394 protein-coding genes, 4 tRNA genes, 2 pseudogenes and 2 riboswitches (1 of these 402 cut by a window edge) are annotated in these 431,214 nt (G+C 69.9%); of the genes and pseudogenes, 198 read left to right on the plus strand and 202 right to left on the minus strand.

Features of this window, described 5'->3' with window-relative positions:
* The 4 genes from ABD333_RS23090 to ABD333_RS23105 all read right to left on the minus strand — a co-directional run.
* Nucleotides 1–461, minus strand: the 5' portion of a protein-coding gene (locus ABD333_RS23090) for an ABC transporter permease (protein ID WP_344544030.1). Its footprint begins 274 nt before the window's first position; 461 of the gene's 735 nt are visible here — the first part of the coding sequence; its start codon is at nucleotides 459–461; its stop codon lies beyond the left edge, outside the window.
* Nucleotides 458–1,192, minus strand: coding sequence for an ABC transporter ATP-binding protein (locus ABD333_RS23095; RefSeq protein ID WP_344544031.1), 735 nt, complete (start codon nucleotides 1,190–1,192; stop codon nucleotides 458–460). Before ABD333_RS23095 ends, ABD333_RS23090 begins: the two co-directional genes overlap by 4 nt.
* Nucleotides 1,193–1,318: 126 nt before the next feature.
* Nucleotides 1,319–1,918, minus strand: coding sequence for a TetR/AcrR family transcriptional regulator (locus tag ABD333_RS23100; protein ID WP_344544032.1), 600 nt, complete (start codon nucleotides 1,916–1,918; stop codon nucleotides 1,319–1,321).
* Nucleotides 1,915–2,799, minus strand: coding sequence for a sugar phosphate isomerase/epimerase family protein (locus ABD333_RS23105; RefSeq protein WP_344544033.1), 885 nt, complete (start codon nucleotides 2,797–2,799; stop codon nucleotides 1,915–1,917). Before ABD333_RS23105 ends, ABD333_RS23100 begins: the two co-directional genes overlap by 4 nt.
* A gap of 195 nt (nucleotides 2,800–2,994) precedes the next feature.
* On the opposite strand from ABD333_RS23105, the gene ABD333_RS23110 reads away from it, so the two are divergent.
* From ABD333_RS23110 to disA, 4 genes are all read left to right on the plus strand, one after another.
* On the plus strand, nucleotides 2,995–3,693 hold the full coding sequence (locus ABD333_RS23110) for a class I SAM-dependent methyltransferase (protein WP_344544034.1): 699 nt from the start codon (nucleotides 2,995–2,997) through the stop codon (nucleotides 3,691–3,693).
* A gap of 117 nt (nucleotides 3,694–3,810) precedes the next feature.
* Complete coding sequence (locus ABD333_RS23115) at nucleotides 3,811–4,869, plus strand: alpha/beta fold hydrolase (RefSeq protein WP_344544035.1); 1,059 nt, start codon at nucleotides 3,811–3,813, stop codon at nucleotides 4,867–4,869.
* A 73-nt stretch (nucleotides 4,870–4,942) separates the two neighbouring features.
* Complete coding sequence (gene radA, locus ABD333_RS23120) at nucleotides 4,943–6,484, plus strand: DNA repair protein RadA (protein ID WP_344544036.1); 1,542 nt, start codon at nucleotides 4,943–4,945, stop codon at nucleotides 6,482–6,484.
* A 176-nt stretch (nucleotides 6,485–6,660) separates the two neighbouring features.
* On the plus strand, nucleotides 6,661–7,743 hold the full coding sequence (disA, locus tag ABD333_RS23125; protein ID WP_344544037.1) for a DNA integrity scanning diadenylate cyclase DisA: 1,083 nt from the start codon (nucleotides 6,661–6,663) through the stop codon (nucleotides 7,741–7,743).
* Here the strand turns inward: disA and ABD333_RS23130 are convergent.
* A complete protein-coding gene (locus ABD333_RS23130; protein WP_344544038.1) occupies nucleotides 7,740–8,384 on the minus strand; it encodes a hypothetical protein in 645 nt (214 codons plus the stop codon). The two genes, disA and ABD333_RS23130, sit on opposite strands and share 4 nt — an antisense overlap.
* A gap of 68 nt (nucleotides 8,385–8,452) precedes the next feature.
* Here ABD333_RS23130 and ABD333_RS23135 point away from each other — a divergent pair, with 68 nt between their 5' ends.
* Nucleotides 8,453–9,325: an HhH-GPD family protein gene (locus ABD333_RS23135; RefSeq protein ID WP_344544039.1), complete on the plus strand. Its 873-nt coding sequence runs from the start codon at nucleotides 8,453–8,455 to the stop codon at nucleotides 9,323–9,325.
* A gap of 364 nt (nucleotides 9,326–9,689) precedes the next feature.
* Here the strand turns inward: ABD333_RS23135 and ABD333_RS23140 are convergent, their stop codons facing one another.
* Entirely contained in the window at nucleotides 9,690–10,436 is a 747-nt protein-coding gene (locus tag ABD333_RS23140; RefSeq protein ID WP_344544040.1) for a class I SAM-dependent methyltransferase, read from the minus strand.
* Between the two features lie 127 nt (nucleotides 10,437–10,563).
* Entirely contained in the window at nucleotides 10,564–10,935 is a 372-nt protein-coding gene (locus ABD333_RS23145; RefSeq protein ID WP_344544041.1) for a S24/S26 family peptidase, read from the minus strand.
* Nucleotides 10,936–11,034: 99 nt separating this feature from the next.
* Between ABD333_RS23145 and add the strand changes: the two genes are divergently transcribed.
* Nucleotides 11,035–12,021, plus strand: a complete 987-nt coding sequence (add, locus tag ABD333_RS23150) for an adenosine deaminase (RefSeq protein WP_344544042.1) — start codon at nucleotides 11,035–11,037, stop codon at nucleotides 12,019–12,021.
* On the opposite strand, the gene ABD333_RS23155 is transcribed toward add, so the two are convergent.
* The 7 genes from ABD333_RS23155 to ABD333_RS23185 form a co-directional block, all read right to left on the minus strand.
* Nucleotides 12,018–12,692 (minus strand): hypothetical protein, encoded by a 675-nt coding sequence (locus tag ABD333_RS23155; RefSeq protein ID WP_344544043.1) that lies wholly within the window; start codon nucleotides 12,690–12,692, stop codon nucleotides 12,018–12,020. The two genes, add and ABD333_RS23155, sit on opposite strands and share 4 nt — an antisense overlap.
* 35 nt (nucleotides 12,693–12,727) lie before the next feature.
* Nucleotides 12,728–13,510 carry an N-acetylmuramoyl-L-alanine amidase gene (locus ABD333_RS23160; protein WP_344544044.1) on the minus strand — a complete coding sequence of 261 codons (783 nt, stop codon included), beginning with the start codon at nucleotides 13,508–13,510 and terminating at the stop codon, nucleotides 12,728–12,730.
* Between the two features lie 242 nt (nucleotides 13,511–13,752).
* A complete protein-coding gene (locus ABD333_RS23165; RefSeq protein ID WP_344544045.1) occupies nucleotides 13,753–16,266 on the minus strand; it encodes an ATP-dependent Clp protease ATP-binding subunit in 2,514 nt (837 codons plus the stop codon).
* A 360-nt stretch (nucleotides 16,267–16,626) separates the two neighbouring features.
* A complete protein-coding gene (locus ABD333_RS23170) occupies nucleotides 16,627–16,947 on the minus strand; it encodes a histone-like nucleoid-structuring protein Lsr2 (RefSeq protein WP_151559200.1) in 321 nt (106 codons plus the stop codon).
* Nucleotides 16,948–17,567: 620 nt separating this feature from the next.
* On the minus strand, nucleotides 17,568–18,017 hold the full coding sequence (locus ABD333_RS23175) for an RDD family protein (protein WP_344544046.1): 450 nt from the start codon (nucleotides 18,015–18,017) through the stop codon (nucleotides 17,568–17,570).
* A 1,069-nt stretch (nucleotides 18,018–19,086) separates the two neighbouring features.
* Nucleotides 19,087–19,770 (minus strand): RDD family protein, encoded by a 684-nt coding sequence (locus ABD333_RS23180; protein ID WP_344544047.1) that lies wholly within the window; start codon nucleotides 19,768–19,770, stop codon nucleotides 19,087–19,089.
* Nucleotides 19,771–19,851: 81 nt separating this feature from the next.
* The gene (locus ABD333_RS23185; RefSeq protein WP_410557024.1) at nucleotides 19,852–20,367 is read right to left on the minus strand and encodes an amino-acid N-acetyltransferase; all 516 of its coding nucleotides are present in this window, start codon (nucleotides 20,365–20,367) and stop codon (nucleotides 19,852–19,854) included.
* Nucleotides 20,368–20,601: 234 nt separating this feature from the next.
* Nucleotides 20,602–20,806: riboswitch (cyclic di-AMP (ydaO/yuaA leader) on the plus strand.
* Between the two features lie 3 nt (nucleotides 20,807–20,809).
* Here ABD333_RS23185 and ABD333_RS23190 point away from each other — a divergent pair.
* Entirely contained in the window at nucleotides 20,810–21,799 is a 990-nt protein-coding gene (locus ABD333_RS23190) for an NlpC/P60 family protein (RefSeq protein ID WP_344544049.1), read from the plus strand.
* Nucleotides 21,800–22,441: 642 nt separating this feature from the next.
* On the opposite strand, the gene ABD333_RS23195 is transcribed toward ABD333_RS23190, so the two are convergent.
* Nucleotides 22,442–22,672, minus strand: coding sequence for a LuxR family transcriptional regulator (locus ABD333_RS23195; protein ID WP_151559203.1), 231 nt, complete (start codon nucleotides 22,670–22,672; stop codon nucleotides 22,442–22,444).
* A 562-nt stretch (nucleotides 22,673–23,234) separates the two neighbouring features.
* Here ABD333_RS23195 and ABD333_RS23200 point away from each other — a divergent pair.
* On the plus strand, nucleotides 23,235–24,233 hold the full coding sequence (locus ABD333_RS23200; protein WP_344544052.1) for a LacI family DNA-binding transcriptional regulator: 999 nt from the start codon (nucleotides 23,235–23,237) through the stop codon (nucleotides 24,231–24,233).
* A 74-nt stretch (nucleotides 24,234–24,307) separates the two neighbouring features.
* On the opposite strand, the gene lysX is transcribed toward ABD333_RS23200, so the two are convergent.
* The 8 genes from lysX to ABD333_RS23235 form a co-directional block, all read right to left on the minus strand.
* Nucleotides 24,308–25,798 carry a bifunctional lysylphosphatidylglycerol synthetase/lysine--tRNA ligase LysX gene (gene lysX, locus ABD333_RS23205; protein WP_344544054.1) on the minus strand — a complete coding sequence of 497 codons (1,491 nt, stop codon included), beginning with the start codon at nucleotides 25,796–25,798 and terminating at the stop codon, nucleotides 24,308–24,310.
* 51 nt (nucleotides 25,799–25,849) lie between these two features.
* Nucleotides 25,850–26,464 (minus strand): hypothetical protein, encoded by a 615-nt coding sequence (locus tag ABD333_RS23210; RefSeq protein ID WP_344544055.1) that lies wholly within the window; start codon nucleotides 26,462–26,464, stop codon nucleotides 25,850–25,852.
* 105 nt (nucleotides 26,465–26,569) lie between these two features.
* Complete coding sequence (locus tag ABD333_RS23215; RefSeq protein ID WP_344544057.1) at nucleotides 26,570–27,352, minus strand: type III pantothenate kinase; 783 nt, start codon at nucleotides 27,350–27,352, stop codon at nucleotides 26,570–26,572.
* A 14-nt stretch (nucleotides 27,353–27,366) separates the two neighbouring features.
* Entirely contained in the window at nucleotides 27,367–28,224 is an 858-nt protein-coding gene (nadC, locus tag ABD333_RS47560; RefSeq protein ID WP_410557020.1) for a carboxylating nicotinate-nucleotide diphosphorylase, read from the minus strand.
* Nucleotides 28,221–29,834 carry an L-aspartate oxidase gene (locus ABD333_RS23220; protein ID WP_410557018.1) on the minus strand — a complete coding sequence of 538 codons (1,614 nt, stop codon included), beginning with the start codon at nucleotides 29,832–29,834 and terminating at the stop codon, nucleotides 28,221–28,223. Before ABD333_RS23220 ends, nadC begins: the two co-directional genes overlap by 4 nt.
* A 565-nt stretch (nucleotides 29,835–30,399) precedes the next feature.
* The gene (panD, locus tag ABD333_RS23225; protein ID WP_344544059.1) at nucleotides 30,400–30,816 is read right to left on the minus strand and encodes an aspartate 1-decarboxylase; all 417 of its coding nucleotides are present in this window, start codon (nucleotides 30,814–30,816) and stop codon (nucleotides 30,400–30,402) included.
* A complete protein-coding gene (panC, locus tag ABD333_RS23230) occupies nucleotides 30,817–31,683 on the minus strand; it encodes a pantoate--beta-alanine ligase (RefSeq protein WP_344544061.1) in 867 nt (288 codons plus the stop codon).
* 11 nt (nucleotides 31,684–31,694) lie between these two features.
* The gene (locus tag ABD333_RS23235) at nucleotides 31,695–32,633 is read right to left on the minus strand and encodes a Rossmann-like and DUF2520 domain-containing protein (protein WP_344544692.1); all 939 of its coding nucleotides are present in this window, start codon (nucleotides 32,631–32,633) and stop codon (nucleotides 31,695–31,697) included.
* A 261-nt stretch (nucleotides 32,634–32,894) separates the two neighbouring features.
* Between ABD333_RS23235 and ABD333_RS23240 the strand changes: the two genes are divergently transcribed.
* The gene (locus tag ABD333_RS23240; protein ID WP_344544063.1) at nucleotides 32,895–33,209 is read left to right on the plus strand and encodes a hypothetical protein; all 315 of its coding nucleotides are present in this window, start codon (nucleotides 32,895–32,897) and stop codon (nucleotides 33,207–33,209) included.
* 157 nt (nucleotides 33,210–33,366) lie between these two features.
* On the opposite strand, the gene ABD333_RS23245 is transcribed toward ABD333_RS23240, so the two are convergent.
* From ABD333_RS23245 to ABD333_RS23260, 4 genes are all read right to left on the minus strand, one after another.
* Entirely contained in the window at nucleotides 33,367–35,874 is a 2,508-nt protein-coding gene (locus ABD333_RS23245) for an ABC transporter permease (protein ID WP_344544065.1), read from the minus strand.
* A 5-nt stretch (nucleotides 35,875–35,879) separates the two neighbouring features.
* The gene (locus ABD333_RS23250; protein ID WP_344544067.1) at nucleotides 35,880–36,650 is read right to left on the minus strand and encodes an ABC transporter ATP-binding protein; all 771 of its coding nucleotides are present in this window, start codon (nucleotides 36,648–36,650) and stop codon (nucleotides 35,880–35,882) included.
* Nucleotides 36,651–36,810: 160 nt separating this feature from the next.
* Nucleotides 36,811–37,491, minus strand: coding sequence for a response regulator transcription factor (locus ABD333_RS23255; protein ID WP_344544693.1), 681 nt, complete (start codon nucleotides 37,489–37,491; stop codon nucleotides 36,811–36,813).
* A 44-nt stretch (nucleotides 37,492–37,535) separates the two neighbouring features.
* The gene (locus tag ABD333_RS23260) at nucleotides 37,536–38,705 is read right to left on the minus strand and encodes a sensor histidine kinase (RefSeq protein ID WP_344544069.1); all 1,170 of its coding nucleotides are present in this window, start codon (nucleotides 38,703–38,705) and stop codon (nucleotides 37,536–37,538) included.
* Between the two features lie 139 nt (nucleotides 38,706–38,844).
* Between ABD333_RS23260 and ABD333_RS23265 the strand changes: the two genes are divergently transcribed.
* The gene (locus ABD333_RS23265; RefSeq protein WP_344544071.1) at nucleotides 38,845–39,858 is read left to right on the plus strand and encodes an SAM-dependent methyltransferase; all 1,014 of its coding nucleotides are present in this window, start codon (nucleotides 38,845–38,847) and stop codon (nucleotides 39,856–39,858) included.
* An 11-nt stretch (nucleotides 39,859–39,869) separates the two neighbouring features.
* Here the strand turns inward: ABD333_RS23265 and ABD333_RS23270 are convergent, their stop codons facing one another.
* The 3 genes from ABD333_RS23270 to ABD333_RS23280 all read right to left on the minus strand — a co-directional run bounded on the left by ABD333_RS23270 (nucleotide 39,870) and on the right by ABD333_RS23280 (nucleotide 43,436).
* The gene (locus ABD333_RS23270) at nucleotides 39,870–41,078 is read right to left on the minus strand and encodes a cytochrome P450 (protein WP_344544073.1); all 1,209 of its coding nucleotides are present in this window, start codon (nucleotides 41,076–41,078) and stop codon (nucleotides 39,870–39,872) included.
* Between the two features lie 118 nt (nucleotides 41,079–41,196).
* On the minus strand, nucleotides 41,197–42,513 hold the full coding sequence (locus ABD333_RS23275; protein WP_344544075.1) for a PH domain-containing protein: 1,317 nt from the start codon (nucleotides 42,511–42,513) through the stop codon (nucleotides 41,197–41,199).
* A 290-nt stretch (nucleotides 42,514–42,803) separates the two neighbouring features.
* Nucleotides 42,804–43,436: a PH domain-containing protein gene (locus ABD333_RS23280; protein WP_344544077.1), complete on the minus strand. Its 633-nt coding sequence runs from the start codon at nucleotides 43,434–43,436 to the stop codon at nucleotides 42,804–42,806.
* Nucleotides 43,437–43,538: 102 nt separating this feature from the next.
* Between ABD333_RS23280 and ABD333_RS23285 the strand changes: the two genes are divergently transcribed.
* A complete protein-coding gene (locus tag ABD333_RS23285; RefSeq protein ID WP_344544079.1) occupies nucleotides 43,539–44,687 on the plus strand; it encodes an NADH-quinone oxidoreductase subunit D in 1,149 nt (382 codons plus the stop codon).
* A gap of 3 nt (nucleotides 44,688–44,690) precedes the next feature.
* Here the strand turns inward: ABD333_RS23285 and ABD333_RS23290 are convergent, their stop codons facing one another.
* The 13 genes from ABD333_RS23290 to dacB all read right to left on the minus strand — a co-directional run bounded on the left by ABD333_RS23290 (nucleotide 44,691) and on the right by dacB (nucleotide 55,502).
* Nucleotides 44,691–44,831 (minus strand): hypothetical protein, encoded by a 141-nt coding sequence (locus tag ABD333_RS23290; protein ID WP_344544080.1) that lies wholly within the window; start codon nucleotides 44,829–44,831, stop codon nucleotides 44,691–44,693.
* Nucleotides 44,818–45,159, minus strand: a complete 342-nt coding sequence (locus ABD333_RS23295) for an MmcQ/YjbR family DNA-binding protein (RefSeq protein WP_344544081.1) — start codon at nucleotides 45,157–45,159, stop codon at nucleotides 44,818–44,820. Before ABD333_RS23295 ends, ABD333_RS23290 begins: the two co-directional genes overlap by 14 nt.
* Before the next feature lie 15 nt (nucleotides 45,160–45,174).
* Entirely contained in the window at nucleotides 45,175–45,648 is a 474-nt protein-coding gene (locus ABD333_RS23300) for a DUF3180 domain-containing protein (protein ID WP_344544082.1), read from the minus strand.
* A complete protein-coding gene (folK, locus tag ABD333_RS23305) occupies nucleotides 45,645–46,229 on the minus strand; it encodes a 2-amino-4-hydroxy-6-hydroxymethyldihydropteridine diphosphokinase (RefSeq protein ID WP_344544083.1) in 585 nt (194 codons plus the stop codon). Before folK ends, ABD333_RS23300 begins: the two co-directional genes overlap by 4 nt.
* Entirely contained in the window at nucleotides 46,226–46,591 is a 366-nt protein-coding gene (gene folB, locus ABD333_RS23310; RefSeq protein WP_344544085.1) for a dihydroneopterin aldolase, read from the minus strand. The genes folK and folB overlap by 4 nt, the downstream gene beginning before the upstream one ends.
* Nucleotides 46,588–47,019, minus strand: coding sequence for a nuclear transport factor 2 family protein (locus ABD333_RS23315; RefSeq protein WP_344544087.1), 432 nt, complete (start codon nucleotides 47,017–47,019; stop codon nucleotides 46,588–46,590). Before ABD333_RS23315 ends, folB begins: the two co-directional genes overlap by 4 nt.
* On the minus strand, nucleotides 47,016–47,897 hold the full coding sequence (folP, locus tag ABD333_RS23320) for a dihydropteroate synthase (RefSeq protein ID WP_458773682.1): 882 nt from the start codon (nucleotides 47,895–47,897) through the stop codon (nucleotides 47,016–47,018). The genes ABD333_RS23315 and folP overlap by 4 nt, the downstream gene beginning before the upstream one ends.
* 312 nt (nucleotides 47,898–48,209) lie before the next feature.
* Nucleotides 48,210–48,824: a GTP cyclohydrolase I FolE gene (folE, locus tag ABD333_RS23325; protein ID WP_344544091.1), complete on the minus strand. Its 615-nt coding sequence runs from the start codon at nucleotides 48,822–48,824 to the stop codon at nucleotides 48,210–48,212.
* A 5-nt stretch (nucleotides 48,825–48,829) separates the two neighbouring features.
* Entirely contained in the window at nucleotides 48,830–50,833 is a 2,004-nt protein-coding gene (gene ftsH, locus ABD333_RS23330) for an ATP-dependent zinc metalloprotease FtsH (protein ID WP_344544094.1), read from the minus strand.
* 298 nt (nucleotides 50,834–51,131) lie between these two features.
* Entirely contained in the window at nucleotides 51,132–51,695 is a 564-nt protein-coding gene (gene hpt / locus ABD333_RS23335) for a hypoxanthine phosphoribosyltransferase (RefSeq protein WP_344544096.1), read from the minus strand.
* A 73-nt stretch (nucleotides 51,696–51,768) separates the two neighbouring features.
* The gene (tilS, locus tag ABD333_RS23340; protein ID WP_344544098.1) at nucleotides 51,769–52,788 is read right to left on the minus strand and encodes a tRNA lysidine(34) synthetase TilS; all 1,020 of its coding nucleotides are present in this window, start codon (nucleotides 52,786–52,788) and stop codon (nucleotides 51,769–51,771) included.
* 100 nt (nucleotides 52,789–52,888) lie between these two features.
* Complete coding sequence (locus tag ABD333_RS23345) at nucleotides 52,889–54,013, minus strand: zinc-dependent metalloprotease (protein ID WP_344544100.1); 1,125 nt, start codon at nucleotides 54,011–54,013, stop codon at nucleotides 52,889–52,891.
* Between the two features lie 217 nt (nucleotides 54,014–54,230).
* Nucleotides 54,231–55,502 (minus strand): D-alanyl-D-alanine carboxypeptidase/D-alanyl-D-alanine endopeptidase, encoded by a 1,272-nt coding sequence (gene dacB, locus ABD333_RS23350; protein WP_344544102.1) that lies wholly within the window; start codon nucleotides 55,500–55,502, stop codon nucleotides 54,231–54,233.
* A 267-nt stretch (nucleotides 55,503–55,769) separates the two neighbouring features.
* Here dacB and ABD333_RS23355 point away from each other — a divergent pair, with 267 nt between their 5' ends.
* Complete coding sequence (locus ABD333_RS23355) at nucleotides 55,770–56,273, plus strand: inorganic diphosphatase (RefSeq protein ID WP_344544104.1); 504 nt, start codon at nucleotides 55,770–55,772, stop codon at nucleotides 56,271–56,273.
* 238 nt (nucleotides 56,274–56,511) lie between these two features.
* Here the strand turns inward: ABD333_RS23355 and ABD333_RS23360 are convergent, their stop codons facing one another.
* The 4 genes from ABD333_RS23360 to ABD333_RS23375 form a co-directional block, all read right to left on the minus strand.
* Nucleotides 56,512–57,702: an NlpC/P60 family protein gene (locus tag ABD333_RS23360; RefSeq protein WP_344544106.1), complete on the minus strand. Its 1,191-nt coding sequence runs from the start codon at nucleotides 57,700–57,702 to the stop codon at nucleotides 56,512–56,514.
* Nucleotides 57,703–57,839: 137 nt separating this feature from the next.
* On the minus strand, nucleotides 57,840–58,574 hold the full coding sequence (locus ABD333_RS23365) for a hypothetical protein (protein WP_344544108.1): 735 nt from the start codon (nucleotides 58,572–58,574) through the stop codon (nucleotides 57,840–57,842).
* Nucleotides 58,575–58,615: 41 nt separating this feature from the next.
* The gene (locus ABD333_RS23370; protein ID WP_344544110.1) at nucleotides 58,616–60,712 is read right to left on the minus strand and encodes an RNA polymerase sigma factor; all 2,097 of its coding nucleotides are present in this window, start codon (nucleotides 60,710–60,712) and stop codon (nucleotides 58,616–58,618) included.
* A gap of 206 nt (nucleotides 60,713–60,918) precedes the next feature.
* On the minus strand, nucleotides 60,919–61,707 hold the full coding sequence (locus ABD333_RS23375) for a nuclease-related domain-containing protein (RefSeq protein WP_344544111.1): 789 nt from the start codon (nucleotides 61,705–61,707) through the stop codon (nucleotides 60,919–60,921).
* Between the two features lie 129 nt (nucleotides 61,708–61,836).
* Here ABD333_RS23375 and ABD333_RS23380 point away from each other — a divergent pair, with 129 nt between their 5' ends.
* The gene (locus tag ABD333_RS23380; protein ID WP_344544112.1) at nucleotides 61,837–62,454 is read left to right on the plus strand and encodes a MerR family transcriptional regulator; all 618 of its coding nucleotides are present in this window, start codon (nucleotides 61,837–61,839) and stop codon (nucleotides 62,452–62,454) included.
* Nucleotides 62,451–65,039, plus strand: coding sequence for a VIT domain-containing protein (locus ABD333_RS23385; RefSeq protein WP_344544113.1), 2,589 nt, complete (start codon nucleotides 62,451–62,453; stop codon nucleotides 65,037–65,039). Before ABD333_RS23380 ends, ABD333_RS23385 begins: the two co-directional genes overlap by 4 nt.
* Before the next feature lie 59 nt (nucleotides 65,040–65,098).
* On the opposite strand, the gene ABD333_RS23390 is transcribed toward ABD333_RS23385, so the two are convergent.
* Nucleotides 65,099–66,541: an MFS transporter gene (locus ABD333_RS23390; RefSeq protein ID WP_344544115.1), complete on the minus strand. Its 1,443-nt coding sequence runs from the start codon at nucleotides 66,539–66,541 to the stop codon at nucleotides 65,099–65,101.
* A 102-nt stretch (nucleotides 66,542–66,643) separates the two neighbouring features.
* Between ABD333_RS23390 and ABD333_RS23395 the strand changes: the two genes are divergently transcribed.
* Both ABD333_RS23395 and ABD333_RS23400 read left to right on the plus strand, forming a co-directional pair.
* Nucleotides 66,644–67,057: a MarR family winged helix-turn-helix transcriptional regulator gene (locus ABD333_RS23395; protein ID WP_344544116.1), complete on the plus strand. Its 414-nt coding sequence runs from the start codon at nucleotides 66,644–66,646 to the stop codon at nucleotides 67,055–67,057.
* A 381-nt stretch (nucleotides 67,058–67,438) separates the two neighbouring features.
* Nucleotides 67,439–69,034, plus strand: a complete 1,596-nt coding sequence (locus tag ABD333_RS23400; protein ID WP_344544118.1) for a PP2C family protein-serine/threonine phosphatase — start codon at nucleotides 67,439–67,441, stop codon at nucleotides 69,032–69,034.
* A 25-nt stretch (nucleotides 69,035–69,059) separates the two neighbouring features.
* Here ABD333_RS23400 and ABD333_RS23405 read toward each other — a convergent pair whose 3' ends face one another.
* From ABD333_RS23405 to ABD333_RS23430, 6 genes are all read right to left on the minus strand, one after another.
* On the minus strand, nucleotides 69,060–69,848 hold the full coding sequence (locus ABD333_RS23405; protein ID WP_344544120.1) for an SDR family oxidoreductase: 789 nt from the start codon (nucleotides 69,846–69,848) through the stop codon (nucleotides 69,060–69,062).
* A gap of 188 nt (nucleotides 69,849–70,036) precedes the next feature.
* Nucleotides 70,037–70,525, minus strand: coding sequence for a nuclear transport factor 2 family protein (locus ABD333_RS23410; protein ID WP_344544122.1), 489 nt, complete (start codon nucleotides 70,523–70,525; stop codon nucleotides 70,037–70,039).
* A 677-nt stretch (nucleotides 70,526–71,202) separates the two neighbouring features.
* Nucleotides 71,203–71,628, minus strand: coding sequence for a hypothetical protein (locus ABD333_RS23415; protein ID WP_344544124.1), 426 nt, complete (start codon nucleotides 71,626–71,628; stop codon nucleotides 71,203–71,205).
* Between the two features lie 261 nt (nucleotides 71,629–71,889).
* Nucleotides 71,890–72,312, minus strand: coding sequence for a gamma-glutamylcyclotransferase family protein (locus tag ABD333_RS23420; protein WP_344544126.1), 423 nt, complete (start codon nucleotides 72,310–72,312; stop codon nucleotides 71,890–71,892).
* Entirely contained in the window at nucleotides 72,266–73,447 is a 1,182-nt protein-coding gene (locus ABD333_RS23425) for a hypothetical protein (RefSeq protein ID WP_344544128.1), read from the minus strand. The genes ABD333_RS23420 and ABD333_RS23425 overlap by 47 nt, the downstream gene beginning before the upstream one ends.
* On the minus strand, nucleotides 73,434–74,543 hold the full coding sequence (locus tag ABD333_RS23430; protein WP_344544130.1) for a hypothetical protein: 1,110 nt from the start codon (nucleotides 74,541–74,543) through the stop codon (nucleotides 73,434–73,436). Before ABD333_RS23430 ends, ABD333_RS23425 begins: the two co-directional genes overlap by 14 nt.
* A 221-nt stretch (nucleotides 74,544–74,764) precedes the next feature.
* Here ABD333_RS23430 and ABD333_RS23435 point away from each other — a divergent pair, with 221 nt between their 5' ends.
* From ABD333_RS23435 to ABD333_RS23455, 5 genes are all read left to right on the plus strand, one after another.
* Nucleotides 74,765–75,058 (plus strand): hypothetical protein, encoded by a 294-nt coding sequence (locus ABD333_RS23435; RefSeq protein ID WP_344544132.1) that lies wholly within the window; start codon nucleotides 74,765–74,767, stop codon nucleotides 75,056–75,058.
* Between the two features lie 348 nt (nucleotides 75,059–75,406).
* The gene (locus tag ABD333_RS23440) at nucleotides 75,407–75,685 is read left to right on the plus strand and encodes a hypothetical protein (RefSeq protein WP_344544133.1); all 279 of its coding nucleotides are present in this window, start codon (nucleotides 75,407–75,409) and stop codon (nucleotides 75,683–75,685) included.
* Between the two features lie 36 nt (nucleotides 75,686–75,721).
* The gene (locus ABD333_RS23445) at nucleotides 75,722–76,048 is read left to right on the plus strand and encodes a hypothetical protein (protein WP_344544135.1); all 327 of its coding nucleotides are present in this window, start codon (nucleotides 75,722–75,724) and stop codon (nucleotides 76,046–76,048) included.
* A 96-nt stretch (nucleotides 76,049–76,144) separates the two neighbouring features.
* Nucleotides 76,145–76,480 carry a hypothetical protein gene (locus ABD333_RS23450; protein WP_344544137.1) on the plus strand — a complete coding sequence of 112 codons (336 nt, stop codon included), beginning with the start codon at nucleotides 76,145–76,147 and terminating at the stop codon, nucleotides 76,478–76,480.
* Nucleotides 76,477–76,977: a hypothetical protein gene (locus ABD333_RS23455; protein ID WP_344544139.1), complete on the plus strand. Its 501-nt coding sequence runs from the start codon at nucleotides 76,477–76,479 to the stop codon at nucleotides 76,975–76,977. Before ABD333_RS23450 ends, ABD333_RS23455 begins: the two co-directional genes overlap by 4 nt.
* Before the next feature lie 271 nt (nucleotides 76,978–77,248).
* On the opposite strand, the gene ABD333_RS23460 is transcribed toward ABD333_RS23455, so the two are convergent.
* Entirely contained in the window at nucleotides 77,249–77,638 is a 390-nt protein-coding gene (locus ABD333_RS23460; protein ID WP_344544140.1) for a GntR family transcriptional regulator, read from the minus strand.
* Nucleotides 77,639–77,765: 127 nt separating this feature from the next.
* Between ABD333_RS23460 and ABD333_RS23465 the strand changes: the two genes are divergently transcribed.
* The 10 genes from ABD333_RS23465 (at nucleotide 77,766) to ABD333_RS23510 (ending at nucleotide 84,440) form a co-directional block, all read left to right on the plus strand.
* Nucleotides 77,766–78,101, plus strand: coding sequence for an SCO3933 family regulatory protein (locus ABD333_RS23465; protein ID WP_344544142.1), 336 nt, complete (start codon nucleotides 77,766–77,768; stop codon nucleotides 78,099–78,101).
* Nucleotides 78,101–79,444: an FtsK/SpoIIIE domain-containing protein gene (locus ABD333_RS23470; protein ID WP_344544143.1), complete on the plus strand. Its 1,344-nt coding sequence runs from the start codon at nucleotides 78,101–78,103 to the stop codon at nucleotides 79,442–79,444. The genes ABD333_RS23465 and ABD333_RS23470 overlap by 1 nt, the downstream gene beginning before the upstream one ends.
* Before the next feature lie 87 nt (nucleotides 79,445–79,531).
* Complete coding sequence (locus ABD333_RS23475; protein ID WP_344544145.1) at nucleotides 79,532–79,804, plus strand: hypothetical protein; 273 nt, start codon at nucleotides 79,532–79,534, stop codon at nucleotides 79,802–79,804.
* Nucleotides 79,801–80,547: a DUF2637 domain-containing protein gene (locus tag ABD333_RS23480; protein WP_344544147.1), complete on the plus strand. Its 747-nt coding sequence runs from the start codon at nucleotides 79,801–79,803 to the stop codon at nucleotides 80,545–80,547. Before ABD333_RS23475 ends, ABD333_RS23480 begins: the two co-directional genes overlap by 4 nt.
* A 17-nt stretch (nucleotides 80,548–80,564) precedes the next feature.
* A complete protein-coding gene (locus tag ABD333_RS23485) occupies nucleotides 80,565–80,993 on the plus strand; it encodes a hypothetical protein (protein WP_344544148.1) in 429 nt (142 codons plus the stop codon).
* Nucleotides 80,993–81,280: a hypothetical protein gene (locus tag ABD333_RS23490; protein WP_344544150.1), complete on the plus strand. Its 288-nt coding sequence runs from the start codon at nucleotides 80,993–80,995 to the stop codon at nucleotides 81,278–81,280. Before ABD333_RS23485 ends, ABD333_RS23490 begins: the two co-directional genes overlap by 1 nt.
* Before the next feature lie 14 nt (nucleotides 81,281–81,294).
* Nucleotides 81,295–81,447: a hypothetical protein gene (locus tag ABD333_RS23495; RefSeq protein ID WP_344544152.1), complete on the plus strand. Its 153-nt coding sequence runs from the start codon at nucleotides 81,295–81,297 to the stop codon at nucleotides 81,445–81,447.
* 101 nt (nucleotides 81,448–81,548) lie between these two features.
* Nucleotides 81,549–82,967 (plus strand): replication initiator, encoded by a 1,419-nt coding sequence (locus ABD333_RS23500; protein ID WP_344544154.1) that lies wholly within the window; start codon nucleotides 81,549–81,551, stop codon nucleotides 82,965–82,967.
* A gap of 19 nt (nucleotides 82,968–82,986) precedes the next feature.
* Nucleotides 82,987–83,172: a helix-turn-helix domain-containing protein gene (locus tag ABD333_RS23505; protein ID WP_344544155.1), complete on the plus strand. Its 186-nt coding sequence runs from the start codon at nucleotides 82,987–82,989 to the stop codon at nucleotides 83,170–83,172.
* Nucleotides 83,172–84,440: a tyrosine-type recombinase/integrase gene (locus ABD333_RS23510; RefSeq protein WP_344544156.1), complete on the plus strand. Its 1,269-nt coding sequence runs from the start codon at nucleotides 83,172–83,174 to the stop codon at nucleotides 84,438–84,440. The genes ABD333_RS23505 and ABD333_RS23510 overlap by 1 nt, the downstream gene beginning before the upstream one ends.
* Nucleotides 84,441–84,504: 64 nt before the next feature.
* Here ABD333_RS23510 and ABD333_RS23515 read toward each other — a convergent pair.
* Both ABD333_RS23515 and ABD333_RS23520 read right to left on the minus strand, forming a co-directional pair.
* Nucleotides 84,505–84,580, minus strand: a tRNA-Thr gene (locus ABD333_RS23515).
* Between the two features lie 56 nt (nucleotides 84,581–84,636).
* Nucleotides 84,637–86,157: an alpha/beta hydrolase gene (locus ABD333_RS23520; protein WP_344544157.1), complete on the minus strand. Its 1,521-nt coding sequence runs from the start codon at nucleotides 86,155–86,157 to the stop codon at nucleotides 84,637–84,639.
* 249 nt (nucleotides 86,158–86,406) lie between these two features.
* On the opposite strand from ABD333_RS23520, the gene ABD333_RS23525 reads away from it, so the two are divergent.
* Nucleotides 86,407–87,411 carry a glycoside hydrolase family 6 protein gene (locus ABD333_RS23525; RefSeq protein WP_344544159.1) on the plus strand — a complete coding sequence of 335 codons (1,005 nt, stop codon included), beginning with the start codon at nucleotides 86,407–86,409 and terminating at the stop codon, nucleotides 87,409–87,411.
* 146 nt (nucleotides 87,412–87,557) lie between these two features.
* Here the strand turns inward: ABD333_RS23525 and ABD333_RS23530 are convergent, their stop codons facing one another.
* The 5 genes from ABD333_RS23530 to ABD333_RS23550 form a co-directional block, all read right to left on the minus strand.
* Entirely contained in the window at nucleotides 87,558–88,238 is a 681-nt protein-coding gene (locus ABD333_RS23530) for a YceI family protein (RefSeq protein ID WP_344544160.1), read from the minus strand.
* 103 nt (nucleotides 88,239–88,341) lie between these two features.
* On the minus strand, nucleotides 88,342–88,860 hold the full coding sequence (locus ABD333_RS23535; protein ID WP_344544162.1) for a hypothetical protein: 519 nt from the start codon (nucleotides 88,858–88,860) through the stop codon (nucleotides 88,342–88,344).
* 16 nt (nucleotides 88,861–88,876) lie between these two features.
* Nucleotides 88,877–90,115 (minus strand): ABC transporter permease, encoded by a 1,239-nt coding sequence (locus ABD333_RS23540; RefSeq protein ID WP_344544164.1) that lies wholly within the window; start codon nucleotides 90,113–90,115, stop codon nucleotides 88,877–88,879.
* A gap of 66 nt (nucleotides 90,116–90,181) precedes the next feature.
* Complete coding sequence (locus tag ABD333_RS23545; protein ID WP_344544166.1) at nucleotides 90,182–90,922, minus strand: ABC transporter ATP-binding protein; 741 nt, start codon at nucleotides 90,920–90,922, stop codon at nucleotides 90,182–90,184.
* Nucleotides 90,919–92,133, minus strand: a complete 1,215-nt coding sequence (locus ABD333_RS23550; protein ID WP_344544168.1) for an efflux RND transporter periplasmic adaptor subunit — start codon at nucleotides 92,131–92,133, stop codon at nucleotides 90,919–90,921. Before ABD333_RS23550 ends, ABD333_RS23545 begins: the two co-directional genes overlap by 4 nt.
* 108 nt (nucleotides 92,134–92,241) lie before the next feature.
* Between ABD333_RS23550 and ABD333_RS23555 the strand changes: the two genes are divergently transcribed.
* From ABD333_RS23555 to ABD333_RS23565, 3 genes are all read left to right on the plus strand, one after another.
* Nucleotides 92,242–93,000, plus strand: a complete 759-nt coding sequence (locus ABD333_RS23555; protein WP_344544170.1) for a DUF427 domain-containing protein — start codon at nucleotides 92,242–92,244, stop codon at nucleotides 92,998–93,000.
* Between the two features lie 180 nt (nucleotides 93,001–93,180).
* A complete protein-coding gene (locus ABD333_RS23560; RefSeq protein ID WP_344544172.1) occupies nucleotides 93,181–94,347 on the plus strand; it encodes a ferredoxin reductase in 1,167 nt (388 codons plus the stop codon).
* A gap of 17 nt (nucleotides 94,348–94,364) precedes the next feature.
* Complete coding sequence (locus ABD333_RS23565) at nucleotides 94,365–95,519, plus strand: fatty acid desaturase family protein (protein ID WP_344544174.1); 1,155 nt, start codon at nucleotides 94,365–94,367, stop codon at nucleotides 95,517–95,519.
* Between the two features lie 234 nt (nucleotides 95,520–95,753).
* On the opposite strand, the gene ABD333_RS23570 is transcribed toward ABD333_RS23565, so the two are convergent.
* The 4 genes from ABD333_RS23570 to ABD333_RS23585 all read right to left on the minus strand — a co-directional run bounded on the left by ABD333_RS23570 (nucleotide 95,754) and on the right by ABD333_RS23585 (nucleotide 101,238).
* On the minus strand, nucleotides 95,754–97,553 hold the full coding sequence (locus ABD333_RS23570; RefSeq protein WP_344544175.1) for an AMP-dependent synthetase/ligase: 1,800 nt from the start codon (nucleotides 97,551–97,553) through the stop codon (nucleotides 95,754–95,756).
* A gap of 41 nt (nucleotides 97,554–97,594) precedes the next feature.
* The gene (locus ABD333_RS23575; protein WP_344544177.1) at nucleotides 97,595–99,382 is read right to left on the minus strand and encodes a PucR family transcriptional regulator; all 1,788 of its coding nucleotides are present in this window, start codon (nucleotides 99,380–99,382) and stop codon (nucleotides 97,595–97,597) included.
* An 81-nt stretch (nucleotides 99,383–99,463) separates the two neighbouring features.
* The gene (locus tag ABD333_RS23580; RefSeq protein WP_344544178.1) at nucleotides 99,464–100,342 is read right to left on the minus strand and encodes a M23 family metallopeptidase; all 879 of its coding nucleotides are present in this window, start codon (nucleotides 100,340–100,342) and stop codon (nucleotides 99,464–99,466) included.
* 35 nt (nucleotides 100,343–100,377) lie between these two features.
* Nucleotides 100,378–101,238 carry a M23 family metallopeptidase gene (locus tag ABD333_RS23585; RefSeq protein ID WP_344544180.1) on the minus strand — a complete coding sequence of 287 codons (861 nt, stop codon included), beginning with the start codon at nucleotides 101,236–101,238 and terminating at the stop codon, nucleotides 100,378–100,380.
* A gap of 275 nt (nucleotides 101,239–101,513) precedes the next feature.
* Here ABD333_RS23585 and ABD333_RS23590 point away from each other — a divergent pair, with 275 nt between their 5' ends.
* Both ABD333_RS23590 and ABD333_RS23595 read left to right on the plus strand, forming a co-directional pair.
* Complete coding sequence (locus ABD333_RS23590) at nucleotides 101,514–102,434, plus strand: hypothetical protein (RefSeq protein ID WP_344544182.1); 921 nt, start codon at nucleotides 101,514–101,516, stop codon at nucleotides 102,432–102,434.
* Between the two features lie 186 nt (nucleotides 102,435–102,620).
* Nucleotides 102,621–103,490: an AfsR/SARP family transcriptional regulator gene (locus ABD333_RS23595; protein WP_344544184.1), complete on the plus strand. Its 870-nt coding sequence runs from the start codon at nucleotides 102,621–102,623 to the stop codon at nucleotides 103,488–103,490.
* 19 nt (nucleotides 103,491–103,509) lie between these two features.
* On the opposite strand, the gene ABD333_RS23600 is transcribed toward ABD333_RS23595, so the two are convergent.
* The 7 genes from ABD333_RS23600 to topA all read right to left on the minus strand — a co-directional run bounded on the left by ABD333_RS23600 (nucleotide 103,510) and on the right by topA (nucleotide 113,412).
* A complete protein-coding gene (locus ABD333_RS23600) occupies nucleotides 103,510–104,364 on the minus strand; it encodes a PSP1 domain-containing protein (protein ID WP_344544695.1) in 855 nt (284 codons plus the stop codon).
* Nucleotides 104,365–104,514: 150 nt separating this feature from the next.
* Nucleotides 104,515–105,564 (minus strand): hypothetical protein, encoded by a 1,050-nt coding sequence (locus ABD333_RS23605; RefSeq protein ID WP_344544186.1) that lies wholly within the window; start codon nucleotides 105,562–105,564, stop codon nucleotides 104,515–104,517.
* Nucleotides 105,565–105,678: 114 nt separating this feature from the next.
* On the minus strand, nucleotides 105,679–106,566 hold the full coding sequence (locus tag ABD333_RS23610; protein WP_344544188.1) for a fructosamine kinase family protein: 888 nt from the start codon (nucleotides 106,564–106,566) through the stop codon (nucleotides 105,679–105,681).
* 5 nt (nucleotides 106,567–106,571) lie between these two features.
* Nucleotides 106,572–107,048, minus strand: a complete 477-nt coding sequence (locus ABD333_RS23615) for a low molecular weight protein-tyrosine-phosphatase (protein WP_344544189.1) — start codon at nucleotides 107,046–107,048, stop codon at nucleotides 106,572–106,574.
* A gap of 101 nt (nucleotides 107,049–107,149) precedes the next feature.
* Complete coding sequence (locus ABD333_RS23620; RefSeq protein WP_344544190.1) at nucleotides 107,150–108,313, minus strand: DNA polymerase III subunit delta'; 1,164 nt, start codon at nucleotides 108,311–108,313, stop codon at nucleotides 107,150–107,152.
* Between the two features lie 65 nt (nucleotides 108,314–108,378).
* Nucleotides 108,379–110,532 carry a dTMP kinase gene (gene tmk / locus ABD333_RS23625; protein ID WP_344544192.1) on the minus strand — a complete coding sequence of 718 codons (2,154 nt, stop codon included), beginning with the start codon at nucleotides 110,530–110,532 and terminating at the stop codon, nucleotides 108,379–108,381.
* A 138-nt stretch (nucleotides 110,533–110,670) separates the two neighbouring features.
* Nucleotides 110,671–113,412, minus strand: a complete 2,742-nt coding sequence (gene topA / locus ABD333_RS23630) for a type I DNA topoisomerase (protein ID WP_344544194.1) — start codon at nucleotides 113,410–113,412, stop codon at nucleotides 110,671–110,673.
* A gap of 189 nt (nucleotides 113,413–113,601) precedes the next feature.
* Between topA and ABD333_RS23635 the strand changes: the two genes are divergently transcribed.
* On the plus strand, nucleotides 113,602–113,787 hold the full coding sequence (locus ABD333_RS23635; protein WP_344544196.1) for a DUF5703 family protein: 186 nt from the start codon (nucleotides 113,602–113,604) through the stop codon (nucleotides 113,785–113,787).
* Between the two features lie 423 nt (nucleotides 113,788–114,210).
* On the opposite strand, the gene ABD333_RS23640 is transcribed toward ABD333_RS23635, so the two are convergent.
* From ABD333_RS23640 to ABD333_RS23650, 3 genes are all read right to left on the minus strand, one after another.
* Nucleotides 114,211–116,742: a chaplin family protein gene (locus ABD333_RS23640; protein WP_344544197.1), complete on the minus strand. Its 2,532-nt coding sequence runs from the start codon at nucleotides 116,740–116,742 to the stop codon at nucleotides 114,211–114,213.
* A 200-nt stretch (nucleotides 116,743–116,942) separates the two neighbouring features.
* Nucleotides 116,943–117,701 carry a hypothetical protein gene (locus tag ABD333_RS23645; protein WP_344544198.1) on the minus strand — a complete coding sequence of 253 codons (759 nt, stop codon included), beginning with the start codon at nucleotides 117,699–117,701 and terminating at the stop codon, nucleotides 116,943–116,945.
* A 92-nt stretch (nucleotides 117,702–117,793) separates the two neighbouring features.
* Nucleotides 117,794–119,104 carry a M20/M25/M40 family metallo-hydrolase gene (locus ABD333_RS23650; protein ID WP_344544200.1) on the minus strand — a complete coding sequence of 437 codons (1,311 nt, stop codon included), beginning with the start codon at nucleotides 119,102–119,104 and terminating at the stop codon, nucleotides 117,794–117,796.
* A gap of 120 nt (nucleotides 119,105–119,224) precedes the next feature.
* On the opposite strand from ABD333_RS23650, the gene ABD333_RS23655 reads away from it, so the two are divergent.
* A tRNA-Leu gene (locus ABD333_RS23655) sits at nucleotides 119,225–119,310 on the plus strand.
* A 142-nt stretch (nucleotides 119,311–119,452) separates the two neighbouring features.
* On the opposite strand, the gene ABD333_RS23660 is transcribed toward ABD333_RS23655, so the two are convergent.
* The 4 genes from ABD333_RS23660 to ABD333_RS23675 all read right to left on the minus strand — a co-directional run bounded on the left by ABD333_RS23660 (nucleotide 119,453) and on the right by ABD333_RS23675 (nucleotide 122,842).
* Nucleotides 119,453–120,427 carry a recombinase family protein gene (locus ABD333_RS23660; protein ID WP_344544201.1) on the minus strand — a complete coding sequence of 325 codons (975 nt, stop codon included), beginning with the start codon at nucleotides 120,425–120,427 and terminating at the stop codon, nucleotides 119,453–119,455.
* A 7-nt stretch (nucleotides 120,428–120,434) separates the two neighbouring features.
* Nucleotides 120,435–120,722 (minus strand): hypothetical protein, encoded by a 288-nt coding sequence (locus tag ABD333_RS23665; protein ID WP_344544202.1) that lies wholly within the window; start codon nucleotides 120,720–120,722, stop codon nucleotides 120,435–120,437.
* A gap of 140 nt (nucleotides 120,723–120,862) precedes the next feature.
* A complete protein-coding gene (locus ABD333_RS23670) occupies nucleotides 120,863–121,228 on the minus strand; it encodes a hypothetical protein (RefSeq protein WP_344544204.1) in 366 nt (121 codons plus the stop codon).
* Between the two features lie 582 nt (nucleotides 121,229–121,810).
* Nucleotides 121,811–122,842, minus strand: coding sequence for a hypothetical protein (locus tag ABD333_RS23675; protein WP_344544206.1), 1,032 nt, complete (start codon nucleotides 122,840–122,842; stop codon nucleotides 121,811–121,813).
* Nucleotides 122,843–123,408: 566 nt separating this feature from the next.
* Between ABD333_RS23675 and ABD333_RS23680 the strand changes: the two genes are divergently transcribed.
* The 3 genes from ABD333_RS23680 (at nucleotide 123,409) to ABD333_RS23690 (ending at nucleotide 125,732) form a co-directional block, all read left to right on the plus strand.
* The gene (locus ABD333_RS23680; RefSeq protein WP_344544207.1) at nucleotides 123,409–123,804 is read left to right on the plus strand and encodes a hypothetical protein; all 396 of its coding nucleotides are present in this window, start codon (nucleotides 123,409–123,411) and stop codon (nucleotides 123,802–123,804) included.
* Nucleotides 123,805–124,267: 463 nt separating this feature from the next.
* Nucleotides 124,268–124,798, plus strand: a complete 531-nt coding sequence (locus ABD333_RS23685) for a sigma-70 family RNA polymerase sigma factor (RefSeq protein WP_344544209.1) — start codon at nucleotides 124,268–124,270, stop codon at nucleotides 124,796–124,798.
* 277 nt (nucleotides 124,799–125,075) lie between these two features.
* Nucleotides 125,076–125,732, plus strand: a complete 657-nt coding sequence (locus ABD333_RS23690; RefSeq protein ID WP_344544210.1) for a hypothetical protein — start codon at nucleotides 125,076–125,078, stop codon at nucleotides 125,730–125,732.
* Nucleotides 125,733–125,770: 38 nt separating this feature from the next.
* Here ABD333_RS23690 and ABD333_RS23695 read toward each other — a convergent pair whose 3' ends face one another.
* The 6 genes from ABD333_RS23695 to ABD333_RS23720 all read right to left on the minus strand — a co-directional run bounded on the left by ABD333_RS23695 (nucleotide 125,771) and on the right by ABD333_RS23720 (nucleotide 132,855).
* Nucleotides 125,771–126,337 carry a hypothetical protein gene (locus tag ABD333_RS23695; RefSeq protein WP_344544211.1) on the minus strand — a complete coding sequence of 189 codons (567 nt, stop codon included), beginning with the start codon at nucleotides 126,335–126,337 and terminating at the stop codon, nucleotides 125,771–125,773.
* Nucleotides 126,338–127,090: 753 nt separating this feature from the next.
* The gene (locus ABD333_RS23700) at nucleotides 127,091–127,609 is read right to left on the minus strand and encodes a hypothetical protein (RefSeq protein ID WP_344544213.1); all 519 of its coding nucleotides are present in this window, start codon (nucleotides 127,607–127,609) and stop codon (nucleotides 127,091–127,093) included.
* A complete protein-coding gene (locus ABD333_RS23705) occupies nucleotides 127,606–128,172 on the minus strand; it encodes a MauE/DoxX family redox-associated membrane protein (RefSeq protein ID WP_344544215.1) in 567 nt (188 codons plus the stop codon). The genes ABD333_RS23700 and ABD333_RS23705 overlap by 4 nt, the downstream gene beginning before the upstream one ends.
* Entirely contained in the window at nucleotides 128,169–128,957 is a 789-nt protein-coding gene (locus tag ABD333_RS23710; RefSeq protein WP_344544216.1) for a hypothetical protein, read from the minus strand. Before ABD333_RS23710 ends, ABD333_RS23705 begins: the two co-directional genes overlap by 4 nt.
* A 1,022-nt stretch (nucleotides 128,958–129,979) precedes the next feature.
* Nucleotides 129,980–130,471 (minus strand): DUF2637 domain-containing protein, encoded by a 492-nt coding sequence (locus ABD333_RS23715; protein ID WP_344544217.1) that lies wholly within the window; start codon nucleotides 130,469–130,471, stop codon nucleotides 129,980–129,982.
* A gap of 362 nt (nucleotides 130,472–130,833) precedes the next feature.
* On the minus strand, nucleotides 130,834–132,855 hold the full coding sequence (locus ABD333_RS23720; protein ID WP_344544218.1) for a WD40 repeat domain-containing serine/threonine protein kinase: 2,022 nt from the start codon (nucleotides 132,853–132,855) through the stop codon (nucleotides 130,834–130,836).
* Between the two features lie 102 nt (nucleotides 132,856–132,957).
* On the opposite strand from ABD333_RS23720, the gene ABD333_RS23725 reads away from it, so the two are divergent.
* Complete coding sequence (locus ABD333_RS23725; protein WP_344544220.1) at nucleotides 132,958–134,976, plus strand: WD40 repeat domain-containing serine/threonine protein kinase; 2,019 nt, start codon at nucleotides 132,958–132,960, stop codon at nucleotides 134,974–134,976.
* 68 nt (nucleotides 134,977–135,044) lie between these two features.
* Here ABD333_RS23725 and ABD333_RS23730 read toward each other — a convergent pair whose 3' ends face one another.
* The 8 genes from ABD333_RS23730 to ABD333_RS23765 are packed head-to-tail and all read right to left on the minus strand — an operon-like array spanning nucleotide 135,045 to nucleotide 151,203.
* A complete protein-coding gene (locus tag ABD333_RS23730; protein WP_344544222.1) occupies nucleotides 135,045–136,412 on the minus strand; it encodes a cytochrome P450 in 1,368 nt (455 codons plus the stop codon).
* Complete coding sequence (locus ABD333_RS23735) at nucleotides 136,384–137,820, minus strand: MFS transporter (protein WP_344544224.1); 1,437 nt, start codon at nucleotides 137,818–137,820, stop codon at nucleotides 136,384–136,386. Before ABD333_RS23735 ends, ABD333_RS23730 begins: the two co-directional genes overlap by 29 nt.
* Nucleotides 137,821–137,829: 9 nt before the next feature.
* Nucleotides 137,830–139,380, minus strand: coding sequence for a PfaD family polyunsaturated fatty acid/polyketide biosynthesis protein (locus tag ABD333_RS23740; RefSeq protein WP_344544225.1), 1,551 nt, complete (start codon nucleotides 139,378–139,380; stop codon nucleotides 137,830–137,832).
* The gene (locus ABD333_RS23745) at nucleotides 139,377–141,635 is read right to left on the minus strand and encodes a hotdog family protein (RefSeq protein ID WP_344544227.1); all 2,259 of its coding nucleotides are present in this window, start codon (nucleotides 141,633–141,635) and stop codon (nucleotides 139,377–139,379) included. The genes ABD333_RS23740 and ABD333_RS23745 overlap by 4 nt, the downstream gene beginning before the upstream one ends.
* Entirely contained in the window at nucleotides 141,619–148,104 is a 6,486-nt protein-coding gene (locus ABD333_RS23750; RefSeq protein ID WP_344544228.1) for an SDR family NAD(P)-dependent oxidoreductase, read from the minus strand. Before ABD333_RS23750 ends, ABD333_RS23745 begins: the two co-directional genes overlap by 17 nt.
* Nucleotides 148,101–148,967, minus strand: coding sequence for a thioesterase domain-containing protein (locus ABD333_RS23755; RefSeq protein ID WP_344544229.1), 867 nt, complete (start codon nucleotides 148,965–148,967; stop codon nucleotides 148,101–148,103). The genes ABD333_RS23750 and ABD333_RS23755 overlap by 4 nt, the downstream gene beginning before the upstream one ends.
* Before the next feature lie 23 nt (nucleotides 148,968–148,990).
* Entirely contained in the window at nucleotides 148,991–150,583 is a 1,593-nt protein-coding gene (locus ABD333_RS23760; protein ID WP_344544231.1) for an acyl-CoA carboxylase subunit beta, read from the minus strand.
* Nucleotides 150,580–151,203, minus strand: coding sequence for an SGNH/GDSL hydrolase family protein (locus ABD333_RS23765; RefSeq protein ID WP_344544232.1), 624 nt, complete (start codon nucleotides 151,201–151,203; stop codon nucleotides 150,580–150,582). The genes ABD333_RS23760 and ABD333_RS23765 overlap by 4 nt, the downstream gene beginning before the upstream one ends.
* A 68-nt stretch (nucleotides 151,204–151,271) precedes the next feature.
* Here ABD333_RS23765 and ABD333_RS23770 point away from each other — a divergent pair, with 68 nt between their 5' ends.
* On the plus strand, nucleotides 151,272–151,847 hold the full coding sequence (locus tag ABD333_RS23770; RefSeq protein WP_344544234.1) for a PadR family transcriptional regulator: 576 nt from the start codon (nucleotides 151,272–151,274) through the stop codon (nucleotides 151,845–151,847).
* A 52-nt stretch (nucleotides 151,848–151,899) separates the two neighbouring features.
* Here the strand turns inward: ABD333_RS23770 and ABD333_RS23775 are convergent, their stop codons facing one another.
* The gene (locus ABD333_RS23775; protein ID WP_344544236.1) at nucleotides 151,900–153,132 is read right to left on the minus strand and encodes a cytochrome P450; all 1,233 of its coding nucleotides are present in this window, start codon (nucleotides 153,130–153,132) and stop codon (nucleotides 151,900–151,902) included.
* Nucleotides 153,133–153,323: 191 nt separating this feature from the next.
* Between ABD333_RS23775 and ABD333_RS23780 the strand changes: the two genes are divergently transcribed.
* The 8 genes from ABD333_RS23780 to pta all read left to right on the plus strand — a co-directional run bounded on the left by ABD333_RS23780 (nucleotide 153,324) and on the right by pta (nucleotide 165,658).
* The gene (locus ABD333_RS23780) at nucleotides 153,324–154,898 is read left to right on the plus strand and encodes a long-chain-fatty-acid--CoA ligase (RefSeq protein ID WP_344544697.1); all 1,575 of its coding nucleotides are present in this window, start codon (nucleotides 153,324–153,326) and stop codon (nucleotides 154,896–154,898) included.
* Between the two features lie 79 nt (nucleotides 154,899–154,977).
* Nucleotides 154,978–156,894: a glycoside hydrolase family 15 protein gene (locus tag ABD333_RS23785; protein WP_344544237.1), complete on the plus strand. Its 1,917-nt coding sequence runs from the start codon at nucleotides 154,978–154,980 to the stop codon at nucleotides 156,892–156,894.
* Nucleotides 156,895–156,981: 87 nt separating this feature from the next.
* Nucleotides 156,982–158,334, plus strand: coding sequence for an acetyl-CoA carboxylase biotin carboxylase subunit (locus ABD333_RS23790; RefSeq protein WP_344544238.1), 1,353 nt, complete (start codon nucleotides 156,982–156,984; stop codon nucleotides 158,332–158,334).
* A 25-nt stretch (nucleotides 158,335–158,359) separates the two neighbouring features.
* The gene (locus ABD333_RS23795) at nucleotides 158,360–160,735 is read left to right on the plus strand and encodes a phosphoketolase family protein (RefSeq protein WP_344544240.1); all 2,376 of its coding nucleotides are present in this window, start codon (nucleotides 158,360–158,362) and stop codon (nucleotides 160,733–160,735) included.
* A gap of 56 nt (nucleotides 160,736–160,791) precedes the next feature.
* Nucleotides 160,792–161,004, plus strand: coding sequence for a biotin/lipoyl-binding carrier protein (locus tag ABD333_RS23800; RefSeq protein ID WP_344544241.1), 213 nt, complete (start codon nucleotides 160,792–160,794; stop codon nucleotides 161,002–161,004).
* A 72-nt stretch (nucleotides 161,005–161,076) separates the two neighbouring features.
* Complete coding sequence (locus ABD333_RS23805; RefSeq protein WP_344544242.1) at nucleotides 161,077–161,829, plus strand: hypothetical protein; 753 nt, start codon at nucleotides 161,077–161,079, stop codon at nucleotides 161,827–161,829.
* Nucleotides 161,829–163,601 (plus strand): GMC family oxidoreductase N-terminal domain-containing protein, encoded by a 1,773-nt coding sequence (locus ABD333_RS23810; RefSeq protein WP_344544244.1) that lies wholly within the window; start codon nucleotides 161,829–161,831, stop codon nucleotides 163,599–163,601. Before ABD333_RS23805 ends, ABD333_RS23810 begins: the two co-directional genes overlap by 1 nt.
* The gene (pta, locus tag ABD333_RS23815) at nucleotides 163,598–165,658 is read left to right on the plus strand and encodes a phosphate acetyltransferase (protein WP_344544246.1); all 2,061 of its coding nucleotides are present in this window, start codon (nucleotides 163,598–163,600) and stop codon (nucleotides 165,656–165,658) included. Before ABD333_RS23810 ends, pta begins: the two co-directional genes overlap by 4 nt.
* Before the next feature lie 125 nt (nucleotides 165,659–165,783).
* On the opposite strand, the gene ABD333_RS23820 is transcribed toward pta, so the two are convergent.
* From ABD333_RS23820 to ABD333_RS23840, 5 genes are all read right to left on the minus strand, one after another.
* Complete coding sequence (locus ABD333_RS23820) at nucleotides 165,784–166,143, minus strand: DUF6086 family protein (RefSeq protein WP_344544247.1); 360 nt, start codon at nucleotides 166,141–166,143, stop codon at nucleotides 165,784–165,786.
* Nucleotides 166,140–167,636 carry a hypothetical protein gene (locus ABD333_RS23825; RefSeq protein WP_344544248.1) on the minus strand — a complete coding sequence of 499 codons (1,497 nt, stop codon included), beginning with the start codon at nucleotides 167,634–167,636 and terminating at the stop codon, nucleotides 166,140–166,142. Before ABD333_RS23825 ends, ABD333_RS23820 begins: the two co-directional genes overlap by 4 nt.
* Nucleotides 167,637–168,209: 573 nt before the next feature.
* Entirely contained in the window at nucleotides 168,210–168,440 is a 231-nt protein-coding gene (locus tag ABD333_RS23830; RefSeq protein ID WP_344544250.1) for a hypothetical protein, read from the minus strand.
* A 220-nt stretch (nucleotides 168,441–168,660) separates the two neighbouring features.
* The gene (locus ABD333_RS23835) at nucleotides 168,661–169,890 is read right to left on the minus strand and encodes an ATP-binding protein (protein ID WP_344544252.1); all 1,230 of its coding nucleotides are present in this window, start codon (nucleotides 169,888–169,890) and stop codon (nucleotides 168,661–168,663) included.
* Entirely contained in the window at nucleotides 169,887–171,413 is a 1,527-nt protein-coding gene (locus ABD333_RS23840) for a tetratricopeptide repeat protein (RefSeq protein WP_344544254.1), read from the minus strand. The genes ABD333_RS23835 and ABD333_RS23840 overlap by 4 nt, the downstream gene beginning before the upstream one ends.
* A gap of 405 nt (nucleotides 171,414–171,818) precedes the next feature.
* On the opposite strand from ABD333_RS23840, the gene ABD333_RS23845 reads away from it, so the two are divergent.
* Entirely contained in the window at nucleotides 171,819–172,325 is a 507-nt protein-coding gene (locus tag ABD333_RS23845; RefSeq protein ID WP_344544256.1) for a hypothetical protein, read from the plus strand.
* Nucleotides 172,326–172,336: 11 nt separating this feature from the next.
* Here ABD333_RS23845 and ABD333_RS23850 read toward each other — a convergent pair whose 3' ends face one another.
* Together ABD333_RS23850 and ABD333_RS23855 are read right to left on the minus strand one after the other, a co-directional pair.
* Nucleotides 172,337–172,540, minus strand: coding sequence for a cold-shock protein (locus tag ABD333_RS23850; protein WP_344544258.1), 204 nt, complete (start codon nucleotides 172,538–172,540; stop codon nucleotides 172,337–172,339).
* A 408-nt stretch (nucleotides 172,541–172,948) separates the two neighbouring features.
* Entirely contained in the window at nucleotides 172,949–173,632 is a 684-nt protein-coding gene (locus ABD333_RS23855; RefSeq protein WP_344544260.1) for a hypothetical protein, read from the minus strand.
* 361 nt (nucleotides 173,633–173,993) lie between these two features.
* Between ABD333_RS23855 and ABD333_RS23860 the strand changes: the two genes are divergently transcribed.
* Complete coding sequence (locus ABD333_RS23860) at nucleotides 173,994–174,509, plus strand: hypothetical protein (RefSeq protein ID WP_344544261.1); 516 nt, start codon at nucleotides 173,994–173,996, stop codon at nucleotides 174,507–174,509.
* 321 nt (nucleotides 174,510–174,830) lie between these two features.
* Here ABD333_RS23860 and cqsA read toward each other — a convergent pair whose 3' ends face one another.
* Both cqsA and ABD333_RS23870 read right to left on the minus strand, forming a co-directional pair.
* Nucleotides 174,831–176,042, minus strand: coding sequence for an alpha-hydroxyketone-type quorum-sensing autoinducer synthase (gene cqsA, locus ABD333_RS23865; protein WP_344544263.1), 1,212 nt, complete (start codon nucleotides 176,040–176,042; stop codon nucleotides 174,831–174,833).
* 36 nt (nucleotides 176,043–176,078) lie between these two features.
* Nucleotides 176,079–176,639 (minus strand): EF-hand domain-containing protein, encoded by a 561-nt coding sequence (locus ABD333_RS23870; RefSeq protein WP_344544265.1) that lies wholly within the window; start codon nucleotides 176,637–176,639, stop codon nucleotides 176,079–176,081.
* A gap of 461 nt (nucleotides 176,640–177,100) precedes the next feature.
* On the opposite strand from ABD333_RS23870, the gene ABD333_RS23875 reads away from it, so the two are divergent.
* The gene (locus ABD333_RS23875; RefSeq protein ID WP_344544266.1) at nucleotides 177,101–177,928 is read left to right on the plus strand and encodes a hypothetical protein; all 828 of its coding nucleotides are present in this window, start codon (nucleotides 177,101–177,103) and stop codon (nucleotides 177,926–177,928) included.
* A gap of 390 nt (nucleotides 177,929–178,318) precedes the next feature.
* Here ABD333_RS23875 and ABD333_RS23880 read toward each other — a convergent pair whose 3' ends face one another.
* The 6 genes from ABD333_RS23880 to ABD333_RS23905 all read right to left on the minus strand — a co-directional run bounded on the left by ABD333_RS23880 (nucleotide 178,319) and on the right by ABD333_RS23905 (nucleotide 183,795).
* A complete protein-coding gene (locus ABD333_RS23880) occupies nucleotides 178,319–179,005 on the minus strand; it encodes a pentapeptide repeat-containing protein (RefSeq protein ID WP_344544268.1) in 687 nt (228 codons plus the stop codon).
* Nucleotides 179,006–179,122: 117 nt separating this feature from the next.
* Nucleotides 179,123–179,404, minus strand: coding sequence for a hypothetical protein (locus ABD333_RS23885; protein ID WP_344544269.1), 282 nt, complete (start codon nucleotides 179,402–179,404; stop codon nucleotides 179,123–179,125).
* Between the two features lie 19 nt (nucleotides 179,405–179,423).
* On the minus strand, nucleotides 179,424–180,911 hold the full coding sequence (locus ABD333_RS23890) for a hypothetical protein (protein ID WP_344544270.1): 1,488 nt from the start codon (nucleotides 180,909–180,911) through the stop codon (nucleotides 179,424–179,426).
* Between the two features lie 137 nt (nucleotides 180,912–181,048).
* Nucleotides 181,049–181,318, minus strand: a complete 270-nt coding sequence (locus ABD333_RS23895) for a WXG100 family type VII secretion target (RefSeq protein WP_344544272.1) — start codon at nucleotides 181,316–181,318, stop codon at nucleotides 181,049–181,051.
* Nucleotides 181,319–181,534: 216 nt separating this feature from the next.
* Nucleotides 181,535–182,215, minus strand: coding sequence for a response regulator (locus ABD333_RS23900; RefSeq protein ID WP_344544274.1), 681 nt, complete (start codon nucleotides 182,213–182,215; stop codon nucleotides 181,535–181,537).
* Nucleotides 182,212–183,795, minus strand: a complete 1,584-nt coding sequence (locus tag ABD333_RS23905) for a sensor histidine kinase (RefSeq protein WP_344544276.1) — start codon at nucleotides 183,793–183,795, stop codon at nucleotides 182,212–182,214. Before ABD333_RS23905 ends, ABD333_RS23900 begins: the two co-directional genes overlap by 4 nt.
* A gap of 193 nt (nucleotides 183,796–183,988) precedes the next feature.
* Here ABD333_RS23905 and ABD333_RS23910 point away from each other — a divergent pair, with 193 nt between their 5' ends.
* From ABD333_RS23910 to ABD333_RS23920, 3 genes are read left to right on the plus strand one after another with little or no spacing between them, the layout of a single operon-like run.
* The gene (locus tag ABD333_RS23910) at nucleotides 183,989–184,978 is read left to right on the plus strand and encodes a Bug family tripartite tricarboxylate transporter substrate binding protein (RefSeq protein ID WP_344544278.1); all 990 of its coding nucleotides are present in this window, start codon (nucleotides 183,989–183,991) and stop codon (nucleotides 184,976–184,978) included.
* Nucleotides 184,975–185,571, plus strand: coding sequence for a tripartite tricarboxylate transporter TctB family protein (locus ABD333_RS23915; protein WP_344544280.1), 597 nt, complete (start codon nucleotides 184,975–184,977; stop codon nucleotides 185,569–185,571). The genes ABD333_RS23910 and ABD333_RS23915 overlap by 4 nt, the downstream gene beginning before the upstream one ends.
* 3 nt (nucleotides 185,572–185,574) lie before the next feature.
* Complete coding sequence (locus ABD333_RS23920; protein WP_344544282.1) at nucleotides 185,575–187,077, plus strand: tripartite tricarboxylate transporter permease; 1,503 nt, start codon at nucleotides 185,575–185,577, stop codon at nucleotides 187,075–187,077.
* A 411-nt stretch (nucleotides 187,078–187,488) separates the two neighbouring features.
* Here the strand turns inward: ABD333_RS23920 and ABD333_RS23925 are convergent, their stop codons facing one another.
* Nucleotides 187,489–187,653 carry a hypothetical protein gene (locus ABD333_RS23925; protein ID WP_344544284.1) on the minus strand — a complete coding sequence of 55 codons (165 nt, stop codon included), beginning with the start codon at nucleotides 187,651–187,653 and terminating at the stop codon, nucleotides 187,489–187,491.
* Between the two features lie 24 nt (nucleotides 187,654–187,677).
* Between ABD333_RS23925 and ABD333_RS23930 the strand changes: the two genes are divergently transcribed.
* Complete coding sequence (locus tag ABD333_RS23930; protein ID WP_344544286.1) at nucleotides 187,678–187,806, plus strand: hypothetical protein; 129 nt, start codon at nucleotides 187,678–187,680, stop codon at nucleotides 187,804–187,806.
* Nucleotides 187,807–187,824: 18 nt separating this feature from the next.
* Here ABD333_RS23930 and ABD333_RS23935 read toward each other — a convergent pair whose 3' ends face one another.
* From ABD333_RS23935 to ABD333_RS23945, 3 genes are all read right to left on the minus strand, one after another.
* Nucleotides 187,825–189,015 (minus strand): cation:proton antiporter, encoded by a 1,191-nt coding sequence (locus ABD333_RS23935; protein WP_344544288.1) that lies wholly within the window; start codon nucleotides 189,013–189,015, stop codon nucleotides 187,825–187,827.
* Nucleotides 189,016–189,255: 240 nt separating this feature from the next.
* The gene (locus ABD333_RS23940; protein ID WP_344544290.1) at nucleotides 189,256–190,428 is read right to left on the minus strand and encodes a hypothetical protein; all 1,173 of its coding nucleotides are present in this window, start codon (nucleotides 190,426–190,428) and stop codon (nucleotides 189,256–189,258) included.
* Complete coding sequence (locus ABD333_RS23945; protein ID WP_344544292.1) at nucleotides 190,421–190,921, minus strand: SigE family RNA polymerase sigma factor; 501 nt, start codon at nucleotides 190,919–190,921, stop codon at nucleotides 190,421–190,423. The genes ABD333_RS23940 and ABD333_RS23945 overlap by 8 nt, the downstream gene beginning before the upstream one ends.
* Nucleotides 190,922–191,256: 335 nt before the next feature.
* Here ABD333_RS23945 and ABD333_RS23950 point away from each other — a divergent pair, with 335 nt between their 5' ends.
* The 5 genes from ABD333_RS23950 (at nucleotide 191,257) to ABD333_RS23970 (ending at nucleotide 197,397) form a co-directional block, all read left to right on the plus strand.
* Nucleotides 191,257–191,640: a hypothetical protein gene (locus ABD333_RS23950; RefSeq protein WP_344544294.1), complete on the plus strand. Its 384-nt coding sequence runs from the start codon at nucleotides 191,257–191,259 to the stop codon at nucleotides 191,638–191,640.
* Nucleotides 191,641–191,895: 255 nt separating this feature from the next.
* Nucleotides 191,896–193,305 carry a hypothetical protein gene (locus ABD333_RS23955; RefSeq protein WP_344544296.1) on the plus strand — a complete coding sequence of 470 codons (1,410 nt, stop codon included), beginning with the start codon at nucleotides 191,896–191,898 and terminating at the stop codon, nucleotides 193,303–193,305.
* Between the two features lie 169 nt (nucleotides 193,306–193,474).
* A complete protein-coding gene (locus ABD333_RS23960; RefSeq protein WP_344544298.1) occupies nucleotides 193,475–194,479 on the plus strand; it encodes a DNA topoisomerase IB in 1,005 nt (334 codons plus the stop codon).
* Between the two features lie 3 nt (nucleotides 194,480–194,482).
* Nucleotides 194,483–196,141, plus strand: coding sequence for a Na+/H+ antiporter (locus tag ABD333_RS23965; RefSeq protein WP_344544300.1), 1,659 nt, complete (start codon nucleotides 194,483–194,485; stop codon nucleotides 196,139–196,141).
* Nucleotides 196,142–196,464: 323 nt separating this feature from the next.
* Complete coding sequence (locus ABD333_RS23970; protein ID WP_344544698.1) at nucleotides 196,465–197,397, plus strand: PfkB family carbohydrate kinase; 933 nt, start codon at nucleotides 196,465–196,467, stop codon at nucleotides 197,395–197,397.
* A 13-nt stretch (nucleotides 197,398–197,410) separates the two neighbouring features.
* Here ABD333_RS23970 and ABD333_RS23975 read toward each other — a convergent pair whose 3' ends face one another.
* Both ABD333_RS23975 and ABD333_RS23980 read right to left on the minus strand, forming a co-directional pair.
* Entirely contained in the window at nucleotides 197,411–197,890 is a 480-nt protein-coding gene (locus ABD333_RS23975; protein ID WP_344544302.1) for a hypothetical protein, read from the minus strand.
* Nucleotides 197,891–197,907: 17 nt separating this feature from the next.
* Nucleotides 197,908–198,093, minus strand: a complete 186-nt coding sequence (locus tag ABD333_RS23980; protein WP_344544304.1) for a hypothetical protein — start codon at nucleotides 198,091–198,093, stop codon at nucleotides 197,908–197,910.
* A 243-nt stretch (nucleotides 198,094–198,336) separates the two neighbouring features.
* Between ABD333_RS23980 and ABD333_RS23985 the strand changes: the two genes are divergently transcribed.
* Nucleotides 198,337–198,762 (plus strand): ChaB family protein, encoded by a 426-nt coding sequence (locus ABD333_RS23985; protein ID WP_344544306.1) that lies wholly within the window; start codon nucleotides 198,337–198,339, stop codon nucleotides 198,760–198,762.
* Between the two features lie 41 nt (nucleotides 198,763–198,803).
* The gene (locus ABD333_RS23990; protein WP_344544700.1) at nucleotides 198,804–200,363 is read left to right on the plus strand and encodes a RecQ family ATP-dependent DNA helicase; all 1,560 of its coding nucleotides are present in this window, start codon (nucleotides 198,804–198,806) and stop codon (nucleotides 200,361–200,363) included.
* A gap of 17 nt (nucleotides 200,364–200,380) precedes the next feature.
* Here ABD333_RS23990 and ABD333_RS23995 read toward each other — a convergent pair whose 3' ends face one another.
* The 5 genes from ABD333_RS23995 to ABD333_RS24015 all read right to left on the minus strand — a co-directional run bounded on the left by ABD333_RS23995 (nucleotide 200,381) and on the right by ABD333_RS24015 (nucleotide 204,279).
* The gene (locus ABD333_RS23995; protein ID WP_344544307.1) at nucleotides 200,381–200,953 is read right to left on the minus strand and encodes a DUF5709 domain-containing protein; all 573 of its coding nucleotides are present in this window, start codon (nucleotides 200,951–200,953) and stop codon (nucleotides 200,381–200,383) included.
* A gap of 100 nt (nucleotides 200,954–201,053) precedes the next feature.
* On the minus strand, nucleotides 201,054–202,970 hold the full coding sequence (locus ABD333_RS24000) for an AMP-dependent synthetase/ligase (protein WP_344544309.1): 1,917 nt from the start codon (nucleotides 202,968–202,970) through the stop codon (nucleotides 201,054–201,056).
* Between the two features lie 109 nt (nucleotides 202,971–203,079).
* Nucleotides 203,080–203,526: a hypothetical protein gene (locus ABD333_RS24005; RefSeq protein ID WP_344544311.1), complete on the minus strand. Its 447-nt coding sequence runs from the start codon at nucleotides 203,524–203,526 to the stop codon at nucleotides 203,080–203,082.
* 117 nt (nucleotides 203,527–203,643) lie between these two features.
* Entirely contained in the window at nucleotides 203,644–204,036 is a 393-nt protein-coding gene (locus tag ABD333_RS24010) for a hypothetical protein (protein WP_344544313.1), read from the minus strand.
* A gap of 84 nt (nucleotides 204,037–204,120) precedes the next feature.
* Nucleotides 204,121–204,279, minus strand: coding sequence for a hypothetical protein (locus tag ABD333_RS24015; protein ID WP_344544315.1), 159 nt, complete (start codon nucleotides 204,277–204,279; stop codon nucleotides 204,121–204,123).
* A 119-nt stretch (nucleotides 204,280–204,398) separates the two neighbouring features.
* On the opposite strand from ABD333_RS24015, the gene ABD333_RS24020 reads away from it, so the two are divergent.
* The 3 genes from ABD333_RS24020 to ABD333_RS24030 all read left to right on the plus strand — a co-directional run bounded on the left by ABD333_RS24020 (nucleotide 204,399) and on the right by ABD333_RS24030 (nucleotide 206,613).
* On the plus strand, nucleotides 204,399–204,920 hold the full coding sequence (locus tag ABD333_RS24020) for a DinB family protein (RefSeq protein ID WP_344544317.1): 522 nt from the start codon (nucleotides 204,399–204,401) through the stop codon (nucleotides 204,918–204,920).
* 125 nt (nucleotides 204,921–205,045) lie between these two features.
* The gene (locus tag ABD333_RS24025) at nucleotides 205,046–205,543 is read left to right on the plus strand and encodes a hypothetical protein (RefSeq protein ID WP_344544319.1); all 498 of its coding nucleotides are present in this window, start codon (nucleotides 205,046–205,048) and stop codon (nucleotides 205,541–205,543) included.
* A 20-nt stretch (nucleotides 205,544–205,563) separates the two neighbouring features.
* Entirely contained in the window at nucleotides 205,564–206,613 is a 1,050-nt protein-coding gene (locus tag ABD333_RS24030) for an NAD-dependent epimerase/dehydratase family protein (RefSeq protein ID WP_344544321.1), read from the plus strand.
* Between the two features lie 319 nt (nucleotides 206,614–206,932).
* Here ABD333_RS24030 and ABD333_RS24035 read toward each other — a convergent pair whose 3' ends face one another.
* Nucleotides 206,933–207,172 carry a DUF397 domain-containing protein gene (locus tag ABD333_RS24035; RefSeq protein ID WP_344544323.1) on the minus strand — a complete coding sequence of 80 codons (240 nt, stop codon included), beginning with the start codon at nucleotides 207,170–207,172 and terminating at the stop codon, nucleotides 206,933–206,935.
* An 86-nt stretch (nucleotides 207,173–207,258) separates the two neighbouring features.
* Between ABD333_RS24035 and ABD333_RS24040 the strand changes: the two genes are divergently transcribed.
* The 6 genes from ABD333_RS24040 (at nucleotide 207,259) to ABD333_RS24065 (ending at nucleotide 211,187) form a co-directional block, all read left to right on the plus strand.
* Nucleotides 207,259–207,498: a hypothetical protein gene (locus ABD333_RS24040; protein ID WP_344544325.1), complete on the plus strand. Its 240-nt coding sequence runs from the start codon at nucleotides 207,259–207,261 to the stop codon at nucleotides 207,496–207,498.
* The gene (locus ABD333_RS24045; protein WP_344544327.1) at nucleotides 207,476–208,018 is read left to right on the plus strand and encodes a DUF6879 family protein; all 543 of its coding nucleotides are present in this window, start codon (nucleotides 207,476–207,478) and stop codon (nucleotides 208,016–208,018) included. The genes ABD333_RS24040 and ABD333_RS24045 overlap by 23 nt, the downstream gene beginning before the upstream one ends.
* A gap of 30 nt (nucleotides 208,019–208,048) precedes the next feature.
* Nucleotides 208,049–208,912: a Scr1 family TA system antitoxin-like transcriptional regulator gene (locus tag ABD333_RS24050; protein WP_344544329.1), complete on the plus strand. Its 864-nt coding sequence runs from the start codon at nucleotides 208,049–208,051 to the stop codon at nucleotides 208,910–208,912.
* Between the two features lie 177 nt (nucleotides 208,913–209,089).
* Nucleotides 209,090–210,184, plus strand: a complete 1,095-nt coding sequence (locus ABD333_RS24055; RefSeq protein WP_344544331.1) for a radical SAM protein — start codon at nucleotides 209,090–209,092, stop codon at nucleotides 210,182–210,184.
* Nucleotides 210,181–210,312 carry a hypothetical protein gene (locus ABD333_RS24060; RefSeq protein ID WP_344544333.1) on the plus strand — a complete coding sequence of 44 codons (132 nt, stop codon included), beginning with the start codon at nucleotides 210,181–210,183 and terminating at the stop codon, nucleotides 210,310–210,312. The genes ABD333_RS24055 and ABD333_RS24060 overlap by 4 nt, the downstream gene beginning before the upstream one ends.
* 68 nt (nucleotides 210,313–210,380) lie before the next feature.
* Entirely contained in the window at nucleotides 210,381–211,187 is an 807-nt protein-coding gene (locus ABD333_RS24065) for a hypothetical protein (protein ID WP_344544336.1), read from the plus strand.
* 424 nt (nucleotides 211,188–211,611) lie between these two features.
* Here the strand turns inward: ABD333_RS24065 and ABD333_RS24070 are convergent, their stop codons facing one another.
* Nucleotides 211,612–211,818: a hypothetical protein gene (locus ABD333_RS24070; protein ID WP_344544338.1), complete on the minus strand. Its 207-nt coding sequence runs from the start codon at nucleotides 211,816–211,818 to the stop codon at nucleotides 211,612–211,614.
* Between the two features lie 22 nt (nucleotides 211,819–211,840).
* On the opposite strand from ABD333_RS24070, the gene ABD333_RS24075 reads away from it, so the two are divergent.
* The 4 genes from ABD333_RS24075 (at nucleotide 211,841) to ABD333_RS24090 (ending at nucleotide 214,473) form a co-directional block, all read left to right on the plus strand.
* Nucleotides 211,841–212,827 (plus strand): helix-turn-helix domain-containing protein, encoded by a 987-nt coding sequence (locus ABD333_RS24075; RefSeq protein WP_344544340.1) that lies wholly within the window; start codon nucleotides 211,841–211,843, stop codon nucleotides 212,825–212,827.
* The gene (locus ABD333_RS24080) at nucleotides 212,824–213,018 is read left to right on the plus strand and encodes a DUF397 domain-containing protein (RefSeq protein WP_344544342.1); all 195 of its coding nucleotides are present in this window, start codon (nucleotides 212,824–212,826) and stop codon (nucleotides 213,016–213,018) included. The genes ABD333_RS24075 and ABD333_RS24080 overlap by 4 nt, the downstream gene beginning before the upstream one ends.
* 50 nt (nucleotides 213,019–213,068) lie before the next feature.
* Nucleotides 213,069–213,350 (plus strand): DUF397 domain-containing protein, encoded by a 282-nt coding sequence (locus ABD333_RS24085; protein WP_344544344.1) that lies wholly within the window; start codon nucleotides 213,069–213,071, stop codon nucleotides 213,348–213,350.
* A 310-nt stretch (nucleotides 213,351–213,660) separates the two neighbouring features.
* Nucleotides 213,661–214,473, plus strand: a complete 813-nt coding sequence (locus ABD333_RS24090; protein WP_344544346.1) for an aldo/keto reductase — start codon at nucleotides 213,661–213,663, stop codon at nucleotides 214,471–214,473.
* 126 nt (nucleotides 214,474–214,599) lie between these two features.
* Here the strand turns inward: ABD333_RS24090 and ABD333_RS24095 are convergent, their stop codons facing one another.
* Nucleotides 214,600–215,181: a Uma2 family endonuclease gene (locus ABD333_RS24095; protein WP_344544348.1), complete on the minus strand. Its 582-nt coding sequence runs from the start codon at nucleotides 215,179–215,181 to the stop codon at nucleotides 214,600–214,602.
* Between the two features lie 181 nt (nucleotides 215,182–215,362).
* Between ABD333_RS24095 and ABD333_RS24100 the strand changes: the two genes are divergently transcribed.
* Genes ABD333_RS24100 through ABD333_RS24110 form a run of 3 tightly spaced genes read left to right on the plus strand, consistent with a single transcriptional unit; the run spans nucleotide 215,363 to nucleotide 220,724 of the window.
* Nucleotides 215,363–217,474: a sensor histidine kinase gene (locus ABD333_RS24100; protein WP_344544350.1), complete on the plus strand. Its 2,112-nt coding sequence runs from the start codon at nucleotides 215,363–215,365 to the stop codon at nucleotides 217,472–217,474.
* Between the two features lie 56 nt (nucleotides 217,475–217,530).
* Nucleotides 217,531–218,262 carry an ABC transporter ATP-binding protein gene (locus tag ABD333_RS24105; protein WP_344544352.1) on the plus strand — a complete coding sequence of 244 codons (732 nt, stop codon included), beginning with the start codon at nucleotides 217,531–217,533 and terminating at the stop codon, nucleotides 218,260–218,262.
* Nucleotides 218,262–220,724 carry an FtsX-like permease family protein gene (locus ABD333_RS24110; protein ID WP_344544354.1) on the plus strand — a complete coding sequence of 821 codons (2,463 nt, stop codon included), beginning with the start codon at nucleotides 218,262–218,264 and terminating at the stop codon, nucleotides 220,722–220,724. Before ABD333_RS24105 ends, ABD333_RS24110 begins: the two co-directional genes overlap by 1 nt.
* Before the next feature lie 176 nt (nucleotides 220,725–220,900).
* On the opposite strand, the gene ABD333_RS24115 is transcribed toward ABD333_RS24110, so the two are convergent.
* Complete coding sequence (locus ABD333_RS24115; RefSeq protein WP_344544356.1) at nucleotides 220,901–221,506, minus strand: response regulator transcription factor; 606 nt, start codon at nucleotides 221,504–221,506, stop codon at nucleotides 220,901–220,903.
* Entirely contained in the window at nucleotides 221,503–222,639 is a 1,137-nt protein-coding gene (locus ABD333_RS24120) for a sensor histidine kinase (protein WP_344544358.1), read from the minus strand. Before ABD333_RS24120 ends, ABD333_RS24115 begins: the two co-directional genes overlap by 4 nt.
* Before the next feature lie 103 nt (nucleotides 222,640–222,742).
* On the opposite strand from ABD333_RS24120, the gene ABD333_RS24125 reads away from it, so the two are divergent.
* The 7 genes from ABD333_RS24125 (at nucleotide 222,743) to ABD333_RS24155 (ending at nucleotide 231,706) form a co-directional block, all read left to right on the plus strand.
* Nucleotides 222,743–223,654: a DUF6010 family protein gene (locus tag ABD333_RS24125; RefSeq protein WP_344544360.1), complete on the plus strand. Its 912-nt coding sequence runs from the start codon at nucleotides 222,743–222,745 to the stop codon at nucleotides 223,652–223,654.
* A gap of 155 nt (nucleotides 223,655–223,809) precedes the next feature.
* A complete protein-coding gene (locus tag ABD333_RS24130; RefSeq protein WP_344544362.1) occupies nucleotides 223,810–224,304 on the plus strand; it encodes a hypothetical protein in 495 nt (164 codons plus the stop codon).
* Complete coding sequence (locus tag ABD333_RS24135; protein ID WP_344544364.1) at nucleotides 224,304–225,692, plus strand: hypothetical protein; 1,389 nt, start codon at nucleotides 224,304–224,306, stop codon at nucleotides 225,690–225,692. Before ABD333_RS24130 ends, ABD333_RS24135 begins: the two co-directional genes overlap by 1 nt.
* 71 nt (nucleotides 225,693–225,763) lie before the next feature.
* The gene (locus ABD333_RS24140; RefSeq protein WP_410557874.1) at nucleotides 225,764–227,092 is read left to right on the plus strand and encodes a VWA domain-containing protein; all 1,329 of its coding nucleotides are present in this window, start codon (nucleotides 225,764–225,766) and stop codon (nucleotides 227,090–227,092) included.
* Between the two features lie 33 nt (nucleotides 227,093–227,125).
* Nucleotides 227,126–228,244, plus strand: coding sequence for an ATP-binding protein (locus ABD333_RS24145; protein ID WP_344544368.1), 1,119 nt, complete (start codon nucleotides 227,126–227,128; stop codon nucleotides 228,242–228,244).
* Complete coding sequence (locus ABD333_RS24150; protein WP_344544370.1) at nucleotides 228,241–231,057, plus strand: DUF5682 family protein; 2,817 nt, start codon at nucleotides 228,241–228,243, stop codon at nucleotides 231,055–231,057. Before ABD333_RS24145 ends, ABD333_RS24150 begins: the two co-directional genes overlap by 4 nt.
* Before the next feature lie 43 nt (nucleotides 231,058–231,100).
* A complete protein-coding gene (locus tag ABD333_RS24155) occupies nucleotides 231,101–231,706 on the plus strand; it encodes a response regulator transcription factor (protein WP_344544372.1) in 606 nt (201 codons plus the stop codon).
* Nucleotides 231,707–231,710: 4 nt separating this feature from the next.
* Here ABD333_RS24155 and ABD333_RS24160 read toward each other — a convergent pair whose 3' ends face one another.
* From ABD333_RS24160 to ABD333_RS24185, 6 genes are all read right to left on the minus strand, one after another.
* On the minus strand, nucleotides 231,711–234,278 hold the full coding sequence (locus ABD333_RS24160; protein ID WP_344544374.1) for a hypothetical protein: 2,568 nt from the start codon (nucleotides 234,276–234,278) through the stop codon (nucleotides 231,711–231,713).
* 84 nt (nucleotides 234,279–234,362) lie between these two features.
* The gene (locus ABD333_RS24165) at nucleotides 234,363–235,247 is read right to left on the minus strand and encodes a nitroreductase/quinone reductase family protein (protein WP_344544376.1); all 885 of its coding nucleotides are present in this window, start codon (nucleotides 235,245–235,247) and stop codon (nucleotides 234,363–234,365) included.
* Between the two features lie 274 nt (nucleotides 235,248–235,521).
* Entirely contained in the window at nucleotides 235,522–236,160 is a 639-nt protein-coding gene (locus ABD333_RS24170; RefSeq protein ID WP_344544378.1) for an SRPBCC family protein, read from the minus strand.
* A complete protein-coding gene (locus ABD333_RS24175) occupies nucleotides 236,157–236,507 on the minus strand; it encodes an ArsR/SmtB family transcription factor (RefSeq protein WP_344544380.1) in 351 nt (116 codons plus the stop codon). The genes ABD333_RS24170 and ABD333_RS24175 overlap by 4 nt, the downstream gene beginning before the upstream one ends.
* Before the next feature lie 42 nt (nucleotides 236,508–236,549).
* Nucleotides 236,550–237,650 carry an FG-GAP repeat domain-containing protein gene (locus ABD333_RS24180; protein ID WP_344544382.1) on the minus strand — a complete coding sequence of 367 codons (1,101 nt, stop codon included), beginning with the start codon at nucleotides 237,648–237,650 and terminating at the stop codon, nucleotides 236,550–236,552.
* Between the two features lie 161 nt (nucleotides 237,651–237,811).
* Nucleotides 237,812–238,207: a MerR family transcriptional regulator gene (locus tag ABD333_RS24185; RefSeq protein WP_344544384.1), complete on the minus strand. Its 396-nt coding sequence runs from the start codon at nucleotides 238,205–238,207 to the stop codon at nucleotides 237,812–237,814.
* Nucleotides 238,208–238,258: 51 nt separating this feature from the next.
* Between ABD333_RS24185 and ABD333_RS24190 the strand changes: the two genes are divergently transcribed.
* A complete protein-coding gene (locus ABD333_RS24190) occupies nucleotides 238,259–238,489 on the plus strand; it encodes a ribbon-helix-helix protein, CopG family (protein ID WP_344544386.1) in 231 nt (76 codons plus the stop codon).
* Nucleotides 238,486–239,496, plus strand: coding sequence for a Clp protease N-terminal domain-containing protein (locus ABD333_RS24195; RefSeq protein WP_344544387.1), 1,011 nt, complete (start codon nucleotides 238,486–238,488; stop codon nucleotides 239,494–239,496). Before ABD333_RS24190 ends, ABD333_RS24195 begins: the two co-directional genes overlap by 4 nt.
* On the opposite strand, the gene ABD333_RS24200 is transcribed toward ABD333_RS24195, so the two are convergent.
* Nucleotides 239,493–240,428 carry a GlxA family transcriptional regulator gene (locus tag ABD333_RS24200; protein ID WP_344544389.1) on the minus strand — a complete coding sequence of 312 codons (936 nt, stop codon included), beginning with the start codon at nucleotides 240,426–240,428 and terminating at the stop codon, nucleotides 239,493–239,495. The genes ABD333_RS24195 and ABD333_RS24200 overlap by 4 nt on opposite strands.
* Nucleotides 240,429–240,500: 72 nt before the next feature.
* On the opposite strand from ABD333_RS24200, the gene ABD333_RS24205 reads away from it, so the two are divergent.
* Nucleotides 240,501–241,130: a DJ-1/PfpI family protein gene (locus tag ABD333_RS24205; RefSeq protein ID WP_344544391.1), complete on the plus strand. Its 630-nt coding sequence runs from the start codon at nucleotides 240,501–240,503 to the stop codon at nucleotides 241,128–241,130.
* A 166-nt stretch (nucleotides 241,131–241,296) separates the two neighbouring features.
* Here ABD333_RS24205 and ABD333_RS24210 read toward each other — a convergent pair whose 3' ends face one another.
* A complete protein-coding gene (locus ABD333_RS24210; protein WP_344544393.1) occupies nucleotides 241,297–241,947 on the minus strand; it encodes a TetR/AcrR family transcriptional regulator in 651 nt (216 codons plus the stop codon).
* Nucleotides 241,948–242,046: 99 nt separating this feature from the next.
* Between ABD333_RS24210 and ABD333_RS24215 the strand changes: the two genes are divergently transcribed.
* Nucleotides 242,047–243,024: a hypothetical protein gene (locus ABD333_RS24215; RefSeq protein ID WP_344544395.1), complete on the plus strand. Its 978-nt coding sequence runs from the start codon at nucleotides 242,047–242,049 to the stop codon at nucleotides 243,022–243,024.
* A gap of 57 nt (nucleotides 243,025–243,081) precedes the next feature.
* Here ABD333_RS24215 and ABD333_RS24220 read toward each other — a convergent pair whose 3' ends face one another.
* Nucleotides 243,082–243,945 carry a helix-turn-helix domain-containing protein gene (locus tag ABD333_RS24220; RefSeq protein ID WP_344544397.1) on the minus strand — a complete coding sequence of 288 codons (864 nt, stop codon included), beginning with the start codon at nucleotides 243,943–243,945 and terminating at the stop codon, nucleotides 243,082–243,084.
* A gap of 121 nt (nucleotides 243,946–244,066) precedes the next feature.
* Between ABD333_RS24220 and ABD333_RS24225 the strand changes: the two genes are divergently transcribed.
* The gene (locus ABD333_RS24225; RefSeq protein WP_344544399.1) at nucleotides 244,067–244,414 is read left to right on the plus strand and encodes a DoxX family protein; all 348 of its coding nucleotides are present in this window, start codon (nucleotides 244,067–244,069) and stop codon (nucleotides 244,412–244,414) included.
* Nucleotides 244,415–244,425: 11 nt separating this feature from the next.
* Here ABD333_RS24225 and ABD333_RS24230 read toward each other — a convergent pair whose 3' ends face one another.
* Nucleotides 244,426–245,715 (minus strand): aspartate aminotransferase family protein, encoded by a 1,290-nt coding sequence (locus ABD333_RS24230; RefSeq protein ID WP_344544401.1) that lies wholly within the window; start codon nucleotides 245,713–245,715, stop codon nucleotides 244,426–244,428.
* 104 nt (nucleotides 245,716–245,819) lie between these two features.
* On the opposite strand from ABD333_RS24230, the gene ABD333_RS24235 reads away from it, so the two are divergent.
* The gene (locus ABD333_RS24235; protein ID WP_344544403.1) at nucleotides 245,820–246,782 is read left to right on the plus strand and encodes a LysR family transcriptional regulator; all 963 of its coding nucleotides are present in this window, start codon (nucleotides 245,820–245,822) and stop codon (nucleotides 246,780–246,782) included.
* Between the two features lie 144 nt (nucleotides 246,783–246,926).
* On the opposite strand, the gene ABD333_RS24240 is transcribed toward ABD333_RS24235, so the two are convergent.
* Nucleotides 246,927–248,432, minus strand: coding sequence for an AfsR/SARP family transcriptional regulator (locus tag ABD333_RS24240; RefSeq protein ID WP_344544405.1), 1,506 nt, complete (start codon nucleotides 248,430–248,432; stop codon nucleotides 246,927–246,929).
* Nucleotides 248,433–248,570: 138 nt separating this feature from the next.
* Between ABD333_RS24240 and ABD333_RS24245 the strand changes: the two genes are divergently transcribed.
* Nucleotides 248,571–249,467: an NAD(P)-dependent oxidoreductase gene (locus ABD333_RS24245; protein ID WP_344544406.1), complete on the plus strand. Its 897-nt coding sequence runs from the start codon at nucleotides 248,571–248,573 to the stop codon at nucleotides 249,465–249,467.
* Between the two features lie 8 nt (nucleotides 249,468–249,475).
* Here ABD333_RS24245 and ABD333_RS24250 read toward each other — a convergent pair whose 3' ends face one another.
* Nucleotides 249,476–250,378 carry a LysR family transcriptional regulator gene (locus ABD333_RS24250; protein ID WP_344544408.1) on the minus strand — a complete coding sequence of 301 codons (903 nt, stop codon included), beginning with the start codon at nucleotides 250,376–250,378 and terminating at the stop codon, nucleotides 249,476–249,478.
* Nucleotides 250,379–250,518: 140 nt separating this feature from the next.
* Here ABD333_RS24250 and metE point away from each other — a divergent pair, with 140 nt between their 5' ends.
* The 4 genes from metE to ABD333_RS24270 all read left to right on the plus strand — a co-directional run bounded on the left by metE (nucleotide 250,519) and on the right by ABD333_RS24270 (nucleotide 257,757).
* Nucleotides 250,519–252,783, plus strand: coding sequence for a 5-methyltetrahydropteroyltriglutamate--homocysteine S-methyltransferase (metE, locus tag ABD333_RS24255; RefSeq protein ID WP_344544410.1), 2,265 nt, complete (start codon nucleotides 250,519–250,521; stop codon nucleotides 252,781–252,783).
* A gap of 95 nt (nucleotides 252,784–252,878) precedes the next feature.
* Nucleotides 252,879–253,742: a poly(ethylene terephthalate) hydrolase family protein gene (locus ABD333_RS24260; RefSeq protein ID WP_344544411.1), complete on the plus strand. Its 864-nt coding sequence runs from the start codon at nucleotides 252,879–252,881 to the stop codon at nucleotides 253,740–253,742.
* Nucleotides 253,743–254,027: 285 nt separating this feature from the next.
* A complete protein-coding gene (locus tag ABD333_RS24265) occupies nucleotides 254,028–256,739 on the plus strand; it encodes a helix-turn-helix transcriptional regulator (protein ID WP_344544412.1) in 2,712 nt (903 codons plus the stop codon).
* A 112-nt stretch (nucleotides 256,740–256,851) separates the two neighbouring features.
* Nucleotides 256,852–257,757, plus strand: coding sequence for an alpha/beta fold hydrolase (locus tag ABD333_RS24270; protein ID WP_344544414.1), 906 nt, complete (start codon nucleotides 256,852–256,854; stop codon nucleotides 257,755–257,757).
* Here ABD333_RS24270 and ABD333_RS24275 read toward each other — a convergent pair.
* Genes ABD333_RS24275 through ABD333_RS24285 form a run of 3 tightly spaced genes read right to left on the minus strand, consistent with a single transcriptional unit; the run spans nucleotide 257,754 to nucleotide 261,533 of the window.
* Nucleotides 257,754–260,453 (minus strand): ATP-binding protein, encoded by a 2,700-nt coding sequence (locus ABD333_RS24275; protein WP_344544416.1) that lies wholly within the window; start codon nucleotides 260,451–260,453, stop codon nucleotides 257,754–257,756. The genes ABD333_RS24270 and ABD333_RS24275 overlap by 4 nt on opposite strands.
* Nucleotides 260,454–260,463: 10 nt before the next feature.
* Entirely contained in the window at nucleotides 260,464–261,051 is a 588-nt protein-coding gene (locus ABD333_RS24280; RefSeq protein WP_344544418.1) for a DsbA family oxidoreductase, read from the minus strand.
* Nucleotides 261,048–261,533: a nuclear transport factor 2 family protein gene (locus ABD333_RS24285; protein ID WP_344544419.1), complete on the minus strand. Its 486-nt coding sequence runs from the start codon at nucleotides 261,531–261,533 to the stop codon at nucleotides 261,048–261,050. The genes ABD333_RS24280 and ABD333_RS24285 overlap by 4 nt, the downstream gene beginning before the upstream one ends.
* Before the next feature lie 940 nt (nucleotides 261,534–262,473).
* On the opposite strand from ABD333_RS24285, the gene ABD333_RS47565 reads away from it, so the two are divergent.
* Nucleotides 262,474–263,262 carry an NUDIX hydrolase gene (locus tag ABD333_RS47565; protein WP_410558049.1) on the plus strand — a complete coding sequence of 263 codons (789 nt, stop codon included), beginning with the start codon at nucleotides 262,474–262,476 and terminating at the stop codon, nucleotides 263,260–263,262.
* On the opposite strand, the gene ABD333_RS24295 is transcribed toward ABD333_RS47565, so the two are convergent.
* Together ABD333_RS24295 and ABD333_RS24300 are read right to left on the minus strand one after the other, a co-directional pair.
* On the minus strand, nucleotides 263,259–264,050 hold the full coding sequence (locus ABD333_RS24295) for a hypothetical protein (protein WP_344544420.1): 792 nt from the start codon (nucleotides 264,048–264,050) through the stop codon (nucleotides 263,259–263,261). The genes ABD333_RS47565 and ABD333_RS24295 overlap by 4 nt on opposite strands.
* Before the next feature lie 210 nt (nucleotides 264,051–264,260).
* Entirely contained in the window at nucleotides 264,261–264,446 is a 186-nt protein-coding gene (locus ABD333_RS24300) for a hypothetical protein (protein WP_344544421.1), read from the minus strand.
* A gap of 546 nt (nucleotides 264,447–264,992) precedes the next feature.
* On the opposite strand from ABD333_RS24300, the gene ABD333_RS24305 reads away from it, so the two are divergent.
* From ABD333_RS24305 to ABD333_RS24315, 3 genes are read left to right on the plus strand one after another with little or no spacing between them, the layout of a single operon-like run.
* Nucleotides 264,993–265,952 (plus strand): MinD/ParA family ATP-binding protein, encoded by a 960-nt coding sequence (locus ABD333_RS24305; protein ID WP_344544423.1) that lies wholly within the window; start codon nucleotides 264,993–264,995, stop codon nucleotides 265,950–265,952.
* A gap of 10 nt (nucleotides 265,953–265,962) precedes the next feature.
* Nucleotides 265,963–266,409, plus strand: coding sequence for a MarR family winged helix-turn-helix transcriptional regulator (locus ABD333_RS24310; RefSeq protein ID WP_344544425.1), 447 nt, complete (start codon nucleotides 265,963–265,965; stop codon nucleotides 266,407–266,409).
* A gap of 49 nt (nucleotides 266,410–266,458) precedes the next feature.
* A complete protein-coding gene (locus ABD333_RS24315) occupies nucleotides 266,459–266,641 on the plus strand; it encodes a hypothetical protein (RefSeq protein ID WP_344544426.1) in 183 nt (60 codons plus the stop codon).
* Here ABD333_RS24315 and ABD333_RS24320 read toward each other — a convergent pair.
* Complete coding sequence (locus ABD333_RS24320; protein ID WP_344544428.1) at nucleotides 266,638–266,988, minus strand: DUF3140 domain-containing protein; 351 nt, start codon at nucleotides 266,986–266,988, stop codon at nucleotides 266,638–266,640. The two genes, ABD333_RS24315 and ABD333_RS24320, sit on opposite strands and share 4 nt — an antisense overlap.
* 78 nt (nucleotides 266,989–267,066) lie before the next feature.
* Between ABD333_RS24320 and ABD333_RS24325 the strand changes: the two genes are divergently transcribed.
* Nucleotides 267,067–268,530 carry an aminotransferase class I/II-fold pyridoxal phosphate-dependent enzyme gene (locus tag ABD333_RS24325; RefSeq protein ID WP_344544430.1) on the plus strand — a complete coding sequence of 488 codons (1,464 nt, stop codon included), beginning with the start codon at nucleotides 267,067–267,069 and terminating at the stop codon, nucleotides 268,528–268,530.
* 64 nt (nucleotides 268,531–268,594) lie between these two features.
* On the plus strand, nucleotides 268,595–269,656 hold the full coding sequence (locus ABD333_RS24330; RefSeq protein WP_344544432.1) for a YihY/virulence factor BrkB family protein: 1,062 nt from the start codon (nucleotides 268,595–268,597) through the stop codon (nucleotides 269,654–269,656).
* Here ABD333_RS24330 and ABD333_RS24335 read toward each other — a convergent pair.
* The 3 genes from ABD333_RS24335 to ABD333_RS24345 form a co-directional block, all read right to left on the minus strand.
* Nucleotides 269,653–270,468: a polysaccharide deacetylase family protein gene (locus ABD333_RS24335; RefSeq protein WP_344544434.1), complete on the minus strand. Its 816-nt coding sequence runs from the start codon at nucleotides 270,466–270,468 to the stop codon at nucleotides 269,653–269,655. The two genes, ABD333_RS24330 and ABD333_RS24335, sit on opposite strands and share 4 nt — an antisense overlap.
* 86 nt (nucleotides 270,469–270,554) lie before the next feature.
* On the minus strand, nucleotides 270,555–271,574 hold the full coding sequence (locus ABD333_RS24340) for a nitronate monooxygenase (RefSeq protein WP_344544436.1): 1,020 nt from the start codon (nucleotides 271,572–271,574) through the stop codon (nucleotides 270,555–270,557).
* 5 nt (nucleotides 271,575–271,579) lie between these two features.
* Nucleotides 271,580–272,554, minus strand: a complete 975-nt coding sequence (locus tag ABD333_RS24345) for a helix-turn-helix transcriptional regulator (RefSeq protein WP_344544438.1) — start codon at nucleotides 272,552–272,554, stop codon at nucleotides 271,580–271,582.
* 73 nt (nucleotides 272,555–272,627) lie between these two features.
* On the opposite strand from ABD333_RS24345, the gene ABD333_RS24350 reads away from it, so the two are divergent.
* Nucleotides 272,628–273,536 carry an NAD(P)-dependent oxidoreductase gene (locus ABD333_RS24350; RefSeq protein ID WP_344544439.1) on the plus strand — a complete coding sequence of 303 codons (909 nt, stop codon included), beginning with the start codon at nucleotides 272,628–272,630 and terminating at the stop codon, nucleotides 273,534–273,536.
* A 7-nt stretch (nucleotides 273,537–273,543) separates the two neighbouring features.
* Here ABD333_RS24350 and ABD333_RS24355 read toward each other — a convergent pair whose 3' ends face one another.
* The 7 genes from ABD333_RS24355 to ABD333_RS24385 all read right to left on the minus strand — a co-directional run bounded on the left by ABD333_RS24355 (nucleotide 273,544) and on the right by ABD333_RS24385 (nucleotide 281,307).
* Nucleotides 273,544–274,179: a TetR/AcrR family transcriptional regulator gene (locus ABD333_RS24355; RefSeq protein WP_344544441.1), complete on the minus strand. Its 636-nt coding sequence runs from the start codon at nucleotides 274,177–274,179 to the stop codon at nucleotides 273,544–273,546.
* The gene (locus tag ABD333_RS24360) at nucleotides 274,172–275,272 is read right to left on the minus strand and encodes an NAD(P)-dependent alcohol dehydrogenase (protein ID WP_344544443.1); all 1,101 of its coding nucleotides are present in this window, start codon (nucleotides 275,270–275,272) and stop codon (nucleotides 274,172–274,174) included. Before ABD333_RS24360 ends, ABD333_RS24355 begins: the two co-directional genes overlap by 8 nt.
* A gap of 5 nt (nucleotides 275,273–275,277) precedes the next feature.
* Nucleotides 275,278–276,531, minus strand: a complete 1,254-nt coding sequence (locus ABD333_RS24365; RefSeq protein ID WP_344544445.1) for a cytochrome P450 — start codon at nucleotides 276,529–276,531, stop codon at nucleotides 275,278–275,280.
* Nucleotides 276,532–276,586: 55 nt separating this feature from the next.
* A complete protein-coding gene (locus ABD333_RS24370) occupies nucleotides 276,587–277,792 on the minus strand; it encodes a L,D-transpeptidase (protein WP_344544447.1) in 1,206 nt (401 codons plus the stop codon).
* Between the two features lie 124 nt (nucleotides 277,793–277,916).
* Nucleotides 277,917–278,684 carry a crotonase/enoyl-CoA hydratase family protein gene (locus ABD333_RS24375; RefSeq protein ID WP_344544449.1) on the minus strand — a complete coding sequence of 256 codons (768 nt, stop codon included), beginning with the start codon at nucleotides 278,682–278,684 and terminating at the stop codon, nucleotides 277,917–277,919.
* Entirely contained in the window at nucleotides 278,681–279,541 is an 861-nt protein-coding gene (locus ABD333_RS24380; protein ID WP_344544451.1) for a crotonase/enoyl-CoA hydratase family protein, read from the minus strand. The genes ABD333_RS24375 and ABD333_RS24380 overlap by 4 nt, the downstream gene beginning before the upstream one ends.
* Nucleotides 279,538–281,307, minus strand: a complete 1,770-nt coding sequence (locus tag ABD333_RS24385; RefSeq protein WP_344544453.1) for an acyl-CoA dehydrogenase family protein — start codon at nucleotides 281,305–281,307, stop codon at nucleotides 279,538–279,540. Before ABD333_RS24385 ends, ABD333_RS24380 begins: the two co-directional genes overlap by 4 nt.
* A 66-nt stretch (nucleotides 281,308–281,373) precedes the next feature.
* Here ABD333_RS24385 and ABD333_RS24390 point away from each other — a divergent pair, with 66 nt between their 5' ends.
* Together ABD333_RS24390 and ABD333_RS24395 are read left to right on the plus strand one after the other, a co-directional pair.
* Nucleotides 281,374–282,102: a PaaX family transcriptional regulator C-terminal domain-containing protein gene (locus ABD333_RS24390; protein ID WP_344544455.1), complete on the plus strand. Its 729-nt coding sequence runs from the start codon at nucleotides 281,374–281,376 to the stop codon at nucleotides 282,100–282,102.
* Between the two features lie 75 nt (nucleotides 282,103–282,177).
* The gene (locus ABD333_RS24395) at nucleotides 282,178–283,731 is read left to right on the plus strand and encodes a hypothetical protein (RefSeq protein ID WP_344544457.1); all 1,554 of its coding nucleotides are present in this window, start codon (nucleotides 282,178–282,180) and stop codon (nucleotides 283,729–283,731) included.
* A gap of 6 nt (nucleotides 283,732–283,737) precedes the next feature.
* On the opposite strand, the gene ABD333_RS24400 is transcribed toward ABD333_RS24395, so the two are convergent.
* The 5 genes from ABD333_RS24400 to ABD333_RS24420 form a co-directional block, all read right to left on the minus strand.
* Nucleotides 283,738–284,862: a zinc-dependent alcohol dehydrogenase family protein gene (locus ABD333_RS24400; protein ID WP_344544459.1), complete on the minus strand. Its 1,125-nt coding sequence runs from the start codon at nucleotides 284,860–284,862 to the stop codon at nucleotides 283,738–283,740.
* Nucleotides 284,859–285,278 carry an acyl-CoA thioesterase gene (locus tag ABD333_RS24405; protein ID WP_344544461.1) on the minus strand — a complete coding sequence of 140 codons (420 nt, stop codon included), beginning with the start codon at nucleotides 285,276–285,278 and terminating at the stop codon, nucleotides 284,859–284,861. Before ABD333_RS24405 ends, ABD333_RS24400 begins: the two co-directional genes overlap by 4 nt.
* A 28-nt stretch (nucleotides 285,279–285,306) precedes the next feature.
* Nucleotides 285,307–285,471 carry a hypothetical protein gene (locus ABD333_RS24410; RefSeq protein ID WP_344544463.1) on the minus strand — a complete coding sequence of 55 codons (165 nt, stop codon included), beginning with the start codon at nucleotides 285,469–285,471 and terminating at the stop codon, nucleotides 285,307–285,309.
* A 120-nt stretch (nucleotides 285,472–285,591) separates the two neighbouring features.
* Nucleotides 285,592–286,587, minus strand: coding sequence for a ribonucleotide-diphosphate reductase subunit beta (locus tag ABD333_RS24415; RefSeq protein WP_344544465.1), 996 nt, complete (start codon nucleotides 286,585–286,587; stop codon nucleotides 285,592–285,594).
* A 23-nt stretch (nucleotides 286,588–286,610) separates the two neighbouring features.
* A complete protein-coding gene (locus ABD333_RS24420; RefSeq protein WP_344544467.1) occupies nucleotides 286,611–288,902 on the minus strand; it encodes a ribonucleoside-diphosphate reductase subunit alpha in 2,292 nt (763 codons plus the stop codon).
* 204 nt (nucleotides 288,903–289,106) lie between these two features.
* Nucleotides 289,107–289,276, minus strand: a riboswitch (cobalamin riboswitch).
* Between the two features lie 910 nt (nucleotides 289,277–290,186).
* Between ABD333_RS24420 and ABD333_RS24425 the strand changes: the two genes are divergently transcribed.
* The 6 genes from ABD333_RS24425 to ABD333_RS24450 all read left to right on the plus strand — a co-directional run bounded on the left by ABD333_RS24425 (nucleotide 290,187) and on the right by ABD333_RS24450 (nucleotide 295,065).
* A complete protein-coding gene (locus tag ABD333_RS24425) occupies nucleotides 290,187–290,906 on the plus strand; it encodes a YcnI family copper-binding membrane protein (RefSeq protein WP_344544468.1) in 720 nt (239 codons plus the stop codon).
* Complete coding sequence (locus tag ABD333_RS24430) at nucleotides 290,903–291,466, plus strand: copper resistance CopC family protein (protein ID WP_344544469.1); 564 nt, start codon at nucleotides 290,903–290,905, stop codon at nucleotides 291,464–291,466. Before ABD333_RS24425 ends, ABD333_RS24430 begins: the two co-directional genes overlap by 4 nt.
* Nucleotides 291,467–291,543: 77 nt before the next feature.
* Nucleotides 291,544–292,449 carry a LysR family transcriptional regulator gene (locus tag ABD333_RS24435; RefSeq protein ID WP_344544471.1) on the plus strand — a complete coding sequence of 302 codons (906 nt, stop codon included), beginning with the start codon at nucleotides 291,544–291,546 and terminating at the stop codon, nucleotides 292,447–292,449.
* A 95-nt stretch (nucleotides 292,450–292,544) separates the two neighbouring features.
* A complete protein-coding gene (locus ABD333_RS24440) occupies nucleotides 292,545–293,102 on the plus strand; it encodes a cysteine dioxygenase family protein (RefSeq protein WP_344544473.1) in 558 nt (185 codons plus the stop codon).
* Nucleotides 293,099–294,223: a YeiH family protein gene (locus ABD333_RS24445; protein ID WP_344544474.1), complete on the plus strand. Its 1,125-nt coding sequence runs from the start codon at nucleotides 293,099–293,101 to the stop codon at nucleotides 294,221–294,223. Before ABD333_RS24440 ends, ABD333_RS24445 begins: the two co-directional genes overlap by 4 nt.
* Nucleotides 294,224–294,297: 74 nt before the next feature.
* On the plus strand, nucleotides 294,298–295,065 hold the full coding sequence (locus tag ABD333_RS24450) for a group II truncated hemoglobin (RefSeq protein ID WP_344544476.1): 768 nt from the start codon (nucleotides 294,298–294,300) through the stop codon (nucleotides 295,063–295,065).
* Nucleotides 295,066–295,123: 58 nt separating this feature from the next.
* Here the strand turns inward: ABD333_RS24450 and ABD333_RS24455 are convergent, their stop codons facing one another.
* Nucleotides 295,124–295,690, minus strand: coding sequence for a TetR/AcrR family transcriptional regulator (locus ABD333_RS24455; RefSeq protein WP_344544478.1), 567 nt, complete (start codon nucleotides 295,688–295,690; stop codon nucleotides 295,124–295,126).
* A gap of 88 nt (nucleotides 295,691–295,778) precedes the next feature.
* On the opposite strand from ABD333_RS24455, the gene ABD333_RS24460 reads away from it, so the two are divergent.
* From ABD333_RS24460 to ABD333_RS24485, 6 genes are all read left to right on the plus strand, one after another.
* Entirely contained in the window at nucleotides 295,779–296,153 is a 375-nt protein-coding gene (locus ABD333_RS24460; RefSeq protein WP_344544480.1) for a DUF4267 domain-containing protein, read from the plus strand.
* Nucleotides 296,154–296,227: 74 nt separating this feature from the next.
* Entirely contained in the window at nucleotides 296,228–298,552 is a 2,325-nt protein-coding gene (locus ABD333_RS24465) for an SCO7613 C-terminal domain-containing membrane protein (protein ID WP_344544482.1), read from the plus strand.
* 119 nt (nucleotides 298,553–298,671) lie between these two features.
* Nucleotides 298,672–300,357, plus strand: a complete 1,686-nt coding sequence (locus ABD333_RS24470; RefSeq protein ID WP_344544483.1) for an AMP-binding protein — start codon at nucleotides 298,672–298,674, stop codon at nucleotides 300,355–300,357.
* Nucleotides 300,354–302,000, plus strand: a complete 1,647-nt coding sequence (locus ABD333_RS24475) for an AMP-binding protein (RefSeq protein WP_344544485.1) — start codon at nucleotides 300,354–300,356, stop codon at nucleotides 301,998–302,000. The genes ABD333_RS24470 and ABD333_RS24475 overlap by 4 nt, the downstream gene beginning before the upstream one ends.
* A gap of 77 nt (nucleotides 302,001–302,077) precedes the next feature.
* On the plus strand, nucleotides 302,078–302,950 hold the full coding sequence (locus tag ABD333_RS24480; RefSeq protein ID WP_344544487.1) for a helix-turn-helix transcriptional regulator: 873 nt from the start codon (nucleotides 302,078–302,080) through the stop codon (nucleotides 302,948–302,950).
* A 294-nt stretch (nucleotides 302,951–303,244) separates the two neighbouring features.
* A complete protein-coding gene (locus ABD333_RS24485) occupies nucleotides 303,245–303,880 on the plus strand; it encodes a TetR/AcrR family transcriptional regulator (RefSeq protein WP_344544489.1) in 636 nt (211 codons plus the stop codon).
* Between the two features lie 116 nt (nucleotides 303,881–303,996).
* Here the strand turns inward: ABD333_RS24485 and ABD333_RS24490 are convergent, their stop codons facing one another.
* The 4 genes from ABD333_RS24490 to ABD333_RS24505 form a co-directional block, all read right to left on the minus strand.
* Complete coding sequence (locus ABD333_RS24490; RefSeq protein ID WP_344544491.1) at nucleotides 303,997–305,172, minus strand: GH25 family lysozyme; 1,176 nt, start codon at nucleotides 305,170–305,172, stop codon at nucleotides 303,997–303,999.
* Between the two features lie 286 nt (nucleotides 305,173–305,458).
* The gene (locus ABD333_RS24495; protein WP_344544493.1) at nucleotides 305,459–306,865 is read right to left on the minus strand and encodes a GntP family permease; all 1,407 of its coding nucleotides are present in this window, start codon (nucleotides 306,863–306,865) and stop codon (nucleotides 305,459–305,461) included.
* Nucleotides 306,866–306,896: 31 nt separating this feature from the next.
* Nucleotides 306,897–308,486: an N-acyl-D-amino-acid deacylase family protein gene (locus ABD333_RS24500; protein WP_344544495.1), complete on the minus strand. Its 1,590-nt coding sequence runs from the start codon at nucleotides 308,484–308,486 to the stop codon at nucleotides 306,897–306,899.
* Entirely contained in the window at nucleotides 308,486–309,751 is a 1,266-nt protein-coding gene (locus tag ABD333_RS24505; protein WP_344544497.1) for an amino acid deaminase, read from the minus strand. Before ABD333_RS24505 ends, ABD333_RS24500 begins: the two co-directional genes overlap by 1 nt.
* 111 nt (nucleotides 309,752–309,862) lie before the next feature.
* Between ABD333_RS24505 and ABD333_RS24510 the strand changes: the two genes are divergently transcribed.
* The 3 genes from ABD333_RS24510 to ABD333_RS24520 are packed head-to-tail and all read left to right on the plus strand — an operon-like array spanning nucleotide 309,863 to nucleotide 312,032.
* Nucleotides 309,863–310,882 (plus strand): sugar kinase, encoded by a 1,020-nt coding sequence (locus ABD333_RS24510; protein ID WP_344544499.1) that lies wholly within the window; start codon nucleotides 309,863–309,865, stop codon nucleotides 310,880–310,882.
* A complete protein-coding gene (locus tag ABD333_RS24515) occupies nucleotides 310,879–311,631 on the plus strand; it encodes an IclR family transcriptional regulator (RefSeq protein WP_344544500.1) in 753 nt (250 codons plus the stop codon). The genes ABD333_RS24510 and ABD333_RS24515 overlap by 4 nt, the downstream gene beginning before the upstream one ends.
* Nucleotides 311,628–312,032, plus strand: a complete 405-nt coding sequence (locus tag ABD333_RS24520) for a RidA family protein (RefSeq protein ID WP_344544502.1) — start codon at nucleotides 311,628–311,630, stop codon at nucleotides 312,030–312,032. The genes ABD333_RS24515 and ABD333_RS24520 overlap by 4 nt, the downstream gene beginning before the upstream one ends.
* Nucleotides 312,033–312,039: 7 nt before the next feature.
* Here the strand turns inward: ABD333_RS24520 and ABD333_RS24525 are convergent, their stop codons facing one another.
* Nucleotides 312,040–312,795 carry an ABC transporter permease gene (locus ABD333_RS24525; protein ID WP_344544504.1) on the minus strand — a complete coding sequence of 252 codons (756 nt, stop codon included), beginning with the start codon at nucleotides 312,793–312,795 and terminating at the stop codon, nucleotides 312,040–312,042.
* A gap of 156 nt (nucleotides 312,796–312,951) precedes the next feature.
* Between ABD333_RS24525 and ABD333_RS24530 the strand changes: the two genes are divergently transcribed.
* Together ABD333_RS24530 and ABD333_RS24535 are read left to right on the plus strand one after the other, a co-directional pair.
* Nucleotides 312,952–313,800, plus strand: coding sequence for a polysaccharide deacetylase family protein (locus ABD333_RS24530; protein ID WP_344544506.1), 849 nt, complete (start codon nucleotides 312,952–312,954; stop codon nucleotides 313,798–313,800).
* Between the two features lie 167 nt (nucleotides 313,801–313,967).
* Nucleotides 313,968–314,315 carry a hypothetical protein gene (locus ABD333_RS24535; protein ID WP_344544508.1) on the plus strand — a complete coding sequence of 116 codons (348 nt, stop codon included), beginning with the start codon at nucleotides 313,968–313,970 and terminating at the stop codon, nucleotides 314,313–314,315.
* A gap of 86 nt (nucleotides 314,316–314,401) precedes the next feature.
* Here ABD333_RS24535 and ABD333_RS24540 read toward each other — a convergent pair whose 3' ends face one another.
* Nucleotides 314,402–315,049: an SLATT domain-containing protein gene (locus ABD333_RS24540; protein WP_344544510.1), complete on the minus strand. Its 648-nt coding sequence runs from the start codon at nucleotides 315,047–315,049 to the stop codon at nucleotides 314,402–314,404.
* Nucleotides 315,050–315,302: 253 nt separating this feature from the next.
* On the opposite strand from ABD333_RS24540, the gene ABD333_RS24545 reads away from it, so the two are divergent.
* Both ABD333_RS24545 and ABD333_RS24550 read left to right on the plus strand, forming a co-directional pair.
* Complete coding sequence (locus ABD333_RS24545; RefSeq protein WP_344544512.1) at nucleotides 315,303–316,619, plus strand: sensor histidine kinase; 1,317 nt, start codon at nucleotides 315,303–315,305, stop codon at nucleotides 316,617–316,619.
* On the plus strand, nucleotides 316,583–317,230 hold the full coding sequence (locus ABD333_RS24550; RefSeq protein WP_344544514.1) for a LuxR C-terminal-related transcriptional regulator: 648 nt from the start codon (nucleotides 316,583–316,585) through the stop codon (nucleotides 317,228–317,230). The genes ABD333_RS24545 and ABD333_RS24550 overlap by 37 nt, the downstream gene beginning before the upstream one ends.
* Here the strand turns inward: ABD333_RS24550 and merB are convergent.
* Nucleotides 317,227–317,907, minus strand: coding sequence for an organomercurial lyase (gene merB / locus ABD333_RS24555; protein WP_344544516.1), 681 nt, complete (start codon nucleotides 317,905–317,907; stop codon nucleotides 317,227–317,229). The two genes, ABD333_RS24550 and merB, sit on opposite strands and share 4 nt — an antisense overlap.
* Before the next feature lie 89 nt (nucleotides 317,908–317,996).
* Here merB and ABD333_RS24560 point away from each other — a divergent pair, with 89 nt between their 5' ends.
* Nucleotides 317,997–318,905, plus strand: coding sequence for a hypothetical protein (locus ABD333_RS24560; RefSeq protein WP_344544518.1), 909 nt, complete (start codon nucleotides 317,997–317,999; stop codon nucleotides 318,903–318,905).
* Here the strand turns inward: ABD333_RS24560 and ABD333_RS24565 are convergent.
* Nucleotides 318,880–319,677 (minus strand): enoyl-CoA hydratase/isomerase family protein, encoded by a 798-nt coding sequence (locus tag ABD333_RS24565; protein WP_344544520.1) that lies wholly within the window; start codon nucleotides 319,675–319,677, stop codon nucleotides 318,880–318,882. The two genes, ABD333_RS24560 and ABD333_RS24565, sit on opposite strands and share 26 nt — an antisense overlap.
* A gap of 213 nt (nucleotides 319,678–319,890) precedes the next feature.
* Between ABD333_RS24565 and ABD333_RS24570 the strand changes: the two genes are divergently transcribed.
* The 3 genes and pseudogenes from ABD333_RS24570 to rho form a co-directional block, all read left to right on the plus strand.
* Nucleotides 319,891–322,044 carry a PEP/pyruvate-binding domain-containing protein gene (locus tag ABD333_RS24570; RefSeq protein ID WP_344544522.1) on the plus strand — a complete coding sequence of 718 codons (2,154 nt, stop codon included), beginning with the start codon at nucleotides 319,891–319,893 and terminating at the stop codon, nucleotides 322,042–322,044.
* The gene (locus tag ABD333_RS24575) at nucleotides 322,041–323,018 is read left to right on the plus strand and encodes a hypothetical protein (protein WP_344544524.1); all 978 of its coding nucleotides are present in this window, start codon (nucleotides 322,041–322,043) and stop codon (nucleotides 323,016–323,018) included. The genes ABD333_RS24570 and ABD333_RS24575 overlap by 4 nt, the downstream gene beginning before the upstream one ends.
* 453 nt (nucleotides 323,019–323,471) lie before the next feature.
* A pseudogene (gene rho, locus ABD333_RS24580) lies at nucleotides 323,472–324,581 on the plus strand (transcription termination factor Rho); the annotation flags it as partial.
* A gap of 8 nt (nucleotides 324,582–324,589) precedes the next feature.
* Here rho and ABD333_RS24585 read toward each other — a convergent pair.
* From ABD333_RS24585 to ABD333_RS24595, 3 genes are read right to left on the minus strand one after another with little or no spacing between them, the layout of a single operon-like run.
* Complete coding sequence (locus ABD333_RS24585) at nucleotides 324,590–326,149, minus strand: serine/threonine-protein kinase (RefSeq protein ID WP_344544526.1); 1,560 nt, start codon at nucleotides 326,147–326,149, stop codon at nucleotides 324,590–324,592.
* Between the two features lie 50 nt (nucleotides 326,150–326,199).
* Nucleotides 326,200–327,243 carry a lysylphosphatidylglycerol synthase transmembrane domain-containing protein gene (locus ABD333_RS24590; RefSeq protein WP_344544528.1) on the minus strand — a complete coding sequence of 348 codons (1,044 nt, stop codon included), beginning with the start codon at nucleotides 327,241–327,243 and terminating at the stop codon, nucleotides 326,200–326,202.
* The gene (locus ABD333_RS24595; protein ID WP_344544529.1) at nucleotides 327,240–328,112 is read right to left on the minus strand and encodes a PIG-L family deacetylase; all 873 of its coding nucleotides are present in this window, start codon (nucleotides 328,110–328,112) and stop codon (nucleotides 327,240–327,242) included. Before ABD333_RS24595 ends, ABD333_RS24590 begins: the two co-directional genes overlap by 4 nt.
* Before the next feature lie 128 nt (nucleotides 328,113–328,240).
* Here ABD333_RS24595 and ABD333_RS24600 point away from each other — a divergent pair, with 128 nt between their 5' ends.
* Complete coding sequence (locus tag ABD333_RS24600) at nucleotides 328,241–329,407, plus strand: glycosyltransferase family 4 protein (protein WP_344544531.1); 1,167 nt, start codon at nucleotides 328,241–328,243, stop codon at nucleotides 329,405–329,407.
* Here the strand turns inward: ABD333_RS24600 and ABD333_RS24605 are convergent.
* Nucleotides 329,365–330,951, minus strand: coding sequence for an acyl-CoA synthetase (locus tag ABD333_RS24605; protein WP_344544533.1), 1,587 nt, complete (start codon nucleotides 330,949–330,951; stop codon nucleotides 329,365–329,367). The two genes, ABD333_RS24600 and ABD333_RS24605, sit on opposite strands and share 43 nt — an antisense overlap.
* A 321-nt stretch (nucleotides 330,952–331,272) precedes the next feature.
* Between ABD333_RS24605 and sigE the strand changes: the two genes are divergently transcribed.
* A complete protein-coding gene (sigE, locus tag ABD333_RS24610) occupies nucleotides 331,273–331,809 on the plus strand; it encodes an RNA polymerase sigma factor SigE (RefSeq protein WP_344544701.1) in 537 nt (178 codons plus the stop codon).
* A gap of 150 nt (nucleotides 331,810–331,959) precedes the next feature.
* Entirely contained in the window at nucleotides 331,960–332,559 is a 600-nt protein-coding gene (locus ABD333_RS24615) for a GDSL-type esterase/lipase family protein (RefSeq protein WP_344544535.1), read from the plus strand.
* Here the strand turns inward: ABD333_RS24615 and ABD333_RS24620 are convergent.
* Nucleotides 332,528–333,376, minus strand: a complete 849-nt coding sequence (locus tag ABD333_RS24620; RefSeq protein WP_344544537.1) for a MaoC/PaaZ C-terminal domain-containing protein — start codon at nucleotides 333,374–333,376, stop codon at nucleotides 332,528–332,530. The genes ABD333_RS24615 and ABD333_RS24620 overlap by 32 nt on opposite strands.
* 67 nt (nucleotides 333,377–333,443) lie before the next feature.
* Nucleotides 333,444–335,048, minus strand: coding sequence for an acyl-CoA synthetase (locus tag ABD333_RS24625; RefSeq protein ID WP_344544539.1), 1,605 nt, complete (start codon nucleotides 335,046–335,048; stop codon nucleotides 333,444–333,446).
* Between the two features lie 108 nt (nucleotides 335,049–335,156).
* Here ABD333_RS24625 and ABD333_RS24630 point away from each other — a divergent pair, with 108 nt between their 5' ends.
* Entirely contained in the window at nucleotides 335,157–336,347 is a 1,191-nt protein-coding gene (locus tag ABD333_RS24630; protein ID WP_344544541.1) for a lipid-transfer protein, read from the plus strand.
* 131 nt (nucleotides 336,348–336,478) lie between these two features.
* Here ABD333_RS24630 and ABD333_RS24635 read toward each other — a convergent pair whose 3' ends face one another.
* Complete coding sequence (locus tag ABD333_RS24635) at nucleotides 336,479–337,090, minus strand: TetR/AcrR family transcriptional regulator (RefSeq protein ID WP_344544543.1); 612 nt, start codon at nucleotides 337,088–337,090, stop codon at nucleotides 336,479–336,481.
* Between the two features lie 137 nt (nucleotides 337,091–337,227).
* Here ABD333_RS24635 and ABD333_RS24640 point away from each other — a divergent pair, with 137 nt between their 5' ends.
* The 24 genes from ABD333_RS24640 (at nucleotide 337,228) to ABD333_RS24750 (ending at nucleotide 358,322) form a co-directional block, all read left to right on the plus strand.
* Nucleotides 337,228–337,683: a YceI family protein gene (locus ABD333_RS24640; RefSeq protein ID WP_344544545.1), complete on the plus strand. Its 456-nt coding sequence runs from the start codon at nucleotides 337,228–337,230 to the stop codon at nucleotides 337,681–337,683.
* Nucleotides 337,684–337,715: 32 nt separating this feature from the next.
* A complete protein-coding gene (locus tag ABD333_RS24645) occupies nucleotides 337,716–339,281 on the plus strand; it encodes a recombinase family protein (protein WP_344544546.1) in 1,566 nt (521 codons plus the stop codon).
* A 376-nt stretch (nucleotides 339,282–339,657) separates the two neighbouring features.
* Nucleotides 339,658–339,730, plus strand: a tRNA-Phe gene (locus ABD333_RS24650).
* Nucleotides 339,731–340,094: 364 nt separating this feature from the next.
* A tRNA-Ser gene (locus ABD333_RS24655) sits at nucleotides 340,095–340,165 on the plus strand.
* A 120-nt stretch (nucleotides 340,166–340,285) separates the two neighbouring features.
* Nucleotides 340,286–340,534: a hypothetical protein gene (locus tag ABD333_RS24660; RefSeq protein WP_344544548.1), complete on the plus strand. Its 249-nt coding sequence runs from the start codon at nucleotides 340,286–340,288 to the stop codon at nucleotides 340,532–340,534.
* A 599-nt stretch (nucleotides 340,535–341,133) separates the two neighbouring features.
* Nucleotides 341,134–341,580 carry a phage terminase small subunit gene (locus ABD333_RS47835; protein WP_458773686.1) on the plus strand — a complete coding sequence of 149 codons (447 nt, stop codon included), beginning with the start codon at nucleotides 341,134–341,136 and terminating at the stop codon, nucleotides 341,578–341,580.
* Between the two features lie 36 nt (nucleotides 341,581–341,616).
* Nucleotides 341,617–343,269, plus strand: a complete 1,653-nt coding sequence (locus ABD333_RS24670) for a hypothetical protein (RefSeq protein WP_344544550.1) — start codon at nucleotides 341,617–341,619, stop codon at nucleotides 343,267–343,269.
* Between the two features lie 17 nt (nucleotides 343,270–343,286).
* Nucleotides 343,287–344,699: a phage portal protein gene (locus ABD333_RS24675; RefSeq protein WP_344544551.1), complete on the plus strand. Its 1,413-nt coding sequence runs from the start codon at nucleotides 343,287–343,289 to the stop codon at nucleotides 344,697–344,699.
* A gap of 26 nt (nucleotides 344,700–344,725) precedes the next feature.
* Nucleotides 344,726–345,325, plus strand: coding sequence for a VG15 protein (locus tag ABD333_RS24680; RefSeq protein WP_344544552.1), 600 nt, complete (start codon nucleotides 344,726–344,728; stop codon nucleotides 345,323–345,325).
* An 83-nt stretch (nucleotides 345,326–345,408) separates the two neighbouring features.
* Entirely contained in the window at nucleotides 345,409–346,002 is a 594-nt protein-coding gene (locus tag ABD333_RS24685; protein WP_344544553.1) for a hypothetical protein, read from the plus strand.
* A 59-nt stretch (nucleotides 346,003–346,061) separates the two neighbouring features.
* On the plus strand, nucleotides 346,062–346,877 hold the full coding sequence (locus tag ABD333_RS24690) for a major capsid protein (RefSeq protein WP_344544555.1): 816 nt from the start codon (nucleotides 346,062–346,064) through the stop codon (nucleotides 346,875–346,877).
* 136 nt (nucleotides 346,878–347,013) lie between these two features.
* Nucleotides 347,014–347,382 (plus strand): hypothetical protein, encoded by a 369-nt coding sequence (locus ABD333_RS24695; protein ID WP_344544557.1) that lies wholly within the window; start codon nucleotides 347,014–347,016, stop codon nucleotides 347,380–347,382.
* Entirely contained in the window at nucleotides 347,379–347,705 is a 327-nt protein-coding gene (locus ABD333_RS24700; RefSeq protein ID WP_344544559.1) for a phage head completion protein, read from the plus strand. The genes ABD333_RS24695 and ABD333_RS24700 overlap by 4 nt, the downstream gene beginning before the upstream one ends.
* Before the next feature lie 2 nt (nucleotides 347,706–347,707).
* Nucleotides 347,708–348,082 (plus strand): HK97-gp10 family putative phage morphogenesis protein, encoded by a 375-nt coding sequence (locus tag ABD333_RS24705; RefSeq protein WP_344544561.1) that lies wholly within the window; start codon nucleotides 347,708–347,710, stop codon nucleotides 348,080–348,082.
* The gene (locus ABD333_RS24710; protein WP_344544562.1) at nucleotides 348,079–348,492 is read left to right on the plus strand and encodes a DUF3168 domain-containing protein; all 414 of its coding nucleotides are present in this window, start codon (nucleotides 348,079–348,081) and stop codon (nucleotides 348,490–348,492) included. The genes ABD333_RS24705 and ABD333_RS24710 overlap by 4 nt, the downstream gene beginning before the upstream one ends.
* A gap of 6 nt (nucleotides 348,493–348,498) precedes the next feature.
* On the plus strand, nucleotides 348,499–348,918 hold the full coding sequence (locus ABD333_RS24715) for a phage tail tube protein (RefSeq protein WP_344544564.1): 420 nt from the start codon (nucleotides 348,499–348,501) through the stop codon (nucleotides 348,916–348,918).
* A gap of 56 nt (nucleotides 348,919–348,974) precedes the next feature.
* Complete coding sequence (locus ABD333_RS24720; RefSeq protein ID WP_344544566.1) at nucleotides 348,975–349,352, plus strand: hypothetical protein; 378 nt, start codon at nucleotides 348,975–348,977, stop codon at nucleotides 349,350–349,352.
* 44 nt (nucleotides 349,353–349,396) lie between these two features.
* The gene (locus tag ABD333_RS47570; protein WP_425546931.1) at nucleotides 349,397–349,696 is read left to right on the plus strand and encodes a phage tail assembly protein T; all 300 of its coding nucleotides are present in this window, start codon (nucleotides 349,397–349,399) and stop codon (nucleotides 349,694–349,696) included.
* Nucleotides 349,680–351,728, plus strand: coding sequence for a phage tail protein (locus ABD333_RS24725; RefSeq protein ID WP_344544568.1), 2,049 nt, complete (start codon nucleotides 349,680–349,682; stop codon nucleotides 351,726–351,728). The genes ABD333_RS47570 and ABD333_RS24725 overlap by 17 nt, the downstream gene beginning before the upstream one ends.
* 76 nt (nucleotides 351,729–351,804) lie before the next feature.
* The gene (locus ABD333_RS24730; protein ID WP_344544570.1) at nucleotides 351,805–356,226 is read left to right on the plus strand and encodes a carbohydrate binding domain-containing protein; all 4,422 of its coding nucleotides are present in this window, start codon (nucleotides 351,805–351,807) and stop codon (nucleotides 356,224–356,226) included.
* Nucleotides 356,227–356,294: 68 nt separating this feature from the next.
* Nucleotides 356,295–356,792 carry a hypothetical protein gene (locus tag ABD333_RS24735; protein ID WP_344544572.1) on the plus strand — a complete coding sequence of 166 codons (498 nt, stop codon included), beginning with the start codon at nucleotides 356,295–356,297 and terminating at the stop codon, nucleotides 356,790–356,792.
* A gap of 118 nt (nucleotides 356,793–356,910) precedes the next feature.
* Nucleotides 356,911–357,129 carry a hypothetical protein gene (locus tag ABD333_RS24740; protein ID WP_344544574.1) on the plus strand — a complete coding sequence of 73 codons (219 nt, stop codon included), beginning with the start codon at nucleotides 356,911–356,913 and terminating at the stop codon, nucleotides 357,127–357,129.
* Between the two features lie 41 nt (nucleotides 357,130–357,170).
* Nucleotides 357,171–357,896, plus strand: a complete 726-nt coding sequence (locus tag ABD333_RS24745; protein ID WP_344544575.1) for a peptidoglycan-binding protein — start codon at nucleotides 357,171–357,173, stop codon at nucleotides 357,894–357,896.
* Between the two features lie 102 nt (nucleotides 357,897–357,998).
* On the plus strand, nucleotides 357,999–358,322 hold the full coding sequence (locus tag ABD333_RS24750) for a hypothetical protein (protein WP_344544577.1): 324 nt from the start codon (nucleotides 357,999–358,001) through the stop codon (nucleotides 358,320–358,322).
* A 334-nt stretch (nucleotides 358,323–358,656) separates the two neighbouring features.
* On the opposite strand, the gene ABD333_RS24755 is transcribed toward ABD333_RS24750, so the two are convergent.
* On the minus strand, nucleotides 358,657–358,932 hold the full coding sequence (locus ABD333_RS24755; protein ID WP_344544579.1) for a hypothetical protein: 276 nt from the start codon (nucleotides 358,930–358,932) through the stop codon (nucleotides 358,657–358,659).
* Between the two features lie 153 nt (nucleotides 358,933–359,085).
* Here ABD333_RS24755 and ABD333_RS24760 point away from each other — a divergent pair, with 153 nt between their 5' ends.
* From ABD333_RS24760 to ABD333_RS24875, 24 genes are all read left to right on the plus strand, one after another.
* Entirely contained in the window at nucleotides 359,086–359,622 is a 537-nt protein-coding gene (locus tag ABD333_RS24760) for a deoxynucleotide monophosphate kinase family protein (RefSeq protein ID WP_344544581.1), read from the plus strand.
* Between the two features lie 106 nt (nucleotides 359,623–359,728).
* Nucleotides 359,729–360,139, plus strand: a complete 411-nt coding sequence (locus ABD333_RS24765) for a hypothetical protein (protein WP_344544583.1) — start codon at nucleotides 359,729–359,731, stop codon at nucleotides 360,137–360,139.
* A 140-nt stretch (nucleotides 360,140–360,279) separates the two neighbouring features.
* Nucleotides 360,280–361,053 (plus strand): hypothetical protein, encoded by a 774-nt coding sequence (locus tag ABD333_RS24770; RefSeq protein ID WP_344544585.1) that lies wholly within the window; start codon nucleotides 360,280–360,282, stop codon nucleotides 361,051–361,053.
* Between the two features lie 102 nt (nucleotides 361,054–361,155).
* Nucleotides 361,156–362,403, plus strand: coding sequence for a hypothetical protein (locus tag ABD333_RS24775; protein ID WP_344544587.1), 1,248 nt, complete (start codon nucleotides 361,156–361,158; stop codon nucleotides 362,401–362,403).
* A 274-nt stretch (nucleotides 362,404–362,677) separates the two neighbouring features.
* Complete coding sequence (locus ABD333_RS24780; RefSeq protein WP_344544589.1) at nucleotides 362,678–363,469, plus strand: hypothetical protein; 792 nt, start codon at nucleotides 362,678–362,680, stop codon at nucleotides 363,467–363,469.
* On the plus strand, nucleotides 363,466–363,621 hold the full coding sequence (locus ABD333_RS24785) for a hypothetical protein (RefSeq protein ID WP_344544591.1): 156 nt from the start codon (nucleotides 363,466–363,468) through the stop codon (nucleotides 363,619–363,621). Before ABD333_RS24780 ends, ABD333_RS24785 begins: the two co-directional genes overlap by 4 nt.
* Complete coding sequence (locus ABD333_RS24790; RefSeq protein ID WP_344544593.1) at nucleotides 363,618–363,818, plus strand: hypothetical protein; 201 nt, start codon at nucleotides 363,618–363,620, stop codon at nucleotides 363,816–363,818. The genes ABD333_RS24785 and ABD333_RS24790 overlap by 4 nt, the downstream gene beginning before the upstream one ends.
* Before the next feature lie 114 nt (nucleotides 363,819–363,932).
* Complete coding sequence (locus ABD333_RS24795) at nucleotides 363,933–364,679, plus strand: recombination directionality factor (RefSeq protein ID WP_344544594.1); 747 nt, start codon at nucleotides 363,933–363,935, stop codon at nucleotides 364,677–364,679.
* A 476-nt stretch (nucleotides 364,680–365,155) separates the two neighbouring features.
* On the plus strand, nucleotides 365,156–365,395 hold the full coding sequence (locus tag ABD333_RS24800; RefSeq protein ID WP_344544596.1) for a hypothetical protein: 240 nt from the start codon (nucleotides 365,156–365,158) through the stop codon (nucleotides 365,393–365,395).
* Between the two features lie 337 nt (nucleotides 365,396–365,732).
* Nucleotides 365,733–366,095, plus strand: coding sequence for a hypothetical protein (locus ABD333_RS24805; RefSeq protein WP_344544598.1), 363 nt, complete (start codon nucleotides 365,733–365,735; stop codon nucleotides 366,093–366,095).
* 36 nt (nucleotides 366,096–366,131) lie between these two features.
* A complete protein-coding gene (locus ABD333_RS24810) occupies nucleotides 366,132–368,627 on the plus strand; it encodes a phage/plasmid primase, P4 family (RefSeq protein WP_344544600.1) in 2,496 nt (831 codons plus the stop codon).
* Nucleotides 368,628–368,715: 88 nt separating this feature from the next.
* Nucleotides 368,716–370,599, plus strand: coding sequence for a DNA polymerase (locus ABD333_RS24815; RefSeq protein ID WP_344544602.1), 1,884 nt, complete (start codon nucleotides 368,716–368,718; stop codon nucleotides 370,597–370,599).
* A 103-nt stretch (nucleotides 370,600–370,702) separates the two neighbouring features.
* Nucleotides 370,703–371,125: an endonuclease VII domain-containing protein gene (locus ABD333_RS24820; RefSeq protein WP_344544603.1), complete on the plus strand. Its 423-nt coding sequence runs from the start codon at nucleotides 370,703–370,705 to the stop codon at nucleotides 371,123–371,125.
* Between the two features lie 320 nt (nucleotides 371,126–371,445).
* The gene (locus ABD333_RS24825) at nucleotides 371,446–371,745 is read left to right on the plus strand and encodes a DUF7169 domain-containing protein (RefSeq protein WP_344544605.1); all 300 of its coding nucleotides are present in this window, start codon (nucleotides 371,446–371,448) and stop codon (nucleotides 371,743–371,745) included.
* A gap of 179 nt (nucleotides 371,746–371,924) precedes the next feature.
* Entirely contained in the window at nucleotides 371,925–372,872 is a 948-nt protein-coding gene (locus ABD333_RS24830; RefSeq protein WP_344544606.1) for a sigma-70 family RNA polymerase sigma factor, read from the plus strand.
* A gap of 86 nt (nucleotides 372,873–372,958) precedes the next feature.
* Nucleotides 372,959–373,099, plus strand: coding sequence for a hypothetical protein (locus ABD333_RS24835; RefSeq protein ID WP_344544608.1), 141 nt, complete (start codon nucleotides 372,959–372,961; stop codon nucleotides 373,097–373,099).
* Nucleotides 373,096–373,356: a hypothetical protein gene (locus tag ABD333_RS24840; RefSeq protein ID WP_344544609.1), complete on the plus strand. Its 261-nt coding sequence runs from the start codon at nucleotides 373,096–373,098 to the stop codon at nucleotides 373,354–373,356. Before ABD333_RS24835 ends, ABD333_RS24840 begins: the two co-directional genes overlap by 4 nt.
* A gap of 19 nt (nucleotides 373,357–373,375) precedes the next feature.
* Nucleotides 373,376–373,909 (plus strand): hypothetical protein, encoded by a 534-nt coding sequence (locus ABD333_RS24845; RefSeq protein WP_344544611.1) that lies wholly within the window; start codon nucleotides 373,376–373,378, stop codon nucleotides 373,907–373,909.
* A complete protein-coding gene (locus ABD333_RS24850; protein WP_344544613.1) occupies nucleotides 373,909–374,217 on the plus strand; it encodes a hypothetical protein in 309 nt (102 codons plus the stop codon). The genes ABD333_RS24845 and ABD333_RS24850 overlap by 1 nt, the downstream gene beginning before the upstream one ends.
* A gap of 145 nt (nucleotides 374,218–374,362) precedes the next feature.
* A complete protein-coding gene (locus ABD333_RS24855) occupies nucleotides 374,363–374,644 on the plus strand; it encodes a hypothetical protein (protein WP_344544615.1) in 282 nt (93 codons plus the stop codon).
* Nucleotides 374,645–374,730: 86 nt separating this feature from the next.
* Entirely contained in the window at nucleotides 374,731–374,910 is a 180-nt protein-coding gene (locus ABD333_RS24860; RefSeq protein ID WP_344544616.1) for a hypothetical protein, read from the plus strand.
* A gap of 131 nt (nucleotides 374,911–375,041) precedes the next feature.
* Nucleotides 375,042–375,719: a hypothetical protein gene (locus tag ABD333_RS24865; RefSeq protein WP_344544618.1), complete on the plus strand. Its 678-nt coding sequence runs from the start codon at nucleotides 375,042–375,044 to the stop codon at nucleotides 375,717–375,719.
* A 154-nt stretch (nucleotides 375,720–375,873) separates the two neighbouring features.
* On the plus strand, nucleotides 375,874–376,236 hold the full coding sequence (locus ABD333_RS24870) for a hypothetical protein (protein WP_344544620.1): 363 nt from the start codon (nucleotides 375,874–375,876) through the stop codon (nucleotides 376,234–376,236).
* A 76-nt stretch (nucleotides 376,237–376,312) separates the two neighbouring features.
* On the plus strand, nucleotides 376,313–376,588 hold the full coding sequence (locus ABD333_RS24875; RefSeq protein ID WP_344544622.1) for a hypothetical protein: 276 nt from the start codon (nucleotides 376,313–376,315) through the stop codon (nucleotides 376,586–376,588).
* Nucleotides 376,589–376,694: 106 nt separating this feature from the next.
* Here ABD333_RS24875 and ABD333_RS24880 read toward each other — a convergent pair whose 3' ends face one another.
* Nucleotides 376,695–377,024, minus strand: a complete 330-nt coding sequence (locus tag ABD333_RS24880; protein WP_344544624.1) for a hypothetical protein — start codon at nucleotides 377,022–377,024, stop codon at nucleotides 376,695–376,697.
* Nucleotides 377,025–377,599: 575 nt separating this feature from the next.
* Between ABD333_RS24880 and ABD333_RS24885 the strand changes: the two genes are divergently transcribed.
* Entirely contained in the window at nucleotides 377,600–378,475 is an 876-nt protein-coding gene (locus tag ABD333_RS24885; RefSeq protein ID WP_344544626.1) for a Scr1 family TA system antitoxin-like transcriptional regulator, read from the plus strand.
* On the plus strand, nucleotides 378,472–378,657 hold the full coding sequence (locus ABD333_RS24890; protein ID WP_344544627.1) for a DUF397 domain-containing protein: 186 nt from the start codon (nucleotides 378,472–378,474) through the stop codon (nucleotides 378,655–378,657). Before ABD333_RS24885 ends, ABD333_RS24890 begins: the two co-directional genes overlap by 4 nt.
* Nucleotides 378,658–378,927: 270 nt before the next feature.
* On the opposite strand, the gene ABD333_RS24895 is transcribed toward ABD333_RS24890, so the two are convergent.
* Entirely contained in the window at nucleotides 378,928–380,259 is a 1,332-nt protein-coding gene (locus ABD333_RS24895; RefSeq protein WP_344544629.1) for a sensor histidine kinase, read from the minus strand.
* A 219-nt stretch (nucleotides 380,260–380,478) separates the two neighbouring features.
* Between ABD333_RS24895 and ABD333_RS24900 the strand changes: the two genes are divergently transcribed.
* The 3 genes from ABD333_RS24900 to ABD333_RS24910 all read left to right on the plus strand — a co-directional run bounded on the left by ABD333_RS24900 (nucleotide 380,479) and on the right by ABD333_RS24910 (nucleotide 383,841).
* Complete coding sequence (locus ABD333_RS24900) at nucleotides 380,479–381,960, plus strand: glutamate-cysteine ligase family protein (protein WP_344544630.1); 1,482 nt, start codon at nucleotides 380,479–380,481, stop codon at nucleotides 381,958–381,960.
* A gap of 67 nt (nucleotides 381,961–382,027) precedes the next feature.
* Complete coding sequence (locus ABD333_RS24905) at nucleotides 382,028–382,762, plus strand: response regulator transcription factor (RefSeq protein ID WP_344544632.1); 735 nt, start codon at nucleotides 382,028–382,030, stop codon at nucleotides 382,760–382,762.
* Complete coding sequence (locus tag ABD333_RS24910) at nucleotides 382,759–383,841, plus strand: HAMP domain-containing sensor histidine kinase (RefSeq protein ID WP_344544633.1); 1,083 nt, start codon at nucleotides 382,759–382,761, stop codon at nucleotides 383,839–383,841. The genes ABD333_RS24905 and ABD333_RS24910 overlap by 4 nt, the downstream gene beginning before the upstream one ends.
* Here ABD333_RS24910 and ABD333_RS24915 read toward each other — a convergent pair.
* Nucleotides 383,825–385,093 carry a PucR-like N-terminal domain-containing protein gene (locus tag ABD333_RS24915; protein ID WP_344544635.1) on the minus strand — a complete coding sequence of 423 codons (1,269 nt, stop codon included), beginning with the start codon at nucleotides 385,091–385,093 and terminating at the stop codon, nucleotides 383,825–383,827. The genes ABD333_RS24910 and ABD333_RS24915 overlap by 17 nt on opposite strands.
* A gap of 277 nt (nucleotides 385,094–385,370) precedes the next feature.
* Between ABD333_RS24915 and qcrB the strand changes: the two genes are divergently transcribed.
* A complete protein-coding gene (qcrB, locus tag ABD333_RS24920) occupies nucleotides 385,371–387,011 on the plus strand; it encodes a cytochrome bc1 complex cytochrome b subunit (protein WP_344544636.1) in 1,641 nt (546 codons plus the stop codon).
* A 296-nt stretch (nucleotides 387,012–387,307) separates the two neighbouring features.
* On the opposite strand, the gene ccrA is transcribed toward qcrB, so the two are convergent.
* Together ccrA and ABD333_RS24930 are read right to left on the minus strand one after the other, a co-directional pair.
* Nucleotides 387,308–388,633 carry a crotonyl-CoA carboxylase/reductase gene (gene ccrA, locus ABD333_RS24925; RefSeq protein ID WP_344544637.1) on the minus strand — a complete coding sequence of 442 codons (1,326 nt, stop codon included), beginning with the start codon at nucleotides 388,631–388,633 and terminating at the stop codon, nucleotides 387,308–387,310.
* 40 nt (nucleotides 388,634–388,673) lie between these two features.
* A complete protein-coding gene (locus ABD333_RS24930) occupies nucleotides 388,674–395,387 on the minus strand; it encodes an SDR family NAD(P)-dependent oxidoreductase (RefSeq protein WP_344544638.1) in 6,714 nt (2,237 codons plus the stop codon).
* A gap of 322 nt (nucleotides 395,388–395,709) precedes the next feature.
* Between ABD333_RS24930 and ABD333_RS24935 the strand changes: the two genes are divergently transcribed.
* Nucleotides 395,710–397,758, plus strand: a complete 2,049-nt coding sequence (locus ABD333_RS24935) for an MFS transporter (RefSeq protein ID WP_344544640.1) — start codon at nucleotides 395,710–395,712, stop codon at nucleotides 397,756–397,758.
* A 16-nt stretch (nucleotides 397,759–397,774) separates the two neighbouring features.
* Complete coding sequence (locus ABD333_RS24940; RefSeq protein ID WP_344544642.1) at nucleotides 397,775–399,019, plus strand: glycosyltransferase; 1,245 nt, start codon at nucleotides 397,775–397,777, stop codon at nucleotides 399,017–399,019.
* 46 nt (nucleotides 399,020–399,065) lie between these two features.
* On the opposite strand, the gene ABD333_RS24945 is transcribed toward ABD333_RS24940, so the two are convergent.
* From ABD333_RS24945 to ABD333_RS24960, 4 genes are all read right to left on the minus strand, one after another.
* Complete coding sequence (locus ABD333_RS24945) at nucleotides 399,066–400,094, minus strand: alpha/beta hydrolase (protein WP_344544644.1); 1,029 nt, start codon at nucleotides 400,092–400,094, stop codon at nucleotides 399,066–399,068.
* A complete protein-coding gene (locus ABD333_RS24950; RefSeq protein ID WP_344544646.1) occupies nucleotides 400,084–402,900 on the minus strand; it encodes an MMPL family transporter in 2,817 nt (938 codons plus the stop codon). Before ABD333_RS24950 ends, ABD333_RS24945 begins: the two co-directional genes overlap by 11 nt.
* Nucleotides 402,901–402,967: 67 nt before the next feature.
* Nucleotides 402,968–404,806 carry a fatty acyl-AMP ligase gene (locus ABD333_RS24955; protein ID WP_344544648.1) on the minus strand — a complete coding sequence of 613 codons (1,839 nt, stop codon included), beginning with the start codon at nucleotides 404,804–404,806 and terminating at the stop codon, nucleotides 402,968–402,970.
* A gap of 313 nt (nucleotides 404,807–405,119) precedes the next feature.
* Nucleotides 405,120–406,256, minus strand: a complete 1,137-nt coding sequence (locus ABD333_RS24960) for a hypothetical protein (protein ID WP_344544650.1) — start codon at nucleotides 406,254–406,256, stop codon at nucleotides 405,120–405,122.
* 168 nt (nucleotides 406,257–406,424) lie between these two features.
* Between ABD333_RS24960 and ABD333_RS24965 the strand changes: the two genes are divergently transcribed.
* Nucleotides 406,425–407,174 carry an IclR family transcriptional regulator gene (locus tag ABD333_RS24965; RefSeq protein WP_344544652.1) on the plus strand — a complete coding sequence of 250 codons (750 nt, stop codon included), beginning with the start codon at nucleotides 406,425–406,427 and terminating at the stop codon, nucleotides 407,172–407,174.
* Nucleotides 407,175–407,688: 514 nt separating this feature from the next.
* On the opposite strand, the gene ABD333_RS24970 is transcribed toward ABD333_RS24965, so the two are convergent.
* Entirely contained in the window at nucleotides 407,689–408,051 is a 363-nt protein-coding gene (locus ABD333_RS24970) for a YkvA family protein (RefSeq protein ID WP_344544653.1), read from the minus strand.
* Between the two features lie 264 nt (nucleotides 408,052–408,315).
* Here ABD333_RS24970 and ABD333_RS24975 point away from each other — a divergent pair, with 264 nt between their 5' ends.
* Nucleotides 408,316–408,687 carry a nuclear transport factor 2 family protein gene (locus ABD333_RS24975; RefSeq protein ID WP_344544655.1) on the plus strand — a complete coding sequence of 124 codons (372 nt, stop codon included), beginning with the start codon at nucleotides 408,316–408,318 and terminating at the stop codon, nucleotides 408,685–408,687.
* Nucleotides 408,688–408,876: 189 nt separating this feature from the next.
* Nucleotides 408,877–409,884: an alpha/beta hydrolase gene (locus tag ABD333_RS24980; protein WP_344544657.1), complete on the plus strand. Its 1,008-nt coding sequence runs from the start codon at nucleotides 408,877–408,879 to the stop codon at nucleotides 409,882–409,884.
* Nucleotides 409,885–409,932: 48 nt separating this feature from the next.
* Here the strand turns inward: ABD333_RS24980 and ABD333_RS24985 are convergent, their stop codons facing one another.
* The 5 genes from ABD333_RS24985 to ABD333_RS25005 form a co-directional block, all read right to left on the minus strand.
* Nucleotides 409,933–410,523, minus strand: a complete 591-nt coding sequence (locus ABD333_RS24985) for a septal ring lytic transglycosylase RlpA family protein (RefSeq protein ID WP_344544659.1) — start codon at nucleotides 410,521–410,523, stop codon at nucleotides 409,933–409,935.
* A 516-nt stretch (nucleotides 410,524–411,039) separates the two neighbouring features.
* Nucleotides 411,040–412,254, minus strand: coding sequence for a hypothetical protein (locus ABD333_RS24990; protein WP_344544661.1), 1,215 nt, complete (start codon nucleotides 412,252–412,254; stop codon nucleotides 411,040–411,042).
* A 323-nt stretch (nucleotides 412,255–412,577) separates the two neighbouring features.
* Nucleotides 412,578–413,687 carry a ferritin-like domain-containing protein gene (locus ABD333_RS24995; RefSeq protein WP_344544662.1) on the minus strand — a complete coding sequence of 370 codons (1,110 nt, stop codon included), beginning with the start codon at nucleotides 413,685–413,687 and terminating at the stop codon, nucleotides 412,578–412,580.
* A gap of 158 nt (nucleotides 413,688–413,845) precedes the next feature.
* The gene (locus ABD333_RS25000; protein WP_344544663.1) at nucleotides 413,846–414,445 is read right to left on the minus strand and encodes an LURP-one-related family protein; all 600 of its coding nucleotides are present in this window, start codon (nucleotides 414,443–414,445) and stop codon (nucleotides 413,846–413,848) included.
* Between the two features lie 63 nt (nucleotides 414,446–414,508).
* The gene (locus tag ABD333_RS25005) at nucleotides 414,509–415,132 is read right to left on the minus strand and encodes a TetR/AcrR family transcriptional regulator (protein WP_344544664.1); all 624 of its coding nucleotides are present in this window, start codon (nucleotides 415,130–415,132) and stop codon (nucleotides 414,509–414,511) included.
* A 133-nt stretch (nucleotides 415,133–415,265) separates the two neighbouring features.
* Between ABD333_RS25005 and ABD333_RS25010 the strand changes: the two genes are divergently transcribed.
* Nucleotides 415,266–416,600, plus strand: coding sequence for a GH1 family beta-glucosidase (locus ABD333_RS25010; RefSeq protein WP_344544665.1), 1,335 nt, complete (start codon nucleotides 415,266–415,268; stop codon nucleotides 416,598–416,600).
* A 33-nt stretch (nucleotides 416,601–416,633) separates the two neighbouring features.
* Here ABD333_RS25010 and ABD333_RS25015 read toward each other — a convergent pair whose 3' ends face one another.
* The 7 genes from ABD333_RS25015 to ABD333_RS25045 form a co-directional block, all read right to left on the minus strand.
* The gene (locus ABD333_RS25015) at nucleotides 416,634–417,587 is read right to left on the minus strand and encodes an LCP family protein (protein ID WP_344544667.1); all 954 of its coding nucleotides are present in this window, start codon (nucleotides 417,585–417,587) and stop codon (nucleotides 416,634–416,636) included.
* A 415-nt stretch (nucleotides 417,588–418,002) separates the two neighbouring features.
* On the minus strand, nucleotides 418,003–419,802 hold the full coding sequence (locus ABD333_RS25020) for an SDR family oxidoreductase (RefSeq protein ID WP_344544669.1): 1,800 nt from the start codon (nucleotides 419,800–419,802) through the stop codon (nucleotides 418,003–418,005).
* Between the two features lie 161 nt (nucleotides 419,803–419,963).
* On the minus strand, nucleotides 419,964–421,064 hold the full coding sequence (locus ABD333_RS25025) for a CapA family protein (protein ID WP_344544671.1): 1,101 nt from the start codon (nucleotides 421,062–421,064) through the stop codon (nucleotides 419,964–419,966).
* A gap of 91 nt (nucleotides 421,065–421,155) precedes the next feature.
* On the minus strand, nucleotides 421,156–422,223 hold the full coding sequence (locus tag ABD333_RS25030) for a CapA family protein (protein ID WP_344544673.1): 1,068 nt from the start codon (nucleotides 422,221–422,223) through the stop codon (nucleotides 421,156–421,158).
* Nucleotides 422,224–422,339: 116 nt separating this feature from the next.
* A complete protein-coding gene (locus tag ABD333_RS25035) occupies nucleotides 422,340–423,383 on the minus strand; it encodes an alpha/beta hydrolase (protein WP_344544674.1) in 1,044 nt (347 codons plus the stop codon).
* Nucleotides 423,384–423,634: 251 nt separating this feature from the next.
* A complete protein-coding gene (locus tag ABD333_RS25040) occupies nucleotides 423,635–424,693 on the minus strand; it encodes an SPFH domain-containing protein (protein ID WP_344544675.1) in 1,059 nt (352 codons plus the stop codon).
* A 10-nt stretch (nucleotides 424,694–424,703) separates the two neighbouring features.
* Nucleotides 424,704–425,147, minus strand: coding sequence for an NfeD family protein (locus ABD333_RS25045; RefSeq protein WP_344544677.1), 444 nt, complete (start codon nucleotides 425,145–425,147; stop codon nucleotides 424,704–424,706).
* A 253-nt stretch (nucleotides 425,148–425,400) separates the two neighbouring features.
* On the opposite strand from ABD333_RS25045, the gene ABD333_RS25050 reads away from it, so the two are divergent.
* A complete protein-coding gene (locus ABD333_RS25050; protein ID WP_344544678.1) occupies nucleotides 425,401–427,611 on the plus strand; it encodes a molybdopterin oxidoreductase family protein in 2,211 nt (736 codons plus the stop codon).
* A 160-nt stretch (nucleotides 427,612–427,771) separates the two neighbouring features.
* Here ABD333_RS25050 and ABD333_RS25055 read toward each other — a convergent pair.
* Nucleotides 427,772–428,044: pseudogene (locus ABD333_RS25055) on the minus strand (leucine zipper domain-containing protein); the annotation flags it as partial.
* A gap of 137 nt (nucleotides 428,045–428,181) precedes the next feature.
* On the minus strand, nucleotides 428,182–428,463 hold the full coding sequence (locus tag ABD333_RS25060; RefSeq protein WP_344544679.1) for a hypothetical protein: 282 nt from the start codon (nucleotides 428,461–428,463) through the stop codon (nucleotides 428,182–428,184).
* A gap of 279 nt (nucleotides 428,464–428,742) precedes the next feature.
* Between ABD333_RS25060 and ABD333_RS25065 the strand changes: the two genes are divergently transcribed.
* Nucleotides 428,743–429,663, plus strand: coding sequence for a Rieske (2Fe-2S) protein (locus ABD333_RS25065; RefSeq protein WP_344544681.1), 921 nt, complete (start codon nucleotides 428,743–428,745; stop codon nucleotides 429,661–429,663).
* Here the strand turns inward: ABD333_RS25065 and ABD333_RS25070 are convergent.
* Both ABD333_RS25070 and ABD333_RS25075 read right to left on the minus strand, forming a co-directional pair.
* Nucleotides 429,660–429,893 (minus strand): hypothetical protein, encoded by a 234-nt coding sequence (locus tag ABD333_RS25070; RefSeq protein ID WP_344544682.1) that lies wholly within the window; start codon nucleotides 429,891–429,893, stop codon nucleotides 429,660–429,662. The genes ABD333_RS25065 and ABD333_RS25070 overlap by 4 nt on opposite strands.
* An 82-nt stretch (nucleotides 429,894–429,975) precedes the next feature.
* Complete coding sequence (locus tag ABD333_RS25075) at nucleotides 429,976–430,743, minus strand: sulfite exporter TauE/SafE family protein (protein ID WP_344544684.1); 768 nt, start codon at nucleotides 430,741–430,743, stop codon at nucleotides 429,976–429,978.
* Between the last annotated feature and the right edge of the window lie 471 nt (nucleotides 430,744–431,214).

A 431,214-nucleotide genomic window follows, 5' to 3' on the forward strand; every position in this document is an offset into this window, starting at 1 on the left:
GCGAACGCGCTGGAGAACAGGCCGAGCGCCACCCCGAGCACCGAGCAGAGCAGCGACGAGACGACCAGGGACCACATCGAGCCCTTGAGGTCGAGGTCGAGCCAGGTAAGAGAGATCGCCAGTACGACTCCCACCTGCAGCAGCGCGACGAGGCTGAAGGCCAGCGCGTAGCCGAGGAGCAGGTCGAGCTTGCCGGTCGGCATGGTCATCAGCCGTTCCAGCGTGCCGCTCGACCGCTCGCGCAGCGTGGCCACCGAGGTCACCACGAACATGATCACGAGCGGGAAGACGCCCAGCAGCAGCGGGCCGATCCGGTCGAAGAGCGCGGGCGCGTCGAACACGTACCGCAGCAGGATCATCAGCAGCGTCGGAACGCCGACGATCATGCCGATCGTGCGGTGGTCGTGCTTGAGCTGGGCCAGGATCCGCCGCATGGTCGCCAGGGTGATGGACACGTTCACGCCGAGGCCCCTTCCCGTTCGGTGATCAACTGGAGGAACACTTTCTCCAGGTCGTCGATGCCGACCCGGGCGCGCAGCCCGTCCGGCGTGTCGTCGGCGAGGATCTCGCCCTCGCGCATGAGCAGCAGCCGGTCGGTGCGGCCCGCCTCGTCCATGACGTGGCTGGAGACCATGAGCGTGGTGCCCCGTTCGGCCAGGTCCCGGAAGAGCCGCCACAGTTCCTCGCGCAGGACCGGGTCCAGGCCGACGGTCGGCTCGTCCAGCACCAGCAACTCCGGCGCGCCCAGCAGGGCCACCGCCAGGTTGGCGCGGCTGTGCTGGCCTCCGGACAGGGTCGCGACGATCTGGTCGCGGTTCCGGCCGAGGCCGACCTCCTCGATGACCCGGTCGGCGTCCGCCTTCGGCGCCCCGAGCACCGAGGCGAAGTAGCGCAGGTTCTCGTGGACGCTCAGGTCGTCGTAGACGGCGGGGCTCTGCGTCGCGTAGCCCACGCGCCGGCGCAGGCCCTTGGAGCCCGCCGGGTCACCGAGCACGGTCACCGTGCCGCTCCTGACGATCTGCACGCCGACGAGGGCGCGCATCAGTGTGGTCTTGCCGCATCCGCTCGGGCCGAGAAGGCCGACCACCGAGCCGCGCGGCACATCGAACGTGAGGCCGTGCAGGACCTCGCGGCCACCTCGGACCACCGTCAGGTCACGCACGCTCACCGCTGCCGGACCAGAACTCATCATGTGTTGAATTTAAGTCCGCGAGCCGCCCGAGTCAAGGTCCCGCGGCCTCCGGGCGGGGGTCCCCGGACGTTCCGGAACGCCGAAAACCCCGTGCCACGAGGCGGCACGGGGTCGGAAAGCGGAGAGTCAGCCCAGGTGGCGCTGAACGGTCGGGGCCAGCAACTCGACGAGCTCGTCGGGCGTGGACGAGGCGATCGGCTCGACCTCCAGCACGTACCGCAGGATCATCACGCCGATCATCTGGCCGGCGGCTGCCTGGATCCTCAGCACCGGGATGTCGTGCAGCGCGGCGGCACGGGCGAACAGCGCGGCGGACACGAACTCCCGCATCATCACCGCGGCGCGTTCGTTGGTCATCGCCGAACGCAGCAGCGCGATGATGGGCGCGCGCCGCTCCGGAACCTCCCACACCGACAGGAACGTGCGCACCATCGTCTCGCCCAGGTCGGCCCGGGGGGTGCCGAGGAGCTTGGGCAGCAGTTCGCCGGGATCGACCGGGAACCGCATCGCGGCGATGAAGACGCCCTCCTTGTTGCCGAAGAAGTGATGCACGAGCGCGGGATCCACCCCTGCGCCGCGGGCGATGGCGCGCAGCGAGGCCCCGTCGTAGCCCTTCTCGGCGAACAGCTCACGGGCCGAGGTCAGGATCGCCTCGCGGGTCTCGGTCGGCCCTGGCCGCCGTCCCGGAGGCCTGCGCGTGCCCTCCTTACGCGCGGACTCGGTCACCGGGCGCCCCGGGGCGAGACCTCTCCGCCCGAGGTGACCTCCCAGGTACGGTCGGCCGCGGCGAGGTGGAGGCGCGTGAACGCGAGGGCCTCGGCGAGGTCCTCCATACGTTCGGCGCGGGTGGTGGCGCGGCGGGTGTTGACCTCCAGGACGATGTGGCCACGGTAGCCGTCGTCGGCGAGCTTCTCCAGCATCTGGCCGCACGGCTGGTTGCCCCGGCCGGGCACCAGGTGCTCGTCCTTGTTGGTGATGCCGATGCCGTCGGCGAGGTGGACGTGCCGCAGCCGGTCGTCCAGCCGCGCCGCCATCTCCAGCGCGTCCGAACCGGAGACGGCGGTGTGCGACAGGTCCAGGGTCACGAATGGGTAGTCCTGGTCGACGGGGTCCCAGTCGGGGAGGTACATGCCCGCCTCGGCCCCGCGGGCCTTCAGCGGGAACATGTTCTCGACCGCGAACAGGACGTCGGTCTCCTCCTGCATGCGGGCGAGCCCCTCGACGAACTCCCGCGCGTAGTCCCGCTGCCAGCGGAACGGCGGATGCACCACGACCACGTCGGCGCCGAGCTCCTCGGCGACCTCCTTGGAGCGCACGAGCTTGCCCCACGGCTCGCGCCCCCAGACCCGCTGCGTCAGCAGCAGGCAGGGCGCGTGGATCGATCTGATCGGCATCTGGTGGTAGTCCGACAGCCTGCGCAGCACGTTGAGGTCCTGCGAGGAGGCGTCCGTGGAGACCATGACCTCGATGCCGTCGTATCCCAGCAGTGCCGCGATCTCGAAGGCGCTCGGCACCTTCTCCGGGTAGACCGACGCGGTGGACAGCGTGATCGGGGCATCCGGGACACGAATGCCCGGGGAAACGACGCCGTTGTGCTGCGGGGTCAAGGCTCCCTCGCCTGATGGTCGCTCGGCAGTGTTCGGTCGTGTGCCCGCCCGGGGCGTGGTCGGGTCTCGCTATGACCCTGCCCCGCACCGCGGCGCTCACGCAACGGAAAGCCTATGCGCTGAAGGCGCTGACGAAACCTTCCGGCCGAAGTGATCCACATTTCTTGACGCCCCGGATGACTACGCTCTGTTCTCGTGGTCGACATCGCTCCGGGCGCCGTGCCCAGCCCCAACATCTGGAACTCCCCGCGGGTCTACGAGATCGAGAACCGCGCCGTCGACCCGGACGGCGCGATCGAGTCGGCGATGCGCGCCATCAGGCCCTGGGACGGCGCGACCGTGCTCGATCTCGGCTGCGGAACGGGCTTCCACCTGCCGATGTTCGCCCGGGACGCGGCCAAGGTGATCGGCGTCGAGCCGCACGCCGGTCTTGCGGCGGCCGCCAGGCGGCGAGTGGCCGGCGTACCAAATGTGACGGTACGTGTAGGGGCGGCCCAGGCACTGCCACTTCCGGACGCGTCCATCGACGTCGTCCACGTCCGCTGGGCCTACTTCTTCGGCCCCGGCTGCGAGCCGGGCCTGGCCGAGCTCGACCGCGTGGTCCGGCGCGGTGGCGCGATCCTCATCATCGACAACGACGCGACCCGGTCGACGTTCGGCGGCTGGTTCCGGCGCGGGCTGCCGTCGTACGACCCGCGGGCGGTCGAACGTTTCTGGACGCGCCGCGGGTTCGCCCGGGAGGCGTTGACGATCCGGTGGTCGTTCGGCGACCGGGCCGATCTCGCCGCGGTGCTGCGCATCGAGTTCCCGGAGGAGCTGGCCGCCGAGTTCCTGCGCGAGCACGAGGGCTGCGAGGTGGACTACGCGGTCAACGTATGGTGGCGTCGCGTTTGAGCGGGGGTTACTGACTAGTCGGTCACATTCGCCATCAAGGTCTGGCCCCCTACTGAACCGCCGTACAACAATAGCGTCCCCTACCGTCACACGTTCTGCCCCAGGAGGTCGGGACCCATGCGCCGTGCAGCCAGGACGAGCCGAAACATCCTCGCCGCCACCGCGCTCGGCGCCGGTGCCGCCGGCATCGGGCTGGCCGGACAGCGCCGCGCCGTGCGGCGCCTGCAGCTGCGGCCCGACGCGCACGCGGGCGAGCCGTTCGGCTCCCTGCGCGGCCGTCCGGTACCCGTGCGCGCCGCGGACGGCACCCGGCTGTACGCCGAGATCGACGGCGACGACCGCACCGACCTCGCCGTCGTCTTCTGCCACGGCTGGACGTTGACCCAGGACTCCTGGCACTTCCAGCGCAAGGCCCTGCGCGGGCTCGGCCGCCTCGTCTTCTGGGACCAGCGCGGCCACGGCAGGTCCGACGGCGGCGACCGCACCGGCAACGACCTCGCCCAGCTGGCCCACGACCTGGCCGCGGTCATCGAGCAGACCGTGCCCGCCGAGACGCCGGTGATCCTGGTCGGCCACTCGATGGGCGGCATGACGATCCAGCGGTACGCGGACGCCTTCTCCGGCGAGCTCGGGCGCAAGGTACAGGCGGTCGGCCTGCTCAACACCTCCTCCGGCGGACTCGGCGAGGTCACTCTCGGGCTGCCGGCGCTGCTGGCGCGCTCGACCCAGCGCGTGCTCCCCCGGACGCTGCGCGCCCTCGGCGCGGGCTCGGAGGTCATCGAGAAGGTCCGGCACCTGGGCCGGGACGGCACGCTGCTCTTCCTCGACCAGTTCGTCTTCGGCCCCGATGCCAGCCCGGCGACGGTCGCGTTCACCGAGGAGATGTTGGCCGACACCCGGATGGACGCGCTCATCGACTTCTTCCACTCGATGATCTCCTACGACGTGATCAGCGAGTGCGCGGAGCTCGGCAAGGTCGACACCCTCGTGCTCGGTGCGGAGAACGACCTGCTGACCCCGATCGAGCACAGCCTCAAGATCGCCGCCTGCGTCCCGTCCGCCCGTCTGGAGGCCATCCCCACGGCCGGTCACATGTCCATGCTGGAGCGGCCCAGCCTGGTCTCCGACCACCTGGGCGACCTCATCGAACGCACCCGCAAGTCAGTGGCCGCCTGAACCTCGTCCCACCGGCCGCGACCACGGCATGGTGGGCACGTTGTGTCACTGGTGAGCTCTACTGTTTGTCCACATGGCGAAGGCGAAGACGGCTAAGGCCTCGTACCGGTGCTCGGAGTGTGGCTGGCAGACCTCCAAATGGGTGGGCCGGTGCGGCGAGTGCCAGGCGTGGGGCACGGTCACCGATGCCGGATCGGCGACACCCACGCGGGTGGTCTCCGCCGGTCCCGTGAGTTCCCCCGCCAAGCCGATCGGCCAGGTGGACGTACGTTCGGCGCAGTCCAAGCCGACCGGTCTGGACGAGCTCGACCGGGTCCTGGGCGGCGGCCTGGTGCCGGGCTCCGTCGTGCTGCTGGCCGGAGAGCCTGGCATCGGCAAGTCGACGCTTCTTCTGGAGGTCGCCGCGCTGGCCTCGCAGTCACCCGTTCCGCGGCAGCGCGCGGACGACGCCTCGGGCCATACACCCGCGCTGGCCGCGGACCGTACACCCGTGCCGGCCGCGGGCCGCACACCCGCGCCGGCTGCGGGCCGCACACCCGTGCTGGCTGCGGGCCGCACACCCGTGCTGTACGTGACGGGCGAGGAGTCGGCCGAGCAGGTGCGCCTCCGGGCCGATCGGGTGGGAGCGGTCACCGACGACCTCTACCTGGCCGCCGAGACCGAGCTGTCGGCGGTGCTCGGCCACGTCGACGCGGTCGAGCCCAAGCTGATGGTGGTCGACTCGATCCAGACCATCGGCACGTCCGAGGTGGACGGCGCGCCCGGTGGCGTCACCCAGATCCGCGAGGTCACGGCCAACCTGATCCGGGTCGCCAAGGAACGCGGCGTCACCGTGGTCCTGGTCGGGCACGTGACCAAGGAGGGCGCGATCGCGGGGCCGCGCCTGCTGGAGCACCTGGTCGACGTCGTCCTCTACTTCGAGGGCGACCGGCACAGCCGGCTGCGGATGATCCGCGCCGTCAAGAACCGCTACGGCCCCACCGACGAGCTCGGCTGCTTCGACCTGTCCGAGCTGGGGATCGTCGGGCTGCCCGACCCGAGCGGGCTGTTCCTCACGCGCCGCGAGGAGCCGGTGCCCGGCACCTGCGTCACGGTCACGCTGGAGGGCCGCCGCCCGCTGGTCGCCGAGGTGCAGGCACTCGTCGCCAAGTCGCAGCTGCCGTCCCCCCGCCGCGCCACGTCCGGCCTCGACACCTCGCGGGTGGCGATGGTGCTCGCCGTCCTCGCCCAGCGCTGCAAGATCTCCATGCACGAGCAGGACGTCTACGTCTCCACCGTCGGCGGCGTGCGGCTGACCGAGACCTCCGTCGACCTGGCGCTCGCGCTCGCCGTCGCGGGCTCGACCGCCGAGCAGGCCCTCTCCGGCTCGCTGATCGGGCTGGGCGAGGTCGGCCTCGCCGGCGAGGTACGCGTCGTACCGGGGGTGCAGCGGCGGCTGGCGGAGGCGGCCCGGCTCGGGTTCAAGCACGCGATCGTGCCGCGCGGCTCGCTGGAGCTGGGCGACGGCTCCCCGCTGAAGAAGGCGGATCCCCAGCTCACCAGCCACGAGGGCATGAAGGTCATGGAGGTCGACGACCTCCAGCAGGCACTGCGGGTGGCCTTCACGGCCCCGTGACGACGCGCCGGTGGCCCCATGCGGCCACCGGCCCTCATGACAAGGGCCTTTACGGTCACATAACAGGAGTCACGCCAGAGTATTACGCCACCGGCAGCACGCTTGCTACCAGGGGAGGAACCGGCGCGTGGAGCTCCTCGGTAAACTGACGCCGTCCAGCGACCTCCGGGGGCCAGGTGCCAACTAACGACAAGGGCCATGACGAACGACGCCGCGCGACGCTCGCCGCGGTGGCCCCGGGCACGTCGATCCGCGACGGCCTGGAGCGCATCCTGCGGGGCCACACCGGCGCCCTGATCGTTCTCGGCTACGACCGGCTCGTCGAGGAGCTGTGCAGCGGCGGCTTCGAACTCGACGTCGAGTTCTCCGCCACGCGGCTGCGCGAGCTGGCCAAGATGGACGGCGCGATCGTGCTCGACAGCACCCGCAACCGCATCGTCCGCGCCGCCGTGCACCTCGTGCCGGACCCGACGATCCCGACCGAGGAGTCGGGCACCCGCCACCGCACGGCCGAACGCGTCGCCCGCCAGACCCGGCATCCGGTGATCTCGGTCAGCCAGTCGATGCAGATCATCGCGCTCTACCTCGACGGCATCCGCTACGTCCTGGAGGACTCCGCGGCGATCCTGTCCAAGGCCAACCAGGCGCTGGCGACCCTTGAGCGCTACAAGCTCCGCCTCGACGAGGTGTCGGGCACCCTCTCGGCGCTGGAGATCGAAGACCTGGTCACCGTCCGCGACGTCAGCGCCGTCGTGCAGCGGCTCGAAATGGTCCGCCGCATCGCCGACGAGATCGAGGGATATGTCGTCGAGCTCGGCACCGACGGCCGGCTGCTCTCGCTCCAGCTCGACGAGCTGGTCTCCGGCGTCGACGTCGACCGCGAGCTGATCGTCCGCGACTACCCGCCGCCCGACGCCCGCACCCGCGCGGTCACCGAGACCCTGGGCGCGCTCGACCTGCTGTCGGCCAACGAGCTGCTCGACCTGTCGACCGTCGCCGAGGTGATGGGCTTCGCGGGCTCCGACGCGCTGGACCTGCCGGTGAGCCCCAAGGGCTACCGCCTGCTGGCCAAGGTCCCGCGCCTGCCGGGCCTGGTCGTCGAACGCCTCGTCGAGCACTTCGGCGGCCTGCAGAAGCTCCTGGCCGCCAGCATCGACGACCTCCAGGCCGTCGGCGGCGTAGGCGAGTCCCGGGCCCGCAGCGTCCGCGAAGGCCTGTCCCGCCTGGCCGAGTCCTCGATCCTGGAGCGCTACGTCTAGCGCAGCTCGAAGACCTGCTTCTTGCCCTTCAGCTTGCCGGCCTTGACGTCGGCGGCGTACGTACCGGGACGCACCGGCTGGCGCCTGCCGCGGCAGTCGCCGGCCTTGCGGTCCCAGGTCACGGTGGTCACGTACGGGATGCCGCGGCGCAGCATCTGGATGGACGAGCCGCTCCCCTGCTCGCACGCGGACATCGACCACACCCGGTCGCCGCCCGAGGTGACGCGTACGTCCAGCGACTTGGACCCGACATCGAACGTGCAGGCGTGCTCGCCGGTGTTGACGGCCGTCACCTGGAACTGCGGCGCCTCGTCCTTGCCGAACGTCTCGCGCGTCGCGGTCAGGTTGATCACGACGGCCTCCGGTTCGCAGGCGTCGCCGTCCTCGGACCCCTCGGGAGTGACCTTCGCCGTCACGGTGACCGTGGGGGTCGCCGCGGGCAGGCTCGAAACCGCCGCGCTCGCCGAGGGGCTCGCCACGGCCGCGCTCTTCGCCGGCTGCTTGTCCCCGTCCCCGCCCGCGGTGCATGCCCAGGCCAGCAGCCCCACCGCGCCGAGCGCACCGCCGAGCACGAAGATCCGTCGCCGCCAGTACTGGTCCAGTCCCCAACCCTCGGGTTCACGCCCAGTGTCCGTACCCATACGTGCAGTATGCATTGTTTGATCTTCATTGGCGTGCCGACCCGCCGAGCCCGGTAGGTTCACTCCCGATGGACAGCACCTACACCGACCCGATCCTCGCCTGGTACGAGGCGAACGCCCGGGATCTCCCCTGGCGGTCCCCCACCGCCACCCCCTGGGGCGTGCTCGTCAGCGAGATCATGCTCCAGCAGACCCCGGTCAACCGGGTGCTGCCCGTCTGGCACGAGTGGACGGCGCGCTGGCCCACCCCCTCGGCCCTGGCCGCCGAACCCTCCGGCGAGGCCGTACGGGCCTGGGGCCGCCTCGGTTACCCGCGCCGCGCCCTGCGCCTGCACGGCAGCGCCCAAGCCATCGTCGAACGCCATGGCGGCGAGGTCCCCGACTCGCACGAAGCCCTTCTGGCCCTCCCAGGCATCGGCTCCTACACAGCCGCCGCCGTCGCCAGCTTCGCGTTCCGCCAGCGCCACGCCGTCCTGGACACCAACGTCCGACGAGTCTTCGCACGCCTCCTGGCCGGCGACGAATACCCGCCCAAGTCCCAGACCAAGGCCGAGCTAGCCCAAGCCGAAGCCGTCCTCCCCCAAGACCCACCCACCGCGGCCCGCTGGTCGGTAGCCGTAATGGAACTGGGCGCCCTGGTCTGCACCGCACGCACGCCACGCTGCGTGGACTGCCCCGTCCTCGACAAGTGCACCTGGCACCTCAACGGCCGCCCCGCGTACGACGGCCCACCCCGCAAGGGCCAGACGTACGCGGGAACAGACCGCCAATGCCGAGGCAGGCTATTGGCCGTCCTCCGCCAAGCCGAAGGCCCCGTAGAGAAGCCAGCCTTGGACATCGTCTGGTCCAACGCCCCCCAACGCGAACGAGCCCTAGACACCCTCATTGCAGACGGCCTAGTCGACCCCCTAGACGACGGCCGCTACGCCCTACCAACCTGACCCACCCGCAGCGCCCACAGACAACCCCACTGCTGCCAACACAAACCAACACCATCCGACATCAGCCCTTCCGGCACTCGCCGACATCAGTAAGCACTGCTCGGCGTCCGTTGGCGGGCGCAGGACGTAGCTGGCGTACCCGTACTCGATGCCGCGCCAGCCCGCGCAGCGGGCCCCAGCCAACGCCATTGCATGCCAGCGGGGCGCCCGCCCTCACAAGCCAAATGCCCATCCGATGCCACCAGCCACCAGCAGGTGCAACGGCCACGAGCGCTGGCGCCAGCCCAGGCGATGCTGTGGCGGTCAGCGCCTACCGACGTCGGCGCGTTCGGTGCTCGCCGACGTCGGTGGGCGCTGGTCGGCGTCAGGTGGTGGGGCGCAGGACGTAGCCGGTGTAGCCGTACTCGGTGCCGTGGTCGCGGCGCATGGCGATCTCCTCTCGGGTGACCGCGAGCGCCTCGGCCATGCCGGGAATGGCGGGATCGGCCGCGTCCGCACGTTCGGCCAATGGACCGTAGTACTCGTCCCAGTCGGACTCGGGTTGTGTGTAGACGCCGAGCACCTCGTATCCGGCGGCCTGCGCGGCGTGCGTGTTGTCAGCGGTGCTGCGCAGCGGATAGAGCTTGCCCCAGAACGCGCGCGCCTCTGGGGACACCTCGGCGGCCGTCCACTCGCACTCGGTCAGCACGAGGGTGCCGCCTGGAGCGAGCAGCCGCCACCACGCGCGCAGCGCGGTGTCGAAGCCGACGTTGTACACCGAGGACTCGGCCCACACCAGGTCGAACGACCCGTCGCGGAACGGGAGATCGGTCATGTCGGCGCACCTGGTGGTGATCGAACCGGCGAGGCCGCGTGCCTCGGCCGCCGCGTTCAGCTCGTTCAGGAACGGGTCGTGCAGGTCGACGGCCGTCACGTCGGCGCCGGCCTCCGCGGCCAGCAGCAGGGTCGCCCGGCCGGGGCCGCAGCCCAGATCGAGCGCTCGGGGACGCGGCGGCAGGGGGCCCGCGAGGGCGAGCAGGTGGCGCGTCGTCGCGTCCGAGCCGGGGCCCTGCCGCGGAAGACCGTGGTGCAGGGCGAAGAAAGCCTCGTGAGAGGCGGCGTTGTCAGACAACGGAGAAATCCCTTGGAGTACGGCTCGCGGGGCGGTCGCCTCAGCCGCGAGCAGGAAAGGTGGGGACGAGCTTGTCACCGGGCATGGCAGCACCGGTGCTCCGCATGACAGTCATCAACCCACCTCCTTAGGACTCGTCGGGCACTCTATCGGGCGGAGTGGCGATCTTGCCCTGGGCTCGGGGGCGCGGCGTGTCCTCGACGGACACGCAGATGCCGTAGACGCGGGCGTGTTGCGTCCAGCCGTTGACGCGGCCGCGGTTGTTGCTGATCTGCACGCGTCCGCGAGCGGGATCGAGGGCCGACACCAGGTGCAGGTAGACCGTCCCGGCGACCTTGGCGAGAACGATGTCGCCGACTTCGAGCTTGGCGGGATCGACGGGGGCGACCGTGACGAGGTCGCGGCTCCGGATCAGCGGCACCATCGAGGAACCCGTCGGGCGGAATCGCACGGTGGCGCCGCCGGCGACGCGCGCCGCGATCAGGTCCAGCTTGCCCATCAAGGGCAGGATCCGGGCTCGGGGAGCCACCCGTCCAATGGTTTTCGGCGGCGTTTAATCGTGTGGCTCCGGCACCGTCCCCGGTCATACGGTGTGGCAGTGCGTGATCTCTTGCTGCTTCCCAAGGCCCACCTGCATGTTCATCTTGAGAGCACGGTCGCGTGGCCGACGCTCCGGGAGATCGGTAAGGCGAACGGGATCGAGATTCCCGAGCACCTTCGCGAGGGTTATGTCTTCGGCGGGTTCTCCGACTTCTTCGTGCAGAACGATCTCGTCCGGAACTGCCTTCTGACGGCGGACGACTTCCGGCGCGTCGCGTACGAGTACTGCAGGGACGAGGCCGCGCAGGGCACCCGCTATGCGGAGCTGTCGTTCACGGCGGCGGCCCATGGCGAGCGGCTCGGCGACCTGGACATGCCGCTGGCGGCGGTGCTGGAGGGCCTGGCCGAGGGCGGGCGGGACTTCGGGATCGAGGTCCGCCTGCTGCTCGACCACTCCCGGCGCCGGTCGGTCGAGCGCGCGTGGCGGACGCTCGACCTGGCCCGGCGGCACGAGGAGGTCGTGGCGGTGGGACTGGCCGGGGACGAGGCGTTCCCGGGCGATCCGTTCGTCGAGGTCTTCGCGGCGGCCCGGGACGCGGGGCTGCACGTCGTCCATCACGCCGGTGAGGCGGAGGGCGCCGCGAGCATCCGGCAGGCGATCACGTCCGGGCGGACCGAGCGGCTCGGGCACGGGGTGCGGGTGCTGGACGACCCTGATCTGGTGGCGGAGGTCCGCGACCGCGGGATCCCGCTGGAGGTCTGCCCGTCGTCGAACGTCGCGCTCGGCTTCGTACCGTCGCTGGCGGAGCACCCGCTGCCCCGCCTGCGGGAGGCGGGGCTCAAGGTGACGATCAACACCGATATCCCGGTCATGATCGGCACCCCGCTGACCGGCGAGTACGCGCGGATCCGCGAGACGTTCGGCTATGACGACGCCGAGCTGGCCGACCTGGCCCGGGCGGGCGTGGACGCCTCGTTCGCACCGGCCGACCTGAAGGCCCGGCTGCGCACCGAGATCGACGCTTGGCTCGCATCGGCCGACTAATGATCGACCGGGTGGAGGGCGCCGGCGCGGATCTCGCGCAGGAACGGGTCGTCGTCCTCCTTCCAGTGTCGCGCCGAACGTACGACGGGATGGACGGGCAGGCCCAGTCGCGCGGTGGCCTCCTGCGCCGCGTCGAACGCGCGTGCGTGGGAGAGCTCTCCGATCACCAGGACCTCGACGTCCCCAGGTGGATCACCCACGGAGCCTTCGCCCTCGTAGCGTTCGGCCCAGGCACCGAACAGCAGGACCTCCACGACCCCGGGCAGGCGGCCGAACTCCTCGGCGACGACGGCTTTCGGGCCGAACGTGAGCATCAGCAACCGCGCCAACGGCTCGTACAGCGGCGTCGCCGTGTCACGGCGCACCATGCGTCCGGCCGTCGTGCGCCGCAGCACGAGCAACCCCGCGCGGGCGAGCCGGTCCACCTCGCGCATGACCGAGCCGAGATCGGCGCGGAGCATGACGGCGAGGTCGAGCATGGTCATCTCCCGGTCCGGCCCGAGGAGCAGCCGCGCCAGAAGCTCGCCTTGCAGCCGGGATCGGAAGATCGGCAGTTGTGGCGGGGCGTTCGCTCTCATGTCGCGCATGAAGAGTTGCGCCACGTCGGAGTGGAGGGACAGGCCGTGCCGCCGCCGGAAGTCCGCCGCCGAACCGAGCACATTCGAACGCATATTCGAATACTAGGTCGCGGGTCTGACAGAACGGCTCAGCGACGCAGGTAGGTCCCGAGACCGGCGGCCAGGCGCTGCGCGGCCTTCTGCCGCCAGGAGGCGCTCTTGAGCCTCGACGCGTCCGTCCGGTTGCGCATGTTGCCGCATTCGATGAAGACCTTGGGCACCTTGGAAAGGTTGAGCCCGCCGAGGTCCGTACGTACGTCGAGCCCGTCGCCGCCGACGTAGTTCGCGTACGGCTGCAGCTTGCGGAACGCGGCGCGCACGTCGTAACCCAGCCGCTTGGACGGCTTCACGATCGGCCCGGTGTAACCCTTCACGTACCCAGGCAGGATCACATGGAAGCCCCGCCGGGACGAAGCCGCGCCATCGGCATGGATGGAGATCGCCGCATCGGCGCGCAGCCGGTTGGCAATGGCGGCCCGCTGATTGATGCAGGGGCCCACACCCCGGTTGTGCGGCCGTGTCAGCCGTACCGTCGCCCCCTGAGCACGCAAGATCTTGGCCAGCCGCTGCGCCACGTCGAAGTTGAACGCGTGCTCGGCGTACCCCGAGGTGGTCGCAGTGCCCGTAGTGTCGCAAGCCTTCTTACGCGGCCCCGCCGGCACCTTCCGGTTGATCACCTTCGGATACCTGTAGTTGAGCCCGTTGTGTCCCGGATCGATGACAATCACCTTGCCCGCAAGCGGCCGAGGCCCCACCACGCCCGCCTGAATGTTGGCTGCGGCCGCTTGGGGCTCGGTGGCGGTGCGCTGGGCGTCCGGCCACGTGGCCTCCGCGTTCAGCCCAACCAGGACCGCTCCGGTGGCCGCGACCATGCTCGCGACCGTTCCAGCTCCCCTGGCGCGCCGAGTCATCATGATCAGGGACGGTATCGCCCTTCACGACCCCTCGCCCGTACCTGACCGCAGGAGGCCGCAAAGACAAGCCCCACAACGCGCCATGACGATCGTTTTTCTTTGGATAACCCGACCACCCGTGGAAAGCGGCAGGGCGCGTACCGAACGCGTCGGTACGGGCCCTGCCTCAGGACTTCGGGTCAGGTCTTGTCGACCTCTCGTCAGTCCTTGTTGAAGTTGACCGCGCCCTCGATGGGGGGCGGGCTGTCCGGCACGCCGGTCGGCTTGGGCACGCCCTTGAACGTGAACTTCCGTTCGTCACCGGCGCCCTCGGTGCCGACGATCACGATCTGGCCGGCCTTGAGCTCGTTGTAGAGGATCTTCTCGGACAGGTTGTCCTCGATCTCCCGCTGGATGGTCCGGCGCAGCGGCCGGGCGCCGAGGACGGGGTCGTAACCCCGCTCCGCCAGCAGGTCCTTGGCCTCCTGCTTGAGCTCCAGACCCATGTCGCGGTCCTTCAGCCGCTCGTCGACCTTGGCGATCATGAGATCCACGATCTCGATGATCTCCTTCGGCGTGAGCTGGTGGAAGACCACCGTGTCGTCGACGCGGTTGAGGAACTCGGGCCGGAAGTGCTGCTTGAGCTCCTCCGACACCTTGGCCTTCATCCGCTCGTACGAGCCCTGGTCGTCGTTCGAACGGGCGAAGCCCATCGAGACGCCCTTGGAGATGTCCTTGGAACCCAGGTTCGTCGTCATGATGATGACGGTGTTCTTGAAGTCCACGACCCGGCCCTGGGCGTCGGTCAGGCGACCGTCCTCCAGGATCTGCAGCAGCGAGTTGAAGATGTCCGGGTGGGCCTTCTCGATCTCGTCGAACAGCACGACCGAGAAAGGCTTGCGGCGCACCTTCTCCGTCAGCTGGCCGCCCTCCTCGTACCCGACATATCCGGGCGGAGACCCGAACAGACGCGAGACGGTGTGCTTCTCCATGAACTCGCTCATGTCGAGCTGGATGAGCGCGTCCTCGTCACCGAACAGGAACTCCGCCAGCGTCTTGGACAGCTCGGTCTTACCGACACCGGACGGGCCGGCGAAGATGAACGAGCCACCGGGACGCTTGGGGTCCTTCAGGCCGGCGCGGGTACGCCGGATCGACTGCGAGAGCGCCCTGATGGCGTCCTCCTGGCCGATGACCCGCTTGTGCAGCTCGTCCTCCATGCGGAGCAGACGCGTGGTCTCCTCCTCGGTGAGCTTGAACACCGGAATGCCGGTCGCGGTGGCGAGGACCTCGGCGATCAGTTCCTCGGTCACCTCGGCGACGACGTCCATGTCGCCGGCCTTCCATTCCTTCTCGCGCTGCGCCTTCTGCGCCAGGAGCTGCTTCTCGGAGTCGCGGAGCGCGGCGGCCTTCTCGAAGTCCTGCGCGTCGATCGCGGACTCCTTCTCGCGCCGCACGTCGGCGATCTTCTCGTCGTACTCGCGCAGGTCCGGCGGCGCGGTCATCCGGCGGATGCGCATCCGCGAACCGGCCTCGTCGATGAGGTCGATCGCCTTGTCCGGCAGGAACCGGTCGCTGATGTAACGGTCCGCCAGCTGGGCGGCCGCGACCAGGGCGCTGTCGGTGATCGAGACGCGGTGGTGCGCCTCGTACCGGTCCCGCAGGCCCTTGAGGATCTCAATGGTGTGGCTGAGCGACGGCTCGGCGACCTGGATCGGCTGGAAGCGGCGCTCCAGTGCGGCGTCCTTCTCCAGGTGCTTGCGGTACTCGTCCAGCGTGGTCGCGCCGATGGTCTGCAGCTCGCCGCGGGCCAGCATCGGCTTGAGGATGCTGGCGGCGTCGATCGCGCCCTCCGCGGCGCCCGCTCCGACGAGCGTGTGCAGCTCGTCGATGAACAGGATGATGTCGCCGCGCGTACGGATCTCCTTGAGGACCTTCTTCAGGCGTTCCTCGAAGTCACCGCGGTAGCGGGAGCCGGCGACCAGCGCGCCGAGGTCCAGCGTGTAGAGCTGCTTGTCCTTGAGCGTCTCGGGCACCTCGCCCTTGACGATCTTCTGCGCGAGCCCCTCGACGACGGCGGTCTTGCCGACGCCCGGCTCGCCCACCAGGACCGGGTTGTTCTTGGTACGGCGGGAGAGCACCTGCATGACCCGCTCGATTTCCTTGTCCCGCCCGATCACCGGGTCGAGCTTGCCTTCCCGGGCGGCCTGAGTGAGATTGCGGCCGAACTGGTCGAGCACAAGGGACGTCGACGGCGCCGACTCGGTCGGGCCGCCCGAGGCCGCGGGCTCCTTGCCCGAGTAGCCGTGCAGCAACTGGATGACCTGCTGGCGGACCCGGTTGAGGTCAGCGCCGAGCTTGACCAGGACCTGGGCTGCGACGCCCTCGCCCTCACGGATCAGCCCGAGCAGGATGTGCTCAGTGCCGATGTAGTTGTGGCCCAGTTGCAACGCCTCACGCAGTGACAGCTCAAGGACCTTCTTGGCGCGCGGAGTGAACGGGATGTGACCCGACGGCGCCTGCTGACCCTGGCCGATGATCTCCTCGACCTGCTGGCGCACCGCCTCGAGGCTGATTCCCAGGCTCTCCAAAGCCTTGGCAGCGACACCCTCACCCTCGTGGATCAGACCCAGGAGGATGTGCTCGGTGCCGATGTAGTTGTGGTTGAGCATCCTGGCCTCTTCTTGAGCCAGAACGACAACCCGCCGCGCGCGGTCGGTAAACCTCTCGAACATCTCGTCGCTCCTCACAGAGCGGTTGGGCAGAGTCCGGAACGTCCGGTCCTGTCCTCCCGCATGCTAGCCCGCCCCGAGAAGGCCAACCCGGTGCACTCCCACCAGGAGACGTTCCCCAGCTAAGCGCTGTTCATCCTCATCCAACTACCCCACCGGTGCGTCATGTTCCCGCTACGCCGCAAGCGAACGGGGCTTTTCAGCAGGTCGTTCACGGCAAGGGGGGTCATTCATGCCGTACAGGGACGGATTAGCCGAATGAGGCCTGTCTACCTCCTCGCGGGCGTCGCAATCCACCGAACGCTACGCCAGAAGCGAACGGCCCGCCCCCGTTGTCGGGGCGGGCCGCCGAAGCGAGGTGGGTCAGTGAGCCGCCTCGTACTGCTCGACAACGTTCTGCGGGATACGGCCACGCTCGTTGACCTTGATGCCGCGCTGCTTGGCCCAGGCGCGGATGTCGGCACTCCGCTCGCGGCTGGACGCACCGCGCGGACGGCGCCGACGCACGGTGCCGGCCTTACGCGACTTCTCCACGAACGGCTGCAGAGAATCCCGCAGCTTCTTTGCGTTGGCGCTACTGAGATCGATCTCGTAGGAGGCGCCGTCGAGCGAGAACGCCACGGTCTCGTCCGCCTCGCCACCGTCGAGGTCGTCGACGAGAAGCACCTGAACCTTCTGTGCCATGGGGACAGACCTTTCAGCTGGAGCAAACTGCATTCGGTTGACAAAGATATACCGCGAAGTCGACCGATGACAATTCAACACTCGCGATGAAGTTTCCTTCCCTGCCGGTAACTCAAAGTAATCATGGTCACCGAATCCGCCATCCACCGGATAGGCAGTCGCTGACAGCGGGGCGCCGGAGGGGGCCCGCATGAATTGTCCGGCCAGGGCGCACGGGATGATTTCGACGTGACGGGGGTCACCATGAGGCACCTGACCTGGGCCATCGATCTTGCATTCGCGCACGACCGGCTTTCCCGGACGGGCCCAACCGGGAGAGAAATACGCCCGGCGCCACCTTAACGGACGCGGCAACACCGATCCCGGAGCCATCGTTTAACCCCCACGTAACGGTACTAACCACCACCGCCACCGGACCGAATGCACCCCCGCCGCCGTCACCCGCGGGTGATCAGGACCGTCCGCCGGGATGTGGATAGATTCCGCTCCCGACGATCTCGACGAAATCCGTTGCCATCCGCACGTGCAAGCACGGCCGCTGCACCTGCACGCATGCCTATATCAGCGGAAAAGCCGTCAATGCCGTCACACGGTCGCGGCGGACCGCATACCAGCCGACGTCAGCGACCAGACCTCGTGTTCCTGGCACGTTTGACCACGAGTGTCCCGACAAGACGGTCATGAAGGGCCTGGCGTTGCCCTCCTTCGTACATTGCCGCCACGTTCGCGACCCAGAAGAGGCCCGCGAGAACGCCCAGGATCGCCACCGGCCTCAGCGCGATCGGGCCCGAGTACGCCACCGCGCGCTGGAAGGCACGCCACACGCCCGGTTTGCCGGAATCCATTCGTACGACCTCGATGCCGGCGAAGCGCTTGCCGATCGTGCGGCCCCACAGGGCGAGCTGAAGCCACTCATAAAGAAAGAGGACCCCGGCGACGGCCGGCGGCAAGACGATGTCGGCCTCCTGCCCGGGGAAGGCCTCCCGAACGACCATCGCGACCGGCAACCCGACCACGAGCGTGTCGACGATGCGAGCCAGCAATCTCTGCCCCGGCTCGGCGAGCTCCATCTCCGCGGCCGAAGGGACGGACGAGGCCCCTTCCCGGGAAACCGCCGCGCCAATACCGGCCGCGGCGACCTTCGGCGGAACCCCCGAAACACCCCCAGATCTCCCAGCCACATAATCGGCGGGGCGGGGCTTGGACGAGCCGACGTATTCACCGACCAAGTGCACTGAAACAACGCCCCCGCCGGGCGTAACCACCGTCCCGCCCGGCTCTTCCCAAGACTCGTCCACGGAGCCGCCGCTCCCCGAGGACACCGAAACCTCCCCCTCCAACGGCCCTGAGAACGAAGGTGACGCGTCATCTGCCCTACCCGGAGCACCGGCTAGGCCGAACGCGCCCGTCCCCTCTCCGACAAAACCAGACGGCCCAGCCGCCCCCACCCCGAACCCCCGCCCACCCTCACCAGCCCCCGACGGACCCAAATCCGCCGCAGCGGCGTCCGAGCCAGCCGCATCCGAGCCAGACAGAGCCGACTCCGGCGAGCCAGACCCGGACGGACCAGAGCTAGACGGACCCGAGTCAGGCGCAGCGGCGCCCGGCGGAGCGCAACCGGACGGACCCAAGCCGGACGCAGCCGACCCCGACGGACCGGAACCGAGCGCGCCGGAACCAGACGGACCCGGGGCAGGCGTAGCGGCATTCGGGAGTCCGGAGCCTGGCGAGCCCAAGTCAGACGGAGGCGCCTCCGGCCGGGCAGGGCCGGGTAGGCCCCAGCCGGGCGCAGCTGCCTCCTGCGAGCCGGGCAAGCTGGAGCTAGGCAGGCCCGAGTCATTCGGAACTGAGCCAGGCGTAACGGCGTCCGGCAGTCCGGAGCCAGGCAGTCCGGAGCCAGGCGAGCCCGAGCCAGAGGTAGCCGCCTGCGGTGGGCCGGAGCTAGCCGGGCCGGAGCCAGAGGTAGCCGCCTCCGGCGGGACGGAGCTAGGCGGGTCCGAGTCAGACGGACTCGGGTCAGGCGTAGCGGCATCCCGTGGGACGGAGTCAGACGGATCGGAGGTGGGCGAATCCGAGCCCGACGGAGGGGGTTTGTTGGGGGGTGGAGGGGGTTCGGACGTGGACACGGTGCTGCGCCTGTCAGGCCTCGTACTCGGCGGTCTCGTCGTACTCCGCGTACTGGCCGCGTTCGTCGATCACTAGCGTGCCCGCCATGCGGTCGTGCAGGGACTGGTGCAGGGGCTGGTCCCAGATCGCCCACAGGTAGGCCATGAGTGCGCCGGCCCAGACGAGCAACATGCCGTACGCCAGGTAGTCCCAGATCATCACCGCGAGCGCCAGAAAGACGAAGACGCCGATCTGGTAGGCGACGTTGTTGATCGCCGCCCGCCAAACCGCCTGATATGTCGTGAGCGCCTCACCGGCAGGGCGCACCTGGACCACGCCCAGCCCGAGGACGCGCTTGCCGAGCGTCCGCCCCCACATGGCCAGCTGCACCGCCTCATAAATGAAAGGCAGCACCGACAGCACCGTGAAAAGCGTGAAGATGATCGGCCAGTTCCAGATACCGCCCTCGGTGTTGGCCTTGTCCCCGGCGGTGTCGAGACCGATCACCCCGAGCGCGACCGGCAGCACGAGGGCGAAACCGAAGACCGCCACGAGCACGTAGTCGATGAGGCGCGCGCCCGCGCGGCGCAGGATCGGGGCGAGGGGGAGTTCGGCCGCTTCGGCCGTGTCGTCGTAGTACGGCTGCGACACACCGGCGGGCTGCCACTGCTGCTGCGGCGGAGGCTGGCCACCCTGCCAGTACTGCTGAGGCGGCACTTGGCCACCCTGCCAGTGTTGCCCAGGGCCCGACGCCTGCGGGTACGGCGGCCGCCCGCGATGGGGGGATTCACTCATCGGTCAGTCCTCCAGGCGAAGCAACATCCGGGTATTCCCCAACGTATTCGGCTTGACCCGGTCAAGGTCCAGGAACTCGGCCACGCCATCGTCGTACGAACGGAGAAGTTCCTCATACACCTCGGGCGAGACCGGGGTGCCCAGGATCGGCTGAAACCCGTGGCGCGCGAAGAAGTCCACCTCGAAGGTAAGGCAGAACACCCGTTCCACGCCGAGGTCCCGCGCGGTCTCGAGCAGCTTGCTGACGATGCGGTGGCCGATGCCTCGGCCGCCGTTCCCCTTCTCCACCGCGACCGAACGCACCTCGGCCAGGTCTTCCCACATCACGTGCAGCGCGCCGCAGCCAACGATCTGCGGCTCTCCCTGCCGGTCCTCGGCCACCCAGAACTCCTGCACGTCCTCGTACAGCGTCACCGTGGTCTTCCTGAGCAGCCGACGCCCCGGACCGGAGTACATGTCGACCAACCGGCGGATCTCCTGCACATCGGCGGTACGGGCTCGCCGGATCACTACTTCCACAAACAGGCGACATTATCGAACCAGCGGCCTTTACCTGGAGTGGACGCACCCTTACCGTAGGTAGCGCACGCGGGTGACTAGACAAAAACGACCACACCCCTGTCTCGGGGGTGACGTAAGCCACACTGACCCCGGGGCTATCACTCAGGGCGCACCCGCGATTTCGCATGTTCTGGTTGGCATCGAAGGCCGACTCCGTTAGTCTCCTGCGCTGACATCGGCCACCGCATCATGGTGGCCGAACCGCCGAATCCACGGGCCGCGAACCAGCGTTCCGAGGAGCCGGGAACCCACTTTCGGAGGGTTCGTGGGGATGACCCTCGGACCGACACCGACTGGGGTGAATCCGCATCCGCGCGGCTGACCGCGCACATCCGCGGAAGGGCTGCTCCGGCCCGAACCCGTCAGCTAACTCGGTAGGCGGACGAGGAGAGGAGAATGAGTGGAGCCATTGCGCCCTGCGTCCCTTTCGCGCTCTGCCCGTCTTTCACGGAGCAAGGCGGGGGCCGTCGCCCTCGCCGCCGCGATCATTGCCACCGCCGTTCCAGCGCTCCCGGCGCACGCCGACCCCGAGCCCTCCACCAAGGAGCTCAGGACCCAGGCGTACAAGCTCGCCGACCAGCTCGAGCAGCTGACCGAGCAGTACAACGGCCTCAAGGTGAAGCTCCAGCAGTCGCAGCGTGCCGCGAAGGTCGCCACTGACAACGCCAAACGCCAGGAGAAGGCGCTCGAAGGCGTCCGCGAGAAGGTCGGCAGCCTCGCCGCCACCAGCTACATGCAGGGCGGCGCCGACCCGACGGTCTCCTTCGTCGCCTCCCAGGACCCCCAGCGCCTCCTCGACCAGGCCGCTACCCTCCACTACTTCGCGACCCAGGACGGAACGCGCGTACAGGGCCTGATGCAGGCCATGCAGGCCGCACAGCGCGCGCGCAAGGCCGCCGAGGAGCGCGCCAAGCAGGTCACTCAGCTCCGCGCCCAGCTTGAGTCCCAGCGCAAGAAGGTCACTTCTCTCTACGAGAAGGTCCGTGGCCGCCTGGTCAAGAAAGACCCCACGCAGCTCTCCAAGCTGCCCGTCGTAGGTACCGGCAAGGCCGCCCAAGCCCTCCGCTACGCAATGGGCAAGATCGGCCGCCCCTACGTCTGGGGTGCCGCCGGGCCGTCCACGTTCGACTGCTCGGGCCTGACGATGTGGGCCTACAAGCAGGTGGGCATCAGCCTTCCGCACTACACCGGCAGCCAGTGGAACGCGGGCACACACATCTCCCGCAGCCAGCTCCAGCCGGGCGATCTGGTCTTCTTCCACAGCGACCTGCACCACATGGGCATGTACGTGGGCGACGGCAAGTTCCTCCACGCCCCCCAGACCGGCGACGTCGTCAAAATCTCACCCCTGGAAGGCCGCCCCTACGCCGGCGCCGTCCGCGTAGCCTGACACGACCCGCCACCAACACCACACCACCCAAGCGCCACCCCGCCCGGCGCAACACACCGCTGATGCAAGACTCCGTCTACGCAACGCTCAGCCGACGCAGCACGGCCTCCGCACAGCAACCCGTTGACGCGACACGCCACCGATGGAACACACTGCCAACGCGTCGGCACGGCGCGCCGCTTAGGCGGCGCTCCGTCTGTTCAGTCCGGCCGGCCGGGCCTACGCACCACACCACTGACGCAGCACGTCCGCCCGCGCAACACTCCACCGGCGCAGCGCGCCGCCCGGGCAGCACACCGCTGGCGCGCGGCGCTGTCGATGGGACGCGCCGCTGACGCGCCGCAGGGCATTCCGCTGGCGCTGTACTCCGGTGGCGCCTCTACGCAGCGCTCCGCCGATGTTGCAGGTCCGTGGAGAACGCGCCGCGGTGGGATCCCGCTGGCGCGGTGCGCCGCTGTGGGGCGGTTGCTGAATGGGGCGTGCTGCGCAGAACGCAACCTTCGGTAGCGCGGCGTCCCCCCGTGGCCGCCGCCTGTTGACGAACCTCGTCCGCGGCGACGCCGCCTGCAGGGACCTACCTGTCAGGACGTCGGCGTCGCCGCTGCGGGGACGGACGGAGTTCTTCTCTCGCTACCGGACTGCTCAGATGAGTTGCCTTCGGGCCGCCCACACCACGGCCTCGATAGGGGTGTTGACTTCGAGCCGATCACAGATCGTGCGCAGACGCCGCCTCAACGTCCGCGCGCTCAGCTCGAGTTTGCGTGCCGCCACATCGGCGGTGACACCGCTGGCGATCTGCGCGAGCAGCTTGATCTCCTCCTCGTTCAATCGCAGATCGTCAGTGCCACGACGTGCGAGTGTGGCCTGTTCCACTCCGTCCTCCCTCGTCCGTGGTGATGACCGCGGGGATGCAGCCGTCCGCTGCACAGGCACGGGTAGGCCTCGATCTGTACGCGTTGGGTTGCCGGGTCCGGAGCCACCGGACTTAGATCATCTATTTCCTTTTCTGTCTCGCATGCTTGGCCGGAGGTGGCCGATAGGTCGATTGCGGGGCGCCGTGCGGGAACTCCGGGTAACGATTCACTCGTTGGCCAACCGAACGAGGACAAACCTTCGGGCGCGACGGAACCGTCCACGACGACGTGGACGGCCGTGCACCGGTGGGGAACGTCTCGTGCGGGGACGGGTCATGATCGCCAGCCACTGCAGCCCCATCCCTTCTCGTCCGATCCGCCGACCCGTAAGCCAACGATGATCGTGAATCGTTTCAAGCTACGCTTCGGCTCGGAACGCTAGGCGGCCGGATCCGGCCCGTCAAGCGCCGATTGGGCACTTTGTGTGCTTGTATGGCTACCAACCGTGATGGATCTCACGGGGGCTCGCAGGCGAAGCTCGATTACCTGCGTAAACAGATCCGGGGTCGACGAGGAGTGAGTTGCCGCCCACCAGTATTCGGGAAGTCGCGAGACGTGCCGGAGTCTCAGTTGGGACCGTTTCGAATGTCCTAAACCGGCCAGATCTCGTGGCCGAAGCCACCCGTGATCGCGTACGTGCGGCGATCGAGGAACTCGGATTCGTCCGCAATGAGTCCGCCAGACGGCTCCGTCAGGCCGACGCGGGGCGTGCCCGCGCGTTCGGAATCGTCGTGGAGGACCTGACCAATCCCTACGCCACCGACGTCGCCCGCGGTGCGGAGATGGCGCTGAACGAGGCGGGCCATGACGCGCTGTGGTTGACGAGCGACCACTCCGCGGAGAAGGAGCGCCGCATCCTCGAACTGCTGGAGGAGCAGCGGGCCGCCGGCGTGCTGATCATTCCGGTGGGCCTGGGCGCGACGGAGATCGACCGGCTGCGCGCCTCGGGCATGACCGTGGTGCTCCTCGACCACTCGGCTCCCGACGTCTGCTTCGCCCAGGTCGATCATGTCGCGGGCGGGGACATCGCCGCCGGCCACCTGCTCGGCCTCGGGAGAGAACGCCTGGCGTTCGTGACCGGCCTCCCCGAGCCGCTGCCCTGTGTCGAGCGCCGCAACGGCGCGGCCCGCACGCTGGCCAAGGCCGGTGGCGGCGAGCTCGTCACGCTGACCCAGAACGCGCTGACGCCGACCGAGGGCCGCGCGGCGGCGCGGCGGCTGATGGAGCTCCCCGAGTTGCCGAACGGCGTCTTCTGCGCCAACGATCTGCTCGCCATCGGGCTGATCAACGAGTTGCTGCGGCTCGGCGTGGGGGTCCCGGAGGACGTCGCCGTGATCGGTTACGACGACATCGAGCTGGCCACCAGTGCCGCGGTCCCGTTGACCACCATCCGCCAGCCGCGCCGGGAGCTCGGCCACGAGGCCGCGGAGCTCGCCCTCGCCGAAGCCGCCGAGGGCAAGCGCCACCGCCACCGTCAGGTAGTACTAACGCCCGAGCTCGTCATCCGTGAGTCCGCCTGATGTCCCTGGAGTGAGGAGCACCTTCCACACCGGCCGTACGCCTGTGGCGATCACGGCCGGTCACCCAGGGACCGTTACTCGGGCTTGACCAGGGGGAAGAGAATCGTCTCGCGGATGTTTCGGCCGGTGAATGCCATGATCATGCGGTCGATGCCGGCGCCCATGCCGCCGGTGGGCGGCATGGCGTACTCCAGCGCCCGCAGGAAGTCCTCGTCCAGTTGCATCGCCTCGGGGTCGCCGCCCGCCGCGAGCAGTGACTGCTCGGTGAGCCGGCGCCGCTGCTCGATCGGGTCGATCAGCTCGGAGTAGGCGGTGCCCAGCTCCGTCCCGAACCCGATCAGGTCCCACTTCTCGGTGAGCAGCGGCTCCTCGCGGTGCTGGCGGGTCAGCGGCGAGGTCTCCACGGGGTAGTCCATGACGAACGTGGGCTGCACGAGGGTGTGCTCGACCAGTTCCTCGAAGATCTCTTGGACGAGCTTTCCCTGCCCCCACTTGGGGTCCCAGGAGATGTCGCGCGCGTCGGCGTGCTTGCGTACCTGCTCGATCGGCGTGTGCGGGGTGATCTCCTCGCCGAGTGCCGCCGACACCGAGCCGTACAGCGTGATCCGCGGCCACTCGGCCAGCCCGAGGTCGATCTCCTGGCCCTCGTGCACGACGACCGTGGTGCCCAGCGCCGCGACGACCGCGTTCTGGTACATCCGCTGGGTCAGGTCGGCCATGTCGTTGTAGTCGAGGTAGGTGCCGTACGCCTCCAGCATCGTGAACTCGGGGTTGTGCGTGGAGTCGGCGCCCTCGTTCCGGAAGTTCCGGTTGATCTCGAAGACCTTCTCGATGCCGCCCACGACGAGCCGCTTGAGGTAGAGCTCGATCGCGATGCGCAGGTAGAGCTCCATGTCGTACGCGTTGATGTGCGTCTTGAACGGACGCGCCGCCGCGCCGCCGTGGATGGGCTGCAACATCGGGGTCTCGACCTCGAGGTAGCCCTCGTTGTGCCAGAAGTCGCGGACGGCCCGCACGGTGGCGCTGCGTACGTGCGCCATCTTGCGTGCCTCGTCGTTCACGATCAGGTCGACGTACCGCTGCCGGACCCGCGCCTCGGGATCGGTGAGCCCGGCGTGCTTCTCCGGCAGCGGCCGCAGGCACTTCGACGTGATCGCGAACGAGTCGGCCATGACCGACAGCTCGCCGCGCCTGGACGTGATGACCTCGCCCTCGACGCCGACGTGGTCGCCGAGGTCGACGTCGCGCTTCCACGCGTCCAGCGCCTCCTGCCCCACCTTGGCCAGCGACAACATCACCTGGATGTCGCCGCTGCCGTCGCGGATGGTGGCGAAGCACAGCTTGCCGGTGTTGCGGACCAGCATGACGCGACCGGTGACGCCGACCTTCTCGCCCGTCTCGGTGCCCGGCTCCAGCTCGGGGTATTTCTCCCGGATCTCGGCGATCGTCGCCGTTCGGGGGAAGGTCACCGGATAGGGGTCGATGCCGCTCTCGCGGAGCCGGTCGAGCTTCTCCCGGCGCACCCGCATCTGCTCCGGAAGGTCGTCGTAGGTCTCGTCACTCACGGCACCAGGCTATCGAGCCGGATCGATGCCCCGCGAACGACTTGTGCATGATCACTTGAGGACGGCGTTCCCGACCTTGAACACGTACGGCTTCCGCTTGTCGGTGGAGACGTCGTAGGTGAGCGTGGCGGAGCCCTTCCACGTGCCCTTGTGGTTCGGCAGCCCGATGCGGCAACGTTGGAACATCGGCTTGGGCTTCTTGGCGTGCCGCTGCCACGCCGCGTGCCGCCAGAAGTACTGGCCGCGCTGGCAGGTGACGGTCTCCCTCTTCTTCCCACGGGTGACCGCGAACTTCAGGACGACCTCACGCTGGGACGGTCGCTTGAGGTGCGCGGGGTTGACGTTGTTCGGGCAGTACGTGACCACGAACTCGGCCCAATAATCGGTACCGCCTCCCTCGCCGCGTTCCTTGGTGAGCCGCATCTTGAGGCCGACCTTGGGGTCCTTGGACTTCGGCACCGGGATGACCCGCAGGTTCTTGGCATCGCACGGATTGGCCGCAAGCGCGCCAGCGGCCTGCGCGCCGGCAACCTGCGCGGTCGCGGTCGCGGTCGCGGTCGGAACGGGCGGAACGGGCGCGTCGGCGGTGGCGTGCGCGGCCGGGACGAGGGCACCGGCGGCGGCGGTCGCCGTGCTCACGGCGACCAGGCGCTGAACGATATTCACAACGGCTCCTGGAGGAGAACGAGAGATCACGAAGTTCGGCGATCACTATGCCGATCTTGTATCCCGTCCGGTAGGCCCCCAGGCACTACTTCCACGAAGGAGGCGTCAGGGAGTGTTGCGTTCGTAGATCAGGCGGAGCCCCACGAGGGTCAGCCAGGGCTCGAAGACGTCGATGGTGCGCGCCTCCTCCAGGACGAGGGGGGCCAGGCCGCCGGTGGCGATGACCGTGACCTGGTCGGGGTCCTCGGCGAGCTCTTCGGACATCCGCTCGACGATGCCGTCGACCTGGCCCGCGAAGCCGAAGATTATGCCGGACTGGAGGGCCTCGACGGTGTTCTTGGCGACCACGTTCCGGGGACGCTGGAGTTCGATCTTGTGCAGCTGGGCCCCGCGGACGGACAGGGCGTCGATGGAGATCTCGATGCCCGGGGCGATCGCGCCGCCGACGTACTCGCCCTTGGCGGAGACGGCGTCGAACGTGGTGGCGGTGCCGAAGTCGACGACGATCGCGGGGCCGCTGTGCAGGTGCACGGCGGCGAGCGCGTTGACGATGCGGTCGGCGCCGACCTCCTTGGGGTTGTCCATCCGTACCGGAACGCCGGTCTTGACCCCGGGCTCAACGATCACCGCGGCCACGTCGCCGTAGTAACGGCGGCACATTTCCCGCATCTCATGCAGAACCGACGGAACGGTGGAGCAAAGGGCGATGCCGCTGATATCGGTTTCGGCCAGCAGCGGGCTCTGCTGGACCAGGCCCTGGAGGACGACGGCGATCTCGTCGGCGGTGCGCCGCGGATCGGTGTTGATCCTCCAGTGTTCGATGACCTCCTCGCCCTCGAACAGGCCGAGAACGGTATGCGTGTTACCGACGTCGATGGTGAGCAGCATCAGGTCCCCGCTGGTCAGGTGAAGTCAAGGCCGATGTCGAGCACGCGCGCCGAGTGGGTCAGCGCACCTACTGCAAGGTAGTCCACACCGGTCACGGCCACGTCTCGGGCCCTGTCCAAAGTCAGTCCGCCGCTCGCCTCCAGCTCGGCCCGGCCGTTCACGAGACGCACCGCTTCGCGCATCTGATCGAACGTCATGTTGTCCAGCAGGATCGAACGGGCGCCGACCGCCAGCGCCTCCTCGACCTGAGCGAGGGTGTCGCATTCGACCTGGATGTGCAGGGACGGGTAGACGTCGCGGATCGCCCGGTACGCGGCGGTGACCGAACCCGCGGCCGCCACGTGGTTGTCCTTGATCAACGCGGAGTCGTGCAGGCCCATCCGGTGGTTGACCCCGCCGCCGCAGCGCACCGCGTACTTCTGCAGGGCGCGCAGGCCCGGCAGCGTCTTGCGGCTGTCGCGCACCTTCGCCTTCGTGCCCTCCATGGCCTCCACCCAGTGCCCGGTGGCGGTGGCGATGCCGGACAGATGGGTGAGGAGGTTGAGGGCGATCCGCTCGGCACGCAGGACGGCGCGCGTCGGCCCGTGGACAGAGATCAGTACCTGGCCCGCCACAACGTGCTCACCATCGGACGCCTTGGCCGTGTACGTGATGTCCAGGGCCTCGAAGACGACCTCGGCCACCGGGACGCCCGCGACGATCCCGTCCTCGCGCGCCGTGAAGTCCCCGCTCGCGAGGTCCTCCGGCGCGAAGATCGGCTCGCTGGTGACGTCGACCGGGCCGTCCTCGTCGAGCGCGGTCCGGACAAGGTTTTCCACAGCCTGTGGATCGAGCCCGGCGCCCGTCAGACGTCCCTGCAGTTCCGGCGTCATGTCATCTCCTCGTAGTCGGTGGCCAGGCCCTCGTCGGTGAGGCGGGTGACCAGATGGCCGCGCCAGCCCGCGTCGTCGCGTTCCGGGAAGTCCTCACGCCAGTGGCTCCCCCGGGTCTCCGCCCGCCTCCGCGCGGCCGCGACGATCGCCGTGGCCACCGTGTGCAGGTTGGTGACCTCCCAGGCCTCGACGCAAGGCGCCACGCGAGCGGCGCCGGCCGCCATCCCGGCGAGCTCCCGCTCCGCCGCGGCCAGCCCCTCGGCATTCCGCAGGACACCCGCGTACGACGTCATGATCCGCTGGATCTCACCGCGCGATGACGGGTCCAGCAGACCGCCTCCCGTGAACCTGCTTTCGGCGACGCCGCGACCGGGCACCGTGGCGATGGCCGCGGCGATCCGTTCGGCGAAGACCAGACCCTCCAAGAGGGAGTTGGAGGCGAGCCGGTTGGCGCCGTGCACACCCGTGCAGGCCACCTCGCCGCATGCGTACAGTCCCGGCACCGACGTACGCCCGTTCAGGTCGGTACGGATGCCGCCGCTGGCGTAATGGGCGGCCGGGACCACCGGGATCGGCTCCACGACGGGATCGATGCCGTGGTGGCGGCAGGCCGCGAGGATCGTCGGGAAGCGGCTCTCCCACGTGCGAGCGCCCAGGTGGCGGCCGTCCAACAGCATGTGCGACGCGCCGGACTCGCGCATCCGGGTCATGATCCCCTTGGCCACCACGTCACGCGGCGCGAGCTCGGCGAGATCATGGCGGCCGACCATGAACCGTGCACCGGAGTGGTCGATCAAGTGGGCGCCCTCACCCCGCACGGCCTCGGAGATCAGCGGCTGCTGCCCCCGCGCGCCGTCCCCGAGCCACAGGACGGTCGGGTGGAACTGCACGAACTCCAGGTCGGTGACCGCCGCCCCGGCCCGCAGCGCGAGCGCCACCCCGTCACCGGTCGAGACGGACGGATTGGTGGTCGCCGAGAACACCTGCCCCAAACCCCCGGTGGCAAGGACGACCGCAGACGCACGCACGGCGCCGACCCCGCCCGGCTGCCCCTCCCCCATGACGTGCAGCGTGATCCCGGCCGCCCGCCCTTCGTCGATGAGCAGATCGAGAACGAGCGCGTGCTCGATGACCTCGATGTCCGATTCCTTGAGCGCGGCGAGCAGAGCCCGGCTGATCTCGGCCCCGGTGGCGTCGCCACCCGCATGGGCGATGCGCCGCCGATGGTGCCCGCCCTCACGAGTGAGCGCGACCTCGCCTTCGGCCGTACGGTCGAACTCGGTCCCGACCTCGATAAGCCGCCGAACCGCCCCGGGCCCCTCCGTAACGAGCGTCCGCACGGCCCCCTCGTCGCAGAGCCCGACGCCCGCCGTCAGGGTGTCGGTGAGATGCTCCTCGGGACTGTCGTCGGGGCCGAGTGCGGCGGCGATGCCGCCCTGCGCCCACCGGGTGGAGCCCTCGTCCAGCAAGGCCTTCGTGACGAGCAGAACCCGGCCGTGCGAACGGCAACGCAACGCGGTGACAAGGCCCGCGATGCCGGAACCGACCACGACGACGTCCGCCTCCACGGTCCAGCCCGGCTCAGGGGCGGCGAGCAGTCGAGGGATCATGTGCCCTCCTCCAGGGATTCGTTCTCGTCATTGTGACATTAACCCTGGATAACCGTTACGCCCCGGGCAGCCCGAAATCACCCACCCGCACCTCCACCCCACCAACAAACCCACCCATCAAGGCCCCTGCTACGCACACGAATGCAAGCCGCACACGGGGACGAGGTGACCAATCACACACCCGCGCCACGCACAACCAAGTCCGCCGCGTGCAAGGTAGCGAGACGGGCGACTGCGACAGATGGCCCACGGCCACGCCACGCGAACGTCAACCATGCGCAAGATGGCCAGCCGCGTACGAGGCACGCCGTCGAATCGTTCGGCCGCACATCGGGTCAGCCGCATCTGCCTCGCAAGGAAAGTCAGCCGCACCCGAGGGAGCCATATGCGCGCGCGTATAGCCAGGCCCCCGCATGGCGTTGTCCTATAGGTGGCCGCCGAATGCCGTCGGGCGGCTTCGGCCTGGTCGGACTGGGCGAGCGCGAAGGGGCCCTGCGGGGGCATGAGGCTGCCGTGTGGGGGTGGGGCACGCCCAGGGGGTTGGGTGGGCGGCCGTGCGAGGAGGTTAGCCGTGGATTAGGTCGCCGCGGAGTTGGGGGGAGCCGGGGACGGGTTCGCCGGGGTCGGAGCCCAGGGAGACGATCTTGTTGTCGCGGTCGACGTGGACGACTCGGGGCTGGAAGGCGCGGGCGTCGGCGTCGCTCAGCTGGGCGTAGCTGATGATGATCACGAGGTCGCCGGGCTGGACGAGGCGGGCGGCTGCGCCGTTGATGCCGATCACGCCGGAGCCGCGCTCGCCCGCGATCAGGTAGGTCTCCAGCCGGGCGCCGTTGTCGATGTCGACGACGTGCACCTGCTCGCCCGGCAGCAGGTCGGCGGCGTCCATGAGGTCCCGGTCGATGGTGAGCGAGCCCACGTAGTGCAGGTCGGCCTGGGTCACCGTGGCGCGGTGGATCTTCGACTTGAACATCGTCCGGAACATCTAGGACTCCTTGGGGGTGCCGAACATCAAGGGAACGTTGTCGATGAGGTGGGTGGAGCCGACCCGGCCCGCCACGGCCAGGACGGCCTCGCCGGTGTGGCCGGCGAGGATCTCGGTGAAGGTCAACGGGTCGACCAAGGCCAGGTAGTCCAGCGCCAGGGGCGGCTCGGCGGAGGCCGCCTTGTCGAGCACGGCCCGGGCCGCACTGACCACGGCGGCCGGTCCGTGTCCCACCGCGTCGGCCCCGGCCTGGAGGGCCTGCGACAGTGCCAGCGCGGTCTGCCGCTCGGTTTCGGAGAGGTAGCGGTTGCGGCTCGACAACGCCAGCCCGTCGAGCTCCCGCACGGTCGGGGCACCCACGACCCGTACCGGAACGTCCAGGTCGGCGACCATCCGGCGGATCATGGCGAGCTGCTGGGCGTCCTTCTCCCCGAACACGGCGACGTCGGGACGCACCAGGTTGAACAACTTCATCACGACCGTGAGCATTCCGGCGAAGTGCCCCGGCCGGGTCTCCCCTTCCACGATCTCGCCCATCGGCCCGGGATCGATCGTGACCTGGGGCTCGCGGGGATACATCACCTCCCGCGTGGGGGCGAAGACGATGTCCACGCCCTCCGCCGCGCAGGCCTCGATGTCGTCGGCGAACGTCCGGGGATAGCGGTCCAGGTCCTCTCCCGGCCCGAACTGGAGGGGATTGACGAAGATGCTCACCGCCACGACGTCCGCCAGGCCCCGGGCCTTGCGGATCAGCGAGCGGTGCCCCTCGTGCAGGGCGCCCATGGTCGGTACGAGCGCCACGGTCCCCCGTACCCCGGAACGGACGGCCGCCAGCTCCTCACGGCTCTTGGCGATGACGGGTGTCACCAGGCCCCCTCTCAGTCGGCCAGCACTTCGAGGAGCCGTTCGGCGTCCTCGGGCTTGAGCATCCCGGCGCCGAGCGCACGGTCGGCGGTGAGCCGGGCCAGCGCCACGTACGCGCGCAGGCCGGCGGGCGAGACGCGGGCGAGCTCTTCCACGTGGCCGGCCACCGTGCCGGCGTCACCGCGGGCGACCGGGCCGGTCAGGCCGTCGATGCCGAGGCGCAGGGCGTTGTCGAGCGCGGCGCCGAGGAGCGGTCCGAGCATGCGGCCGGGCTCGGCCACCCCTGCCGAACGCAGCAGGTCCATGGTCTCGACGACCAGCGTGACCAGGTGGTTCGCGCCTCCGGCCAGCGCGGCGTGGTACAGCGGGCGGTGCTCCTCGGTGATCCAGGACGGTTCGCCGCCCATCTCCAGCACCAGCGCCTCGGCCACCGGCCGGAGCGGGTCGGGGGCGGTCACGCCGAACGAGATGCCCGTGAGCCGGTTGAGGTCGTCCGGACGTCCGGTGAACGTCATGACCGGGTGCAGCGCGAGCGGCAGAGCCCCGGCGCGAGTCACCGGATCCAGCACGGCGGTCCCGTACCGGCCGCTCGTGTGCACCACCAGCTTGCCGCCGACCGGGACGCCGGTGGCGGCGAGCCCGACGGCCAGCTCCGGCAGGGCGTCGTCAGGAACGGTCAGCAGGACCAGGTCGGCGGCCGCCACCACCTCTTGCGGGGTGACCAGTTCGGCGCCGGGGAGCCGTTCCTCGGCTCTGCGGCGTGAGCCCTCGGACACCGCGGTGGCGGCGACGACCCGATGCCCGGCCAGGGCGAGCGCCTGGGCCAGCGCGGTGCCCACGCGGCCCGCGCCGACGACGCCCACGGACAGGCGCGCGGGGCGGTCCTCGGGGGTGGGCGCGCCGACCGAGCCGTTTCCGGGCGTGCCGGAGGAAGGCGTGACTCCAGAGTCCATGTCCTCGTTCCAGTCCTCAAGGTAGGTACCGGACGTGCGCGACCAGCGTACCCGCGAGGTCCAGGACGGCACATCGTGACGCTCGCCATCTCGGTTCGGTGACCATGTGACTACTGAATGTAATACCAACCATCGGCCCCACAGTGAGAGTGGCGGGCGGAACCTTGCCGATGATCAGCAGCGAAGGGTAACTCTGGGTGCGACGGCCGTCATGCACAGTGAAGCCAGGGCGCTCCGCCCTTCCACGAGATGGAGCCCAGCGTGATCAAGACAGTCCTCACGACCGGTGTGGTCACCGCCACCATCGCCGGAGCCACCTTCCTGGCCGCTCCCGCCTACGCCGATCCGGGCGACGGCCCCGGCAACACCACCTACGTCGTGCAGTTCGGCGAGTACATCGCCAACTGTGGCGGCGTCCCGTACTCGACCCAGGGCGTCACCCACTGCGACAGCAGCGTCGAGAACGGCGGCCCCGGCGGGCCGGGCGGCGGCCCTGAGGGCGGCCCGCAGGGCGGTCCAGGCGGCGGCCCCTGGGGCGGGGTGGGCTTCGGCAAAGGCTGGCCCGGCGGCTGGTAGCCGGTAACGGAGGCTCAGCTCTCCAAGGGACATCGCTCCGCCCCACCCACGCGGTGGGGCGGAGCCGTGTCCGGCCCCGCCCCACCGTTGTCGTGACTGCCCCACCGTTGTCGTGACTGCCCCACCGTTGTCGTGGCTGCCCTGCCGTGTCCGTGGGTCAGTCGTGGGCTAGCGACTCCACGATCGAGGCCTTGGCCGCGCGGCGGGCGGGGAGGACGGCGGCGGCCATCCCGGCCAGGCCCGCGAGGACCACGAACCCGATCACCTGCAGCCAAGGCAGGGCGAAGACGGAGCTCTCGGCCATCGCGGTCGTGGCGGCCCATCCGAACGCGATGCCCAAAACCACGCCGGTGAACGCTCCGATCACCGCCATGACGAGGGCCTCGACCGAGAGCATCCGGCGCAGCTGGCGTTTGGTGATGCCGAGGGCGCGCAGCAGCGCCGACTCCCGCGTCCGTTCCACCACCGACAGGGTCAGCGTGTTGGCGATGCCGAACAGCGCGATGATGATCGCCAGCCCGAGCAGCCCACCGAAGATCATCAGGATCATGTCGATGGCCTTGGTGAACTGCTCGCGCAGTTCGGCCGACGAGGTCACCTTGACGGTCGGGTACGGCTGGGCGGCCTTCTCCACGGCGGTCCGCGCGCCCTCGCCGGCGGCCCCCTCCCTGGCGTTGACAAAGATCATTCGCGGGTCCCGCACGGCGAAGTGGCGGTCGAACTCCCCTTCGGTCACCAGGAAGGGCGGTACGGGGGCGTCGGTGCCGAACGTGCCGATGACCTTCAGCGGGACGTCCCCCCGACGGGTCTTGATCTGCACCGTCTGACCGAGCCGCAGGCCGTGGTCCGCCGCGGTCCCGTCGTCCACGGCGACCGTGCCCGGCCGCAGGTCCGCCAGCGACCCGGTGGCGAACTCCGGCTTGACCACCGTGCCGAGCGACGAGGGCGTGACGGTGCCGACGTGCTCCTCGGTGCCTCCGACCATCGTCTCCTGCGTTCGCACCTCGGTGACGGTGGCGACCTGCGGCACCTTGCGCAGGGCCTCGGCGAGGGCCCGCGGCACCGGCTCATCGTCCCTGTCGCCCCCGCTGAACTGCGTCATCAGCTGGTAGTCGACGGGGAACTGCTTCGCCAGCCTGGCGTCGGAGGTGGCCTTGCCGCTGGCGGCGACCACCGCGAACAGGCTCATCAGGCCGACGCCGATGGTCAGCGCGATGGTCGTGGTGGCGGTACGGCGTGGCGAGCGGCGCGCGTTCTCCACCGCGAGCCGGCCGGGCACGCCGCCGAGCCGCGCCGGGATCGCCCCGGCCAGCCGGCCGAGCGGGCGGACGAGCGCGGGCATCAACGTGATCACCGCGAGGAAGACCAGGCCGCCCGACAGCGCGACCGTGAACATCGCGATCTCGCCCTTGTCCATCACCAGCGCGCCGTACACCCCGAGGCCCAGCCCGCCGAGTCCGAAGAGCGCGGCGGCGACCGTCCGGAGCCAGCCCAGCCGGAACCGCCCGCTGCCCGGCTCCAGGTCGGTGCGCAGCGCGGCGATGGGCGCGACGCGGGTGGCGGCGCGGGCGGGCAGCAGCGCGGAGAGCACGGTGACGACGACGCCGATCACCAGGCCCACCAGGATCGTCCGCGGCGCCAGCGTGACCGCGGCCGTCGGGATGTCCGCGCCGAGCGCGTTGAACAGGGCCAGCGCCCCGCCGCCGAGGCCGAGCCCGGCGACCAGGCCGGTGACCGAGCCGACGAGCCCGACGACCGCGGACTCGGTCAGCACGCTCCCGAAGATCTGCCGCCGGGTGGCGCCGACACAGCGCAGCAGCGCCATCTCGCGCATCCGCTGGGCGATGAGGATCGAGAACGTGTTGTAGATGACCAGCGCGGACACCACCAGCGAGACCAGCCCGAAGATCAGCAGACCGTTCCGGATGATCTTCATGTCGGCGCCGGCGCTCGTCGCCAGGCGCTCGCCGAGCTTCGCGCCGGTCAGCACGTCGGCCGAGCCGCCGACGGCCCTGGCGACGGCCTCGACGCTCCCGCCCGCGACGTCGATCTCCTCGAAGGTCGTCCTGCCCGTCATCCGCACCGCGGTGGCGGTGTCGAAGCCCACCGCGCCCTGGTACGCCGCGTCCGGGTCGATGCCGAAGTCGGCGATCCCGACCAGCGTGAACCGGTGCGGGGTGCGCCGCTCGTCCAGCACGGTGATCGACTGGCCGACCGTGAAGCCCTCACGGTCGGCGGTCTTGGTGTCGACGACCGCCTCGTTCGGCGCGGCGGGTGCCCGGCCCTCGTCGAGCTCGTGCCGCTGCAGCCGCCCGCCCGGCACCGAGAGCCCGATGGTCGGCATGTCGCCGACCACCTTGCCGTCCTTGCCGACGAGCGGCGCGTCGCCGCGCACCGCGCCCTGTGCCTCGGTCACGCCGGGCAGCGCCCGGATCCTGTCCAGCAGAGCGGCCGGGAGCCCCTCGTCCTTCGCCGACGGCTTGGGCAGTACGGCGACGTCGACCTTGTCGGCCGACCGGGCGAACTTCTTGTCGACGCCCTTCTCCATCGAGTCGGTCAGGACGAACGTGCCGCCGATGAAGCCGACGCCGAGGGTGATGGCCAGCCCGGTGAGGAGCAGCCGCAGCTTGTGGGCGCGCAGGCCCGCGAGTGTGGTCTTCAGCATCGCGCTCAGCCTTCGAGGCTCTTGAGCCGGTCGAGCACGGCGTCCGGCGTCGGCTGGAAGATCTCGCTGACGATCAGGCCGTCGCGCAGGAAGACCACGCGGTCGGCGTACGAGGCGGCGACCGGGTCGTGGGTGACCATGACGATCGTCTGGCCCATCTCGCGCACGGACGAGCGCAGGAAGCTCAGCACCTCGGCGCCCGACCGGGAGTCCAGATTGCCGGTGGGCTCGTCCGCGAAGATCACCTCGGGCCGCGCGACCAGCGCGCGGGCGCACGCGACCCGCTGCTGCTGGCCGCCCGACAGCTCGTTCGGACGGTGGCCGAGCCGGTCGCGCAGGCCGACGACCTCCACGACCTGGTCGAACCACGGCCGGTGCAGCTTGCGCCCCGACAGCTCCAGCGGCAGCAGGATGTTCTGCTCGGCGGTCAGCGTGGGCAGCAGGTTGAACGCCTGGAAGACGAATCCGACGCGGTCACGGCGCAGCAGCGTGAGCTGCTTGTCGTTGAGCCCGGTGATCTCGGAGTCGCCCAGCATGACCTGGCCGCCGCTGACCGTGTCGAGCCCGGCCAGGCAGTGCATGAGCGTGGACTTGCCGGATCCCGACGGTCCCATGATCGCGGTGAAGGCGCCCTTGGCGAACCCCACGCTGACCCCGCGCAGCGCGTGCACGGCGGCGTCACCCGTCCCGTACACCTTGCTCACCTCGCGGGCCACGACGGCGGGTGTGGCGGTGGCTGGCCCTCCCGCGGGCGGACTGGTGTACGTGCTGGTCACGGCGTCTCCTTCGTGGATCTCATCGTCGTGATCCACGCTAGGGAGCGGCGCCTGCCCCGCCATCGACCGTGCGGCCACGCTTTGGGTCAGCACTTCGGCTGGCCCGCGGGGCCTCCTACGACCTGAGACGTACGGTCCCGTCCGACCCGTGATCTACACGTTAGGGACGGTTGTCGCCTTGGCCGCTTTTCACCATGCCCGACTCGTACGCGAAGACGACCGCCTGGACGCGGTCCCGCAGGCCCAGCTTCATCAGGATGCGGCCCATGTGGGTCTTGACCGTCGCCTCGGACACGTACAGCCGGTCGGCGATCTCCGCGTTCGACAGCCCGCGGGCGACGAGGTGCAGCACCTCCGACTCCCGGTCGGTCAGCGTGTCCAGGGCGCCGCTCGCCTGCTGCTCCTTGTCGGGCAGGTGCAGCGCGAACCTGTCGAGCAGCCGTTTCGTCGTGCTGGGCGCCACCACGGCGTCGCCGGAGTGCACGGCGCGGATCGCCTCGATCAGCTGCGCGGGACCGGCGTCCTTGAGCAGGAAGCCGCCCGCTCCCGCCTTGATCGCCGCGAACGCGTACTCGTCGAGGTCGAACGTGGTCAAGATGATGACCTTCGGCCCGTCCTGGGCGCCGTCGGCCGTGATCCGCCGCGTCGCCTCGATCCCGTCCATCCGGGGCATCCGGACGTCCATGAGCACGACGTCCGCGCGGGTCGTCCGCAGCAGTTCCAGGGCCGTGGCCCCGTCCCCCGCCTCACCGACGACGTCCACGTCCGGCTGGGCGTCCAGCACCATCTTGAAGCCCGCCCGTACCAGTTCCTGGTCATCGACCAGCAGCACGCGGATCAAGCCGTGCCTCCCGTCCGGTCCCATGCCGTCTCCGTCCGTCCCCATCACGCTCGTACCTCCTCGCGGGCGGGAATCCGCGCGACCACCTCGAAGCCCCCGCCCGGACGCGGGCCCGCCTCGACGGTGCCTCCGTAGACCGCGGCGCGTTCCCGCATGCCCGCCAGACCGTGTCCCCGGCCGTCGTCCGCGGCGGCGGCGCCGCGGCCGTCGTCGCTGATGCGGACCTCGACCGCCTCGTCACCGTAGTGCAGCCGGACGCGTGCCGTGGCTTTCGGACCGGCGTGCTTGAGCGTGTTGGTCAGCCCCTCCTGAACGATCCGGAAGATCGTCAGCTGCCGGCCGTCCGACATCTCCCGCGGCTCGCCCGTCACCTCGTAGTCGAGCGGCAGGCCCGACGCGCGGACCTGCTCCACCAGCTCGTCGAGCTGCCCGACGCCCGGCTGCGGCGCGTACGGGCCGGTGTCGTCGCCCTCGCGCAGCACGCCCAGCAGCCGCCGCATCTCGGCCAGCGCCTGGCGCCCGGTGGCGGAGATCGTCTCCAGGGCCTCCTTGGCGCGGGCCGTGTCGGTCTCGATGGCGTACGAGGCACCGTCTGCCTGGACGACGATGACGCTGACGTTGTGGGCGACCACGTCGTGCAGTTCGCGGGCGATCCGGGCGCGTTCGGCTGCCATGGCCATCTGGACCTCGGTGTCGCGCTCCCGCTCCAGCCGTTCGGCGCGTTCCTCGACCGAACGCGTGTAGGCGCGGCGCGTGCTGATGTAGGTGCCGAGGATCCAGACGCTCCACACAAGGATGGAGAGCATGATGAAACTCTGCTTCTTTTCACCGGCCCCGGGCGGATAGCGCAGCGCCGCCATCAAGGCCCCCAGCTCGCCCACGGTCGCCGCGGCGAAACCCCAGACGCGCGGCTGATCGGCGGCGAGCGTGTAGATGCCGATGAGCACGGCGAAGTTGCCGGCGACGGGAGTGATGCCCTCCAGCCACTGGGCGAACGACACCAGCGCCACGACGGTGAAGACCGCACGCGGGTACGTCCGCCGCCAGATCAGCGGAAGGCAGAGCGCCAGGCTCAGGACGGTGTACGTGGGCACGCCGAGCTTGTCCGTCGGGTCCCAGGCGGCCAAGATCGACACCAGGAGCAGGGGCGACATGAACGCCGCGTCCACCAGCGGCTTCTTGCTGCGCCACCACTCCCACAGTCTGCCGAGCATGAGTTCAGCGTACGTTTGCCGAGTTCAGTGCCGTATCAGCCGGAGGTCGGACGCGCCTACGACTCCGGGATGCCATCGAGACGGGCCGTCACGCGAGGACGGGCGGTCACGCGGGGGCAGGCGCGGTAACGTCGCAGCCGTGGCTGCTTGGGTGACGTGGCGCACGGCGATGGAGCGCGCGCTGTACGGAACGGACGGGTTCTACCGGCGTGAGCGGCCCGGCGAACATTTCCGCACCTCGGTGCACGCCTCACCCCGCTTCGCGGCGGCCCTCGTCCGCCTGCTGGCCGAGGTGGACACCGCGCTCGGGCACCCGCCCCGGCTCGACGTGGTCGACATGGGCGCCGGGCGCGCCGAGCTGCTGATCAACATCCTCGCGGCGGCCGAGCCCGGGCTGGCCGAACGGCTCGTGCCCACCGCCGTGGAGATCGCGCCGCGCCCGTCCGACGTACCGGACCGGATCAGCTGGCGGAACGAGCCGCCGCACGACCTCACCGGCCTCGTGATCGCCAACGAGTGGCTGGACAACGTCGCGCTCGACGTGGTGGAGCAGACCCCGGCGGGCCCGCGCCTGGTGCTGGTCGCCCCCGCCACCGGAGCCGAACGGACCGGCCCCGAGCCCTCCCCCGAGGACCTGGACTGGCTGGCCCGCTGGTGGCCGCTGCAGGAGCCCGGTGATCGCGCCGAGCTGGGGCATCCGCGCTGCCTGGCCTGGTCATCGGTGATCGAACGGCTGGCCGGGGGGCTGGCGGTCTCCGTGGACTACTCCCACACCCGCGCGCACCGTCCGCCCTACGGCACGCTCACCGGGTACCGCGACGGCTCCACCGTGCCCGCCGTACCGGACGGCTCCTGCGACGTCACCGCCCACGTGGCCCTGGACGCCTGCGCCGCCTCCGGTGAACGGGCCGGAGTCACCGGCACGCTGCTCACGACGCAGCGTGACGCCCTCCGCGCGCTCGGCCTGTCGGGCACCCGCCCGCCGATCGACCTCGCCCACAGCGATCCCCGCGGCTATGTCAGGGCCCTCTGCGCCGCCGGCGACGACGCCGAGCTCACCGATCCAGGCGGCCTCGGCGGCTTCGGCTGGCTAGCCCAGTCCGTGGGGATCTCCGTTCCGGCGATCCTGTCGCCCGTCCCCAGCCCTGTCTGACCCGCTCGTGGTCAGGGCTCGACGTGGAGGGACCGCAGGCCGCGCAGGACGAAACCGGGCTTCCACTCGGGTTCGCTGACGAGCTTCAGATCCGGCGCGAGCCGCAGCAGCGCCCCGTACGACTCGGTCAGCTCGATGCGGGCCAGCGGCGCGCCGAGGCAGTAGTGGATGCCGAGTCCGAACGTGATGTGCGGATTGGGATCACGGCCCGCGTCGAACCGGTCGGGGTCGGCGAAGACGGCGGGGTCGCGGTTGGCCGAGGCGAACTGGAGGGCGACCTCGCTGCCGCGCGGGATCTCCACGCCGCCGACCTCGATGTCCTCCAGGACCCAGCGCTCGAACATCGGCGCGGACGTGTCGTACCGCATCAGCTCCTCGACCGCGCTCGGGATCAGCGACCGGTCGGCGCGGATCCGGGCCAGCTCACCGGGGTTGCGGAACAGCGACCACCAGCCGTTGCCGGTCGTGTTGACGGTCGCCTCGTGGCCCGCGTTCAGCAGCAGCACGCAGGTGCCGACGAGCTCGTCCTCGGTCAGCCGGTCGCCCTCGTCCACGACCTGCGCCAGCGCGCTGATCAGGTCGTCCCGCGGCTCCGACCGGCGGGCGCGCGCCAGCTCCCGCAGGTAGCCGGAGAACTCGACGGACGCGCGGACGGCGGTCCGCTGGGCCTCCTCGGACGGGTTGAGCTCGAACATCCCGCAGATATCGGCGGACCAGGGCCGCAGCAGGTGCCGGTCGGCGACGGGCACGCCCAGCATCTCGGCGATCACGTTCACGGGCAGCGGCTCGGCGACCTCGGCCAGCAGATCACCGCCGCCCCTGGCGACGAACGCCCCGGCCAGTTCCTCGGCGAGGCCGCGCACCATCGGCCGCAGGCCCTCGACCATGCGGGCGGTGAACGCCTTGGACACCAGGCGCCGCAGACGGGTGTGCGTGGGCGGCTCGACGTCCAGCATCCCGGCGCGGATCAGATCCCAGAACGGCTTCAGGAACTCCGCCTCCGGCTCCCGGCCGAACTCCTCGTGGCTTCCCACGTGCAGGTACGTCCGCCCCAGCCGCCGATCCCGCAGCAGCGCGCTCACGTCCTCGTACCGGGTGATCACCCACTGGCCGGTGGGCTCGTGGAAGAAGACCGGCCGCTCGGCCCGGAGCCGCGCGAACGCCGGATACGGGTCGGCCACGAAGGCGGGCGACCACGGGTCATAGGCCACATCGCTCATGACCGGACCCTACGCCCGCCGAGGTGCCGCTCCGCATGCCGGGCGGTCTCAGCGGGCGGCCTCCGGCCGAGGTCGCGCGGATGTGCTCAGCAGGCGGCTCAGCGGCAGAGGGGCGGGCTCAGCGGGCGGCCCAGCGGCCGGGATCGCCGCCCGCGCGGCGGGCCGCCTGGGCGCGGTGGGCCGTGGACTCGACGATCGCGCGGGCCTCGCCCAGGTCCCGGTCGGCTGCGGCCACGTGCACGGGGCCGGGTGGCGCGTCCACATGGACCGTGGCCAGGCCCAGCACGCGTTGCAGGAGGTTGGTGGTGAGGCGCACGCTCTGTGCCCGCGCGTGGGCGATCACATCGGTACGGCGGCAGGGCCAGCCATGGCGGGACACGAACACCACGTCGTCGGTGCCCGCGCCGTCGGCCTTGTCCAGCGAGACGCCCTTGGAGGACGACGGGACGAGGGCCACGGCGTCCACGTTGGTGCCGGGGAAGACCTGGGACACCAGGTGGAGGGCGATATGGCGGGGGGCCACGGGGAGGAGCACGGACGACAGCGCCTGCCGTTCACCCGCGTAACCGGCGACCGTGACCTCCAGCCGGGCCCATCCGGCCGCGCGCCAGAGCGACGGCTCCACGATGCTGACGGCCTGCACGCGGCCCGGCGGTACCGTCTGCATGCGGGTCTCCAGCAGCCCGTAGCGGAGCCGCACACCGTCCGGTGACGTCGCCACGGTGAAGTTCGCGTACATCACCAGGGGCGCCAGGACGGCGCGGATCAGCCCCAGCTGCGCCGGGATGGCGACCGCGAGCATGCCGAACTCGGCGTACACCACCAGGAAGACCAGCGAGAAGACGAAGAGCACCGCCGTCCCGATCACCGGCAGCCGGAACAGCAGCGAGCCGAGGAGCGTGCCGAGGCCCACCCGCCAGAGCGGGCGCTCGGGCGCCTCGGGCGTGTGGCTCGGCAGCCCGGCGGCCAACGCGAGCAGCTCGGCGCGCAGCTGGTGCGCCCCGCCCTTGCCGAGGTAGCGGAGCACGATCTCGCTCTTCTCGCCGCCCGCCAGCTCCACCCGTACCTCGGCGAGCGAGAACACCCGCGTCACCAGCGGCCGGACCAGGTCGATGGCCTGGATGCGCGACAGCGGCACCTGGCGCTTGCGCTTGCGCAACATCCCGGTCTCCACGACCAGGTCGTCCCCGGTGATCCAGAAACGCGTGCCCAGCCAGCCCCAGAGCCCGGCGGCGACGGCGATCGCGGCCATCGGCACCGACACGACCAGGAACCGGCCGAGCACCTCGGGAGTGAGCGCCAGCGTGGCGCCGCGCTCGGTCCTGGTCAGCAGCAGCGGGAAGCCCAGCAGCACGAAGTAGATGATCAGGATGATGAACGCGCGCAGCGGGGCGGTCGCCCAGTGCAGGCGGTGGACGCCCTCCGAGAAGCGCACCGGCGGCCTCTGCTGCGGACCGTACATCCCAGGAGGAACGTGGCCCGGCGGGCCGTACGGCGGCCCTACGGGGCCGGGTGCCCGGGGTAGTCCATAGGGAGGTCCCGGACGCGGAAGCGGCCCCTGAGGCCCTGGAGGGCCGTACGGACCGTACGGGCCAGGCGCGCGGGGCGGCCCAGGCGCTCCGGGCGCGCCGGGCGGCCCGGGTGGACCAGGGGCGCCTGGCCCGGGCGGGCCGTGCGGTGGACGGGGGCCGTATCCGTTCGGGGGCGGCGGGCCGTAGGGGCCGCTCAAAGTCCCATGCTCCGTTCTTCGCCCTTCTGGGCGAGGCGATCGCGCAGCATGGCCGCCTCGGTGGCGGGCAGCCCGGGGATCACGGCGTCGGTCGCGGCCGCGGCGGTGTGCATCCGGACGGTCGCGACGCCCATCCACTGCTCCAGCAGGCCCGCCGTCACGTCCACGAACTGCATCCGCCCGTACGGAACGACGATGAGCCGCTTGACGAACACCCCGTGCGACAGGATCAGATCATCCGCGCGCTCCGCGTACCCCCACGAGCGGTAGGCCAGCTCGGCCACGATCCAGGCGAGCACGACCGACAGCAGCACGGCGACGCCCCAGAGGAGCGCGCCCAGCGCGCCGCCGCTGCGCGACACCAGGAAGCCGCCGGCGAGCCCGATCGGCACGGCCCACAGCAGCGCGCTGATCCGCCGTTGCCAGGTGAAACGCTTCGAGATGTGCACCCATGCCAGGCCGCCGCCGGGCGTGAACGCCTGGTCGGCCGGGTAGTGCGGCGCCTGGGCCGCGCCCGTCGCCGGCTGTCCGGCAGGCTGTGTCCCGGGCGCACCGCGGTACGGGGGTGCGCTCTGGCCGCCGCCGCCCGGGGCCGAAAAGGGCGGTTGCTCATCATGGGTCGGATTCATCACCGCATAGTCAACCCGAAACCGGCTGAGTACCGCGAGCCCTTGTCCATGGCACGATGTCAGGCGTGACAGCCGAAGAGGCGGAGGCGGTGACGCGGGCCCATGACCACTGAGCGGATCGTCGGCATCGGGGCCGGGGCCAAGGAACTCGCCACCGAGGACATGACCCTCAACATCGGGCCACAGCACCCGTCCACGCACGGCGTGCTGCGGCTGCGGCTGGCCCTGGACGGCGAACGCATCTCGTCGGCCGAGCCGATCATCGGCTACATGCACCGGGGCGCGGAGAAACTCTTCGAGGTGCGCGACTTCCGCCAGATCATCGTGCTGGCCAACCGGCATGACTGGCTGTCGGCGTTCTCCAATGAGCTCGGCGTGGTGCTGGCGGTCGAACGCATGCTGGGCATGGAGGTGCCCGAGCGCGCGACCTGGGCCCGCACCCTGCTCGCCGAGCTCAACCGGGTGCTCAACCACCTGATGTTCCTCGGCTCGTATCCGCTCGAGGTGGGCGCGATCACCCCGATCTTCTACGCGTTCCGGGAACGCGAGCACCTCCAGCGGGTGATGGAGGAGATCTCCGGCGGCCGCATGCACTACATGTTCAACCGGGTGGGCGGCCTCAAGGAGGAGCTGCCCGCCGGCTGGACGCACCGCGCCCGGGAGGCGGTGGCCGACGTCCGCTCGCGCATGAGCGACATCGCCGACCTGATCATGGGGAACGAGATCTTCCGCGCCCGCACGCGCGGCGTGGGCGTCCTGACCGAGGAACAGATCCTGCAGTACGGGGTCTCGGGCCCGATCGCCCGCGCCTCCGGAGTGGACTTCGACCTGCGCCGGGACGAGCCGTACCTGGCCTACGGCGACCTCGACGTCCGGGTGGTCACCCGCGCCGAGGGTGACTGCCTGGCCCGTTTCGAGTGCCTGCTCGACCAGGTGTACGCGTCGCTCGACCTGGCCGACGCCTGCCTGGACCGCCTGGTCGACCTTCCCCCCGGCCCGATCAACCAGCGGCTGCCGAAGGTCCTCAAGGTCCCCGAGGGCCACACCTACGCCTGGACCGAGAACCCCCTCGGCATCAACGGCTACTACCTGGTCTCGCGCGGTGAGAAGACCCCCTGGCGCATGAAGCTGCGCTCCGCCTCGTTCAACAACATCCAGGTCCTGTCCGAGCTGCTGCCCGGCACGCTCGTCGCCGACATGATCGCCATCCTCGGCTCGATGTTCTTCGTCGTCGGCGACATCGACAAATAACCCTCAGCCTCGGGCGCCGTCGTCCCCGCCCGCCACGAGCTCGTCGACATCGAGACCGGCGTTCCGCGCGAGCACCGACACGAGCGGCAGCGTCCTGTTCGTGACCTCGGCGATCAGTTCCAGGTGCTCGTCATGCTCCGGCATCGAACGCCTTCACGACACGTTTGGGGGCGGTGAGCCGCCACGCTTCGGTGATCAGGTCACGCAACTCGCCCAGGTCGACGCGGGTGACGTCGACGCCGACCCAGCCGTGGCGCCCGACGTAGTCGGGGAACGAGAACGTCTCCGGGTCGGCGGCGAGCAGCGCCGCCTGCTCCTCCTTGGTGGCCTTCACGCTGGCACTGGTGCCGTCCTCGGAGAGCCCGGCGAACATCTTGTCGCGCACACGGAACGTGGGGTGGCCCCAGGTCTCCTTCTCCACCGCTTCCGGCAGGGCAAGCGCGATCTTGCGGAAGTCGTCTCCGGACGGCATGGCGGCGGCCTCCTCTCAGGCGCGGGAGGCGCCGCGGTCCTGGTCTTCGGCGTCGGGGTCCTTGGGCACGCGGCAGGCGTACTCCAGGAAGAACGCGGCGCCGACCAGCACCAGGGCGGACAGGAAGGTGCCGCCGCTCACGAAGAAGTCGTGCCGCGGCGTCGGCTTGTCGAGGGAGTCGGTCAGGCTCAGCGCGAACCCGGCGAAGACGCCCGCCAGCACGGCCGCGGCCAGCGCCGTCGCCTTGCCGAGCGCGGCCATGCGGGCCACGACGAGCGGCTCGACCGGCTTGGTGCCCGGTCTGCGGCGGATCCGGCGCAGCGTGTTGACGCCGGTGACCGCCTCGCCGAGCGCCACCAGGAGCAGCGTCGGCACGGCGGTCCACGGCAGCGGCGGCAGGGACATGTAGGCGGTGCGCAGCACCGCCCAGGTGATCAACGTGAGGATGACCACCAGTCCGATGAGGAACGGGACGCGCGTGGGTTTCATGCAGGCGGCTGCAGGGTCAGATCGTCACGACGGCGGACACCGCTCTCGGCCTGGCGGGCCTCGGCCAGGTCACCGACCCGCCCGTGCCCGGGCAGGAGGACGTCCGGCTCGATGTCCGCCCACGGCACCAAAACGAACGCCCGCTCGTGCGCGCGCGGGTGCGGCAGGGTGAGGTCGGGGTCGTCCATGGTGACGTTGCCGAAAACGACGATGTCGATGTCGAGCGTACGGGGGCCCCAGCGGACCTCACGTACGCGCTGCATCGAGTTCTCGATGTTGAGGACGCGTTCGAGGAGGTTCTCCGGTGGCAGCCGGGTGTCGGCGACCAGCACGATGTTGAGGAAGTCGCCCTGCTCGGGGATCGAGACCCCGGGCGGCGCGTACGGGGCGGTCTCGTACACCGGCGAGAGCGCCACGAACGTCAGGCCCGGCGCGTCGAACAACGCGTCCACGGCCTCCTGGATGTTGTTCAGACGGTCACCGAGGTTGCTGCCGAGGGAGAACACGACACGGTGCTGGACCAGCAGGTGGCCGCCGGTCGCGGTGCGTTCGGGGGTGTGGATGGGGTCGGACGCGGTCATGGGCGACTCCTCCTGATCTTCACGGCCACGTCCGTGAAGGGGTAGGGCACGGGGGCGCTCGGCTTGTGGACGGTGATCTCGACCTCCGCCACCGGGGGCTCTTCGAGGCAGACCCCGGCCAGGCGGTCGGCCAGCGTCTCGATGAGGTTCACGGGTTCCCCTTCGACGACGGCGACCAGTCGGCCGGCGAGTGATCCGTAGTCGACGGTACGGGATAGGTCGTCCCCGGCGGCGGCGGGGCGGGTGTCGAGGCCCAGCCCGACGTCCACCACGAACTCCTGACCCAGCTCACGCTCGGCCGGCAGGCAGCCATGCCGTCCGCGGGCCCTGAGCCCGCGCAGTTCGATCCGGTCGAGACTCATTCTTCCTCTGCGGTGTTCAGGATGGGCGATCCGTGGTGGAGCAGCAGACGCCAGGCCCCGTCCGACCGGACGAAGACATTGGTCGCCACGACCTCGCCGCCGGCGAGGAAACCGGCCTCGGTGTCCTCGTCGGCGGTGAGGATGTTCTCCGAACAGGTCACCACGGCCTGGTCCCCGTGGATATCTGCCTCCACGTTGGTCAGGACAAACTGGATATAACTCGTGTTCGCCATGATCAACGCCCAGGACCGGAGCACCTCTTCCCGGCCGCGCAACATCGGCCAGCCGGGGTGCACGCAGGTCACGGAGGGCGCGTACGAGCCGTCCGCCCACAGCGCCGCCATCCGGTCCAGATCTCCGGCCTCGAACGCCGCGTAGAACTCCGCGTTGGCCTCCTCAAGGGCGGCCGCCAGGTCGGCTGGGCTCACTGCTCGGGGCTCCCGGTGTCGTCGGCGGATACGGCGCGTACGGCCGCCGCGACGCGCACGGCGTCGGCGTTGGGCCGCACCCGATGGACGCGGACGCACCACGCGCCCGCGGCGGCGACCAGCGATGTGATCGCCACGGTGGCGTCATCGCAGTCGGTGAACGAACGCGGCGTCCCGTCCTCGGCGGCGAGCAGCCGCCCCAGGAACCGCTTGCGCGAGGCCCCCACCAGCACGGGATAGCCCGTCTCCAGCAGCGCGTCCAACCGGGCTATCAGCTGCCAGTTGTGCCCCGCGTCGGGTCTCTTGGCGAATCCGAGTCCCGGATCGAGCACGATCATCGAGGGATCGACGCCGGCGTGCAGGATCGCGTCCACCCGTCCGAGCAGCTCGTCCCGCACCTCGCGCACGACGTCGTCATAGACGGCGCGCGTCTGCATGTCGTGGCTGTGACCGCGCCAGTGCATCACCACGTACGGCACGCCCGTCGCGGCGACGACCCGCGCCATGCCGGGGTCGGCGAGACCCCCGCTGACGTCGTTGACCAGCCGGGCCCCCGCCGCCACCGCGGCCTCGGCCACCTCGGCCCGCATGGTGTCGACGCTGACCGGCACGCCCTCGGCGCTCAGCGCCTCGATGACGGGCACGACCCGGCGCAGCTCCTCCTCCTCGGAGACCCGCTGCGCCCCCGGCCGGGTGGACTCACCGCCCACGTCCACGACGTCGGCGCCCTCGGCCACCAGGTCGATCCCGCGCCGGATCGCCTTGTCCGCGTCGAACCAGGCCCCACCGTCGGAGAACGAGTCCGGAGTCACGTTGACCACGCCCATGACAAGACACCGCCTCGGCGAGGGGAGCCCAGGAACACCGGCTGTGGTCATGCAAACAACCCTATGCCTAGATCGGCGTGCCTGTGCTCATGGGCTTTAGCAGCCTCAGGCCCTCGCCTGGCGGCTCGGACCCGAACCGCGAAAGCGGCGATCGCTGCATCGCTTCGCGATCTTCGCGTGAAGCTTCGCCTGCGGCTCGCTCCAGCTCAGTTAACGCGATCGCGTGCGACTTGAGGTCGTTGGGCTCGATGAGTTGCGGTACGCGATCTCCGTGGTGGCCACCGCCGGTACGGGGAAGGCCATTTCCGTGTGGCCGCAGCACACGGGCCTGCCGGTGTGATCTGTCGCGCAGCCGCCGGAAGGCTATCCCCCCATGATGAGGCCCATGGCTTCTGCGCGGGTTTCGGCGTGTTCGCGGAAGTCGCCGCGGACGGCGGAGGTGACGGTCTTGGCGCCCGGCTTGCGGACGCCGCGCATGGTCATGCAGAGGTGCTCGGCCTCGATCACGACGATGACGCCGCGGGGCTCAAGGATGCGCATGACGGCGTCGGCCACCTGGCTGGTCAGGCGTTCCTGGACCTGTGGACGGCGGGCGTAGACGTCGACCAGGCGGGCCAGCTTGGAGAGGCCGGTGATCTGGCCGCTCTTGTTGGGCGTGTAGCCGACGTGCGCGACACCGTGGAAGGGGACGAGGTGGTGTTCGCAGACCGAGTAGACCTCGATGTCCTTGACCAGGACCATCTCGTCGTGGTCGGCCTCGAAGACCTTGTTGAGGACGTCCTCGGGTTGCTGGCGCAGGCCCGCGAACTGCTCGGCGTAGGCGCGGGCGACGCGGGCCGGGGTGTCGCGCAGGCCGTCGCGGTCGGGGTCCTCGCCGATGGCGTGGAGGATCTCGCGGACGGCCTTTTCGATCCGGGCATGGTCGAAGCCCGGGGGAAGATCCCCCGGGGCTTCGTCCTCGTCGTACGGAAGAGCCAACGCGGTCAGCTCTCAGGCGCCGGATCGACGGCCGGCTCCGGGTCGCCCGCGGCCTGGCCGTTGCCCTTGGTCAGGTCGGCGACGTCCTGCGGGCCCGTCAGGGCGAGCTCCTTGGGCGACAGCACCGGCGGGCGGTCCGACGGCAGGCGCTTGCCATAGCCCGTGTAGGACTTCTGGAGCGGACGCTTCTGGATCGGCGCGAAGATCTGGAGCACCTGGTCCTTGGAGAGGGTCTCCTTCTCCATCAGGTTGACCACGAGGTCGTCCAGGACGTCCCGGTACTCGACCAGGATCTCCCAGGCGGTGTCGTGGGCGCCCTCGATGTAGCGGCGGACCTCGTCGTCGATCGCGGAGGCGATGTCCTCGGAGTAGTCGCGCTCGTGGCCGACGTCGCGGCCGAGGAAGACCTCGCCGGCGCCGGTGCCGAACTTGCGGGCACCGAGGCGCTCGCTCATGCCGTACTCGGTGACCATGTTGCGGGCGATCGAGGTCGCCTTCTCGATGTCGTTGGCCGCGCCCGTGGTGGGCTCGTGGAACACGAGCTCCTCGGCGGTACGGCCGCCCAGCAGCATGGCGAGCTGGTCGGTCATCTCCGAGCGCGTGGTGAGGAACTTGTCCTCCATCGGCAGGGTCATGGTGTAGCCCAGGGCCCGGCCGCGCGGCAGGATCGTCACCTTGTGCACGGGGTCGGCGTTCGGCAGCGCGTGCGCCACCAGAGCGTGCCCGCCCTCGTGATAGGCGATGATCTTCTTTTCCTTCTCGGACATGACGCGGGTCTTGCGCTCGGGCCCGGCCATCACGCGGTCGATGGATTCCTCAAGGGTCTCCATGTCGATCAGCTTGCGATCGAAGCGGGCCGTGAGCAGGGCCCCCTCGTTGATGACGTTGGCCAGGTCGGCGCCGGTGAAGCCCGGCGTCCGGCGCGCGATCACGTCGAGGTCGACGTCCGGCGCGAACGGCTTGCCGCGGCCGTGCACGCGGAGGATGCCCTTACGGCCCTCCAGGTCGGGACGGTCGACCGTGACCTGCCGGTCGAACCGGCCCGGACGCAGCAGCGCCGGGTCGAGGATGTCGGGCCGGTTGGTCGCCGCGATCAGGATCACGCCGCCCTTGACGTCGAAGCCGTCCATCTCGACCAGCAGCTGGTTGAGGGTCTGCTCTCGCTCGTCGTGGCCACCGCCGAGCCCGGCACCGCGGTGCCGGCCGACGGCGTCGATCTCGTCGATGAAGATGATCGAGGGAGCGTTGGCCTTGGCCTGCTCGAACAGGTCGCGGACCCGGGACGCGCCGACACCGACGAACATCTCGACGAAGTCCGAACCGGAGATCGAGTAGAACGGCACGCCGGCTTCGCCCGCGACGGCACGCGCCAGCAGCGTCTTACCGGTACCGGGCGGGCCGTACAGCAGCACACCCTTGGGAATCTTGGCGCCGATGGACTGGAACTTGGCCGGGTTCTGGAGGAAGTCCTTGATCTCCTCCAGCTCCTCCAATGCCTCGTCCGCGCCCGCGACGTCGGCGAACGTCGTCTTCGGCGTGTCCTTGGTGATCAGTTTCGCCTTGGACTTGCCGAAGTTCATCACCCGAGAGCCGCCGCCCTGCATCTGGTTCATGATGAACAAGAAGATCAGCACGATGACCACGATGGGCAGCAGGCTGAACAGCAGGTTGAGGAAGAAGCTCTGCTTGGGAACCTCGACGTTGTAGCCGCCCGTCAGGCTGCCGCCCTGCGCCTGCTGCTGCAGCATGCGCTGGAGTTCGATGCCCTGGCCGTCGACCCAGGAGGCCTGTTGCTGCTTGCCGTCCTTGAGGGTGACCTCGATTCGCTGGTCCTTGTCGATGATCTTGGCGGACTTCACCTGTCCGCTCTGGATCTCCGAGACCACCTTGGAAGTGTCGGTCTTCTCATATGAACGGCCGGGGTTGATCCCCCACATCACGAGGGCGATCAAGAGGCCGAACAGCAGGATCCACAGCAGCGGCCCGCGAAAGTAGCGCTTCACGTCCATTTATCCGGTCACCCCTTCCGGGGCCCGTCCCTCCTGACCAACGTCTGTGAACCGGCTCCGTGCACGTCAGGCCCGTCGAATCGGGGCCCATCGCCCGCCGGGGCGGCCTTCGTCAAGCAGTGTCCCCGGCCGAGGCCCGGGATACCGAAGGTACACCGGCAGCACAGGGGACGCAGCCAGCGCGATCCCCTGATCCGTTCGGTATACCCTTCAACGCCCCTTGCAACGATCCGCGCGGGCGCCTTGTTCCCGGTCAGGCTCGCCGCCGTTCCCGGTCAGGCCTTGTCACCCTTCCCGGTCAGGCCTTGTCTCCGCCGTACACGTGCGGCGCCAAGGTCCCCACGAAGGGCAGGTTCCGGTATTTCTCGGCGTAGTCAAGCCCGTAACCGACCACGAACTCGTTCGGGATGTCGAAACCAAGATACTTGCAGCCGATCTCTGTCTTGACCGCTTCCGGCTTGCGCAGCAGCGCGCAGATCTCCAGCGACGCCGGCCCGCGCGAACGCAGGTTGCTGACCAGCCAGGACAGCGTCAGCCCCGAGTCGATGATGTCCTCGACGATGAGCACGTGCCGGTTCAGGATGTCGGTGTCGAGGTCCTTGAGGATCCGCACCACGCCGGACGACTTGGTGCCCGAGCCGTACGAGGACACCGCCATCCAGTCCATGGAGGCGGGCGAGTGCAGTGCCCGCGCCAGGTCGGCCATGATCATCACTGCGCCCTTGAGCACGCCCACCAGCAGCAGATCCTTGCCGGCGTAGTCGCCGTCGATCTGCCCCGCCAGCTCGCGGACCTTGGCCTGCAACTGGTCTTCGGGAATGAGCACCTTCGCCAGGTCGGCGCCCAGATCCTTCTCGTCCACAACCCCACCCTCTTGGAGACGACTGCGCTGCGTGGCAGCGCGCACACGGCACGGCCCCGTTCGCGCGCGGCCCCTACTGCCGGCCGCGGCGCGGCGGGGAGCCCGCCCCGAACAGCAGCTTCCCATACCGCCGGAACGCTCGTACGCCCGCCGGAAGGTCGACGTGCTGCTGCCCGTGCCAGGCCGTGACCAGCCGATCCACTGCATCAACGTGGACGGCCGCGAGCGTACCCGGTGGGCTTCCCGCGTCGATCGCCGCCATCCGGAGTACCCGGGTCCGCACCGCCCGGGGCAGCTCCGCGAGCCCTTCCACTGGCAGCCCCTCCTCGCCGGTGTCCGTTCCCTGGAGGTCTCGGTAGGCGCGCGTGGCGAGGGCTTCCAGCGCGTCGGCGTCGTCGCGGAGCTGGCGTGCCGTACGCGCCAGGGCATCGCTCACGCCGGGGCCGAGGGTTTTTTCCAGTACGGGCAGCGCCTCATTACGTACGCGGACGCGCAGGTAGGCCGGATCGTCGTTGTGAGGGTCGTCCCAAGGTTCGAGGCCCAGGGCCTCGCAGGCGCGGTGCGTGGTGACGCGTCCGGTCTCCAGCAGGGGCCGCACGTAGCGAACCCCTGACGGCCGTTGGAACGCGGCGGGCATGCCTGCCAGGGACCGGGCACCAGAGCCGCGCGCCAGGCCGAGGAGGACGGTCTCCGCCTGGTCGTCGCGGGTGTGCCCGAGGAGAACGGCGGCGGCGTCCAGCCGGGCCGCCGCCCTGTCGAGGGCCTCGTACCTCGCCTCGCGCGCGGCGTTCTCCGGGCCGCCCTCCCGGCCGACCGTCACGGCGACCGATCCGGCGGGGTCGAGCCCGAGGCCGGCCATGGTCCGTACGAGACGTTCCGCGCGTTCGTCCGACCCGTCCTGCAGGCCATGGTCGATCGTCACGCCACCCGCGCGGCGGCCGCCCCGCGGGGCCTCGAAGGCGAGCGCCGCCGCCAGCGCCAGCGAGTCGGCGCCACCGCTGCAGGCCACCAGGACCAGCGCGCCCGGCGGGACGGCGTCGAGCGCCTGCCGGACCGCCACCCGTACCGACGCCACGGCCGGATCGGGCCCCATGAGCTCCCCTCTCGTCAACCTGCGGCAACAACGCCGCGGGTCAACGAAACCACGCGCCACCGACAATCGCGCGAGACGGCGGGCTGACGGGCGGGGCGGGTCAGGCTTCGTTGGCCTCCGGCGGGGCGTCGAGCTCGCGGGGACCGACGACGCGGTTCATCCAGTCGGCCGGTTCCTTGATCTCGGCGTGCGTCGGCAGCGTCTCCGGCGACTGCCAGATCTTGTTGAAGCCGTCCATGCCGGCCTCGGCGACGACGCGGCGCACGAAGCGCGAACCCTCCGCGTACTGCTTCATCTTCAGGTCGATCCCGAGTACGCGGCGGATCGTCTTGTCCATCCGCGAACCACCGTCACGCCGTCCCTGGAAGCGGGCACGGATCTGCTGCACCGACGGCACGACCTCGGGCCCGACCGCGTCCATCACGTAGTCGCCGTGGCCCTCGACGAGGGTCATGACGGCCGTGAGCCGGTCCAGGATCTCGCGCTGCTCGGGCGACTGGATCGCGTCGATCAGGCTGGAGTCGCCGCCCCGGACGGCGTCGGCGACCGCCTCGGCCGCGTCCCGGAGCCGGTCCAGCATCGCGCCGGGATCGAGGTCGGACGCGAGCAGGAACTTGGTCATCTGGTCTTGCACGTACTCGCGCAGCCACGGGACGCCCGTGAACTGCGTGCGGTGCGTCTCCTCGTGAAGGCACACCCACAGCCGGAAGTCGCGCGGGTCGACGCCCAGCTCCTGCTCGACCTGGACGATGTTGGGCGCGACGAGAGTGAGCCGTCCGGTCGGCGCGCGGCCGGACGGGTCAGGCGGCAGGAACAGCTCGTACTGGCCGAGGACGCGGCTCGCCATGTACGCGAGGATGGCGCCGACCTGCATCCCGGTCACCCGGGAGCCGACGGCCTGGACCATCACGCCGCCCGCTCCACCGCTGAGCAGACCGGTGCCGCGCCGCTCCTGCATCTGCTCCATGAGCGGTTCGAGCACCACCTTGAAGCCGTCGACGTTGGCCCGGATCCAGCCCGGCCGGTCCACGATCGTGGCCGGCGCGGAGTCCCGCTCTGCCTGGATGCCCGTGAAGTCGAGAACGTGCCCCTGCGCGAGCCGGGACAGCTCGCGGAGCTCGTCGACGACCTGACGGGCCTCTTCGTGGCTGACCTGCGGCCCCGGCCGGACAAGCCGGGTCCCGGTCTGTACGGCCACGTTCCAGTCGATCATTGAGGCGCTCATATACCCCACCGTACGTTTCGACACGGCGCCCGGGCGCCCCTGCACATCCGTTCAACGAACAACCGTTTTGGTTATCTCCCGCCGGGCCCCGTCCACACGCGATCGCGGCCGCTCGCAAGGCCGACGCCCGCTAGAACCGGCGCCCGCGACCGGCGCCCGCGAGACCGGCGCCCGCGAAGTCGCCCGCGAGGCCGGTCGGCGCTCGCTAGGGCGCGGATCAGCAGCCGCAAGCGGCGACGGCGCTCGCGAGCCGGTCGAGCTTGCCGGGGTCGACGGACCCCTTCCCGTCACCGGCCATGAAGGCGAACGCCAGCAGGCGCCCGTCGGCGTCGTGGGCGATCCCGGCGAGGGTGCTGACTCCGGCGAGGGTTCCGGTCTTGGCCCGGACCATCCCGGCTCCGGCCTGACTGCCGGACACCCTGTAGCGGGGCGGGCCGAGCGTGCCGGAGAAGCCCGCGACCGGCATGCCGGTGATCGCCGCCCGCAGCTCAGGGCGTTCGGGGGACGCGGCGAGCGCGGCGATCCGGGCGAGGGCGAGCGGGGTGATCTGGTTGCGCGGCGAGAGACCGCTGCCGTCGTTGGTCAGAACCCCTTCGGCGACGCCGAGCGCGCCGAGCACCTCGCGGACGGCCTCCGCTCCACCGGCGAACGTGACGGGCCGCCCACGCTTGATCGCCACCTGGCGCAGCACGGCTTCGGCCACGTCGTTGTCGCTGTGCGTCATCAGATATTCGACGAAGGTCGCGAGGGTGGGTGACTGCACGACTCCGAGACGCTGAGCCCCAGCGGGCGCCTGCGTCTGCCGTCCCGCTGTGGCCTTCACCCCGTGACGGCCCAGCAGCGAGGCGAACGTGGTGGCGGCGGCACGCGGCGGGTCGGCGACGCGGGTGTTCCTCTCCAGGTCGCCCGGAGCGACACGCCCCTTGTCCACCGTCAACGCCGAGACGGGAGCGACCTCGCCGTCCGGCAGATAGTTGGGCTTCCAACCGGCGGCCGTACGCGGCCCCTGGTAGGCCGAGATGTCGTAATCCACACGTACGCGCCGTACACCGGCCGCTTTGAGCGCGGTCGCGGTCTGCCGGGCCAGATCGGTGAACGAGGCGAACGCCGGGTTACCCGTACTCGAAGCCGACGTGGAGGTACGCGTCGTCACGGTAGGATCCCCGCCGCCGACCAGGACCACGTTGCCCCCGGCGTCGCCGCCCCTGACCGCCTGGGTGGTGATCCGGTGCGCGGGGCCCAGGGCGGCCAGCGCGGCCACCGACGTCACGAGCTTGGTGGTGGAGGCCGGGGTGGCGGGACGATCGGCACGCTGCTGGAACAGCGGACGGCGGGTCGTCGCGTCGATCACCACTACGTTGATCTTCTCGTCGGGGCCGCCGATCAGGGCGTTCAGACGGGCGGCCAGAACGCCGGTCGCGGGGAGGCGGGCGGCGTCGCCGGCGGCCGGCAACCCCGCCGCGACCGGCACGATCCCACGGTCGGCCACGGTCGGCGGCCGTGGCGACAGGTGCCGATCCGGTGTGAGTTTCGCCACTGCGACGCCCGCGCCGACAGTGAAAACGTTAAGGAGGGACAGTGTGATCATGACGAGTGCGAGGGCCCTTTCGCGCACGTAACAGCCCCTCTCCCACTCAGCACTCATCAACGTGCGACATCCTTATATATGGGAACACCCACCCTGTGAGGGCCGCCTTCGCCCGCACAGGCTCCCGAAAGCCTAAACACTGCGACCACGCGGGGAGCGGAGGACATCTTGGAATTCGACGTCGTCATTGAGATCCCGAGGGGCAGCCGGAACAAGTACGAGGTGGACCACGAGAGCGGCCGGATCCGGCTGGACCGCATGCTCTTCACGTCCACGCAGTACCCGGCCGACTACGGCTTCGTCGAGAACACGCTCGGCGAGGACGGTGACCCGCTCGACGCGCTCGTCATCCTCCAGGAGCCGACGTTCCCCGGGTGCCTCATCAAGTGCCGCGCCGTCGGCATGTTCCGCATGACCGACGAGGCCGGCGGTGACGACAAGGTCCTCTGCGTGCCCGCGACCGACCCGCGCAGCGAGCACCTGCGGGACATCCACCACGTCCCGGAGTTCGACCGGCTGGAGATCCAGCACTTCTTCGAGGTCTACAAGGACCTCGAGCCCGGCAAGTCCGTCGAGGGCGCCAACTGGGTCGGGCGTGTCGAGGCCGAGGCCGAGATCGAGCGCTCCATCAAGCGCGAGGCGGAGAACGTCGCGCAGCGCGGCGGGCACTGACCCGCCGCACCGGACGGTGCCGGTCTGCTCCCCGCGCCGCCGTCCGGGACATGACATCGGAACGCTTCCGTACGAGCCGCTCGTACGGAAGCGTTCCGCTCTCCGGGGCCGGGAGCGGGGGCCCTGGACCGTCGCGGGGCCGGGACCATCGCGGGGCCGGGACCATCGCGGGGCCGGGACCATCGCGGGGCCGGGACCATCGCGGGGCCGGCAGCGGGGCCGGGAGCGGAAGCCTGCCTCAGCCGGCCGGACGCGTCGCGCCGATGAGCCCGTCGCGGTGGATGCTGGAGATGCGCACGCGGGCGCCGGTGTAGGGCGCCTCGATCATGCGCCCCCGGTCGAGGTAGATGCCGACGTGATGGATCGTGTCGGGATCGTCGGTGTCGTTGGCGAAGAACACCAGGTCTCCGGCTCGCAGGTTGCTGAGCGGTACGTGCGGGCCCGAGGTCCATTGCGTGCCCGTCCAGTGGTCGAGCCGAACGCCTGCCTTGCTCCACGCGTAGAGGGCGAGCCCGGAGCAGTCGAAACCGAAGATTCCCGATCCGTGGGCTATGCCGTAGCTAGGGCCACTGGAGTTGCCGCCACCCCACGAGTACGGCGTGCCGAGCCATTTGAGGGCCGCCCGTACGACCAGTGAGCCCCGGCCTGATCCCCGTGCCAGCGCGACGGCCGAACGCCCGGAACCGTGATGGGCCAGCCGGGCACGCCGTGCCTCGGCTCTGGCCAGTGCGGCCGCGCGAGCCCTCTTCAGGCGTGCTGTGCGTTGTTCGGCGGCACCGAGACGCTGCTCCAGACGCCGCTTTTCGGTGGCGATGCGCCCGACGGCCGACCGTTGCCGCGCCACCGCGGCCTCCGCCGCCCTGCGCGCCTCCTCCGCCCGCCGCGTCGCCGCGTTCTGCTCGCCGAGCTTGACCTGCGCCTGCTCGCGGAACACGTCGGCGACGTTTCTGGCCGCCTCGACCTTCTGGACGAAGTCGGTACGTTTGCGCGCCAGCATCTCCATCATTCCGGCACGGTCCATGAAGCCCTGCGGGCCGCCGCTTCCCACCACCGCCGCGGACCAGGGGTTGGAGCCGGTGTCGGTGCGGTAGGCCTCGGCGGCGAACGCCGCCATCTCCTCCTGGGCCACCGCCAGACGCCGCTCTGCCTCCGCGAGGCGGAGCTGGGTGTCGGCATAGGCCTGCGCGGCCTGCCGCAACTTGACGACCTCGCCGTTGTAACGCTCGACAGCCGTGGCCGCCGCCACACTAAGCCGCTCAAGCCCGGCGTTGGCCTGGGCGAGCATCGCCTTGGTGCGGCCGACTTCCTCGGCTCGTTCATTGACCTCACGCCGGCTCTCGCGAATCTCCCGCGCGCTCGGCGCGGGCTCGGCGTGGGCCGTCACGGCCAGCCCGCCGACCGACAACGCGATCCCGGTCGACACGGCCATCAGACGTAGCTGTCTTGTGCTCGGTGACGGAAACACGGTCCCCCCTGCCGTGGATCACTATTCGGAAGTGATCTGTGACAGAGAGTAGTTCACACAGGTCACAACATGAACTCCCGTCACAGAGATCGCAGGAGTTACTACCCTTGTTGATCTTTCTGTACACCGAGCAGCCGGGCGATCCAGGGCCGTACCACCGTGCGCGGCGGCAACGGCACGCGCGGATAGCTGAAGATCGGCACCGCGGCCCCGTAGGCTGCCCGCAACTCGGCCGCCTTGCACCAGTCCGCGGGAGTACGTGTCGCGGCCCAGGCGGCCGCCATCGCGGGCCGGTAGCCGGGCCGCCGTTCCCACAACCTCAGCAACGCCACGGTCGCGCGCGCCGCCGAATAGCCGTCATCCGGATAAGCGCCGCCCGCCAGATACGCGGCGGTGGCCTGCCCTCCGTGGGGAGTCCCCAGCGCCCACGTCCAGTTGGCCACGACCAGTTCGCGCACCTCGATCGGCAACCGATCCGCCGCCGCGTACATCCGTTCCCGCCGTCCTCCGCACAACCGCCGCGAGTCCAGCAACCACCCAAGGTCGCCCTCCCAAACGACCGCGCCGCCTCCACTCCGTCCCATAAAGCCGGACGGAGGTGGTGTGGTGCGCTCAGGCAGGGCGGGGGCAGGACCGATGGCGGGCGGGGTCACCCCATCCAGGCCGTCTTGGGCGAGCCAGGACAGAAGGGTGAGGCCTCGGGCGGCCTGGAGGCGGCAGAGTTCGAGGATTTCGCGGCGGGTCCGAGCGGCGGATTCGGTCCAGAGAGGCCACTCGACCAGCTGGACCTGAGCGACGAGACGGATCAGCTCGGGCGGGACCGGGCGCGGGCTCACGCGCGACTCCGGTCGTTGCGCCAGCGCGGGCCCACTCAGGGTCATCCGGAGGCCTGCGTTTCGGGGCTGGACCCGGAAGCGGACGGCGACGGGGCCGGTGGCGTGGAGCTGGACGGCGGCGGGGTCGACGGCGGCGGCGTGCTGGAACTGGGCGGAGTCGAAGGCGAGGACGGTGGCGGCGTCGATGCCGGCGGGCTGCTCGGCTTCGAGGGCGGCGGCGTCGTCGTGGGTGGCGGCGTCGTACCCGGGTCCGTGGGAGCGGGGCGCCAGCTGATGTGCACCTGCAGGCCTCCGGGCAGGAACGTGATGCCGCCCTGGCCACGGCCACCGGGTCGCCGGAAGACATGCACGGACACCGTTGTGGACTGGCCGTTCTGCAGGTGGCCGGAGGAGGTGCTCAACCGTAGGGGCCCCCATGTCTTGGCCCGCCAGGAAACCGGACCGCCCTCGGCGCGAAGAGTGATCGTGGCGTCTGAGCCGCCGGCCAGGTCGATGTGCAGCGGCGAGGCCGAAAGCGTCCCACTGCCGCCGGGCGGCCTCGGATGGGGCGCGCCGTCAGGGGCGGAGTGATACTCCTTGCGCGGCGGTGACGGCAGCGCGGTGGGCGGGGCCGCAGAGCCGCGCGCCCCCAAGGGAAACGTCGCGGAAACCGGCGAACCGACCAGCCCACCCAACCCGGAATCGGAAGGCGGGTAGTCCCGTAGATCCGTGGGCGGCAGGATCGGGGCCACACCAGGACTCGGCAGCCGGCCCGAAGCGACCGTTCCGGACGGCCGGTCGCTCACAAGCCAGACGAACGCGACGGCCCCAGTGCCGAGGAGAAGCACAACCATCGCCGCAGCCGCCACTCCCCGCACAGCAGCCCGCAAACGCCCTACCCGCACAAAACCGCCCCGCCGCACACCGGAAGCCGACGCGATCCCAGCCGCCGCACTGACGCCAGCCGGTACCGAGCCCACCGGCGTGCCGCCACCCGACGCGGCGCTAGTCCGGGCGGCTCCAGCCAACGTGCCGCCAGACGGGGCAGCGCCAGCCGAGGCGGAGCCAAGTGGCGCGTCGTCAGTCGGGGCGGCACCAGCCGACGTGTCGCCAGCCGAGGTGGAGCGAACTAGCGTGCCGTCAGTCGCGGCGCCAGGCGGGGTCGCGTCAACCGGCGTGCCGCCTGGCTGGGCGGCGTCAGGCGGCGTGGTGGCGTTGGATGGCGGTTGGCTACGTCGCGGGGCGGGTCGGCGGCGGGCGATGGGCCATAGCGGGAAGGGGGAGCGTCGGGGTCGGCGCGCGAGGATCGAGCGGCGTGGGAGGCCTGGGCGGCGTGGGAGTGCGAAGCGGCGCGGCTGGGCCGGGAAGCCGCCCGGCGTGAACTCGGTGATCCGGGTCGCCACGAACAGCCGGTATCCCACCAGTTCGGGGTCGAGGAAGCAGCTCATGACGCGCAGGCGTAGCGCGTCCGGCGGGTCGGCCTGTGGGAGCAGGCCGTACACCTTGGCGGCCGAGACCGTTCGCGGCCGGAACGCCTCGCACAGGGCGCACTCCTCGGCGTGCCGCAGCAGGCGGAGCCGCAGGTCGAGGTCCATCTCGCCGCGACGGTCGCGGAGGATCACGCCGCGGTCAGGGCAGCCGTACGGCCCCTGGTGCGCGAGGATCTCGGCCGTCAGCGCCACTTCGAGCTCGGCGTGCGCACGGTCGAGTGCGGCCTGGGCCTCCTTGACCGGCAGGTCGAAGACGGCGGCGAGATCGGGCACCGACAGCTGGTGGCGGACGCGCAGCTCCAGGATCTCCCGGCTGAGCGGCGCCAGCCCGAGCACGGCCTGCCAGGCCATGATCCGCTGGTCGACGTCCTCCTGGTCATGGCTGGCGACCAGCAGGTCCGGCTGCTGGCCGCCGTACGGCATGCGGCGCCCGCACTCCATCCGCGCGACGGCGTACAGCCACGGCCCGAACCGATCCGGATCGCGCAGCTTGTCGACGTGCGCCTCCGCCACGATGAACGTGTCGCGCAGCGCCACCTGGGCGGCGTCACGGTTGCGCAGCTGGAACCAGCAGTACGCGTAGAGCCGGTCGGCGTACGCCTCGTACAGCGCGGCGGGGCCGCCGGAGTCTCGTGATCGCAAAACCTCGACCAGGAGGTGGTCATTCATACCTTCGAAAGTAAAGGTTCCGAGGGGTGTTCACCGGCAATTTCAAAGGATCGCGTTAATGGCATTAGTCGGAATTGTGCAACTTGCCGGACTATTGCGTTCAGCTGCCGGACCTGCGCTCATGCCTTCACAGCCTCCATCGGCATACGACCGGAAGGAGAGATTTGGCAAGCGTTAGGGGTAGAACAAAATTACACCCAAAGGGATCACTTACGAGAGAGGGTGTCCAGCATTGGTGGAAGCGCCCGTTCTGCGGCGGCCGCGACGGTCGCCACCTGGGCGCTGGTGAACACCACGGGCCGGGCCGTTATCAACTCCGGCAGTGGACGTGCCGCCACGAAGAACACCCCGCCATGGCGGAGTCCGTTACGCGGGACCCTCGCTCCATGGACCGCGACCATCGGAGTCACGGCCACTTCGTAGTCGAGCTCCAGAGACAGTGACTCGGCGACCGTCCGGGCGCTCCGTGTTGCGGCACCGGCCAGGTCTCCCGCGGGTTTGTCACCGATCCACAGCCGCCGTCCCTCCGAGCGCAGCCGAAGACCCCAGCGCCACCGGCGGCTGGCGATGGCGTACACACCGGTGAGGCCGATGACCAGATGGTCGAGATTGGTCGAGGGTGTGCGCGGCAGCGCCCGGTCGTGGAGTACGCGAAAGCCCGTGGGGTCGAGCCGCGCGAGGCTGCGTCCCGTACGACGTTCCGCCACCGCGCCCTGACGCCATCTGGTGGCCGGGCCCGGGCGCGCGCGTTCGTACATGGTGAACGCGGCGAACGCCGCCAAGGCGCCCCCTGGACCGGCCCACCACACGCTGAGCCCCGCCACGACTACTCCGACGCCGCAAGCCAGGACGCCACGAAGCAGGAGCCGTTCCTGCCGGTGCTCCGCGGCGAGCATGCGGTATCGCGACCAGGCAGAGGCTCCGGCGCTGGACGTGCCGACACCGCTGAAGCGCACCGAACGCCCCTTCTCCTCCAGCCTTCCAGGGCTGCCCAAGTCGCCAGCGTGAGCCCCTGACGTCGGGAGTTCAAGGACTTTGACCTTCTTGATGCCGACTCGCGGGGAAGTCCATGATCGCTTTACCCTCATTGACACTGTCATCATTACAGTGTCACTATCGGGGGCATGGAGAGCACCTGGACCATCACCGAGCTGGCGGACCGTGCCGTCGTGGCCCTCGCCGCCGACGGCTCCCCGCGGGCCAACGGCCGGGTGCGTGATCTGCCCAACGAACGGCTGATCCGCTGGTACACCACGATCGGCCTGGTGGATCCGCCCCTGGGCCGCCGGGGCCGCACCGCGCTCTACGGTCCCCGCCATCTCCTCCAGCTCGTCGCGATCAAGCGCCGCCAGGCCGCGGGCCGCTCGATCGCAGAGATCCAGGCCGAGCTCACCGGCCTTCCCGACGCGACCCTGCAAGAAATCGCCGAGCTCACCGACCTGCCGGAGCCGCCGGAGCCTCTCGACACCCCGCTCCGTGAGCGCTTCTGGGCTGCCCGTCCGCCTGCCTCGACGACCGTCGACGGTCTGGCCGCGCCCCGACCGATGGCTGCTCAGCCCGTTCAGGGTGTACGGCTCGCGCCGGATCTCACGCTGCTCCTGAACGTTCCGTCGCTCGGCGAAGGCGACCTTGCCGCGATCGAGACGGCGGCACGGCCGCTGCTGGACGAGCTCCGGCGGCGCGACCTGATCGGTACCGACACCAGTTCCCCGTCCGCCGCCCCCTACGGGAGGTCCTCGTGACCGTGCACATCACACCGCTGCCCGAACCCGTAACGCCGCCCCAGGCACCCGGCGGCGGACTCGGCGCACTTGCCACCGACAAGGGCAACTTGCCGCTGGACTCCGTCGACGTTCACGCCGCCATCACCGGCTTGGCCGCAGGTATCGAGGTCGTGCAGGGTTTCCACAACCCGTTCGACATACCTCTGGAAGCCACGTACGTCTTCCCGCTACCGGACCGTGCCGCCGTCACGGCGATGCGCATGGAGGCGGACGACCGGGTGATCGAGGGCACGCTCAAGGAACGCGGCCAGGCGCGGCAGGACTACGACGAGGCGATAGCCGCCGGCAGGCGCGCCGCGATCGCCGAGGAGGAACGGCCCGATGTCTTCACCATGCGGGTCGGCAACATCCTCCCGGGCGAGCGGGTGACAGTCCATCTGAGCCTCAACCAGCCGTTGCCGTACGAGGACGACGCCGCCACTTTCCGGTTCCCGCTCGTGGTGGCCCCGCGTTTCATCCCGGGTTCGCCCTTGGACGAGGCACAGGCGGGTGACGGTGTCGTGCCGGATACCGACGCGGTTCCGGACGCGTCGCGCATCAGTCCGCCGGTGCTGCTGCCGGGCTTTCCCAATCCGGTGCGCCTGTCGGTCACCGCGGACATCGATCCGGCCGGGCTGCCGCTCACCGAGATACGTTCCGCGCTACACGTCGTCAGTGAGACCCAGGAGAACGACGAGCGCGGCCGTACGACCATCCGTCTTCAGCCAGGCGAACGTCTCAACAGAGACTTCATCCTGCGTCTCGCCTACGCCTCGCGAGACGACGAGGAGGAGGAACTGGCGGCACTCTCCCTCACGCCGGACGAACCGGACGCAGCGGAAGGCACGCCTGCTGAAGTGGGTGGCACGTTCACGCTGACAGTGTTGCCGTCGGGCGCCTCCCGGCGCCGCTCCCGTCCCCGGGACGTCGTCCTCATCCTCGACCGGTCCGGCAGCATGCACGGCTGGAAGATGATCGCGGCGCGGCGGGCGGCGGCACGGATCGTCGACACGCTCACCGCCGACGACCGCTTCGCGGTGCTCTCCTTCGACAACGTCGTCGAACGGCCGCGTGACCTGGACGCCGGGCTGTCCGCCGCGACCGACCGCAACCGGTTCCGCGCGGTCGAGCACCTCGCCTCGATCGACGCGCGTGGCGGCACGCAGATGTCGCGGCCGCTGGACGAGGCGTGCACGCTGCTGGCCGACTCGGTCAACGACCGCGTGATCGTGCTCATCACCGACGGCCAGGTCGGAAACGAGGACCAGATCCTCGCGCACCTGGCACCGCGCCTGCACGGGATCCGCGTTCACACGGTCGGCATCGACCGCGCCGTTAACGCGGGTTTCCTGCGCCGTCTGGCGGCCGACGGCGCGGGCCGGTGCGAGCTCGTCGAGTCCGAGGACCGGCTCGACGAGGCGATGGAGCACATCCACCACCGCATCGGCGCGCCGGTCGCCACCGAGCTGACGTTGCACGCCGACGGCCTCGGCCTCCTCCCGGACACGGTCGCGCCGCGCCGCCTCGGCGCGTTGTTCCCCGGCGTACCGCTGGTGATCTCTGGGCGGTACCGCGGGGTCCCGTCCGCCGCGAGACTGACCGTTCGCGGCGTCACGTCCGACCGCACGCCGTGGGAGCGGACCGCCACCGGCACCGTGACCAAGGACGCCGCGCCCGCCGCCGTCTGGGCCCGCGCGCATCTGCGCGACCTGGAGGACCGGTACGCGGTCGACGGCGGCGACGACCTCGAACGCCGCATCGTCGACACCTCGCTGCGCTTCGGCGTGCTCTGCCGGTTCACCGCGTTCGTGGCGGTGGACAGCCGGGTGGTGGCCGAAGGCGCCGACGCGCCCCATCAGGTCGTGCAGCCGGTCGAGATGCCGGACGGATGGGCGGCGGCGCCAGGCGTCGCGATGCCGCTGGCCGCTTCGAGGATGGCTGAGTCCATGTCGTACGGCGGCCCGCCACTGGGCGCTGCCGGATCGGCCCCTGCGCCGCCCGCGGCGCCTATGGGCCCTGCGGCCTCCGCCGTTCCTGCCGTTCCTGCCGGTCCCGCCGTTCCCGCCGCCGAGTTCGGCCCGCCTCCGCCGCCCAGGCCTCCTGGCGGGCCAGGTGGCGGCTTCCGTGGGACCAGTGCACGTCCGGTTGATTTGGGAGGCGGGGACGTTCCGGAGTCCGCGGCTCCTAGCTCGGGGACGTTCGAACGTCGTCGCGCAGGCAGGCCCGCAGCGGCCCGTTCGTCTGCCGCACTGGCCGAGGCTCGCCGTGTCTTGGCCGAAGAGCTCCAACGGCTCCGGCAGGTCGGCGCCCAACGCGACGTACAGCACCTCAAGGATCTGCTCACCAAGCTGGAGCCGATCGTTCAACGTTTGGACGAGTGCGGCGTCGACCGTGGCTTGGCCGGGCCGCTCTCGGCGCTGGCTACAGATCTCCAGGTCGTCCGAGCCGAGACCGCCCCCGCGGATCTCGACGCGCTCTGGGACCGTGCCCTGCGCACCCTGGCCGACTTCGTCGCGGCCACTGGCAGGAGCACCAAGCGCCCGTTCTGGAAGCGTGGCCAATAGAAAGGAAGAACGTGGGCGTCCTCCCGGGTCAGGAGGAGGACGCCCACGTCAACGAATGATCAGGCGTGCTGCGGCTGGTAGCGACGCCGGATCATCGGTACGAGGTTGAACAGGAGCCCGCCCAACGCGACCGCGGTGACGAGGTTGATTCCGGGGTGGAACTGGCCGAAGTCGTTCCCGCCCTCGGAGCCGCTGGCGAGCAGGGCGGTCACGACCGCCAGGACCAGCGCGGCGCCGACCTGCATGGCCGTCTGCACCAGGCCGGAGGCCAGACCCTGTTCGGAGTCGTCGATCCCCTCCGTCGCCTGAGCCATGATCGAGCTGAACCCGAACGCGAACCCGCCGCCCAGCAGCAGCATCGTCGGCAGCACGGTGAACGCGTAGTGCGGCGCGGTCCCGGCCGTCGTGAGGAACCACACGTAGCCCAGCGACATCGACGTCATCGCGGTCAGGATGAGCGGCGAAGTCCCGTACCGGTCGATCAGGCGGCCCATGAACGGTGAGCCGAAGGCGACGAGAAGTCCCGCCGGAAGCAGCGCCATCGCCATCTTCAGCGGCGACCAGTGCAGGACGTCCTGCAGGTAGAGCGTCATCATGAACTGGAAGCTGAGGTAGGAGCCCATCAGCGCGACGACGCTCAGGTTGGCGCGCACGATCGTGCCGACCTTCAGGATGCCCAGCCGGATCAGCGGGTGGGCGACCTTGTTCTCGGTGTAGAAGAACGCTCCGAACAGCGCCGCGGCCAGCACCACGGAACCGACGGTCACCGGGTCGAGCCAGCCCCGTTCGGGAGCCGACACCACCGTGTAGACGGCCAGCAACATGCCCGCGGTCAAAGTGATCGCGCCGACCAGGTCATGGCCGCCCTCCTCGGCGCGCTTGTCCCGGGGGATCAGGAAGTAGCCGGCCACCAGGGCGAGCACCGCGAGCGGGACGGGGGTGAGGAAGGTCCACCTCCAGCCGAAGCTGGTGAGCAGCCCGCCGAGGATCAGGCCGGACGAGTAACCGCTGGCGCCGAACACCGAGAACACGGACAGTGCTCGGTTGCGCGCGGGGCCCTCGTGGAAGGTCGTGGTCAAAATGGACAGGGCGGTGGGCGCGGTGAACGCGGCCGCGAGGCCCTTGACGAACCGGGTGACGATGAGCAGCGTGCCGTTGTCGACCAGGCCGCCGATCAGCGACGCGACGGCGAACACGCCCAGTGCGATCAGGAAGATCTGGCGCCTGCCCAGAAGGTCGGCCGTACGGCCGCCCAGCAGGAGCAGACCGCCGTACCCGAGCACATAGCCGTTCACGATCCACTGCAGCGACGTGGTCGACAGGCCGAGTTCGGCGCCGATCGACGGCAGGGCCACGCCCACCATCGACACGTCGAGACCGTCAAGGAACAACACGGCGCACAGCACCGCGAGGACGCCCCACAGTCGCGGGGTCCAGCGCTGCTCGCCGGGCTCTGTGGCTTGGGAGGGCGGGGTGACGGAAGACGTTTCGGTGATAGTCACGTCGGAGGACAGTACATGCACACGCATCAAATGTCTACGCACAAGATTCGTCGGCAATTAATGCGTTTGCATCCAGCCGGGCCTATCCCCTAAGATGCGCCCATGACGTCGGAGACCGCGCTGGTCGACCGCTGGCGGAGCCTCGCGGCCTGCTACAACCAGGTCGCCTGCCACCTCGACCGGGAGCTGCAGGCACAGCACGGCCTGTCCATGAGCGAGTTCGAAGCGCTGGACCGGCTCGTCGGCCTTCAGTCCGAGAAGTGCCGCATGCAGGAGCTCGCCTCCGACATGTACCTGAGCCAGAGCGCCCTTTCGCGCACGGTGGCCCGCTTGGAGAAGCACGGCCTAGTGCAGCGCGGCCTCTGCGAGGCCGACCGCCGTGGCGTCTTCGTCAAGCCCACCGCCGCCGGCATCGAGCTCCACGCCAAGGCCCGTGAGACCCATCTCACAATTCTCAGTGAGCACCTGGCCTCCACCTCGTCCTCCACCTCCGCCTCGTCCTCGTCCTCGTCCTGACGAAGGCACCACCTCACGAACACACCATTACGGTGAGTGGCCGCTCGTCGGCGCCGCCGAACGCCGTGGCCCTGCGCGGCCAGGATGGGCGTCGCTAACCGCATCAACGTCCAGGCCGAAACTGAGCACGAAGAGTGGCGGGCGATAATCGCCGTTCCGTGACCGGACTTACCGCCATGACGCCATCACTACAGCGTGATCGTCATACCTCGGAATATGACCGGGTGGCCATATCCGAGGCGCCGGTTATCCGTTCTGTGATGGTCGGTGAAAACTGGACGGAAATGGCAATGAACATTCACTTTCCTGGTTACGATGGCGAACCAGCCCGGCACCGCGTTCTTGATGGTGAGGAACGGAGTCCTCCACGGAGTTGTGGATGTGAACGCTTTCGTGACGCGATCCGACGACACAGACCGTGGGGCGGACGGACCGATCTGGGCATTTGCCCCCAATCCGGTGGTCGCCGCCGACGTCGGCGGCGTGATCAGTCAGCTCAACGACGCGGCCCGCACGTTGCTCGGGTCCGCGGCGTGCGGAGCGCCCTTGGCGGAGGCGGCTCCCGCCTGGCTCCACCGGGCCCACCAGCAGCAGGTGGACGACACGGTCTCGGCCACCCCCGTACGAGGGCCGATAGGCGGACGCACATTCGAGGCGCATCCGACGCGCTGGACCGCCGAGGGCGTCACCAATATCGTCTGGTGGCTCGTCGAGGACGCGCGGCAGCGGTCGGCCCCGGAAGCACTGCGAACCGAACGAGAGCGTGCCGAATTCCTCACCGAGGTCTCAAGCGACCTTTCATCTCTGGACATCGATCTCTGCCTGAATGCGAGCGTGCGTTTGGCCGCGCGGCACCTGGCGGATCTGGCGGTGGTGGTGACACCGAAGGCCGGATGCGGATACTCGATGGTATTTTGCGGCCCGGACGGGCGAGTGGTCAGTGACGACCTCGACCTTGAGCCCGATCAGGTGCCGGGATTGGCCGAGGCGTTGCGCGGAGTCCCGCCCTCACAGCCGATCGATCCCGCGACCGTTCCCGAACGGTTCTTCCGCGGCCGGCTCGACGATCCAGGCCTGATGGTGGTGGCGGCACTGCCCGCTCCGCGCGCTCCCGCCGGCGCGCTGGTGCTCGTACGGCGGTCCGGCCGCGCCGCTTTCACAGCGGGCGAGGAGGCGTTCGCGCGCCTGTTCGCGGCCAGGGCCGGGACGGCGATGTCGGCCGCGCGCCTCTACGCCGAGCAGTCCTCGATCACCGAGATCCTCATGCGCGAGCTGCTGCCTCCCCGCACCCCCGACCTCGAAGGCGTCGAGCTGGCCGCCGGCTACTGGCCGTCGGAGGACGGTGAACGCGTCGGCGGCGACTTCTACGACCTCTACCCGGCGACCGGCTGCGGCCAGGAGGCGCTGGTGGTCCTCGGCGACGTGTGCGGCAAGGGACTTCCGGCCGCCGTGCTGACCGGCAAGATCCGCAACGCCCTGCAGGTACTGCTGCCGCAGGCCGACGACCACCACCACGTCCTCAGCCGGCTCAACCAGATGATGTTGCTGAACGGCGACCCCAGCAAGTTCGTCACCCTGGTGCTGGCCTCGGTGCGGCGTCACCGTGAACGGGTGCGGGTGCGCCTGACCTGCGCCGGGCACCCGGCACCCCTCGTCCTGCGGGCCGACGGCACCGTCGAGGAGGTGCCGACCGTCGGGACCCTCATCGGCGTCATGGAGGAGGTCGCGACCGACACGGTCCCCGTCGAGCTCGCGCCCGGGGAGACCTGCCTCCTGCACACCGACGGCGTCACCGAAGCCAAGGGCGGCCCGAAGGGTAACGAGCTGTTCGGCGACGACCGGCTACGCCAAGAGCTGGCCCAATGCGCCGGGTCGACGCCCGACGCACTGGTGGAACGTATCCAGCGGCTCGTATCCGAATGGGTCGGTGACGGCCGCCACGACGACATGGCCCTCATAGCCATCGCCCCACGCTGACCCGCCGCCGTACGCCCGGCGGCGCTCAACCACGCGTCCCGACCCGCTCGGCCAGGAAGTCCTCCCACGTCCGCTGGCCGGTGGCCTGGTCGAGGGAGAGGTTGCCGCCGTCACGGTAGGCGCGGGCGGCCTTGCCGGGGAGCCTGACCGGCACCATCAGCCGGCGCTTGCCCACCGCGTTCAGGTAACCGCGGACGATCTCGTCCATGCCGTACACCGTCGGCCCGGCGATGTCGGCCACCAGGCCGGCGGGTTCGCCGAGCGCCAACCCGGCGAGCCGCTCCGCCACGTCCCCGGCGTCGACGGGCTGGAACCGCATCCCCGCCGGCACCGGAATGACCGGCATCTTGGCCATCCCCCGCGCCGCGGTCAGCATGAAGTCATGGAACTGCGTGGCCCGAAGGGTCGTCCACGGCAGCCCCGACCCTTCCACGGCCAGCTCCGCGGCCCGCTTGGCCGCGAAGTAGCCGAACATCGCCCGGTCGACCCGGCTCTCGACCGGAATCCGGTCGGCGCCGACGACCGAGATGTACACCAGATGCTGTGAACCGGCCCGCGCGGCCGCCTTCACCAGATTCCGCGCCTTGTCCTCGTCACCCTTGGTGCTCCCAGCGCAGTGCACGATGGTGTCGGCCCCGCCGATAGCGGCCTCAAGCCCATCCCCACTAGCCAGGTCCCCCGTTACGTACTCGATACCGTCCTTGGCCTCGTGTCTGCTACGGCTGAGCACCCGCACCGTACGGCCCGCGTCCACCAAGAGCGGCGCCACAAGCCTGCCGAGCGTTCCCGTACCACCAGTGAGCAGGATCGTCATGATTTCCTCCGATGCGATTCGTCGACTCACTGCACTGACGGGCCGAACCGATCGAACGTGACAGCGAGACCGGCGGCCTAGACGAGCGCCGCCGTCAACCGCCGAGCCTGGGCCTTCAGAGACCGACCAGCAGTGACCTGCCGCTGCGACTCCGCGTGGGCCGTCGGTCGGGGGAGATCTACCGGAGCCTACGCACGCGAATTTGCCGGCGTGACGTCCAGGGACCCGGATGACCAGATCGGTCGATGGTGGACCAGCGACAGCCGCCAGCCGTGGGCCGTCCGGGTCGCCTCGAAACGCGAGCGTCCACCGATCTGGGCGGTGACCTCGGGGGCGAGCGCTCCGGGCGCGGGGGTGCTGGGCGCCATGGTGAGCAGCATGTTGGTGTGGACGGTGGCGTGGTCGCCGTCCAACTCGACCAGGAGGTTGGTGACCAGATGCTGGTGACGCTGGTCGGGTGTGTGGTTGCGGGTGGCGAGCGCGATCACGTGGTCGATGCCCTGCACCTGGCCGCCGGGGGTGTCGGCGCGGGCGTCGTCGGCGAAGACGGACCGCGGGTCGCCGACCCCTTCGTCCAGCCACCGATAGAGCCGGCGGATCAGATCAGTGACCTCAACCCGATCGGTCAGCTCCTGGAGCTGCCGCTGAATCTGGGCGAGATCGGTGGGGTCGGTCATAGGGCTTCCTCACGGGTTGTCGGACGTAAACAACGCTGGCCACACCAACGTTGACTCGACCAACGATAACACGTTCGTGGGTGCACCCAACGTTATTCGCAGATCGCCCGCACACGACACCATCACGCCAGGTCAGGTCAGGGGTTTGCGGGGTTCACGTGCGAGGCCGCCTGGGTCCGCTGATAACAAAAGCCCCCTTGCGGGGATCGCAAGAGGGCTTCGAGGTGGAGCCGCCTATCGGAATCGAACCGATGACCTATTCATTACGAGTCTCACGAACAAGATCCACCCCCGTCCAGATCCGCCCCCCGACCTGCCCAGGAGCCCCTCAACGCGCTCCCCGGTTCCACACGCATCCAGGCTCATCCAGAGCCGTTGTTAGCACCCGCGTTAGCACTCCCCCGAACACCTCCGGCACGGTCCGGAGTGCTCGTTCGCGCGAACGGCGAGACGGTGTGACAGACCGATTCGCGCGAACGAGTGCTCCGGCACGCGGGGGGCTGGGGGCTGCGAAGCCCCCGCTTCAGGCACGTTCAGCCGAGGCCCTTGGCCCAGCCTCTTCCGCGCAAGCACGGATAGCCTGCGAGTATTGCACCTACCGCAACACTGCCCTTCACGAGAATCCGTCACATCGTGCGCCAACCTAGCGCGGATCGTAAGGCCCGATCCAGAGCGGGTCACAGTGAGATTTGCATGGAGCCATTATTGACCCTTTCGACGAAGAGGTGGACTACCTTTCCCCGATACCTCTTCTGAAGCGACTTCCCCCCATACCCTTCATCAGGCTCGATTGATTCGATCACTTGCCACCCCTTCCCCTGCAACCGACGTACCGCCTCGTCGACCGCGACTCCAGGGGCAAGATCCGTTTCCAAGAACGGTGCATCGCCCGAGTCGCAGATAGCCACTAGCTCAACCGGCTTGGTGTGGAGTCCCGCGATATCAGCTTCGACAACCTCGCGAACCGCTTCGAGTTTCTTCGGCGAATATTCGCACCCTGTCATACTCACGAACAGATAAATGACCACCGCCGACGACAACGCAAGACAAGCAAGCAAAGCCCCAATGACGATTCCCACCGAGTGACGTTTGATCACGCCCACCTGAGCGCTCCTAGCTTCTCTTAGATATTCGCTGGCGTTGAGGGTGATGCTGATCGCTGCCCCGTCTCGCTGGAATGCGCCCCCCGCTGGTTGAGATCTTGCTGCGGTCTTCTGGGTTTGCTGCGGTGGGGCGGCCGCGCCGGGTCGGCCCGGAGAGGCCGCATGCCCGGCGCGGACCGCCCGGCGACCGCGTAGCGGGCGCCCTTGAAGACGTAATGAAAGTTCTCATCCGGCAGGCTGCGGGGCTTGGGTCGGATGTCGTCAGCCGACTTGTTGCTGGTCCTCGTAGCGGCGGCGCCATGCTGCGCAGCGGATGACGTATCCGGGGAGATGCTTGGCTTCGAAGTCCTCGGCTGACCAGTCGTCGGAGCCTACTTCGGCCTCCGGGTTGCATGCGTAGACCCATCCATGGCGGCCGTCAACGAGGTCGATCCGCTTGAGTTCGTACACAGGGTCTTCGAACGCGTCCAAGGTGCGCCACTCGGCCGGGCTGAGTCCTGTCAGCAGGTGGCCGGTCGCGGTGGCGTCTCCTGGAACGAGGCCCGGGTAGACGCGTTCGGGAAGGGTGACGACTCGCCAGCCCTCGGCCGCTGCGGGTTCGTGTTGGGGGACACGGTCAATGAGGGCGAAGAGGACCTCAGGAAATTGGAGGCTTCCATAGACGAACAGGGCCTCCGGGCCCACCGATAGCCGGTCCCTCTGGCCAGAGTTCGGCGAGGTCGGACGGGGTGAGCGGGGCTCGGTATGCGGCATGGAGTACCTCCCGGGACACCTTAGCGTCAGCCTCGGCGAGGGCGGCAAACCAGTCGAACCCTGCTGGATACGCCCACATGTACGAGCGGTGGTTGGGGTCGGTGCCTCGGTCGGTGAGGTAGCCGGAGATGGTCTTGTCAGACCACCAGGGCATCCAGGCGCGTAGGTGATCGGCACACTCGATCGCTGGGGTGCCTGCGTTGAGCGCACGGTGGACCTGAGCCAGGACGAGCTGCGCGTAGTGAGTGACCCATACGCGGGTGATGAGCACCTTGTCGTCAGGCAGAACGAAAAGGGGCCACGCTTGGGCGAGTCCTTCGAGCATGACTTGCTGCGGGGCGTGGATCGACAGGATGCGGACCCATGGGACGTCTTCGGTGACTGCCTGGGCTGTGAGGCTGGCACTCTGGAGGCCGTGGCCGAGCACTTCGTGAAGGGCGAACTGTTTGGCACCGACTTGAGTGAACTCGACGTTGGGCAGATTGAGGCGGAGTCTGACGTCTTGGCCGGCGCCGTCCAGCCAGTACGCCCAGTACGCATCGATCTCGGCGGTCTCGATCGTCAGCCGGTAGGGAGCGGTGCTGCCGGTGGCTTCCCGGATGACCGGTTCAAGGTCCTCGGCCGCCTGGCGGATGGCATCTGGTGCCTCGCTCTCGTCAAGGGGGCCTTCGAGCTGGCGGAGCTCGGTGTTGGTTTGCGGGCCCCATTCGATACCCAGGTCGGTCAGGGCGGCGCGGGTTCGCTCGGCGCATTGCGCCATGTACTCAGTGGGCCATCCGGCCGCGGGGCAGCCCTGCGTGGCGCGAACGTAGTCGTCCAGTGCAGGGCGTTCGCCGAGGAGGGCTCCGAGGTACGCAAGGTCGGCATCCAGCCGTGTCGCCAGAACGGCGGATGCGGCGGGACGTAGGGCGGCGAGTCTGCGGTAGGCCGTGAGCCGGTCTGGGATCGGTTCGCCTTCCGGGCCGTTGGGGAAGCAGTCGAAATCGATGATCGGGGAGGCGCCCCGGCTGATCTCGTGCGCGTTCCATGCTCGGAGAACGGCCTCGATCTCATCACGCAGGCTCATGCGGTACATCCCATCGCAGTGTGAGGGCTTGGTTCGGGCGTAGGTGTGTCCGTGTCAGGGTCATCACGACGTCGTCGCCCTCGTAGTCCCACACAAGGTCGTCTTCGGCAGAGTTCTCCGATCCGTTGGGCTCCTCTTCGGTTGCCCAACAGCGGAGGAGCTGCCCGGCGCCCTGGTGGCGAATGCGGAGTGAGTAGTGCCGGAGGTAGCGGTGTACTGACTGGCGCCAGTAGTGGTCTTCGAGGAACTGCCCGCCCTCGCAGGTGAAGCCAACAGTGGCCGACTCCCCCGGCTGGATCGGTGGCGAGATCTGGCAGGCGAACTTGGACAGGTTCGCTGTGTCATGCACGCGCTGAATCATCACCCGGTGATCCGGGTCGCTGATGGGCACGATGCGGAGCTTGGCTTCGGTGTTCTCGAACCACACCTCACGAGCAAGCCTGCTCATGGGCTTGTCGCACAAGTTGAGCAAGTGATGGCGGTAGGTCACGCGAGACCAGCCGTCAGGATCGATGTCGATGTCTGCGCTCATCGACAACTCGACGACATTTCCGGCGAGGTTCGCGAACTGAGCGGTCTCTTCGTCCGTGAGTCGAAGGGCCTGCTGTAGCTCCAGGAGCCGGTGGCCGAGCGTGCGGGCTTCTTCAGTGGCGTCTTCGACAGAGTCCAGTTGCGCTGGGGCAACCAGTGCGTAGGCCGGGGCAGGTGCTCGCCATTCCACGTCACCACGTGGGGAGGTCAGGCGTTCATCGATGGCGCTGAGAAGCTGGGTGGCAGTGCTCGGCTGGACTGCCTGCGGGCCGTCGATGTCGCTTTTCGGGCGGTCGCCCTGGTCCCAGGGAATGCGCTCGAACAACTGCTCAGCGGTCCACTCAGGGAACATCTTCTCCAGCACCCGGCACGCGTCGGGGAAGGGCAGTCCCTTGATCTCTCCGTTGGTCCAGCGGTGGAGCTGCGCCCGGCTCGGCCCATGGCCGACCAGAGAAGGGTCGACCAAGCGGGCGGCTTTGTCGTACTCGGCGGTGAACGTCCGGTGCGTCTGCCAGTGCCGCTCCTGGAGCAGAACCTTGAACCGCACAACAAGGGGGGTCGTCATGATCAAGCCTTCCGACACCGCGAACGTAGCACGAGACGAGACATAGAAGAGACGAGACGAGCACAAGGCGCACGAGATGCGTTACACGCGGTATCGCTGTGCGACGCGTCTCCCAGCGAAGCTCGTTGGTGTGATCGACGGCGGGACCGGTGACTGGGTGAGGGCGGCTCGATGGTCGTACCCCTGGTCACTGGTCCCCGCCTCCACCGAGGGGCGAACCGATGGAAACGAACATGGCGCTTGAGTTGGACCTGCTCGCAGAGTTGCGCGCCGCGCTGGCCGAAGAGGACTTGACGGCCGATTTGCGCGAGGACTTGGCGGCGCTGGCGGTCTCCACCGATACACCCGACGTGTGCCTGTGGGTCTTTGTCAGCTTCACCCAACGATATTTCTCCTGGGCACGAGGCAACCACCAGCATCCGGTCAACGACGTGGCCGGGGCAGCCCGGCGCATTGCCACGCACATCAGTGGTCTGCACCTGCTGGGCGGCGGCGAGGCGGGAGACGGCTCATGAACGAGGCTCAGCGTGAGCACGAAATGCCCCGTGTAGTGCGGATCGACTCCGCGCGGTCTATGCAACCAGGCGGAAAGAAGGCGATCAGGCTGACGGAGGAAGAACGGGAGATCCTGCTTAAGGAGCTCGCTGAGGTTACTGCGGAACTGGATGAGCTTCAGAGCCGGACGGTCGAGCTCGCTGCGCGGGTACTTGGTCCGATCTGCGTAGAGCAGCCCCGGTCGGCGTGATGAGCGGCGGGGCCGGTGACGGGTGTCCGTGTCACGGCTCGACCCCGTGCGGGCCGTTGCAAGGTGGTCATTCTTCCCCGCGTTGCCGGCCCCGCTTTCAGTCCTGGAGGTACGGACGATGACGAAGACGGCGCGTCTGAGGCGTGCAGCTCGCAGAGCCAAGGACGAAGCGGAGCGGCGGACGCTGGACGAGCTTCAGGCGGAGTTCGCTGGTTGGAAGATCTGGCGTGCTCGGCGGAGTCGTGACGGTCTTCCGGGTGAGTGGCTCGCGACGCTTCATGACCCGCAGGTGGGGGTCTCGCAAACGCTGATGGAGCGCACCCCGGACGAGCTGCGCGCGGCGCTCCTGCGGGAGGCGAACCTCGCGCAAGCAGGTCACGCGCACACCTACCTGTGAGCATGCACCACATCAGGACGACGAGGAGGGATGAGGATGAGCTTTGAGCGCAGACGTGGAACGACGGCCGATGCACCCTCGGTCGCAAACCCGCGCCGCGGGCACCTGGAGGTGCTGTGCGCGAAGGTCAACGCGCATCCGAACCTGGGTGCTGGGTTCGTCGAGCGCCTGAGTGTCGTCGTCTTGAACGTGACCTGCGTCGGCGCGGTCGGCGGGCGTGGTCTCTCCCAGGAGATCTGTTGTGATCTGTTCGGCGAGACGTGGTGGTTCATCTGGGCGAACGATGGAGCGCGGATCGCTCCGGTGTCGGAGCTGGATGCGGCGCTTGGGGAGATCGTTGAGCAGATGGGGGCTGGCTCGTGAGCAGTCTGCTTCCGATGGCGCTGTGGATGACGGGCTTCGGGGCCGTGTGCCTCATCTACGGGCTGGTTTGGGGCTTTCTGCTGGGTGGTGGCTGACGTGGGGATCACCAGGGACGGCATCGACGTACAGGCCGCGAGCATGAGCGGCGGGACGAGCCATGAGCGGGAGCGGTTGGCGGCGCTGGGTGATGCGCTGTGGCGGGACGGTGGTGTCCGGGTGGAGCACACCGGGATCAGCGTTCATGGCCTGACGGTTGGCCGATGCGTGCAGGTGGCCTGTCACGCGCAACCTTGGGACGGTCCGTTGTACTTCTGTGAGCCGCAACCGGACGGCGACCCGTGCCGTGTCCTCGGCCCGGCCGACAACGTCACGCAGGTCGCCGGGCAGATCTTGCGGCGGGTGCGCGCTGAGGCGGGCGGGGTGTGCGGATGAGCCCGGACACCACACCCGGCGTTGATCCCGAGCAGATCCGCGCGGAGTGTGAGGCGGTGATCATGTCGGGAGTGTTCGGGGGGTATGACGCCGCGCTGGGGTATTTCGCGCGGGTCAAGGCCGTGCCGGGGATGGCGGTGGTCGGGCCGGTGATGGCTGAGACGTTTGCGGATGCGATCCAGCGCAGTGCCACGGCGGCGGGTGCGGTGCTGCATAGCGGCGTGGCCGATGTACGGCGGTTCCTGCCTTCGGAGCGGCACGCCTACGCGCGGCTGCCGGCCGGTATTCCTTTGGAGACCCGGCTCCAGGGGCGCGGTATCCATCGCGCCATGCAGCGCCATGCGCACGCCTACGTGACGGCACGGGCGCGCGGCGAAGACGAGCGGGCGAGCGCGGTACTCAATCGGCTGAGTGAGGACCAGCTCGGGCAGTTGGTGTTCATGCTGTGGGCGACCGCGATGCAGGCCGCACGCGCGGCTCTCGCTCACCTGGAGTAGGACCACCCGGGCCTGTACGTCAAAACGCTGCCCCGAGCCGCGCGGTACGTCTGCGAGATGACGTACTCGGAGACATCCCGGACGGAGTTGGACTGTTCGCGCATCCTGAGGGCCGCGGCTTCCCTGAGCGCTGACATGGTCGGGGCCTGCCGGTGTGACCGAAGGTCACCCCGAAGGGGCAGCCGTTAAGGCGAGTCCGGCCGGCGCCGTTGCGGCAATTCCGTCTCAAGCGTCGCCACACCTAGAAGCCGCTGCCCGGCACCTGGCCGCATTAGCTGTCCCGGGAGCGTTCTTCGATCTTGTCGAGCCGTTGGGACAGGCTGCGGATCTGCGCCCGCATCTCCTGAAGATGGGCCGAGAGGAGGGTGAATTCCTCGCTTGGCTCCTGGGCGCTCTCGCCCTCGTCTTCGACCTCGGAATGATCCGGCATGGCAAGAACGAGACTGGGGCTGCCTTGTCGGCTCTGGATGAGCCCCTCTTCGCGGAGCACGGCCAGCGCTCGTTCGATCGTGGCTCCGGCTGAGTCGAATCGCTCTTTGAGCTTGGCGATCGACGGGAGGGTCTCACCCACCGGGTAGCGCCCTGCGGCGATGTCCCTGCGTAGCTCGTCCGCGATCCGCACATAGATCTTTCGCCGGTCGACGGAACTTGATTTGCCCATGTCAGGAGCATAGCGCGGCCACTTAGGTTCGTGGGTTCCCAGGAAAGTTCTGGCCAGAGGTTTGACTTTGCTACTTTCATGGGTAACCTACTCATGCAGGTACCCGAGAAACAGCCTGGAGGCTGGCATGCGAAACATCCCCGTCGACACCTCGGCTCTGACCTTCGTGTGCGTGTCCCCGCCGCGCCCCAAGCTGGTCAACCAGGACACCGGTGAGATCAAGCGGGACAAGAACGGCGACGACGTCTATCAGGTTGGTCTGTCGGCCGCGAACGAGCTGGGCCGCGTCGACCTGGTGAACGTGGCGATCACCGGTGACCCCGGCGTCGCGGTCGGTCAGATCGTCACCCCGGTCGGGCTGGTGGGGTTCTACTGGGAGCAGACCATCAACGGCGAGAAGCGCGCGGGTGTCTCGTTCCGCGCTGAGCAGATCGTTCCGGTGACCGCTGCGGCGGCTGCCTGATGGACGGGCAGACATTCGCTCTGGTGCTCGGGGTCCTGGCCGCTGCGGCGGCCGGGCTCTGGGCCTGGCGCCACTGGCACCCGCTGTCGTTCTGGTACGGCGTCGGTTACCCGCTGCGCGCTCTGCACGTCTACCTGACGTGGCGGGCGGTGGCGGCGGGCTGCAAGCTCACCCGCTCCAAGCGCGCGTTCCGGATGACGCTGGACGCACTGCCGGTGGTCGGCCCGGCGGCCAGGTCGGCCGCTCAGGTGGTGGAGTACAAACGGCGCGTCCGCCGCGTGGATGTCGAGCAGGCGCCCCGGCTGGGGCTGGTGCTGCCGACGCCGTACGGGTGGCGGGTGCGGCTCAAGCTGCACGACGGCCAGATCCCCGACGACTACGCCAAAGCCGCCGAACGCCTCGCGCACGCCTGGCGCGTGCATGGTGTGCGTGTCCTGGCGCGCAGGCCGGGCCGTATCACGCTGCTGGCCACGCGCCGTGATCCGCTGGTGCACATCGCTCCGTCTGGTGGCTGGTCGGGGGAGCTGCTGGTGGTGCGTTTGGGCAACTTGGAGAACGGCGAACCGTGGGTGATCGACTTTCGGGCGGTGCCGCACTGGATCAACGTCGGCGCCACCCAGTCGGGCAAGTCGAACCTGTGCAACGCCATCATCAAGGAGCTGGCTCCTCAGCCGGTCGCGCTGGTGGGGTTCGACCTCAAGGGCGGCGTGGAGTTCACCCCCTACGCGCCCCGGTTGTCGGCGCTGGCCACCAACCGCAAGGAATCGGTCGACCTGCTGCAAGACCTGCTCGGCGAGGTACACAACCGGATGGCGCTGTGCCGTGTCCACGGTGCCCGCAACGTGTGGAAGCTGCCCGAGGAGCTGCGGCCGATGCCGATCGTGGCGCTGGTGGATGAGGTCGCCGAACTGTTCCTGATGGCGGACAAGTCCGAGAAGGACGAGGTGGCGCGCACCGGTACGGCGCTACTGCGGATCGTGCAGCTCGGCCGCGCGTTCGCCGTCTACCTCATCATCTGCGGGCAGCGCATCGGTTCCGATCTCGGCCCCGGTGTCACCGCGCTGCGGGCACAGCTCTCCGGCCGGATCTGCCACCGCGTCAACGACCCCGAAACCGCCAACATGGCGCTCGGTGACCTGGACCCCGCCGCCCTGGACGCCGCACGCCTCATCCCCGCCGAAGCGCCCGGGGTCGCGGTCGTGGCCGGACAAGACGGCACCTGGCACCGTGCCCGCTCGGAGTACGTGAGCGAAGAGGCCGCCGAAACCGCCGCCCACACCTACGCAGACCTCGCCCCCGCCTGGGCTGAGCTGATCGGCCGCGACCTCACCGCCGCCGCATAACTCTCGCCACTCCCTTCGGGCCTGGCGCCCCCGTGATCGCGCCACGTCCCTACCCGACCCATGCCACAAACCGCCCTGGAGGCACCCGTGACCACCACCGTGATCACGCTTCGTCCCCGTCCCATCCTGCCGTCCTCGCCGTCCTCGCCGTCCTCGCCGTCCTCGCCGTCCTCGCCGGTCGTCCCCGTCCCGGCGGTGGAGTGGGACGGCGTCCGGGGACTGCACATCGCGCACTGCGCGCGCTGCACCGACACCTACAGTTCCCCGCTGCTTGACCGGGCCGACCGGTGGGCCGACAGCCACCGCTGTGACCCCGAACTGGTCGCCCTCCTGGCCGACCTCACCGGGCGGGCGGCATGACCCGCCGCCTAGCCGGGACGGTCGCTGACTCCGGGCCGGTCCTGGTGCTCGCGTCGATCGCGGCGGCCGGATCGTTCACCCACATCCGCGACACCGCCGACGAGCACGGCCAACACGGCTGGATGGCCTGGGCCATCGCGGTCTGCATCGACCTGACGTGTGTCATGGCGGCTCGCGAACGACAGCGAGACAAGCGCCTGAGCCGCTCTACGGCGCGGTTGTCGTGGCCGACGCTGGTCCTGGTCGGCGGCATCCTGCTCTCCCTGGCCGCCAACCTCGCGCAAGCCGACCCAACGGCCTGGGGCTGGATCACCGCCGCCACCCCCGCCGGCGCCTTCCTCGTCGCCGTCTCCATGCTCGAACGCCGCTCGCCGTCCCGGCCACAAGCTCCGGCGCCCGCCCCCTCGGCGGCGATGACGGCGCCCGCGTCCTTCGGGAACCACACCGAGCCGTCCCCGTCCGCGCGCGTCCAGGACGGTCCTCGTCCCGAACTTCCCGCCGTCCCGGCCACCAAGCCACAAGACGAGCAGACCACCTTGCCCGTCCCCGACTCCGTCCCACCGTCCTCGGCGGGATCGACTCCGGCCCCTCAGCTCATCGCCTTCGCGCGCCGCGTCGCTGACGAACACCAAGCCAAGCACGGACGCCCGATCACCCGCGACACCTTGCGCGCTCGGCTCGGGGTGTCCAACCAGCTCGCCTCTGACCTGCTGCGCCAGGTCCGCACCGAAACCGCCGCCTGACCCAAGGAGAAACCCGCATGACCAGCCCCACCAACCCGAACCGCGCTGCCGTTCCCGGTGACCTGTTCGCCCGCCACCAGATCATCAACGGCCTGCGCGCCCTGGCCGCCCTCCTGGAAGCCAACCCCGACATCCCGGTCACCGAATACGGCTGGACCGTGAACGCCGACGTCGGCGGCATCAGCCGCGACGCCCAGACCGACCAGGCCCAGCGCGCCCACGTTGACCAGATCGCCGAACTCCTGGGGGTCCCGGTCCGGGACGACACCCGGCACGGCGGCCACTACGAAGCCACCCGGTCCTTCGGACGGATCACCTACCAGGCCGTACACATCCCGTCCCAGCGCTGGGAGCGGCACTTCGCCGAACGCAGCTACGACACCAACATCACCCTCGACGACCAAGCCGACCAGGACCGCGACCGCGCCGACGGGCGGGCCGCCTGATGACCACTCAGCCCCAGACCTTCGCGTGGCGACTGCGGTGCCGAGTGTGCAACGCCACCGCTGACACCAACTGGACGCTCCTGCTCGCCCGCCGCGTCGGCCCGTCCTGCAACGAATGCGGATCACCTGAAGTCACCGCCCAGGAAACCGGAACAAGCGTGTCAGTGGCCTTCCCCCGCCCACTCGTCCCCCCGGTCCAGTGGTGGCAGTGCTGCAACTGCGGCGGCACCGGCCTGGACTCCTACGGCGACACCTGCCCCCACTGCAACGGCTACGGCCACTGCTGACCGGAGGAGCTGCGATGCGCCGCTATTGCCTGCTCGCCGCGTTCTGGATCGTCCTGGGCCTGTTCCTGCTCCGCCACCCCGCCAGGGCCGCTGACGCCACCACCGCCGTCTTCGACGGCCTGGCCCTCGTCGCCGATGCCCTCGCCCGATTCGTCTCCGCCTTCTGACCCCGGCCCCCGGCGTGGCCGCACAAACCGCCAAGCACACACGGCCATGCCGGGGGCTCGTCCCCCAACCGCCTGACGCTTAGACAGGAGAACCCTCCATCGTGCCCAACCCTGTGGTGACCCCCGACGACGCCCGGCTGATGGCGGGCATCCTGGACCGCTTCGACTTCGACCAGTGGGCCACCCGTGCCCGCGCCACCGCAGGATGCGCCCAACCGGTCTACCTCAAGGGCACCGTCGACCACGTCCACGCCACCACCGGCGAGAGCCTGCACCACTACACCACCGACTCCGAGCCAGACGGCGCCCTCCCGATCGCGTGCAAGACCCGCCGCGCGTCCCGCTGCCCCGCCTGCGCCGAGACCTACCGCGCCGACACCTACCAGCTCATCCGCGCGGGCCTGGTCGGCGGCAAGAACGTCCCCGACACCGTCACCACACACCCGGCCGCGTTCGTCACCCTCACCGCACCCTCCTTCGGCCCCGTCCACACTCGCCGTGTCAAGGACGGCCGCCTGCTGCCCTGCCACGCGCGCCGCGACGCCCAACCCTGCCCGCACGGAGTCAAGTCGTCCTGCACCGTCCGGCACGGAGCCGACGATCCCCGCCTCGGTGAACCGCTCTGCGGTGACTGCTACGACTACACCGGCTCGGTGTTGTTCAACGCCCTCGCCCCCGAGCTGTGGCGGCGCTTCACCCTGGCGCTACGGCGCTACCTGGCCCGCGCTGCCGGGCTGACGCACAAGGAACTCCGCGAGACGCTGACGGTCTCATTCGCCAAGGTCGCCGAATACCAGCGACGCGGCGTGGTGCACTTTCATGCCGTCATCCGCTTCGACGGCCCCACCGGCCCCAGCTCGACCCCACCTGCCTGGGCAACCTCCGGCCTGCTCGATGACGCCGTGCGGCACGCTGCGGCGGCTGTGTCGGTCGCCTCCCCAGACGCCCCCGACGTCCCGGCCCGAACCCTTGCCTGGGGCGATCAGGTCGACGTACGCGCCATCACCGGCTCGGCCGCCTCCGGTGACCTGACCGAGACGGCGGTAGCGGGCTACATCGCCAAGTACGCCACCAAAGCCACCGAATGCCTCGGCACCCTGGATCACCGCCTCGGCCCCGGCGTCGACCTGGCCGCCCTCGACGTCACCCCGCACGCCCGACGGCTCATGGCCGAATGCCTTCGGCTCGGCGCCCTGGAAGAGCTGGCCGAACTACGGCTCACCGCCTGGGCTCACATGCTCGGCTTCCGGGGCCACTTCTCGACCAAGTCCCGCCGCTACTCCACCACCCTGGGCGCGCTGCGACAGGTCCGCATCGACTACATCCGCCAGCAGCAACCCGGATGGCAACCGCCCGACGACATCGACCCCGCCCAAGTCCTCGTCGTCGCCGAATGGCGCTTCCACAGCCAAGGACTCACCCGCGCTGAGGCCCTGGTAACCGCCGCCCTCACCGGCCGCCAACTCCCCCCGCCCGGCTCCACCCGGGTCGGCGCCAAGTTCTCCGATCCCTCTCTGTGACCTCGACCGAAAGGCCGCCATGCCCCCACTTCTGCTGACCGTTCCGGAAGCCGCAAAGGCGCTCGCGATCTCACGAAGCAAGCTCTACGAGCTGCTCGCCTCAGGCGCGCTCCGGTCCGTCCGCATCGATGGCTCCCGCCGCATCCCTACCGAAGCCCTGACCACCTACATCAACCGCCTGATCGAAACCGGAGAGGCCGCCTGATGACCAAGACCACCACCGCCACCCCCGACGAACCCAACAAGCCCAGAAAGACCCGCAAGCAGAGCAAGGCCACCAAAGACAAGCCCAAGCTCCGCGACGGCGTCATGAAGCGCGGCAAGACCTGGTACTACGTCATCCGCGTCACCGACCCCGAGACCGGCCTGAGCAAACCCAAGTGGGTCGGCGGCTTCGCAGATGAGGACGAGGCCAAGGAAGCCCGTGACGAGGCCCGCGTCAAAGCCCGGCGCGGCGAGTACATCGACCGCAACGCGATCACCGTGGCCGAATACCTGGATCAGTGGATCGAGTCACACGCTGTGGAGATCCGTCCTCGGACTCTGGCTGGCTACCGGACCATGATCCGGCTCTACATCAAGCCGCACATCGGCGGACTGCGGCTTCAGGCCGTCCGTCCGGCGCGGATCACCAAGCTCTATCGCGACCTGTTGACCAGTGGCGGGGAGGACGGCAAGCCGCTGGGGATCTCGACGGTCACGCGGACTCACGCGATCCTCCGCAAGGCGTTCGGTGATGCCGTCCTGGTCGACGAGCTGATCCCGAGCAACCCTGTCGAGCGGGCCAAGCGTCCCAAGGCTGCGCTTGGTGAGCTTGGGAGGGTCTGGAGTACGGACCAGCTTCGTACGTTCCTGGCTGCGGCCCGTCGGCACCGGCTGTTCGCCTTCTACCACCTGGCCGCCTACACGGGCGCCCGGCGCGGGGAGCTGCTCAACCTGCGGTGGTCGAACGTGGACCTGGACGGCAAGCGGATCACGATCACCGGCTCGACGGGCGTGGTCGCCGGCGAACGTATCGAGGGCGCGACCAAGAGCGGCCGGTCCCGTGTGGTGACCATCGATGACGAGACGGTTGCCGTGCTCAAGGAGCACCGCAAGGCCCAAGCCGCTGACAAGCTGCTCGTCGGCGCCAAGTGGCGGGGCGGCTCGGACGGCTACGTGTTCGCGACGGGCTGGGGCAAGCCGATCCATCCCGACTCGGTCGGCTGGCTGATGACCAAGACCATCCGGGCGTACAACGAGCCCAAGGAGGGGCCGCGTCCGGCTGAGGCACTCCCCCATGCCCGCGTCCATGATCTACGGCATATCCATGCCACGACGCTCCTGCTGGCGGGCGTTCCGGTCCACGTGGTCGCGGCCCGGCTCGGCCACGCTGACCCGGCGATCACGCTCCGGGTCTACGCCCACGTGGTCCGCTCGGCGGAGGTCGCGGCTGCGGAGGTGTTCGCGAAGATCATGGGAGAGGTCGCCTAGACCCCCGTGTTAGCAAGCCTGTTAGCAAAAAGCCCCTTGCGATGATCGCAAGGGGCTTTTGACCTGGAGCCGCCTATCGGAATCGAACCGATGACCTATTCATTACGAGTGAATCGCTCTGCCGACTGAGCTAAGGCGGCTTGCCGTACTAGGACGGCGGGCAGCAGTCTACCGGGTCTTGGGGCGTGTGCGCGCATCAGCGGCAGACGAGGCCGTCCTTGGGCGGTTTGGCGGTTACCAGGTACTGGTCGGTGGCCTTGGTGATGCAGGGGTTTCCCTGGAGGTAGGCGGTGTGGCCGTCGCCGTCCAGGGAGAGGAGGACGCCCGAGTCGAGCTGGGCGGCTAGGGACTGGGCCCACTTGTACGGGGTGGCCGGGTCGCGGAGGGTGCCGATGACCAGGATGGGTGCCGCGCCCTTGGCGGTGATGGGCTTGGGCTTCTCCTTGGCCTTCGCCGGCCAGTAGACGCAGGGCAGGCCTCCCCAGACCACGAACGAGCCGAAGTGCGGTGAGGCCTTGGTGGCCTCGTCTACGGACTTCTTGTAGGTGGTGACGTCCGGGGGGTTGGGTTTGTCGACGCAGTTGACGGCCATGTTGGCGTCGGTCTGGTTGCTGTAGGTGCCGTTCTGGTCGCGTTCCACCAGTTGGTCTGCCAGGGCCACCAGGAACGTGCCGTCGCCCTTCTGGATGGCCTGTGTCAGGGCCTGGCGGAGCGTGGGCCAGAGCTCCTTCAGGTAGAGGGCGAGAGCGATGCCCATGGTGACGAGGGATTCGGTGACGGGGCGGGAGTCCCGGCTGTTGGTGAGGGGTTTCCGGTCGGCCTGCTTTTGGAGCGCGGCGATTTTGGCGACGGCGGCGGTGGCGTCGGTGCCGAGGGGGCAGTCGGGACGCTTGACGCAGTCGGCGACGAACGCGCGGAGGGCGGTCTCGAAACCCTTGGACTGCTCGACCAGGGTCTGGGTGGAGGATTCCCTGGGGTCGACGGCGCCGTCCAGGACGAGGGCCCGGACGTTCTGCGGGAACTGCTCGGCGTAGTAGGAACCGAGGTACGTGCCGTACGAGGCGCCGTAGTAGGTCATCTTCTGGTCGCCCAGGGCGGCGCGCAGGACGTCCATGTCGCGGGCGGCGCTGACGGTGCCCACGTGGGGAAGGCGGTCCGCGGCCTTGGCCTGGCAGTTGTCGGCGAAGGTCTTGCTCTCGGCGGAGAGCTTCTCGACCTCGGACTGGTCGTCGGGCGAGGCGTCGGTGGCGAAGAAGCGGTCGAGCTGCGGCCCGTCCATGCAGCGCACGGGGTCGCTCTTGCCGACGCCGCGGGGGTCGAAGCCGATGATGTCGAAGCGTGAACGCAGGTCCGCCCCGAACGCGCGGCCCGTACTGCGGATGAACTCCACACCGGAGCCGCCGGGGCCGCCCGGGTTGGTGAACAGCGATCCGATGCGGCGCGACCGGTCCTGGGCGGGGAGGCGGATCAGCGCGAGCTTGAGCTGGTCGCCGGCCGGCTTGGCGTAGTCGAGCGGGACGTTGGCCGTCGCGCACTGGAAGCCGCCGTTGCAGTCCGTCCAGTCGATCTTCTGGCTGTAATACGTCCCCAGGCCGGCGGGTGCGCTCGCCGATGGGGACGGGGCCGAGGACTTCTCAGGGTCGTCGCCGCCGTCGCTGCAAGCCGTGATCGCGAGCGTCAGCGCAACGGCCGCACTTGTGAACCTCAATGCCCGCACCTGGGCTCCCCGTCTCGTCGTCGCGGCTCGTACACCTTCGCCTACGCTACGGGTTTCCAGGCTGGACATCCACGATTCACGCAACGCCGTACCGCCATTAGGCCAGGGACGACGTCATAGGCGTGAAGATCAACAAATTTGGGGGTTTCCGGGCCAGAAGAGGATGGTTCGTACCACACTGGCGTCTCGGCACAGTTGATCATCGCGCGTGCGTGATGGTCTCCCCCGCTTCCAGAGGAGAGACGTCAAGTGCTGATCAGGAAAACCTTCCTGGCCGTCGGCGCGGTGGCGCTGGCCCTGACCGGCTGCTCGCAGGGTTCGGCGGACCTCACGTCCGCGAACCAGCAGACCGGAGCAGGGTCGGACGCCGCCGCGGAGGCGGCCAGTCCCTTTTATGTAGACCCCAACTCCAACCCGGCCGTCTGGGTCCGGAAGAACCCCCGCGACGCCCGCGCCGCAGCGATCAAGAAGTCGATCGCCGCCAAGCCGGGGGCCAAGTGGTTCGGCAACTGGAGCGGAGACATCGGCAAGTCGGTCTCCGCGTACGTCACGGCCGCCCAGAAGGCCAGGAAGACGCCGATCCTCGTCGCGTACAACATCACCGACCGCGACTGCAGCGGCCACTCCGGTGGCGGTGCGGGCAGCCCGGCCAAGTACCGCGCCTGGATCTCCAAGTTCGCGAAGGCGATCGGCAACCGCCCCGCCGTCGTGATCATCGAGCCGGACGCGGTCGCGCAGCTGGACTGCCTTCCGGCCGGGTCGCGTAAGACGCGTACGGCGTTGCTGGCGTACGCGACCAAGCAGTTCCAGAGCAACGCGAAGAAGACCCGCGCCTACCTGGACGGCGGCAACTCCAACTGGATCGCGCCCGCGACCATGGCGGCGCGCCTCAACGCGGCCGGTGTGAAGAACGTCCGAGGCTTCTCGATCAACGTCTCCAACTTCTTCACCACCGCCCAGTCCGCCGCCTACGGCAAGAAGGTGAACGCGGCGCTCAAAGGCAAGTACCGCTACACCAAGCGGTTCGTCATCGACACCAGCCGCAACGGCAAGGGCGGCGTTCCGGGCCGGTGGTGCAACCCCGCGGGGCGCAAGCTCGGCGTCACCTCGCGCGCCGGGGGAAGCAGCGGCGCCGAGTACCTGCTGTGGATCAAGGTGCCGGGTGACTCCGATGGCCCCTGCGGCGTCGGCCCCGGCATCCCCGCCGGCACGTTCAGCCCGGTGCTCGCCATGCGTTTGATCAAGGGCTCCTGACCGGTCGGGTTCCGGACGCACCCGCTCCAAGGCGTCCGGAACCCACCGGCCCCGCACGGCCCGGCCAGGATCGGGGGCTCCCCCGGCCGGGCCGCGCATCGGAGACGACGCCACCAAAGCGGCCGTCCCCGGGTCCACAACGCCGGTCAGGGACGGGTCAGTTTGAGGAGGAACTCGACCTGGCCGTTGTCTTCGGTCTGGATGGGGCCGACGCTCGGGTTCGCGATGCCGTAGTCCGCGAACTTCACCGGGATCGAGCCGCTCACCTCGACCGTTCCGTCGCCGGTACGGGAGGCGGTGACGTCGAACGTGACCGGCTTTTCGGCGTCCTTGAGCTTCAGCGTTCCGATGGCCCTGGCAGTGACCTTCGCGCCCACCGCCGGAACCGTGCCGAGATCGATGGGCCGGGTCAGCGTGAACGTGGCGTCCGGGTACTTCGAGACCTCCATGATCCGGCCCTTGAACTGCTGGTCACGCCGGTCCTCGTCGCTCTTGACCGTGCTGAGGTCCACGGTGAACGAACCGGACGCGACCTGGGTGCCGCTCAACGTGAGGTCGCCCGTGACGTCGCCGGTACGCCCGACGGCCTCGACCTTCTGGCCGAAGAGCACTTCCTTGACGCGATATCCCGCCTGGGAGCCGGAACTCGTTTTCCACATACCGTCGACAGAGGTCGCCGGGCCGCTCGCGGTGGTGCCCGACGAGACCGACAGGCGCTCGGGAGCGTCGTCCTGGATGAAGTTGATATAGACGAACGGGCCACCGACGACGAGGACCACCGCCACGATGGCCCCGATCAGCGTCCAGCGCTTCCAATGCCGTTTCATGGGATCCACAAGTACGTGGTCACCTGGTAAGGCGGCATAAAGCGTTCATGAGAATCCCATGAGAGCCGGGATGCTGTTCATGCTGATCATGCTTCTCCTGCGTTCATGGGCGGAGTGAGCCGCCCTGGTTGACCGTGGTGGCGGTGACCGTGCCGTCCTTGGCGGCGGAGCCGCGGACGACGACGGAGGTGCCGGACTTCAGGTCCTTGACCGTGCCCGCCTTCGTCACCCGCACCTTCGTCGCGCCGCTGGTGGTGACCTTGACGGTCTTTCCGTCGGCGGTACGCAGATGAACGGTGTTGCCGACGACCTTGACGATGGTCCCGGTCGTCAGCTCGCCTGATCCGGAGCTTCCGAGGCTTCCGGGGCCGCCGAAGCCACGCTGGCCTCCGGCGTAGCTGGGTTGGCTTCCGGGGTAGGTTCGTCCGGCCGGTTGCGTAGGGTCCCCGTTCGACCAGGCCTTTTCGGCTTGGACGCCGCCCAGGAAACCGGCCACGAGCAGGATGCCTGCGCCCAGGTACGCGGTCGGGCCCGGGCCTAGCCGGGGACGTGGCGGGGCGGCAAGTTCGGCGTCCAGATCTCCCTTGAACGGGGAGGTCTCCAGGACGTCGGGCTCGTTCATGGGGGTTCTCCTCGGGTCACTCATGGCGGAGGGCCTCGATGGGCCGCAGGTTGGCGGCCCGGCCGGCGGGCATGCTGCCGAAGAACAGGCCGATGGCGATCGACACCCCCAGCGCCAGCACGATCGACGACGGAACGATCACGGGCTGGACGCCGGCGATGGTGAAGCGGCTCCCGGCCACGCCGGCGACGACACCGAGCACGCCGCCCAGCAGGCTCAGCACGGTCGCCTCGGCGATGAACTGGCCGAGGATGGCGCCGCGGGGCGCGCCGATGGCCTTGCGGATGCCGATCTCACGCGTCCGTTCGGTGACGGTGACCAGCATGATGTTGGTGATGCCGATGCCGCCCACCAGCAGGCTGATCGCGGCGACCGCGCCGAGCAGGACGGTGAACGTCCTGTTGGACTCGCTGACGGCGGACTGGATGCTCGCCTGGTCGGTGACCTGGAAGTCGGCGGTGCCGGTGATGTCGTGCCGCTGGTTGAGGATGTCGGTGACCTCGGCTTGGGCGGAGCCGACGACCTCGGAGTCCCGGGCCTCGACGACGATCTGGTCGAGACCGCCGTAGCCCGTGAGCGTCTCCCGGACCGCGGCGATCGGAGCGATCACGACGCTGTCGGCGTTCATGAAGCTGGACGAGGCGGAGCCGCTCTCCTTGAGCACGCCGACCACCGTGAACCGGATGCCCGACACCGTCATCTTCTGGCCGAGCGGGTCGGTGCGGCCGAAGAGCTCGTCGGCGACGGTGCTGCCGATCACCGCGACCTTGCCGTCTGTGGCGGTGAACGGACCGCCACGTTCGACGTTCTTGCTGGCCGCGGAGAAGTACGTGGGCGTTGTGCCCACGAACTGGCCGACCGTCGAGGTGGAGGATCCGTACGACGCCGAGACCGAGGAGGTGTTGACCACCGGCGAGGCGCTCTTGACGGAAGGGGCGTTCACCCTGTCGGCCAGGGCGGCGGCGTCGGCCAAGGTCAGGTCGCGGGCCTGGGTTCGCGGGCCGCCGGACGTCGCGGGCACCCCGAGACCACCGCGCAGGCCGCCGTTGCCGGTCGTCGACTTGGTGACGGTGAACGAGTTGGCGCCGAGGCGCTGGATGCTCTTCTGGACGGCCTCGGACGAGCCGTTCCCGACCGCGACCAGCAGGATCACCGCACCGACCCCGATCAGGACGCCCAGCGTCGTCAGACCGCTGCGCAGCTTGTCGGCGCCCAGACCGCGCAACGCGCACCGCAAGATCTCCAGCGGACTCATCGCGCACCTTCCTTGGTCCAGACCAGCGGACTCATCGCGCACCTTCCTTCATCCGAAGCAGCGAGCTCATCGCGCACCTTCCTTCGCCCAGGCCAGCCGGGGCGGCGGCGCGGAGACGCCGGACGTGCGACGGTCCTCGACGATCCGTCCGTCGACGAGCCGGATCACGCGCTTGGCGTGGGCCGCCACCTCGTTCTCGTGGGTGATCACCACGATGGTGCGGCCGGCCAGGTTCAGCCGGTCGAAGACGGCCAGCAGCTCGGTCGTGGACGTGCTGTCCAGCGCGCCCGTCGGCTCGTCGGCCAGGACCATGGTCGGCGCCGTGACCAGGGCCCTTGCCACGGCGACCCGTTGCTGCTGGCCGCCGGACAGCTCGTTCGGCTCGTGCCCGACCCGGTCGTCCAGGCCGACCTCGGCCAGTGCGGCCAGCGCTCGCCGGCGGCGGTCGTCCTTCTTCACGCCTCCGTACGCGAGCGGCAGCTCCACGTTCGCCTGCGCCGTCATCCGCGGGATCAGGTTGAACGACTGGAAGACGAAGCCCAGCTTGCGGTTGCGCAGGATCGCGAGCCGCCGTTCGTCCAGCCCGCCGACGTCGAGTCCGTCCAGGAGGTAACGGCCGCCGCTGGGGACGTCGAGACAGCCGATGATGTTCATCAACGTGGACTTGCCGGAGCCCGACGCTCCCATGATCGCGACATAGTCTCCGCGTTCGACGGTGAGCGAGACACCGCGGAGCGCGTGCACGGCCATGTCACCGTCCCCGTACACCTTGGTCACGTCGCGGATATCGAGAACGGGCGTGGTCATGGCCGGGCTCCGCCGCCGCCGGGCATGCCGCCACCGCCGCCACCCGGCAGGCCGCCTCTGCCTCCGCCGCCCATTCCGGGTATCCGGTTGTTGTTCGGCGTGGACGAGCCCGTGCTCGTGGACACGACGATGACCTGGTCGCCCTCCTTCAGCCCGGACTTGATCACCGTGCCCTGGTCGCCCTTGATGCCGGTCTCGACGGTCCTGACGACCTGCTCGCCGTTCTCCAGCACGGTGACGGTGCTCTGCCCGCCCGCGGCCCGTACCGCCGCGGTCGGGACGTACAGCACGTTCTCGGCGCTGCCCGTGGTGATCTCGACGGTGGCGGTCTGGCCGATCCGCACACCCGAGGGAACGTCGGTGAGGCCGATCGTGACGGGATACGTCACCACGTTGTCCGAGGTGGTCGGCGAGATCGAGATCTTCTCGATCTCGCCGGTCGCGGTCGTGCCGGTCAGCGCGTCGAACGTGATCGCCGCCTCCTGGCCGACCTTGAGCTTGGTGGTGTCGGCCTCGGTGAAGTCGCCCTCGATCTCCAGCGACCGCGTGTTCACGAGCTCGACGAAGCCCGTGGTGGAGGAACTGGAGGTGGAGGAGCTGGAGGTGGCATCCGCGCTCGTGCTGCTCTCGCTGGACGGTCCACCGCTCCCCGACGATGAGGACGAGGCGCTGCCTGCGGCTGCCGAGTCGCCCACGTTCCCGTTCACCTCGGTCACGGTCCCGGCGAACGGTGCCTTGATAACGGTGCCGTCGAGCGTCTGCTGTGCCGAACGGTAGGCGTTCTTAGCCTGTACGTAGCTGGAGTACACCTGCGCATACGACGACGAAGACGACGACGTCTCGTCCAGCTTTTCCGTAGCCGCGGCAAGGCTCAGCTCGGTGGCCTTGAGGCTGTCGAGCGCCGCGGCCTGGTCCAGGCGTGCCAGGGTCTCTCCCTTGGAGACCTTCTCGCCCGCCCGGACGTGAATCCTCGCCACGGTGCCCGACGCCCCGAAGTTGAGCGAACGTGTCTGTGCGCTCGCCACCGATCCTGAAGCCGAGACGGTCGACTCGACCGTTCCGCGCATCACCCGGGTGATTCGCTGCTGGCCCTGTTGCGCGGCGGCCCCGTCATCGGCCAAGGACAGATAAGCGGCTCCCACGCCACCGGCCAGCAGCACGCCGAGCGTGCCGTTGAGCAGCAGGGTTCTGCGCTTGAACGGCGATTTCATGTCGGCAGACTCGTGCCGCCACCTTGCCGCATTCTGATCGTCGTCTGAGATTTCGATGAGATCCGCCGTTCCCCGAAATAGGCGCAACGGAGGGGCTGTTGCCCGGACATGGGCACACAACAGGAGCCGGTCAAGACTCGCGTGCGGATCGAGCAGAGCGCCAAGAGGGTTCGTGCTTACCTCGGCGGCCAGGTAGTCGTGGACACGATCCACCCCACCCTCGTTTGGGAGATTCCCTATTACCCGGCCTACTACGTTCCGCTGTCCGACGTACGGGCGGAACTGGTGGAGGACGGACCTGGTGAGCGATCGCCCAGCCGGGGCGACGCCACGTCCTACACGGTGAAGGTGGAGGGCCAGGAGGCGGTGGGCGCGGCGCTGCGGTACGTGGACTCCCCTATCGCAGAGCTCCGCGACCTCGTACGCCTGGAGTGGGACGCGCTGGACGCCTGGTTCGAGGAGGACGAGGAGGTGTTCGTCCATCCGCGCAACCCGTACAGCCGGATCGACATCCTGCCCAGCTCGCGGCACATCCGCATCGAGGTGGACGGCGTGACGGTGGCGGAGTCGAGCAACGCGCGGCTGCTGTTCGAGACCGGGTTGCCGGTGCGCTACTACCTGCCGAAGACGCACGTACGGACGGACCTGCTCGAACGCAGCGACACCACGACGGGATGCCCCTACAAGGGCACGGCCGAATACTGGTCCGTCCGCGCGGGCGACAAGATTCACAAGGATCTCGCCTGGTCGTATCCCACGCCGCTTCCCGAGAGCGAACGGGTCGCCGGGCTGGTGTGCTTCTACGACGAGAAGGTCGACGTCTTCGTCGACGGCGTCAGGCAGGAGCGTCCGAAAACCAAGTTCTGACGCTCAGTCGGTTCACAACGCGGCGACCGAATTTATCAGCAGGCATTACACCATTCGATGTCCCATCTTGGGATGGTGTGATGCCTGTCCCTTTTGTCCGGGAAGTCTTGCCTCAACGCCTACGCCTACGTAACCGTAGGTTACGCAAGCGTAAGTTAGTGCGCCCGGGGGAGGCCCCTTTTGATCACGACCCCGCTACGCCGGCTGGGTGACACCGCCCGCTGGCTCACCACTCCTCTGCTGCCCGAGGACTACCTCTCGCTCCTCAACCCGCTCTGGTCGACCGCCGAGCTGCGCGGGCGCATCGAGGCGATCCGGCACGAGGCACCCGGCGCCGCGACCATCGTGATCCGGCCCGGACGCGACTGGCCCGGCCACCGGCCCGGCCAGTGGGTGAAGATCGGGATCGACCTCGACGGCGTCCGCCACTGGCGCACGTTCTCGCTGTCCTCACCGCCCCGCGAGGACGGGCTCCTCACCATCACGGTGAAGGCCACGGAAGACGGCACCGTCTCGCGGCACCTCGTACACCGCGCCCGTCCCCGCACGATCGTCCGCCTGTCCGAACCCGAGGGCGACTTCGTCCTCCCGGACCGGCTCCCTGACCGCATCCTCTTCATCACGGCCGGAAGCGGCATCACCCCCGTGATGGCCATGCTCCGAGCCCTGGCCAAGAACCTCCCCGCGTCCTCAGCCGACCCTCGCCAGCTGAACGGCCAGCCGAAGCCGGACCGCCGCGGGGACGCGGACCAGGGCGCCGGTGCGGCCCAAGCCGCAGGTTCGGGGCGACTGGACATCGTGATCGTGCATTCGGCCCGTACGCCGGGAGAGGTCATCTTCGGGGACGAGCTGCGGGCGTTGGCGCGGCGCGTTCCGGGTGTGCGTCTGTACGAGCGGCACACTGCGGAGGACGGACGATTCAAGCCGGCCGAGCTTGCCGAGATCTGCCCCGATTGGGCGGAGCGTGACACCTGGGCCTGCGGGCCCGGAGACCTGCTGGACGATCTCGACGAGCACTGGCAAGCGGCCGGGGCCGACGAGCGCCTCCGGATGGAACGTTTCCGCCCTGTGCTCGCGGTCACCGACGGCGAGGGCGGCCGGGTGACCTTCTCCAAGAGCGGAGTCGAGGCCGAGGCCGACGGCGCCACCCCGCTACTGGTGGCGGGCGAGGCCGCGGGCGCGCTGTTGCCGAGCGGCTGCCGGATGGGCATCTGTTACAGCTGCGTCGGCCGCCTCTGCTCCGGCAAGGTCCGTGACCTGCGCACCGGCGAGGTCCACGGGGAAGAGGGCCAGCTCATCCAGACCTGTATCTCGGCGGCCGCCGGCCCCGTGGACATCGAACTCTGACCAACGAAGGAGGCGTCATGACCGTCACCACTACAAACGGGCACTCGCTCAAGACCCGCCAGGCCACCACGCTCCCGACCGCGGTCCGACCCGAGAGCACCGCGCATCTGACCCCCGACGACTACGAGACGATCGAGCGCGAGCTGGACGCCATCCGCGACGAGATCACCGCCGAGCTCGGCGAAACCGACGCGGCGTACATCCACCGGATCATCCGGCTGCAGCGCGGCCTGGAGATCGGCGGTCGCGCGCTGCTGTTCGCCTCCATCCTGCCGCCCGCCTGGCTCGCCGGGACCGCGACCCTCACGGTCGCCAAGATCCTGGAGAACATGGAGATCGGGCACAACGTCATGCACGGCCAGTGGGACTGGATGCGCGACCCGAAGATCCACTCCACGACGTGGGAGTGGGACAACGTCTCCCCCGCCGAGCAGTGGAAGCACTCCCACAACTTCATCCACCACACGTTCACCAACGTGCTCGGCAAGGACAACGACGTCGGCTACGGCATCCTGCGCGTCACGCCCGAGCAGGAGTGGCACTGGGCCAACCTCCCGCAGCCGATCTACAACGCGCTGCTGGCGATGTTCTTCGAGTACGGGGTGGCGCTGCACGACCTGGAGCTCGACAAGATCCGGCAGGGCACGAACGATCCGGAGGAGACCAAGGAGAAGCTGCGCGCCATCGGCCGTAAGATCCGCCGCCAGTGGGCCAAGGACTACGTGGCGTTCCCGCTGCTCACCGGCCCGCAGTTCCTGTCCACGCTGGCCGCCAACTTCACCGCCAACGTCGCCCGCAACGTGTGGGCACACTCGATCATCTTCTGTGGCCACTTCCCCGGCGACGTCGAGGTGTTCGAGGAGGAGATGCTGGAGGGCGAGACCAAGGGCGAGTGGTACGTCCGGCAACTCCTCGGCTCGGCCAACATCTCCGGCGGGCGGCTCTTCCATCTCATGACCGGCAATCTCAGCCATCAGATCGAGCACCACCTCTTCCCCGACCTGCCCAGCAACCGGTACGCCGAGATCGCACCCCGGATCCGGGCGCTGTGCGAGAAGTACGACCTCCCGTACCACACCGGCCCGTTCCGCAAGCAGATCACCAGCACCTGGGGCAAGATCGTCCGCTACGCCTTCCCAGGCGGCAGCCGCCCGAACGAGGACCAGGCCTAGCCAAACGTCCACCGCACATCGAGGCCAGGCACAGCCGAGAATCCGGCGTAGTGAAGCCACGTGTCGCTGAGGCCAGCCCTAGCCGAATGCCCAGCGCAGCCGAGGACTAGGCAAACCAAGGCTGAGCGCAGATGAGGATCCGACATACCACGAAGCTAGGCGCACACCAGAGGGCTGGCGCACACCGAACGCGGGCGTAGCCGAAGGCAGGCGTGGACGTGGGGCGGTGTGGGGTTAGGCGTAGAGGGACGCGAAGAGGTCGGCGTGGTTCTTGTTGACCACGGCTCGGCGGATTTTGAGTGAGGGCGTGAGTTCGCCGTGCTCTGGCGTGAAGTCGCGCGGGAGTACGGCGAACCGCCTGATCTGCTCGGGACGCGTATGGCGGGCGTTGACTCGATCGACCTCCGTCTGGAGGAGCGCGGTCACGTCGGGGTGGGTGGCGAGCTCGGCGACGTCCGTGGGCAGACCGCGCGCGGTGGCCCAGGGGACGATCTCTTCGGCGTCCAGCGTGAGCAGCGCCACCAGGTGGGGACGGCGGTCGCCGTGGACCACCGCGCCAGCGATCCAGCGTGACCGGCGCAGGTCGTTCTCCAGGTTGGCCGGGCTGATGTTCTTGCCACTGGCCGGAATGATCAGATCCTTCTTGCGGCCGGTGATCCGCAGGTAGCCGTCCTCGTCGAACTCGCCCAGGTCACCGGTGTGCAGCCAGCCATCGACCAGAACCTCGGCCGTCGCCGCCTCGTTGTGGTGATAGCCCGCGAAGAGGTTGGCGCCCCGGACCACGACCTCGCCGTCCGTGGCGATCCGCACCTCGACGCCCGGGATCGGCCGGCCGACCGTGCCGAACCTCCGCCGTCCCTGGGCGTTCAAGCTGATCACAGCGGTGGTCTCGGTCATGCCGTACCCCTCGTACAGCGTGATGCCGCACACGTGGAAGAACTCAAGGATCTCCGGCGCGATCGGCGCGGCCCCCGTCAGTGCCGCCTTGACGCGTCCGCCGAAGACACCGCGCACCATCGACAACCAGCGCTCGTCCGCCTCCTCGAAGGCCAGCCGCGTCCCGTCCGGCACCGGCTCGCCGCGTTCCATGGCGCCGCGTACCTCCCGGCCCAGCTCCAAGGCTCGCCCGAACGCGGCGCGGTCCTCGGCGGGCGCGTCCGCCAGCAGAGCCGTGACCCGCGCGTGCACCTTCTCGAACATCCGCGGTACGGACGGCAGGAAATGCGGCCGTATCTCCGCGAGCTCCTCGACGACTTGGCGGATGTCGCCACCGAAGTAGTGCAGCACACCGCCGAGTGCGAACACCTGCAACTGGATGGCCTGCGCGAGCAGATGCGCCAGCGGCAGGTAGAGATAGACGACCTCGCCTACGCCCACCGGGATGAGGCCCTTGAGCCCGTCCGCGGTGGCGTTCCAACCGGCGTGCGTGAGGCGGCATCCCTTCGGGTTGCCGGTGGTACCGGAGGTGTAGACGATCGTGTACGGGTCGTTGGCCGGGAGTGCGGCGGCCCTTCGTTCAAGCTCTGCGGGATTGACCCCGCGTCCCCAGGCAAGGAGATCGTCCAGCGAAGGCAGTCCGCGGCCCGGCGGCTCGACGTCCATGAGGATCACATCGCGCAGCTCCGGCAGTTGCCCCACCTTTGCCGCCTGCGCGACGTTCTCGCAGATCAGCACGGTCGTACCGGAGTCGGACAGCACCCACTCGCATTCCTCGGGCGAGTTGGTCGGGTACACCGGCACGCACACCGCGCCCGCCGCCGCGATGGCCAGCGCGCACACCGTCCACTCGGGCCGGGTCTCGGCCAGCACGGCGACGCGGTCGCCCGGGGCGACGCCCAGCGCCACCAGGCCGCACGCAAGCTCCTCGGTCAGCTCGGCGAGCCTGGCGTAGGTCAGCTCCGGCCAACGGCAAGGCCGGGCCGAACGGATCGCCACAGCATCCCCGTAGCGCTCGCCAACCGCGCTGCCGAACGTGGCGAGCGTGGGCGTACGAACCGGATCAGGATGTGCAGCGAATTGAGTGGGATCGAGCATGGAACGAAACGTAGGGATCGCCCTGGCCTGGCGAGATGGCCTTACCGCTCGTTCTGGCTGTCCTTTTCGACCACATCATGGGTGATCAGCGCCGCGGCGAGCATCCGGCAGCCCACCGGATCGGCGGGATCGACGCCGGTCAGCGCCTCGACCCGGCGCAGCCGGTAGTTGAGCGTGTTGCGGTGGACGTGGATGCGCGCGGCGGCCCGATGCCGGTTGTAGCCGCACTCCACGTACGCCCGTACGGCCTCCAGCAGATGGGGATGGCAGGCCAGCGGCGCGAGCATCCCGGCGAGCCGGTCTCGTGCCGGGCCGGGCCTCGAAAGCTGGTGTTCGAGCAACATGTCGTCGAGCCCGTACACGCCGGACGGACGACCGAGCCGCTCGGCGAGCTCGGCCACCTCCTCGGCTTCCGTGACGGCGGCGGGCAGGGCGGCGGTGTCCGCCACGGCGACTCCGGCGATGACCGTCGAGCCGGTCGCGGCCGCGATGCGTTCCACCAGCTCAGGCAGCGCCGCCCGTTCGACATCAAGCCGAATCCGCGCCGGGTCAGCATCCGGCATGGCAGCGGCCGACGCCACAGACCCCGTGGCGGAAAATGGCTTGGCGGACGCCACGACCCCCGCCCCAGCCGACTCGGCGGGCGCCGCACCAGTCGACTCGGCGGAGGTTGGCATGACCAACGCGTCAGAGGCCACATCGGCCGGACGGGCGGACGCCGCACCGGCCGACGCCGCCGAGGCAACATCGGCCGACCCGCCTGATCCTGCACCAACCGATCCGGCGGGTACCGCACCAGCCGCCCCGACCGAGGCCGCACCGGCCGACGCGGCGGACGGCTCTCCGGGCGACTCGGCTGAGCCCGCACGGGCCGACCCGAGTGAAGCCGCATCTGCCGATCCGGCGGACGACTCATCGGCCGACCCGGTGGGCGGCATTCCGGGCGACTCGGCTGATCCCGCACCAGGCGAGGTGGCGGAGGGCGCACCGGCCGACGTGACGGATGCCCTACTCCTGGCGGACGACGCATCGGCCGACTTGTCGGAGGGCGTACCGGCCGAGGTGGCGGAGGGTGCTCCGGTCGGTGTGGGGGTGGTTGGGGGGTGGGGTGGGGCGGATAGGAGGACGGTTCCGCCTGCGCCGTCGAGTGCCGAGAGCACGTGTCCGGGGGATGAGAGCTGGTGGTGGTCCAGTTCGCGTTGCATGAGCCGGACGGTTCGGCGTGCCCAGACACCGCGGCCGTCGCCTGTTGTGTCGGTGCCTGTCAGGCGGAGTACGAGCACGAGGTAGCGGGGTGCGAGGTCGAGGTCCACGCGTTCGGCTAGCGCCTCGTCCGGATCGCCGGCCAGCAGCGCCTCGACCAGCGCGCGTCTGGCCTCTCGGTCCGCTCCGTGGATCGCCTGCTGTTCTTGCAGGTAGGCGTCGGCGACGACCGGGATCATGGCTTGCAGGTAGCGCACCACCCGTGGCGCGGCCGCTACCAGGTCGGCCGTCTCCGCGGGTTCGGCGAGTTCTTCCAGCATCTCCAGGCCGACGCGGGCGCCTATGTGGCAGACCGCGAGCAGGGCGTCGAGCGGAAACCGCTCCTGTGCCCGGCGCGCCGCCGAGTCGGCCTGCTCGGCGAGCTGTTGTGGGGTCGGGACCCGGTCCTCGCGCAGGCTGCGGTGGAAGATCCGCAGGTTGCTCATCGCGATGGCGGTGACCTCGCCGTCCAGCAGTTCGCGGGGCAGGGCCGCGTAGAAGGGCACCTCCGCCACGAACGCGGCGATCATGCGGCGTGCTGTCTGGGGGATCTGCGCGGCCGCACGGCGATAGAGCGGGGAGTCCATCGGCTGATTGTCGGTCCGCACGAGCACGGCGTGCAAAGCGGCGCGTGGACCTGTTCGGTCCACGCCCCGCCACGTGGAGCATTAGCAGAAGGGAATGACCCTGCCGACCGCGTCCTTGGGACGGCCCCCGCCCTTGCCCAGGTAGGCCGCCGAGACCCAGCCGGTCTTCAGGCCGGCGTCGAGCTCGGTGTAGAGCCAGTACTTGCTCTTGCCCCGGTAGCTGAACGACCGGCCGGACGCCACGCAGAAGACGTAGTTCCTGCCCTTGTTCAGCCTGCCCGCCGACTTCTTGCTGGTCGGCGAGACGTAGGCGGTGCCGGTGGCCTTCAGCGAGACGTAGTGCTTCTTAGGCGCACACTTGTTGGCGCTCTTGACGTTGTCCCACTCCTTGCCGCGGCCCGTGTACTTCTTGCCGTTGAAGGAGGCGGCGACCCGCTCGGCGCCCCCGTAACCCCAGGTGACGCTGCCGTTGTTGTTCTTGTCGTAGCCCTGCTCGTAGTGCAGGTGGGGGTGCTTGTTCGCGGTCGGGCCGGTCTTGCCCACAGCGCCGATCTTGGCGCCCCTGGCGATCCAGGTCCCCTTGCTGACCGAGCGGTACTTCATGTGCAGGTAGGTCGTGTAGTGACGGCCGCCGTGCCGGATCTGGACGACGTTGCCCGCGTTGTCGTGCCAGTACGAGGAGACCACGATGCCGGACGCCGGGGCGAGCAGCGCGGCGCCTTCGGTGCCGTGCTGGCTGGGCTCCTTCACCATGTCCAGGGCGGGCGTGTGCGCCCAGGTGTTGAGCTGCCACTTCTGCCCGCAGGCGAACGGCAGCTGGAACTTCGGCGCCGCCTGCGCCTCCGCCGGAGCCGCAGGGGCGGCGGTGGCGGTGGCGGGGATGGCCGCGACCAGGCCGCCGCCGAGGGCGGCCGTGGCGGTGCCGGCGACGAGCAGCCGGTTCAGCTGGGGAATGCGCATGTACGGTGTCCTTTGCTGTCGGGGTTGAACGAGCGTTAGCAGCGGGGAATGGTCTTGCCCTTGGTGTCCTTCGGCTGGCCACCGCCCTTGCCGAGGTAGGCGGCGGGCACCCACTTGTTGACGTGGCCGCTGTCAAGGTCGGTCTTCAGCCACCAGCTCGACTTGTGCTTCCCGTACTTCTTGCTGTCGCCCTTGGCCGCGCAGAAGACGTAGTTCTTGCCCTTCTTCAGGAAACCGACCTTGGTCCCCTTCTTGGTGGCCGTGTAGCCGCTGCTCTTGGCCTTGGTGACCACCCAGTACTTCTTGGGCGGCTTGGGGCCGCACTTGTTCTTGCTGGTCTCGTAGTGCTGCCCGTACCTCCACTTCACCGGCAGCGTGCGGCCGTTGAACTTCGCCTGCACGACCTTGCCGTTCAGCTGCTGCTGATAGTGCAGGTGCGGGCCGGACGTCCAGGCGCCGGTGTTGCCGACCGTGCCGAGCTTGGTGCCCAGCTTGACCTTGGCGCCGACCCTGACCGAACGAGAGTCCAGGTGCATGTGGCGGGTGCTCCAGCCCCCGCCGTGGTTGACCGTGATGACGTTGCCGGCGTCGTTGTAGAACGTCGACTCGGTGACCTTGCCCGCGGCCGAGGCCAGTACGGGAGTCCCCCTGGTCTTCCCGGTCTTGTTGATCATGTCGACCATGAACTTGCTGGCGTGGTCGTCGTGCGTGGACGTCGTCCATTTCTGGCCGCAGGGCACCGGGAGCTGGAACGTGGGGCGCGCGGCGGTCCGAGCCGTGTCCTGGTCCGCGGTCCGCGCCGATGCGGCGGCGTTCAGCTGACCGCCCGCCAGGGCTGCCGCCATGACGGCCGGGACGGCCGCCCGGGCCAGCCGTGTACGCCACTTTCCGGACATGGTGATCTCTCTTCGTCGAGGGGAGGACGGAGGTCCGCGGCGGACGGGCCGCAAGGCGCCCGTCCGGCGGTCAGCACCGTAGGGACCCGCGTTAACGATCTCTTTTCGCCGCGTTAAACGATCGATTAGCGCGCCTGCTGACCTGGGCGAACGTCGCGCCGTGGCGGCCGTGAGCCGGAGGACGGCACGGCTCGCGTGTGGCAGAAGTGAACCGAAAATGCCACCGTTTCGTCACATAGACCGAAAACCAGCCCACGTTCCATTGGAGCGTCACGTTGCCCAGCCCAGCCCCACCCCCGCCGCCCGGCCCTGAAGGCGCCGAAAGCTGGACCGATCTCACGGCCCGGCTACGCGCGCTGTACGAGTGGTGCGGCACACCGAAGTACCGGACTCTGACCGGCCGGGTCACCGGTCTCTCGCCCGCGGCCATCTCCAACCTCATCGGCCGGAATCCCCTGATGCGGCCGCCGGAGACGGCCTCCATGCGCTTCGTCGAGGCGTGCCTCAGATATCGGGGTCACCAGGATCTCGATACCGAGGTCGCCCGCTGGCAGGCGCGATGGAACGTTCTGGCGGAGCGGCAGGCCAACGCGGCCGAGAACGCCGCCTCCGAGCAGACGCAGCCCTCACAGCAGGCGTCCGACCTGACCATTCCCTCGTTCGACCAGAGCGAGCAGGGGCCGCGCCGCACGACGGCGGTCCACCCGGTAGGACTGGCCGCCGTCGCGGCGCTGGTCGCGATGGCGGCCGTGGCGGTCGTCGTGGTTCTCACCAACGGCGACAAGGAGCCGGACAAGAAGCCGGGTCCGGCCACCGAGACCGGAGCCGCGCCGGTGAGCAACTCCAACGCCGCCGCGACGGAGCCCTGCCGTCCGATCAACGAACTGCACACCGATATCCGGCACAAGGAGACCTGGAAGCATGTCTTCCAGTGCTCCAACAAACCCGCGTCGCCCCTCTACGAACATCCGCGTGCGGACGTCCACGTGGGCGTGATGGAAACCCGGCGCAGCTGGTTCGCCTGCTGGGTCCGCGGCGAAAGGCACGCCGGGGGCAACGACATCTGGTACTACACGCAGGGCGACCGCATGACCGCCAAGACCGAACTCGAAGGCTGGGGGTTCATGCCGGCCTCGCACGTGCTCGCCCCCGAGCACCCCGATCCCGCCGTGACGCGCGAGTGCTCGTTCAACTGAACCGCTCTCACCTGGCCGAACGCTATTCAGAACGACACTGAACGGGTTGTGGCCCGGTTCGCCGGGCAGGCCGGACCCTGTCCGTGTTTGTCTACTGCAGTCCTGCCGGGGGGCAGTGACGCGGAGGCCGCACAGGGGGTTCGGCCCAGCACAGAAGGGAAGTCGGATCTGGTGGAATTCCAAATCTTGGGTCCATTGCAGGCCGTCGACGGGGACCGGCAGATCAGGCTCCCCGGGCCGCGACCGCGGCTCGTGCTCGCGGTGCTCCTCCTCGAACCGGGACGCGTGGTCCCCGTCGAAAGCCTCGTCGAGGCGGTCTGGGACGGCGAGCCGCCGCCCTCCATGCGGACGCAGATCGCCATCGCGGTCTCCGGCCTGCGGCGCGTGTTCCGCGACGCCGGTCTCGGCGATGTGATCGAGACCGTGAACCCGGGCTACCGGATCAAGGACGACACCGTGCGGATCGACGCGCGCGTCGCAGAGGAACGCGTCGCGGCGGCCCGTGACGCCGCGGCCGACGGGCGTACGGACGAGGCCGCCGAGCTCTACCGGCGGGCGCTGGAGCTGTGGCGCGGCCCAGTGCTCTCCGGTCTGGACAGCCTGCGGCTCACGACCGGCGGCCTGCGCTGGGAGGAGCTGCGGCGGACGGCCGTGGAGGAGCTGGCCGAGCTCGAACTCGCCCGCGGCCATCACCACGAGGTGGCCGGCGACCTGATGGCCCTGGTCGCGGAGAACCCCTTCCGCGAACGGCCGCGCGCCCAGCTGATGACGGCGCTGGCCCGCTCCGGCCGCCAGGCCGAGGCGCTGGCCGTCTACCAGGACGGACGCCGCATCCTCGCCGAGGAGCTGGGCCTGGAGCCGGGTCGCGCGCTACGGGAACTGCACGACGCGATCCTCAAGGACGCGCCGTCCGTCCAGCGGCAGCCGACGCCGCTTCGCGACACGTCCGTTCCAGGGCCGGCCATGGCCTGCCGTCAGCGGACACGCCACGGCCGGCACGGCCGGCATCGCGCCGGGGGCCTGCGCCGTGCGGCCGTTCACCGCTCAGGCCGCTGACGGTCCCGGCGAAGCCGGTTCAGTCCACGTCCGCGCCGTTGGCGGCGGCCGTGTCTTCGCCTTCGCCGTAGAGAGCGTCATGCTGCTGGCGGGGTGAGCAGACGGACGCGGAGGGGCACGAGCAGCGACCGCCACTGGAGAGGCGGACGGTCACCCGGTCGGACGGGACGTTGCGGCCGACGACCTGCCCGGGCCCCTCCGGGGTCTCCACGCGTTCGCCCAGCTTGGGCATCCGTTCGTGCGCCTGGACGTACAGCGGGTGCTCGTACTTGAGGCAGCACATCAGCCGGCCGCAGGCTCCGGCGATGCGCAGCGGGTTGACGGGGAGGTCCTGCTCCTTGGCCATGCGGACCGAGACGGGCTCGAAGTCCTTGAGGAACGTGGCGCAGCACAGATCACGGCCGCACGGCCCGATGCCGCCCTGGAGGCGGGCCTCGTCGCGCGGCCCGACCTGCCGCAGCTCGACGCGTGCCTTGACGTTGCGCGCCAGGTCGCGGACCAGCGCCCGGAAGTCGACGCGGTGCGGCGCGGAGAAGTAGACCTTGAACACGTTGTCGGCGTCGAGATAGTCCACGCCGATGACCTTCATGGGGAGCTCGTGCTTGCGGATCAGCCGCTTGGCGATGCTGCGTCCCTCGGCCCGGCGGCGGCGGTTGCTCTCGTCCCGGGCGAGATGGTGGTCGGCGGCCGGGCCCTCGCACAGCGGAAGGCCTTCGACGTCCTCGCTGACCCACTGCGGCGCCCACACGCACTCGGCCACCTCGGGGCCCGAATCGGTGGGAACGAGCACCTTGTCGCCCACCTTGGGCGAGTGCGTGCCCGGGTCGAGGTAGTAGAGGCGGCCGTAACGGGTGAAGCTGACGGCCATCACCATGCCCACGGTTCGCTCCGTTCGCCCGGTCTCGTGCCCCAACCCTACGTCGTACGGTCCGCCCGCCGCGATCGATCAAGATCACGAATGCCGCGCGGAGGCGTCGCGGAAGCCTCGCGGAGGCGTCGCGGAGGCGTCGCGGAGGCGTCGCGCCTACCAGGCGGCGTCGGCGAGGTCTTCGGCGGGTACGGCGGGGGCGCCCTGGATGTACAGGCGGCCGTCGGCGCCCGTGATCAGCAGATGGCCGCCGGTGGCGTCGGAGTCCAGGCCGGTGAGGTCACCGGCGCCCGTGACCTGCTTCTCCCAGAGCACCTTCGTGGGGCGTCCGGTCTCCACGGAGAACGCCTGCAGCGCGATCTGCGACTGCTCGGTGACGCCCGCGACGACGGTCTGGCCGTCCTGGCTGAGCACGGCCGTCTCGCTGCCCTTGGGCAGCCGGAGCACCGCCTTGCTGAGCGCGAGGTCGCCCGCGGGACCGCCGGTGTCGAGAGTCCGCACCTGATGGCGGATCTCCACCAGCTTGCCCTTGACCTTGCGGACGGGGTTCCAGACGAAGGAGAGGGTGTCGCCGGCCCACGAGAGGCTGCTGAGGCGGGCGGCGGCCTTGGTCGTCCAGGTCTTGCGCTGCCCGGTGCCGACCGAGATGACGTCGAGACGGCTCCGGGCACCGCGGTACGTCACGTACGCGATCTTGTCCCCGTCGGCGGTCACCGCGAGGTCGGACCACGGCGTCGAGACGCCGGTGACGGCGACGCGCGGTATCTCGGCGAGCGCCTCGGGGTGACCGTTCTTGTCCAGGCTGAGCCGCTGGAAGGTCACCTTGCTAGCGGTCTTGGCGGCCACGACGTACGAGCCGTCGCCGCCGGAGGCGATCCGCTGGAAACGCTGGCCCTGCGGGGCCGCGACCGGCAGGCCCACGTCGTCTCCGGTACGGATGTCGCGGACGACCAGGGCCGTGCCACTGCGGCGGACGCCCACGACGTAGCGCGGGCCCTTGGTGTCGGCCTTGCCCACGGCGGTCGTCTTGGCGGATTTGGGCTTGGGCTCGTCCGACTCCTGCCTGGAGTGGACGAGATCGACCCCACCGCCGACGACGAGAGCCACGCCGATGGCGGCGGCCACCGGAACCGCGGCACGCCACACGCCGCGCAGCCCGGCGGCCCTGCCGGGCTTCTCGTGCCTGCTCTCACGTTCGTCGTTCATGGGGTTGCGCCGCACCCGCCTCTCGGTTCCGCCCCGTGTCCCGCCAGTAGTTTCTATCTCATCTATCTCATGACAAACAGCCATTCTTTGCTGTTGGCGACCAGGTCAACCAGGTCAACCCAGGGCCGCGCGCGCCGCCTCGACCATGGCCGAGCGGTACGAGCCGCCGAACAGCGCGACGTGGACGAGCAGCGGGTGCAACTGGTGCAGCGGCACCCGTTCGCGCCATCCCGCCGCAAGCGGGGCGACCTCATCGTAGGCGCCCAGGACCTGTGAGAGGTGCGGAGCGCCGAAGAGGGCCAGCATCGCGAGATCGGTCTCCCGGTGGCCGCCGTGCGCGGCGGGGTCGATGAGCCATCCGCGACCGCCCGACCACAGGACGTTGCCGGACCACAGATCGCCGTGGATGCGGCTGGGCGGCTCCGGCGGCCCGGCCAGGTCGTCGATCTCGGTGATGACGCGTTCGACCAGCGCCACGTCCGGTCCGCTGAGATGGCCGGAGGCGCGGGCGAGGAACGGGGCGAGCCGTCGTTCGGCGTACCAGCGCGGCCAAGCGTCCCCGGACTCGGCGTCGGTAAGCGTGTTGTCGAGCGGAAGGTCGGCGATATAGCCCGGCCAGGACGCCCCGTACGCCGTCGGTGGGGAAGCCTTGTGGAGTGCTGCGAGCTCACGTCCGAACCGTTCGGCCGCGGTGGGCCCGGGCGGCTCGGCGGGCAGCCACGGCAGGATCAGGTGATGATCGTCGGCGGCCAGCACCCCGGCCACGGGTACGCCACGTCCGGCCACGGGCACGCCCTGCCCGCCCTCGGCCTCGGCCAGCCAGCGCAGACCCGCCGCCTCCGCCGCGAACACCCCCGCCTGATCATGAGCGGCCTTGACGAAGACCTCACGGCCATCGGCCAGCCGGACGTGATGCAACGTCCAGGAGTGGCTGGAGCCACGGTCGGTGATCTTCTCGACCGGGACGCCGAGGAGATCACTGACACGGGTGGGATCGAGCACGGGTCTCAGCGTTCCTTGAGCCTGGCCCGGACCTCGTCGAGGAGACCCGGCACCGCCGCCTCGATCAGGTCGCGGACGTGCTCGAAATCACTCCGGCCGCCGTAGTAGGGGTCGGGCACGTCGAGATCGTCCCCCGCCGCCGGATCGAACTCCCGGAGCAGCCGGACCTTGTCGCGCGCCGCAGCGTCCGGGGCCATCGCCCGGAGCTCCCGCAGATGCCCCTCGTCCAGCGCGATGATCAGGTCGTAGGTGTCGAACCACGAGTCCTCGAACTGCCGCGCGGCGTGCGCCGACCGGTAGCCGGCCCGCCGCAGCGCCTGCACCGTGCGGTGGTCGGCGTCGGCGCCGACGTGCCAGCCGCCGGTGCCCGAACTGTCCACCTCGACGTCCAGGCCCTCCTCCTCGACATGGTGCCGAAAGATCGACTCCGCCATCGGCGAGCGGCAGATGTTGCCCGTACAGACGAACGTGATGTGCAGCAATCCCGGCCCTTCCTCCTGGTCCTTCCCCGCGGTCCTGTCCTGAGGTCCCCTCCTGAGGCCCTTTCCTGAGGTCGTCTCCCGCAGTCCAGGCTACGGGGTGGTCAGGTGGTGGTGCGGAGGGCCAGGGCCAGCGCCTCCACGGCCAGCAGAGGGTTGACGTTGGCCTCCAGCCGCTCGCGGCACTCCATGATGGCGTCGAGACGGCGGAGGGTGGCCTCGGGCGGTCCGGCCGCGGCGGCGTCGCGGAGCTCGGGGGCCAGATCGATGTTGACCAGCTCGGTACCGGCACCGAGCTGCAGCGTGAGGACGTCGCGGTAGTACGAGGCCAGGTCGATCAGGGCCATATCGAGCGAGTCGCGCTTCACCCGGGTGGCCCGGGATTTCTGCCGGTCCTCCAGCTCCTTGAGCGCGCCCGCCGTACCGCGCGGCATCCGCCCCTTGGCGCTCTCACCGAGGGCCTGGCGCAGCGCGGCCGTCTCCGTCCCGCTCAGCTCCTCGGTGGTCGTCTTGGCCTCCGCCTCGGCGGCCTTGACGAGCGCTTCGGCGGCGGTCACGGCGGGGCCGACCGAGGTGAGGCGGCGTGGCACGGCGAGTACCTGGCCGCGGCGCTTGCGGGCCTCCGGGTCTGTGGCGAGCCGCCGGGCGCGGCCGATGTTGCCCTGCGCCGCGCGTGCGGCCTGCTCGGCGAGCATCGGATCGATGCCGTCCCGCCGGACGAGCACGTCGGCGACGGCGGCGACCGGCGGGGTGCGCAGCGACACCAGGCGGCAGCGGGAACGGATCGTCATGAGCATGTCCTCGGGGGACGGCGTGCACATCAGCCACACCGTCCTCGGGGGCGGCTCCTCGATCGCCTTGAGCAGCGCGTTGGCGGCGGCCTCGGTGGCACGGTCGGCGCCCTCGAACAGCACGATCTGCCAGCGTCCGCCGCTCGGGGCGGACGAGGCGCGCAGGACCAGCTCGCGGGTCTCCTTCACGCCGTACGAGAGCCCGCTCGGCCGGACGACCTCGACATCGGCGTGCGTGCCCTGCAGCACCTGGTGGCAGGAGGCGCAGTGGCCGCAGCCGCGCGGCGTCTCGACGCACTGCAACGCGGCGGCGAACGCCCGCGCGGCGGTGGAACGGCCCGATCCGGGCGGCCCGGTGAACAGCCAGGCGTGCGCCATCTTGCCGGTCGCGCCGGCGGCGCCCGTGGACGCCCCGACCGCCGAACCCAGCTGCTCGACGACCGGTTCCTGGCCCACCAGGTCATCCCACACGCTCATGCCGACAAGGCTATTGCCTCCGCGCCGCCCTCCGGCCGTGATCGCCTCAGGCGGCCGCGATCGCCTCAGGCGTCGGTGATGGCGGGGAAGGTGCTGGTCACGTCCTCGGTGCCGGCCGGGATGGGGTCGGGGAGGATGGCGCGGATGCGGTCCTGGATCTGGCGGCTGATCTCGGCCTGCGAGAGCGAGGCGTCGATCACGAGGTAGCGGTCCGGCTCGGCCTCGGCCAGGGCGCGGAAGCCGCTCAGCACCCGCTCGTGGAACGCCTGCGGCTCGGACTCGATGCGGTCGGCCGGGCTGGTGATCCGGTTGAGCCCGTCCTCGGGCGGCAGCTCCAGCAGCACGGTGAGGTCCGGCACCAGACCCGCCGTGGCCCACGCGTTCAGGCGCGCGATGTCGTCGACGCGCTGCTGGCGGCCGAAGCCCTGGTAGGCCAGCGACGAGTCGATGTAGCGGTCGCTGACCACGATGGCGCCGCGTTCCATGGCGGGCCGGATCACGTTCGCGACGTGGTCGGCGCGGTCGGCCGCGTACAGCAGCGTCTCGGCGCGGTCGGACAGGCCCGTCGTCTCCCGGTCGAGCAGCAGGGCGCGCAGCCGCATGCCGGTCTTGGTCGCGCCCGGCTCGCGCGTGGTGACGACCTCGAAGCCGTGGTCGCGCAGCCAGATCGCGGCGAGCCGCGCCTGGGTGGTCTTGCCCGCGCCCTCGCCGCCCTCGAACGCGATGAAGACGCCGCGGTCACGGACGACCCGCGGGGCGACGGGCGCCACCTCGGGCACCGGCGGCGCGTACGTCTCGCCGCGCAGAGCGGCGGCGGTCAGGTCGGGCAGCAGCGGGATGCCGCGCCGGTCGTCGAGACGGCGGTACGCGAGCAGGCCGGACAGCAGGGCCACGACCGCGACGATGAGCAGCGCCGCGCTCGTGCCGTGAAGGTCGTAGACGCCGTCGCCGAGCAGCTTGACGCGATGGTCGCGCAGCACGCCCGCCAGCGGCGGCACCGCGGCCACGGCCACCAGCGCCGCGACGAGCGCCACCGAACTCAGGTAGCCGAACGCGCGCTCGTGCCCGTCGTGGCCGTCGTGCCCGTCGTGCCCCGGGTGAGCTCCGCGTCCGTCGTGTCCGTCTCGTTCGCCACCGGCCAGGGTCGTGCCCGCGGCGTACGCGACGCCCGCTGCGACGCCGAGGAAGCCCGTCGTGAACACCACGACGACGAGGTTCTGGACCAGGGAGATCAGCAGCAGGTCGAGCGCGGCGGCCACGACGGCCAGGCCGAGCAGCCGACGCCGGCTGAACGGGCCGAGAACGCGCGGGCCGAGGAAGACGCCGAAGCCGAGCCCCAGGGACAGGGCGGTCGCGATCGCGCCGTACCCGGGGTCTCCACCGCCGAGCTCACGCGCGTACACCCTGGCCACGGAGATGACCGCCCCGCAGCTCAGCGCCACGGCGATGACGCCCAGCGCCAGCCCGCTCAGCGGCATGCCGCCGCCCGCCGCGGGCGAGGCTTCGTCTTTGGACGAGGTGGAACGCAGACCCTGGAAGGCCAGCCGGAGCGGCGAGGACACCGGGACCACGCCCGTGCTGGGCAACCCGGGCAGTGCCGAGACCGCCGCCCCCGACGCGAGGAACACCACGGCCGTCAGGTAGAGGGCGAGGTCGGCGCGGTCGGCCGCGTCCCAGGCGCCACCCGCGATCAACGCCAGTACCGAGAAGAGCCCGGCGGCGACCGGAGCCGCCCCGTACGCGGCCACCCGTCCGGCCCGGCGGGCGTCGTCCCGGCGGTCGTCGGGGACGAGATCCGGCCCGGAAGCGCTCACCACCGGAATCCACAGCAACGTGACGCACGCCACCAGGAACGCCGCCGCCAGCGTCCACGCCACCGAGTCGACCAGCGGCACCGACACCAGCAGCGCGAACCGCACGACATCGGCGGCGATCATCGTCGTACGGCGGTCGAGCCGGGCCGCCAGCGCGCCCGCCAGCGGCGCGAACAGCACCGCCGGCAGCAACATCGCCAGCAGGACCGCCGCGATGACCTGGGCCTGGCCCGGTACGTCCTTGTCACGGGTGAGTGCGCCCGCCATCGCGGTGAGCGCGAGCACGCTCAGCCAATGGCCGAGGCTGGACAGCGACACCGCGACCCAGAGCCGCCGGAACGGCTTGATCGAGGAAAGGCCTTGCACCGCGGCGGCCGGCGGCTGTACGGCGCCCGTTCTCGTCATGTCGGTCAGGGTATCGGCGCCGATGTCCTCAGGAGTGAGACTTTGCGTCCTGAGGACCTCGACTTCACCGCGCTGTCAGCCGGTCACCGGAATGTCAGGATCTCGCCTCCGGCGATTTCCCGATCCGCGTCGTGCTGATCATGACTTGCTGGAGGTCTTGCGGCGGGCGGGCGCCTTCTTCTTGCCGCCGCCGGCGGCGACCTTCTCGCGCCGTTCGGCGAGAAGCTCGGCGGCCCGCTGGATGGTGATCGACTCGACCTCGTCGCCCTTGCGCAGGCTGGCGTTGGTCTCGCCGTCGGTGACGTAGGGCCCGAACCGGCCCTCCTTCACCACCACCGGCTTGTCGCTCGCCGGGTCCTTGCCGAGCTCGCGCAGCGGCGCGGCGGCCGCGGCCCGGCCGCGCCCGCGCTGCTTGGGCTGCGCGAACAGCTCCTTGGCCTGCTCCAGCGTGACCGTGAACAGCTCGTCTTCCGAACCGAGCGAACGGCTGTCGGTGCCGCGCTTGATGTACGGGCCGAAGCGGCCGTTCTGCGCGGTCACCGGCTCGCCGTCGAGCTCGCCCAGCGTGCGCGGCAGCGAGAGCAGCTTGAGCGCGTCGTCGAGGGTGACGGTGTCGAGCGACATCGACTTGAAGAGCGAACCGGTGCGCGGCTTGGGCGCATCCGCCTTCTTGGTGCGCACACGTTTTTGGGCAGCGGGTTTCGAGCCGTCGGCGGGCGGCGTCGACGAAGTCGACTTCGGCGGAGCCGAATCGGGCTCGGGCAGGATCTCGGTCACGTACGGGCCGAACCGGCCCGACTTGGCGACGATCATGTGCCCGGTCGCCGGGTCGACGCCCAGCTCACGGTCGCCGCTCGGCTGCGCGAACAGCTCCTCGGCCTTCTCCGCCGTCAGCTCGTCGGGCGCGATGTCCTCGGGGATGTTGACGCGCTCGCCCTCGCGGTCGAGGTACGGCCCGTACCGGCCGACGCGGATCATGATGTCGGTCCCCTTGATGGGGAACGAGCTGATCTCCTTGGCGTCGATGTCGCCGATGTCGCCGGTGAGGTCCTTGAGACCTTCCTCACCGTTGTCGCCGAAGTAGAAACGCGTCAGCCAGCGCACCCGCTCGGCCTCGCCGCGGGCGATCTCGTCGAGGCCGTCCTCCATGTGCGCGGTGAAGTCGTAGTCGACCAGGTTGCCGAAGTGCTGCTCCAGCAGGTTGACCACGGCGAACGCCAGGAACGACGGGACGAGCGCGGTGCCCTTCTTGAAGACGTAGCCGCGGTCGAGGATGGTGCCGATGATCGAGGCGTACGTGGACGGCCGCCCGATCTCGCGCTCTTCCAGCTCCTTGACCAGGCTCGCCTCGGTGTAGCGGGCCGGCGCCCGGGTCGAGTGGCCCTCGGCCTCCATCGCCAGCGCCGTGAGCGGGTCGCCCTCGTCCAGGTTGGGCAGCCGCCGCTCCTGGTCGTCGCGGTCGGTGGCCGGGTCGTCGGCGCTCTCGACGTAGGCCTTGAGGAAGCCGTAGAACGTGATCGTCTTGCCGGTCGCGCCGAACTCGGCCAGTTCGTTCTGGGTCGAGGTGCCCGTGACGCGGATCGACACCGACTGGCCGCGCGCGTCGTTCATCTGGCTGGCGATCGTGCGCTTCCAGATCAGCTCGTACAGCCGGAACTGGTCGCCGGACAGACCGGTCTCGCCGGGCGTACGGAAACTGTCACCGGCGGGCCGGATCGCCTCGTGCGCCTCCTGCGCGTTCTTGACCTTGCTGGCGTAGACGCGCGGCTTGTCGGGCACGTACTCGGCGCCGAACAGCGAGGCCGCCTGCCGCCGGGCCGCGGTGATCGCGGTCTCCGACAGCTGGATCGAGTCGGTTCGCATGTAGGTGATGAAGCCGTTCTCGTACAGCTTCTGCGCGACCGACATCGTGTACTTGGCGGAGAAGCTCAGCTTGCGGCTGGCCTCCTGCTGCAGCGTGGTGGTGCGGAACGGCGGATAGGGCTTGCGGGTGTACGGCTTGCGCTCGACCGACTTGACCTCGTACGGCCGTCCGGTCAGGCGCCCGGCCAGACCGCGCGCCGCCTCCTCGTCGAGGTGCAGCGCGTCCCGGGTCTTGAGGGTGCCGTCGGAGGCGAAGTCGCGGCCCTGGGCCACGCGCTTGCCGTCGACCGAGATGAGCCCGGCCTTGAACGCCGTGGGCTCGTCGCCCTTCCCGGTGTCGAACTCGGCCTGGATGTCCCAGTAGTGCGCCGGGACGAAGGCGATCCGCTCCCGTTCGCGCTCGACGACCAGCCGGGTCGCCACGGACTGGACGCGGCCCGCCGACAGCTTCGGCATGACCTTCTTCCAGAGCACCGGGCTGACCTCGTAGCCGTAGAGGCGGTCGAGGATGCGGCGGGTCTCCTGGGCGTCCACCAGCCGGAGGTTGAGCTCGCGCGGATTGGCGGCGGCGGCGCGGATCGCGTCCCGGGTGATCTCGTTGAAGACCATCCGGTGCACCGGCACCTTGGGCTTGAGCACCTCCTGGAGGTGCCAGGCGATCGCCTCGCCCTCCCGGTCCTCGTCCGTCGCGAGAAGGAGTTCGTCGGCCTCGGCCAGGGCCTTCTTGAGCTTGGCGACCTGCTGCTTCTTGTCGGCGTTGACGACATAGAGCGGCTCGAACTCGTGGTCGACGTTGACGCCGAGCTTCGCCCACGCTTCGCCCTTGTACTTGGGCGGTACCTCGGAGGCGCTCCCGGGAAGATCCCGGATATGGCCGATACTGGACTCCACGATGTAGCCGCCGCCCAGGTAACCGGCGATCGTCTTCGCCTTCGCAGGCGACTCGACGATCACCAGGCGGGTTCCGCCGCCCGCACCCTGGCCACCGCGCTTCGCAGTGCCGTTCTTGGCTGGCACAGTCGCTCCAACCTCGCTGTCTGGTCTCTTACACGGGCTTGCTACAACATTCGAAGACGACGCGTTCATGCCCGCGAGTTCCCACCGCTGCAAACCTCCGACAGGATGACACGTCCCCGGCGGGGTTGCGGACCAAGGCCACCACCGACGCGTTCCCTGCCGTACATCGAGGCGTCATAATGGTCCGCAATGGTGGAGTACACCTACCTCGTCCTGCGGCTGCCCCGCGGCACCACGCGTGATACCGCCCGGCAGGTCCTGACCGAGCACGCCGAACACGGTGGCTGGGAGCTCCACAGGCTGCGCCTCTACCCCGACGGTAGCCGCCGAATCCAACTCCGGCGCAAGATCATTCGCCAGGTCCGGACTTTCTGACCGCTCTCGTCCGGAGAGTAGCACTATGTGCGACCGCTATGACGTGCCGTAACCATCATTCCCGGTCTCGGGCAAAACCGGGCGTTCGGGCCGCAGACAGAACTATGCCCGCCCCGGACCGTACATCTTCGGGGCGGACGCGGACAGGGCTTTGCCCGCCCCAGACCGCGCCTCCGGGACGGGCAAAGCGTCCTGCGACTTTGCCTGGAGGATGCCTTCCGGGTCCGTGGACCGCGGGGCACCGACGCGGGCAAAGCGTATTTGTGGAACCTTGTGGAACTTTGTCGAGCTTTTTGATTAAAGACCTGACAGGGAACTCAGGTCGTCACTCCGCGCGGCAGTACGAGCCGGCAGCGACCGTACGGGGCGGCAGCCGCCGTAGCGGTCAGCGGCCGACGCAGCGGTCAGCAGCCGACGTAGCGGTCAGCGGCGGCCGCCCAGGCGGGCGCGGCGGGTGAGCGCCAGCGCGCCGGACATGACCGTCAGCATCGCGGCGGTGGCCAGTACCCAGATGGACGAGCCGGTGTCGGCCGGCATCGGCTCCGCGGCGGCCATCGGCTTGATCGCGCCGAGCGGGTCGGTGACGCCACCGACCTCGGGGGCCTTCACGTCACCGGTGACGGGCAGCTGGCCGAGGGCGGGCAGCCGCGTCTGACCGGTGCCGGGCAGCTGCGGCGCCGGGTTGGGCGTGACGGTACGGGCGCGCGCCGGGTCCACGTGCACGGCCGGGCCGCCCGCGACCGCCTTGGCGTTGTTGATCGACAGAGCCTTGGCCGCCTTGGCGGGCAGCCCCTTGGCGGGGTTGATCACCAGCGCGCCGGCGGGGTCGGCCGGCAGCGCCGTCGACGGGTCGAGCGGCAGCCTCTTGGTCGTGTCGGCCCCGAGCCCCGTCGCCTGGTCGGCCCCCAGCGCCTTGGCGGGGTCAGTGCCAAGCGCCTTGCTCGGGTCGGTGCCGAGAGCCTTGCTCGGATCGGTGCCGAGCGCCTTGCTCGGGTCAGTGCCGAGCGCCTTGCTCGGGTCGGTGCCGAGCGCCTTGCTCGGGTCGGTGCCAAGCGCCGTCGACGGGTCGACACCGAGCGTCTTGGCCGGGTCGGTCCCGAGCGCCGTGGACGGGTCGATCCCCAGTGCCTTGCTCGGGTCAGTCCCCAGCGCCTTGGCCGGGTCGGTGCCGAGAGCCGTGGCCGGGTCGACGGACAGGGCCTTGGCCGGGTCGGCCGGCAGCACGCCGGCCAGCTGGCCGACGGCCGGGACGTCGTTGCCGCGCACCCTCGAGGTCTCCATGCCGGAGGCGTCCACCGGCAGCGTTGTGACGTTTCCAGGGTTGACGGGCAGGTCCGAGAGGCTCGGCAGCGTGACGGGGCCGTCGGTCGCGGCCGAACGGCCGGCCGGCAGCTTCGTGCTCTTGCTGGGCAGCACCGAGGACTTGCCGGACAGCCGCGGCAGCGTGGGCATGGCTGACGTCGGGCCGCTCGGCAGGTTGTCCTTGGTCGTCCCGGGCAGTGTCGGCAGGCCGCGGGCCGCGTCGGCCGAGTCCGCCCGGTTCGCGCCGCTGGTGCGCGAGTAGGGCTCGTAGCCGCCCGAGCTCGGGCCTTCGCCGCACTGCGGCTCGGAGTGCCCGAGCGCGCCGACGGCGTTGCCGCAGGCGTTCACAGGCGCGCTCGCGGGCGGGTTGACCTGGTTGCCGGACCCGGCCCCCTGCTGCCCGGACGTGGTGGCGCCCGATCCCTTCGAGCCCGTGACGACCACCGAGCCGTCGCAGCTGGCGGCGGCCTCGCCCAGAATCGCGACGGCGTTGCCGCACGCGTTCACGGGGATGCTGATCGGGAGGTTGACCTGGTTGCCGCCGCCGACGCTCTTGTTGCCGGAGGTGATCTGGTCGCCCCCGGAGCTGCTGCGCACGTGCGAGCCGCCCTCGCAGAAGGCACCGGCCTCGCCGAGCACCGCGACGGCGTTGCCGCAGGCGCTGACCGGGATGCTCACCGGAGCGTTGACCTGGTTGCCACCGCCGAGGCTGTGGTCGCCGCTGGTCGTCTGCCCGCCGGAGCCATGTCCGCCGTTGCGGACGGAGGCGCCGCCGTCGCAGTCGGCCACCGCGTTGCCGACGGCGTTGCCGCAGGCGCTGATCGGTGCCGAGATCGGCGCGTTCACCTGGTTGCCCGCGACGACGCCGCTCTGGCCGGACGTGCTCTGGCCGGCGCCGGTACGGCCGCCGTTCTTGACCTTGGCGCCGCCCTCGCAACCCGCGACGGCGTCGCCGAGGACCGCGGCGGCGTTGCCGCAGATGTTGATCGGTGCCGAGATCGGCGCGTGCACCTGGTTGCCCGCGACGGCGCCGCTGGCGCCGGAGGTCTGCTGGCCGGAGCCGGAACCGCCGCCCTGGCCGTTCACGACCTTCGAGCCGCCTTTGCAACCCGCCTCGGACGACCCGAACAGCGCCACCGCGTTGCCGCAGGCGTTCACGGGAGCCGAGACGGGGATGTTGACCTGGTTGCCCGAGCCGACGCCGCGTTCGCCGGAGGTCCGCTGGCCGGCGCCGGGGCCGCCGCTGTTCTTGACGGCCGAGCCGCCCTTACAACCGGCGTCCGCGGTGCCGAAGATGGCGATCGCGTTGCCGCAGGCGTTGATGGGAGCCGAGATGGGGGCGTTCACCTGGTTGCCGGAGCCGACCCCCTGCTTGCCGGAGGTCTGCCGGTCGATGCCGCCGCCACGTCCGTTGTCGACCGCCGCGCCGCCCTTGGAGGCGGCGTCGGCCGTGCCGAGGGCGCCCACGGCGTTGCCGCTGGCGTTGATCGGTGCCGAGATGGGGAGATTGAACTGATTACCGCCGAGCACGCTGGAGTCGCCGCTGGTCGTGTCGGCGAACGCACCGCTGGGGATCGCGGTGCCCGCACCGAGAGCGACGAAGCTCGCAGTGAGCATGGCGGCACGAGCAGTGCCCTTGGCCCACGTTCGCATGATGCTCCGTTCGGGGAAGGAATGATGAATGGAGATGGACAGGTGAGACCGGTCGCTTGTCGCGCTACCGCGTGGTGGTCTTGGCCGCGTCGTGTACGCGCCGTCGCCCGATCTCAGGGGGGCGACGTACCGCCAGGGGACGGCACGTCCCGGCCCGGTGGTCCGAGCCGCACGGACCCGGAGCCGGAGTCTGTGGGGTTCTAGTCAGGCGAGAAGGACGGCTCGTCCGCTGCCGTGCGGACGGCCGGAGGCACCGTGCCGTAGCCGGGAACGAACACCGGCCGTGGCCGGGCCGCGGTCCACGACGAGCGCGCGAGAAGCGCGCCGAAGCCGCCCGGCAGGGTCACACCGCTCGCCGAACCGATCGTTCCGGCCTGGGCGGGTGCCTGGAGCGGGGACAGGGGTGACGGCGCGGGCGCCGGATGCTGCATCGTGGCGTACGAGACGGCCGAGCCGCTCTTGGCCGCGGTCTTGAACGTGCCGGACGCGTCCGGCACACGAGGCTCCGCGCGATCACCGTGTGCGGCGTCGGCGGCCCGCTTCACGGCTCGCGACGAGCCGTGAGTCTCCGATGCGGCGGGCTTGGTCGCGGCACCGCCGGCCTTGCCGGTCACGTCCTCGGAGGGCACGGGGAGAGGAAGGTCGGGTCGCACCACGTTCAGATCGCGGCCCGGCAGGACGTCCTCGGCCGTATCGGCCACAACGCCCTTGGCCGTGTCGCGGACGGCCTTCTTGGCGGCCTCCCGCGTCCCGAGGAACTCGCTCACGACGGGCGTCCGCGCCACGATCCGGGACGCGTCCGCCGCGGGGCCTTCCTCCGCGTGGGCCTGGGCGCCGCCGATCAGCCAGCCGACGACCAGGATCCCCGCGAGCACGAGCAGACGGTGAACCAGACGGCTGCGGACGACACGGCGCACCAGGACGGAGACCGTCCTCGTGCGTGCCGGGTCGTGAGCCACAGGTTCTCCTCGGAAGTCGCCAAGAGCAGGTCTACGAATGGTGACCGTAGCACCACGGATTGCACCCGTGGCGGCGATTCCGTAAAACCTTTCTAGGCCCGATCAAGGAAATGGTCGAGAACGCGCACGCCGAAGCGCAGCCCGTCGACCGGAACCCGTTCGTCGATGCCGTGGAACATTCCCGAAAAGTCCAATTCCGGCGGCAGCCTCAGCGGTGCGAAGCCGAAGCACCGCATGCCCAGATGGGCGAACGCCTTCGCGTCCGTCCCCCCGCTCAGGCAGTACGGAACGGGCAGCGCGCCGGGATCCTCCGAGATCAGGGCCTCTTCCATGGCCGCGACGAGCGCGCCCTCGTAGTCCGTCTCCACGGCCCAGTCGTAATGCACGAAATCGCGCTGTACGTCCGGACCGAGCAATTCGTCCACAGTCGCGAAGAACTCTTCCTCATGCCCCGGCAGGAAACGTCCGTCCACCTGCGCCGTCGCGCTCTGCGGAATGACATTCGTCTTGTAACCGGCGTCCAGCCGCGTCGGATTGAGCGTGTTCGTGAGCGTCGCACCGATCATCCGGGCCAGCGGCCCGATCTCCTCCAGCGCCCGTTCCGGCCGTTCGGGATCGAACTCCACCCCGTACGCCATGCAGGCCCGTTCCAGGAAGGCCCGGACGGTCTTGGTCAGCCGTACCGGGAACTCATGCGACCCCAGCCGCCCGACCGCCGCCGCCAGCGCCGTGACCGCGTTGTCCGGATGCACCATCGACCCGTGCCCCGCCGTCCCCCGCGCGGTCAGCCGCATCCAGGCGATGCCCTTCTCGGCCGTCTCAATGAGATACATCCGCTTGTCGCCAGGCACGGTGAGGCTGAAGCCCCCGACCTCCCCCACGGCCTCCGTGCACCCCTCGAAAAGCTCCGGATGCTCCTTGACGAGCCACTGCGCACCCCACTTGCCCCCGGCCTCCTCATCGGCCAGAAAAGCAAGCACGACGTCCCGCGGAGGCTTCCGCCCCTCCCTGAGCCGCTGCCTGACCACCGCCAGGATCATCGCGTCCATGTCCTTCATGTCCACGGCCCCGCGCCCCCAGACGCACCCGTCGGCGATCTCCCCGCCGAACGGATCGCGCGTCCAGTCCTCCTTGCGCGCCGGCACCACGTCCAGATGCCCGTGCAGCAAGAGCGCGTCCCGCCCGGGGTCCTCCCCCTCGATCCGCGCCACCAGGCTGGCCCGCCCCGGATGCGACTCGAAGATCTGCGACTCCAGCCCGACCTCGTCGAGCCGGGCCTTCACATACTCCGCCGCCTCCCGCTCCCCCGGCCCCGAGTGGTCCCCCGGGTTGCTCGTATCGATCCTGATCAGCTCCTGGCAGAGCTGGACGACCTCGTCCTCGGCGGTGGGAAGCTGAGCCACAATGATCACCTTTTCGTCCCGACTCCTACCCGACCCATGGTGCCCCTCGTTCGACTTCGCCGCGAGTCGGGACCTTTGGTATGGTGAAGCCCGCCGCGGAGCACTGCGGCATGCACACCTGTCCGGGTGGCGGAATAGGCAGACGCGCTAGCTTGAGGTGCTAGTGCCCTTTACGGGGCATGGGGGTTCAAGTCCCCCCTCGGACACACAATTTGTACACGTTTGCTCGGTTCCGGGCACAGCAGACCGTCACTCAGGCCCAGCCTTCCGGCTGGGCCTGAGCTTTCCTGTTTCGTCGACTCTCCTCCTCTTGCTCGTGATGGGTTCTGCGGCGCAGCAAGTCCCAGATCAACGGCTTGGGTCGAGGGTGATCTTCGCCGTTTCCACGGCGTCCGCCCGCAGGGTGCGGGCAGCGGCGTCGTAGACGAGAGTGATCCTGCGGGCGCGCAGGTGGCCGATGACCTCCTCACCGGCGGGGACGTCGTCCGGCCAGCCCGCGGGTTCCGCGCCGTTCAACAGAAGGAACAGAGCTGGCAGGTGCGGGAGGATGTGGTCCTCACGGATGTAGATGTTCTTCGGCCTCGCAGGATCTGGACGGGTAGAGCTGGTGTGGCCGTGACGACAGCGGTAGGCCGCCCGGTTGCTGGCCCAGCATGACTCCAGGCGCCGTCCACAGAGCCCGCAGCGCAGCAGCCCCGCCAGCCGGTAGCAGCGGTTTGGATCGGCGGACTCGCGTACGGCGCGAACACCCTGGACCGCGACGAAGTCGGTCTCGCTGACCAGCGCATCGTGCGCGGGCCGCGCGGAGATCACCCAGTCCTCGGGCAGGCACCACCGCTGCACCTGGCGGTGGCCAAGCCCGGTGTTGGCCGGATCGACCAAGTCATGGTCGCTGGGCTGCAGGTTCCACACCTCACGCCCGGTGTAGCGGGGGTTGGACAGGATGGCCCGCACCGTGCCCAGCGTCCACGCATTACCTGATCGGTGAGCGTTGCGCCGCGGGTCGGCCGCCGACGGGCAGGGGACCTCAGCATCGCTGAGCGCCCGGGTTATCCGGGCCATGCTGTGCCCGGCCAGCCGCTCCCGGAAGATCCACCTCACCGTCGGCGCGGTTTCGGGATCCGGCTCCAGTCGGTGCGCCCGCCTGCCCCACGCCGCCTCGGCACGGTTGGGATGCGGGCCGGCGTCGGCCAGCCGGTATCCGTAGGGTGGGCGGCCACCCAGGTATCGGCCCTGCACCCGGGCCTGGGTCGCCATCGCCGTGAGCACCCGGATCCGGGTGAGGGTGATCTCCCGCTTCGACTGGACGCCCAGCTCGATCATCAGCTGCTCATGGCCCTCGGCCGCAAATCGATCGGACGCCGAGCTCAGGCGTCCACAACTGCACACCGTAATGCTCGAACAACGGCGCCATCAGGCTGAACTGGCCGCCGTAGAACGCCCGCTCGTACTCCCCGATCACGATCGCGTCGAACCCGCGGCCGGGATCGGCCATCGCCGCCACCAGCGCCGCGGACTCGGGCCGCCGCGCCCGTGACGTCACCGGATCCTGCCGGTCCTCGGTCGACACCCGACCGTAGAAGGCAAACCGCAGCCCGCCTCTGGACGGCTCGGTCACCCCCTGAGGCCTCCGCGAACGTTCGGCCCACGCCACGAGCGTGTCACCGCTCACGTCCTGGCGGATCTCCCGCGACGCCTCCCGCGCCCTTGGAGCCATGGCCCTCGCCCCCATTGTGGCTTCAGATCCGGAGCGGCTTGCTAGCTTTCGGCCGCGCGCAACTTCTCGCTGAGCTCGTCGATTCGCCGCTGGGTCTTCTCGACCGTCCTGCGCTGTCGTTCCAGCTTCGCCTTCGCCGCCTGGAGTTCGGAGAGCAGGCGTTCGCGCTGGACACGTCCTTCTGGGTCATCGGTCGGCCCGACTCGTTCGACCTCCACCACCCCACGACGGGTGGCGCAGGTGGGACAGTCCACGACCCGGCGAGAGTAGTGATCATGGTCGCGATGCTGGGTGCAGCGAACGACGTGGTCACATGTCAGGGTCAGGTCCCAGTCATCCAGGTCGCGATTCTCAGTCTTGATCGAGACGAGGAGGGCGCTGAGTTTCTCGACCTGGCGCTCGCTCATGGGCGGCGGTGGGCAACAGTAGCCGCAGTGCTGGGTCCGGCTCCCCTCCAGGGTCCATCGATAGGACCGGCAATCCCCGTGGCGCCCCCGATAGCGAGCTTCCTCTCGATCGTGTTCTTCTCGTTCCGCCGAGGTCATGTGTAGGAGCGCTGGGCTGTCACCGCGCCCATCGCGGATGGGCTCCCCACAACCCCGGCAGGGCTCTCCCGCCTCAAGCTCCGCCCGGCTCAAGCGGGTGCCTTCACGCGCCCACAGCTGCCTCCGCTCCTCGAGCCGGCGATCCTCTTCCTCGGCCGCGAGCGCCTCGCGGCGCGCGCGCCTGACAGCTCGACGCTGGCGTTCCTCGGCCGTCAGCTTGGCCACGGCATACCTCCATTGAGTAAGCGCGCGGCACTCTCAAACTAGATACGGCCTCGATCATCCGCAGGCTCTTCGCGGCATCAGGGCGAGCGCTCTCCCTGATGCCGCCATCGATATCAACGATGAGGGCCGAGGCCAGAGCCAGAGGCCGGGTGAACGCGTCAGGGCCGCAGCAGACCGGCCCCGTGGACCACCGCCACCCCGGGAAGGCAGTTCTCCGCGTCAGTCTTTGCTGAGCTCAGCGAGCTCTTGCTCGAGAGCGTTTTGGAGTCGACGTAGTTCGGCCAGTTCTTCCCGGATCTCGCGAGAGCGCATGAGCCGGTGGAGCTCTGTTCCGTCATCGAAGGGAGTAACGACCTTGACTGTTTGGTTGGCGACGTCGACGCGCTCGGTTAGGAGGGCGCGGGCAAGGTCCGTGAATTTCCAGCGAGACGTGTAGGAAGCGGCGCCAGCGGCGTATCTCGTGAGATCTGCTGTGGCCGACGCGCCGTGGTCGCGGATTCTGGTGACCAGGTCCAGCTCTGCTGCCAGGCGTGACCTGATCTCGACAAGCGGATCAACCGACTTGGCTGCGCCGATGTGCGCGTCGAAGATCGCCAGTTTCTCGGACAGGTCATTGACGTAGGCTGCGACCTTCCCCGGGTCGGGCCCCAGTTCCGCCGCGGTCACCCAGCAGGGATGCTCGCGAAGCTTGCGGTGCAAAGCCCAGTCGATCTCCTCATCCACGAACCTCTGTTCGTGGCGCCTGTACTTGCCGTCTCCGTGCCGGTTGGCGCAGGAGTAGCGGGCCTCGATCCGCAGTCCGTCTGTGATGAATTCTGGTCGAGAACGCAGGGAATCGCCGCAGTCACCGCATCGAATGTCTGCTGTCAGCCGCAGTCGAGGCGGATGTGTCTGGTCGAAGGCCTCTAGTGCGGAAACGGTGCTGCGATAGTCGGCGGCGCGGGTGCCATAGATCATGGCCCAGGCGTCGTCCTGTCCGGCGAGTACCGGAGCGACCAGGCCGAGGGCGACCAGCTCGTTCTCCGCCTGGTGCCGCCACACCTCCAGTGGCTCCTCATCGCCGTCCAGTCGGCGGATTCCGTGCTCGGGATCGGTCGGACAGCCGTAAGACACATCGAGGGCCTGCGGATCGAAGCTGATGGTCGCTTCGGCCCCGCAGTCGGCGCAGGTGACGCTTGCGGCACGGCGTTCCGCTGGGTATCGGTCGACCAGCCGTTTCTCCGTTTCGATCTTCCAGTCCCAGCCGCTCACTATGTGGTACGCACGTTCGTCGATGATGTCCGCGCGACGCCTTCGACCTCGCTGGTCCCGCTCCTCCTGTTCGGCTTCGCGTACCCGTTCAAAGCGCGCTTTCAGGGTCGGGACGAGCGCTTCAAGCTGCTTGGCTTGGCCGCCAGAGAGTTTCTCGACGTCCGCCCCGGCCGCATGTGCGGCATGGTCGGAGTTCGCCGGCAGCCCGGAGTTCGCCGACGGTCATGGTTTCCTCGGCCGCGGCGTTCTTGCCGAGCTGTCGGCACTGGGGTGCGTGGGTTACGCCCGTTGGGCTGGCCCGGACCGTGACGGTCAACCCCGCGAGCCCGGAGCCCAGTTCGTCCAGGGTCAGGAGCGTTGAGCAGAGCACTTGCATCAGCGGTAGCTCCGGCATCGGGGCAGGCCACCTCCATATGCCGAGATTGCGGCGGTGTCGGCAAGCCGGCGCGTTCCCCAAGCCTATGTTCGGACCGTGCGTTTAGTGGCAGGTCTTCCGACACCGAGGAGTTGTGGCCACGTCAGTGGCTGAGCGCCAGGGGCCGGCGTCCGTCAACCGCAAGGTTCGCATGAGCACGGTTGAGACCTTCCTGAAACCGGTCGTCTGCGCGGGGCTCAAGGATTTCAATGAAGGTATGGACGCGGGGCAGGTCTGGGCGTACCGAGAGCGAGCACGTAGTACGGAGTGTCGGTTTGAGCGGGTGGAGTACGTTCAGGCGGCACCGAAGGGGAAGAAGTGCCTGGTCCGATTCCTTGATCGCGACGGCCGTGAAGAGTGGGTTCCGCAGGGGCGTTTGATCGTTCTCTGGGACGACAGTGAGAGCCGACTGGAACATGAGCGCCGGATGGCCGCGGTCGTCGAGGTGTCCGCGCACGCCGCACCTCTTCCCGCAGGGCTTCCAACTCGTCCAGCCGCTCGAGAACCTCCCGCCCGCACCACTCCCGCACGATATTCAGCGCCGTGATCTTCTTCGCGTGGCGATCTTTCGGGCGATCCGGAGAAATCCAGTACTCCTCGCGGCCTCTGTTGAGTCAGGCCGTGAACGGACGCCGGGCAGGCGGCATACCCCGGGACAGCCAAACTTCGGCAGGCGCTTCACGAGCCATCCCACCCGACGTCCTACGGCACGCTACGGGCAGCAACCCCGACCACGGACCGCACTCCCAATACAAGTCGGCGCTTCAAGGTCCAACCCGATCTTGCTGGTCACAGTCTGGTTGCGGCCCGCACGGCGTGCTGGGCGTGGAGGGCTCCTGGTAGATCGAAGCCGATCAAGGTCACCGATCGCGCCCCAGCGTCATGTGGCCGCACCTCAGCTTCCGCCGGGCTTGCAGGGGTCGGGCGAGTGCATCAAGGATCGTCATGGGCCAGGACTGGGACGTTGCTTGTCCGGTCAGAGGAAATCGTCTCTTGCCACTAAACCCGCAGTGCTGCTGGAGCGTGTGTCTTTCATGGATGACCAAGCGCGCGAGTTCTTTGTGAACATGCGGCCGAGGCTGGTCGGGTCGTTGACCATGATTCATGGCGATCAGTACGTGGCGGAGGAGATCGCCCAGGAGGCCTTCGCGCGGGTGTGGAGCCACTGGGGCAAGGTGCGTGGTCTCGACGGCGGGGCGGCTGCCGCGTGGACGTTCCGCGTCGCCATCAACTTGGGCCGGAGTCGGGTGCGGCGTCGCATCGCGGAACGCAAAGCGCTCGCACGGACTGGGTCCTTTGCCGCGCACAGCCATGTTGATCCAGACGCGGCCGACGCTGTGGCCGTGCGCGGTGCTGTGGCGGCGCTTCCTGTGCGTCAGCGGACGGCTCTGGCGCTGCGGTACTACGCCGACCTTCCGGTCGCCGAAGTGGCCGAGCTGATGGGCTGCGCGCCAGGCACCGTCAAGGCGTTGACCAGCCAGGCGATCGCAGGGCTGCGCAAGCAACTGGATGTCACTGAGGAGGCCCGCGATGGATCGTGATGTCATCGAGCAAATGCGCCAGGCCGTCCCCCCACTGCGGGGGGACCTGGATCTGGCAGCCGTGGAACGTCGTGGTAGGTGGCTACGGCGCCGCAGGCAAGGCATGCGAGGGATGGCCGTTGCTCTCGTCGTGGCCGCGCCGATCGGCCTGTTCGCCGTTCAGCAGGACCCCGAGCGGCGGCCTCCGACCACGCTGTCGTCCAGTCCCTCCTCGGGTCCGGTTCAGGCGTTCGTCCCGCCGACGCGCCCAGAGGGCGGCAGGCAGGTCATGCCCGTCATGCTTCCCGACGGACGGGCGATCGAGCTGGTCTATCCGGCGCATCTGCCGCTGGCGCGCCTGCGGCTGAGCATGAACGCCTGGGTCACCGCGGCGAACTGCTGCGGGCGTGATGTGGAGCTGTCAGCTCGGGATCAGTCACCGACCGAACTGTTCGGCCACGTCACCAGCACCTACCGTGGGCGCGACGGACGGCCGGTCACAGTGCGGCGCCAGGCGTCCTCTGACGGAGAACCGGCCACCGAGACCTTGGTCTTCGAGTTCGGTCGCTGGTACTTGTCCGTCCCTCTGGACAACCAGACCTCGGACGGCGCTTGGCGGGACCTGGGGGCGGTGGCGCGAAGCCTGAGCGTCACGGTCACACCGAACGGGTATCCGCGGCTTCAGGCCGATCCGCCCTTCCGGTCGGCGTCGTTCCGGCCCAACGTGGACGGCCCGTTCCGCGGAGACCTGTCTCTGCAGTCGAGCGAAATGATCATTGAGGTGATGCGCAACCCCGCGTGTTCGGGGAAGCCGAAGACTGAAACCGGTGGAGGGCAAGCCGAGCTCACCATGTGCACGAACGGGTTCGAGGTTCACGCCAGCAACACCGCGAACCAAGGCCGGACGATCCTTGACGAACTCGCCCGATCCCTGCAGGTCCGCGCTGGAGGCTGAACGATCACCCAAGGGCTGGCCGCAGCGACCGTGTGATCTCACTGGCTCGAGATCGCGATCCAAAACCCGGCGGCCGCTCCCGCCGCGGTACAGAAGGGCGACAACCAGCCAAGTGACGCGGCCAGCCGGGTATCCCACTCCTCACCGTCGTGGCTGACGAGCCGGGACACCAGCATGGCGGCACGGCCCAAGCCGAAGGCAAGCCCGCCGATCATTGCCATGACGTACGACGGCTGAGTCAGCACCAGTGCGAGGGCCACCAGGTAGGGAAGGGTCGATGAGAGATAGGTGCGCACACCAGTGCCCATCTCCCAGCCGAACTGGAAGGGACCGACCAGCGGCCCCTTCCGCAGGACTCGCTCCGGAACAAGGCGACGAGCCTCTGGCAAGGGGCAGCTCAACACCTTCGCGTCTCTGAGGGTCGCCAGGACGCCCGCCACGCCTGTCGCACCCACGACGGCTGGAGATGGGATGACCGTGCCGATACCGCTCAGCAGCCAGAGAGCGCTCGCGGTGATCCAACCCCCGAGCATGAGACCGGCACCGAAGATCGTCACAGTGATCCGGTCACCTGTGCTGGCCCGCCCGACCGACGGGAGCAGCACGTTCGCGCTGTTGTGGCTTCAAGTTGAGCCGGAGAGGGCATACCCGGCCAAGCCGGCGAAGGCGATCCACAGGCCCCATTGCGTCGCAGTCACGGCGCTGGCCGCCCCACCCGCCACGAAGAGAAGCGGTGGTATCGCCGGAAACGAGATCAGGCGACGCGCTATGGCGCGGGTCCCGCTTACCCAGGTCAAGTCCCGCATCTGCAAGGGTTGCCCCATACGGTGTTCCACCGGCAGATGCTCTTGCGCCACCGGTTGGACCGGCAGCTGCTGCGGTAGTACCCGTCCGAGCATCGCCACTCGCGGTACCGGACACATTCAATGCCGGTGATGCCGCAGCATCTGTCGGTCTTCCACTTCCAGCCGTCCCGGCCGTACGACTTGCCGTTTCGCTTGGTGCACTGGTTGGGGCGGTAGCGGTACTTACAGCCGCTCCGCGGACCTTTGTGATACCCCTTCTCCCTGCCGCTGCCGTGGCAGCAGCAGATCACGCTGCCCTGGTTGCAGCCAAGGCAGTTGTCGTCGTTGACCCACTTGCCAAGGCCACTACAGGATCCCCAGATCTTCCAGCCTCCCGGAGGTGCCGCGCCGGCCGGCCTTGCGGTGGGCAGGGCGCCGATCGTGGCCAGTCCGATGCCCATTCCGAACGCGCTGAGGGCCTGGAGGGTGTGTCGGCGGGTGGGGGCGTAGGGGGCCTTCGGTCGTCTGCGAAGATCCGGCAGGAATCTCGGGTCCCCGATCGATACGACCTCTTCAAGCTGAAGCGTCATGGTTCACCTTCTTCGCGGTGTCGATCAGTCTTTCGATGGCCTGCTGAGATCCCACGCGTCGTGCCTCGCGGATCACGCCATCCATGCCAACGACCACACCGAAGGGCGTGATGGGTATTTCATAGGCGTCGAATGCAGCCTCATCCACAAGGGTCGTGATCGTGACGGCCGGCTGTTCCCGGGGTGGAGCTTCGTAGACGGCGAAGAAGGCCAGCGTGTCGCCTTCGATCGCTGCCTCGGTCGCGAGTTCGGTCAGACGCTCGTCGCACACCTCGCAACTGGAGGTGGCGAAGAGGATGACTGCCGGCTTCGACCAGGACTGGGGAACTCCCGCCAAACCAGGTGCGGTGACACCCACCAGGCCCGGACTGGGGCGCGAATCTGCTGGGGCGGCTGCCGGACCTTGCAGGATCCGAATCTGGCGCACCAACCCTGACATCCCCAGTGCGAGGATGGCGATCGCGACCCATGCCAGCGTGAGTGCTGTGGTCTGGAAGCTCATCGAGCACCCCGTTCTGTGGCCGCCCTCGTTGGGGCCTTTGAAAGCGCTAGCGTCGCGGGCAACCACCAAAGTGCACCGCCGAGACCAACGGCAGCCAACACGGTGACCGCCACCTCCTCGATCGGGGAATCAAGCCCGATCAGCCGGCCGGCGCCGGCCGCGGCGAGCAGCGAGCAGAGCGCCAGCCCGGCGGTACGTACGACGGTCCATACGTTGACCTCTTCTTGTTGTGTTCCACAGCCGCACGGAACCCCAGGCCTGCGTCCGACAAGGAACGCCGTGTAACCGGTGAAGAGGAGATACAGCGCGGCAGCTGTCCCCGCGGCGCTCAGCAGGAGCTCAGCGTCGACCGCTACGGCGGCCACTATCCCGATCAGGGCGATGGTGGCCTCCGCCACGAGCACCGAAGCCGCGACCATACGCTCGGTGCCGGGCGGCCAGATCCTCTGGCTACGCAGTGACCCAACGAATTCATGGTGCTTACGGAGGTGACCGGTCGCACTGCAAGCGAGTGTTCCGAACGCCATGTACGCGCTGGTAGTCACCAGCATGGCCTGGGTCATCGCCCGGCTCGCCAGTCCACCTGGAGGGTCTCGAGCGCCTGGGCCAGCACCTGCGGGCGAGCATCCGGCACAAGCGTGACCTTGGCGTTCCGACTGCGCAACAAGTAGTAATTGTCGCCGGATGCCATTTGTCCCGCATATAGATCGCCACCTGCGACGGGGGTACCCCGGTGGCCGGGCAGGGCCCGGGCGACCTGCTTGGTGAATTGTTCTACCTCCAGAATGCCCAGCTGCGGGATCCCGAAAATCGCAGTGGGTCCTTCATAGAAGATCGTCTCCTTGGCGTTACGCGGAGTACAGATAACCCCGTGCGTGGTCTCCCGGATTTGGAACTGCCTGAAGATGGAGAGCAGCCGCTCGACCTCTCCGCCATACTGGACGACATGAAGCTCGTGGCGGCGACCGGTCCAGACCGCCATGCGAATCGGTTTGCGGCGGTTCCTTCCATCGGGACCCCGCTCCCAATATTCGGCCTTGTCCGGCCCGATCGGTTGGCGTCCAGTGCCAATCCGCAGTCGTCCGCCCTGGAACGAGTAGGTCTCATCGAAGCGCATGCCGATGGCGATCTCAGGAGAGCGGGCCAGCTCATCGGCGTATCCGAGGCCCGCCGCACAGACCTCGGTGGACTTTATCCCGAGCGCTCGTAGCTCCACCATCACACTGTGAGTGACGTCGCCGATCGGAACCGCGCTGCGCACTTCCACCTCGCCGCCGTCGAGTGCGCGAGTGATCCACTTATGAAGTCTCTTCTCCGGCAAAGCCGTACCTTGAGCAGCTTCCTTCATCGGCACCTACTCTGGTGTCATCGGACTCGCAGGTCACTTGACGCTCGAGTCTAACTAGCCATAACCGAAGTGGGCAGACGCTTCCACTGGCCAAGTGCGGACACTAGTAATGGATATCTGGTTCCACTCCGTGCACACATTGTCACTGGCTCGTCGCGTTGTGGAAAACGCATCGGCCTCGCTCAAGATCCCTAAATCCTGGGCTGATTCCAATCAGCTCGTCTGTTTCGAAGCGCGGGCGTCACCGGCAGTGCCGGGCTTGACCCATGATCTGACCGCTGCCCGCGACCACGGCATCATCGGCGGCCTGACCGCCCGGCGATCGCCTGCTACGCAGACAAGGGTTACGTCGGTGCAGGCGGCGCGATCGGCACCCTACAAGCGCAAGAAGCGCCGCAAGCTGGAAAGCGCAAGAAGCCGTTCAACCGGCACCACGCCAAGGTCCGCGCCCTGGGGGAACGCGGCGCCGCCACCCTCAAGCAATGGCACATCCTGCGCAAGGCCGCTGCTCATCCAGCCGCCTCACCGCCATGGTGGCGGCCATCCTCACCCTCCACCACCAGGCCACCTGAGGTTGGAATCACCTCAGTGGTAGCGGAGATCCAGTCTGGAACAACGCCAACCGGGCCTTCACGTCCACCGAGCGCCCGATCTTGTACATGGAGCTGCCGACCGCCGCAATCACGTAGACCCAGCTCCGGTCAGGCGACGGCCGGAACCGGGGGAGATTCTCCATGTCCACCAGGTTCGCGCGGGAGTACGACAAAACGGGGTGGCCTGCGCGAGGGAGTCAAGTAGATGCCGGGCCAGACAGGCGGTAATCCCGCAGTGTGCGGCCACCTCAGACGGCCGCAAGACGCCGTTCAGCACGGTCCGTGACGCAACGAACGGCGGCAAGGCGATCTCCGAGACGGTTCTGAGGCTTGATCGCGTTCCATTCTCGTCCGCTGCGCTCGCGGTCTGCCCGTCCTCGCAGGTAGGTGCCACTCTTAGCGCTGGTCTCCGGAGCCGTGTGGCCAGGTTCATGCCTCTGCTGCTGGTTGACGGATCGCGACTACCGCGCCATGCCGAGATTCGGCCTGCTGCCAGCGAACCCGACTGCCGGTCCCCTCGTGCACTTCCTGCGGCGCATCGCCGTACATGGCTCCTGAGGGCGGCCCGCCCACTGATGCCTGGCTCCGTACGGCAACAGGTTCGAGGGTGTCCACCAGCGCGTCGACAAGGGTGACGAGCAGGTGGACGGAGACGACGGTCCAGGGGTAGGCCGTCGAGCGGTGGAGGCGGCGTACGACCACGGCCGTGACCGTGCCCACCGACATGGCGCCGTCCACCGCTGCCGGGAGCAGCCATGCGATCTCGTCACGTACGCCGCATGCCCGGCCGACCGCACCGATCGCATCGAACGACAGCGTGAACCCGGCCGTGATTACCGCGGCTAGGCCAAGGCTGGCCACCAGGCCGGCTAGGACGGCCAGCGCCACAATGACCCGTGAGGAGTTGAGCTTCATCGGCATGCTGACTGCCGAGAGCCCCGGCGAGCCCACAGGAACTCGGGTAGTGAGAGTGGCGCCATCGCTTGGAGAGCTCATGACGACTCCCCACCAGTGAGGAACTCGATCGAGAGTTCCCATTGGGATGTCGTGTGTGTCAGACCTCGGACACCAACCGACCGCACATGTGGGGGCACCGGAACGATCCGGGCCTCCACTAGCTGCTTTTCGGGGTAGTGGGTCATTCTTAGCCCGAGGCCAGGCGTCGAGGACCTCACCTGGCAAGGCATCTCGTCCCCTTCCGCCAGTGACGGTCCTCCGCCGAAGGTCTGTTCGTGCTGGCCGTCGATGCACTCGGCGTAGAGCCTGAGCAGCACTTCGAGTGGTCAGGGGAGGTGGGTCAGGTCTGGGAGCAGGAATGCGTGTCCGTAGGCGCCGGCGGCCAGGGTGCGGCCGTCTGGGGAGAAGGCCAGCGTCGCCATGGTGCCTGGGGCCTTGACGGACTCGATGATGGAACGGGTGCTCGCGTTCCAGAGTTCGAGGGTCGTGTGGTCGCCGGTGGTGGCCAGCGATCTGCCGGACGGTGAGAAGGCCACGGCGTTCACTGACTTGTGCCTGGACAATTGGCCGGCGATGCGCCGGGAGGGCACGTCCACGAGGACGGTGGTGCTCGCTTGGTCCGCGTGGCCGTACTCGCCGACGGCGAGGGTGCGGCCGTCCGGGGAGAAGGTCACGGTGGTGGCCGGTCTCTGCGTGGTGATTTCAGCGATGCGCCTACCGGTGTCGGGATCCCAGAGCCGGACGCTCGCGTATCCGCCCACGCTGGCGAGAACGCGGCCGTCCGGCGAGAACGCGACGCCGTAGTTCGGCGGCCCGAAGTCGAGATCGAGGTTCGGGTACTTCTGGGTGATCGTCCGTACGTTCCTCAGGGTCTTGGCGTCCCACAGGCGGACCGTGCCGTCGTTTCCGCCGCTGGCGATGATTCCTCGCTTCGAGATCGCGACGGCGTTCACCTGGCCTCTTGTGTGTCCGCGGAGTACGGCGATCTCGTGTCGGTCGGCCATCCTCCAGAGCCGGACGGTGCCGTCCGCTCCTGCGAGGATGAGCGTTCCGCCGTCGGGCGTGAAGACGACCTCGTGCACGCCCTGGGGGGTGGCGCGGTACTCGGCGACTTTCTTGGCCTCGGCCGCGTCCCAGAAGTGCAAGGTCGGCGTGCCGGTCTGGGTGGAGCCACCTGCCACGATCTTGCCGTCTGGGGAGAACGCCAGCGACCGGAGGTCGGAGAAGTCCCCCGGGAGGATTCGGTGCGCGATCTTCCTGCCGCCGGACTCGTCATCGGCGAGGCGGCTCAAGCCGAACGCGGCGGCCCCGGAGGCTACGAGGGCTCCGCCGACCGCACCGGCCAGCAATGCGCGTCGTGGGATGCCTGAAGGCCGTTCCACGGCGGGCGGGGCGGCGACGTAGTAGGGGGCGGCTTGCGGTAGGGGACCAGGGGGTTGCGCGAAAGCAGCAGGCGGGGGGTACGCGGCGGGCGCTGGTCCGAAGGGCGACGTGGGGACTTGCTGGGGAGATGTGTCGGCTCGTGTGGGTTGGTCGAGAGACTCGGGGGACCCCGCGGCGAGGCGGGTGATCAGTTGGGATGCGGTGGGACGGTCGGCGGGGTCTTTGGCCAGGCAGTGCGTGATGATGTCGCGGAGTGGCGGGGGGATGTCGTCCAGGGCGGGCGGCTCGTTGACGACCTGGTGGACGATCGCTCCGGGGGAAGGTGCGTCGAAGGGGCCGTGTGCGGTGGCGGCGAAGGTGAGGACGGCGCCGAGGGAGAAGACGTCGCTGGGTGGGCCTGGCGTATCCAGGTTGATTTGTTCGGGTGACATGTAGGCCAGGGTGCCGATGAGGGTTCCGGTGGCGGTCATGGTGCTGGCGTCCAGGGCGCGTGCGATTCCGAAGTCGATGATGCGTGGGCCGTCCTCGGCCACGATCACGTTGCCTGGTTTGAGATCACGGTGAACAAGCCCGGCCGCGTGAATCGCCGCCAGGCCTTCGGCAAGCCCGGCGCCGAGGACGCGGATGCGGTCCGGTGGGAGCGGGCCCTCGGTGTTCACCAGGGTGTGCAGTGCGGGGCCGGGGACGTAGGCGGTCGCCATCCACGGCGGGTCGCCGTTCGGATCGGCGTCCAGCACTGGCGCGGTGTAGAAGCCGCTGACCCGCTGCGCCGCCTGGACCTCGCGGGCGAATCTGTCCCGGAATCTGGGATCATCGACGTGTTCGGCGTGGATGAGCTTCACCGCGACGCGGCGGCCGCTCGGCGTCTCTCCCAGGTACACCCGGCCCATGCCGCCCTCGCCTAGGCGGCCGACCAATCGGTACGAGCCGATCATCACCGGGTCGCCGTTCACCAGCGGAGCCAACGCCCGCCTCCTCATTCAGTGGAGCAGTCAAGCGAACAATACTGTCCATATGATCTCCGAGAGCACGCCAATTCGAGGGCGTTTGACGTGGGCGAGGGGCGAATGGGCGGATTGACCGAAGGTGACCCTGTCCGGGTTGGTCCCTACAGGCTGGTCGGACGGCTGGGGGCCGGGGGCATGGGCCAGGTGTACCTGGGCGAGTCACCGGGCGGCCGCCGGGTGGCGGTCAAGCTGATCCGCGCGGCGCACACCGCCGACCCGGGCTTCCGGGCACGCTTCGGCCGCGAGATCGAGGCGGCCCGGCGGGTGAACGGTTTCTACACGGCGCCGGTCGTGGACGCGGATCCGAGCGCCGATCCGCCCTGGATGGCCACCGCCTACGTTCCTGGCCCTTCGCTGCAGCAGATGGTCGCCAGTGATGGGCCGCTGGCCACCGAACAGCTCGGCAGGCTGGCTGCCGGGCTTGCGGAGGGGTTGGCGGCGATTCACGCGGCCGGGCTTGTTCACCGTGATCTCAAACCAGGCAACGTGATCGTGGCCGAGGACGGCCCACGCATCATCGACTTCGGAATCGCACGCGCCCTGGACGCCAGCACCATGACCGCCACCGGCACCCTCATCGGCACCCTGGCCTACATGTCACCCGAACAAATCAACCTGGATACGCCAGGCCCACCCAGCGACGTCTTCTCCCTCGGCGCCGTCCTCACCTTCGCCGCCACCGCACACGGCCCCTTCGACGCACCTTCCCCCGGAGCGATCGTCCACCGGATCAAGAGCCTCTCTCCTGATTTGGAGGGTGCGCCTCCCGGCCTGCGCGACATCATCGAGCGCTGCCTGGCCAAGGACCCCGCCGAACGTCCTCCCCCTGCCGAACTCGTCTCCGAGTTCGCCGCCGCGGCGGCGCTTGGCCCGCCCGCCCGGCCTGAGCCTGGCTTCGCCGCTGCGCCGCCGAGCCCGGACTTCGCGGCCGCTCCTCCGCCCGGCCCGGCCTTCGCGGCCGCCGCTCCGCCTGGGCCTGAGTTCGCCGCTACGCCGCCTCCCGGTCCGCCCGCCCTGCCGTTTCCGGTTTCGGTTCCGGCGTCGGCTGGGCGTCGGCCGTCGCGGCGCGCCATCTTGGCAGCGGGCGTGGCCGGGGTTCTCGCGACGGCGGCCACCGCCGCCGGGGCGGCGAAACTGCTGCTCGGCGAGATCGACACGGACGAGGCCCCGGTCGCCTACGGCAAGCCCTTCACATCGGACGCCATCATCGCGCATCATCTGGTCTTCTCGCCGGACGGCAGGACGATCTTCACCGCCAAGGGGCTCACCGATCAGATCCTGGTGTTCGACGTGGGGACCGGTCGCCTCATGAGGACCTTCCGCACCGGCCACAAGATCACAATCGGCGGCCTGACCTTGACGCCGGACGGCACGACGCTGGCGACCGCCGGCGTGGGGCAACCCGGCGACCACGTCGCTCTGTGGGATGCCCGTACCGGCCAGAGACTCGACACGTTCCGGGGCGCGGGCGGCTCGCCCAGGTTCTCCCCGGACGGCCGGGTCCTCGCCGCGAACCTCAACTCACCGACGGAGGACAGCGAGATCCAGTTCTGGGACATGCTCAGCCGGAGCCGCATCGCCACGATCAAGGGTGGCGGCGTGCACGCGTTCTCCCCCGATGGCCGGCTGCTGGCCGGGGTCGCGGACCGGAGCGTCGTGCTGTGGGACGTGACGAGCCGCCGCCCCGTCGTCACGGTCAAGGAGACCGAGACCGACGCGCTCGCCTTCTCTCCCGACGGCCGGATGATCGCGCTTGGTGACTACGGCAAGGTGATCAAGCTGCGCGACACGACCACCGGCGCCCTGCTCGCCGAACTGCGGCTGACGCCCGAGATCTCCCCCGGCTACGACGGCATCCGTTCGCTGGCGTTCTCACGCGACGGTCGTTACCTGGCCAGCGACGGGGCGCAGAAGAAGCTGCTGGTGTGGGACGTCGCCACCCGCCGCCTGGCGACAACCCTCACCGGCCACACCCAGGACGTCAACGTAGCCGCCTTCTCCCCTGACGGCCGCACCCTGGCCAGCGGCGGAGGCGACACCGTCCGTCTCTGGGACATCACCAAGTTCCCCCGGCCCTGACTACGCCGGCAACCGCGCCCCGCATTGGCAACGGACAGCGGTGGTTGGGTGAGGACAGGGGTGGAGGTTTACTCCGGGAGGCGTTGAACCTTCAGCTTGAGGCCGCCGCGTGGGCGGAGGGTCAGCTTCGGCTCCAGGGCTACCTCCTGGCCGGGGATCGCGCTGAAGCGGACGCGCTGGGAGAGCGTGGCTAGGGCGATCTGCCCGTTCAGGAGCGCGTGGTTGTTGCCGATGCAGATGCGGTGGCCGCTCGCGAACGGCATGTAGGCGTGGGTCGGGATGTCCCGCTCCCGCTCGGGGGAGAACCGGTCCGGGTCGAACCGTTCCGGGTCGGGGAAGTAGTCCGCGCGATGGTGCAGCACGTACGGGCTGAACAGGATGGCCGCGCCCGCCGGGATCGTGTGCCCGCACGCCGTCACGTCCTGCGCGGGCTGCCGGCTGAACATGTAGACGGGCGGGTAGAGGCGCATGCTCTCCTTGAACACCTGGAGCGTGTACGGCAGCTTCGGCAGGTCGTCCACCGTGACCGTCCGTCCCGCGAGGACGTCACGGACCTCGTCGAGCAGCCGGTCGTAGACGGCGGGATGCCTGGACAGCAGGTGGCAGGTCCAGGTCAGGCCCGCGCCCGTGGTCTCGTTGCCCGCCATCAGCAGGTTGATCGCCTCGTCGCGGATCTGGACGTCCGACATGGGCGAGCCGTCGTCGTAGCGGCATTCGAGGAGGGCCGTGAGCCAGTCGTCGGGCGGGTCGGGGTCGGTGCGGTGCTCCTCCAGCATCCGGTAGAACGTGCGGTTCATCGCGGCGATCGCCCGCAGGTAGCGGCGCCGGGACCGGGACGGCAACATCGCGGTGAACTGGGCGAGCGCGCTGACGCCCGTGTTGAACTCGGCGATCGCCTCGTTCAGCGCGGTGCCGAAGTCGCTCGCGTCCTCGTGGACGCTGCGGCCGAACACGTCCTTGGCCACGATCAGCATGACGAGCCGCATCATCTGCGCGTACACGTCGATGACCTCGCCGTCGGCCCAGCGGTCGGCCGCCTCCCGCGAGTACGTCGCGGCCACCTCGGCGGACGTGGACAGGAGGGTCTTCTTGCGGAATTTCGGCTGGATCAGCTTGCGCTGGACCGCGTGGACCTCGTTCGACGCGGCCAGCAGCCCGTCGCCGAGCAGCGGGCCCATCGCGACCTGGAAGCGGCGGGGCTTGTCGAGCATCGCGCCGTTCTTCACCAGGAGCTGGTGGGCGAGCTCGACGGAGCTCGCCAGATAGTACGTGCGGCGGCCGACGCGGAACGTGCCGAGGTCCCCGCAGGTCCGGAACACCTCCTGGAAGAGCCCGACGCGGTCGGTTCGGTAGAGGGCCGGGTGCCGCAGATAGTCCCTGACGGGATTGCTGGGCAGCGCCTTGATTTCACCGGGGGTGCGCGTGATGGTCATCATCGTTCCTCGTTTCGAGGGTGCGGTCGGAGCGGGCCGGGGGAACAGGGCGCTTGCGAAGCGGCCGGATGAGCAGCGCGGTCACGACGCCCGCCGCGACGACGGCCGCGCCGACCCAGACGGCGGGGATCGAGCCGTCGGCGAAGCTCTGCGGGCTGGTGTAGCTCCCGTTGTGCGCGAAGATCGACGCGAGGACCGCGACACCGAACACCCCGCCGATCTGCCGGATCGCGTTGTTGGTGCCGGACGCGATGCCCTCCTCGGTGCGGTCCACGGTGCTCAGCACCAGGTTCGCGATCGGCGCGAAGAACAGCCCGAGCCCGAGCCCGCACGTGAAGAACGGCAGGAGCAGTTCGGTGTACGGGACGGTCGGTGTGGACACCAGCGCCAGCCACGCCAGGCCGAGCGCCTGGAAGAACATCCCGGCCGCGATGATGCGGTGTCCGCCGAACCGTTTGGCGAGCCCGGCCGCGACGGGCGCGACGACGGCGGGCACGGCCGTCCAGGGCAGCGTCAGCAGCCCCGCCTCCAGCGCGCTCTTGCCCTGCGCGACCTGGAAGAACTGCGCGAGCAGGAAGATGGAGCCGAACAGCCCGAAGTGCAGCATCAGCGCCGTGACGTTGATCAGCGCGAACGCGCGGCTGCGGAACAGCCGCAGTGGCAGCATCGGATGCGGTGTGCGCGACTCCCACACCAGGAACAGCCCGAACAGGACGGCGCCGACCGCGAACAGCCCGATGATACGGGCGCTCGTCCAGCCCCACGCGCCGGACTCGACCAGGCCCAGCACGATCGCGAACAGCCCGGCGCTGGCCAGCGCGGTGCCGACGAGGTCCAGCGGTCGCGTCGCGCCGCGGCTCTCGCGCAGCCAGATCGCTCCCGCGGGCAGCAGCAGGATGCCGATCGGCACGTTCACCCAGAAGATCCATTGCCAGGACGCGCCGGCGACGACGGCACCGCCGACCACGGGGCCGATGGCGATGCCGAGGCCGCCCACCGCGCCCCAGGCGCCGAGCGCCAGCGCGCGGCGTTCCGGGGAGACCGCGGCCGACAGCAGCGTCAGCGTGAGCGGGGTGAGGACGGCCGCGCCGAGGCCCTGCGCGGCGCGCGCCGCGACCAGTTCGCCCGCGCTGGTGGACATCGCGGCGGCGGCCGACGCGGCCGTGAACAGCACGAGGCCGCCCAGGAAGACGCGCTTGCGGCCGAACCGGTCGCCGATCGCCGCGCCCGTGAGCAGCAGCACGGCGAACACCAGCGTGTAGGCGTTCACCGTCCACTCCAGGGCCTCCAGCGACGCGTTCAGCTCGTGCTTGATGGTGGGCAGGGCGATCGCCACGACGAGGTTGTCGAGCTGGACCATGAACAACACGAAGGACGTCACGAGGAACGTCCACAGGGCCCGGTTCCGCATGGGAGCTCCTTACGGTTTGGGCAGCCGGTAGGTGGTGACCCGCGGCGGCAGCCGGACGCCGGCGAGCCGGAGTTGCGCGACGCGGTTCAGGAACGCCGCGCCGGTCATGAGGTGGTGCGCGATCACCGCGGCCTGGCGGGCGGCCGGAGGTTCGAGGGAACTGCCGCGCACCCAGTCGTTGAAGGCGCCCATCGCGGGCCCGCACCAGAGCTGGTAGTCCACGGTGCGGTCGGGGCGGCCGGAGGTGGCCCACCGCGACGCCATCCCCAGGTACCAGCGGAAGATCAGGGCCATCCGGCGTTTCGGATCGTCCAGCGCGCGCTCGATCTGGGCGGGGTCGCGCTCCTCGAAGTACCGGACGGTGTCGGCCCACACCTCGGCGAGGGGACGCTGGAACGTCTGGGTCTCCAGGCGGCGGCGCACGTCGGCGGGGATCGCCTCGATGCCGGGGTAGGTCATGTAGATCTGGTGGAGCTGCGCGGCCCGGACCGGGAAGAAGCACGCCTTCTTCAGGACCTGGACCTGGACCCCCATCTCGAACATGTCGGCGGCCGGGGCCATCTCGCAGTCGGCGACGCCGGCCTCGGCGAGCATGGCCTTGGCCGCCGCGGAGGTTCCCGCCTCCGTGCAGCACTGGTTCACCGAGCCGGTGACGACGTAGTCGGCTCCCATCGCGAAGGCGGCGGCGACCCCGTACGGGTCGCCGATTCCGCCCGCCGCACCGACCCGTACGGCGGGGGCGCGGACGTCGCGCAGCCGCAGCAGCGCGGGCAGCAGCGTCGTCAGGGAACGCCGGTCGGTGTGCCCGCCGGAGTCGGCCTCGGCGGTGATGTCGTCGGCCACCGGGACGGTCCGCGCCAGCGCGGCCTGCTCCGCCGTGATCAGTCCGGCCGCGGCGAGCGGGGCCAGCAGCGCGTCCGGCGGGGGCCGCAGGAACCGGTCGGCGACCTCGGCGCGCGACACCTTCGCCATGACGCGGTTCGCGACGGTGGTCGCGCCGTCACGGCCGCGCGCCAGCCCGGCGGCGCGGTACCGGACGATGTGCGGCGTGAGGTCCAGGTACGCGGCGGCCTCGACGCTGCGGACGCGATGTCTCAGGTAGAGGTCCACGGTGGCGCGTTCGAGGGCTTCCTCGCTCGGGCTGTGGATGAGGTTGCAGCAGTACGGCAGGCCGGGGATCTCCCGCTGGAAACGCAGCAGCGCCTGCTCGGTGCGGTCGGGGAGCAGCCCGGCCGCGCCGAACGAGCCGAGCAGTCCGGCACGGGCGAGCGCGATCACCAGGTCGGCGGACGCGATGCCGCCCGCCATGGCGCCCGCCATGTACGCCTGCCGGACGCCGTGCGCGCGCAGGAACGCGGGATCGCCGAACCGTTCGGGCGGCGCGGGAGCGGCCGCGGCGAGCAGCGTCCCGCCGTTGAGCGCGGTGGAGTTGGTGGCGCCGATGCCCGCCGCGGTCCGAACGATCATGCAGGGGCGGGTGAGGTCGGCGAGCGCGCCGTAGATGCCGTCCGGATCCAGGCGCGGCGCCCGCGTCGGAGGCGGGGCGGCCACGGCGGTCATCGGGACACCATCGCGATCGCCAGGTCCCGCAGCTCGTAGATGCGCAGCCCCGGCTTCCACAGGCTCGCGTCGCCGATGAGCACGATGCGGCCGGGTTCCCGGCGGATCGCCTTGATGTGGACGTCGAAGTCCATCTCGTCGTCGGCCCGGCCGATCTGCCCCCGGTACTTCCAGCCGAGCTCGACGCCGGTGGGAAGCGTGAACGCGGCGCCGGGCAGCTCGTCGGCCAGACCCGTGTCAATGGCGTAGAGCTGCATCGCCTGGATGATCGCCTCGACGCCGAGGGAGCCGGGCATCACCGGGTCGCGGTGGAAGTGGCAGCGGTAGAACCACTCGCCGGGATCGACGTGGCGGTGGCCGCGCAGGTAGCCGTTGCCGTGCTCGCCGCCGCCGGGCACGAGGTCCACCCAGTCGACGAGCTGGAGCTGCCGGACGCCGAGCCGGGGTCCGCGGGGTCCGGCACCGGTCGTGTACTTCTCAAGTCGCGCCGGGTCGCGCAGATCGATGCGCCGGGCCTCGCCCTGGAAGTCCGGGCCGTCCTGCCAGGGCGGGACGTGGGCGCCCGAATCGAGGCCGACCTGGGTGGCGAGGGCCTGCTCGGTGAAGTATCCGAACATGGACTCGCCGGTGTAGAACGTCCGGCCGTCCACCGACAGCTCGTACGCGAACTTCTGCAGGATCGCGCCCGTCATGTCGTGGTGCGCGAGCAGGGTGGAGTGCTGCCGGATCGTCGTGTCACGAAGGTCGACGTCCTCGACCACGGTCGCGTGGCCGTCGAGGTTGCGGATCGAGAACCGCTCCTGCGGGTGGGGAAGCGTGGCGCCGAGGTAGTAGCCGAGGAGCACCGCCGACTGGAGCGAGGTCTCCATGAGGACGGCGTGCGGCAGGAACGCGTGGCCGTTGTCGCGGTAATACCAGGAGTCGGCCGGGGAGTCGTACTCGGTGACCATGGTCGCGCCCGGTTCGAGGACGCCGCGCTCGCCGGTCCAGTCCATCATCCGGTCGACGAACAGGAAGTCGCCGTTCGGGATGTAGGGAGCACGGCTGTCGCGGTAGATCTCGAACTCCGGGCCCATCGCGACCGCGAGGTCGCCCTTGGCTGCGTGCGCCATGTGCAGCTCGTTGAGCTGCGCCGGCTCGCCGCTCGGGTTGCTGCGGCCGAGGAACGCGGGCACCCTGCCGCCGGGTCCCGGACGGTAGGGGGTGCCGGGCTTCTCCGCGATCCGCACGCCGAGGCCGCGCACGGTCAGCACCGGGGCGGGGCCGCCGCCGTGGACGGTGACGTCGGCGACGGCGTGCGGACGGTCCAGCAGCCCGAGTTCGACGACCTCCAGCTCGAAGCGGAGCTCGCCGGTCGCCTCGCCGGTCGCCTCGCCGGTCGCCTCGCCGGTCGCGTCGCCGGTCTGGGCGAACGCGGTCACGCGGCCCGGCACGGGCTGGAACCTGGCGTCGGGGAGCACCAGGTGCGCCCCGAGATACAGCAGGTAGACCTGGAGGAGCCGCGCCGCGCCGTCGATGAGCGCGGGCCAGGACGCGGCGTCGTCGAACGGCAGCGTGGCGGTCAGGGTTCCGGCGCGGCCCGCGTGCCGGTCGATCGCGTCGATCCGGCCGTTCAGCCGGGGCCGGAGCGACGGGTTGCCGCTGTTCTGGCCGTACGCGGGCCCGAAGACCTCGGCGATCCGGCCCTCCGCCAGCAGCTCCAGGTCGGCGGTGGACAGGCTGAGCTTGCCGGTGCGCGCGAGCGGCTTGAACCGGCTGCCCGGGACGACGGCGGGGACGGGTGCCGACGTCCCGGACAGCTCGGCGACGAGGCGTTCTCCGGCGAGGAAGCGGCCGTCTTCGCAGTGCAGTTCCTCCTCTGCCTGTGGCAGGTCACCGTGGAAGGTGAGGGTGCCGTCGCACGGGTTCCCGGCCGCCGCGCGCAGGGTACCGAGAACGACGGCCAAGGGCAGCTGACCGTCCGCCGAACCGGGTTCGAGCGACGCCCGCTCCGGTTCGAGGCCTGACGCGGCGCCCGCGGTCGTGTCGGGTGCCAGCGCCCGGTCGAGCAGGGCGGCCTGGGCCTCCAGTGCGGCCAGGTGCGCCGCGACGATCCGGGCCCGGAACTCGTCGGGGGCGGTGGACGGCCGGGGCGGCGGCACGGTCGGCGGCACGGCGGCCGGCGGCGGAGCCTCGATCACGGCGGCCGAGATCCACGGAAGGCCGCCGGGCAGCGGCTCGCCCGTGAAGGTGATCTCGTCAGGATTGGCGGACATCGCTCATTCCTCGCTGTGTGAACTTCGTGTCGAGGGACCGGCTGAGCACCACCGTGACCCCGGTGAGACTCGCGTAGACGGCGCCGTCCGCCGAGCACGCGGTGGACGTGCACGTGACCGTGGTCCCGTGGTCCTCGATCCCGTCCACGACCACCAGGAACGGCGTGCCGGACGGGATCGGGGCGTACAACCGCACCTGCCCGACGCCGACGGGCAGGCACGCCGAGTCGCGGAACCGCCGCACCCAGACCAGCGGGGCCTGGAGCATCAGATCGCTGAGAAGGGGGTCGAAGCGGCGGCCCGCGTAGGCGCCCGAGGCGAGCAGGACGTCGTCGAGCCGGGCCTCGGCGACCAGCCGGGCCGGGTCCTGCACGAGCGTCCGGCGGTAGCCCCGCAGAGCCGGGCCGTGGAACAGCGTGCCGTCCTCGTACGGGGAACGTTCGTCCTCGACCCCGCTGGACAGCTCGCCCAGCTCGATCGTCGCCGACCCCGTTCCGTCCTCGGCGGCGAGATGGAACTCCCCGCCGTACAACGGTGCGTTGCTGCTCTGCACGATGACCTTGACGTTCGTGCCGTCGTACGGCTCCTGCGGCGTCGCCAGCAGCCGGAAGTCGCCGGCCGGGCCGTCGCCGAACGTGATGCCCTTGAACACCTTGAAGTCGCGGGCTTCCACGACGGTCAGGCCGGGATGGAGCCGTTCCAGGGCGTTGACGCACCAGCCGAGCGCCACCGTGGTGGGCAGCACCGGGCGGCCCGCCAGGCTGTGGTCGGCGATGGGGCGTTCACCGGCGAGCTCCGTGAGGTCGCGGTCGATCGCCACCGGCACCGTGATCGGGTCGCGGGCGGGACGCGCTGACAGCGGGCCGGGCGGCGAGATGACGGTCACGACGTCGTGCGCGCGGTCGCGGCCGAACTGCTCGGTGAACATCGCCGCGCCGGTCCCGATCGGGATCAGGCCGACGCCGCGCTGCTCGAACAGCGCCTGGAGCTGCGGGGTGACCATGCCGCCCGCCCACGCGCCCCAGTTCACGGCGGTGACGTGGCAGGACGGGTGGCGGACCTTCCAGGCGAGCGCGCGCGAGTTGAGCGCGGCGTTCGCCATCGCGTAGTCCACCTGCCCGCGGTTGCCGAAGAAGCCGGCGACCGAGGAGAACAGGACCAGGTGCCGCAGCGCGTCCGGGTCGAGCCCGGCGAGGAGGTTGGCGAGCCCGTCGAGCTTGGCGGCCAGCACCCGGCCGATCTCGTCCGCGGTCTTCTCCGCGATCAGCCGGTCGGCGAGGATGCCCGCACCGTGCACGACGCCGGTGACCCGGCCCGCGTACGGGGCGAGGGCGCCCGCGACGGCCGCGCGGTCGGTGACGTCCACCGCGACGTAGTCGACTTCGACGCCGAGCTCGCTCAGCGCGGCGAGCGTGCCGCGGATCTCTCGTCGCGCGACCAGGTCACGGGTCAGCCGGTCCACCTCGCGCGGCTTCGGGCGTTCGCCGTTACCGCGCAGGTGGTCGGCCGCGGCGGCCTTGAGACCGGACTCGCCGCGGGCGAGCACCGCCCACTCGGGTTCGTCTCCGAGTTCCGTGCGGCCCAGCAGCACCAGGTCGCAGGGCGTCCGGGCCATGAGGGCGCGGACGCACTCGGCGGTGACGCCGCGGGCACCGCCGCTGACGACGAGCAGGTCGTCGCGGCCGAGCTCCGGCATCGCGGACTCTGTCTGTGCGCTCTCCGCCTGTGCGCTCTCCGCCCGTTCCGGCGGCTCGGCGGACAGGGTCACGGTCGCCCGCCCGGTGCCGTCGAGGGCGACCTCGACTGGCCCGGTGGACACGTCGTGGAGCTCGTCCAGGATCAGCCGGGTGGCGGTCTCGTCGGACACGCCGGGTGCGATGTCGAGCGCGCGGCAGAAGAGCTCGGGCGTCTCGATGGCCAGGGTCTTGACCAGTCCCTGGAGGCCGCCGAGCAGCGCGGCGGGATCGTCGTCCGCGCCGCGCAGGCCGAACGCGCCGTCCAGCCGGGTCACGGTGACGAACGACGATCGGGCCGTCCGGGAGGCGCGGACCAGGGGCTGCTGGATGTGCTTGGCCAGCAGGACCGAGTGCGTGAGCCGCCGGATCGCCTCGGCGTGCGTGGCGGGGACCTCGGTGGCGAGGCACAGGCACAGCTCCACCTCGGTCACGCCGGTGAGCGCGGCCTCGGCGTCGTCGAGGTCCTGCTCGTCCCAGCTCGTGAGGTCCCAGACGCGATAGCGCTCGTAGCGGCGAGGCCGGACGCCGGGCAGCCGCAGGACTGCGATCTCCCAGCCGGCCTTCTCCAGCTCCGCGCCGACGGAGGCGCACAGTGGCGAGCCGTCGTCCACGATGATCGCGATGGGGTCGGGGGTGTAGGCGCCGGGCTGCCGGTCGACCGCGGGCAGGGCGGTGAGGCGCGGGTGGAGCCGCACGACCTCGGCCGGCGGCGCGGCGGCGGTGGCCGGGGCCGGTTCGGCGGGCGCGTCCGGGACGGCCACGGCGGGAGAGGCGAGCTGTGGTGCGAGAAGCGCGACGATGTCGTCGAGGGTGCGGAGCTCGGCCATCTCTTCCGGGCCGACCGTGGCCGCGTCCGGGTAGCGCTCCTTGAGGCCGCCGAGGATCTCGACGCGTTTGATCGAGTCGATGCCCAGATCCGCTTCCATCTCCATGCCCAGTTCGAGCATGTCCGCCGGATAGCCGGTCTTGTCCGCGACGATGGCGAGCAGGTCCCGGGTGATCACGGCCGCGTCCACCTGTGGTGCCTTCGGGACGGCGGCGGGACGGGCGGCGTCGGGCTCGATCAGCGCGACGATGTCGTCGAGAGTGCGGAGCTCGGCCATCTCTTCCGGGCCGACCGTGGCCGCGTCCGGGTAGCGCTCCTTGAGGCCGCCGAGGATCTCGACGCGTTTGATCGAGTCGATGCCCAGATCCGCCTCCATCTCCATGCCCAGTTCGAGCATGTCCGCCGGATAGCCGGTCTTGTCCGCGACGATCTCCAGCAGCACGCCGGTGACGCCCTGCTCAGGCGCGGAGGCGGGAACCGCCTCCGGTTCCGGTGGCGGTTCCGGAGCGAGGACGATCGGCTCCGGCCGTGCGGCGGGCGCGATGGCCCGGGTCTCCAGGGGCTGGGGGATCTGGACCGGCACTTCGGGCGCGGCCTGCGCAGGCGCGGCCCGAGTGGGCGCGGCCCGCGGGAGGCCGGCCTGTGCGGGGGCGCCGGACACCAGGTCGCGCAGGATCTCGTTGGCGCGGGTGTGCGTGCGGCTCAGCGCGAGGCCGTGTTCCTTGACGGCGTCGGCCAGCGCCGCAGCCTCGCCGTTGCCCGACAGCCGGGTGAGGTGCCCGGCGGTGCGGAGCTGCCCCTCAAGGTAGGCGGTGTGCAGGTCGAGGTGGTCGCGCGCGACCTGGACGAGGTCGTCGGCGGGCGCGGAGCCCCGGGGCGCGGGCGGAGACTGCCGGACGGGGCGCGCCTCGGCGGCGACCGGTTCGACGGCAAGAGGTTCGGCGGCGACCGGTTCGGCGACAAGCGGTTCGGCGGCGACCGGCCCGGGGGTGACCGGTTCGGCGGTGCCTGCGACGTCCGGCGCGATCGCGGGTCGCGGTGCGGCGGCGGGCCGCTCGATCACGTAGCCGTCGGCCAGAGCGTCGCGGTAGGCCGCCTTGCGGGCTTCGGACACGATGTTGACTCCGGAGATCGGAATGCTGAGCTTGGAGGGCGCGGGCGCGGCCTGTGGCGCGGCGGAGTAGCGGTCGATGCCGGTGACCGGCAGGCCCAGCACGGCCAGTTCGACGGCCGTCCGCTTGAGCTGCGCGTCGGCGTCGCGGCCGGGGCCGCCGTCCATGGCGTAGACGAGGACGTCGTCGTGATCCGCGAGGATCGTGGCGACGAGCCGCGACAGCACCCGCTTCGGCCCGAACTCCACGAAGACCCGGAAGCCGTCGCGGTACATCGCCCGCACCTGCGGCGCGAAGTGCACCGGGTTGACGATCTGCTCGGTCAGGACGCGCCGGGCGGCGTCGGGGTCGGAGCCATAGGCGGCGCCCTCGGTGTTGGCGTAGATCGGCCGCGCGGGCGGCCGGAACGCGGCCTGGTCCACGGCGGGCCGGAACGCTTCGACCGCGTGCCCGACGTACGGGGTGTGGAAGGCGGCCGACACCGGCAGCCGCTGCGCCTTGACGCCCTCCTTGGCGCAACGCGCGACGAGGTCGTCCACGAACGCGGTGCCGCCGCCGACCACGAACTGGTCGGGGGCGTTGTGGTTGCAGACGATGACCTCGTCCTGGCCGTCCAGGAGCCGGCGGACGCGCGCCTCCGGCGCGGCGATCATCGCCATCGCGCCCGAGTCCTTGCCGTTGCCCTCCGCCGGCGCCATGGCCCGGCCGCGCGCCCGCGCGAGCCGGAACAGGTCCTCGTCCGGAATGCAGCCGGCCGCCCAGAGCGCCGTGAGCTCGCCGAGGCTGTGCCCGATCACGCCGTCCGGCGCGAACCCGAGAGCGCTGAGATAGCGGAACTGCCCGGCGGCGAGGGCGCAGATGGCGGGCTGGGCGTACTCGGTGCGGCGGAGACGTTCCTCCAGATCCGCCTCGGTGTGCCCGACGCCGGGCGGCGGGTAGACCACCCGCGACACCGGGACCGTCCCGTCGAACTGGGCATTGGCCTGGTCGAACGCGGCGCGCAGGGGCGGCACGTTCAGCACCGCCCGCCGTCCCATGCCGACGTACTGGCCGCCCTGCCCGGCGAACAGCGCGGCCGTCTTCAGCGCGGCCGGTTCGGCGGCGCGGCGGCGGTAGAAGACGCCGCGCGGGTGCGACCATTCGGCGCGGGACGCCTGGTCGCGGAGCTGCGCCCGCGCGAGGTCGAGGAGCTCGGCCTCCTCACCGGGGGCGGCGGCGAACCCGATCCGCGCGTCGCCGGACGGGACGGCGCCGTCGGTCGTGGCGTCCAGGCCGCCGTCCGCGAGCAACGCCGCGAGGGCGGCCTCGTCCGCGGCGTGCCACAGGAAGGCGCGCGCGGTCGGCTGGAGGACCTCGTCCGGGCCGTCGGCCTCGGTGTTCTCCTCCATGACCACGTGGAAGTCGGTGCCGCCGAACCCGAACGCCGACACGGCGGCGCGGCGCGGCCAGCGCGGGTCGCGGATCCACGGGCCGGTCTCGGTGTTGACGTAGAACGCGGTGTCCGGCAGATCGATCGCCGGGTTCGGCGTGCCGTAGTTGATCGTGGCCGGCAGCACCTTGTGGTGCAGCGCCAGCGCCATCTTGATCATCCCGGCGGCGCCGGCGGCGGCCTTGGTGTGCCCGATCTGCGACTTGACGCTGCCGACCGCGACGTACTGCCGGTCGCCGGTCGCCTCGCCGAACACCTCGGAGAGCGCCGTGAGCTCCGTCGCGTCGCCGACCGCCGTGCCGGTGCCGTGCGCCTCGACCAGCCCGACGGAGGCGGGCGAGCAGTCGGCGTCGGCGTACGCCCGGTCCAGGCAGACGACCTGCCCGGCGGCGCGCGGCGCGTAGATGCTCTTGAAGCGGCCGTCGCTCGCGGTGCCGATGCCGCGGATCGTCGCGTAGATCCGGTCGCCGTCGCGTTCGGCGTCGGCCAGGCGCTTGAGCGCCAGCAGGCCGATGCCCTCGCCGATCAGCGTGCCGTCGGCCGCGCCGTCGAACGGCCGGATCATCCCCGACTTGGAGAACGCGGGGGTCTTGCTGAAGCACAGGTACATGAAGATGGTGTTCTCGGCGTCGCAGCCGCCCGAGATCATCAGGTCGGCGCGGCCTTCGAGGAGCTCGCTGACCGACATCTTCACGGCGGCGAGCGAACTGGCGCAGGCCGCGTCCACCGTGCAGTTGGTCGCGCCGAGGTCGAACCGGTTCGCGATCCGGCCGGCGACGAGGTTCGCCAGCATCCCGGGGAACGAGTTCTCCTCCCACGGTATGTACGCCTTCACGAACTTCTCGGCGATCTGCTCCGCGTCCTGCTCCGACAGCCCGCAGCTGCGCACGACCTGCTTCACCACGGGCGTCTGCAGCCGGGCGACGAGCGGCTGGATCAGCGCGTTCGAGCAGGTGACGCCGACGATCGCGCCGGTGCGCGCCGGGTCGTACCAGGTGCCCTCGTCGGCGCCTGCGTCGCGCAGCACGTCGCGGGCCACGATTAGGCTGAGCAGCTGGAGGATGTCGGTCACTTCGAGGGTGTTCGGCGGCAGCCCGAACTCCAGCGGGCTGAACCGCACCTCCGGCAGGAACCCGCCACGCCGGCAGTACGACTTGTCCGGCACGGACAGGTCGGCGTCGTAGTAGTCGGCGAGTTTCCAGTGGTCCTCGGGCACGTCCCGCATGCAGTCCCGCCCGGCGACGATGTTGCCCCAGAACTCCCGCAGGTCGCGGGAGTCCGGGAACAGGCCGGCGAGACCGACGATGGCGATGGGGGTACGGGCGAGCCGGCGGTCCAGCTCGGCGTCGCGGATCTGAGCGGTCACGGGATCTGTCCTTGCCTGTCGAGGACCGGCCTGTCGAGGACCGAGCGGAAGACGGCCGCCGTGTGCGCTACGGCCACGGGGTCGGTGAGCATGGAGTAGTGGTCGCCGGGGCCGGGGACGAGGCGCAGTGCGTCGCCGGCGAGCGCCGTCCAGCCGAGCGACGACGCGCCGGGGAAGAGGCTGCCCCGGGGTTTGATCAGCAGCAGCGGGTCCGGCACGCGGCCGGGACGGAACGCCTCCGCCATCCGGCCGTTGCGGCGCACCTGCCGTACGAATCCGACGAACAGGTCGTGCAGCCAGCCGACGGTCATCTCCGCGGGCAGCACCCGCTGCTCGATGCCGCGTTCGCGGACGTAGGCCAGGACGGGGTCGAGCGCGCCGCGCAGCCGGTCGGGTTCGACAGTGAAGGCCCGGCCGGTGCGGGCGCCGAGGAACATGCAGAACCAGGTGACCGTCTGGTAGGGCCGGACGGCCCGTCCCGACAGGGAGTCGTCCTGCCAGGAGGCCACCGAGTCGAGCAGCGCGACCGGCGCGGCGCCGCCCGCGAGGGCCAGCGCGACGAGCCCGCCGAACGACCAGCCGGCGACGAGGTCGTGGCGGGCACCGTCGAGGTGCGCGGCGAGGTCGGCGGCGAGGGACTCGACGGTGATGTCGGGACGGTGGGCCGCCATCGCCGCCCGGTACGCGGGAAGCCGGCTCATCTCCAGGACGTCGAGGGCGGCGGACGGCGCGAGCCGGCCCGCCAGCTCCCGGTAGACCTGCACCGGAAGGGTGCCGGGGTGGACGACGCAGATCCGCCGGCCCGCGCCGGGCTCGCCGGACAGCGTGCGGAGCACGGTCCGGCCGGCGTCGTGCTGGCTCATCGCTGCCTCGGTCTTCCCGATGGTCAGAGGGGGATGTTGCCGTGCTTGCGCAGGGGCCGCACGGCGTTCTTGTCCCGCAGGACGTCCAGGGTTCGGATCAGGACCGTGCGGGTCTCCGCAGGGTCGATCACGTCGTCCACATGGCCTTGCTCAGCGCACAGGTAGGGGCTCATGAGCTGCGTCTCGTACGCGGAGACCAGCTCGCTCCGGCGGGTCGCCGGGTCGTCCGAGGCGCGCAGCTCCTTGGCGTGGATGACCTCCACGGCCGCCTGCGAGCCCATCACCGCGACCTCGTTCGTCGGCCACGCGAAGGAGAAGTCCGAGCCCACGGACTTGGAGTCCATGACGATGTAGGCCCCGCCGTACGCCTTGCGCAGGATCACCGAGACGCGCGGGACGGACGCGTCGCAGTACGCGTAGAGCAGCTTCGCGCCGCGCCGGATCAGGCCGTCGTGCTCCTGCGCCGTGCCCGGAAGGAACCCCGGCACGTCCACGAGCGTGACGAGCGGGATGTTGAAGGTGTCGCAGGTGCGGACGAACCGCGCCGCCTTCTCGGCGGCGGCGATGTTCAGGGTGCCCGCCATCACGCTCGGCTGGTTGGCGACGATGCCGACGGCGTACCCGTCCAGGTGGGCGAAGGCGCAGACGATGTTGCGGGCCCACCGGTCGGAGATCTCCAGGAACTCGCCGTCGTCCACCATCTCGCGGATCACGTGCTTGACGTCGTAGGCCTTGCGCGGCTCGGCGGGGACGAGCTCGCTCAGCCGCGGGCACGGCCGGTCCGCGGCGTCGGTGGTCATGCGGCGCGGCGGCCGTTCGCGGCTGTTGGCGGGCAGGTAGCCGAGCAGCTCCCGGACGATGGCGATGCCGTCCTTCTCGTCGCGGGCGATCAGCTGCGCGACGCCCGACTTGCGGCCGTGCACGCTCGCGCCGCCGAGCTGCTCGGTCGTGACCTCCTCGCCGCTGACGGCGCGGACGACGTCCGGGCCGGTCACGAACATGTTGGCGATGTCCGCCACCATGACGACGAAGTCGGTGAGCGCCGGAGAGTAGGCGGCCCCGCCCGCGCAGGGCCCGGCCATCAGGCTGATCTGCGGGATGATCCCGGACGCCCGGACGTTGCGGGTGAAGATCCCGCCGTATCCGGCGAGCGCGTTGACGCCCTCCTGGATGCGGGCGCCCGCGCCGTCGTTGATGCCGATCATCGGGGCGCCGGCGAGCATCGCGAGGTCCTGCACCTTGTGGATCTTCTTGGCGAACGTCGCGCCGAGCGACCCGCCCAGCACGCTGAAGTCGTGCGCGAACACGAAGACCTTGCGGCCGTTCACCCGGCCCCACCCGGTGATCACACCGTCGCTCGGCGGGCGCCGCTTCTCCATGCCCATCCCGTACGCCTGGTGGCGGCGGAGCTGGTCGATCTCGACGAAGCTGTCCTCGTCGAGCAGCAGCGTGAGCCGCTCGCGGGCGGTGAGCTTGCCGCGCGCGTGCTGGGCGGCCTCGGCGGGCGCGACGTTGCGGTTGCGCTCCTTGGCCCGGGCCAGATGGGTCAGCCGGGCGGCGGTCCCGATGACGCCGGGCCAGTCGCGGGGCGGCGGGCGCTTCGGCTCCTTCCTCATCGCTTGCCCACGCCGGCGAGGGTGCTCGACGCCTCCAGCAGATCGGCGAAGGCTTCGGCGATGAGGGTGTGGCCGCTGGCGTTGGGGTGCACGCGGTCCTCGCTCCAGAACGCGGGTTCGGCGACCTCGTCGGCGTACCAGGCGTCCACGTAGAGCACGCCGTGCGCGTCGGCCGCGTCGCGGATGGCCGCGTTCGCCTGCTCCATCAGCTCCTTGGCCATGGGCAGCAGCTCGGCGGGCAGCGGCAGCATCGACACGATGTCGGGCAGCGTCATGGTCGCGACGGTCGCGCCGGTCGCGGCGGCGACGCCGAAGACCTCGTCCACGCCGCGCGCGAACGCCTCGCGCTGGAACGAGCCGCGGATGTCGTTGATGCCGATGGAGACGGTGATCAGGTCGGGGTGCGACGCGGCGAGCCCGGGAACCTGCACGGCGAGAACGTCGGCGATCGTGGCGCGGTTGACGGCCCGGTTCACGAACTCGAAGGGGGTGCCGGTGCGGGCGGTCAGCAGCCTGCTCAGCCGCAGCGCCCAGCCGATGGGCCGGCCTTCGGGATCGCGATCGCCCTTGCCGGCCGTGAGGCTGTCACCGATGGCGACATAGATCGACTTCGACATCATGCGATCCTTACCATTTGCTATGAATGGTTCAGAGTGAATCATTAAAACTTTACGATAGGCTTCTCAGCATGTCAACGAGAGACGAGCAGAGCTCCTACTCGACGGTCGAGTACCTGATCCTCGGGCTTGTCGTGCAGCTGGAGCCGTGCACGTCCTATGACCTGAAGCGCGAGGTCGAGAGGACCATCAGCCACTTCTGGACCTTCTCGCACACCGCGCTCTACCAGGCGCCGCCGCAGCTCGTCGCCGCCGGCCTGCTGACCGAGGAGCAGGAGACCACCGGCCGCCGCCGCCGGCTGTACCGGATCTCGGCGGCGGGCCGTGCCGAGCTGATGTCCTGGCTCGGCGAGACCTCGGCGCACATGATCGAGCGCCGTGACCTGGCGCTGCTGAAGCTGTTCCTGCTCGGACCGCACACCGGTGCGAGCCAGGCGCACGCGATGGCCGAGGCGCAGGCCGACTACCACGCCCGCCAGCTCGCGGCCCTCAACGAGCTGATGGAGAAGTACCGGGACATCTCCGCCTACCCGACGCGGCTGACCGCCCTGGAGTTCGGCATCCGGCTGGAACGCACCGCGCTGGACTTCTGGCGTGAGATGGCCGCGGACGAGGCGGCGCGGTTCCGCGCGGACAATGCCGGATGAATCTCGTCCGGAGCCGCGCCGGAGCCGCGTCCGAAGCCTCGCCGGAGGAGCCTCAGCGCAGCCGGACGGGCAGCGCTGACAACCCGCGCAGCAGCACGTTGCGCTTGTAGGTCACCTTGTCCTCGACCAGCGTGATTCCCGGCGCCCGCCGGAAAAGGTCGGGCAGCAGCAGGCGGCCCTGGAGCCGGGCGAGCGGCGCGCCGAAACAGAAATGCGTGCCGAGCCCGAACGCCAGGTGCCGCCCGACCGGCCGGGTCAGATCGAGCCGGTCCGGGTCGTCGAAGACCTCCGGATCGCGGTTCGCCGCGCCCATCACGACGATGACCAGGTCGTTCTTCGCGATGTGCTCCCCGCGCAGCTCGACGTCCTCAAGCGCGACGCGGAACGTCATCTGCACCGGCGGGTCGTAGCGCAGCAGTTCCTCCATCGCGGCGGGGAACTCCTCGGGCCGGTCGGTCATCAACGCGCGCTGGTCCGGGTGCCGGAGCAGCGCGAGCGTCGAGTTGCCGAGGAAGTTGACGGTCGTCTCGGCGCCCGCGATGACCATCAGCACGCACGTCGTCAGCAGCTCGGTCTCGGAGAGCATGTCGCCCTCCTCCTCGACCTGGATCAGCGCGCTGATCAGGTCCTCACCGGGCTCCTTGCGGCGTGCGGCGGAAAGGTCGAGGAAGTAGTCGCGGAACTCCAGCAGCGCCTTGCCGCGCGCCTGGATGTCCCGCGGGGTCTGCACGAAGTCGGGGTCGAGCCCGCGCGCGAGCGCCTCGGACCAGCCGTGGAACACCTCGCGGTCGCCGGGCGGGACGCCGAGCAGCTCGCAGATGACGATGACGGGCAGCGGGTAGGCCAGCTCCGCCATGACGTCGATCTCGTCCTTGCGCAGGGCCTCGTCGAGCAGCTCGTCCACGACCCGCTGGACCTGTTCCTCCAGCAGCTGGACGCGGCGCGCGCTGAAGCCCTTGGTGACCATGCGGCGCAGCCGGTCGTGGTCGGGCGGGTCGAGGGCGAAGAACGAGCGGACCTTCTCGCCGCTCGCGCCGGAGGCGGTGCCGAGCCAGCCGAGCTTCTCCTCCTCGACCGTGCCGTCGCCGTGCCCGAACCTCGCGTCCCGCAGGACGGCGGCGACGTCGTGGTAGCGGGTGACGTACCAGATCCCGGCGGGCGTCCTGACCACCGGTGAGTCGTGCTGAAGGCGCTGGAAGTGCGGGTAGGGATTGGCCGCGAACTCGGGGTCCAGCGGATTGAACGGCATGAACGCCTCGATGCCGGCGTGGGTCTGCTCGCTCATGGCGAGGCCTCTCGGCTCATGACGGCCGATGACGACCGTCCGGGTCCTCACCAGACGCCTTCCGACCGCGTCCTGTCAACAGCGGCCCCGGCGAAATCCACGACCGCACCCGGACGTTCGCTTGGCAAGAGCTCACCGAAGATCGGACCATGAGAATCCGATCAGCCCGCCGGACGAAGGGTGTGGGAGCGATGCTCAACCTGTCCGTCGTGCTGGAGGACGCGGCCCGCGAGCAGCCGGAGCGGGACGCCGTCGTCTTCGGCGACCTGCGGCTGTCGTACGCCGGCGTCGACGCGGTCGCCAACCAGGTCGCGAACCTGCTGGCGAGCCGGGGCATCGGGCCCGGCGACAAGGTGGCCCTGTGCTGCCCCAACCTGCCGTACTTCCCCATGGTCTACTACGGCGTCCTCAAGGCGGGGGCCGTCGTCGTACCGCTGAACATGCTCCTCCAGTCGTGGGAGATCACCTACCACCTCGACGACTGCGACGCGCGGGCGTTCTTCTGCTTCGAGGGCACCCCCGATCTGCCTCTCGGCGAGCGCGGCTTCACCGCCTTCCAGCGGGCCGTGGCGTGCGAGCACTTCATCACCCTGCCGGCCCCGGCCAGCCAGGACGCGGGGGACCAGAATCCGGGTGGTCAGGACGTCGGGGGGCAGTACGGGGAGACGCTGTGGACGGCCCTGGCCGGCCTCCCCGGCACGTTCGACACCGTCGCGACGGAGCCGACCGAGACGGCGGTCATCCTCTACGGCAGCGGCACGTCCGGGCGGCTCGCCCTCGGCGCCGAGCTCAGCCACGCGAACATGGTGCTGAACGCGCTGGTCACCGACTCGATGTTCCCGCGCGCCGAGCACGACGTGTACCTGGCGGCGCTGCCGCTGTTCCACTCGTTCGGGCAGACGGTCTGCATGAACACCGGCTTCCTGCGGCGGGCGACGCTGGTCCTGCTCCCGCGGTTCGCGCCGGACACCGCCCTCGCGCTGATGGAGCGGCACCGGATCACGTTCTTCGCCGGTGTGCCGACGATGTACTGGGCGATGCTGGAGCACCCCGACCTCGGCGCGCTGGACGTGAAGCGGATGGCGGCCGACCTCAGCATCGCGGTGTCCGGCGGCGCGGCGCTGCCGGGTGCGGTGCTGCGGGATTTCGCCGACCGGTTCGGGGTGGACGTCCTGGAGGGCTACGGCCTGTCGGAGACCTCGCCGGTCGCCGCGTTCAACCGGGTCGACCGCCCGGCGAAGGCCGGGTCGATCGGGCTGCCGATCTGGGGCGTCGAGATGAAGCTCATCGACCCCAACTGGGCCGACATCGAGGGGCCGGGGCCGGGCGAGATCGCGATCCGCGGGCACAACGTGATGAAGGGCTACTACAACCGCCCGGACGAGACGGCCGAGGTACTGCGCGACGGCTGGCTGCGGACCGGCGACATCGCGCGCCGCGACGCCGAGGGCCACTACTTCATCGTGGACCGGTCCCGTGACCTGATCATCCGGGACGGGGTCCGGGTCTATCCGCGGGACGTCGAAGAAGTGCTGATCTCGCATCCGGAGGTGAGCCTGGCGGCCGTGGCGGGGGTACCGGACGACGCGCTCGGCGAGGAGATCAAGGCGTACGTCGTCCGGTCGCGGGGCGCGACGATCACCGGCGAGACCCTGTTGAGCTGGTGCGCCGCCGAGCTGCCGGACGCATGGCGGCCGCGGCTGGTGGAGTTCCGCGACCGGCTGCCGATGACCGCGACCGGCAAGATCCTCAAGCGCGAGCTGTAGCCGGCGCGACGGAATGTGCCGCGAGAGGGCCGTGGGTCCGCTCTATCCACTGCGCGGAGCCGCGCCTACCGTGAGGCCCATGACACCGCCACCCGCCGGAATGGACGGGGCGTACGGATTCAGCCCCTTTCCCCCGATCGCCGAGTACGCGTTCCTCTCCGACTGCGAGACCACCGCGCTCATCGCGGCGGACGGGCAGGTGGAATGGATGTGCCTGCCCCGGATGGACTCCCCGAGCGTGTTCGGGGCGATGCTGGACCGCGACGCGGGAACGTTCCGGCTGGGTCCCGCCGAGATCCGGCGGCCCGCGCAGCGCCGCTACATCCCCGGCACGATGGTGCTGGAGACGAGCTGGTGGACGGGCCGCGGCTGGGTCGTGGTGCTGGACGCGCTCCTCGCCGGCCCCTGGCATCACCGCGGGCTTCGCTCGTCCGCGCACACGCGGGCGCCCACCGACACCGAGGCCGAGCACGTCCTGCTGCGGACCGTGCGCTGCGTCAGCGGGAGCGTCCAGATCCGCCTGGACTGCACGCCGGTGTTCGACTACGGCCGCGCCCCCGCCGTCTGGGAGTACGTGGGCGACGACTACCACGAGGCGGTGGCCCGTGCGCCGGGCGCGGGCCTGGAGCTGCGGCTCACGACGGATCTGATGCTGGGTTTCGAGGGCGACTCCCTCGCGCTCGGCAGGACGCTGCTCAAGGAGGGCGAGGGCCGCTTCGCCGCGCTGTCGTGGAGCGGGCATCCGCCGCCGCGTACGTACGAGGCGGCGCAGCAACGCATGCTGTGGACCGTCCACCACTGGCAGCGCTGGCTGGACGGCGGCCGGTTCCCCGACCACCGGTGGTCGGACTTCCTGCAGCGCAGCGTCATCACGCTGAAGGGCCTCACCTACGCGCCGACCGGCGCGATCGCGGCGGCCGCGACCACGTCGCTGCCCGAGACGCCGGGCGGTGAGCGGAACTGGGACTACCGGTACACGTGGATCAGGGACGCGACGATGACCCTGTGGGCGATGTACGCGCTCGGCTACGACTGGGAGGCCAACGAGTTCCTGTACTTCATCGCCGACACCGTCACCGCCGGTCACCGTCTCCAGATCATGTACGGCATCGACGGGCGCGCCGACCTGCCCGAGGAGACGCTCGGCCATCTGCACGGCTACGACGGGGCGCGGCCCGTCCGGATCGGCAACGGCGCGCACGCGCAGGCCCAGCACGACGTGTGGGGCGCGGTGGTCAGCTCGATCTACCTGCACGTGGGCCTGCGGCACCGGCTCGACGAACGGCAGTGGACCATCGTGCGGACCGAGGTCGACTGCGCGCTGCGGCACTGGCGCGCGCCCGACTGCGGGCTGTGGGAGGTGCGCGGCGCGCCGCAGCACTTCGTCTCGTCCAAGGTCTACTGCTGGCTCGCCGCCGAGCGCGGCGCGCGCCTCGCCTCGCTGCGCGAGGAGCACGACCTGGCCGCGACCTGGCGGGCGGCCGCCGCGGAGATCCAGGCGGACATCCTGGAGCACGGCGTGGACGAGCGCGGCGTGTTCGTGCAGCGCTATGGCGCGTCCACGCTGGACGCGTCGGCGCTGCTGATCCCGATCCTGGGCTTCCTGCCGGCGGACGACCCGCGGGTCAAGGCGACCGTCCTCGCGATCGCCGACGAGCTGACCGAGGACGATCTCGTGCTGCGGTATCGCACCGACGAGACCGACGACGCGCTGGACGGCGAGGAGGGCACCTTCACGATCTGCTCGTTCTGGCTGGTCTCCGCGCTGATCATCATCGGCGAGGTGGAGCGTGGGCGGCGCCTGTGCGAGAAGCTGCTGTCGCTGGCGAGCTCGCTGCAGCTGTACGGCGAGGAGATCGACCAGTCCACCGGCCGCCATCTCGGCAACTTCCCGCAGGCGTTCACCCATCTGGCCCTGATCAACGCCGTCATGCAGGTCATCCGCGCCGAGCGCGGCCTGCCGCCCCTCACCCTGGACGGCGAGCAGCAGTTCTGAGTTCCTCTGTTGACAGGCCCGAGGTCGGTCCGTACGTTGAGAACCGTATGAAATGAACCATTCTCAACGCACCATAAAGGTGGCGGCATGTTCCGCTCCGTCCTCGTCGCGAACCGGGGCGAGATCGCCCGGCGGATCGTCCGGACCGTTCAGGCGCTCGGGCTGCGCGCCGTCGTGGTGTACTCCGAGGCGGACGCCGGGCTGCCCTACGTGCGGGAGGCCGACGAGGCCGTGCCGATCGGGCCGCCGCGCCCCGCCGAGAGCTATCTCGACATGGACGTGGTGCTCGCGGCGGTGAAGCGCAGCGGCGCCGAGGCCGTCCACCCCGGCTACGGGTTCCTGGCCGAGAACGCGACGTTCGCCCGCCGGGTCATCGCCGGCGGGCTCACCTGGATCGGCCCCGCCCCCGCCACGATCGAGCTGATGGGCGACAAGATCAACGCCCGCAATCTCATGGAGGACGCGGGCGTGCCCGTCGCGCCCGGCAGCCGCGCGCCGGTCGCCGACGCCGACGCCGCGGTCCGCGAGGCCGGCCGCATCGGCTATCCGGTGATGGTGAAGGCGTCGGGCGGTGGCGGCGGCATCGGCATGAGCGTCGCCCGCGACGAGACACGGCTGCGGGCCGCGTTCGAGACGGCGCGCAGCGGTGCGGTCCGCTTCTTCGGCAACCCGTCGATCCTGCTGGAGCGGTACGTCGAGCATGCCCGGCACGTCGAGGTGCAGATCCTCGGCCTCACCGACGGCACCGTCGTCGCGTTCGGCGAACGCGACTGCTCGGTGCAGCGGCGGCACCAGAAGGTCGCCGAGGAGACGCCGTCCCCGGGTGTCGCCGGGCCGCTGCGCGCGCGGATGCTCGCGGCGGCGATCCGGGCGGGAGAGACCGTCGGCTACCAGGGTGCGGGCACCGTCGAGTGCCTGGTCGACCCGGCCGCGCAGGAGTTCGCGTTCCTGGAGATGAACACCCGGCTCCAGGTCGAGCATCCGGTGACCGAACTGGTCTCCGGTGTCGACCTGGTGGAGCAGCAGCTCCTCGTCGCGGCGGGCCGGCCGCCGTCGTTCGGCCCCGGTGACGTCCGGCTGGCGGGGCATGCGATCGAACTGCGCGTGTACGCCGAGGACCCCAAGCGCTTCCTGCCCAGCCCCGGGGCGATCACCGCCTGGTCCGAGCCTGCCGGGCCCGGCATCCGGGTGGACGCCGGGTACGCGGCGGGCACCACGGTCAGCCCGTTCTACGACCCCCTGCTGGCCAAACTCTGCGCGCACGGCACGGACCGCGCACAGGCGCTCGCCCGGCTGCGTGCGGCCGTCGCCGACTTCGTGGTCACCGGCCCGAAGACGAACCTGCCGTTCCTGGCGGAGCTCCTGGACGACCCGGAGTTCGCGGACGGCGCCTACGACACCGGTCTGGTGGCCCGCATGCGGGAACCGGCCAGGGCCTGACCTGTCCGGTCCAAGGAGGATCCCGATGACGACGATGGTCGAGCAGAGCCCATTGAGCACGGCGGAGATCCGCCTGCTGGACGCGCACTGGCGAGCCGCCAACTACCTTTCCGTCGGCCAGATCTACCTTCTCGACAACCCGCTGCTGGCCGAGCCGCTGCGGCCCGAGCACGTCAAGCCGCGCCTGCTCGGCCACTGGGGCACCACCCCCGGGCTGAACTTCCTCTACACCCACCTCAACCGGGTCATCAAGGTCCGCGACCTCGACATGGTGTACGTGCTCGGCCCCGGTCACGGCGGTCCGGCCGCCGTGGCGAACGCGTGGCTGGAGGGCACCTACAGCGAGGTCTACCCGGCCGTGCCGCGCGACACCGAAGGGATGCGGCGCCTGTTCCGGCAGTTCTCGTTCCCCGGCGGCATTCCGAGCCACGTCGCGCCGGAGGTGCCCGGTTCGTTCCACGAGGGGGGAGAACTCGGCTACGCCCTGGTGCACGCGTATGGCGCGGCGTTCGACAACCCCGGCCTCGTCGTCGCGTGCGTCGTCGGCGACGGCGAGGCCGAGACCGGGCCGCTGGCCGCGAGCTGGCACTCCACCCGGTTCCTCGACCCCGTGCGCGACGGCGCGGTCCTGCCGATCCTGCACCTCAACGGCTACAAGATCGCGAACCCGGCGCTGCTCGCCCGCATCCCCGAGGACGACCTGATCCGGCTGTTCGAGGGCTACGGGCACAAGCCGTACCTCGTCGACTGCGACGACCCCGCGACCGCGCACCAGCGGATGGCCGCGACCATGGACCGGGCGCTCGACGACATCGAACTGATCCAGCGCGAGGCGCGCCTCGGCACGAGGACCGGGGACGCGCCGCTCCGCTGGCCCATGATCATCATGCGTTCCCCGAAGGGGTGGACGGGGCCGAAGGAAGTCGACGGCAAACCCGTCGAGGGCACCTGGCGCGCCCACCAGGTGCCGTTCGGCGACGTGCGCACCAACCCCGGGCACCTCGCGGACCTGGAGAGCTGGATGCGGGGCTACCGCCCCGGCGAGCTGTTCGACGCCGACGGCAGGCCCGTACCCGAACTGCTGACGCTGCCGCCCGAGGGCGACCGGCGCATGAGCGCGAACCCGCACGCCAACGGCGGCCTGCTGCGCCGCGACCTGGTGCTGCCCGACTTCCGCGGCTACGGGGTCGCGGTCAAGGAACCCGGCACCTGCACCGACGAGGCGACCCGCGTGCTCGGCACGTTCCTGCGGGACGTGATCCGCGCGAATCCCGACAACTTCCGGATCACCGGCCCGGACGAGACGGCCTCCAACCGGCTCGGCGCGGTGTTCGAGGCGACCGGCAAGGCGTGGCAGGCCGGGCTGCTGCCCACCGACGAGAACCTCGCCGCCGACGGCCGGGTCATGGAGATCCTCAGCGAGCACCTGTGCCAGGGCTGGCTGGAGGGCTACCTGCTCACCGGCCGGCACGGGCTGTTCACCTGCTACGAGGCGTTCATCCACATCGTGGACGCGATGTTCAACCAGCACGCCAAATGGCTCGGCACCTGCCGCGAGATCCCCTGGCGGCGGCCGATCTCCTCGCTCAACTACCTGCTCACCTCGCACGTGTGGCGGCAGGACCACAACGGCTTCAGCCACCAGGACCCCGGCTTCCTCGACGTCGTCGTCAACAAGAAGGCCGAGGTCGTCCGGATCTACCTGCCGCCGGACGCGAACTCGCTGCTGTACGTCGCGGACCGCTGCCTGCGCTCGGTCGGCAACGTCAACGTCGTCGTCGCGGGCAAGCAGCCCGCGTTGAACTGGATGTCGATGGACGAGGCGGTGCTGCACTGCACGCGCGGCCTCGGCATCTGGCCGTGGGCGAGCACCGACGGCGGCGCCGAGCCGGACGTGGTGCTGGCCTGCGCGGGGGACGTCCCGACGCTGGAGACGGTCGCGGCGGCGGCGCTGCTGCGCGAGCACTTCCCCGAGCTGAGAGTGCGGCTCATCAACGTGGTCGACCTGATGCGGCTGCCGCCCGAGAGCGAGCACCCGCACGGCCTGCCGGACTCCGAGTTCGACGCGCTGTTCACCACCGACAAGCCGATCATCTTCGCGTTCCACGGCTACCCGTGGCTCATCCACCGGCTCGCCTACCGCCGGCACGGGCACGGCAACATGCACGTGCGCGGCTACAAGGAGGAGGGCACCACCACGACGCCGTTCGACATGGTCATGCTCAACGACCTCGACCGGTACCACCTGGTCATCGACGTCATCGACCACGTGCCGCGACTCGGCGGCCGGGCCTCCTACGTCCGCCAGCACATGGTGGACGAGCGGCTGCGGCAGCACGCGCACACCCGCGAGTACGGCGAGGACGCGCCCGCCGTCCGTGACTGGACCTGGCCGTGCTGAACCATTCACAGCGCACGGTTCGGCTGCCACGCTGCGAGAGAGCGAGAGGAGTCGCGGTGGCAGAGATCCACGCGGAAATGGCGGCCAACGTCTGGAAGATCGTCGTGCAGGTCGGCGATCAGGTGGACGAGGGCGACACGCTGCTGATCCTGGAGTCGATGAAGATGGAGATCCCGGTGGAGGCCGAGGACTCCGGCGTCGTCGCGCGGCTCGCGGTCGCGGAGGGCACCACGGTCCAGGAGGGCGATCTGATCGCCGTCATCGAATGAGGTCCCCGGCGGGGCGGTGAGCGCGCCGCGGGGGCCGTCCGCCCCCATCCCAGACGGAACGCGGCACCCATCATGCAAACGCCCACCCGACCCTCGAACCTCGCGATCACCACCGCCCTGCGTGAGCTGACCTGGGACACCTTCGCCGGAGTGGCGTCCTTCGTCGTCCCCGGCCGGGACGCCCACTCGGCGGCGCAGGGCACGCCCCGCGCCGAGTCCGGCGCGCTGGAGTCGCAGGTCCCCGACTTCCTGATCCTCGGCATCGACTTCTCCATGGAGAACCCGGACGTGCTCTCGCGGCCCATCGCCGCGGGTCTGCGCTCCGGATTGAACAAGGCGCCGCTGGGCTCGCTTCCGGTCTCGCTGGGCGACGCGGCCGGCGTACTGCTGGACGAGCCCGCACCCGTACCCCTCACCGACGCGCTGGCGCTGCTCTTGTGCTTCCTCGCGGTGGAGACCGACCCGGCGAGCGCGTACGGCGACCGTTTCCCGTCCCCGTTCGCGCGGCTGACGGCCATGGGGAAAGGACGCGTCTTCGCTCAGCTCGAAGATCCCGTTCCCGGGCTGGTGGACCGTATCGCCGCGCACGCCGCCGAGCCGCTGCGGCCGGCGCTGGCCGGCCAGCTCACCTATGTCGGCGGGGTGCTGCTGGAGTTCGCGGCGATCGGCGCGTACATCGACTGGCAGATCTTCGACCCACGGACCCGGACGACCGGGGCGCGCCCGCTGAGCTGGGACCTCACCGGCTTCCAGCCCGACGGGCCGCTCGACGGCTGGGACGACCTGCGCGGCTACTACCAGGGCCGGCGGAAGACGGAGGCGTGATGCGCGACGTGATCATCATCGGGGCGGGGGCGGGCGGTCCGGTCGTCGCCGCCGAGCTCGCCGGGCGCGGCCTCGACGTGCTGCTGCTGGAGGCGGGCGCGCACGCGACCGACCCGCGCGCGCAGTGGTCGCCGTACGAGAACGACGCCAACAACCCGCTCACCGGCTATCTGCGGTTCGGGCCGAGCGACCGTTCGCGGCCCGCGTGGTACCGGGAGCTGCCGCAGAACTCCTTCGTGTGGGCGTCGTCGGGCGTCGGCGGCACCACGCAGCACTACTTCGGCAACTGCATCCGGCCGTATCCGGGGGCGTTCGCCGGGTACGGCGGGCCCGACCGCACGGCCTACGACCACGCTCATCCGTTCCCGTTCGCCTATTCCGAACTGGTGCCGTATCTGGAGTGGATCGAGGAGACGCTGCCGGTCCAGACGGCGGCGATGGGCACCAAGGAGACCGTGTTCTTCACCGGCGCGGAGAAGCTCGGCATCCCGTTGCAGACGAGGAAGGACGTCACGGGCGACGCCTACCGCCCGCAGGAGAACGCCATCCTCCAGCCGGGCGGCAACGCGGGCCTGACGACCGATTCGGCGCTGCTCCGGCACCCGCTCGCGACCGGCTGCACGATGTGCGGGCACTGTGCCCAGGGCTGCGTGCAGCCGGTCAGCGCACCCCGCAACCTCGTCGCGAAGCGTTCGACGGACAACAGCTACGTGCCGATGGCGCTGACCGCCGACACGTGGTCACCGGACGGCCGGGCGATCACCCTCGAACCGGACGCGTTCGCGACCCGGGTGCACGTCGAGCGGCGCGGCGGCGAGACCGTCGCGACCGGCGTGACCTGGCGGCGCACCCTGACGGGCGAGCACCACCGCGAGGACGCGCGGGTCGTCGTGCTCGCGGGCGGCTGCATCGAGAACCCGCGGCTGTGGCTGAACAGCGCACTGCCGAACCCGAACGGCTGGGTCGGGCGCGGTTTCACCGACCACGACTTCGACGCGATCATCGGGCTGTTCGACGACGACATCGGTGCGACCAAGGGCCCCGGGTCCGCGGCCCGCTGCGACTTCCCCGGCCGCGGCGGGCTGGAGCACATCGGGCAGCCGCCGGGGCTGCAGGCGTTCGCGCTGACTTTCAGCGACAGCGGGGTGCGCGGCCACTACGACAACGGCCGCGGCACGCTCGGGCCCTGGGACGGCCCCGCCGGGCGGCTGATCGGCCCGGAACTCAAGGACGCGTTCGGCAATGGCGCCAACCGCATGCTGACGCTCATCGTGAACACCGACGACGACGTGGAACCGCAGAACCGCGTCACCCTGTCGGCGTTCCCCGCCGACGAACACGGTCCCGTGCCCCGCGTACGCGTCGCCCGGCGGAACCGGTCCCGCCGCACCCACGAGAACCGGGAGCACATCGTGCGCCGCGCCGCCGAGCTCGCGCGGGGCGCGGGCGCGCGCCGCGTGTACCGCATCGACTGGCCGCCGATCCTGCTGCACGCGCAGTCGTCGATGCGGATGGGGCACTCGGCGGACGACTCGGTCCTGGACGCGGACGGCGAGGCACGCTGGGTGCGGCGGCTGTTCGTCGCCGACAACTCGGCGCTGCCGAACAGCGCGGGCGGCGCGAACCCGACCGCGGCATCGCAGGCCCTCGCCACCCGGACGGCTGAGAAGATCTTCCAACGGTACTTCGGCGGCGACCCGTGGGTGGGCCGAGAGGCACCCGTCGTCTCCACCGATCCGCGGATCACGCACGCGCTGGAAAGCCTGCCATGACCTGCGGCGTCTACCTCGCCGCCCGCGATCCGGGGGGCACCAAGGCCATGGTCGCGCTCGGTCTGGCCGAGCTGCTGGTCCGCGAGACGGGGTCGGTCGGCGTGTTCCGGCCGGTCATCCGCGCCGGTGAGCCGGACCGGCTCGTGGAGACGCTTCGCAGCCGCTTCGGGTCGCCCGCGCCGTACGCCGACTGCGTGGGGGTCGCCTACGAGGACGTGCACGCCGACGCCGAGAAGGCGATCGAGGTCGTGCTCGACCGGTACGGCCGGCTGGCCCGCGGGCACACCGCCATCGTGGTCGTCGGGACCGACCACAGCGGCGTCGGGCTGGGCACGGAGCTGGCGTTCAACGCGCGGCTCGCGGCACATCTCGGCCTGCCGGTGGTGCTGGCGGTGAACGGCCTGAACCGGTCCGCCGCCGAGATCGCGGAGGCGGTCGCGAGCGCGCGCCGCGAGCTCGCCGGGGAGCACGCGGCCGAGCTCGCGACCATCGTCACCCGCTGTTCCCGCGCCGTACCGTGCGGCGAAGGGCCGCCCGTGTTCGCCATCCCGGAGACCCCCGCGCTGACCGACCCGACGGTCGCCGACCTGATGGCGGGGTGCGACGGGCGGCTCGTACTGGGCGGGGGGCATCGGCTCGGCGGGGCGGTCCGCGACCTCATGGTCGGCGCGATGTCGCTGCCGTCCATCCTGGACCGGCTGACGGGCGGCGCCGTCGTCATCGTCCCGGCCGAGCACGCGGCGGCCGTGCTGCCCGGACTGTTCGCCGCGCACCGCTCGCCCGCCTTCCCGGCGCTCGCCGGTGTCGTGCTCACCGGTGCGGAGCTGCTGTCCGGCCCCCTGCTGCGGCTGCTCATCTCGATGGACGAGCCGCTACCGGTGATCGCCACCGATGCCGACACGTTCGCGACCGCGACCCGGCTGGCGGCGGTCCGCGGCCAGTTCTCGCCGGCCGCCACCGGCAAGATCGAGACGGCGCTCGGGCTGTTCGCCGCGCATGTGGACGGCTCGGTGCTGGCCCGCCGCCTGCACATGGACCGGCCGTCCGTCGTCACCCCGCAGATGTTCGGGCACGGCCTGATCGAACGGGCCCGTGTGGACCGGCGGCGCGTCGTCCTGCCCGAGTCCGGCGACGAGCGGGTGCTGCGCGCCGCCGACATCCTGCTGCGCCGGCGCGCGGCCGACCTGATCCTGCTCGGCGACGCGGCGAGGATCCACGCGCACGCCGCCCGGCTCGGGCTGGACCTCGCCGCCGCCGAGATCCTCGACCCGGCGGAGCCCGTCCTGCGCGCCCGTTGCGCCAGGAAGTACGCCGAGTTGCGCGCGCACAAGGGGATGACCTACGAGCTGGCATACGACGCGGTCACCGACGCGTCGTACGCGGGCACGCTGCTGGTCCGGCTGGGCCTCGCCGACGGCATGGTGTCGGGAGCCGCGCATCCGACGGCGAGCACGCTGCGGCCCGCGTTCGAGATCATCAAGGCCGCGCCCGGCGGCGCGGTGGTCTCCAGCGTCTTCCTCATGTGCCTGGCCGACCGGGTGCTGGTCTTCGGCGACTGCGCGGTCAACCCCACTCCCGACGCCGCCCGGCTCGCGGCCATCGCCGTCGCGTCGGCGGCCACCGCCGAACTCTTCGGGATAACACCGCGCGTCGCGATGCTGTCGTACTCGACGGGCGCGTCCGGCGCGGGCCAGGACGTCGAGAAGGTCCGGCAGGCCACCGGCCTAGTCCGAGCGGCCCGCCCCGGCCTGCTCGTCGAAGGGCCGATCCAGTACGACGCGGCGCTCGACCCAGGGGTGGCCGCCGCGAAACTGCCGGGCAGCCAGGTCGCCGGACGGGCCACGGTCCTCGTCGTACCGGACCTCAACACGGGAAACGTCCTCTACAAAGCGGTCCAGCGCAGCGCGGGCGCGATGGCGATCGGGCCGGTACTCCAGGGCCTCGCCCACCCAGTGAACGACCTGTCCCGCGGCGCGACCGTAGAAGACATCGTCAGCACCGTAGCCGTAACCGCCGTCCAAGCCGCCCAGGCCACCAGATTCACCCCAAAACCCTGACCCCCGCCGAAGCCCAGGACACGTGCGAAGGACCTTGAGCAGGTCGCCGAGTGGTAGGCGACAGCTTCATTGGGGACGATCGGGACCTATCTAGTCATCACGTCTCGATCATTGCGCTGCGGCCTTTAGGTCGGCATGGATTTGGAAAACTCCGGAATCGAAATCCACAGCTTCTCCTGCTCTTCCGTCTCCGGCACAATCTCGATGCCGCTGCGCTGCACTATGACGAGTGAGGTGAGCAGGACTCCGTGCAGGAGTTGGCGCCCGACAAAATGCTTGCTGAGCTCGTACTCTGCCAGCAGGGTGCGAGTGAAATCGGCAAAGACCGAGGGTGTGATGTCATACATGTCCTCAGAGATCGCCTCGAGCCCGGTCGCCTTCCCCAGCACCGCTGCCGTAGCCTCCGCCAGGGCGACATAGCTCCTGCCGACGCGCAGGGCCGGGCTCCAGACGGTTTCGTCGCCGACATCGAAGATGTAGCTCACGACCACTCCAATAGAATCTTTTCCCCGGGGTGTGCGGCACGGAGTCGCGCAACGGCTGATTCTACCGCAGCACGAAATGCGGGATCGGCACCCGAGCTGGTGAAGCGGAATCCGATTGGAGCCTTCTCGTAGCCGGAGAGGTGTTGCCGAGCGTCGAGATATGACGAGAACTTCTTATCAATGTGCTTGGCGACCCACCGGTTGATGTCTCCGGCATTCGTGGCGCTCTTCTCCTCCCAGAGCACCCCTTTTTCGATGTGATCGATGTCCGTGATAGTCCGTCCGGGGACATCAGGATCGTCGACGACATAATCTCGTCGGCCCTCAAGCCTGGTCGGAATCTTCGCGGCCCCATCTCCGGCCACCGGACCCTCTGTGCTCGGCTTACCACCGGGCGACGAGTCACCTCCTGGCGGGATCTGCTTACCGAGGGGGTCGGTTTTGCCTTTTTGATCGGCGGCGTCGTTGAGGGCCCGTACGGAGCGGTTGGTGGTGCTACTCGGGGTTTTGGGTTTGGTTTTCCCGAGGGCGGCGGCGAGGCGGCTGCCGGCGCCGCTGCCCGAGCCGGTGCCCATGGTGGCGGCGCCGATGATGATGGAGGGGACCATGGTTCCGTAGGCGCGCAGCGGGTCCTTCTTCCACAGGTCCCAGTTGACCATCGCCTTGCCGAACTCGACCGGGTGCTGCGCGCCCTGAGCCAGGCCCTTGGCCTGGCCGACCGGCCCCCGCCGCACCCAGCCGCCCCAGTCGGTCATCATGTAAACAGGCGCGGTCGCCGGATTGCTGGCCAGCGCGTACAGCCCCAGATCCTTGCTGCCGTCCCACACCCCCGCCAGATACCGGTGGGTGTAGTCATGCCAGGTCTTCCTGAGCGCGGTCTCCCACGGTCCCTTGCGGTCACCGTCCTGCCCGAGGCCCCTGGCCAGGCCGCGTACCACGCCCATGGCCGATTGCACCGCGGCCTGCACCGCCGCGTCCCGATCGGCCTTGAGAAGTTCATCGCGCCGCCGTTGCACATCCTGCTGCTGTCCGGCCACCCAGGTCCCGGCACGCCGGACCCCATGGCCCGGACCGGTGTTCAAGCCCAGACCGTCCAAGATCCGCACCAGTGCGCCACCGGCGTCTTCCCACTCGCGGCCCGCGCGGCCCAGTTCTACACCGAGCCGGTGCAGTCCGTCGGGCGAGGCACTGCGCACATCCACGGATGCGCGGCGACCACCGCGCGGTGGTCCTGGAATGTAGAGTTCACCGCCGCGGGGTGGTCCGCCCTCGGCCTGCGCGGCGAGCCGGTCTACCGCATCGAACGCCGCATAGAACCCCGCGCGCACATCACGATGCCGGTCCGCCAGGTCTTCCAGGAGCCGGTCGGCGGCCGGGCCGACCAACGCGCCCTCCAGCAACAGCCCGAACGAGGACCGCAACGCGTTCCCATGCTGCTCGGCCAGCTGCTTGACCTGAGGCAACCGCGCCGCCGCCTCCTCAGCCCGCGCCATCAGACCACCACCAGGCCCGCACACCGATCAGCGGAGCGTTGACGGGGGTGAGAAGGGCACTCACCGTATTCCAACCTTCACCACAGGAACGAACGTGATCACCCCGGGCGCTGAGGCAGCCGACCCTGGATTCCAGGCAGTCCACCCGACACCACAGGGATGCAGGCCTGGGACGTGTGTGACATCAGCGGAAACGCTACGCGTCCACGACTGGACCAACCAGACCTATTTCACAAGTCAGACAACAGGGTCAAGACAGGGAAGCTCGCCTCCGCTGAAGCCAGGCCACATCCAAGGACCACCGTGTTCACCAGTGACCTGCTTGATGTCGCCGTAGCGATGGCGGGGCCTGCTGGGACCCTTGTACGGCTCGTGGTGCGGGCTCACCGCGGACGATCGCCTCGAACTCCCGTGGAACTCAGCCGGCCGACACCCGAGGACGTTGCGTACGGGAACCAGAGAAGGCTCACCATCGTCCGACCAGTGCCCCAGCGCAACACAGCGCCCGCCGCTGGCACGTCTGCCCGACCACGCCCTGCTTCCGTCCGCGCCGGTGACGCCGGATGAAGGAGATCAGCCGAGGCGATGAACTGGATTCCCAGCGCGGTCTCCGCGCTCATCACCGTCACCGCAATGATGGTGGTCTACGCGTTGAACCGACGGCACGACTACTACGAGCTGGCGCGTTCCCTGCACGAAGACCTGACCAGCGGGCAGGTCGCCGAAGCGCGCGATGCCCTCGGCACCCTTGTTCACGGCCCAACCCAACCTGACCCGGACTTCGCCCGCCAGAAGGTCAGACATGCCTACTTCACGCTGTTGTGGGCCTTCGAACGAATCCAGGCCGGGCGGCGCCATATGGCTCGGGGCTCAGTCCTCGGAGGCGGGAAGGCCGCGCGCCACGGAGGCGTGGAGCTGCCCCTGGAGCAGCTCGTAGGCGCCCCCGGCGGAAGGCGCCGTATCCCGGGCCGAGCCTGCTCAATGGGCGTTCCGGTGGTGCTAGTGACCGACTCCCGCGCAAGGGTCAGAGGAGTTTTCGGTGGCGCAGGTAGGCCGCCAGATCGTCGTACTGACCGTCGGTATTGGCGAACATGGCCACGTTGCGGGCCGTTTCCAGCCAGGGGCCGGTGGAGGGGCGCAGGTCGCGCAGGGCGTTTCGGAAGTCCTTCTGCTCGATCATGCGCACGTGGCCGGTGGTGATGGAGTCGTGCATGGCGTACTCGGCCGCGCTGTCACACAGGTGCTCCAAGTCCGCTCCGGACCAGTGCTCGGTCGCGGCCACCAAGGCGTCCAGATCGATCTGGGCGATCGGGCGTTCGCGCAGGTGGTAGCGGAGGATCGCGGCGCGCGCCGGTGCGTCGGGCGGCAGGACCAGCATGGTCCGGTCCAGCCGGCCCGGACGGTGCAACGCCGGGTCTACGTCCCAGGGGGCGTTGGTGGCGGCCAGCACGAACAGCCCGTCGTTGTCGCCCTGCATCCCGTCCAGTTCGGCGAGCAGCTGGTTGATGGTGGTGCGCATTCCGGTGGAGGCCGTCTGGGTGCGCTTCAGCCCCAGCGCGTCCACTTCGTCCAGGAACATCACGCACGGCGTGTTGCGCCGGGCGGCTTGGAAGAGCTCGCGCAGGTTGCGTTCGGAGTTGCCCAGCCACATGTCCAGCACGTCGGTCAGCGACACCGACACGAACCTGGCCCGAAGTTCACCGGCGATGGCGCGGGCCAGGAATGTCTTGCCGCAGCCGGGTGGCCCGTACAGCAGGAGTCCGCCGCGCAGGCTCTTGCCATATAGGCCGCGCAGCTGCGGGTTTCGCAGCGGCGCCAGGAACGCCAGCTCCAGACGCTGTTTCACCTCGACCAGCCCGCCGACGTCGGCCAGCGTCACTCTGGGGCGTTCCACATCGAAGAGGTTGTCGTCGTCGCCGGTGACCTTGTCGTGATGTTCCGACGCGGGGGCGAACCGGGGCGGTACGACATCGGCCAGTTCCTGTTCGTAGGCGGCCAGGGTGTCGTCCTGTGAGGTCTCTTCGCGGGTTGGGCGGTCCACGGTCAGGGTGAGTGCTCGGCTCATGAGGTCGCGGGCCGCAGCGTTGTCGGGCTCTCGCTGCAGAACGGCCGCGATGTGCGCCACAGCCTCGTCCGTCCGGTCAGCGTTCACCAGCAGCAGGGCCAGGTGCAACCGGAGTGGTACGTCGTCGGGCTGGGCGGACACGGCGTTGATCAGGCTCACGATAAGGGCGCCATCGGCGTCGTCGGTCATGCGGGCCCCTCCGATCGCCCGGCCGAGGTCGTTCTGGGGCGCAGTGCCCGCACCAGCCGATACACCATCCACCACAGCTGGACCGGCACGAAGAACAGCACCGCCATGAACGGGGCCACTACGGCGTCGGCCAGCCAGTCCGACGACGGCATCACCACGAACAGCAGCAGGTAGCCGACACAGATCACCACGCCGACAGGGAACAGCACGGAGATCTCCCGCGGAAAACGTTCCCAGGACACACCGATGGCCCCGGGTCTGCGCCTCAGCACATGCCGGCCGTACAGTGCCAAGACGGCGATGATCGGCAATCCGATCCCGGCACGTTCGGCCCACCCAAACGCCTCTGGCGAGGTCGCCGGGACGAACACCGGCACGAATGCCAGCACACCCGCCCGGTACAGCCAGAAATAGACCAGCTTGGTCCAGCCCGCCTCTGTCACTTGGACCAACGGATCGCCCTGGTCGACGATGGGACGGGTGCGGTCGGCCCGCGTGTCCACAGTCTTGATCATTGCAGCGGCCACCAGCAAAGCCACCATCGGCGTGACCGCGATCGCGATCGTCGGGCCCGGCGGCAGCGGCCCGTCCGCCGGCAGCATTACCGCGGACGCTATGCCGCAGGCCATCCCCACCGCGAGAAAACCGCCGGCAGACCACACGCGCACGGCGAACCGCGGGTTGCTGCGCAACCATCCCCGCACGGTCGGCCGCAGCGGCGGCGGCAACGCCCGCCCGGCCCGCCAGAGCCACCACACTCCGAATGCCACCAGCGTCGCCGCCACCGCCCACGCGCCTGGGAGAACTCCAAAGATCAGGACGAAAGCAGCGAAGAACGTCGTCAGCACGCTGATGTTCAGCGCAGCGAACATCACACGCTCCGCATGCGCCACACCGGCCACACCGGTCGGATCGACCGCGGCCGCCGCCCGGAAATGCCGGAGCGCGCTCACCGGTCGACCCGCCCGCAAGTGCAACCGGCCAAGGCCTTCCAGCGCCCCTGAGTGCTGCGGGTCAAGCCGCAGTGCCCGCCCATAAGATCGCCGTGCCGCGAAGGACGACCCGGAGGCGTGCCGTACGAGCCCTTGAACGAAGTGTGGCTCCGCCTCGTCCGGCGCGAGGGCGATCGCCTGACGGCAGGCCCCGAACGCCCGACGCCGCTGACCCTGTTCACCAATCAGCGCGAGCGCCAGCATCACCTGCCCTTGCCAGGTGCCGGGCGCCAACCGCACCGCCTCGCGTGCCGCCGCAACAGCATCCGCACCGCGTTCCAGCCTGACCAGCGCCAGCGCACGCAGCCGATGAGCATGTTCATACGCGGGATCTGCCGCGACCGCGCGCTCCGCCGCCGCCAGCATCACCCGATCGTCACCCTCGCGGCTGAGGCATTCGGCCACCAGACACAACGCTTCGACATCGGAGGGGCGCTCGGCCACCACCCCAGCCGCGAGCTCACGGGCCTGGCGGGTCCGGCCGACCTCAAGCAAAGCCTGCGCACGCCCCAGCCGACCGTCGATCTCCACCTCGGCACCCTATAGCCGCTCAGCGAGGAGCCAGCAACCCGCAGAAGGGTCCCCTTGAGGCTTCCCTTTCCTACGCGCGGCTCAGCGTAAAGCCCGCGACGGTAGGGCGCTCAGATGCCGGAGAACACCTACGCAGCCTTCGACGAGACATCCTTCGCCGCCGGGATGTGCTGGAGCGCTTGCTTGAAGAAATACGGCAGTCGCGCTGCAAGGCGAATCTGAGACGACGACGGCTGGTCGTCGGGCCGTAGTCCGGACGCCGATCCTCCTGAGCGCCGAGGCTGCATGGCTGGGGCGGGACGGTAACACCGAGGAAACGACGGCGTTGGTTCCATGATTCCGGTTTCTGTGGCGAGGCGCGTGTGCCGCAGAACGCCGCTGACATCGGTGAACTGAGGAGCCGCTGTGCACGAAGAAGGAGTCGCCCAGGGAGTGAATCGGCGTAAGTTTCTGCAACGTGCGGGGCTGGCCGCCGCGGTGGGCACCATGCTGCCGCTGCTGGGTGCGGGTGGCGAGCGCGCGTTCGCCGCTGTTCCGTCGTCCGCCGACCCTGACAAGCTATTTAAGGACGGCCCTTTCAAGCGGGCTGAACACGGCTACCGGCGCCTGCTGAGGGAGAACGCCGACAACGCCCACGCCGCCGCGCAGATCGGCTACATCGCCCTGCTGTCCAACCGGTTCGCCGACGCCAAGCTCGGCTCGGCCGCTGATACCGCCGCGCTGGCCACCGAGGTGGTGACCGGCCTGCTCGCCGACCTCGATGACGACCGTTCCGCCCGTCGCCTGCCCAGAAGGAAATCGCCCTGGCCCTGGCGCGTCACCAGAGTCGGAAGGGCTGAAATGAGCAGCAGCCCCCACCCGGCAACGGGTGGGGGCTGCACATGCTCTACAGGTCACGGTGTGGTGCCGTGAGCCAAGGCGTTTTAGAGGGGCTTGACGGCCTCGGCCTGCGGGCCCTTGGGGCCCTGGCTGAGGTCGAACTCGACGCGCTGGTCCTCTTCCAGGCTGCGGAAGCCGCCCGCCTCGATGGCGGAGAAGTGGACGAACACATCAGGGCCGCCGCCGTCGATGGCGATGAAGCCGAAGCCCTTGTCGGCGTTGAACCATTTCACAGTTCCCTGTGCCATGTGATGTCTCCCTTGTCAGAGATGGAGGCGGTCCGCAGGTAACGGATCACCGACCGGCTGTCACAGCAGCGGAACCGCACCATCTCTCGCAAAAGAAACAGCCGCGTCACCCCAGAATCTGCGGGTGCGCGGGACAAAACCACCTACACCGAAACTTCCAGCTGTTGGGTATAACCACCGGAGCCGCCGACGCATTCCCGGGGACCGGACGGCAAGCTCCGGGACGGTCATCTCCACCCCCGGACCGAACATGCCGGCCCCCTCAGCCCGCATCCGAAATTGGGGAGATCACCAGCCCCCGATCCGAGATCCACGTTGGAGATAGTCGCTCGACAGCCAGCGGGTCAACGCCTCCAGAGGCGTAGTCCCGGCGATCCAGAACTGCGCCAGCACACCGCCTGCAGTCGTCTACTCCACGGGCGTGTCGGCGCGGGGGTCTGGGGAGACGCCGCCGCCTCGCGGGGCCGGATACGGGCCACCGCTGTAGGGAGGTGGGCTGGGGGTTTTCTTGGAGGGCACGGGCTTGGCTGTTCGGGGCGGTGTGCTGCCGCGTCGGACGGGCGTGGTGCCGGACCTGGTGGGAGTGACAGTGACGGTCCGGGTTGGCGTTGTGGTGGGGGTCGTGGTCGCCGGTGCGAGGCTGAACGGGGCGGGCACCTCGCCGCTGGGGGACGGACTATGGGGTCGCCCGGCGGCGTAGTTGAAGTTGAGGGCGAGGCTGAGGGTGAGTGCGGTGGCCGTCAGCGCAGTGGGCACGGCTACCGCCAGCACGGGCAATGCTTCTCGGTGGCGTTGGGGACGAGCTGGTGGGTGCTGTGAGTCGATGGCCGGGCGCGGCGGAGGTACCGCGGTGGCTGGCTTGGGCTGGTGGTGGCTGTCGGCGGAGTTGTCGCCGGCTCGCAGGACGGCCAGCCGCCGACGGTGGTGCAGCCATTGTGCGACGTCGTGGTCGTCGCCTCCGCAGGCCCGTACGAGGGAGGCCAGCAGGTCTTGGCGCGGCAGGGTATCCCGGCCCAGGGCCGTGACCGCGGTGCTGGCGGGCAGTGAATCACCGTTGGCGGTCGCGCGCCGTTCCAGCTCCCGAAACGACAAGCCTGACGCCGCTTTGAGTTGCCGCAGGCAGGTCATGAACTCAGCCGCCGTGTGAACCAGCGACGGATCCGGTTTCGGCTCGTCATGCATTGGCGCTCCAGCCCCTTACACCCTTGCTTCCACTGCCGACTTATACGCACGCCGTCACTGTGACGTTCCACTGGACGCCAGCTATCACTGTGACGTTCCACTCGCTGTCGGCCGGACCGGTGGGGCCGACCGCGGGGATCCCGGCGATCAAGTGCTGTTCGTGATCGTTCACGTGCGGGTTCACCCCTTGGAAGGCGGCCACGAGCGCTCCAGAGTCGTTGCCGAGCCCAGACGGGAAGGGCTCGTCTCTCCATGTGAAAGGGATTGACCTATGCGGAAGACCACCACGGTGGTGGCGGCCATCGCCGCGAGCGGCTGTGTCGCGCTCGGCCCGGCCGCCGAAGCCGCCAGTGCACGAGACACCGGAGCGCCGCAGCGGCTCACCGCCGCCGCGGCCGCTCCCAAGGTCGTCGAGGTCGATGGCGATGAGGCTCAGACCGCCAAGGCCTGGTCCTGCCGGAACGTCTACCGGTCGACGGCAGCCGGCGCCTGGGGCAGCGCCCGGATCTGCTGGCGTCCCTACAAGAAGAAGGGGTGGTACCAGGTCACGGTGCGCGGCACGCTGAAGGACACCAAGCGCGACGGTCACCGGGCCGGCATGTTCCTCCAGTATTGGAAGCTCCACGGCAAGTGGCAGCAAAAGCACACCGTCAGGATCGGGACCGCCAAGCACTACGGCAAGGTCGTCTCCACGTCCTTCAGCGGCTCCCCTCTGCGTTCCGTCGCGATGAAGGTCTGCACCATGAACCGGTTCAACCAGACGAGCAAGTGCAGCTCGTACGGATGACCCACCAGGGTCGGCCAGGCCACCGCCTGATCGGCGGCTGACCGGCATCCGCCAACATGAGCGGCCCAGGGCCTCTCCGCCCTGGGCCGCGCTGCGGTCAAGCGCCTGCACCCGCCAGACAGGCGAGCTCCGCCACCGGATAGACGGACACGAACGCGAACGCCAGAAACGCTGGCGATCGAACCGGTCAGGATCCTGGGCACGGACCCGGCCACCAGCAAGGACAGCTCGCCAGAACAGCGTCCGACGCCCATCTGGACGCAGGGCTCCGCGCTGTCGCAGGCCGCCTCATCGCCGGGACAGTTCGGACCTCATCGAGGGCTACCGCGAATCGGCGTCGCCGGAGTTTCGGGCCGCTCTCTTGCGGGTGGAGGGCCAGGCGGCCATTCCCACTTCGCCGCGGATGTCCTGGCTGGTGGTGAGGATCCGGTCGATGTCGTCGTCGGTGAGGGCGGCGTGCAGGGACAGCCGCACGAGTGTGCGGTGGGGGGAGGTGGCGGGTGGGAAGAACGCCGACCCGAAGACGCCGCGGCGCGCCAGGCTGTCGCGCAGCAGCATGGTGTCGGCCTCGGTGCCCGCTTCGAGCGCGAGGATCTGGGTGGCGTGGTCGCCGAGGTGGTAGCCGAGGTCGGTGAGTCCGGTGCGCAGCCGTCTGGTGATGTGCCGCAGGCGGTCGCGCCGCCAGCCTTCGTCTCGGACCACCTGCAGGGCCCCGGCGAGCCTGGCGAGGTCGTGTGGGAGCAGGGTCGAGCTGAAGATCGCCGGAAGCGCGGTGTACGCGAAGTAGTCGGTGAATTCGGGCCGATCGCACACGATGAGCCCGGCCCGGCCGGGGATCGCCTTGGCCAGGCTGGCGGTCTGGAAGTCGACCTGCCCGGTGAGCCCGAGTTCGGCGACCATGCCCGCGCCGTGTTCGCCGTGGGTTCCCAACGAATGTGACTCGTCGACCACCAGCACGCAGCCGAACTCGCGTGCCAGCGTGACCATCTGCGCAAGCGGACTGACCGACCCGTCGGTGCTGTAGACCGAGTCCACGACGATCACCCCGGATCCGTTGCGCTCCAGCCTGCGCCGCAGGTGCTCCGGATCGTTGTGCCGGAAGTGGATGATGGGCGCCTGGGCGGCGCGCGCGCCTTCCCACAGGGACATGTGCGCCAGCACGTCGATATAGACCGGGACATCCTTGTCGGCGATGACCTGGAGCAGCCCGGTGTTGGCGCTCCAGCCCGACGGGCACAGCACCCCGGCCGCGGTCCCCATGTGCCGGGCGAAATCGGCCGCCAGCCGTAGCTGCGGATGTTCGTCACGCAGGAAGATCGCCGACATCAGCACGGGCCCGTCCCGGTGGTCGGCCGTCGCCTGGGCTATCTGGGGATGGTCGGCGATCGCCAGATAATCGTTGCTGGTCAGCACGATCGCGTCGCGGCCCGGCGCTCGCGAGTCCAGAAGCCGGCGGCCGCCCCACGTCCGCCGGACCCGGCCGCCGTGGAAGTCCTCGATGCGCGCGTCAAGTCGCTGGCGTGCGTTCACCATCGTTCCTCCCCCGGCGGCCGATCCTGACAGGGTCGCCTAGACAGGGCCGAACATCGTGGTCCCGTAGGTGTCGGGCGTCTCGGTACAGAAGAAGCCCTCGACGGCGCGGTGGATCTCGCCGTAGGTCACGTGGCCGCGCGACTGCTGGTCCAGGTCCTGGAACGCGGCGGTGCCCTCGTCCTCGGGCACGCGGAACGCGTCGCGCATCATCCGCACGTACTCGGCGTTGGTGAGCCGGCCGTCTTTGTTGGTGTCGGCGATGTCCAGGAACGCCTGGGCGACCGGGCGTACCTTCTCGTAGCCGTCGGGCGGGTCGAGGATGGTCGTCTGGTGCGCCTGGAGCATCTCATCGAAGTCGATCCGCTTGTCGCCGTCGGCGTCCATGGGGGCGTAGATGTCCTCCCACAGCTTGACGTAGGCGCCGTGGATCATCTCTTCCTCGGGCCCACCGGCCGCGAAGCCGAACGCCGTACAGACCCGGGACGCCGCATCCTGGAAGTCCTCCAGGGTGAGAACACCGTCCCCGTTGTCATCGAGCAGGTCGAAGAACTTACGGATCTTGCTGGAGTAGAACTCGTTGGCCACTAGATCTCCCATCTCCCACACGCCTAGATACAGAGAGTAGTGACAACTTAACTCTGTGTAAAGAGTTGGTATCCGTTTTACCTGCAAACCGCCAGCCGTGCTTCCCGCCGGAGCCAGCCCCTGCCTGCCCTACGCAGCCAAAATGGAGCCGCCACCCTGCGTCGCGGGGGCCAAACAGAGATCCGCACAGACAAGTGGGTTTCCTACCGGATGACCACGGCGCACCGGCGTCCATGGACGCCTACCTTGCGCCCGCGTACCGGATGTGGTCGACGCCATGGGCCCGGAGTCGATGGCCACAACCGGCTAGGGGGCGCCAATGGTATGCCACCACCTCATGCAGGCGGGAAGGCTGGCACTGACGGCTGTTGGCCGCGTGGAGGGAGAGCACTGCGGTGGTTGGAGGTTCACCTACGACTGCCCAGAAGGGGCATCCGTTTGGTCGGCGGCCCGTCGGCGGGCTGGCCGATGTGGTGTGGGATTGGTCGAAGTCCGGCACCCGGCACGCCGCCCGCAACCGACTGCTGCGGCGGCTCATCAAGCGGCTGCCTGGAGGCGGTGTGGACGCGGCGTACCGGTTCGGGCTGGTGGAGCGGCCGCATTACGCCTACGGCGTTCGCCGGGCGACCGAGTTGGCCGCACGGCTGGGGCATCGGGGTGTCACGGTGGTGGAGTTCGGGGTGGCCGGAGGCAACGGATTGCTGGCCCTGGCCGAGCACGCCCGGTATTACACGGCCGCCACCGGCGTGGCGGTGCGGGTGGTCGGCTTCGACGGCGGCGTTGGCATGCCCGCCGCCACCGACCCTCGGGATCTGCCCTACCTGTTCGGCCCCGGCTTCTACACCATGGATCACGAACGGCTGCGCACCCGCCTAGGCGCGGCCGAACTGATAATCGGCGACATAGCCGAGACACTGCCCCACTACCTCCACACCGGGGCATCGCTGCTACGCGACCAGCCGATCGGCTTCGTCAGCCTGGATCTGGACTACTACTCCTCCACCACGACCGCCCTCGACCTGTTCCGCAGCCCCGCGCACGAGCATCTGCTGCCGAGGGTCACCTGCTACCTCGACGACCTGCCGGGCACCATCGAGCAGATCGGCGAAGCCGCCGCCATCGCCGACTTCAACACCGCCCACCCCGACAAGCCGATCGGCCGGGTTCTGGGCCTTCGCGCCTTCACCCCGTTCGACCCGCCATGGGCCGACCAGATCTACGTCCACCACCGCCTGCACCACCCCGCCTACGCACGCCTGGAGATAGGCGCCACCGGCGACCAACTCCCGCTGGACCACTGAACGCACGGGTGGATCGACGTTACGGCTGCCTCGCTTTGCGGCGCATCCGGCTAGCGAGCTTCCAGGTGTGATGTGTGGCCGCTACCAACGCCAGCGGCGCCGTTCGCGCGCACGTGCGGGCGGAATCAGGCCAGCACATCCGTCAGCTCGGCTGTCAGTGACCAGTTGAGATTCTCCGTGTTGCGGCCGGCGCCAACATGCCGGACCACTCCTCCCGAACGCGCCTGCTCGACCAGCGCGGCGATCAGGACACTGCCGCGCCCCAGCCCTCGTCCCTGCCCGTAGATCAGGCCATAGCACAGGGACCGTGGGTACGCACCGCTTTCTCCGCCACGGCCAAGAACAGACGGTCGACGATCTCACCGTTCGTGGTGTCGTCCAGCCGTGGTCTCAGCCTCTCGCGACGACCGTGGTCTCGGGAGCGCCATTGGCGTGGAACCAGGATGTCAGGGCGGCCCCTTCAACCAGATTGGGTTCATCGTCGCCGATATCTACCGGGCCGAGAACAAAGCCTTTTGCTTCGTCGAATGCACAATTGGCGATGCGCGCCCCAGACATTACCGTCGGAGCAGCTTCTTGATGGCCAAAATAGCAAAAGCGAAACGAAGCGTTCCGAAGATCGGCGCCGTCGAGACGGGTTTGAAAGAATGATGACGAGTTTGCGATCGTGTTACGTAGGTCCGCGAAGCGCAGATCGGCATCGCTGAAGTCGGCCGCGAAAAGAGCCGCCCCGGCGAACGTGGCGTGTTGCGCATCGCATTCAACCAATTCGGCTTTGGTCAGATCGGCGCGTGCCAGGTCGGACTTGCGCAGGATGGTGCCGCTGAGGTTCGCTCGGCCCAGGGATGCACCGACCAGCCGGACTTCTGACAGGTCGGTATTGAACAAGAAGGCTCCGTCGAGCCTCAGGTGGCTGAGATCCGCTCCGCGAAGATCCATCATCTCGCCGGAGAGTACCTCCGCAACATCGCCGGCGGAGGCTTTCAGATCGTCGATATAGCTTTCCAATGCCGCCGCGGCTTCGGGATTCTTCGGCCAAGCCCGTACGCCTTCGCGAGAAATGCCGTATCCGCTCATGGATAGAAGACCACCTTGCCTGACCACTCCGGATGGCTTGCGACCAAGCCGGGACCCCGAGAACCAAGCCGAGATCAATGCTCAGGATGGCAGGCGAACCCTTCGATGGGTCGTGTCTCAATCGATCTCTGGCGGCTCGCCTTTTCCTTCGAAGAGGTAGTCATAGGCATCCTGCAGATACGAATACAGTTCATCCTCGTCGTCAAACGAGACGTAAGTACGACTGAACCAGTCGCCGACCGAAAAGGGACGCTCGGCGAGCAGCTCCTGCATTCCCGCCTTGACTGCCGCCGCATAGTCAGCCGAGCCCGCTTCGAGGACTTCTTTCATACTTTCAAGGTCATTGGCCTGTTCGACATGCAGGCCTACTTCGATGAACTTCTGCAGCTGTTCATTCATGATGAATACCGGTAACGAGTCATGGGTGCATTCCTGGGGCCGGATCTGGGTACATGGTGTACGGGTACAGATTCCCGTTCGCATCCTTCTTGAAGATCGCCTTAATGGTGCCGGCCCTGAAATCTATGGGCAGATACTTGCTTGGGTTATGAGGATCGATGTAATAGCCGGTGAAACGCTTGTGTCCATTCTTTCCCAGAAGCTCCTCGATCGGAGCTTTCTGGATATAGTCGCCGCTCTTCAGTGCGCGCTCGCGCAACAACTTCTCAGCCTGCTGGAAAGTCTTCGGATCGTTGAACCTGGTGGCATAAGGACCAACCTTGTGCAGCTTCCCAGTGACTCCATCCTTCGTCGTTCCGGTCATTGGGTCGATCTTGTCTTGCGTCACCACGAACCCATTCTTGAGTTTCGGTGACCCGTCAGCGTTGAACTTTGGCGTACCCAGCCTTCTCTTCAGCTCATCGTCAGTTGGGTCCAGGTGTCGTTGGACTCCGTGTGCCCCGGGCCCAGCCGTGCGCAGCGCATCGATTCCATCCTTGAGTTTGGCCTTGCTGATGGCGGCGGCGAGGCGGCTGCCGGCACCGCTGCCCGAGCCGGTGCCCATGGTGGCGGCGCCGATGATGATGGAGGGGACCATGGTTCCGTAGGCGCGCAGCGGGTCCTTCTTCCACAGGTCCCAGTTGACCATCGCCTTGCCGAACTCGACCGGGTGCTGCGCGCCCTGGGCCAGGCCCTTGGCCTGGCCGACCGGCCCCCGCCGCACCCAGCCGCCCCAGTCGGTCATCATGTAAACAGGCGCGGTCGCCGGATTGCTGGCCAGCGCGTACAGCCCCAGGTCCTTGCTGCCGTCCCACACCCCCGCCAGATACCGGTGGGTGTAGTCATGCCAGGTCTTCTTCAGCGCGTACTTGAGCACTCCGTTGCGACGGTCCTGCCCGAGCCCGGCGGCCAGACCCCGCACCACGCCCATGGCCGATTGCACCGCCGCCTCCTGATCGGCCTTGAGCAACTCATCACGTCGCCGATGCACATCCCGCTGCCGGCCGGCCACCCAGGTCCCGGCACGCCGGACGTCATGTCCGGGGCTGGTGTTCAATCCCAGACCGTCCAAGATCCGCGCCAGCGCGGCACCGGCGTCTTCCCACTCCCGCCCCGCACGGCCCAGCTCCACACCGAGCCGGTGCAGCCCGTCCGGTGAGCCACTGCGCACGTCCACAGGCGCGCGGCGGCCACCGCGCGGTGGTCCCGGAATGTAGGGCTGACTGACACGTGGCGGGCCACCATCGGCCTGCGCGGCCACCCGTTCCACCGCATCGAACGCCGTGTAGAAGCAGGCGCGGACATCGCGGTGCCGTTCGGCCAGGTCTTCCAGGAGCCGGTCGGCGGCCGGGCCGACCAACGCGCCCTCCAGCAACAGCCCGAACGAGGACCGCAACGCGTTCCCATGCTGCTCGGCCAGCTGCTTGACCTGAGGCAACCGCGCCGCCGCCTGGTCAGCTCTCCCCATCAAGCCACCGCCGCGCGCCGGTTAGCAGGGGCGCGAAGGGTGTTCACCGCGCTCCGCCTTCGCCGCAGGAACGAACGTGGAGGGAGCGGCCCCTGGCGCGAAGACTCAAGCATTCACGCCGGTGCACCACGGTGCGGTCAGCGGGTGGCCGCCTCGATGTTCTGCTGCGAACGCTTGATGTCCTGGCCGCCCTGTTCCAACGCGACCGCCATCTTGTCGAACGCGGCTCTGGCCTCCATCCACGCAGCCCGAAACCGGTCCGCACCAGGACCCCACCAGATCTCCGTACTCGACACCGTCCGGCCGTTCAGATCCTTGATCAAAGCGTCCAGATCCTTGGAATGCCTGCTGAACATCCGCGACAGATCTTCAAGAGCGCCAATGCTGGCGCCACGCTTGTCGCTCACGAGGGTTCCCTCCGCTGAGAATCTGCGATCACGTCCGATGTGCCGGGCCGACGAAATCCAGTGCACGGTTGAGGCACCGGATTGGGCGAAACCGCACGGGTGAAGGCTTGGGACGTGTGTGGCATCAGCGCACAGGCTACGCGGCCATAACCGACCCAACCAGACCCATTGCACATGCCAGAAACACGCGGTCCATGGGGTGGAGGTTGCGGTGGGTTAGGGGCGCCAGTGGTAGCGGCGTTCGGGGCGGCCTGTGCCGCCATAGCGGAGGCGGACCTCGGCGCGGTTGGTCGCGGCGAAGTACTCCAGGTAGCGCCGGACGCTCGGGCGCGAGAGTGCGGTGACTTGGGCGCATTCGCTTGCCGACAGGCCGTCCGGGTGGGCGCGGAGGGCCTGTTCGACCAGGTCGGCTGTTTGTTCGCTGAGGCCCTTCGGGAGGGCCCTGGTGGTGCGCAGCGCCCCGAACATCACGTCCACGTCCTCTTGGGCGGCGGCTTCGGCGGGGGGCAGCTGGTGCAATCGGCGGTGCAGGGCGCTGAAGTGCTCCAGCTGCTCGCGCAGTGCGGTCGCGGAGAACGGCTTGATCAGGTAGTGCAGCGCGCCGCCGCGGAGGGCGCCGCGGATCGTGCCGACGTCGCGGGCGGCGGTGATCACCATGACGTCGATGTGCTCGGTGGCCGGGTCGGCGCGGAGCTCGCGGAGCACGGTCAATCCGTCCAGGTCGGGCAGGTAGATGTCGAGCAGGACCAGGTCGGGGGCCAGGTCGCGTACGGCGCGCAGGGCGTCGGCGCCGGTGTGCGCGACGCCGGCCACGGTGAAGCCGGCGGTCCGTTCCACATAGCCGCTGTGCACCCTGGCGACCATGAAGTCGTCGTCCACGACCAGCACCCGGATCATGTCGGCAGTATGGCGGTGAACTCGGCGCCCGCGGAGTTGCGGACGTCCACCGAGCCGCCGCGGCGTACACAGATCTGGCGGGTCAGTGCCAGGCCGAGGCCGCGCTGCCCGTGCTGTGCGGCCTTGGTGGTGAAGCCGCGCCGGAACACCTCGGTGGCGATCTCGGGCGCGACACCGGGCCCGGAGTCGCGCATCACGACCACGACCGCGTCGGGGTCGGCATGGATGTCGATCTCGACCCAGTCGCCCTCCTCACCGGCCAGCGCGTCGAGGGCGTTGTCGACGAGGTTGCCGACGACGGTGACCAGGTCGGCGGACAACCGTTCGTCCACCTGATCCAGGTGGGTGGCCGGGGCCAGCCGCACGCCGATGCCTCGTTCCGCGGCCAGGCTCGCCTTGGCGATCAGGAGCGCGGCCACCGCCGGGTCGCCGATCCGGGCGGTCACCTGGTCGTACCAGTCGTCGTGCGCGCGGCTGACCAGGTCCACGTACTGCCGGGCCTGGTCGTACTCGCCGAGCTCGATCAGCCCGGCGATGGTGTGCAGCCGGTTGGTGAACTCGTGCGCCTGGGCGCGAAGGGTGTCGGTCGTCCGGGAGGAGGCGGCCAGTTCCTCGCGGAGCGCGGCCAGCTCGGTACGGTCGCGCAGGGTGGCGACCGCGCCGATGGGGCGGCCGCCCGCGCGGACCGGCAGCCGGTTGAGCACCAGGACGCGGCCCGCGCGCAGCACGATCTGGTCGGTGCCCTCAGCCCGGCCTGCGAGAACGTCGCGGAGCCGCTCGTTCACGTCGAGGTCGTCCACCGCCACGCCCACGCAGCCGGACGGGAGCGCGAGCAGCTCGCGGGCCCGGTCGTTCACCAGCGTGACGCGGTGGTGGCGGTCCATCGCGATCACACCCTCCTTGATGCCGTGCAGCAACGCCTCACGATGTTCGATCAGCCCGGTGATCTCGCGGGGTTCCAGTCCCAGCGTCTGCCGCTTGACCCGGGAGGCCACCAGGAACGAGCCGGCCACGCCGAGCACGGTGGCGATCATCAGCAGCGCGAGGACGGTGCGCGGTGAGTTGGCGATGCCCTCCCAGAAGCCGGGCATCGCCTCGGTCACCGCGACGATCCCGATGACGCGCGTCTGGCCGGCGCTCGGCGTGGGAGCGGGCGGGAGGGGGTCACCGATCACCGGTACGTGCGCGGCCAGCCGGCCGTCCACCTCGCCGACCCAGGCCCGGCCGTCCCGGGCCGTGCTGGCGCCCAGTGGCAGCGCGGTCCCCGGCCCGCTCGGGTCGGGCGAGGCCAGCACCCGGCCCTGCGCATCGGTGATGATCACGGCGTCCGCGCCGGACAGGCCGCGGGCGCTCTCGGCGAAGGTCGGCAGCGAGTCGCGGTCGGTGGAGCCGAGGGCGGCACGGACGCCGGGGGTGGCGGCGACGTTCTCGGCTACCGCGAGCAGTTTGCGGCCTTCGGTGTCGCGGAAGACCACGCCCGTGTGCACGATCGAGAAGGCCGCGACGCAGCCGAGCAGCGCGAAGACGATCATCAGCTGCCAGGCCAGCAGCCGCCGGGCGAGCGAACCCGCAGGTCCCATGCGTTCCTCCCCTCCGAGACCTCCCCCGTGTTCTGTGTCAGTGTGCCCTCGCGCACGGTGTGATCCGGCCCACAACGCGTGAGTTAAATGACCAAAAGTAGCGATAGGCACGAAAGGGCAAGTGTGGCCCGAATGTCGTGCATGCTGTGCGCCAGCCCACATCGCACCGCCGTTTCCCTGAGGTGTCACCCGGATGAACAAGTACCGAGCCTGGCCCGCGCTGGTCGCCGCGGCGCTGCTGGTGTTGCTCGTTCCCCCGCTGGTGTCGGGCGGCGACGACCAGGAGACCGGGACCAGCATCCCCGGCCTGCGGGTCATGGTGCCGAACTCGCCCGGCGGCGGGTACGACATCACTGCGCGCACGGCCGTCAAGGCCATGGAGGAGGCGGACCTCAGCAAGAACATCGAGGTCTTCAACCTGCCCGGCGCGGGCGGCACGGTCGGCCTCGGCCGGATCGTCGGTGAGCGCGGCAACGGCCGGCTGGCGATGTCGATGGGCCTGGGCGTGGTCGGGTCGGTCTACACCAACCATTCGCCGTCCTCGCTCCAGGACACCACGCCGATCGCACGGCTGACCCAGGAGCCGGACATCATCGTGGTCGGCAAGAACTCGCCGTACGAGAACATCGGCGAACTGATCAAGGCGTGGAAGGCCAAGCCCCGCTCGATCCCGGTCGGCGGCGGTTCCTCGCCCGGCGGCCCCGACCACCTGGCGCCGATGCTGATGGCGCGGGCGGCGGGCGTGGCGCCCAAGGAGGTCAACTACGTGCCGTTCGACGGCGGCGGCGAGCTGACCGCCTCCGTCCTCGGCGGCAAGGTCGGCTTCGGCGTGACCGGCGTGGGCGAGACGCGCGACCAGATCGCGGCCGGCCAGCTGCGCCCGCTGGCGGTGACCAGTGCCAAGCGCGTGCCCGGCATCGCGGCGCCGACGCTCAAGGAGTCGGGACTGGACGTCGATTTCAGCAACTGGCGCGGCATCGTCGCGCCGCCCGGCCTGGACGACCGCGAACGCGATCGCCTGATCGCGCTGTGGACGCGGCTGCAGACGACCGAGCAGTGGCAGAACGCCCTGCGCACCAACGGCTGGACCCCCGCGTTCGTCGCCGGCGACCAGTTCGGCGCGTTCCTGAAGGCGGAGAACGACCGGGTCGCCTCGATCTTGAAGGAGCTGGGGCTGGCATGACCACGCCCACGAACGGCGACATGACCGCGTCCACGAACGGCCCCACGGCCGCGCGCCCGAACGGCCCCACGGCCGCGGGCCCGAACGGCCCCATGACCGGACGGCCCTGGTGGCGCGGCCGGGCCGAGCTCGGCCTGTGCGCGGGGCTGCTGATCCTCGGTGCGCTCGTGATCACCGACGCGCTGCGCATCCCGGACGACTTCGCCCAGCGCGGCCCGGTCGGTCCGGAGGCGGTGCCGCTGCTGGTCGGCGGCGCGCTGGCCGTGGTGGCCGTGCTGCTGGCGGTGGACGTGCTGCGCGGCGGCAAGGGCCAGGCGGAGGGCGGCGAGGACGTCGACCTCGACGCCCCCGCCGACTGGCGCACCGTACTGATGCTGGCCGCCGCGTTCCTGGCGAACGTGGCGCTGATCGAGCCGCTCGGCTTCCCGATCTCCATGTCGATCATGTTCTGGGGCTCGGTGTACGCGCTGGGCAGCCGGAGCTTCGGGCGGGACCCGCTGATCGCGGCCGGGCTGTCGCTGGTGACCTGGTTCGTGTTCGACCGGCTGCTGGGCGTCCCCCTGCCCGGCGGCCCGCTGATGGAGGTGCTGTAGCCGATGGACGCGTTCACCCATCTGCTGGACGGCTTCGGCACCGCGCTCACCCCGACGCACCTGCTGTTCGCCGCGATCGGCGTGATCCTCGGCACCGCCATCGGCGTCCTGCCCGGCATCGGCCCGGCCATGGCGGTGGCGCTGCTGCTGCCGGTCACCTACGGGCTCGACTCGACCGCCGCGTTCATCATGTTCGCCGGGATCTACTACGGCGGCATGTTCGGCGGCTCGACCACCTCGATCCTGCTCAACACGCCGGGCGAGAGCGCGGCGGTGGTGACCGCGATCGAGGGCAACCCGATGGCCAAGTCCGGGCGCGGTTCCCAGGCGCTGGCGGCCGCCGCGATCGGGCACTTCGTGGGCGGCATGATCGGCACCACCGCGCTGGTCCTGCTGGCCCCGGCGGTCGCCTCCGTCGCGGTGGACATCGGCGCGCCCGACTATTTCGCGCTCATGATGCTGGCGTTCATCGCGGTCACCTCGGTGCTGGGCGCGTCCCGTGTCCGCGGGTTCGCCTCGCTGCTGATCGGGCTGACCGTCGGGCTGATCGGGCTGGACCAGGTGACCGGCCAGTCCAGGCTCACCTTCGGGACGCTGCATCTGGCGGACGGCATCGACGTGGTGATCGTCGCGGTCGGGCTGTTCGCGGTCGGCGAGTCGCTGTGGGTCGCCGCGCACCTTCGGCACAAGCCGCAGGGCCCGATCCCGGTCGGCCGCCCATGGTTGTCGCGGGCCGATCTGAAGCGCACCTGGAAACCGTGGCTGCGCGGGCCGGTGATCGGCTTCCCGTTCGGCGCCGTCCCGGCGGGCGGCGCGGAGATCCCGACCTTCCTGTCGTACGTGACCGAGAAGCGGCTCTCCAAGCACAAGGACGAATGGGGCAAAGGCGCGATCGAGGGCGTCGCGGGGCCGGAGTCCACGGCGAGCGCCTCGGCGGCGGGGACGCTGGTGTCGATGCTCACCCTCGGCCTGCCGACCACGGCGGTCGCGGCGGTCATGCTGGCGGCCTTCCAGCAGTACGGCATCCAGCCCGGCCCGCTGCTGTTCGAACGCGAGACCGACCTGGTCTGGGGCCTGATCGCCAGCCTGTTCGTCGGCACCGTGCTGCTGCTGGTGATCAACCTGCCGATGGCGCCGGTCTGGGCGAAGCTGCTGCGCCTCCCGCGGCCGTACCTGTACGCCGGGATCCTGTTCTTCGCCAGCGTCGGAGCGTACGCGGTCGGCGGCGACACGGTCGACCTGATCGTGCTCTTCATGATCGGCCTGGTCGGCCTGGCGATGCGCCGCTTCGGGCTGCCGGTCCTCCCGGCGATCCTCGGCGCGATCCTCGGGCCGGGCGCCGAACTGCAGATGCGCCGCGCGCTGCAGCTCAGCGACGGCAGCCTCACCGGCCTGGTCAACTCCCCCATGTCGGTCACGATCTACGTGATCATCGTGCTCCTGCTGGCCTGGCCCCTGCTCCGCCGCCTGATCGCCCGGACGCGTGCGCCGAAGACCCGGGCCTGAGATCAGGTCGTTTCCGCCGGTCAGACCACCCTTCGCTCACCCCCGTCGGTCACACGCGTTGACCGCGTGATCGCGCCGGCACGAGCATGATCCGCATGTTCCGGCGACTTTCGATCATCGTGCTGACCGCGGCCGCGGCCGTACAGCCGTTCTCCCGCGTCGGCGCGGAAACGGGAACGCCCGCGGCGGCCGGCTCTGCGCCAAGCACGTGATCAACTTCCGCGGCGCACGCTGCGGCGTGAACTGCGGCACGGCGCTCTACATGGGGGCGCTCAACCGAATCCACCAGCCTGCCCAGCGCACGCCCGCGGTCGAGCGCTGGATGGCCTTCGTACGCAGGACGCCGGGGATCAAGGGTGTGGACATCCACCCGCACGTCCCCGCCTCGCGCGACGCCAAGACCTTCGTCGACTACATCCTGCCGAGGATGCGCGCGGACCAGAAGTTCCTGGTGACCGAGTTCTCGCTGATGCCGCTCTGGCGCCGGCACATGAGCGACGCGGTCCCGGTCTCGTTCACCGCCAAGTACGGCTTCCCGAAGGGCACCAAGGCCTGGCAGGTGATCAAGGCCGCCATCGGCAGGCCGTTCAGCGAGCGGAAGTGGGCCGACTTCCTGCGCGCGTCTACGCCCGCTACACCGTGCGGCCGCGCGGCGCGTTGTCCGGCCGCAGCCCCTGGTTCCACGACTTCCGCGCCCTGCAGAAGGCCCCGGCCGGACGGCCGCGGTGACCCCACCGAGCACGGGGCTCAGCGCCGTTCGACCGTCCGGCGGTGCAGGCCGAGCGCCAGCAGGGGCAGGGTCAGCACCGACACCACTGCCGCGCACACCAGGGCGGCGGCGGAACTGGTCCGCATCGCGTGCTCCTGCACGCCGATCGTGGTGATGACCACCACCAGCGGCAGCGCGGTGGCGGACAGCAGGGCCAGCGCGCCCCGGTCGGCCTTCCCCAGGTCGTGCCGGTACAGCACCAGCACCGGTCCGCCCCGAACGAGCAGGAACAGACCCAAGAAGCACGGCACCAGGAGCAGTGACCACGGGTCTTCGGCCAGCGCGCCCAGATCCAGCCGAACCCCGCTCACCACGAAGAAGAACGGCACCAGAAAGCCGTAACCGATCGCCTCCAGCTTCGACCTCACCTGCTCGCGATGCTCGGGCGAGGCCTCGCTCGCCTCCAGCGCCAGGCGTTCGATGACCCCGGCGGCGAACGCGCCCAGCAGCACGTCCAGACCGAACGAACCAGCCACCCACACCATCGCCACCAGCACGAAGATGGTGATCCGGATGGACAACTGGGCGCTGGTCGTCATGGTCGTCTCGACCATGCGGGCGATGTGCGGCAGCCGTTGCCGCCCGACCGCCAGCACTCCCGCCGCCACGGTGATCAGGGCGAAGACCACCAGGATCACGGCGGTACGGAACGGCTGGTCGCTGGTCAGCAACAGCGCGACCGCCACGATCGGACCGAACTCGCCGATCGCCCCGACCGCCATCACCCGCGACCCGAACGGCGTCGCCAACGCGCCCGAGTCATGCAGGATCGGCAGTACCGTGCCCAGCGCCGTCGTGGTGAGCGCCAGGCCGACCACGACCCAGGCGGCGCCTCCGCCGTCCACCACGAATCCGGTCGCCAGGCCCAGAGCCAGGGAGATCATCCAGCCGACCAGCGCGAGCCGTAGCGGCGTCCCCCGCACCCGGCGGAACTCGATCTCGTACCCGGCCATGAACATCAGCATCGCCAAGCCGAAGTCCGCGACCGTTCCGACGAGTTCGGTGTCGGCGGCCCAGCCGAGCGCCACCGGCCCCACCAGCACTCCCAGCGCCAGTTCCAGCACCACCGACGGCACCCTCACCCAGCGGGACAACCGGTCGGCGAGGATGGGCGCCAGCACCGCGGCCCCCATGACGACCACGACCGCGCTCTGCGACGAGCCTGACACGTTCCCCCCGATCCGTGTCCGAACAGGCCGGCGTCTGGAACCTCTACCCCGAAAGCGGTCTAGATCACGCCGCGGGACCCAGACATGGCACCCACGAGCAGGGGAAATCACCGGATGTAGTGGCCCGGCGACGGCGGGGAGACATAGCAGCCTTGGGAACGCGCGCTAGCAGCGGTCGAACTCTGCGCCCCCTCCCTATCGCGTTTGGCACGCCACGGATTCTCCGACCGCGTTTGAGGATCAGAGCTTGACCTTCGCGAGCTGGTAACCCTTGCCGTCCTGCCAGAGGAGCCATTGGCCGGCGGTCCATGCCTTGCCCGGCAGAGAGGTCGTTCGTCCGGTGCGCAGGTCGTACACCACGGAGGCGCTGGTTCCGTCGTCCTCTGAAGGGACGGCGGAGTAGACGGCAAGCCTTTCGCCGACGGTGAGGTGACCCATGTAACTCGGGTCGTCGCCGTGGGGAAGGCCCTGGATCACGGTGCGGGCTTGCTGAGATCCACGTTCGAGGACGGTGATCGACTCATCGCCTGCCCAGACCAGGACGTTGCCGTTGGCGGCGAACAGTGCTTCTTGGGGTGGTTTCGCCGCATTCAATTTCCTTGTCTCGCCGCCGCGAACATCCACCTGCTTGAGCGTCCCGTCAGAGCTGACAAAGGCATGCGGGTAGGAGAACGCCACGAGTGCGCCGGGCACGGAAAGTGTGCGGGGGGCGCCGCCGCAGCTGTCAGCGACGGCCAGAGCCGCGCCTTCGTCGCTCCATAGGAAGACCGGCCCGTTGGCGTAGAAGTTCTCTCGGCCGCCCCATCCTGCTGGGAAGGTGCGTACGCCGCCTTGGCCTCCAGGTCCGAGGCAGGCGAGCCGTTCGCCATCCGGCCACAGGTAGCCACGGTCATTGACCGCCATGGACCACAGATAGGCGCGCTTATCGGGGTTCGTAGGAGCAACACGGGTGGGAGTGCCGTCACCCGGGCCGGCGCGCCACACACCTGTGGAGCGCTTGTCGTTTTCGTCGTGGCCTAGTTGGGGGGTGCCGAGCACGGTGCCATCGGTCCCGAGCGCCTTCGCTTCAAACCGTTGGTTTCCTGGCAGGGACTGCTTAACACGAACAGCCGAGTGTGTGTCAATCAGATCCGCGAGTGCGGTGCGACCGGGCAAGGCAAACGCTGTTGATTTTCCGGCGCTGGGCGTACTGGTGGCAGCTAGCGTCCGGTCGTCAGAGGGTTGCGGCCGCTGGGCGACGGCAACAGGCACTCCGATCAGAACGATGGCCACCGCCGCTGCGGCGAGCCCTGCCCGACGGCGACGGACGGTCGCGCTACGGCTGATCACACGTACGCCGAGTGACGCTGGTGGCTCGACGTTCTCGAAGGGCTTGGTAAGCCTCTCAGCGACACGGCGTTCCAGCTCATCCATGCTCTTCCTCCAGATCTGGGGTGGCTCGCAGCTTGGCCAAGGCCCGAGCCGCTTGGCTGCGGACCGTTGCCTGGGCGCAGCCGAGTGCCTGGGCGATCTCGGCATCGCTGAGCTGGTCGACGTATCTCAGGACCAGAACCGCCCGCATCCCAGGAGGCAAGGCGGCCAGCGCGGCGTCCAACGCCCCGTCGGTGGTCACCCGGTTCAGCGCCTCGTCCTCGACCGCCACGTCCGGCGGTCTCGCCACCAGTTGCTCTCGACGGGCCGTCCGACGGCCGTTCGCAACGATCCGCACCATGGCCGCCCGCACGTACCCCTCGGCGTTGTCCTTGCGCCGCACCCGCCACCAGCTGGCGCCGGTACGGGTCAACGCCTCCTGGAGCAGGTCCTCGGCGTCATGCCGGTTGCCGGTAAGCACGCAGGCGTAGCGAAAGAGCGCCGGCATCCGGTACCCGACGAACTCGTCGAATCGGACCGGCTCGGTCTCCGACATAGCGGCACCTCCACCACCCAAGGACACACGACCCCACAGGAACGCTGCACCCAAGCGAGATTTGGTTCGTTCGGAGGTGATGGATCATTGAGAGTCACGGGGACGAGTGGGACGCCGCGTACACAGGTATCACTGATGGGACCGTTACCTTGCATCTAGGACACGCGATCGGGATTCTGCTCGACCGGCAGCCGCGGTTCGGATCGGGGACGGTCCGCGTCACACGAGGTGTCCAGGAACGGCATTGGCGGATCGCGTTCGCTCGGCAGGAGGCAAAAGGCGCCTTTCCAACCCAGTACTTGTTGTGGCGGTGTGTGTCCGACGGGCAAGGAACTGTGTGCGACGGCGAGCGGGTGTCGACGCTGCTGCCGGGCGGCGGCGTGGAGACCGTCCCTGCATGGCGTGGCCTGTCCGGGGAGCCGCCCGTCTACTCGGTACAGGTCCCGTGCCCTCTGTACCCGGTGTTCCCGATCGCCGCGCCGATCTGGGGCCGTTCTGGCGATGAGTGGAGGATGCTGTCGGCGCTGCGTGACGGCACCGACCTGAGGGTCACCTTGGAGCACGCCGAACGCGGCGACACCGGCACCGTCGTCATCGCCACCGGTGATCAGCGGACAGGTCATCATGTGAGGTTGTTGTCGCTGGCAGGCATCGACATCCGTGTGATGGAGCTGGACACTTGGTCGCCGCCCGATCTAGCCGCCTTCACTGTGGAGTGAGCCATCGTCGTGGCCTGTCCCAGGAGGGAACAGGCGTGGGCTTTCGGTCGGCGGGTGACTTGGATCGTGGCGGTGGTCTCTGGGTTAGGGGGCGTTCTGCTTCAATAGGGGTCCTTTTTAACGATCTCTGCGGAAGAAAACCCTATGAAGCGAAGCGTTCTGGTTGTCGTGCCAGCGTTGGCGGCGGCTCTTGTCTCGGTGCCTGGGCCCGCTAGCGGTGCGTCGGCTGCAGCTTGTCGGCCTACGTTGAAGAAGTTGAGTTTGTCCAAGGGCACGGTTGTGGGTGGCGGGTCTGTCACTGGCACCGTCACGTTGAGCTGTAGGACGAGCAAGTCGGTCAGTGTTCGGCTGAAGGGGTTCCGGGGAGTCAAGGTCCCGGCGAGTGTCCGTGTAGCGAAGAGGGCAACTTCGGCGCGGTTTACCATCAGGACGTTTCCGACTGCTGTCACCAAGCGCGGGACGGTCGAAGCGTCACTTGGCAAGGTTCGCCGTAAGGCGAAGCTTGCGGTTACTCCGTCGTGTCGGCCGGTGCTGTCCGGCTTCACCGCGCCTGGCTTGGCGTACGCCGGAGACAAACTGACGGGCAAGGTGAGCCTGAGTTGTGCTCCGCGTACCGCCACCAGGGTCGCGTTGAGCTCGAATCGTCCTTCTCTGGCGGTGCCGGGGTCTGTCACTGTGCCTGCGGGACGTTCCAGCGCGAATGTGGTGTTGACCGCCAAGCTGGCCGAGGGAAGCCAGTACGTCGCGCGGGTCACGGCTCGCCATGGCGGGCGGTCCGTTGGCCGTGATGTCACCGTCAATCCGGGGCTGAAGAGCGTCTCTATCCCACCGCACTCCGACCCGAACAGCGTGAGCGTCAACCCGCACTTCACCGGCCCGGCTCCGGCCAGCGGGCTGACCGTCAAGGTGGCGTCCGACAATCCGGCCATCACGGTGCCTTCGACGGCGTTCTTCCCTGCCGGGACGTACGGCGGTGACATCGGCAGGATCCAGGTCCGTCCGGTCACCAAGAACACCAAGGTCACGATCTCGGTGACGCTGGGCACGCGGACGCTGAAGGCCTCGAAGGTACTGATCCCGCCGTTCGACGGTACGCAGGGCGTTTCGATTCACGCGGCGGAGCCGGGTGATCTCTATGGGCTGCAGCACGACCTGTCCTATCGGGTCGTCCTCGCGAATCCGGCGCCTGTGGGCGGCCTCAGTGTGGAGCTGAAGGTCAAGGACGGCGACCCCGCCATCACGCTCGACAACACCACCGACCACATCTCCGAGGGCGGCACCACCGCCTACTTCCGCCTCCGCACCGCTGATGTCACGAGGACGACCCGTACCGGACTGGAAGCGACCGTCCTGGGCGCGAAGGCCTCCCTGCCGATCACCATCCATCCGCGACTCAGCGGCCTCAGCCTGCCGGCGTCGGTCAAGGGCGGCACCTCGTTCACGGGCACGGTCACCCTCGCGGGCCCGTCGGACGTCGACACGACGATCTGGCTCGACCCGAGCGGCGGCGTTCTCAATGTCCAGCGTTCGGTGATCATTCCGGCCGGTGCGACGTCCGCCACGTTCGAGGCGACCTCGCTGAAGGTCGAGACGCCGGAAAGCGCCTATATCTCCGCTCGCCTGGGCGGCACCGAGACGCGCACCCATCTCACGGTCACGCCCTGAGGGGCATAGCCAGGTCGGTCAGGGCCGGTGCGGAGGAGCTGGTGGCTCCTTAGCGCCGGCCCTTGCCGTCACGGCGTGATTGCCCTCACATTTTGTACGTCGTTGTCCCGAAATGGGTAGGGATTCGTGCCGGTGACCTGGACGGACGCTATTTCGGGGGGAAGCAGACGTGACGGTCCTGGACCATCGGCTTTCACGCAGTCGGCTGGACCTTCCTGGGTACAGGCGGCTGCGGTGCGGTGACGGCTTCAGCTATCTCGATCCGGACGGCAGGCCGGTCGACGATCCGGCGGAGCTGGCGCGGATCACCGGGCTCGGGCTGCCTCCGGCCTGGCACGACGTCTGGATCTGTCCCGATCCCTGGGGGCACATCCAAGCGGTGGGTACGGACGCGGCGGGCCGGCGGCAGTACCGGTACCACGAGCTATGGCGAACGGAACGCGACCGGACGAAGTTCGATCGGGCGTTGCAGCTGGGTGAACGACTGCCCGGCGTACGTTCTGTCTTGGACGCCCATCTGGCCGGACGGGGCCTGGCACGGCAGCGTGTCCTGGCCGCTGCAGTGACGCTACTGGACGTGGCGTTCTTCCGGGTGGGTGGCGAACGTTACGCGGAGCACGGTTCCTATGGTCTGGCCACACTGCGGCATGAGCATGTGCGGTGTACGAGAGGGGCCGTGCAGTTTCACTACCGCGCCAAATCCGGACGGGACCGCCGGATGGCTGTTACTGACCCTCGGGTGTGCCGTGTCATACGGGGGCTCATGCACGGCCCTGACGGGGAGCTGCTCGGCTACCGCATGGGCGAACGTTGGCATCCGGTCCATAGCGCCGAGATCAATGCCTATTTGAAGGACATTGCCGGAGGCCCGTTCAGCGCCAAGGACTTTCGTACGTGGAACGCCACCGTCCTGGCGGCGGTGGGGCTCGCGGTATCGGCGCCTGGGGAACGTAGGGCGGTGACTCGGGTGGTACGGGAGGTCTCGGAGTACCTCGGCAACACCCCGGCCGTCTGCCGCGCCTCGTACATCGATCCGCGCGTAGTCGAGTCGTACGAACGCGGCGTGACCGTACGGGACGCGCTGCCCTACCTGGGCGTGGCTTCGGGGCCAGGGCAGCCGGCCACGTGGGGGCCGTTCGAGGCCGCCGTCGTCGATCTGCTTCGCGAGGGCTGACCAATGGACACGCTGACGATCGTTGTCGTGCTCATGCTCGCGACCATCGCCCTGGTCGCCGTGGCACCACGCCTAGGACGGCCCTATCCGGTGTTGATGACGCTGCTGGGTTTCGGGCTTGCCCTGATACCGGCCGTACCGCACGTGAGGATCGACCCCGAGCTCATCCTTCCGCTGTTCCTGCCACCTCTGATCTATGCCAGCGCACACCGCCTGTCGTGGCCGGTGTGCAAACGGCATCTCTGCGGTCTCCTGGCGCTGGCCGTCCTGTTGGTCCTGGTGACCACTGCGGCGGTCGCTGTCACCGTGTGGGCGGTCGTGCCGGGGGTTACGCTGGCCGCAGCGGTGGCGCTGGGCGCCGTCATCGCGCCGCCCGACCCGGTCGCGGCGGAGGCCGTGGCGGGGCCGCTGCGCATGCCGCGAAGGCTGCTGACCGTGCTGAAGACCGAGGGGCTCTTCAACGACGCCACGGCGCTGATCGTGTTCCAGGTGGCGGTCGCGGCGCAGGTCACTGGCAGGATGTCCGCACCTGAGGCCTTGATGCTGTTCGCGTACGCCGCGGTGGCGGCGGTGGCACTCGGGCTCGCGATCGGCTGGATCACCAGGCGTGCGATGAGGTGGCTGGGGCAGCCCATGGCCCGCAGCGCCCTGACCTTGGTCGTCCCGTTCGCTGGTTATCTGCTCGCCGACCGGCTGAAGGCCTCGGGCGTCATCACCGTGGTGGTCATCGCCCTTTATCTCGCCCATCGGAGCAGCGAGGCCGACTACGCCGAGCGGTTGTCCGGCCGCGCCTTCTGGGAGGTCGTGGAGTTGCTCGTGACCGGTGTCGCCTTCGGGCTCATCGGTCTGGAGCTTCGTGTCGCGCTGGAGGACAACCAGTCGCGGCTCGGCGACATGCTGCTGAACGCGGGCGCGGTCTGCCTGATCATCGTGCTGGTACGAGCACTGTGGCTTCTGCTGCACAGCGCCCTCATCGGCCGCCGAATCCGTTCCGACGCGGGCGAGCACGCTCCTCGTTCCTGGCGCGAGGCGGTGCTGATGACCTGCTGCGGCATGCGCGGTCTCGCGACTCTGGCACTCGCGCTGGCGATGCCGCTGGCGGCCTCCGACGGCACCCCGTTCCCGGCCCGTTCCGAACTGGTCTTCGTGGCCTGCGCCGTGATCGTGACGACCCTGATCCTGCCCGGGCTCACAATGCCGGCGCTCGTCCGTGTGCTCGGCGTACGAGAGCAGGCCGCCGCGAACGCCGAACGTGAGGTCGCCGTCCGCGCGTGCGTCGCGGCACTCGACCACCTCGACGAGGTCGAGCGTCAACGTGACGTTCCTGCGGACATCGTCGAACCACTGCGGCAGCGCCAGCGCGCCAAGCTTGCCACCATCGCCCCGGAACGCCTGCCAGCCGACACCAGTGACCAGCTGGAACAACGGCGTCGGCGCCTCACCGAGATGGGCGAGCTCTACGGGGAGATGCTCACCGCCGCACGGCACGAGGTCCTCACGGCACGAGCCGAGCCCGGCGTAGACCCGCAAGCCGCCGACGTAATCCTGCACCGAATCGACCTGCGTACGGCAGGGCTACCAGGCATGCCCGCAGGCCCAGAAATCACCGCCGTCCCACCCCCAGACGCCGTCGAGGCCCCCAACGGCATGCCACGCCCTTAAGGCCCGGCGATCGGCCGCCACAGCGGTAGGCGCGCCCCTTTACGTTGAGTCCGCACCTGGCGGTGGCCGGTGTCCTAGGGCGCGGCCGCACCCGCACTGGAGCGCACCGGCGATGAGCCACTGGCCCCTAACGGTGAGGCCGTACCGCACTGGAGTTGAGGCCCCGCCTTAGCGGCGTGCCGCTGAGCCGCACCCCAGCGGAGGCTGCACCTGGCGGTGACGCCGCAGGTCGGCCGTGTAGGGCGCGGCTCGTGGTGGGGTGGGGCCTGAGGTGTCGGCTGCGTAGGAGGCTGTGGAGCGGGCACATCCGCAGCGGAGGGATCATGAACGATAGGCCAGAGCGGATCGTGGTCGTTGGGCAGATAGCGCGCGACCTGGTCGTGGTCGTGGACGAGACGCCCGAGGCTCACAAGGCGGTTCCGGTGCGCCGACGGCGGGAGATGCTCGGCGGCAAGGGGGCCAACCAGGCGGTGGGGCTGGCGCAGCTTGGAGTGCCGGTCGCCCTGGTCGGCGTGATCGGTGAGGACGCGGTCGCCGACGCGCTCTGCAGCCAGGCCCGGCGGGACGGCATCGATGTGTCGGGGGTCATCCGCCGTTCTGGTGCGTCGACCGGTCTCATCATCGACATCGTCGACAGCGATGGTGAGTGGCGGTATTTGGAGGATCTGCCGGATGAAGTGCTGCTCAGCGAGAACGACATACGGGCTGCAGGGGCGGTGCTGGCCCAGGCGTCATGGGTGTGCGTTCAACTGCAACAGCCAATCCAGGCTGTACGGACCGCTGTCGATATCGCCCGAGACGCCGGTGCCCGGGTCATCTTGGACGGGGTGCCCGCCGACGGCGGTCGTGAGCTGCTGGAGGCGTGTTTCGCCCTGCGCGCCGACGCCCATGAGGCCGAACTGCTGGCCGGTGCTCCCATCGACTCGGTCGACGCCGCGTTGCGTCTCGCAAGGAGACTGATCGAGGACGGCTTGTCCGTGGTGGCGCTGGCCATCGATCCGTTCGGGAACGTGGTGGTCTGGGAAGGCGGCCACTTGGTTCTGCCGCTGGTGGATACGCCTGTCGTGGATACGACCGGCGCCGGTGACGCGTTCGTTGCCGGGTTCACGGCCGCGCTCGCACGCGGGGATTCGGTCTCCGGAGCGGCGAGGCTGGCCACCGCTGCCGCCGCCGCGACCGTCGGCCATCCCGGCGGACGCCCCGACCTCTCGCAGGCCGTTCTTGATTGGTATCTGCGTCTGCTGGACGAGAGCTGACCCCCCGGCGGGTTCAGAAGCTGGGGCGGAGTTCGTATCTGGGGCCGAGGTCGGGGGCGTCCACGCCTTGGAGCTCGGTGACCAGACCGTGGACCTCCATCAGGTCGTGCAGGAGCGTGCGGGTCTCGTCCTTGGGCAGTCCGGCTTCGCGGGCCGCCGTGTCCAACGTGATGCCGTCCGCGGCTTGGGCGACCGCTTGGAACACGCGTTCGTGCTTCTCGGTGTAACCGGGGCGGCCTCGTCCGGAGTACGTCACCGCCGGCTCCGTGTCGCCTGGCGCATCGGCGGGCCCCGGTTGGTGTTGCTGTTTGCCCTGGTGGATGGCGTTGAGTCGCTGCTCGTGCGTCGGTGAGCCACCGCCGGACAGGTGACCTTTCTGCTTGGACGCGCCGGTCGTCACCTTGCGGGCGCTTGGCGCCTCCCCGGCTCGGCGGGCCTCCCGGGCGGCCGCGCGGCGCTGCTCTTCGTTGCCTTCGACCTTCTTACGAACCATGCTCACTCCCCGGCGCGTCAGCGCTCGCCCTTGGGGCCGTCCGCACGTTCGCCGACCTTGCGCGGACGGTTGTGCTCGTCCTGCTCCAGTTGCTCGTTGGCGAGACGACCGGCCTCACGGTCTGTCGCGACACCCTCGTTCTCCAGGCGCTTTCGCGTCCTCGCACGTTCGATGTCGTACTTGTGGCTTCCTGGCCGCGGCATCGTGTCCACCTCCATGGCCTTGGCCGTTCTCTCCAGGGCCTACCCCTGTTCGCGTGGGTAATTCCCTGTCCGAGTAGAGGGTTATGTAATGCCCGATACCTGCGGGTCGGCGGGCTCAAGGCGCGGGCTGGCAAGTGTTGGGCGTGACCTCGTGGCCGGTGCAGTTGGTCGACGGACGTGGATTTCCTTGGGCGACGGGTACCTCCTCCAGCGCACGGAAGTCTCATCGGAGGGAGCAGGAAAATGCCCATGACCGGGAGCAAGGGCCAGGTCAAGAAGGGTGAGCTGCCCGACACCATCCAACGGTCGGACGCCAAGGCGCAGCGCACGTTCGCCAAGGCGCATGACTCCGCGGTCGAGGAGTACGGGGAGGGCGAGCGTGCGCATCGCGTCGCCTACGCGGCGCTCAAGCACACGCATGAGAAGGTCGGTGACCACTGGGAGCCCAAGGCCGGAGGCGCCAAGGGGCCTTCGGACGCGCAGGCCAAGGGCGGCCGTAACACCTCGCGCAAGACCGCCGGCGGCGTGGACGCCAACGCCTCCAAGCAGCATCTCTATGACGTGGCCAAGAGGCTGGGTGTCTCCGGGCGTTCCAGCATGACCAAGAACGAGCTGGTCAAGGCGATCGAGAAGGCCAATCGCCGTGACACCGCCAAGGCACGCTCCTGAACACCCGGCTCGATCAGCGCATCGCCGAAGCCGCCAAGGAGCTGCTGGGGCTCGAGGAGGCGAGGCCGGGGCAGCGTGAGGCGCTGAGACACCTTTGCCAGGGGCGAGACACGCTCGTTGTGATGCCCAGCGGCGGTGGGAAGTCGGCCGTTTACCAGATCGCAGCCGCGGTTCTGGGCGGCTCGGCCGTGGTGGTTTCGCCCTTGGTCTCGCTGCAACGGGATCAGGTTCTGCGGCTGACCGGACGGGGCGCGCAGGCCTATGCGTTGAACGCTTCCACGGCGTCCGGACGGCGGTCGCAGGCCTTGGACGCGCTGGGCCGCGGCGCCGAGGCCTTCTTCTACCTGGCCCCGGAGCAGCTGGTGCGGCCGGACGTTCAGGAGATGTTACGGAAGGCCCCGCCGCGGTTGGTGGCCGTCGACGAGGCACATTGTGTGTCGGCGTGGGGTCACGACTTTCGTCCGGACTATCTCAGGATCGGGCCCATGCTCGACGCGCTGCCCCGGCGGCCAGTGGTGGCGGCGCTCACCGCGACCGCCGCTCCACCGGTGCGCAAGGAGATCGTCGAACGCCTCCGGCTGCGTGACGCGGCTGAGATCGTCCGTGGATTCGACCGACCTGAGATCCGGTTGTCGGTACGGACGTTCCATGACGCCCGCGAACAACACCAGGCCGTCGTAGCGGCGGCGGCCGACCTGAAGGGGCCGGGCATCGTCTACGTGGCCACCCATAAGGACGCCGTCCAGTACGCCGATGAAATCCCTTCGGCACGTCCCTACCATGCAGGACTGTCCCGGAGTGAACGCGACCGGGTGCAGGAGGCGTTCATGGCGGGCGAGCTGCGGACCGTGGTCGCCACCAACGCCTTCGGCATGGGCATCGACAAGGCGGATGTCCGGTTCGTCCTGCATGCGAACGTGCCGGACTCGCTCGACTCGTACTACCAGGAGATCGGCAGGGCCGGGCGGGACGGGAACCAGGCCGACGCGATCTGCTTCTACCGGCTGGAAGACCTGGCCCTGCCGCGCTTCTTCACCGGCGGCCTGCCCGCCGAGGACACGCTGGCGGCCATCTGCGACACGGTGGCCCAGGGCCCGATCAGCCGGCGCGACCTGGCCGAACGCGCCGGAGTGTCGGCCCGGCGGCTCACCGCGCTGCTCGACCTGCTGCACGAAGCGGGGGCGGTCCGGATCGGCAAGCGCATCGAACCCTTCCCCGGCGCGCCCGCCACGGAAGAGATCGTTGCGCACGCGCTCCGGCTCGCGCACGAGCGCCGAGCGGTGGAACGTACGCGGATCGACATGATGCGCCGCTACTGCGAGTTGGAAGACTGCCGGGGGCGCTTCCTGCTGCGCTATTTCGGCGAGCCGAGGGAACGGCCCTGCGGGCACTGCGATGTCTGCCTGGCCGGTCACGCCGAGCAGCGCGCCGAGAACGAGGTCTTCCCGATGGGCACCCGCGTCCGGCACCGGGAGTGGGGGGAGGGAGTGATCGTCGCAGGTGAGGACGACCGCGTCACCGTTCTCTTCGACGAGGCCGGATACAAGGAGCTCCTTGTCGAGGCTGTGCTCGACCACGATCTGCTGACGCGTGAGGGCTGAGGCTCACTCGCGGGTGGTCACTCGCGTTCTATTCGCATGGCCGCCTCTTCGGCTGAATAGCCTCCCGCGTCCGGGCCCACCTCGGCGGCGACCGCGTCGGGCTCCTCGTCCTCATGGGCTCCCTCGTCCGGCGCGACCAGCCGTCCCGCGGGCCGTGGCGCGTCCCAGACCTGGCCGGACGGCTCCTCGGGCTGGGCCGGCGCGTCGTCCGCGACCTGGTCGGGCGGCTCGAAACCGGTGTCCAGGTCCGAACCCACGCCCAGGCCGCCGTCCTCCGACAGCGGCGCGTCGCCGGTCTCGACTTGCGTCTCGGCCTGCTCGGTCATCGGCCGGGAAGCGGGCTCGTCCACACCGAACGACGGTTGTTCCTCGGGCACCTCACGCGCGAGGCGCCCCGCCAGCGGCTCCCCTTGCCGCTGCTCGTCCGCCGTGGTGCCGAAGTCGTCCACCGCGATCGGCCGCTCGCCCGGCACCGCCTGCTCCTGCGGGTCGACCGCCCACTGCTGACCCGGCGTCCCGTCCTGAAGGTCGGGGATTCCCTCGTCCTCCAGCCGCGACCGCGGATCGTGCTCGGGTACGTTCCGGCTCATGACCACTCCCCTCGTTGACTTGCCTCCTGTCTCCCCTGCCCCACAAGTGAGTGCCCTAACGGTCCGCCCGGACGGTCCGCCCGGACGGTCCGCCGGACGATCAGTCGGCGTAGAGGGCCTCGATGTCCGCGGCGTAGGCGGTGAGGATCGCCTGACGCTTGATCTTCAGGGACGGGGTCAGGAGGCCGTTCTCCTCGGTGAAGTCGCCCTCGACGATCCGGAACTTGCGGATGGACTCGGCCTTGGAGACCGCCTCGTTGGCGTAGTCCACGGCCTTCTGGATGTCGGCGAGCAGGTCCGGGTCGTCGCGGAGCACGTCGAACGGGGTGTCACGGGGACGCTTGCGCACGGCCAGCCAGTGTTCGATCGCCTCGGGGTCCAGGGTGATGAGCGCGGCGATGTAGCGGCGGCCCTCGCCCACGATGATGCACTGCATGATCGGCGGACGGCTGCGCAGCCGGTCCTCCAGCGGAGCGGGCGAGACGTTCTTGCCGCCGCTGGTGATGAGGATGTCCTTCTTGCGTCCGATGATCGAGAGATAGCCGTCGTCGTCGAAGCGGCCCAGGTCGCCGGTGGCGTACCAGCCGTCCTGCAGCGCCTGGAGCGTCGCCTCCTCGTTGTCCCAGTAGCCGTTGAAGACGATGCCGCCCTTGATCAGGATCTCGTCGTCCTCGGCGAGGCGGATCGAGGTGCCGGGGACCGGCAGGCCGACCGTGCCGGGGCGGGGGCTCAGCGGCGGGCTGACGACGGCGGCCGCGGTCGTCTCGGTCAGGCCGTACCCCTCGTAGATGACGACCTGGCAGGCGTAGAAGAACAGCGTGAGCCGGGGGTCCAGGGGGGAGCCGCCGCTGATGGCGTAGCTGAGCCTGCCGCCGAGCGCCTTGCGGATGCGCCGGTAGACGAGCAGCTCGTACAGCGCCCAGGCGAGATAGAGCTTGATGCCCGGGCCGGGTCCGGTGCCGAGGAACTTGGCGAGATGAGCCTCGCCGAAGCGCACCGCGATGCGGTCGGCCCGATCGAAGGACGACCCGCGGCCGAGCTTCTCGGCCATCGCCCGTCCGGTGTCGTGGATCTTCTCAAAGAGGTACGGGACGCCGACGACGAACGTGGGCTTGTACGACTCCAGCTCGGGCCGCAGCTCGTCGGGCTTGATGCTCGGACAGTGACCGAGCTCGATCCGGGCCTGGAGACAGGCGATCTGGATGGTGCGGCCGAGGATGTGCGCCAGCGGGAGGAAGAGCAGCGTCGACGCCGTCTGGCCCGTGACCTCGGTGAAGATCGGGTGCAGCAGCTCGATGGTGTTCGCGGCCTCGGCGTGCAGGTTGGCGTGGGTGAGCACGCAGCCCTTGGGCTTGCCGGTGGTGCCGGAGGTGTAGCAGATGGTGGCGATGGCCTCCGGGGTGAGGGCGGCCCGGCGCTTGTCGACCTCCTCGTCCAGGACGTTCTGGCCCAGCGCGGTGAGCTCGCCGACGGCGTCGTCGTCCACGGTCCACACCCGCGGCAATTCGGGGAGCGCGGCGCCGGCATCGGCCACGGCGGCGGCGTTCTCGGCGGTCTCCGCGATCAGGAACGTGGCGCCGGAGTCGCGCAGGATCCACTCGATCTGCTCGACGGAGGAGGTCGCGTAGATGGGCACCGACTGGCCGCCCGCGGCCCAGATCGCGAAGTCGAGAACGCACCACTCGTACCGCGTACGGGACATGAGCGCGACGCGGCCGCCGGGAGCCAGTCCCGCGGCGATGAGGCCCTTCGCCACCGCCCGTACCTCGCCGGCGAAGGCGGCGGCGGTGACCGGCCGCCAGCCCGCGCCCGTCCGGCGGCGGACGACGACCGAGGAGGGGGCCTCGGCGGCGTTGGTGAACGGGATGTCGGCGATGCTGCCCGACCTGGCCGGCGGCACGAGCGGTGACGTGCGAACCTCGCGTACGACGCCGTTCTCACGGATGAGTTCGACGGAGACGCGATCAGCGAGGTCGCCGCGGCGCTTGGCCTTCTTCATGTCCTGGCGTGGGCCCATGACCCCAGAAGCGTAGATGTGGATACGCCCGGGTTTCTGCTGTTCTGTGAACGGTATTTCCGGGGGCAATGAGTCACATTTAGACAGTTCTGGGGCCGCCGGACGTCGGTCAGTGGCGGGGAAGCAGGCGCAGGCCGACGTAGACGCCGTTCGCCTTGAACGGGCGGCCCCTGTAGTCCGGGGTGGACCTGAACTTCCTCGACCTGTTCTTGCCGCAGACGGAGGCCCGGTCGGTGTCGAGGATCCGGCCCTTCTTGCCGGGCTTCTTCAGGCCCCAGTAAACGGTCACCTGGACACATCGGCCGTCGTTCTTGCGGTCGGTCATCACACCCGTGACGACCTTGAGGCTCATGACGCCGCGGACGGAACCCCAGCTCCTGGAGCCGCTGAACTTCTTGCGCACGGCGGAGGCGGCGGCGGAGCCCGCCTGCACGGACGTGATGCGCACGGAGTCGGTGTCACTGGCGGCGTGGGCCGTCCCGGTGGTCGCGGCCACCGTGCTCCCTGCCACGGCGAACGCGGCGGCGGTGGAGAGGAGACGGGTCTTCGTCTTCATAGGGCGTCGTCCCTGCTGTTGATCTTCATGGACAGGGACGAACCCTAGGAGATCTTGACCTTCCACACATACGGAACGAGACAAACACAGGTCGCCGGGCTGACGGCACCCGGCGGGCTAGTGGTCTTCGGCGGCGAGGCGTTCCTTGGCCCACGTTTCGGCGGCCTGCGGGTCGACGGTGCCCATGACCACGAGGCCGCCGGGACCGGGGTTCTGGACGAGATCGGCCAGTTCCTGGGTCGCCACGATGCTCGCGTAGCCGCAGCAGCGTTCGGCGATCTCGGCCTCTCGTTCGGCCCAGAACGAGTGGACGATCTCCAGCGCGCCCTTCTGCGGGGCCTGCCGGTCATGCTGGTCAACGATGATCGCGACCCGTACCCCCTCGGCCTTCGCCCGGGTCAGCATGGCGACCATGGCGGCGTTCAGTTCCGTCGCCTGCTCGACGGTGAGGCGCCCGTTCTGCTGAGCCCGGACGAGGGGCCATTCACTGAGATCCACCAGGTTCGTCATGCCCCGGATCGTATCCAGACAGAACGGACGTTCCGGCCACGAACCCCCATAACACGGCACGCGGCCTCCTCGGTCGCATCCGGCTCAGTAGCCGACGATGGCCTCGGTGGTCACGGTGCCCTTGGTCGACAACACCCAGGTGGCGGAGATCTTCACCCTCGTACCGGCCGGCACGGAGGCGTCCACCTGGATGGGGAAGCCACGTCCGACCTCGTTCGCGGGAACCTCGATCTTGGCCGGCACGGTGACGCCGGGGGTGTCGCTCTTCAGCTCGATGACGGCGCCGAACGGGTGCCAGTTGTCCGTAAGAACTCGCGGATATTCGTTTCACGGCCCCCTCGGCGGTATGCCACAGTCGCCCGGTGAAGACGTCGCGAGGTGATCTGCTGCGCTGGCAGTTCGAGCTGACCTGGTCGTTGTTCGAGTACCACCTGGAACGGCTCGTTCCCGGAGACTTCCTGTGGGAGCCCGCGCCGCACTGCTGGAACGTACGGCCCGCGGCCGGCGGCTCGTGGGTGCCGGACTGGGCGGATACCGAGCCCGATCCCGTTCCCGTGCCGACGATCGCCTGGCTGACCTGGCACATCGGCTGGTGGTGGAGCACGGCCATCGATCATGCCGAGGGAAGGCCGCCGCGGGACCGCACCGAGGTCGCCTGGCCGGGCGAGGACGCCGCCGTCGAGTGGCTGCGCGGCCTCCGCGAGGACTGGCTGGCCGTGCTCGACCGCCTCAACGATGCCGACCTCGACGCCACCGCCCCGTTCCCCTGGCCGAACGATCCCGACCACACGATCGCCCACCTGCTGGCCTGGGTGAACGCCGAGCTCATGAAGAACGCGGCCGAGATCGGGACCCTCCGCCTCCAGCGCGCCGCCGCCCGCTGAGGACGGGGGATTCGCCGCGGCCTCGGCGGCGGATCGCGGCCGACTGGCCGGCCGGCCGACTGGGGATTCACCGCGGATCTGGCGGGCAGGGACCTTCGGGAGAACGCTCGAAGGAGGCCTCGATCATGGTGAAGGCCGAGAAGTCCGCAGGTCAGACAGGCCTGCTCGGGATCTACCTGAACGATCACCTGGCGGGCGCCACGGGCGGGGTCGAGCTGGCGCGCCGGGTCGCCGGTGCCAAGCGGAACGAGCCGGACGGCGAGGTGCTGCGGGGGCTGGCACGGGAGATCGCCGAAGATCGTGACGCGCTGCTGGAAATCATGGACGCGCTCGGCGTTCCGGTCCGGCGCTACAAGGTCATAGGGGCCTGGGCGGCCGAGAAGGCCGGGCGGCTGAAGCTCAACGGCAGGATCGTCGGACGGTCGCCGCTGAGCGACCTCGTCGAACTTGAGATGCTGCGGCTCGGCGTCGAGGGCAAGTCCGCCCTGTGGGGCACGCTGCGGACGATGACCGACCCCGCGCTGGACGGACGGCGGCTGGACGGCCTGTTCTCGCGGGCGCGTCGCCAGTCCGCGATGCTCGACGACCTCCGCCTGCGCGCCGCCTCCGAAGCGTTGCGATAACTCGGGGAAGGAAGATCGTCATGCGGATCGTGGTCATCGGAGCCACCGGCAACATCGGGACGAGCACCATACGGGCCCTCAGCGGGGACCCGCGGGTGACGTCGATCAGCGGGCTGGCGCGCCGGATGCCGGACTGGAAGGCGGACAAGACCGACTGGGCCGTGGCCGACGTACGGAAGACGGATCTGGTCCCGCTGCTGCGTGGTGCGGACGTGGTCGTTCATCTGGCGTGGCTGTTCCAGCCGACGCACGACCCGATCGTGACGTGGCGCAGCAACGTGCTGGGTAGCGAACGGGTGTTGCGGGCCGTGGCCGAGGCAGGCGTCCCGGCGCTCGTCTACTCGTCCTCCGTCGGGGCCTACTCGCCGGGGCCCAAAGACCGCGCGGTGGACGAATCCTGGCCGACGCACAGCTGGCCTACGGCGGCGTACGGACGGGAGAAGGCGTACGTCGAGCGCCTGCTGGACATCTTCGAGAAGGAGCACCCCGAGTGCAGGGTCGTTCGCCTGCGGCCAGGGTTCTGTTTCAAGCACGAGGCGGCTCCCGAACAGCGGCGGCTGTTCGCCGGTCCTCTCGTACCCGGGCGACTGGCCCGGCCAGGGCTGATCCCGTTCGTGCCCGACCTGCCCGGCCTGCGCTTCCAGGTGCTGCACTCGGCCGACGCGGGCGAGGCCTTCCACCTCGCGGCCACCAGCGACGTGCGCGGGCCGTTCAACATCGCGGCCGAACCGGTCATCGACGCCGCCGAACTGGCCGACCTGTTCGGCGCCCGCAAGGTGCGCATCCCCGTCCAGGCCGCCCGCGCCGCCCTCACCACGGCCTGGTCGCTGCACCTCGTCCCGGCGTCGCCCCAGCTGTTCGACCTGGCCCTGCGAGTGCCGATCATGGACACCGCCCGGGCGCGAGGCGAACTCGGCTGGACGCCGGAGCACACCGGACGTGAGGCGCTCCAAGAGTTCATGAACGGCCTACGAACCCCCGAGGGCATGGACACACCACCGCTGTCGCCCACAGCAGGCGGCCCAGCCCGACTCCGAGAGTTCGTAACAGGAGTAGGCCGCAAGCCCTGAAAAGGCATCGCCCTCGCTGACGCTCGGACAGCCTCATTGGGGCTCCGCCCCAAACCCCTGTGGGGGCTCCGCCCCCACACCCCCGACCCCTTCCGTTCCACGCCTAAGGGCAGCGGAGACCCAAGGCGTCAACCACGCGGCGAGTTCACCGGCGGCCTCCTCGACATTCGTGAAGGGAGCGAGATGGACCCCTGAAGACGTCACGTACCACCAGCCATGGAGCTCCCGCACCACAGTGACGCTTTCCCCGATGTGGGGCGCCTGCTCCGCTGCTTCCGCTCGCCCTCGGGGACTAAGGAGGGCCTCCGGTCCTACGACCTCAAAGGTCCAGTTCGCCAGCCTTGATCCGGCCGGCGAGCGCGCGCAGTTCCGCTCGGTCCAGCTCCAACCGAGGTCGGCCAGGCGCTTTGGAGTCACGTACGCCGATGACCAGTCCAAGGTCAGCAACTTCAACGCAGTGACCTTCCCTGGTGTAGGTCGATTTCCTCCAGACCACCCCACCTGGCGATCCGCCCCCTCCGCCCCTCTCAATGCCCATCCATGGACGGTAGTCCTGCATCTCAACTCTTGACCAGTTCGCTGGCACGGGTGATTGTCGAGCGTGGGGCGCCTCTCTTTGCCTCACTCTGACCGACGGAGGTCATCATGGCGCTACGGTTGCTGGCGATCGATCCCAATACTCAGGGCGGGAACTGCCTCGCAGTGATCATGGACGAGCAGACCGGCGATGTCCTGTTCCAGGGCTGGACGGAGACCGATCCGGCGACGCTCGAAGAGGCCGCGCAGCACAGCCCGCTTGCGCCGCACGAGACGCTGGTGAGGTTCCCGGCCCGAATGAGGAAGCTCATCCTGGAGGCGCTCAGTGACCGCGATACCGGCACTTGATGAGCTGGACCCCGAGGATTTCGCAGTTCTGTTCGCCACTGCACGACGAACAGCGGTCCACCTGGAACTTCGGGACGCCTACACCCCGAACGACCCGCTGTTTCTGCGCTGGCTGGCCGGCAAGGTGGGACCCGAGGACATCGCCGCCGACGAGCGTCAATGGGCAGAGCTGATTCGAGCCACAGTGGCTCGGGGAGTGACAGTGCGCCGCCTTCGCGTCGTATCCGAGCCCTTGGCGCCCTTCACAAGGTTCGAGTACGACGGCGCTGGCGCACTCAACGAGGCAGCCGGCGAGCAGGTCCGTTGGCTCCCTCGCAGACGTGCATCCGACCTGTGCCTTCCGGGCAACGACTTCTGGCTGCTGGACGACCGACTGGTGCGATTCGGCTACTTCTCAGGCATCGGCGACTACCTCGGTGCGGAGCTGACTACAGAGCCCTCGGTGGCGAAGCACTGCTCAACATCCTTCGAAGCGGCCTGGGATCGAGCGATCCCGCACGCGGAGTACGAGCCGAAATAGCCGCCGTGACTTCCGGCGCACACTGTCACCGTGCCTTCGCCTCAGTACCCAGCCGTCCAGGCGGCTCGTCACGCCCTCGCCGATCGGCTTCGCGAGATCCGTGTCAACGCCGGCGTCAAGTCCAAGTACCTTGCTGAATCCGCTGGTTGGGACCGGTGGAAGGTCGGCAAGATCGAGCACGCTCAGCGCGCTCCGAGTGTTACCGACATCCGCACATGGTGCCGGATCTGCGATGCCGAAGATCAATCTGAGGACCTCGTCGCGGCCCTGCAAGCCGCGGACTCCGCGTACTCAACATGGAAGCGGCTTCAGCGAGGCAAGGGCGGGCTGAGACGCCTTCAAGAGTCACGTCTCGCCCTCTACGAAGGCGCCTCCACGGACTGGACCTACTGCTCGCAGGTGGTTCCGGGCCTCCTTCAAACCAGGGGTTATGTCACCGAGCTGCTGACGCTGGTGTCTCGACGCTCCGGTGGCCCCGACGACGATGTGCCCGGGGCCGTGACGGCTCGCATCGACCGACAGCGCGTTCTCTGGCGGCCTGGCAGGAAGTTCCTGTTCTTGGTCGAAGAAGCAGCTCTGTACTACCGCTTCGGAGGCCCGGAGGTGATGTCAGAGCAGCTCTCACACCTCGCCGACATCACAGCATCAGCAATCCCCTCTGTGGCACTCGGCATCCTTCCGTTCTCGCGTCCCCGCACCCAATGGGTGTTGGAGAACTTCACCGTCTTCGACGGCACCAAGGTGGAAGTGGAGATCCTGTCTGCCCTGGTCACCATCACCGTGCCGGGCGAGGTCTCCCTGTACCTGGCCGCGTTCGAGGACCTGTTCCGTTCGGCGGTCTTCGGAGACGAGGCGGGGAGCCTGATTGAGGCGGCCAGGAAAGCCTGCCGCTGAAGTTCCTTGCCTCCTTTTGCCTCTCTTCTGGTCTCCGGCGAACTCGCGGCCTAGCTTCCAGTCATGAGCTTCGACAAGCCCCGCGAAGCGGATCACAGCCGAGGGGAGCACCAAGTGCGCGGAGAAGCCGCGCCTGAAGGCCCAGGAGGAGCCTTGCACTCCTTGATCGCGAGTCCGATGGGCGATGCGTACGCGGTACTGCGCCCAGGTTCTAAGAAATCACTTCAAATCGGGCCCACTCGCTTTGCCGAACTGTGCGGCCAAGGTGAGTGCCCGTCCTGGCTCGTTCACGCGGGCGACCGAGCGTGGGGGCTGGACCTGGCCGGGACGGAGCTGGAGGACGTCGTCCTCGTCCGTAAGCCCTCGCCGTTCGGGTTCGTCCGGGCGACGCACGAGGTCAATCTCGGCTGCAACTATGACTGCGAGCACTGCTATCTCGGCCTCAAGAAGTTCGAGGGCATGCCCTGGGAGAGCCGGGAGAAGGCTCTGCGTGTCCTGCACGAGGCCGGCGTCCTATGGCTTCAGCTCACAGGCGGCGAACCCCTGGTAGACCGCTTCTTCCCCGGGGTCTATAGGCGGGCCTTCGAGCTGGGAATGATGATCTCGATCCTTTCGAACGGCTCCCGCCTGCACGCCGCCCCGATCCTCGACCTGCTCACCGAGCACCGCCCGCATAGCATCACCGTCAGCGTGTACGGCGCGACCCAGGAAAGCTACGACGCGCTGACCCGGAGGCCAGGCGCGTTCAAGGGGTTCATCAAGGGCGTCCACGCAGCCGTGGAAGCACAGCTCCCCCTGACGTTCAGCCTGATCGTCACCCACCACAACGCGAACGAGCTGGATGCGATGAAGGCTCTGGCCGACCGGCTTAGGGTGCCCTACGACGTGTACTCCAACATGTCACCCACGATTCACGGGACCGGCGAGACCCTGCCGTCGCAGAGCGTGGAGCATCTGCGCAAGCGTAAGCCGTTCACCGGCTGCAACGCCGGCCACACCTTCTTCCACGTGGACCCGTTCGGCAAGGCGTCCATCTGCAAGATCGGTCGTGACCCGAACGTGGACCTGCTCACCGAGGGCGTCGAAGGACTACGCCGCCTGAACGAGATCGCCGATGGACTCCTTCTGCGGCAAGGCGGCTGTTCAGGGTGCTCGCTCCAGGGCACCTGCGGCACCTGTATGCCTCTGGTCCAGCTCTACCGCAAGGCACAAGCCCCGCTGGTCACCTACTGCCAGCACGGACGCCCCAGAGAGGAGGTACCAGCCACATGACCGCCGTCGACATCGAGATCCGTCCTCGTCGCCTGGACGAGGACGAGATCCGGATCATCGAGGACGTGGACGACCTGCTGGACGCCGACAAGTGTTCCTGCGCCGCCGGTGATGACCAGCCCTACTAGTTCCAACGATCGCCAGGACCGTCCCCGTACGGTAGGGGGCGGTCCTTGCTGCGAGGGGAGAAGGGTCAATGGCGCTATCGCGCGTTGACTGGGAAGCCCTACCGGAGCTAGTCCGGTGGGAGGTAGAGAAGGAGACCGGCACCGTTTACACGGCCGAGACCGTCTCCGAAGGACTGAACTCGGCGGTTGCGGTCATCTTGCGTACCGAGTCCGGCGCGGTGTTCATGAAGGGGCTTCGTAAGGACTACCCGCGCCGCTGGACACAGGACATGGAGGCCAGCATCAACCGCGCCGTCCGCCACTTCTCGGCACGGCTGCTCTGGCGTCTGCGCAGCGAAGACTGGGACCTGCTCGGCTTCGAGGTGGTCGACGGGCGGCACGCCGACTACAGTCCCGGCTCCTCGGATCTGGCGGCCGTGGCCGACACCATGTCCGAGTTGGGAAAGGTCCCCTCCCCGGACGTTCAGATCAAGCTCGCCGAAGACCGCTGGCGCAAGTACGTCACGGTTCCGGAAGACGTACTCCTGCTTCAGGGCGACCGGCTGCTGCACACCGACTGGAACAACGTCAACGTGCTGATGTCTCGTGGTCGGGCCTACCTGATCGACTGGGCATGGCCAACGTCCGGTGCTGGCTGGATTGACCCGGCCTGCTGGATTACCCGCCTGATGGCTGTCGGCCACACCGCCGATAGCGCCGAGGGCGTCGTCAGAAACGTACCTGCGTGGCAGGCCGCACCGCCGGAGGGGCTTCGCGTCTTCGCCAGCGCCAACGCCAGGGTGTGGAAGGAGATCGCAGACGCGTCTTCCGCGTCGTGGACTCTGGCCATGGCTCAGGCGGCGGAGGCTTGGTGTCGGCACCGGACCGCAGAATGAGACGTCTCTTCCCCTGAGAAGGCACCGCCTTCGCGGACGCTCGGTCAGCCTCATTGGGGCTCCGCCGCCCCCACACCCCCGACCCCATCCGTTCCATGTCCAAGCGCAGCGGAGACCCAAGGCGCCAACCACGCCGCCAGTTCACCGGCGGCCTCCTCGACATTCGTGCAGGGAGCGAGATGGACCCCTGAAGACGTCACGTACCACCAGCCATGGAGCTCCCGGACCACAGTGACGCTTTCCCCGATGTGGGGCGCCTGCTCCGCGTACACCTGCAACAAGCGCGGGACGTCGTCGTACCGGCGCTTGGTGGCCCAGCCCTCGCGATGGAGGGCACGCCGCAACGCGTCCAGCCGCCGCCGCAGCCGCCACGTCTCCCAGGCGGAGAGCGGGGGCGCCGCAGGCACGTACACCACCCGCGCCATCACCACGCCGCCGAACGGAGCCGGGCCTCCGCCCGGACACGCTGCTCGACGAGCGCGGTCCGCAACGCGGCCGCGTCGTCCTCGATGACCGTCGGATCGACTCCCGCCGCCGGGTCGTGCAGCGTCGCGCACCACGAGCCGAGCAACCCGTCCCAGCGGACGGACCGGAAGATCCGATGCCCCGGGAAGTCTGCCCGCAGCCGCATCAAGTCTTGATCGTCGGGGTGAATGCGCGTGTTCGTCACGGCGGAACCTTCGTGTGTGAGAGACCTGTCCGATGTCGCCACCACTGTCACAGGCGGCGACTACTCTCTGGAAGTGACCGATCACAACCACGATCGAACCCCCGCGAAGATCCACCGAACCCCAGTCCGGGTACGACTTTCGGGAGCCCCCATGCCCGCTCGTTCGGAGGCCTACGACAACCCAGCCGTCGTCACGTTCGCCAAGGAACTGCAGGCGTGGCGGGAGCAGGCCGGTCTCAACAAGTCCGAGCTCGCCGAAGCCCTCGGCTACACCGACTCCTACGTCGGCCAGATCGAGCACTGCAAGAACACCCCGTCAGAGACGGTCGCTCAGGACGTGGACACCTACTTCAAGACGAACGGCCTCTTCCACCGCCTCTGGAAGCGCATCATCGACACCCGACAAGCCGCAGCCTTGCCGCCTGGCTTCGCTGAGTACGTCATCCGAGAGCGGGAGGCCTCGCACATCCGTGTCTTCGGCGCGCTGCTGTTCAGCGGGCTATTCCAGACCGAGGCCTACACTCGCGCCGTTCTGGGAGGCACCGGTGGCAGCAATGTGGAAGACCTCGTCGCTGCGCGCATGGAACGCCAAGCGATCCTCACTAGCGATAACCCGCCACAGGTCATACATACGGTCGACGAACGCGTCTTGCGCTACGTCATCGGCGACAAGAGCGTCCAGAAAGAGCAACTGCTTCATCTTCTCGAGATGAGCGAGCGCCCGAACATCACTATTGATGTCGTCCCTGATGGGCGGGGTTACTACCCAGGCCTGACAGGAAGCTTCACGGTCCTCGGATTCGAGGACGGATCACATGCGGTCTATACGGAAGCCGCAGGAGCAGGGATGCTCATCGAACAAGGACAACGTGTCGGGACATACCTCGTACGGTATGACTTGATCAGAGGTCATGCGTACCCCATCGAGGAGTCCCGAGCACTGATCAGAGCTGTGATGGAGGAGCTATGAGCAAGATGGATCAATGGCGGAAGAGTAGCTACAGCGGCCACGAGGGCGGCGAATGCGTTGAGATCGCCAACCTCCACGCCGCCGTGGGCGTTCGAGACTCCAAGGCTCCCGAGGCCGGACACCTGACCTTGTCGGCGACGGGCTTCGCCGACCTCATCGCCCGAGTGAAGCGGTCAGAACTCGACCTCTGAACAGCCCGAAGACAGCTGCGTCCGTTGATCGAAAGGATCTCGGAGGGTCCATGGAACAGCGAAAGCCATCAACGACGCCGTGGCGCAAGAGCACGCACAGCGGGGGCAGCGGCGGTCAGTGCGTTGAGGTCGCGGATCTCGCTCTCGTTCATGGGTGGCGGAAGAGCAGCCGCAGCGCTCATCAGGGTGGTGAGTGTGTTGAGGTCGCTGAGCTTCGCGCTGGGGTGGGTGTGCGGGATTCCAAGGCTCCTGATGGCGGGCATCTGGCGTTGTCGGTGGCGGCTTTTGGGGAACTCGTCGCTCGGGTGAAGCGGTCGGAGCTGGATCTGTGATCAGCAGGCGTGCTGGAGCTGTCGGCTTGGGCGCCGATTTATGACCGACGTGCTGCGGCTTCGGCCAGTTGCGTGGGGCGGCGATGCCACGTGACGGGTCGTGCGGGCGGCGGCAGATCTAGTTGAGCGTGGTGAACGCCTTGGCGGGGACGCAGACGGTCACGGCTTCTCGGCCGGCGATGGCCTCGGCGGCACGTCGTGACCTGGTGAAGATCTTGTGGGGCTGGGCGGCTCGCGGGCGACATCGATGGTGGGCTGTGAGCTGGGCTCGCGCTTGCTGTTAGCTTGATCGCCTAGCGAAGGGCGATGGATGGTAGCTGGCACGTTTCGTATTGGTGAGCGCAGTGTTGGGCGGCTTGGGTTCGGGGCGATGCACCTGCCCACGGAAGCCGGGCTTAGGGACGGCGCCATCGCGGTGGCGCGGCGGGCGGTGGAGCTGGGCGTCACGCTGATCGACACCGCGCATCTGTATGGGTGGGGAGCCAACGAGGAGCTTCTGGCGGAGGCTCTCTATCCGTATCCGGACGAGTTGCTGATCGCGACCAAGGTGGGGGTCGCGCCGCCGGCGGCGGGGCGGGAGGCGGCGCTTTGCGGGCGGCCCGATTTTCTGCGGGAGCAGGTCGAGGAGGGCTTGCGGCGGCTTCGAATGGAACGGCTCGAACTGCTCCAGCTGCATCGGGTCGATCCGGAGGTGCCGCTCGCCGACCAGGTGGGGACGCTGGGCGAGCTCCAGGCCGAGGGCAAGATCGGCCACATCGGGCTGTCGGAGGTCTCGGTCGCGCAACTGGACGAGGCGCGGCAGATCGTTGACGTGGTGAGCGTCCAAAATCGGTACAGCATGCTCGACCGCGAGCATGAACCCGTGCTGGACGCCTGTGATGCGGCGGGGATCGCCTTTCTGCCCTGGCGTCCTGTGCATCCTGCGGTGGCCGGGGCGACGCCTGAGATCGCGAGTGTCGCTGAAGAGCTCGGCGCCACTCCGGCCCAGGTCTCGCTGGCCTGGCTGCTCCATCGTTCGCCGGTCGTGCTGCCGATCCCGGGCACGGGGTCGATCGTTCACCTGGAAGAGAACGTGGCCGCGGCCGACCTCCAGTTGTCTGACCATCAGTTCCGTCGCCTCTGAGGCCCGCGTCCTCAGGTCCAAGCCGTCGAGTCACCTCCGCGGATCGCGCGCCATGGCCGTGCTCACGAGCTTGCTCAGTGGGTGGGCCTGCGGCGTTCGTGCTGGAGAGCGTCGGCAGGACGGTGGTTACTCGCGAACGGCTTTGAGGTCCATATCGAGGGAGAACGGCAAAGTGACGGTGATCCGGTCGTGGTGGACGCCGGTCGCGATGTATCCGCCAGTGGCGTCGTCCAGCTCATATGTGTAGATAGCGAACGCAGGTGCGGTGTGATCGGTCTCTACCCGCCAGTAGTGCCGAATCTCCGCGTCTGCGTACAGGCCCGGTTGCACCCGGCGATCCTTGCGTTTGGTGGACGGAGACACCACCTCGACGACCAGAACCACCAGATCGGCGGGGATGGGACGTTCATAGGGGTCGTGCCTGCTCGAATACACGACGATGTCCGGAGCGATCTCCACTGGCTCCATCTCATCGTCATCCAGCAGAACGTCCACGTCAGTGTCGACCTGCAAGGCATCGGGCGCCGCGTCCTCAAGACGGGTCGCCAGACGCCGCGCGATTCGCCGGTGGATCGGACGGGGCCGAGGGTTCACGACCAGTTCGCCGTGGACGAGACCCACGCGTGCTGGGAGATCTTCAGGCAGAGCCTCATAGTCTGCCCGAGTCCATGTGTCACCGGACGGCAACGGAAGGGTCACCGCAGGCATGGCTCGTGGCGCCTCCGGTCGTGGTTGGCACAGGTACTTAATCAACGTACCTTCGGCGCGTTCCTCAAGCCGATCAGCCGCCTGATGACCTCTCCGTTGCCTGGGTGCCGCCTAGGCCCGCAGTGGCGTGTCGAACGCCCAGTAAGATTCCCTTTGTCCTCGTCAGGGGCTTGGGGGGACGGTGCAAAGAAGACGCGCCGAGTTGCATCCGCGTACGGCGCGGGTCATCGCTATCGCGGTGCTCGGGAGCTTCGTGAGCGTGTACGCGCTCAGTGCGGTGAGCGGGCCGGGCAAGGCGGCCGCGGTCGTGCCGCTGTCGCTTGCGGTGCTGGGGCTTCAGTTGCGGTACGTGCTGCCGGTGCTCCGCCGGTTCCAGACGTGGCCCGTCATGGTGGTTCAGAGTCTCGCGGTGTACGCGGCGGTGCTCGGCTTCGGGGTCTCGGTCGGGATCATCGGGCTGCTGATCGGGTCGTTGCTGCTCGCGTCGGCCTGGCGGACAGCGGTTCTGGTCGGGCTGACGGTGCCGGTTGTTCATGGGACGCGGGCAGAGTCGGTGCCGGAGCTCCTCGACTTCACGATCACGGCGATGCTGATCGCGCTGGTCGCGTACGGGCTGTCCCGGCTGACCGACCGGATCGACGAGGTGCATGCCGCGCGGGTCACGCTGGCGCTGGCGGCGGTCGAGGAGGAGCGGCTGCGGATGGCGGCCGAGCTCAACGAGAGCGTCGGCCGCGGGCTGGACACGATCGCCGCAGCGCGGGCAGATGATCTCCAGGACGTGCTCGCGGTGGCCCGGCGGTCGCTGGCCACCGCCCGGTCCGCCGCAGCCGATCTGCGCAGCCTGTCGCTGACGCCCGAGATCTCGGCGGCGCGGGGGCTGCTGTCGGCGGCGGAGATCGAGGTGACGGTACGGGCCGGGCACGAGGAGCCGCTCGGGCAGGCGGGCGCCCTGCTGGCCACCGTGCTGCGGGAGGCCGTCACCGACGTCGTACGGCAGGGAACGGCGCGGCACTGCACCATCGAGACCAGCGAGGACGAGGGGCTCGTCGTTCTGCGGGTCACGAACGACGGGGTGCCCACGGCCGCCCTCGGCACCGAGGCGCTCGCCCCGCTGGCCGAGCAGGTCGAAGCGGTCGGCGGCCACCTGCGTACCGGATTGGGGCCTGACGGCCGTTTCACCGTCGAGGCCGCTATCGCCGCCGTGCCCGCGCCCGTCAACCGGGCGAGCCGGGAACACCGGCTAGCCGTGGCATTGCTCGCCGTGGTGCTCGCGGGGTTCTGCGCCAAGGCGTTCCTTCTGCTGACGAACCCGTGGGCGCTGGTGGCGGCGGTGCCCTGCCTAACGGCCATCGTGCTTCTCCAGTTGCACTGGACCCGGCCGCGCGGGAAGTACTGGGTCTGGCTGCTGCTCCTACAGGCCGTGCTGAGTTTTGTGCCGCTGGTGTGGTTCGGGAAGGCGTGGGGCGGAACGCCTGGATTTCTGGTCGGCGCGCTGCTGGTGACGCTGCCTGCGGCTTTGGCCTGGCCGCTGACCGGTGTTGTGATGGCGAGCATGGGCGTGATCGCTTGGCGGCTTGGCGAGAGCACGCCCGTGATCGTGAATTCGGTGGTGAGCGTGCTGGTGACCGGGCTCGTGGTGTACGGGCTGGTCCGGCTCGCGCAGCTGGCCGACGAACTGCGGGCGGCCGGTGCCGGGGTCGCGCGTGCCGCCGTTGTGCAGGAACGGTTGCGGGCAGCGCGTGACCTGCACGACCTGCTCGGGCATAGCCTCGCGGCGATCCTGCTCAAGGGCGAGCTGGCCCGCAGGCTGCTGGACGTCGACCAGGACCGGGCCCGGGCCGAGCTCGCCGACGTGGTCGAGATGGCCGTACGGGCCCGCGCCGACATGGCGACGGTGGCCGGGGCCGCCCCGCGCCTGGAGCTCGCGGCGGAGCTGGAGTCGGCGCGTTCCGTGCTCGGCGCGGCGGGCATCGAGGTGCGGGTCCGCCGGGAGGGCGACCCGCCGACCGCCGCCGAGGGCGTGCTGAGCGCGGTCCTAAGGGAGGCCGTCACCAACGTGCTCCGGCACAGCGCGGCCCGCCACTGCGAGATCACGATCGATGAGGATCGGCTGGTCGTGGAGAACGACGGCAGCCCGTCGGAAGTCACGCCGCCCGGCTCGGGGATCGGCAACCTCACCGTCCGGCTGGGGGCTCTCGGCGGGCGGCTCGACGCGCGGCTCATGGGCGACGGGCGGTTCCGGGTCACAGCGACGCTGGACCCCGTCATGGCCGCACCCATGACGACGTCATAGGTGATCGGTGATCGCATCTCTGTTGACCGAAGCCGCAGGTCAGCAGAGTTGAAGGCATGAGCGAAGCAGTAGAGATGAACGCCGTGAGCAAGGTCTACGGCAAGGGGAAGAGCGCGGTGGCGGCCCTGCGGGAGGTGTCGGTCACGCTCCCCAAGGGGGGCTTCACCGCCGTGATGGGGCCTTCGGGATCGGGCAAGAGCACCTTCCTGCACTGCGCGGCCGGCTTGGACAAGCCCACCTCGGGGACCGTACGGCTGGGCGGCACGGACCTGTCCGGGATGAACGAGACGAAGCTGACGGAGTTGCGGCGCGAGCGGGTCGGTTTCGTGTTCCAGGCGTTCAACCTCGTGCCTTCGCTGACGGTCGAGCAGAACGTGACGTTGCCGCTGCGGCTGTCGCGCGGCCGTACGGACAAGGCGTGGCTGAACGAGACGCTGGAGCGGGTCGGGCTCGGTGGACGTACGTCGCATCGGCCCGCCGAGCTTTCGGGCGGGCAGCAGCAGCGGGTGGCGATCGCCCGGGCGTTGATCACCAGGCCGGAGGTGGTCTTCGGTGACGAGCCGACCGGGGCGCTGGACACCATGACCGCCCGCGACGTGCTGACCTTGCTGCGCGAGACCGTGGACACCCTCGGCCAGACGGTCGTCATGGTCACCCACGACCCGGTCGCCGCCTCGTACGCCGACACCGTGCTGTTCCTGGCGGACGGCCGCGTCGTCGACTCGATGACCGCTCCGGCCGCGGGCGCCGTGGCCGAGCGCATGACGCGGCTGGGGGCGTACGTCTGATGTTCTCCCTCGCACTGAGCACCCTGCGGCACCGCCGCGCCGCGTTCGCCGGCGCCTTCGTCGCGCTCTTCTGCGCCGCCGCGCTCGTCACGGCCTGCGGCATGCTGATGGACACCGGCCTGCGGGGCAAGGTGGCGCCGAAACGGTACGCGGGCGCCCCGGTCGTCGTCGCCGGAGACCCCCAGTCGCACTTCCTCAAGGACAAGGGCGAAGGGGAGTTCAAGCGCAAGTCCAAGCCGAACACCGCCCGCGCCTGGATTCCCGAAGCCACGGCCGCACGCCTGCGCGCCCTGCCCGGCGTCCGCTCGGTCGTCACCGAGGTCACCTTCCCCGTCGTGGTCTCCGGCGGAGGGGCCGTCGATGGGCACGGCTGGGAGTCGGCCGCGCTGACCCCGTTCACGCTCAAGGCGGGTCGCGCACCGGCGGCCACCGACGAGATCGTGGTGGACGCGGCGTCGGGACGGTCCGTCGGCGCGAAGGTGAACGTGCTGACGTCCCTCGGCGCCGGGACCTATCGCGTCGTCGGCGTCACCGCCCAGCGCCTCGACAACCAGACCGTGATGTTCTTCGCCACCGCCGAGGCGCGCCGTCTCGCCGCCCGTCCGGGGCAGGTCAACGCGATCGGCGTCTGGCCCGCGAACGCGGATGCCATCGGGACCACCGCCGCGGCCGTACGGGACGCGATGCGGGAGACCACGGCCGGGGCCAGCGTGCAGACCGGCAAGGGCCGCGGGCGGGTCGAGTTCCTCGGCAGCGACAGCGGACGCGTGAAGCTCATCAGCATGGGCGCCGCCCTCGGTGGCACCTCGCTCATCGTGGCGTTGCTCGCCGTCGTCGGCACGTTCGGCCTGGCGATCCAGCAGCGGGAACGTGAGCTGGCCCTGCTGCGCGCCATCGCCGCCACGCCCCGCCAGCTCCGCCGGCTGATCGGCAGGGAGGCGCTGCTGGTCGGGCTGGGCGCGACGATCCCCGGTGCGGTGGCGGGGTTGTTCCTCGGTTCCCGGCTGCACGCCGCGTTCGCCGATCTCGACGCCATCCCGGCCAACCTGCCGCTCGTGGTGGGCCCGTTCGCGCCGATCGTGGCCGTCACGGTGACGGTGGCCGCCGCCTGGCTCGCCGCGCGCATCTCGGCCCGTCGGGTCGCCCGCCTGCGCCCGGTCGAGGCGCTGGGCGAGGCCGCGCTGGCTCCCGCGCGCATGCCCTGGCTGAGGATCGTCGCCGGAACGGTCGTGCTCGCGGGCGCCGTCGTGCTGACCATCGTGCTGCGGTCGGTCCACACCGAGGCGGGCTCCGGCCCGCTGACCCCGGTCACGGCGCTGCTGTACGCGACCTCGGTCGGCCTGTTGGGGCCGGTCCTGGCCCGCGCCGCGGTCGGGCTGGTCGCGCTGCCACTGCGCGTCTCGGGCGGCATCGGCGGGCTCGCCGCCGCCAACCTGCGCACGGGTGCGCGCCGTCTCGCGGCCGTGATCACCCCGCTCACCTTGATGATCGCACTGGCCTCGACCTTGCTGTTCGCGCAGACCACCGTCGAGGGCGCGGCGGATTCCCAGGCCGAGGCGGGCAACGTGGCCGACTTCGTCCTCGGCCCGGCCGTCCCGTCCCCGGCTGCGGAGGCTGTACGTCGCGTGCACGGCGTACGAGCCGTCACCGAGGTCTTGCACAGCCGGGTGCGTTCCGCCAACAGTCCCTACAGCGTCCAGGGCGTCACTCCTGCCGGACTCACCCACACCATGGACCTGGACGTGCGTTCGGGTTCGCTGGATGCGTTCGGCGACGGCACCATGGCCGTACGAGAGAGCCTGGGCATCAAGGTCGGCGACCGGAAGTCGTTCTCGATGGCCGACGGCACACCCGTCACCTTGCGCGTGGTCGCCGTCTACAAGCGCGGACTGGGCTTCGGAGACTTCACCCTGCCGCACGCCCTCGTGGCGGCCCATGTGGACGTGCCCATGGGTACCGTCCTGGTGTCGGCGCCGGGCGTGAGCCGGGCCGCGCTGAGCAAGGCCACCGCCGCCTACCCGGGGCTCGGCGTCCAGGAGCGCGCCACCGCGCCGGACAAGGCGAGCGGCGGCACCGCGGTCAACTACCTCTCCCTCGGGCTGATCGTCGCCTTCGCCGCGATCTCGATGGTCAACACCCTCGCCATGGCGATCGCGGGCCGCGTCCGCGAACTCGCGCTGCTCCGGCTGGCGGGCGCGACGCGGCGCCAGGTCCTGCGTACGCTGCGCCTGGAGACCTGGGTCGTGACGCTGATCGCCACCGTGCTCGGCACCGCGATCGCCTTCGTCACGCTCACCGCGTTCAGCGTCGGCATGACCGGCTCGGCCACGCCGCACATCCCGGCCGCGGGCTACGCGGGCATCGTCGGCGGGTCCGCGCTGCTGGCGCTGCTGGCCACCACCGTCCCGGCGCGCGTTGCTTTGCGTTCCGCTCCTGCGGGAGTCATCGCCGCCCGCGAGTGAGATGGACGGGCGCGCAGTAGGTACTACGTGAACGCCTGTACCGGACGCCATGGCACCCTACCGGCCATGGCGTCCGCGTCCGCGCCCGCGTCCGCGCCCGTCCCCGGATCGACGTCGGCGTCCGCGCCCGCCCCGGCGTCCGGCTCGGCGTCCGCGCGGTGCCCGGATCGGCGTCCTTATAGCCAGCCGTTGTCTCTGGCCTGGCGGAAGGCCTCGCCTCTCGTGGCCACGTCGAGCTTCGCGACGGCGCTGGCCAGGTAGTTGCGGACGGTGCCGTTCGACAGATGGGTCCGCTTGGCGATCACTGCGACCGGGGTGTCGTACTCCGCGAGGCGCAGCACCTCCAGTTCCCGCTCGGTCAGCGGGCATTCCGGGGCGGTGAGCGCGTCGGCGGCCAGCGCCGGGTCGACGTAACGGCCGCCCGCGTGCACCCGCCGGATCACGTCGGCGAGCGCTCCGCCCGGCGAACCCTTCGGCAGGAACCCCTTGGCCCCCGCGTCGAGCGCCCGCTTCAGCAGCGGAGGTTTGCGGTGTCCGGTGAGGATCACCACCGCGCACGACGGCAGGGCGTTCGCCAGCTCCGCGCTCACCTCCAGGCCGGTGAGCTCAGGCATGTCCAGGTCGACGACCGCCACGTCCGGGCGATGGGACAACGCCAGCTCCACCGCGCTCCGGCCGTCGCCCGCCTGGGCGACCACGTCCAGGTCCGGTTCGAGCCCGAGGAGGGCGGCCAGCGCGGTCCGGATCAGCTCCTCGTCGTCGGCCAGCAACACCTTGATCATGGTTGCACCGCTCGCACCGGCAGCACGGCCCGCAGCGTGAACAGGCCGTCCACGGCCTCGGTGCTCAGCCCGCCGCCGCCCTCAGCCAGACGTTCGGCCAGCCCGTGCAGCCCCGAGCTGTGCCGGTCGGGCTCCGACGCCCCGGCCCCGTCGTTCGTCACGGTCACCCGCACCTCGCCTTCCCGCTGGACGATCTCGATGTCACACCAAGCCGCCCGGCTGTGCCGGAGCACGTTCGTGCTCGCCTCCCGCAATACGGGGACGAGCCGCGCGGCGACCTCGGGCGGCACGTCCTCCTCCGGAGACGTGACGGTACAGCGCACCCCGGACGACTCGAACACCTGGCGCGTGGCGTCGAGCTGGGCGCGCAGGTCGACCTCGCGGTAACCGTGCACGGTCCGCCGCAGGTCGTCGAGCGCGGACGCGGCGAGGCGGCGCAGTTCGGCGACCTCCTGCGCGGCGCGTTCGGGCGAGACCGGGCCCAGGCGCTCGGCCAGCTCGGCCTTCAGCGCCAGCACCGACAGGTCATGCCCGAGGAGGTCGTGCACGTCCCGCGCGAAGCGGAGCCGTTCCTCGGCGGCGGCCAGCCTGGCCTGTGCCGCGCGTCCGGCCTCGGCCTCCAGCAGGAGGTTCCACAACCACACGTGCAGTCCCGCGCCGAGGATCAGCGTCACGCCGACGCTCAGGGCGAGCACCACCTGATGGACGACGTCCCCGCCGGTCGACCATGCCACCCCGGCCACGGTCGCCAGCGCCGCGGCCATGACCGGTACAGCGAGCCGACGGCCCGCGAGCAGCGGCGCGGTGGCGATGACGGCGGCCCCGATCCAGGCCCAGGTCTCCCAGTCCTTGCCGAGCGGACCGGCCAGCGGAACGGTCAGCACGGCGGTGACTCCGAAGGCCACGGCGAAACGACGATGCAAGGGCTTCGACAATGACGGCGTAACGGCCGAGTAGAGCACGCACGCCTGTGCCGTCGTGAACGCCCCGATGGAGACAAGCCCGGCCGCGATACGGGCGGTGTTGGGCTCGCTCAGCGCACCGAGAGCCGGCATAGCCAGAGTGGTGGCCACGCCCATGCCCAGCATGGCCAACGTAGCCATCCTGGCCGTGCGCATCCGGGGGTCGGGCACATCGGCGATTGTATGGACGCACGGCCAGACCATGCGATCCGCACGGGCGGCCGATGACGATCCGCATCTGTGGCTTGTGCCGCCCTCACCGGACTCTGAAGCCATGACGATGACGACGCAGATTCAGCAGCAGGACTCCCCGAGACCCTGGGCCTCACGTTCGCCGCGCCGCGGTCTGTTCCGCTTCACCGGGCACTACGTCGAGATGGTCATCGCGATGATCATCGGTGAGGCGCTCTTCGCCGGCGTCTGGCGCGCCGGTTCGGTGCTCCTCGGCGAGCCCGCCTTCCTGGCCCGTCCCGACGTGGACTCCCTCGTGATGGCCACGAACATGAGCCTCGGCATGGCGATCTGGATGCGCGTGCGCGGTCACGCATGGCCCGGCATCGCCGAGATGTGCGCCGCGATGTACGTGCCGTTCGTCGCGCTCTTCCCGTTCCTCTGGACCAGCACCCTCTCCGCCTCGGACTTCATGATGTGGGGACACATGCTGATGCTGGTGGCGATGCTCGTGGTGATGCTGCGCCGCCGTACGGAGTACGCAGGCTCCCACCACGACCACGCGAAGCCGACGGCCACGACCGCGGCCGTAGCCGCACCGACGGGGACGAAGAGCCGGGTCATGGCCGAGCTCAAGCACCGGTGGCCGACCGGGCTGGCCCTCGTGATGACCGTTGATCTGTGGGTCGCGCCGATGGTCCCGCCCGCGTGGACGCTGCTCGTACTGCCCGGCGCGTACCTGCTGATCGGTGCCGTACGCAGGACGCTGACCGGCTCCCGCGAGCTGGCGATCCAGCTGGGCGGCCTGCTCGCCTACCTCGGCCTGGTCGCGGCGGCGATGTCGGTGGACCCGGACCTGACGCCCTACCTGGTGGCGGCCGGGTGGCTGCTGCACGCGGTCTGGGACGTCGTTCACCACCGTGCCGGCAAGGTCGTCCCGCGCGGCTACGCCGAGTGGTGCACCGTGTTCGACCTGGCCATCGGGGCGACGATCATCATCGCCGCCGCCGGGTGAACCCGGAACGGCGTGGACCGGGCTCATTTTGTCGGAGGCGTCCGAGACGATTCTCGTGACGGTGAGCGAACCGGTTCCGGCACCCGCCGGGGCCGCCTTCGACAGGTTGCCGGCCCTCGCCGGCGGTTCGTGCGGGCACCGGGCCAAGGAGGATCGTGAACGCGGACGAAGACGCGTGGGAGCAGGGCAGCGCCGTACGGGTCGTGCCACCCGTCCAGCCCCGCAAGCTGGCGAAGGTGCCCTTCGTCGAGATGGCTGACGGCCGGTTGCAGGGAGTCGTGTCGAGCGGGTCGGACATCGCCCGCGTGTACGTCTCGTCGATCACCGCCGGCACGCACGGGTTCAACTGCAGCACCAACAACAACCGGCCGTGCGGCGGCCTCGGCGCCTCCTCACCCTGCAAGCACCTCCGCGCGCTGGTCGACGAGGCGGTGCTGCAGTACGGGCGAGGCCGCGTGGCCCGCTATCTGCAGATCGAGACCGGTGAGGACGAGCCTCTGATCAACGGTCTGGAGGGCACGCGCGAGTCCGCTCCGGCCGCGGTGGTCTTCAGCCGGTTCCTGCGCCACCTGGCCTACCTGGAGCTGCCCGGCACGACGGAGCCCTTGGCCGAGATGCACTGGTTCCCATCGGCGAAGGCGGCCCTCTGATGCGCGGCGTACAGCTCGCTCAGCTCCTCGACGGCGACCGTCCCGGCGTGGCCGAGGCGCTCGACCTGGTGGCGGGATTCGACGACGCTCTCGTGCACGGGTTCGCCCGCCTGGGCGAGGAGCGGGCCGCGGGCCTGGCGGCGCTGGCCGGCGCCATGGCGACGAGCCCGCTCGGGCCCGCCGTGAGCGAGGCCGCCGACAAGGTCGCCGCGGGTTCCATCGGTGCCGAGCACCTGACGGCCCTGGCCGGGGCGCGCATCGCCCTCCTCGGGGCCGTGCACGACGCGCTGCTCGACCGTCTCGACACCGCGCTGGGCCGTACGCGCGCCGCCTGGGACGAGGCACCGGCCACCGCGGCGCCCGCCGACAACCTGCTCAGCGGCTCCCGATCATGGCTTCACGAGCTCGCCATCGCCGGGTGGCGCGGCGTCGACCATGACCTCGTCTCCTCCTCCGACCAGACGCTGGAGGCGCTCCTCGCCGAGCCCGGCCTGCGGCGCCTGGCGGTGCTGCTCGACGGGCTGGCGGCGGAGCTGAGGGCGTCATGCCCGATCGCGACGATGGCGCGGCTGCCCGTGCGGCGATGGGCCGATCTGTGGACGCGAGCCGTGCTGCTCTCCCAGCCGGGCGCGCGGCCCACCGCCTCCGTCGCGCCGGTGACCGGACGGCTGCTCCCGCTCGGCGTGGACGTGCACGAGCACGGCACCGCCGTTCAGGCCCAGGTCCATGGCGTGCTGGAGCTGGCCGGCGGCGGCCCGTCCCGCCTCGTCCGCGCCAGTGTCGCGGCGGCGAAGGTAGACACCATCGTTGGACCGGCCGTGTGGCGACTGCTGGACGCGCACCCCGTGCTGCTCAGCGCACTCGCCGAGCGCCGGAGCCTCGATCTCACGGACATGCCGCTGACGAGCGGCGGCGACCTCGTCTGGCAGGACGACAAGGCGAGCGCGGGCGCACCGGCCGATCCGTTCGCCACCGCCCGGGTCCAGCTCGCGAACGCGCACGCGTCGGCCACACCCCCGCTTGAACGCCATCCGATCCGCATCTGCGAGCCCGTCCTGCTGGAGGACTACGAGACCGACGGCGACCGGTGGACGCTCGACGGGCATCCCCTCACGGTCGACCTGGCCCGGCTGCCAGCGGCCGGTCCCCTGACCCCCGAGCTGCTGGCCGCCTCCTCGTCCTGCATCGGGCTGATGCGCTGGGACGCCGGGCGATGGCGGGTGCAGCCGCTCGCCGTACGTGCCACGGTCAAGCGCAAACCGGTCGAGGCGCACACCGGCGACTGGGCACAGGGACCGACCGACCCCAAAGTCGTGAAAGCCGAGGCCAAGGCCGGTGACGCGGTCGCCGTACTGCGCGAACGAGCAGGACGGTTGCTGCGCAAATGACCGACTTCAACAGGGACCCCGGCGCGGACGCGCAGGTGGACGCGCAGGTGGACGCGCAGGTGGACGCGCAGATGGACGCGCAGGTGGGCGGCGCTGATGCCTACGGAAATCGGCGGCAGGTGCTCTACTGGCGGCTGCTGGCCCGGCTCTTCGACGGCGACGAGCAGCCTTCGCTGGAGGCGGCGAGCGTCGCGATCGTCGACGATCTCGGCCTGCCTCCGGCGCTGCTCGATCCGGGTGTCTCGGTCGACAACCTCGTTCAGCGTTTTCCTGGCCTCGGCACCGAGCTGCAAGCCCTGATGGCGCCCGGGCAGAAGCAGAAGCAGAGGCAGCAGCAGGAGCAGGGCGACGACGATCCTCAGGCGCAGGTCCGCAGGGCGGCCCTCGTCTCCAAGCTGCTGCTCAACGTGTTCTCGACCGGCTCGGGCAACGTGACCGCGGGTCAGCTGGCGGGGTGGCAGCAGGACGCGGGCTGGCTCAAGCAGGCGCTCGGCGACGAGGGCGCCGCCGAGATGTCGGGCGTCCTGTCCGGCCTCGAAGGCGACCTCGTCAAGCGCATGGCGCTGCGCGAGGTGCTGGCCGATCCCAGGCTCGCGGCACGGCTGACCCCGAGCATGTCGCTCATCGAGCAGTTGCTGCGCGACAAGGCCAACCTGTCCGGCGTCGCGCTCGCCAACGCCAAGTCGCTCATCCGCAGGTACGTCGACGAGGTCGCCGAGGTGCTGCGCACGCAGGTCCAGCAGACCAGCGCGGGCACCGTCGACCGGTCGGTGCCGCCCAAGCGGGTGTTCCGCAACCTCGACCTCCAGCGCACGATCTGGAAGAACCTCACCAACTGGAGTCCCGAGGACGAGCGGCTGTACGTCGACCGGCTCTTCTACCGGCACACCGCCAAGCGCACCACGCCCGCCAAGCTGATCGTGGTCGTCGACCAGTCGGGCTCGATGGTCGACTCGATGGTCAACTGCACGATCCTGGCGTCGATCTTCGCCGGGCTGCCCAAGGTCGACGTGCACCTCATCGCGTTCGACACCCGTGCGCTCGACCTGACGCCCTGGGTGCACGACCCGTTCGAGGTGCTGCTGCGCACCAAGCTCGGCGGCGGCAACGACGGACCGGTGGCGATGGAGATGGCCCGCCCCAAGATCACCAACCCGGCCGACACGGTCATGGTGTGGATCTCCGACTTCTACGAGTTCGACCGCTCGCAGCCGCTCTTCGACGGCATCGAGGCGGTGCACCGGTCGGGCGTGAAGTTCATCCCGGTCGGCTCGGTCAACAGCTCGGGCCACCAGAGCGTCGATCCGTGGTTCCGGCAGAAGTTCAAGGACCTCGGCACACCCGTGATCTCGGGCCACATCCGCAAGCTCGTCTTCGAACTCAAGAACTTCCTCGGCTGACCACCGCCCTCACACGTATTGGAGATCCGGAGAATGACCGACGAGATGTTGCGCGCACCGGCCGAGGTCAAGTACGCCGAGGAGCTCGACTGGCTGGAGTCCGTCGACGACGCGCCCAAGCCGTTCTCGTGGCGGCTGAGCCCGCGGATGGTCCGGCTGTTCGTCCTCGGCTCGGAGCCCTCGGACGGCCTCGACCGTGAGATCTCGCAGAAGTGGTTCGGCGACCGCAGCTTCGTCGAGCGCAGCATCGTCACGCTGGCGTCCGACCGCGGGCTGCTGCTGATCGGCGACCCCGGCACCGGCAAGAGCTGGCTGGCCGAGCTGCTGTCCGCCGCCATCTGCCGCAACTCGACGCTGGTCGTGCAGGGCACGGCGGGCACCACCGAAGACCACATCAAGTACTCGTGGAACGTCTCGATGGTGATCGCCAAGGGCCAGTCCCGCGAGTCGATGATCCCCTCACCGATCATGACGGCGATGGAACGGGGCGTGATCGGCCGCTTCGAGGAGCTGACCCGGTCGACCAGCGACGTCCAGGACGCGCTGATCTCGATCCTGTCGGAGAAGTACGTCTCGATCCCCGAGCTCGACGACGACAACATCGTCTTCGCCCAGCCCGGCTTCTCCATCATCGCGACCGCCAACAGCCGCGACCGCGGCGTCAACGACCTCTCGTCGGCGCTCAAGCGCCGGTTCAACTTCGTCCGCATCCCGGTGGTGACCAACAAGCGCAGCGAGGCGGAGATCGTCCGCTTCCGCACCACCGAGCTGCTGAGGCGGCACCAGATGGAGCTGGAGGTGCCCCCGACCCTGCTCGACATCCTGCTGCAGAGCTTCGCCGACCTGCGGGCCGCCGCCGCGTCGGCCACCAGCGACGACGAACGGCTGGAGTCGGCGTTGTCGACCGCCGAGCAGATCGGCGTGCTCGAAGACGCCATCCTGCACAGCCGGTTCTTCGGCGACAACACGCTGCGGGCGGGGACGCTCGCCGGTTCGCTGGTCGGGTCGCTCGCCCGGCGCGCTCCCGAAGACCTGGCCATCCTCAACAAGTTCTGGCACGGCGTCGTCGAGCCACGGAGCAAGAAGGACACCGGCGCGCCCTGGGCGGAGTTCCTCGAAGGCGGCCGCGAGGCGATCGCGAAGTTGTCATGACGCAGCCCTTCGGTGCACTGCGCGCACAGCTGCTCGACGCCGCCGAGGCGTTCGCCGGTGGTCCCGGTGCCGTGTCCGGCCTCCTGGCGGGCATGGTCGACGACGTCGACCGGGCGCTGCGCGAGGAGCTTGAGATCTTCCCCGTCTGCCATCATTCGCCCGCCTCGGCGGCGGCCATGGTCCGGCGGCTGCGCGACAAGCAGCCCAAGGTCATCTACCTGGAGCTCTGCGAGGATCTCCGGCCGCTGCTCGACGAGCTGCGCAAGTGCCGGCTCCCGGTCGCGTTGCAGGCGTTCGCCAGCGAGGTCGACGGCTTCCCGCCCGAGTGGGCGCCGCTGAGCGTGGTGGCGCCCATCACCGAGGCGTCGGCCGAATACCAGGCCATCGCGTACGCGCTCGACACCCCCGGCGTCGAGCTGGTGCTGGTCGACCGTTCGACCGATCATGTCTTCCAGTGGGAGCCGCACGACCGATCCGACGGCGACGAGGCCGACGGCAGCCTGCCGGAAAACGCCAAGGGCGGGGAGACGTCCGAGGTCGCCGCGTCCGAGGAGAACGACGAGGCCGCGCTCCACGGCGACGCCGTCGGCATCGAGATCGGCGACCTGCGGCCGGGCTTCGCCGAGCTGGAGGCGCACCTGCTCCACCACGGCAAGGTGCGGCACTGGTCCGAATGGTGGGACCAGTACGTCGAGCAGCCCCTGGCAGGCGCCGACTACGCCACGTACCGCCAGGTCATGGTGCTGATCGGCAGCCTCTTCCGCCGCCTTCGCCCGGCCACCGGCGACCGGAGCCGCGCCCGCGACGAAGACCGCGAGCGCTACATGTGGACCCGGATGCGCGAGCATCTGGCCACGTCCGGCGCCGACCCCGAGCAGTGCCTCTATGTCTGCGGCGCCTTCCACGCGGCCAGCCACGTCGAGCAGTTCGGGCTGCGCGCGGAGGTGACGGAGTTCGAGATCAGCCCGCGGACGGCGACGCGCTGGCAGTACGGGCTCATCCCCTCCAGCCACTCCGCCATCGAGGCGCAGTTCGGCCTGGCCTCCGGATCGGTGTCGATCGCTGCCGCCACCTGGGCCAAGGCCGTGACGCGCGGCGGCCTCACGCCGTTCCAGCTCGACGGGCAGCGGGGCACGCGCAAGCGGTCGAGCCGGGGCCGCGTGCCCGGTGTCCCCGCGCCGGCCGAGCCGGTCGCCGACCGGCTGTCCGGTTTCCTGTCGCGCCCGCCCGCGCTGGACGAGCTCGACGAGTCCGAACTGCTCGGATGGTGCGTCGACATCGTGCGGCTGGCCCGGCGCAACGGCTATCTGGCCAGCACCGCCGACGCGATCGCGGTGTTCGAGACGTCGATCCTGCTCGCGGGCATGCGCGGCCGAGCCCGGCCGACGCCGTACGACTTCCAGGACGCGGCGATCACCTGCATCGAGAAGGACTCCGTGCCCGGCCGCCGCGACGTCCGGCGGCTGTGCGAGATCCTGCTCGGCGGCGACCGGGTGGGCGAGGTCGGGTACGACGCGCTGCCGCCGCTCGCCCGGGACGTCCTCGACCGGCTGAAACCGCTCGGGCTCGACCTGGAGAAGCGCACGATCCAGCGGGCGCTGCTCGACCTCGACGCGCGTCCCGAGCTCGTGCCCTGCTCCGATCTGCTCTGGGTGCTGCGCCGCCTGCTGCCAGGCGACGCCGTCCGTCCGATCATGGGCTCGCGCAGGCTGGGCGAACGTTCGATCCAGGAGAGCTGGGACCTGGCGATCGGCCGCAACCAGCGTTCGATCGTCGAGCTCGGCTACGAGGGCGTCACCATCGAGCAGGTCCTGGAGCGGCGCCTCCGGCGTGCCGTATGGGCGCCCAAGGCCACGGCCGCGCAGGCGCTGCGGGCCGTCGAAGACTCCATCCTCTACCTGGGCGGGCGGAGGTTCACCGACGAGCTCGGGCGGCGGGCGGTCGAGCTGCTCGCGGCCGAACGCACCGTGGACGACGCGCCCGAGGTCCTGCGCCTGATCCGGCGGCTGCTGACCCACTACCGCGCCGCCGAGCCGGAGCTGCCGGAGTGGTGCCGGTCCTTCGTCACGGCCGGGTACGCGCATTACTGCACGCTGCTGCCGACCGCGTTCGTGGACGAGGAGACCGGCGTCCGGCAGGTGGCGGCGATGCTGGGGTTCCTGTTCGGCATGGAGAGCCTCGCGCTGTCCCTCGGCTGTGACCACGCCCAGCTCGAACTCGCCGTCCAGCAGTCGCATCCGGAGGCGCCGGCCAAGGTGGCGCTGCTGTGGGCCGCCAAGTCGCAGCTCGGCCTGATGCCGATGGCCGAGCTCCGTTCCCGATGTGACGAGCTGCTGGCCAACCCGCTCGTCGTGCCGTCGTTCCCGCAGTACATGAGCGGGTTCGTCCAGGCGCTCGAACCCGCTCCCGCCCTGGCCCCGTTCATGGTCGAGGTGTTGTCGAAGGCCTTCGCGCGCCTGCCGGACACCATCCTGCTCCCCTGGCTGCCCAAGCTGATCACGACGCTGCGCGACCAGGCGCACGAGCTGGTGCCGGTGCTCGTCCGCGAGGCGGGCCGTACCTTCCCGGCCGCCCTGCCCGCCGTCGATTCCTGGGTTCCGCCGTGGACGTCGAGGCCCAAGCCGGTCGCGCCCGTTCAGGCGGGCCCGGCCACAGACCTGCTGGAGAGCCACCCGGCCGCCTGTGACGCGGTGGCCGCCCTTCTCGGCCACCAGGGGCAGTGGCGATCGGCCGGCGGGCCACGGGAAGTCGCGACCCTCCTGGCCGACCATCCCGAGACCGCACGGGCGCTAGCGGACGTCCTGCTGCCGTAACGCTCACGACCAGGCAGAATGGAGCTTCGACAGGGAGGCACGAATGATCCGTGTACTGCTGGCCGAGGACATGGGCATCCTGCGGGAGGCGCTCGCCGGAATCCTGGCGCTGGAGGACGACCTCGAGGTCGTCGCCACCGTCGAGTCCGGCGACACGATCGTCGACGCCGCCCTGCGGACCACGCCGAATGTGGCGGTGATCGACATCGGGCTGCCCGGTCAGGACGGTCTCAGCGCGGCGGCGGAGCTGCACGAACGGGTGCCGGCCTGCCGGACGCTGATCCTGACCGGCCACGCCAGGCCGGGCAATCTGCGCCGGGCCCTGGCCGCGCACGTCTCGGGGTTCATGGTCAAGGAATCCCGGCCGCAGGATCTGGTGGAGGCCATCCGCACCGTCGCCCGGGGCGGCCGAGTCATCGACCCCCAGCTCGCGTTCCAGGCCCTGGACGTGCAGGGCAACCCGCTGACCGACCGGGAGGCCGAGGTGCTGCGGCTCACCGCGTCCGGCGCCGAGCCCGCCGAGATCGCGGGCAAGATCGGCCTGTCGTACGGGACCGTGCGCAACTACCTGGCCTCGGCCGTCACCAAGCTGAACGCCCGCAACCGGGTGGACGCCATCCGCATCGCCACCGACGCGGGCTGGATCTGAGCGCTCAGGCCGGGAGCTCGGCGGTCAGGGTGAACGTGCCGTCCGTACGCCCCGCGGCCAGCCGCCCGCCGGCCTCCTCGATCCGCCCGCGCAGGTTGTCCAGCCCGGTGCCCTGACGGCCCGGGCGCTCCTCGGCAGGCACGCCGTCGTTGCACACCCGCAGGTGCAGCGTCCCGTCGGCGTCCCACGTCCGGATCTCGCAGAAACCGGCCTGCGAATGCCTGACCACGTTCGTGACGGCCTCCCGCAGCACGATCGCCAGCAGAACGTCCGCCTCGTCCGACCGCACCGACGCGGCCAGCTCGACCCGGGCCTCGATCCCCGACTCGGTGAGCAGGGACCGGGCGACCAGCGCCTCCGCGCCCAGCGTGATCCCGGTGCGGTCCCGGGTGATCGACCGGACGGCCGCCCGCGCCTCCTCGGCGAGCGTCACCAGCTCGGCGAGCTGCGTGCGCGGCTCGGCGGCGAGCTCCCCCTTGACCACGATCGCCGACAGCTGGAACCCGAGCAGATCGTGCACGTCACGCGAGACCCGCAGCCGCTCCTTGATCACCGCCATCCGCGCGGCCTCCCCCCGGGCGGCGTCGAGCTCGGCCACGACGACCGGCAGGGCGCACAGCGCGTAGACGATGATGACCCAGAAGATGTAAGAGAGGACGACGGAGAAGAGGCCTGTACCCCCGGCCCCATGGATCGTCGGCAGCGGCGCGAACAGGACCAGCGCGATGGCGGCCGCGAGCCGCCGCGGCCGCACATGGAAGAGCACGACCCCCGTCACCAGCCCCATGTAAGGCAGGGGAACGGCCGCTCCCACCGTCACCATCACGACGAAGAGCAGCACGACCTGCAAGCTGAGCGTCACCGGCCACGCCGGAGGCGGCGCACCGAGCTCCCGGGGGAACACGTGGTACAGCTGCAACACGCTGATCACCGGCAGGAGGAGGGCCGTCACGGCGATCTCGAACGCACCGTAACTGTCCAGCCCCGCATCAGCGAGCCAGAACATGTTGGTGACACTCGTCCCGACGAAGTCGATCTCGATGGCGAGCAGAACCGCCCACGCGAGCCACGGCGCAGCGGCCGTCCCCCGCATAGGCGTGCCGCGCCGCTCCACCGGAACCCGCGCCTCCACGCCATCCCCGAGCTCAACCCGCCCCCCAAGCCTCTCAACCTCCTGAGCCGCCTCCCCCAGCGCTCCCCCAAACACCTCCGCACCATCCACACCTCCCGCAGCCGGGAAGCCCACCGCAGCTGACACCCCCGACGCGCCTGACCTGCCAGACGGGCCCGACGTGCCTGACGCGGCCGGCGTCTCGGAGGTGGCTGGCGTCTCTGAGGTGGCTGACGTGGCTGGCGTGCCTGAGAAGCCAGCCGTGGCTAAGGTGGCTGAGGTGGCTGGTGTGAGTGGCGTGGCTGTGTGGCACGCACTAGGCGTGGTCGGCGTGGCGAGGGCAGCTGGGCCGTCCTGCATGGCTCGCGTGTTCAGCGTGGCAGAGATCTTTGGCGTGGCTGCTGCGGCGTATGTGTGTGGCGCATCCGGCGTGGCTGGTGAGTCCGGCGCAGCAGGCGCGGCTGGGGTATCCGGCGTGGTTGGTGCAGTTGGCTCGGGCGGGGTGGTCTGGGCGTTCGGCGTGGTTGGGGGTGGGGGGAATGACACTCGTAGGCGGGCTGAGGCGTCCAGTTCGATCTGGCAGCGGTCTGGGGTGCCGTGGCGTAGGACGGTGATCACGGTGCGGCGTAGGACGGCTGCCAGGGCGGCGTCCACGTCTCTTGGGAGGTTCGGCGGCTCGTCGGCGGAGGTCTGGACACCGGCGGCGGTCAGGACCGCCACGGCGGCCTGGACCTCGTCGGCCAGCGTTCGGCTTCGGTAGGCGTCGGCCACGGAGCGCACCTCGGCCAGGGCTTCCCGTGCGGTCGCCACGATCCCGGCGATGTCGCCGTCGGCCCTGCGGCCCTCGTCGATGATCGAGGTCAGACGTTCGCCCAGTGCCGTCCGCAGGCCCTGTTCGATCCGCAGCCGCTCCTTGCTGACCTCCAGGCGGGCGACCTCGGCGCGGGTCTGGCGCAGCTCGCGCATCTGGTCGCCGAAGCGGACGATCGCGAAGCAGGACAGCCCGATCGCCATCGTCGCCAGGAGGGCCCAGACGGCACGGGGGCCGATCGCGTCCGGTAGCAGCCATCGGCCGATCACGAACTCGCCGATCACGATGATCGCCGCCACGACCCACCGTGGCCTGCCGGCGAACGTGAGCAGGATCGAGGCCATGAGCAGGCCCGAGACAGGGTCCCAGTAGACCCCGAGGAAGAGGTACGGCGCGTAGCTGAGGACCGCCTGCGCCCCGATGATCCCGAACGCGGTGCGGCGGGTGACGCGCCGGAGCACGATCGGGAGGTGCAGGGCGCAGAGGAGTGCGACGACGGCTATTCCGCAGGCGACGGCTACATCGCCGGGCAAGGTGGCCCCCGGCACGCTCTCGTCCCCCGTCAGGCGGGTGATCCGATATGTCAGGTAAAGGCCGAGCCAGGACAGGATGAGCACCGGCACCCGGCCGAGGTCATGGATCTGTCGCACACCAACCCATCCCCTCGTCAGACGACCCGACAGGCCAGAGTATGCACTGTGCACGACCAGAATGTGCATTTTGCACATCCCCGGTTATTCGGCGAGGTTGGGCCAGGGGGCGTCGCCCAGGGCGTTCAGCACGGGGACGAGTTGTGCCTCCTCGTGGTCGAGGTGGGCCACCAGCCGCTCGCCGAGCCGATCAAGATCGGCCAGCATCCGTCCGGTGTCCGCCGTACCGTCGAGCAGGGCACGCAGTTCGGCGCGGATCCCCGCGACCACGTGGTGTTCGTCGCGCAGCCTCGCCAGGGCCGGGCCCAGCTCCGGGAAAAGGCCTTGGAGGTGCGGGAACACCACAAGATCCTCGCCGGTGTGATGCCGTTCCAGCCCGTCGCAGAACTCGACGCACCGCGTGAGCAGCGCCGCCTCCAGCGGGGGCGCCGGCATGGTGGCGGTGCGCCCGGCCACCTCGTCGCGGATCGTGCGGAGTTCCTCGCGGAACCACCCGTGCAGCCTCACCAGCTCGTCCCCGACCGCCCGCAGCCGCGCCTCCTCGGCGGCGTCCGTCGGGTGCAGGACGACCACGGGCAGCACGCGCGACGTGGCGGCCTGGTAGTCGGCGAAGCCCGGCGCGACCTCGACCACCTGGGCGAACAGCCGGTCACGGGCCTCGCCCCGGGCGGGTACGGCGATCATCGTGGACGTCTCGACGCGGGCGCCGTCCCCGATCTCCACGGTCACCCGGGGATGGGCCACGAGGTTGTGGTACCAGGCCGGATGGGCGGGCGCCCCACCGGCGGACGCGATGATCAACAGCCGGTCGCCGTCGCGGACGAAACCGACCGGGCTGGTACGGGCGCGGCCGGTACGGGCACCGGTGGTGGTCAGGAGCGCCAGCACCGCCCCCTCGAACGGGCCGCCGACGCGTCCGCCGTTGGCCCGGAACTCTTCGATGATCTGCCGGTTGAACTCGTTGGTCATGTTCTCCTTCAACGCTCGGAGGGACGGTCGCACGCCGGGCGTGGGCCGTCACAGGGCAGGGCTGGATGCTTTTGAAGCCGCGCACGGAATCAGGTGTCGTCGTGCGGAGCTTGGAAGGTGTGCCGCCTGGCTGGCGCCGCCCTCCCGGCGGCGTCATGTCTCTCGCGACACGTCGGTCATTAGAACCCGGCCGGATGGCCAGGTCAAGAGCGGAAATGATCACAAAAGCCGGCGGCCGGTGCACCGGCCGCCGGCTGTCTCGCGCCGCCTCGGGTCAGCCCTCCGGGGGCGCGGTGTAGGCCGCGGTGCACCGGTCGCCCGCGGCCTTCGCCTCGGCCGCGTCGGTCCCCGCCTCGATGCTCGCGTCGCGCCAGCCTTCGCTGCTGAGCGCGATGAAGCGCTTGCCCTCGTCGGACATCGTCCAGGCGGCGCCCTCGGCCGGGTCCACCGCGGGAGCGCCGGAGAGGTGGAGCGTGAGCCCGACGAGGCCGAGGTCCCAGCCGATGCCGACCGCGCCCGGCCCGAACTCGGCCCACCGCTGGTCGTCGACGTGCGCGATGTGTTCGAGCTCGAACCGCGTACGGCCGTCGGCCTCGGGCGTCAGCCGCACCTCGATCCAGCTGACCTCTCCGCCGTACTCCCAGGTCGCGGCGAAGCTCTTCGGCGGATCGCAGCGCTCGATCGTGCCCTCGGCGTTGCCTTCGAGCCGGTAGTGCCCGCCGAGCCGCAGGTCACCGGACACGGGCAGGAACCAGCGCGCGATGCGCTCGGCGTTCGTGCAGGCGTCCCAGACGTCGTCGAGATCGGCGTCGTAGCTCTGGCCGATGGTGATGGTGCGGGCCTCGCCCGCCTCCAGCACGCGTCCGCCGACCCGGCGGCGCACGGAGTTGATCTGGTGCTCAACGTCGATCATTCGTCGCTCCTCTGCTCTCTGAGCCGGCGCTCACGCCTGCCGCGGGCGAGCTCGGTGCCGAGCGCGTCCAGATGCGGTGTCCAGAAACGGCGGAAACGGTCCAGCCACTCGTCCACGTCCCGCAGCGGTGCGGGGTCCACGGCGTACAGCCGCCGGGTGCCCTCCGGGCGGACCGTCGCGAAGCCGCTGTCGCGCAGCACCTTGAGGTGCTGCGACACGGCGGGCTGGGAGATCCCGAACTCCTCGCGGATGACGGCGCAGACCGCTCCGGAGGTCATTTCCCCGTTCGCGAGCAGTTCGAGGATCCGGCGGCGCACCGGATCACCGAGGACGTCGAAGGCGTGCACGAGGCGAGAGTATTGGTAGCCACTTATATAAGTCAACGCCTATCAAGAGGTCACGTTCCTGAGGAACGAGACCGCGTTGGCGGCACCGGCGACCGCGACGTCGGTCCGCCCGTCCCCGTCGTAGTCGGCCACGACGGGCGTCTGCGGCGCGAAGGTGACCGGGTGCTCGCCGGTCTTGGCGACCGTGCCGTCCCCCTTCCCGGTGAAGACGACCATCGTGGAGCTCACGACCGCCGACATCGCGGCGTCGAGCCTGCCGTCCTTGTCGAAGTCGGCCACCGCGATGCTCGTCGGGCCGAACCCCGAGGCCAGCACGCGGTGCGTCCTGCTGAACCCGCCACGGCCGTCGGAGGTGAGCAGGGTGGTGCTGAACGAGAAGGAGTCGGCGGTGATGATGTCGTCGATGCCGTCGCCGTCGAAGTCGCCCGCGCGGATGTCCTCGGTGATGAAGCCCGAGGTGCCCGTACCCCGCCGGGTGAAGCCGCCGTCGCCGTTCCCGGTGAACACCTCGACCCGCTGCAGCAGGTCGTTGTTGATCGCCAGGTCCACGGCGCCGTCCGCGTTGAAGCGCCCGGTCGTGAACGCGGCGGAGACGCCCGCGATCGTGCTCGACGGGCCGGGGGCGAGGGTGCCGTCGCCCTTGCCGAGCCACGTCCGCACGCCGTTCGGGATCATGCTGAGCACGTCGCGGCGGCCGTCGCCGTCGACGTCCAGAACGGCGACCTGCTGCTGAGCGCCTTCAAGCGTGGCGTAGGTCGCCGCCTTGCGGAACGTGCCGTCACCGTTGTTGAGGAGCGTCGACATGGTCACCCACGACTGCGCGGCGAGATCCGGCTTGCCGTCGCCGTTGAGGTCGCCGGCGGACACCGCGCCGTAGCCGATGCCGATGTCGGCGACGCGCACACCCTTGTTGAACGTGCCGTCGCCCTTGCCCGTCATGAGGACCGGGCCGCTGCCCTGGAAGTCCGCCGTGACGATGTCGGGCACGCGGTCGCCGTCGAAGTCGGCGGTGACCATGCCGATCGGAGAGGGCCCCGGCCCCCACGACGGGAACCGGCCCCCCGTCGGCGAGTCGGCCTTCGGCGCGAACGTGATCGTTCCGGCGTGCGCGGGAACCTGACCGGCGGCCAGTCCGAGCACCACGGCCATGACGGTGGTACGAACGGATGGAGCACGCAAGGGATCCTCCAGAGGTGTGGGCTGCCCCCGAGGCACGCGCACATCATCGCGTCGGCGTTCCGCCTAATCTGTGCGCAAACAACGCAACCTTTGGCCGCCGCGTTTGTGCACAGCGCCCACCTCGTTCAACTCCCGAACGGCAGCGGGCACTCCGGCGCCCGGGCGCACGCGGCCAGGTCGTCGCAGCCGACGTCCAGCGCGGCGCGCAACGTCTCGGCGACGGCCGTGAGCTCGGCGATCTTCGCCTCGACCTCGGCGAGCTTGACCCGCGCCCGGTCGTGCAACCCGCCGTTCGTACCGCTCAGGGCCGCGACGTCCGTCAGCGTGAACCCGAGCCGCTGCGCCGCCTTGATCCCGCGCAGCCAGGTGACCGTCTCCGGCGGATAGAGCCGGTGGCCGCCGAGCGTACGCCGGGGCTCGGCCAGCAGTCCGCGGCGTTCGTAGTAGCGCAGCGTCTGGAGGTTCACGCCCGCCGCCGCCGCGACCTGCCCGCTGCGCAACCCGCTCGAACCTTTGTCCATATATCGACAGTACTTCCGCTCCGGCTGATCGAAAGCTATCGTGATATCACGATGTCCAGACAACGAGGTACCAAGAACATGGTGTTGCGACTCGACCCCGAGCTCGCCGAACGACTGCGCCTGGTCGCCGAGGTCGAGGGCCGGACGGTGTCGGACGTGGCACGCGAGGCGGTGGCCGCGCTGGTCGAGCAGCGCCGTACCGACGAGCGTTTCCAGGCCCGGCTCGAAGAGAACCTCCTCCGCCACGAAGAGGCGCTCCGCATGTTGCGGGACTCCGAATGACCCCCGCGGATCTAGTCGCCATCGCGGCCCGCCTACTGAACGTCGACACACCGCAAGCCCTAGCGCTCGTCGACCTGCCAGCGGCCGAGGCCGCCCTAAACGAAGCCGCGCTAAACAAGCCGACCTTGGACGAGGCCGGACCGGGTGATGGGACGAAGGGCGGTGCGGCGATCGAACGACAGGCGGCTGCGTTGCTGGTGGCCCTTATCCGCCACCGCCCGTTCGCCCGAGCCAACCGGCAGGTGGCGCTGCTCGCCACGCTCCAGCTCGTCAGTGAACGTGGCTGGGACCTCGACCTGCGCCCCGCCCGCGCCGCTCGCGATCTCATCGACGCCATCGCGGCCGGAACGACCGACCAAGCCGCCGTCACCGCGTGGATCGCCCCGCGGCTCCGCTCCCCCGAAAGGCCGGACATGTCCAAGAAGCACGCCCACCTGACCGGACGTGCCCAGAACGTGGTGGTGGCCGCCCGTTCCGCGGCCGTGACCATGGGCCACAACTACGTCGGCACCGAACACCTGCTCCTCGGCCTGCTGGACGCGGGCGGCATCGGCGGCGAGGCGCTCGACCGGCTGGAGCTCACGCCGGAGGAGGTCCGGGGCGCGATCGAAGAGATCGTGGGCTATGGCTCGGACGCGTGTTCCGGCGAGCCGCACCTCACGCCACGTTCCAAGAAGGTGCTGGACCTCGCCCGGCGCGAGGCCAAGCGCCTGCGCCGCGATCAAGTCGGCAGCGAGCACATCCTGCTCGCGATCCTCCGCGAAGGAGAGGGCCTCGCGGCGCAGATCCTGCACGCGCGCAAGGGGCTCGACCGGGTCGCGATCGTCCGCACGGTCATGGATCTCATCCGCGCCGAGGACGCGCCCTCGCGGGGCCGGCGCCGCACCTACATCCTCGCCGAGCTGGAGCAGGTCTTCGAGGAGAACGAACGCCTGCACGCCGAGGTCGATCGGCTGCGGGCCCTTCTGCGCCGGCACGGCATCGAACCCGAGTCCCGCAGTGCCTAGATCTGCCTGACCGTGGTCCGGAAGCGGCTGCGATAGGCGGTGGGCGGGACGCCGAGCTCACGGAGGAACGTGCGCCGCATCGTCTCGGGAGTGCCGAAGCCGCTCAGGCGGGCCACGACCTCGACGCCCTCGTCACCGTTCTCCAGGAGGAGGCGGGCCGCCTCGACCCGGGCCCGTTCGACGTACCGGCCGGGGCTGCACCCGACCTCCCTGGTGAACGTCCGGCTGAAGTGGCGTGGGCTCATCGACAGGCGGTCCGCCATGGCCGGAACGGACAGATCCGCGCCGGGCTCGGCGGCGATGTGCTCCAGGAGCCGCCGGAGGGCGGTGTCGTGCACGGGCGGTGTGCGGTTGTGGACGCTGAACTGCGACTGCCCGCCGGGCCGCTGAAGGAAGACCACGAGCCATTTGGCGATCTCGCGCGCCACGCCGGCGCCCGCGTCCTCCTCCACCAGGGCGAGGGCGAGATCCACGCCGGCGGTGACCCCGGCGGCCGTCACGATCGGGTCGTCGCGTACGAAGATCGCGTCGGGGACCACCGTGACCGACGGGTGCGCCGTGGCCAGTTCCGCTGTGAACGCCCAGTGCGTGGTGGCCCGGCGGCCGTCCAGAAGCCCCGCGGCGGCCAGGAGGAACGCCCCGGTGCAGACCGAGGCGACGCGGCGGGCCCCGGCGGCGAGGCGGCGGATGCCCTCGACCAGCGCGGGATCGGCCGACCCGTAGGTCCAGCCGCCCGCGACGAGAAGGGTGTCGGGCGGTTCGACGTCCAGGGCGCAGTGCACGCCGAGACGAACGCCCGAGGCGGCCATCACGTCCCTTCCGTCCGGTGAGGCCAGGCGCACCTGGTAACCGGCGCCGTGAAGCACCTCCAGCGGCCCGGCCGCGTCGAGAAGCTGGATGCCGTCGTAGACGACGATGAGGACATCGCGCATGAGGCCATCATGTCCTGATACGTGGGAAGCGCGTCATTGATGACGCATGGGACCCGCGCACATGCTTGCTGCATGGACGTTGCCTTTGTTCTGTACGAGCGGATGACGGCCCTCGACCTCGTGGGACCGTACGAGATGTTGGCCCAGCACCCGGAGATCAACGCGCACTTCGTGGCCGCGCGGCATGGGACGGTCAAGGCCGACGCCGGTCTGGAGCTCAACGCCACCGCCACGTTCGAGGAACTCCCCCGGCCGGACGTCATCGTGGTGCCGGGCAGCGGGCACTGGGGCACGGTGCTCGACGAGAACGACGCACTCCTGGAATGGCTCGCCGCCGCGCATCCGAACGCGACCTGGACCACCTCGGTGTGCACGGGCTCGACCCTCCTGGCCAAGGCGGGGATCCTTGCCGGACGGCCCGCGACCACGCACTGGCTCGCGCGGGACCTGCTCGGGGAGCTGGGCGCCGTGGTCAGTACCGACCGGGTGGTGATCGACGGCGACGTGATGACGGCGGCCGGGGTGTCGGCCGGGCTCGACATGGGTCTCACCCTGACCGCGCGCCTCTTCGACGACGCGCGGGCGATGCTCATCCAGCTCTTCACCGAGTACGACCCCCAACCGCCGTTCGCCGCAGGCTCGGCCGAGAAGGCACCCCCCGAGATCGTCGAGTTCGCACGCCAATACGCAGCCGGACGTTAGCCCCAGCCTCACACCGCAGTACGCGGGCGGACGCTGGCGCGGCCTCACGGTAGTGCGCAGCAGTGCGCCGCCAAGAGCGGCCCGTTTGGAACGGCTTTGGGCGGTGGGACGCCACCCGCTGCTAAGGGCGGGCGTTAGGGGCGGCTTTTCGTAGGGGCGGCGAGGGTTAGAGGGCTTGGTTGAGGATGTTGCCTGGGGCGGGATGGGCGGCATGCGGTGGGGGTGGTTCGGAGGAGAGCAGGATCCGGATGCCTGCTCGCAGGGTTTCGGCGTCCACGTCGCCTAGTACCAGGCGTTGCAGGATGAAGCCGGGGATGATGCTGGTCAGCACGACGGCGACGGCGTACGGGTCGGCGTCCGGTGGGAGGCGGCCGTCGTCGCGGAGGCGTTCGGCGACGCGTACCCACCAACTCCTGGTGTTGTCCAGGAGCTCGGAGATGGCCAGGTGGATGGGGCGGTTGTACGTGGCGAGCGCCCATCCCTGGGGAGCGATCCGCACCGCGCCGCTCGGGCCCATCCGGCCGGTCACGCCGGTGGCGAACCGCGCCACGATCTCGTCGAGCGGGGGGAGTTCGTCGGCGTCGAGGATCTCCTCCAGGAGGGCGGCCACCAGCGGCTGGCTGCGGGCGGCGATGGCCCCGATGAGCTCGTCCTTGCTGCGGAAGTACCGGTAGACCGCGCCGGCCGACAGACCCGACTCCCGGAAGATCTCCTGCAGCGAGGTCTCGTGGAAACCCTTGCGCGCGAAGCAGCTCTGCGCCGCGTCGAGGATCTGCTGACGGCGGCGTTCACGGTGCTCTTCACTGACTCGAGGCATGGCCCAATATAAAAACGAACGTCCGTTCTTGACAACATGGTGTGATCGTGTGAGGCTTCAGCCATAAGAGAACGGACATCCGCTTTAGATGGAGTCACCATGCAGACCCCCGTCCGCGCCCTGATGCTGGGCGCCGCCGCCACCCTGCTGCAACTGGTCATGGTCATCGCCTTCGCCTGGCCGGCGACGCACATCGAGCCGCGGGACGTACCGCTCGTCGTGGCCGGGCCGCAGTCCGCCGCGGTCGCGCAGCAGCTTGAGCAGCGGCAGCCGGGCGCCTTCGACATCGAGGAGCGGGCCGACGAGGCCGCCGCCCGGCAGGCCCTCACCGACCGCGAGGCCTACGGCGCGATCGTCACCACCCCCACCGGCCCGCGCGTCATCGTGGCCTCGGCGGCGAGTCCCCTGATCGCCCAGCAGCTCACCCAGGTCGCCCAGCAGATGGCGGGCGTCAAGACCGTACCGGTGCAGGATGTGGTGACCGCCGACGCCGACGACCCGCGCGGCTCCGGATTCGGCGCGATGGCCCTACCGCTGATCATGTCGGGCATCGCCGGCGCGGTGCTGCTGACCTTCCTGATCCCGTCGGTGGCGTGGCGCCTGGCCGGCGCGGCCACCTTCGCCGTCCTCGGCGGCCTCGGCACCGGCTGGCTCGCGCAGGGCTGGCTGTCGATCCTGCCCGGCTCCTACCTCGCGGTCTCCGGCGTCATGATGCTCGCCATCCTGGCCGTCACCGGCACGGTCGCCGGGCTCGCCGCCGCGGTCGGCCGGGCGGGCATCGGCCTCGGCGCGCTGACCTTCCTCCTGCTGGGCAACCCGCTGTCGGCCGCCACCTCCGCGCCCGAACTGCTCCCCCAGCCGTGGGGCATGATCGGCCAGCTGCTGCCCCCGGGCGCAGGGGTCTCGCTGCTCCGCTCGGTCGCGTTCTTCGACGGCGCGAACGCGGGCGGCCCGCTCACCGTGCTGCTCGCCTGGGTGGCCGCCGCACTGGTCTTGTTCGGCATCGGCGCCGTCCGGAGCCGCCGCCCGCGGCCCGCGGAGCAGGCCGATCACCGCGAGTCCGCCCTCGCGTCCTGACCCCCGCGCCTGGAGGCCGGTGCCCGCTCGGGCACCGGCCTCTTCGGCGTTCGCGGATCAGGCCGTGACGACGCGCAGCGCGCCCGGCTGGCGGCCGGTGAGATGGTCGAGCGCGGCGGACGTGGCGTCGTCGGCGGGCAGGTGGACGATGAGCCGCTGCCCGTCGGTCTCGTTCAGTTCGAGCACCTCGCGGGAGAGCCGCAGCTCCCCCGCCTCGGGATGGGCCAGGCGTTCGACCGGGAGCGGCGCCGGCGGCCTGGTCGGCATCGCCAGCCGGTCGCTGAACGCGGGACCGGCGAGGACCATCAGCTCGTCGACGAATCCCGCGATATGGGGGTCGGTGCAGTCGGACCGGTACCGCAGGTCCATGACGAGCTCGTCCGCGATCCGCCCCCAGTCCGGGTAGGCCGCACGCGCCCTGCTGTCGGTGAACGTGAACCGCAGGATGTTGGGCCGCTCGGCGTCGAGCAGGCCGAGAGGCCTGACGAGGCGTTCATAACCGGTCGTGTAGGCGAGCACGTCGCCCAGACGGTTGAGCAACACGGCGGGCGCGGGTTCCAGCCGTTCGAGCAGCACCCGCACCGTGGGCCGCACGGACTTGCTGGGCGGGGCGAGCGCTCCCGGGCAGAGCGCCCCGAGCCCGCCGCTGCTCTTCTTGGCCAGGTGGCGCAGGTGGACCCGGTCGTCCGTGCTGAGCCGCAGGGCGTCGGCGAGCGCGCCGAGCACCTGCGCGGACGGATGGCGGTCGCGGCCCTGTTCCAGGCGCGTGAGGTACTCGACGCTGATGCCGGCGAGCATGCTCAGCTCCGACCGGCGCAGGCCGGGCGTGCGGCGCCGGCTGCCCTCGGGCAGGCCCACCTCGGTGGGCTTGAGGGCCTCCCGGCGGAGGCGGAGGAACGTCCCCAGCTCGTTGTCGCTCACGAGCGCAATGTACCTGCTCGCCCCGTTCCGCATCGTGGCCCTCCGAGGGCCAGTCTGAGCTCGGTCTCCCTACGCCGCCGCCGTTGCCGCAGGTTAGAGCCACGACAACGAAGGAGTTCTGATGTTCATCGCTTACTCGATCACCGGTGTCCTGCTCGCCGCCGTCCTCTCGATCTCGGCCACGCTGCTGTTCAGGCGCAACGAACAGGTGGCCGGCGACCTCGTCAGGATGGGCGTCCCGGAGGCGTGGTTCCCCCGGCTCGCCCTACTGAAGCTAGCGGGCGCGGTGGGCCTGCTGGCGGGGCTGGCCGTACCGGCGATCGGGATCGCCGCCGCGATCGGCGTGATCCTCTACTTCGCCGGTGCGGTCATCACCCACGTCCGGGCCCGCGACTTCGCCCTCGCCCCGGCCGTCGTCCTCACCGTCGCCGCCGCCGTCGTCCTGGGCCTGCGCGTCGCCGCCACATGAGGCGCGCGCCGTCAGGGGGCGGACTTGGTCAGGGCCTCGTCGAGGATCTCGGCGGCCGTGTCGATCTCGTCCTCGGTGACCGTGAGCGGCGGGGCGATGCGCAGGCAGGCGCTCATCCCCGCGCCCGCGGGGCTGCGGACGATGTTCATGCAGAGCCCGGCCTGCTCGCAGGCCCGCGTCACCTCCGAACCGAGCACGGTGGCCGGTTCCCTCGTCTCCCGGTCGGTGACCAGCTCGACGCCCCACAGCAGGCCGTGGCCGCGGACCTCGCCGATGATCTCGTGCCGTTCCGCCATCTCGCGCAGATGACCGCTGAAACGTTCGCCGCGCTCGCGGGCCCGGGCGGGCAGGTCCTCTTCCTGAACGACCTGGAGCACGGCGAGCGCGGCGGCGGCGGGCAGCGGATCGGACTGGTGGGAGGTGTAGTAGAGCAGGTCGCGTTCCTGCGCCGTGCGCGTGATCTCGGTGGACGTGACGACCGCGCTGATCGGCAGGCCGCCGCCGAGGGTCTTGGAGAGGGTCACGAAGTCGGGGGTGATCCCGAACAGCTCCATCCCGTACATCGCGCCGAGCCGCCCGAAGCCGGTCTGCGCCTCGTCGAGGATGAACAGCAGCCCGCGTTCGTGGGCCAGCTCCATGAGCCGGGCGAAGTAACCGGGCGGCGGTACGAGGATGCCCCCGGCCGACAGCACCGGCTCGGCGATCACCGCCGCCGGTGCGCCCACCGACTGCTCGTCGTACTGCTCGAAGCCGACCTCCAGGCAAGTGGTGTCGCACGTGTCGGAGCAGTGCTTGATGGGGCAGCGGTACGAATAGGGCGCCGGCAGCGTGAAGACGCCGGGCTGGGTCGGGCCGTGCCCGCGGCGCCCGGCGGAGAAGGTCAGCGCCTGGCTCATGGCGGTCATTCCGTGCCAGCTGCGCCCGAGCGCAAGCACCTCGAAGCCGCCCGTCGCGAGCTTGGCCATGCGCACGGCCGCCTCGTTCGCCTCGCCGCCCGTGCTCAGGAACATGGCCCGGTCGAGGCCGTCCGGCAACGTGGCCAGCAGGCCCTCGGCCAGGTCGAGCACCGGCGGCGACAACATCGTCGAGTTGAGGTGGACGACGTCCTTGAGGGACCGCTCGATCGCCGCCACGATGCGCGGATGGTTGTGCCCGATCGTGGCGCAGATCTGCCCGGAGGTGAAGTCGAGGACGCGCCGCCCGTTCGTGGTCAGCAACCACGAGCCGGCGGCGCTCTCGATCAGTTCCGGCCAGAAGTCTCCGCCGGTGTAGCGGATCAGCAGCTCGGCCCGTGGATCCATCTGCCTGCTCCTCCCATGGGGATGTCCTGAGGCGATCGTCACCGCTACCGACCCATCGGGTCTATCGGATGTTTTCGAGCGATATTCGTGGAAGAGTCCGAAGCATGATGGACTTGCAGCGGCTTCGCCTGCTGGGCGAGCTCCGGAGCCGCGGCACGATCGCCGCCGTGGCCGACGCGCTCTCCTACAGCCCCTCGACGGTCTCCCACCAGCTGTCGGAGCTGCAGCGCGAGGTCGGCGTCACGCTTTTCGAACGGGACGGGCGGCGGCTCCGGCTCACCGAGGCCGCCCACGTCCTCGCCCGCCACGCCGACGTGCTGCTGGCCCGGGTCGAGCTGGCGGAGGCCGAGGTGGCGGCCACGGCGGGCGCGGTCACCGGCGTGGTGCGGATCGTGGCGTTCCAGACGGCCGCCTTCCTGCTCGCACCCGTGCTCGCCGACCTGGCGGAACGCCATCCCGGGCTGCGGATCGAGACCGTGATGTCCGAGCCCGACGAGGCCCTGGAGACCCTCGAACGGCGCGGCTGCGACCTGGCCATCTGCGACGAGTACGAGGCGGTGCCACGGCCCCGGCCCGCCGGGTTCGCGTTCGAGGAACTGCACGTCGAGCGCGTCAAGCTGGTCGTACCGCGCGACCATCCGGTGGCGGGCGCCACGCCCGCGCGGATCCGCGACCTTGAGTCGGAGGTATGGGCGGGCGGGGCGCCCACCGAGAGCCACGGGCGGTTGATCAACGAGGTGTGCCGCAGGCACGGCGGCTTCACGCCCGACCGCCGCCATCAGACCTGCGACGTGCTGGCTTTGCTCGCGCTGGTCTCCGCACGGCAGGCCGTCACGCTCCTGCCCGAGCTTGCCCGGCCGGAACGCGACCCGGGGGTGGCCGTCCTCCCCATCGCCGGGCGTCCCGTGGTTCGCCGCATCTTCACGGCCGTACGGGAGGCGAGCCTGCCCCGCCCGGCTTTGGTCGCCGTTCGAACCGCACTGCGAGCAGCCCGTTCCCCCGCACCAGAACCACCACACGCCACACCACCAAACGGCCTACACGCCCTCAACCCGAGCAACCTCTAGCCGAAGCCGCGCGCTGGTCATCCGGAGTGCGCACCTGAGCGAGCCCTTTGGGCGAAGGCTGCGCGCTGGTCAGCTGGGCTGCGCACCTGCGACCTTCTAGGCGAACGTTGCGCCTGGTCAGCTGGGTGCGCACCGGGGTGACCTTTAGGCGAAGGTTGCGCGTTGGTCTTGTGGGGTGCGCGACCGGCCTTCGGTGAAGGCGGTTGCGAACGCCTCGTCGCCCAATGCCTGGCGTACGGAGGTGGTGATTCGGTCGACGTCGCCGCGTTCGGCCGGGGGCAGCGGCGCTCCGACACTCTCGCGGGTGGCGGCGGCCGTGCCTAGCAGGCTCGCGGCGCTCGCCGGCCGGCCGGCGAGCGCCCGCGCGCCGGCCAGGCCTTCGAGAGCGAGGGCTACCGCGCGCGGGTCGGCGGTGGCGGCGGCGCCGTCGTAGGCCTCCAGGTGCAGCGCGACGGCCCGCTCCGCGTCGCCGCGGAGTTCGGCGACGAAACCGAGCTCGGCGGTGATGAACGCGATGCCGGCGCTGCCGCCCACCCGTCCGAGCCAGGCGAGCGGGCTGCGCAGATGGGCCTCGGCGTCGTCCAGCCTGCCCTGCCGCCGGGCCACCAGTCCGAGCCCGATCTCGGCGAACTCCCGCGAGGATCTGCTCGAATGCTCGACGGCGAGCCGCAGCGCACGTTCGTGGAGCGTCCGGGCCCGGTCGAGGTCTCCGGTCAGCAGCGCGATCCGGCCCAGTCCGGCGACCTTGAACGAGACCTCGGGCCACAGGCCGAGCTCCTCGGCCACGCGGACGCCCTCCTGGCGCAGCCGGCCGGCGCGTTCGTAGTCGCCGGCGATCTCGGCGGCCCGTTCGAGGGGGTCCATCGCGACGAGGCGTCCCCAGGCGTCGCCCAGTTCCGTGAAGATAGCGAGGCTCTCCGCGCCGTCCCGTTCGACCCGCGCGAGATCGCCGGGAACGACCGCGAGTCCCAGCTCGTCGCGCAACCGGTCGCGCAGCTCGCCGTAGGTCGCGAGTGCCTCGGTCGGGCGCCCGGCGCGGTAGAGGGCGCGCATGTACGCGGCGCGGAGCCGTTCGCGGAGCGGATGGCGCTCGACGAGACCCGCGAGCTCACCGGTCAGCGTGCTGTGCTCACCGAGCTCCAGCCGTGCCTCGGCGTGCGCTTCGAGTGCCGCCAGCCGCTGTTCGCCGAGACGCGCGATCGCGGCGCGGGCGAACTCGTCGTCTTCGAAGTCCGCGTAGGCGGGGCCGCGCCAGAGCGCGAGCGCGTCCGCGAGCAGGGCCGCCCGAGACCGTGGATCATCGGTCTTGCGTGCCCGCTCGACCAGGGCCTCGAAACGGCCGGCGTCCACGGCGTCCGGGGAGATCTCCAGCAGATAGCCGGGCACGCGCGAGACGACCAGGTCACGGCCGCCCGGCGCCGCGTCCGCCAGGGTCCTGCGGAGCTGGGAGACCCGCGCCTGGAGCGTGCCGAGGGGGTTGCGGGGCGGCCGTTCACCCCACAGATCGTCGATCAGCCGGTCGGTGGAGACCGCACGTCCCGACTGGGTCAGCAGATCGGCGAGGAGCGCCCGGACCTTGGCCTCGGGGACCTTCACCTGTGTGCCGTCATCGGTCCAGACGGCCAGCGGACCGAGCACCCCGAAGCGCATTCCCCCAGGTTAATGGAGCACCCGGACACTTCCTCCCGGGCGCTCCCGGACGGCCCGTAGCGCATCGGAAGCGTCTCCGAAGGGCCTCACCGCAGTGTGGAGCCACAACGGTCGAACACGACGAGGATGGAGATCACGATGGCGACGCAGAAGATCCCGGTGACGGTCATCGGACTGGGCCCGATGGGCGCGACGATGGCCGAGACGTTCCTGAAGGCCGGGCACCCGGTCACGCTCTGGAACCGTACGGCGAGCAAGGCCGACGCCCTGGTCGCCCAGGGCGCGACGCTCGCCGCGACCCCCGCCGACGCACTGGCGGCGAGCGACCTGGCGGTCATCAGTCAGATCGACTACCAGGCGATGTACGACTCGATCGGCTCCGCGACGGACGCTCTCAAGGGAAAGGCGCTGGTCAACCTCAGCTCCGACACTCCGGAGAGGCTGCGCGCGGCGAACGACTGGGCGTCCGGGCACGGCGCCGACCTGATCACCGGCGGCATCATGACCCCGCCGCCGGGCATCGGGCAGCCGGGCGCGTACACGTTCTACAGCGGCTCCGAGGCGGTCCTGGAGAAGCACCGCGAGACGTTGAAGGTGCTGACGGACGTGACGTACGTCGGCGCCGACCACGGCCTGGCGATGTTGTTCTACACGGCCCAGCTGTTCATCTTCTGGTCGTCGCTGGCCAGCTACATGCACGCGGTCGCGCTCGTGGGCTCGGGCGGGGTCGCGCCGGAGGCCTTCCGCCCGTACGGGGCGGCGACCATCGGCGACCTGGCGAGCGACGGTCCGATGGGCTTCGTGAAGATCCTCACAGCGGAGATCGAGAAGGGCGAGTACCCGGGCGAGCTCAACAGCCTGCTCATGCAGGCCGTGAGCTCGGACCACGTCGTCGAGGCCAGCAAGGCAGCGGGCCTGGACACCGGGTACCCGACGGCGTTGCGGGACCTCTTCTGGCGCGCGGTGGACATGGGCCACGGAGCCGACGGGCTCGGCAGCCTCTACGAGGCCATCAAGAGCCCCGCCAAGGCCTAGGGCGCGCCCTAAGGGGCACTGCGGCGGCGGAGGGCCTCCTGAACGGTCTGGACGAGCGCCATCACCTGGGCCGAGGCGTTCTCCCGGTCCCAGACCAGGCCGTAGGTCATCCGGAGATCGCCCAGGTCACCGTCGCCGAGCGGCGGGAAGCTGATGTCGGGGCGGCGCACGGTCTCCGCGAGGAGGCGCGGCGCCGGCATCAGCCCCCGCCCGGCGGCGACGAGGTCGAGCGCCGCCGCGAGGTCGTCGATGTCGTGCGCGGCGACCTGCGACTGGAGGGCCGCGCGCAGCCGACCGGGGAGCTGGACCCACAGGGCGCGCGGCAGAAGGATCGGATGCCCGGTCAGCTGCTCCGGCCGTACGGACGAGGCGGTGGCCAGCGGGCCGCCCGCCGGGACGGCCAGGTGGGTGACGGGCACGTGGAACCGCGCGGTCGTCGCGAGCCCCGGCGGAAACGGCGCGCTCATGATCGCGACCGCGGCGGTGCCCTGGGTGAGCTCCGCGGTCGCCTCCGTCCAGACCGCCGGGCGCAGCTCCACCTCGGCATCCGGCGCGTGCCGGGCGAGGCGCCGGGCGACCTGCGCGGCGAGCGTCCCGACGAGCGGGTCATAAGCGAACCGAATCGACTTCCCCTGGGGACCGGCGAGACGGCTCGCCTCGGAGGAGAACGCGGCCGCCTGTTCCAGCAGGGCCTCGGCATGCGGCAGCAGGGCCCGGCCCGCCGGTGTCAGCTGAACCGCACGGCTCGTCCTCTCGAAGAGCCGCAGGTCGAGAGCCCGTTCGAGACGCGCGACGGCCTGGCTCACCGCCGGCTGCGACATGTCGAGCCGGACGGCCGCCCGGGAGAAGCTGAGCTCGCGAGCGACGACCGCGAAGCAGCCGATGTCGCGCAGCGGCGGTCCGTGCTCCATCGGTCAGCGCCGCCCGAGGGGCGCGGTCTGTGAGGCCATGCGACCAGTGTCGGCGATAACCGGCGCTGATGGATCCGGCGGGCGCGGATGGGACTGGGCACACTGCGTCTCCCGTCCTCGCAGGATTCGAAGGAGACCGCATGACCGCCCGGCCGAACGCCTTTCCCGCCGCCACGATCCTCGGCTACCCGAGGATCGGGCCGCGCCGCGAGCTCAAGCGGGCCCTGGAGTCGTACTGGAACGGCCGATCGACCCGTGACGACCTCTCCGCGGCGGGCCGCCGGCTCCGCGAGGCGACGTGGCGGCGGCTCACCGAACTGGGACTGACGGCGCCGCCGTCCAACACGTTCTCGTTGTACGACCATGTGCTCGACACCGCGTTCATGCTCGACGCCGTGCCCGCCCGCTACCGGACAGCCGACGACGTCTACTTCGCGATGGCGCGGGGAACGGCCGACGTGGCGCCGCTGCCCATGACCAAGTGGTTCGACACCAACTACCACTACATCGTTCCCGAGGTCGGCCCGGAGACCGTCTTCCGGCTGGCGGACGACAAGCCTCTGCGTGAGGTCGCCGAAGCCCGCGAACTCGGCATTTCCACGCGACCGGTGCTGCTGGGACCGATCACCTTCCTCCTGCTCTCGCAGGCGTCCGCCGGTAGTCCTGACGGCTTCACTCCCCTGCATCGGCTGAACGACGTGCTCGACGTCTACGCCGAGCTGCTCACGGCGCTCGCCGCGGAAGGCGTGGACTGGGTACAGCTGGACGAGCCCGCGCTCGTCGCGGATCGTTCGGACGAGGAACTGGCGGCGGTGCGGGTCGCGTACGAACGACTCGGCGGTCTCAGCCTCGCGGACCGCCCGCGGTTGTTCGTCTCCTCCTACTTCGGGGAGCTCGGCGCCGCCCTGCCCGTGCTGGCCGGCTGCCCCGTCGAGGCGATCGGACTGGACCTGGACCGGGGGCACGACGTGCTGGCCCGGCACGACCTGGGTTCCCTGGCGGGCAAGACGGTCGTGGCGGGTGTCGTGCCGGGCCGGAACGTCTGGCGCACTCATCTGAACGGCGCGTTGGAGGCGCTGCGGTTCCTGCGCGGCAAGGTCGGTGACGTGACGGTGAGCACCTCATGCTCGTTGCTGCACGTTCCGTACGACCTGGACGCGGAGACCGATCTCGATCCCGCGCTGCGGGAACGCCTGGCCTTCGCCGACCAGAAGGTGGGCGAGGTCGTCGAGCTCGCCCGGCTGCTCGCGGCGGCCCCCGACGCCGTGGTGACCGCTCCGCCCGTACGGCGGCGGCCACCGGCACCGGAGGCGGCGCCGCCCGCCGAGCGGAGCCCGCATGCCGTACGCGCCGCCGCGCAGGCGGCACACCTGCGCCTGCCGCCCTTGCCGGTGACCACGATCGGGTCGTTCCCGCAGACCGGCGACATCCGTGCGGCCCGCGCGGCGCTGGCCGCCGGAGAGATCACTGCCGACCGGTACGAGGAGCTGGTCAAGGCGGAGATCGAACGGGCCGTCCGGCTCCAGGAGCGGCTGGGCCTCGACGTCCTCGTGCACGGCGAGCCCGAACGCAACGACATGGTGCAGTACTTCGCCGAACACCTCGACGGGTTCGCGATCACGCGGCACGGCTGGGTGCAGTCGTACGGCTCCCGCTGCACCCGCCCACCCATCCTGCACGGCGACGTCGCGCGGCCCGCCCCGATCACGGTGGGGTGGGCGCGGTACGCGCAGTCGCTGACCGACAGACCGGTCAAGGGCATGCTCACCGGGCCGGTGACCATCGTCGCGTGGTCGTTCGTCCGCGAGGACCGCCCGCTGGCGGCCGTGTTCGACCAGGTGGCGGACGCGATCCGCGCGGAGGTGGCCGACCTCCAGACGGCGGGCGTCTCGATCATCCAGGTGGACGAGCCCGCGCTGCGCGAGCTGCTGCCGCTGCGCCGGGCCGACCAGGCCGCCTACCTCTCCTGGGCCGTCGGCGCGTACCGGCGGGCCACGTCCGTCGCGGCCGACCGCACCCAGATCCACACCCATCTCTGCTACTCCGACGCCGCCGAGGTGCTCACCGCCATCGACGCGCTCGACGCCGACGTGACCACGATCGAGTCGGCCCGGTCCAACGCGCGCGTCCTCGACGACCCGGCCATGGCGGGCTTCGGCCGCGGCCTCGGCCCGGGTGTCTACGACATCCACTCGCCCCGCGTCCCCTCGGTCGCGGAGATCACCGAACTGGTCGAGACGATCCTGAAGGTCCTGCCCGCGGAACAGGTCTGGATCAACCCCGACTGCGGGCTCAAGACCCGCACGTACGAGCAGGTCGAGGCCGCCCTCGCGAACGTCGTCACCGCCACGGCCGGAATCCGCGGGCGCGAGCCTCAGGTACTTCTCCGTTCTTGTGATAACTGAGCGGGCGGAATCTTTGGCTGACCACATAGGCCGCGGTGTGGTCACAGCCACACACTTCAGGGGCTTTTCCCCACCCCTGAAGAAAGGACCCCCTCTTGAGACCCTCCAGGCTCATCACGGTTCTTGTGGCGCTGCTGGCCGCTTCCGTAGCCCTCGTCGGTGTTCCGTCGGCCGCGCTGGCGAACCCCTACCAGCGCGGCCCGGATCCGACGCTCGCGAGCATCCAGGCCGAGAAGGGCCCCTTCGCCATCTCGCAGCTGACCGTTCCGGCGGGATCGGGCACCGGGTTCAACCACGGCACCGTCTACTACCCGACCGACACCAGCCAGGGCACGTTCGGCGCCGTGGTCATCATCCCGGGCTTCACCGAACCCGAGAGCACCATGGCCTGGTACGGCCCGCGCCTCGCCAGCCAGGGCTTCGTGGTCATGACGCTCCAGCCCTACTCGGTGCTCAACATCCCCGACAACCGCGCCGACCAGATGCTCGCCGCGCTCGACTACCTGACGACCAAGAGCACGGTCAAGAACCGGATCGACGGCAACCGGCTCGCGGTCATGGGCCACTCGATGGGCGGCGGCGGCAGCCTGCGCGCCACCCAGAAGCGGCCGACGCTCAAGGCCTCGATTCCGCTGGCCCCCTGGCACACCGAGCGCAACTGGACGACCGTGAAGACCCCCACGCTGATCATCGGCGCGGACAACGACTTCATCGCCGGGGTGGGCACCCACGCCGAGGTGTTCTACAACAGCCTCAACCAGGCCCCCGAGAAGGCGTACCTGCTCCTGAAGAACGCCGGCCACATGGCGCCGATCTTCCCCAACACGACCATTGCGATGTACAGCATCTCCTGGCTCAAGCGGTACGTGGACGAGGACACCCGCTACAGCCAGTTCCTCTGCCCGGCCCCCGCCCCCAGCACGACCATCGCCCAGTACAAAGACACCTGCCCGGCCTAACCACAAACGGCCCGCCCCCACAGGGGGCGGGCCGCTCCGCACGCGCAGACGCCCACACACAGCCAGCCGCCCCCACACAGGCGGGCCCCTCCCACCTAGGCGGGCCGCTCCCACACGACCGGACGTCCGCGCACAGCCAGACGCCCCCCGCAGTGCAGGCGTCCGCACCCGGGCGGGCCGCTCCCACGCAGGCGGGCCGATCACGCACGGACGGCGTTTCCGCAGGGGTGGGTGTTCGCGGGTGGCGGGGGCTGTTTGTGCGTGCGGGTGGGGCAGAATCGGGACATGTTGCGTGGGCGGGGGACAGAACGGGCGGCGCTTGAGGGGCTGGTGGGGGCCGCGCGGGCGGGGTCCAGCCGGGTGCTCGTATTGCGCGGGGAGGCGGGCGTCGGCAAGTCGGCGCTGCTGGAACATGCCGTCGCCAGTGGCGGGGAGATGCGGATCTTGCGGGCCGGTGGGGTGGAGCCCGAGGCGGGGCTGGCCTTCGCCGCTCTGCACCAGCTGCTGTGGCCCGTGACCGGGCTGCTCGACGCGCTGCCCGAGCCGCAGCGCGACGCCGTGCGCGGCGCGCTCGGGCTCGCCGCCGCTCCGCCCGACGATGCCCGGTTCCTTCTGTCGGCCGGGGTGTTGTCGCTGCTCACCGAGGCGGCGGCGGACGGCGGTCTGCTGTGTGTGATCGACGACTTCCAGTGGTTCGACCGTGCCTCGGCGGATGCGGTGTTGTTCGCGGCCCGGCGGTTGCGGGCCGAGGGAGTGGGGTTGCTGCTGGCGGTCCGTGATCACGCCGGCGTGCCCGTCCGTGATCTTCCGGAGCTTCGCGTCGGCGGGCTCGATGAGGTCAGTGCGGCGGAGTTGCTCATCGAACGGGCCGCGGTCGCTCCGGCGGCTCCGGTGCTGGACGAGCTGGTCGCCTTGTGCGGGGGCAACCCGCTGGCGCTCGGGGAGGTGGCGGGGCTGCTGACGCCCGAGCAGCTCACCGGTCGCGCTGCCCTTCCTGATCCGCTGCCGATCGGCGCCGGGATCAGCGAGTTGTTCGGGCGCCAGGTGGACGGCCTCCCCGAACCGGCGCGCCGCGTGCTCCTGGTGGCCGCGGCGGAGGGGACGGGCGACCTCGGTCTGGTGCTGGACGCGGCGAAGCGGCTCGGCGGCGATGACCCGGACGTGGGTCCGGCGGAGTCCGCCGGGCTGGTCGGCGTCGCGGGGTCGTCGATCCGGTTCCGGCATCCGCTCGTTCGGTCGGCGGTGTATGCGGCGGCGGATTCGGGCCGGCGCCGGGCCGCGCATCTGGCGCTCGCCGACGCGCTGGGCGGCGACCTCGACCGGCGGGCCTGGCATCGGGCCGCCGCCTCGGTCGGCAGGGACGAGGAGGCGGCGGCCGAGCTGGCCGCTTCGGCCGGGCGAGCCCGCGCACGCGGTGGGTACGCCGACGCGGGCGCCGCGCTGGCTCGCGCGGCCGACCTCACGCCCGACCTGGCGGTACGGGCCCGGCGGCTGACCGACGCGGCGACGGCTTCCTGGTTGGGCGGCCGTCCCGGCCAGGCCGAGACATGCCTGGCGCGGGCGCGCGAGCTGGCGGACGATCCGCGGCTCCTCGCCGAGCTGGCCCAGCTCCGAGGCCGGTTCGAGCTCTGCTCCGGCGACGCGGCCGAGGCGCGGCGTGTGTTCACCGAGGGCGCCGAACGCGCCAGGGAGAGCGATCCCGGGCGTGCCCTGGAGATGCTCGCCGACGCCGCCGAGGCCGCCGGGAACGTCGGAGACGACGAGGCCCTGGTGGAGATCGGCCGGACGGCGGCGTCGTTCGAGGGAGGCGACCCGTTCCTGCGGTCCGTGCTGGTCGGGATCGGCGCGATCCTGGCGGGTGACGCCGGGCGCGGGGTGCCTGCCTTGCGATCGGCGCTGGCCTCGGCCGACGGGCTCGACCAGGCCGCCCGCCTGATGTGGGCCTCCGCCGCCGCGAGCCACCTCGGCGACATCGACGCCTCGGCCCGCCACATCATCCAGGCCGGTCGCGTCGCCCGTGTCTCCGGGATGACGGGTCAGCTCCCGGTCGTCCTGGAGTTCGTGGCGACGGCCGAACGGCTCAGCGGCCGGTTCACGCTGAGCGCCGCGATCAGCGACGAGGGGCTGGCGCTGGCCCGCGAGGCGGGCTACACCAACTCCGCGGCGGCCCACCTCGCCAATCTCGCGGTGATCGCTGCCGTGCGGGGACGCGCGGACGACTGCGAACGCCACGCGCGCGAGGCGCTCGCCATCGCCATCCCGCACCGCGTCGGCCTGCGCGCGAGCATCGCCACGTACGCCCTCGGCCTCCTCGATCTGACCCTGGGGCGGTTCGCGGCGGCGCACACCCGTTTCGAGTCGATGGTCAACGCCGGTCCCGGAGCCGCACACCCGATCTCCACCTGGCGTTCCAGCCCCGACCGGATCGAGGCCGCGGTCGGCTGCGGCGAGGCCGCCCGTCCGATCCTGACGGCGTACGAACGCTGGGCCGCCAACGCGCTGACCCCGCAGTCGCAGGCCCTCGTCGCACGCTGCCGAGCCCTTCTGGCCGAGGACACCAACGAGGCCGTGGCGCACTACCAGGAGGCGCTGCGGCTCCATGCCAGCGGCAACGGCTCGCCGTTCGAGGAAGCCCGTACGTCCCTCCTCTACGGGGAACGGCTGCGCCGGAGCCACCGCGGCGGAGACGCCCGGGGGCCGCTCCGTGCCGCCATGGAGACGTTCCAGCGGCTCGGCCTGGACCCGTGGGCCGCACGCGCTCATGACGAGCTGCGCGCCTCCGGCGAGTCGGTGGCGCGTCCCGAGGCGGTCGCGCTGAACGATCTCACCCCGCAGGAGCTGCGCATCGCCCGTCTCGTGGCCGAAGGCGCGTCCAACCGCGAGGTGGCGGCCCGGCTCTTCCTGAGCCCGCGCACCGTCGAGTACCACCTCTACAAGATCTATCCGAAGCTCGGCGTCAGCTCCCGCACCGAGCTGGCGCGCCTGGTCGCCACGTGATCCCTGGCCGGTGGAAACCCAGTGGTCCTACGGATGGCACCGGTGGCGGCATCGGCCATGCTCATGCCTGTCAGCAGGAACGGCCTGGTGAGAACCCGTGAAGGAGCTGCACATGGCTGCCGAGCGCATGATCGTCAATGGGGATGTCGAGCTGTGGACCGAGGAGTTCGGCGACCCTGCCCACCCGCCGGTGCTGCTGGTGATGGGGTCGATGTCGCAGGGCGTGCTCTGGCCCGACGCGTTCGTCGGGCGGCTGGCCGCCGCCGGGCGCCGGGTCATCCGGTACGACCACCGCGACACCGGCAGGTCGAGCGCGATCGACTTCGAGGCCGCCCCGTACGGCTGGATCGACATCAAGAACGACGCGCTGGCCGTGCTGGACGCGTACGGCATCGACAAGGCGCACTTCGTGGGGCACTCCGCGGGCGGGCTGATCAGCCAGTGGATCGCGGCTGAGCGGCCTGAGCGCGTCCTGTCGCTGACGGTCATCGGCTCCTCCCCGCTCGGCCGCGAGGAAGGCGCCAACCTCGTGCGGGCGCTGATGGGCGAGGAGCCGCTGCCGGGCGCGCTGCCCTACCCGACCCCGGCGTTCATCGAGCACTTCTCCAAGGCCATGGTGGACCCGCCCGGCCCGGACCGGCGGGCCCAGATCGACTTCGCGATCGAGACCGCGCGGGTGCTGCACGGCCCGGCGATCCCCTTCGACGAGGACGAGCAGCGGCGGCTGGAGGAGAAGGTCTTCGACCGGGACCGCGACCCCGCCACCGTCGGCAACCACCGGCTCGCCGCCATGGCCGCCCCCGGCTTCGAGCCGGTCGGCGTCCTGGACCGGATCACCGCGCCCACCCTGGTCATCGAGGGCACCGAGGAGCCCGTCAAGCCCGGCCACGGCGCGCTCATCGCCGAGGCGATCCCCGGCGCCGAGCTCCTGATGATCGAGGGCATGGGCCACACGTTGCCGGCCCAGGTCCACGCGGAACTGGCCGACGCCGTCCTGGCGCACACCCGAACGCGCTAGCTCGCGGAGAGTTCGAGGCGGGCGAGCTCTCCGCGCGAGGCCACTCCCAGCTTGGGATAGGCCTTGTAGAGGTGGTAGCCGACGGTCCGCGGGCTGAGGAACAGCTGGGCGCCGATCTCCCGGTTGCTGAGGCCCGCGGCCGCCAGCCGTACGACCTGCAGCTCCTGCGGGGTCAGCAGCGCGAGCACGTCCGGACGGTCGTCGGCGCCGTCGGCCAGGCTCTCCCCGGCCGCACGCAGCTCGGCGCGCGTCCGTTCCGACCACGGCTCCGCACCGAGCCGTTCGAAGATCTCCAAGGCGGCGCGCAAGTGGCCCCGCGCCTCGTTGCGGCGCCGCGACCGGCGCAGCCACTCACCGTAGAGGAGCTCGGTGCGGGCGTGCTCGAACGGCGGGCCGCCGCGCAGGTGCAGCCGGACGGCCTCCTCGAAGAGATCACCGGCCGTGTCATCGGGGGCGAGCAACGCCGCGCACCGCGCCGTGATCGCGCGGGCCCACGGGTGCCCGACCTGCTCGGCCCAGCCCTGGTGCCAGCGCGCGGCCTCGCGGGCCCGTTCCGGCCGGCCGAGGCGTACGGCCGCCTCGATGAGATCGGGAAGGGCTGCCGTCACGCCCGCGCGCCTCGTACCGGCCACGACACCGGCCAGGCGGTTGAAGGCCGCCTCGTGACGGCCCAGCGCCAGGTCGAGCAGGCTCAGCGCGGTCGCGGCGTGCACGTTGCTGGGCGGCAGCCCGCGCGCGAGGGCCTCGGCGGTCAGCTCCTCGCAGCGCTGCTCGTCGCCGCGCATGGCCGCCAGCTGCGCGAGCGTCGTGGCCTGGTAGATCCGGATGCGGTGCTGGCCGGTGTCCGCCGCGACGCGCATGCCCTCCGTCGCGGTCGTCAGCGCGTCGCGCGTGTGGCCGAGTATCAGCTGCAGCCGTGCCAGCGGCATCAGCACCAGCGAGAGCAGGCCGAGGGCGCCCTCGCTCCGGTAGCGCCGCTCAAGCTCGACCGCGGCGTCGAGACCGCCGTCGAGGTCGCCGATCATGAGATGCCACATCACGGTCCGGACGGCGTCGCGGGGGCCAGCGCATTCGTTCAGGCCGCCCATCAGCTCGCGCAGGGCGGTGATCCCGTCGGCGGTGTCCCCGGACCCGCCCGCGTTGAGCCCGGTGAACGCCCTGGCCAGGGCGCGGACAAGAGCGGCGTTCGGGGCGCCGAGCTCCTCCGCCCGCGTCGCGGTGCGGTCGAGGAGCTCGCGGTCGCCCGCGTTCGCGGCGGCCGAACCGGCCTGGAAGAACAGGTAGCCCGCGGTCCGCGGGTCGAGGCCGATCACCGACTCGGCGGTGTCGATCAGCAGCCGGTGGGCCTCCTTCATCCGGTCCTGCTCGTCGGCCAGCCCGGCCCGCAGCAGAACGAGGTCCGCCCGGCCGAGCGGGTCGGTCACGTCGGCCGTGGCGCGTTCGGCCAGCGACATCGCCCGTTCGGGCATCCCCGCGTCGGCGGCAGCGGCGGCCGCCACCGACAGGCGCCGCCCGCGTTCGGCGGGATCGGGCGAGAGCGCGGCGGCACGTTCGTACATGGCGGCCACGGAGGCATGGCCGCCTCCGGCACGATCGAGCTCGGCGGTCTCCTCCAGCACGGCCGCGGCCTTCTCGTCCGGCCCGGTCGTGGCGCTCGCCAGATGCCACGCGAAGTGGCACTGGTCGCCCGCCGCGCGGTAGGCCTCGGCGAGGGCGTTGTGCACGGTCAGGCGACGGCTGAGCGTCGCCTCCTCGTACACGGCGGTGCGGACGAGCGGATGGCGGAACTCCAGCCTGCCCTCGCCGGTGCGCACCAGCCGCTCGCGTTCGGCCGGTTCGAGATCGGCGACCGAGGCGCCGAGCCGCTCCGCCGCCGAGAGGATCATCGACAGATCACCCTGGTCGTCGCTCGCGGCGATCAGGAGCAGCAGCCGCGTGAGCTCGGGCAGCGCCGCGATCCGTTCGGCGAACGCCCGCTGCAACCTGGTGTAGGTGGTGGACGGCCGGCTGGACGTGGACTCGGTGGGCAGCTCCAGCAGCGCCAGCGGATTGCCCATCGCCGTGACGAGGACCTCACTGCGAACGTGCGCGGGCAGCTCGGCCGGACGGTCGGCGAGCAGCTCGGTGGCGGCCTGCTCGTCCAGCCCGCGCAGCCACAGCTCCGGCAGCCCCCGCGTGATGAGCTCGGGCGCGTCCGGATCACGCACCGCGAGCAACATCGCGATCGGCTCGGCCTCCAGCCGCCGCGCCACGAACAACAACACCTCGACGGTCGCGTCGTCGAGCCAGTGGGCGTCATCGATCAGGCACAGCAGTGGCCGTTCCTCGGCCAGATCCGAGAACAGCGTCAGCACCGCCAGGCCGACCAGGAACCGGTCGCCATGCCTGTCCCCGGCACCGAGGTTGAGAACGCCTCTGAGCGCCCGCGCCTGCGCCTCCGGGAGAGCGTCGATCCGGCCGAGATGCTTGCGCAGGAGAAGGTGAAGCCCCGCGTAGGGCATCGCGCTCTCGTGCTCGACGCCCGTTCCACGCAACACCCGCATATCGGTGGCCGCGTCCTCCGCGACCCTCAGCAGAGCCGACTTGCCGATCCCGGCCTCGCCCCGTACGACCAGGACGCCGCTACGGCCGCCACGAGCGTGTTGAAGAAGGCGCTCGACCTCCGCCTGCTCCTGGTCACGCCCATACAGCCGCATATTGGCAACCCTACTCAGCCGACGCGAACGCGAGCGCCGCGGTGAGCTCCTCCTCCGACTGCGCACCGGACAGCTCACGCCCGTTGATCAGGAACACGGGAACGCCCCGCACGCCCATTCCCCGGACCCGGGCGAGCTCGGCCCTCAGCTCCTCGGCACCCTCATCGCTCCACGTCACCCCGACCTCCCCGGCCAAGGACCGCAATACGACCGGATCTGCGATGTTGAGCTCGTCCGTATGGTGCGCCCGGAACAGCCGCTCCACCATCTCCTCGCCCTTGCCCTGGGCACTCGCCACCCGGATGAGCCGATGCGCCTCGAAGGTGTTGGAGAAGATCGCCCGTTCGTGCCGGAACACCAGCCCCTCCTCCGCGGCCTTGGCGGTGATCCCGGCGATGGCGTCCGGCGTCGCGTCCCCGAACGACCGGCGCAGCACGTCCACCTTGAGTTCGCCTTCCGCCGTGGCCTCCGGCGCGAGCTGGAAGGGCAGGAACCCGACCTCCAGCTCGCCTCCCACCCGTGCCGCGACCCGCTGGAACCGATGGAACGCGAAGTACGACCAGACACACGGCAGATCCAGAATGATCTCGACCTTCATGACCCGGCCACCTCGAAGACCGGCGGCCGCCCGGACAACCAGACGGGCCGGACGTCCAGCCGCCGGAACTTCCACCCCTGCCGCGTACGGACGACCTCAGCCTGGAAGATCCCGCCGACATCGAAGTGACCCCCGAGCGGCTCTCCCCGGCTCGCCTGCGTCTCGTCGAGATGCAGATGGATCATCAGCGCGTTCCACCGCACCGAAGCCCGGTCTCCGTCCAGATCCACGATGTGGTTGGCGGCGAAGTGCTGCGTCCGCTGAAACCGTTCCAGTGCCACCCGCGTGGCGTCCGCGATCCCATCCAACCGGTCCGTGTTCCCCACCGGCGTCCAGGTCGCGATGTCCGCGGTATGGAAACGCGCCGCCCACTCCTCATCGATCACAGCCTCGTCCAGGCTGAGCATGTACCGATCGACCAGCTCGATGATCTCAACCCGGTCCACGAACGCGTCAAACCGCGTCCCTGCAGTGACAGTCAAGGTTCCGTCCTCCTTCAACGCCGGCCTTCCCGACACGAAGGACGCTACGAAGACCCCAACCTGTCCCGCATCCGTCACCTGACTGGTCCCCCGGACCAAACCCCCCAGCGAGCAGAAGATGCAGGAGCGGCCAGGACGTGATGCCGAGCGCGGTCACCGCAGCGAGGCCAAGATCCAGCTTCCATGGCAATGGTCGCCGCGTACAGGCGTTCGGCTCGGACCGTCAGGCCAGCGCGTTCACCGAACATTGCCAGCATCCATGCGATGACCGTGGCCGCGACGAGGAGGTACGGTCACCAATGCGGTTGTGTGATGTGCAGGACTGTCCCACCGAGTGCCAGCGTGGACGCGAGGTAGAGCGGGGCAAGCTCCGGCCGATACCGCCACAGCGCTCGGACTGTCAAGGCGGCGGCGACATCGGGGAGTTGATCATCGTTGTTGATGACGATCATAGGTTGGAGGCCGTAGCGCCGCATCTTGCGGGCGTGATGCCGCATCTGTCGCGCCCTCGTCATGCACTGCCTGCCCCGTGCGGCGGGAGTTTCCCCTGAGCACGGAGTTTGTCACGCAGGTAGTAGAGAGGATCGGCCTCCGCATCTCGTTGAGCGCTGAAGGTGACGCGAACAGCGGCAACGAGGTTGGCGTAACGGCGACGGGCATTGCTGGCTTCGGCGTGAAGGCGCCTGATCTCAGACGTGAGAGCACGTGTATCGGAGAGCGCAGCGTTGACGCGGAGCCACAGATCAGCAGGCCTGGGCATGGCCTCAGCCAGAGCGGCGACGGATCACCCAGGACCGCACCGCTACGCAGTGGCTTCACGCCTCGGCGTCGATGAGACCTGCCTCTGGCACGAGGCACTCAGCAAGGAACAAGTCACCTCAGCCTCTGACAGCGAACTCATCAGCGTTTACCCGCACCGCTGGGCCGTCCCCAGGGACGCATGGGGACGTCTGTTCAAGGAGCCGAATCCGAGATCGGCATCCAGCTCTACAGTGGTGTGGTCCTGGCCGAAGATTCCGGCGCCAAGCGCATCCTCGCCGACAAAGCCGAAGCAGACGTCCGCGTCCGCATTCCCCTCGGCGATCCCAATTCCACCCAGGTCGTCGAACGCGGTGACGACGAGGGCATCGGCGACACCATGGCCAGCAAGATCCGCTACGTCACGGCGCTCTACAAAGACCTACGCGCCCTGGCCAACGTAGAGGTCCCCCCACAGCACAGTCCACTACAACCGATCTACTTCGCCGGCGACCAGCTCTACGTCAACACCCACGTCTACGGCGTCCCCGCATCTGACGCCCCGTTCTGGCACCTCCGCCGGCTCCCCGGCGTAGCCATCGACCTAGGCGGGTCCGTAGCTCAAGCAGTAGTACTCGATACCAAAGAAGAAACCGGCATCGACGTAGAGATCACCGGCCTGGTCGGAATCTACAGCGTCCCCCAAAGCCCCACCCCCTCAGGCGTGCGCACATCATTCGGCTACAACCAGCGCATTGAGGATGCGCCTGCCGATCCTCCGCCGGAACCTGCCTCGTCGGCTACTCGCGGCGGTGGGAGACACGCGGCCCATACTCCCGTCCTCCAGCCTCGCAAGGAGCAGGACGGCGACATGGCCAGCGCCTACCTCGAAAGCTTCGAACGTGTGGTTCAACGCAGCACGACTTCCAGAGAATTAGTTTCCCGATTCGCCGCGAGCCTTCATATTAAAGACTGGAAGTCAGTTACTTAGATGCCAGAATCGGCAATGTAGAGCGGATATGCCAAGATGTCGTTGAGGCGCACTTCTCGACCGTCAATTGTGGTCGCCTGCTCATTTGTCATAACGGCAATCCGATATACAGCTTCGATCATTCGACTCCTCCCGGGCCGGCCACCGACCGAAACGAGCTTGTCAATGGGGTGGGCTGGGTTATCCCGCCCAAAGACGTCTTCGCCGTACCTTCCTGACGGCAAGCGCGTATTGTAGCCAGCAGTCTCCAGCATGCACCTAAGCGCGGAGATACCTGAAATGCAGAAGAGGTTCTCAGGGTTAGAAATATGCTCCTCTATGAGGAACAAATAGGTGCCCACCCAATCCCAGGCCCACGCCCCGTCGGGTTCAGAATCAATGAAACCAACCCGACCGAGTGGTTCAAACACCCAGACCGTCAACCCTTCCATTCCAGGAGCAATTCGGGCTTCCTCTCCGAGAGGCAGGAATACGGGGGTTCCTTCGATGCCGACTTCATGAATATATGTCGGCACCCCTCTGGGCAACTCGCGAGTTCGTTCAGGACGATATATCTTCAGTTGGCCATTATCGCGCAAACCGTCGACTATTTCATTCAGCACGCGCGGATCCGTCACGGATTTTGGAATGACCCTCTTCACTGACTTCCGCCGCCCGGACCCAAGTCCAGTGATCCCCCCGTTGAGTTCAGTTTCCACCGTTGTTTCAACGTCCACATCCAGGCCAAGTTGACGGGCAAGTTGCTCGGCCATCCTGGAGCTCACCACACGATAAGACTTGAGGGTCATGGCAAAGATCCTCCGTGCGAGGGGCCGCGTCACTGGCTTTGACTACCGGTTGTACCGCGAGGTTCCGACATACGATCATGCCACCCCGCATCGGAGCTTGGTGACCCTTTCATTCACTCTCGCCCGGCCCGCCTGCAGACGGGCCGAGTTCCTCCGGCCACGAGGGTCCGACCGTCAACGGGTCAGCGGGCCCCATCGTGCCAACCTCCTTCAGGTTTGTTCCACAGTAGAGATGATCTTCTTCGCCTTGCGGCTATCGATGCCGTGCGTCTTCGAGAGTGCACGCTGGAGAGAGCAGCGTCCCGGACCGTTCAGGCTAGCGATGTAGTTGGCGAGGGCGGCCTGCTCCGTGACGTGCTCGACTCCGATGCGTTCGCGGTCGAACGCCGCCCACACGGATGCTCCCGGTCCAGATTGCTCCCTTGTTTGTGCTGATGATGCGGTGTTTAGGACCAGAACCAGGACGAGTTCGAAGGAGCCGATGAGGGCGAGCGCTAGCCGCCAGGTGTCGTAGCTGCGGGGCGCGGTCAAGTGGTGACGTACCGGGATCCGTCGATGCGGGTGGCTTCGGCTAGTTGGGCTGCGTTGCTGTGAGCTTCGTGTGGTCGGTGGCGGTCTGGATTCCTATAAGTGGGCCTCCCTCGTGCTGGAGGAGGGGAGTCAGTCCGGCGAGCCAATGCTTGTCAATCTAGGTCGATGTGGATCGACTCCGCCGGATGGGCTTCTGGGCTCCGCTCGTGGGTTTTGCAGTGAGCGGCTCCTGGGTCGACTCGGGCGGACCTTGGCGGACGCGGTTCAAAGGCGCATCCGTTTAACAATCTTTGGGTAACGGTACGGAGCGCACACAGGTGAGTACTCTGTGTGGCCGGGCTGTGGGAGGGCTTTGTGACGCAATTCGGGCGGTCGGTGTCTGGGTCCGCGGATGCCACGGTTCCGCTTTCCTTGCCGAGCGTTGAGGAAGCCAAGGGGGAGGCCGCGCCCGGGGTTGGGGACGCGCTCACGCCGGATCGGTTGTTGCCCGGGCGGCGGGCCGTGCCCGAGCAGGGGTGGCGGCGGACGGTCCACCGGCTCTCCGGGGGGCTGGTGCACCCGAGGGAGTCGGCCGCGGAGGGGCGGCGGCGGGAGCTCCTCGCCCGGGTGCGGACGCCGGTCGCCAGCGGACATCATCGGGTGGCCGTGCTGAGCCTCAAGGGGGGTGTCGGCAAGACCACCACGGCGGTCGGCCTGGGGTCGGCGCTCGCGGTGGTGCGCGGCGACCGGGTCATCGCCGTCGACGCCAATCCCGACCACGGCACGCTGGCGGAGAAGGTGCGGCCGGAGACGGCCGCGTCGGTGCGGGACCTGCTCGCGATGGCGCACAGGACGCCGCGTTACGCCGACGTGCGGGCGTGCACCTCGCAGTCGGTCAGCAGCCGGCTGGAGGTCCTCGCGTCGGCGCGCGATCCGGAGGTGTCCGAGGCGTTCGCCGACGAGGACTACCGGGCCGTGGTGCGGCTGCTGGAGAACCACTACTCGATCTGCATCACCGACTGCGGCACCGGTCTGCTGCACTCGGCCATGGGCGCGGTGCTGGAGCTGACCGATCAGATCGTTCTGGTCACGATCCCGTCGGTCGCCGCGGCGCGGTCGGCGAGCGCGACGCTGGACTGGCTGGAGGCCCACGGACGCGGCCGGCTCGCCCGTTCGGCGACCGTCGCGTTGTGCAGCATCCGGCCCGGCGGCACGCAGATCGACGTGCACGCGTTGCGGTCCCACTTCGAACGGCGGTGCCGGGCGGTGGTGGCCGTGCCGTTCGACGCCCATCTGGCCGAGGACGCGGAGATCGATCTCGACCTGATGGGCGCGGGTACGCGGGAGGCGTTCCTGAGGCTGGCCGCCACCGTGGGCGACGGGTTCGAATAGGCTCGCGGGCGTGGACGAAGGACTGGACGTCGAGTCCGGCATCCGCGCGCTGCTGCTGCTCATGCCCCGGGTGGTCGGGCGGGCGAAGAAGCTCGGCGTGCCCAAAGAGCTGGCGTCGTTCTCGCTCGCGCCCCGGCACCTGTCGCTGCTGGCCTACCTGCTGTTCGACGGCGCCATGACGGTGAACGAGCTGGCGGCGCGGCTGGAGGTCACCCCGGCGACGGTCAGCCTGATGGTCGGCGAGCTGAGCCGCCAGGGCATCCTCGACCGGCGGACGGACGAGGACGACCGGCGGCGGGCGATCGTGAGCATCGCCCCGGCCCACGAGGCGGCCATCAAGCAGTGGCTCGGGCAGGGCGCCGAGGCCTGGCGCCGTGCCCTCGACCCCCTGACGCCCGAGCAGCGGAGGCTGTTCGTCGACACGCTCCTCGCCTACGAGCGGGCGCTGGACGGTTGAGGGCGCCGGACCGTTGATTGGCCGGGGCCTGCGTGGGCAGGACGGGCTCATGGGAAAGAAGGATGAGTCCAAGCCCCTGGCCGACCGCCGCGCCGAAGTGGAGGAGCCGGAGCCCGATTTCGCCGACGAGCACGCGCCGGGCCCGACCGATCCGCCCAACGCCGCGGCCGACGCACCCGGTGGCGAGGACGACGGCTACAGCCCGCAGACCGAGATCCCCAAAGGCCCCTAGGGCTCGGGGACGCCGGGCTTGAGCGGGTCGTGGCCGACGGTCATCAGCGCGTGGCGCCAGCCGTCGTCCTGAACGTCGCTCGGCGACTGGTTCTTCAGCCTGTCCTCGACGAAGTCCACGACCTCCCGCATGGCGCCGACGTCGGCGTCGGTGAGATCGACCTTGCGTTTGCGGAGTATCTCGACCACCCGGGTGCCGAGCTCCGGGAGCTCCATGTCCGCGGGCAGGGCGTCCTCGCCCGAGGCTTCGGTGAGGAGCCAGGTCCGCAGTTCCTCCGAGGTCATATTGACGAGGCGGTGGAACTCCTCCCAGAGGAGCTCCGTCTCGCCGGGAATCCGTTCCTTCATGCCCGCCCCCTACCCGGGGTCCGCCGGGCCATTCGCGGCCCGGAGTTAACAAGCGGTCCAGACGGGAAAGTGCAGCTCATGGATCATTCGGAGGCTCCGGTACTGGACGCGCTCGCCGCCTACCGGCGTCGAGGCGACACCCCGTTCACCCCTCCGGGGCACAAGCAGGGACGAGGGGCCGATCCGCGGGTGCGCGAGGCGCTCGGTGACGCGGTCTTCACCCACGACGTGCTGGCCGTCTCCGGGCTGGACGACCGGCGCTCCACCCACAAGGTGCTGGAACGGGCGCAGGAGCTGATGGCCGACGCCGTGCACGCGGAGAAGACGTTCTTCTCGACCTGCGGCAGCTCCCTGTCGGTCAAGTCGGCCATGCTGTCGGTCGCGGGTCCCGGCGAGAAGCTGCTCATCGGCCGCGACGCGCACAAGTCGGTGATCTCGGGCCTGATCATCAGCGGGGTGCGGCCGATCTGGGTGGAGCCGAGCTGGGACGCCGAACGCCGGCTCGCGCACCCGCCGTCGCCCGAGTCTTTCGCGCGACGGTTCGAGCAGCACCCGGACGCGCGAGGCGCCCTGGTGACCAGCCCGACGCCGTACGGCACGTGCGCGAACCTCGCCGAGATCGCCGAGATCTGCCACCGGCACGGTAAACCGCTGATCGTTGACGAGGCGTGGGGCGCGCACCTGCCCTTCCATCCCGACCTGCCGTCCTGGGCGATGGACGCGGGTGCGGACGTCTGCGTGACCAGCGTCCACAAGATGGGCAGCGGCCTTGAGCAGGGCTCGGTCTTCCACCAGCAGGGGGAGCTCGTCGATCCGACCGTTCTGAAGGCCCGCGAGGACCTGCTTGGCACCACGAGCCCGTCGGTGCTGCTGTACGCAGGCCTGGACGGCTGGCGGCGGCAGATGGTCGAGCACGGTCACGACCTGCTGGACGCGGCGCTGCACCTGGCCGCGGACGTGCGCCAGGAGATCGAGCGCCTGCCGGGCCTGCACGTCGACCAGGACGAGTTCGTCGGCCCCGGAAAGGCCTTCGACCTCGATCCGTTGCAGGTCATCATCGATGTCTCCGAGCTCGGCGTCCTCGGCTACCGGGCGGCCGACTGGATCCACGAGCACCACCGCGTCAACCTGCACCTGTCCGACCATCGGCGCATCAGCGCCCAGCTGACGTACGCCGACGACAAGGACACGGCCGCCACGCTGCTGACCGCGCTGCGCGATCTGGTCGACCACGCCGCCGAGCTGCGCGGCGGGCCGGAGGTGAACGTCGCCGGGCCGGGCGACCTGCAGCTCGAACTGGTCGTCCTCCCCCGCGACGCGTTCTTCGGGCCGGCCGAGCAGGTGCCGGCGGACGAGGCGGTCGGCCGGGTCAGCGCCGAGATGCTGACGCCCTACCCGCCCGGCATCCCGGCGGTCCTGCCGGGAGAGCGCATCACCGCGCCCGTCCTGGACTACCTGCGCAGCGGCGTGGCCGCCGGAATGGTGGTGCCCGACGCCGCCGACCCCGAGCTGGGGAGCGTCCGCGCGTACATCGAGTCCTGACTCCCCGGCATCCCCGCGAGTTAAGCGGGTAAGGGGTCCGCCACGCGGAAAGGAGGCAGATCCGGTGAGCGAGAAGGCGACGTCCGGCAAGAAGGCGGCCACGGAGAAGACGACCGACGAGAAGACGACCGGCGGGAAGGCCGCCGAGCAGGGCACGCGGCAGGACAAAGCCCCTGAAGGACCGACGCACATCGGCCGTCGCGGCTGGTGGGGCGTCGCGAAGCGGACCGTGACGGAGTTCCAGAAGGACAACCTCGTCGACTGGGCCGCCGCACTGACCTACTACGGCATCCTCTCGGTGTTCCCCGCCCTCATCGTCGTCGTCTCGCTGGTCGGGATGTCCGGTGTCTCGGGCACGCAGACGCTCGTGGACAACGTCCGCCAGCTGGCACCCGGCCAGGCGCGCGACACCGCGATCAGCATCATCCAGAGCCTGGAGGGCACCGCGCCGACGGCCAGCGTCTTCGCCGCCATCGGCCTGGTGGTGGCGCTGTGGTCGGCGTCGAAGTACGTCGCCGCGTTCATCCGCGCGGTCAACGCGGTCTACGACATGCCGGAGGGGCGGCCGCTGTGGAAGCTGGCGCCGCTGCGGCTGGCGCTGACGCTCACCATGGTGGTGCTCCTCGGCGCCAGCGCGCTCGCGGTCACGTTCACGGGCCGGTTCGCCGAGTGGATGGGCGACGTGCTCGGGCTCGGCTCGACCTTCGTCACGGCCTGGGGCATCGTGAAGTGGCCGGTGATCCTGATGGTGGTGATGGTGGCCATCGCGACGCTCTACTGGGCCGCGCCGAACGTGCGGCAGCCCGGCTGGCGCTGGATCACGCCGGGCAGCGCGCTCGCGATCCTGGCGTGGCTCGCCGCCTCGGCCGCCTTCGCCCTGTACGTGGCGAACTTCGGCTCGTACAACAAGACCTACGGCGCGCTCGCGGCGGTCGTCATCTTCCTGGTGTGGATGTGGGTGTCGAACGTGGCGATCCTGCTGGGCGCCGAGCTCGACGCCGAGCTCGTGCGGGCCCGGCGCATCGAGCAGGGGGTGCCGGAGGACGCCGTCCCGTACGCCGAGCCGCGCGACACCCGCAAGATCGATGACATGGACGACCGCGAGGGCGGTCTCGGCCGGCCCTAACGGACGTCGAGGTAGTCCTCCAGCCGGGCCACCGCGAAGCCCTGCGCGCGGATCCGCTTGAGCAGGTTGGCGAACATCCGCGTCATGGTCGTGCCCTTGAGCTCGGTGGGCCCGCGGAAGTGGGCCAGGATGATGTCCCCCGGCCGCAGCCGCTTGTCGGGCTCGTCGTACTGCATGTCGTTGATCTGCATGGACTCGCGCCACATGACGATCGCGCGCACCCCGCACCGGACGGCCGCCACCTGCGTGCTGTCTCCGTACCGGCCGAACGGGGGCCGGAACAGCACGGGCCGCGCGCCGTACCGCGCGGCGAGGATCTTCTGCTGGCCACAGATCTCGGCCCGCTGCCCCGCCGGGCCGAGCAGGCTCATCACCGGATGGGTCATCGTGTGGTTCTGGACGTGGTTGCCGAGGTCGCGCAGCCGCGTGAAGTACGCGTAGTCGTCCTTGATCGAGTCGTTCGTCAGGAACATCGAGATCGGGACGCGCAGCTCGGCCAGCATCCGCACGAACGCCGGGTCCTTCTCCTTGCCGTCGTCGATCGTGATGAAGACGACCTTGTCGCGAGTCGGGACCCGCGTGATGACCGGCGCCTTGCCCCGGACGAGCTTGACCGGCCGGTCGGCCGCGGCGGGCGCGGGAGGGGCGGGCGGGAGGGGTTTGAGCCCCCAGCGCGCCCACGCGGCGGGGTCGTGGCTCGCGGCGGCGACCGTCGCCGGTGCGGTCGGCGGCCCGGCCGGCCCGACACCCGCGGTCGCGCTGCATCCGCTCACCGCCGCGAGCACCACCAGCAACCGTCCTGCGTACCGCATTCCGTCGGCCTCCCCCGATGCCCGCCCGTTCCCAGACGATCTCCACGCAGAAGGTATCGGTGGAGGGCGCCGGACGGGCGCGTGGGTCACGCCGTGGCGGCGGCCAGTTCGTCCAGCAGGCGGGCCGCGACCTCGGCGGCGGGCGCGTCGGCGGCGAGACGGAACGACTCCCCGGCCCACAGGTTGACGGTGCCGGCGTCCCCGCGCGCCGCCGCGGCCTTGCGCAACGGCGCGGTCAGGTAGTGAACGTCCGGGTACGCGACGGGCGCGAACGACGAGTGCTCGATCATGAACCGGTTGACCAGCCCCCGCGCCGACCGGCCGCTGAAGGCCCTGGTCATCGCGGTCTCGGTGAACCTCGGATCGGCCAGCGCGGCTTTGTGCACGCCGCCCGCGCCGCTCTCCGGGCAACGCAGGAACGCGGTGCCGAGCTGCGCCGCGTCCGCCCCGAGCGCGAGGACCTCGGCGACGTGCGCGCCCGTCGCCAGCCCGCCCGCGGCCAGCAGCGGCCGGTCGGTCGCCGCCCGGACGGCCGGCAGCAGCTCCCGCAGCGGCGTGCCCGCGGCGCCGGTGAACGTGCCGCTGTGCCCGCCGGCCTCCCTCCCCTGGACGTAGAGCGCGCCGGCGCCCGCCGCCGTGGCGGTCACGGCCTCGGCCACCGAGGTCACCGTGACGACGGTGACCGTGCCCTTCTCGTGGAAGGCCGCCAGGACGCCCGGCTCCGGGCAGCCGAAGGTGAACCCGACGATCGCGGGCGGGTCGGCCACCAGGTCGGCGATCTTGGCCTCCCAGTCGTCGGAACGGTCGCCGGGCGCGCCGAGCTCGACGCCGAGACGTTCGGCCTCGGGACCGAGCCGCTCCCGGTACGCCGCGACCGCCGCCTCGTCGACACGATCGTGCGAGGGCATGAAGAGGTTCATCCCGAACGGCCGGGACGTGGCCCGGCGGGTCTCCTCGATCTCCTCGCGCATCCGAGCCGCCGGCTTGTAGCCGGCGGCCAGGAAGCCGGTCACGCCCGCCTCGGACACGGCCGCCACCAGCGCGGGAGTCGATCCGCCGCCCGCCATCGGCGCCTGCACGACCGGGCTGGCAAGCACGTCAGACATCTCGATCACACGTCCAGTCTCCCTGACGGACCCGCCGCCTCCCGGAACCGGTCCGACAGGACGCGCAGATGGTCGGCGAGCGCGGCGGGCTCGACCACGCTGAACCCGAAGCCGAGACTCCCGAGGAACGAGGCGAGGTCGTGGATATCGTCGGCGCCGGTCACGAAGAGGCAGGAGGTCTCGTCGATCGCCTCCAGCATCCCCGCCTCGGGAGGCAGCCGCTCCATGGCGGCCGCGAGCGGGACGTGCAGCCTGATGCGCGCCTGGTGGCTCCTGGCCCTGGAGCTCACGCCCCGCATCACGTACGCGGCGGCGTCGCCCTCGGGCGGCTCGCGCGGCGCGAACCGCGGCCCGTTCGGCGTACGCAGCCGCATCCGGTCCACCCGGAACGTCCGCCAGTCCTCCCGGTCGGTGTCCCAGGCCGCCAGGTACCACCGCCGGCCGGTGTAGACGAGCCGGTGCGGCTCGGCCGCGCGGGTGGTAGGCGCGTCCCGCTGGCTCAGGTAGTCGAAACGCAGGGTCTCGTGGTCGCGTACCGCCGCGGCGATGCCGGTGAGGGTCGCCGCGTCCACGCCGGGACCGCGCCTCGCCACCGACACCGTGGCCGCCTGCAGCGAGGTCACCCGCCGCCGCAACCGGGACGGCAGCATGTTCTCCAGCTTGGCGAGGGCACGGACCGAGGTCTCCTCCATTCCCTCGACCGTCCCCGCCGCGCTCGTGCTCAACGCGACGGCGACCGCGACCGCCTCCTCGTCGTCGAGCAGCAGCGGCGGCAGCTGAGCGCCCGCCCCGAGCCGGTAGCCGCCCGCGGTCCCGGTCGTGGAGTGCACCTGGTAGCCGAGGATGCGCAGCCGCTCCATGTCGTTGCGCACGGTGCGGGTCGTCACCGCCAGCCGTTCGGCGAGCTCGGCACCCGACCATTCCCGCCGGGCCTGAAGCAGGGCGAGCAGTTTGAGCAGCCGTACGGACGTCTCCAGCATCCGTCCATCTTGGCGCCGATCACAACCGGAAGAGTTCCCTGACGCACTGCGCGACGATCTGCAAGATGGGGCTATGCGAATCCTGCTGCACTACGACATGGAGCACAGCGAGCCTGGCATGGACGTGGTGAGCTGTCCCGAGGAGGACGACGCGCGGCTGCGTGGGCTCCTGCCGGACACCGAGGTCATCTGGCACGTGCTGCGGCCGCTGAGCGCCGCCGACATGGATCGTGCCCCGAAGCTGAAGCTCGTCCAGAAGCTCGGGACCGGCGTCAACACCATCGACCTGGACGCCGCCGCCGAGCGCGGGATCGCCGTGGCGAACATGCCCGGCCAGAACGCGCGGGCCGTCGCCGAGGCCGCTCTTTTGCTGATGCTGGCGACGCTGCGGCGGGCCGTCACGTTCGACCGCCTCACCCGGGAAGGCCGGGGGTGGCCCGCGGTCCCCGGGCTGGTCGGCGGGGAGATCGCGGGCAGGACGGTCGGGCTGCTCGGCGGCGGCGAGATCGCCCGGCTGCTGCGGGGCATGCTGGAGGCCATGGGCGCGCAGGTCCTCTTCACCTCGCGGACGCCCCGGCCGGACGACCCCGCCTGGCGCGAGCTGGACGACTTGCTGCGGGTCAGCGACATCGTCTCGGTGCACATCCCGTTGAGCGGCGAGACGCACCATCTGCTGGACGAGCGCAGGCTCGCACTCCTGCCGCCCGGGGCCGTCGTCGTCAACACCGCGCGCGGGGCGGTGATCGACGAGGCCGCGCTGGTCGAGGCGCTGACCTCCGGCCGGCTCGGCGGCGCCGGGCTCGACGTCTTCGAACGGGAGCCGGTCACGGCGGCGAACCCGCTGCTCGCCCTGGACAACGTCGTCGTCATGCCGCACGTGGCCTGGCTGACGGCCGAGACGTGGCGGCGTTACTTCACCGTGGCGGCCGAGAACGTCCGCCGCCTGGCCGCCGGCGAGGAGCTCCTCCACCGGGTGCGCTGAAGGCCGCTCACCGCGCGATCGCGTTGCCGAGGGACGACAGGACGAAATCGACGGCGGCGGCCGCGTGGCGGGCGGGCTCGGCGGCGATGCGGGGGCGCGCGCGGCCGGGGGTGAGCACGATCCCGCTGAGCACCCGGCCCATGATCGCGTCGATGACCAGGTCGGGCGGGGTTCCCGCGGGCAGCTCGCCGCGTTCGACGGCGGCGCGGACCACCTCGCGCGCCGCGTCGAAGCGGGCCCGGGCGATGTTCATCACCGTCTCGTCGAACAGCGGCGGGTAGAGCGAGGCCTCGATCAGGACGCGCGGCAGCACCAGCGCCTTGGGGCCGACGAACATGTCCACGACCTGCTCGGCCATCAGCGTGAGGCACCCGTGCAGGTCGGCGGGGTCGGCCCAGTCGGGCGGCGGCTCGGCTAGGAGCTCCAGCGCGGCGGCGAGGAGGTGCTCCTTGTCGGGCCAGCGGCGGTAGAGCGCGGCCTTGCCGACCCGGGACCGGCGGGCGACGGCCTCGAAGCTGAAGCCCGCCCAGCCGAGCTCCCCGTACACCTGCAGCGCCGCCCGCAGCGCCCGCTGGTCGATCCCGGGGTCCGGCGGGCGACCTTTGCGGGCGGCGGGGCTCGCGGGGCTCGCGGACTCAGCCACCGGGCAGCAGCACCGGCTTGACGACCTTCCCGGACAGCCAGTCGGCCTCGGCCTGGTTGATCTGGTCGAGCGGGTAGGTGGTGATGAGCTCGTCGAACGGGAACCGGCCCTGCCGCCAGAGCTCCACGAGCCTCGGAATGAACAGCTGCGGAACGGCGTCGCCCTCGATGATGCCCTTGACCGTCCGTCCCATCAGGAGCAGCGACGGGTCGAACCGGTACTCCTCGCTGCCGACGCCGACCAGGCCGCAGACGCCGGTCGTGCGCAGGCAGGCGACGGCGGCCGACACGATCGACGGCACGGCGGTCGTGTCGAAGGAGTACTGGACGCCCTCGCCTCCGGAGATCGCCCGGATGCGCCCGGCGAGGTCGTCGTCCGCCCCGTTCAGCGTGTGCGTGGCGCCGAGCTCGCGCGCCAGGTCGAGCCGCGACTCGTGCAGGTCGACCGCGACGATGGTGGTGGCGCCCGCGACGCGGGCGGCCATGACCCCGGCGAGGCCGACCGCGCCCACGCCGAAGACGGCGATGCTGTCGCCCGCCCGCACGCCGAGCGAGATCAGCACGGACCCGGCGCCGGTCTGCATGCCGCAGCCGAGCGGGCCGAGCCGTTCCAGCGGCACGTCCGGGTCGACCGTCACCGTGTTGCGGACGGTGGCGAGCGCGTGGGAGGCGAACGACGACTGCCCGAACCAGCGGGTCCCGACCGCCGCTCCCCGCACGTCATGCGCGCGCGGCACGCCGTCCAGCGGCAGCGAGAACATGTTGAGCTCGGCCATCTTCACGCAATTACCCGGACGGGCGGCGCGGCAGTTGGTGCAGGCACCGCAGGAGTCAAGCGACAGCACGACGTGCGCGCCCACCACCACGTCGGTCACGCCCGGGCCGACCGCCTCGACGACCCCCGCGCCCTCATGACCGAGCACGACCGGCTTGCCGACCAGATCGCCAGGGACGCGGCCGAGCAGATCGGTGTGGCACATCCCGGTGCCGGCGATCCGGACCAGGACCTCGCCCGGACCCGGGTCGGCGAGCTCGACCGGCTCGACGGCGAACGGGGCGTCGGCGGCGCGCAGCACCGCGGCGTCGATGCGCATCTCGGTCAGCCCTTCAGGGAGTAGCGGACGGGCAGGCGCTTGAGGCCGCCGACGAAGGTGGTGGCCGTGCTCTCGGGCTTCCCGGCGAGCTCGATGGAGTCGAGCCGCGGCAGCAGCTCCTCGAAGAAGGCGCGGACCTCCATCCGGGCCAGCGCGGCGCCCAGGCAGTAGTGCACGCCGAAGCCGAACGCCAGGTGCTTGTTCGGGTCGCGGCCGACGTCGAAGCCGAACGGGTCGTCGAAGACCTCCTCGTCCCGGTTGGCCGACGGGTACGACAGCAACACCGACTCGCCCTCGCGGATCGTCACGCCGCGCAGGTCGAAGTCCTCGGTCGCGGTGCGCATGAACTCCTTGACCGGCGTGACCCACCGGATCATCTCGTCCACGGCGTACGGCATCAGTGCCGGGTCGGCGCGCAGCCGGCCCCGCTGGTCCGGGTGCTCGATGAGCGCGTGCAGGCCGCCGGAGATCGTGGAGCTCGTCGTGTCGTGCCCGGCGGTGGCGATGATGACGTAGTACGAGACGGTGTCGAAGTCGCTCAGCGGCCGGCCGTCGACCTGTGCGTTCGCGATCGCCGAGGCCAGGTCGTCGGTGGGTTCGGCACGGCGGGCCTCGGTGAGCTCCTGGAAGTAGGCGATGAAGTCCAGGAGCACGTTCAGCTGCTCCTCGGGGGTCGTGCCGCGCCGCATGTCGGAGTCATCGCCGCCGAACAGCTCTTGGGTGAGCTTGAGCATCCGGTCGAAGTCCGACTCGGGCAGGCCGAGCAGCGACAGGATCACGTACAGCGGGTAGTGCACGGCGATGTCCTGGACGAAGTCGCAGGCGCCCCCGCTTTCCACCATCCGGTCGACGTACCGCCTGGCCAGTTCCTTGACCCGGTCCTGCAACGCGCGCATCGCCTTGGGCCGGAACCAGTCCGCGCCGATCGCCCGGACCACGCGGTGGTCCGGGTCGTCCATGTGGACGAGGGTGCGCAGCGCGACGCCCTGCTCGGCGCGCTGCCGGTTCATGGCGTCGTACTCGGCGGTGCCGAGGATCGCGCGCGGCGCGTTCCGGAAGATCGTGTGGTTGCGCTCGATCTCCATGACGTCGGCGTGCCTGGTGATCGCCCAGAACGGGTTGTACCCCGGCGGGTCCGCGACCCGGTGCACCGGCGCCTCCCGCCGCAGCAACGCCAGGGCGTCGTGGAGGCGACCCTCGTCGGCGTACACGCGCGGGTCGGCGAGCGCTCGGCCCGCCTCGTCCACGGTCAGGCTCATCGGCGTCCCCTTTTCCGGACGGATTCCGTCTGAAAGGACGCTAGTAAGCAATGTCTTACCGGTCAAGGGCGCTGCCGGACCGCCACTGGTTCCAGCTCAGCTGCCAGTAGCTCCAGCCGTTCGTCCACGGCAACCGGCGGGCGGTGCCGACGACGTCCACCACGTCACCGCGCTGCGCGAGCCCGAAGAACCACTGCGCCCCGCTGGGCGTCGTCCGCACGCACCCGTGGCTCTGGTTGGAGACCCCGAGGTACTGGTAGCCGCCGTTGCTCTGGTGCACGTACTCGCCCGACGCGCTGATCCGCACCGCCCAGTTGACGTTCACGTCCCAGCCGTTGTCCTTGTCCTTCGGATCGATCCCGGACCCCTCGGACGTCATGCGCTCCACGCGCTTCTTGTCCATGACGAGATGCACGCCGCTGGCGGTGAGGAAGATGTCCTCGCCGTTCACGACCCGCCCGCCGCTCCCCGTGCTGACCGGCAGCGTGCGGACCACCCGGCCGTCACGCCGGACCGTCATGCGATGGGTACGGGCGTTGACCGTGCTGATCTGCGCCGCCCCGATGGCGAACCGCCGCGTCACGTCGGCGACGCCGTAGACGCCCTTCGCCGCCGCGACACCCGTCAGCCGCGCGGTGAAACGGACCTTCTGGTGCGCGGGCCAGTACTTCTTGGTGCGGTAGATGACCCGCGTCGAACTCACCCAGCGCCACGCACCCGGCACCGGCTTCTGCGCCTCGACCTCCAGCACCCGCTCGACGGCCGCACGATCCGACACCGGCCGGTTGAACGTGACGATGATCGGCGAGCCCACACCGACCCTCTCACTCCGATCGCTCATCGGGGTGATGTCGGCGATCCCAAACGTCCCGGCAGGCTTGAGCGTACGGAAACGGCTGGTCACGGTGGTCGTCTTGCCGCCGCTTCCGGTCGCCTTGGCGGTCACCTCGTACGCGGCGTCCGGCTTGAGCCCGCGGCCGGCCCGCCACCGGGTGCGATCCGCCGTGAACGCGCCCGCGACGACCAGCCCGCCACCGGTCCGGACGGTCACCTCGGCGAGCGTGCCGCCGTCCGCCGTGACGGCGACGCGGCTGTCCGGACGCACCCGCGAACTTCCGTCACCGGGCATGACGGCGACCGAGGGGCCGCCGCCCCCGCCCGCGACGGCGGTTCCCCGGCCGGACCCGGAGTCTCCACCCCCGCAGGCCGCCACGGTGGTCACAGTGAGCAGAACCGCGAGCGCGGCCGACCTGATCTTCAAGACGTCTCCAGGGGCTGATCGGCAAAAGGGGGCACTATGTATTGCCCGATCGCCCGGATTGGTTTCACTCCAGAGAGTGACCAGTGACCCCTGGCGTTCTGATCACGGCCGCTGTCACCCGGCGTCAGAGGTCGGTGAAGGTGCCGTGGCGGCCGGCGCCGGAGGTGAAGCGGGCCGCGCCCTCGATGGCCTCCTTCAGGGCGCTGGTGCCGTGGTCCAGCTCGTTCGCCAGCGCCTCGTCCTCGGTCAGGCCCGCTTGCTCCAAGGCTGACAGGCGGTCTCCTCGCATGCAGATCTGGGGGAAGCGGGCGATGTCGGCGGCCAGTTCCTCGGCTGCCTCGCGGGCCTTGCCGGGGGGTACGAGGCGGTTGGCCAGGCCGATGTCGTAGGCCTCCTGGGCGGTGACGGGGCGGCCGGTGAGGATCAGGTCCATGGCGCGGCTCTCGCCGATCAGGCGGGGCAGGCGTACGGTGCCGCCGTCGATCAGAGGCACGCCCCAGCGGCGGCAGAACACGCCGAACGTCGCGTCCTCCTCGGCGACCCGGAGGTCGCACCAGAGGGCGAGTTCCAGGCCGCCCGCCACGGCGTGGCCGGATACGGCGGCGATGACCGGCTTGGAGAGTCTCATCCGGGTCGGGCCCATCGGGCCGTCGGCGGGGAGGGGTCTCACCGGGTTGCCGCGGCCGGCGGCGATGCCCTTGAGGTCGGCTCCGGCGCAGAACGTGCCGCCCTCGCCCCAGAGCACGGCCACGGAGGCGTCGTCGTCGGCGTCGAACGCGCGGAAGGCGGCGGCCAGTTCGGCGGCCGTGGGGCCGTCGACCGCGTTGCGGACCTCGGGGCGCGACAGGATGACGGTGGTGACGGGGCCTTGGCGTTCTGTGCGTACGGTCATCTGAGCTCCTCCGCGTCGGGGACGGGACCGCCGCCCTCGGGGATCCAGCGGCCCGAGTCGCGCCACTTGACGGCCTCGTGGAAGCCGTGCGTGGCGGCGAACTCCTGGAACCAGCGCCCCTCGGGCGAGTGCCTGGTGATGCCGTCGAAGAGCGTCGCCAGGATCTGCGTGCCGTGCAGGCCCATGTTGTCGTACGCCTGGTTGATCATCAGCTTCTGCATGGCGAGCTGGTTGATCGGCACCCCGGCGATGCGGTCGGCCAGTGCCTCGACGCGTTCGTCCAGGTCGGCGGCCGGTGCGGACTCCAGAATCAGGCCCCACTCGGCGGCTTGCCGACCGTCGATCGTGTCGCCGGTCAGCAACATCCGCTTGGCGCGTTCGGCGCCGAGGCGGTAGACCCACATCGCCGTCGTGGGGCAGCCCCAGACTCGTGACGGCGGGTAGCCGATCTTCGCGTCGTCGGCCATGACCACCAGGTCGCACGACAGCGCGATGTCGCTGCCGCCCGCGATCGCGTAACCGTGCACCTTCGCGATCGTGGGCTTGAGCGAACGCCACAGGCTGAAGTAGTCGTCGGTGAAGCCCTTCATCGCCCGGTAGTCCTTGATCGGGTCCCAGGCCGGGTCGCGCTGTGTGCCGGCTCCGTCCTCGGCGGACTGCTTGAGGTCGTATCCCGAGCAGAAGGCCCGCCCGGCGCCCTGGAGCACGATCACGTGCACCTCGGGGTCATCGTTCGCCCGCCGCACCGCCGCCGTGAGCTCTCCGGGCATCCGGAAGTCGATCGCGTTCAGCCGGTCGGGCCGGTTGAGCGTGAGGTAGGCCTTGCGGTCCCTCTTCTCGAAGAGCACCACGCTCACGGCGTTTCCTTCCGGGTGAACGCGCCCGCCACGAGCTCCTCGAACCGGTCGAGGTCCTCGGCGGGGGCGTCGATGTCACGCAGCGGGCCACGGTCGGCGAGATGGCGCCGCGCGTACAGCCGGGCGACCAGCGCCTTGCGGTCACCGTCTTGCTCCCACCCTGCCTGCTCCAGCAGCAGCGCCGCCGCGTACACGTCCGCCATGTACTGGGCGAGCGGGAAGAGCCTCGCCTCGGCCGTGGTGGCGTCGAGGTCCTGCCACCGCTTCACGGCCTGGCGCAGATGCCCGATGCGCTCGTTCACCAGGGCGACGGTGGCGTCGTCGCCGCCCGCGTGCTCGACCGCCTGCTCCAGCCGTTCGAAGAACGGTTCGTGCGCCCGCTCGCGCACCATCGCCCGTCGGACGTCGAGGCAGAGGATGTTGTCCCCGCCCTCCCAGATCGGGTTGACCTGGGCGTCGCGCAGGATCCGCGCGACCGGCCACTGCTCGATGTAGCCGTTGCCGCCGTGGATCTCGATGGCGTCGCTCGCGGCCGTCACGCCGAGCCGCGCCGCCCGCAGCTTGATGAGGGGCGCCGCGATCCGCAGCCGCGGCCTGCCCAGATATCCGTCGAAGACCATCGCCTGCGCGGCCTCGGTCGCCACGATCAGCTCGGCCAGCTTGCGGCGCATCAGGGGCTGCTCATAGAGCGGCGCCCCGAACGCCTCGCGGGCACGCGCGTAACACAGCGCCTCGACGAGCGATCGCCGTGCGCATCCCAAGCCCATCATCGAGATGCCCAGCCGCGCGCCGTTCGTCAGCTCCATCATCCGGGCGAGGCCCTTGCCGTCGCCGGTCTGCCCTTCGCCGGTGGTGCTCGCGCCGGGTGCCAGCAGGAACGCCTCGGCGTCGGTGAACTCGATCTCCCCCGAGGCCACCGAACGGGTACCGAGCTTGTCCTTGAGCCGCCGGATCCGGATGCCGTTGCGCGAGCCGTCACGCCGTTCGCGCAGTACCAGGAACGGCGCGATCCCCCGCACCCCGTCCTCGGCGCCCTCCGGCTTGGCCAGCACCACGAACGCCGAGCCGTTGGCGTTGGAGGCGAACCACTTGAAGCCGTTCAGCCGCCAGGCGTCGCCGTCCCGCGTCGCGGTCGACTCCAGCGCGCCCAGGTCGGAGCCGCCCGAGCGTTCCGTGAGCAACTGCGCGGCCTCGCCGGAGAACATCCCGGCCGAGAACAACTCCCGCACGCGCGCCTTCACGTCCTCCGGCGCGAAGAGCTCGGTCAGCCCCACCACCATGTCCCCGCCCGTCCCCAGGGCGCAGGCCATGCCGATGTCGGCCTGGTCGAGCAGGTAGCTCCACGCGACCGCCATCGGCGCCGCGTCGACCCCGGCCGCCCGCGCCTCGGCGAAGAACTCCGGCCGTGTGAAGCCCGTCGCCACCAGTTCCGTCCGCGCGGCCTCGAACGAGCGAGGCATCACGACCTCGCTGATGTCGCGTCCCCACCGGTCGTACTTCTCCAGCCGCGGCGGGTCGCGGTCGGTCTCCTCCGCCCAACCGGCGACGCGCCCGCCCATCAGCTCGCCGAGGGCCTCCAGCCGGGGCTCGGCCCAGGCCAGTCCCTCGGCTCCGAGGTGCCGCCGCATCAGGAACCGCAGCGTCGGATCGCACGTGTACCAGTTGAGGCCGACCGCCCCCTGATAGCGCTCTGTCGCGTACCGGCGAGCCTTCTCGGGTCCGCCGAACGCAAGCCGGTCCACCGGCTCGATCAGATATGAGGCCATGCCCGGACATTACACTTTCGAGGTACGCGACGGAAGACTGTAATCCGGGTACAGTCCCCGTCAGTCATGACGAACACTCTCGGCCTCCGCCCGCTGACCGCCCGTTCCGTGGTCCTGAGCACGCTGCTGGGCTCGCACCCGCCCCGCCTGCGCGCCCGCTACCTGGTCCGCGTGGGCGAGCTCTTCGGCATCGCCGAGGGCACGATCCGGGTGGCGCTGTCGCGCATGGTCGCGGCGGGCGACCTGGTCCAGAGCGACGGCGAGTACGAGCTGGCCGAACGCCTCCTGGCCCGGCAGGCCCGCCAGGACGAGAGCCGCTTCCCGCGCACCCTGCCCTGGGACGGCACGTGGGAGATCGCCGTCATCACCGCCGAGCGCCGCCCCGCCGCCGACCGCGCCGCCCTCCGCCAGGCCATGGCCGCGCTCCGCCTGGCCGAACTGCGTGAGGGCACCTGGCTCCGCCCGGCCAACCTGAGCCGGTCGCGGCCCGACATCGTCGAACAGCAGTGCACGTTCCTCACCGGACGCCCCGAAGACGACCTGACCGCCGCGCTCTGGGACCTGGACGGCTGGGCGGCCACGGCGCACGGCCTGATCACCGCCCTCGACGAGGCCGACAGCCTCGCCGACCGTTTCACGGTGGCCGCCGCCGTCCTCCGCCATCTGCTGAACGATCCGCTGCTGCCGCCCGAGCTGCTTCCCGGCGACTGGCCAGGCCCCGGCCTGCGCGCCCACTACGAACGCTTCGAGGTCGACTTCGGCCGGCTCCTCGCCGACCACGTCCTGGCGCCCTGACCAGTCGATCCCTATTGACACCGGATCTCAAAGATGGGGATCATTCACGTTTCTTGACAGCTGAAGAGGGCGTGAATGAACCGTACGATCCGGCTCGTCCCAGCGGTGATCACCGCGGGCGTCTGCCTCGGCGCGCTCGGCGCCGTCGCCGTCCCGGCCCACGCGGCCGCCAGGACCTACACGATCGGCGTCCGCGCGATCGACCGCACCGGGAAGGCCGTCAAGGCCAATGGCTACCTGATCAACGTCAAGGACGGGCGGGAGCACCCCGTCGGTGCCGGGCGCACCAGGAAGGTCCCCGCCGGCACCTACGCCGTCACCACGGAAATCTCAACCGGGGAAACGGTGACCTGGGCGACGCGAGTGGTCAGCGTCTCGCGCAGCCAGTACGTCTCGTTCGACGCACGCCAGGGCCGGCAGGTCCGGTTCGGCGTCGACGATCCGACCGCCGAGGTCACGAGCCTGAACGTGCTTCCGCTCGTCCGGGGACGCTGGGCGATGCAGCCCACCGACGGATCGACGCCGCCCAAGGGCACCTACGTCATCCCTATGAAGAGCAAGTACGTGACGTTCGCCGCCCACGCCGTCCTGGAGAAGAAGGGCACCGCACCCGAGCAGGCCAGCCCCTACCGGTACGACCTCGTCCGGGTCCACAAGGGCGGCATCCCGCAGAAGCCCTCCTACTATGACCGCCGGTCCAAGCTCGCCCGGGTGGACGTGAGCGTCCGGTCCATCGACGCCGACCAGACCGGCTGGTTGTCGCTGGAGGCCACGGGCAAGAGCAACTCGTCGTACCTCACGCCCCTCGACACGTCACTCGGCGCCCTTCCCCGGACGGTGATCTCCTACCGGACGCCTGGCTACAAGTGGCACCCGAACATCACCATTAACGGCCCCCACGGGAACGCGCGGATCTGGGACAGCAACAACGATCCCGTCTACGCCGCACGCCGGTACAAGGAGACGTGGGGCGGCGGGGTCTGGGGTCCCGGTCCCAGGGGCGTCGACGCGAACATGTGGGGGCGTCGCCTGCTGGTCTACCCGCGCACGCTGATCTGCCAGCCGCCGCACACCGTGAACGAGGACTGCGAGCTCAGCGGGGTGACGAAGTTCAGCAGGCTCTACCGTGGCCGGACGCTGCTCGCCCAGGGCAAGGGCGACCTGAGCGCGAGGATCTCGACGAAGAGCACCTGGTACACGCTCAAGTCCACGGCCTCACGACCGCAGGGCGCGCTGCTCTCCACGCGGTTGTGGAGCACCTGGCGCTTCAAGGCGCGCGGGTACGACGACAGCTTCAGCCACGGCGGCGCCAGTCTCCTCACGGTGATCTACACGCCGTGGGGGCTGGACGGGCGGAACCATGCCGCGCGCGGCTCCCTCACCAAGATCCCGGTGTACGTGCGGGACGGCTCGGGCCACAAGCTCGCGGTGAAGTCGATCATCATTGAGGCCTCGGTCGACGGCGGTAAGACCTGGCGGCGCACCAGCGTCAAGCGGGACGGGAAGCGCTGGATGGCCTCCGTGCGCAACCCGGGCACGGCGGGCTTCGTCTCGCTGCGCGCCACCGTCAAGGACGCGCGCGGCAACACCGTCTGGCAGACGATCGCCAACGCGTACGGCGTCCGGTAGCCCGCGTCAGAACGTGATGACCTGGCGGACCGCCTCCGCGCTGTGGAGGCGGTCGAAACCCTCGTTCACCTCGTCCAGGGTCAGGCGGTGCGAGAGCAGGGCGTCGACCGGCAGCACCCCGGACCTGTACAGGCCGATGAAGCGCGGGATGTCGCGGCGCGGGATCGACGAGCCCAGGTAGCTGCCGCGCAGCGTCTTCTCCTCGGCGACCAGGCTGAGGGCCGGCAGGGTGAGGTCCTTGCCGGGGGCCGGGAGCCCGACGGTGACGGTGGTGCCGCCCGCGCGGGTCGCCGCGTACGACTGCTCCAGCACCGGGACGACGCCGGTGGTGTCGATGACCTTCTCGGCGCCGCCGCCGGTGAGCTCCCGGACCTGTTCGACCGCCTTCGGCCCGCCCTCGACGACGTGGGTGGCGCCGAGGCGCAGGGCGAGGTCGCGCTTGTGCGGCACCACGTCGATCGCGACGAGGGTGGCGGCGCCCGCGGCCTTGGCGGCGAGCAACGCGGCCAGGCCGACGCCGCCGAGGCCGAAGACGGCGACGCTGTCGCCGGGGGTGATCCGCGCGCTGTAGAGCGCGGCGCCGGCACCGGTGAGGACGGCGCAGCCGAAGAGCGCGGCGGTCTCGAACGGCAGGTCGCGATCGACCTTCACGGCGGACCGGGCCGAGACGACGGTGTATTCGGAGAACGCCGATACGCCGAGGTGGTGATGGGGACGGCTGCCGTCGGCGGACGCGAAACGGCGGGCACCGCCGAGGAGGGTGCCCGCGCCGTTCGCCTGCGCACCGGGGCCGCAGAGGGCCGGACGCCCGCCGACACAGCGTTCGCAGTGCCCGCAGGCCGGGACGAACGCCAGCACCACATGGTCGCCGGGCTCGAACTCGGTCCCTTCGCCCACCTCGACGACCTCGCCCGCGGCCTCATGGCCCAGCGCCATCGGCAGGGGACGGAGCCGGGAGCCGTTGATCACCGACAGGTCGGAGTGGCAGAGCCCGGCGGCGCCGACCTTGATCAGAAGCTCGCCCGGGCCGGGCGGGTCGAGCCGGAGCGAGGTGACCTCCAGCGGCCGGGACTCGGCGTACGGAGCGGCCCGCCCCGACTCGACCAGAACGGCGGCACGGGTCTCGGTCACGCGATCACCAGCTTCTGCAGCTCGGCGCGGACGGGGTCGACGATCTCCGCGGGGCGGCGGTCGCCACGGCCGACGAAGACATGCACGAAGTACCCCTCGGCGATCAGCGCCGCGTCGGAGCCGCGGTAGAGGCCGGCCTCCCAGCGGACGCTGGACCGGCCGAGCTTGCCGACCCGCAGCCCCAGCTCGATGGTGTCGGGAAAGGCGACCTCGGCCTTGTAAACACAGTGCGACTCCACGCACAGGGCGATCTGGTCACCGCGCAGCGGATCGAACCCCGCGGTCTTGATCATCCATTCGTTGATGGCCGTGTCCATCAACGAATAGTGGACGGTGTTGTTGACGTGCCCGTAGAGGTCGTTGTCCTTCCACCGCGTGGGAACGGTCTGCCAGTGCAAGTAGTCACCGTTGTTCACGGCGGCAAGTCTACGTATGCACTACTTGTCAGTAGCGCCTGCCCTTGCCGCCCTTGCCGCGGAACTTGGTCAGCAGGCGACGGGCCTTCTCCTTGTTGCGGGGGTCCCTGGCCATGCGCTCGGCCTTGGCGCGCGTGCGCTGACCCTGCGGACTTCGAGACCACGCCTTGATCTTCGTCATGAGTCCAGCCATGTCATCCTCCCGGCTCGGGGCGGCTCGGGGCCGGCCGCCCGCGTACTGTCAACGAACGGCCATGGCCCAGAAGTTGCGGGTCGATCCGGGTACGCGGCCGTCCCCGGATCGCCTCTACCCTCAGAACGCCTCGTCGAACGCCACACTTCCCTCCACACCGATCTGGTAGGCCGAGACCCGGCGTTCGAAGAAGTTCGACAGCTCCTGCACGTCCTGCAACTCCATGAACGCGAACGGGTTGGCCGTGCCGTACCGCGCCGGCATGCCGAGCCGGGCCAGCCGCTGGTCCGCCACGTACTCCAGGTAGGCGCGCATGTCGGTCGCGCTCATACCGGGCAGGCCGTCGCCGCACAGGTCCTTGGCGAACGCCATCTCGGCCTCGACGGCCTCCTCCAGCATCCGCGTGACCTGTTCGTCCAACCGCGCGTCGAAGAGGCCCGGCTCCTCCGCCCGCACGGTGTCGACGACCGAGAACGCGAACTCCATGTGCATCGACTCGTCGCGGAACACCCAGTTGGTGCCGGAGGCCAGCCCGTTCAGCAGGCCGCGCGACCGGAGCCAGTAGACGTAGGCGAACGCGCCGTAGAAGAACAGCCCCTCGATGCACGCCGCGAAGCAGATCAGGTTGAGCAGGAACGCACGCCGGTCATCGGCCGTGCGCAGCTCGTCCAGCCCGTCGATGGTGTCGATCCAGCGGAAGCAGAACTCCGCCTTGGCCCTGATCGAGGGGATGTGCTCGATGGCGTCGAACGCCTTGGCGCGTTCGTCATGGTCGGGCAGGTAGGTGTCGAGCAACGTCAGATAGAACTGGACGTGCACGGCCTCCTCGAACAGCTGCCGCGACAGGTAGAGACGTGCCTCGGGCGCGTTCACGTGCTTGTAGAGGTTGAGCACGAGGTTGTTGGCAACGATCGAGTCGCCGGTCGCGAAGAACGCGACCAGCCGGTTGACCAGGTGCAGCTCGGCCGGTGTCAGCCGGGCCAGGTCGGCGAGGTCGGTGCCCAGATCGACCTCCTCCACCGTCCAGGTGTTGCGGATCGCGGCGCGGTAGCGCTCGTAGAAGTCGGGATAGCGCATGGGCCGCAGGGTCAGGTCCATGCCGGGATCGAGCAGCATGCCGTGTTCTCCGGTTCGGCCGCTCACTGGCAGGCCTCGCAGGCTTCGGGGTTTTCGAGGGAGCACACGACGGCCTCGGTGTCGGTGACCGTGGCGACCGTGGTCTGGGCGATCCGGGTGGCCGGACGGGAACGCAGGTAGTAGGTGGTCTTCAGGCCCGCGCGCCACGCGTAGGCGTACATCGAGGAGAGCTTCCCGATGGTCGGCGTCTCCATGAAGAGGTTCAGCGACTGGCTCTGGTCGATGTAGGGGGTACGGGCCGCGGCGAGGTCGATCAGCGCCTTCTGCGGCAGTTCCCACGCGGTGCGGTAGAGCTCGCGGTGGGACGCGGGCAGGCCGGTGATGCCCTGGACGGAGCCGTTGGCCCGCTTGATGGCGTCCCGCGTCGCGGGCGTCCACAGTCCGAGCGCCTTGAGGTCCGCGACCAGATAGTCGTTGATCTGCAGGAACTCGCCGGACAGCGTCTCGCGCTTGAAGAGGTTGGAGACCTGCGGCTCGACGCACTCGTAGCAGCCCGCGATGGAGGCGATCGTGGCGGTCGGCGCGATCGCGATCAGCAGCGAGTTGCGCAGCCCGGTCTCGGCGACGCGGGCGCGCAGCGCCTCCCACTCGGCCGTACGGCGCGGCGTGGCCTCCGGGAAGTGGTCGACGTGCAGCTGACCGCGGGCCGTGCGCGTCCGGTCGTACGCGGGGAGCGGCCCGTGCTCGGCCGCGAGGTCGGCGGACGCGCCGTACGCGGCGAGCGCGATCTCCTCGGCGATCGCCGTGGACAACTCCCGCGCCTCGGCCGAGTCGAACGGCAGCCGCAGCTTGAAGAAGACGTCCGCGAGGCCCATCACGCCGAGCCCGACCGGACGCCACTTGCGGTTGGCGCCCGCCGCCTCGTCCGTCGGGTAGAAGCCGCGGTCGATCGTCCGGTCGAGAAAGCGCACGGCGGTACGGACCGTCGCGCGGAGCCGTTCCCAGTCGATGCCGTCCGGCCCGGCGTGCTCGGCCAGGTTGACCGAGCCGAGGTTGCACACGGCGGTCTCCCCGTCGCTGGTCACCTCGATGATCTCGGTGCAGAGGTTGGAGAGGTGGACGACGTTGCCGGGCTCGGCGGTCTGGTTGCAGGCGCGGTTGGCGGCGTCCTTGAACGTCATCCAGCCGTTCCCGGTCTGGGCGAGGGTCCTCATCATCCTGCCGTACAGGTGCCGGGCGGGGACCTGCCGTACGAACCGTCCCGCTGCCTCGGCGGCCCGGTAGGCGGTGTCGAACTCGACACCCCACAGGTCGGCGAGCTCGGGCACCTCCTTGGGGTCGAACAGCGACCAGTCCGCGTCCGTCTCGACCCGGCGCATGAACTCGTCGGGGATCCAGTTGGCGAGGTTGAGGTTGTGGGTGCGACGCGCCTCCTCGCCGGTGTTGTCGCGCAGTTCGAGGAACTCCTCGACGTCGGCGTGCCACGGCTCCAGGTAGACGCACGCCGCGCCCTTGCGCCGCCCGCCCTGGTTGACCGCCGCGACCGACGAGTCGAGCGTGCGCAGCCAAGGCACGATGCCGTTGGAATGGCCGTTGGTGCCGCGGATCAGCGAGCCGCGCGATCGCACCTTGGTCCACGAGACGCCGATGCCGCCCGCGTACTTGCTGAGCCGCGCCACCTGCGTGTACCGCTCGTAGATCGACTCCAGCTCGTCGCGCGGCGAGTCGAGCAGGAAGCAGGACGACAGCTGGGGGCGCCGGGCGCCCGAGTTGAAGAGCGTCGGGGAGCTCGGCAGGTACGACAGGGTGCTGAGCAGCCCGTACAGCTCGGCGGCCTCCGCGACCGTGTCGGACAGACCGCAGGCCACGCGCAGCAGGAAGTACTGGGGCCGCTCCAGCACGCGCCGCGAACGCGGGTGCCGCAGCAGATAGCGGTCGTAGAGCGTGCGCAACCCGAAGTATTCGAAGCGGTCGTCGGCGGACTCGTCGACGAGGTCGTTCAGCTCCCCGGCGTGCGCGGCGACGAACGCGGCGATCGCGTCGTTCAGCAGGCCCTCGGAGTGGCCGGCGGCCACGGAGCCGGCGAACGACCGGACACCCCCGCCCGCGGCCTCCTCGGCGATCAAGGTGCTCAGCAGCCGCGCCGCCACCCTGGAGTAGGCGGGCTCGGCGGCCACCAGCGCGGCGGCCTCCCCGATCGCCAGCTCCCGCACCCCGGCCGCGTCCAGGTCGTCACCGGCCCGGACGGCGTCCAGGACGCGGCGCGGATCGGTGCCCGGCAGCCCCGCGCAGGCGAGCTCGATCTCCGCGGCCACGCCGCGCGTCGGCGGCGGTGCGATCAGTTCCTGTGTCACGTGCTCTCTTCCCTCGCGAGCTCGCCTCGTCGGGGCGCACGCGAAACAAGAGCACGGCTCACCGCCGCGAACCTGCCCAGCGACCCTCCCACGAGGCCGATATGGACCGAGTAGGACTGGGGGGCGACCCCCAGACCCCCGAAGGGGCGACAGACGATCCTCGCGCCGCTGGCGCGTCGCTCCGGTCGTCTGTCTCCGTGCGGGCAGGTCTTCGGACTCGCGGGCGACGCACCCTGATGGGTGCGGCCTAATGGCCGTCGCTTCCCGGCCCGTCCCAACGGGCCAGTGCTCGATGACGGCGGTCGTTCCCGCTCACCGCTGCGGGGCAGTCCCGGATTTACACCGGGTTCCCTCTTACGACGCCCCCGCCGTCAGGGTGGGCTGCCGCGAGATCACGGGGACTCGGCGTGATCTCGCCGCAGTCCACCCCCGCGGCGGGGGCGAACCAGCACGGGCAAGACCCTACATCTTGGTCATGGCCGTCACCGACAGCCCCACATGTTGGGCGTGTCACAGGCCGGAGCGGTCCACGACCGGGTCCACAAGCGGCCCACGATGGGAGGGGCATGGAGATCATCAGGAAGAGATGGGACGATGGGCCCGCTATGTCGCCGCGTCCGTTCTTCCGCCTCGGCCGGGCGGTGGTCTTCACCACCGTCTGCCTGACGCTGGCCACGGCCGGGCACTCCCTGATGTCGCCGGCCGCGGTCCCGCCGTGGGCGGTCGTCGTGGGCTTCGCCGGGGTGCTGGTGGTGGCGGGCGCGCTGGCGGGGCACGAACGTTCGCTGGCCACGATCACGGGCGGCCTGCTGGGCGGGCAGTTCGTGCTGCACAGCCTGTTCGCGAACGCGTCGGCGCCGGCCGATCACCACGTCCAGGCGGATCTGGCCGCGACCGGACCGGCCCACGGCTCCGGGCTGGGCATGACGCTGGCGCACGTGGTCGCCGCCGTGATCTCGGCCTGGTGGCTGCGGCGCGGCGAACGGACCGCGTGGGGCCTCACCCGGCGGCTCGCGGCGCGGACCGGGCGGCCGGTCCGCGACCTGCTCGCCCTTCTCCTGGCCTCCTCCGTCGAACCCGCGGTGCCGCGGGTCCGTACCCCTGTGCGGCGGGCGCGGGCCGCCATCGGCCCCACCGGCCGGGTGCTGCGGCACGAGGTCGTCCGCCGCGGACCACCGCACCGTTCGAGGCGCTCGCGCACAGCTGAGCGCCGTACGTCACCGGACGCCGCTCCCCGGCGCTCCGGCCCTTCCTCGTACTTCTCCTCGAACGGAGCCTTTCCGCATGTCCATGTCGTCGCACATCCGCAGGGCGGCCGCCGTCACCGGGCTCGCACTCGTCTCGGTCCTCGGCCTCGCCACCGCCGCGTCCGCCCATGTCACGGTCAACCCCCGCGAGGCCGAGCAGGGCGCGTACGCCAAGGTCGCCTTCCGCGTGCCGAACGAGCGCGACGACGCGAGCACCACCAAGGTCCAGGTCGATCTGCCCATGGACCACCCGCTCGCGTCCGTGTCGGTCCGGCCGGTCCCCGGTTGGACGATCAAGGTCGAGAAGGCCAAGCTCAAGACCCCGCTGAAGGCCCACGGCGCCGAGCTCACCGAGGCCGTCTCCCGCATCACCTGGTCCGGCGGCAAGATCGAGCCCGGCCAGTTCCAGGAGTTCGACGTGTCGATGGGGCAGCTGCCCACCGACACCGACCGGCTGGTCTTCAAGGCCGAGCAGACCTACTCCGGCGGCGAGGTCGTCAAGTGGGACCAGGAGACCAAGGACGGCCAGGAGGAGCCGGAGCATCCCGCCCCGGTCCTCAAGCTGATCCCCAAGGGCACCGCCACGGGCGCCGGGGCCTCCGGCGCACCGACGGTCAAGACGGTGGCGGCGGACAGCTCGTCCGAGAGCGCCGACGACGGCACGGCGCGGCTGCTCGGCGGACTGGGGCTGGCCGTGGGGATCGCCGGCGTCGTCATCGGCGGGTACGGCGTCTCGCGCGCGAGGAGCCGGGCATGACATTCCTGCTTCGCACTGCCGCAGCCACCGGCGCCGTCGGCGCCGTCCTGGCGCTGACCGCAGCGCCCGCCTCCGCCCACACCGCCCTGCGCGACTCCGACCCGAAGGCGAAGTCCACGGTCGAGTCGCCGGCCGCGATCACCCTGACCTACAACCAGCCGATCACGCTGCCCCGCGTGGTGCTCACCGACGACAAGGGCGGGCAGCACGTCTCGGGAGCGCCCAAGGCGGTCGACAACAAGGTCACCCAGCCGGTCGCCGGGACGTTGCCGAACGGCGTCTACACCGTGGGATGGCGGGTCGTGTCGGCCGACGGCCACCCGGTCAGCGGGTCCTACAAGTTCACGGTGAAGGGCTCGGCCGCGCCCTCGGCGGGCGTCGTCACGAGCCGGGCCGCCTCCCCCGCACCGGCCATCACGCTGAACCAGACCACCGGGCCGACCGCGGCGAACGAGGATTCGGGCGGCTCGTCCGGCTGGTGGTGGATCGGCTTGATCGCCCTGGTCGTCGCGGGGGCCGCCGGAGGCGCGGCGCTGCTCAGACGCCGCCGCACGGGCTGACCGGCGGATGGTGATCGTCTTGGTACGGTGAGTGATCACCTCTGGAGTCTTGGCAAAGTGCTCCTTATGATTCGGGAATGCTCGAATCACGGCACATCCGTACGTTCCAGGAAGTGGTCCGGGAAGGGTCGTACTCGGGCGCCGCACGCGCGCTCGGGTACACCCAGCCCGCGATCACCCAGCAGATGAAGGCGCTGGAACGCGCGGTGGGCATGCCGCTGTTCGTCCGGGCCGGGCGCGGGCTCCAGCTCACCGAGGCGGGCACGGTCCTGGCCAGGCACGCCGAGGTCATCGTCGGTGATCTCGCGGCGGCGCAACAGCAGCTGCGCGCGCTGGCGCGGCTGGAGGCCGGCCTGGTCCGGATCTGCGCGTTCCCCAGCGCGAACGCGACGCTCGTCCCCGAGGCGATGGCCCGCCTGCTCGCCACCCATCCGGGCGTCCGGGTCGAACTGCAGGAGGCCGAGCCGCCCGAGTCGGTGCACCGGCTCGCCCGCGGCGAGAGCGACATCGCCCTCGCGTTCACCTATCCCGGGCCACAGGCCGAGATGCCCGACGAGCTGGTCGAGGTCCCGCTCATGGAGGACCTGCTCACCGTCCTGCTGCCGACCGGGCATCCCCTCGTCCGCCACCACGCCGTGCGCCTGGAGGACCTGTCGAACGAACGGTGGATCGCGGGCTGCCCGCGCTGCCGCGCCAACCTCCTGCACCTGTGCGCCGAGGAGGGCTTCGTCCCGGACATCGTCTTCAGCACCGACGACAACCTCGCTGTTCAGAGCCTCGTCGCCGCCGGGGTCGGCATCGCCCTCATGCCCGCGCTCGTCCTGTCCTTCCTGTGCCATTCCAAGGTGACGGGACGGGTCGTGGCCAGGCAGCCGACCCGAAAGGTCTCGGCATACGTGCTGCGCGACCACTTGCGGATTCCCGCGGTCGAGCTCGTGATGGAGGAGCTCAAGGCGGCGGCCGCGACCCGGGTGGGCTGCTGAACGCGCCGACGGAGGCTCGATCCATAAGCTCTCCTTTGAGCTATCTAACAGATCGTCGTTAGACGTTATGGCCCGGCGCCCCGACCCTGGGGGTCATGGCCGCACCCACCGTCACCTCCTCCTGTACCCCCGTCCTCGTCGGCGTGATCGACTCGGTCCGCGAGATCGTCCAGCGCGGCCTGGCCCCGGAGCCGACGGCGCACCTGGCGGGCCAGGCGCTGCGGCGGGTGCTCGGACGGCCCGGCCTGCTGGCCCCCGAGCACTGCGAAGGCGACCCCGACCGCTACCGCCAGCACGTCCTGCACGCCGAACCCGACGGCGGCTTCTCGGTCGTCGCGCTCGTCTGGCTCCCGGGCCAGCGGACCCCCGTCCACGACCACGTGTCGTGGTGCGTGACCGGCGTGCACGAGGGCGAGGAGACCGAGCGGCGGTACCTGCTGGAGCCGAGCGGCCGGACGTCCCGGCTGGTCGCCATCGAGGAGGTCGTCAACCCGGTCGGCGCCGTCGCCGCCTTCGCCCCGCCCGGCGACATCCACAGGGTGTGGAACGGGGGCACGACCAAGGCGATCTCGATTCACCTCTACGGCGCGGACATCGCCAGGCTCGGCACCAGCATCCGCCGGACCTACGCGGAACCGGCCGAGGAGTCGTGAGTCAGGCCCATCCCGCCCTGCGGGCACGGCGTCCGCGACCCGCCGCCCGTTCCGGCGAGGGCGAGTTCCAGCTCGGCTGGCCGCCCGCCCTGCGCCGCAACGCCCCCGGGCTGTGCCTGGCCGCCGCGGGAGTGGGCGCGGCACGGCTCGTGCACGAGCTGCTGCCGATGATCCCCATGCTCACCGCGGCCATGGTGCTCGGCATCGTCGCGGGCCATCTCCCTCGCGTGCGCACGATCGTCCAGGGTGTCGCCCGGCCGGGGCTGGGCATCGCCGCCAAGCGCCTCATGCGCGTCGCGATCGTGCTCCTCGGCCTGCAGCTGAGCCTGTCCGACGTCGTCGGCCTCGGCTGGGCCACCGCGCTGATGGTGCTCGCCGTCGTGGCCGCGACGTTCACCGGCACCCTGTGGCTGGGACGCCGCCTCGGCCTGCCGGGCGACCAGCCGCTGCTGGTCGCCACCGGCTACTCCATCTGCGGTGCCTCCGCGATCGGCGCGGTCAGCCAGACGACCAGGAGCGACGAGAGGGACGTCGCCAACGCCGTGGCCGTGGTGACGCTCTGCGGCACCCTGGCCATCGCGGTGCTCCCGTTGCTCCATCACCCGCTGGGCCTGGCCGACGCCCCGTTCGGCCGCTGGGTGGGCGCGAGCGTCCACGACGTGGGACAGGTCGTGGCCGCCGCCCAGACGGCGGGACCGGCCGCTCTGACGGAAGCCGTCCTGGTCAAGCTGATGCGGGTGGCGCTCCTCGCACCGCTCGTCGCCATGATCGCGATCAGTGGCCGCCGTGCGCGGGCGGCCCGGACCGAGGTCGCCGGGACCTCGGACACGCGGACCCCGGACGCACGGCCGCCTGCCGCACGGCCGCCGCTCGTCCCGCTGTTCGTGGCGGGCTTCCTTATGACGATCCTGTTGCGGACCAGCGGCCAGGTCCCCGAGGCGGCGCTCACCCAGGCCGCCACGGCCCAGCACCTGCTCCTCGCGGCGGCGCTCTTCGGTCTCGGCGGTTCCCTCCACCTGCCGTCGATGACCAGGACGGGCGGCAGGATGGCGCTCCTCGGCCTGGCGTCCTGGATAGTGATCGCCGGGCTCTCCTACCTGGGCGTGGTCCTGACGACCTGAGTGATCGTTTTGCTGGACCGGCAGACGATTACATGATTACACTCGGGCCACCACGAGCGCAGGGGGCCATGCACATGATCGTTGAATACATCCGCTACCAGGTGCCCGAGGCCAGGTCCGCCGACTTCGAGGCCGCCTACGCACGCGCGGCCGTCCCGCTGGCCGCCGCGCCGCAGTGCGTCGACTACGAGCTCTCCCGCTGCGTGGACGAGCCCGACTCGTACATCCTGCGCATCACCTGGACCTCCGCCAAGGACCACCTGGAGGGCTTCCGGGGCGGCGAGCACTTCAAGGCCTTCTTCGCCGAGATCCGTCCGTACGTGGAGCAGATCGAGGAGATGCGCCACTACGAACGGACGTCCGTGCGGGGCGCCGGCTCCTCGGTCCCCACGCTTTACGACTGGGCGGGCGGTGAAGCGGCCTTCCAGCGGCTCACCGAGGTCTTCTACGCCAAGGTGCGCGAGGACGAGCTGGTGGGGCCGCTTTTCGCCCACATGGACCCCGGCCACCCCAAGTACGTCGCGATGTGGCTGGCCGAAGTCTTCGGCGGCCCTGCCCGCTACACCGACGAGCGCGGCGGTTACCACCACATGGTCACCCAGCACCTCGGCAAGGCCATCAAGGAGCCGCAGCGGCGCCGCTGGGTGAGCCTGCTCATGGACGCCGCGGACGAGGTCGGCCTGCCGGACGACCCCGAGTTCCGCGCCGCGTTCGCCGGTTACATCGAGTGGGGCACCCGCATCGCCATCGGCAACTCGCAGCCCGGCGCCCAGCCGCCCATGCAGGCTCCCGTTCCGCACTGGGGCTGGGGCGTGGCCCCGCCCTACATCCCCAACCCCTGACCACTGCTGATTCCAGGGGCGGCGTCCGGACGACCGGCGCCGCCCCTGTCGCGTCGCCTCAGCCGGAGAAGCGGCTGATCAACAGCGCGAGGCGGCGCTCATGGTCCTCGCGGCGGAGACGGCCGCTGCGCATGAGGGTGAGCAGGCCGTGCAGACCGCTCCAGAAGGTCTCGGTCAGGACCTCAAGATCGTCGTCGCCGGCCAGCGGGCGGATCGCCTCGCGCAACTCGCCGAATCCCTCCTTCAGCGGAGCGGGCGCCTCCGGGGTGGCGAACGGCAGATCGACCGCGTGGGTGAACATCGCGTCGTAGAGAGCGGGATGGCGCTCGGCGAACGCCGCGTACGCCGCCGCGACCGCGGCGAGGGCCGGACCGGACGCGGCGGTGCGCGCGGCCCGGAGCTCGGCGGCGAGCTCGGCGAAGCCCTCCAGCGCGACCGCCGCCATGATCGCGCCCTTGCCCTTGAAGTGGCTGTAAAGCACCGGCTGGCTGTACTCGATCTCCGCGGCGAGCCGGCGGGTGGTCACCGCGTCCCAGCCCTCGGTCTCGGCCAGCCCGCGCGCGGCCGTCACGATCGACCGTTCCCGCTCTGCTCGCTCGCGCTCGCGGCGCGCCTGAATCGACATGAGCACGATCCTAGCGCTGCTAGCCGTACTGTCGTAGCTATGTTAGCGTTGCACTCGTTCCTAGCAGCGCTAGACATCGGAGTAAGCCATGCTCACCGCCCTTGCCTACGGACTGGCCGTCGTTCTCGACCTTTTTGTGATCTTCATTGGACTGCGGTTCCTCCTGGTGCCCGGACCGGCCGCCGCCGGATACGGCGTTCCGGCAGACGCGAAGGGCGACGCGGCGGCCTACCTGACCGTGAAGGGGCTGCGCGACTTCAGCTACGGCGTCCTCGGCCTCGCCTTGCTCGCCTTCGCCGGCGCCGAGGCGGGCGCGTGGTTCATGCTCGTCGTGGCGCTCAACCCGCTCTTCGACACGGTCATCGTGCTGCGTCACGGCGGCCCCAAGGCGGTGGCGTACGGCATCCACTTCGCCACCGCCGTGGTCGTCCTCATCAGCGCCGCCCTGCTCTTCGCGGTCTGAGCTGAGTAGGGGTCTCGCGCAGCTGAGTACTTGAGCGGATGAGGCCGGGTCCGGTGGACTGTGAGGCTTCCGGCATGCGCATCACCTGCCCTGGCTGCCGAAGCCCGCTGACCCGGCCCGGCCTGCTCGCCTGCCCGGTCTGCGAACTGCTCCTCACCGGCCAGGCCGCGCAGGAACTCTGGTGGGTCGACGACCAGCTCACCCGGCTGACCCGGCGGCGCCGACAACTGATCTCCATGCTCTACGCCACGCCGGCTCCTTCGTGGCCCATGGGGGCTCCGGCGCCGCCACCGGCCCTTCAGCCGGCCTGCGAGGACGTCTCGCGGGCCGGGGTGCGCAACCTGCTGCTCGTCGTCGGCGGGCTGCTGCTCGGCATCGCCGCCGTCGCGTTCACCGTCATCAGCTGGGGCTCGCTCGGGCTGGGGACGCGGGCCCTGATCCTGGTGTCGCTCACGGGCGTGACCCTCGGCTCGGTGTGGCCGCTCGCGCGGCGCGGGCTCTCTGCGACGGCCGAGACGCTCGCGGTCGTGGGCCTGCTGCTGGTGGGACTGGAGTGCTATGCCGCGTACGCGGGCGGTTTGTTCGGGCTCCAGGACGTGGACGGCCGGTGGTACGCGGCGTGGGCGGCGGCGGCCGTGACCGTGGGCTGGACTCTCTACGCATGGGCGGCGCCGCTGCGCGCTCCGCGCCCGCTGGCGGTGCTGATCGGCCAGCTGCCGCTGCCGCTCGGGGCGTTCGCGCTCGACGTGCCGGTGAGCGGAATGGTCTTCACGCTGTTGCTGCTCTCGCTGCTGGACCTCGGCGTCCGGAGCGCGGTCACCACGACGCGGGAACGAGGCGTCGCCGCGGCGCTGGGTGCCGTCTCCTGGTCGGCGGGCGCGGCGACGGCCCTGCTCATGGCCGTCACGACCTCGTCCGAGCAATCCGCCGCGCTGCTCGGGTTCGCGGCGGGTGTGGCACTGGCGTGGGCGGTGTTCGTCGAACGCGGGTTCGCGATCGCGGCCGGGCTGACGCTCTCGGCGGGCGCGACGGCGGCGCTTCCGCTCACGGACTGGTGGGAGCCCGCCGCGGCGGCCGCCTTCGCGCTCGCCGTCATCGCGGGGGCACTGGCGCTGCCGGCACGGCTGCGCGGTATGACCGTGATCGGCGCCGCGCTGACGCTGGGATGCGCGGCGCTCGTCGTCGTACCCGGCACGGTCGTCACGCTGGCGAGCCCGCTCCGGCATCTCGATGACGTCTGGGCGGGAACGACGATCGCCTTCACGTCGGACCTGGTCCTGCCCTCCGCGCCCATCGTCCTGGCGCTTGTGGCCGCCGCGCTGTGCGTGAGCGTCCGTGCCGCCGCTCCGCCCGCGGCGGCGCTGGCGGTGCTGATGATCCCGGACCTGGCGTATCCGGTGCTCCCGGTGCTGATGATCGTCCTTGCGGCGGTGCTGGCCGGTTGGGCGGTGCTCGACCCTCACCTACGCGTCCCGGCCGGGCTCACGGCCGTGACCGCCGGAGCCTGGGCAGTGGCGGAGGCGCTGGCGACCGAGAGGGCGACCTTGGGTGTGCTGGCCGCGCTGACCGTGGGCGCCGCCGCGTTCGCCCTGCTCCCGGCATTGCGTTCGGGCGCCTCGGCCACCGCGTCGCTCGCCTTGGGCGGGTTCGCGGCGGCGCTCGGACTGGCCGCCGACCTGCCCGTTCACCACGCGGCGTTCGCCGTGCTCGCGGCGTCCGCGCTCGGCCTGGCGGCGTCGGCCTGGCTCCGCGACGTGCCCACGGAGGTCGCGGCCTGCACGGTCGCCGCGGCGGGCGTCGCCATGACCGTGACGCGTCCGGCCGCCCTCAGCCTGGCGTTGTCGCTCGGCGGTGTGCTGGCGTTCGCCGTCGCGCTGCGGGCGGACCGGCGCCCGGCGGCGGGCTGGGTCTGCTCCGTCCTGATGGTGGCGGCCTGGTGGGTCAGGCTCGGCACGAGCGAGATCACGACTCCGGAGGCCTACACCCTGCCCGTCTCCGTCGCCCTGCTGGTCCTCGGGTTCCTGCGCCGCCGCTCGGCGGAGACCACGCCTTCCTCATGGGCCGCGTACGGGCCGGGCCTGGCGGCGACGCTCGTCCCGAGCCTGCTGGCGGCCGAGCCCGGCGACCCGCGAGCGCTGATCCTCGCCGCCGCCGCGCTCGCGATCACGCTCGCGGGCGCCTGGACACGGTTGCAGGCTCCGCTGGTCCTGGGCGGCGCCGTGCTGGTGCTCGACGCCGCCCGTCAGGTCGCGCCGTACGCCATGGAGGCGGTCGTGCGGCTGCCGGGCTGGTTCCCCGTCGCGGTGATCGGGCTGGTCGTCCTGGTCGTCGGCGCGACGTACGAGCACCGCCTGCGTGACCTGAGGCGCCTACGCGACGCCGTCACCAGGCTCGGCTGACGGAGCCGTGCGCGCTCGTCCCGGGGGTGACCCGGATACCCCCGTTCGGGGGTGGCGCGGGTCACAACCGTGGCGAACGATCCTTCTGACCGGTAGCCACGCCGCCACGAGGAGGAACCATGCCCGCAGTCGAGTTCCAGGCTGCTCGCGACTTCTTGCTCGCCCACCGGGAGGACTACGCCACGGCGTACGAGAAGTTCCGCTGGCCCGTCCTGACCGGCTTCAACTGGGCGCTGGACTGGTTCGACAAGATCGCGGTGGACAACGACGCCCCGGCGCTCTGGATCGTCGAGGAGGACGGCTCGGAGGAGCGCCACTCGTTCGCCGAGCTGTCCCGCCGGTCCAGCCAGGTGGCCAACCACCTGCGTGCGAGCGGCGTGCGGCGCGGCGACCGGATCATCGTGATGCTCGGCAACCAGGTCGAGCTGTGGGAGACGATCCTCGCCGCGATGAAGCTCGGGGCGGTCATCGTCCCGGCGACGCCGCTGCTCGGCCCGGCCGACCTGCGCGACCGGCTGACCAGGGGCAAGGCCCGGCACGTGGTGGCGGCCGCGGCGCAGACCGGCAAGTTCGACGAGGTGCCCGGGGAGTATTCGCGGATCGCCGTCGGGGCGCCCGTCGCGGGCTGGCTCTCGTACGCGGCGGCCTACGAGAGACCGGCGGAGTTCGCCCCGTACGGCACCACGATGGCGAACGACACGCTGCTGCTCTACTTCACCTCCGGCACGACCGCCCAGCCCAAGCTGGTCGAGCACACGCACGCCTCCTACCCCGCCGGGCACCTGTCGACGATGTACTGGATCGGGTTGCGTCCCGGCGACGTGCATCTCAACATCTCGTCGCCGGGCTGGGCGAAGCACGCGTGGAGCAACGTCTTCGCCCCTTGGAACGCCGAGGCGTGCGTCTTCATCGTCAACTACACGCGGTTCGACGCCGACCGGCTCCTGAGCGAGCTGGACCGGTGCGGCGTGACCAGTTTCTGTGCCCCGCCGACCGTCTGGCGCATGCTGATCCAGGCGGACCTGTCCCGGCTGACCACGCCGCCGCGCGAGGTGGTCGCGGCGGGCGAGCCACTCAACCCCGAGGTGATCGAGCGGGTCCGCGCGGCCTGGGGCGTGACGATCCGCGACGGCTTCGGGCAGACCGAGACGACCGTGCAGATCGCCAACAGCCCCGGCCAGCCGGTCAGACCCGGGTCGATGGGCCGTCCCGCCCCCGGCTACAAGGTGACGCTGCTCGATCCGCTGACCGGGCGGCCCGCGGACGAGGGCGAGATCTGCCTCGACCTGGAGGACCGGCCCACCGGCCTGATGAAGGGCTACCACGGCGACGACGACCGTACGGCGGAGGCGATGGCCGGCGGCTTCTACCGGACGGGCGACATCGGCTCGCGCGACGCCGACGGCTACATCACCTACGTCGGCCGCTCCGACGACGTCTTCAAGGCCTCCGACTACAAGATCTCCCCGTTCGAGCTGGAGAGCGTGCTCATCGAGCACGAGGCGGTGGCCGAGGCCGCCGTGGTGCCCTCCCCCGATCCGGTGCGGCTGGCCGTGCCCAAGGCGTACGTGACGCTCGCCGCCGGGTGGGAGCCGACCGCCGAGACCGCCGCGACGATCTTCGCGCACAGCCGCGCGCAGCTGTCGCCGTACAAACGGGTCCGCCTGCTGGAGTTCACCGCCGAGCTGCCCAAGACCATCTCCGGCAAGATCCGCCGCGTGGAGCTGCGCGCGAGCGAGGTCGGCAAGCATCCGGACGCGGACGCCAGGCCCGCGGGCGAGTTCCGTGAGGAAGACCTCCGATGACCCGGCTCTCCTACGCGTCCGGCCCGTCCGCCGCGCCGCTGCTCGGCGACACGATCGGGGCCGATCTCGACCGCACGGTGGCCGCGTTCCCCGACCGCGACGCGCTCGTCGACCGCGCCACCGCACGCCGCTGGACGTACGCGCAGCTCGCCGAGGCCGTCGACGCGGTCGCGCTCGGCCTGCTGGACCTCGGCGTCGGCAAGGGCGACCGGGTCGGCATCTGGGCGCCCAACTGCGCGGAGTGGGTCTTCGTCCAGTACGCGACGGCCAAGCTCGGCGCGATCCTCGTCAACATCAACCCGGCCTACCGCGTGCACGAGCTGGAGTTCGTCCTGAACCAGGCCGGGATCCGCACGCTCGTCGCCGCGCCCTCGTTCAAGACCTCCGACTACGCCGCGATGATCGACCAGGTGTGGGCGAAGTGCGCCGGCCTGCGGGACGTCCTCTTCATCGGCCAGGAGTCGTGGACGGCGGTACTGGACGCCGGCGCGGGCGGTGACCGGGCCAGGCTCGCCGAGATCGCGCGGACGCTGAGCGCCGACGACCCGATCAACATCCAGTACACGAGCGGAACGACCGGGTTTCCCAAGGGCGCCACGCTCTCGCACCACAACATCCTCAACAACGGCTTCTTCGTCGGTGAGCTGTGCGGCTACGACGAGGAGGACCGGATCTGCGTGCCGGTGCCCTTCTACCACTGCTTCGGCATGGTCATGGGCAACCTGGCGGCCACCAGCCACGGCGCGTGCGTCGTCATCCCGGCGCCCGCGTTCGACCCGCGGGCCACCCTGGAGGCGGTCGCCGCCGAGCGGTGCACCTCGCTCTACGGCGTGCCCACGATGTTCATCGCGGAGCTCGGCGAGCCGTCGCTGGAGTCCCTCGACCTCTCCTCGCTCCGGACCGGCATCATGGCCGGCTCGCCGTGCCCGGTCGAGGTGATGAAGCAGGTCGTCGAGCGGATGGGGATGGACGAGGTCACGATCTGCTACGGCATGACCGAGACCTCGCCGGTCTCGACCCAGACCCGCGCCGACGACTCGCTCGACCGCCGCGTGTCCACGGTCGGCACCGTGCACCCGCATCTGGAGATCAAGATCGTCGATCCGGAGACCGGTGCGACGGTGCCGCGCGGCACGCCCGGCGAGTTCTGCACCCGCGGCTACTCGGTGATGCTCGGCTACTGGCGCGAGCCGGAGAAGACCGTCGAGGCGATCGACCAGGCGCGCTGGATGCACACCGGCGACCTCGCGGTCATGGACGAGCACGGCTACGTCACCATCACCGGGCGGATCAAGGACATGGTGATCCGCGGTGGGGAGAACATCTATCCCCGCGAGATCGAGGAGTTCCTCTACACCCATCCCGACATCCTCGACGCGCAGGTCATCGGCGTCCCCGACCACAAGTACGGCGAGGAGCTCATGGCGTGGGTGCGGCTGCGCCCGGGCGCCGAGCCGCTCACCGCCGAGGCCCTGCGCGCGTTCTGCGCCGGCCGCCTGGCGCACTACAAGATCCCGCGCTACGTGCGGCTGGTGGACGAGTTCCCGATGACCGTCACCGGCAAGATCCGCAAGGTGCAGATGCGGGCGGAGTCGGTCGAGCTGCTCGGGCTGTCGGACGTGGCCTCGACCCGGCACTCCTGATGAACGTCGGATGAACGCCCGGGCGAACGTGCGCGACGGCCTGGTGAAGGGAAGCTCGGCGGGGCATGCTGACGTGCATGGGAGACGACGCCGGCGCGGTGCGTTCCGCGGTGCTGTCACTCCACCGGACCACGGGGCTCCCGATGGTCTTCGGTGGGGCGGTGGCCGGGCGGGAACGGTTCCGCATCACCGAGATGGTGGGCAACACGACCGATTCGCTCTCCGGGCTCGTGATCAGGCAGGGCTCCGGGCTGGGCGGCAAGGCGATGGCCCTCGGCCGCCCGGTCTGGGTCAGCGACTATCCGCATGCCGCGACGATCAGCCACGACTACGACGGCCCGGTCTCGCGGGAGGGGCTGCTGTCGATCGTCGCGGTGCCGGTCGTGGTGCGGCGCCGGGTGCGCGGCGTGCTCTACGGGGCGCTCCGCGAGCCGCTGTCGCTCGCCGACCGGGTGATCGCCACCGCCGTCGAGACCGTGCGCGACCTCGAACAGGATTTGGCCGTGCGTGACGAGGCCGACGAGGCTCTCGCCCGCCTCGGCGGCCCCGGTGGTCCCGGTGCCGGCGACCAGGCCTCCTCCTCGACCGCGCGCTGGGAGGAGGTCCGCGCCGTCCACGCCGAACTGCGCGGCCTCGCCGAGCAGGTCGCCGATCCGGAGGTGAAGGCGCGGCTGCTCGAAGCCTCCGTACGGCTGGCCACCGCGAACCGGGACGACACCGAGCGGCTGCCGGCCAGGTGCGACGGCCCGTCCGGTCCGGCACTGTCGCCGCGTGAGCTCGACGTCCTGTCGTACGTGGCGATCGGCTGCACGAACGCCGAGGCCGCTCAGCACCTCGGGCTGCTGCCCGAGACGGTGAAGAGCTATCTGCGTTCGGCCATGCGCAAGCTCGGCAGCCACACCCGGCTGGAGGCGGTCACCGCCGCACGCCGGGCAGGCCTGCTGCCCTGAGCGGCGCGGGGCGCGGGGCGCGGGCAGGAGAGGGCCGATCAGCCCGGCGACGGGGTCAGCGACGCGTGGTGTCCACACGCTCAGCAGTGCGGCCCCCGTGGCGCCCTGCGAAGCGGAGTGGTCACCACGAGCCCGCTGCGCCGGGCCATGATCGTTCGGGCCGTCCGACCTACTCCGCGAACCATGGACGGCCGCCCTCGATGCGAAGACGTTAACACCTTCACGAACACATATGTTCATGACGTACGAGATTGTTCTCTGTCGTCCGGCCCGACTGGTTGGTAACTTTGTCACGTGGACTCCCCGGGCTATGAGGCACTGCCGAGGGGACGCCATCACCTGACCCGTGAGCAGGTCGTCGCCTCCCAGCGTGAGCGGCTGCTTCAGGGGATCACCGAGGTCGTCGCCGAGAAGGGTTACCTCCGCACGTCGGTCGCCGACGTGATCAAACGCGCCCGGGTCTCCCGGGAGACCTTCTACGAGCACTTCGCCGACAAGCAGGCGTGTTTCCTGACGGCGTTCGAAGAGGGCGCAGAGCTGCTCCTGGCGGTCGTCGAGCGCGCCGCGGGCGCGGCGGGCGATCCGGCCCTGACCCGGCTCGAACGCACGCTCGTCGCCTATCTGGAGGGGCTCTCCGGCGACCCGGCGGGGGCGCGCACGTTCCTGCTGGAGGTCTACGCCGTCGGCCCGGCCGCGGCGGCCCGCCGATTCCAGATCCAGCGGCGCTTCGTCGAGCTCATCAACAAACTGCTGCGCGAGGACGACCGGTGGCTGCGGCTCCCCGACCCCGAGTTCGCCTCGCGCATCGTCGTGGGCGGCGTCGCCGCGCTGGTCACCGGCAAGGTGGCCGAGGGCGACCACGCCGGACTGCCCGCCCTCGCCGATCCGATCATGGCGCACGTCCGCAGCATCATCGATCCGGCCCGCTGAGCCGCTCTTCGACGGCCTCGTTCCGCGGCAAATGGAGCCTTGAGGATAGACATCGGCCGTGGCCCCCAAACGGGAGCCACGGCCGATGTCGTGCTGTCAGGTCGGTACGGCCAGGTTCAGCGGACGTCCACGTAGTCGGCGCCGCTCGTGGTGCCGAAGTAACGGGGAGCACCCGGGAACGTCACGCGCCAGGAGCCGTCCTTCTTGGCCTTGAACCGCTTACGGAAATTGCCGTAGCGGTCGGTGTTCACGGCGCCCGCGTACACCCACTTGGCGGAGCCCTTCGCCCGGAAGTAGACGTTGACCCGCTTGCCGGGCAGGCCCTTCCAGCCGCCGTTGAACGCGTACAGCCGGCCGAGAACGGTCAGGGCGCGGCCACGGCGAACGGGCTCCGGCCCCGCGTTGACCCCGCCGAAGCCGGTCCTGGCCACGGCCGCCAGCCTCTGCAGCGCGGCCCAGTTGCCGTTGAAGACACTCCAGTTGCCGGTCGGGTAGGGGTTGCCCGGGCTGCCAGGGGCGTACTGCCACATGGTGTGCGTCCTCCAGCCGGGTGGCACCGCGCCGGGCGTGGTGTTGTACCTGGCCAGCCAGAGCGGGTGCGAGCCGAAGGTGGCGTTGCCGCCGGTGCACTTCACCCACCAGGCGGTGTTGGTGTAGATGACCGGCCGCCGGCCCGTGCGCTGGAAGTAGCGGTCACTGAACGCGCGGATCCAGCTGACCATCTGCCCGGGCTTGAGGCCGTAGCAGGTGTCGCGGCCGTTGTTGTACGGGTTGTTCTCGATGTCGAGGACACCGGGAAGCGTCCAGCCGTCCTGGCGCCATCCGCCGCCGTGGTCGACGAACCAGTCGGCCTGCCGAGCGCCGGTCGACTTGTGCGGCAGCGCGAAGTGATAGGCGCCGCGGAACATCTTGGCGTTACGAGCGCCGTTGTACTGCGCGGCGAAATGCGGGTTGACGTAGCCGGTCTCTGTCCGGGTAGTCGCGCCCTCGGTGGCCTTGGCGAAGGCGAACCGGATCCCGTCCCTGTAGAGCTTCGCCCAGTCGATGCTCGGCCCCTGGTACGAGGCGACGTCGACGCCGCGGATGCCCGCGGGGGCGGCCTGCGCGGAGGCGCCGCCCTTCGGCGCCGTCGCGGCCTGCCCGATCCCGGCGTAGGCGTCACCGGGCCGGAGCCCTGCCGACGGGGAGGGGGACGGGGACGGGGCGGCGAACGCCGCACCGGAGATCACCACGCCGGAGACGGCGGTGGCGGCGGCCAGGCCCACGCAGGCCGGCACTGTCAGACGCTTCATGTGGCTTCTTCCTGCCCTTGCACAACGGTCCATGGGGATCGCGGGGAGAGCAGTAGGACAGCACCTCACCTGCATCGTTGTCCACGTACGTATCATCACATCCGTGATCACAGAACAGATATCGACGCAGGTGAGAGGCCATCAACACCCGGAAAATGTCACACTAAATCGTGATCATATGGTTCCCCGGGCCCCGATCCCGGGGGCGCCCTTCCTTCTGGGGGGCGACCCCCAGACCCCCGCGATTTCCCCATCACGCCTTGCTTCGCGGCGGCGTGCGGGGCCCCTAGATGACCAAGCTCAGCAGCCCGGCCATCGCGAAGCCGACCACCGACAGGATGGTCTCCAGCACGGTCCAGGTCTTGAGCGTGTCCCGGACCGACATGTTGAAGTAGCGGGAGATGATCCAGAAGCCGCCGTCGTTGACGTGCGAGGCGATGATCGAGCCCGCCGAGATGGCGATCGCGATCAGGGCGATGTGCGCCTGGGAGAAGTCCTCGCCCTTCAGCAGCGGCGCCACGATCCCGCTCGTGGTGGCGATGGCGACCGTCGCCGAACCCTGCGCCAGCCGCAGCCCGCAGCTGATGAGGTACGCCAGCACGATCAGGGGCAGCCCGGCGTCCGACATCGCCGAGGCGAGCGCCTTGCCGACGCCGGTGGCCGAGATGACCGCGCCGAAGAACGCGCCCGCGCCGACCACCAGCAGGATCATGCCGATCGGCCGGAGCGACTTGGTCGCCAGCTCCTGCAGTTCGGCGCCGGGGATGCCGCGGCGCAGGCCGAGCAGCCACATGGCGAGCAGCACCGCGATGGTCAGCGCGACGGCCGGGTTGCCGAGGAAGGTCAGGGTGGGCAGCGCCGGGCTGTCCTTCCACCACACCGTGCCGAACGTGGCGAGCAGGATCAGCACGAGCGGCACCGCGATGATCCCGAGCACGAGGCTCAGCGAGGGTTCCGGCCGTTCGACGCCCTGGTCCGCGTCCTTCGCCTCGGCCTCCTTCTCCGCGACGATGAAGTCCTCGGGCACCTCGACCATGACGCGCTTGCCGATCCACATTCCCCACGCCACGCCCGCGACCAGGAACGCGGGGATGCCGCAGACCACGCCCATGATGATGAGCCAGCCCAGGGAGACCCCGAGGAACCCGGACGCGGCGACCGGACCGGGGTGCGGCGGGAGGAAGGCGTGCGTCATCGACAGGCCCGCCAGCAGCGGCATCGCGTACAGCACCAGGGAACGGCCGCCGCGCTTGGCGGTGATGTAGACCAGCGGCGCCAGCACGAAAATGCCGATGTCAAAAAATACGGGGATGCCGAAGATGAGCCCGGCCAGGCCCATGGCGAACGGAGCGCCGCGTTCGCCGAAGATGGCGAGCAGCTTGCGGGTCAGCACGTCGGCGCCGCGCGAGGCCTCCAGGATCGCGCCGAGGATCGTGCCGAGCCCGATGATCGGCGCGATGTGCCCGAGGATGCCGCCGAAGCCGGTCTCCAGCAGGGACGCCTTGGAGCTCAGCGCCGTACCGACGATCTGCTCGACGCTGAGGCCCGCCGCCAGCGCGAGCAGCAGCCCGGAGACCAGCAGCGAGATGAACGGTTCGAGCTTGACCTTGATGATCAGGAACAGCAGGACCGCGATGGCGAGGCCGCACAACAGCAGCAGCCCGCCGGTCTCGTGTTGCAGCCAATTGACCATGAAGTGCCCTTCGGGGAGAGGGTGATCGGAACTAGCGGGTGACTCCGTCCGGCGACCGGCGCAGCGACCGGCCCGGCAGCGCGCCGGTGTGCCGGCCGTCCCCGATGACCTCGACGCCGCCGACGAAGACGTAGGGAATGCCCGCGGCCTGCTGCCGGGGCTGGGCGAACGTCGCGGTGTCCCGTACCGAGGCGGGGTCGAACAACACGAGGTCGGCGTGGTGCCCGGGCCGGACGAGTCCGCGGTCGGCGAGCCGCAGCCGCCGCGCGGCCCGCCCGGTCAGGTGCGAGACGCACTCTTCGAGCGAGAGCACGCCGAGCTCGCGCACGTAGTGCCCCAGGTAGCGGGGGAACGTGCCCCAGGCGCGCGGATGCGGCTTGGCCGGGGCCAGGAGACCGTCGCTCCCGCCGGTGTGCGCCGGATGCCGCATGATCGCCTGAACGTTCTCCTCGTGCCCGACGTGCTGCAGGATCCCCGTGGCGAACTCGTCGGCGATGAGCCGTTCGCAATAGATTTCGAACGCCGGGCGGCCGCTCTCGGCGGCCAGTTCGGCGATGGTGCGCCCGATGACGGACGCCTCCGGAGAGCCCGAGATCTCGATCGTCTCCCACTCGGACGGGACGCCGTGGCATCCGTCGGAGCCCTCGACCTCCATCGTGTGGCGGATCCGTTCGCGTATCTCCGGATCAGCGAGCCGGGCCAGCGCGGCGGCGGGTCCCCCTTCGGCCGCCCAGCTGGGCAGCAGGGCGGCCAGCGTCGTGGCACCCGGCAGATAGGGATAGGTGTCGAGGCTGATGTCGCAACCGTCCGCGATGGCCTCGTCCAGAAGCCGCAGCAGCTCGGGCGCGCGGCCGCGGTTGACGCCGAAGTTCATGGTCGCGTGGGCGAGATGCAGGGGACAGCCCGACTCCCGCGACACCCGCACCATGTCGGCGTAGGCCTCCAGAGCACCCGCGCCGTACGAACGGTGGTGCGGAGCGTAGAAGCCGCCGAACGACGCGACGACCCGGCACAGCTCGACCAGCTCGTCGTCGCGGGCGTACATCCCGGGCACGTAGGTCAGCCCGCTCGACATCCCGACCGCGCCTTCGCGCATGCCGGTCGCGACGAGCTCGCGTTGCCGGTCGAGCTCGGCCGAGGTGGGCGGGCGGTCGTCCCAGCCCATCGCCAGCATCCGGACCGCGCCCTGCGGTACGAGGTAGCAGGCGTTGACCGCGATCCCCTGGTCGAGCCGGTCGAGGTACTCGCCGACGCTTCGCCAGTTCCAGTCGAAGCCCGCCGGGTCTCCGTTCCAGCCGGCGATCGCCTTGCGCAGCACCGGGAGCGTGTCGTCGTCCACCGGCGCGTACGACAGCCCGTCCTGGCCGATGACCTCGCAGGTGACGCCCTGGCCGACCTTGGCGAGATGGTCCGGCTCCACGAGCAGCGCCAGGTCGGAGTGGGCGTGCATGTCGATGAACCCGGGTGCCAGCACGAGCCCCGTCGCGTCGAGGACGCGGCCCCCGGAAAGGCCCGTGCCGATCTCCTCGATACGCCCGTCCGACACGGCGACGTCGGCGACGCGACCGGGCGCGCCCGTGCCGTCCACGACCGTGGCGCCACGGATCACCAGCGCGGGCATCAGAACCAGGTCCTGATCAGGTCGGTCACGACGGGACGTTCGGCGCCGGCGTCGTCCACGACCGGGAGCAGCGTCCATTTGTCGAGCGCGGTGCACGGATGGGACAGGCCGAGCCGGAGCACGTCGCCCACCTCGACGTCGCCGCCTTCGAGGAACGTGTGCTGGTCGTTCATGGCGGTGACGCGGGCGCCCGCGAGCCGCTCGGGTCCGGCGCCGCGCACGAGCTGGGGTTCGGGCATGCCCTCGTCGAACGGCAGGTCGCGCTTGCCGGTGTCGAGCAGGGCGAGCGCGGGCTCCGGCCGGGAGACGACCCGGCCCCAGCCGTGCATGGCCGAGCGCAGCCGTTCGCCGCCGTTCGCCGCGCCGCGGGCGAAGGGCGAGATCTGCCGGTAGAACCCGTCGTCGTGAATGATGTAGGCGCCCGACCGCAGGATCACCTGGCAGCCGTCGAGCCCGGACAGCACCTCGGTGACCTGGTCGAAGAAGGAGCTGCCGCCCGCGGTCACGATCGGCTCGTCCGTCTCGTACTCCAGCCGCCCGTGCAGCTCGGCCAGCGCGCGCAGATAGGCGTCCACCGCCGCGCGGCCCTCGTCCGAGGCGTCATGGGCGAGCGCGCCCTCGTATCCGCCGAGGCCGGCCAGCCGCAACGTCGGTGCCTTGCGGATGGCGTCGGCCACCGCGAGTGCCGTCTGCTCGTCACGCGCGCCCGTGCGTCCGTGGGGGCCGCCGAGCTCGACGCAGACGTGAACGGCGCGCTGGACGCGTGCCGCGCGCAGCGCGTCGTCCATCAGCTCGACCGTACGAGGCGAGTCGGCCCAGGAGACGAACGTGAAGTCCGGGTCCCGGTCGAGCTCGCCGCCGATCCACGCCAGCCCCGCGGGGTCGACGAGCGCGTTGGCCAGGAGCAGCCGCTGTACGCCGAACGCACGGGCGACCCGGAGCTGCGGGAGGTTGGCGAGCGTGATGCCCCAGGCTCCGGCGTCGAGCTGCCGTCGCCACAGCTCGGGCGCCATCGTCGTCTTGCCGTGCGGGGCGAGCCGTACGCCCGCGCGTTCGGCCCAGCCGGCCATCAGCCGGAGATTGTGATCGAGGGCCCCGGCATCGAGTGTGAGCAAGGGGGTACCGAAGTCGTCGAGCGAGGGCCGGTCACGCAGATACTCCTCGACCGTCGCGCCGTGGGCGGCGGCCGGAATCGCCTTGAAGCGCCAGTCGAGACGTTCGGTGCGCTGTGCGTCGACGGCGGCATTGTCGATGCCCGTACCCATTCTGACCTCCTATGTTGCGCAATGTGCAATGCGCATTGCACTATGCGCTGCTGCGGTTGTAGCATCGCCGTGGCGTCGCGGTCAACGGCCGCAGGACACGGGAAGGGTCGAATGGAACGCTTGCCCGAGGCGGTCTGCATAGGCGAAACGATGGCGGCGCTCCTCCCCGACCGGCCGGGTCCCCTGGAGGACGTCGACACGTTCCGGCACTCGATCGGCGGCGCCGAGGCCAACGTCGCGCGCGGGCTCGTCGCACTCGGCGTTCCCGCCGCCTGGGTCGGCCAGGTCGGCGACGACGGTTTCGGCCGTCGCATCGTCCGCGACCTCGCCCGCGCGGGCGTCGACACCAGCGGGGTGCTGACCGACCGCGGACGTCCCACCGGGTTGTACGTGAAGGAGGCGGGACAGGGCGGCAGCGTCCTGCACTACTACCGCGCGCGCTCGGCGGGCTCGGCGCTCAGTCCCGCGCTGCTCGACGAACCCTCCGTCACCCGCGTGCTGTCCCACGCCGATCTCGTGCACCTGTCCGGGATCACGGCGGCGCTCTCGCCGGGCGCGCTCGACCTCGTACGGACGCTCCTGCACGACCGGACCCGCACCCAACTGGTGAGCTTCGACCTCAACTGGCGGCCCGCCCTGTGGCGAGACGCCGATCCCGGCGTCCTGGTGCCGCTGCTGAAGGCCGCCGACATCGTGCTGCTCGGCGCGGACGAGGCCAGGGCCGTCCTCGGCACGAGCGATCCGGCCGAGTTGCGCGCCCTCCTGCCGGAACCCGCGACGCTCGTCGTGAAGGACGACGCCCACCACGCCACCGCGATCCCCCGGCCTGGACCTGACTCGGCGACGGTGACCGAACCGGCCCTGCGCGTCGACACGGTCGAGCCGGTAGGCGCGGGCGACGCGTTCGCCGCCGGCTACCTCGCCGGCACGCTGCGCGGTCACGGCCTGCGGCAGTGCCTGCGGCTGGGCCACCTCGCGGCCGCCGCGACGCTCGTCGTGCACGGCGACCACGGGCCGCCGCCGCCCGCCGCGCTCGTCCGGACCCTGCTCGACGCGGCGCCGGGCGAATGGGCCGCGACCACGGTCAGCGCGGCGGGGTTCGGCATCGGATCAGGGGGAGCGAAGCGATGAGCCAGAGCCTCGGACGGGCCCTGCAGATCATCATCGAGCTGGGCGAGGGACCGCGCACGCTGGACGAGCTCGCCGCCACGGTGGGCGTGCACAAGACGACGGTCCTGCGGCTGCTGCGGCCACTGGAGGAGGAACGGTTCGTCCACCGCGGCGAAGGCCACCGCTTCCATCTCGGGTCGCGCCTGTTCGCGTTGTCGGGCGCGGCGCTGGAGCAACGCGGGATCCGCGGCATCGCGGGGCCGCATCTGGCCCGGCTGAACGAGGCGACCGGGCACACCGTCCACCTCGGGGTGTACGAGGGCGGCGAGGTCGTCTACCTCGACAAGTACGACTCGCGGCACGCCATCCGGATGTACTCGCGGGTCGGCCTGCGGATGCCGCTGCACGCCACCGCGATCGCCAAGGTGCTGCTCGCGGACCTGCCGGAGCGGCGGCGGCGCGAGATCGTGGCGCGCGTCGACTACACCCGCTTCACCGGCAACACCATCGCCGGCCCCGAGGAGTTGCTGGCCGAGCTGCGCAAGGTGGCCAGGCAGGGCCACGCGGTCGACGACGCCGAACACGAGACGTTCATCCGCTGCATCGCCGCACCGATCCGCGGCGGCGAGGGCCGGGTGCTCGCGGCCGCGTCCATCTCGGTGCCGGACGTCGTGTTGAATCGTGATCAGGTGCTGGAGCTGTTGCCGGAGTTGCTCGCCACGACCCGGGCCATCTCCGCCGACTGCGGATTCGAGAAGGAGAGAGTGTGAGCGACAAGACCGCCATCAGGACCGAGGCCGCCCCCGCACCGCTGCCGGTGTTCTCGCAGGGCGTTCGCAAGGGACCGTTGCTGCAGGTGTCGGGCCAGGGCTCGATGGAGCCGGGCACCGGCGCGTTCGTGCACGAGGGCGATGTGAAGGCGCAGACCCGGCGCACGCTGGAGAACGTCCGGGCGATCCTGGAGGCGGGCGGCGCGAGCGTCGAGGACGTGCTGATGTTCCGCTGCTACCTGACCAAGCGCGACGACTTCGGGCCGATGAACGAGGCGTACGACGAGTTCGTCCGGGAGCACTGCCCCAGCGGCGTGCTGCCCAGCCGCACCACCGTCTTCGTCGACCTGCCGCTCCCGCAGATGCTCGTGGAGATCGACGCCCTCGCCGCCGTGGACTAGCCGTCCGTCAACCGTCCCGGTCGTCGGCCAACCGGCCGGTGGCCACCAGCTCCAGGGTGATGAGCACCGCGACGGCCTCGATCGCGAGCAGGCCGACGAGCACGAGCAGCTGCGTGGCGCCGGCCTCGATGGGGTCGGCGCCGCCGAGCAGCACGCCGACGAACGCGCCGGGGAGGGTGACGAGCCCGACCGTGCGGGTCTGGTCCAGGGCGGGGATCAGGGCGAGCGCCGCGGCCGACCGGCAGACCTCCAGCGCGGAGTCGCGCGGCAGCAGCCCGAGTGCGAGCCCGCCCTCGTACTCGCCGCGGCGGGTGCGCAGCTCGTCCAGCGCGCGCCGGCCGGTCATCGCGCACGCCGTCATGGCGCCGCCGATGAAGATGCCGGCGATCGGCAGCACCGCGACCGGCCGCAGCGGCACGAGCGTCGAGGCGAGCAGCAGGCCCAGCACGGGCGCGACGCCCGCGACGATCGGCAGCATCGCCCACCAGGCCGGGCCGCGCGTCGCACCGGTGATCCGGCGGCCCGCGGTGGCCGCCGCGATCACCACCATGCCCGCGACGAACACCGCCGTCCAGCCCGCGCTGCGCAGCACCGCCGCGATGAGCAGCGAGACCGCCGCGAGCTGCGCGGTCGCGCGCACCGCCGCGACCACCACCTCGCGGCCGAGTCCCAGCCCGCCGAGCCGCACCAGCCACGCCGCCGCGACCGTGAGGACGACGAGGACCAGGCCGAGCAGTGGACCGACGGCGGGTGCCGCGCTCATGCATCCCCCTGAACCAAACGGCGGGCTCCCGTCCGCCGTTCACTTGAACCGATTGTGATCTGACTGGCACCGCGCAACACGCACAAACCCCGCTAACGTTGCCTTGTGGGGGATCTCGAGTCGAGTGGGCCATCTCGCCGGAAGGCGCTCGGGCTGTTGGGCGCGGCCGGCTTCTTCGCCTTGGGCGCCGACAGCGTGCTCGATCCCGCCAAGCCGGATCCGGCACCACCCCAGACGACCGTGCCCCGGCCGCGTCCGGTGGCACATCCCTCGTCGCCGGCGTCCACGGGCACGGCTACGCCGACGCAGCCCGTGCCGCCCACGACACAGCCGCCGGCACCGCCCGTTCCGCCGGCCCCGCGCGCCTCGTCCTGGTCGCCGGCCCGGCTGACCACGGCCAAGCCGCGCAAGCCGCTGCGCGACCTGCAGGATCTGGTCCCGCCGCCACCGCCGAAGACGATCGCGCTGACCATCGACGACGGCCCGCACCCGCTCTACACCCCGCAGGTGCTCGACCTGCTGGCCGAGCACGAGGTCCGCGCGACGTTCTTCATCATCGGCGAGCAGGTCGTCGAGTACCCCCAGCTCACCCGGCGCATCGCCGACGCGGGTCACCAGGTGTGCAACCACACCATGACCCATCCCCTCTCGCTCGGCCGCCTGTCCACCAAGAAGGTACGGCGCGAGATCGTCGAAGCGCACGACCGCATCGCGCAGGTGACCGGTGTCGTTCCCACGTTCTTCCGGGCACCGGGCGGCAACTGGTCGCCCGCGGCCCTGGACATCATCGGTGAGCACGGGATGCTGCCGGTCGACTGGGCCGTCGATCCGCAGGACTGGACCAGGCCGGGCGTGGGCAGCATCCGTCGCTCGCTCGTCAAGTGCGGCCCCGGCGACATCCTGCTCTGCCACGACGGCGGCGGCGACCGGTCGCAGACGGTGAAGGCGCTGCGCGGCGCCATCCCCAAGCTGAAGAAGCGCGGCCTGGCGTTCGTCTCCCTCTGACGGAACGACACCCCATTTTTATGTCCATTCCGGACATTGTGCTCATTTTACTGCGGGATCTACATACTGTTTGCCGGGCATGAGGTCTATCGTCATAAAAACAGGGACAGCTTTCCCTCCGAGGAGATTGTGGTAATACGCCAATCTCGTACTACGAGGGAGAAGAAATGCGCACGAGCATTCGCACTGGGGTGGCACTCTCCATTTCAGGGCTGGCCATGAGCGGAGCCGCCCTGGTCACCTCCAGCGGCGCCGGGGCCGCGACCACGCAGGCACCCGCCGCGAAGCCCGCCGCCGCCTCGACGCAGGCCGCGATCTGCCGTTACACCGTCGAGGCCAAGGGTGGCCTCTACGTTCGCAGGACGCCGGGAGGAAGGATCGTCGGCCGGCTCCGCAATGGCAAGATCGTATTTGCGAAATGCCAGCGGCCGCACGGGTGGGTCAAGCTTCGCGGCGGCGTCAAGAGGCACCTCATCGGCAAGTGGGTGTACCGGCCCCACCTGGCTCGTTACTGATCCGGCCTTCCGTCCGAAATCTCGCCGGTGAACGCGAACAACGGCTCCGCGCGTCGCGCGAAGCCGTTGTTCGGTGTGTTCGGCCGTCAGGAGACCTGGTCGGCGGCTCGGGGCGGCGGCACGATGGCGCTGACCATCTCGCTCATCCGCTCGGCCATCCGTTCCTCCCTGGCATCGGAATCCGCGGTCCGCTTCCTGATCCGCAGCCGCGCCCAGCGGGAGACCGGCACCGCCGACTGGTTGACCGCCTGCCAGCGGTCGGTGAGAGTGGCGAGCGCCTCCCGCGCCTGCTCGAAGTACTGTGCGGGCAGATCCACTTGGCGGGCCTGGCGGGCCAGCGCCTGCACCGCCTCGAACGCCTTCGCCGACTCGATCGCCTGGCTCTCCCGGCGGGCGGGGCCCAGCATCCCGATGAGCGTCGACAACAGCGCGGCCACGAGGGCCAGCGCTCCGGCGGCGATCTCGTACCGGCTGCGGGCGAGCACCATGCTGCCGGCGACGCCGGACGCCAGCACCGCGGTCCCGGCCAGGAAGAGGTTGACCGCCCGCCATACCCGCGCGGTCTCCTCCTGGCAGAGCGTCGCGCAGGAACAGGTCTCCTCGATCCAGAACAGCTCCGCGCCGACCGCCGCGCGCCAGGAGCCGGGACCGGAGCCGGAGCCGGGGCCGGGGCCGATCCCTTCCGGCGACGTGCCGCCGTTCGGATCCGGCCGGCGCTTCTCCCTGTCCACCATGACGCGGCCCCCCTGTGCGCTTGCGTGTCAGCGCCATGATTGGGGAACGGGCCGCCGCCCTCATCGCGCGATACCCAATCCGGGCGCCGCCTTTGCCGAGGGATCGGAACGCGGGCCCGCGAATAGATCGTCCTCGGGGAACGCCGGGGTGTACCCAGGTACACCCCATGTCCGGGTTGCGGGCACACTGTGGGCGGCGCCGCGCCGCCGGAGACTGGACTCCGGACGACGGGCGAGGCACGGAGGCAGCACGATGAGCGGTGAGTTGGCGAAGGAGACGTGGGCGGCGGAGCGGCTGAGGGCGCCGTGGCGCGGGTTTCGGCTGGGGTTGCTCGCCTTTCCCGCGATGGCCCTCTCGGTGCTGCTGATCACCTCGTTCTCGCTGGTGACGAGCGTGGTCGGCATTCTGATGGTGCCACCGGTGGTCCTGCTGGCCCGGGCGCTCGTGGACGTCTACCGCGACCTGATCGGCAAGTGGACTGGCGTCCGGATCGAGCGGCCGTACCTGCCCGAGCCCCAGGAGGAGGAGGCCGGTTTCGCCGGCCAGTGGAACCGGTTCGTGCGGCTGTCCTCGGACCCCGCCACCTGGCGCGACCTCGCCTGGCTGCTCGCTGACCCGATCGTGGTGTTCTTCACCGCGGCCCTGCCGTTCTACCTGGTCGCCTACGGCCTGTGGGGCCTGGCCCTGGCCGGCGGCATGGGCAGCGTGATCACCGACCTCGGCGGCAACGAGTGGTACGGCTTCGTGCACATCCAGAAGGGCTACGCCGACGACAACGCGAAGATGACGGCCACGGTGGTCCTGGGCACGGTCTTCATGGCCGCCGGTTTCCTGTCCGGCCCGCGCCTGCTCCAGGTGTACGGGCGGTGGGGGCAGCTGCTCCTCGGGCCGACCGAGAAGTCGAGGCTGGCACTGCGCGTCCGCCACCTGACCGAGACCCGTTCCGAGGCCGTGGACGCGTCGGCCGCCGAGCTGCGCCGCATCGAGCGCGACCTGCACGACGGCGCCCAGGCCCGCCTGGTCGCGATGGGGATGACGCTCGGCGCGATCGAGCACCTTCTCGACAGGGACCCGGCCAAGGCGCGGCTGCTGCTCGCCGAGACGCGCCAGTCGTCGGCCAAGGCGCTGCACGAGCTGCGCGACCTGGTCCGGGGCATCCATCCGCCGGTCCTCGCCGACCGCGGCATCGGTGACGCCGTCAAGGCACTGGCCCTGGACCACCCGCTCCAGGTCGAGGTCGTCTCCACGCTGCCCGGCCGCCCCCAGCCGCCGGTCGAGTCGGCCGCGTACTTCGCGGTGTCGGAGATCCTCACCAACGCCGCCAAGCACTCGGGCGCGAGCCGCGTCTGGATCGACCTGCGCTACGAGGAGGGCATGCTCCGGATCACCGTCACCGACGACGGCCACGGCGGCGCCTCCCTCGAAGGCGGCACGGGCCTGCGAGGCATCGAACGGCGGATCGGTACATTCGACGGCGTACTCGCCCTGAACTCCCCGCCGGGCGGCCCGACGATCGTGACCCTGGAGCTGCCGTGCGAGTTGTCCTCGCCGAAGATCTCGCCCTCCTGAGAGAGGGCCTGGTCAGCCTGCTCGAATCGCACGGCTTCGAGATCGCCGCCGCGGTCGACAACGGCCCCTCGCTGCTCAAGGCGCTGCTCGACCACCGCCCGGACGTGGCGGTGGTCGACGTGCGCCTGCCGCCGTCGTTCACCGACGAGGGGCTGCAGGCCGCGCTGGAGGCGCGGCGCCAGGTGCCCGGCCTGCCGGTCCTGGTCCTGTCGCAGTACGTCGAGCAGCTGTACGCCCGCGAGCTGCTGGCCGACGGCAGCGGCGGGATCGGTTACCTGCTCAAGGACCGGGTGTTCGACGCCGAGCAGTTCGTCGACGGCGTCCGCCGGGTCGCGGCGGGCGGCACCGCGATGGACCCGGAGGTCATCTCGCGGCTCGTCGCGCGCGGCACCCGGGACGAGCCGCTGGGCCGGCTGACGCCGCGCGAGCTGGAGGTCCTGGAGCTGATGGCCCAGGGCCGCTCGAACGCGGCGATCGCGCAGCAGCTCGTCGTCACCGAACGGGCCGTCACCAAGCACACCGCCAACATCTTCAGCAAGCTCGACCTGGTGGTCGCAGGCGACGACAACCGGCGCGTGCTCGCCGTCCTCGCCTACCTCAACCGTTCCTAGCCCTGCTCTGCGGGCAGTCCCCAGAACGGGCCGCTCAGCCCGGCCTCGCGGAGGTAGGCGGCGGCCGTGGCGGGCTCGCGACGGGTGTATCCGCGGTCGAGGCGACCCGCGTACCATCCGCGCGCCAGGCGCCACAACGTCGCCAGGTCCATGACGTAGCCGCGCTCGTTGCCGGAACGTTCGAGCCAGACGTCAACGCAACGTTCGCCGCAGAAGAGCCGCTGGTGTCCACAGGTGTGAACGACGTCGTCCCACATCCGCGTCACCGGGACGAGGAAGTGCGCGACCTGCTCACCGTCCGGCGGCGCGTCCCGGCCCACCACCCAGGCGTGCGCCCGGTCGCAGCCGGGACAGCGCGTGGAGACCAGCACGTCCGGCTCGTCCGGCAGCAGATGGGCGAGCGCGAACGAGTCCCAGGCACAGCCGCCCCACCACAGGGTGGATCTCCCCATCACGGCGAAGCCCAGCGGGATCGACGCGAACGGGTGCGCCATGAGCACGCGGTCCTCGTCGTCGAGCACGACATGACGCAGATCCGCCAGGGCGCGCAGGCCGTCGCGCACGGTTTCGAGGCTCGCCCCGAACCGTTCGGCCAGCTCCCGCGGCTCCGGCGCCCGCCCGGTCTCCGCGAAACCCCGGTACACGGCGAGCCGCAGATCCTCGTCGTCGAACGCCATCCTGTCGCCTTCCCGGGGTTTCGGACTGTCGGGCTCGGACATGGTGTTCTATCTTGCCAGGCAGAACAATGCCCTTCTGGAGGGGCGCCATGACCGCGATTCTCATCCTCCTCTGCCTGGCGATCGCCGGCCGCGAGCTCTATCTGTCGTTCGACAGGAAACGGTCCGGAACGGCGCCCGAGATCGCCGACATCCGCACCCAGCTGACCGCGCTCAAGGGCACCCGCGAGGAGCTGGAGGAGTTCCGCGCCGTCCAGCGTGAGCAGCTCGAACGGCTCGCGGCGGGCCAGGTCACGCATGCCGAGTCGCTGCGGGAGACCGATGCCCGCATCCGGTCGCTGATCACCCAGATCAACGACCGGATGCTGCCCGAGATCAACACGCGGCTCACCCAGCAGCGCGACTCCGTCGACCGGCTGGCCGAGGAGGTGGCCCGGCTGCGCGGCCATCTGGTCGGCCGCCTCGACCAGGCCGTCGCCGCCTCGCTCGGCGCCGACCCGGTCGACACGGTGGCGGGCGGGCTCGGCACCGACGGCCGGGAGGAGCCGTCCGGCCTGGTCCGCGCGTACGAGCGGTTCGCCGAACGCTACGGCCTGCGCGTCGAGCTCTCCGACCCCACCGGCGAGGACGCGAGCTGGAGGGCCCGCTACTACCTTTCGGGACGCAGCCCCCGCGGGCTCGAACGCGACTTCATCGACCTGGTCCGGCGGCTGCGCGCGTCCGGCGGCGCACCGAACGGCACGGAGACCGAGGCCGCGAACGCGCTGCTGTGCTGCCTGCACGACATCGAGATGGGCGGCGCCCAGGTCGGCCCGTTCGTGCTCGTCCGCACGCCGGAGGCCATGCTGTGCGGTGTGCTGTCGCTCGCCGAACTGCGCCAGGCCGGACCGGCGCGCCTGCTGGCCGATCCGGTGGACGCGGCCCTACGGCTGCACGGCCTGCCCGAGAGCCGGTTCTGCGACCTGTCGGCCTTCAACGGCTCGGCTCAGTCCAGGTGAAGTTCGGCTCGCGGCGTTCGAGGAAGGCCGCGACGCCCTCGGCCACGTCACCGCCCGCGACCACCTCCTCCAGCCACACCCGGGCCCGGGGCTCCACCGGGTCACCGGCGGCGATGGCGTCGACGATCTCCTTGGTCGCCCGCTGCGTGAGCAGCGAACGGGAGGCGAGCGTGGCGGCGAACTCCGCGACGCGCGTGCGCAGCGACCCGGCCGCCACCACCTCGTCGAGGAGCCCGATGCGCAGGGCGTGCTCGGTGCCGATCAGGTCGGCGGAGTAGAGCAGGTACTTGGCCGCCGCCGGGCCGACGAGCCGCACGATCCGCGTCGTCGCCGACGCCGGGTAGACGATGCCGAGTTTGGCCGGAGTGATGCCGAACCGCGCGCCCTCCGCCGCGAAGCGCAGGTCGCAGGCGGCGGCGAGCTGGCAACCGCCGCCGACGCAGAAACCCTCGATGGCGGCGATGGTCGGTTTGGGGAACGCGGCGAGCGCCTCTTCGGCCCTCGTCGACAGGTGCCCCTCGTCGTGCCGGTTGATGTCGGCGAGCTCGCCGATGTCCGCGCCCGCGCAGAAGTCGCCGCCGGCGCCGGTGAGCACGACGACGCGCACGGAGGGATCGGCCGCCAGCCGGTCCAGCAGCACGGGCAGCTCGCGCCACATCTCCGCCGTCATGGCGTTGCGCTTGGCGGGCCGGTCGATGGTGATCGTGCCGACGCCTTCCGCCACGTCACCGCGCAGCCCCTGCTCGTCGGCCATCGGCTCCCCCTCGGTCACACGCACACATTTCTCACTACGAGGCGCGGTCATCGTACGTACCCGGGGGCACGACCCCGAGACCGGGCCCGGGGTTCTCCGCCCTGGGGACGATGGCACGCCGTCCTACGTACACCCAGGGGTGAGACGTAAGACACCCCTTACGAGGGAGGAATTCATCGGGCGTTCGGCGGATTCTAATGAGACGGGCGGCCCCGAGGATCGGAGTTCGTGGTGCCACAAAGCACACGCGTCTTCTGGACCATTCAGCTCGACGACGCCATGGCGTCCGCCGCCGACTGGACGGGTGCCAAGGCCGCCAATCTCGCCCGCGCGGCACGGCATGACCTGCCCGTGCTGCCCGGGTTCGTCATCCCGGTACGGGCCGGGTCGGAACGTTCCGACGGCCTCGGTCCCGCTCCCGGCCTCAGCACCCGCGAGCTGCGCCAGGCCTGGGCGAAGCTGAGCCGCGGCGGCGAGCTCCCGCTGGTCGTGCGATCGTCCTCCACGATGGAGGACGGCGCGGTCTCCTCGATGGCCGGACGGTTCGTCTCGGTGCTCGACGTGACGGGCTGGGAGCCGTTCGTGGCCGCCGCCGGCGCGGTCATGGAGTCGTCCGCCGAGCCCGGCACGATGGCCGTGCTGGTCCAGCCGCAGCTGACCGCGGCGGCGGGCGGCGTGATGTTCGGTGCCGACCCGGTGGACGGGCGGACGGACCGCGTCATCGTCTCGGCGGTGCCCGGCGGTCCGCAGGCCCTGGTCGGTGGCGAGGTCAACGGCACCCGCTACGCGCTCACCCGGCGGGGCCGGATCATCAGCGTCGAGCACGACATCATCAGCGTCGAGCACGACGACGGCACGTCCCACGACGGTCCTGCGCCCGGCGCCGGCGTCGCGCCGGACGAGGGGCCGCTGACCCGGCTGCAGCTGCGGGCGCTGGCCCGGCTGGCGGCCAAGGCCGCGGCCGTCTTCGGCGGGCCGCAGGACGTGGAGTTCGCGTTCGACCACGACGGGCGGCTCTGGTTGCTGCAGAGCCGCCCGGTGACCGCGCTCGCTCCCGTCCCGCCGCGCCGGGCGAGGCTGCTCGGCCCCGGGCCGGTCGCGGAGACGCTGCCCGATCCGCTGTCCCCGCTGGAGGAGGATCTCTGGCTCGTACCGCTGAACCACGGCATCGGCGAGGCGCTGGCCACCGCCGGCGCGGTCTCCCGGCGCGAGCTGCGCGAGAGCCCGACCGTGCTCGCGGTCGGCGGCCGCGCGGCGGCCGACCTGCGGCGGCTGGGGGCCGCTCCCGGGCGGCGGTCACGGCTGCACCTGCTCAATCCGATGCCCGCCGTGCGCCGGCTGTCGGTGGCGTGGCGCGTCGGACGGCTCCGTGCCGATCTGCCCGACCTGGCCGCGCAGACGGCGGCGGCGGTCGACGCCGACCTGGCGGCCGTGCCGCCGCCCGCCGAGATCGGCGATGCCGAGCTGATCGCGGCGTTGCGCTGGACCCGGGCGGCCCTCGCCGCCCTGCACGGGCAGGAGGCGCTGGCGGGATCGTTGCTCTCCGGCGAGACCGGCACCGGCACCGGCACCGGCACCGGCAGCGGCAGCGCGGCCGCACAGGGGCTGGCCGCGCTCCGAAGAGGCCGCGCCCGTGGCCAGGACGACGTGCGGCTCCTGGCCGCCGAACCCGCCGTCCTCGTCCTGACTCCGCCCGCCATCACGCCCGCGCCGCACCTTCCGGCCGTGCCCGCCGACACGCTCGATCCGCCCGGTGCCGCCGGGGCGCTGCCACCGCGCGAGCTGCTCCGCCTGCGGATCCGCTGGGTGCAGGAGCTCGGCGCACGGCTCGCCTGGACGGCGGGGCAGCGGCTCGCGGCGGCGGGCACGCTGCCGTCGCCCGAGCTCGTCCGGGCCCTGCGCTTCGACGAACTCGAGGCCGCGCTTGACGGCGGGCCCGTGCCCGCCGAGGTCGGGCGCCGTCCCGCACCGCCGCGCACCGCGCCGCTGCCGGCCGTGTTCCGGCTGGCAGGCGACCGGATCGTGGCGGAGGCCGCGCCGACAGGGGACGGGGCGCGTCCGGCGGGCGGTGGCCGGGGCTCCGGGCCGGTGCACTCCGGCCCGGACGCTCCCCCGGCGGGATCGGTGCTCGTCGTCGACACCCTCCGGCCGTCCCTCGCGGCCGTGCTGCCGAAGCTGGCCGGGCTGGTCGCCGAGACCGGCAGCCCGCTGTCACACCTGGCGATCCTCGCCCGCGAGCTGGACGTACCGACGGTCGTCGGGCTCCGCGGCGCGCTCGATCGTTTCCCGCCGGGCACCGAGATCCTGGTGGACGGTGACACCGGCCGGGTCGAGATCCTCGCGCGGGTCGCCGACCAGCGGCCGGGCGAGGAGTCGGTGGCATGAGGGGCACCAGGCGCCTGATCTACGCGGGACTGGGCGCGATGGTGGTGTTCACGGGCGGCTACGTCGTGGTCTACCTGGCGCGCTGGGAGTGGCAGCGCGCCCTGATGGCCGGTGAGCTCCTGCTGATCAGCCTGATCGTGCTGCTCGCGGTCGCGGGCGCGCATCGGCTGGCGCGGCTTGAGCGACGGCTGACCGTGCTCATCGAGAACGCGCAGGACCGGCCCGCGCGGCCAGGCGTCCAGGGGTCCCGGCTGGCCGCCGTCCCGTCGCCCGCCGAGCGGCCGTACGCGGCGGGCGACGAGGCGGCGGAGACGCCGGCCTTCCGATGGCTGGCGCCGGAGCAGGAGTCGTACAAGGTCTTCATCCCCGTGCTGCTCGGCGCGGGAATCGTGGTGTCGGGCCTGGCGGCGCTCGTGGAACGGATCGCGACGGCGCTCGGCGGCTCCTCCCGCCGGGCGCCCCAGGAGCGGGGGGCCGCCTTCGGCCAGGTGCGGGCACCGGCGTCGCTCGCCCTTCCGCCGGGCGGCGTCCTCGCGGGCGCGCCGGACCTGTCGCCTCCGCCCGGCCCCGACCGGCGACGCCGGCTCAAGGTGGCGGCGGGCATGCTGGCGGTCCTCGCACTGGCCGTGCCGGCCGTCGTCGAGATGGCCGACCACACCCAGGACCGGCCCGACTCGCCCGTCGACGCCGCCGCCAGCACGCTGGTCATCGAGGCCAGGACCCACGGCCCGACCGGAGCCGCCTCCGTCGACCCGCTCGCCACGCGGCTGTGGGAGTACTGCCGGGGCTCGACCAGGCCCTATCTGGACAAGGGCGGGCTCGCGCCGATCGGCGACCGGCAGTACGCGCTCGTCGTGCGGCCCGCGCTGGGCGAGCACGCTCTGCGGCGGCTGCGGGGCTGCCTGGAGGACGCGGTCATCGATCACGGCTCGTTCCGGGTCGTCTCCGTGCAGCCCGAGCCCGCGGACGACTGAACGACCGGCCCGCTCGAATTCGCAGGTCCCGGGCCCCTTCGGGGAACCCGGGACCTGATCTCGGAGTCGAACCGTTCATGAACCAGATCACCGGCGCCCGGGAATGCGCGACGAGGACGATGTGCTGTACTGTCTAGGCAACACCTTCGTGATCCGTCACTCACACCGATGAAGCAACGAAGGTGTCCTTCCCCGCCCGGGCCATCTGAGTGCCCGGAGATGCGAGTTCCCCATCAATGACCGCCCAGGGAATTTAAGGCCTGGGCCACCGCACCGAGGGAGCCACCGTCAGCCCGGCGAACCGAGCTGCTTTCTGCTTCCCTCAGGCGCGCAGAAGGGACACATATGCCCAACACCACGATCACGGCCGAACCGACGGCTGCCGTGGCGTCCACCGCGAAGCACTCCGTGCCCCCGCAGGCGTCCACGAGCTACCGGCAGGCCCCCAAGACCGACGACCTGGTCATCCCCTTCCACGGCATCCTCGCCGTGGACGACAAGCACGCGTTCGTGCGCACCAGCGGTTACCTGACCGGCCCGGACGACGTCTACGTGTCGCTCGCCCAGGTCAAGGCCAACGGCCTGCGCGTCGGCGACGCCATCGCCGGCACCGCGCGGACCCCGCGTTCGGGCCGGGAGAAGTACAACGCCCTGGTCCACGTCGAAACGATCAACGGCACCCCGCCCGGCGACGCGGCCGGCCGGCCCGAGTTCGGCAAGCTGACGCCGCTGTTCCCTGAGGAGCGGCTGCGGCTGGACACCGGGGCCATGGCGACCCGCGTCATCGACCTCGTCGCGCCGATCGGCAAGGGCCAGCGCGGCCTCATCGTGTCGCCGCCCAAGGTCGGCAAGACGATGATCATTCAGGCGCTGGCCAACTCCATCGCCGAGAACAACCCCGAGTGCCACCTCATGGTCCTCCTCATCGACGAACGGCCCGAGGAGGTCACCGACCTGCAGCGGACCGTCCGCGGCGAGGTCATCCACTCGACCTTCGACAAGCCCGCGCACGCCCACACGGCCCTGGCCGAGCTGGCGATCGAACGGGCCAAGCGGCTGGTCGAGCTCGGCCACGACGTGGTCATGCTGCTCGACTCCATCACCCGGCTCGGCCGCGCCTACAACCTCGCGGCCCCCTCCAGCAGCCGCATCCTGGCGGGCGGCGTGGCGGCGAGCGCGATCTACCCGCCCAAGAAGTTCTTCGGCGCCGCCCGCAACATCGAGAACGGCGGCTCGCTGACCATCCTCGCCACCGCACTCGTCGAGACCGGCTCGCGCATGGACGACGTGTTCTTCGAGGAGTACAAGGGCACCGGCAACATGGAGCTCAAGCTCGACCGGAGCCTGGCCGACAAGCGCATCTTCCCCGCGGTCGACATCGAGGCGTCCGGCACCCGCCGCGATGAGCTGCTGATGGCCCCCGAAGAGCTGGCCCTCAGCTGGCGGCTCCGCCGCGTTCTGCAGGGTCTCGAACGCCAGCAGGCCGTCGAGCTGCTCCTGGACAAGATGAAGGACACCTCGTCCAACGCCGAGTTCCTGCTCAGGGTGCAGCAGACCACCTGAGCCCCCGTTCACCACCGCTTCTGCTGCGGGCTCGGCGTCACGATCCGCTCGGGCCGGAAGGTCTGAAGGATCTTGTCGTACTGCCGCTGGCCGGGTGTCCAGCGGGTCTCCGGCGCGACGAAGGAGAACTCATGGCCGGCCGCGCGGGTGCGCAGGCCGTGCTGGTCTCTCCCCCACGTGAACTCCCATTCCGCGCCGTCCTTCGAGAGATCGGGCACGGGTTCGAGGCGCAACCGCCGATAGCCGGGGTACGTCCGTTCGTTCACCTCCCTGCGTTCGGCGGCACGGAGCCCCTCCAGCGCGTTGCCCACCGCCGGCGAGATGCGCAGGACCTGCCCCGTCTCGGGGTCGCTCCACTGAACGCCCTGCGGCGACCGCGCACGCCGCCAGCCGGCCGGGACCTCGACCGTGTAGCCGTCCTCGTGGTACTTGACGCTCGTGGACGCCGGCGGGGCCGAGCGGGGCATCAGCAGCCGCATCGCGGCGCCCTGGCCCACCGAGTTCCAGCGCGCGGCCCAGGCGCCCATGGCACCGACGAGCAAGGCGATCGTCGCCACGCTGACGACCATCCCCATCCGGGGCCGCCGGTCGGCCGCCGTGATCATCGCCAGCGCCCCGCGCCAGAACGAGGCGTCCCCGCCCGATCCCTCCGCGGTGCCCGCCGCCCTCGCCACCTCCGCGGCGCCCGCGGCGCCCGCGACCTCCGGGGCTCGCGCGGCCACCACCTCCGACACGTCTCCGGCGCGCACGACGTCGGTCAACTGGTGCGCGGTCTCGGCCAGCGTGAGCCGGTCGCCCGGATCCTGCCGCAGCAGCCCGTCGATCACCGGGGTGAGCGGACCGGCGCGCACCGACGGCTCGTACTCCCCCATGAGCACCGCCACCATCGAGGCCAGCGCGTGGCAGCGCAGGAAGGGCGAACGGCCCTCGACGGCGGCGTAGAGCGTCGCGCCCAGCGACCACAGGTCGGACGCCTCGACGCTCGGCTCGCCGCGCACCCGTTCGGGCGACAGGTACGCGGGCGATCCCTCGATCCCGGCGACGATGGTGTCGGCGATCTCCCGCCCCTGGTCCATGTGCACGGCCAGCCCGAAGTCGGTGAGCACGACGCGGCCGTCGTCGCAGACGAGCACGTTGCTGGGCTTCACGTCGCGGTGCAGGATGCCGGCGTCGTGCGCCGCGCGCAGCACTCCGAGCACCGCCACGCCGATCTCGGCGGCGCGGTGCGGGGCGAGCGGACCGTCCTCGGTGACGATCTGGTGCAGCGACCGGGCGTCGAGGAACTCCATGACGATCCAGGGACGGCCGTCCTCGATGACGATGTCGTGCACGGCGACGACGCCCGGATGCCGGAGCGCCGCCGTGGCGCGGGCCTCGTCGATGAGGCGGCGGCACATCATGCGGCGTTCGCCGACGGTCAGGCGGTCGGGGAGGTGCACTTCCTTGACGGCGACGTCCCGGTCGAGCATTTCGTCGTGGGCTCGCCATACGGTGCCCATGCCGCCACTGCCCATGACGGAGAGCATCCGATACCGCTGCGCGAGCGGTATCAACCGTTCTCTCCCCATGAGGTTGTTATGCGCACGATTCGCCCCAAGACACTCTCGTAGCGGCGGCATCATTTCTTGACCAAGGTTCGGCTCGGGGCGGAAGAACCGTTGTGGTTTCGGCGCCGCCGCAGTGTCCAGCCTGCCCACGCGAGGCCGCCGGTGGGCATTTCGATCCCATAGGTGTAGAAGGAGTAAAGGATCGTCGTGGCGGCGGCGGGCGCCGCGGGCACGCCGAAATGCACCAGCAGCGCGGCGGTGCCGGTCTCGCTGATGCCGGCCCCGCTCGGCGTGATGACGGCGGTGGTGAGCATCCGGTTGATGGCGAAGACGGCGACGACCTCGGCGATCCCGATCTCGGCCCCCACCGCGACCAGGCACCCCTTCAGGAGCAGCGCCTGCAGCGTCAGATAGGCGACCATGCCGGCGGTGAGGCTCCGCCAGGAAGTGCGCAGCACGCCGACGGTCTTGTTCCGTACGTCGAGCATCGCGCCGTCCGCACGCGACATCAGCGCACGTGGCCGGTGCGGCAGGTGCAGCGCGACGGTGCGCAGCCAGCGGTCGACCGTGCGCGCCGCCGCCTCCGAACGCAGGGCGAGCGCCAGCAGCACGACGATGCCGACCAGCGCGGCGGCGGCGAGCGCCGCCATCCCCGCCGTCCGCGGGTCGGGCAGCACTCCCGTGATCAGCAGCGCCACGATGCCCACCGCCGGGAGCAGCAGCCGCGACAGCACGTTCCACACGCCGGTGACGAGCGTGGACACCGCGATCGCCGCGTTGCCGTGCCCCCAGCCGCGGGCCATGGCGAACGTGACGGCGACACCGGCCGCGCCACCGAACGGCAGCAGGTTGCTGACCGCGCTGCCGACGGCGTTCAGCATGAACGCGTGCGGATGGGTCAGCCCCGGCAGCGAGGCCGTGAGCACGAACGTGTAGGCCCCGAGGCCGGCCAGCCACACCAGGGTGAGCAGGGCGACCTCGATGGCGCTGAGGTGGCCCATCTCTGTGCGGATGCCCTTCCAGTCCACCCCCACCACGTAGGGAAGGGCGATCAGGAGCGCCGCGGCGCCGAGCAACGAGACGGTGGAGAGAACGGCCCTCGTCTGCCTGTTCAACCGTCTGCCGCATCACCCGTCGCGGTGAGGGGACACGCGGCTCGCCGTGTCAGCGGCGGGGCGTCCAGCGGATGGTCCAGGGCGGTGCCGGCCGGCAGGTCACGGCGTACGTACCACTCGGTGCCGAACGCCCGCCGGAACAGCGGGCGCGGCAGCCTGAGCAACGCCGCCAGCGTGCGGATCGAGTCGCCGCCCGTGGCCTGCGTCGCGTGCGCCTCCATCGCGGCGCGCTTGGCGCCGGTGTACGCCGCGACCTTGACGCGATGCGTGATCTGGTCGCCCGGGACGTAGGCGCCCTCGAAGCTCCGCACGTCCAGCGCGCGGGGCACGAGCCGCAACCGCGCGAGCGGCCGCAGGACGCGCAGCAGCAGATCACGGTCGACGGTCGCCTCCAGGACCAGCGGTGTCCCGGCCAGCCGCGCCGCCTCGACGCCGACACGGTGCACCTGGACATGGTCGGGATGCCCGTAGCCGCCCGCCGGGTCGTACACGGTGAGCAGGTCGGCGCGTTCCTGCCGGAGGAGCGCGGCGAGGCCGGCGGCGGCCTCCGTCACGTCGGTGTTCGCGAAACCGCCCGGTGCGTTCCCCGTCAGCCCGGAGTCCCCGTAGCCGAGGCACACCACCCTGGCGCAGCCGAGCACGCGCGCCGACGCGTGCAGTTCGGCCGTACGGACGTCACCGAGCGAACGATCCTCTCCGGCAGCGGCAGCGGCAGCGGCACCGGCGTCCGCCGCGAGCCCCCGTTCTCCGGCGGTGGCGACCACGAGCACGACGCGGTGCCCCTCGGCCGCGAGCCGGGCCATCGTGCCCGCCGTGAGCAGTGCCTCATCGTCGGGATGGGCATGGAAGAAGACGCAGGTCCGTCGCACGAGATCAGGATTCCCTGACCGGCGTGAAGGCGAGGCCTTCGTTCGGTCAAACCTGGGCCACCAGGATCGCGGGGGCGCCGTGCGGGGCCCGCGGCGACCGACACTTCGGTGGGGTGAGGATTCTCCACGTGAGCGACTGCTTCCTGCCCCGGCTCGGCGGCATCGAGGTCCAGGTCGACGAACTGGCCCGCGCGCAGCTCAGCGTCGGCCACGACGTCTCGATCGCCACCGCCACCCCGTGCCGTACGGGCGTTCCCCCGGCTGAGGGAGCGCTCACGGCCGGCGATCCGTACGCCCCCGGCCGCCCGGTCGCGGAGCGCCCGCCGGTGGACCGGCTCGTCACGCCGATGCCCTGGGACCTGCCGGTCGGCCGGTCGATCCGGCCCGTGCTGGCGGAACGCAAGCCGGACGTCGTGCACGTCCACGCGGGCGCGGTCTCGCCGTTCGCCTGGCGCGCGGTCCGGCAGGCGCGGCAGGCCGCGGTGCCGGTCGTGCTCACCGTCCACAGCCTGTGGGGACCGGTGAGCCGCGGCGTCTACCGCGCGCTGTTCGCGGGCTGGGCGCAGACCGCCGACGGCCTGGTCGTGACCGCGGTGAGCGAGGCCGCCGCCGCGCCGATCCGCCGGGTCGTGGCCGGCAGGCTGCCGGTCCGGGTCGTGGCGAACGGGATCGACACCTCGCGCTGGCACGACTTCGCCTGCGCGCCGATGCGGCTGAGGACGGCGCCGGACGCCGACGACCCGCTCCACGTGGTCGCGGTCGGCAGGCTGGCACCGCGCAAGGAGCCGATGAACCTGCTGCGGCTGCTGCGCGAGGTGGGCGCGGTCGTGCCCATCCGCGCGACGATCGTGGGTGACGGCCCGGCGCGCGCCAGGATGGAGCGCTACCTGCGCCGTCACCGGATGACCGGGTGGGTACGGCTCACGGGCCGGCTCGACCGTTCCGCGATCCGGGTCGTGCTCGCCCACGCCGACGTCTTCGTGGCGCCGGCGGCACGCGAGTCGTTCGGGCTGGCCGCGCTGGAGGCGCGGCTCGCCGGGCTGCCGGTGGTGGCGCAGGCGGGCAGCGGGGTCGCCGACTTCGTGGAGTCCGGCCGGGAGGGGCTCCTCGGCCGGACGTTCCCCGAGCTGACGGCGGCGCTGCTGCGGCTGACGGGCGACCATCGGCTACGGCACCGGATCACCGCGCACAACCGGGCCACCGAGCCCGTGCGCTGCACGTGGCCCGCCGTTCTGGAGGACTTCGACAGGTGTTACGAGGCGGCGTCGGCGAAGACGCCCTTGGCCCACTTGTAGTCGGACTTGCCGACGGCGGTGCGCTGGACCTCGTCGACCAGGTGGATCTGGCGCGGCAGCTTGTAGCCCGCCACGCGCCCGCGCAGGTAGCCGGTGAGCTCCTCCAGCGTCGGGCTCGTCCCCGGACGCGGCGCGATCACGGCCGCGACCCGCTGGCCGAACCGTTCGTCCGGCAGGCCCACGACGACCACGTCATAGACGTCGGGGTGGTCCTTCAGTGCCACCTCGACCTCTTCCGGATAGACCTTCTCGCCACCGGTGTTGATCACCAGCGAGCCGCGCCCGAGCAGCGTGATCGTCCCGTCCTCCTCCAGCGTGGCGAAGTCGCCGGGGACCGACCAGCGAGTGCCGTCGGCGTCGGTGAAGAACGTTGTGGCCGTCTTCTTCGGGTCGTTGTAGTAGCCGATCGGAATGTGGCCGCGGCGGGCCAGCTTGCCGATCTCGCCGGGCGCGACGGGCCTGAGGTCTTCGTCGAGAACGCTCACCTCAGGCTTCATCATGAACCGGGCGGTGCCCTCCTTGCCGCCGACCGACGGTCCGGTGGCGCCGGTCTCCGAGGCTCCGTAGTTGTCGAGGAAGATGACGTTCGGCAGGTGCTCCTTCAGGGCGTCCTTGGCGCTCTCGGTGAGCGGCGCGCCGCCGGAGGCGATCGCGAAGAGCGAGGACGTGTCGTACGAACCGGCCGCGAGCTCCTTGGCGACCGGCCGCGCCATCACGTCGCCGACCAGCATCATGACGTTCGCCTGCTCCTCGGCCAGGAGGTTCAGCGCCTCGGCCGCGTCGAAGGCGTGGTCGGTGTAGAGCACGACCTTGGCTCCGCTGAAGAGCCCCATGAACGCGACCCACTGGCCGGCGCCGTGCATGACGGGAGCGCAGTCGAGCACGGCCATCGGCGGCTGCTGGGCGTTCTCGGCGAGGGCCTCGGGGCTGCCGATCGGGTCGCCTAGAACGTTCCCGCCGCCGAGGGCCCCGAAGAAGATGTCCTCGCAGCGCCACTCGACGCCCTTGGGATAGCCGGTCGTGCCGCCCGTGTACATGATGTAGCGGTCATCGCTCGAACGTTCCGGAAAGTCGTCGCCCGGAGACGCCTCCGCCAGCGCCTTCTCGTACTCGACCGCGCCGGGGATCTCGTCCGCGGAGCCGTCCTCGATCACGACCACGTGCCGCAGCCGGGGCAGGTCGCCCCTGATCTCCTCGACCCTGGCCAGCAGCGAGCGCTCCCCGATGAGCGCGACCGAGTCGGAGTCGGACAGGACGTGCCGCAGCTCGGCGGCCACGTACCGGAAGTTGACCGGGATCGGCACCGCCCGGACCTTGAAGACCCCGAGCATGCTCTCGATCCACTCGGCCCGGTTGTAGGCGAGGATCGCGACGTGCTCGTCCGGCCGGATCCCGGCGGCCTCCAGATGGTGGCCGACGCGGCTGGCCCGCTCGTTCAGTTCCTTGTAGGTGCGGCGTTCCGCTCCCGCCACCAGGGCAGGGCGGTCCGGGCCGGCCTCGGCCAGGATTTCGAGCAGGTCGGCCAGGTTGTAGCTTCGCGCCATGCCACTGCCTCCGGGTGGTCGTACGGTCACCCGATCATCGTCATCCGGACCATGAGTATTCAATTGTTGTTGACAAACAATCCAATGACATGGGTCACACGCCCCGGCGCCAATGTGCGATTCGTCACGCTCGGCCGCTGAGTCCCGCGCGTCCGGCACGGAAACCCCAGGTGAACCAGCCGCTCCGCATATCCGTATCACTGTGCGCAGGCGCCGAACCTGGCCAGGCCGGATCGCTCTTACACGGCTCTTATCCGGGTACCGGCATGCTAAGCCGTAACGATTTCGTATCAGACGGGGGTAGTGGTGAGCGCAGGCGCTATGGCGTGGACGCCTCCGACGTGGGAGGAGATCGTCAGCGAACACTCGACACGGGTGTTCCGGCTGGCGTACCGCCTGACCGGCAACCGGCACGACGCCGAGGACCTGACCCAGGACGTGTTCGTCCGGGTCTTCCGATCCTTGTCCTCCTACAGCCCCGGCACGTTCGAGGGCTGGCTGCACCGGATCACCACCAACCTCTTCCTCGACCGGGCCCGCCGCAAGGCGCGGATCCGGTTCGACGCGCTGGGCGACGACGCCGCCGAACGCCTCCAGGGCCGCGAGCCGAGCCCCGCGCAGGCCTACGACGAACGCCATCTGGATGCCGACATCCAGGCCGCGCTCGACGCCCTCGCGCCCGAATACCGCGCCGCCGTGGTGCTGTGCGACATCGAGGGCCTCACCTACGAGGAGATCGCCGCGTCCCTCGGGGTCAAGCTCGGCACCGTCCGCAGCCGCATCCACCGAGGCCGCGCCCAGCTGCGCGCCGCTCTGGAGCACCGTCGCCCGGCGCACGAGACCGTCCCCGTCACCTGACCTTGGTCACCTGACCCTGCTCACCTGACCCTGCTCACCTGACCTGGGTCACTGACCGTGCCGGACGGCGCTGCCCGCGCCCTTGCCAGGAGGCTCGTGGAGGACGAGTGTCATGGGCAGAACGGCACCCCTCCTGACGGGAGGCCGCCCATGGCCTGGCCGATCTACGTGGCGCTCGGCGACAGCCCCGGCGCCGGACGTCATCCGGAGACCACCTGGCCCGCCCAGCTGGCCCGCACGCTCACCGAACGGACCGGGCGTCCCTGCGCCCTGACCGATCTGCGCGCCGGCCCGGCGACGGTGGCGCAGATCATCGACGACCAGTTCCCGGCCGTGCCCGGGCTCCGGGCCGACCTGGTGAGTGTCACCGTCGGCCTGACCGACGTCCAGGACCCCGGGTTCGAGGAGTGCCGCTTCGGCAGCGATCTGAAGTGGCTGTTCGACGGGCTCGCCGCGATGTCGGCCACGCTGCTGACCTGCACCCTGCCGGGCGTCGCCGAACGGCTGCACGTTCCGGCGGTGCTGGTCCCCATGATCCATGACCGGATGCGCGCCGCGAGCGAGGCCATCCGCGCGGAGGCGTCGGCGCACGACGCGCTGTGCGTTGACGCGTGGAGCCTTCCGGGCATGGCGGACCCCGCGAACTACAGCGAGAACGACCTCACTTCGCGGGGCCATCGCCTGCTGGCCGGCGCTTTCGCGGACCTGATGACGGGTCCTACTCTCCGAGCTCGGCCAGGCCGTCCTTGATGACGAGGTCGCCGCCGCTGGACGTGGACTCGAAGGCGTAGGTGTTCGCGTCCTTGCTCCAGATGCGGGTGGTGACGTCCTGGCCCGGCAGCACCGGCTTGGAGAAGCGCACCGCGAGCCGCCTGAGCCGGGCCGGGTCGCCGCCGGCCACCGACTCGATCACCGCGCTGGAGGTGAACGCCATCGTGCACATGCCGTGCGCGATGATGCCGGGCAGCCCCATGGACTTGGCGAACGCCTCGTCGAGGTGGATCGGCATCGGGTCGCCGGAGGCCTCGGAGTAGCGGAACGTCTGGTCGTCGTCGACGTGCTGCGTGACCTCGGCCACCGGGGCGCCGCCGCGCAGGGCCTCGTCGAGGGTGTGCGCCGGGGCGTGCTCGCCGACGGTCTCCCCGGCCGAGAAGCCGCGGAAGAACGAGACCATCCACTGCTCGTTCACGAGCTCGCCGTCGGCGCGGGTCTCCAGCTTGAGCGAGACCGTGGTGCCGGAGGACTTCGACGCGTAGCCGGTGACCTTGGCGCGCGACACGAGGGTCTGGCCGGGCACGATCGGCCGGTGGAAGACCATGTCCTGCTCGCCGTGGACCACGAACGGGATCAGGCTGTCCGGCACGACCTTGAACAGCGGGTCGATCATGCCCTGGAACACCGGGACGATCGCGAAGACGGGCGGCGCCAGCTCACCGGACACGTGGCGGGGGTTGTCGTCGTTGGTCGCCTTCGCGTAGGCGATCGTGCGCTCGCGCTCGACCTTGAAGTCGAACGGGTCGCTCCATACCCCGAGGTTGTCGGGGTTCATCTTCGGCTGGTCACTCATCTGGGGTTGTCCTCCGCGGAACGATGGGGCTCAAGAAACATACATGCCCGACTGTTTCTTCACTACGTCACGCACAGACGCTCCTGGCCCAGCGGTAGTCGGCCTTGCCCGCCGGAGACCGCTTCACCTCGTCCACGATCTGGATGTCACGCGGCACCTTGAATCCGGCGAGCGTCTTGCGGCAGTGCGCGACCAGCTCCTCGACCGCGACGGTCTCACTCAACGAGACGGTCTCACTCAACGAGACGCAGGCGGCCACGCGTGACCCCAGCCGTTCATCCGGCACCCCGACCACGAGCGCGTCGTACACGGCCGGATGTGCCTTGAGCGTCGCCTCGACCTCCTCCACGAAGACCTTCTCGCCGCCGGTGTTGATGACCAGAGAGCCCCTGCCGAGCAGCAGGATCGCCCCGTCCGCGTCCAGCCGAGCCATGTCGCCCTGCAGCGCCCAGCGGGTGCCCTCGTCGTCGGTGACGAAGGTCTTGGCGGTCTTGTCCGCGTCGTTCCAGTAACCCAGCGGGATGCGGCCCGTACGGGCCACGACGCCGATCTCGTCCGAGCCCGGCGCGATCCGCCGCAGCGAGGCGTCCAGCACGGCCACGTTCCCGTCGCGCGGCATGAAGCGCGGCGATCCGTCCGCCGCCGGCTCGACCGCCTGGCTGAACGCGCCCGTCTCCGATCCGCCGAACGCGTCGAGGATCAGCATCAGCGAAGGCACGGACTCCTGCAGCCTGGCCTTGACGTCGGGTGAGGTGACCGAGCCGCCGGTCGCGATGACGATGAGCGAGGACAGGTCGTACGCCCCCGGCTCGGCCGCCAGCAGATCGGCGACCGGGCGGGCCATGGCGTCGCCGACCAGCAGCAGCACCTGGACCTTCTCGGCCGCGGCGACCGACAGCACCCGCTCCGGCGCGAAACTGCGTTCCGACCACAGCACGACCGTCGACCCCGCCGTGAGGGACGCCCAGGCCACCCACATGCCCGCGCCGTGCATCATGGGCGCGCACACCATCGTCGTGAGGCCGCCGTCCTTGGCCTTGCCGGCCAGTTCCTCGGGCGAGGAGACCGGGTCTCCCATCATGTTGCCGCCGCCCATCGCGGCGATGAAGATGTCCTCGCAGCGCCACATGACGCCCTTGGGCATACCGGTCGTTCCGCCGGTGTAGAGCAGGTAGAGGTCGTCGCTCGACCGTTCGGCGAAGTCACGCGCGCTTGAGGCCGCGGCCACCTCGGCATAGGGCACCGCGTCCGGCACCTCGTCGTCCGACCCGTCGTCGAGCACCACGACATGCCGCAGGTCGGCCAGCGTCTTCCGCGCCTCACCGAGCCGCGCGATGAGCGACCGTTCGCCCACCAGCGCGACGGAGTTCGAGTCCGCGATCACGTAGGCCAGCTCGTCCGCCGTGTAGCGGTAGTTGACGTTGACCGGCACCGCGCGGATCTTCCAGGCCGCGATCTGGGTCTCCAGCCACTCGGCCCGGTTGTAGGCGAGGATCGAGACGTGGTCGCCGGGCCCCACGCCCGCCGCCGCCAGATGATGCGCCATCCGGTTGGCGTGTTCGTCGAGCTCCCGGTACGTCAGCCGTGACTCGCCCGCCACCAGCGCGAGCTTGTCGGGGACCGCGTCGGCCACGATCTCGAACAGGTCGGCCAGGTTGAAGCTTCGAGACATCCGTCCTCCGGGGCGCCGCTGCAGGGACTCGTCAGACAGAAACATACAATCTTGACTGTTTATTAGACAGGCCCTAGCGTCGCGCCTATCAACCTGGGGAGAAGAAAAGTGAGCAACAGGACCTTTGTCGTCGGCGTCGGCATGACGAAGTTCGAGAAGCCCGGCAGCAAGGAGTGGGACTACCCCGACATGGCCCGAGAGGCCGGCACCAAGGCCCTGGCGGACTCCGGCCTCTCCTACGACAAGATCGAGCAGGCGTACGTCGGCTACGTCTACGGCGAGTCGACGTCAGGCCAGCGCGCCGTCTACGAGCTCGGCATCACCGGCATCCCGGTGATCAACGTCAATAACAACTGCTCCACGGGCTCCACCGCCCTCTTCCTGGCTCGCCAGGCGGTCAAGTCGGGCACGGTCGACTGCGCCTTGGCCCTCGGCTTCGAGAAGATGCAGAAGGGCTCCCTCGGCAGCACCTACGAGGATCGCGAGCAGCCGATGCTCAACCACCTGAAGGAGCTGTTCCCGCTCTTCGAGTGGCAGGGCGAGCCGATCGCCCCGTACATGTTCGGCGCCGCGGGCCGCGAGCACATGCGCAAGTACGGGACCACCGCCGACCAGTTCGCCAAGATCGGCTGGAAGAACCACAAGCACTCGGTGAACAACCCGTACGCCCAGTTCCAGGACGAGTACAGCCTCGACGACATCAAGGCCGCGCGCGTCGTCTACGAGCCGCTCACCAAGCTCCAGTGCTCGCCCACCTCCGACGGCTCCGGTGCCGCGATCATCGCCTCCGAGCGCTTCGTCGACGAGCACGACCTCTGGGACCGCGCCGTCGAGATCGCGGGCCAGTCCATGGTCACCGACACCCGGGACACCTTCACCGACAAGAGCGCCATCACGCTGGTCGGCGCCAAGATGTCCAAGCTCGCCGCGCGGCGCGCCTACGACGAGGCGGGCATGGACGCCTCGGACATCCAGGTCGTCGAGCTGCACGACTGCTTCTCCACCAACGAGCTCCTCACCTACGAGGCCCTCGGCCTGGCCGCCGAGGGCGAGGGCGGCAAGCTCGTCGACAGCGGCGACAACACCTACGGCGGCCGATGGGTGGTCAACCCGTCCGGCGGCCTGATCTCCAAGGGCCACCCCCTCGGCGCCACCGGCCTGGCCCAGTGCTCCGAGCTCACCTGGCAGCTGCGCGGCCAGGCCGACAAGCGCCAGGTCGAGAACGTGACCGGTGCCCTCCAGCACAACATCGGTCTTGGCGGCGCGGCAGTGGTCACCGTCTACAAGCCCGCCCGCTGACCCACCACAACCCCCACCAAACGCCCGTCCCCCACCGGAAAAACGCCCCTCCCGCCCGGGGGGACCCTCTTCTATCGTCAACCCCGCAGGTAGGGCAGTGGAAGTGGAGCCGCGTTCTGTGGATATCCCGCCTACGAGAGGTGGCGTTCGGCTATCACGCGTAGGCGGGACTTCGTTCGCAGCCAGCGCTCGTGGGTGCGTTCCGGCGAGGTCGGGTGGACGAACTGCAGCAGCCGCAGCCCGCGGATGGTCTCCAGCATGAGATAGATGTCGCCGCGGACCTCGGCGTCGTCCACGCGGTCACCCAGGAGGCGGCGGCCGAGGTCGAGGATGCCGGCGGTGACCGTGCGCTCCAGGGAGGCGACGTGGTCGCGCATCTCGGGGTCGGTGCGGGCGGCGATCCACAGTTCCATGGAGGCCTCGAAAAGGCGGCCCTGATGGACCTCCCACAGCAGGTCGAGGGCCTCGCCGATGCCGTCCTCGGCGGCCTGGAGACGGCCGAGGTGCTGCTCGATGAACTGGTCGGCGCGCTTGCGGGCCAGGTGCTCGACGGCCGCCAGCACCAGATCGTTCTTGGTGGGAAAGTGGTGCACCTGGGCGCCGCGTGAGACCCCGGCCCGTTCGACCACGCGGGTGGTGGTCGTGCCGTGGTAGCCGTACTCCACCAGGCAGTCGATCGTGGCGTCGAGCAGGGCCGTGCGGGTGGCCGTGGTGCGTTCCTCCTGCGTACGGCGCGTCTGCATGCGGGGAAGTGTAGCCACAAACAAACAGTACGCGCTGTATGTAGTGCCGACCCTGGCCGCGGGCTTGACAGGCGATTGAAAACTCAACTAACCTCAGACTCGTTGGTTGAAACTTCAAGCATTAGCGGGAGAAACCCATGAGCCTCGCCACCGTCGCCAAGGACCTGACCGCCGGCACCTGGAACATCGACCCGGCCCACTCCGAGGTCACCTTCTCGATCCGGCACCTCATGACCAAGGTGCGCGGCAGCTTCACCGAGTTCTCCGGAGCCGTCGAGGTCGCCGAGGACCCCGCCGGCTCCACGGCCACCGCCGAGATCAAGCTCGCGTCCATCGACACCCGCAACGCCGACCGCGACGCCCACGTACGGACGGCCGACGTGCTCGACGTCGAGAACCACCCCACGATGACGTTCGTCACCAAGGGCCTGCGCGAGGAGAGCGGCGGCCACCTCGTCGACGGCGAGCTCACGATCAAGGGCGTCACCCGGCCCGTCACCCTCCAGGTCGAGTTCCACGGCGTGGCCGAGGACCCGTGGGGCGGCACCCGCGCCGGTTTCTCCGCCGAGACCACGATCAACCGCAAGGACTGAACTACCCGAACACTTCACATACCCTGTCATGTGTGAAAGCCATCGCATACGTGCGCAAGTCGCGCAAGGTCCGCGCAGGGCAGGCCGTTGCCTCCGCCGGAGACCAGCACTTTGACATCCTCGCCCACATCACGGCGAACGACTTCCCCCCGCTCCTGAACCTCCCCGGCATGTCCAGCGAGTACCCGGGCGCGTTCCTGGACAACGAGAGTGCCAGCAAGGACGACACAGCGGACCGCCCCGGATGGCGAGCGACGCTGAACGCCCTTCGAGTCGGCGCAGCAGACACCCTCATTGTTCACGCGGTTGACCGCGCGTCCCGGATGGGCCTCCGTCAGCTCTTGCACGAGCTTCCCCCGAACGCCCGGCTTATCGCCCTGCTAGACGGCTACGACTCCGCCCGCGACGACATCGGGCAGGAAGTCATGTTGACCGTGAAGGCGCGCGAAGCGCGTGACTACGTGACCAAGCTCAAGGCGCGGGTCAAGGGCGCGAAGGACCGCCAGCGACGCGCGGGCGAGTACTCCAACCGGCCGTCCTACGGGTACATGCGCCAGCGCGACGCCTACGGCAAGGTGTTCGGCCGTCTCGTGCACCACCCGGACCGTTGGCCCATCGTCCTCCGCGTCTTCGAGAGCATCGCGGATGGCGTCTCGCTCCGGGTGACCGTCGAGCGGCTCAACGCGGACGGCATCCCCGCGAGCAACGGCGGACAGTGGCACATCAGCACCGTTCGAGGAATGATCCTCAACGACGTGTACGCCGGATGGATGACGCAGCGACCCAAGGGCGCGGACGAAGCGATCCGCATCCTAGACGAGCACGGCAAGCCGATTTGGTGCCTCGCGGACGGCGTCGAGCCCGTACCCGCCGCGCTCATCACCCGGGCCCGCGCGAAGCTCCGGGGCAAGGGTGGGTTCAACAAGGGCAAGGTTGCGAAAGGGACACGGCTCGTGTCCCAGTTCCTCACGTGCGACGGATGCGATGGTCCCATGTCTTGGAACGGAACCCTTTACTGGCGCTGCTCGCGTCACCAGGCGAGCCCCGGACGCTGCCCCTCCCCCGTGATGGTCAAGGACGAGCAGATTGCTCCGTACCTCACACAGCGCGTTCTGAACGGGCTTAGCGGGCTCGATCCGGAAACGCCGGAGGGCGCGGAAGCGCTCGCCCGCGTCGCTCACGCATGGTTCGGGGCAACGCAGACGGCCGACGCGGACGCGCTCGCGGAAGCCCGCCGCGCTGTCGAGGAGATCAAGGCGCGTGCCGAACGCCTCCGCAAGGCGTTCCTTGACGGGCTGTACGAAGACGACCGCGAGGAGTACGAGCGTCAGAACGAGTCCATTAAGCGGGACCGCGAGGCATCCAACGCGATCCTTGCCGACCTGGAGAACATGGCGAGCATCGACGTCACATGGATGACGGAGCCCGCCACCCTCCGCGAGGTGTGGGACGCGGCCGACCTCGCGACACAGCGAGCCGTGTTCGCGGCGGCGCTCGCGGAAGTGCGCGTGTACCGCACGTACAAGGGCGAGCCCCCGGTTGCTGTCGAGGACCGGACGGACATCCGGTTCGTGTGGGAGTCCCCCGTGGTGGCCTGAGCGCCCCTGACAGCACTACAGCCCCGATCGGTACCCTGTGTACCGGTCGGGGCTTTTCGCGTCTCTGGGGCCGTCTCAGCGTCGCACGCGGCGTAGTGTGCGCGGTAGCTCGCGGCGCAAGGACGGCCGCCCGCCCCGGAAGGGTGACGGAATGACGAAAGAGCTTGATATCTGGTTTTCCTTAGAGGCCACTAAAGGAAAACAGAGAAAGAGGCTCTTTCGTCATTCCGTCACGCTGCATCGCTAGCGCGCTAGCGATGGGCGACCCCGGGCCTCTCCCCCGCGAACACCCGGGGCGGTAACTATCCTGAGCCCCAGTGAGGGGCAGCCTCGCAAGTACCCGGCTGTGAAGTGAGCCGAGAGGAACGCGGGGCGACGCCGCCTAGCTCAGTCGGTAGAGCGTCCGGGTGAAATCCGGAAGGTCCCTGGTTCGAGTCCAGGCGCGGCGGCAGTGACGACAATAGGCCCACCACGCCGACGATAGTCACGAGGGACTCAGGAGGAGTCTAGGGGGACTAGTACCGTGCGGGTGGTTCTGCGCGGGAACACTGCCCCGAGGTGGGTTCGAATCCCACAGTCCCGCGTAAGGGCCCGGGTCCCCTTTGGGGATGGCGAGTGGTTAGAGAGCCGGGGCGCGGAAAGATCTGGTATTCCGCAATGGGGACGGGCAGACGTGCCCACACGGTGAAAGCACGGCCGATGTGCCGTGCGAGCGGTTCGAGTCCGCAAGTCCCGCGAGTGTCAAGACCACGGTTCGATTCCGTGCCTGCCGACTACGACGGCGGGTGGTGTAGTGGAAACACATGGCACGTGCGGAGGGTAGGCCAACAGGTAGAGCCAAGGGCCGATCACCCTGGTTGCTGGTTCGAGTCCAGCCCCTCCGACAAACCCGCACGGCGGGATGTGTGGTCGCGAAAACGCAACGTAAGGGGCTTGCCCCGAATTACGGGCCTTAGTAGCGAGTCCCGTCCCGTCCGTGCGGGGACAACGTAGAAGGGTGAGCCATGACGCGGCGTCGCGTGTCCGGCTTCACGCTGGCATGGGCCGCGTGGGTCGTGTTCTTCCTTGTGGTAGAGGGCATCGCCCTTGCCCGGGGCGCGAAGGGTGACACCTTCTCGGAACATTGGTGGCGCGTCTGGCGCGTCCGCGAACGGGTGCCCGTGCCGCTGAGGTGGCTTCTCGCGGGTGTGCAACTCACGTTCGGTGTGTGGCTGGTCGGGCATCTCACGTTCGGTTGGTGGACCACTGAGTAGCGGATAGGGGGTAGGTCGCTTGTCCCTCCGTTGGAGACGCTCCCCCCTACCCGCGAACTGGAAGCAGATACGCGGGGCGGTCCTGCGCAGGGACCGGGGCCAGTGTCAGATCAAGGGCCCGCGCTGTACGGGCGTGGCCTCCGAGGTGGACCACGTTGGCGCGCACGATGACCACAGACTTGCCGCGTTGCGTGCCGTGTGTGCCACGTGCCACGCGAGCAAGACAGGCCGAGACGCGCAGGCCGCGCGGCGTCCGATGCCGTCTCGCTTGAGGCCAAGCGAACCACATCCGGGCCGACGCGCGGACCCGTCATGATCCCCTGATCTCGTCACGATCTGTGACCTACCCCGGGGGTATGGCCCGGTTCCGGAGGGGACAGGCGAACGGCGGGGGTTAGAAGCTCGCTATCTGTACGGGTACCGAGGCGCTGGGTCACACGCTCTGTCCCGCTCCCCGTAACGGCGCGTAGCGCCCCGCGAGGTGCGTCCTCTCTACCAAGCCCCCACCCCCTAGCAGGGCCCGGGGCCCCGGCGCAACCCCGGGCGACCCTCTCTTTTTTGACTCAATTCTGGACATCACATGTCCAGGTCAGCGCGCGATGGGAGGTGACCGCGTGGCGACCAAGGGACCGGTTCCGAAGCGGAGCGACCAGCGCCGACGCCGGAATGAGAACCCGGAGGGCATTCCGACCACGGAGGTTCCTCGCATCGGTGCGACTGTGGACGCTCCCCCACTGGGGTTCGTGACTCATGATCTCGCGATGGACTTCTACGCGTCGCTTGCGCGGTCGGAACAGGCGCACTACTTCGAGCCGTCCGACTGGCAGGCCGCGCGCATCCTGACGATGGAACTCGGACGGATGCTGAACGCGGGCAAGCCGTCCGGTCAGCTCTACACGGCGTTGTGGTCCGCGATGGGAGATCTTCTCGCGACGGAAGGCCAGCGCCGACGCTTGCGCTTCGAGATCGACCGCACGCCTTCCGGCGGAGAGGATAAGCAGAACGCGGCCGTCATCGACTTGGCTAAGCGACTCGGGATGGCGTGACCCATCGCTAGCGCGCTAGCGATAGGAGGTACCCGCGTGGACGCGGTTACGATCGGGCCCGCGTGGGAGCGGGACGAGAGCGGCGAGTTCGTCAAGCCTCCGCTTGCCCGGACGCTCGGGCTTCACGCGATCCTGTGGGCTCAGGAGATGCTACGCCAGCCAGACGGGCCGGACGCTGGGGGTCCTTGGTCCTTCACAGCGGAGCAACTCCGGTTCGTTCTGCACTGGTACGCGATCGACGCTCGGGGCCGCTTCGTGTGGCCGTACGGGATGTTGCAGCGCATGAAAGGCGCAGGCAAGGACCCATTCGGGGCGGCGCTCTGCGCTATCGAACTAATGGGCCCGTGTCGGTTCGGCGGGTGGGACAAGCACGGGTTCCCGATTGCGGTTCCGCATTCGTCCCCGTGGGTGTCCACGGCGGCCGTCTCCAAGGACCAGACGCGGAACACCATGGTCCTGTTCCCGTCGCTGATCTCCGACGCCGCGAAGGAACGCTACGGCGTGGACATGGGCAAGGAGATCATTCACACCGCGCGGGGCGGTCGGCTGGAAGCTGTGACGTCTTCGCCGCGTGCGCTTGAGGGTGGACGTCAGACGTTCACCTTGAAGAACGAAACGCATCACTGGCTGGAGAACAACGAGGGACTCGCCATGGCGGAGGTCATCGACCGTAACGCCGTTAAGTCTCGCGACGGTTCTAGCCGTGCCCTTGCGATCACGAACGCGCACGTCCCCGGGGAGAACTCCGACGCTGAACGAGACTGGGAGGCGTTCCAGGATTGGGCGGCCGGACGACTCAAGAGCGACCGGCCGTCTCTCATGCTGGACTCTCTCAGTGCTCCGCCGGACACCGATCTTGCCGACGACGATTCGCTACGGCGTGGGGTTGAGGCTGCCCGGGGCGACGCCGTGTGGCTGGACATTGAGAGGGTCATGGCGTCGATTCGGGACCCCCGGATGAGCCCGACCTTGTCCCGCCGCTTCTACCTCAATCAGGTCGTTGCATCTGAGGACGCGTACCTGACCGCCCCCGAGGTGGACAGTTGTGCAGCGCCCCACAAGATTGTCTCTCCCAAGGACGAGATCGTTCTGTTCTTCGACGGCTCGACCACGCAGGACACGACGGGGCTTGTTGCCTCTCGGCTCGCAGATGGGCACGTGTTCACGGTCGCCGCATGGGAGCGTCCCGCCGGTCCCCGTGGGGAGGGGTGGGAGGTTGACAAACAGGACGTTGACCGCGTTGTTCGCCGCGTGATGGCTGAGCGAAACGTTGTCGCGTTCTGGGGTGACGTCCTGCACTTCGAGGGACTTCATGACGCCTGGTCCCAGGACTTCGGCAAAGAGCTGATTCTGTGGGCCCAGATGGGCCGGTTCCAACACGCTACGGCGTGGGACATGCGGAACGGCACGAACGTCAAGGCATTCACGGAAGCTGTCGAGCGCTTCGAGACCGACGTTCGTTCCGGCGAGATTACGCACGACGGCGACCCGCGCCTACGCGGGCACCTGTTGAACGCGCGCCGGAGGCCCAACAAGTTCGGGATCACGATCGGTAAGGAACACCGGATGAGCACGCGCAAGATCGACCTTGCCGTGTGCGCCATTGGGGCCGCGATGCTGCGGCGAAACGTGCTCGCTTCCCCCGCGTACAAGAAGCGCAAGAAGCCGGGCGTTCTCATTGCATTTTGACGAAAGGGGGTAGCGGCGTGAAGAACTGGGCCGACGCCATGATCCGCGAATTGGATCAGAGCCGCACCGACAACGAGCACATTGGCCTTGTTCGCCGCTACCTCGCGGGTCGTCACGACATGCCGTACATGCCTCCGGACGCGACCGCCGAGTATCAGGCACTCGCCCGGCAGAGCGTGACTAACTGGCTTCCGCTGATTGCCGGAACGTTCACTGAGTCGCTCTACGTGGACGGCTACCGCTCGGGCCGGTCGGCGGACAACGTCGCCGGTTGGAAGCGCTGGCAGGACAACAAGCTCGACGCCCGGCAGATGATCACCATGCGGGGCGCAATCGAGTATGGCGTCTCGTACGTTGCGGTTGAGGGCTCGAAGATCCGGACCTTGTCGGCGCGCAAGTCGTGGGCTTGGTACGAGGATGACGAAGCCGAGCACCCGGTTGCCGGAATCGTCGAAGTGGGTAGCCGCATCGCGAGCGACGGGACGGTACTCGCCCGTTACGAGTTCTGGCATGACCGCGTCGTCTACACGTACGAGCGTGTCACGGGCCGCCGGTTGGGCGTGCCAGATGACCCGTCCAGCCCACATGACGGCAAGGACGTTCAGATTGGCTCTCTGGAGTTGGTAAACACGCGGAAACTCGCGAGCGCCGTCCCGGTGCCGTGGGTCCGTTTCCGTGATCGGCTGGACGACGAAGCACAGGGCGTGATTCGCCCGTTGATCTCGCTACAGAACCGCGTGAACGCGAGCGTTTTCTATCTCCTGATGGCGCTTCACTACGCGTCGTTCCGGCAACGATGGGCGACGGGACTCGTGATCCCCCGGGACGAGCAAGAGATGTTGCCGGACGGCACGGAGAACCCCAACTTCGGAAAGCCGATCGAGCCGTTTAAGGCTGCGGTCAACCGGCTGTGGATCTCGGAGAACGGGGATTCGAAGTTCGGCGACTTCGACCAGACCGACGTCACGGGGCACCTTGCCGCGATTGCGTCGGCCGTGGGAACGCTGATCAGCATCGGGCGGTCGTCGCCTCTGCTGGCGTCCGGGAACTCGATTTCGAACGTCGCGATCGAGAGCATTGCCGCGCTCAACGCGTCCATGAACTCTCAGATCGACTCGTTCAAGATGAACTTTGGCGAGTCGTGGGAGGCGGTCCTAGCGCTGTCTGGCGCGAGTGACCCGTCCGCCCGGGTGCGCTGGCGCGACACCGAGCCGCGTTCCTTCTCCCAGATCGTTGACGGTCTCGTGAAGCTTCACCAGATGGGAGCCCCGGCGGAGGGGCTGTTTGAGCTGGTTCCCCAGATCACGGACCAACAGCTTGAGCAATGGCGGGAACTCGCCGCGAAGCCCAGCGATACGGACCGGCTTGCGGACGCCATCGCGCGTCAGGCCGCCCCGGCGGTCGGGGCTGACGTCCCGGCGGCGGAGTAGTGGCACCGCTCGCGGTCACGCCGCGCATGGACGCCTACCGGCGGGATCAGGCGGCGCTAGGCGGCCGGATCGCCGCTAGCGCGTCTCAGATCGTCGCTAACGGCTTGGACCCGTCCGACCCTGACAGGGGTTGGGCCCGGCTACTAGCGGAGCTACTGGCGCTTCTCAGGGGCGGACGAGACCTGTCGGAGGATCTCGCCATGGAGTTCTATCGCTACCTCCGCGAGTTGGAGGACGCGGCGGACACTCCTCCCCCGGAGGAACCGGACGTGCCGTTCCCCACGGACGCCGTAGTCGGGTCCCTGATCTGGACGGGCCCCCGGATGGCTAAGGCGATGATCCGGCGGGGCGATGACCGGAACGTCTCGGCAAGGGTCGGGACGATGGTCGGCCGCTCCGCGATGCGCCACACGTTGAACGCGGGTCGCGAGACAACCCGTCGCCTGGTCGTGAACGATCCGGCGGCTTGGGGTTGGGCCCGCATCACGGACGCGGACCCGTGCGAGTTCTGCAAAATGCTCGCCACACGGGGTCCCGTCTACAAGACCGCTCGCACTGCGGGCAACGAACTAAACCGCTATCACGACGGGTGCGGATGCTCCGTCGTCGCGGTCTTCAAGGGCTGAACCCATCGCTAGCACGCTAGCGATGGGGGCCCTTTCCTACGGCGTGGGCAAGTGTCCGCGTCGCGATTCCAGGAGGATCAACCATGTCCGACACCCCCACCGTTCCGAGCGAAACCCCGACCGTTCCGGCGGCTCCCGCCGCTCCGGTCGAGCCCGCGACCGCCGCGCCGACCGAAGACGGTCCTAAGTGGGACGGCGAATTCGACGCCGGTCGAGCCGCTCGCCTTATCGCGAATCTGCGTGAGGAGAGCAAGGGCTACAAGTCGGAGCTTGCGGAGGTGAAGGCAAAGCTCGCCGAGCGTGAGCAGGCCGAAATGAGCGAGGCTGAGAAGCTCGCCCAGCGCGCCACTCAGGCAGAAAGCGAGCTTGCGAAGGTTCGTCGGGACCTGGCCGTGAACGCCGCAATCCGAAAGCACGGGCTTTCCGAGAACGCGGCCGAACTGCTGACCGGCGAGACCGCCGAAGAGATCGACGCGCGGGCCGAGAAGCTCGCCGCACTGATCCCTGCCAAGACCGACGCTGACACTCCGCTTCCCGCAACGTTGCCCATTCCGGGCAATGGTGCGGACCCTGCGGCCGTGTCTCAGCTCACGCGCGAGGACGTCGAGAGGATGTCCCCCGCTCAGGTCATGGAGGCGTACCGCGCGGGCCGTCTGCGCAACATCGGCGGCAAGTAACCCCTCTTCGTCCGGTCGGAATCGCGACGGACGCACTACCCGAGAAAGGGCCATGACCCATGGCGCTCACTTCCTTCATTCCTACTCTTTGGGCCGCCGCCGCTCTACAGGGCTTCCGGCCCGCCGAGGTGGTTGCTCAGCTCACCAACCGCGAGTACGAGGGCAACGCGACCAGCGGTAACAAGGTGACCGTGAACACTCTCGCCCTGTCGGCGGGTGTGCAGAACTACGCCACCACTCGTACCCACACCGTGTCCAACGTGGACAGCACGGCTCAGGACATCCTGATCAACCAGGAGAAGGCCATTGCGTTCGGTGTCCAGGACATCGACCGCGTTCAGGCCGCCGGTTCTCTGGAGCCGATCGTTGGTGAGGCGGCAAAGCTGCTGAGTGAGGACGCGGAAGCGTACATCATCAGCACCATGACCACGGGCGGCACCGCCGCCGGTACGGTCGCGATCACCACGCCGGACGCCGCCATTGACAAGGTGGGCGAGCTTCGGAAGATCATGAGCAAGGCCAACGTTCCGAATGGCGGGCGGTACCTGGTCATTAACCCGGAGTTCCTTGAGCTTCTGCTCAAGGCGTCTTCGAAGCTGACCAACGTGGACATGAGCGGCGAGACCTCCGGGCTTCGTGACGCCGTGATCGGTCGCCTGTCGAACTTCACCATCGTTGAGTCCAACATGCTGCTCAACGCGAACAAGCCCGCCGCTGTCGCGCTGCACACGTCGGCGGTTGCGTACGTCAACCAGATTCAGGAAGTCGAGGCGTTCCGTTCGCAGAACGCTTTCTCTGACGTCGTCCGCATGCTTCACGTGTACGGCGCGAAGGTTCTCCGTCCGACCGCCGTTCACGTTTACCTGTCCGCCTGAGCCGTGGCTTGGGTGCGGGGTACCCGCGAAGGGTCGCCGCAACGCGTCGAAGTGCCTGACGACATTGCGGCGGCTCTGGTCGCGGACGGCGAAGCGGAGTACGTAACCGAGCCGGAGCCACGAAAGGGGGCGGGTGATGCTGGCGACCGTGGCACAGCTAGAAGCACGGCTAGGCGAGCCCCCCGGAAGTCTGGCGGGCGAGGATCTAGCGCGGGCAACGGCGGCGCTTGAGGACGCTTCGGTCCTGGTCGCTGCGTACGGGTCCCGTACGTGGACGATTGAGACCGTCCCGGACACGGCGCGCGTGGTCGTCCTGCGGCTCGCGCGCCGCTTCTGGGACAACCCGGAGGGTCTGAACTACGAGGCGCTCGGGGATCACACCGTGAGCCGCGCGGCGGCTTCCACCTTCCTCACGCCGGAGGAACGGGCGCTTGTCGCGGGGGCCGCCGGTTCGGCGGGTCACGCTGGCGTCTACAGCGTGGGAACCCCGGGGGTGTGGTCGTGAGCGTGCGGGCGATGCTTCGCGATCGGCGCGACGTGTGGCGGCCGTCGATGGTCAGCGATGGCATGGGCGGTCACACGCGCACGCTCGCGAAGGTCGGGGCGGTGCGTTGCAAGGTTGATCAGCCGGAGGCGAAGGAACGCGAGACAGCGGATCAGTGGGGCACGGAGCACACGCACAGCGTGTACCTGACCGCGTCGGCGGACGTGCGGCGCGGGGACGAGCTACGCGGGGGCCCGCTGGTCTTGCGCGTGCTGGCCGTTGTCGAGCCATCCGGGCCCCGGTACCGCAAGGCGTTGTGCAGCGCTGCACAAGTGGAGGTGTGAGGATGGCGCGGATCACTGCCCGCGTGGACACGCGGTCGCTCCGCCTGCTACAGCGACAGCTTGAGCGCATGCCGGAACGCATCCTTGACGGCGCGCGGAACGCGGTTGACGAGTCCGGTGAAGCCATCCGCGAAGACGTCGAGCAGAACGTCAGGGTGTGGCGCGGGCTCCTCAAGAATCGCGTCCGAGTGCGGTCTATCGGTTCGCTCGGGCTCACAGCGGATGTCGGCTGGTTCGACAGCGATACCTACTACGCGAAGTTCCAGGAGTTCGGGACAAGCTCGATCTCGGCGGACCCGGTTCTGACCGTGGCGGCTGAGCGCGAGCGGGGCGAGTTCCCCACGCGCCTCCGGCATCACATCCGGGCGGCGCTGTGAGCACGCCATACGCGGCGCTCACGCCGACTCAGGCCGCGATCTACGCGGCGCTGACCAGTGACCTACTGCTCATGGACATGGTGAACGGCGTCTACGACGGCGTTCCGGAGGACGTCCCCCGCCCGTATGTCCTGCTCGGGGACGCGATCGAGACGCCGGACAACGCTCACGGCGCGTTCGGTCGGCAGACCGTACAGACCTTGCATGCCTGGTCCGACTACCACGGGTACGCGGAAGTGAACGCCATCGCGTACCGCCTACAGCAATTGCTAGACCATCAGCCCTTGGTCATCGCCGGGCACCGTCACGTCGTGACGCGCTTCGAATTCGCGCAGACGCTCACGGACCCGGACCAGCCGGGGCTACGACATGCGGCCGTTCGGTTCCGCATCATCACGAGTAAGGAGTGATGTCCCATGCCGGGACTGAACGCTTTCGGTACTGAGCTGCTGCGCGGGGACGGCGCGGCGACGGAGGTCTTTACGGCCATCGCGAACGTGACCAACATTCAGGGTCCGGAGATCTCCCGCGAGACGATCGACGTTACCGCGCACAACTCCGCCGATGCATGGATGGAGTTCGTTGGCGGACTCAAGGACGCGGGCGAGATCAGCGTTGACGTCAACTATGACCCCAGTGAGCACGACACGCTGATTGCCGACTTTGAGGACGACGACCCCCGGAACTACAAGCTCAAGTTCCCGGTGTCCCCCGCCGTCGTCTGGTCCGTCAAGGCGATTCTCACGGAATTCTCTGCGGAAGCCCCGTACGACGACAAGCTTGCGGCTTCGCTCACCTTCAAGGTTTCGGGCAAGCCGACCATCGGCACCGTGTGACCCATCGCTAGCGCGCTAGCGATACCCCTTCACAGTCTCGCTTGAAAGGTAATCCCGTGGCTCTCCTGAACTCTGCCGACCTTCTGTCCGCCATTGCGGAAAAGGCTCCGGTCGCGACTACCGAAATCGACTGTCCCGAACTGGGCGGCTCGCTCCGCGTCCGCGAGATGACCGGCACCGTTCGCAACCGCCTTGAGGCCGCGTACGCTGCGATTCAGGAGGGCAAGGACGGGGCCGTGATGGACAAGGTTCTTGTCTCGCTGGTCTCGGCGTGCGTCGTGGACGAGGCGGACCGGCCGTTCATTACCGGTGACATGGCGGGCAAGCTGGTGAAGAACTACCCCCGGGTTGCCTTCCGGATTCGGGACGCCGTCGTGAAGATGTCCGCTACCTCGGAAGAGGACGCGGAGGAGTTGGCCGAGTCTTTCGGCTAAGGCCGGAACGGGCTTTCTACTTCCGGCTAGCGCTCTCGCTGGGCATGACCGTTGCCGAATTGCTGGAACGGACGTCTTCGAGCGAGCTTACGGAGTGGCAAGCGTATGAGCGCGTGGCGGGTCCTCTCGGGCCCGCTCGCGCCGACGTTCAATCGGCCATCGTGGCGGCGACCGTGGCGAACGCGAACAGGTCTAAGGGCAAACCCGCGACCCCCGCCGATTTCGTCCCGAGATGGGACCGCAAACCTACGCAGACCGTAGAGGAAATGGTTGCGATTGCCTACGCGCTCAACGCCGCGTTTGGCGGGACCGTGGAAGGCGGAAAGGATGGCGCTACTCAGTAGCCTAATGGTCCGAATCGGCGTCGATTCGGACGACGTCGGCAGGGGCGTGAAGCGCGCCGTAGACGAACTCAAGAACTTCGGCCGGTCCGGTGTCGCGTTCGCATCAAAGGCGCTCGGGAACTTTGCGCGGGCAGCGCTTCCCGTGGTTACGAACCTGTCGCTTATCGGCGCGGTTCTAATCACGGCTATCCCGCTCATGGCGTCCATGGCGGCGGCGATGGCGGAGATAGGATCAGCCGCGCTCGCTGCGGCCCCGGCGCTTATCGCTCTCCGCGTCGCGGGCATGATCGTTCAGAAGTCGCTTGCCGCGATCTTCAAGGAGGGCACGGCGGCGCACGCCGCATTGCAGGGGCTACGCGATGGGCTCAAGGAGGCTACGGACGCAGGCAGCAAGGCCGCCGCTAAGGGCATTGCGCCGCTTGTGGCGGAGCTTCGGAAGGTGGCTCAGCCGGTTGTCACGCGGTACATGGAAGGCGTGGGCCGCGCGGCGAACCGCGTCCAGCGCGAGTTTCTCGGGTGGGCCAAGAGCGCGGACGGCGTCAAGACGCTCCGGGGCATTCTGGAACCGATCTCGGCGTCTCTGGAGAAGCTCGCCCCGAAGATCGCAGCTACGGCCATCGCGTTCGTGCGGATGCTCGGGCGCATCATGGGTGTTTCCGTGGCGCTCGGGTCCAAGGGTCTCGGGGGCGTGCTCGACTACCTGACCGCGAAGTTCAACGCGATCAACGCGGACACGGTCGGCGGCGGGCTGTCGAAGCTGGGCAACACCGCCCGGACGGTCATGGGCGTTATCAGCACCCTTTCCGGTTGGATTGACAAGCTCGTCACGGCGTACAAGACGTACACGACGCAATTCCGTCTACTGGCGGACGCGTTGTCCGTCGTAGCCATGATTTTCGGTGGTCCGATCGTCACGGCGATTGCTGCGGCGTCGCTCATCATCCGCCACTTCGACCAGGTCAAGGCGGCGTGGGAGCGGCTCAAGGCGGCGTTCTCCGGGCAGGGCGGCGGGGGTCCGCTCGCGACGACGATGCAGAACTTGAAGTCCGCCGCGATGACGGTTGTTCCGGCGCTCAAGACCGCGTTCGAGCAGATCCGGGCCGCCGTGATGCCGACGCTCCGCGAGATCTGGACCATCATTAAGAACGACCTGATTCCGACGCTGGCGCAGTTTGGAAACGCGGTCGCGCCGTTCGTGGCGTGGCTGGTCGGCGTGCTCGGGCCGGTCGTCGCGCAGGTGTTCAAGGGCATTCTCGGGATCATTAAGGGAACCCTGAACATCATTATTGGCGTCCTCAAAGTGTTCATCGGCATCTTTAACGGCGACTGGTCGAAGGCGTGGCAGGGCATCCAGCAAATCGCCCGGGGCACGGGGCAGGTACTCGGGGGAATCTTCCGAGTCGCTATCGCGTCACTGCGCGGGATGTGGTCGGCGTTCTCTTCGCATGTCCGTTCTCTGTGGAACTCGCTCAAGACTTCGGTCGTGAACACGGCGTCCAACATGATTAACGGACTCGTGAACATGATCCGGGGCGGTGTGGGCCGGGCGCGGTCGGCGGTCGGCTCGATCAAGAGCGCCATTCTTGGACAGTTCAGCGGGGCGGGTTCCTGGCTGGTCAGCGCGGGGCGCTCGATTCTTGAGGGCCTGATCTCTGGCATTCAGTCCGCGATCGGTCGCGTCAAGTCGCTGCTCAACTCCGTTACGGGAATGATTCCGGACTGGAAGGGCCCGATGCGGGTTGACAAGAAGCTTCTTGTCCCGACCGGTAAGGCCATCATCGGGGGCCTTCACAAGGGCATGAAGATCACAATGCCCGATGTTCGCAAGGGTCTGGAGAGGTACACGACGGATCTTGCGTACATCCCGGGCGTCCCGGGGGTTCGCCGCGCGGCGAGCACTGGGGGCGGTAACTCAGGTGGGGTAATCCAGTTCAACCCGGACGGGACACGAGCCTCCAAGCTGCTGGTCGAGATCCTCCGCGAAGCGGTGGCGGACCGGGGCGGAGACGTTCAGCGGGTCATCGGGCGCTGACATGTGCGGGGTATCGCTAGCGCGCTAGCGATACCCCGTTTCTGTTGTGCAGCGCTGCACAAAGAAGGGTAGGCGGATGGGGTTCCGGACTAACGCGCGGGTTGAGCTGAGTCTCGGCGGGATGTGGACCGACGTTACGGACTACGTGTACGAGCGGGACCCGATCTCAATCACGCGGGGGCGGGCGGGCTCCGCCACGGGTCCGGCGGAACCGGCGTCCCTGACGTTCACACTCGACAACCGGGACGGGAGGTTCAGCCCCCGAAATCCGACGTCCCCGTACTTCGGCGTCCTGGGACGGAACACGCCCGTCCGCGTGAGCCTGCCCTACGGCAACACGGCGCTCACAGTGACGGAGGGGGTTGGGTCCGGCGTCGAGACGACGGACAAGCCCGCGCTCGACGTCACGGGGGACATTGACCTTCGCGCGGACATCGACGCGAATAGCTGGCGCGGTGGCGAGATCATGGGGAAGTACTTCGCGTCCGGCACCGACCGGTCGTGGATCGTCACCGTGAACAACTACAACCTTGGCATCCTGTGGTCTCCGAACGGCACCCTTGAGGCGCGTAAGGAAGCGTTCTCGACGGCGCAGCTTCCTAACACGGGCCGCGTGGCGGTGCGCGTGACGCTCGACGTGGACAACGGCGCGGGCGGCTGGACCGCGAGGTTCTGGACCGCGCCGACAATGGCGGGTCCGTGGACGCAACTCGGGGCGGATGTCAACGGTACGGGCGTGACGTCCATAGCGAGCACAGGTACGCCGGTTCAGATTGGCGAAGTGACCGGGATCAATGAGCGTGCCGTGTGGGGTCGCTACTTCTCGGCGGAGATCCGGAACGGAATCGGCGGGACGGTCGTCGCGTCGCCGGACTTCTCGTCCGCTTCTGTCGGCGCGGCCAGTGTCACGGACGCACAGGGCAATGTGTGGACGGTCCGGGCGGAGACGGCCGTGTCTGACCGGCGGTGGCGCTTTCACGGGGAAATCTCAAAGTGGCCTCAAGCGTGGGACGTGTCCGGGAGAGACCGCTATGTCAAGGTTCAGGGGTACGGCATCCGGAGGCGGCTCACGCTGAATGCTCCGGCGCTGCACTCCACCATGTACCGCGAACACGTCTCCCCCGCGCGTACGAGCATCGTCGGTTACTGGCCGTTGGAAGACTCCTCGAACTCGACGTCCTTCGCTGGCGCGCGTCCGGGTGTCCAGCCGGGCCGGATTGAAGGGACTCCGGCGCTCGCGAGTTACGACGGCTGGACGGCGTCGGACCCGATTCCGGAAGTGCGAGACGGGCGACTCACATTCGTTCCCCCGTACCGCACACCGAACGGAACGCTGTCGGTCCGGATGTTCCTCTACATCGCTAAGGCCATCACGCAGGCTGAGACGTCCTTGCTCTATCTGGAGACGACGGAGAACGCGCCGAAGTTTGATGTCCTTCTCAAGTCGGACGGCTCTCTCCGCGTGCAAGTCGCGGACGGCTACGACGTGCTTTTGCATGACACGATCGTCACGTTCAAGATGAATCAGCGCGGCTTTGTCATTCTGCAAGTGGACATGGTTCGCAACTTCACCACGAACGATCTTCATTGTTCGGTGAAGGTGACCGACTTCAACAACGACGACACGATTGAGGACGGCGCGCCCGTTCCGCAATGGAACTTCGTTATGCCGGGGCGGCGGCCCGGGTATCTGCGAAAGGTTGTCGTCGGACGGGACAGGGGTCTCGGCACCGGCAGCGTCATCGTTGGGCACCTCATGACGTCGAACGACGTCAACGCATGGTCCAACACCCTCGCGGACATCGCCGCGTACAACGGCGAGACACCGGAGAACAGGATCACTCGCTTGTGCGCGGAGGAAGGCGTCCCGTTTCGGCTCATCCGCAAGGGCTCGATCTGGAGCAACGCGGCGCTCATGGGCGACCAGCGGAACAATAACCTGGTCGGCCTGCTGGACGAGGCAGCCGAGACGGACATGGGTATTCTCACGGAGCCTCGCGAGTTCGCCGGGTTCACGTTCCGGCCGCGTACGTCGCTGGTGAACCAGAACGCCGCGATCCGTCTCGACTACCGGGCGGGACACATCGCGGGTGACCTCCGGCCGGTGGACGACGACGACACGACGTTGAACGACATCACGGTTTCCCGCAACACCGGTTCGTCGCTGCGTGTCGAGCAAGCATCCGGGCCCATGTCGGTACAGCCACCCCCGAACGGCGTGGGGCGGTACTCGACGGAGGTAGGCGTTTCGCTTGAGCGGGACGAGCTTCTGACCGAGCAAGCGGGGTTCCGGCTCCGGCGGGGCACGGTGGACGAGGTTCGGTACCCGGAGCTGTCGGTCAAGCTTCATTCGCCGCGAGTCACTGACGCGATGGCGGACGAGCTTCTCCGGCTCGACCTGGGCGACCGGATCGACGTCGGCGGGTTCGGTGTCGGGCTTCCGCCGGACGACGTGTCGCAGATGGTAGAGGGCTACACGGAGTCGCTCCGGATCATGGAGTACGAGATCACGTACAACCTGTCGCCATACTCGCCGTGGGTTGCGGCCGTCACGGACCAGTCCCGCGCCGACACGGACGGGACAACGGTTGCGGGGGTCATGCCCAAGCCGACCGACCCGTACGGCAACGTCGTGGCTTCCTGGTCCGGCGTCGGGCTCGCGGACGGAACGGTCGTCACGAACACGACGGCGGGTCCCGGAGATCGGGCATTCAGCACCGTGACGACGGGTGCGTTCACCGTGGACGCGGTCGCGGCCCCGTGGTCGTTCGCGGACGACTTCGAGGACGGCAACCTGACGGGTTGGGCTAACACCACTCCCGCCGTCTCTGTAGTGGCTGCTGCGGCGCGAACGGGCGCGCTCGGGATGCGGCAGGCAGCCAACGCCACACAAGCCGGTGTGGCGTCTCTGAACGACGCGACGCTACCCAACGGGTACGCGTGGGCGGACGTCCGGTTCGACTTCCGTCAGGTCGCGCACACGTCCGGGAACTCTCCCATCCTCACGGTTCAGAACCGGACGGGAACGGACCACGCGGACTTGTTCGTGAACTACAACGCGGGCGGTGTGCTCGGGTGGGACCTCACGGCCGTGAGCGGCAAGACGGCGTCACTCGACCTGTCGGTGTGGCGCTCGTACCGCGTGGTCGTCGGGTTCGGCGCGAACACGTGGACCATGCGCTTGTGGATCGACGGCGTTGAGCAAACGGCGGCCGTTGCCACGGGCAAGGCTCCGAGCGATGTGCAAGCGATGCACTTCGGCGGGTTCGGTACCGATGTGAACGAACGGCATTTCGACAACATCCAAGTCACGTTGTCGGAGGTCAACCCGTTGGGTACTCCCCCGGCGGCGGCCCCGCGAATCCGCATGGACCAGCAAGCGGGGGCGGCGGCTCAGCTCATTTGGACGGGTCTTGGCACGCTGGCGGAGTACGCCATTCGGGCGCGACTGGAACTATCCGCCTACCCTTCGGCGGGTGCTCGCCTCATGTCGGTGCACCTCGCCAATACTTCGCTGTCGTGGTACGTGGACGTGACGTCGGCGGGGATTATGCGGCTTAGGGACCCCGGGGGTACGGCGGTGGCGCTGTCGGGAACTCCTATCCCGATCGGACGGGAACTGTTCGTTGAGGCCATCGCGGACGACGGAACGGTTACGGTCACGGTGTACGACGGCTCTACCTCCATCCTGAGTGTCGCGTCCAGAGCGGTTCCTACGACGCTGGAGCAAGTCCGGTTCGGCTCGACGACAACCGCGCCGACTTGGCCCCGGCTTTGGTGGGACGAGATGTCCGTCCGGACTCCGGGCGCGGGGACGGGAACGCTGTTCATCCTCACCCCGGACGCGCCGCGCTGGTCCGTGAACCCGGCGGACTACCCGGCGGACGTCCGGGTAGCCGGAGAGCGCATGACGGTTACGGCGGCGGAGGACGCTTCAATCACCCCGAACGCGTTCTTCAACGTGGACGCGGCCGGTTGGGGTGGCGCGTCCGCAACCGTTGCCCGGGTGACGTCGCCCAAGCCAACGGGCGCGGTGGCGTCTCTCCAGATCACTCCGAACGGCACGGACACCTTCGGCGGGGCGGGCTCTCCGTTCACGGCGCAAGGCGCGATCACTCCGGGGATGACCTACACAGGTTCATTCTGGGCGTACTCGCCTGTCCTCATGCCGGACATGCGTCCGGCGGTCAACTGGTACAACGCGGCCGGAACTTTCCTGTCTACCACGTTCCCGCCGAACGTCGCCTTGTACCCGGGCGGGTGGCGCTACATCGAAGCGGACATGCTCGCGCCCGCGAACGCCACCATGGCGGCCGTGTGGGCGTGGCACGGCGGGAAGCCGACCCACGCGTACTACGTATGGGGCGTCCGACTCGTTCCCGTGTTCCACAGGTCGTTGCAAGTGCTCACGGTACAGCGAGCCGTCAACGGCGTCCGGAAGGCTCAGGCTGAGGGGACGGCCGTGAGTATCTGGGACCCCCGGTACCCCGGGTACTGACCACCGCTAGCACGCTAACGATCCCCCATCGCTAGCGCGCTAGCGATGCCCTACAGAGAGGCTTACGCATGGCTTTCGACCCGTGGACCGCGATCACTCGGGTTACGGCTTCCCGGCTGAATGGCATGACTCCGAAGTTCAAGAACTGGGTTCCGACGTGGACCACGCAGACGGGCAACTTCTTGCCGTCGTACGGCAATGCGGACGTCAATTGCCGTTGGGCTCAGTCCGGGGACATGGTCGTAGCAACGTTCAACCTGACGTGCGGTACGACGACCAACATTGGTGGTGGTGGCGGCGCTGACAACTTTTGGTGGGGCCTTCCGGTCCCGGCGGCCGTGGGCGGTGCGGCTCTGGGGTTCTTCTATGTGTTCCCAAGTACGAACTCCGTAGTCCCGTGCCTCGCCCGCTCGACGGCTGACACGTCGCTCTTTTATCTGCTCGTTGCGGGCAACTGGCCCACGAATCAATCCAACCCCTCAACTGGCATCATCGACGCCTTTACGCCGATTCAGTGGGGCGCAGGCACGGAGGTGCGCGGAACGCTCATGTACGAAGCGCAGTAACCAAACGACTTTCACAGCCCCGGACGGGATTCGTCCGGGGCTTTCGTATGCACGATTGGCGGCCGGATGGCTGAAATCCCGGGGGGCTTGGGTCTCTCCTGAGCGCCTCTATGACGAGATGCGCAAGACGAACGACAGCCTAGGCAAGGTCGCGGAGGAGCTAGCGCGCGTGGCTGCGCTGCTGGCGGATACCCGCGACGAACAGACCGACCACGAAGCCCGCATTCGCGCCGTCGAGCGCTGGAAGTACGGCGTTCCGCTGAGCGCCGTAATGGGCCTCTTGTCCATTATCGCAACCGTGACGTTGGGGCTTTCGCGCGTCTCGGGGAAGCAGTAAGGAGCGTCACATTGGGAACCGCTGAGGGCATGGTTAAGGCCATGCGGGCATTCGTCGGCATCGCGGGCCGACCGAACAGGATCACTCGGGCGTACGCCGCCCGCCACGGCTCGGAGTTCCTCCGGGCCGCGTGGTGTGACATGGCGGTGACGGAGGCAGCGCGGGCGAGTGACAACGCGGACGCCGTTCTTCCGGCGGGCGACCGGGCGTACACCGTGTGGCATGCGGAGGACTTCCGCAAGCGTGACCGCTGGTACGCCGGTACCCGGGCGAACGTGGATCGGGCCCGCGCGGGGGACGTCGTGTTCTTCGATTGGGGCGGCTCGGACGGCATCGGCTACATCGACCATGTTGGGGTGGTCGTCCGCGCCCTGGGCGGCGGGTACGTCGAGACGATCGAGGGTAACACTTCGGACCGATGCGCGGTCAAGCGCAGGCACTACAGCGTCATTGCCGGGTACGGCCGCCCCGCGTACAGCGGTGCGGGCAAGCCCGCTCCGAGCAAGCCCGCTCCGGGCAAGCCGGGCGGGAAGGCTCCGGCGTTCCCGGGCCGCATCCTGCGACAGCCCCCGATCATGTCAGGCAACGACGTCAAGACGTGGCAGAACCGCATGCGGGCTCGCGGCTGGAAGCTCGCGGCGGACGGCGTGTACGGGCCCGCGAGCGAGGAGGTTTGCCGGGCGTTCCAGCGCGAGAAGGGACTCACGGTGGACGGCGAGGTCGGTCCGAAGACGTGGGCCGCCGCGTGGACCGCTCGCGTTACCTGACAGACGGTAACAACCGCGGGGCACTCAGGGTCACGGCCGGCCCGCCGGAGCGTGACAACCCGCAGGTCAGAGCACGAATCCGAATCGGACATTGGAGTGACATTGAGTAAGCATCGAGCCGAGGACCCGGCGGGTTTCCCCCGCGAGATGTGGGAGCACCCGGAGGTTCGCGAGAGTGCGTCCGCGTTCTGGGACGGCGTCGTTGACTTCGCGGAGGACGGCGAGCTGAGCGAGGCCGCGCGTGACCGCCTGGTCCGCGCGCTCCGGACGCTGGGACAGGGTCTCGGCGCGGCCGTCCTGGTCGGCGCTGGTCCTGTTGCTCTGGACGCGTTCCAGGGTGACCCGACCAACGTCACGGGCGCGGCATCTGCGTTCGGCACAGCGGCTCTCGCGGCCGTGGTCGCCTACTTCCACAAGCGCAAGTAGCACGAAGCCCCCGGGTCCCTCGCATGAGGGGTTCCGGGGGCTTTCGTCGTTGTGGGGCTAGGGCCGTCCGCACGTGGGGCACACGGGGCCCTGAGCGGGCGGAGGAGGGCCGTACGGACCGGGCGGGTACTGGGGGCCCGGAGGACCCGGAGCGACCGGCGGAGGGCCGAACTGAGCCGTGTAGAGCGTGTTCACTTGCTGGCGCATGCGGCGGTCACGCTTCCATCGGAAGAACCGGAACAACACGGGGGCCTCCTCTACTTGACGAAACACCCGATCATACACTAAGGGCCCGTCTCCCTGCTGGGAGCGGGCCCTTGAAGTGTCGGGACGGTCAGACAGCCGCGCGGCGCTCGCTGAGGTACTGCGCGTTGCATACCTCGGCGGCGGTGTTCAGGCTAGACAGGTCCGCGACGACGCCATACCGGGGGTGGTTGACGACGCATTCCTTGCCGTCCACACGGCTAATGGTCCAGTCGAGAAGCTCGTCCGTCCTCCGGTCGAACACGTCGAACCACTCGACCTTGCCGAAGTAGGCGGGGGTTCCCGCGAATTCCGGGCGGATACGCGACTCGGTGTCGTTCGGGCTGAGAATGACGCTCAGGCTCATGGGGTGTTCCCTTCGTTGTGGCGGTACGTCAGCGACGCTAGCCGGTTGTGCAGCGCTGCACAAGAGGTTCCGCGAACATTTTCCGGTCGGCGGGGCGGTAACGGACTGACGATCACGCGACCGGAAGGGGCAGGCATGCGGAGCGTGGCACTCATGGGGCGAGCTGGAGCAGGCAAGGACACGGCGGCGGAGGCGCTCGCGGTGGTACACGGGCACGCCCGCATCGCGTTCGCGGACCCGCTTAAGCGGATGGCGCTCGCGGCGGACCCGATCGTTTACGTCCATCCCGATACGTCCGTCTCCCGGCTCTCTGATGTCGTCGAGCGGTACGGATGGGAAGCCGCGAAACGGCAGCACCCCGAGGTTCGGCGGTTCCTGCAACGACTCGGTTCGGAGGGTGTCCGGGACGTGGTCGGCTCGGACACGTGGATCGACCTCGCGCACCGCGAGGCCATGGACGCATGGACACAGGGGCGGCCGGTCGTCATCACGGACGTGAGGTTCCCGAACGAGGTCACGTACGCGCGGGACTACGGGTACCGGCTCATCTGGATCGACCGTCCGGGCGTGACGGACGGAGGGCACGCGAGCGAATCCGCCGTGAGGCCGGAGGACGCGGACCGGATCGTTTACAACGGCGGCTCGGTGGCGGATCTCGCGGAGCGGATGGCGCTCGCGCTGATGGACTAACCATCGCTAGCGCGCTAGCGATAGGGGGCGGGGCCTACGGGTCTCGCCCCCCTTTTCTCGTTTGAACCGCTTGTGCAGCGCTGCACAACTCGGGTACGTTCGCGGCATGACGGTAACCACGGAGGCGGAGACGATGACGGACGGCGACCGTTACACAGAGATCATCGGTGCGATGGCCTGGAAGCACCCAAACGGGTCCGCGATGCTGATTGAGTTCATGTATTCCAAGCGCTCGGACGAACGCAGGCCGTACCTCATGATGCGGGAGTTGATCGGCACGGACGGCGTCGGCCGACGCGGCGGTACGGCGTGGCGCGACATCGAAGCGGCGCGGGCGGAATGGTCCGCGATGTGCGAGCGGTACGCGGCGCGCGGCTGGAAGCGCGTACCGGTTCCGCCGGACGGCGACCTGTCGGCGGTCTGGGCCTCTGGCACATGTACCGGGTGCGGGGCCGCGATCACCGGTCGGCGGGCCAAGCGCGGGACGTGCCTTGAGTGCGGCGGGCCGTTCCACTAGTGCCCATCACTAGCGCGCTAGCGATCCCCCGGGACTCCGTTCCCGGGGGATTTTTCTTGCCCAGAAGGCTTGTGCAGCGCCCCACAAGTCGCTAACGTCGGTCACACGCAAGCAGCAAACGCACCACGGAGGTACCCCCCATGACTACCCCAACCGGCTCGCTTCTGGTCGCAGCGTTCGAGCGCGCTTGGAAGGCCATTCAGAAGGAAGTCCCGGAAGTCCCGGACGTCGTGTTCATCACGGGCGGCGGGCTGACCGTCACCCGAGGTGGAATTGGCATCACCTGGGGGCACTTCGGCGCGAACCACTGGGACACGGCGGAGGGTGGCAAGGCCCACGAACTGTTCATCTCGGGCGAGTCGCTGAGCCGCGAGCCTCACGAGACCTTCGGAACGATGCTCCACGAAGCGGCGCACGCGTTGAACCACGCACGCGGCGAGAACGGCACGTCTCGGCGGGGCGCGTACCACAACAAGACCTTCGTCAAGGCGGCCGTCGAACTCGGGCTTGAGTGGCCGGAGGGCGCAGAGCCCCACAAGACTCGGGGGTTCTCCGCCGTTCGGATCACGGACGAGACCCGCAAGCGGTACGCGGAGGCAATCGAGCGGCTCGCCAAGGACACGGTCGCGTGGCGTGACCTCATGGGCGTGACGTTCGGCGGTCCGGAGGGTGGAGACGGCGGGGAGGGTGGAGACGGCGGCGGAGACGGCGAGTCCGGCAAGGTCGCGGGTCCGCCTAAGCCGCGCAGCAAGAACACTAAGCCTAAGGCGGTGTGTGCCTGCCCGGAGGACAACACTATTTGGCTGAGCCGCAAGACCCTTGAGCGCAAGCGTCCCAAGTGCGGCGAGTGCGGCGAGCGGTACGAGCTTCACCCGGACTTCGCAGAGGAACCGGCGGAACTGGTCGCCGCGTGACCTCCGCACCACGGGCCCCTATCGCTAGCGCGCTAGCGATGGGGGTCTCTTTCTTGCGTAAGCCGCTTGTGCAGCGCTGCACAACGCGCTAGGGTCGGAGCCATGGACACCAAGGAACTCGCCGCCGCTCACTCCGGCCGCATCGTGCGCACCGCGCCGGACGGGCGGGTGACGCTCCGCTTCGAGACCTTCAAGGACGCGGACGCGTTCGCCCAGACCGTCAACGCCGCGCTCGGTTACGCGGAGATTCGCGGCGTTTCCGAGATCCGTTCGGACCGGTGCCTGATCCGGACCATGACGGGTGTCCTCACCCGGGCCTGTGAGAAGATCCACAACCCCGAAACCCCTGCTAGTTCGGGTGTTTCGGTGGACACGGACCCCGGCAAGCGGTACGTTGTAGCGAGCAACTTCCCCAAGGAAAGAGGTACCAAAGTGGCCGAGATCAATCCCGCGCCGAAGCCGTCTCAGAAGACGACCACGCGGCGCAAGGCCGCTAGTAAGCCCGCAACGAAAGCCGCTCCGGCGGCGGATACCGCTCCGGCGGAGGGCACCGACAGTACGGCGGTTGAGAAGACCGACAAGGCCAAGGAAGGCGTTGCGACCTGGTCCCCGGAGTTTCTCCGGAAGGACCCCGCGAAGCGCAAGGCACTCCTTGAGTCCCCGGACGGCACCCCCGGCAAGGACATGGCGGTAGCCATTCAAGCCGAGTTGGACCGCGAGGCGGAAGCCGCGCCGATCGTTGAGGCGGCCGTCAAGGAAGCTAAGACGTACGCGGAGCTTCACGGCAAGGCAGCGAAGGTCACGCGCGCGCTCGCCGAGAAGCTCCTAGAGCTTCGCATGGTCTTCACGGACGCGAGAGGTAACCCGGACCTCAAGGGCAACAACAGCGAGTACAAGGCGCTCGCGTACAGCGTCTACGAGAAGGCGGGGTTTGACTCCGGCATGACGCAGACCGCACAGGGTGCGGTCCGCTACCACATGTCTGATGTGGTCCGCGACAAGATCAAGGCGCTCGCGGCGGACGGGAAGGCACTCAAGGGCGAAGACGGCTCGACCCTTGAGGCCACGTACGAGGCGTGGTGCGAGTACTACGGGATCAACCCGCTGAGTGTCAACGAGCGCCGACAGGTCAAGGCGGGCGGGACCAAGCTCCCCGCGACCGTCATCCCGACCGACGACCTGAGCAAGGCGTTCACGGCGACGCTCAAGTACGCTCACAAGGCGCTAGAGGCCCCGGGCGACGCGGACCCGAACGACCTCCCGGAGGAGTCACGGAAGGCCGTCAGGGAGGAACTGGAAGCCATCCGCGACCGGGTGAACGACTGGCTTGAGTCCATGGGCGACGTGTAAGCGCTCGCGGCGAGTACGACCGGGCCCCCGGGGGATCTCCCTCGGGGGCTCTTGCATGCCCGGGTGACGTAGTGACGTTTGGGACTGTGTTCTTGTTTTCCATTAGAGATCTCTAAGGAAATACAGAACTACAGTCCTTTTCGTCACTCCGTCACTCGGCAGGCCGGACGCCGGGCGGGAGGGCATCCCCGCGAACCGGCGCGAACAACCTCATGTGCCCGGGGCGGTAACTCCCCTGTCAGCAAAGAGCGACCCTGACAGGGAGACGCAAACCATGGGCAAGGTCAACACCATTCAGCGCGGCGGCAGCCGCTTCTACGTCGAGCCCGAGTCCGGCGAGAAGGCCCCGGGCGTGACGAGCATTGTGGGCATGCTTCCCAAGCCGTTCCTCACCTTCTGGGCCGCGAAGATGACGGCGGAGGCGGCCGTTGACAACATCGACGCCGTTGCGGCTCTCGCGAAGTCCGACCCTGACGCGGCCGTGGACATGCTCAAGGGCGCGCACCGCAGGTACACGAAGTCTCGCGCCGACATCGGTTCGGCCGCGCACGACATGTTCGAGCGCATGATTCGGGGCGAGAACGTCCGGCGCGTCGGCATGGACCTTGAGCCCTACCGACGCCACTTCGCGGAGTTCCTCGACCGCGTCCAGCCGGAACCCCTGTCGCTGGAAGACGTCATGTGGTCCGACACGCACAACTACGCCGGATCGAGCGATGCCATCCTCAAGATTGGGGACGACGTCGTCATTGTGGACTGGAAGACCAGCAAGGACACCTATCCGGACGTCGCGTTGCAGCTCTCCGCGTACGCCTACGCCGATCGGATCATTGACGCGGACGGCGCGTCGCGCCCCATGCCGAAGATCGACGCCGGGGCGGTGCTGCACGTCACGGCGGAGCGATGGGCACTCAAGCCCGTGGACGTCCGGCCGCACGTTTTCGACATGTTCCTTCACCTCCGCGCGGTCTTCACGTGGGACCGCGAGACCTCGAAGACCGTCATCGGCAAGCCGGTCGAGTCCGGCGGTGCGCTGGTGACCGGTACCGAAAGGCGGGCTCGGTGATCTACGCGCTTCTCGTCTGGCAGGTACTCAACGTACTTGCGTCCCTGGTCGTGGTGGTCCGCTCCAAGGATTCGGCCGAGTCGCTCGCCCACCTGATCAACGCGGCCGTTCACGCGGTCTTTCTGGTCTACGTGGCGGGGGTCGCCCTGTGAAGCTCTGGCTTGTGACCCGCGTCCAGCCTGCCTACTGGGACGAGTACCAGGGGTTCGTCATCCGCGCCGTGTCGCGTAGCGCAGCTCTCGCGGCGGCGGCGGAGCGGAGCAAGGAGCACGAACGCATGTGGAGCGTCAAGCCGCTCCGCGTGGCGGGCGAACCCGGGGTCATCCTCTCGGACTTCAACGCGGGTTGACCGCGAACACTTGCCCCCGCCCGGGGCGGTAACTCAGGTGTGACCCGATGGGGGACCATCGCTAGCGCGCTAGCGATGGTCCCCGTTTGATGCCCGATGCAAGGAGAGAATCAGATGGCCCCCAAGCTGCGCATCTTCGACACCGACCCTGACGCGAAGCCGAAGCCCCGCTACGTCTCGGACATCGTCGGCCGCTTCCGCTCCGGTCGGGTGGAGGGCCGAACCCCTGTCGCATTGGAAGAGTGGCGCGTCACCACGGGTGACCCGGAGGTTGCCGCGAAGGTCGCGGAGATTCTCGGCGGGTCTCCGGAGGAGTGGGACACGCAAGGGGAAGACAACCTTGAGATCCTGACCGACGCGGAGTCCCTCAAGGTCATCATCGACGGCCCGGACTCCCTTGAGTCGGACCTCAAGCTGTGGGGCATCGGTGGCGTAATCATCCATCACTGTGACGGCGTCGAGTTCCTCGACGACGACCGTAAGGGCGAGCCGTGCGGTTGCCCCGAGACCTTCGCGGACCGCAAGGCGGAGGCCAAGACCGGACGCGGACCCAAGCCGGACACGCGGATCACGTTCCGGCTGTACGACGCGCCGGACCTGGGCAAGTTCAGGATGCAGTCCGGTTCGTGGGACCTGGTCCGCGTGCTGCACGAGTACGCGAACGCCCTTCAGGACGTGAACGAGGATTCGGACGGCAAGCCCGCCGTTGCGACGCTCAAGCTCGAAACGGTCTCGTTTGTCCCCAAGGGCGGCCCGATGAAGGGCAAGACCGTGAGCTACAAGAAGCCCACTCTTACCGTGCACGGCGCGTACAAGGGCGACGTGTCCGGCTTCGGCTTCACGCAGGAACCGCCGTTCTGACAATTGCACAATAGGCGCGTTGCGTATTTTGCCATTCTGTGACCCGGGGCCCGACGCATAAAGGCGGCCCCGGGTTTACAGCGCACAAGATATATTTCCGTGCGCGGATTCTCGCTATTTGAAATAGCTTGCTCCTGTGAGGACCGTACACCGTGACGTGCAACAAGACCGTTGGTTTACCTGACTTGCCTTGTTAATTTCGGGCGTCTGAAAGGTTTCATTAATGCGCAGCGATGTTGTAATGTCGGCTTCGTCGGAAGTCCTCCCGCCTTCGGTGGGGGAACGCAATTCCGCCGCGAAGCTCACGGAGTCGAAGGTCCGGGCCATCAGGACCGCCTACGCCGCCGGGGGTCGCGCGTCGGCGCTAGCGGAGGCTTTCGGCGTGAGCCCTAGGGCGGTCCGTCACATCGTGCGCGGTACGTCCTGGACTCATCTCTAATGGGGGGTCCTCCGGGGCCAGGGAGTACGGAGTACAGATGAAGGTCAGCGACAACGGCAACGGTGCCTACTCGGTGGACGGACTCACAGCGTGCGAACTGGAGATGCTGGGAGCGCTCGCCGCGTTCCCGCTCTGGTCGGCACAGCCGGAGCACGTCCGGGCCTTCTGTGCAGCGCTGCACAAGGAAGTGAACGAAGCCGCTCCCCTCGGGTCGGTTTACCTTCACTGCTATTCGGTGGGCATGGTCCCCCAAGTCTCGACGCTCGGTGAGCCGTGAGAGCCGACATGCCCTGACGGGCAGCCACACGGGCCCGGTTCCTACTTCGGTAGGAGCCGGGCCTTTTCGCATTTCAGGAGAGAGCAGGCATGGCTACATACGTTGTGAGACTCGGGGCCGCGATCACCCCGGGCACGGTGGCGGACGCGCAGATAGGCGACCTCGTCCGGGTGTACTTCGATGCGACCAGGCGTCCCGATTGGGCACCGTTTGCAAGGGCGCTGACGACCGCCTACGCGCGGGGCGCAGAGCTTGACTTTCTGTTGTCGGACAGTAACCCGCGGGATCACACGCTGTAGCGGCCGGCCACGTTTGCCCAGGTCAGAAGGGGTGTTTCATGAGCAATCCGAACAAGCGGCGCGGTACGGAGTGGGAGACCGCCGGAACGCGGTTCCTCCGCGCGGAGGTGCCAGACGGCGACGACATTCGGCGCGTGGCGCAGACGGGGCGGCTCGACATCGGGGACGTGCACGCGGCCCCGTTCGCATTGGAGTTCAAGAACACGGCGAAGCTTGAGCTTGCCGCGTACGTGGACCAGGCGGAGGCGGAGGCGCACAACGCCGGACTTCCGTTCGGGGCCGCCGTCGTGAAGCGGCGCGGGAAGGGCCCCGGAGCGGGCTACGTCGTGCTGTCGCTGGCGACCTTCGCGCGGCTGCTGGCGTACCTCCGCGCGAACACTCCGGCCGATCGGGGGCGGTAACCCTCTCGTCAGTCGATCAACGACGGAAGGGCACGGATGGACTTCTCTCGGTTCTTGAAGCGGTTCGCGGAAGTGCAGACGGACCCGGGCGGCTATCTGGTCCCGTGTCCGGCGCACGCGGACGGCCGTCCTAGTTTGTTTCTCACGCTCAAGGACGATGGGCGGTTGCTGATTTTCTGCCGGGCGGGTTGTGACCGGGACGCCGTCCTTGCCGCTCTCGACCTGTCGCCCCGTGATCTCTTCGGCTGGACGCCCGGGGAGGGTGTGACGACCGTCAAGGGCGGGACGTCGATCCCCGCCCCGGGCCCCGGGGAGATCGCCGGGCTTCGCGTGTGGCTCACGCACGCCGCACACCGCTGGGACAACCCCAAGTACCTCAACCTCGTCGAGATGGCGGAGGAGTATCTCCGAACCCGCTTCGGTGTGGACGTGCCGACCATGGAGCGGCTCGGGCTCGGACTCTCGCCGCGCGACACACGACACGGTTTCCCGTTCCTGTCGCCGCGCTTCCGGTCGCATCCGCGCCTGGTCGTTCCGCTGTACGACTTCGACGGCATCGCCCGGGGCGCGCAAGGGCGGGACCTTGGGGGGTCGTGCTCCGCCCGTTGGGTATCGCTCAGCAACCGCCGGACCAAGGACGATCCGGACCCTGTCGCGTGGGCGAAGTACGGCGTGTTGAGGGGCGGCGCGGATTACGGCGTCTACATCGTCACGGAGGGCCCTTCGGACGGGCTCACCGTGGCGGCCGTGGGCTATGACGCCGTTGTGGTCCGGGGTGCGTCGATCGCTGCGAACGCCGACCTTACCCGCGAGCTAGCGGACGGCATGCGCGGGGCCGCCGTCGTCATCGCGGGCGACCGCGACCAGGCGGGCGAGAAGTTCGTTGCGACACTCGGGGCCGCGCTGGCGGAGCACGGCGTTACCGCGCTTCGGCTGACTATCCCCCGGGCGGGCGAGGATCTCACAGACTGGCGCATGCGCGCCCCTGAGGTCTTCCCTGACGCTCTACATGAGGCGGTCCGGGCCGCTACCCCTGTCGCCCCTCCGAAAGAGGCTCAGCGGGCCGCTAGGGCCCGCGACCTTGACCGCCGGACGGGTACCGACTCGGTGTCCCGGGCGGACGGCGACCAGGCGGCCGAGTTGCTCGCCGCGATGATGGAGCGCTACGGCGACACGGACACACTCCGCGCGCATGCGCTTGTGGCGTTCGCTCGCGGCCGGATCAAGTACGCGCCCGGCTTGGGGTATCACGTTTGGAACGGGCGACGCTGGGAGGTCTCGGAGACGCGCGTCCGGCAGGAAGTACACCGCATGGGGGCCGCGCTCGCGCTAGCGGGCAAGACGAACGAGGCAAAGGGCTTCCTGAACACGGTCCGGATTGACGCGCTCATGAGCGAGCTTCGCGCCGTTCCGGCGGTGGCCGTCCATGCGTCGGAGTTCGACGCGCGCCCGGAACTCCTGTCGTTTCGGAATGGCACCGTGGACTTGCGGACGAGCGAACTCCGAGACCACGACATGCGCGACATGATCACGCGGTACGTGGACCAGGAGTACAGCGCGACCGCGACCGCTCCCCGCTGGGAGAGGTTCCTCCGGGAGATCTTCCCGACCAACCCGGAGCTTGCCGACTACATGCGGCGGCTCGTCGGGTACGGCATCACGGGCGACACGTCGGAACAGGCGTTCGCCGTGCTCTGGGGCAAGGGCGCGAACGGCAAGAGCGTACTCACGGACACGCTCGTTCACGTCTTCCGTGAGATCAGCACAACTACGCCGTTCCAGACGTTCGAGGAGAAGACGAGCGGGGGCATCCCGAACGACCTTGCCGCGCTTCGCGGGGCCCGCCTGGTCATGGCCAGTGAGGGAGAGTCCGGCAAGCCCATGGCGGAGGCGATTCTCAAGCGCGTCACGGGTACGGACATGATCTCGGCGCGGTTCCTCCGCAAGGAGTTCTTCGAGTTCAAGCCGAGTTTCTTGCTCATGCTCGCGACCAACCACAAGCCCCGATTCAAGGGACAGGACGACGGACTGTGGCGTCGGGTGAAATTGGTCCAGTTCGCGCGGTACTTCGCGCCGACTGAACGAGACCACTCGCTTACGGCGGCGCTTCGCAGCGAGGCACAGGGCATCATTGCGTGGGCGGTCCGGGGCGCGTGCGAGTGGTACGCGGACGGGTTGCAGGACCCGGACGTGATCCGGGAGGCGACCCGCGAGTACCGCGAGACGTCGGACCCGCTCGCGGGGTTCTTCCCGGACACGATCGCCCCGGACCCGCACCCGGAGGCGGCCATCCTGGGGGCCGATGCATGGAATGCCTATTGCGATTGGTGCGAGGCTGAGAACCTTCCCGGCAAGGAGCGATGGACGCGCCGGGGGTTCTTCTCTGCGATGGAGGAGCGGGGAGCGGTCCGCCACAAGACGAACCGGGGGATCGTCCTCCGGGGAATGCGACTGGTTTCCGAAGATTCCGCGAACACTCCGCCCACTGGGGGCGGTAACTCTCCCGAAGGACGAAGGATCTTCGAGCGGTAAACGCCGCTCCGCCCCGTCTGGGCCCTATCGCTAGCGCGCTAGCGATACCCCGGGCGGGGCCCTTTCGCGTTCTCGGGAAGGTGGCAACGTGCGGACGATTGAGGCGCGCGTAAACGGCGAAGAATGCCGGGGGTGGTTCCCCGAGACGGAAGACGAGTTGCGAGGCTTCCGCGATTGGCTAGTCAAAGCGCAGCGACGCGGGCATGTGGCCGTGGACTCCGAGACAACCGGGCTCAACGTGTACGCCCCGGACTTCCGCGTTCGCCTGGTCCAGTTCGGGACCGCCACCGAAGGATGGTTGATCCCTGTCGAGTGGGGCGGACAGTTCCGGCGCGCGGTGGTGTGGGCCTTGCGGACGGCTCACGCCCTAACGATCCACAACGCCCCTTTTGATGGGCTCGCGTTCGACCGCGAGGGATTCATTTCGCTTGACGACCTTTTCGCGAAGGTCACGGACACGAAGATCCTCGCGCATCTCTACGACTCCCGCCCGTTCGAGGAGGGCGGCATAGGGACGTCGCTCAAGCCGCTCTCGGTGGCGTACGTGGACCCGGGCGCGGACGACGGGCAAAAGGCGCTCGTGAAGATCTTCAACGCGTCCGGCTGGACGAAAGAAACCGGATGGGCACACATCGACATCCGGCACCCGGATTACCAGCGGTACGCGTTGCTTGACGTCCTACTGGGCTCGCGAATCCTGCCGATCCTGACGGACAAGCTCACAGACCTTGGCACGGGCAAGCGGCTCGGGGACTACGAACACGAGATAGCCCGAATCGGCGCAGTGATTCAGCGAAAGGGAATGCTGATCGACGCGCCGTACACGACTCATCTCCGTGACGAACTCATGGACGAGAAGGGCCTCTACCTCCGCAAGGCGAACGCCTACGGCGTGACGTCGGTGGACGCTCCGGCACAAGTCGGGGCCGCCCTGGTCGGCATGGGCGAGGAACTCACCGAACGCACCGAAAAGAATCAGCTCAGCGTCGGCAAGGAAGTGCTGTTGCCTCTCGCTGACCTTGACAAGGATTGGCATCGCATCGGGGCCCGCGAACCCAACCCGCTCGCTGACGCCGTGCTCCGGTCGAAGCGCGCGGGCAAGTGGGCCAAGAGCTACGCCGACGCGATGTTGAACCTCCGGGACGCGAACGGGCGCATCCATCCCCACACGAACACGATGGGCGCGAGAACGGCGCGATGGTCCGTGAGCAACCCCCCGCTCCAACAACTCCCGTCGAGTGACTGGCGCATCCGGCGGTGCGTCATCGCAGAGCCCGGACACGTCATCATCGCGTCCGACTTCGCGCAAGTGGAGTTGCGCGTCCTGGTCGCGCTGGCGAACGCAACGTCAATCGTCCGGGAAGTGAACAACGGCGCAGACCTTCACACGCTGACAACGCGGATGGTCTTTGGCATCGGGCCGGAGGTCACGGACGCTCAGCTCAAGAACGACCCCCGCCGGAAGCTGTGCAAAATCATCTCGCTCGGAAAGGCGTACGCCGGAGGGATCAAGACCCTCGCCCGGCAAACCGGCCTGCCTGTCGAGCAGGTGAAACAGGCGGTCGGGCAGTACGACCGCGCGCTACCCGCGATTCGGCGGTACGGAAAGAAGCTCACGCGGGAAGCGTTCCAGAACGGGATGACCGTCCTCACGCCGTCCGGCCGGACGCTGCGTCTCAGCCGGGACAAGGCGTACACGGCAATTGCCTACATGTGCCAGTCGAGCGCGCGGGACATCCTCGGACAAGCGCTCTTGGAGATGGACGGCGCGGGCATTCTGGACCATGTGATCGGCGTGGTTCATGACGAGGTGATCGGCTCCGTCCCCGCGACGGACGCGGAGGAGATCGCCCGCGAGTTCGGTCGGTGCATGGACATGCCGTTCTTCGGCGTCAACATCGAATCCGAGCCGGAGATCTACGGCGACAACTGGGGCATGGGGTACAAGGGCCCCGCGAGGGAGGCAGCGTGAGCGAGACGCCGGATGACTGCTCGTGGCCTGAGCTACCTTGCCTCATTTGCGGGCACCGCGACTGTGGGTGGTGCCCCGAGTGTTCACCTCAGGTGCCCGACCTGTGAACCCCTACGCGCGGCTGTGCGACTCGTGTGGGCACGAGAAGCCGCTAGGGCAGTACCGAGGTAAGGCGAAGACGTGCAAGGCGTGTACGGCCGCTCAGGGCCGCCGGAAGCGTGCCGTACCCGCGAACCAGCGGGCGGCGCGCGACCGGCGATACCGCGCGCTGTACGGAATCTCGCTCGCGGAGTACGAGCGGATGGCGCGTCGGCAACGCTGGCGCTGTGCGATCTGCGACCGCAAGGCGTACCCGGCAGGGTCCCGCCTGGTCGTTGATCACAACCACGCGACCGGGGAGGCGCGCGGCCTGCTGTGCCAACCGTGCAACTCGGCGCTCGGGCTCATGGGCGAGAAGGCGGAGCGGCTCGTGTCGGCTGCCAAGTACCTCATGGACCGGGGCAACTACCGGGACCTACACACCTAGCGGTCCTGGCCAAATGGGACCCCCGTCCCGACCTGGCTAGGACAAACCCACGGTGTGACGCAGGTCACACGCGCGCCCTCAACCCCCTATGAATCAAGGGGTCTGGAGCCGTTTGTCACCCTCCGTGGATAGGGGGTATCGCTAGCGCGCTAGCGATGGAGTTACGGACGGGTGTACTAATCCTCTCGTGAGCCGCTCACGGCGACGGGAACCCGTCGCAAGGGGCGGAGCCACACGGAACGACTTGAAAACTCAACAGCGAGCCATGTGTCACAGATCACGCACACTCCCCCACGTCACGACAATGTGAGGACGAACACATGACCACGACCACGAAGACCGTCACGGCTACCGAGACGCTCGCCCGCGAGGTTCTGGAACTCCACCGCCTTGCCCGCGCGGCTTCCGAAATCCGTGACCTTCCGTCACCTGCAACCCCCCGCGAGAAGAACGCGAAGGGGGCTCCGGACCCAACCGCCGGAACCGCGCTCGACCCCCGCCGGATTGCGGTTGCCGACGCACATGACGGGGCGCTCGAATCGGCGGAGTACATGACCAAGAGGGTTTGCGCTCTCTCCGCGCAGCTTCGCGCCACGCTCGACCAGTGGGACGGCCGGTGACCGGCTGGCCCTGGTTCTTTGCCGTGCTGACCGTCGTCGTCCTTGTGGGCGGCGCGGTCGCATGGCTGGATCGCTAGCCCCTCCCCCATCGCTAGCGCGCTAGCGATACCCCCGAATCAGACCTAGTACTCAGACCTCCCCCGCGCCCGATGCGCGGGACGCCGAAGGGAAACCCCTTAATGGACTGCAACGTTGCCACTCAGAACACCGACCTTGACCGCGCCGACAACATCGCCCCCGTGGTCAAGGCTGCCGGGCCGACCGACGCGCCGAACGCTGATCTCCTGGTCCGGGCCCGGAAGGGTGACGACGTTGCACAGATGTCCGTGATTGCTCGGCATGAGGCGCGGGTCCGTAAGCTGGTGACCCGCGCGAACGTGGGGGCCGCTCCGGTTCCGGACTTGCAGCAATCCGCCATGCTGGGGGTCCTCCGGGCAGTGCGCGCCGACAACGGCAACGGGCGCGCGGAGTTCTTCACCTTCGCTCACTCGTTCATCGTCGAAGAGACCCGCGAAGCTAACCGCACATCCGCCCCCAAGCCTGCCGAGCGTCACGCCGAGTCGTACTACTGGCAGGCCATGAAGGCGGCGGACGGAGACGCGCGTACCGCTCGCCACTACTCCGGACTGATGCGGCTTTCGATCAACGAGCTTGAGCCGCTCGCGGATGCGGGGGACATGCTCGCTCGCGAGATCGTTGACTCCCGGCTGGACCGGTACGACTCCTCCGTCCGGCGTGACCCGGAGGGCGCTCCGAAGTGGGACGAGTACTCCGCGCGGACCGGGCGCGGACTGGACGGCGCGACCTTCGACGCGATCCACTCCGCCGTGTCCTACCTTGACGCGGCGGCTGAGACGGAGGACGGCGAAGCGGGCACGCTTCACGACACGGTTGCGGACGAGTCCGGCGAAGCCGGGTACCGGAACGTCGAGAACGAGATGACCGCTCGCGCTCTGCTGGCTGAGCTGGACGACCGGGGAGCGGAGATCCTCGCGCGAGCGTTCGGTATCGACCGGCCCCGCGAGACTCAGCGGGAGATCGCTTCCGCGCTCGGGCTGAGCCGTCCGCGCGTCGCGAACATCATCACGTCTTGCTTGAAGATCCTCCGGGCGACCTCCGAGATTTGAGCAGCGCTGCACAAGCCGGGGGCCCTGCCGACCAGGGTCCCCGGATTCCTCCGAACACCTTCGGCCGCAAGGGGCGGTAACCGACCATGAAGCGAATCCCGACGCTCGACCAGAGCGAGCATGGACACACCACCGAAACCGCGTACCTGTCCGGCGACGTTGACGCGCTCGACGTGATCGACACTGCCGTTCTGGAGTGGGCCCGTGAGATGGCGGAGGAAGCATGACCCGCGTCGAAGCACTGGAGATCGCACGCAAGCACGTCGAGAGCCTCGCCACGAACAGCCGGGGCTACCAGGACGGCGTCAAGCTCGCTGACAAGGTGGCGGCCGTCGAGACCTTCGCTCGGTTTCTCATGGAAGGCGAGCCGGACCGCGTCGAGATCACGACGCTTGACCGGCGGGACCCTGAGTACCTCGCTATCGGCGGGGGTGTCCCTGACGAACCGATCGAACACCCGTGGCTTGACCGAAGGATGCCGTGAATCAGAAGGGACTCAGAGGATGAACCCGAACGAGATCTACGACGCCGGTACCGGGCACACGCTTACCGTCGAGATCGACGGAGACGGGGACCTGATGTTCGACGGTCGGGACGCCACGGTGTACGTGCGCCCGGACGAGCTTGTGAAGGCGCTCAGGTGGCTCGGAGTCCTTCCCGGGGGTGCGGGCAAGGAGGCGACGCCGGAGACCCCTAGCGACCGCGTGAGGGCCGCATGGCGGGCTTCCGCTTCGGTGGACGGGACGGAGCGCGCGACCTTCGCCCGGCACGCCGCAACGGCGCGGTCACATCGGAGAGCACGCGAGAACTTCCGGGAAGCGCTTCGTGACGCGATGGAACGTGCGACGCCGACGCCGTCCCTTCGCTGGGAAGCAGAGGAGCGGAGACGCTGGAAGGAAGCCACGTTCATAGGGACCTACAGTTTCCGCTCCGGACGACTGGACGTCGAGCCGCCGCCGCTCACGCAGACACGCCGCGCGATCCACGACGCACATGCTCAGGCCATCGCCCGGCTACGGCAAATGGGGTTGCACTGATGGATTCGTACACGTTCCGGTGCGACCTTGACCGCGATCTCCCGGAGGGCAAGCAAGCCCGCCTGATGGTCGGAGAGGACGGCGAACACGTCGCGTTCGGCTTCTCGGACGGCGCGGAGGAACGGGAGATCTACCTCACACCGGAGGATGCCGCGAACCTCGCGCATCTGGTCGCCATGCTCGCGGATGTGGACGGCGACCAGGACACGGAGGACGCGCCAGAGAACGCGCTCACGAACGCCGTAGGGTGCCTGTCGATCCTGGTCACACTGGCTCTCGTGCTGGCTTTGGTCGCCTTGTTTAGGTAGGTATCGCTAGCGCGCTAGCGATGGGTAGCGCCCCGGAACTTCGGTTCCGGGGCGCTTTTTTGCGTTAGCGGCTTGCGCAGCGCTGCACAAAGCCGCTAACGTGGGAACCACACCAACCGCACCACCTAAGGGAAGGACCCCCCAAATGCGCACCATCGCCGAAACCACCATCATCGCTTTCCAGCGCGAAGACCGCGCGTTCCGCATCTTCCGCATCGTTGACGGCGTTGACGGCGGGTTCGGCGTCCAGCTCTTTGCCGGGCGGTGCACACACAACGGGCCGGTCCTGGACTCCCTTCTCCCGAAGGATGCCCGTTGGGGCTTCAAGAACATCGCGGAGGCACGCGACGCCGTCCGGCGTGCGACGGAGCACCGCGCCCGGCAGGGCTGGGGCTCGGGCACCTTCGAGCTTGCCGACTGCGCGTAGGCGCGTCAGGCCCCGGGGCTTCGGTCCCGGGGCCCCCGTTGATCACCTGCTAGACTCCCCTCACAACCCGACACGGAGGTACCACGATGGACCCGAACGCTTGCCTTGCCGAGATCCGTAGCCTGTCCGCGAAGATCCTTGCGGACATGGACCGGGAAGGCGGGATGCCGGAGCCGTCCGACGCCGCGCGGCTCGCTGAACTGAACGAAGGGCTCGACGGTTGGCTATCGAAGCGCGGCTTTCTGCCGTCCGCGTGGGAGCGGTAACCCCCTATCGCTAGCGCGCTAGCGATGCCCCCGGGAGAGACCCGGGGGCTTTTTCTTGCGTAAGCGGCTTGTGCAGCGCTGCACAACTCGCTAGTCTGATCCCACAAGCACAGCGAGCCGGAGGAGATCCGATGCAGGTCCAGAGCAAGCGCGGCGGAGTGGTCCACTACAGCACGACCGGCGTCCCCGCGTGCAACCCGTGGCAGTCGGACGCGAAGTTCCGCAAGGTTGACGACGCCGTGACCTGCCGGAAGTGCATTCGGAACGGGTACGAGGAGCAGGCCGCCGCGAAGATGGAGAACGAGACCCCCGCGCCGGAGGCGGAGGCCCCTGAGGCCCCGGAGGCGGAAGACGCTCCGGTCGAGACGCTCCGGCTCGACACAACCGAACTCCGTGAGGGTGACGTTGTCGTAGACCACGGGATGCGCGTCCGGCTCGACCGGCCCGTGTTCATCCCGTCCGATAAGCCGGACGTCCGGGCGTGGGTGGGGTTTGTCGAGAACCTCCCGGAGGTCATCGCGGAGGAGTACGTCCCGCGCTCGTTCCTCACGCGGTCGGAGAACGACCCGGAGACGGGCGGCATGCGGGAGGTGTTCGGGCGCTGGAATGTGCAGGGCAACGAGCTTGCTACGTGGCACGTCGAGCGTCCGGCAGACGGCGCGTATCAGGCTCAGGTGTGCCAGTACAGCGCAGCCCACATCATGAAGGGCGTCCCGGCGGACCGCTGGATCGGACATGAGAGAGTCCGCATGGGGTACATCCCCGTGTGCGAGGCATGTGGCGAGTTCTACCGCAAGCAACAGCGCTGACCAGGCATCCAACGGGCCCCGGGGAGAACCTCGGGGCCCGTTCGCGTCTCCGGGTATCGCTAGCGCGCTAGCGATGGGTTGCGTGAGCCGCTCACGCTCGCTATGGTGGTTCCAACAGCGCGACAGGTTGACAACTCAAAAGAGGAGCAAGGCCATGGGACGCAGTAGTGATCTGTTCATGGACCGGATGAGCGGTGCGGGACGGGGCGAGAGCCCTTGCCTTAACTGCGAGTCGGAGCCCGCGCGGGGAGGTCACCCGTTCTGTTCTCCCGGTTGCCGGGGCGAGTACGAGGGTTGGGACTTCGTGTACCGGATCTACGATCTTGCCGGGTTCGACGGCTACGCGGGTACGTGGGCGGATGTGAAGGCTCACGTCCGGGACCGGCTCAAGAACTCTCAGGTTCGCGGACGGTGGGAGTTGATCCGAGACAAGGCGGAGTTCGTTTCCGCCGACACGGGCCGTTCGGTCTTTGTGGTGACCCGCTCGGACGTCGAGACGGACCGCGAGACCTTCTAGCAGGAAGCCCCCGGGGGAGATCTCCGGGGGCTTCTTTTGTTGCGGCAGATACCCCCCTAGGGGTATGGTGACCGGCATGGATGCTGAGATGGAGTACTTCGCGCTACTGACCGACCGAACCGCGCACATCGGTGTGGGCCTGACCGGGACCGACTACACGCGCCAAGACCTCCGCATGCTCGCGTGTCCGGCGCTGGCGCGTGTCCGCACCGCGCCCCGCATGGAAGGCACGCCTACCACGACCATCGGGCCCGCCCTGACGACCGCGCGGAACTATGCGCGCGTTCTCGGGCTCCGGGTGTGCCGTGACTGCGAGGTGAGCGCACAGCACGTCCTACAGCGCCCCCGCTGAGTGCCGACATGGCAGGGCCCCGGACCTCCCCCTCTTGGATGTGGTCCGGGGCCCAAGCGCTCCGGAGCGGTTGCGGGGTCGCGATGGACACGCCCCGGAACGCGGCTCACAGGGCCGGAGTCGCCTCCGCACCTTCGTTGACGGCGTCGGCTACCTCCCGCACGTTGCGCGCGGCGATCGTCCGAATGACGGCGACCGTGTCCGTCAGGTACCCGTGCCCCCGCATGAGCCGTTCCATGATCGGGTGCACTGTGCCCCACGCGAGCTTGAGCGCCTCCGGGACGGGCCGCGCGGCGAAGCCGTCAAGGGCCCGCTCCGCGTCGGCCCGTGCCATCGCGCACAGCACGTCACAGAGCGCCATCCGCAACCCGTGGACGAGCCACGCTTGTTCGTACGCCCCCACGGCCACGGCGACCAGGTCCCGGGGGCGTGCCATCCTCACAGCGTCTTCTGTCATGTCGTCGCGCCTTCCTCCGGCCTAGGCATCAGGTCATCCGCGATTGCACGGGCGGCCCGCTGCGGCTCGCGTGTCGGCGCGAGCCACACCACCGAGCCGTTACGGCTCAGCCCCGTGAACCACCATTCGCCCGCACGTCCCGAGTAGGTACACAGGACCGTTCGGGACCCGCCGCCGTCGATGCGCACCACCGACAGCGCGGGGAACCCCCCGTGCTCGACTAGTACGCACGTCAGGCCCGGGTGCTCCGTGATAGTGCTCCGTAGGAGCCTGAGAGCCTCTACACGGTCCGCGTGAGCGGGGACGAGTACCGAGAGCAAGGCGTCCGCCGAACCGCCGGGAGCGTCCAGCACACGGCGCGGGGGCGGGGGCGGGGCCGCCCGGGACTCCGGGGGAGTCGGCGGAAATTCGAGTCGCCTACTGCGGGGGCCATGCCTACCCATCCGGTACCACCTCACGGGGTGAGCGTTTGTGTCACGGGCCACAAGTGTGCGCTCACGGGGCGTAGGCTGACCACAGTTCCCGGAACCTCGGGCAACGGAAGGGATCATGAAATGCGCACCCCCAGACCTCACGAGCCCGCCGCTCGCGCCGACCGGAGAGACGCCGCCCGCCGAACGCTCGACCCTGCCCGCTCCCTGTGGGACCTCATCGCGGTTGAGCTGCGGCGTCAGATCTACGTACAGAGCACGTCACAAGCGGGTGTGGCCGAGACCCTGGGCTGTGCCCGCTCCCACGTCACGCGCCTTGTGAGCGGGTCCCGCCGCATGTCCCCGGACCACGCCGCGAAGCTCGACGCCGCGTGGCGTCTCCGGGGGCTGTTTACTCACCTGGTCGCCCATGCGCTCGCGCGGCCGGACGACGATTGGTTGCCGTCCCTGTCGGCGTACGAGACGCGGGCAACGCTCATCCGGACATGGGATCTCGCGTTCGTCCCGGGGCTCTGGCAGACGCCGGAGTACGCCCGCACGATCTTCGCGCTCGCGCACGACGCCGGACTACAGGTGGACGCCGAACGGGCTCTACAGGCACGCCTAGAGCGACAGGCGGCCGTCTGGGAACGGGCCGACGCGCCGCGCGTGTCGGCCGTCCTGTCGTGGGTCGTACTGCGGTCGGCACCCGGGGGAGACGCCGACGTGATGCGGGGACAACTCGCTCACCTCCTGGCGCTCTCGGAGCGGCCCGGGGTCAGCGTCCGAGTCATGGGCGAGCACACCGGACTCAACGTCGGGCACAACGGCGCGTTTCAACTCCTCACGGTCGGCGGGGGAGACGTCGCGTTCACGGACGCGCCCGGCGTCGGGCATCTGACGCTGGACCCGGACCGGGTAAGTAGGTATGTGCGACGCTTTGAGAAAGTCAATGACCTAGCCTGGTCGGCGGACGAAAGCCGCACCACGATAGAGGAAGCGATGGCCCGATACCGATGATCGAATGGCGCAAGGCAAGCAAGAGCAACACCGAAGGGTCCGCGTGCGTCGAGGTGGCCGACCTGTCCGGCCGTGTCGGCGTGCGCGACAGCAAGGACCCACACGGGCCCGCGTTCGCCCTCCCCGTGACGGCGGCGCGTGACCTCATGACCCGAATCAAGCGCGGAGATCTCGACCTGTAGGTCTCTGACCAGCAGAAACCCGCCCCTGTCCGCTGATCCCGGGCAGGGGCCTTTCTGTGTGACGTGTTCGCTTGGCCTTACGAACCTGAACACCCCCCATGTGTGAAGTGTTCACTTGGCTTGGGGAATCGAGTTCAACGTTCCGCTGAAGGGCGACAAGGCCCTGCTCGGCGACAAGGTCGACATCCAGCTTGAGATCCAGGCTGTGCGCGCCTGACCGGCGCCTTTTCGAAAGGGCCGTCCACACCCTGTGGACGGCCCTTCGCGCTGTCAGCCGAGGGGCAGCCGGAGCACGAAGCGCGCGCCGCGCGCGGAGTCTTCGAGGTCCAGCACGCCGCCGTGGGCCTGCGCGATCTCCCGCGCGATGGCGAGGCCGAGGCCGGTGCCGCCGGCACCCCGGCTGCGCGCGCTGTCGAGCCGGGTGAAACGTTCGAAGACGCGCTCCCGGTCGCGAGGGTCGATCCCGGCGCCGTCGTCGGTGACCCGGAGGATCGCCTGGGACTCCTCGGTGAACACCTCGATCTCGACGCGTTCGTCGGCGTAGCGCTCGGCGTTGTCGAGGAGGTTGCCCAGAAGCCGGACGAGCTGCATGCGCACGCCGCGCACGGTCGCGTCAGGGTCCATGCGCGTGCAGGACAGCAGGCTCGATCCGCGCTGGCGGACCTCGGCGCCCACCAGGGCGGCCAGGTCGATCTCCTCCTGGGCGGTGAGGCCGCCGGTCCCGATGCGGGCGAGGAGCAGGAGGTCGGTGACGATCGACTCCAGCCGGTCGGTGTCGCGCAGCGCCGAGCGGACCGTGTCGTTCAGGTCGGTGTCGTCGGGGTGCATCGCGGCGTCCTCAAGGTTGGCGCGCAGGCCCGCGATGGGCGTCCGCAGCTCGTGGGACGCGTCCGAGGCGAACTGGCGCTGCCGTTCCACCGCGCGTTCGAGCCGGTCCAGCGTCTGGTTGGCGGTCCGCGCCAGCTCCGCGATCTCGCCCTCGCCGCAGGGTTCGGGTACCCGGCGCGACAGGTCGCTGCCGCTGATCTCGGCGAGCTGGGCGCGGATCGCCTCGACCGGGCGGAGGGTACGGCCCACGACCCGCCAGGTGACCCATGCCACGAGCGCGGACAGGATCAGCACGGCCACGCTGAGCAGCGCTTCGAGGAGGCCCGAGACCATGAACGCGGGCATCGGCTTCGCGGCGTAGACGACCGCCGAGTCGGGCGCGGTCGTCAGCCGGATGGCCTCGATCGTCTCGCAGCCGTCGTCGTCGCACTCGACCCAGTCCTGGACGCGCTCGTGGGCGGGCGGCCACCGCGTGCTGAGCGGCGGCCGGCCCGCGGCGGCCGGAGTCGAGTTCCGCACCCGGCCGCCCGGGGCGACGAGCTGGATCAGGATGCGGCCACCGGAGTCGTCGGGTATCGGGCTGGTCAGCGTGCCGTCACGTTCGCCGGCGCTGGCACGGCGGGCGGCGAGCTGCGTCTCCTGGAGGATGCGCGCCTTCGTGCCGTTCCGGATGCCGAGGTCGAGCGCGACCGCGACGCCGCCGAACACCAGTACCGCGAGCACGGCTGCGACAAGGGTGTCGCGCGCTCTGATCGACCGAGGCCGCAGCCGCATCCATCCCCCTGCTCCGCGCACGTGTCCTCGGCGTTGGTGCCCGCGGGACGCCCTCGCCAATCACAGAGTGTCACGAACGCTGGTCCCCCGCCTGGAGCCCGACACAAGGTACCCGTCGGTATCAGTCTCGGGCCGACCGTAAAGAGGCCTTGGGTTTCACCTGCCCCCAGGCGGGACATCCGTTTCGTAGTAGTTCATCCGGATCGTAGGGGACGGACCATGGGCAGGGATGTATCGGCCGTCGCCATCAGCGGTGAGGACCGGCGGCGCTATCGCGACAAGGTGCGGCGCTGTCTGGACGTTCTGGCCCGAATGCTGAGCGAGTCGCAGTTCGACTTCGAGCGGCCGCACATCGGGCTGGAGATCGAGCTCAACCTGGTGGACGGGTTGGGCGACCCGCTGATGCGCAACGACGACGTGCTGAAGGCCATCGCGGACCCGGCCTGGGCCACCGAGCTCGGCCAGTTCAACCTGGAGATCAACATCCCGCCCCGGGAACTGGGCGGGGAGGGCACCGACGAACTGGAGGCCGAGGTCCGCGGCTACCTCAACCACGCCGACGGCGCGGCCCGCGAGTTCGGCGCGTCGCTGGCGATGATCGGCATCCTGCCGACCCTGCGCCGTTCGGACATCGGCGAGGAGACGCTCTCGTCGAACGCGCGCTACAAGCTTCTCAACGAGCAGATCTTCGCGGCCCGGGGCGAGGAACTGCACATCGACGTCGAGGGTCCCGAGCCGTTGAGCATGCACGCCGACAACATCACGCCCGAGGCCGCGTGCACCAGCGTGCAGTTCCACCTCCAGGTCAGCCCCGACGAGTTCGGTGCGCACTGGAACGCCGCGCAGGCCATCGCCGGCCCCCAGGTGGCGATGGCGGCCAACTCCCCGTTCCTCTTCGGGCACCGGCTCTGGCACGAGACGCGGATCACGCTGTTCGAGCAGGCCACCGACACCCGTCCGGACGAGCTCAAGGCCCAGGGGGTGCGCCCCCGGGTGTGGTTCGGCGAACGCTGGATCACCTCGGTCTTCGATCTCTTCGAGGAGAACGCCCGCTACTTCCCCGCGCTGCTGCCGCTGTGCGACGACGAGGACCCCCTGGAGACGCTGCGGCAGGGCGGCATCCCGGAGCTGGGCGAGCTCTCGCTGCACAACGGCACGGTCTACCGCTGGAACCGTCCCATCTACGCCGTGGTGAACGGCCGTCCCCACCTGCGCGTCGAGAACCGCGTGCTCCCGGCCGGGCCCACGGTGTCCGACATCGTGGCCAACGGCGCGTTCTACTACGGCGTGCTGCGCATGCTCGCCGAGGAGGAACGGCCCGTGTGGAGCCGGATGTCGTTCGCGACCGCGGCCGACAACCTGCACCGCGCGGCCCGCGAGGGGATGGAGGCGACCCTCTACTGGCCCGGCCTGGGCGACGTGCCCGCCTCGGAGCTGGTGCTCCGGCGCCTGCTGCCGCTGGCGTACGAGGGCCTGGACCGGTGGGGCGTCGAACCGTCCCGCCGCGACCGCCTCCTCGGCATCATCGAGCGACGCTGCGTCACCGGCCGCACGGGTGCCTCCTGGCAGATCGAGACCGTGCAGGCGATCGAGGACTCGTTCGGCACGGAACGGCACGAGGCCCTGCGTTTGATGACCCGCGGCTACATCGACCGCATGAACAGCAACGAGCCCGTCCACACCTGGACCCCCGGCCCCTGAGGGCGCCTTCACAAATTCGCCACAATTCAATCCCAGACCACTCACATCACCCGCCTAAAGTCGGGCCGTGACAGAGAACGCGCAGCCCGGAAGCAAACAGCGCATCCTGGTCGTGGAGGACGAACCGACCATCGCGCGGGCGGTGGCCGACCGGCTGGCCGCCGAGGGGTTCGCGGTGGAGACCGCCGGCGACGGCCCGTCGGCGGTCGAGCGGGCCCGGTCGTACGGGCCGGACCTGATCGTGCTCGACCTGATGCTGCCCGGCTTCGACGGCCTGGAGGTCTGCCGCCGCGTGCAGGCCGAGCGGAGCGTCCCGGTCCTGATGCTGACCGCCCGCGACGACGAGACCGACCTGCTCGTGGGCCTCGGCGTCGGCGCCGACGACTACATCACCAAGCCGTTCAGCATGCGCGAGCTGGTCGCCCGGGTGCGGACGGTGCTGCGGCGGTTCGAACGGGCCGAGCCGTCCGCCGCGCCCGGCCCCGGTCCCGGCACGGCCGAGCCGTCCGGCGCGCCGCTGCGCCTCGGACCGCTGGAGATCGACCAGCGGGCGCGCCGCGTCCGGCGTGACGGCCGGGAGGTGCACCTGACGCCGACCGAGTACGAGCTGCTCGGCTGCCTGGCCCGCCACCCCGGCACCGTCCTCACCCGGGCGCTGCTCCTCGAACAGGTGTGGGACTGGGCCGACGCGTCCGGCACCCGCGCCGTGGACAGCCATATCAAGGCCCTGCGCCGCAAGCTGGGCGCCGACCTGATCCGCACGGTGCACGGCGTCGGCTACTCGTTCGAGGTGCCCGCGTGAGGGTGCGGTCGAGCGGCGGCGTGCGGTCGAGCGGCGGCGTGCGGTTCCTCCACAGGCTGTGGGCGCGGCTGCCCCGCCCGCTCGACCCGCTGCGCTCGATCAAGGTCAAGTTCGGGATCGTCACCGTGGTGACCGCCTGCGTCGCGGTCCTCATCGTGCTCTGGGGGCACGTGCTGGGCTTCCGGGCCCGCCAGACCATGCCCGTCGGCATCCTCATCTCGCTCGGGGTGGTGCAGCTGATCGCGCACGGCATGACCGCGCCGCTGCGCGAGATGACCGCCGCCGCCCGCGCCATGGCCCGCGGCGACTACAGCCGCCGGGTCCGTGCCAGCTCCCGCGACGAGGTCGGCGAGCTCGCGCAGGCGTTCAACCGCATGGCCGCCGACCTGGCCGCCGTGGACCGCCAGCGCCGCGAGTTCGTGGCGAACGTGTCGCACGAGCTGCGCACCCCGATCTCCGCGCTGCGCGCCGTGCTGGAGAACGTCGCGGACGGCGTCACCCCGGCGACCCCGGAGGTCCTCGAATCCGCGGTCGAGCAGACCGAACGGCTCGGCCGCCTGGTCACCCAGCTCCTCGACCTGTCGCGCGTGGACGCCGGCGCCGACACCCTCGACCTCGCCGCCCTCGATGTGTCCGCGTTCGTCACCGAGGCGACCGCCGCGTACGCCGGCGCCCGCCTGGACATCGACGTCGCTCCCGGCCTCGCGGCCGTGGCGGACCGGGACCGCCTGCACCAGGTGCTGGCCAACCTGCTCGACAACGCCGTCCGCCACAGCCCGCCCGGCGGCACCGTCACGGTCACCGCGCGCCCGGGACCGGACGGCGGGCTGACCCTCGACGTCTCCGACGAGGGACCCGGAATCCCGCAGGCCGAACGGTCGCGCGTCTTCGAGCGCTTCAACCGCGGCGCCGCGTCCGACACCGGCGTCGGCACCTCGGGCGGCGGCACCGGCCTCGGCCTGGCCATCGCCCGCTGGGCCGTCGACCTGCACGGCGGGGACATCCGCGTCGTCGACAGCCCGCGCGGCTGCCGCATCCGCGTCCTGATCCCGGGAGCCGCCGTCAGCGACGGAAGCTGACGACCTCCGCCGTGTCGCCCACGGCCTCCTTGGCGGAGGGGATGATCTGCTCGCCGGGACGGTCGCTGAGCAGGGCGCGTGCCCGGAGCACGATCTCCAGGTCGAAGCGGAGGTCGGGGTCGAGCAGCTGGTCGCCGAAGAGCTCTTCGAGCTGGCGGAGCCGGTAGCGGACCGTCTGCGGGTGAACGTGCAGGCGCATGGCGACCTCGTTGGCGTTCCTGCCGGACTGGAGCCAGGCGAGCAGCGTCTCGGCGAGCCGGTCCTGCTGGCTGGAGCGCAGGTGCGACAGCGGGGACAGGCGCAGCCGGGCCAGCGAGGTGATCAGCTCCTCGTCCTGGAAGAGGATCAGCGTGGACATGTGCTCGACGCTGCGGATCACGCCCGTGGTCGCCTCGATGACGCCGCGTTCGGCGAGGCCGAGGGTCTTGCGGGCCCATTCGATCGACCGCGCGGCCTCGTTCAGCGGCACGGTCGGGCCCACCACGGCCAGCGAGCCGCTCAGGGCACGGTCCACCAGCTTGGCGCGGCCCGGCCCGTCGGGATCGGGGATGATCAGGCTCGGGGTGCGGCGGGTGAGGTCGGACAGGATGTCGGGCGGGAACGCCGTCGGCTGGCGGGTCTCCTGGGCGAGGGCGACGGCGGCGACCGTACGGGGGATCGGCCAGTGGGCGGCGGCGGCGAGATCGGCGATGGCCTCGGGAGCGGCGGGCGGGTCGGCGAACAGCAGATCGAGCAGGCGCTTGCGGCGGCGCTGCATCTCTCCGGCCACGGCGGCCCTGGCCTGCGCGTACCCCTCGGCGGCCGCGGCGGCAAGCTCGTCCTGGAACAACATCAGCGCCTCGCCGACGGCGCCCAGCGTCCGGGCGGGGACCTCCAGGATGGCGGCGCCCTCGGCCATGCGGCGCCAGGCCACCATGCCGCCCACGCGCATCGCGGTCTGCACGGCGTCCAGGCTGCGGCCCTCCCCGGCCTCGCCGCGTCCGATGGCCCGGAAGAAGTCGATCACCGAGGACTCCGGGTCCCGGGGATCGGCGACCCGTTCGACGAAGTAGTGCAGGACCCGCTCGACGGCGAGCCGGAGTGTGCTGGAGTACGGGCCGTCCCCAGGCCGGTCGTACTCCCGTACGCGCGCCTGGATCTCCTGGATCATGTCGTCCGCCACCTCGTCGAGGTGCGGCCGCATGTGGTCCGCCAGTTCCCGGGGCAGGTCCGTCCAGGGCCTGCTGCCGGCCTCGGCACCGTCGTCCGTCACGTGCGCCTCCCCACCGTTCGCTCCCCCGCGTACAGCGCCGGACACAAGGGGTAATTGATTACTTATCTGCTCCACGTGGTGAAAATCATGACCGTTTGCTCACTTGGGCGCAAAGTCTAGGTCGCACTCCGACCGGATTCGGCCGGACCGGACCACCCAACGTCGCAAACTGGACCTCTAGCCCCATCTTCGCTCTAGTGCGACATTGGTAATCGGCAAGACGAACGACCAACGCGGTAGGTGGTCGGTTTCGGACCACCGGTGCAGGAGGTCCGCAGTGCCCACGCCTTCGCGACCCCCCAAGGCCCTGGCGGCGACCGGCCGCGCGGTCGACGAGCGGTTCGGCGGCGGGCCGTTCGCCCGCAAGGCCCTGCGCAAGGCCTTCCCCGACCACTGGAGCTTCCTGCTCGGCGAGATCGCGCTGTACTCGTTCGTGATCATCTTGCTCACCGGGGTCTTCCTGACCCTGTTCTTCAAGCCGAGCATGACCGAGGTCGTCTACGACGGGTCGTACCAGCCGCTGCGCGGGGTGCGGATGAGCGAGGCGTACGCCTCGACGCTGCACATCACGTTCGACGTGCGGGGCGGGCTGCTCGTCCGGCAGATCCACCACTGGTCGACGATCCTGTTCATGGCGGCGATCGTCGTGCACCTGCTGCGCAACTTCTTCACCGGCGCGTTCCGCAAGCCCCGCGAGCTCAACTGGATCATCGGGATCGTGCTGTTCATGCTCGTCATGGTGAACGGCCTGTTCGGCTACTCGCTGCCCGACGACCTGCTCTCCGGCACCGGCATCCGGATTCTGGAGGGGGTGATCCTGGCGATCCCGGTGGTCGGCACGTACCTGCTGATGTTCCTGTTCGGCGGGGAGTTCCCGGGCGACCTGATCATCCCCCGGCTGTACGTCATCCACATCCTGTTGATACCGGGAATCCTGCTCGCCCTGATCCCGCTGCACGCCGTCGTGCTGACCTGGCGGCAGACGCACACGCAGTTCCCGGGCAAGGGCAGCACCAACCGCACCGTCCAGGGCGGCCCGTTCTTCCCGATGTTCATCGCCAAGACCACGGCGTTCTTCCTGTGGGTCCTCGGCGTGACGGTGCTGCTCGCCACGTTCTTCCAGATCAACCCGGTCTGGCTGTTCGGCCCGTACGACCCGGGCGCGATCAGCTCGGGCTCCCAGCCGGACTGGTACATGGGCTGGCTGGAGGGCTCACTGCGGATCATGCCGGCCTGGGAGATCACCGCCTGGGGGCACTCGCTGCCGATGAGCGTGATCGTGCCCGCCCTGGTCGTGCCGGGCGTGCTGTTCACCGGGCTGGCGGTCTACCCGTTCCTGGAACGCTGGGTGACCGGCGATCACCAGATCCACCATCTGCTCGACCGGCCCCGCGACGTGCCCGCCCGCACCGGGATCGGCGTCGCCGGCGTGATCTTCTACGGCGGGCTGTGGGCGGCCGGCGGCAACGACGTGATCGCGGAACGGTTCGAGATCCCGCTGTTCTGGACGACGTGGTTCTTCCGCGTGCTGGTGATCGTCGGACCGGTGCTGGGATACGTCATCGCCTACCGCCTCTGCCTGGGCCTGCAACGCCGCGATCTCGCCCTGGCGGAGCACGGCCTGGAGACCGGCATGATCCAGCTGCGCCCGCACGGCGAGTACATCGAGGTCGAACGCCACCTGACCCCGGACGAGATCCCCGAGATCGTCGACCCCCGCCCACGCCCCGCCCTGCCGCTAGGACGCCCGGAACGCGCGGGCGTCGAGTCCCCCGAGCTCCGGGGCCGCCTAGGCAAGGTCCGCGCGAGGCTCAACCGTCACTTCCTAGCCGACCTGGCCGAACCACCAACCCCCGGCGACGGCCACGACAAAGACGGCACCCACGCCATCACCGAACGCAAAACAATCCGCCCCTGACCCCCGCCCGCAGCTATGGCGGAAACGTCCCCATCCCGGCAACGGCGATGGGCACGACAAAGATCGCGCCCACGCCATCCACCGAACGCGAACAATCCGTCCTTGGAACCGCGGCCGCGCCCAACGGTGCTCAACCCCGCACCGCGAGCGCGCGGCGCTCAGCGGGGAGCGAGCCGAAGGCGAAGCTCCCCGCGAAGATCGCGAAGCGATGTCGCGCTCGCCGCTTTTGCGGTTTGACCCCCGAGCCGCCAGGCGAGGGGGTCAAAGCCGCGAAAGCCAAAAAAACACCCCGCCGCTTAGACGCTCCGACGGTAGAGGTGGAACTTCTCTTCGCCGATGCGCTCGCGCATCGCGGGGTCGTCCACGCCCTGGCCCTCGGCCGTCGCGCCGCAGAGGACGGCGACCTTGCCGATGTGCTGGTTGGTCTGCACCGCGCGGGTGGCGTCGCCCGCGCCGTCGAGCGGGAAGACCTTCGACAGCGTCGGGTGGATCATGCCGAGGCTGATCAGACGGTTGACCTCGACGGCCTCGTGGTAGTTGAAGCCGTGCGAGCCGATGATGCTCTTGAGGCGCATCCACAGGAAGCGGTTGTCGTACTCGTGCTTGTAGCCCGTGGAGGAGCCGCAGGTGACGATCTTGCCGCCGCGCTTGGCGACGTAGACCGAGGCGCCGAAGGTCTCGCGGCCCAGGTACTCGAAGACGATGCCCGGGTCCTCGCCGACCAGGCGGCGGATGGCCTCGCCGAGGACGCGGCCGGCCTTGGGGTGGCGCAGGCCCTGCTCCCCGAGGTTCAGCTCGTTGCGGTTGATGACGTGGTCACAGCCCTGCGACCGGACGATCTCGGCCTTCTCCTCGGAGGAGACGACCGCGACCGGGATGCCGCCGCCGTTCTTGACCAGCTGGGTGGCGAACGAGCCGAGGCCGCCGGTCGCGCCCCAGATCAGCACGACGTCGCCCTGCTTCATCCGCGCGCCGTGCCTGCCGACCAGCATGCGGTACGCGGTACCCGCGCACAGCGTGTTTGAGGCCGCCTCCTCCCAGGTCAGGTGCCGCGGCTTGCGGATGAGCTGGTTGGCCTTGACGATGCAGTACTCGCCGAGCGAGCCGAAGTTGGTCTCGAAGCCCCAGGCCAGCTGCGTCTCGCTCATCATGCCGTCGTCGTAGGAGCCGTGGTCCTCCTCGTCCACGTACGAGGGCGACAGGACGACGCGGTCGCCGACCTTCCAGCTCTTCACGCCGTCACCGGTGCGGACGACGACGCCCGAGCCGTCGGAACCGAGGATGTGGTACGGGAGGTCGTGCCGCGCCCCGTACCAGCCCTGGCGCCCGAACTTCTCCAGGAACGCGAACGTCGGCACCGGCTCGAAGATCGCCGACCAGACCGTGTTGAAGTTGATCGCGGCCGACATGACCGCCACCACGACCTCGTCGGGGGCCAGTTCGGGCATGTCGACCTCGCCGACGTGCAGGGAGCGGCGCACGTCCTTGTCGGTCTGCCCTTCGAAGATGCCCACCTCGTCCTTGAGGGTGAAGGCGGCGCGGAAACGGGTGGGCAGTTCGCAGTCCAGCAGCTCCTTCTCGGACGCGCCGGACCGTACGGCTTCGAGCAGGGGGTCGGACATCGATCTCCTCCGTTGAGGCGGGGTCGGGGAAGCGGCCCGGTCAGGGCGCCGGTGAGTCGGACACGGAGAGGCCGGCCTCGAACGCGCCCCCGGCCTCCGTGACGTCCTGTGACGCGCGCGGGTCGCGTGCGCCGTTCACGCCGTTCAGCTCGGGCCGGGCGCCGTTCGTCCCGTCACGGGTGCCGTTCACCCCGTGGCGGATGCGGGCGGGCCGGTCCTCGCTCGCGGCGAGCTGTTCCTCCAGGTGGGCGGCCAGTACCTCCACACCGGGCGGGTCGAGCAGGTTCAGGTGATGCGCGCCGGGGATCGTGACCTTCTCCAGGGCGCCGCAGATCTCCCCGAAACCATTCATTCCGTCGAGCACGTACCGCGCGTCCCGGACCGCCCACGGAGTCTCCTCCGGGGCGTAGTAGAGGATCACACGGCCGTCGTAGGGCCGCGGCTCGTAGGCCTCCAGCGACCGGGTGTCCTGGTGCGAGGTCAGCTGGTGGTGCAGCGCCGCCGGCGGGATCAGGTCGGCCAGGGCGGCGGCCCGTTCCATGACCAGCGCGAACTGCGCGTCCTCGGTGAGCCCGGACAGCTCCTCGTAGGTCAGGTCCACGTTCAGCTCGTAGGTCTCGTTGATGTAGTCGGTGAACGCGGCGAACCGGCGGGCCAGCGTGTCGGACTCGTCCTCCACCGGCAGCGGCAGCCCGGCGTCGAACAGCGCGACGAACTCGACCTCGCGGCCGGCGGCGGTGAGCTGCCGGGCGGTCTCGTAGGCCAGCACGCCGCCGAACGACCAGCCGCCGAGCCGGAACCCGCCCTCGGGCTGGACCTCCAGCAGGCGCTCGACGTACCGGGCGGCCCGTTCCTCCACCGAGGGCGCGTCGTCGAACCGCTCCAGCCCGTACACCGGCTGGTCCGGCCCGAGCAGGTCGATCAGCTGCCGGTAGCAGGCGGTGGTGCCGCCCGCCGGATGCGCGATGAAGATCGGACGGCGGGTGCCGGTCGTCTTGAGCGGCCGGACGGTCTGCCGGGCGGCCTCCTCGTCGGCCGCCCGCAGGTATTCGGCGATGTGCTCGGCCGTCGGCGTGGCGAACAGCTCGCCCCGCGCGACCTCCCCGCCGAGCTCCGCGGCGACCTGGACGACGACCTCGTCGGCCTGCTGTTCGGTGCCGCTCAGGTCGGCGAAGAAGTCGGCGGTCACGCTGACCCGGTCGAGTCCGAGCACGTCCTCGATGATCCGCACGGCCAGCCGCTCGGCGGCGTCGCGGGCCATCACGTACCCGGCCTCGGCGTTGGACACGGCGCTCGCGCCCGCCGACGGCGCGGGCGCGCCGGAGAGCCCGAGCTCCTCGGCCGCCCATTCCTCGAACACGTTGACGCTGGCGCCCTTGAGCAGCACCGCCGCCGGGACCGTGAGCCCGAGGTCGTGCTCGACACCGCTCTTGATCCGGACCGCCACGAGCGAGTCCAGGCCGAGGTCGGTGAGCGGCACCGCCGGGTCGAGCCGTTCGGCGTCGAAGCCGAGGACCGTGGCGATGCGCCGGCGGATCTGGGCGGCGACGCGCTGCCGGGCGGCGGCGGGCTCCAGTTCCTTGATCGCGTCGATGCCCGGCCAGTCGCCGGCGTCGGCCGTGCCGGCGCCGTCGGCGGCCGCGACGGTGAGCGCGGCGAAGTACGGCATCTTGGTGATCTCGGGGAACAGGCCCACGGCCGTGGCCGGGTCGAACCGCAGCACCCCGGTGGCCGCGCGTCCGTCGGCCAGCAGCGCCTCCAGCGCCTCGGTCCCCTCGTCCGGGCTGATCGGCTCGATGACCGTCACCTGGAGGTCGGCGGCGCCGCCGACCCGCGACCAGGTACCCCAGTTGATCGTGGTGCCGGGGCGGCCGTGCGCGCGGCGGTACGCGACGAGCGCGTCGATAGCGGCGTTGGCGGCGGCGTAGGCGGCCTGGCCGGGCGAGCCCAGCAGCGCCGCGGCCGACGAGTGCGTCACGAACCAGTCGAGATCGAGGTCCCAGGTCGCCCGGCTGAGCAGCCGCGCGCCCTCGACCTTGGCCGTCCACACCCGGTGCAGGTCCTCGCGGCCGAGGTCGACGATCAGCCGGTCGTCGATGGCGCCGGCGCCGTGGACGACGCCGTACAGCTTCTTGCCGTCCTCCTGGGCGACCCGGACCAGCCGTTCGGCGGTGCCGGGCGCGGCGATGTCGCCGAGCACGACGCCGATGTCGACGCCGCTCTCGCGGAGCCTGGCGATGACCTTCTCGGCTTCGGTGTCCGGCCCGGACCGGCCCGAGAGCACGATCCGCCCGGCGCCGCGCTCGGCCAGCAGGCGGGCGGTCACCAGGCCGATGCCGCCGTAACCGCCGGTGACGATGTACGAGCCGCCGCGCCGCACGATCCGGCGGGCCCTGCGTCCCGTCCCGCGCTCCGCCGTGCCACGACCGGCCGGCTCGCGACCGGCCGTCTCGGTGCCGCCGGTCAGGGCGGCCTGGTCGAGCCGGGCGACGTACCGGACGCCACCACGGTAGGCGACCTCACGGGCCGCGTCGTCGGCGAGGAGCTCCCCGACGAGGTCGGCCGGGCGGTCGACGTCGACGAGGGTGGTCCGGAGCACGGTGCGTTCGAAGCCCAGCACCCGGACGATCGCCCTGATGAAGCCCTGACCGGGCTCTCCGGCCTCGCCCTCGCGCACGGGCAGGGCGTTGCGGGTGGCGATCCAGAGCCGTGTCCCGTCGGGCAGCGCGTTGGCGACGTCGGTGACCGCGAGCACGAGCTCCTCGTCCACCAGATCGGCGGAGGGGACGACGACCACCCCGGCCGGCGGCTCCTCCATCTCCGTCACCGCTGCCGCCGCCACGCTCTCGGCGGCCGCCGAGACCTCGGCGACCGGGTCGGAGCCCAGGACGCGGCGGCTCACGCGGTGGCCCCGCGCGTCGAGGTCGGCGGCGACGGCGGCGGCGAGCGCGTCATCGGCCTCGGCCAGCAGTAGCCAGGTGGCGCCGGTGTGGACCGGCTCGGGCACGCCGGTCTCGTCCCAGACGACCTCGACGAGCTTGTCCGTGAGCGGAACGGGCAGGTCGTGACGTTCCATCCGGCGCAGCACGATGCCGGTGGCGTCCAGCAGGACCGCACCGTCGGGGCCGATGAGCTGGAGCGCGCCGACCGTTCCCTCGTCGCCCTGGACGATCTGGGTCCGGACGTGCCCGCCGCGGTGCGTCGGCCCGTACACCCGCAGGCTGCCCACCGTCTCGGTCAGCCAGACCCCGTCGCCCGCCTCCGCGTAGAGCACGGACAGCGCCCGGTCCAGGACCTCGGGGTGGAGGCGATAGTGCCTGCTTCCGCGTTCGGCCGCCGCGACCTCGGTGGGCGCGCCGGTCAGCGGGACGGCCGGGCCGAGGTGGTCGTCACCGACATCGGCGCTGGCCAGCCGCACCCAGGTGCCCGCGGGCGTCAGCGCGTGGATCTCGACGCGCTGGTCGGTCTCGGCGAAAGTCGTGGTGACGGTCGTCCGCTCGGCGAGCGCGAGCGGGCGCTCTATCCACAGGCTGTTGACACGCACGGAGTCGGTGCCGAACGCCTGGGCGCCCGCCGCGAGGGCCATCTCGGCGAACGCGGCGACCGGCAGGGTGGCGAGCCCGTGGACCCGCGTTCCGCCGAGCCACGGCTGGGCGGCGGTGCCGACGTCGGCGCGCCAGGCGTGCCGGTCCTCGCCGGGCAGCTCGACGTGCGCGCCGAGCAGGGGGTGCTCGTCACGGCCGTTCCCACCGCGCGTGGACGTGCCGGCCCAGTGACGTTCGTGCCGCCAGGGCGACGACGGCACGTCAATCACGGAGCCGCCGGCCGGGGCTCCGACCGGAAGGCCGTTGGCACCGAGGAGCGCGAGCTGCGAGTGGAACGTCAGGACGTCGTCGGTCGGCTGCCCCTTCGGCGCCCGCTTGAGCGAGTGGGCGACCAGCGCTCCCGAGCCGTCCAGGGTCTCGCCGACCGCGTGGGACAGGATCGGGTGGGCGTTGAGCTCGATGAACGTGCGGTAGCCGTCCTCGGCCGCCGCCGTGACCGCGTCGGTGAGGCGGACGGGGTTGCGCAGGTTGCGGGCCCAGTAGGCGGCGTCGAGCCGGGCGCCCTCGGCGTCGATGAGGGCACGGGGGTCGTCGAGGGCGGTCGTGTAGAGCCGGATGCCCTCGGCGAAGGGGACGCCGGGCTCGGTGCCGACATCGGCGAGCAGGTCGCGCAGGTCGTCGAGCAGCGGGTCCACCTGCGGCGAGTGGCCCGCGCCCTCGGCCTGGACCATGCGCGCCAGGCGGCCTTCGGCTTCCGCCCGTTCCACGATGGTGGCGATCTGCCCGGCGTCGCCGGTGACCACCGTCTGCCTGGGCGAGGAGTGCACCGCCGCGTACACCTGGGGAAGATCGTGGCCGAGCCGGGCGACCTCGTCGGCGGACGCGCCGAGCACGGCCATCGCGCCGCCGCCGACGATCCGGGTGAGCAGCCGCGACCGGCGGCAGATCACCTTGACGGCGTCCTCCAGCGTGAGCGCGCCGGCCACGACCGCGGCGGCGATCTCGCCCATCGAGTGACCGAGCACCGCGCCGGGCGTGACCCCGTACGACGTCCACATCCGGGCGAGCCCGATCTGGACCGCGAACAGCGCGGGCATCGTCACGGCGGGCTCGGTGGGCTTCTCCCCCGATTCGAGCAGCGACCACAGCTCGGGGCCGCCCTCCTCCGCGAAGAGCGCGTCGAGATCGTCGATGGCCTCGGCGAACGCGGGCTCCTCCTCCAGGAGTCGCTGCGCCATGCCGGCCCGCTGCGCCCCGTACCCGGAGAAGACCCACACCGGCCTGCCCGGCACGCCGAGCGCGGTACCGGAGACGACGCCGGGGTGCGGGCGGCCCTCGGCCAGCGCCGTGAGCCCCGCCACGAGCCCGGCACGGTCGCGCGCCGACACCCCGGCACGGGATCGGCCGCGTCCGTTGCGGCGGAACAGGGTCTGGGCGACGTCGGCCAGTGCGACGTCCTCGTTCGCCTCCAGCCATTCGGCCAGCACGGCGGCGTGGTCACGGACCCGGTCGTCGGCGGTGTCGGACAAGGTCAGCGTGTGCAGCGCGGCGGGCGCGGCCGTGGACTCCCGGGCCGGACCGGCCGGAGCCGGCGCGGCTTCGAGGATCACGTGCGCGTTGGTGCCGCCGAAGCCGAACCCCGAGACACCGGCACGCGGCGGGCGGCCGCGGCCCGGCCACGGCGTCTCCTCCGCCACCACCGCGAGCCGCAGCTCGTCGAACGGGATGTGCGGGTTCGGCTCCTTGTAGTGGTTGGAGGCCGGGATCGTGCCGTGGTGGAGGGCCAGCACGGTCTTGATCAGCCCCGCGACGCCCGCCGCGGACTCCATGTGCCCGAGGTTGGACTTGGCCGAGCCGAGGAGCAGCGGCGCACCGGCGTCACGGCCGGCGCCGAGCACCTCGCCGAGCGCCTTGGCCTCGATGGGGTCGCCGAGGAACGTGCCGGTGCCGTGCGCCTCGACGTAGTCGACCTCGCGGGTGTCGATGCCCGCCGCCGCGTACACGTCGCGCAGCAGCGTGCGCTGCGCGTCGGAGTTGGGCGCGACCAGCCCGTTGGACCGGCCGTCGGAGTTGACGCCCGAGCCTTTGACCACGGCGAGGACACGATCGCCGTCGCGGACGGCGTCGGACAGGCGCTTGAGGACGAGCGCTCCGCAGCCCTCGGCGCGGACCATGCCGTCGGCGGAGGCGTCGAAGGCCTTGCAGCGGCCGTCCGCCGCCGTGCCGCCCGCCAGGTCGAACGTCATCGTGACGGTCGGCGACAGCAGGAGGTTGACGCCGCCCGCCAGCGCGACGTCGGCCTCGCCGTTGCGCAGCGCCTGGACCGCGAGATGGGTGGAGACCAGCGACGACGAGCACGCGGTGTCGACGATCATGCTGGGGCCGCGCAGGTCGAGCAGGTAGGACAGCCGGTTGGCGATGATGCTGAGCGCGGCGCCGGTGGCGGTGAACGGTTCGAGGGAGGCGAGGTCGGAGGCGGTGAACGCGGCGTACTCCGGCGCCGAGACGCCCACGAACACGCCCGTGCGGCTGCCGCGGAGCGCGGCGGGGCCGATGCCCGCGTGCTCGAACGCCTCCCACGCGACCTCCAGGACGAGGCGCTGCTGGGGGTCCATGACCGCGGCCTCGCGCGGGGTGATGCCGAAGAACTGCGCGTCGAACCCGGCCACGTCGTCCAGGAAGCCGCCGAGGCGCGTGGTCTTGTCGAGCAGGTCGCCGACCTCGGGGGAACCGTCGTCGAAGGCGTCCCAGCGGCCCTCGGGCACCTCGCGGATCGCGTCGCCGCGGCCGGTGAGGAAACGCCAGTAGTCCGCGGGGCCGTTGAGGTCGCGTTCGCCGCCGGGGAACCGGCAGCCGACGCCGATGACGGCGATCGGCTCGTCGTCGCGCCGGACATGGACCGCCGTCTCGGGCGCGGCGGCGGTCGCCGGGCCGCCGCCGGTGAGGGCGACCGACAGCCTGTTGATCGTGGGGTGCTCCCAGACCAGCGTGGCCGGGAGCGCGCGGCCGAGCATCTGTTCGAGCTCACCGGCGATGGCCACGGCGTCGCGGGACGCCAGGCCGAACTCCTCCAGCGGGCGATCGGGGTCGACTTCGTCGGCGGGGATCCGGGAGCGACGCGCGATCTGGTCGATCAGATACCGACGAATCGAATCCTCACTGATCCGCGTCTCGTCCTGCGCGGCTCCGGAACGATCGGTCGTCTGCATGCGTGCGGTTCCCCCAACTGAACCTGGGATCGTTCGAAGCAAGGGGGACCACTTTGTCCTACGGTGACCGTCTCACGATGCGCACCCAGACCACTTTTCTCTCTGGCGACTTGTCACGGTGATGACAAGACCCACTGGTAACAAATGTGGCCTGATGGGATAGTTGGGGCCGCTCGCCCAAGCGGCGGGTCACGTGACCAGACACCAACAAGTCGTAACAATATCCACTCACACCTATGGGGGGAAGCGGCGAGTCCCCGACGGGGTGAACACGCCGCGTGACGCATTGACCCGGGGCCGGTACAGATGGGCGCTGGCGGTCGTGGCCGTCAGCGCATTCATGATCACCATGGACAACACGGTGGTCGCGAACGCGCTGCCCACGATGATGCGCGACCTCGGCATGTCCAACTCCGCCAAGGACTGGGTCGCCACCGGCTACATCCTGATGTTCTCCTGCCTGATGATCGCGGGAGGGCGCCTCACCGACGTCTACGGCTGCCGCCTCACGTTCACCGCGGGCATGGTCGTCTTCACCGCCTCCTCGGCCGTCTGCGGCCTCGCGGGGGACGAGGCGGTCCTGATCCTCGGGCGCATCGTCCAGGGTGCCGGCGCCGCGCTCGCCCTGCCCGCGACCCTGGTCATGGTCACGGTCGGCCGGACGGACAAGCAGCGCTCGGTCGGCACGATCGTCTGGGTCGGCGCGGCCTCCGGCGCCACCGCCCTCGGCCCGGCCATCGGCGGCTTCATCGTCCAGCAGTGGCACTGGGGCTGGATCTTCCTGATCAACATCGTCCCCGGCGTCCTGGTCATCCTGCTCGGCCTCGTCGTCCTGACGTCCAAGGGTGAGAACAAGAACTCCCGCGTCGACCTGCCCGGCGTCCTCATCTCCGCCACCATGCTCTTCGCGCTCGCGTACGGCCTGGAGACCGGGCGCAAGCACGGCTGGACCGACCCCTCGGTGCTCAGCGTCTTCGTCCTGGCGGGCATCGCCCTGGCCTGCTTCGTGGTCGTCGAGACGTGGGCGCCCGACCCGATGATGAACCTGCGGTTCTTCCGCAACCGGGTCTTCGTCGGCGGCCTGCTCTCGCAGATGCTCTGGGGCATCGGCTTCAACGGCATGATCTTCTACTCGGCCACGTTCCTCCAGCGCTACCTGGAGTTCTCGCCACCCGAGGCGGGGCTGGTCATGATGCCCCCGGCCATCGCCATCATGGTCCTCACCCCCGCCGCCTTCTGGCTCGCCGCCAAGCTCGGCCCCCGCCCGATGATCGGCGGCGGCATGGCCGCGATGGCCGTCGGGATGGTCATGTTCTCGGCCCTGCACCGCGGCGACGGCTTCGCCGACCTGATGCCCGGCGTGATGGTCGTCGGCATCGGCTCCGCCCTCTGCATGCCGCTCGCGATGTACGTCCTCAAGGCCGTCCCCGAAGACCAGGCGGGCGTCGCGAGCGGCATCCTCAACGTCATCCGCGAGGTCTCCGGCGCCTTCGGCATCGCGATCGTCGGCATCCTCATCCACGAGGTCCCCCCGGAAGGCGCCGACGCCCACAGCCTCGAAGCCTTCCGCGACGGCACCGCCAACGGCCTCATCCTCGGCGCCACCCTCGTCCTCGTCGGCGGCCTGATCAGCGGCATCACCCTCCCCAGCCGACGCGGCTGGCTCGGCCCCAAACACGGCAAGCAACGCGTCCACTACCCCGAGCCCGACCCGAGCCCCCGCGCCACCACCCCAGACCCGATCCCCGTCCTCACCACCCCCAACGGCCACCCAAACCCACTCCCAGTGGCCCCCCTCCCCGCCCCCACCCCAGAACCCCAGCCCGGCGCAGAGCCGCCGCTCGTGCCAACAGCCCAACCCACGTACGAGCCCCACACCGCACTGGAACCACAGCCCGCGGCTGAGCCCCTCCTAGGGCCACGGGCCGAATCCACGCCTGAGCCACTCACCGCGCTGCCCAATCCAGACACGACCGAGTCCACACCCGAGCCACATCCCACGCTGGAGCCGCAGCCCGGCGTAGAGACTGTCCTCGGGTCGGCGGTCGAATCCACGCTTGAGCCCCTTACCGCGCTGGAGCCGCAGGCTGGTGTGGAGGCGCGGGCAGAGGATGTGCCTGTGGATGAGGCGCACGTTGTGGATGAGTCGGGCGCTGGGGTGCAGCCTCGTTATCCGGCTAAGCCGCGCTACCCGGTACGGCAGGTGGTCGTCGGCGAGCAGGTGGCGGCTTCCGGTGACACGAGCTGGCCGCCGCCACCGCCGGACGGCTGGTACCAGCCGTACGTGCCCGGTGACGCGGTCGAGCCCGGCGAGGCGCGGGAGCACGACGAGGACGCCGCGGGCACACGACCCCGGGGTGACGCCTGGTGACATCGGAAGGGGCATCATGGGCCGCCGCATAGTGATCTTCGCCGCCGGGTCGCGGGGTGACATCCAGCCGTGCGTGGCGCTCGGGCAGGCGCTGGTCGCCCGGGGTGACCAGGTGCGGCTGGTGGCCAGCAACCGGTACGCGCGCCTGGCGTTGTCGGCCGGGCTGGAACTGGCGCCGCTGACCGCGGATCCGACGGAGATCCTGGAGTCCGACGCCGGGCAGGAACTGCTGGCCGGGGGACGCAACCCGGTGAAGTTCCTGGGCGGGTTCCGGCGGATTCTGGGTCCGATGGCCGAACGGCTGCTTTCGGAGTGCCTGGCCGCGTGCAAGGACGCGGATGTCATTCTGGGTCCGACTCTGGGGTTCCTGCCCCAGCACATCGGCGAACATCTCGGCGTTCCGTGGGCGTTCGTTCACTTCCAGCCGAGCCAGCCGACCGGGGCCTTTCCGCACCCGTTCATGCCGCGGGCGCGATTGTTGGGAGCGTGGGCCAACAAAGCCAGTTTCCTGGCCGTCGACCAGATCGCCTGGCAGTTGTCGCGCCCTTTCATCAACCCGTGGCGGCGGGACGAGTTGCGCCTGTCGCCGCTTTCGCCACGCGGCCCCATGCACAAAGTCCGCGACGAACGGCGGCCCGTGCTGGCCTGCTTCAGCCCTGCCGTTGTTCCGAGGCCGGCGGATTGGCCTTCGTACGTTCATGTGACGGGCTATTGGTTCCTCGACGAACCCGAATGGCAGCCGCCGGGTGATCTCACGGACTTCCTCGCGTCCGGTCCCGCGCCCGTCTATGCCGGCTTCGGCAGCATGGTCCCCAAGGACGCGGACATGACCGGGCGGATCGTCCGGGCGGCGCTGCGCCTGGCCGGTGTGCGCGGCATCGTCCAGGGCGATCCGGCCACGTCGGACGACGACATCCTCGCGGTCGACGACGTGCCGCACTCGTGGCTGTTCCCGCGGATGGCCGCCGTCGTGCACCACGGCGGCGCGGGCACGACGGCGGCGGGCCTGCGGGCGGGCGTCCCGACGGTCGTGACCCCGTTCTTCGGCGACCAGCCGTTCTGGGGCGAACGTGTCGCGGCGCTGGGCGCGGGCCCGGCGCCGGTGCCGTTCTCCTCGCTCACCGTGCCCCGGCTCGCCGCCGCCATCCGCCGGGCCACCGGCTCGCAGGACATCGCGTACCAGGCCGCCGATCTGGGCCTGCGCATCAAGGCCGAGGACGGTGTCGCCAAGGCCTGTGCGCTTCTGGACTCGCTCGTATGACGACGCCCCGGGCCGGTGGGTACCGGGCCGGGGCGTCGGGGAGAGGTCAGCGGCGCTTGGCGCCGATGGTCTTCATCATCTGCGGCCACGCGGTGTGCAGCTCGCGCTTCCAGTACGGCCAGCTGTGGCGGCCGTTGCCATAGATGTGCGCGGTGATCGGCACGCGGAGCCGCTTGGCGCGCTCGGCGAACTGCCTGACGGTCGGGCCGATCGCCCGCTCGCTCATCAGGCCGATGTCCCAGGGGGCCATGTCGGGCCTGTCGAACGGGCCGGGCTTGCCGGTCGTGCCGGCCGACACGTAGAAACGGGTCGAGCGCATGCGCGGCAGCAGGTGGATCGGGTCGTGCGCGTCCCAGTTGGCCTTGTCGAGCACCGGACGACCCCAGATGGCGTAGGGGTCCACGCCGTTGCCGCTGTTGGTGTACATCAGCAGCGCGGGAATCCCCGGGGAGCTCATGGACAGGACCCCGCTGAAGCACGCCGCGTAGCGGAACATGCCGGGAGCCCTTCCGGGGTACGTACACGCTCCTTGCGCGCCGGAGGAGATGCCCATCACGGCCCGCGAGCCGCCCGCGTGGTAGTTGCGTTCGACCAGCTGGCGCACCTCACGAAGGTGGAAGTCCTCCCACCTCGGACGACCGCCCTTGCCGTAGTTGTACCAGTTGGTGTACGAGCCGTTAGCGCCCTCCGGCATGACGACCATGACGCCCCACTTACGGGACAGCTTCTGGATGTCGGTGCTCCGGGTCCACGACTTCCAGTTGTCACGGCCGCCGTGGTAGGCGTAGACGACCGGCCAGCTCTGCCGGGACTTGTGCTTCCATCCCTTGGGCAGCAGCACGCGCACGTTCTGCTTGCGTCCGAGCGACGGCGACTGCACGGTGAAGTCGAAGGCCGTCCTGCCCTTGTTCAGCCACTTGTACGCGGTGATACGGGCGCCGTTGTCGGCCTTCCTGAAACCGGCGGCCTGTGCGGGAGCGGCCACGCCCATGGGCAGCACGGCCGCGCCGACGACGGCGGCCGCGGACACGGCCACCGCTCTCCGGGCGCCGCGGTGACGTGACTCAGTTGGCATCGTTGTCCTCCACTGTCCTCCAGCGCCACCCAGAACCACCTGGATTGGGAACTATCTCACGTCTGGTGCGAGTGGTGCGTACGGGTCTTGGTTCGGGCGGCCCGTTCGCCCACGGGGCCCAGGGGGCCTGCGCGGGCTGAGATCCGGTCGCGGTCGGCGGCACCGAGGTCGGCGGGTACGGGGACGTGCCCGGCTCGCCGTGGGGCCCCTCGGCGCCTGGTGAAAATCGTTGTGAGACTGTGTTCGGCGGTTCCGCGCGCTGGAAGGTGATGTTCGGCAGCGCGGCTTCCTGGTAGTCGGCGAACGCGGACGCCCCGTTCGGCCTGAGCGGCGCTGCGGGAGCCGGAGGCGGGGGCGGGGGCGGGGGCGGAACGGGAGGGGGTGAAGGCGGCGCCGGAACGGGGGGCGAAGGCGGCGCCGGAGGCGGGGCGGCAGCGGGCTGCTCCCAGCGCATCGCGTACGGGTAGGGCTGCTCGTCGGGAAGGCGCGGCGGTGCGACGTTGGCCGCGGCGCCCGGCAGGTCGTCGCGTTCGCGAAGGTCCATCTTGGCGTGCAGCCCGGCCAGCGCGGGCGGCAGCCACCAGTTGGCCGTGCCCATGAACCGCATCGTCGCCGGTACGAGCAGCGACCGCACCAGCGCGGCGTCCACGACCACCGCCACGAACATGCCGACGCCGATGAGCTTCACGACCGTGAGGCCCGCCATGCTGAACGCGCCGATCACGACGAGGAACAGGAGCGCGGCGCTGGTGATGATCGCGCCGGTCCGCTGCATGCCGACCGCGACGGCGAGGCGGTTGTCGTGCGTGCGGTCCCACTCCTCGCGGATCCGGCTGAGCAGGAAGACCTCGTAGTCCATCGACAGCCCGAACACGACCGCCAGGATGAGGATCATGCTGGTGGCCTCGACGCTGCCGGTGGGCGTGAAGTCCAGCAGCCCGGCGAGATGCCCGTACTGGAAGCCCCACACGATCACGCCGAACGACGCCCCGATGGACAGCACGTTCATGGCGATCGCCTTCAGCGGCAGCACGACCGAGCCGAAGAACATGAACAGCAGCAGGAACGTGGTGAGGCAGACGATCGCCGCCATCTTCGGCAGGCTGCGCATCAGGGCGTCCATGAGGTCCATCTGGCCGGCGGTGCTCCCGCCCACGTCGATGTGCATGGGATAGCCGTTCTTGGTCAGGCTCATCCCGCGGATCTCCGTGACGAGATCGATCGCCCGCTGGTCCAGCGGTTCGTACTTGTGCGTGACGGAGATCCGGACGCCGCCGTACGAACCCGAGTAGCCGGTGAACTTCGCCTGCGTCACGCCCTGCAACTGGCCTAGCCGCGCCCGGAACCCCTCCAGGTACGGCGGGATGTTGTCGCCGCTGCGCACGGGCTTCCAGTCGCGCGGGATCAGGTCACCGGACACGACGACGTCGATCGGCTCGGCCGAACCGTTCGGGAACTCCTGCTTGACGGTCTCGACGACGGCGCGGGTGGGGCTTTCCTTGGGCAGCACACGCGCGTCCACACTGCCGAACTGCACGCTCAGGAACGGCCCGAACAGCACGCCCAGGATGACGACGGTCACCGCGAAGTACGGCAGCGGGCGCTTCATGACGCTGTGCCCGAGGCGGTACCAGAAGCCGCTGTCGGGGTCGCGCCGGGCACGCTTGGACGTGGGGCGGCGCCACGGCATCCGCCCGGCCTCCACGCGCGCGCCCAGGAGCGCCAGCAGGGTCGGGAGCAGCACGATCGCGCCGAAGACCGCGACGAGGACGGTCGCGATGCCCGCCAGGCCGATGGTCCGCAGGAACATCTGCGGGAAGACCAGCAGGCCGCCGAGCGCGGCCGACACAGTGATGCCGGAGACCGCGATCGTCCGCCCGGCGGTGGCCATGGTGCGGGCGAGCGCCCCCTGCTGGACGGGCCGCAGCGCCCGCCGGTAGGCCTTCTTCTCCGCCTTGCGCTGCCTGCGGTCGGGCGCCTGTCTCCAGGGTTTCCCGGGTTCGATGCCGCCCGCCGTCATGCCGCGTTCCAGTTCCTCCCGGAAGCGGCTCACGATGAACAACGAGTAGTCGATCGCCAGGCCGACGCCCATCATCGTGACGACCTCAAGCGCCATGGACGTCACGTCCGTGAGGTAGGTGACGACGTGCAGCACGGCGAGGCCGCCGACGATCGAGAACAGCGCGACGATCAGCGGCAGCACCGAGGCGGTGAGCGCTCCGAACACCACGACGAGCAGGATCAGCAGGATGGGCATCGAGATGATCTCGGCCTTGACGATGTCGGTGACGACCTGCTCACCGAACTCGATGTTGAGCGGCACCGCGCCGCCCAGCTGCGTCGTCAGGCCCGGCGCCTGGAGCCGGTCCTTGATCTCCTCGTAGCGCAGGCCCTTGTCGGCGTCGGTACCGGTCAGCTTCAGCGCGACGAAGGTCCGCCGTTCGTCGTGCGAGGCGAACGGCGCCGCGTCCTTGGCCTCGAACGACCAGTACGAGATGATCTCGGCGACCTTGTCCTTCGGCAGCCGCGACACGGTGGTGACGACGGCGGCCATGTAGCGCGGGTCGTCCACCGTCATCGTGTCGCTGCTGTAGACCACGAGAACGTCGGGGTTGGTGCTGCCGAAGTACGTGGCGCCGAGCTTGGCGACGAGGGTGGAGGAGGCCTTCGGGTCCTCGAAGCCGCCCTGCTTGAACTTGGCGAAGACGCCGAGGCCCCAGCCACCGGCCAGGACCGTCATGATCAGGATCAGGACGAGACTGGTCCAGCGTCGTCGGTGAATGAGACGCCCCAGCCCGGCGAGCATGATCCTCCTGTGGTCCTCGACCTCTGGTCCGGCGCTGCCTGCGTCCGGCTCTGTCCGCGGTCCGGCGCTACCCGCGTCCGGCGCTTCCCCGTGCCGCCAGCCGGGCCTCCGTCGTCGCCAGTTCCCCGGCCTCGAACCGCTGGCGGGTCGCGGACCGGGCGATCTTCCCGCTGGAGGTACGGGCGATCGCGCCCGGCTCGACCAGCACGAACCTGTGCACGCTCATCTCGTGCTCGATGTTGATGGCACTGCGCACCGCGCTCTCGACCTCGGCGAGGTCGAGCCGGGCCAGCGGCACCCGCCGGTTGCGCTCGGCGACCACCACGAGGAGCTCGGTGTCGTCGCCCTGGACGGCGAACGCGGCGACGTGGTCGGTCCGGACGGCCGGATGCGCCTCCTCCGTGGTGACCTCGATGTCCTGCGGATAGTGGTTGCGCCCGTCGACGATGATGAGGTCCTTGATGCGGCCCGTGACGTAGAGGTCGCCCTCGTGGATCACACCGTAGTCGCCGGTCCTCATCCACGGGCCGGCGGGCAGGTCGCCGGGCTCGGCCAGTTCGCCGCCGAACGTGTCCTGGCTGCGCTCGGAGTTGCGCCAGTAACCGGGGGCGGTGTTGGGGCCGTGCACCCAGATCTCACCCACCCGGCCGTCGGGCCGCTCGGTCCGCGTCTCGGGGTCGACGATCGCCACGATCTGCCCGACCGCGCGGCCGCAGGACACCAGCGTGCTGACCCGGTCGGCACGGCCCTCCGCGTCGCCGCCGTCCGCTTCCGCGTCGTAAAGCCGCAATTCGCCCAGGGTCAGCGCGGCCCGGTCCGCCTCAATGGCCTTGGGCGGCACGTCGTCCCCGTCCGCGGAGACGAAGACGGTCGCCTCGGCCAGCCCGTAGCCCGGTACCTGCGCGCCAGGACGCAGCCCGGCGGGCGCGAACTTCTCGGCGAACGTCGACAAGGTCGAGGGACGGATCGGCTCGGCACCGTTCAGGCAGGCCGTCAGCCCGGTGAGGTCCAGCCGGGCGACCTTCTCCGGCGTGGCCATGGACGCGACGTACTCGTAGGCGAAGTTGGGCCCGGCCGTGTAGACGTTCTTGCTGGGCCGCTCGGCGATGAGCTCCATCCAGCGCATCGGTTTCATGATGAACGACACCGGATCGGTGTAGATCGCGTGGTCGCCGTTCACCAGCGGCAGCGCCATCGTCGCGATGAGGCCCATGTCGTGGAAGAGCGGCAGCCAGCTGACCAGTTCGGGGTTCGGCTTCTCCGGCGCCCAGCCGGCCCACAGCTGCGCCGCGTTCGCCGTCACGTTCCCGTGCGTGATCTGGACGCCCGCCGGACGGCGGGTGGAGCCGGAGGTGTACTGGAGGTACGCGAGGTCGTCGAAGCCGATCGGCTCGTCGCGCCACTGGCCGGCGAGCTCCTCGTCGACCTCCTCCGCGAAGATGATCTCATTCGGCTGCGGCACGTCCTGGTCGGCCAGGAACTTCTCGACGTGCGGCAGCGCGCTGCGCGTGGTGACGATGACCGCGGGCTCGGCGTCCCGGTAGGCCCCGATCAGCCGGTCCGCGTGCCCGGGCAGGTCCGGCGAGAAGAGCGGCACCGCCACGACGTGCGAGTAGAGCGCGCCGAGCATCGTCATCATGTATTCGAGCGTCTGCGGCAGCAGCAGCGCGGCCCGTTCGCCCGGCTCGGTGGACTGCCGCAGCCGGGCCGCCATCGCCCGCGCGCGCCGGTGCGTCTCGTCCCAGGTGAGCGTGATCTTGGCCCCGGAGGGGTCGAGGGCATAGTCCACGAAAGTGAAGGCCGGCGCCTCCGGCTTCTCCGCCGCCCACTGGGCGACGCGCTCGATCAGCGGCGTACGGCCGGTTCCTCCGGGCCCGAGTTCGGGAAGCAGAGAGCCCAGTGCCATAGATCCATCTCCCGGGGGAAGGGCTTCGCGGCGCCGTCGTGGGGTGTGGGCGCGGTCGGCGGACGTGAGCGCGATGGCCGGACGACGGTCGGCGCCCCCGGCACACGGCATTGATCGTGCAGCGTGAAGCTACCGGAAGGTAAGCATGGGGTGCTTTAGCTCGCGGACACATAACATTCCGCTGATTTTGTCACCGCGGTGACAATGGGCCAAATCTGGGCGAATGACCCGTCCCGCCACCGTTGCCGACGATCAAGAGAATGGCGTCCAGCCTAGTGAGTGATCACCGATTTGGCACGGCCCGCCTTCGGCCCTATACGCGGCGGTGGGCGCCCTGACGCCGGACCACGATGCGGCGGCGCAGGACGCTCAGGCACGCGACCAGCCACAGCAGCGCCACCTCGCCGACGAGCACCATCCCGAGAACGACGGTCCAGGAGGTCCCCTCACGCTCTTCCGAGCCGCTGGGCGAGATCATGGTCAGCTGCGCGGCGTCCGCCGCCCGCCCGGCGGTCTGCGCGGGAGCGGGAGCTGGGAGCGACGGCAGGACCGACGGGCTCGGCATGGGCAGCACGCCCGGCCGCGGCGCGGTCCCCATCTGCGGAACGCGCTCCGCCGCACCCGAAGGCGCCGGCATGGCAGGAAGCGGGGGAGCCTGAGGCACAGGAAATTGGGGCGCAGGAAGCTGAGGCGCGGGCACGACCGGATTCAACGGAGCGGCCGGCGGCCGTTCGGGCCTGTGCTGCGAGGGCGGCCGAGCCGGCTTCAGGCTCGGGAGCTTCATTTTGGGCACCTTCCGGTTCGGAGCCTTCCGGTTCGACCCCTGGCCCGGCCGCGTGCTGGCGCTCGCACCCGCCGTCCCCGACCCCGTCTCGGCGGTCGCGCCGGGACTGCCGGACGGGCCTGGCCCGCCCTTGCGACCGGGCGCCTTGGACGGGTCAGGTGCAGCCGGAGGCTTGCCCCGATCCGGGCGCCGGGTCACCGATCCGGACGGCACCTTGACGGCGAGCGTGGCCTCACGGGTCACATTGGCGGCCCCCGCGACCGCCACGATGCGCGGCACACGCCTGGAACGCGTCGCCGCCGGGTAGCGGACACCGACCAGAAGCCTCTCGGACCGGGCGACGTCGCCCAGCGAGCACCGCAGCCGGTGCCCGGCACGTCCGGACACGCACCCGGCCGGGTGCACGGCCCAGACCAGCGGTCGCTGGGCGATGAGCCTCAACGAGGCCGCGCGCGCGACTCCCCCGCTCGTGCGCACCTCCACCTCGTAGGTACGGAGCAGATCGGTGCCGAGCGCGGACCTGCCGACGGGCGTCACCATGGTCGTCATCCGCACCTCGGCGGCCTGGGACGACGAAGAAAAGAGGACCACCGGCGACAGGGCGAGCGCGCCGCTGAGCGCGGCCACCCCCCAGCGCCGCCGTGCGATCCGGCCCCCCGTAGGCACCTGTTCCCCTCTCCGTCATGCGCTCGTGTCGGGGGGAATGGCACCGTTCGGCACCGGACGTAGTGAGTATTGCCACGTCAGCGGCACTGTTAACGTCAAAGGCCCCGCTTTCGCACAGTGAAATCGTTTCTCCGTACAATCGGAGGCCCGCGGAGAGAGGAGACCCCGGTGGCGGAGGCCGTACGGTCGCTGGAACGTGCCTTCGAGCTGCTGGAGCATCTGGCGGACGCCGGGGGCGAGATGGCCCTGTCGGAGCTGACGGAGGTCTCGGGACTGCCGATGCCGACGATCTACCGGCTGATGCGCACCCTGGTGAACCGCGGGTACGTACGGCAGGAGCCCTCCAAGCGCTACGCCCTCGGGCCGCGCCTCATCCGTCTCGGCGAGGGCGCGGGCCGTCTGCTGGGCGCGTGGGCGCGCCCCACGCTGGCCGAGCTTGTGGACGCCATCGGCGAGACCGCCAACATGGCCGTGCTCGAAGGCGACGAGGCGGTGTACGTCGCGCAGGTGCCATCCCGGCACTCCATGCGGATGTTCACCGAAGTGGGCCGCCGGGTCCAGCCCCACTGCACCGGCGTCGGGAAGGCCCTCCTCGCCCAGCTCCCCGAGCCGAAGGTCCGCGACATCCTCGCCCGTACGGGCATGGCCGCACAGACGCCCCACACCTTCACCGACCCTGACTCCCTGGTCGACGAACTGGCCCGCATCCGCGCCCAGGGCTACGCGCTGGACGACGAGGAACAGGAGATCGGCGTCCGCTGTGTGGCCGTCGCACTACCCGAGGCCCCCACGCTGACCGCCATCTCCGTCTCCGGCCCCTCGGCCCGCATGACCGCCGAGACGGTCACCGAGATCGTCCCCGTCATGCAGGACGCGGCGGCGCGCTTCACCACCGACCTGAGACCCGCCGCCTCCTGACGCCACGGCGGACACGCTCACGGACAGCGGGCCGACCCCACCCACGGACGGGCACGCTCGCGAACGGCGAGCAAACCCACGTACGTGCGGGCACCCTCACAGAGAGCGGGCCGTCCCACGAACGGACCGGCACGCTCACAGTCAGCGGGCCAACCCCACGAACGGACGGCCACGCTCACGAATGGCGGGCAACCCACGTACGTGCGGGCACCCTCACGAACGGCGGGTGACCCATGAACGGGCGGGCACGCTCACAGTCAGCGGGCCACCCTCATGAACGGGAGGGCACGCTCACAGACGGCGGGCCAACCCACGTACGTGCGGACACGCTCCCGAACGGCGAGCAAACCCACGTACGTGCGGGCACCCTCACGAACGGCGGGCCGACCCACGAACGGACCGGCACGCTCGCAGACAGCGGGCCAACCCCACGAACGGGAGGGCACACGAACGGCGGGCGAACCCATGAACGGACGGGCACGCTCACGGACGGGCGGACGGCGGCGGCGGCGGGTCAGTCGATGACTTCGCCCACGACGACGGTGGGACGGCCGCCGCGTTCCCAGGTGACGAAGTCTCCCGCGGACTTGACCAGCAGCGCGAGCAGCCACAGGGCGACGCCGGTGTCGTCGGCGATGCCGATGACCGGCAGGACCTCGGGGATGGCGTCGATCGGCGAGACGATGTAGATCAGACCGAGGGCCAGCAGGCCGAGCGTCCCGTACGACATGCCCTTGTAGTCGCCGCGCAGCACCGACTTGACCATGCGCGGCACCGCACGGACGCGCTCGAACAGGCCCGGGGCGTCGGGCTGGAGCGTCTCGCTGTAGATCTGCCAGGCCTGGCCGGCCGCTGCCGCACTGCGCTTCTTGTTCACAGGGCACTCCTACTTCACACGAACCAGGGCGCGCCCCCGCGGCGCCCACGACTACCTACGACGTGCCGCAGGCCGAGGTTGTTCCCGCAGCCGCACATGACCCGGATCACCTCGAATCAATGGGAACCACCCCAGGCCGCCATCCATACCGCCCATGAGCCGGGCTGACCGGAGGCGGTCAGACGAGAGTCGACAGGCGATGATCCCGCGTAGCGTTTCGCATCCCTTTGACCCCATTTGCCCGTCTAGTTCCCAGGAGCCGCGATGCAGCGGAGCATCACCCGCGAAAGCCTTGAGACCCTCGTCCGGAGCTACTACGACCATGTGGACGCCGGGCACCTGGAGGCGCTGCTGGCACTCTTCCACGACGACATCGAGTACGAACGGCAGGGCACCCCCACCATCGTCGGCCTTCCCGCGCTGCGGGCGTTCTACGAGTCCGGCCGTGTCATCGCGGATGGCGCGCACCGGCTCGACCAGGTGCTGTCTGGTGACGACTGGGTGGCGGTACGCGGCAGGTTCGAGGGGCGCCTCCGCGACGGGGAGGAGGTCCGGTTGCGCTTCACCGACTGGCACCACGTCCGGGACGGCAAGATCATCCGGCGCGAGACGCTCTTTCCCGGCCGTACGGTCTGATGGCTTTCTTCGTGGACGGGATCTGGTTACCGCTGGTCAGGGTTCTCTGCCATGCCAAAGGCGGTGATTTGGGCGCGTTTCCGGGTGCTCGCTGCAAACATGGCTTTCGAGACCCGTGCACGCGCAGGGGAGCGCCGCTCCTGCCTGGCGTGGTCTCCCCAGCGTCGAGCACGGGGAGCTGACACAGGCATGACCGGCGAACGTCCGACAAGCACCACCCGCACCCGCCTGCCGATCCGGCCCGTTTCCGGGACCGCGGCGGGCACCGCGTACCTCGCGTTGCCTCCGACCGCCGTCGACGCGCGCCCGGCGGGCCCCACCCGGCTCATCATCGGCTGGCCCGGCTTCGATCCGCCCCGGGCGGCCGCCGCGTTCGCCGCGGCCGTGCCGCTGACCGGCGTGCCGACCTGGCGCGTCTACCTGGAGCTACCGGCTCCGGACGGCGAGCCGCCGGCCGGGCTCACCTCGGGCGACCTGCTCGACGAGGCGGGCATCGAGCGATACGCCACCGTCGTCGAACGGGCGGTCGCGCGCCTGCCGGCCGTGCTCGCGGCCCTCCGCCGTGACCTCGGGCTCGACGACGGACCGATCGGACTGACGGGCTTCTCCGCCGGTGGCACCGCGGCACTGCTGGCGCTGGCGCGGGGTGTCGTGCCGGTGAGCGCCGCCGCGGTGGTCGCGCCGGTGATCGCCCCGGCCGGAGCCGCGCGCGCCCTCGAAAAGCGGTCCGGGCGCGAACGAGCCTGGTCCGCCCGCGCACACGACCTCGCCGCCCGGCTCGACCTCGCCGCTTGCGCCGGCGACATCTCCGGCCGCGGCGCCGCGCTGCTGCTCGTCGCGGGCGCCAAAGACCGTCTGGTGCCTCATAGCGAGATCACCGCGCTGCGTGACCGGCTCAAGCTGCACGGTGCCGAGACCGTCGACTCCGCGACGCTCCGCATGGGCCACCAGCTGGCGGCAGGGCCGGGCACCCAGCCGCTGCCGCCGACCATCGAGGCGGTACGCGCCGACGGCGCCCTCTCCGACTGGTTCCGCGAACGGCTCGCCACGGTGGGCCCGCCACAGGCCGTCCTGGCGCCGCAGGCCGCGCCCCCCACCGCCGCGCAGACGGAGCACCGACCCGCGCAGGGACCGGTGCCCCTCCATCTCGAAGGCTCGGGGCTGGAGGCCGCCGGCAGCGCCGGTCGCCGCGCCTGATCGGGCACGCATGGTCCAGGGTGCCCTGATCAGGCCGGAAGACGTCGCTCAGCGACGGGCCAGGACCTGGTAACGGACCGGGATGACGCCCGCTCCGGTGCCACCGACCTCGGCCATCGCGGCCTTGGACAGGTCCAGGCAGCGGCCGCCCACGTACGGTCCGCGGTCGTTGATGCGCACGACCACCGCCTTGCCGTTGTTCTTGTTGGTCACGCGGACCTTGGAACCCATCGGCAGGGTCTTGTGCGCGGCGGTGAGCTCGCTGGGATCGAACCGCTCACCGCTGGCCGTCGGCTGGCTCTCCCAGTAGTACGAGGCCTCGCAGGAGCCCGAGCCGATCACCTTGAACCGGGACTTCGCGGGCTTGGGCTTCGCCGACGGCCTGACGGTCTTGGGCTTCGGCGTGGGGGTGGCCTCCCGGGCGCCGCCTCGGCTGGCCCGGGTGGGGGTGGCCCGCGGGGGGTCCGCCTGAGGGGCGAACGACTGGGGCGCGGACTGGGCGGACCGGACGGGCTTCGGATCTCCACCGGCGGCGAAGGCGGCCCAGCCTCCTGCCGCGAGGACCGCCACGGCGACGCCGGAGGCGATCAGGATGGTGCGAAGACGGAATCGAGGACGAGGTTGCGCAGGGCTACCCACAGAGGAGTCCTTTGGTCGGGGACAGGGCCCCGGACGCCCGGCGTGTCGACTCACCGCCGTTACTCGCGGCCGTTCAGGCGCCTTCCGTCGGCAGGCCCGAATTCATCGCCGCCCGCGGGACGACCCTCCAGGGGAAACGACCCCGAGGGTTCCCGCCGCTGTGCGCTCTGATGGCGCTCCGCTTCATCGCGGTACTGGCGTCCGGCTGGTGCGGACCCCGCGAGCTCTCAGTTCGCTGCCCGGGTATCGCGCACAAGTCCCAGACCGTACGTTGCCTATCTCGCTAACTTGGCCAAAACTTGGCTCATTGTGGGGTTTGTCACGCCGTTTTTGTCACTCCGAAGTGAATCAGACACAGCGCGTCAAGAAAACCGAAGATCGTCTTTACTGGATCACGAAAAGCCGATCTCGGCACGATAACGACCGTCCGGCACACCGCCCCCGGGTACGCGAACGGGGCGCCCCGAGGGTGCCGTGAGCACCCCGGACGCCCCGTTCGCGTGCCGGAATCGACCGTCAGTGGTTGTCGAGGTCGACCGCCTCCTGCTGCGCGGAGCCGGGCTTGGAGGGGTTCGACCGGACGTTCGGAAGCTTCACCGCGTTGAGGGGCAGGCCTTGCAGCCCTGGCAGGCCCCCGAACAGGCCGCTCAGGCCTCCTTCGTCCGCTGCGGCGCCCTCGCCGGGAACACCGGACGAGGCCGGCCCACCGCTGGCGCCGGGCGCGGGCGGCGGCCCGTCTGCGGCGCGAGCGGACACCTCAGCCGGCACACCGCCGATCCGGCCGATCCTGGACGTCGGCCCGTTGAGCAGGCGCTGCGGGTCGCCGAGACCCGGGACGGCCGGAGCTCCCTGCGGAAGGGTGCCCGAGGTGGCACCGGTGACGGCGCCGAGGAGGTTCGTGACGGGATCGGACTGACCGTCACGCGCCCGCCGCGCGGACTGAAGACCGCCGGCCACCTTGCCCACGGGGAGGACGCCCGTGACGTCCCCGACCGGCACGCTCTTGGTGACGTCCCCGACCGGCACGCTCCTGGCGACGCCGCTGACCGGCAGGTCATGGGTGACCTCGCCGACGGGCAGCGTGCCGGCGACCTCGGTGGCCTCGGCGACGGTCTCCTTCAGCCGCAGGCAGCCGACGACGCCCGAGTCGCCGCCGGGACCCGCGAGCTTGGGAGCGCTGCCGACGCTCGCCGCGGCGTTGGTCGTGCCGCCGAGCGGCCCGCGGACCTGCTTGCTCAGCGCGATGCCCGTTCCGGGATCGGCGGACGCGGCCCGCTGCCCCGCCGACCGCGCACCGGCGACCTTGGACGCCAGCGCGCCCGCCGGCCCGTTCCTCACGATGCCGGTGGCGCCGCGGATCGGGCCGCCGCCGCCCTGGGCGCAGCCGGCGCCGGGGACCCTGAGCGCCTTCTCGCCGGGCCGGCCGGCGGTGCCCCGTGTGCCGCCCTTGGCATGGTGACCGCCTTGGGCGCCCTGGCCGCTCTGCGCGCCCTGACCGTTCGGCGCGGTCTTGCCGGCCGGGAGCGCGCCGTTCTTGCCGGAGGCGCCGAGTCCGGTCAGCGGCTCCAGGACGGGCGCCGCCTGCGGCGGTGCCACCTGGCCGACGGTGTTGTTGAGCAGCTGGGCGACCGGGCCTTCGTTCGCGTGGGCCGGAACGGACCCGATGCCCACCGCCACGGCCACCGGAGCGAGCACGGAGGCCCGCACCAGGTTTCTGGCAGATCGATTCATTCTTCCCCCCGGGATTCGACGTTGTGACCCTGCACGTGCGGGCGCGGCGGAAGCCGGTGATCCTTACCGGCTTCCGCCGCACCGTCGAGCGGGGACGTTAGTACAGGCCCGGTGGCCGCACCGTGAATTCTCGAAGGAATTGAGCCGCGCTATAAAAATCCGCGAGAATGGATCGACGCCATTCCGATCGGCCGACATGTCCCGACATGAATACCCACTCATGACTACGGCTTGGATCGTCGCCGACGCTGCGATTACCTGCGACGGCAAAGCGAGGTCGCCCCGAACCGACTCCGGGACGACCTCGCTTTTACCGAACCCAGTTATTCGGAAGTACCGCCCATGGCGATCGCCTCGTCGACCTCGTCCTTGCGGGCGGCGAGCTCCTGCGCGTGGCGCTCCTCGTCGACCTGCTCGGCGATCTCCTCGTCCTGGCGCATGAGCGCCTCCAGGTCGGCCTTGGCGTTGTCGAGCACGCCCATGTCCGCGTAGGCGGCCTGCACCTTGTCACCCCAGAGCCCGACGTCCTTCACACACGGGACGATCCGGCTGAAGAGCAGGGACTGGTAGAGCGACTGCATCTCGGAGTTGTCGACGTATTCCATGCACTTGTCGACGGGCATGTCGAGCTGCTCGAAGATCTCGCGGCCCTTGAAGCGGTCGCGCATCAGATAGCAGCCCTCGACGACGAACTCCTCGCGTTCGGCGCGTTCCTTCTCGGTGAGCTCGGCGTAGTAGTCCTTGAGCGCGAGCCGGCCGAACGCGACGTGCCGCGCCTCGTCCTGCATGACGTACGCGAGCAGCTGCTTGACCAGCGCGTTCGTCGACAGGTCCCGGTAGAGCCCGAACGCCGCGAGCGCCAGGCCCTCGATGAGGACCTGCATGCCGAGGTAGGGCAGGTCCCAGCGGGAGTCCTCCAGCGACTCCGCCAGCAGCCGCGCGAGGTCCTGGTTGATCGGGTAGTACATGCCGATCTTCTCGTGCACGAACTTCGTGTAGAGCTCGACGTGCCGCGCCTCGTCCATGGTCTGGGTGGCGGCGTAGAACTTGGAGTCGAGGTCGGGCACCGACTGGACGATCCGTGCGGAGACGTTCAGGGCGCCCTGCTCACCGTGCAGGAACTGGCTGAACAACCACGCGCCCTGGTGACGGCCGAACTCGTCGCGCTCCTTCTGCGTCATCCGGTCCCAGATCTCCGAACCGAGCAGCGGGTTGAAGTGCTCGGGCAGCCCGGCGACGTTGTCGGGGTCCACCTCGATGTCCCAGTCGATGCGCTTCTGCGCGTCCCACTGCTTGTCCTTGCCCTTCTGGTACAGGCTCAGCAGCCGGTCGCGGCCGTCGTCGTACTCCCAGGTGAAGCGGGCGTCTCCCGCCATCGGCACATTCCAGGTCTCCTGGGACACCGGGGTGACGTAGCGGTCGTAGGAACTCACGTGTGAACCTCCTGCGGGCGCGCCGTGGACCTCCTCTGTGACCCGGCCCACCGCTTTACATCCCTTCGTAACATGTAAAGCCGTCGCCCACCAGACCCGAAAGTTCGGCGGAACGACGCCGGGACCGTCGAATGGGAGCCCCGCGCCGCCGCCCCGGGTCAGCGTGACTGGAGGGCGTCCAAGGCCACGGCCTGCGCGAGGACCAGGCGGCGGTCGAGCCTCGGGTCCTTGATGTCCACCACGTAGCGGTCCCGCAGTCCGAACTTCTTCTCCACGGAGAAGACCAGCTGCTCACCCGCGTAGAAGTCGAAGTGGTAGGGCCAGGCGAAGGGAATGTTGTTGGCGAACGGGATGAACTCCCAGACCCGCCGGACGATGGCGACGGTCTTGTTGCGTTCGCTGCCCGTGGCCACTCCGAGGCCGGGCTGCTCCAGATGCCAGGTCGAGCTCAGGAGCGACTTGGCGAAGTCCTTGCGGAAGTTGCCGATCGTCGGCCCGCCGGGGTCGGTGACGTCGTACGTCGCGCCCACGTCGATGACGCTGCGGGCCTTGAAACCGAGGATCGGCCGGGACTTGGAGTCATCGGAGTAGAGGGTCACCTGCTCCTTGAAGGCCAGCCGCTTCTGCTGCGCGAACGCGACCATCTCGCCCTCGGAGCCGTCCGGCGCCTCGGCGCGGACCTCGTACTGGTTGACCATCATCCGTACACGCTGGCGTACCAGGAAACGGCTCTGCGTCTGGAGCTTCTCGAGATCCATAGGGAGACGTCCTGTTCTGTTGTGCTTCGGGAGGAGTGTGGCGAGTGTGCCACATCTACCCGATCAGGTCTCCTCGATGTGGGCCGCCAGATAGCCGTGGATCAGGCGTTCCGCCTCGGCGAGGATCTCCGGGTCGCCGTCGGGGTTTCGGCGGAAGGCCATCTTGAGGACGGCGTCGGCGGCCTCGACGGAGATGGCCAGGGCACGGGCCAGCTCGGGCGTCTCGCTGACCGCGAAGTTGTCCACGATCATCTTGCGGAGCCGGTCGGCTACCACGGCGTTGTTGTCGGCGGCGGAGTCGAGCAGGTTGATGTCGGCCACGTCACCGAAGCGCAGCACCCGGAAGCCGGGCACCTTGCGGTGCATGTCCACGTAGATGTCGATGATCACGCCGACCGTGTCGGACCAGTTGGTGAAGGTGCCCTCGGCCAGTTGCCTGGAGACCCGCTGCCCGAAGAGCTCCAGGTTGCGCAGTGCCAGCGCCTGGGCGACCGCCCGTTTGTCGGGGAAGAACTGGTAGACCGAGCCGATCGCGACCTCCGCGCGCTGCGCGATCCGCGTCGTGGTGAGCCCGTCGTAGCCGTCCTCGTCGAGGATCTCGGCGCAGGCGTCGAGCATGCGCTGAACTCGTTCGGCGCTACGGCGCTGGGCGGGGCGGCGGCGCAGTGGGGTCCGGATCTCCGTCACCGTCCCATTGTCGCGCGTGGTGCCGGGCCTCGGGACCGGCACCTTCCGTAGGCGCACCGCGATGCCTTCCTATCCCCTCCGTACAGGCCCTAAAATCCGAGAGATATTCGTGTTTGGGCGCGAAAGGGATCACATGGGCTTTCCAGCGGGCTTCCAGTGGGGCGTCGCGACCGCCGCGTACCAGATCGAGGGAGCGGTCGACGAGGACGGCCGCGGACCCTCGACCTGGGACACCTTCGCCCACACCCCGGGGCGGGTGAAGGACGGCCACACCGGCGACGTCGCCTGCGACCACTACCACCGCTGGCCCGAAGACCTTGAGCTGATGGCCGGTCTCGGCATCGACTCCTACCGCTTCTCCGTCGCCTGGCCGCGCGTTCAGCCCGCCGGCAGCGGGGCCGTGAACGCCAAGGGCCTGGACTTCTACGAACGCCTCGTCGACGGCCTGCTGGAACGAGGCATCTCCCCGGCCGCCACGCTCTACCACTGGGACCTGCCGCAGCCACTGGAGGACGCCGGCGGCTGGATGAGCCGTGACACGGCCTACCGGTTCGCCGAGTACGCCTACCTCGTGGCCGAACGGCTCGGCGACCGCGTCGACAAGTGGATCACGCTCAACGAGCCGGTCGTGGTCATGGCCTACGGCTACGCCTTCGGGGTGTACGCGCCGGGTCAGGCGCTGATGCTGGACGCGCTCCCCACCGCCCACCACCAGCTGCTCGGCCACGGGCTCGCCGTCACCGCGCTGCGGGCACGCGGCGCGCGGCAGATCGGGATCACCAACCACTACTCCCCCGCGTGGCCCGCCGACCCGGCGAACGCCGCCGACCGGGCCGCCGCCGCGGCGTTCGACGCCCTTATGAACGGGCTGTTCACCGACCCCGTCCTGCGCGGCGCCTATCCCGACCTCGCCGGCCTCGGCGGCCCCGACCCGGCGGGATTCGTCAGGGACGAGGATCTGGCGGTCATCTCGGCGCCGATCGACTTCCTCGGCGTGAACTACTACCAGCCCACCCGGCTCGCCGCCCCGCCGCGCGACGGCGAGCTGCCGTTCGAGATGACCGAGATCGAGGGCCACGCCGTCACCGGCATGGGCTGGCCGATCGTGCCCGCCGCGCTCGGCGACCTGCTGCGCGGCCTGCGGGAACGGTACGGGGACCTGCTGCCGCCGATCTACATCACCGAGAACGGCTGCTCCTTCCCCGATGAGGTCGCCTCCGACGGCACCGTGGACGACGCGGCGCGGATCGCGTTCCTGGACGCCCACATCAAGGCCGTGCGCGACGCGGTCGACGACGGCGTGGACGTACGCGGCTACTACACCTGGTCGCTCATGGACAACTTCGAGTGGGCCGAGGGCTACGGCCCGCGGTTCGGCCTCGTCCATGTCGACTACGAGACCCTCAGGCGCACACCGAAGCGCTCGTACTCCTGGTACCGGGATCTGATCGCCGCGTCCCGCGCCTGAGGACCCGCGCCGCCGTGGCCGTCACCGTCACCGTCATTTCAGGCTGTCGAAGAGCCGCTGTGCCTGCGGCCGCGACCACTGGACGCGATTCTGGTCCCCGGGGTACGGCTCGACCGGCACGGTGACGAACTTCATCGTGGCGGGGTCGCCGGTGCTGCGGGCCAGGTCGTACATCGACCGCAGCCCCAGCCCCGGGTCGGTGGTGATCGACTTGGTGGCGGCCCGGAGGAACGCGTAGAGCTTGGCCGGGTTGGCCAGGTCCGCCTTCGCCTTCGTGGCCATGGCGCTCATGAGCTGCTGCTGGCGCTTGATCCGGGACAGGTCGGAGCCGTCGCCGACGGTGTAGCGGGCGCGGGCGTAGGCGAGGGCCTGCTCGCCGTCCAGGTGCTGCCGGCCGGCGGCCAGGCGGAGCCCGGACTTTGGGTCGTCGATGGCCTCGGGCACGGTGAGTTCCACCCCGCCGAGGGCGTCGACCATGTTCTTGAAGCCGCTGAAGTCGATCTGAAGGACGTGGTCGACCCGGACCCCGGTGGTCGCCTCGACGGTCTTCCACGCGCACGCCAGCCCGGCCTCGTTGAACGCCGAGTTGATCATCCCGGTCCGGGCCGGGAGCGCGATCCCGGCGGCGGTCTGGCACGCGGGCAGCCGCACCACCGAGTCGCGAGGCAGGCTGATCGCCCGCACGTTCCGGCCGTTCGCCGGCACATGGAAAAGGATCATGGTGTCGGTGCGGGCGCCGTCCGGCCTGCCGTACCGCGCGTTGGCCCCCGCGCGGCTGTCCGAGCCGACGACGAGGAGGTTCTCGGCCTTGGTGCGCTTGGGCGGCCGGTCGCCCAGGTCGTCGGCGCTCACATGCCGGATGTTGCCGTCCAGCCCGCTGTAGGCGGCGTAAGCGCCGGCCGTCCCCAGGCCGAGCAGGGCGACCACGATGCCGATCGACCAGCGCGCGCGCTTGGACGGCCCTCGCGGGGCCCGGTGCCTGCTCATCTGCCTACCTCCGGAAACCGAGTCGGTCCTCGTTGTGGCTCTCCCACTCCGAGGTACGTGTCGGCACCTCTTCACGGCTCAACCCGGCTTGACTGCTTGACCGCTTCACGGTTCAGCCCGGCTTGGCCGCGTCGAACGGGCGGCAGGTGGTCGCCGGGCAGCCGGCCGGCCCGCACACGACGAGGGGCCGTGCGGCATCTCGATCAGGGCTGCGAGGGAGAGTGAGGCCGCCGTGCCCCGGCCCCATCGGCCGGTCGCCGAGAGTGCTCCCGATGAACCCTCGGCGCCCGGCGATGGTGGGCTCGCGTACCTTCTAGACGTTCAACGGTGGTCCACGACGATCAGTTCCAGAGACCGGCCGTGATTTCACGCCGTTGCCGGGGCCGGTGCACCACCGGCCCCGGCGATGGCAGGGTCAGCCGCTCCCGGCTACCCGTCCCGTCCCGTCTTCCGGAACCTCCTCTTCGAGGCGCCGCCTGATCCGTTCGCCGGCGCGGCGTCCGAAGCGCGCCAGGGCACGCACGGCTCCCGGGGAGACCCGGGAGAGCGCCCGGCCCGCATGGGCCTCGACCGTGACCGGAACCACGGCGCGGTCGTGCCGAACGGCTCGCACGATGGCCTCCGCGACCCGTTCCGCCGAGTAGCCGCGGCGTTCGAACAGCCGCGCCGACTGCTCCCGCAGCCGCTCGGCGACCGCGGGATCCATGCCGACGAACCGCACATGGCGGTTCATCGGGGTGTTGATCATGCCGGGGCAGACGGCGGTCACGCCGATCCCCGCCGGCTCCAGCTCCACGCGCAGGCACTCGCTCAGCTGGAGCACGGCCGCCTTGGTCGTCGCGTAGGCGGGCATGCCCGCGCCCGGCCCGAACGCCGCCATCGACGCCAGGTTGACCAGGTGGCCGCCCTCACCGCGCTCGGCCATCTGCCGCCCGAACAACCGGCAGCCGCGGTACACGCCGTCCAGGTTGACCGAACGGATGTGCCCCCAGGCCTCCTCGTCGGTGTCCAGCAGTGCTCCGCCGATCCCGACGCCCGCGTTGTTGACGACCACGTCCGGCACCCCGAACGTCGCACGCACGTAGTCGGCGAACCGCTCCATCCCCTCGGCGTCGGCCACGTCGACCCGGTAGACATGGGCCTCGCCGCCCTTCGCCGCGATCTCGTCCGCCGTGTGCTTGGCCGCGCCCTCGTCGATGTCGGCGGCCACGACCCTCGCCCCGGCCCGCGCGAAGACCACCGCGGTGGCGCGGCCGATCCCGCTGCCGGCGCCGGTGACGACCACCAGCCGCCCGCCGAACTCCCGGCCCGGCTCGCCCGCCGCGCGGGCCCGCAGCAGGTCCGGTGTCTCCGGCCCGCCCTCGACGTGGTCGACGAACTCGGTGATCCACCGGGTCACCAGGTCCGGATGGCTGCGCGCCACCCAGTGCCCGGCCGGAACGCGCCGCACGTACGAGCGGCTCGCCCTGCCGCACGCCGACAGCAGCAGGTTCTGCATGACGTACCGGTCCCTGGTCGGCACGATCAGCTGGACCGGCACGTCCGTGCGGGCCTCGCCGTCGAGCGGGTTCCGCCGTCCCATGTTGGCGCGGTAGAGCCCCAGGCCGTTGAGTGCGTCGCGGTGCAGGGTCGGCGCCGGATGGCCGGGGCGCGGTTCGGCGCCCTCCAGCGCCCGCATGCCCCGTTCGAACACCAGGGGCAGGGACCGCGCGAGCAGCTCACCCGTTCGCGGGGCCATCAGCAGCGGCATGTACGCGCTGCGGCGGGCCTGTCCCAGCACCTCCATGACACCGCGAGGCCCCGTCCTGGCCGTCTCCCGCGCCCACTGCCGCGCGTGCTGCCGTGCCGGACCCGAGATGGAGGTGAACGAGGCGATCCGGCCGGCGAGGCGCTCACCGGTCACCGCCTCCCAGCCCTGGATCGAGCCCCAGTCGTGCCCGACCAGATGCACCGGCCCGTCGGCACCGGTCGCGTCGAGCACCGCCGCGAGATCGTCCATGAGCACGTCCAGCCCATAGTCGAGCGGGTCCTCGGGAGTGGTGGAGGCACCGGCCCCGCGGACGTCGTAGGCGATCACGCGGAACCGGGCCGCGAGCCGTTCGGCCACCTCGTCCCACACCGCGCTGGTGTCGGGATACCCGTGGATCAGGACCACGGCCGGTCCTTGCTCCGCTCCCCGTTCCCGTACCGCCAGCTCGACTTCGCCCGATCTCACGCGGTGATCCCGCATCCCGCACCTCCGCGGCTGAGGGTGCCCTTTGCCTGCGAACGTACGCCCCTCAGACGAGCTGTCCAGAGCACGAACCGGGGGTGCGTGCCGGGGAGGAACCGTTCACGGTGCGTCCTCAGGCCAGATCATCAGCCGGGTCACGGGCCCTACGGGGTCGCGGTGAGGCCGGCGCAGGAGCGCAGGCCGTTCCAGCGCTTGACCTCGGCGGTCGCGGCGGCGCCGCGCAGCGGGATCGGCAGGCCCGCGGAGATGCGGGCGGGCTTCCACCGGGCGGCCGAGACCTTGCCGTCCTGGAGCTTGAGCTGGAGGACACCGGAGCTGGCGGTCTGGCCCCTGGCCGAGGAGAACACGAAGTTGCCCAGCCCGTAGTGCACGTACTTGCCCTTGAGGTAGCCACCGCCGAGCGGGATGTGCGCGTGGCCGCCGACGACGACATCGGCACCGGCAGCGATGAGCTGCTTGGCGAGGTCCTGCTGGCGTGGCAGCGGGCAGGCCTTGAGCTCCTGCCCCCAGTGGAGGTGAACGATGACGTAGTCGGAGCCTTGGCGTGCCGCACGTACCGCCTTGACCATGCGAGGCACGTCCTTGGCCGAGGCGAGGCCACCCTTGGCGTCGGTCGCGGTCCAGGCCTGGATCAGGTGATCGTCGAGCACCTGCGTGGCGCCGACGATCGCGAGCCGGTTGCCCTTCACCGTCACCCGGTGGGCCCGGTAGGCCTCGGCGGCGTTCCTGCCGATGCCCACGGTCGGGAAGCCGGTCTTGCGGATCGCCTTGAGCGAGTCGCGCAGCCCGGACTCCATGAAGTCCATGCCGTGGTTGTTGGCCATCGAGGTCACGTCCACTCCGGCCGCGCGCAGGGCCGCGAACGCCGACGCGGGCGCGCGGAACGCGAACTCCTTGCCCGGCGCCGGGGTGCCGCCGGTCGTGATGGCGGTCTCCAGGTTGACCATGGCGAGGTCGGCCGCGCGGAGCGTCTTGGCGATCGGGCCGAGGGCCGTGGCGGGGTTGGCCAGCCGGGCGCGGAGGTTGTCCTCGAAGTGGGTGTCGCCGCCGAACGCGATGATGATCGGCTGCTTGACCGCGGCGGCCGGGTTGGGCGCCGGGGACCGTCCGGTGGCGGGTGCCCCGGACTTGGCCGGGCCGGTGTCGCCCTCGGCCTCGGCCTTGCCGGACCCACTGCTGCACGCGGCCGCCGCCAGGGACAACACCCCGGCCACGGCGGTCATCGCCATCGCGTTCCTGCGCATCGGCCCCTCGTCTGTTCGATCGGCTCGGCCAAGCATGCCATGGGGCGCCGACCGCTCCGGCGGACGCTCCGGCGGACGCTCCGGCAGGCGCTCAGGCAGGTCGGGCCTTGACGTCGGCGCAGCTTCGGAGCCCCTCCCACTGTGCCTGGGCTTGCTGGGCGGACGTTCCGGTCAGCGGCTGCGGGATGCCACCGGAGATCACGGCCGGCGCCCAGTCGGCCTTGGTGACCCGGGTGGTCTTCGCTCGGGGATCGAGCGTGAGGGTCAGGACCCCGCTCTGGGCCGTCGGGCCGTTGGAGTTGTAGAACACGAAGTTACCGAGCCCGTAGTGAACGTACTTGCCTTTCAGGTATCCGCCGGCCTGCAGTACGTGCGCGTGGCTGCCCACGATGGCGTCCGCGCCGGCGTCGGCCAGCTGGGCGGCGAGCTGGCGCTGCACCGGGGTGGCGCAGGAGTTACGTTCCTGTCCCCAGTGCAGGTTGACGATGACTACGTCGGCGTCCTCGCGGGCCTGCCGCACGGCCTGGACGAGGCGCGGCGCGTTCTTGGCCGAGGCGAGCCCGGCCTTGGTGTCGGTGGCGGTCCAGGCCTCGATCAGGTTGTCGTCGAGCACCTGCGTGGCACCGATGATCGCGACCCGGCTGCCCTTGACCGTGATCGTGTGCGGCCGGTACGCCTCGGCCGCGTTCCGCCCGATGCCCACGACCGGGAACTCGGCCTGCTTGCTCGCGGCCAGGGAGTCCCGCAACCCGGTGTCGCCGTAGTCCATGCCGTGGTTGTTGGCCATCGTGACCACGTCCAGGCCCGCGGACTTGAGCGCCCGGAAGACGGTCGGCGGAGCACGGAACGTGTAGTCCTTGGGGGCGGGCGTCCCTCCCGTGGTGATCGCCGTCTCCAGGTTGACCATGGCCAGGTCCGCCGCGCGGAACCGGGCCGCGATGGGCCCGAACGCGGTGTCAGGCGCGGAGGCGAGCCTGGTGGCGAGCTCCCCCTCGAAGTGCACGTCCCCACCGAAGGCGATGGTGAACGGGTGGTCGCCGCCGGCACGTCCGTTCCCGTCGGCGGCCGCGTTCAGCAGCCCGCAACCGCTCACCGCCGCGCCGAGCGCCAGCAACGCTCCGACTGCGGCGAACCGCCCCGCCCCAAATCCGATCGGCATCGCGGTCTCCCCGGGTCTGCGCCGTTTGTCGCCTGCTTGGATGCCGCGGCACACGTCCGGGTTCGGGCCGGAATCGGGCCAGACTCGTGGCCCGCCCTACTTCTGGTCTCTGGAGCCTAGGAAACGCGCTTGGCGCCGATGGACTTCATCAGCAGCGGCCAGGACCGGTTCATCTCCAGGATCCAGTAGCCCCACTGATGCCACCCGTCCTTGTAGATGTGGGTGGTCACCGGGATCTTGAGCTGCCTGAGACGGGCGGCCAGCGAGACCGTGGTCGCTCCGGCGACCGCCTCGCTGATGCCGCCGACCAGCCGCGCCTTGACGAACTCCCATCCCACGAAGGGCGGGTCGAGCTTGCCGGGGTTGCCGGTCGTTCCGGCGGACAGGTAGATGCCGGTGCCGCGCAGGTTCTTGGCCAGGACGTACGGGTCGTGCCGCTGCCAGTTGCGGGGGTGCTTGTCAGGGTTACCCCAGATCCTGAACGGGTCCTGGCCGGGGTTGAAGATCAGCCCCTCCGCCATGAGGATCGCCGGAATCCCCGGCTTGGTGAGATGCACGATGCCGCTGTAGGACGCGGCGTACCGGAATAGCCCCCGATGACGCGCGGCGTACGTGATGGCGCCCTGGCCACCGGACGACAGCCCCATGGCGGCCCGCGCCGTACCCGCGCGGTAGTTCCGCTCCATGAGCTGGACGACCTCCTTGGTGTGGAAGGTCTCCCACTTGGGCGTCCCGCCCTTGCCGTAGTTGTACCAATCCGTGTAGGAGCCGTTCACGCCGCCTTCCGGCATCACGACCAGCGCGTTGTAGCGGGCGGCGAGCTTCTCGATGGCGGTGCTGCGGGTCCAGGAGAGGTAGTTGTCATTGCCGCCGTGGTAGGCGTATAGGACGGGCCAGCGCTTCTTGGACTTGCGCGACCATCCCTTAGGCGTGATGACGCGCATCTTTACCGACATGCGCAACGCGGGAGAACGCACGGTCGCGTCGAAGGTACGCGCGTCGATCCGCTTCTGAGCCGTGATGGCGGCTCCGGTGTCGGCTCTCCGGAGCGCTGGGGCGCTCGCGTGGGCCGGTGCCGCGAGCCCGCTCGCCACGGTCGTTCCGATGAGGGTCGTCGCCATGGCGGTCATGCGCATGCGGCGGCGGCGTTCACTCGCCATAGGTCCACTCCGATGTCCAGTCGCGCCGCGCCCGGCAGGCGTGCGCCTGCTCCCGCGCGCGGGTCCCCGCGACGCTAGCGGAGAAGATCATCGCGGCGACAGTACGCGCCGCGACACAATCGGGCATCAAAAATTGTGCAGCTCGTGACAAAAGTGAGCGAACAGGAACGGCCCGTCACGAAACCCCGTCATCAGCCCTTACCGGCGAGTGACTATTGGAATTTGCTCCAATTAAGTGGACGGCGCGGCGGTCATTTCCGTGCCGCTGCGGGCCATTCCTCCCCCGGCGGCAGTTCGTACGGAGGAGTCTCCCGTCCCAGTTGCTCAGGCGCGCTCGCAGAAGCGACGGCACGTTCGGCTTGCGGAGGTCCGGTACGGGAGTGGCGGGCAGAACGAACCGAGCCCTCCGCGCCCTCCGACGACGCCTCGGTCGAGCCGCCGAAAGCCTGGGAGACCGCCTGTAGTGCGGATGTCAGCTCGCTAGGGACCACCCAGAACGTGCTGCCCTTGCCTTGGGCGAGCTTCGGCAACGTCTGGAGATATTGGTAGGCGAGGAGCTTGGGGTCGGCGTCGTGGTCGTGGATCGAGGTGAAGACCCGTTCGATCGCCATGGCCTGGCCCTCGGACTCCAGGATCGCGGCCTGCTTGGCGCCTTCGGCCTGGAGGATCGCCGACTGCTTCTCCCCTTCCGCTGTGAGGATCTTCGACTGCCGGACCCCCTCGGCGGTGAGGATCGCGGCGCGCTTCTCCCGTTCGGCGCGCATCTGCTTCTCCATCGCGTCCTTGATGGACGGCGGCGGCTCGATCGCCTTGATCTCCACGCGGGTGACGCGGATGCCCCATTTGCCGGAGGCGTCGTCCAGCACGCCGCGCAGCGCCGTGTTGATGCGGTCGCGCGACGTGAGCGTGGCCTCCAGGTCCAGGGTGCCGATGACGTTGCGCAGCGTCGTCGCGGTGAGCTGCTCGATCGCCTGGATGTAGTCGACGATCTCGTAGTCCGCGGCCCGGGGGTCGGTCACCTGGAAGAACAGCACCGTGTCGATGTGGACGACCACGTTGTCCTCGGTGATGACGGGCTGCGCCTTGAACGAGACCACCTGCTCCCTCAGGTCGATCAGCGGCTTGACCCGGTCCACGAACGGGACGATGAAGCTGATCCCGGGCTGGAGGGTGCGGCTGTAGCGCCCGAGCCGCTCGACGTTGCGGGCCCGGGCCTGCGGGATGATCCAGACCGCTCGCATCACCGCGACGGCCAGCACGGTCAGACCGCCGACCAGCGCGATGACGAGGGCGATGGCGATGTCGGTCATGCGGACCTCCTCAGTCCGGCTGCGGCTCGGCCGGGTAGAGCAGCGCGGTGGCGCCTTCGATGGCCAGCACGTCCGCGACACTTCCCGCCGGGATGACCAGGTTCGGGTCGTACGGCCGCGCGGTCCACTCCTCGCCGCCGATGCGCGCGCGTCCGCCCGCGCGGCTGACCTCGGTGAGCGTGACCGCCTCGCGGCCGACCAGCGCGGCGGTCCCCGACAGCAGCGGCGGCGGCTGGCTGATGTGCCGCCGCGCGACCGGTCGCACGACCGCCAGCCCGGCCACCGAGGACGCCGCGAACACCACGAGCTGCAGGCCGACCGGCAGCCCGGCGGCGCCCGCCAGCCCGGCGACCAGCGCGGCCACGGCGAGGAGGCCGAGCGCGAGCGTCAGCGTCAGCAGTTCGGCGATCCCGAGCAGGGCGGCCACGATCAGCCAGGCGACCCACGCCTCCATGGCGTCTCCTTAGAGGCGGCCGGATGTCCTTATGGTCAAGGTAACTCCGGGAAAGTCCCTCGACCACACCCCTGATGCCGCGGTGTGGGCGGCGGTCGCGCCGGTTCGGGATTCTGGTCGGGACATACCGGGTTCCGGTCCGGGTTGTGGGTCCTGACCAGGCATGCCGCAACCGGTTTACCGGTGGGGTAATTGGCGCGTCGCAGGTGTCGCGCGTCATGATTGGTACGTTCCCGGCTACAAGGAGCATTCCATGAGCAGTACGGCCTATCGCACCTGTCCGCTCTGCGAGGCGCTCTGCGGCCTGGAACTGACCCTTGACGACGGCGGCAACGTCACCGGTGTCAGAGGCGACGAACGAGACCCGTTCAGCAAGGGGTACATCTGCCCCAAGGGCGCCACGCTGGGACGCCTCGACGGTGACCCGGACCGGCTGGCCGAGCCGCTGCTCCGCGGCCGCGAGACCGGCTGGGACGAGGCGTTCGAGACCGTACGCCGGGAGATCGGCAAGGTGGTCGAACGCCACGGCAAGGACGCGGTGGCCGTCTACATCGGCAATCCGACCGCGCACTCGATCGCGGGCCCGCTGTACGGCGGGGCCATCATCAAGGCACTCGGGACCCGCAACATCTACACCGCCAGCACGGCCGACCAGATGCCCAAGCACGTGAGCAGCGGGCACGTCTTCGGTGACCCGCTGGCCATCCCGGTGCCCGACCTCGACCGCACCGAGCATCTGCTCATGCTGGGCGCCAATCCCCTGGAGTCGAACGGCAGCCTCTGCTCGGCCCCGGACTTCCCGGGACGGCTGATGGCGATCTCCAAGCGCGGCGGCAAGGTGACGGTCGTCGATCCGCGGCACACCCGCACGGCCTCGCAGGCGGACGAGCACGTGTTCATCCGGCCCGGCACCGACGCGTACCTGCTCATCGCGCTCGTGCACACTCTGTTCGCCGAGGACCTCACCCGGTTCGACGGTCTCGCGGGGCGGATCAACGGGCTCGACGACCTGCGCGCGCTCGCCGTCGACTTCGCGCCCGAACGGGTCGCCCAGATCACGGGCATCGCGGCGGCCGACATCCGCAGGCTGGCCCGCGAACTCGCCGCGGCCGACCGCGCCGCCGTCTACGGGCGCATCGGCACCTGCACCCAGGCATACGGGACGCTCAACAGCTGGCTGGTCGACGCCCTGAACGTGCTCACCGGCAACCTGGACCGCGAAGGCGGCGCGATGTTCCCGCGCTCCGCGCACTCCCCGGTCTACCGCCGCAAGCGCCCGTTCACCACCGGCCGGTGGCGCAGCCGCGTCCGCAACCTGCCCGAGGTCAACGGCGAGCTACCGGTCGCCACGCTGGCCGACGAGATCGAGACCCCGGGCGAGGGCCAGATCCGCGCGCTGATCACCATCGGCGGCAACCCGGTGCTGTCGGCTCCGGGCGGCGCCCGGCTCGACCGCGCGTTCGCCGGGCTGGAGTTCATGGTGAGCGTCGACCCGTACCTGAACGAGACGACCCGGCACGCCGACGTCGTCCTCCCTCCGCCCCGGCCGACGCAGACGCCGCACTACGACCTGGCGCTGCTGGGCTTCACGGTCCGCGACTACGTCCGCTACTCGCCGCCCGCGCTCCCCCTCCCCGACGGCCGCCCCAGCGAGTCCGAGATCCTCGGCCGCCTCGCCGTCATCGCGTCCGGCATGGACGCCACCCCCGCCGCGCTGGACGAGATGGTCATCATGACCACCCTGCGGAAGGCGGTGGCCCTGGAGGAGTCGCCGGTCGCGGGCCGCGAGCCCGGCGAGCTGCGCACGATGCTCGACACCGCCACCACGACCACCGAGCAGCGCCTCGACATGATGGTGCGCCTCGGCCCGTACGGCGACGGCTTCGGCGCCGACCCGGGCGGCCTCACCCTCGCCCGCCTGCGTGACGAGCACCCCCACGGCCTCGACCTCGGCGCCCTCAAACCACGGCTCGACGAGGTCCTGTGCACCTCCTCCGGCCGGATCGAACTCTGCCCGCCCTCGTTCGCCGCCGACGCCGCCCGCCTGCACGCGGCCCTCGACGTTCCCCCCAACGGCGAGCTCCTCCTGATCGGCCGCCGCCATCTGCGTTCCAACAACAGCTGGCTGCACAACGTCCCCGAACTGGTGCGCGGCTCCAACAACTGCACGCTGCAGCTCAACCCCGCCGACGCGGCCCGCCTGGGCGTCCAGGCCGGCGACCTCGTCCGCGTGACCTCCCGCTCCGGCACCGTCGAGGCGGTCGCCGAGCCCACCTCCGCCGTCATGGCGGGCGTGGTGAGCCTCCCCCACGGCTGGGGCCACGACAGACCCGGCACCCGGACGACCGTCGCGAGCCGGAACGCCGGCGTCAACGTCAACGCCGTCACCGACGACCGAGAGATCGACCCCCTCTCGGGCACAGCGGTCTTCAACGGCGTCCCCGTGACCCTGGAACCCGTCTAACCCAAGCATCCCTGCCCAGGCCAAACACCTCGCCCGCAGCGAGACAGCCAATCCTCTGTGACGCGCTACACCCGACATCCGTGGCGCTCGCTGCGGGACGGCGACGGCCGAGCGTCCGCGGGCTGCTCGGTGCGGACGGCTCAGGCTGCGGGTAAGGCGGCAGGCCCAGGCGGGCGGCGATCCGAGCCGGGCCCAGCCGGTGGGTCATCCGCACCTTGACGATGCGCCGCTCGACCCGCGTCGGCGTGCGCGCCGGGCTGTGGTGCGGGCGGCTGGACCGATCGGCCATCCCCGCCGCCCCCAGCTGCCGGTACCGGCCGGCCCATCGCTGGGCCGTGGTGGGCGACACCTGGAATCGTTCGGCGGCCCGCCGCAGCGACCAGCCATCGTCAACGACGCACCGGGCCAACCGCAGCTGACCTGTCTCAGTCAACGGCGCGTACGGTGGGGCACCAGGACCTCCTGTGGCGTGTAGTGGCTGTGTGGTAGCTCCACACCACGCCAGGAGGTCCTGCCTATTTCAACCTCGTCCAGCCGTGTCGCTGTCACCAACGTCCATGGTCAGTAACCCTAGGGCCGATCGTCTGTGGGCGGGTTGATCTCGGCGCGGATGGCGGCGCGGAGCTCCTCGACGGTGTCGGCTTGAACGATCAGGCGGCGGCCGGCGCGCAGTTCCTCGATGGTGAGCGGATCGGCGGCGGTGCGAAAGCCCCACCAGCGGTCGGTGTCGCTGCGCCAAGCGCTCCAGCCGGGGAACTGCAGCTCGATGGCCTCGATGAAGGCCCGGAAGGGATCTTGGGTCTGCGCGTACTCCGGAGTCACGGCGGTCTCTGACGGCGGAGGGACGTCCATGAGGCTCGGCCTCGCCCAGGTCGCGGTGGGTTCGCTTTCACTGTAAGCGATTGCTTCGCCGGAGCTCTCCACGTTTGGGGCAGTTGGGCGGTACCGCTGGTTTAGGGCTTCTTACCCATTGGTAGGTACCAAGAGATGACGGGGGTTCTCTTGCCTCCTCGCGGCCCCTGACAGGTTCGCCCCGGGTGGCCCGAGGTGCCAGGCGGAGACTAATGTCGCATTACGCGTCCCATTTCGGCCGTCTCAATCGACGCCGGAATGCGCACCCGAGGAGGGACAGTGAACCGACGGGCGAGCAAGCTCTTCCGGCGCGGCGCCCGGCAGCCGACCAGACCGCATCCCGTGGACCTGGCCGAAGGCCTCGAACACGCCCGCGGTCTCGACCGGGCCATCCGCGCCATCTCGGGGGCCGTCCACCGCGTGCTGCACCCGGGGCCGGTCAAGGACGCGTTGCACGGGGTGCCCGGCGGCCATCCCGCCCACCCTCCGCTGACCGACCTCCCGATGGGCTGCTGGATCTCCGCCGGGGTGCTCGACCTGCTGCCCGGCACCGAACGTGCTTCCAAGACCCTCGTCGCCGCCGGCCTCGCGGGTGCCGTGCCGACGGCGCTCACCGGCCTGGCCGACTGGTCGGCCCTCCACAAGGAACAGCAACGGGTCGGCCTCGTGCACGCGATGGGAACGGCCGGCGCGAGCCTGCTTTACACCGCTTCCCTCGTCGCACGCCACCAAGGCCGCGACACAGCGGGCCGCGCGTTCGGCTACGCGGGCCTGACCGCGCTGCTCGCGGGCGGCTTTCTCGGCGGGCACCTGGCGTTCAGGCAGGGCGCCGGCGCCAGCCACGCGGACCAGGTGGCCCACCTGGTGCCGCTCGGCTGGCACGACCTGTGCCCGGCCTCGGAACTGCCCGACGGCTGGCCGGTCCACCGGCGCCTCGGCTACATCAGCCTGTTCGTGCTGCGCAGCGGCGACGACATCCACGTCCTCGCCGACCGCTGCAGCCACCTGGCGGGCCCGCTCCACCAAGGCCGCATCGTCACCGACGACAACGCCGACCCGTGCGTGGTGTGCCCCTGGCACGGCAGCACGTTCCGCGTCCGTGACGGCTCGGTCGTCCACGGCCCCGCGACCGGCCGCCAGCCGGCCTTCGAATCACGGGTGCTGGACGACGGCATGGTGCAGGTGCGCCCCGTTCCCTAGGTCTCCGGCTCGGCGTCGGAGTTGGGCTGCTCCACCAGCGCCAGCACCCGGCTCGCCATGAACCTCGCCGTCCGCACCGGGGTCCCGGTGCGGGTCACCTCGCTGACCTCCACCACGCCGCGCCGGTTGGTGACCTCGACGCGACGTCCCGCCCGGGTGGCGACGACCTCGTACGTCCGCGTGCCCTCGCCGCCCGCGTCGATCATGATCTCGACCCTGTCACCCTTCATCGTCCTGGTGGCCCCTCACCTCATCGAACATACATTCGACTTATACCCCGCCAGAGGCCGCCCGAACCCTCGAAACCGCTGGTCAGCGAAGCAAATTGACGATGGCCACGATCCCCACGACCACGATGACCCCACGCAGCACGAGGGGCGGAATCCGGCGTCCCACCTTGGCCCCCAGCATCCCGCCCACCGTCGACCCCAAGGCGATCAGCAACACCGCCGGCCAGTCGATCCGCGTGTCACTGAAGATCGACAGCCCGATGAACAACAGCGCCGCCGACCCGTTGACCACACCCGACAGGACGTTCTTCGCCGCGTTCACCCGCTGCAGCCCGTCGTCGAGCGCGATCCCGAGCATCGCGATCAGCACGATCCCCTGCGCGGCCCCGAAGTAGCCCCCGTACACGCCCGCGGCGAGGATGCCCACCCACAACCACGGCCCGCCATGCGGATGGTGGTGCTCCCGCCGCGACAACAGCCAGGCCTGCAACCGTGGCTGCACGACCACCAGCACCAGCGCGATCACGATCAGCGCCGGCACAATGATCTTGAACGCCTCGTCGGGCAGGCCCAGCAGCAGCGCCCCGCCGATCAGCGCGCCGAGGAACGAGGCGCTGCCCAGCCGCAGCAGCCGCTCACGCTGCCCCTTGAGCTCCCGCCGGTAGCCGTACGCCCCCGTCACCGACCCGGGCACCAGCCCGATGTTGTTGGAGACATTGGCCACCACCGGCGGATAGCCGAGCGCCACGAGGGTCGGGAACGTGATCAGGGAGCCGGAGCCGACGATCGTGTTGATCCCCCCCGCGGCCACACCGGCCGCGAAAACAGCGACCCCGTCCAGCACGTTCACACCGACCCACCCACCTGTGCGACACCGTCAAGGCCTCCCGATCGTAGGAGTGCCCAGCTCACACCCCGTCACCGGGTGCGTGATGCTACCGCGCAAACACAAGCAATCACCCGCAGTAACAACCAAAGCCCAACATCGCAACCTCACCGCAACCCACAAAAGGCGCATGCACGACAACGCCCCAAACCAAGGCCACGCCATATCGCAGAGACACGCCACAGAACGACGATGCGCAACCCAGGACGCGGCGTAGCGCGCCACAGAACGACGGTGCGTCGCGCAGAACTCGGCGCCGCGCGGCGAATGACAGTGCGCGGTGCAGGACGGTGCGCGGCGCGGCGCAGGACGCGGCGCGGCGCAGGACGCGGCGCGGCGCAGGACGCGGCGCGGCGCAGGACGCGGCGCGGCGCAGGACGCGGCGCGGCGCAGGACGCGGCGCGGCGCAGGACGCGGCGCGGCGCAGGACGCGGC

The organism is Actinomadura fulvescens (genome assembly GCF_039533225.1).
GTDB lineage: Bacteria > Actinomycetota > Actinomycetes > Streptosporangiales > Streptosporangiaceae > Spirillospora > Spirillospora fulvescens.

Bases quoted from the DNA above. Each gene is read 5' to 3' on its own strand.
- ABD333_RS23095 (WP_344544031.1), bottom strand. From the start codon at position 1,192: ATGATGAGTTCTGGTCCGGCAGCGGTGAGCGTGCGTGACCTGACGGTG.
- ABD333_RS23115 (WP_344544035.1), top strand. From the start codon at position 3,811: ATGCGCCGTGCAGCCAGGACGAGCCGAAACATCCTCGCCGCCACCGCG.
- radA (WP_344544036.1), top strand. From the start codon at position 4,943: ATGGCGAAGGCGAAGACGGCTAAGGCCTCGTACCGGTGCTCGGAGTGT.
- ABD333_RS23130 (WP_344544038.1), bottom strand. From the start codon at position 8,384: ATGGGTACGGACACTGGGCGTGAACCCGAGGGTTGGGGACTGGACCAG.
- ABD333_RS23135 (WP_344544039.1), top strand. From the start codon at position 8,453: ATGGACAGCACCTACACCGACCCGATCCTCGCCTGGTACGAGGCGAAC.
- ABD333_RS23145 (WP_344544041.1), bottom strand. From the start codon at position 10,935: ATGGGCAAGCTGGACCTGATCGCGGCGCGCGTCGCCGGCGGCGCCACC.
- ABD333_RS23155 (WP_344544043.1), bottom strand. From the start codon at position 12,692: ATGCGTTCGAATGTGCTCGGTTCGGCGGCGGACTTCCGGCGGCGGCAC.
- ABD333_RS23160 (WP_344544044.1), bottom strand. From the start codon at position 13,510: ATGGTCGCGGCCACCGGAGCGGTCCTGGTTGGGCTGAACGCGGAGGCC.
- ABD333_RS23165 (WP_344544045.1), bottom strand. From the start codon at position 16,266: ATGTTCGAGAGGTTTACCGACCGCGCGCGGCGGGTTGTCGTTCTGGCT.
- ABD333_RS23170 (WP_151559200.1), bottom strand. From the start codon at position 16,947: ATGGCACAGAAGGTTCAGGTGCTTCTCGTCGACGACCTCGACGGTGGC.
- ABD333_RS23175 (WP_344544046.1), bottom strand. From the start codon at position 18,017: ATGGAGCTCGCCGAGCCGGGGCAGAGATTGCTGGCTCGCATCGTCGAC.
- ABD333_RS23215 (WP_344544057.1), bottom strand. From the start codon at position 27,352: ATGCTGCTCACCATCGACGTCGGTAACACGCATACCGTTCTCGGCCTG.
- nadC (WP_410557020.1), bottom strand. From the start codon at position 28,224: ATGACGCCGGAACTGCAGGGACGTCTGACGGGCGCCGGGCTCGATCCA.
- ABD333_RS23220 (WP_410557018.1), bottom strand. From the start codon at position 29,834: ATGATCCCTCGACTGCTCGCCGCCCCTGAGCCGGGCTGGACCGTGGAG.
- panD (WP_344544059.1), bottom strand. From the start codon at position 30,816: ATGTTCCGGACGATGTTCAAGTCGAAGATCCACCGCGCCACGGTGACC.
- ABD333_RS23235 (WP_344544692.1), bottom strand. From the start codon at position 32,633: ATGGACTCTGGAGTCACGCCTTCCTCCGGCACGCCCGGAAACGGCTCG.
- ABD333_RS23245 (WP_344544065.1), bottom strand. From the start codon at position 35,874: ATGCTGAAGACCACACTCGCGGGCCTGCGCGCCCACAAGCTGCGGCTG.
- ABD333_RS23260 (WP_344544069.1), bottom strand. From the start codon at position 38,705: ATGCTCGGCAGACTGTGGGAGTGGTGGCGCAGCAAGAAGCCGCTGGTG.
- ABD333_RS23270 (WP_344544073.1), bottom strand. From the start codon at position 41,078: ATGAGCGATGTGGCCTATGACCCGTGGTCGCCCGCCTTCGTGGCCGAC.
- ABD333_RS23280 (WP_344544077.1), bottom strand. From the start codon at position 43,436: ATGAATCCGACCCATGATGAGCAACCGCCCTTTTCGGCCCCGGGCGGC.
- ABD333_RS23285 (WP_344544079.1), top strand. From the start codon at position 43,539: ATGACCACTGAGCGGATCGTCGGCATCGGGGCCGGGGCCAAGGAACTC.
- ABD333_RS23290 (WP_344544080.1), bottom strand. From the start codon at position 44,831: ATGCCGGAGCATGACGAGCACCTGGAACTGATCGCCGAGGTCACGAAC.
- ABD333_RS23295 (WP_344544081.1), bottom strand. From the start codon at position 45,159: ATGCCGTCCGGAGACGACTTCCGCAAGATCGCGCTTGCCCTGCCGGAA.
- ABD333_RS23300 (WP_344544082.1), bottom strand. From the start codon at position 45,648: ATGAAACCCACGCGCGTCCCGTTCCTCATCGGACTGGTGGTCATCCTC.
- folK (WP_344544083.1), bottom strand. From the start codon at position 46,229: ATGACCGCGTCCGACCCCATCCACACCCCCGAACGCACCGCGACCGGC.
- folB (WP_344544085.1), bottom strand. From the start codon at position 46,591: ATGAGTCTCGACCGGATCGAACTGCGCGGGCTCAGGGCCCGCGGACGG.
- folP (WP_458773682.1), bottom strand. From the start codon at position 47,897: ATGACCACAGCCGGTGTTCCTGGGCTCCCCTCGCCGAGGCGGTGTCTT.
- ftsH (WP_344544094.1), bottom strand. From the start codon at position 50,833: ATGGACGTGAAGCGCTACTTTCGCGGGCCGCTGCTGTGGATCCTGCTG.
- tilS (WP_344544098.1), bottom strand. From the start codon at position 52,788: ATGGGGCCCGATCCGGCCGTGGCGTCGGTACGGGTGGCGGTCCGGCAG.
- ABD333_RS23345 (WP_344544100.1), bottom strand. From the start codon at position 54,013: ATGAGCGCCTCAATGATCGACTGGAACGTGGCCGTACAGACCGGGACC.
- ABD333_RS23360 (WP_344544106.1), bottom strand. From the start codon at position 57,702: ATGGCCGTGTCGACCGGGATCGCGTTGTCGGTCGGCGGGCTGGCCGTG.
- ABD333_RS23370 (WP_344544110.1), bottom strand. From the start codon at position 60,712: ATGAATGACCACCTCCTGGTCGAGGTTTTGCGATCACGAGACTCCGGC.
- ABD333_RS23380 (WP_344544112.1), top strand. From the start codon at position 61,837: ATGGAGAGCACCTGGACCATCACCGAGCTGGCGGACCGTGCCGTCGTG.
- ABD333_RS23395 (WP_344544116.1), top strand. From the start codon at position 66,644: ATGACGTCGGAGACCGCGCTGGTCGACCGCTGGCGGAGCCTCGCGGCC.
- ABD333_RS23405 (WP_344544120.1), bottom strand. From the start codon at position 69,848: ATGACGATCCTGCTCACTGGTGGTACGGGAACGCTCGGCAGGCTTGTG.
- ABD333_RS23410 (WP_344544122.1), bottom strand. From the start codon at position 70,525: ATGACCGACCCCACCGATCTCGCCCAGATTCAGCGGCAGCTCCAGGAG.
- ABD333_RS23425 (WP_344544128.1), bottom strand. From the start codon at position 73,447: ATGAGCCTGCGTGATGAGATCGAGGCCGTTCTCCGAGCATGGAACGCG.
- ABD333_RS23430 (WP_344544130.1), bottom strand. From the start codon at position 74,543: ATGACGACCCCCCTTGTTGTGCGGTTCAAGGTTCTGCTCCAGGAGCGG.
- ABD333_RS23435 (WP_344544132.1), top strand. From the start codon at position 74,765: ATGGAAACGAACATGGCGCTTGAGTTGGACCTGCTCGCAGAGTTGCGC.
- ABD333_RS23440 (WP_344544133.1), top strand. From the start codon at position 75,407: ATGACGAAGACGGCGCGTCTGAGGCGTGCAGCTCGCAGAGCCAAGGAC.
- ABD333_RS23445 (WP_344544135.1), top strand. From the start codon at position 75,722: ATGAGCTTTGAGCGCAGACGTGGAACGACGGCCGATGCACCCTCGGTC.
- ABD333_RS23455 (WP_344544139.1), top strand. From the start codon at position 76,477: ATGAGCCCGGACACCACACCCGGCGTTGATCCCGAGCAGATCCGCGCG.
- ABD333_RS23460 (WP_344544140.1), bottom strand. From the start codon at position 77,638: ATGGGCAAATCAAGTTCCGTCGACCGGCGAAAGATCTATGTGCGGATC.
- ABD333_RS23465 (WP_344544142.1), top strand. From the start codon at position 77,766: ATGCGAAACATCCCCGTCGACACCTCGGCTCTGACCTTCGTGTGCGTG.
- ABD333_RS23470 (WP_344544143.1), top strand. From the start codon at position 78,101: ATGGACGGGCAGACATTCGCTCTGGTGCTCGGGGTCCTGGCCGCTGCG.
- ABD333_RS23480 (WP_344544147.1), top strand. From the start codon at position 79,801: ATGACCCGCCGCCTAGCCGGGACGGTCGCTGACTCCGGGCCGGTCCTG.
- ABD333_RS23485 (WP_344544148.1), top strand. From the start codon at position 80,565: ATGACCAGCCCCACCAACCCGAACCGCGCTGCCGTTCCCGGTGACCTG.
- ABD333_RS23490 (WP_344544150.1), top strand. From the start codon at position 80,993: ATGACCACTCAGCCCCAGACCTTCGCGTGGCGACTGCGGTGCCGAGTG.
- ABD333_RS23495 (WP_344544152.1), top strand. From the start codon at position 81,295: ATGCGCCGCTATTGCCTGCTCGCCGCGTTCTGGATCGTCCTGGGCCTG.
- ABD333_RS23505 (WP_344544155.1), top strand. From the start codon at position 82,987: ATGCCCCCACTTCTGCTGACCGTTCCGGAAGCCGCAAAGGCGCTCGCG.
- ABD333_RS23510 (WP_344544156.1), top strand. From the start codon at position 83,172: ATGACCAAGACCACCACCGCCACCCCCGACGAACCCAACAAGCCCAGA.
- ABD333_RS23530 (WP_344544160.1), bottom strand. From the start codon at position 88,238: ATGAAACGGCATTGGAAGCGCTGGACGCTGATCGGGGCCATCGTGGCG.
- ABD333_RS23535 (WP_344544162.1), bottom strand. From the start codon at position 88,860: ATGAACGAGCCCGACGTCCTGGAGACCTCCCCGTTCAAGGGAGATCTG.
- ABD333_RS23540 (WP_344544164.1), bottom strand. From the start codon at position 90,115: ATGAGTCCGCTGGAGATCTTGCGGTGCGCGTTGCGCGGTCTGGGCGCC.
- ABD333_RS23545 (WP_344544166.1), bottom strand. From the start codon at position 90,922: ATGACCACGCCCGTTCTCGATATCCGCGACGTGACCAAGGTGTACGGG.
- ABD333_RS23550 (WP_344544168.1), bottom strand. From the start codon at position 92,133: ATGAAATCGCCGTTCAAGCGCAGAACCCTGCTGCTCAACGGCACGCTC.
- ABD333_RS23555 (WP_344544170.1), top strand. From the start codon at position 92,242: ATGGGCACACAACAGGAGCCGGTCAAGACTCGCGTGCGGATCGAGCAG.
- ABD333_RS23565 (WP_344544174.1), top strand. From the start codon at position 94,365: ATGACCGTCACCACTACAAACGGGCACTCGCTCAAGACCCGCCAGGCC.
- ABD333_RS23570 (WP_344544175.1), bottom strand. From the start codon at position 97,553: ATGCTCGATCCCACTCAATTCGCTGCACATCCTGATCCGGTTCGTACG.
- ABD333_RS23575 (WP_344544177.1), bottom strand. From the start codon at position 99,382: ATGGACTCCCCGCTCTATCGCCGTGCGGCCGCGCAGATCCCCCAGACA.
- ABD333_RS23580 (WP_344544178.1), bottom strand. From the start codon at position 100,342: ATGCGCATTCCCCAGCTGAACCGGCTGCTCGTCGCCGGCACCGCCACG.
- ABD333_RS23585 (WP_344544180.1), bottom strand. From the start codon at position 101,238: ATGTCCGGAAAGTGGCGTACACGGCTGGCCCGGGCGGCCGTCCCGGCC.
- ABD333_RS23600 (WP_344544695.1), bottom strand. From the start codon at position 104,364: ATGGTGATGGCCGTCAGCTTCACCCGTTACGGCCGCCTCTACTACCTC.
- ABD333_RS23605 (WP_344544186.1), bottom strand. From the start codon at position 105,564: ATGAACGACGAACGTGAGAGCAGGCACGAGAAGCCCGGCAGGGCCGCC.
- ABD333_RS23620 (WP_344544190.1), bottom strand. From the start codon at position 108,313: ATGAGCGTGTGGGATGACCTGGTGGGCCAGGAACCGGTCGTCGAGCAG.
- tmk (WP_344544192.1), bottom strand. From the start codon at position 110,532: ATGACGAGAACGGGCGCCGTACAGCCGCCGGCCGCCGCGGTGCAAGGC.
- ABD333_RS23635 (WP_344544196.1), top strand. From the start codon at position 113,602: ATGGTGGAGTACACCTACCTCGTCCTGCGGCTGCCCCGCGGCACCACG.
- ABD333_RS23640 (WP_344544197.1), bottom strand. From the start codon at position 116,742: ATGCGAACGTGGGCCAAGGGCACTGCTCGTGCCGCCATGCTCACTGCG.
- ABD333_RS23660 (WP_344544201.1), bottom strand. From the start codon at position 120,427: ATGATCGAGCTGGGCGTCCAGTCGAAGCGGGAGATCACCCTCACCCGG.
- ABD333_RS23670 (WP_344544204.1), bottom strand. From the start codon at position 121,228: ATGAGCGAGCGCCAGGTCGAGAAACTCAGCGCCCTCCTCGTCTCGATC.
- ABD333_RS23680 (WP_344544207.1), top strand. From the start codon at position 123,409: ATGAGCACGGTTGAGACCTTCCTGAAACCGGTCGTCTGCGCGGGGCTC.
- ABD333_RS23690 (WP_344544210.1), top strand. From the start codon at position 125,076: ATGCTTCCCGACGGACGGGCGATCGAGCTGGTCTATCCGGCGCATCTG.
- ABD333_RS23700 (WP_344544213.1), bottom strand. From the start codon at position 127,609: ATGAGCTTCCAGACCACAGCACTCACGCTGGCATGGGTCGCGATCGCC.
- ABD333_RS23705 (WP_344544215.1), bottom strand. From the start codon at position 128,172: ATGACCCAGGCCATGCTGGTGACTACCAGCGCGTACATGGCGTTCGGA.
- ABD333_RS23710 (WP_344544216.1), bottom strand. From the start codon at position 128,957: ATGAAGGAAGCTGCTCAAGGTACGGCTTTGCCGGAGAAGAGACTTCAT.
- ABD333_RS23715 (WP_344544217.1), bottom strand. From the start codon at position 130,471: ATGCCGATGAAGCTCAACTCCTCACGGGTCATTGTGGCGCTGGCCGTC.
- ABD333_RS23725 (WP_344544220.1), top strand. From the start codon at position 132,958: ATGGGCGGATTGACCGAAGGTGACCCTGTCCGGGTTGGTCCCTACAGG.
- ABD333_RS23730 (WP_344544222.1), bottom strand. From the start codon at position 136,412: ATGATGACCATCACGCGCACCCCCGGTGAAATCAAGGCGCTGCCCAGC.
- ABD333_RS23735 (WP_344544224.1), bottom strand. From the start codon at position 137,820: ATGCGGAACCGGGCCCTGTGGACGTTCCTCGTGACGTCCTTCGTGTTG.
- ABD333_RS23740 (WP_344544225.1), bottom strand. From the start codon at position 139,380: ATGACCGCCGTGGCCGCCCCGCCTCCGACGCGGGCGCCGCGCCTGGAT.
- ABD333_RS23745 (WP_344544227.1), bottom strand. From the start codon at position 141,635: ATGTCCGCCAATCCTGACGAGATCACCTTCACGGGCGAGCCGCTGCCC.
- ABD333_RS23755 (WP_344544229.1), bottom strand. From the start codon at position 148,967: ATGAGCCAGCACGACGCCGGCCGGACCGTGCTCCGCACGCTGTCCGGC.
- ABD333_RS23760 (WP_344544231.1), bottom strand. From the start codon at position 150,583: ATGAGGAAGGAGCCGAAGCGCCCGCCGCCCCGCGACTGGCCCGGCGTC.
- ABD333_RS23765 (WP_344544232.1), bottom strand. From the start codon at position 151,203: ATGATGTCGAAGTCGATCTATGTCGCCATCGGTGACAGCCTCACGGCC.
- ABD333_RS23770 (WP_344544234.1), top strand. From the start codon at position 151,272: ATGTCAACGAGAGACGAGCAGAGCTCCTACTCGACGGTCGAGTACCTG.
- ABD333_RS23775 (WP_344544236.1), bottom strand. From the start codon at position 153,132: ATGAGCGAGCAGACCCACGCCGGCATCGAGGCGTTCATGCCGTTCAAT.
- ABD333_RS23780 (WP_344544697.1), top strand. From the start codon at position 153,324: ATGCTCAACCTGTCCGTCGTGCTGGAGGACGCGGCCCGCGAGCAGCCG.
- ABD333_RS23785 (WP_344544237.1), top strand. From the start codon at position 154,978: ATGACACCGCCACCCGCCGGAATGGACGGGGCGTACGGATTCAGCCCC.
- ABD333_RS23790 (WP_344544238.1), top strand. From the start codon at position 156,982: ATGTTCCGCTCCGTCCTCGTCGCGAACCGGGGCGAGATCGCCCGGCGG.
- ABD333_RS23795 (WP_344544240.1), top strand. From the start codon at position 158,360: ATGACGACGATGGTCGAGCAGAGCCCATTGAGCACGGCGGAGATCCGC.
- ABD333_RS23805 (WP_344544242.1), top strand. From the start codon at position 161,077: ATGCAAACGCCCACCCGACCCTCGAACCTCGCGATCACCACCGCCCTG.
- ABD333_RS23810 (WP_344544244.1), top strand. From the start codon at position 161,829: ATGCGCGACGTGATCATCATCGGGGCGGGGGCGGGCGGTCCGGTCGTC.
- pta (WP_344544246.1), top strand. From the start codon at position 163,598: ATGACCTGCGGCGTCTACCTCGCCGCCCGCGATCCGGGGGGCACCAAG.
- ABD333_RS23825 (WP_344544248.1), bottom strand. From the start codon at position 167,636: ATGGCGCGGGCTGAGGAGGCGGCGGCGCGGTTGCCTCAGGTCAAGCAG.
- ABD333_RS23830 (WP_344544250.1), bottom strand. From the start codon at position 168,440: ATGTCTGACCTTCTGGCGGGCGAAGTCCGGGTCAGGTTGGGTTGGGCC.
- ABD333_RS23835 (WP_344544252.1), bottom strand. From the start codon at position 169,890: ATGACCGACGACGCCGATGGCGCCCTTATCGTGAGCCTGATCAACGCC.
- ABD333_RS23850 (WP_344544258.1), bottom strand. From the start codon at position 172,540: ATGGCACAGGGAACTGTGAAATGGTTCAACGCCGACAAGGGCTTCGGC.
- ABD333_RS23860 (WP_344544261.1), top strand. From the start codon at position 173,994: ATGCGGAAGACCACCACGGTGGTGGCGGCCATCGCCGCGAGCGGCTGT.
- cqsA (WP_344544263.1), bottom strand. From the start codon at position 176,042: ATGGTGAACGCACGCCAGCGACTTGACGCGCGCATCGAGGACTTCCAC.
- ABD333_RS23870 (WP_344544265.1), bottom strand. From the start codon at position 176,639: ATGGGAGATCTAGTGGCCAACGAGTTCTACTCCAGCAAGATCCGTAAG.
- ABD333_RS23880 (WP_344544268.1), bottom strand. From the start codon at position 179,005: ATGAGCGGATACGGCATTTCTCGCGAAGGCGTACGGGCTTGGCCGAAG.
- ABD333_RS23885 (WP_344544269.1), bottom strand. From the start codon at position 179,404: ATGAATGAACAGCTGCAGAAGTTCATCGAAGTAGGCCTGCATGTCGAA.
- ABD333_RS23890 (WP_344544270.1), bottom strand. From the start codon at position 180,911: ATGGGGAGAGCTGACCAGGCGGCGGCGCGGTTGCCTCAGGTCAAGCAG.
- ABD333_RS23900 (WP_344544274.1), bottom strand. From the start codon at position 182,215: ATGATCCGGGTGCTGGTCGTGGACGACGACTTCATGGTCGCCAGGGTG.
- ABD333_RS23905 (WP_344544276.1), bottom strand. From the start codon at position 183,795: ATGGGACCTGCGGGTTCGCTCGCCCGGCGGCTGCTGGCCTGGCAGCTG.
- ABD333_RS23910 (WP_344544278.1), top strand. From the start codon at position 183,989: ATGAACAAGTACCGAGCCTGGCCCGCGCTGGTCGCCGCGGCGCTGCTG.
- ABD333_RS23915 (WP_344544280.1), top strand. From the start codon at position 184,975: ATGACCACGCCCACGAACGGCGACATGACCGCGTCCACGAACGGCCCC.
- ABD333_RS23920 (WP_344544282.1), top strand. From the start codon at position 185,575: ATGGACGCGTTCACCCATCTGCTGGACGGCTTCGGCACCGCGCTCACC.
- ABD333_RS23925 (WP_344544284.1), bottom strand. From the start codon at position 187,653: ATGGCGGCCTTGATCACCTGCCAGGCCTTGGTGCCCTTCGGGAAGCCG.
- ABD333_RS23940 (WP_344544290.1), bottom strand. From the start codon at position 190,428: ATGGATGAGCTGGAACGCCGTGTCGCTGAGAGGCTTACCAAGCCCTTC.
- ABD333_RS23945 (WP_344544292.1), bottom strand. From the start codon at position 190,921: ATGTCGGAGACCGAGCCGGTCCGATTCGACGAGTTCGTCGGGTACCGG.
- ABD333_RS23965 (WP_344544300.1), top strand. From the start codon at position 194,483: ATGGACACGCTGACGATCGTTGTCGTGCTCATGCTCGCGACCATCGCC.
- ABD333_RS23970 (WP_344544698.1), top strand. From the start codon at position 196,465: ATGAACGATAGGCCAGAGCGGATCGTGGTCGTTGGGCAGATAGCGCGC.
- ABD333_RS23975 (WP_344544302.1), bottom strand. From the start codon at position 197,890: ATGGTTCGTAAGAAGGTCGAAGGCAACGAAGAGCAGCGCCGCGCGGCC.
- ABD333_RS23980 (WP_344544304.1), bottom strand. From the start codon at position 198,093: ATGCCGCGGCCAGGAAGCCACAAGTACGACATCGAACGTGCGAGGACG.
- ABD333_RS23985 (WP_344544306.1), top strand. From the start codon at position 198,337: ATGCCCATGACCGGGAGCAAGGGCCAGGTCAAGAAGGGTGAGCTGCCC.
- ABD333_RS23995 (WP_344544307.1), bottom strand. From the start codon at position 200,953: ATGAGCCGGAACGTACCCGAGCACGATCCGCGGTCGCGGCTGGAGGAC.
- ABD333_RS24000 (WP_344544309.1), bottom strand. From the start codon at position 202,970: ATGGGCCCACGCCAGGACATGAAGAAGGCCAAGCGCCGCGGCGACCTC.
- ABD333_RS24005 (WP_344544311.1), bottom strand. From the start codon at position 203,526: ATGAAGACGAAGACCCGTCTCCTCTCCACCGCCGCCGCGTTCGCCGTG.
- ABD333_RS24010 (WP_344544313.1), bottom strand. From the start codon at position 204,036: ATGACGAACCTGGTGGATCTCAGTGAATGGCCCCTCGTCCGGGCTCAG.
- ABD333_RS24025 (WP_344544319.1), top strand. From the start codon at position 205,046: ATGGTGAAGGCCGAGAAGTCCGCAGGTCAGACAGGCCTGCTCGGGATC.
- ABD333_RS24030 (WP_344544321.1), top strand. From the start codon at position 205,564: ATGCGGATCGTGGTCATCGGAGCCACCGGCAACATCGGGACGAGCACC.
- ABD333_RS24035 (WP_344544323.1), bottom strand. From the start codon at position 207,172: ATGCAGGACTACCGTCCATGGATGGGCATTGAGAGGGGCGGAGGGGGC.
- ABD333_RS24040 (WP_344544325.1), top strand. From the start codon at position 207,259: ATGGCGCTACGGTTGCTGGCGATCGATCCCAATACTCAGGGCGGGAAC.
- ABD333_RS24055 (WP_344544331.1), top strand. From the start codon at position 209,090: ATGGGCGATGCGTACGCGGTACTGCGCCCAGGTTCTAAGAAATCACTT.
- ABD333_RS24060 (WP_344544333.1), top strand. From the start codon at position 210,181: ATGACCGCCGTCGACATCGAGATCCGTCCTCGTCGCCTGGACGAGGAC.
- ABD333_RS24065 (WP_344544336.1), top strand. From the start codon at position 210,381: ATGGCGCTATCGCGCGTTGACTGGGAAGCCCTACCGGAGCTAGTCCGG.
- ABD333_RS24070 (WP_344544338.1), bottom strand. From the start codon at position 211,818: ATGCGGCTGCGGGCAGACTTCCCGGGGCATCGGATCTTCCGGTCCGTC.
- ABD333_RS24075 (WP_344544340.1), top strand. From the start codon at position 211,841: ATGCGCGTGTTCGTCACGGCGGAACCTTCGTGTGTGAGAGACCTGTCC.
- ABD333_RS24080 (WP_344544342.1), top strand. From the start codon at position 212,824: ATGAGCAAGATGGATCAATGGCGGAAGAGTAGCTACAGCGGCCACGAG.
- ABD333_RS24085 (WP_344544344.1), top strand. From the start codon at position 213,069: ATGGAACAGCGAAAGCCATCAACGACGCCGTGGCGCAAGAGCACGCAC.
- ABD333_RS24090 (WP_344544346.1), top strand. From the start codon at position 213,661: ATGGTAGCTGGCACGTTTCGTATTGGTGAGCGCAGTGTTGGGCGGCTT.
- ABD333_RS24095 (WP_344544348.1), bottom strand. From the start codon at position 215,181: ATGCCTGCGGTGACCCTTCCGTTGCCGTCCGGTGACACATGGACTCGG.
- ABD333_RS24105 (WP_344544352.1), top strand. From the start codon at position 217,531: ATGAGCGAAGCAGTAGAGATGAACGCCGTGAGCAAGGTCTACGGCAAG.
- ABD333_RS24110 (WP_344544354.1), top strand. From the start codon at position 218,262: ATGTTCTCCCTCGCACTGAGCACCCTGCGGCACCGCCGCGCCGCGTTC.
- ABD333_RS24115 (WP_344544356.1), bottom strand. From the start codon at position 221,506: ATGATCAAGGTGTTGCTGGCCGACGACGAGGAGCTGATCCGGACCGCG.
- ABD333_RS24125 (WP_344544360.1), top strand. From the start codon at position 222,743: ATGACGATGACGACGCAGATTCAGCAGCAGGACTCCCCGAGACCCTGG.
- ABD333_RS24135 (WP_344544364.1), top strand. From the start codon at position 224,304: ATGCGCGGCGTACAGCTCGCTCAGCTCCTCGACGGCGACCGTCCCGGC.
- ABD333_RS24140 (WP_410557874.1), top strand. From the start codon at position 225,764: ATGGACGCGCAGGTGGGCGGCGCTGATGCCTACGGAAATCGGCGGCAG.
- ABD333_RS24145 (WP_344544368.1), top strand. From the start codon at position 227,126: ATGACCGACGAGATGTTGCGCGCACCGGCCGAGGTCAAGTACGCCGAG.
- ABD333_RS24150 (WP_344544370.1), top strand. From the start codon at position 228,241: ATGACGCAGCCCTTCGGTGCACTGCGCGCACAGCTGCTCGACGCCGCC.
- ABD333_RS24155 (WP_344544372.1), top strand. From the start codon at position 231,101: ATGATCCGTGTACTGCTGGCCGAGGACATGGGCATCCTGCGGGAGGCG.
- ABD333_RS24165 (WP_344544376.1), bottom strand. From the start codon at position 235,247: ATGACCAACGAGTTCAACCGGCAGATCATCGAAGAGTTCCGGGCCAAC.
- ABD333_RS24170 (WP_344544378.1), bottom strand. From the start codon at position 236,160: ATGATCGACGTTGAGCACCAGATCAACTCCGTGCGCCGCCGGGTCGGC.
- ABD333_RS24185 (WP_344544384.1), bottom strand. From the start codon at position 238,207: ATGGACAAAGGTTCGAGCGGGTTGCGCAGCGGGCAGGTCGCGGCGGCG.
- ABD333_RS24190 (WP_344544386.1), top strand. From the start codon at position 238,259: ATGTCCAGACAACGAGGTACCAAGAACATGGTGTTGCGACTCGACCCC.
- ABD333_RS24195 (WP_344544387.1), top strand. From the start codon at position 238,486: ATGACCCCCGCGGATCTAGTCGCCATCGCGGCCCGCCTACTGAACGTC.
- ABD333_RS24200 (WP_344544389.1), bottom strand. From the start codon at position 240,428: ATGCGCGATGTCCTCATCGTCGTCTACGACGGCATCCAGCTTCTCGAC.
- ABD333_RS24205 (WP_344544391.1), top strand. From the start codon at position 240,501: ATGGACGTTGCCTTTGTTCTGTACGAGCGGATGACGGCCCTCGACCTC.
- ABD333_RS24210 (WP_344544393.1), bottom strand. From the start codon at position 241,947: ATGCCTCGAGTCAGTGAAGAGCACCGTGAACGCCGCCGTCAGCAGATC.
- ABD333_RS24215 (WP_344544395.1), top strand. From the start codon at position 242,047: ATGCAGACCCCCGTCCGCGCCCTGATGCTGGGCGCCGCCGCCACCCTG.
- ABD333_RS24225 (WP_344544399.1), top strand. From the start codon at position 244,067: ATGTTCATCGCTTACTCGATCACCGGTGTCCTGCTCGCCGCCGTCCTC.
- ABD333_RS24230 (WP_344544401.1), bottom strand. From the start codon at position 245,715: ATGGATCCACGGGCCGAGCTGCTGATCCGCTACACCGGCGGAGACTTC.
- ABD333_RS24235 (WP_344544403.1), top strand. From the start codon at position 245,820: ATGATGGACTTGCAGCGGCTTCGCCTGCTGGGCGAGCTCCGGAGCCGC.
- ABD333_RS24240 (WP_344544405.1), bottom strand. From the start codon at position 248,432: ATGCGCTTCGGGGTGCTCGGTCCGCTGGCCGTCTGGACCGATGACGGC.
- ABD333_RS24245 (WP_344544406.1), top strand. From the start codon at position 248,571: ATGGCGACGCAGAAGATCCCGGTGACGGTCATCGGACTGGGCCCGATG.
- ABD333_RS24250 (WP_344544408.1), bottom strand. From the start codon at position 250,378: ATGGAGCACGGACCGCCGCTGCGCGACATCGGCTGCTTCGCGGTCGTC.
- metE (WP_344544410.1), top strand. From the start codon at position 250,519: ATGACCGCCCGGCCGAACGCCTTTCCCGCCGCCACGATCCTCGGCTAC.
- ABD333_RS24265 (WP_344544412.1), top strand. From the start codon at position 254,028: ATGTTGCGTGGGCGGGGGACAGAACGGGCGGCGCTTGAGGGGCTGGTG.
- ABD333_RS24270 (WP_344544414.1), top strand. From the start codon at position 256,852: ATGGCTGCCGAGCGCATGATCGTCAATGGGGATGTCGAGCTGTGGACC.
- ABD333_RS24275 (WP_344544416.1), bottom strand. From the start codon at position 260,453: ATGCGGCTGTATGGGCGTGACCAGGAGCAGGCGGAGGTCGAGCGCCTT.
- ABD333_RS24280 (WP_344544418.1), bottom strand. From the start codon at position 261,051: ATGAAGGTCGAGATCATTCTGGATCTGCCGTGTGTCTGGTCGTACTTC.
- ABD333_RS47565 (WP_410558049.1), top strand. From the start codon at position 262,474: ATGGGGACGTCTGTTCAAGGAGCCGAATCCGAGATCGGCATCCAGCTC.
- ABD333_RS24295 (WP_344544420.1), bottom strand. From the start codon at position 264,050: ATGACCCTCAAGTCTTATCGTGTGGTGAGCTCCAGGATGGCCGAGCAA.
- ABD333_RS24315 (WP_344544426.1), top strand. From the start codon at position 266,459: ATGGGAAAGAAGGATGAGTCCAAGCCCCTGGCCGACCGCCGCGCCGAA.
- ABD333_RS24320 (WP_344544428.1), bottom strand. From the start codon at position 266,988: ATGAAGGAACGGATTCCCGGCGAGACGGAGCTCCTCTGGGAGGAGTTC.
- ABD333_RS24325 (WP_344544430.1), top strand. From the start codon at position 267,067: ATGGATCATTCGGAGGCTCCGGTACTGGACGCGCTCGCCGCCTACCGG.
- ABD333_RS24335 (WP_344544434.1), bottom strand. From the start codon at position 270,468: ATGCGGTACGCAGGACGGTTGCTGGTGGTGCTCGCGGCGGTGAGCGGA.
- ABD333_RS24340 (WP_344544436.1), bottom strand. From the start codon at position 271,574: ATGTCTGACGTGCTTGCCAGCCCGGTCGTGCAGGCGCCGATGGCGGGC.
- ABD333_RS24345 (WP_344544438.1), bottom strand. From the start codon at position 272,554: ATGCTGGAGACGTCCGTACGGCTGCTCAAACTGCTCGCCCTGCTTCAG.
- ABD333_RS24350 (WP_344544439.1), top strand. From the start codon at position 272,628: ATGCGAATCCTGCTGCACTACGACATGGAGCACAGCGAGCCTGGCATG.
- ABD333_RS24360 (WP_344544443.1), bottom strand. From the start codon at position 275,272: ATGCGCATCGACGCCGCGGTGCTGCGCGCCGCCGACGCCCCGTTCGCC.
- ABD333_RS24365 (WP_344544445.1), bottom strand. From the start codon at position 276,531: ATGAGCCTGACCGTGGACGAGGCGGGCCGAGCGCTCGCCGACCCGCGC.
- ABD333_RS24375 (WP_344544449.1), bottom strand. From the start codon at position 278,684: ATGACCGTACGCACAGAACGCCAAGGCCCCGTCACCACCGTCATCCTG.
- ABD333_RS24385 (WP_344544453.1), bottom strand. From the start codon at position 281,307: ATGGCCTCATATCTGATCGAGCCGGTGGACCGGCTTGCGTTCGGCGGA.
- ABD333_RS24390 (WP_344544455.1), top strand. From the start codon at position 281,374: ATGACGAACACTCTCGGCCTCCGCCCGCTGACCGCCCGTTCCGTGGTC.
- ABD333_RS24395 (WP_344544457.1), top strand. From the start codon at position 282,178: ATGAACCGTACGATCCGGCTCGTCCCAGCGGTGATCACCGCGGGCGTC.
- ABD333_RS24410 (WP_344544463.1), bottom strand. From the start codon at position 285,471: ATGGCTGGACTCATGACGAAGATCAAGGCGTGGTCTCGAAGTCCGCAG.
- ABD333_RS24415 (WP_344544465.1), bottom strand. From the start codon at position 286,587: ATGCTGCTCGATCCCGGCATGGACCTGACCCTGCGGCCCATGCGCTAT.
- ABD333_RS24425 (WP_344544468.1), top strand. From the start codon at position 290,187: ATGTCCATGTCGTCGCACATCCGCAGGGCGGCCGCCGTCACCGGGCTC.
- ABD333_RS24430 (WP_344544469.1), top strand. From the start codon at position 290,903: ATGACATTCCTGCTTCGCACTGCCGCAGCCACCGGCGCCGTCGGCGCC.
- ABD333_RS24435 (WP_344544471.1), top strand. From the start codon at position 291,544: ATGCTCGAATCACGGCACATCCGTACGTTCCAGGAAGTGGTCCGGGAA.
- ABD333_RS24440 (WP_344544473.1), top strand. From the start codon at position 292,545: ATGGCCGCACCCACCGTCACCTCCTCCTGTACCCCCGTCCTCGTCGGC.
- ABD333_RS24450 (WP_344544476.1), top strand. From the start codon at position 294,298: ATGATCGTTGAATACATCCGCTACCAGGTGCCCGAGGCCAGGTCCGCC.
- ABD333_RS24455 (WP_344544478.1), bottom strand. From the start codon at position 295,690: ATGTCGATTCAGGCGCGCCGCGAGCGCGAGCGAGCAGAGCGGGAACGG.
- ABD333_RS24460 (WP_344544480.1), top strand. From the start codon at position 295,779: ATGCTCACCGCCCTTGCCTACGGACTGGCCGTCGTTCTCGACCTTTTT.
- ABD333_RS24465 (WP_344544482.1), top strand. From the start codon at position 296,228: ATGCGCATCACCTGCCCTGGCTGCCGAAGCCCGCTGACCCGGCCCGGC.
- ABD333_RS24470 (WP_344544483.1), top strand. From the start codon at position 298,672: ATGCCCGCAGTCGAGTTCCAGGCTGCTCGCGACTTCTTGCTCGCCCAC.
- ABD333_RS24475 (WP_344544485.1), top strand. From the start codon at position 300,354: ATGACCCGGCTCTCCTACGCGTCCGGCCCGTCCGCCGCGCCGCTGCTC.
- ABD333_RS24480 (WP_344544487.1), top strand. From the start codon at position 302,078: ATGGGAGACGACGCCGGCGCGGTGCGTTCCGCGGTGCTGTCACTCCAC.
- ABD333_RS24490 (WP_344544491.1), bottom strand. From the start codon at position 305,172: ATGAAGCGTCTGACAGTGCCGGCCTGCGTGGGCCTGGCCGCCGCCACC.
- ABD333_RS24495 (WP_344544493.1), bottom strand. From the start codon at position 306,865: ATGGTCAATTGGCTGCAACACGAGACCGGCGGGCTGCTGCTGTTGTGC.
- ABD333_RS24500 (WP_344544495.1), bottom strand. From the start codon at position 308,486: ATGCCCGCGCTGGTGATCCGTGGCGCCACGGTCGTGGACGGCACGGGC.
- ABD333_RS24505 (WP_344544497.1), bottom strand. From the start codon at position 309,751: ATGGGTACGGGCATCGACAATGCCGCCGTCGACGCACAGCGCACCGAA.
- ABD333_RS24510 (WP_344544499.1), top strand. From the start codon at position 309,863: ATGGAACGCTTGCCCGAGGCGGTCTGCATAGGCGAAACGATGGCGGCG.
- ABD333_RS24515 (WP_344544500.1), top strand. From the start codon at position 310,879: ATGAGCCAGAGCCTCGGACGGGCCCTGCAGATCATCATCGAGCTGGGC.
- ABD333_RS24525 (WP_344544504.1), bottom strand. From the start codon at position 312,795: ATGAGCGCGGCACCCGCCGTCGGTCCACTGCTCGGCCTGGTCCTCGTC.
- ABD333_RS24535 (WP_344544508.1), top strand. From the start codon at position 313,968: ATGCGCACGAGCATTCGCACTGGGGTGGCACTCTCCATTTCAGGGCTG.
- ABD333_RS24540 (WP_344544510.1), bottom strand. From the start codon at position 315,049: ATGGTGGACAGGGAGAAGCGCCGGCCGGATCCGAACGGCGGCACGTCG.
- ABD333_RS24545 (WP_344544512.1), top strand. From the start codon at position 315,303: ATGAGCGGTGAGTTGGCGAAGGAGACGTGGGCGGCGGAGCGGCTGAGG.
- merB (WP_344544516.1), bottom strand. From the start codon at position 317,907: ATGGCGTTCGACGACGAGGATCTGCGGCTCGCCGTGTACCGGGGTTTC.
- ABD333_RS24560 (WP_344544518.1), top strand. From the start codon at position 317,997: ATGACCGCGATTCTCATCCTCCTCTGCCTGGCGATCGCCGGCCGCGAG.
- ABD333_RS24575 (WP_344544524.1), top strand. From the start codon at position 322,041: ATGAGGGGCACCAGGCGCCTGATCTACGCGGGACTGGGCGCGATGGTG.
- ABD333_RS24585 (WP_344544526.1), bottom strand. From the start codon at position 326,149: ATGGGGAGAGAACGGTTGATACCGCTCGCGCAGCGGTATCGGATGCTC.
- ABD333_RS24605 (WP_344544533.1), bottom strand. From the start codon at position 330,951: ATGGCGCGAAGCTACAACCTGGCCGACCTGCTCGAAATCCTGGCCGAG.
- sigE (WP_344544701.1), top strand. From the start codon at position 331,273: ATGGCGTGGACGCCTCCGACGTGGGAGGAGATCGTCAGCGAACACTCG.
- ABD333_RS24615 (WP_344544535.1), top strand. From the start codon at position 331,960: ATGGCCTGGCCGATCTACGTGGCGCTCGGCGACAGCCCCGGCGCCGGA.
- ABD333_RS24620 (WP_344544537.1), bottom strand. From the start codon at position 333,376: ATGAGTGACCAGCCGAAGATGAACCCCGACAACCTCGGGGTATGGAGC.
- ABD333_RS24625 (WP_344544539.1), bottom strand. From the start codon at position 335,048: ATGTCTCGAAGCTTCAACCTGGCCGACCTGTTCGAGATCGTGGCCGAC.
- ABD333_RS24635 (WP_344544543.1), bottom strand. From the start codon at position 337,090: ATGCAGACGCGCCGTACGCAGGAGGAACGCACCACGGCCACCCGCACG.
- ABD333_RS24640 (WP_344544545.1), top strand. From the start codon at position 337,228: ATGAGCCTCGCCACCGTCGCCAAGGACCTGACCGCCGGCACCTGGAAC.
- ABD333_RS24660 (WP_344544548.1), top strand. From the start codon at position 340,286: ATGACGCGGCGTCGCGTGTCCGGCTTCACGCTGGCATGGGCCGCGTGG.
- ABD333_RS47835 (WP_458773686.1), top strand. From the start codon at position 341,134: ATGGGAGGTGACCGCGTGGCGACCAAGGGACCGGTTCCGAAGCGGAGC.
- ABD333_RS24680 (WP_344544552.1), top strand. From the start codon at position 344,726: ATGGACGCCTACCGGCGGGATCAGGCGGCGCTAGGCGGCCGGATCGCC.
- ABD333_RS24685 (WP_344544553.1), top strand. From the start codon at position 345,409: ATGTCCGACACCCCCACCGTTCCGAGCGAAACCCCGACCGTTCCGGCG.
- ABD333_RS24690 (WP_344544555.1), top strand. From the start codon at position 346,062: ATGGCGCTCACTTCCTTCATTCCTACTCTTTGGGCCGCCGCCGCTCTA.
- ABD333_RS24695 (WP_344544557.1), top strand. From the start codon at position 347,014: ATGCTGGCGACCGTGGCACAGCTAGAAGCACGGCTAGGCGAGCCCCCC.
- ABD333_RS24705 (WP_344544561.1), top strand. From the start codon at position 347,708: ATGGCGCGGATCACTGCCCGCGTGGACACGCGGTCGCTCCGCCTGCTA.
- ABD333_RS24715 (WP_344544564.1), top strand. From the start codon at position 348,499: ATGCCGGGACTGAACGCTTTCGGTACTGAGCTGCTGCGCGGGGACGGC.
- ABD333_RS47570 (WP_425546931.1), top strand. From the start codon at position 349,397: ATGACCGTTGCCGAATTGCTGGAACGGACGTCTTCGAGCGAGCTTACG.
- ABD333_RS24725 (WP_344544568.1), top strand. From the start codon at position 349,680: ATGGCGCTACTCAGTAGCCTAATGGTCCGAATCGGCGTCGATTCGGAC.
- ABD333_RS24730 (WP_344544570.1), top strand. From the start codon at position 351,805: ATGGGGTTCCGGACTAACGCGCGGGTTGAGCTGAGTCTCGGCGGGATG.
- ABD333_RS24735 (WP_344544572.1), top strand. From the start codon at position 356,295: ATGGCTTTCGACCCGTGGACCGCGATCACTCGGGTTACGGCTTCCCGG.
- ABD333_RS24740 (WP_344544574.1), top strand. From the start codon at position 356,911: ATGCGCAAGACGAACGACAGCCTAGGCAAGGTCGCGGAGGAGCTAGCG.
- ABD333_RS24745 (WP_344544575.1), top strand. From the start codon at position 357,171: ATGCGGGCATTCGTCGGCATCGCGGGCCGACCGAACAGGATCACTCGG.
- ABD333_RS24755 (WP_344544579.1), bottom strand. From the start codon at position 358,932: ATGAGCCTGAGCGTCATTCTCAGCCCGAACGACACCGAGTCGCGTATC.
- ABD333_RS24760 (WP_344544581.1), top strand. From the start codon at position 359,086: ATGGGGCGAGCTGGAGCAGGCAAGGACACGGCGGCGGAGGCGCTCGCG.
- ABD333_RS24765 (WP_344544583.1), top strand. From the start codon at position 359,729: ATGACGGTAACCACGGAGGCGGAGACGATGACGGACGGCGACCGTTAC.
- ABD333_RS24770 (WP_344544585.1), top strand. From the start codon at position 360,280: ATGACTACCCCAACCGGCTCGCTTCTGGTCGCAGCGTTCGAGCGCGCT.
- ABD333_RS24775 (WP_344544587.1), top strand. From the start codon at position 361,156: ATGGACACCAAGGAACTCGCCGCCGCTCACTCCGGCCGCATCGTGCGC.
- ABD333_RS24780 (WP_344544589.1), top strand. From the start codon at position 362,678: ATGGGCAAGGTCAACACCATTCAGCGCGGCGGCAGCCGCTTCTACGTC.
- ABD333_RS24795 (WP_344544594.1), top strand. From the start codon at position 363,933: ATGGCCCCCAAGCTGCGCATCTTCGACACCGACCCTGACGCGAAGCCG.
- ABD333_RS24800 (WP_344544596.1), top strand. From the start codon at position 365,156: ATGAAGGTCAGCGACAACGGCAACGGTGCCTACTCGGTGGACGGACTC.
- ABD333_RS24805 (WP_344544598.1), top strand. From the start codon at position 365,733: ATGAGCAATCCGAACAAGCGGCGCGGTACGGAGTGGGAGACCGCCGGA.
- ABD333_RS24810 (WP_344544600.1), top strand. From the start codon at position 366,132: ATGGACTTCTCTCGGTTCTTGAAGCGGTTCGCGGAAGTGCAGACGGAC.
- ABD333_RS24825 (WP_344544605.1), top strand. From the start codon at position 371,446: ATGACCACGACCACGAAGACCGTCACGGCTACCGAGACGCTCGCCCGC.
- ABD333_RS24830 (WP_344544606.1), top strand. From the start codon at position 371,925: ATGGACTGCAACGTTGCCACTCAGAACACCGACCTTGACCGCGCCGAC.
- ABD333_RS24835 (WP_344544608.1), top strand. From the start codon at position 372,959: ATGAAGCGAATCCCGACGCTCGACCAGAGCGAGCATGGACACACCACC.
- ABD333_RS24840 (WP_344544609.1), top strand. From the start codon at position 373,096: ATGACCCGCGTCGAAGCACTGGAGATCGCACGCAAGCACGTCGAGAGC.
- ABD333_RS24845 (WP_344544611.1), top strand. From the start codon at position 373,376: ATGAACCCGAACGAGATCTACGACGCCGGTACCGGGCACACGCTTACC.
- ABD333_RS24850 (WP_344544613.1), top strand. From the start codon at position 373,909: ATGGATTCGTACACGTTCCGGTGCGACCTTGACCGCGATCTCCCGGAG.
- ABD333_RS24855 (WP_344544615.1), top strand. From the start codon at position 374,363: ATGCGCACCATCGCCGAAACCACCATCATCGCTTTCCAGCGCGAAGAC.
- ABD333_RS24860 (WP_344544616.1), top strand. From the start codon at position 374,731: ATGGACCCGAACGCTTGCCTTGCCGAGATCCGTAGCCTGTCCGCGAAG.
- ABD333_RS24865 (WP_344544618.1), top strand. From the start codon at position 375,042: ATGCAGGTCCAGAGCAAGCGCGGCGGAGTGGTCCACTACAGCACGACC.
- ABD333_RS24870 (WP_344544620.1), top strand. From the start codon at position 375,874: ATGGGACGCAGTAGTGATCTGTTCATGGACCGGATGAGCGGTGCGGGA.
- ABD333_RS24875 (WP_344544622.1), top strand. From the start codon at position 376,313: ATGGATGCTGAGATGGAGTACTTCGCGCTACTGACCGACCGAACCGCG.
- ABD333_RS24880 (WP_344544624.1), bottom strand. From the start codon at position 377,024: ATGGCACGCCCCCGGGACCTGGTCGCCGTGGCCGTGGGGGCGTACGAA.
- ABD333_RS24885 (WP_344544626.1), top strand. From the start codon at position 377,600: ATGCGCACCCCCAGACCTCACGAGCCCGCCGCTCGCGCCGACCGGAGA.
- ABD333_RS24890 (WP_344544627.1), top strand. From the start codon at position 378,472: ATGATCGAATGGCGCAAGGCAAGCAAGAGCAACACCGAAGGGTCCGCG.
- ABD333_RS24895 (WP_344544629.1), bottom strand. From the start codon at position 380,259: ATGCGGCTGCGGCCTCGGTCGATCAGAGCGCGCGACACCCTTGTCGCA.
- ABD333_RS24900 (WP_344544630.1), top strand. From the start codon at position 380,479: ATGGGCAGGGATGTATCGGCCGTCGCCATCAGCGGTGAGGACCGGCGG.
- ccrA (WP_344544637.1), bottom strand. From the start codon at position 388,633: ATGTCCGACCCCCTGCTCGAAGCCGTACGGTCCGGCGCGTCCGAGAAG.
- ABD333_RS24930 (WP_344544638.1), bottom strand. From the start codon at position 395,387: ATGCAGACGACCGATCGTTCCGGAGCCGCGCAGGACGAGACGCGGATC.
- ABD333_RS24940 (WP_344544642.1), top strand. From the start codon at position 397,775: ATGGGCCGCCGCATAGTGATCTTCGCCGCCGGGTCGCGGGGTGACATC.
- ABD333_RS24945 (WP_344544644.1), bottom strand. From the start codon at position 400,094: ATGCCAACTGAGTCACGTCACCGCGGCGCCCGGAGAGCGGTGGCCGTG.
- ABD333_RS24950 (WP_344544646.1), bottom strand. From the start codon at position 402,900: ATGCTCGCCGGGCTGGGGCGTCTCATTCACCGACGACGCTGGACCAGT.
- ABD333_RS24955 (WP_344544648.1), bottom strand. From the start codon at position 404,806: ATGGCACTGGGCTCTCTGCTTCCCGAACTCGGGCCCGGAGGAACCGGC.
- ABD333_RS24975 (WP_344544655.1), top strand. From the start codon at position 408,316: ATGCAGCGGAGCATCACCCGCGAAAGCCTTGAGACCCTCGTCCGGAGC.
- ABD333_RS24980 (WP_344544657.1), top strand. From the start codon at position 408,877: ATGACCGGCGAACGTCCGACAAGCACCACCCGCACCCGCCTGCCGATC.
- ABD333_RS24990 (WP_344544661.1), bottom strand. From the start codon at position 412,254: ATGAATCGATCTGCCAGAAACCTGGTGCGGGCCTCCGTGCTCGCTCCG.
- ABD333_RS25000 (WP_344544663.1), bottom strand. From the start codon at position 414,445: ATGGATCTCGAGAAGCTCCAGACGCAGAGCCGTTTCCTGGTACGCCAG.
- ABD333_RS25010 (WP_344544665.1), top strand. From the start codon at position 415,266: ATGGGCTTTCCAGCGGGCTTCCAGTGGGGCGTCGCGACCGCCGCGTAC.
- ABD333_RS25015 (WP_344544667.1), bottom strand. From the start codon at position 417,587: ATGAGCAGGCACCGGGCCCCGCGAGGGCCGTCCAAGCGCGCGCGCTGG.
- ABD333_RS25025 (WP_344544671.1), bottom strand. From the start codon at position 421,064: ATGCGCAGGAACGCGATGGCGATGACCGCCGTGGCCGGGGTGTTGTCC.
- ABD333_RS25030 (WP_344544673.1), bottom strand. From the start codon at position 422,223: ATGCCGATCGGATTTGGGGCGGGGCGGTTCGCCGCAGTCGGAGCGTTG.
- ABD333_RS25035 (WP_344544674.1), bottom strand. From the start codon at position 423,383: ATGGCGAGTGAACGCCGCCGCCGCATGCGCATGACCGCCATGGCGACG.
- ABD333_RS25040 (WP_344544675.1), bottom strand. From the start codon at position 424,693: ATGACCGACATCGCCATCGCCCTCGTCATCGCGCTGGTCGGCGGTCTG.
- ABD333_RS25045 (WP_344544677.1), bottom strand. From the start codon at position 425,147: ATGGAGGCGTGGGTCGCCTGGCTGATCGTGGCCGCCCTGCTCGGGATC.
- ABD333_RS25050 (WP_344544678.1), top strand. From the start codon at position 425,401: ATGAGCAGTACGGCCTATCGCACCTGTCCGCTCTGCGAGGCGCTCTGC.
- ABD333_RS25060 (WP_344544679.1), bottom strand. From the start codon at position 428,463: ATGGACGTCCCTCCGCCGTCAGAGACCGCCGTGACTCCGGAGTACGCG.
- ABD333_RS25070 (WP_344544682.1), bottom strand. From the start codon at position 429,893: ATGAAGGGTGACAGGGTCGAGATCATGATCGACGCGGGCGGCGAGGGC.